Here is a 461,373-nt window from a genome sequence, read left to right as displayed (position 1 = left end):
ACGGTGAATACAAGCGATTCAGGATGGATTTCGACCCAGCGAAGGGCCCAGATATCAACGTGGAAGTCGGAAAGGGAGACTCGGCGCGCAAGTGGGCAGTGCCATGGAATGGGACAGAAGACGATTTCGCGAGAATACTTGGTGGTAATTCATGACGCTCGACGATGTATACGGAACCAGACCAGACCTCCTACCCAAATCTATGGTTCGAGTGGTTCGCGCAGATCAGCAAGGTGACCGACTGCTAACTTGGGCTGGCCAGCCGGGCGTGCAGCTACTGAACCTGGATCAGCATCTCCAGTACGAGCGCGAAAGTCTCCGTCGCTACCCGCGCAGCTCCGACGGTGCGATCACGTGGGGCGCGGTGGCTGATGATTTGGTACTCAGATCAATGGGATCGGATTCCGTCCAACTAAGCTCAGTAGTCCAACAGTTCACCCCGATGGCTGGCAGCCTAATTTTTTTCTGGGCAAACCTGTCAATTCCAAGTATAGAAATGGGTCTTGAATCTTCCATCCTCCACCTGCCGAATATTGCAGAATCCGCACCGGAATTCTGGATCTATTCGCCAGGTGACCGCATTATGGTGGAAAGTTCATTCTTTGGCGTAGTGACTGTGGCACATATTCCTGTGGCACCAGATGGCCAAAATCCTACATAACTTTGTTTGGCGGCATCGCTGACGGCAACGTCAGCAGACGGTCACGGCTGAGGGTGGTGACTCTTCGGAGTCGTCGCCCTCAGCCAGTGCGTCGCTCAGGGTGTCGATGGCCTGGCGCTGGAGTCGGAGTCGGACGTGGGCGTAGACGGTGGCGGTGACGCCGATGTGGGCGTGACCCAACAGCTCCTTGATCACGACGAGGTCGATGCCTTGTTCCAGGAGCAGGGTGGTGGTTGAGTGGCGGAGGTCGTGGAAGCGGACGCGCCGGAGTCCGGCCCGGTTGAGGAAGCTGCGGAAGCGGCGGGGGAGGCTGGCCGGGGCGAGAGGTCGTCCGATCGGCGTGGTGAGGACGCGACCCTGTCACCTTAGTCCAGTTCTGCCGCCCTCCATGCTCCACATGGGATTGGCAGCATAAGCGCACAGCTCGCACTGACGGATTCTCCATAGGGAGTTAGCAATGAACGAGTTGTTTGAGGACGGAGACTACTACACGGGCCCCCACTGAGCAACGACATGATTCTTCACGCAGAAGATTCTCTAGGACTGCGCCTCCCGGAAGGCTATGTGTCAGCTCTATCGATAAGGAATGGCGGAGTGTTGAAGCGGCGATGTTTCCCTACAGAGTTCACTACATCGTGGGCTGCCGACCATTTCGAGGTACGTGCACTTCTCGGAGTTGGAGGGACATGGGGGATTGATTCTTCTTCCGGCCTGGGGAGCGCAGACTTGATCGCTGAATGGGGCTATCCAGATGTCGGTGTAGTTATTTGCGACATGCCTTCTGGCGGACATGACGTTGTAATGCTTGACTACTCCCAGTCCGGCCCGTACGGTGAGCCATCTGTTGCATACGTCGACGAAGACCGCATCCCTCGGACAGTAGCGGGATCGTTCGAGGAGTTCTTGGCTCGACTGATTCCCTATAGCTCGCCGATTTGGGTAGCGCCTTCTTCAAGGGGGTTCGACCGCCTCTACGAAAAGATGAAGGTCCCCTTCGCGCGGCGGCGGAGGGGACCTTGTTTTCGATCGACGGGGTCACCAGTGGACGACGGCCACCAACCAGGAATCCCGAAATCAGGAGATTCGAGCACTTCGCCTTATTTCGGCATCACACGTCCATTCTCCTGTGGAGTCCGAAACCTGAACTGGTGGGACGCGGTATACTACGCCGGACCCGGCTGGACGCGGGAGCTGGGCAACCTTCGATGCAAATGGGCAGTTCCAGTACTTCGGGCGGTATCAGACATGTTGGTAATCAAACCGTGGGATGCTCGGGCCCGTAGTGGTGCTGGGCTCGTTGAACTCCGGGAGGCTGTCTCGGGCGAGGCCGTGAAAACGGTTCGCTACGTGGCGCTGCGGGGGGAGGGTTGGCCCGAAGGGCATAGGGAAGAACGCGCTCACGAAGTCGACATGGCCGTTGAACTGGGCATGGAGAGCGGGGCCGTGCTGGTTCTATGCTGGGCAATGGATGGCGTCAACGAAGGCATGGCAATTGAATTCATCAGCCCCGAGGAAGCGGGCACCGATCTGCCCGGGAATCCGATCGACGTGAGTGACCACGTCGATTGGGGGAGAATCTTGGGTGCTCCGATCGCGAGTATCGGAATCGCCTGGCATATCCCTAACGAGGGATGCCCGGAGATGCCTTGGGCCTACAACTTCGGATTCCCTGACGGGTCGAACCTAGTCGTTGCACTAGGCGAGGCCCAGGGTGCGGGATTCACGTATATGCCCGATGCCCTGCTCGTGATCTTCGATAGGAGCCTTGCGGCCTCCTACAAGATCCCGGCAAGCGCAACTTCTTCGTGCGGGTAGATCGCACCGAGAAGCACCATCTGATGCTCCCGTGTTCAAGTTTGGGCTCTTCTCGTTCCTAGGCATTGTAATTTCTGAGAAAAGAAGGCAGAGAAGGGGCCTCACCGGAGTGATCTCCGGTGAGGCCCCTTCTGCCGTTTAACGACAACGGTGAGGGCAACGTCAGCGGACGACACCGCTGGGGGCGCCGCCTCCTCAGAGCCGGCGCCCCCAGCGAGTGCGTCGCTCAGGGTGGCGACGGCCTGGTGGTGGAGGCGGGGCCGGGCATGGGCGTGGACGCCGCTGGTGACGCCGATGTGGATGTGAGAGCGGGGAATTCGCAGCGTCGGGTCGTCGGGGCATCGTCGCCCAGACTGCGGGCGACTTGGCGAACTCTTCCCGTCCCGGGCGGCGTGCTCCAGGGCCAGCGTGAGGACGGAACGGACGTAGGCCAGCGACGGTGGGGCCCACCCAGCTTGCGGCGGCACCGTCCGACGGCGTGGCGACGGGCTTCCCCACCCCCCGCCTCGGTTCCTGGCGCACCCCACCGGCATACGGTGTGGAGCTGGTTCGGCCAGGTGCGGACGTTCTGGGCGGCGAGCTTGGTGAGCTTCCTCCGGCCCAGGCCCCGGATGAGGGACGGGCTGACGCGGGCCCTGGACCGGACGTGGGTGTTCTCGTCGAGCTGGTGAACGGCGACGTTCTCCAGCCAGCACCCGGGTACGCGTACGCGGCCACGACGGGACGCGCCCGGGAGGGACGCCGCCGCCCTCGGCCTGACCTGGGCGTGTTCCGGTTTCCCCTCGCGCAACTACCTGAATTCCGTTCAAGTGCTTGTTACCCTCGCCGCATGACCCGAGACCACCAGCTGTCGGCGGCGCTCGCCGTGGCCCGGCTGCGGATCGTCGAACGGCGCACCAGGGCGGGTGGCCGCGGGTACGTCGTGTCCTGCCTGCTGATGGCGGCGGCCGTGACGGCCTTCTACACCGGTCTGAAGGTGGCCCCGACGGTCGCTCCGGGAGACCTCGTGGTGCCCGCGTCCCTGCTCGTGTTGGGACTGCTGGGCCTCGCCGTCGCCCGTCTGCGCAGCGCCGACCCGCGCGCCGTGGAACTCGAACGGCCAGCGCTGTGCGCGAGCGCCGCACTGGCCCTGGTAGCCCTGCTCATGAACCGCTTCGTCGTCCCCAGCGGCCTGACACCCTGGGCGGTGCTGTTCGGCCTGCTCCCCGCGCTCCCCTACCTGGTCCTCGCCTGGCGGGCAGCGCGCCGGTGAGCCCGCGCACCGCCGACTACCGGCGGCGCCTCGACGAGCTGATCCACACCCCGGTCCGGCTGTCGGTGATGGCGCTGCTGGCCAGGAGCGACCGGGTGACGTTCGGCTACCTGCGGGACACCGTGGACGTCAGCGACTCCCTGCTGTCCAAGCACATGGCCACCCTGGAACGCGCCGGGTACGTCACCGTGACGAAGGGACACGAGGGACGCCGACCCCGGACCTGGTACTCGCTCACCGACCGGGGACGGCGGGCCTTCCTCGGCTACCGCCAGGCGCTGCGCCATCTCCTCGACTCCGAGTGACGCCGGGCCCGGCCGCCCCGCGCTCCCCGGCCCACCCGGCACGGCCGTCCTGGCCTCCGAACACCCGACCCGGGCCGGGGCCGGTGCTCGGCGACCGACGCCGGCCGGGTGTCCCACGCGGGCCCGGGGCCGGACGAGACGTCCGACGACCCCGCCGGGCTGGGCGAACGCGGGGTCAGGACCAGCCACAGCGGACAGTCCATGCTGGTCGGCGCGCCGGCCCCTCCGGGGTGGGGACTGGCCGGCCTCGCCCTGCTGGCAGAGTGTGACGATCGACGTCACCGGCATGGCACACGCGGAAGTGTCGGACCTCCCGGCAAGATCGAAGGAGAAGGAGATCATCGATGGGACCGGGGCGCGGCACGACCGCGGCACACCCCGACAACGCCGGGAGGATGGTGCCCAGTGACCGGATACGCGGTGGTCGACCTCGAAACGACCGGACTGGCGGCCGCCTTGCACGACCGGGTGGTCGAGATCGCGATCCTGCACGTCGACCGCGACGGGACGATCACCGACGAGTGGTGCACCCTCATCAACCCGCACCGGGACCTCGGTCCGCAGCACGTGCACGGGATCTCCGCCTCCGATGTTCGGGGCGCGCCCACGTTTGACCGGGTGGCGGGTCTCGTCGCCGAGAAGCTCGCCGGCCGGGTCCTCGTGGCCCACAACCTCTCCTTCGACGCCGGCTTCCTGAGCGCCGAGTTCGCCAGGGCCGGGGTGACCGTGCCCCTGGACGCCGAGACCGGTGTGTGCACCATGCGGCTCGCCAAGAAGTACCTGCCCCGTTCCCGGCGGTCGCTGGCCGCCTGCTGCGCGGCGGTGGGCCTGCGGCAGACCGCGGCCCACGAGGCGTTGCACGACGCCAGGGCCGCCGCCGGGCTCCTCGGCTACTACCTGGGCGCCGCGGGCCGGCCCGAACCGTGGGCCGACCTGTTCGACCGCGCCGAGAACGCCCGCTGGCCGTTACTCCCGGTGTGGGACCTGCCCGAGCACACGCGTCGCCGCCGCGTCCCCCTCGGTGAACGCCCGCACTTCCTCGAACGCCTGCCCGAGGGTCACTGCGACGCGCCGGCGGAGGCGGCCAGCGCCGAGGCCTACCTCGCCCTGCTGGACACCGCGCTGCTCGACCACGTCATCTCGCAGTCCGAACAGGACGCGCTGGTCGACCTGGCCGGGCGCCTGGACCTGCGCAGGGAGACCGCCCGCGACCTGCACCGGGCGTACCTGCGGGCCTCGGTGCTCGCCCGCACCACCACCCCGTTCCCGGCCAGCGGCCGGCTGGCCGCCCCCGTCCTCGAACGGGAGACCACGAGCCTGGTGCGGCTCGCCGCGCTGCTCGGGCTGTCCGCCGGCGAGGCGGCCGAGGCGGACCGGGCCGCCCGGGACCGCTCACCGCGCCCATCGGCCCCTGGCCAGGCGGAGGCCGTCGCCAGGCCGGGCCGGTTCGCCCTGGCCCAGGGTGACCGGGTGGTGTTCACCGGGGCCACCCGCGAACCCCGGGAGGTGTGGCAGCACCGCGCGGCGGCGGCCGGGTTGGCCGTGACGCCGGAGAACGTCAGCCGGCGGACGCGGCTCGTGGTCGCCGCCGACCCGGACTCGATGTCCATGAAGGCCCGCCGGGCCCGTGCCTACCAGATCCCCATCGTCACCGAGGACGGCTTCGCCCGGCTCCTGGCGGGGATGGGAGCGTCCTGAGCGGGGCGGTGCCACGCACGGCCCGGCCCGGCGTGCCCCCGGCCGTTCACGGCGTCGTCAGGACGGCCTCCGGAGCCGGTTCGGTTCCCTGGTCGCCGAGGAAGCGCCGCAGGTGCGCCAGTTGCCGCTCGGTGTGCCCGGCCGGCGGCACGTGCCATCCGAACGGGAAGACCGCCAGCTCCTTGGGGGCGGCGATCTCGTGGTATGCGGCGTACACCGTGGACGGCGGGCAGACGGTGTCCATCAGGCCGACGCTGACCAGCGTGGGCGCGGTGATCCGCCTGGCCAACAGCGCGCAGTCCACGTAGGTCAGGGTGCGCAGCGCGGCCGGCACCAGGTCGTCGTGCCGGGACAGGAACTCGGAGATCTCCAGGTAGGGGTGCTCGGAGCCGATGGTCACGGCGCGGGCCAGGTCGCAGAGGAACGGCACGTCCGCCTGGCAGACCCGCACCAGGTCCGGGGCCAGCGCGGCCGCCGCCAGGGCCAGCCCGCCGCCCTGGCTCCCGCCGCGCACCGCGATCCGCTCCGGGTCCACCCCGGGGAGTCCGGCGGTGACCTCCACCGCCCGCACCGCGTCCGTGATGAGCCGGGTGACGTAGTAGTGCTCGGGATCGGCGATGCCCCGGGTCATCACCCCCGGGTACTCGGAACCCCCGGGGCCGGTGGGGCGGTCCCCGGTCGACCCGACCATCGACCTGCCGCCCTGGCCCCGGTTGTCCATGACGACCACCGCGTACCCGACGGCCGGGAGCAGCGCGTGTTCCCAGGGGAGCCCCCGGGCGCCGCCGTACCCGATGTAGGTGACCACGGTCGGGAGCGGCGTGGTCCCGGAGCCGGGGGGACGCAGGTACCAGCCTCGGACGCGGTCCCCGCCGGCGCCGGAGAACTCCAGGTCGTAGGCGGTCAGCGCGCCGTACTCGTCGGGGCGGTACCGGCGCAGCGCGGGGGGTGTCGCCGCGGTCCGGGCCGCGTCGAGCCGGTCGGACCACCACTGGTCGAGGCCGGGGGGTTCCTCGGCGGTGACGCGGTGGGTCTCCAACTCGGCGGGGGGCAGGTCGAACTGCGGCATCCCGGTATCAGACCTGGTCTGCCACCGGGACGGGAAGTGCTTGGCCACTTCCGGACATCCGGGGAGCGTGGTTCGGGGTGGAGTGGCCGGCCCGGTGCGCGGGCAGCGCCGGGGGAACGAACGCGAGCCCCGTACTCGCCGCCCGACTCGGTCGATCTGATCACCGGGGGCGCCCGGGGAACTACGATGGGTGTCCACGGGGCGCGCACGGGGAGGACGCATGGCGGGGTGGCGGAACGCGTTGGTCGGGGTCGGGGCGGCTCTGGTCACGAGCGCGGTGGGGGTGGCGGTGAACCTGGCCACCGACTGGCGGACGAACCTCGTCGCCTGGGGTGCGGTCGTCGGGTTGTCGGTGGTCGCCGGGCTGGTCGCGACCTGGGCGGTTCCTGCCGCGCGGTCGGCGGGCCGGGACTCGGAGTCGCACCCGGCGCCGCCGGGTCGGGCCGCTGACCCGGCGGCGGGCGATGGTGACGGCGACGTGCGGAACACCATCAGCGGCACGGTGCACGGCTCGGTGGTGCAGGCGCGCACCGTGGAGGGCGGTGTCCACCAGTACGGGCCCCCGCCGAGCCGGAACGGCCGGCGCTGAGGTCGCCGTCGACGGTGTGGCCGGGCGCGCACCCCTCGTGCCGGTCCGCGAACCGCCGGCACGAGGGGTGGCGGGTTCTCGTCCATCCCGGGGCGGGTCGTCTTCTCCGGGGGGCGGGTGCGAGTTGGTGATTCGGCCGCACCGGGCCGACCGGCCCCGGCGGGTCGGCGTCCGGAGGGGCCGCACCGCGCTGCCACCGGTCGTCGACGAGGGCGACCGGATTCGTGCCGGGGGTGGTGAGCTGGATCGTTCGGGTGGCGGCCCCGAGGTGGAGCCCCGGGGGCTGACCCCGGCCTGACCCCGGGCATCCGATCCGGTCCCGTCATCGGTCGGGAGAGGACGGGGCCGGCCCTCCGGTCCTTGGGTCTCCCCGGCGCCGGACCCCGGGCTCCCGGGAACGGGATCGACGGCACGCGCCCCGCGCGGTGCCGGGGACGACCCACGGCACCGGGCCCGCGTCGTGGTGGCCGGCCGGTTCGGGTGAGGATGGGAGCAGGCACCGTCGTCGCGCGCTCGTCCCGGGCCGCCGGCACGACGCCGGGCACCGCCCACCGAGACCGAGAACAGGACCTTCCATGCTCCCGTCCTGGCCGTCCACGCCGGACAACCCCAGCCGGGACGACCCAGGTCGCGGCGACGACAGCCCGTCCCCACCCGACCCGAGCCGGCACGGCCGGACCGCCGTTCCGCTCATTCCGCTGGTCGCGCTGGTCGCGCTGGTCGCGGTGCCGTTGGCCGTCGTGGCCACCGCCCCCGACGTCGAAGCGGTGCGGGCCTGGGTGGCGGCGACGGGACCGTTGGCCGCCCCGGCGTTCCTGGTGGCGTTCGTCCTCGGTTCGGTGATCGCCCTGCCCAAACCCGTGCTGAGCGTGGCGGCCGGTCTGCTGTTCCCGGCCGGTCCCGCCGTGGCGTTGACCGTGCTCGGGTCGACCGGTGGGGCGGTGCTGTCGTTCCTGCTCGCCCGCCGGCTGCGCCGACCGGCCCTCGGGGAGGTGGTGGACCGGCCCGGGATGCGGCGGCTGGCCGAGGTCCTCGACCGGGGCGGGCTGGTCGGCATCCTCCTCCTGCGGCTGGCCCCGGTGCTGCCCTTCGCCCTGGTCAACTACGGTGCGGGGCTGCTGGGCACCCGGTTGCCGCCCTTCGCGCTCGGCACCGCCCTCGGTGTCATCCCCGCGAGCGTGGGCTACGTCCTGGTCGGTGACCTCGCCGCCGCGTACCTCGGACCGCCCGCACTGGTGGCCGTGGCGGTGTTCGCCCTCACCGGAGGGGCGGTACACCTCGTTCGACGGCACCGTCGACACCGGCGCCCACCGCCCGGGCCCTGACGCCTCCCGACCACGCCGCGCCTCCCGGGGCCCGTCCCCGACGACCGGGCGCCGGCGCGGGCCAGCGCGTTCCGCCGATCGGATCCGTCAACGTTGTCATCACGGGCGCGCGGGAATCGCGGCCGATTCTACGAAAAGAACACGAGTCCAACAACAGCCCCATTCGGACGGTATTCCAGGAGGCCGCAAGCTGCCGGTCAGTCGCTGTCGCTCACCCGAACGGCAGGGCGCGCACCGGCAGAACGAGCAGTCCGGACGTGACTGTTGACTTCCTCAGTGGAACAACACTAAGAAAGCCCCAGAAGAAACCTCAGGGAAACAGGTGGGACATTTCGGCGCCGCCGCGGAACCGCGCGCGACGCCGCGACGGATTCGCTGACGGAAGGGTTTTCCGATGCCGGGCTCACCATCGACTGGTTCGGCGTCGACCGCGTCGAACGACGCGATTCCCCGTTCGACACGCGCGCCGCGCCGCCGCACCGTCCTGACCGCGCTGGCCGCCACCGCCGCGTTCACCGCCGCAGCCTGCTCCGGTGACGCCGCGACCGGAACGGCGACGAACTCCCTCACCATCTACGACGGCGCCACCGGCCAGTTCTCCAGCAACTTCAACCCGTTCCTGGAGACCTCCAACGGCGCGGCGCGGGGCATCATCTACGAGACGCTGCTGTTCTTCAACCGCGCCGCCGCCGACGACGTCCGGCCCGTCCTGGCCGAGGACCACTCGTGGTCCGAGGACGGCACCACCGTCACCTTCACCCTCCGTGAGGGCGTCCGCTGGTCCGACGGTGAACCGTTCACCAGCGACGACGTCGTCCACACCTTCGAGGCGATGGCCGAGCACCCCGGGCTGAACAAGGCTGCCCTGCCCATCGTGTCCGCGACCGCCCACAGCGACACCGAGGTGTCGATCACGCTCGACCGGCCCTCCTACAGCGACCTGTGGTTCATCGCCGGCCAGACCTACATCGTCCCGGAACACCTCTGGGCCGACCTCGAGGACCCGGTCACCCACCTCAACTCCGACCCCGTCGGAACCGGGGCGTTCGCCCTCGACTCGTTCTCCGCGCAGAGCATCGGTCTGGCCGCGAACACCGACTACTGGGACCCGGAGAAACCCCACCTGGACACCGCGCGGTTCGTCTCCCACAGCGGGAACCAGACCGCGCTCTCCGCGTTGCAGGCGGGTCAGGTCGACTGGTCCGGGATCTTCATTCCCGATGTGGAGAACACCTTCGTCAACCGGGCCGAGGGAAACGTCTCCCTCGCCGTCCCGCAGTTCATCACCGTGTTGATGCCCAACCTGGAGGAGGGCCCGACCCGGGACCGGGCGGTCCGCGAGGCCATCTACCACGGAATCGAACGCGAGCAGATCAATGATCTCGCTTTCGAGGGATACCACGAACTCCCCTCACCGGCGCAGATCATCCTGCCCCGCGACGAGGTGTGGCTCGCCGAGGAGTTCCGGGACGAGTTCGCCGGCCACGATCCCGACCGGGCCCGCCGGATCCTTGAGGACGCCGGCTACGAGGAGGGCGGCGACGGCGTGTTCGTCTCCCCCGACGGCGACCGCCTCAGCCTGGCCGTGAAGGTCGTCACCGGCTACACCGACCAGATCAACGCCATCCAGGTGATGACCGAGCAGCTCGCCGAGGTCGGCATCGAGCTGCGCACCCAGGAGGTCTCCCGGGCCGCCTTCGTGTCGGACCGGGACAACGGCCGGTTCGAACTCGCCATCGACAGCCTCTACGGCGGCCCCGACCCCTTCGGCCTCTACGACGACTTCCTGAACAGCGCCGCCGCCGCGCCCGTCGGCGAACCCGCCTCGAAGAACTACGCCCGGTTCCGCGACGACGAGGTCGACGAGGCCCTCACCCGCATCGCCGGCACCGACGACGGGGAGCAGCACCGCGAGGCCTACGCGACCATCCAACGCCGTGTCGCCGAGGAACTGCCCTACATCCCCGTGCTCCAGACCCACGGCGTCGCCCAGTTCGCCGGCGGCAGGGTTACCGGTTGGCCCACCGAGGACGACCCGTACGCGCTGCCCATGCCCTACAGCTATCCCGACATCGGCATCGTCACCGCCACCCTGCGTCCCGCCGGGTGACGCGGTGATCCCCACCGGCATGGCGGGCGGCGGCGCGCACCGCACCCGCCCGGCGGCTCCCGGCCCGCGCGCCCTCGTCCCCGCCCAGCCAACCGCTTCGGGCCGATCCCCGCGCGGCGGGAGGTGAGCATGCGGCATCTGCGACGCAAACTCGCCTTCTACCTGGTGGCCCTGTGGGCCGCGGTCACCGTGAACTTCCTGCTGCCCCGTCTCATGCCGGGCGATCCCGTCGACGCGTTGCTCTCCCGCATGCAGCAGACGGGGGGAGCGGTCAGCCCCGAGGCCCGCCAGGCGCTCGAGGTGATGCTCGGGTCCGGTGGGCAGGAGAACCTGGCCGCCCAGTACCTGACCTACCTGGGGAACCTCCTGCGCGGCGACTTCGGGGTCTCCGCCACCTACTTCCCGACCCCGGTGTCCACCGTCCTCACCCAGTCCCTGCCCTGGACCCTGGTGCTCGTCGGGTTGTCCACGGTCGTCTCCTTCGTCGTCGGCGTCACCCTCGGCGCGCTCGTCGGCTGGCGACGCGGCCGGTGGTCCGACGCGCTGGTGCCCGCCACCACCTTCCTCGCCGCCGTGCCCTACTTCTGGCTGGCGCTGGTCCTGGTGTTCGTGTTCGGTGGCACCCTCGGCCTGTTCCCCCTCACCGGCGGCTACGACTACGGCCTCGAGGTCGGGTTCAGCGGGCCGTTCCTCGCCTCCGCCCTGCACCACGGGCTGCTGCCGGCGATCACGATCGTCCTCAGCTCCGTGGGCACCTGGTTGCTGGGCATGCGCAACATGACGGTGTCCACGATGGCGGAGGACTACGTCCTCACCGCCCAGGCGAAGGGGCTGCGGCCCCGCCGGGTCCTCGTGACCTACGCGGCCCGCAACGCCGTCATCCCCAGCCTCGCGAGCTTCGCGATCTCGCTCGGCTTCGTCGTCAGCGGCTCCATCGTCACCGAAGCCGTGTTCTCCTACCCCGGCATCGGGTTCACCCTGCTCCAGGCGGTGCAGAACAACGACTACCCGCTCATGCAGGCCGTCTTCCTCGTCATCACCCTCGCGGTGCTCGGAGCGAACCTGCTCGTCGACCTGCTGCACGCGGTGATCGACCCCAGGACACGGCAGACAGGGGGACGTTGAGGATGACGGTGACCAGCGGGCGGCCCGGCGCCCCCACCCCACCGGCCGTCGCCGCCCCCGGCGCGCGCCGCCGGTGGATGCCCCGTGACGGCCGGGCCCGCATCGGGCTCGCCGTCATCGCCGGGTTCGTCCTCGTCGCGGTCGTCGGCCCGTTCCTGGTGACCGGGGCCAGCGGTATCGGACCCGACCCGCTCGCCCCGCCCTCGGCCCAGCACTGGCTGGGCACCACCCAGACCGGGCAGGACGTCCTGGCCCAACTCGTCGTCGCCACCCGGGGTTCCCTGCTCGTCGGTGCCCTCGCCGGTCTGCTCGCGACCGTGCTGTCGATCGTGGTCGGCGTGGTGGGCGGCTACGTCGGGGGCCGCGTCGACGAGGCGCTGTCGCTGCTCAGCAACGTCACCCTGGTCATTCCCAGCCTGCCGTTGGTCATCCTCGTCACCCACTACCTCGACGGCGGCGGGATCCTCGCGATCTCCGTCGTCATCGGCCTGACCAGCTGGGCCGCCTCCGCCCGGGTGCTGCGGGCCCAGACCCGTTCCGTCCGGGCCCGCGACCACGTCGCCGCCTCCCGGGCCCTCGGGGAACGCCCCTGGCGGATGGTCCTCGTCGAGGTCGTGCCCAACCTGCTGCCCGTGATCGCCGCCCAGTTCGTCTTCGCGGTGATCTTCGCGATCCTCACCGAGGCCGGCCTGTCCTTCCTGGGGCTGGGCGGCGTGGACCACCTCACCTGGGGGACGATGCTCTACTTCGCGCAGAACGCGCAGGCCCTCGCCATCGGCGCCTGGTGGTGGTTCATCCCTCCGGGGTTGGCCATCGCCCTCCTGGGGTGCGCGTTGTCCCTGCTCAACCTCAGCCTCGACGAGGTCATCAACCCGAGGCTGCGGGGAAGTCGCTCCCGCCGTGACCGCCGCGCGGCCCGGCGCCCCGCCCAGCCCAGGGAGGAGCGGTGATGGGAGACCACCACGACACCGGCCGACCGGTGCTCTCCGTGCGGGGGCTGCGCGTCGACTACCAGCTCGACCCGCCCGTCCACGCCGTCCGTGACCTCAGCCTCGTCCTCCGCCGGGGCGAGGTCCTCGGCGTCGCCGGTGAGAGCGGCTGCGGCAAGTCCACCCTGGCCTACGCCGTGAACCGGCTGCTGCGCCCCCCGGCCGAGGTCGTCGGCGGGTCGGTCGTCTTCCACGGACCCGACGGCCACGACACCGACGTCCTCGCCCTCACCGGTGAGGCGCTGCGCTCCTTCCGCTGGCGGCGCGTGGCCATGGTGTTCCAGAGCGCGATGAACGCCCTCAACCCGGTGCTCACCATCCACACCCAGCTCACCGACGTCCTCGCCGCCCACGAACCCGGCAGCCGGCGGCGGGACCGCGCCCGCCGCTGCGCGGAACTCCTCAGCCTCGTCGGCGTGCACCCGGACCGGGCTCGGAGCTACCCGCACGAACTGTCCGGTGGCATGCGGCAACGCGTCATGATCGCCATGGCCCTCGCGCTCAACCCGGACGTGCTGGTCATGGACGAACCCACCACCGCTCTCGACGTCGTCGTCCAACGCGACATCCTCCGGGAACTCGGCCGGCTCCGGGAACGGTTCGGTTTCGCCCTCGTCCTCATCACCCACGACCTGTCACTGCTGCTGGAGATCAGCGATCGGATCGCCGTCATGTACGCGGGGCGGGTCGTCGAGGAGGGCACCGCCACCCGGCTGCTCACCGCACCCCGCCACCCCTACACCACCGGCCTGCTCGGCTCGTTCCCCAGCCTCACCGGGCCCCGCCAGGACATGCGCGGCATCCCCGGGCAGCCCCCGGACCTCACCCAGGCCCTCGACCACTGCGCCTTCCACGACCGCTGCCCCCACCGCCGTGACGTCTGCGCCCACCAGCGGCCCCCGCTCGGCCCGGCCCCCGCCGCCGGCGAGCACCCCACCCCCGGTGGGGGCGCGCACCTGGTCGCCTGCCACGCCTGGCACCCCGACCGCTACGGGGCACCGGCCCCGACCGCGCTCCGCCACGGCACCTTCCGGCCCACCCACACCGCCGAGGTGGTCGACCCATGAGCAGACTCGCCGCCCACGGCCTCGTCCGCGAGTTCCGCCTCCCCGGCCGGAGCCGCCGACATCCCCTGCGGGCCGTCTCCGACGTCTCCCTCGAACTCGACGCCGGCGAAACCGTCGCCCTCGTCGGCGAGAGCGGCAGCGGCAAGTCCACCGTCGCCCGCATCCTCGCCCGCCTCGACACCCCCGACGCCGGGACGATCCTGCTCGACGGCCAGCCCGCCACCCCAGGACGGCGGGGCCTGCGCCACCACCACCGCCAGGTGCAGATCGTCTTCCAGGACCCCTTCGCCTCCCTCAACCCGTTCCACACCGTCGACCACCACCTCCGCCGCCCCCTGCGGCTCCACCACCCCGCCCTCGGCCGCGCCGAGGAGGACGAGCGGATCCACCACCTCCTCGACCGCGTCAACCTCGTGCCCGCCGGCCGTGTCGCCGCCGCCCACCCCCACGAACTGTCCGGCGGCCAACGGCAGCGCGTCGCGATCGCCCGCGCCCTCGCCTGCCGACCCGGTGTGCTGCTCGCCGACGAACCCGTGTCCATGCTGGACGTCTCCATCCGGTTGGAGGTCCTGCGCCTCCTCGACCGGCTGCGCGCCGAGGACGACCTCGCCGTCCTCTACATCACCCATGACCTGGCCACGGCCCGGCACTTCGCCCACCGCATCCTCGTCATGTACCGGGGGGAACTCGTGGAGAGCGGCCCCAGCGACGCCGTGATCCTCGACCCGCGCCACCCCTACACGCGGCTGCTCGCCGCCGCGGCCCCCGACCCGCGCCGCCGGGGCACCAGCGCCCTCACCGGCCCTGACCTGCCCGTGACCCGCGTCGAGGTGCCCGGCGCCACCGACGCCGGTGGCTGCCCCTTCCTCGACCGCTGCCCCCAGGCGATGCCCCGCTGCCGGCTGCGCCCCCCGCTGGTCCCCCTCGGCGGTGGTCGCACCGCCCGCTGCTGGCTGCACGCCGGCGACACCGACCCGGCCGGTTCGCCGCCCGGCCCGGCGACCACCCGGCCACCAGCGCCCCCCACCGCGCGACCCGATCCCTGACACCAGGTCACCCGGCCGCCGCCGGGCGGCCCCCACCCCCGGCACGACGAGGACGAAGGAGACGCCCATGCGGATGGAGCTGCACGACGGCTGGACGGTGCGCGCCGTCCGGGGACCAGCCCCGGACGCCCTGGCCGACCGCGAGGTACCCGCCACGGTGCCCGGCTGCGTGCACACCGACCTGCTGGCGCTCGACCTCATCCCCGACCCCTACCAGGACCGCAACGAGGCGGAACTCCACTGGATCGGCCGCACCGACTGGCGCTACCGCACCACCTTCGACTGGGAACCCGGTGACGGCACCGAACGCGTCGACCTCGCCTGCGCCGGCCTCGACACCATCGCCCGCCTCGAACTCAACGGGCATGTCATCGCCGGCACCGCCAACATGCACCGCGCCTACCGGTTCGACGTCACCGACCAGCTCCGCGCCGGACCCAACGAACTCACCGTCACCTTCACCTCCGCCCTCGACCACGCCGACCGGGTCCGCGAGCTCCTCGGGCAGCGCCCGCACACCAATCACCACCCCTACAACCAGATCCGCAAGATGGCCTGCAACTTCGGGTGGGACTGGGGGCCGGACCTGGTCACCGCCGGCATCTGGCGCCCCCTGGCCCTCGAACGGTGGCACGGCGCGCGCCTCACCTCGGTGCGCCCGCTGGCCACCGTCGACGCTGACGGCGACGGGGTCGTCCACGTCCACGTCGACGTCGACCGCGCCCCGGGCCACGACGACGAGCTGCCCGTCACCGTCCACGTCGGCGTGGTCGCCGCCGCCGGCGTCGTCCCCGCCGGCGCGACCACCACCACGATCGAGGCCCGCGTCGACCAGCCCCGGCGGTGGTGGCCCCACGGCTACGGCGACCAACACCGCTACCCGGTCGACGTCGCCCTCACCGTCGAGGACCAACCCACCCCGGACAACGGCGATCTGACCACCTGGGCCGGCGAGGTCGGGTTCCGCGGCGTCCGCCTCGACACCGAACCCGACGAACACGGCACGCCCTTCACCTTCGTCGTCAACGACGTCCCCGTCTTCGCCCGAGGCGTCAACTGGATCCCCGACGACTGCTTCCCGCACCGTGTCGACGCCGCCCGCTACCGGCAGCGGCTCGCCCAGGCCCGCGACGCCGGGGTCAACCTGGTCCGCGTGTGGGGCGGCGGGATCTACGAGTCCGACGACTTCTACGACGCCTGCGACGAACTGGGCATCCTCACCTGGCAGGACTTCCTCTTCGCCTGCGCCGCCTACCCCGAGGAGGAGCCGCTGCGGTCCGAGGTCGAGGCGGAGGCCCGCGACGCCATCACCCGCCTGGCGCCCCACCCCAGCCTCGTGCTGTGGAACGGCAACAACGAGAACATCTGGGGCCACCACGACTGGGGGTGGCGGGACCAGCTCGGCGACCGCACGTGGGGAGCCGGCTACTACCACCGGCTCCTGCCCGACCTCCTCGCCGAACTCGACCCCACCCGGCCCTACTCCGCCGGCAGCCCCTGGTCGTTCTCCCACGACATCCACCCCAACGACCCGGCCCACGGCGCCACCCACATCTGGGACGTGTGGAACCAGCGGGACTACACCGCCTACCGCGACCACGTGCCCCGCTTCGTCGCCGAGTTCGGCTTCCAGGGGCCACCCGCGTACGCGACCCTGCGGGCCAGCCTCAGCGACGACCCCCTCCGGCCGGACAGCCCGGGCATGCTCGCCCACCAGAAGGCCGAGGACGGCAACGGCAAACTCGCCAGGGGGCTCGCCGAGCACTTCCCCGAACCCCAGGACTTCGACGACTGGTTCTGGGCGACCCAGCTCAACCAGGCCAGGGCCCTGCGGTTCGGGGTCGAGCACTTCCGCTCCCACGCGCCCCGCTGCGCCGGGACCGTGTGGTGGCAGCTCAACGACTGCTGGCCCGTCACCTCCTGGTCGGTGGTCGACGGCCAGGGCCGCCGCAAACCCGCCTGGTACGCGCTGCGCGCCGCCTACCAGGACCGGCTCGTCACCGTCCGCCCCCGCCCCGGTGGGCTCGCCGCCGTGCTGTGCAACGAGACCGACGAACCCTGGACGACCCGGCTCGTCGTCGCCAGGACCGCGTTCGCCGGTGCCGTCCTCGGCGAGGTCCGCCACCAGCTGACCGTGCCCCCCAGGGCCGTGCACGAGGAACCGCTGCCCGACACGATCACCACCGCCACCGACCCGGCCGCCGAACTGCTCGTCGCCACCGCCGGTGACGTGCGCGCGACGTGGTTCCACCTGCCCGACCTGGAACTGGCCCTGCCCGTCCCCGAACTCACCACCGCCGTGGAGGCCCTGGAGGACGGCTACCGGGTCGAGGTCACCGCCGGGACCCTCGTCCGGGACCTCGCCCTGCTCGCCGACCGGGTCGCCCCGGACGCGGAGGTGGACGACATGCTCGGCACGCTCCTGCCTGGGGAGAGCACCAGCATCGTGGTGCGCACCGCCCTGCCCGTGGACCCCGAGGACCTGGTGGCGCCGCTGGTGCTGCGCTCGGCCAACCAACTGCTGCGCTGAGCGGCGGACTGGTCACCGGGGCCGTGAAGCCGGCGGGTCGAGGCCCGCCGGCCCGCTCCCCTCGGTGGGCCCGCTCCCGGGCCCCGGGAGTCGGAGAGCTCGGCCCCCTCCGGCTCCGGAGTCCTGATCTCGGGCTGCCGGGTTCCGCGGTTCGGTGTCCTCGGGGCACGGGCCGCCTGGGGAGCTCGGGGCGGGGCTGCCGGGTCCGTCGCCTCCTGCGTGCGGGACGGTCACGGCCCCTCGACGGTGCGCGTGCCGGTGCGCGGCGGCCGCCGCCACGCCGTCCACCGGCGCACTCCGCCGGCCCGGGAGCGAGGGGGTGTCCCTACGGGTTTTCGGCAAACGGCTGACACGGCGGAGGCCTGCGCGGATGCCGTCGTGGGCACCACTACCCGGCATGGCGCACAGGACTCGCGACGCCAGCTCACCGAGGAGATCGTCGCGGCGGGAGGAGGCCTCCCGTCGCCTCCACGCGGGAGAACCTGGCACCATGTCGCGGTGAGCACCGGAAACGGCAGTGCCGACCCCCAGACGACGACGGCCCGCGCGGTCGCGGCGGCCACGGAGGCCGCCCGCGAACTGGGTGTCGAGGTGACCGAACCCCGCGTGCTCTACGAGGCGTTCTCCGTGGTGGTGCACCTGGCGCCCGCACCGCTGGTCGCCCGGGTGCCGACCGTGCTGCCCGCGGTGCCGAGCTGGAACCTGGACCTGCTGACCGCCCGCCAGCGCAACGAACTGGACGTGACGGCGTGGCTGGCGGAGCAGGGCGTGCCCGTGGCGGGGCCCTCCTCTCTCGTGCCGAGGGAGCCGGTGCGCCGGGACGGGTTCTCGATCACCTACTGGCGCTACCTCACGCCCCTCCCCGACCTCGAACCGGACTACGCGCCGAAACCGGAGGCCGTCGCGGAGCTGCACGCGCACCTGCGCGGGTATCCGGGTGACCTGCCCTTCCTCACGACCTTCACCGAGTTCGTCCCCGAGGCGCTGCGGGTGCTGGAGTCCAGGCCGGACCTGCTGCGCCCCGAGGACGTCGACCGGGCTCGCCGGGAATGGGCCGTCCTGGCCCCGGTGGTGGGGTCGCGGGAGAGGTTCGAGGCGGAGTTCCCCGGGGTCGACCTCCAGCCGGTGCACGGCGACGCGCCCTCGTACAACCTGATCCGCGCGGAGGAGGGCACCGTCTACGCGGACTTCGAGCTGGTCTCGATCGGTCCCCGGGAGCGGGACATGGCCTTGACCGGTGAGGAGGCGGTGGCGGCCTACGACGTGGCCGCGGCCCGCCACGGGCTGCGCCCCCTGGACCGGCGGGTGCTGGCCGTGGTGGAGAACCTGGGCATGTTGGAGGCGGTGTCCTCGCTGGCGCTGGTGGACCAGCTGCCGTTGTTGGCCGAGGCGTTGCCGCCGATGGTGGAGCAGTGGCGGTCCTCGGAGTTCGCCGGCGGCCTCGGGCGGCACTCCGACTGATCCGACGTCTCCCCGTCCCCGTCTCCGGACGGGGACGGGCGGCTCGCCGCCTCGGCTCGGTGGCCCGGTGGGATGACCGCGCTCACCGGCCACCAGCCTCGACGCCACCAGCTCGACAGCCACCAGCCGACCGGCTCGGACGTCGGGCGAAGCGGGCGAACGCGAGACGGCCGAGCAGGGCGGCGGGCGGTCCGCCCCACACGCGGCCGGGGACCCGCGCGGCTCGGGTACGGACGCCATCGGGGGTGCGAGCGACTCGATGGGAGGTGGGCGGGGGTCGCCCCCGGAGGTGCGGTCGGGGCGGGTCCCCGGTCAAGGAGTGAGAGTTCGTGCCGACAGTCGGAGGAAGTTACTCCTCAGAGGAGTGGTTGACCCTCGTTGAGGTGGGATCATGTCGGGATCGCCGACGCACGGTCGAGAATGAATCCTTCGTGTCGCCCTCACCGGGCTCGGCATCTCCCACGTCCCCCTACCAGGAACGAGGACGTTCCCCGATGACGACACCTGGACCACTCTCCCGACTCCGGAGCGGTGCCGCCGCGCTGGCCGTGCTCGCCGCGACGGGTGTCGCCCTGACACCGGCCACCGCCGCCGCCCAGGCCCTTCCGCCCTACAGCTCGCCCGACGCCGCGCCCGTGGCCCGCGCCGCCGAACCGACCGCCTCCCCGCTGCTGGTCTGGCCGGCGCCGCTCGCGCTGGCGCTGTCGGCCGACGGCCGCGCGGAGACGGACCGGGCGGTGGGAGCCCTCCTCCCCCGCGCCGACCAGGACGCCGACCCCGCCAAGCCGGGGCTGCTGGTCGCCCTCGCGCCGGGGCTGCCCACGCTGTTCCTGACCCCCGGGTCCGACTGACCCCCGCGTCGCGCACGGGCGGCACCCAGCGAACACTCGCCGCTGCCGGTGGAGTCCCTGGTCGCGGCCTGCCACGTGAGCCCGCTCCCCGAGCGGCGTGAGCGCTTCCCCACCCGTCCGTCGCGGACCCCCGTGGTGCTCTCCGGTCCTGGCACGGGTCCAGGACGACGCGGCGCTCGGAGACCGCCGCCGGTCCGTGCCCGTTCCCACCCGTGGCGCGCGCCTGGCGGCACCGAGGCGTCGCGGCCGATGGGTCCCGCGTTACTCGCCGGGTGGGACGTGACGGGAGACCAACGCGTGCGGGACACGCCGGTGCTGGGCAGCGCGTGCGGCGAGTCCGGTCCACCACCCGCGGGGAACGTGTTCTCCGCCCGGCGGGGTGGCACGGCGTGCGCGGCCGCACGGCGGAGCGCGCCCTGGCTCGCGCCGGCACCCACCGCGTCCGCCAGCCCCTCGGCGAGCGACCTCAACACCGAACCCGGGCACCGGCGACCTCCCCGGAGCGCGGCCGGGCGTACGCCCACGTTCGCGCGCGGTCCGGTCGCTGACGGCGACGAGGTCCGGTCAGGCGGCGAGGAGCCGCTCGGCGAGCGCGGTGTGGGTGACCAGCGTGCTGATGAACCGTCCGCGCAGGGCGGCCCGCAGCGCCTCGGCCTTCTCCGCGCCGTAGGCGAGCGCGATGACCTCGGGGGTGGCGCGCAGCTGTTCGACGCTGACGCCGATCGTGCGCCGTTCCAGTCCGTCCGTGACCACCCGTCCCTCGCCGTCGAGCAGGTTGCCGCAGAGTTCGGCGCGGACGCCGAGTTCGGCGAGCCTCCGCTGTTCGTCCTCGCCGAGGACGTCGTGCACGGTGGATTCGCCGGGGCCCCAGCCGCCCACGGCGATGACGGCGGTGTCGAGCTGGTCGTAGTAGCTGAGGGCCTTGGCGACGCTGGGGTCGCCGCACAGCGCGGCCGCGGTGGCCTCGTCGGCGACCACGAGGGGCGCGTAGTAGATGACGGCGGTGCCGCCGCCGGCCTGGGCGGCGCTGCGGGTCAGTTCGAGGCTGTTGTCGGAGACGCCGGGTTGGGGGATGGCCCCGCAGAGCTGCACGACGGTGCAGTGCGGCAGTGATCGCAGTTCCCTGCTCATCCGCTGGAGGGAGCGGCCCCAGGCCACGCCGAGCACGGCGTTGTCGGCGACGAGTTCGGTGAGCACGGTGGCGGCGAGGCGGCCGACCTGGTCGCGCAGGTCGATCGGGTCCTCGTCGTGGGTGTCGGCGACGACGACGTTGCGCAGGCCGAAGTGGACGCGCAGCCGTTGGGAGAGTTCGGTGTCGATGTCGGCGGTGCGGCCGATCTCGATGCGGACGAGACCGGTGGCCCTGGCCCGGTCGAGGAGCCTGGCGACCTTGAACCTGCTGAGCCCGAACTCGGCCGCGATCTGCACCTTCGAGAGCCCGTCCAGGTAGAAGCGGCGGGCGATCGCCGCGGCCAACACCAGTTCGGCGGGGCCCCACTCGGTCGATGGCACAGCAGGTTCGGACATCCGACGAATCCTACTCACGGTCTCCGTTTCCCATCGCCGACGGCGGAACAGTTGACACCGCACCGATGCCGGTATTCACTCTACGCCACAGATGTGCACGAATGTGCTCATATGAGCATCAAAGGTGAGGTCATGCGAGCAGCGGTGATTGACGTACCCGGAACCGTCCGTGTGGGGGAGGTGCCGGATCCGACACCGACTCCCGACCAGATCGTCGTGAAGGTCGAAGCCTGCGGGATCTGCGGCACCGACCTGCACATCGCGGACGGTGAGTTCCCGCCCTCGCCCTACCCGCTGGTCCCCGGCCACGAGTTCGCCGGCGAGGTCGTCGAGGTCGGTTCCGGCGTGGCCACCGGGATCGCGGTCGGCGACCGGGTCGCCGTCGACCCGTCCCTGTTCTGCGGCTACTGCACCCCCTGCCGGGCCGGGCACGGCAACCTCTGCGCCAACTGGGGCGCCACCGGTGACACGGTCAACGGCGCCTTCGCCGAGTTCGTGGCCGTGCCGGCCGACACCGCGTACACGCTGGCCGAGACGACCAGCTACGCCGACGGCGCGCTCGTCGAACCGCTGTCCTGCGCGGTGCACGGCGTGCGCACCCTGGGCGTCGAGGTCGGGGAGCGCATCCTCGTGGTCGGCACCGGCACGATGGGCCTGCTGATCATCCAGCTGCTCACCCGCGCCGGCGCGCGGGTGTACGCGGTGGACCGCAACGCCGCCCGCCTGCCGATGGCCGAGCGGCACGGAGCCGTGGCCACGGCCACCAGCATCGAGGAGCTGGACACCGCTCCCTTCGACGCCGCCGTGGACGTGACGGGCGCGCCGCCGGCCATCGAGGGCGCCTTCGACGCGCTCCGCCGGGGCGGCCGGCTCCAGATCTTCGGCGTGGCGGCGGACACCGCCCGGATCAGCCTCTCCCCGTTCCGCATCTACAACGACGAGATCCGCATCGTCGGTTCGATGGCGGTGCTGCACAGCTTCGGCGCCGCGCTGAACCTGATCGAGTCCGGTCTGATCGACACCACCGGGCTGGTCAGCCACACCCTGCCGCTGTCGTCCTTCCCGTCGGCGCTGGAGATGGTGCGCGCCGGGACCGGCCTGAAGGTGCAGGTCTCCCCCACGCTGCTCGACCAGGACCAGACCACCGGTTCCTGACCCCGCCCCGCCCCTCGATCCGCTACCACGTCCTTCCGGGAGGACACCGATGTCCATCTCCGAACGCCGTTCGCCGGGCCGCCGAGGCCCGGCGCGCGTCGTCGCGGCCTTACTCACGGTCCCGGTGCTGCTGGGAGCCTGCGCTGGCGCCGGCGACCTCGGCAGTTCCGGCGACCGAACCCGCCTGACGGTCGCGATCGTGGCGAACCCGCAGATGGAGGACGCGATGACGTTGTCCTCCCAGTTCCGGGCCGCCAACCCTGACATCGACCCGGTGTTCGTCAGCCTGCCCGAGAACGAGGCGCGCGCCAAGATCACGGCGTCCGTCGCGACCGGCGGCAGCGAGTACGACATCGTGATGATCAGCAACTACGAGACGCAGATGTGGGCGGAGAACGGCTGGTTGGTGAACCTCCAGCCCTACATCGACGACAACCCCGAGTACGACGACGCGGACTTCATCCCCACGATCCGCGAGTCGCTGTCCTACGAGGGCGACATGTACTCGGTGCCCTTCTACGGCGAGTCGTCGTTCCTGGTGTACCGGGAGGACCTCTTCGAGGAGGCCGGGCTGGAGATGCCCGAGCAGCCGACGTGGGAGGAGATCGCCGAGTTCGCCAGCGTGCTGGACGACCCGGCCAACGGCCGGTCGGGCATCTGCCTGCGCGGGCTGGCCGGCTGGGGCGAGAACCTCGCCCCGCTCGGCACGGTCATCCACACCTTCGGCGGCCGGTGGTTCGACGAGGAGTGGAACGCGGCCCTGGACTCCCCGGAGACCGCCGCCGCCGTCCAGTTCTACGTCGACCTGGTGCGCGAGCACGGCCAGCCCGGCGCGGCCACCAGCGGCTACACCGACTGCCTGACCCGGTACAGCCAGGGCCAGACGGCCATGTGGTACGACGCGACCGCCATGGTCAGCGCCGTGGAGGACCCCTCGGAGAGCCTGGTCGCCGGGCAGAGCGGCTACGCGCCGGCCCCGGTCCAGGAGACCGACGGCGCGGGCTGGCTGTACTCCTGGTCGCTGAGCATCCCGGAGACCTCGGAGCACAAGGACGAGGCGTGGCGGTTCATCCAGTGGGTGACCGACAAGGACTACCAGCGGCTGGTCGGTGAGGAGCTGGGCTGGTCCCGGGTCCCGCCGGGCGCGCGGCTGTCCACCTACGAGATCCCCGAGTACTCGGAGGTCGCCGGCGCGTTCGCCGAACCGACCCTGGAGGCCCTGGCCAGCGGCGACGAGAGCAACCCGACGACGCTGCCCATCCCCTACGAGGGGATCCAGTTCGTCCGGATCCCGGAGTTCCAGGACCTGGGGACCCGCGTGGGTCAGCAGATCTCCGCCGCCGTCGCCGGTTCGGTGACGGTCGAGGAGGCCCTGGAGCAGTCCCAGCGGTACGCCGAGACCGTCGGCCAGACCTATCAGGGATGAGGTGTCGCTGGTGAGCACGGTGCAGACGGCGGAGAGACCAACTCCCGCCCCCGCGAGCATGACCCCGGAGATGAAGAAGGCCGTCCGGCGGACCGGGTGGGTGCGGCGCGCCCCCCTGATGCCGGCGCTGATCTTCGCGATCCTGGTGACGCAGCTCCCGTTCCTGCTGACGATCTTCTACTCGTTGCAGTCCTGGAACCTGGTGCGCCCGGGTTCCTCGGAGTTCGTCGGCCTGGCCAACTACGTCAACGTCTTCGCTGACAGCACCTTCCGGGGTGCGGCGCTGCGGACGATCCTCATCACCGGCGGCTGCGTACTGATCGCGATGCTGTTCGGTGTGCTGCTGGCGATCCTGCTCGACCGGCCCTTCCGGGGTCGGGGTGTGGTGCGGACCCTGCTGATCACCCCGTTCCTGGTGATGCCGGTCGCCGGGGCGCTGCTGTGGAAGACGACGATCTTCGACCCGCTGTTCGGGCTGCTGAACTTCGTCCTCAGCCCGTTCGGCGTGGACAGCGTGGCCTGGGTGTCGCAGTACCCGATGGCCGCGGTGATCACGGCCCTGGTGTGGCAGTGGACGCCGTTCATGATGCTGCTGGTCCTCGCCGGGCTCCAGAGCCAGGGCAAGGACGTGCTGGAGGCGTCGGCCACGGACGGTGCGAACCGCTGGCAGACCTTCCGCTGGGTGACGTTGCCGCACCTGCGGCGCTACATCGAGCTGGGTCTGCTCCTCGGTTCTATCTACGTGGTCAACACCTTCGACACCATCTACATGATGACCCAGGGCGGGCCGGGGACGTCCACGACGAACCTGCCCTTCTACCTCTACCAGCGGGCCTTCCTGGGCTTCGACGTCGGCCAGGCGGCGGCGCTGGGTGTCGTCACCGTGATCGGCACGATCATCGTCGCGACGGTGGCCATGCGGCTGATCTTCCGCAGCTTCTCCCGGGAGGACTCGTGAACGCATCGACCGAGTTGACGAGCGGACCGCGCCCGGCGGAGTCGAGGTCGGGCGCGCCGGCGGGCCGGCGCAAGCAGACCGGCTCGCAGCGGGCGGGTGGCATCGCGCTGACCACGCTCACCTGGGTGCTGGGGCTGGCGTTCTTCTTCCCGGTGCTGTGGATGGCGTTGACCGGGTTCAAGTCGGAGGCGGAGGCCTACAGCGACCCGCCGACGCTGTTCTTCGTCCCGACGTTGGAGCAGTACCGCAGCGTGTTCGACCGGGGGGTGCTGCCCTACCTGCTGAACTCGGTGTGGGCCACGCTGATCTCGGCGATCCTGGTGATCGTGCTGGCCACCCCGGCGGCGTACGCGCTGTCGATCAAGCCGGTCAAGCGCACCCAGGACGTGCTGTTCTTCTTCATCTCCACCAAGATGCTGCCGGTGGCGGCGGTCATCGTGCCGCTGTACGTCGCGGCGCAGCAGCTGTCGCTGGCGGACAACATCTGGACGCTGGTGATCCTCTACACGGCGATGAACCTGCCGATCGCGGTGTGGATGATGCGGTCCTTCTTCATGGAGGTGCCGAAGGAGATGTTGGAGGCGGCCCGGGTCGACGGGGCGACACTCCCGCAGATGTTGCGCCAGGTCCTGATGCCGGTGGTGCTGCCGGGGGTGGCCGCGACGGCACTCATCTGCCTCATCTTCTCCTGGAACGAGTTCTTCTTCGCCGTGAACCTGACGGCGGCCCGCGCCGCCACCGTGCCGGTGTTCCTGGTGGGCTTCATCACCAGTGAGGGCCTGTACTGGGCGCAGCTGTCGGCGGCGGCCACCCTGGCCTCGCTCCCGGTCATCCTCGCCGGGTGGGCCGCGCAGAAGCAGCTGGTGCGCGGTCTGTCGATGGGTGCGGTGAAGTGATCGGCCGTCACCGCGCGGTTCCCGCCGCGCGGTGACCTCGGACCCACTGAGCCCGTGCCGGCGTGCTCAGTGGTCCGACGCCCCCACCGGGATTCCCTGGTGGGTGCGGCGTCGGAGGAACGCCCCGGCGTGGCCGCCTCGCGCGGATCACGCCGGGGCGTTCGCACGTTCCGGGGTCCTGCCGAGGACGGCCCCGGGGTGGCGGTGCTCCCCCGACCACCGTCGAGGCCCGCCGGGTCACCCTTGTCCCGCCGGGATGACGGGGCGCGGTCCGCTCCTGGCCCGGGGAGGGGCGGTCCGCACCGGGACGGGCGGTGTCCGGGCTCCGGGTACGGCGCTGGCCGTCGCCAGCTCCCGGTTTCGGCGGGCGCACCCGACCACCCGGGTGGACGCGGCCGCGCCCTGGCCCGGGCGTGGCGGGCGGTGACCCTCAGCCCGCCGACGGGTCCGAGGAGGTCGTGCCGGAGGAGCGTGAACCCTCCCCGTCGGCCGGTCCCCGCCGGGACGGGGAAGCCCGTCCCGCGCCACGGCCCCGCGCGTGGGTGATCCAGCACTGGACGGCGATCACCACGCCGAGCAGGGCACCGAGCACGGCCGGCCAGTGCGTCCCGCCGCCCTCGGGGCGGTCCACGACGGCGCTCACCGCGAAGATGACCGCGCTGGCGGCGGCCGCGACGCCGGCCACGGCGAGGACGCGCTGGATCCAGGCTGGCGGGTGGGGTGCGGCCACGTGCTCACTCCAGGTGGTGTCGTCCTCGGGCCCAGGGCCTGGTGACGCCGGGCCGGCGGCCTTCGGTGCCTCGCGCGTGGACCTCGTCTCGGGAGACCGACGGGGGCGGTGATCACGATACGCCGCCGGTGGCACCGCCCGTCCCGGGCGCGTCCGGCGGCGGGCGACGGTGGCTCGGCTGGGACGGCCCTGGGGCGGCGACATCGCCGGGCGGGGAATCCTCGGGGGAATCCGGGCCGGTCCGGTGCCCGGGGCGAGCGCGGTCACCCGGCCGGCGGCCCGAGCTCCTCCGCTCCCGAACGGCGGCGTTCCACCGCACCCAGTGGGCCACCGCCGACACGGCGAAGAGCGATCCGGTGGCGACGAACCACCCGTTGATCTCGCCGTTCTCCCGGTGGTGCAGGACAACGGCGACGGTGAACAGCAGGGCGGTGACGGTGTTGAGGACGGCGTTGATGACCAGGAGCCGGGGGCTCCACGGGGTACGACGACGTGGGGGCACTCCTCACCTCCCCGCCTCGCCGGCGTTCCGCCGGATCACCTCTTCCCGGCCGCGCATCCGCTCGTCGTCGCGGCGCATCTTCCGCCAGGCTCGTGAGCGCACCCAGGTGGTGCAGCCGAACGCCGCTGCCAGGGCGATCAGCCACGGCGCCGGCAGCTCCAGCAGTTCCCGGAGCCTGCCACCGTCGTGGACGGCGACCAGGGCGCCGATCAGCGCGAAGGCCACCACCAACCCCACGCCGGCCAGGACCCCGGCGCGGCGCGAGCGGAGGCGGGGCGGTGGGACATCGGTCTCGGACATGCGACACACTCCCCTCCGTGGGTTCGGCCAGTCACGGGCCGGGCGCGGCGGTCGCCGCCGATCTCCCGGAGCGCCCGGTGCGCCCCGAGCCCGTGGTGGTGGTCTCCCGAGGGGCGCGGCGCGGCCGTCGAACCCGGCACGCGCCACACCCGGAGCGGTTCAGCGGTCGACGTCGACGATGATCCGGTTGCCGAGCACCCGGAGCTCGTACTCGTTCTCGCCGTCGGTGCCGACGACGAACTCGAAGGTGCCGTTGGGATCGGCGAACAGGGTGGCGCTGGCGACCGTGGCGAGACCGCCGGCCGGCATGTCGAAGTTGGTGGGGTTCGCGCTCTCCAGGATGAGGGGGCGGTCGGCGATGCCGATGACCCGGATGAAGTCGGTGCCGGCCGGCGGGGCGTGGAGCCGGTCGTCGTCCGCGTTGGGCGGGTTCACGTTGGACACGGCCCGCACGTTCGTCAGGGTGACGCCGCCGTGGAACTCGGCCACCACCCGGTCGAAGTCGGGGTGGGCCCCCGCGCGGAACTCCACGCTCCCGGTCTCCACCGCCGTTCCCCTGCCGTCCGAGGCGGCCGGGGCCACCCCGTGGGGACCGCTCGCCGGGACGGCGTCCACCCCGCCCGGCGCCGGGGCGCCGCCGGCCTGGTCGGGTTCCGCCGTCGCGCAGGCGGTCGTCGCCGCGGCCAGGGCGAGGCCGCTGATCAGGGCACCCAGTCGTCTTCGCACAACACACCACCGTTCGTCGTCGTTGATCTTCGTCGTGTGTTCCAGGTACCCCGGCTGGTCGCGGTGTACACCCGGCCGCCGGGGGTTCGTGGTGGGGGCGGGGGCGGGGGACGTTGCCCGGCGCCTGCCGTGCTCCCCGTGGGGGTTCCGAGGCCCCCGCTACTGGTGGCCTCAGTCCTCGGCCCGGTAGCCGAGCCCGCCGTCCGCGTCGGACAACCGGAGCTGGTCGCCGCTGGTCTCGAACTCGACCTCGCCGCCGAGGGTGCTCAGCACGCGGTCGTCCTGGCGCTGGGCGAACTCGTCGTCGCAGGTCGCCTCCTCCGGCTCCAGGTCGACCACCTCCACTCGCCAGTCCGCCTCGCGCCAGGTGCCGGTGAACGCCCGGCAGCCGGTGGAGCCGGTGAGGGTGCCGTCGGCGGCGAAGCGGAGCGTGGCCGGGTCGCTGTGGGTGGAGGAGGCCGTCTCGCCGGTGATGACGGAGCCGAGGAGCCAGTCGGTGCCCACCAGCTCGGCGTCGGGGACCTCCGGCACGACCTCGAAGCGCAGTTCGACCTGCGATCCGGTCAGCACCAACGCGTCCCCGTCGCGGTGGGCTCCGCCGACCGCGGACAGGGCGGCGAGGTAGGTCATCTCCAGGTCCATCGTCGGCCCGTCGCAGCCCCGGGCCGTCACGCCGTCGAGGTTGATCCGGACACCGTCGTCGGCCGCGTCGACGGCCCCCGTGTAGAGGTTGCAGGCGGCGGTCCCGCGCACCTCGCCGTCGACCACGGAGAGGCTGACCGGGTCGGCGTCGTCGAGGTCGAACGGTCCCTCGGCCCCGGTGCCCGCGACCAGTGCCCACTCCCCCTCGAGCGCCGAGGACGCGCCAGGTTCGTGGCCACAACCGACCGCTCCGGCCAGGACCACGGCGAGGAGGGCGGGGACAGTGCGGCGTCGAACCATGATGACCTTTCCTTCGGGCGGCTGTGCCCCGAGGACGGGGGACGCCTCGGCGTGGGTTGCACGTCGGGAACGACGGGAACGGCACACCGCCCGACCCCGGTGGTTGGTGACCGGGACACGACGGAGGTCGGGTGTGCGATTCCGGGTGGGGGTCAGGGCTTCGAACACCTCGGGTGGCGGGCCGTGCCGCCGCCAGGGTCGACGGAGCGATCACAACGCCATCCACCTCGCCCGCGCTCCCGGCGAACCGTCCCGTGCTCTGGGCCGGGGAGATCGGCCGGTCTCGCGGGTGGCGGGCGGCTCGGGGCGTCAGTGCTCGGTCCGGTAGACGAGCCCGCCGTCCGCACCGGACAGCCGGAGCCGGTCGCCGTCGATCTCGACCTCGACACCGCCGTCGAGGATGCTCCACACGCGGTCGTCCTGGCGTCGGGTGGCGTCGTGGTCGCAGCGCGGCTCCTCGGGCTCCAGCTCCGCCAGTTCCAGGTCCGCCACCTCCACTCGACCGGCCTCCTCACGCCAGGTGCCGGTGAACCACCGGCAGCCGGTGGAGCCGGTGAGGGTGCCGTCGCCGGCGAACGAGAGCGTGACCGCCGGGTCACCTCGGGTGGAGGAGGCCGACTCGCTGGCGGAGGAGCCAGTTCCGCCGGTGACGACGGTGTCCAGGACCCAGTCGGTGCCCACCAGCGGGGCGTCGGCGAGCTCCGGGACGGGCTCGAACCGCAGCTCGACGTCCGTCCCGGTCAGCACCAACGCGTCCCCGTCGTGGCGGGCCCGCCCGACCGCGGACAGGGCGGCGAGGTAGGTCTTCTCCAGGTCCATCACCGGCTGTTCGCAGCCCATCTCCGTCCACTCGGGGGAGGGGAAACTGATGCCGTCGCCCACCGCGTGGAAGGGCCCGCCGTAGAGGTTGCAGGCCGCCTTCCCCGTCGCCTCCCCGTCGGTGACGGTGAGGGTGACCGGGTAGTGGTCGAGCACGTCCACCGGCCCGTCGGCGGTGCTCCCCCCGACCAGCTGCCACTCCCCCTCCAGGGCGGCGAGCCCCGTCCTCGGGGCAGCGACGTCGATCGCTGGGGAATCCGCGCCGGTCGCGGCGGGGCCGGGGTCCTGGCCGCACCCGGCCATCGCGGACAGAACCGCGGCGAGGAGGACGGGGAACACGAAGCGTCGAGTCATCATGACCATCCCTGGAAGCGGTTGTGCTCCGAGGACGGGGCCCCGGACGGCGCGGGTTGCACGTCGGGGCAGCGGGGAGGGCACACCATCCGTGGCCGGGTGGGCGGGTGGGCGGGTGGCCGGGACATGGCGGGTGCTCGGTTCGGCCGGGGCGTGGGGCGGCCCCTCGTCAGGCGCGGGAACCGCCCCCGTGATCGCTGTCCACGAGGGACGCGCGCCTTCCCACGCGCCCTGTGGGGTGCGGTCCACGGCCGGGACTGCGGGACTTCCGACGGCGGGGCACCGGAGCGGCGGGTGGCCGCATGCCGCGTGCCTTCCGGAGTGCCGTTGGGCGGGCTCGCGAGGAGTGGGACGAGGCTGGCGGTGGGGGCGCCGGGTTCGAGCCAGGCCAGGGTGGTCACGCGGGCAGAGGCAGCCACGTCCGCCCGTCCACTCGACGGCACCTCCCTTCATGGATGCACGTTGGATACCTTCCTGTTGGTCACGTCCGTCCGCGCGGCCCGGCCGCGCCGCCTGTGAGGAGCCGCCCATGAGCCAGACCACCGCCAGCGCCCTGCGCCACCGGGTGACGCACGGTCCGCTGCTCGCGGTCCCCGGCGCGGCCAACGCGCTGGCCGCCCGCGTCATCGAGGACCGGGGGTTCGAGGCCGTCTACGTCACCGGTGCCGGGCTGGCCAACACCTACCTCGGCGTCCCGGACATCGGGCTGGTGACCCTCACCGAACTGGTCTCCCACGTGGCGGCCATCCGGGACGCGGTCTCCGTCCCGCTCGTGGTGGACGCCGACACCGGGTTCGGCAACGCGGTGAACGTGACCAGGACGGTCCGGCTGCTCGAACGCGCCGGCGCCGACGCCATCCAGCTGGAGGACCAGGCCGCGCCCAAGCGGTGCGGGCACTTCGACGGCAAGGAACTTGTCCCGGCCCAGGAGATGGTGGGGCGGGTCCGGGCGGCGGTCGACGCCCGCCGGGACGATGACCTGCTGGTGATCGCCCGCACCGACGCCAGGGCCGTCGAGGGCTGGGACGCCGCCTTGGACCGCGCCCACCGGTACGTCGAGGCCGGGGCGGACATGATCTTCGTCGAGGCGCCGAGGACGGAGGAGGAGGTGCGGGCGCTGCCCTCCGCGCTGCCCGTGCCGCAGGTGGTCAACCTGGTGGAGGGCGGCCGCACCCCGCTCCTCCCGCTGTCGGAGTTGGGTGGTTTCCGGATCGCGCTGTTCGCCAACGTCGCCCTCCAGGCGGCGGTGCGGGGGATGTCGACGGCCCTGGACCGGCTGCGGGAGACGGGCTCCCTCGCGGAGGTGGCCGACCAGCTGGCTCCGTGGAGCGAACGGCAGCGGCTGGTCGGGAAACCCGCCTACGACGAGCTGTCCGCCCGCTACGCGACCCCGGCCGATCCGGCGGGCTGAGCATCCTCGACCGGGACGTCCGCGCCTCCCCGGTCAGGGCGACGAGGTCTCCTCGGCGGCGTCGGAGTAGTGGTCCCGCACCACCTGTTCGATGGCGGCGGCCGCGTTCCCCCGCAGCGAGGACATGCTGAAGTAGATGTCCCCGCCGACCTCGGGGTGTCGCCGGTTGAGCGTCAGGTGCTCGCTCAACTCGGCGTCGTCCCAGGCCGGCGAGCTGCCCACCTTGTAGGCGGCCTGCCCGATGTGGAGGCCGACACCGGTGCCGGCGACCAGCTCGGACCACCACGGGACGAGGACGCCGTAGTCGGCGGCGGCGTGCCCGATCTCCCAGTACACCTGCGGGGCGACGTAGTCGACCCAGCCTTCCGTCACCCAGGTGCGGCTGTCGGCGTAGACGGCGTCGTAGGACTCCAGGCCGCTGGTGCGGGAGCCCCGGTCGTCGGTGGAGGCATTGCGCCAGATCCCGAAGGGGCTGACCCCGAAGTCCACCTCGGGTTTCGCCGCCCTGACCCGCTCCCCCATCTCCCGGACCAGCCGGTTGACGTTGTCCCGCCGCCAGTCGGCGACCGAGGAGAAGTCCCCACCGTGCTCGGCGAAGGTGTCCCCGTCGGGGATCTGCTGCCCCGCCACCGGGTAGGGGTAGAAGTAGTCGTCGAAGTGGGCCCCGTCGACGTCGTAGCGTTCGACGGCGTCCATCATGGCGTCCTGCACGAACTCCCGGACCGCCGGGACGCCGGGGTCGTAGTAGAGCTGCCCGCCGTAGCTGAACACCCAGTCCGGGTTCCGCCGGGCCGGGTGGTCGGGGCTGAGCCTGTTCGGATCGGCCTGGGTGCTGACCCGGTAGGGGTTGAACCAGGCGTGGAACTCCAGGCCGCGCTGGTGCGCCTGTTCCACCAGGTACTCCAGCGGGTCGTACCCCGGGTCGCCGCCCTGGGTCCCGGTGAGCCACTGCGACCACGGCTCGTACTCGGAGGGCCAGAACGCGTCGGCGGTGGGGCGGACCTGGACGAAGACCGCGTTGAGCCGGAGCTCGACGGCCCGGTCGAGCAGGGCGTCGTACTCGGCGCGTTGTGCCTCGGGGGTCAGCCCGGTCCTGCTGGGCCAGTCGATGTTGGACACGCTGGAGATCCACACGCCACGCAACTGTTCCTCCTCGTTGGCCGTGGCCGTCGGCGGCGACTCCGCCTCGGCGCTCGGCGTCGTCGGCACGACGGAGGACCAGGCCAGCAGCAGGCCGAGGACACCGGCACCGAGAACGCGCGGCCGGCGACGGGAACGTTCCTGTCGGGTGAACACCTTCACCTCGCACTGTGCGCTCGCTGGTGGGACGGAGGTCGGTGCCCGACCTCGTCGCCCTGACGACGGTTACTTTCCCCTTCTCCGTCGACAATGGCGGAGATTGACGCGCACGCACCGGCTTCCGTCGCAGCACCACCCGTTCGGCGGTCAGCGCATCCGGCGTGAACCCCACCATCGGGGCGGGTCGCGCTTGCGCGGCGCGCCCACTTCCGGCGGGCCGTGTCCTCAGGAGGAGGCGGCAGCCGCGCACCGTCGGTCGCAGCCGAGAACGTCGGCCCTGCGGTGTGCCGACCCGCGATCCGTCCCGCGAGGCCGCCACCAACCTGGTTCCAGGCCACATTCCGTGACACCATCTCGTCGGCGACATGCGAGGCGAGAACCGTGGGGAACACTCGCGAACATCTCGACCGCACGGCTCCGCGAACAGCCAGTCCTCACTCGCGAACAACCGGTGAACCGCCGGCTGGGGGTCGCCCTGATGAGAACTGCCCACAGCGCCCCGAGTAGACCCGCGAGTGGGACGAACCTAGCCCGCTGCCGGATCGGCCGCCGACTGCCAGGCGACGTTGAGCGGGCGTTTGCCGGTGTCGAGGAACTCGACCAGAGCATCGGCGACGGTCTCGACGGCGATCTCGCAGTGCGGCGGGAACTCGTCGGTCTCGTACAGGACCGGCCGTTCGGGACCATCGCCGCGACTGTAGAGATGAACGGGCTCGGAGCCGTGGCCATCGTCACCACGGTATGAGAGGGCTCCTCGGGCTCCATGGATGCCGGCGATGACCGAGTGATCCGGCATCGTGAGATAACCGCTCGGGGCGCCGTCATCGGGAATCGCCGTGTCGACACGGGGGCGCGCGGTGTGGGTCAGGATCGCATCACTCACCACTTCCTCGGCGAGTGTCGTCACGAAGGCGGTGACGTCGTCACCGGTCGCGAGTTCAACGACCTTCTCGACTGGCGCCTGGCCGGGCTCGTGGACCCAGTACTGCGCTTGGAGTGTCACGACGTGCGCTTCCCTTCGTACCGGTACGGACGCCCGGTGGGGCCGTAGACGATGAGTGTGGCATCGGGTGGCAGAAAGTATTTCAAGAACCGGTGGCAGCTGACGTTGGTCACGGGGTCGATACCGCACGGGTCCTTGCCGATCACGATCGCACGCGTCTCGCCCGCCCTCATGGACGAAGCCTCTTTGATCTCGATGTGGCGCGCGATGTCCGGCACGAAACCGCCGCGCGCGAGACCGAGGGCGCGGGCCTTCTCCACGGCTGCGGTATAGGCGGGGGGATGAGCCATGGGCGAAGATTCAGTGCAGCCTGGGACAGCAGGTCGACCAGCCCGGAAACCTGGTGTTGCGGCAGCGCCTTCAAGGACCGACCGAGGAAACCCCGGGCATCGCGGCACTGAGTTCGCCCGAGCACGGGTGGAGCGGGAGGCGCTCTGGGCGCAACTCAGTGGCCCGGAGGACAGAGTCGCTGCACTCACACATCCTTGAGGCAGATGATGCGGGACCAGAGCGACCGGCCTCGCGTACGGGTGACGTGGACTAATCCGTTCGGGTAGCACCGTCGGTGCTGGTGGATAAGGTCTTGCCTTGATCCTGTGAACAGAGCAACACTTAAAACTGTTCATTCAACTGCACTGTTCATTTCGGACGGACAAGGCCCGCTGGGAGGCCGAACCTGACTCGGGTGTTTCTGACTCGCATGGTCCGATCGCTCGCGACGTGAGAGGAGCACTGCCCATGTTCTACGACCATTGATCCCGATCGTCGGACTGGGTCCGGGGTACGCCGGACCTGGTCTGGTTCACCTGCGATGGCTGCTGTGGGGAGAGTTGATGCCGTCCCAGCCCGCGTATGATCCGTTGAATCCGACGACGTTGGAGAATCCATATCCTATTGTCGCTGGTCTGAGGGCCACCACGCCCGTGTTCTGGCACGAGGGAATGCGGTCGTGGTGTCTGACCCGGTACGCGGACTGTGTTGCGGTGTTGCGCGACCACGAACGCTTCGCCCGTGACCTTCGCCGCGCCGGGAATACTGTGGCGGAGCCGAGCCTCAGCGTCCAGTCCCTGGACCCGCCCGAGCAGGCTGGGGTGCGGAGCCTGTTCATGAACGCGCTGCGGGCACAAGACCTTGAGGGTCTGGAACGCCGGGCGCGACAGCGACTGTCGTCGGTGTTGGGCCGGTTGGCCGATCGCGCGGAGTTCGATCTGATGTCGGAAGTTTCGGCGCCGCTGGCGGTGGCGGTGGTTTCGGACCTGCTCGGCGTCGATGAGCCGGACATTGGCTCTTTCGCTGCGGTCTCGGACGCGATCACACGGAGTATGGACGCTGGCCTCGATCAGGCAATGGTCGAGCCGGGCCGGGCAGCCCGCCGCGAGCTGAGTGCGTTGGTGGAGTCCTGGTTCCGCGCCTCCGGGCGTCCCGGACTGTTGTCGCACGTCAGGCGACACGCTGGTCAGACACCCGGAACGGATGTCGACGTGTACGTCCGCAACACCGCCCGGGTCTTGTTCCAAGGCGGCTACAGCACGATGACAGCCGCTGTCGGCAACGCCGTGCATACCCTGCTGCGTCACCCCGACGCCTTGGAACAGATGCGTGATGCGAGGGTGCTGCGCACCGGTATTGACGAACTGGTGCGCTTCGACGGCCCCGTGCAGGGCACAACCCGTGTCGCGACCTCCCTCGCGACGATCGGCGGGGTCACCGTGCGGCCGGGTGAGACCGTACTGGCGTTGTTTGCCGCCGCCAATCGCGACCCGGCGCAGTTTCCTCAGCCGGACCGACTGTTGTTGGACCGCGCACCCAATCGACATCTCGGCTATGGCTGGGGTACCCACTCGTGCATAGGAACTCTTCCGGCCCAAGCCGCATTGCGGGCGCTGGTCGCCAGCCTGGCTGACCACCCAACTCCGCTACGCGCGACTGGCACTCCACGGCGCCGACGCACCGCGACCATGCGCGTGTTCGATGTCCTGCCCGTCACCTTCCGCAGGTGACCTTGCGTCTTCCTGGACCGCTAGGTGAACGCACGAGGGATTGGAAGTTCACTTGTGAGGATCCTCATTGGCAATCACATCGATCCGTCCATCCGTGACCGCGGCGACCTGCGGGCATGGACGCAGCGCGTCGTATGGTTCGCTCGGGACGGCGACATCGTCGTGTTGTCAGCGGAGCCGGACCAGCCATTCCTCACGTACGCGACCTCCTTGACCGGGGTGAACCCCGATAGTCTGCGCATTCTGGTGCCACCTACCGCGAACCACGGTGGCCGACTGCTCGCCCCAGAAGGGCTGACGAGTGCGGCGTTCCTTCGCACCGTGCGGGACGTACTCGGCGAGACTGGCCTGGACCGGGTCGAGGAAGTCTTCGCGCTCTGGCCTTCCGCGCACGTGGCCCGCTTCGCTGCCTCATTAGGCCTCGAGGACCGGTTCCTGGGAGCTAAGTTCTTCGCCCAGGGCGGCGGAGAGTTAGGAAACAACAAGGCGACGTTTCGAGCGCTGGCGGCGGGGATCGGCGTTCCGATCCCCGCGGGCGCGGTGTGCCGCAGTCGAAGCGAAGCAGCCGCCGCGACCGCGGACTTGCTGGCTCACTCGGGTGCGGTGGTCGTCAAACAGGCTCACAACGGAGCTGGTGTGGGAAACCAGCTCGTGCTGCGCGATGTCTCGCTGGCCTCGGACCATGTCGGAGCCCGCCACCTCCACTACCTCGACAGCGACGATTCAAGAGAGGTCGAGGAGTACTGGACCCAGCGCTGGGACTGGGCCTCGGCGCAGGGCCGATTCCCCGTGGTGGTCGAGGAGTTCACGCCGCACGAGGTGTCGGTGTACTCCGAACATTACGTCGCCGACGCCGGGACTCAGCCGACCGAGATGGGCACGCTGCACTACGTCGGACGGCGGCTGAGCCACCAGGTCGTCCCGCTGCGCGGGGTCGCCCACAACATCCGCGAGCAACTGTTGCACGGGGGGACGAGGCTTGCCGAGATCTACCGGGCGCTCGGTTTCCGCGGCCATCTCAGCGCGGACGCGGTGGTGACTGCCGACGGGCGAGTGGTGTTCACGGAGGTCAACGCGCAAGTGTCGGGATCGCTGCACATCTATCAGGAGATCGCCCATCACGTCGTCAGGGTCACCTCCGACCCGGACCGGTCCGTGGTGGAGTATCACGTTCCGCCCACTTGGGCGGTCGCCGACTTCGCGACCTTCCTCGCGGCCGTCGAGGAGCTCGGCTGTGCGTACAGCCCCGAGACCCGCACCGGAGTCATTGTTTCGATGCCGGCCATTCCGCTCGTGGCAGGCCTAGCCCAGTTCGTGTTCTGCATCGCCTACGGCACCGACACCGACCGCAAGATCATGTTCGACCGGCTCGACTCGCGTTTCGCGACCGTACCCGCGAACACCTACACCGCCAGCGACCACGTCGGCGTACCGCGCACGCGCATGCCCTGAGCACCAGTTCTTTAGGGATAGGAGACCCCGGCGGGCGGTGGACCAATACCGGAGACCATCCAGACCCAAGCGATCGTCGACTCCAACCGCGGCGCGAGGAAGGACCCATTCATGCGGTTGCACAGCCACGAAGACTTCACACCACTGCGCGAGATCATCGTCGGCTCTGCCGAAAACTACCTTTCCCACGACCGGGATGTCACGTTCGACCTGTTCCACCATGAAAGCCTGACCGGGTTCCGCTCAGACTGGGCCTACCCACGCCTGACCGCCGCCGACGGCACTGTCCGGAGCTGGAGCATCAATCGCCGCTATACCGAGGAACTGCACGAGGACGTGGAGGACCTGGCCACGACGCTGGTCGCCCTCGGTGTCACCGTGCATCGGCCGCGGCCACTGCCGCCGAACGCGGCGCCCATCGCCGGCCTGGGGTGGCAGGCTACGCCCACCCCCGCACTGAACATCCGCGACAACACCCTCATTCTCGGCGACGAAATCATTGAGACCCCGCCGGCCATCCGCTCCCGCTATCTGGAGACCCGCCTGCTGACTCCGATCTTCCGCCGCTACTTTGAGTCTGGGGCACGGTGGACAACCATGCCCCGCCCGCTACTGACCGACCGGTCCTTCGACGTGTCCTACGCACGCGACACCGCAACCACCCTCGGTGGCCCGACCGAGCCGATCGTCGATCCCCAACCCAGCTCGTACGACGTCGGCTTCGAGATGATGCTCGACGGCGCCCAGATCCTCCGACTTGGCCGTGACCTGGTCGTCAACATCGCCCACGACAACCACCGGATGGCCCTGGACTGGCTTCAGCGGCACCTGGAGTGCCGGTATCGCATCCACACCGTGTACCGGATGGCGGACAACCACATCGACAGCATGCTCCTGGCCCTGAAACCTGGGGTCTTCCTTGCCCGGCACCACGGCATCCGTGACATGCTGCCCGCGTCCTTTCAGTCGTGGAAGTTCATCGTGCCGCCTGAACCCGACCCCGGTGCCTTCCCCACCTACGACAACGAGGACCTGGTCCTCACCAGCCCCTACATCGACCTCAACGTCCTGTCAGTCGACCCCGAAACCGTCCTGGTGAACGAAGCCTGCACCGGCCTGCTCAAGGCACTCGACACCGAGGGCTTCACCACCATCGCAGTGCGGCATCGGCACCGCCGCCTGTTCGGCGGCGGATTCCACTGCTTCACCCTTGACACCTACCGCGACGGGACCTGTGAGGACTACCTGTCATGAGGACGAAGCGCGTGCTGCTGTTGGAGGCCGCTGGCCCCGAGTCCGGCGCCCTCGTTGAAACCACCGTCGCTCGCGGCTACGAGGTCCACGCAGTCACAGGGTCTGATCAGCTCGCTTCCTACAGCACCACGCTGCGAACCGCACTCTCCGGCTGTCTGCCAACCGATCTCTCGCGGCCGGAGCACGCGATCGAGGACATCCTCCGCTACGCCCGCCGGGTCGGTGCCGACGCAGTGCTGACCACCAACGAGTACCTCACCCCGCTCGCGGCCCAGGTCTGCGCCGCGCTGGAATTGCCTGGCAACGACCCGGCGCTGGCCAGGGCCGCTCGCAGCAAGGCCGCGATGGCCGAGCAATTCGCCCGCTGCGGTGTTACCACGCCCCACACCCGCGTCCTCAGCCACGAGCTCGAACTGTGTCGCCTGGTCGCCTCCGGTCACTTGACGTTCCCGTGCGTCCTCAAGCCCGCGGAGGGTGCGGGCTCAGTGGGCGTCAGGATTGTGACATCCGCAGAGGAAGCGGCCGCAGCATTCAGGGCCGCACAGAAAGGGCGCGGAATGTACGGGATGGTCCTCGACCCAAGGGTTGTGATCCAGGAACTCATCGAGGGCGTCGAATACAGCGTCGAATCGATCACCCAGAGCGGGAGGACCACGCATCTGTGCGTTACCCGCAAAATGGCCACTCGCGGCGCTCGCCGTGTCGAACTTGGTCACGGATTGCCGGCAGTGCTGCCGGCAGAGTTGGAGCGGGCCGTGTACAAGCAGGTTGACCTGGCGATCGCCGCAGTCGGGATCCGCAACGGGGCGTCACACACCGAGGTGATGCTGACTCCAGACACACAATGCGCTGTGATCGAGATCGGGGCCCGCATCGGAGCCGGTTACATCGGCTTCCTCATCCGGCACGCGCTCGGCATCGATCCCTGGGCGGCCTGCCTCGACACCGCACTGGGTCGCCCCGCCCATCTGTCACCAACCCGCGCTGACTACGCCACCGTGCGATTCCTGACCGCACCACACCCCGGACGGCTTGTCGCGGTCGCGGGACTGCCCGACCACGGCCCGCAAGTTCCGCTCGTTCGGTTACGCAGGGCTCTGGGCGAGACCGTGACCGGAACCGTGGACAACACCGGCCGCCTCGGGAGCTTCGTTGTCGTCGGCCCGGACCGGCAACGCGTCGACCTCGACGCAGACCACCTGCTGGCCCAAGTCCAGATCCACATCGAGCCGTTCGATCCAAGCAGCCCCGCGGTCGACCACTGCGGTTCGCCATGACCGGGCCGGTGCTGCGCCGGATCACGGCTGACTGTTTTCCGGTTCCTGCCCTGATCCAGCGCACCAACGATCCCGACTCACAGTCCAGCCGACGGCTGTTCGCCTACAAGCAGGCTGACGCCGCCCGCCGACTTCATCAAATGCTGACTGGCGATCTCCACCAAGCGCGCGGAATCGACGGACGCGTCGCCGTGTTCGCGAACGCCTTCCATGCCGCGGAGGAATGGCGCTACCGAGAAGCGGCGGGCGCCCCGCACCTCACTGGGCGCTACAGCCCCGTCCACGTCGAACGGTTCCGCACGCCTATCAGCGACGTCAACCCCAACCTGTTCCGTATCGGAGAGCCCGAGCGGTTCACCGACGGCGCGCGGTGGAACCCGATCCGGCGGACCTATACCAGCGGGGCCGAGACCCAGGCCAGCCGAACCATGCGGCGCTTCGCCACCCTTGCCTCCGCCAGGTTCGCCGACAGCCCATCGAAGTTGGACGTGGTACGTAATCGCGTCACCTTGACCGACGGTCGTGTTGTGGGTGGGACACGGTTGTTGCGCGGTGACGCCGCCCGCTGCGCCGCGACCGAAATGGTCTCCAGAATCGCGGCACGAGGTGGGGACACCTCCCGCATCAGCACCGAGGGTGACCTGATCTACATCGCGAGCGCATCCGAAGCCGACCGCATGGCGGCGTTCAACAGCGCCATGACACTGCTGGCCCAGCACCACAAGACTCCGGCCGCCGCAGTGGGCGCCTGGTCGGATGCGGCATATCTTCTCTACCAGGCACCACGCAGAAAGCGAGGCACCGACGCCACCATCCGTACATTCCTCATCGCTGCGGGCACCGCACTACTGGGCTACCCTCCCGTTCTCCTGCATGACATCGACCTGAACGCCTACACCCGACCAGCCGAACGGTTCGTATCCGAACTACGAGGCGCGCAGTAGGCCGCGAGCGCGCACCTCTCCCCCTGAGTCGTCCGGCAACGGGAGCTTGCTGCTCACGCCCGCAGCTGGCCGAGCACGTTCCTCATCTGCTCATACGTCTCCGGCACCGCGTCGGCGTTCCCCAACCGGTGCCGCTCCAAACGGATAGCGCCAATGTGCTTGGCGAGGTAGAGCAGCGACCTCCTAGCCGCAGCTGCCGTGGACGGTCGCTGCCCGTAGGTTTCCCAGAACGCGTCCCGTTCAGTGCCGGGCTTCTTCGCCGCCATGAACACCGGCCAATCGGAATCGGGATCCCCCCACGACGTCCGATCATTGTCGAAGACCCCGGTAATCGTGGGCTCCGGCGCGTCGGTTGCCATCATCACGTTGACCGTCCACAGGTCACCATGCAGCAGCCTCGGCTCGGTCACCTCGTTCAGCACCGCCTGGTACTTCTCCACTGCGGCCAACACCTCGTGCACGTCGGCCGAGTCGAGCCCGGCGTCGTCCAAGTCGGCCACGAGATCAATGAAGAACGCGGTGACAGCCTCGGCCCAGGTGCCGAACCCAGGGCCGGCCACAGGGCCGAACCGATCCCCTCGCACGGCATGGATACTTCGGGATATCTCCCCCATCTGCCGGAAGAACGTGGTCCACTCCGACTGCGGATATTGCCCGATACCTTCCGGACCGGAAACCCCATCGAGCATTGTCTGGAAAAGGTAGTCCCGGTCAATGATCTCGTGAGTGAAGTCCGCCGCGAGAGTGCGCGGAATCATCCGCGAAATCGACGCGAGGAACGGCGTACTTGCATACTCATTGCGCATCAGCTCCCGCTCGATGCGGTACTGACGTGCCGGTTCCGGAGCTACGCGCAGGATGACCCGGCGGTCGTCGCCGAGGTCGATGCGGTAGGTGTTGTTGTACATCCCATTACCGAGTTCGACGGCCGAGCATGGGATTGCGTTCGACCCGAACGCCCGTCGGCACATGGCCTCGATCGCTTCGGCGGTCACCGACTGCTGGAAGGAATTATCGGGACGCTCAATCGGACGAAATTGCACACAGTCTCCTTCACAAGTGCGCGCTGACGTGGTCAGGCGCATTCACGGGTGCCATCCTCATAGGTCGAATTCCCCAGCCTTGGCACCAGCTAAGAAAGCGGCCCACTCCTCGGAGGTATACAGGTGCACGAGCAGCTCGGGATGCTTGGAATTCCGAACAGCGACTCGCCCGTCCCCGGTCAGGCCGACCTCGACACAGTTGTCGCCACCGTTGGAGTAGGACGACTTCCGGAACAGCGTAGCGACAACAAGTTCTGGCTGCGTGGTCATGATGGCGCTTCCTGCTTGCCGGTCAGTTCAGCCGCCGCGAGCTTGAGCATTTCCATGCTCCTCTGCGGAGACAGGGACGCTCGTCGCAGCCGCTCGTAAAGGTTGACGTATCGCGTGACTTGCTTTTCCTCGGCCAGCGAAGTAAGCACCACATCGGTGGTCACCGTATCCACGGCGACCACTCGCGGATCTTGCGGATCGGGGTAGGCGTAGACCGAGAACGCTGAGCGAGGCGTGACGTAACCGTCGATCGCCGCATTTACCGGCAACACCCGCACAGTAATCTTCGGCTCGCGGGCACGCGCTACTAGATGCTGCATCTGTGACGCGACCACCTCGGCTGGGGCGGATAGCCGCCGGAGCGCGATCTCGTCCAGGACCACCTCGTATGACGGCCCATCAGGCCGGCGCAACATCCGCTGCCGGATTTGCCGGGCTTCCACCGCACGCTCCGACTGAAATGTCACCGGGCCAATGTCCGCCTCAGCCACCTGCCGTTGATGGGCGAACTCGGCAGTCTGCAACAGGCCCGGGATGAACGGCTGGAACTCCGTGATCGACGCTGCCCCTGCCTCCAGGTCAGCATACAGGGCCTGCCGGGCGCCCATCCCTGGCTCGAATGAGGCCCACCAGCCGCGTTCCGACGCATCCCTCGCGACGGCCATGATCTCAGTCCACCTGTTACCGTCCACACCCAGCTCATCGATCAGCCGCATCACAGTGGCCTGACTGTCCCGGATGGAGTGCCCATTTTCCAACCGGGTGATCTTCATTCGTGACTGGCCAATGCGCTTGGCCAGGTCGGCGTGCGTCAACCCGGCAACCTCCCGCAGCACGCGCAGCTCCACCGCCAACCGCTGTCGACGCACGTATGGACTGATCATCACACCTCCCTGCACACGGCTCACCAATGAATAGTTCGACGTAGCGTGCAGATCAGTAGCGTATCTCACAGCGCCGGACCAGCAATACCCGCGCCGAGCACACGTTCGGGCCGACACCAAGTCAGGCCCCGCTGTGAGCGTCGACGGAACTCAAGAATGCTTGGCAGTGGTCGCGGCGCAGCAGAACTGTCGGGCCGAATACGTCCCTCATACACCAGAAGGGCGGATCTCGCGACGACCGGCGAGGGCGGGCTCGTCATCCGAGTTGACGCGGGTTCCCCCCGACAGAACAAGCTTGTCGTGGTCGCCCGGCCAACAGGGCTCGCCGACCTCGGAGCTGGTCCACGGCAGGCTTCGAACACCAGACCCGCCCTCGTTCGGCAGCCCCACGCTCGCCGGCAGTCCACCCATCGTGACAGCCGAAGGCCCACCACGGGTAGGGCACGGACACCACCGGGAGGAGCAGCGGCTACCACCAGCAGCGTTCAACCCCGTCCCCGGCGATGCCACCGGAACCGCGGACACGTCCTTCCACCGCACGCCGCCACCCAAGCCCACCCACCCCCGAACGCCTGGAGCCCCCGCAGCGCGGGGGCTCCACCACATCCGAGGAACACTCAGAAGCGGTCGGACCTCACCGCCGCGATGAAGGCAGCGAAGGCGTCACGATCAACGACGAGGGTGCCCGCGTCCCGGTTCTTCGTGTCCCGGATACCCGCGATGCCTGGCGCGCCACCGATTTCGACGCAGTCGCCCTGGCTTCCGCTCGCCCGTGCCTTCCGCCACCCGGTGAGGCGGTCACGTGCCGTCATGGTGCCTGCCTTTCGTACTGGTCACGGTACGAGGCGATGACCTTGGCTGAGTCGTCCGGGGTCATCGCCACGGCGGACAGCGTAGCCAGCGCTTCCAGGTACACCGAGGTGTCGCTCCGCCTGTCGAGATACGTCCCAGTGGCCAGATGTTCGAGGTAGACAACTGGATCCGCGTCGGCGAACTCCAGGATCGTGCCCATCCCACGTCCGCCGATCATCCAACCGGGCTGTGGCCCGATCGCCTCCGGGATGACGCGCACGGTGGCGTGTGCGTGGTCGATGAGCAGGTCCAACTGATCAGCCATTACTGCCGGGCCACCCACAACCCGGCGGAACGCGACTTCGTCGAGGTAGGCCGTGTAGACGGGAGCATTCCGGGAACGCAGCAACGCCTGACGCCCCATCCGGGCGAGTACGAGGTCCGCCATCGGATATGGACCCGGGGTGGCAGCAACCATCGCTCGGGCGTAGTCCGCAGATTGGAGCAGGCCCGGCACGATGTCACTGATCTGCGTGATCCGAACTGCTTCGTTCTCGTAGCTGATGAGCGTGCCGAGTTGGCCGGGAAGCGAGGACGACGGGGTCCACGGTGACGCGGCAGGCAGATCCCGCGCCTGCTCGACCAGCGAGTCCCGCTCGTTGGGTGGCAGGCCCAACGCACCGGTGATGGTCGCGACGAGTTCGGGCGTGATGACGATTTCCGCCCGCTCGACGCGCTGCACCCACGTGTGGTGCGTACCCAACTGCCGCGCCAGCTCCCGGACTCCGACGCCGGCGTCTTCCCGTGCGTCACGAAGTGCCTGCCCCACGGCGCGGGCGCGAGGCGTCCGCAGCTTCGACATGCGTGATCGAGTCGTCGCCATGCGCAACATCGTAGCCGGATCACCTTACCCGATCAGGCGATTGTGCCGGCCCCTGGCGCACGTTTCACTTCAGTGGCACAGGGTGGCGCATGTTCCACCCGCCTGGCACGGACGGAGTGCGCCATGCAGCAGATCCTTCACTCCCAGCTACTGTCCACTGTGGTCGTAGTCGGGATCGCGGTCCTGTTCGTCACGGTCGCCGTCCTCATCGGCTGGGAAGTCGAACGCACCGAAGCCCGCCACCGACCCGACCCCACACCACCGGCCACCACCCCCAACGCCCCACGCCGATCCATCCCCGCCCGCGTCCTCCTCGCCACCCGCGCCCAGGACAGGCCCGGCACGCCGCCCGGAACCCCGAGGCGCGCCCGGCCGGGGACAGCGACCCCCGACGCTGTCCCCCTCCCACGACCGGCCCCACCCCCTCCCCCACGAGGCCGGCCCGGTACGGCGGCACACCACCCCGCCGCCGCACCACCACCGCCGTCCCCCGTCCCGCACCACCACGGAGGACGACGGCAGGGAGCGGCGTCCCCCGGCGCCGACTCCCCCCTCCCGCCAGCCCCCACCCCCGACGCGCTCCGGCGCGGGCGGCTGGCCCCGGGGGCCCCAAGGCCACACCCCCACCAGCCGCACCACCCCACACCCCTGGTCAGCCACCGTCCCCGCCGTCGACCCCACCGGAGCGCTCACCACCCTCACCCTCGTCCTCGCCCCCGACCAGGCCACCGTCGTCCTGCTCGCCAACGGCACCCACACCCCCCTGGCACCCCCCGCCGCCCGCCACCTCGCCGCCGCCCTCCGAACACAACGCCGACTGCTCCTCACCCTCCACAGCGGACCCGCCTGCCGAACCCTGGCGGTCGCCCCCACCGCGACCCGGCCCACCCCCACCTCCGGGGCCAGGCTCACCCTCCGCTCGGCCTCCCAGATCGCCGCCCACTGGCCGCTCATCCTCGGCCCCGGCCCCGCGCGATCCCTCACCCGCCTGCTCGACGAGGCCGCCCACCACTGCCGCCGGGCGGCCCCGGCCCACCGACCCTGACGGAGACGACCATGACCAACCCCCCATCGCACCTCAACCCCGCCCCGACCCGGGCCCGCCGTGTCCGCGCCTACGCCCTCCCGGTCCGCGCCCGCCGCATCCGCCCCTACCTCCCGGCCCGGCCATGACCACCCCCGGGACCGTGCTGCCCGGCACCGAGATCGGACGCATCCTGGCCTGGTGGCCCGCCGGCCACCAGACGACGACCCTGCGGGTGGAGGCCAGCCCGCTCGGTGTCGTCCTCCGCCCCGAGGACACCCCCACCGAACCGATCGGGATTCCCCCCGTCCAGGCCCGCCGCCTCGCCGGAGCACTCCTGGTGGCCCACGCCCACGCGGTGGCCACCGTCCTGACCACCGGGCCGGAACTGGTGGCCTCGCTGATGGTCACCTCCCTGCCCGGTCTCGGGGGCAAGCTGCTCACCCTGGCCTGCCCCGGGCTGGAACCACGGCGGTGGGCACTGCCCACCACCTGGCAACCCACCCGCCCCGGGGATCCCCCGCTCACCCACCCGGAGGCCGCCGGCGCGCTCCTCGGCCACGCCGCCGGCCACCCACCAACCGACCAGCACCCCTCCCCACCGCCCTGAACACACCCGAACCCGATGCCGGCCCACCGCCGACCACCACACCACCACGGTGGAGGCGGAGTTGGCACCGGCGGGCGGCCGTGCTCACCACACCCCGGCCGCTCCCCCGCGTCGGCGGACCGCGCCGCCCACGTCGACGGGTTCGCCCCGCCGGGCAGGGGCACGCCGGTGACAGCGCCAGCCGCACGGCGGTTTCCCTCGGTTCCCGCACCGACCGCGTTCCCACGTCCACCCGCTCCCGCCCCTGCGGGACGAACTCACCGGGCCGGTGCGGCGGGGCCGGCGGCCCGGTGTCTCGGCGGGCTCACGGCGAGGGCCAGACGACCGCCGCCGCGCCACCCCCCTGCCGGGTGGGCTCGGCGACGGCGACCAGCCGCCCGTCGGGCAGGAACTCGACGCCGCTGGCCATGCCGATGCCGCTGGTGGTGTCGAAGCGGTGGCCCCGGTCGAGGAGCCCGTCCACGGCGGGCAGGTCCACGAAGGTGGTCTCGGCGAGGGTGGTGGCGGTGTTCCGCTGGCTGGCGCGCGGGGCGGCGACGGCCTCCAACAGGGAGGCCTCCCGGTCAAGGCGTTGGGTGAGGATGCCCAGCACGGTGGTGATGATCGTGGTGCCGCCCGGGGAGCCGGTGGCCAGCAGGGGCTTCCCGTCGTGGAGCACGATCGTGGGGGCCATCGACGACCGGGGCCGCTTCCTCGGGCCCGGCAGGTTCGGGTCCGGCTCTCCCGGTGTCACCGGGGAGAAGGAGAAGTCGGTCAGCTCGTTGTTGAGCAGGAAACCCCGTCCCGGCACGACCATCCCGTTGCCGCCGGTCTGCTCGATGGTCAGGGTGTAGGAGACGACGTTGCCCCACCGGTCGGCGGTCGTCAGGTGCGTGGTGCTCATGCCCTCCCGGCCCGGTTCCACCTGGCCCCCGTCCGTCCCGCACGGCGTGCTGGCCCGGGGGTCGCCGGCGGGCACCGGGCTGGTCAGGGCCCGGTCAGGGGAGATCAGGCACGCCCGGTCGGCGGCGAAGGCGTCGGACAGCAGTTCCCCGGTGGGGACGTCGGTGAAATCGGGGTCGCCCACCCAGCGGTTGCGGTCGGCGAAGGCGACCCGGGAGGACTCCAGCAGCCAGTGCAGGTAGGAGGACTCGTCCATGCCGGCGAGGTCCACGGTCTCCAGGATGTTCAGCGCCTCCCCGACCGTCGTGCCGCCGGACCCGGGCGGGGCCATCCCGTACACCTCGTACCCCCGGTAGTCCAGCCTGGTCGAGGGCCGGTCGGGTGCGGTGTGGGCGGCCAGGTCGTCGGTGGTCATCCCGCCGGGTCGGACCACGCGGTCCGCCCCGGGGTCGACCTGGGGTTCGCGCACCGAGGACACGATGTCCTCGGCGATCTCGCCCTGGTAGAACGCCTCGACCCCGTGGGTCCCGAGGATCCGGTAGGTCTCGGCGAGGTCCGGGTTGCGCAGCACGGTGCCGATCTCCGGTGGCCGCCCGTCGGGCAGGAACAACTCCCGGGTGGCCGGGAACGCGGCGAACCGCTCCTGGTTGGCGGCGGTCTGGCGGTGGAAGTTCTCGTCGACGACGAACCCGCGCCGGGCCAGGATCTCGGCGGGCCTGAGCAGTTGGGCCAGGTCGCGGCTCCCCCAGCGGTCCAGGACCCGCTGCCAGGTCAGGGGGGTGCCGGGGACCCCGACGGAGAGGCCGCTGGTGACCGCCTCGTCGAAGGGGATCGGCTGCCCGTCCTCCAGGAACAGGTCCTCGCCGGCCGAGGCGGGGGCCGTTTCCCGGCCGTCGACGGTGTGCACCTCGCCGGTCGCGGCCTCGTAGTGCACGAGGAAGCCGCCGCCACCGATCCCGTTGGAGTAGGGCTCGGTGACCCCGAGGGCCGCGGCGGTGGCGACGGCGGCGTCGACGGCGTTGCCACCCCGCCGCAGGACGGCCAGCCCGATCTCGGTGGCGTACTCGTCGGCGGAGGCGACCGCCCCGCCGTGCCCGACGGCCTCCGGTCGCTTCGGCGGCGGTGCGGCGGCTCGCGCCCCGACCTCGGGTTCACCGGCCGCCGGGACCACCGCCACCGCGGCGACCGCCGCGGCGGTGGCCAGCACCGCGACCGTCCGGAAGCTCCGACGCATGCGCCCACCTCCCTGAGGTCCGACCGGCCGCGCCGATCGGGGGTGTCCGGATCGGACCACCGGCACCCGTGGACCTCTCATGGTCACAGCTCGTGTCCCAACGCGCACCCGTCAGCCAACGGATCACCTGCTTCACCCCGAGGAGTGAGACGGTGGCCGCGCACCGTCGGGCGCCGGCTCCGGGCGCACCCCACCCGTTGGCGCCGTGGCATGGCCCGCTCGCGGGGCCCCGCTCCGCCCGTCGGAGCCGGACCCGCGTCGCGGTCGCGCACGATCGGCCCCCGCCCCAGGAGCCCAGGACGCACCGGAGGGCTCCCGGCCGGCGCTCCTCCGCTGCCGGCCGCCCGCCCGTCCCCCAGCGGCGTCCTCCCGGGCACCGCGAGGACATCCGGGGCCGCCTCGGCGCTCACTCCCGCCGGGGCTCGGGCACCGACGATGCCGGGACGGCTCCCACCGCCGGGACACCGTTCTCCCGGACCTCCTCGCACCGCAGGCCCTCGACGCCCTCGACCAGGGCCGGCTCGTCCACCCGTCGAACGTCGACGTCCCGCAGCGCCACGCCGCGCACCGGGGCGTCCGAACGGCCCCGGATCTCCAGCGACCGGCCGGCCCGTTCCACGGTGAGACCGTGGATCCCCACGCCGAGCACGGCCGGTCGGGCACCCCGGGTCCAGCCGGCTCCCCCCTCGTCGGCCACGATCCGCACCACCGCGCCGTCGACGGTGTCCACGTCCACATCGCGGACGTGGACCTCGCCGACCGTCCGGCCGGCCCGGGACCCACCCCGCACCCGCAGGGCGGTATCGGTCCGGGATCCGCTCACCCGCAGCCCGGACAGGAACACCTGCTGGGCACCGGCGCCCACCACCACCGCCTCCCGGGCGCCACGCAGGGCGCAGTCCTCGACGAGGACCTCCGAACTCGGGACGTCGGGGTGCCGCCCGTCCTCGCCCTGCCCCCCGAGCACCGCCAACGCGCGCTCCGAGGCGTCGAGGTCGCAGCCGCGCACCCGGACACGCCGGCTGGACTCGACGGCGCAGCCCACCCCGTCGGGGCCGGTGGCGCGGACCGCCACGTGCTGGACGAGCACGTTCTCACAGGACACCGGGTTCACCGCGGCCATCGGCGCGTTGAGCACGGTGACGCCGTCGATGACCACGTTGCGGCACCGGTAGGGCTGGACGAACTGGGGCCGCAGCGCGTCCCGCGCACCGAAGACCCGCTCGCTGACCCGGACCCCGCGTTCGGCCAGGGAACGCAACCGTTCCCTGGCGGCGGCCTCCGAGGGGTCCCCCTGGCGCCACCCGTGCTCGGGCAGCCCCGTCCACGGCCACCAGTGCCGCTCGTCGGCGCCACCGTCGAGGACACCGCCGCCGCTGACGCCGACGTTGCGCTGCCGGTGCGCGTACACCAGCGGCGAGGGCCCCACCAGGTCGAGACCGCCCCAACGACCTCGCACCCCCGGCAGGTAGGCGGCCGGGTCCCGGCTGAACGCCACCGTCGCCTCGTCGGAGACGTACAGGTTCACGTTGCTGAGCAGGTGGACCGGGCCGGTCAGGAACCGGCCGGCCGGCACCACCACGTGCCCGCCGCCCGCCTGCGCGCACAGCCGGATCGCGGCGCGGATCGCGGCCGTGCAGTCACGTTCACCGTCCCCGACCGCGCCGAACTCGGTGACGTCGAGGAACCGGTTGGGGAACCTCGGGGGACGCACCCGGTCCCGGAGCCGGTCCGCCCTGCCCCACGGTCCGACCGGGGCGGCGACCAGCGGACGGGCGGGACCGTCCTCGCCGCACGGCGTGCCGGCGTGGGGACGACCGGCACGCCGATCCGGTTCACGTCGACTGTGGACGGAAGTCATGGGAAGCCTCCTCGGGGGCCGGCCCTCGGCCGGAGTCGGTCACCGGCGAGGGCGGGACGCCGGCGAACCGGTCAGGGGCCGCGCGGCGGTGGGAGCGGGCCGGCGGGCGCTCCGGACACCGGAGGACGACCCCGCGCCGGCGACGACCTCCCCCGCGAACGCCGAAGCCGGGGCGTCGGCCCCGTGACGTCCGGCAAGGAGAGGCGCACCGCCCGGACCGTGCCACCGGGCCACCGCCAGCCGACCCAGCAGCTAGGCGAAAACTTTCCTCGATATACCACTTGCCAATATATCCGCCACCACTTCCCGGTCAATAGGTCGAAGGATTTCCACGTTTCCGGCCATCGGTGGATTGACGGAGCCCCCAAACGCGCGGCGCGCGCCGGACCTGGTCCGACGCGCGCGGCTCGTGGAGCGGGATCGTTGGGTCAGAGGCCGATCTTGCCGACGCCGGCCCCGGCGGTCACCACACCGGGGACCCGCTCGGCGGCGATCGGCGTGTAGCCGTAGGGGATCGGCCGCACCTGCGCCCCGTTCCTGGCCTCCGGCGTGCCGGAGTTGTCCAGCCAGTTGTTCAACAACAGGGTGTTGCCGGGAGGGGAGGTGGTGCCGGAGGAGGCCAACACCGGCCGGCGCACGTTCTCGAAGTAGTTGCGCTCGACGTAGACGCCCGCCTCGATGTTCGAGGACACGCCGTAGCTGCCGACGTCGCGGAAGTAGTTGTTCAGCACGTGCACGGGGTTGCCGAACCGCACGCGCGGGTTGCGCTGGTTGGTGCCCTCGAACAGGTTGTGGTGGTAGGTGACGCGCAGCCTGCCCCGGTCCATCCCCCCGTCGTTGTCCGAGGAGCCGACCAACGAGGTCTTGTCGTGGTTGTGCAGCCGGTTCCAGGACACGGTGACGAAGTCGGAACCACGGCGGATGTCGATCAGACCGTCGTACGCGTTCGACAGGTCGTTGTGGTCGATCCAGATGTTCGTGGAGCCGTCCTGGATGTTGATCGCGTCGTCGTTGGACCCGGTGAGGACCAGGTTCCGGATGATGATGTTGCGCTGACCGTTGATCGTCAGGCCACCGCCCCGGATACCCGAGTTGGACCCGACCCCCAGGATGGACTTGTTGGAACCCACCCGCTGCATGCCGCTGACCTGGATCATCCCCTGCACCCGGATGATCAGGCGCTCCGAGGAGTTCAGGTTGCTGGCGAGCTGGGAGGCGTTGGTGACGGTGACCGTCCGACCACCGGCGCCTCCGGTGGTTCCGCCGTTCTGCGAGGCCCACCCGACGGGGGCGCTGTCCTGGGCGAGCGCCGCCGACTGGGTCACCGCCAGCGTCCCGCCCGCCGTGGCCAGGACCGCCGCGAGCGCGGTCAGCGCGCGCCGCCAGCCCCGCCGGGGCAGGGGCTGACGGCCGGGTCTCGGTCGGATCTCGTCTGTTCTCATCAGGAAACCTCTCGTCGTGGCCAGGGAACGGTCCATGACCGTGGGATGGGGAGGGAGGGCGGTGCCGGGCGGTAAAGGCCGCGTCGGAGCGCCGGAGAAGCCGACCCGGGAGCCGACGACCGCGCCCCGGGGGAACGGAACGTAGCAACGGGGTTCCGGAGGGTCAACGCGGCGGGACGGGTGGGCCAGGCGAACGGCGCCGCTTTCGATAACCCACCGTCGCCCCGGGCAGATCGAACGGGTTCGAATGGCCGGCGGCGGCCAGGAAACGCACGAGAAGGCGCCGTCGTCCCCGGACCGCCGTCCGGTCGCACGGTCCGGTTCGTGGACAGGACCTACCGCCGAACGAGGGACCGGTGCTCGACACGCCCCCACTCCGGCACCGGCTCGGCCAGACTGGGCCGAGCCGTCACCGCACCGGGTCACCCCCGGCCCGCCGTCGGACGCGTCCGCCGACCGCCCCGCTCCGGGCCCCCGGTGGCGTCTCCCCGCGACACCGTCCCGCCGTTCGGTCCACGAGATTGGGAGAGCCGCCGATGAGCTCGCTCCGCACCCCCGCCGCCCCCGGTGTCCCCGTCCTGGGCTCGCTGGTCGACCTCCGACGTGACGCGCTCCAGGCCTACCTGCGGGCCTGCCGGGACCGTGGTGACGTCGTGCGGTTCGTCGCGGGCCCACCCGGGCTGCGCGTCGCGTTCCACGCGGTCTTCTCCGCGAGCGGGGCCGCCCAGGTCCTGTCGGCCGGCGCCCCGTTCCACAAGGGAGGCCACCTGTACCGGGAGGTCAGGGCCGTCATCGGGGACGGTCTGCTCACCAGCGACGGTGGTGACCACGTCCGCCAGCGGCGCCTGGTCCAGCCGCTGTTCACCCGGCGCCGGGTCGACGGCTACGCCGAGGGCATCCGGGAGGAGACCACCCGCACCCTCGACGGGTGGCGGGGCCGGGACGGCGAGGTGGTCGACATCGCCGGGGAGATGACCGACCTGACCCTCCGGGTGGTGACCCGCCTGCTCTTTGGGGCGGACGGCAGCGCGGCGGTCCCCACCATCCAGCGCTGCTTCCCGGTGCTGAACTCCTGGACCTACCGGCGGGGGACCAGCCCCGTCCGGACGCCCCGCGAGTGGCCCACCCCCGCCAACCGGCGGGCGGCGTCGGCCCGCGCGGAGCTCTACGCGCTGTGCGACCGGATCATCGCCGACCGCGCCTCTGCTGGCGCGGACGGCGCCGACCTGCTCAGCAGGTTGATCCGCACCCGGGACGAGGACGGCGACCGCCTCTCCCCCTCCGAGGTGCGGGACCAGGTGCTGCTGTTCCTCCTCGCCGGCCACGAGACGACGGCGACGGCGTTGTCCTTCTCGCTGCACCTGCTCGCCACCCACCCGGAGGAGCAGCGGCGGACGCGGGACGAGGTGGACCGGGTGCTGGGTGGCCGGGAGCCGGTACCGGCCGATCTCCCCGACCTCGACCACACCACCCGGGTGGCCAAGGAGGCACTGCGCCTCTACCCGTCCGCCCCGGTGATCGCGCGCAGCGCGCGGGAGGACACCGAGATCGACGGCCACCGCATCCCGGCCGGCACGGAGGTGGCGCTCATGCCGTGGGTGACCCACCGGCACCCGGCCTACTGGTCAGAACCCGAGCGGTTCGACCCTGACCGCTTCCTGCCCGAGCGGGAGGCCACCCGGCCCCGCTACGCCTGGTACCCCTTCGGCGGGGGACCTCGGGCGTGCATCGGCCAGCACTTCTCCATGCTGGAGACGGTGTTGGTCCTGTCGATGCTGACGCACGCGTACCGCTTCGAAGCGGTGGACCGGACCGTCCCGGTCGGTCAGGGAGTGACCCTGACGCCCCTGGGCCCGAACAGGTGCCGCCTGGTCGCGCGCTGACCCGGCGCGGCACCGCTCCCGGCGGGAACGGCGGGGCAGCACGCGGGCGAACCCGCCGGACCGGGACCGACCGGCGGGAGCGGCCCGGTCGGTCAGTGGCCGTCGTGCGTCCAGAGCCGGGCGTCGGCGCGCGCCGGGTCGTTGGCGCAGCTGATCAGCCCGTAGCCGGCCGCCATGGCGAGGAGCACTCCCGCCGCCGCGGGCGGGTACCAGAGCAGCGCCACCGCGACGAGGAGAAGCACGCCGCCCAACGCGAACAGCGCGGCACGCCGGGTGTCGGACATGGTTGACCTCCCTGTTCGTGGTCCTGATGTCCTCGGTGTCGATGCCACCACCCCCCGCGTTACCGGTCGATCGCCGATTCACACGGCCTCGCGTCCACCGTCACCCGAACGCGGGTGCGGAGAACCCGGGTGAGGTGGTGACCGGGAAGGCCGCGGAGGTCGGGAGGGGCCCGAGTGCCGGGGGCCGGGCGGCCGAGCCCCCTCGGCCGGGGGCACCCGCGCGACGGCGGCCGTCCGCGTCATTGAGCGGGTGGGAACACCGGTCCTATGCTGAACGGGCCGCCCGGATCCGAGTGCCTTCCTCGGTCCGACAGTTCCCTGTCCGGACCACTGGTCACCCCAGAAGGCAGGTCATGAGGAACCCACTGAGAACCGCAGGAACCCTGCTCGCCTCCCTACTGCTCACCCTGTTCGTCGTCACTCCCTCGGCGCACGCCCAGGCCGGCTTCACCGTCTCCGACGGTCGGCTGTACGACGCGAACGGCAACGAGTTCATCATGCGCGGGGCCAGCCACCCCCACGCGTGGTTCACCCACGAGACCGGCGCCTTCGCCGACATCAAGGCGCTGGGCGCGAACACCGTGCGCGTGGTGCTCAGCAGCGGCCACCGCTGGGAGCGCAGCGACGTCGACGACGTCGCGAACGTGGTCTCGCTGTGCAAGGCCAACCGGCTGATCTGCGTGTTGGAGGTCCATGACACGACCGGGTACGGGGAGCAGGACGGCGCGGCCAGCCTGGACCAGGCCGTGGACTACTGGCTCGACGTCCGGGAGGCCGTGGAGGGCGAGGAGGCCTACGTCATCGTCAACATCGGCAACGAGCCGCACGGCAACACCGGGTACGAGGCGTGGACGGCGGACACCATCGGCGCGATCGAGCGGCTGCGGTCGGCCGGGTTCACCCACACGCTGCTGGTGGACGCGCCGAACTGGGGGCAGGACTGGACCTTCACCATGCGGGACAACGCCGAGGAGGTGTTCGCCAGCGACCCGGCGGGCAACACGGTGTTCTCCATCCACATGTACGGCGTGTACGACACCGCGACGAAGGTCAGCGACTACCTGGCCGCCTTCCAGGACGCGAACCTGCCGCTGGTCATCGGCGAGTTCGGGCACTACCACTCCGACGGCGACCCCGACGAGGACGCGATCATGGCGGGCGCCGAGTCCCGGGGCCTCGGGTACATCGGGTGGTCCTGGAGCGGCAACAGCACCGAGGTCGGCTACCTCGACATGGTGAACGACTTCGACGGGAACAGCCTGACGTCGTGGGGGGAGCGGATCTTCCACGGTGAGAACGGGATCGCCGACACCTCGGTGGAGGCCTCGGTGTACGGGGACGACGGCGGCGGTGGCACCGGCCCGTCGTGCTCGGTGGGCTACCGGGTCGTCAACCAGTGGCCCGGCGGCTTCCAGGGTGAACTGGTCATCGGGAACACCGGTTCCGCCGAGGTGAACGGCTGGCGGCTGGACTGGGAGCTCCGCGACGGTCAACGCGTCCAGAACCTGTGGGGCGGGGTCGTCGAGCAGCGGGACGGTGCCGTGAGCGTCACCAGCGCCCCGCACACCGCGACCATCCCCGCCGGGGGCTCGGTGACCGTCGGGTTCACCGCCACCTGGACCACCGTGAACACCGGGCCGACCGGGTTCACGCTCAACGGCTCGGCCTGCGCGCTGGCGTGAGGACCGGGCGGAGGCCCGGGCGCCACCTCGGCCCGTGAGGCGGGGCCGAGGTGGCTGGCGATCCCCCGCCCCGCCGACGCAGGGGCGAGCGGGCTCACTCGACCGATTCGGGCTCCCTGGCGGCGAGGCGCCGCAGCAGGACGAGTTCGACGAGGTCGTTGACGGTGCGCAGCGAGCCGTAGGCGATCGGGTCGTCGGCCAACGCGATTCCGTACTCGCGCTCCACGCTCCCCACGAGTTCCCGGAAACGCTCCTCGGTGAGGTCGTCGAGTCCGAGCGAGACCCGACCGGTCACGCTGTCCGGGGAATCGGAGTGCTGCTCGACACCGAGGACGGCCAGGACGAACTGGCGGATCTCGTCTCTCATGGAACCTCTCTCGTGTTTTCGGGTCGGGCCGACGTTTCGGGGTGTTGACGACATCCGGGTACGCGGAAAGAAGATCCCACCGATCGGCGGGGTGCCATCCTCCCCGGACCGACACTACAGCGCGGGCACCGTGGTGACGGCGCCCATCCGGACGCCGATCCTCCTCCACCGAGAACCAGCCGGCCCAGACAATTCGCCCATTGCCCCCAGGGCCAGGACAATCAGCCACTTCGAACGTGATTCAGTTTCGACAATGACCCGACAATAGGGCAATTTTCGAAACGGGAATCTCCATTTCTCACTCTTTGGAGTGCAGGTCCTGATCCCACCTTGCAGGAGCTCCGGAAAAGGCGATAGCCATTGAACTCGTGAACCCCGCCGCGAGGTGTCCTTCTCGGTTCCCTTCCCGCATGGTCCTCGGGAGGAGCGGACCACTCGTCAGCCCCGCGCCGGGCTGGCGGCACCTCGGCGGGGTGGGGCGGAACCGGGTGCCACGGTTGGCGGGCCCACCAGCCCCACCGGACCGGCGAACCGACCGAACACGTCCGGCGACCGCACCCGCCGGGCACGGTCCTCCGGGCCGCCCGGCCAGGGTGCGGGCGGCCTCCCGGAGGCCGCCCGCACCGACGGCGCTCCGGGCGCGAGGAAGCGGTGCTCCCCCCACGCTCCCGTCCGCCCCACGCTGAGTCCCTGGTCGTTCGCGGGGCGCGGTGCTGCCCCGCGGCCCGCGGCCCTACCGTCGTGGAAGCTGAGACACGGTCCGATGCGCATCCTCCTCACCGCACCGCCCGGCATCGGGCACGTGCTCCCCCTCGTCCCCCTCGCCTGGGCCGCCGAACTCGCCGGGCATGAGGCCCTCTTCGCCTCGACGGGTCCCGCGCTGGCGATGGCCATCCACTCGGGCCTGCGCTGCGCCGAGGTCTGCGGCACCGACATCGCCGACACCTACCGCCGCACCGCCGACCACGTCCAGTTCCCCCGCCCGCTGACCCGGAGCGAGGCGCAGCTGGTCCTGGCGGGGTGGAGCAAGTACGCCGAGCCCCGCAGGGCGCCCGTGCGCTCGGCCGCCGAACGGCTGTTGTCCGGCACGGTCGGCCTGACCGCGGCGGTGGGCGAACGGATGATCGACGGCCTGGTCGGCCTGATCCACCGCTGGTCCCCGGACGTCGTCGTGGCCACCGGGCAGATGCCGGCCGGAATCCTGGCAGCCGAGGTCACCCGCGTGCCGTTGGTCCTGCACCGCTCCGGTGTGGCCGGTCCGGTGCCGGCGGCGGCGTTGGCGTCCATGTCGGGCGCCCGAGCCCGCTACGGACTGCCTGACGGCGAGGTGATCCCGACGGCGGTGGTCGACAGCTGCCCCGACAGCCTGCGGCCGACGGGCAGCGACGCGGGGGTGCCGCTCCGGTGGACCAGTTACACCGGCGGCGGTGTCCTGCCCTCCTGGGCGCTGTCCGCGCCGGCGCGTCCCCGGGTGTGCGTGATGGCCGGATCGTCCCTGCCGGCCCGCACCGAGGACCTGCTCTTCGGCCAGCTCGTCGCGCGGCTGGGCCGGCGCGACGTCGAGGTGGTGGTGAGCACGGGCGGGGCGGACCTGTCGAGGTGGTCACCGCTGCCCTCCAACGTGCGCGTCGCGACCTGGTTCCCCCTGCCCGCCGTGCTCCCCACCTGCGTGGCCCTCATCCACCACGGGAGCACCTCCTCGACCTTCGCCGCACTGGCCAGCGGGGTCCCCCAGCTGGTCCTGCCCCGGTCGCTGGAACAGCCGATGAACGCGGCCTCGGTGGTGGAACGGGGGGTGGGCGACGCCTGCGCCCTGCTGCCCGAGACCGTCGACGAGGTCGGCTCGGCCCTCGACCGCGTCCTGGACGACGACGTGCTGCGGTCGGCGGCGCGGGAGGTGGCCGAGGAGATCGCCGCGCTGCCCGCCCCCTCGCACGTCCTGAACCGGCTCTCCGAGTTCGTCCCGTAGTCCCCCACCCCGCCGTGCCCCGAGGACCGGGGCACGAGGTCGGAGCACGAGGTCGGGGCCGAGCGCTGGACGCGCGACCGGGCAGCAGGCGGCACGGAGCCGGCGCCCGGGGAAGGTGGACGACCCCGGGTTCTCCACACCGACCCCCGAAATCCGACGTCGCCATCGCCGGACGTCCGCCTCGGCCACCGCTCGGGGAGCCAGCGAAATCCGGAGGATTTCCCGGCACGGCCACCGCAGCGCTCAGGAGTTCCACCCGTCCGGGATGACCATCCGCCCCGGCGCGGGACCGCGAATACGCACCGGCCGTGGCACCGAGCCGTCCTTCCCGGGCGGCGGACGGTTACCGGATCAGCATTGGTCCAAAAAGCCCTGGCACTCCTGATGAATGTCTTAGAATCGAGGAATCCGGCGCGCGCTTCGCCAATCCGGACCGGGTGCGTCCGGGGGAGACAGGCTCGACCTTTTGGGGGAATCCTGCGACTGGACGTGCTGGGGCCGCTGTCCCTGTTCGGTGACGACGGCCAGCAGATCGTCGTGCCGCGCGGCAGGGCGGCGACGGTCCTCGCGTTCCTGACCGCCCGCCGCGGCCAGCCGGCACGCCGGGACCTCCTGGTGGACGTGCTGTGGGGCGAACGCCCACCCCGCACCAACGCGGCCAGCGTGCACAACTACGTCTCCACCGTGCGGGCCCTGCTGAACCGGGCGACCGAGTCCGGCGCGGACCGGCTCCTGCTCACCCCCCAGGGCTACCGGCTCGTCCTCCACCCCTCGGAATGCGACCTCCTGGAGTTCGAAGGCCTCGTGTCGGCCGGACGCGACGCGGCCCGACGGGGAGAACCCGCGCGGGCGGCGCGGCAGCTCCGCCGGGCACTGGACCTGTGGCGCGGGGAACCCTTCCCGCAGCTGGCCTCCTCCCCCCGTTCCTGGTCCGAGCCGAGGCGGCTCCACGAGCTGCGGCAGTCGGTCCACGAGGACTGCCTGGAGGCCGAGCTGTCGCTGCGACGTCCCGCCGAGCTGGTACCCGAGCTGCGGCAACTCGTCGAGGACGAACCGCTCAGCGAACGCGTCCGCGCGCTGTTGATGCGCGCGCTGGTCCTCGCCGGCGAGACCGCCTCCGCGCTCGCCGTCTTCCAGGAGGCCCGGGAGACGCTGGTGAACGCGCTGGGGATCGAACCCGGCCGGGAGCTGCGCGAACTGCACGGCAGCATCCTGCGCGACGACATGCCCCGCACTCCTCCCCCGCCCGGTGGCGACGCGGAGGGGACGACGGCCGATCCGGGATCGGACGAGACCGGTCCGGACCCGTGCGAGACCGACCCGTGGACCCCGCCCAGGCAGTTGCCCCGTGACCTGCCGGACTTCGTCGGTCGGGACGAGGTGCTGGCCCAGATCCTGGCGCACGCCGCATCCACGCGCTCCGTCCCCGTCCTGGTGGTCACGGGCGGGCCGGGGACCGGCAAGACCGCGTTGGCCGTCCACGCCGCGCACCACCTCGTCCCCCGGTTCCCCGACGGCCAGCTGTACCTGAACCTCGGTGGCGGGTCCGAACACCCCGTCACCCCGGAGGACGCGTTGGCCGCGCTGTTGCGCAACCTCGGGGTGACCGACGCGTGCGTGCCCACCGGGCTCGAGCACCGGGCGGCCGCCTACCGCAGCCGGCTCGCCGGGCGTCGCGTGCTGGTCGTCCTCGACGACGCCGCCGACGTCGACCAGATCACCCCGTTGTTGCCCGGGACCGCCGGCAGCGCCGTCCTGGTCACCGGCCGACGACGGCTCCCCGCGCTGCCCAGCGACCTCTCGACCGTGCTCGAACCCTTCACCCCCGAGGAGTCACTGCGGTTCCTCGCCCGGCTGCTCGGTGCCCAGCGCGTCGAGGACGAGCCGGAGGCGGCCGCCCGCCTGGTGGAACTGTGCGGGGGCCTGCCGCTGGGCATCCGGATCATGCTGTCCCGGTTGGAGACCCGTCGTCACTGGTCGTTGGCCTCCCTCGTCGGGAGGATGCGCGACGAGAGGCGCGTGCTCGACGGTTTCGACGCCGGGCACCTCAGCGTGCGCGCCAGCTTCACGCTGTCCTACTCGGGACTGGGTGAGGCCGAACGTGCCCTGTTCCGGCGTTTCCCGCTCACCCCCGCCCGGGAGCTGGCCTGCTGGGCGCTGGCCGCGCTGGCCGGCACCAGGAACCCCGACGAGGCCATCGACCACCTGCTCCTCGCCCACCTGGTGGAGCCCGCCGACGGCCCGTACGAGCGCTACCGGGTGCACGACCTGGTCCGGTCCTTCGCGGCGGAGCGCGGCGCCGAGGCCGACGGCCTGGTCGGCGAGTCGACGAGCGAGGCGCGGGCCGCTGTCCGGCGGTTGTTCGACACGGCCCACGCCCTCATCGGCGCCGCCCACCGGCGGCTGCCGACACCGGGGGGTTGGCCGACACCGTGCGGGTCGCCTCCCGCATCGCCACCGCCCGTCCCCGTGCCGCCGGGGTTGGCGGAGGACGCCATGTCCTGGTTGACCGAGGAGGCCCCGACACTGGTCCCGACCCTCGTGCAGGGGTGTGAGCTGGGGTGGGCGGCCTCGTCGTTGGACGCGGTGGAGCGCCTCGCGCCGTTCCTGGCGTTCCGGCACCGCACCGACGAGACGCGTCGGCTGTACCGCGCCGTCGCCTCCGGACTGGCCGATGACCGCCGGCTCCTGGCCAGGGCCCACTTCGGCCTGGCCCAGTCGGAGGTGATGGCCGGGCGGCTCGACTCCGCCTCGATGCTGCTCGACGAGAGCGCCTGGCTGCTGGCGGACGCCGGTGACCACGACGCCCTCGCGCACACCCTGGTGCTCGCCAGCTTCTGCCGCACCCACCACCAGGAGTTCGACGTGGCGGAACGACTGGCGAAGCGCGCGCTGCGGGTGGCGGAGACCACGCGGGACCGGCACGCCCTGGTCCGATCCCTGCGGCAGTGGGGCAACGTCCGGTTGAAGCGGGGCGACGACCGGGCCGCCGTCCACCTCCTGGACCACGCGCTCACGCTCGTGGAGGGCCACGACGAGCCCGATCTGGAGGCGATGGTGCTGAACACGCTGGCCAACGCCCTGATCGGCCTCGGGGAGCTCGACCGCGCGGACCACCTGTGCGACCGCGCGGTGTCGCTGCTCGACGTGTTGGGCCAACCGGTCGGCCGCGCCTACGTGCGGGTGGCCCAGGTGGTGATCCGCGCCGAACGCGGCGATCACCTCGAGTCCCTGGCGATCGCCCAGGACCTGCTCACCACCTTCCGCCAGTTCGGGGACCAGCGGGGCGAGGCCTACGTGCGCCACCGGATGGCGCTGGCCGAGCTGGCGTTGGGCAGGTCGGCCAGGGCCGTTCCGCTGCTGCGGGCGGCGTCGAGCCTGTACCAGGCACTCCACATGCCGACCAAGGCCCACGAGGTGCGGTCCACCCTCGACTCCCTGATGCCGCGCTGAGGGGACCCCCGCCACCACGCGGTTTCCGCCGGGTGGCACGATCGGCCCGTCCACTCCGGACCGCCGACGGATCGACCCCGCCCGGCGCGGGTCCCCAGTCCCGTCGGGACAACCGCTCCACGCGGCCGGCCCACGGGGGTACGACCACCGGATCGGACGTGTCCCGGGAGTGGACGAATCCTGTACCGTCAGAACTCGCGCGGCAGTGGCCGGACGACCGCCCTCGCCCCCGCCTCCCACCCCGGGCCCGGTGTCCGCCGCCCTTGAGCCCGGTGTTAGGGCTTTCTTAGCGCGCCGGGCGAGACTGGGCCGCCGCCCGCGCTGGACCGGTGCCGCGGGCCTGTCCCACGGAGGCGGGATTGAGGTTCGGAATCCTGGGATCACTCGAGGTCGAGGACGACGCAAGTGACGTTCGGACACCTGGAGCGTCGAAACCGCGTGTCCTGTTGGCACACCTGTTGACGAACGCCGACCGGGTGGTGTCGGTGGAACGGCTCATCGCCCAGATGTGGCGGAGGCAGCCGCCGAGGACGGCGCGGACCGCCCTGCACGTCTACGTGTCGAAGCTGCGGCGGCTGTTGGGCGGGGAGACCACCACACCCGACCGGTCGATGCTGGTCACCCAGCCTCCCGGTTACCTGCTGCGCCTCGGCGGAGCTGGCCTGGACGCGCGGGCGTTCGACACCCTGCTGGCGACCGCCAGGACCCGCGCCAACCAGGGCCGGCTGTGCGAGGCGTCGCAGCTGATCACCGACGCCCTGGGGCTCTGGCGGGGGCCGGCGCTGGCCGACGTCCGGTCGGCCGGCGGCGACCTGGAGAACGAGGCCCGCCGGCTGGACGAGGCCCGGATCGCCGCCTACGAGCGGCGCGTCGAACTCGACCTGCGGCTCGACCGGCACGCCGACCTGGTCGGCGAGCTCTACGCGGCCACCTCGGACCATCCGATGCGGGAGAGCCTGCACGAGTACCTCATGGTGGCGCTGCACCGCTCGGGCCGGCCGGGCGAGGCGCTGGAGGTCTACCGGGCGATCCACCGCTCGCTCCAGGACACGCTGGGGCTGGAGCCGGGGCCCCGGCTCCAGCGGTTGCAGCGGACGGTGCTCACCCGCGGCGCGGAGGACCTGGAGTACCCCGGCAGGTGGGCGGGTTCGGGCCGAGGGTTGGCCGGCGGCACACGGCCTCGCCCGAAGCTGTCGGTGCGGAGCGCCTGAACCACCGGGGACACGGGTCGGGAGCCCAGTCCTGGCGGCGGGCCGGTGGGCCGGTCGTGGTCCCGCCCACCGGGTCCGGCCCCGGCGCCGAGGGGGTTCCATCGGGATGCGCGGCCGGCGGGGGTGCCGGCCGGTTTCGCCCGCCATGCAGCGAACGTGCAGGGCGGCAGGGTTCACTCGTGCGGTCCACGCACTCGACGGAGGGGGTTCGATGACGAAGGGGACGAAGGGGACCACGGGCGCGGAGGCGACGCACCACCGGTTCCTGGTGTTGGGGAACGAGACGGGGCAGTACTCGGTGCGGCCGGCGTTCGCCGAGGTGCCCAGCGGCTGGACGGTGGCGTTCGGGGCGGACACCAGGAGGAACTGCCTGGATTTCCTGGTCTCGCGGTGCCCGGTCGCCCCGGGGAGGGGCTCGTTCCGGGCAGGGTGAACCACGGGCACCGCCTCGCCAGCGGGGGACGGCGGTGCGGCGGGCGGGCCGTGGAGCGCGGCGCGGCGGGGGCTGGTCGGCGGTCCCCGAGGGTGGGCGCGGGTCCGGGCTGGACGGGAGACGTGCCGGTTGGGTTCACTGTGGCCGGGAGGATCACCCCGGGTGCCCGACCGGTGACGGTCGGCGAGTTCGCCGTTCGGGGCTCCCGCCGTTGACCGCCGTCCAGGAAGGCATGCCCACCGTGACAACCTCGACCACCGGGACCGAGTCGCCGTGGTTCCGGCGTTTCCACCGCACCGCCGTCAACCCGAGGGCCCGCCTGGTGTGCTTCCATTCCGCCGGGGGCAACGCCAACCAGTTCCGCTCCTGGCCGGGACTGCTTCCGCTGGACCTGGACGTGCTCGCCGTCCAGCCTCCGGGACGGCAGGACCGGATCGGTGAGCCGGTGGTGGACCGGATGGACGACCTGGTGTCCCTCGTCGTGGCGGAGCTCCTCCCGCTCACCGACCTACCGCTCGTCCTGTTCGGGCACAGCATGGGCGCCGCGGTCGCCCACGAGGTCGCGGCGCGGCTGGAGGACGAGCACGACGTGCGGGTTCCCCTGCTGCTGGTGTCGGGGCGGGCCGGCCCCGGCCGGACTCGACCACGGGGGCTGGCGTACGCCGACGACGAGACCCTGCTGGCGGACGTGTCCCGGCTGAGCCAGTTGGACCGCGCCCTGTTCGCCGACCCCGACCTGCGGGCGGTGGTGCTGCCGTCGATCCGGGGTGACTACCGGCTGGTGGAGACCTACCGGGCCCCGGTGGGCCGGACGGTGGAGGCGCCGATCGTGGCCTACACCGGTGCTGCCGACCCCGTCGTCCGCGTCGAGGACGTGCGGGAGTGGGCCACGGCGACCTCGTCCAGGTTCGAGATGCGGGTCTTCGACGGAGGCCACTCCTACCTGGTGCCGCAGGAGGCGGCGTTGGTGGCCGACGTGCGCTTCAGGATCGACCGGGCACTCGGCTGACTGGAGCGGCGGCCACTTCCGGTGCTGGCCCCGGGGAACGGCACCGCTCGGCGACGTCCATCCACGCCAGGAGCTGGCGGGGCACTCGGCGGCTGACCTGGTCGGGCCGTCGACGAGGTTCGGCCGGAGGACGACGGGTGAAGCGAGAACCCGGTGGGCAGCCACCGCGCACCCCCACTGGGGGCGTTCGGGAGGCGGAGCCGGGCCCCACCCCGACGCCCGACCCCACTCCGGCGGCGCCGAACACGACGCGGGCGGGGGAGGCGTGTCCCACCCCGCCCCGGAGCGTCCCCGCCAGGGGCGGTCGCCACGCCGCCTACCCCGACGATCATTGCCCCTGCGCTCGGGGGACTCGGCCCGCCTCGGCTGCCCCCTGCCCGGCACGGAGGGTGCGGCACCCGGTCGTTCCGGGGCGAGCCCGAGGGCGGCCGAGGGGAGGCCACCGGCTCCGGTGCTCGGCCGGGCACGCACCCCGACGCGGCGGTGCGCGGGCGCGAGTGCCGTCGGCGGCCGTCGCCCCCGGGGAACGGTGGACGACCGGGCGGGGCGGCCACACCGCCGTGACGGAGGTGGCGGAACGGCGCTCCGGCACCCCCCGCGGGCCCGACCGGACGAGGGTGGGCGCGCCGCGACGGCCGGGGGTCGCCGGTCACCTCGGGTCGGATCACCGACGGCGACGACATGGACCGCCCCGGTGGCGGACGTCCCCGGGGGTCCCTCAGCGGATCCAGCCGAACCCCTGGTTGTTGCCCAGGCCCAACCCCCAGGACCGGATCGCCTCGACGAAACGTGGGTCCGCGCTGAGCCGGACCCGGATGACGGCCCCGATCCTGGGCGCGCCCTGCACCAGGAACCGCCGGCGCGGACCGGAATCGACGAGGACCAGGTCCTGCGGCGCGGGCAGGCCCAGCACGTCGGCCTTGTGCCGCAGGTTGTGCGCCAGCCGGCCGAGGAACGCCGGGTGGGTGGGCTCGATGAACTGGTTGTCGTACTTCACGAGGACCGGGGTGGCCGTGGTCAGCTCCACCTCGCCCCCGGCCGTCGGTTCGGCGGTCTCCACGCGCACCTCCCGGACCCGCAGCACCGTCCTGCCCCAGCGCAGGCTGTCGTGCCGGTGGAGCGCGGCGGCCATCGGACCCGCGATCTCGGGCATGGGAGAGCCGAACCAGACCGCACCCCGGTCCGAGGTGGTGTAGACGCCACGCCGCCGAGGGGCGCCCCGGAACTGGGGGCAGGTGAGCCCGAAGGGGCGCATCGGATCGCCGCGCCACCCCTCGTCGTGCAGGCTGCGCGCGAGTTCCCCGTTCTGGCTGCGCAACAACGTGTAGGCGACAGCGCGCGCCGGGCCGAAGACGTCCGCCCAGTGCATGGTCTCCGCCTTGGTGTCGACGTCCACCCGAATCCGCATGGAATCCCCCGTGGTTGCCCCGCCAGTCCCGGAACCGGTTCGCGCGCCGGTGGCGGAATTCGGGGAACCGGGAACGGCACCCGTTCTCCCGGACGGCGAACGCGGTGAGGCGGTAGATTAGCGTCCGCGCTTCCGCCGAACGGCGGGCCCCCGCGTTCTCCCGCCGCCGATCATCGGAACACCGGTCCACTCTGGCGAGGCGCCGCAGTGTGGGCCGCTCCTTTTCCTCGTTCCCCTCGACGAATTCCGCGGGAGGACGCGGCCGAACCCCGGGAATAACCAGCGGGCCGAGATCCGAAATTTTCGTGGTGATCTTTTCGACGCGTCTCACGCCGGCGGTCGTCGTGCTCCGGCGGGCCGAGACCCGGCTCGGCCTCCGGTGCTCGTCGCCCCTCGGTTCGCGGCCACGAGGTGGTGCGCGCCGGCCGGGGCTCCGGACCGGGAGGGGGTGGCCCGGTCCGACCACCGCGCGCGGTCGAACCGGACCGTCTCACCTCCCGCAACAGGGTCTGCGCCGACCCGCGGGCCGCCCCGCCGGTCGGAGACGGGTTCCCGGGTGCGGCACCCGGTCGAGCCCGTTCGCGTGGTGGTCAGTGGTCACGCCACCGGGACGGATCACCACCAGCCCGCAACGCCTCCAGCTCCCGGTGGGCGCGCTCCAGCTCCCGCCGGTAGACCCGCTGGTCGGCGTAGGCGCGGTGCCGGGGGCTGTCGAGGTGGCGGACACCGCCGCTGAGGTTGGGCCGCAGCTGCTTGCGGACCGCGAGCAGCCGGGCGGCCGGTCCACCGACCCGGTGGGTCAGCACCGCGCTGGCCACCAGGTCCGCCTGCCGGCTCAACAACGGGAACGCGCCGGCGTCCGTCTCGAAGAGACCGAGGAAGAACAGGTCGGGGCGCCGCCGGTCCAGCACGTGGAGGTAGAGGTCGGGTGTCCCGGCCCCAGCCCCCACGAGCCCCGGCGGCAGGAACGGGAAGTCCACCCGGTAGCCGGTGGCCTGGATGACCAGGTCGGGACGCCAGGTGCTGTCGTCGGTGAAGCGGATCTCGGGCCCCTCCAGGGCGACCACGTCGGGAACCGCCGTGACGTCGCCGTGGCCGAGGTGGTGCAGGATGCGGTCGTTGAGGATGGGGTGGCTCTCGAAGATGCGGTGGTCGGGCGCGGGGAGGCCGTAGTCCTCTGGCCTGCCGGCGAGCAGCCGGAGCAGGCGCCGCATCACCGCCTGCCGCAGCCACGCCGGCAGCGGCGGGCTCTGGGCGGCGAAGACGTCGGCCGGCCGGCCCAGCACGTACTTCGGGATGACGTGGTAGCCGCGCCGCAGGCTCAACCGGGTCTCGACCGCCGCCGTCGCCGCGTCGCAGGCGATGTCCACCCCCGAGTTCCCGCCCCCGACGACCAGCACCCGACGCCCCCGCAGCCGTCCGGGCCCGTCGTAGTCCCTGGCGTGGATCAGCTCACCGTCGAAGGCACCGGGCCACTCGGGCCTCCGGGGCGTCCACTGCCGCCCGGTGGCGACCGCCAGGCCCGCGTACCGGTGGGAGCGCCCGTCGGAGAAGGTCACCGCCCAGCCGCCCGACGGCTCCGGCCGGGCGGAGGTCACCGCCCGCCCACCGGTGAAGTGCTCGTGGACGTCGTGGTGCGCCGCGAACTCCCGCAGGTAGTCCAGGATCAGGCGGTGGCCCGGGTAGTCCGGGTAGCGCGCCGGCATCGGGAATCCCGCGAAGGCGGACATCGTGCGGGAGCTGATGAAATGCGCGGAATCGTAGAGCGGCGTCCCCGGATTCTCCCGATCCCACAATCCGCCGATCGCGTGATGTCGGTCGACGAGGTCGAAGGAAATGGACCGACGCCGGAACGCGGCGGCGAGCGCCAGACCGGCGGGTCCGGCGCCGATGACGAGATACCGGTCCGATGTCGACGCGGGACCACCGGAACCCGACGGCCGTTTCCTGGTGGTCATCACCAACCCCGAGAAGAAAGCGGAACTCGAATTGAATTCGAGTTATACTCCCAAGATCAGCACGCGGTCAAGTCCCTCCCGGAGGTCCGTGCCATGCCGGTGACACCGGAGAAACCATCCCGCCACCCCCATCCGGTGCCCGCGACCACGGCGCGCCACTGGCCGCCGCGCCGGCACCCCTCCCCCGGTTTCTGGGCGGGACGCCACGCCGTGGTGACCGGGGGGTCGAGCGGGATCGGACTGGCCCTGGTGGACCGGCTCCTCCACCTCGGCGCCCGGGTCAGCGCCGTCGCCCTGGACGACGAACACCTCGACCGGCTCACCCGCCGCGCCACCACCACCCCGCGCCTGGTGACCCGCGCCCTGGACGTCACCGACCTCGGCGCCACCCGCGACACGCTCGCCGGCCTCGCCGAGCAACACGGCCCGTGCCACTCCCTGTTCACCTGCGCCGGGATCACCGAACCCGGCTACTTCCACCGCCTGTCCGACGACACGTTCCGCTCCATCATGGAGGTCAACTACTTCGGCACCCTCCACTCCGTGCGCGCCGTGGTACCCGCCATGACCGCCGCCGGGCACGGCACCCTGACCTGCGTCGTGTCCGTCGCGGGGATCCTCGGGGTGTTCGGCTACGGCGCGTACTCGCCCAGCAAGTTCGCCGTGCGGGGGCTCACCGAGGTGCTGCGCCAGGAGCTCCGCCCGGCCGGCGTCCGCGTCAGCGCCGTCTACCCACCCGACGTCGACACCCCGATGCTCGCCCAGGAAACCCCGCTCAAACCCCCCGAGCTGCGCGCCCTCTCCGGAACGATCCGCCCCCTGAGCGCGAGCCGGGTCGCCGAAGCCATCCTCGCCGGCACCCAACGAGGACATCCGGTCATCATCCCGGACTGGCGCACCAGGGGGCTGCGGTGGGTGGCCGGCGCCGCGCCGGGAGTGGCGAACGCGATCATGGACCGGATCATCACCGGGGCGAGCCGGCCAGGAGGAGGCGATCCGCGGAACCCGGGCCCGACCCCGGACCGGCAGGACGGAAAGGCGAGGGCAGCACGTGAGCACAGCGATCCCCGGCTACCGACGTCGACCAGCGCAGGCGCGCACCCAGGAACGAGCACGCCGCATCCTCGCCGCGGCGGAGGAACTGCTGGTCGGTGAGGGCTACGCGGCCGTCACCACCAGCAGGGTGGCCGCCGTCGCCGGAATACCGGTGAGCTCCCTCTACCACCTCTTCCGCGACCGGGACAGCATCGTCGACGCCCTCGTCGCGGGCTACCTCGACCGGTTCCTCGACATCACCGACGACATCTCCTCGGCCGTCGAACACCACACGGTGGGCCTCGACCAGGTGGTGTCCGAACTGGTCGACGGCTACGCCAGCCTCTACCGCACCGAACCCGGGTACCGGGTGCTCTGGCTGGGCGGCCACCTCGACGGCCGGCTCGCCGCCAAGGACCGCGACAACAGCAGCCGGGTCGCCGAACGGCTCCGGACCGTCCTGGCCGAACAACCCGAGGCCGCCCACCGACCCGAACTCGTCGCGCTCGCCTGCCGCGTCGGCGTCGAGATCGGCGACCACCTGCTGCGACTGGCCTTCCAGGAGAACCCGGACGGCGACCCCGCCATCCTGGAACAGGCCAAGATCGCCGTCACCGCCTACGTCCGCCAGGCCCTGACCCGACGCTGACGCCGGGGGCTCCGGGACCGCGACACCCGGAGCCCCCGCACCGACGGCGTGGACGTCAACCCCGCAACTCCCCCAACAGCTCCGCCACCCGCTCCCGGTAGTTGTCGGCGCCCTCCGGAAGCTCGTCCAACGCGTGGGTCAACACCACTTCGGCCTCGTCCCGCCGGTCCAGGTCGATCAACATCCGCCCCCGCAGCACGTCGGCGATCGCCGCCTCCACCCGCCCGTCCAAGGCCCGAAAACCCGCCGCGGCCGCCGACGCCCTGGGCAATCCGTCGTCCAGCCGTCCCAGGGCGGCGAGGATCCGGGCGGCGTCGTAGGACAGGCGCGCCCGCTGCCAGCCCACGGCGGGATCACCGGCGGGCAGCTCCGCGGCCAGCTCGTCCGCACCGGACAGCACCTCCCACGCCCGCTCACCCTCCCCCGCCCAGTGCCAGGACAACGCGGCCTTCCGCCGGTTCTCCAACTCCTCCACCCGCCGCTCGGCCCGCCGACAGGCCTCGGCGGCCCGCAGGTAACGCTCCGCCGCCTCGGCGTCGCGGTCCTGCTCGTCCAACACGTCGGCGACGTGGCCGTGCATCTGCGCCACCCCGGCCGGGTTCTCCTCCCGCTCGCAGTACTCCACGAGCTCGTCGAAGAGGGCGAGCGCCTGCTCGACATGCCCCAACGCCCGGTAGGACTGCGCGAGCAGGAACCGCCCCCGGTACAGCTCGTCGACGTCACCGAGCCGCTCCAGCGCCGGCAGCGCCTCCTCGGTGGCCTCCGCCGCCTCGTCGGGCAGTTCGATGCGAAGGCAGGCGTCGGCCAGGTCGAGCCGCACGTAGGCCGCCCGCTCCGCCTGCCCGTCCTCCTCCAGGTCCACGACGAGGTCGGTCAACTGCTCCTGGGCCTCCAGCGACCGGCCCAGGTTCAACGCCACCTGCGCCCTGCGGTGCAGGGCGGCGAACCGGAGCGCGGACTCGTCGGTGCGGGCCGCCTCGGCGAACAGGCCGTACGCGCCGGGCAACTCCCCCAGGTTCGCCCGCAGCGAGGCCAACCCGAACTGCACGCGGCGCAACAGCGTGGAGGGCGGGAACGCCTCCAACTCCTCCAACGCCCGTTCCCACAACGGCAGCAGCCGGGTGCGCGCGTCCAGCCCGGCCTGGCTGGCGAACCGCGCGTGCTGCGCGACCACCCCGGCCAACACCACGCGGTCACCGAACCGTTCCGCCCGCTCGACCGCCTCCGCCAACAACTCCACGGCATCGTCGGTCCGGTCGCTGAGGTGGTAGGCCGCCGCCAGCCGGCACCGGGCCCGCAGCGCCTCGCCCCGGTGGCCGTCACCGTCGAGCGCCAACAGGCCCCGGTTGATCTCGGCGAGCCCCTCCTCGGACCGCCCACCCTGGCAGAGAAGCACGCCCAACCGGGTCCGCGTCTCGTTCTCCCGCACCAGGTCCCCCACCCGCGCGAACAGGGTCATCGCCCGCCGCCAGGTCTCCTGGGCCAGTTCGACGTCACCGTCGGCGAGGCGGAACCCGTGCGCCACCAGACGCCGGGCCAGCAACGCGGGTTCCGGGTGCGGGCACAGCTCGTCGAACCGCTCCCACGCGGACGCCGCCCGCCCGTCGTTCTCGAACCACATCTCCCGCTCGGCGAGCTCGGCCAGCGCCTCCGGACGCTCCGGCAGTACCTCGGCCGTCGGCGGCTCACCCGGCGCGGTCGGCGCGGTCGCCGGCGCCTGCCCGGACCGGCCCCGCCGCACCAGACCGGACAACGGCAGGTGGTCGACCAGCGGTTCCTCGACGAGCTGGCCGCGCACGGACTCGCTCTGGTGGGAGGTGCCGTTGCGTTCGTCGAACCGCGCCGCCACCGCCAGCGCCCGATCGGCCAGCTCGTCCCGCAGCCGCGCCACCGGCACCGTCGTCGCCTCCCGCTCCCGGAAACCGGGACGACGCACGGGGTCGTCGCCGTGCCCCCGGGCCACGATCAGGTCAAGGGTGCGGGAGGCCGCGGCGGCGAACTCCATCTCGGTCATCGGGGACGGCGGCTCGTCAAGCCACCCGAGGTGCCGTTCCACGAGTTCCAGCCCGCGCACCTCGTTGCCGCTCAACGCGCAGAACCGGATGTGCTCGGCCACCAGGGCCAGTTCGCTCCTGTCGTGCTGCACGGCCCGGTAGGCGCGGCGGTGCGCGTCGGCGGCGTCGTCGAGCGCCCCCACCCGCAGGTAGGGCCGGAGCAGCGCGGTCAGGATGCCGTGCGGCTGCTCGGTGCACGCCAGCTCACCATCGAGGACCGGCGCGGCCAACGCCACCGCCTCCTCGTACCGGCCGGTGTCCTCGAGGTGGTACACCTTCTCGCTCGGTTCGCAGCCCGCGCAGTCGGACATCGCGCTCCGGGGGCTGGCGCACCACAACCGGTACTCCTCCTCGGCGGCGTCGAGGTCACCGAGGTGCCGGTGCACCCTCGCGCGGCGCTGGTGCACCGGACCCACGCCGTGACCGGCGAGCCGGTAGCGCCGCTCCATGTCGGCCAACACCGCCCTGGTCCGGTCGAGCGACACCTCGGGGAAGGAGGTCAACGCCCCGATCACGCCCTTGAAGTACCAGAACAACTGGTGGTCGAACCGCGAATCCGACTCACCCCGGTCGTAGGCGGCCAGGCACCAGGAGAACGGCACGACCATCTTCGCCGGTTCGCCGCCGTACTGGTACGCCGCCACCGCCAGGATGCGGGACGCGTACCGCAACCCCGGACGCCCCACCGCGTCCGACCGCCGGACCACCTCCTCGGCGGCGGCCACCTGGGAGGCACCGTAGGGCAGCCGCCAAGCCGCCCGCAGCATCTCCTCGACCTCCTGCTCGCTGTGGCTCACTGCTGGTCCTCCGAAGGAATGGCCCGCTCCAGCAGGCCGAGAAACGAGCGGTTCAGAAGGGCGGCGTCCGCCGGCCGGATCGGGTGGTAGCCGAGCAGGAGGGCCTGCCCGTACAGCGACTCGACGGCCAACCGCACCGCCTCGGGATCCCGCGAGGCGCAGACCCGCCGCACCAGGTCGTTGCGGTGGTTCAACACCAGGCGCGGGCGGTCCTCCCTTGGTTTCTCGAAGGCCGACAGCACCCCGGCCCACAGTTCGTCCACCTGCTGCCGGGTGGAACGCAACTCGGACTGGAAGGCCGCCGACCGGTCGACCAGGTACAGCACCGGCAGGTTGACCGGGTCGAAGGAGCGCAGCACGAGTTCACAGCCCAGCCCGTCGAGCACCCCCTGCGCGGCGGTGACGAACGGCCGCGCGGCCAGTTCCTCCGCCGGGTCGACCGGTTCGAAGCGGGTGACCAGATCCGTGGGGTCGAGCCGCACGACCACCGCGTCCCCGTCCACGACCGGGAGACGGTCGATGATCTCGGAGTCGTAGGTGTAGCCGCCGTTGACCACGGCGAGGCCCTGGGCGGCCGCGACGGCGGCCAACTGGCGGAAGTCCTCCGCCGTCGTCGTGTACCGCACCGTGCCGTGGCGCGCGCGGAAGTCGGCCAGCGTCATCCGGCCGACGTTGGTCTCCATCGGCATCCACCGCTCGACGAGGCGCAGCATCTCGTCGTCGTGCAGCGCGAGCGCCTTCACCCCCAGGTGGTGGATCTCCAGGAACCTGGCCAGCCGCGCCGGTTGGGTCCTGGCCAGCCCCGTCATCCAGCCACGCAGCCGGGCCCCCAGCGCCTCGCGGGTCGCCTCCAGCAGGCCGTCGTCGTACAGGGCCTCCCGGCTCGCGGTGGGCCGCAGGCCCTCCGCGTCGACGACGCAACGGGCGAAGAACGCCCAGTCGGGCAACAGCCCGTCGCCGCTCTCGGTGAGCAGCATCCGCTTCAGGTAGACCCGGTGCCCGGCGCGTTCGGCCGGGTTCGCGGGGAAGGGCAGCACGTAGGCGACACCGGTCAGCCCCGCCTCCGGAACCGCGAGGTCGATGACGTCGAACGGGGTGAAACCGAAGGTGTCCTGGGCGTAGCCGAGCAGGTCCGCGTCCCGTTCCCCCGGGGTCCGGTCGTCGGACCGCCACGGCGGCCCGTCCCCACTGACGGCCTCGCCGGCGACAGTGACCCGGAAGGGCAGCAGGGAACCGTAGAGCCGGCAGAGGTCCCGCACCGTCTCCGGTTCGAACCACTGCTCCGCGCCGCGTCGGGCGCGGAGGGAGACGGTGGTGCCCGGTTCGTCCCGCTCCGCCGGGCCGATGGCGTACGTCCCGTCGGACCGGCCGAGCCACTCCACCGCCGGACCACCGCTCACCGAACGGGTCACGACGCGGACCTCATCGGCCACGAGGAACGCGGAGAGCAGCCCGATGCCGAACTGGCCGAGGAACTCGTGGCGGGCGAAACCGAGTTCGTCCCGCTTGGAGCTGCGACCGATGGTGGCGAGGAGTTCGTGGACCTGCGACTCGGTCAGGCCCACCCCGGTGTCACTGATGGTGAGAGCGCGGTCGGTGAGTTCGATCCCGATGGCGGCGGGGGCGTCGGGATTTCCGACGCGGCGGGCCGTCACGGCGTCCACGGCGTTCTGCAACAGTTCCCGCAGGTAGACGCGTGGGCTGGAGTACAGGTGGTGGCTGAGCAGATCGACGACTCCGCGAAGATCCACCTGGAATTTCTGGTTCACTGTCCCAATCCCCAGTTCACCCCAACGTGTGGTCGGGACTCGAAATGATGATCTAGCTCATCCTATTCAGCACGGCCGACGGGCACGGTGGCGGCACAACCGCCCTCAGGCTGGCCGGAGCCGCCGTCCAGTGCGCACTCCGAAGGGTCCTTTTCGGACGTACGGTCCCTCGCCCTCCCCGGACGTGGGGACCGGCTGTCGCCAGACCGTCAGCGGACACGCCGCAGGCGTGGCGTGGAGCGGACGAGCCGCGAGAGAGGAGCGCGTGCCACGGACGCGGGGTGCGCGTCGACCGAAGGCGGGAGGGGATGCGCGGTAGCTGGCACGGGGGAGGTCGAAGCCGCGGATCGCCGACGGAAGCGCGGTTCCGGATGCCGTGGGGTGGCCGGTACCGTGAGGCGCCAGTGCCGTGAGGACAGCCCGAGAACGGACATTCGGGTTCGGTCGGAGGGTCATGATCCTGCTTGGGAATCGGAAGCGTCACGCGACACGCCTGACCTCTCCCAACCAATTCCCGGGCGTGTCGACTGTTTTGCCTGGTTCCTGCGCGCTTCGTGGAGCGCGTAACCTGGAAAACCGCTGCTCGCGCAGCGTTGCACCGGCCCTCCGGGGCCGGTGAGGATCGCAACGACCCGCTGGCCGGCGACCCGATCGTGCACCTGGAGTTGCACCGGCCCTCCGGGGCCGGTGAGGATCGCAACGGGTCGCGCCTCAGTCGCGGCGAAGGACTGCCGGAGTTGCACCGGCCCTCCGGGGCCGGTGAGGATCGCAACGTCCTTGGTGGTGGCATAGGTGCGCGTCGGCTGGGGTTGCACCGGCCCTCCGGGGCCGGTGAGGATCGCAACCATTCGGGGACTCCTTCTGTGATGGTCGCCCGGCGTTGCACCGGCCCTCCGGGGCCGGTGAGGATCGCAACGCGGTCCTGTGGGATCGGGAGCAGTCGGCCATCACCAGTTGCACCGGCCCTCCGGGGCCGGTGAGGATCGCAACCTGTCAGGTCGGGTCAGGTCGGGTGTCAGGTCGGGGTTGCACCGGCCCTCCGGGGCCGGTGAGGATCGCAACCACCCAGCGGCGAATGGTCCGGCTCGGGTTACTGAGGTTGCACCGGCCCTCCGGGGCCGGTGAGGATCGCAACGGCTGCGTGGGGGCCACGTGCCCTCCTCTCTGTTGCTGGTTGCACCGGCCCTCCGGGGCCGGTGAGGATCGCAACAGGAGGAGCTCAACGACGGTAAGCCGTTCCCCGCCCGGTTGCACCGGCCCTCCGGGGCCGGTGAGGATCGCAACGATGGGCCCTGGCCGCCCGCGTCGACGGCATCTGGGGCGGTTGCACCGGCCCTCCGGGGCCGGTGAGGATCGCAACCAGGTCTGGATTGCCCAAACCTTGCCGTGGTGGGCGGTTGCACCGGCCCTCCGGGGCCGGTGAGGATCGCAACGTAACCTCCGGGGCTGCATCCAAATTGGGGCTGCATGTTGCACCGGCCCACCGGGGCCGGTGAGGATCGCAACCAAATGTCGATCTCTACGGCACCGCCTGACATCGCGAGTTGCACCGGCCCTCCGGGGCCGGTGAGGATCGCAACAGGTCCATTCCGACGCTGAGTCCGGTGCTGCCGGTCGTTGCACCGGCCCTCCGGGGCCGGTGAGGATCGCAACGGTCTGACCCCGGCGGACCGACAGGCCATCAAGGGTTGCGCCAGCCCTCCGGGCCGGTGAGGATCGCAACGCCGGGCCACAGGGCTGAAGGTGATCAGCTACGCCCTGGCTGGCCAGGCCGACGCCAGTGCGCGGGTGCTGGACGAAGCGATGCGCCTGCTCGCCCAGCCCAGCCGGGACGACGAAGTCCGCTTGGGGCAGCGCAGCGTCGTCGGCGACGACCTGTACGCGGTCTACCAAACCACCTGCGACATCTACCTCGGTCTCGGTACCGACGTGATCGACGCGCTACAACCCCGGTTGGATGGACTGGCCCGCTCCTCGCCCCGCACGGCCATGATCAGCCGCGCGAAGCTGGCTCACGCGTATGCCAACGCCGGCCAACCCGCCGACGCCGTCCGACTGGCCTGGGAAACGCTGGACGCCCACGACCAGGTCGGCTCGCACTCCGCCTTGACCGAGGTCCGGCGCACATCGCGCGTGCTGCGCCAGTGGGAGGTTCGTGCGGACGTGCGCGGGGAGATAGCCGACCTCGCCCACCGGCTGTCCGGCTGACCATCGGCCAGCCGGTTATGCGCCCTTGCCCCGTTTCAGCCGGAGCGCGTCGAGCGGTTCCTCCCGCACCTCGCCGTCCGAGGACCGGGTGACACGGTAGACGCCCGCGTTCGGCCGGTCGGCGATCGCGGCCACCAACCGGTCGTGCTCGTAATGCAGTCCGGCACCGGTGTCGGTGGCGTAGCCGACCAGACCGCCCGCGGCGCCTTCGGTGGCGAGCAGGTGGTGGAAAGCCGCCCGCCGCTCGCCTTCGCCGTAGTGCACCGCGTTGGCATGAGGCAGCAAACCCAGTCCCTCGCCGCTGCCGCGAACGCCGCCGTAGGAATCGGTGACCGTCCACGTGTGCCAGCACAGCGACCCGGCCGACTCACCGGCCAGCACAACCCCCGCCTGCCAACAGTCGGCCAGGATTGCCGGCAGGTCGTGGGCGTGCCACACCGCCAGCAGGTTGACCACGCTCCCCCTGTCCACCCAGACGACGTCCTGCTCGTGCAGGTGAGCGGCTACGTCCGGCACATTGGGTTGCTCGAACAGCGCTAGGTGGGAGGTGCGCACCTCGGTGTCGGCGAACGCCGCGTAGAAGGCGTCGATGCTGGCCTGCCGATCACCCGTGCCGGTCGATACGAAGCACAACCGCGGGCGGGGCGGCCCGCCGGCCAGGTCGAAGGCGTAGGAGAACACCGGGCCGGGCCGCCACGGGTCCCGGGCACGGTTGAACCCCATCGAGGTCGCCAGGATCGTCGGTGCGTCGGCCGCCACCCGCTCAGTGTGGCACCGTGCTGGATCACACTGCGACCGTTCGGCAGCCTCGATCCGCCGTCGCACACGGTCCCGCGACACGATCGCCAGGCCCGGACGTCGATGCCAACAGGACACCGTGGACGGCGGCCGGCAGCCCCAGCGCGGCGGTGGGACGACCCGGCTTCCCTGCCTGACCCTCCATGTCCCCCATCCGTGGGGCTGGCGGCATCCGGCCGGCCTGGGTGACCGTGTCCTGCCGCGCATCCCCTCCCGTCGCCAGCAAGGCTCATCCCGAGCCGGACGGCAGGGACCCCGCGTGGCCGGCCGCACGCTTCGCACCCAGGGCGGAGCGACCAGTTCGCCCGGCCACGGGAGTCAACCCAAGCGGAAGCCTCAACCACGAGAGGGGAACAACGATGGCGATCGACGAGCCAGTCGCGGAGCTGGACCCGAGGTTCAGCGCTCCGGACGCACTGCCGACCAGCTGGTTGCGGATGGAGAAGGCGCTGCGGGGCGCGGAGACCTACTGGTTGTCCAGCGTGCGCGGCGACGGCCGTCCGCACGTGAGCACCCTGCTCGCGGTGTGGCTGGACGGCGCGGCCTACTTCTGCACCGGTGAGGACGAGCAGAAGGCCCGCAACATCCAGCGTAGCCCGCTGTGCGCGCTGACCACCGGCTCGAACCTGCTCAACGAGGGTCTCGACGTCGTCGTGGAGGGGACGGCCGAGCAGATCTCGGAGGAGTCCGTCCTCCGGGAGATCGCCGATTCCTACCTGGACAAGTACGGGGAGGCCTGGCGGTTCGAGGTCCGCGACGGCCGTTTCCACGGCACCGGTGGTGGTGGGAACGTGGCCGTGGTCTACCGGATCCGGCCGGCCAAGATCCTGGCGTTCGACAAGGGTGGTTCCAGCCAGACCCGGTGGCGGTTCTGACCGTCCGCCGAGGTGGGAGGGCCTGGGCCGCACCGGCAGGGGCGCGGCGTGTTGGCCGTCGTCAGGGTGCGGACCCAATCCTTCGCGGACGGAGTGCCCGGGTGGTGGACGCCATCGAACGGTTCTCGCGCATCCTCCGAGTCCGCCAGGGACGGGCCGGCGGCGTGTCGCCGCCGGCCCGACCCCCAGCGCCACCCAGGGTCCGCCCATCATGACCGCTCCGCGCGAGGAACGCCGGCCGGCTGCTGCCCCGACCGGGTCCGGTGATGCGGTGACCGAGCGGCGCACCGGAGGCCCGCTGTCCACGCGAACCCGGTCAGCGCACTCCTCGGACCGCCGCGGTGGTGTTGGATCCCCGTCCCCCACGGTGGTGCTCCCGGGTCCGAGTTCCGGTCCCCATCCGCTGGAGGTGACTCGGGTACTCGGGAGCCGGGCGGGGTGATGTCCCCGCCGACGCGTCTTCCGGAGGCGTCGGGGCACGCTTCCCCCTGCATCCCCGGAGCCGCACTTGTGCCAGGGCTGGGCCGGCCGTTCGAACGGGTGCTCGGCCTCCGCCGTTCTCGCTCGCTCTCCACCATCATCCGGCGAGCCCAGGTGGGCCGAGGCCCGGGGTCAGCCGGGAGGCGACGTGAAGTCGCCGATCCGCCGGGCGATGGCGACCGCCGCCGCACCCCGCGCCCACTCCTCGAACGGTGCCAGGCGGACCACGACCTCGGCGCGGCCGGCCGCGCCGTAGGAGGCCTCGTGGAGTGCGGCGCGCAGGTGGGGTTCGAGCAGGGCGAGACCCGCCTGGTGGTCGGCGGACACCACGACCACTTCGGGGCCGAGGAGGTTGACGACTCCGGCGGCGGCCCGTCCCACGGCCCTCCCCGCCTCCTCGAACACCCCTCGGACCCGGGCGTCGCCGCCCTGGGCGCGGCGGACCAGGTCGGGCAGTGCCAGATCGGGTTCTCCCAGGAGTTCGGCGGCTCGTCGCACGATCGCCGGTTCCGAGGCGACGGCCTCCAGGCAGCCGGTGGCCCCGCAGTAGCACCGGGGGCCGCGCGGGTCGACGGGGACGTGGCCGAGTTCGCCGGCGACGCCGAAGGCCCCGGTGCGGACCCGACCGTCGACGACGAGGCCGCCCGTCACGCCCGCGCCGACGGTGACCAGTAGGAACGAGTCGGCGCGGGCTCCCACGCCGAACCAGTTCTCCGCCTCGGTGAGGGCACGGACGTCGTTGTCGACGACGGTCGGGAGCCCGGTCTCGGCGCTGATCAGGTCGGCGAGACGCAGGTCCCGCCAGCCGTGGAACGGCTCGTAGCGGGCGATACCCCGGTCCCGGTCGACGGCACCGGCCACCGACACGCCCAGCGCGTGGGTGCGGACACGGAAGCGGGGTTCGAGGCGGCGCAGCTCGTCGACCAGTCCCGCCACCGACCGGACGACGTCCGCGACGTCATGGCCCGACAGGTGGTTTCGGGCGGCGTGGCGGACATGTGCCCTCAGGTCCGTGACGACGCCGATGAGTTCGTTGGCCGTCACCTTGACACCCACCACGAACTCCCGGTCCGCACGCACGTCCAGCGGGACGGAGGGCCGGCCGATCCGGACGTCGCGCCCCCCGACGCCGTTCCGGCCGTGGCCCGGGGAGACCTCGGCGAGGTAGCCCCGGTCGAGGAAGGCACGGGTGATCTTGGTGATGCTGGGTTGGGACAGGCCCGTGCGCCGGACCAGTTCTCCCCGCCGCACCGGGCCGTCGGTCAACACGAGGCGGAACACCCGCGCACTCGCACGCGTCGTGGCGATCGGTCCGCGACCCTGCGCGGGACGGGGCATCCCCGGAAAGTACCGCCGCCGCGTTCCACGGGTCAAGAATCGGGATACGCCCTCGTCAACGCCTGACCAACCAGGCGGTCTCCGCCAAGCGCACGCCTCGGAACTCCCGCTGACGCGGAGCTTTCGAAAACTACCGCCACCGACTTCCATGCACTGGGAATTGAAGTCCTCGCACGTCAACGGTTACGGTGATCGAGATCACGCGTTCGTCCCGGCTGACCTCCGCCGCGGAAGGAGCTACCGGTGCACGCCCGCTCCTGGTCCGGACCCCGGTGCCGGTCGCGAGGTGGTGCGCGTCCCCGACCCTCGGGACCGATGCCAGTCCCGTCACCGGTCCCGACGGTCCCCGCAACCAGCCGCGTCCCGAGATCGCGTGTTCACACCCGTCGACAGCGAACAAGGGAGTTTGCATGTCCCGGACACGATGGACGAGACGGCGCCCCGGCGCCGTGCTGGCCGCGGTGGTCGGCACCGTGGCACTGCTGATGACCGGTGTCCTCACCGGTACGGCGTCGGCCGAACCGGTTCGGATTCCCAACGCAACGCAGTTCACCGACACCGACGGAAACCCGCTGCACGCCCACGGTGGCGGTGTGCTCAAGGTTGACGACTACTACTACTGGTTCGGGGAGAACCGCAACCCGGACTTCACCTTCCGCCACGTCTCGGCGTACCGGTCGACCGATCTGCGGAACTGGGAGTTCCGCAACCACGTGCTGACCCAGGACAGCGACGCGGAACTCGCGGTCGCGAACATCGAGCGCCCGAAGGTGATCTACAACGAGTCCACCGGGCAGTTCGTCATGTGGATGCACAAGGAGAACGGCCGGGACTACGGGGAGGCCCGGGCCGCCGTGGCCGTGTCGGACACCGTCGACGGCGACTACGAGTGGCGAGGCAGCTTCCGGCCCTTCGACGAACACATGTCCCGGGACATCACCGCCTTCGTCGACGGGAACGGCACCGGATACATGATCTCCTCCGCCAGGGAGAACTACGACCTGCACGTGTACCGGCTGACGCCCGACTACACGCGGGTCGAGGAACTCGTCCACGTGCTGTGGCCCGGCGGCCACCGGGAGGCCCCGGCGATGTTCGAACGCGACGGCGTGTACTTCCTCGTCACCTCCGGCGCCACGGGGTGGAATCCCAACCAGCAGAAGTACGCCACCGCCGAGTGCGTGGAGTGCCCGTGGACGGAGCCGACGAACCTGGGGAACTCGACGGCTTTCGGCTCGCAGACGGCCTTCGTGCTCCCGGTGGAGGGCAGCGAGACCACCAGCTACCTCTACATGGGCGACCGGTGGGGCCCGGCGCAGGGCGGCACCCCGAACGACTCCGAGTACGTGTGGCTGCCGTTGGAGTTCCCCACCCCGACCTCCCTCGCCATGGACTGGACACCCGAGCTGGAGATCGACACGGCCACCGGGCGGATCAGTGGGCTCGACGGCGGACAGGCGCGCCCGGTGGTGGCCAGGCACAGCTCCAAGTGCCTGGACGTGGCCGACGAGTCCACCGCCGAGGGGCACCGGGTGATCCAGTGGGAGTGCACGGGAGGGAACAACCAGCGGTGGGTGTCGCGGGATGTCGGCGGCGGGCACGTGGAACTCGTCGCCTGGCACAGCGGACGGTGCCTGACGGTGGAGGGCGGCTCCACGAGCGACGGCGGAGCCGTGACGCAACGTGCCTGCACCGGTGAGCCCCACCAGCAGTGGCGTGCCGAGGACGCGGGTGCCGGCCACGTCCGCTACGTGGCACGGCACAGCGGGCTGTGCCTGGACGTGGCCGACGAGTCCACGGCGAACAACGCCACCGTCCACCAGTGGAGCTGCGGCACCGGACCCCACCAGCAGTGGTCCCGGGGCTGACCGCCCGGTGACAGCCATCCGGCACCGGTGACGACATGTCCGAACCGGATCGTGGCCAGGAGCCGGACGCGTCCGCTCGTCGCGTTCGTCCAGTCACGTGCACCCGCGGGCGCGATGGATGCGCCGACCCGGTCGTGCACCGGGCCGGCGCCCACCCGCCCGATCCACCGGGTGGGCGCCGGGCGATCGGTCAGTTCGGGGAGGTGGGGGCGGTCGGGGGGATGTTGCGGTTGTGGCGGAACAGGTTCCTCGGGTCCCACCGCGCCTTCGTGTCGGCGAGCCGGCGGTAGTTCTCCGGCGTGTAGGCGGAGCGGACGCGCTCGGTGTCCGCTCCGTCCCCGTCCAGGAAGTTCAGGTAGCTGGCGCCGGTCGACCAGGGGCGCAGTGCCGCGCGGACCTCGGCGTGCGGGGCGCGGAGCGCGGCCGCCTGCTCGGGGGTCGCGTCGGGGGGTGTGCGGCGGGTGAGGCCGAGGAGGTACTCGGCGTCCCGGTGGCTGACGCAGTTCGCCTCGGCGGGTGGGCGTCGGAGCGCTCCGCCCAGGTGGCGGATCTCCAGGACCTGGGGCGACGGCGCTCCTGGGCCGACGCGGTCCAGGACACCGCTCAGGGCCTGGTCGGGGAGACCGTCGAGGAACAGGTTGGCCGTCTGGTAGCCCATCGGCTCGGTGGGGTCCGAGCAGATGGTGGCCGAGTCGGTGTAGGGGAGTTCGCCGACCGCGTCCAGCAGCCGGGGACCCACCGCCCGCAGGGGTGCGATCACCTCGTCGCCGGTGGCCACGTCGAGGGTCGCGGCGATCCGCACGTGCAGCACGTGCCGACCCCGCAGGGGGTCCGGCACGCCGTCGACGTCGGGGAAGGGGACGAGGGCGACCGAGGTGGTGATCTCCTCGGGTGCCGTCGACGTCCAGTCCCGCCACGCCCGCAGCGCCTCGCCGACCAGCGGGGCGTCGTAGAAGAGCCCCCCGCCGTAGAGGGTGGGGACGGGGAAGAGGTCGACCTCCATCCCGGTGACCACCCCGAAGTTCCCGCCGCCCCCGCGCGACGCCCAGAACAGATCCGGGTGTGTCCGGGCGGTCACCGAGCGGGTCGTCCCGTCCGCCGTGACGAGTTCGATCTCGCGCACGTGGTCGGCGGCGTAGCCGAACCGGCGGGCGAGCAGGCCCAGGCCGCCGCCAAGGGTGTAGCCGACGGCACCGACGTGGGGGGTGCTACCGGAGAGCGGGGCGAGGCCGTGGGCGCCGGCCGCCTCGATCACGGCGGACCACGGCGCCCCCGCCTCGATCCACGCCACGCGTCGACCCGGGTCGACGCGGACCCCGGCGAGGTCCCGGATCGCCACGAGCAGCCCCCCGGTGTACCGGGGAGGAACACCGTGCCCGGAGTTCAGCACGGCGACGGGCAGGTCGTGGTCGGCGGCCACGCGGACGGCGGCGCGGACGTCGGCCGTGGTGGCGGCGAGGACGGCGACGTCGGGTCGGTGCGGCCCGTAGGTCTGGAAACCGACGGTGGCGGTGGCGAATCCCGGGTCCTCGGGGAGGAGGACCGGACCTGCCACCTCGGCGCGCAGGGTGGCGACGACAGGGGTGATCGCGGAGGTCGACGTGGTCATGCGGTCGAAGCTAGAGCGCGTTGCGGACCGGAGGTGTCCGCAAGGAGATGACATCCTGAAAGAGTGAACGCGAGCCTGCCGGCGCGGCTGTTGACCCTCCTGTCGCTGTTGCAGAGCCGCCGCGAGTGGTCGGGGGCCGAGTTGGCGCGCCGGCTGGAGGTGACCGACCGGACCGTCCGACGCGACGTCGGGCGGCTGCGTGCCCTGGGCTACCCGGTGCGGGGTACGACCGGCACCGCCGGCGGGTACCGGATGGTGGCCGGGCGGGATCTTCCTCCGCTGCTGCTGGACGACGAGGAGGCGGTGGCGGTGGCCACGGCGCTGCTCACCGCGGCCGGGGGCACGGTCACGGGGATCGAGGACACCTCGGTGCGGGCGTTGGCGAAGTTGGAGCAGGTGTTGCCGGCACGGCTGCGGCACCGGGCGGCGGCGGTGTCCCGGGCGACGGTCCCGCTCGTGCGGCCGGCACCGAACCAGGTGTGCCCGGAGGTGCTGTCGGTGCTCGCCGTCGCCTGCCGGGACCACGAGGTGGTGACGTGCTCCTACCGCGACCGGGACGGGGTGGTGACCGAACGACGGGTCGAACCCCACCACCTGGTGACCGGTCACCAGCTCTGGTACCTGATCGCCCACGACCTGCGCCGCGGCGGGTGGCGGACGTTCCGGGTGGACCGGATCTCCGAGGTGGCCCCGACCGGGCGGCGCTTCCAGCGCGGGGAGGTCCCGGGTGGGGACCCGGCCGAGTACCTGCGGGGTGTCCTGTTGTCGACCCCGTTCCCGCACCGGGCGGAACTGTGGGTGGCCGCGTCGGCGGCCCGGGTGTCACGGGTGTTGACGGACCCGCTGCCGGGCCGGGTTCGGGACATCGAGGACGGCGGGTGCGTGGTGGCGTTGGGCTCGGACACGGTGGACGGCCTGCTGCGGGAGGTCCTCGCGGTCGTGGCTCTCGGGGAACCGGTGACGATGACGGCGTCTGACCTGCTGCGGGAGCGGCTGCGCGCACTGTCCACCCGCCTCGCCGAGGTGGCCGACGGCGGGCCGGTGACCGGCGACGCGGGGTGAGGGCACGGACGAGGATCTGGTCGCCGTGGCACCGAATCCGGTGGACATCGCGCAGCGTCGCCGGGATCGTCACGACCATGCGCCAGGAGGAGATCTGGGACGCGGAGACCGCCCAACGCTATGACACGCCGGGCCGGGGCAGGTTCGCCCGTGAGGTCCTGGAACCGACCGTCGACCGCCTGGCCGCGTTGGCCGGTGACGGGGAGGCGCTGGAGTTCGCGATCGGCACCGGTCGGGTGGCCGTACCACTCGCCGAACGGGGGGTCCGCGTCACCGGGATCGACCTGTCCCGTCCCATGGTCGAGCGGCTCCGGACGAAGGTGGACGATCGGGCCGTGCCCGTGGTCATCGGGGACATGGCCACGGCCACCGCGCCGGGCGAGTACTCGCTGGTGTACCTCGTCTACAACACGATCTCGAACCTGCTCACCCAGGCCGAGCAGGTGTCCTGCTTCCGCAACGCCGCACGCCACCTGGTGCCCGGCGGGCGGTTCGTGATCGAGCTGGAGGTGCCCGAGCTGCGCCGGCTCCCACCGGGGCAGGAGGCGCTGGTCTACCACGCCGAGCCCGGGTACGTCGGCCTGGACACCTACGACACGGTGCGCCAGCACCTGGTGTCCCACCACTTCACGTTCGGCGAGGGCAGGCAGGCGCGGCTGGCGCGCAGCCCGCACCGCTACGTCTGGCCGGCCGAGCTCGACCTGATGGGGCAGCTGGCCGGGTTCGACCTGGAGAACAGGTGGGCCGACTGGTCCGGAGCCGAGTTCACCTCCGACTCCCGGTCCCACGTCTCCGTCTACCGGCTACCACCGGCCCCGTGAGCCCGCGGTGGACACGAGGCCCGGCGCGCGGCGGGACCGTGGGACGACCCGCGAGCGGCTCCTCGTCGCGGCCGGCCGCGCCGCCCCCGGTCACCGCGACGGCACGGGCCGGGTCCGCCCTCGGTCCCGGTCGGGAGCCCGGGGCTGGTGTGCGAGCGGGTGGCACCCGGGGCGGTCGTGCCGGTGCCACGGAGGGGAGCTCGGGAAATCGGGTGGATCGGTTCGCGCCGATCGGTCATCCTGCGCGAATGGTCGAACGCGAGGTGGACGAACGCGGGGTGGACGGCACGGGAGCGATCGTCCGGGAGGGGGCCCTCGACCGGGTGGGCGCGGCGTTCACGCCGGTGGTCGAGGCGACCCGGGCACGCCTCGCTGCGACCTTCGACGCCGACCGCCTGCACAGCGCCTACCTCTACGGCAGCATCCCCCGGGGCACCGCCGTCCCTGGCACGTCCGACCTGGACGTCCTGGTGGCACTGCGAGCGGAGCCATCGGACACCGACCGGGCCGAGGTCAGGACCATCCAGTCCGAGTTGGACGATGCCTTCCCGGAGATCGACGGCGCCGGCATCCTCCTGTCGAGCATGACGTCCCTCCTGAGCGACGAGGAGCGGTACGACGGCGGGTTCTTCGTCGCCTGCCTGTGCACCCCGCTGCTCGGGCAGGACCTCGCCGAGCTGCTGCCCCGTTACCGGCCGGACTCGGTGCTCGCGCGGGAGACGAACGGCGACCTCGGTTCCCTGCTTCCCCGGTGGCGGGACAGGAACGCCGCCGCCACCACGGACGCCGAGCGGCGTTCCCTCGTGCGCGGGGTCACCAGGCGGGTGGTCCGCACCGGGTTCACGCTGGTCATGCCCCGCTGGGGCGGGTGGACCAGCGACCTCACCCGGTCTGCCGACCTCTTCGCGCGGTACTACCCGGACCAGGCCGAGCGGATGCGGGCCGTCGCCGAGGCCGCGTCGGCTCCGACTGCGAACACGGACATCCTCCCGATGGTCCTCGACGACCTCGGCCCCTGGCTGGCCGAGGAGTACGCCGCCGTGCACGGGGTCCCCGGGCCGCGCTGACCACGCGACCTCCGGACGTCCCGCGCGAGGGGGTGGCCGATCACGAACGCCGTGCCACGCCCGCGCCCCGTGGCTGGCCCGCCGGAAGGGAGGCGAGGATGCCGACCACGTCCTCGACCAGCACCGCCGCCCTCGTCGCCGCGCTCCAGGAACGGACCGCGCGGGCACTGCCCGCCGAACACGTCGTCCACCTCGGAGGCTGGTGGCTGCGGCACTCCCCCGGCTGCGCGTGGTGGTCGGCGGCCGTGCTGGCGCACGAGGAGCTGGCGGCGGAACCGCTGGCGGAGCGGGTGGGACGGGCGGAACGCTTCCACGCCGGATACGGCGGGACCGCCCGCTTCCAGATCAGCCCGGCCTCACCCGACCAGTTGGACGCGCTGCTGGCCGGGCGGGGCTATCGCCGGGAGAGTCCGATGTCGTTGCGGACCGCTCCGCTGGACGGGGCACGCGTCGGGGCGGTCGGCGCCCACCTCCCGGTGTCGGTGCGAGACCACGCCGACCCGACCTGGTTCGACACCTGGTTCGCCGTGCACGGCGCGGGCCTCGACCGGGAGGCCGAACGTCGGGTGCTCGACCGGCTGGACCGCCCCTGCGGGTACGCCTCCGTGGGCCCTGGACGGGGAGGTGGTGAGCGTGGGCCGGGTGGTCCTCGACGACGGCTGGGCGGGGATCTTCGGCATGGCGACAAGGCGGCACGCCCGGGGCCGGGGCGCCGCCCGGCTGGTGTTGGGCGCGTTGGCCGGGTGGGCGGGGCGACGCGGGGCCCACCAGCTCTACCTCCAGGTGGACGAGGACAACACCGCCGCGCACGGGCTCTACACCCGCGCCGGGTTCACCGAGCTCGCCGCCTACCACTACCGCACCGCCCCCTGAGCGGTGCCGGGCGGCGTCCTCGTCCGCCACGACGGGCGGCCGGGCCGGTCGACTACCGTGGCGGAGGCTCACGGTCCGTTCCGGGGAGTCGAGGCGCGAGGAAGGAGCCGCTGGTGCGGGTCGACATCTGGTCCGATCTGGTCTGCCCCTGGTGCTACCTGGGCAAGAAGCGGTTCGAGCGGGCGCTCGACGCCGCCGGCCTCGGTGACCGCGTCGAGGTGGTGTACCGGTCCTTCCAGCTCGACCCCGGCTTCCCCCGGGGTGAGACCCGCGACCAGGCCGAGGTGCTGGCCGCGAAGTTCGGCACCTCCCGCGAGGAGGCGGCCCGGATGGGGACGGACATGGAGCGCACGGCGGCCGGGGACGGGCTGGAGTTCCGGATGGGCGGGCTGCGGTACGGCAACACCTTCGACGCCCACCGCCTGGTCCAGTGCGCCGCTGGGCTGGGGACCGGCCCGCGCATGGTCGAGCGGCTGTTCCGCGCGCACTTCTCCGAGCAGCGGTCGCTGTTCGACCGGGACTCCCTCGTGCTGCTCGCCACCGAGGCCGGGGTGGACGAGGCGACGGCCGGCCGGGTGCTCGACGACGGGGACGCGCACGCCGACGCGGTGCGCGCCGATCTCGACCTGGCTCGCCGGCTCGGGGTGAGTGGGGTGCCGTTCTTCGTGCTCGACGGCAGGTACGGGGTGTCGGGCGCGCAACCGGTCGAGGTGCTGGCACGCGCCCTGGCCACGGCCGCCGGGGTGGACGAGCGGGCCGCCGACCCGACGGGGGGCGAGGGTGGGGCGGCGTGTGCGGTCCCGGACGGCGCGGCGGGGTCCGGGTCGACCGGCTGATCCCGTCCCGGGCGTTCGGCGGGCCGTCCCACCGCCCCACCGCGCCGCCGGCTCAGAGGGTTCGGGTGGCGCCGCCGTCGATGAGCAGGTCCGCGCCCGCGACGCTGGCGGCCAGCGGTGAGGCCAGGTAGGCGACGAGGTGCGCGACCTCGAGGGGTTCGACGAGCCGACCGGTGGTCATGCCCGAGGCGTCGGGCAGGCCGGCGAGCAGGTCGTCGAGGGGGATGCCCAGCGAGCGGGCGAGGGCGGCGCCGTACCCCTCTGGGTGTTCCCACAGATCGGTGCGCACCGGTCCCGGGGAGACGGTGTTGACCCGGACGCCCCGGGGCCCGTACTCGGCGTCGAGGCCCTTGGCGAACGCGGTGAGCGCGGCCTTGGCCACCGCGTAGGGCAACGGGCCGGCGCCGGGCGTCCGCGCCGCGTTGGAGGACACGGTGACGATGCTGCCGCGCTGGTCGAGCAGGCTGGGCAGCAGGTGCCGGGTGACGCGGACCGCGCTGAACAGGTTGAGCTCGAAGGTGGCGTGCCACAGGGCGTCGGAGGTCCCCAGGAACCCGCTGGTCTGGCCGTCACCACCGTCGCCGCCTCCGACGTTGTTCACCAGGACGTCGACCGCGCCGAGTTCCGCGAGGGCCGCGCCGGCGAGGTCCCGCGCGCCCTGCTCGGTGCCGAGGTCGGCGGTGACGGCCGTCGTGCCGGGCACTGGCGGATCGGGGGCGCGGCGGGCGCCGACCACCACCCGGACTCCCTGTTCGGCGAGGACGGCCGCGATGGCGCGGCCGATGCCCCGACTTCCGCCGGTGACCACCGCTGTCTTCCCGCTCAGGCGAAGATCCACCAGAACTCCCTTCAACCACTACTGAGTTGATGCCACTAGCGATTTACTTGCTACACGAATGTAGCAACTTCGAGGGAAGGGGTGGCACGGCGGTACGCTCCCCGGTGGGGAGGGCACGGTGATGCGGGACGACACGGAACGGACCCCGGGGCCGGGACGCGCCCGACGCGCGGACGCCGAACGCACCGTGCGCGCCATCCTCGCCGCCGCCGAACGGGTGCTCAGCCAGGAGCCCGGGGCCACGATGGAACGCATCGCCGCCGAGGCGGGGGTCGCGCGGACGACGGTGCACCGGCGCTTCGCCACCAGGGAGGACCTCGTCTCCTCGCTGACGGTCCTGGCGGCCCAGCAGTTGGAGGCGGCGGTCCTGGCCGGCCGCCCCGAGAGCGCCCCACCCCTGGTCGCCCTGCACGAGGTGACGGCCAACGTGCTGCGCATCAAACGGACCTGGAGCTTCGCGATGGGCGTCCACTCCGAACACCCCGAGGTGGTGCGCGTCCACACCGACACCCGCGCCCGGTGCGTCGCCCTGTTCCGCCGGGCCCGCGACGCCGGTGCGGTGCGCTCGGACGTCGACCCCGACTGGGCCAGCCGGGTGTACTACGGGCTCATCCAGGCCGCGGCCGAGGACCTGGCCGAGGAGCCGACACCGGCCGAACTGGACGCGGCCGCCGCGCGGGTGGTCGACACGCTGTTCACGGGAGTCGGAGCCGGCGGCGGCACGCCCCACCGGTCGGGCTGAGCCCGGCCACGAACACGTGGGAGCCCGGCCGCCCCGCGCCCGCCACCCGGCGGAGGACCCGGTCCCCGGTGGGGTGGCTGGGGTGGGACCGCCACCCGTCGCGACTCCCACCCGGCCGAGCCGGGACGTGCGCGGCGGCGACGCCCGGACGGGATCGGGGAGGGGACGACCTCGGGGAGACCGGGGTCGCCGTGTCGACCCCAACCCACGAACACGCGGCCCGAGGGGCCACCCCACGACAAGGGGCCCGAACCGTCACTCCTGGGTATGACCCAGGTCGGGTTCGGGCACCAACATCAGCGTGCGCGACGTCGCGGCCTCCAACTCGAGAACGACGATCTCGTTGACCCCGGGGCGCAGCACGGGCCCGGGGACGTAGAGGGTCCGCTGCGGACCGCGCCGCCAGTACCGCCCGAGGGCGAAGCCGTTGATCCAGACCACGCCCTTGGTCCAGTCCGGCAGGGAGACGAAGGTGTCCGCCGGCTGCTCGATCCGGACGGTCCCCCGGTGCAGTCCCGGTCCGGCTGGCAGCCCGGTGGCCGGCGAGTACGGGGCGGCGGCCAGTTGCTCCGCCGACAGCGGCAGCGGGTGGCAGCTCCAGCCGGTCACCTCGGTCCCGTCGACGAACACCCCGCCGAGGACGCCCTTGCGGTCGGCCAGCCCCTCCCCGTAGTTCACCCGCCCCTGGTTCTCCACCAGCAGGTCGAGCCGGGCACCGGCCGGTGCCCGCAGCGCCAGCGCCCGCTCGCGGTGCTCCCGCTCCAGCACCCCCACCGGCGCGCCGTCCACGAAGACCTGGGCGCGGTCGTGCACGTCCTCGACGACGAGCACCCCGTCCACCGCCGCCGGCAGGGTGGTCCGGTAGAGCACGAAACCGTAGGCCTGGCCCAACTCCTCCATCGTGAGCGGCCGGTCGGCGGCGACCCCCTCGGCGAGGAGGTCCACGGCAGGGAGCAACGCCGCCGACTCGTCCAGGCTGACCGCCGTCTCCGGAAGGCGGGGCCCCCGAGCGGGCACCGGCTCGTCGGGGACGGGGGCGTACCGGGCGATGACCTCGCGGAACGCGGCGAACTTCGGGGTGGGATCACCGCTCTCCGACAGCGGGGCGTCGTAGTCGTAGGAGTTCACGGTGGGCAGGTACCGGCCGTTGTCGTTGGCGCCGTTGAGGAAGCCGAAACTGGTCCCGCCGTGGAACATGTAGAAGTTCACCGAGGCACCGGCGGCCAGCAGCTCGTCCAGGGTGGACGCCGCGTCCTCGGGCTCGCGCACGTGGTGCGGCCCACCCCACCGGTCGAACCAGCCGTGCCAGAACTCCATGCACATCAACGGCCCCGTGGGCTGCCCCTCCCGCAAGCGGGCCAGGTTCTCCGCCGCCCGCGAGCCGAAGTTGCCGGTGCGCAGCACCCCGGGCAGGCCTCCGGCGGCCAGCATCTCCTCGGAGGGCTGGTCGCTGGTGAACAACGGGACGTCCACCCCGCCGGCCCGCAGGAACTCCGCCACCCGCTCCAGGTACTCCTGGTCCCGGCCGTAGGCGCCGAACTCGTTCTCCACCTGCACGGCCAGCACCGGCCCGCCCCGGGTCACCAGGTGGGGGACCACCAACGGCAACAGCCGGGCCAGGAAGCGCTCCACCGCCGCCAGGTAGGTGGGGTCGGTGGAGCGGAGCCGCACCCCGGGTTCCGCCAGCAACCAGGCGGGCAGCCCCCCGAACTCCCACTCCGCGCAGATGTAGGGGCCGGGGCGCAGCAGCACGTGCAGCCCCTCCGCCCCGGCCAGCCGCAGGAACCGGGGGAGGTCGAGCCCGTCCTCGGCGGTGAGGTCGTCCGGCGTCGGTTGGTGCAGGTTCCACGGGACGTAGGTCTCCACGGTGTTCAGCCCCATCAGCCGGGCCTTGCGAAGCCTGTCCTCCCACTGGTCGGGGTGGACCCGGAAGTAGTGCAGGGCACCGGAGATGATGCGCGTCGGCTTCCCGTCCAACAGGAAGTCGTCGTCACCAATGGCGAATTCGGGCATGTCAGCGCTCCCGGTGGGCGGTCGTCGGAACGGGGTCGCGACGCGGCGCGGCCGACGGGCCGCCCGCGACGAGTCCTTCGAGGGCCAGTGCGGCGACGCCCAGGCTCACGGCGTGCCCCTCCACCCCGGACAGCCGCCAGTCGACGGCCGCGAGGTTGCGGGGCAGGGCGTGGGTGGCGGCGCCGTCGCGGGCGGCGGGCAGCAACCAGCGGCCCAGGCGGGTCGCCACCCAGCTGCCGAGCACCACGGTGTCGGGGTTGAGGACGTTGACCAGGTTGGCGAGGGCGACACCGAGGGTGGAGCCCACCTCGTCGAGCACGGCGAGGGCACGCGGATCGTCCCGGCCGGCGGCCGAGGCCAACGCGTCGACGGTGGCGGACTCGTCGGCGTGGAGCAGCGGGTCGCGCGGGTCGCGTTCGCGCAGCGTCGCCACGATGCCGGGAGCGCCCACATAGGCCTCGACGCAGCCGGTCCTGCCGCACCGGCAGGGACGTCCGCCGGGGACCAGCAGGGTGTGCCCCCACTCCCCCGCCGCGTCGGTGGCTCCCCGGTACAGGCGCTGGTCGACGGCGATCCCCACGCCGACCCCGGTTCCGAGGGTCACCACCGCCAGGTCGTGGGCGGCGCGTCCCCCGCCGAACCACAGCTCGGCCACCGTGCTCGCCTTCAGCGGGTTCTCCAGGAAGGGTTCGCTCCCGAAGGCGTCCGCCAGGAGCCCCCGGAACCTCCCCTCCGGGTCACCGTCCTCGTAGGCCCCGGTGACGGCGGGGAACAGGGACACCCCGCTGTCGGTGTGCCGCTGCCCCGGCAGGCTCACCCCGATCCCGAGCAGGCGGTCCCGGGTCAGCCGACCACGGTCGAAGATGCCGCGCACCAGGTCGACGACGTGCCGGGCCACCACGTCGGGCTGGTGGTCCTCCGGTCCGATCTCCCGGTGCCCCGAGTCGAGGCCGCGCAGCGCGAGGTCGAACAGGTCGGCGCGGACGTAGGTCTCGGCGACGTCCACGCCGACGAGGACGCCGTGGTCCCCGTTCACCGCGAGCCGCGCCCGGGGACGACCGCCACCGGAGTCCTCCCTGCCGACCTCGACGAGCACCCCGAGGGCGAGCAGTTCGGTGGTCAGGGTGGCGACGGTGGCGGGGGAGAGCCCCGTCTCGGCCGCCAGCCACTGGCGGGTGACCGCCCGCTCGGCCGAGTACACGCGTCGCAGCAGGTCGAAGCGGTTCTCCCTGCGGATGTCCCGCGAGGAACGAGGACGCACGACACCCTCCTCCTCCGGTGCCAGCGAGTCCACCGGCGGGCCGGGGACTTTTTCCAAGGGTCGGATTTTGACCCTAGTCCCGCTCGGGCCGCGAGGGCCAGCCGCCCGACGGCCCCGCGGCGGCCCCGGCCGGAAACGGCCGTCCCCGCTTCCCCGGATCCCGGGGACGCGGCCCAGATGGGCTGACTTCGGTCAAACCCCGCCCACGGGCGGGGACGGCCTTGTCCACCGGCCGCACCGCACGCAGGATCACCCCACGGCGAACGGCCTGGCCTCGCCGCCACGGCAGTGGGAGGGATGAGGAGCAGGGTGCGCTACGTCTTCACCGCGTTCACCAACGGCAGCGAGAGCAACATGTACGTCTACGAGTCGGCGGACGCCACCGACTTCACCCTGCTCCACGGCCCCGCCTACGAACCCCCGACCGGACTGGTGCGGGACCCCTCCGTCACCCGGCACGGCGGCCGCTGGTTCGTCGCCCACACCACGGGCTGGGAGACCGGGAACTTCGCGCTGGCCGTCAGCGACGACCTCATCCAGTGGCGGCACCACACCACGGTGGAGGTCGGCGTGGGGTGGGTGCGCAACACCTGGGCTCCGGAGTTCTTCCGCGACCCGGCCACCGGGCGGCAGCACGTCGTCGTCTCCCTCTCCACCGGCTCCTACGGCCCCTTCCGCCCGCACCTGTTCACCGCCGAGGACGACGAACTGACCCGCTGGTCGGGGCCGGTGGAGCTGGCCGGCATCGGCCCCAACCACATCGACACCTTCCTCGTGCACCACGGCGGCGAATACCACGCCTTCGCCAAGAACGAGACCGACAAGGTCGTCGAACACGCCGTGGCACCCGCGCTCACCGGGCCCTACCGCTTCGTGGACACCGGCGACTTCGCCGGGTGGGGACGGGTGGAGGGTCCCGCGCTGACCGTGCTCCCCGACGGCCGCCACCGCATCTACCTGGACGGCTACACCACCTCCCGCTACGTCTACAGCGACAGCGCGGACCTGCGGACCTGGTCACCGCCCCGGGAGCTGCCCGGCGGGCTCTCGGGCTCCGTGCGGCACGGATCGGTGTTCCGCGAGGAATGAGCGACGACCGGGGAGGGCCGAGACTCCCCGGTCGCGGAAACGGGGGTTGACCGGGACGGACAGGCTGGGGGCCACGGGAAGGGCGACGGGATGGCACACCAGGGTGACCGTGGCGGACGACGGAGGAGCCGCTGGCCGCGACGGACCCGCGCGGCGGTGCGCGCCTCGGCCACCGCCGACCGGTTCGCCCCGCTGTGGGCGGACCTCCGCGCCGCCGCCGAGGACGCGGTCCGCGACGGCCCCCCGCCGCTGCGGTTCCGGGAGTTCGCCGCCTTCCGGGAACGCGGCGACCGCCTGGGGTACGAACGGCCCTACTTCGCCCGCCGCCGCCAGCTCGCCGCGCTGGCACTGACCGTGCTCGTCGACGAACGCCCCGAGCAGGCCACCGCCCTCAACGACCTGGTGTGGGCGGTGTGCGACGAGCACACCTGGGCGCTGCCCGCCCACCTCGCCCCGGACGACGGCCCCGCCGCCCACACCCGGTGCGTCGACCTCTTCGCGGCGGAGACCGCGCACGCGCTGGCCGAGGTCACCAGGCTGCTGTCCCCCGCCCTGCACCCGGAGGTCACCGCCCGCGCCCACGCCGAGATCCGCCGCCGCGTCGTGGAACCGATGTTGGAACCCCGGTCCCAACCGTGGGAGTCCTGGCGCCACAACTGGTCGGCCGTCTGCGGGGGAGCGGTCGGCATGACCGCCCTTGCGCTCCTGGACGACGAGCGGGAACGGGCCGCCCTGCTGGCCCGAGCGACCCGCGCCCAGGAGGTGTTCCTGTCCGGCTTCGGTGCCGACGGGGCGTGCACCGAGGGGGTGGGCTACTGGTCCTACGGGTTCGGCTACTTCGTGTACTTCGCGGAGACGCTGCGGGACCACACCGGCCAGGACCTGCTCACCGGTGCCCACGGCGACCACGTCCGCCGGATCGCCGAGTTCCCGGCGGCCGCCTGGCTCGGCGGCGGGCACTTCGCCAACTTCGCCGACAGCCCGGAGGAACCGGCGCTACCGGCCGGCCTGCTCTGCCGGCTCCGCCAGCGGCGAGTGGCGCGGTCGTTACCGCCACTGACCACGCCGCCACGACTCGAGGACGACCCCTGCTACCGGTGGGCCCCCCTGACCCGAACGCTGTGCTGGGCGACCGACGAGGCCTTCGCCGGTCCGGCCGGCCACCCGGCGACCACCCGGGGAGGTGGCCCCGCCGCGGCGACCAGCGGCCCCACCACCGACGGCGCGGTGGTGCCCGACGACGCCTGCGGGGACCCGCCCGAGAGGACGACGGAGACCGGCCGGGAGGGCGGTGGGCGCGGCGACGCGGGCGAGGTACCGGGCCGGGCCACCGGGGAGACCACCGGCGCGCCGGGACCGGTCGTGACGGAGGCGGGCACCTGGTTCCTGCCGGCCGCGCAGTGGATCACCGACCGGCGCCCGGTGCTGGGCGTCCCGGTGGCCTTCGCCGCGAAGGGCGGTCACAACGACGAGCCGCACAACCACAACGACCTCGGCCACTTCCTGCTGCACGTCGGGGGCGAGTCGCTGCTGGCCGACCTCGGCTCCCCCGAGTACACGCGGGACTACTTCGGCCCCGGCCGTTACCGGGTGCTGCACGCCTCCTCCGAGGGCCACTCGGTGCCCCTCCTCGACGGCACCGGGCAGCTACCGGGAGCCGAACGACGCGCGGTGGTCCTCCACCACGAGCAACGCCGGGACGGCGTGCGCCTCACCCTCGACCTGACCAGCGCCTACGACCACCCGGCGCTGCTGGCCCTGCACCGGGACCTCGACTGGCGGCACACCGAGGACGGCGGGCGGCTGCTGCTCACCGACACCGTCGAGGTGGCCGGCGACTGCGCGGTGACGGAGACCTTCGTCAGCAGGCGCCGGGTGCGCACGGGAACGGATCCGACCGAGCCGGCCCACTGGCGAGGCCGGCACGGGCGCGTCGGGTTGCGGGTGCCCCCGGGCCGGTCGTGGACCGTCGACGACGACGAGGTGCGGACCGTCGAACACGACGGATCTCCCGGAGTGGCGCGCCGACTCCACCTGACGACGACGCTGCCCCCGGGAATCCACGACCTGCCGGTGGAATTCACCGTCGTTGTCGACCGGGCAGGAACCCCCCGGTGACGGCGGGACCGCCAGGCAGGGCCTCGGGACGACGAGAACGACGCGCGGTCGTCCCGGTTGTCGCGTGGTCAGAACGGTGAAATCGGCACCAGAAATACGTGTCCCCGCCGGCCTCATCGACACTGCGCGACACGGAACGCGCTCGTAGGCTCGATTGTGACGTCCCCCATTTCACAGCACGCGCGGGTCGACGTCACGAGCGAGGAGAACAGAACACCCGGCCCACGAGCAGGAGCACGCCGCCCGGGAAGCGGTTCACGGGGCACCGTGATCACCCGCCACGAGGCGCACGAGCAATTTCCTCGACCAGCGGCCCGAACAGCTGGCCAGCGTCCGGAGGAACCGTGCGTGGACGCGCACGGGGACGACGCGGCGGATGCCGCGGCCCCTGCCGGATGCGGCACCGCCGCCCCGAGGATCCGAGTAGTCCCGGAACTGGTCGCGCCCGAGAGGCACGGCGACGTTCCCGGCGATGGCGACCGCCGAACTGGATTCCCGCATGCGCCGCGCACCACCGCACATCACCGCCGGGCCGGGGAAACCACACGGACAAGGAGTGGCATCCCATGTTGCGCATTACCGCGGACGTCTTCTCCGGACGTCAGAACCCGGTGTGGACGGTCGGTGAGGAACGGACGGCACGGAACACGTTGCGCGCCCTCTCGGAGGGCTCCGAACTGCTCACGGAGGACGCGCCGGCCCGCGCCGGTGTCGGGTTCCGTGGCCTGCTGGTCGAGTCACTCAGCGACGAGGCCGCCCCGGACCTCCGTCTCGGCTCGACCACCTATCTCCCCGTGGGCCGGGAGGCCAAGGGCCCTCGTGCCGCCGAACTGGCCGAACGGTTGATCGGCCTGTTGGACCGGGTGGACACCAGCCTGGACACCGAGGAGGGCGTCAGCCTGCCCGAACCGCTGCGGCCGTTCCTGACCACGCAGTTGACCACGGCGACCGAGGAGGGCTCCCGCAGCGGGGCGAGCATCCAGGAGGGCGGGCAGGAGACGAGCGAATCGTTCACCGCCGCCGCCACCTGCTACTACGACGTCACCCCGTTCAACCCGGGCTTCTGGAACGACGACCAGAACACCCGCCTGCACAACAACTGCTACAACTACGCCAGCAACTGGCGCAACAACACCTTCGCGCAACCCGGACGCGGGTGCGGGAACCAGTACACGGCCCTGACCTGCGCCGAGGTCGGCCGAGGCGCGTTGTGCGACGGCATGCACCGCCGCTACGACTGCTTCCCGGACAGCGAGTGGCCGCGCCACCTGGTCGCCCTGGTGATCTGGCCCAACACCGACTTCCACTGGTACCGCCTCCAGTCGGAGGGGTACTGGGCGCACAAGCCAGGCAGCACCGCGGCCAGGAACGTGGACAACAGCAACCGGGTGATCAACAACCCCGAGACCTGCGACCGGGGCCCGTACACCCAGTTCTGCGGCTACTTCTACGGCTGCCACACCCAGCGGCAGCGCATCCGCTGACCACCGACCGCGCCTGACCGCGTCACACGGCGGGCGGGGCGGGCACTGACGCACCGTCGAGGTGGGCACCCGCCCCGCCCGTTCCGGTGTCACCGAGCGGGAGGATGACGGGCATGGACGTGGAGGTGGCCCTCTACAGCGGCCGTCCCAACCCGGTCTTCCGGTTGCGCGGCGCCGAGCGGGAGGAGGCGAGCCGGCGGCTCGGGGCCCTGGTCGCGGTTCCCGACCGGTCGGCGCCCCCCGGCGGGCTGGGCTACCAGGGGTTCCGGTTGCGCCCGGCCAGCAGCGACGGATCCTCGGACGCCGGGGCGTGGGAGGTCGGGAACGCGGGAGACGAGCCCACGGTGGCCGGGTCGTCCATCGTGGAGTACGCGGTCGGCGGGGGCCTCGTCGTCGCGCGGGGCGCCGACGGCGGGGTCCGGGTGTCACTCGATCCCGGCCGGGAACTCGAACGCTGGCTCGCCGAGCGGAGCACGCGCGCGCTGACCGAGCAGGAGATCCGACTCGTCGAAGGGAGCCTCGCCAGCGAGGAGGATCCTGGCTCCGACTTCCCGCGATGAGCGGCCCACGTCCGGCTGGGACGCGCTCGCGGTGGCGAAGTGGCTCGTGGACCGGGCAGCATGACCGGCCGCGCTCGCCGGTTCCCTTGGCCGTCCGCTCCTCGTCGCGGCCCGCGAGCGGGGCGTGCCGCGCCTACCAGTCGGACACGAACGACAACGTCACCCCGCACCCTCGCCCGCCCGCACCCGCTCGACGCCGGGGTGGCCACTCCGGTAGAGGTCGCCCACCCGCGTGGGTGGCCAGCCTACGTGGATCAGCCGCGCACGGCGTGTGACCGTGACCGGACCGAGAGGGCGGCACACTGGTCGACGACCGCGACAGGTTCGCGGCTTTCGTCACGGCTGTGAGCTCCGGCCGCCCGCGATCAGCAGCCAACGAACCCCCGGCTGCGGCGCACCTGGCCGGTGCCTCGTCCCACATCAGCTCACGCGGACCACGCGATATCGCCGACGTCGACTCCGCGCCCGTTCTCCTCGGACTCCCTTCCAAGAGTCCCCGGGATCAACTGCGCCGTACGCACGAGGCGCGCCGCCAGCTTCCCGGCGTTCTCCGTGGTCCCGCTCGCGGGGACGCCGTGCCCGTTCAGCGCCGGAACGAACTCGGCCAGCATCACCGCGTCGAATTCCGCGCTCCGCTCCCCGCGGCCTCACGGCGCGCCGGCCGCGTCGGCGCGGGGCCAGCGGCCGCCGCCAGGCCCCGCCGGTCCTCCTCGACGCCCGCCGGGGCTACCCGCACTGGGCCACCACCTCGGCGACGGGCGCCGGCGACCACCTCCACGACCTCGAACTCCCACATACCGTGACCAACGCTGGCGTCCGGCCACGGTCCGGGACGGGAAGTCATCCCGCGCGTGGAGAAGCGTCTCCGGCGCGTGGCCGCCGGGTGGGCAGGCCGTCGAGCACGAGGGGATCCACCCGCGCCGAGGCCTTTCGGCTCGACGTCGGGGTTCGTCCCGCGCGCCGCCACCGGGGCCTCCGCCCCCAGGGGCCCTCCGGTGCGCGGAGGGCCGATGCGCCCTGGCGGGTGACGCTCGCCCGGCGTCCCTGGCGATGGAGTCGCTGGCAATGGCGTCCTCGCTCCGCCGCCCCGCCCGCTGGCGCCGCTTCCCGGGCGGGGGCCACGACGGCGGTTGCGAACCGCGTCGAGGACGCCCCGCACGATGGCTACTCCTGCGCGTCGAGGAACCCGGCGATGTCCTCGGCGAGCTCGTCGGGGTGTTCACCGTTGATGGCGTGCGAGGCGTCCGGGTAGAGGCGGACGGTGCCCTCCGGCAGCGCGCGTTCGGCGACCTCGACGGCAGCGGCGGAGTCGAGCATGACCGACTCCCCGGCGATGACGGCCAGCACGGGCATGTCCAGCCCGGACAGCGCCTCCTCGCTGAGCCGGCTGGGCTGCGGGAGCCGCAGGCTGTAGTGCGCCATCCCGGCCTCGATCATCCGGGCGACCGGCACGTCCTCGACGGGCGCCCCGCCGGCCGTGTACGAGTTGAACCCGTCCCGCCAGGACTTGGGCAGCCAGGGCAGGGAGGCGGGCAGGGACCGCACGATGGTGCCCAGGGGCATGTCGTCGAAGACGAACACCGGCTCGACGAGGGTGAGGCTGGCGATCCCCTCGGGCTGGCGGGTGGCGAGGTTCGCCGCGGTCCAGCCGCCGATGGAGAGGCCGACCAGGTGGAACTCGCTCTCCGGGAGGCCGTCGAGGGTCTGGTGCAGCCAGTCAGCCTGGTCGTCGTCATCGACGATCGGGCGGTCCTGCACGCTCATGCCCGGTTCGCCGAGCAGGTCGAGGGTGTAGACGTCGCCGACCCGCAGCAGGTGGGGCAGGTTGTCCGCCCACACCGGGGACGCGGAGGCCCTCCCGGGCAGGAGCACGAGGGGCTCGGCGCGGTCGGCCTCCCCCTCGAACCGGTACGCCCGCACGATCCCGTAGTCGGTGCGGACGTCAAGGGTGGCGTCCGGGACGGGCAGGTCGGCCATCGCGGTCCGGTACGTGTCGTGGAACTCGTCCCGGCCCTCGGCGCTGGTCCAGTGCCCGACGGGGGAGGGCGTGCGGGAGACGAACCCGATGACCAGGAACAACGCCGCGATCACGCCGAGCACGATGGGCCAGCGGCGGCGCCGGGTTCGGGTGGGGGATGGGGTCGGTGTGGTGTCGTCCACAAGGCCTCCTAACCGATCGGTAGATTCTTCTACCGTACGGTAAGCTGAGGGCATGGCCAAATCACCCCGTGACCAGGACACGTCCCGACCCCGTCAGCTCACCCTCACCGAGCAGGCCCGCCGCACCCAGTTGGTCGAGGTCACCATCGGCCTGGTGGCCGAGCGGGGGTATGCCGGGACCTCGCTGTCCCGGATCGCCGAGGGCGCGGGCATCACCAAGGCCGCCGTGCTCTACCACTTCCCGTCGAAGGACGCCGTGGTGAGCGCCGCTCACGAACACGTGCTGACCGCGCTGACCGGCCACGTCGCCGAGGCCGTCGAGGCCGTTCCCCCCGAGGGCGGCCCCGCCGCCTACGTGCGGGCGATGATCGGCCACCTCCGGGAACACCCCCGGCACACCCGGATGATCGTCGAAGCGATGACCCAGGGCGGCGGGGACGGGGACTACGACCCCAGCCTCCGGTGGCGGCCGCTCGCGTCGCTGCTGGCGGCCGCGCGGCAGGCACGCGGCGTCACCTCGGAGCTGGACCTGCGCACACTGGCGATCACCATCGGGGGCGCCGTCGACGCCATCGTCGCCGAACGACTCGCCGACGACGGCTACGACACCGGAGCGGCGGCTGACCTGCTGGTCGCGATGGTGGACCGCACGCTGTTCGCGTGACAGGAAGGGGGACGCACCGGCGACGGGCTCCGCACCAGCGGACACCGCGGAGGTGCTCCGAGCCGCCCCCGCCTCCCCACCCGACCGCGCCCCAGGCGGGCCCACCGGTCCCGGTGGACGACCGAAGGGGCAGGGCGCGCGGGGATGGTCACGGCCGAGGTGGGCACGGCGGAATCGCGGGCCCAGGGACACGGCGGCGGGCCACCCACGGCCGTCGGCTCATCGAACCGGCCGCCGCGCGGAGCATGCGGCCGGCATGGTCGACCTCCTGGGGACGCCCTCGCCGGGCGGAAGGGGACGCGGCGGACTGCGCGACCCGCCGCGTGGTGCCGAGGTGGCTCCGGGTGTCGTGAGCCGGGGCGGGCGGCCCGACCGGATGACGGTCCGCTCGTCGCTCCGGACCGCCGTCGGCAGCCGGGGCGAGGCCCCTGGGGCGGCTCCCGGGCGAGGCGGCCGGGTCGACTCCCGAGACACGACTCCTGGCCGCGATCAGGCCTCGGCTCCGGCGGGAAGCGGTCGTGGCCGGGCGGATCACCGGGTCAAGCCCAGATCACCCGTCGTAGTCGATCTCCAGCTCCTCCGTCGTCGGCAGGGACTGGCAGGTGAGCACGAACCCGGCGTCCACCTCGGACGGTTCGAGGGCGAAGTTCCGGCGCATCCGCACCTCCCCGGAGACGACCCTGGCCCGGCAGGTGCCGCACACCCCTCCCCTGCAGGCGAAGGGCAGGTCCGGTCGGGCCGGCTGCGCCGCGTCGAGGACTGGCACGTCCCGGGGCACCGTGAGGCTGGTGGTCCGACCGTCGAGCAGCAGGCGGACCCGGGTGACCGGGCCCGTCGGCGCGGAGCCGTCCTGGTGGCGCCGCACCGGCGGGGCCTCGTCCTCGACGTGGAACAGCTCCCGGTGCACCCGGGCCGCCGGCACCCCGTGGTCGGCCAGCGCCGTGCGCACCACCTCGACCAGGTCCCACGGCCCGCACAGCCACCAGTGGTCCACCGTCTCCGGGGGCACCACCTCGGACAACAGCAGCTCCACCTTCGCGCCGTCGACCCGTCCCGAGGTCAGCTCCGCCTCCCGGGGTTCCCGGGAGAGCACGTGCAGCAGCTGCGTCCTGGCCGGGTACCGGTCCTTCAGGTCGGCCAGGTCCTCGGCGAACATCACCGACCCGGTGTGCCGGTTCCCGTAGACGAGGGTCACCCGGGACGTCGGGTCGCCGGAGAGGACGGTGGCCGCGATGGACAGCAGCGGGGTGATGCCGGACCCGGCGGCGACGAGCACGTGGTGGCCGGAGACGTCCTCGCCCAACGCGAACCGTCCCGTCGGCGGCAGCGCCTCCACCACGTCCCCGACGGCGACCTCCCGGTTCAGCCACCGCGAGACCAGGCCGTCTGGCACCTCGCGCACGCCGATGCGCGGCGCGCTGCCGGCCGGGCCGCACAGCGAGTAGCTGCGCCGCTCGTCGAGCTCGCCCTCCCGCCGCCGCAGGGTGAGCGCCTGGCCCGGGCGGAACCGGAACTCGGCGGCGTACTCGGGCGGCACCTCGAAACCGATCTCCACCGCGTCGGAGCACAGCCGCCGCACCGAGGCAACCCGCAGCGGGCGGAAGGTGGGTCGCGGCCGGCCGCCCCTCCCGGCGGCGCCGGCCCCGGCCCCGGCGGGGTCGCTGGTCGCGTTCGGAGCACGGGGTGTCATCGCGGTCCTCCCAGGGCGGTGCGGCGCGGTCCGGCACTCGTCGCCCTCCGCGCGGTCACAGTTCCCTCACCTGCTCGAAGGGCTCCCCGCACCCCCGGCAGCGGCGCAACGCCCGGCACGCCGTCGCTCCGAAGGCTGCCAGCTGGTCGGTGTCGGGCGAGTCGCAGCGCGGGCAGCGCGCTGCCGGCGGGGGGTCCAGGCGCAGCGGTACCGGACCCCTCCCCCGGCGGGGCGCCGGGCCCGGTGGCGCGATGCCGTGTTCGCGGAGCGCGGCCCGGCCCTCCGGCGTGATCCAGTCGCTCGACCAGGGCGGGGCGAGGGCGGTGCGGATGTCGACGTCGGGGAAACCCGCCCGGTGCAGCGCGGCCACCAGGTCGGCGCGCATCTCGACCAGCGCCGGACAGCCCGAGTAGGTGGGGGTCACCGTCACCACCACCCGGGTGGGCGGCTCGATCTCGACCGAGCGCAGTACCCCCAGGTCGACGAGGGTCAGCATGGGCAGCTCCGGGTCGACGACCGCCCCGGCGGCCGCGCGGGCCCGGTCGAGTTCCGGGCTGGGCACCGTCACCACCGCCCCTCGGGGTGCGCGCGGGCCACGCTCTGCATCTCCGCCAGCAGGTCCCGCAACGCCGCCGTGTGCCGCCCCGTCCGGCCCCGGGGGACGGCCGGGGCGTCCCTTGCCCCCCGGTCGTCCATGCCGGGCGGGTCCAGGGTCGCCTGGCGGCACACCCGGCTGAGCACGTCCGCGAACTCCGCCCGGGTGGTGGCGGGGTCGACCCCCGTCCCGTCGGCGACGGCGGTCCGCTCCGCGTCGGTGGTGGCGAACAGTTCCTCGACCAACGGCCACACCTCGGCCAGCCCCTCGGCCACCCTGCGATGGGACTCGTCGGTGCCGTCCCCGAGCCGCACGGCCCACCCCGCCGCGTGGTCCCGGTGGTAGGCGACCTCGGGTACGGCCTTGGCCGCCACCGCCGCCACGACCGGGTCGCGGGAACCGCTGAGCCGGTCCACCAGGGCCAACCGCCAGGTCGAGAAGACCAGCAGGCGGGCCACCAGGTGCCCGAAGTCCCCGTGGGGGGCCTCGACCAGGCGCACGTTGCGGTAGTCCTCGGCTGGCCGGAAGAACGCCAGGGCGTCCTCGTCCGGTACGTGGCCGGGCACTCCGGCCGGCCGCAGTCCCGGGTCGAGCTGGGCGGCCCTGGCCAGCAACGACCGGGCCTGCCCGAGCAGGTCGAGGGCGATGTTGGCCAGCGCGACCTCCTCCTCCAGTTCCGGCGCGTGGGTGCACCACTCGCTGAGCCGGTGCGCCATCACCAGGGCGTCGTCGGCGAGACCGAGGACGTGGCGGGCGGCGGCGGGCAGGTCCACACCGGCGGGAACGGTGTCGTCCACTCCGGACAGGGCGTCCTGGAAGCCGGTGCCGTGGGCCCACCGGTCCCCCAGTTCCCTGGCGTCCTCGGTGAGCGCCTGGTAGGCGTTGTCGAAGGCCATCGGGACCTCACAGGTGGGGGACGTCGTCGGGGATCGCGTAGAACGTGGGGTGCCGGTACACCTTGTCGGCGCTGGGTGCGAAGAACGGGTCCCGTTCGTCCGGGCTGGACGCGGCGATGGCGTCCGACCGGACCACCCAGATGCTCACCCCCTCGTTGCGGCGGGTGTAGAGGTCGCGGGCGTTGCGGAGGGCCATCGTGTCCTCGGCCGCGCGCAGCGACCCGACGTGGACGTGGTTCAGGCCGCGCCGACCGCGCAGGAACACCTCGTAGAGCGGCCATTCGGCGCGGGGATCCCGCGCGGCTCGTCCACTGTCGGCGCCGGCGGTGCCAACTCCCGGGGTCCGGGCGTGGTCGTCCCCGGTCGGGCTCGCCGACCGGTCCGGTCCGGTCGAGGGGCCGGACCCGGCGTCGGGTGCGCCTCCGGTGGTGGTCACCCGGCCACCCCCGCCCCGACCGCGTCCCGGGCCGCCCGCTTCGCCGCGTGCGCGGACGCCGCCCGCCGCACCCACTCGCCGTCGCGGTGGGCGGCCCGTCGCGTGGCGATCCGTTCGGCGTTGCACGGCCCGTCACCCCGGATGACGCGGGAGAGCTCGTCCCAGTCGATCGGCCCGTGGTCGTAGTGCCCGCGCTCGGCGTTCCACCGCAGGTCCGGGTCGGGGAGGCTGACACCCAGCGCCTCGGCCTGGGGCACCGTGATGTCGACGAACCGCTGCCGCAGCTCGTCGTTGGTGTGCCGCTTGATCCGCCAGGCCATCGAGCGGGCCGTGTTGGGCGACTCGGCGTCGGGCGGCCCGAACATCATCAGGCTGGGCCACCACCAGCGGTCCACGGCGTCCCGCACCTGGGCGCGTTGCTCCTCGGTACCGCCCATCATGGTCATCAGCAACTCGTAGCCCTGCCGTTGGTGGAAGGACTCCTCCTTGCAGATGCGGATCATGGCGCGGGCGTAGGGGCCGTAGGAGCTGCGGCACAACGGCACCTGGTTGCAGATCGCGGCGCCGTCGACCAGCCAGCCGATGACTCCGACGTCGGCGAAGGACAACGTCGGGTAGTTGAAGATCGACGAGTACTTCTGCCTGCCGGTCACCAGTTTCTCGGTCAGGTCGGCGCGGTCCGCGCCCAGCGTCTCGCAGGCCGAGTACAGGTACAGGCCGTGCCCGGCCTCGTCCTGGACCTTGGCCAGCAGGATGGCCTTGCGCCGGAGTGAGGGGGCGCGGGTCAGCCAGGCCCCCTCCGGTTGCATGCCGATGATCTCGGAGTGCGCGTGCTGGGCCACCTGTCTGATCAGGGTGGCGCGGTAGGCCTCGGGCATCCAGTCCCGGGGTTCGATGCGTTGGTCCTCGGCGATCAGGCGTTCGAACCGGGCCTGGGCCTCGGTCTCGTCGGCCAGGGTCGCTTCGGGTGGGCGGCGCGCCCCGTCCGGGCCGTGCCCGGTCCTCCGGTCCGTCACCGTCATCACCTCCTCGGCCGAGGGCACGGCCGTTGGTCCTCCCGGGTGGCGGTCAGCCCGCCTCGCCCGGCTTCTTCGCCACGAGGGTGAGCACGTCGTACCGGGCCACCGACTCGCCGTGCTGGTTGGTGACGTCGGCGTCCCACCGCACCTCGCCGTGGTCGGCGTCCACCCGGGGCGTGATCTGCTTCGCGGTGAGCGTCACGGTGAGGGCGTCGCCGGGGTAGGTGGGGGTGAGGAACCGCAGGCCCTCCAGGCCGTAGTTGGCCAGGACGGGCCCGGGCGCCGGGTCGACGAACAGGCCCGCCGCCAGCGACACCACCAGGTAGCCGTGCGCGACCCGCCCCTCGAAGAACGGGTTGGCGCTGGCCGCTTCCTCGTCGGTGTGGGCGTAGAACGTGTCGCCGGTGAACTCGGCGAAGTGCTCGACGTCCTCGAGGGTGACCGTGCGGGGCCCGGCGACGACGCTGTCGCCCACCCGCAGGTCCTCCAGGTGCCGGCGGAACGGGTGGACGTCGTCGACGGTGCGGGGCGCACCGGGCATCCAGCGGTTGGCCACGGCGGTGAGCACCCCCGGGCCGCCCTGCACGGCGGTGCGCTGCATGTGGTGCAGCACGCTGCGGATGCCCCCCAGTTCCTCACCGCCGCCGGCGCGGCCCGGGCCGCCGTGCACCAGGGCCGGCATCGGCGACCCGTGGCCGGTGGACTCGGTGGCGGTGTTCCCGTCGACCACCAGCAGCCGGCCGTGCCAGGGGGCCAGGCCCAGCACCACCCGGCGGGCGAAGTCGGTGTCCGCGGTGACCACGGAACCGGCCAGGCTGCCCAGGCCCCGGGCGGCGAGGTCGATGGCGTGGTCGGCGTCGCGGTACGGCAGCAGGGTGCTGACCGGACCGAAGGCCTCCACCTCGTGGACCGGGGCGGCGTCGGGGTCGTCGGCGCGCAGCAGGACCGGGGAGAGGAACGCGCCCCGCAGCGGGTCGGCGTCGAGCGGGTCCACCCGCTCGGGGTCACCGAAGACGGGGGTGGCGGTGGCCAGCAGGGCCTTGAGGGAGCGGCGGACCTCCTCCCGCTGTTCCAGGCTGGCCAGCGCGCCCATCCGGGTGTCCTGGTGGGCGGGGTTGCCGACGGTGACCTCGGCGAGCCGCGCCGCGACGGCGGCGGCCACCTGGTCCATCCGGTCGGCGGGCACCAGGGCGCGGCGGATGGCGGTGCACTTCTGGCCGGCCTTGACGGTCATCTCCGTGACCAGTTGGTCGACGAAGACAGCGAACTCGGGGGTGTCCTCGTGGGCGTCGGGTCCGAGGACCGAGCAGTTCAGCGAGTCCGCCTCCGCGCTGAACCGGACGGCGCGCCCGACCACCGCCGGGTGGGACCGCAGCCGGCGGGCGGTGGCCGCCGAGCCGGTGAAGGCCAACAGGTCCTGTTCGGTGAGGTGGTCGAGGAGGTCGCCGGCCCCGCCACACACCAGTTGGAGCGACCCTGGCGGCAGCAGACCGGAGTCCAGGACCAGTTCGACCAGGCGTTCGGTGAGGTACGCGGTCTGGCTGGCGGGTTTGACGAGGGTGGGCACGCCGGCGAGGAAGGCGGGGGCCAGTTTCTCCAGCGGCCCCCACACGGGGAAGTTGAAGGCGTTGATCTGCACGGCCACCCCGTGCAGGGGGGTGCACAGGTGTTGTCCCAGGAACCCGCCGTCCCGGCTGAGGCGTTCCGGCGGCCCGTCCACGTAGACGGTGTCGTTGGGCAGTTCCCGCCGCCCCTTGCTGCCGTAGGTGAAGAGCACGCCGATCCCGCCGTCGACGTCGAAGCGGGCGTCGAACCGGGTGGCGCCGGTGCGGGCGGACAGCGCGTGGAGCTCGGAGCGGTGTTCCCTCAGGTGCCCGGCGAGGGCCTTGAGCAGGGCGGCGCGCTGGTGGAAGGTCAGCTCCCGCAGGGCGGGACCGCCGACGCGTCGCCCGTAGGACAGGGCCGAGCCCATGTCGACACCGGCGGAGGTGATGGTCGCGATCCGCTCACCGGTGACGGCGTCGAGCAGCGGTTTTCCCTCATCCGTCGGAGTGAACCAGTCGCCGTTGACGTGGCTGCGCAGCGGACGCATCCGACACCGCCCTCCCGATTTTCACCCTTAACTTACCGACCATTCGTTTAGTACTGTATGGCAGCATGACTGACCGTGGGACGCAAGTACTCGTCCACATCAGGGAATCGGTCGCCACGATCACCCTGAACAGGCCAGAACGGGGAAACGCACTGACCACCGAGCTGAAGCGGGAGCTGGTGGCGGCGGTCAGGAGGGTGGGTTCCGACGAGGCGGTGCGTGCCGTCGTGCTCACCGGCAACGGTCCGGCGTTCTGCGTGGGGCAGGACCTCGCCGAGCACGCGGAGACCCTGCGGACGCGCCCCGACGAGGCGTTCGACACCGTCTCCGCGCACTACAACCCGATCGTCCACGGGCTCGCGACGATGCCCAAACCCGTGCTCGCCTCGATCAACGGCAGTTGCGCCGGAGCCGGCCTGGGCTTCGCCCTCGCCTGCGACCTGCGGATCGCCGTGTCCGACGCCCGCTTCCGCACCGCCTTCACCGGCATCGGGCTGACCTGTGACTCCGGGGTCAGCGCCAGCCTCGCCCGGGCCATCGGCTCGGCGAGGGCCAGCCAGCTCGTGCTGCTCGGAGAGCCGTTCACCGCCGAACAGGCCGCCGACTGGGGCATGCTCGCCCAGGTCGTGGCCCCGGAGCAGCTCGCCGAGACGACGGAGGCGCTGGCCGGACGATTAGCGCAGGGCCCGACGCGCGCCTTCGCCGAGGCGAAGCTCGCCATCGCCGCGTCCTGGGGTTCCACCCTGGACGAGACGCTGCACCGCGAGGCAGAGGCGCAGGCGCGAGCCGGCGCCACCGAGGACCACCGCCGCGCCACCGACAGCTTCACCCGCCGCCAGCCGACCACGTTCACCGGCCAGTGAGACGCGGCCGGGACCGGCCGGCACCGGTTCCGGTCAATCGAGCGACCCGAGGGCGGGGTCCCACCGCCGCCACGTGACCCGTCCCCTGCACACTCCCGGACCACCGCCCCACCCGCCGAGGGAGGACGCGGAACGCCGAACCACCGTGACTGAGGGAAATCGGGAGCCGCGGCGGTAACCTGCCCGTAACAGCGCGCATTCAGCCGTCACGCCGTCACCGAACCAGGCGAGCTCCTACCGATTCCGGATAAGGGAAATCTGACGGGTTCACGAGGTGTCGGTACGCCCGTTCGATCTAGTTTGACGCCCCGAGGCCACCGCTATCGTCGGGCGCATGAGACCCACCCTCAGGCAGCGCCGACTCGGTTCCGCACTCGCCCGGCTGCGCGACCGCGCGGGAATTGACATCGATACCGTGGCAGCCTCGATGGGTTGGACCAGATCGGACACGAGCGGCCGGGAGTCCGGCCGGACCGAGAGCTCACTCGCCGACATCGAACGGCTCAGCCGTCTCTACGACAGCACCGACGACGAGCGCGGCTGGTTGCTCGACCTCGCGGGGCGGCAGCGGGAGCGATGCTGGTGGCAGCCCTTCGGGGCCGCCGTGCCGGACACCTTCCTGGACTACCTGGAGTTGGAGGAAACCGCCACCGACCTGCACGCCTGGGAGATCGACCTCGTGCCCGGCCTGCTCCAGACACCCGACTACGCGCGGGCCGTGATCGAGTCGTGGATCCCCCGACCCGGACCCGACCTGGCCGAACAGCGGCTGCGGCTGCGGATGGCCCGGCGGGAACGGATGGGGCGGCTGAGGCTGTCGGTGGTCGTCGACGAGGGAGCCCTGCGGCGGCGGGTGGGCGGCGACCGCGTCTGGCGCGAGCAGTTGGCGAGCCTGACCCGGCTCCCGGAGACGGTGACCCTGCGGGTCCTGCCTTTCTCCGGGGGAGCCCACGCCTCGCACAGCGGGTCGTTCAGCCTGCTGACCGCCGTCGGCGCCACCGGTGTGGACCAGGCCGTCCTACTCGACAACGTCGGCGGCTCCCTCTTTCTGGAGGACGAGCCGGAAGTCCGGCGATTTCAGTCCGCATTCGAGGATCTGCGCGCGGCCGCGCTCGATCCCGAGAGCAGCCGCGACGCGATTCTGGACATTCTGCGGGCGAACGGATAGCGCACAAAGGAAGACCGTCGGGAATTCCCGCGCCGGCCGCGCGGCAGGCGTTCCCGGTCGGGTTCGGACAGGCGGACGTGACCGGGATCGGGCGGCCGTGGGCGGCCTCTCCGCGACCTCCCCGAGGCCGGGGGCGGTCCTGGCGTGGCGGAAGAGGCGGCGCCGACGGGGCCTCCACGCGCCCTCCGTGCGGGAGGCTCGGGTGGACGGGCCGGCCCGGCGGCCGCGTCCCCGCCAGAGCACCGAGGAGCGGGGGACGGCGCGACCAGGACCGACCGCGACGGAGCTCGGCGCCGAGCGGCCAACACCGGACGTCGGCGACGGGGTCCCCCTCCGACGACCCCGCCCCAGGCAGGGGGACGGCGCCCACCGACCCGCGTCCCCCGGGGCGGGGCTCATCCCGGCTCCCGTCGAGCGGATACGGGGAATAGTTGTCGAGAAATACCGACAGTTTGTTGTCTTGACACCACTGTGGCTGGTTGTTGAAATGGTCAAGTCGACTTGGCAAACGCTTACCGCTACGTGATCATCCACGCCGGCGAGGGAACGGGCGCGCGTTCCGGAGCCGGCCGGTCGAAGGCCGTCGAACGCGATCGAATACGTGTCGAACACGAGCCGAACGCCGTCGGTTCCGAAGCTTTCTCGGGGTGGTGGTTCCGCCCCGAGGCGACCCGACCGCACACCACCCGGTAAGCGCCCCGACCACCAGGAGTGAGAGATGGGCCGCAACGGCGCACCCCCCGTCCTCGGCCGACGAGCCAGCTCGGTGACCACCGCGCTCCTCGTCCTGGCCACCGCGACCGCGACGCTGGCCGCCCCGGCGTCCGCCGACACCCCCCACCCATCCCCCACCGGCACCTCAGCCGGAACGGAACTCGCCCGGCACGCGGCACCAGCCACCGAACCCGCTCCCCGGCAGGACTGCGGGGCGGGGGACACCGACGCCGCCGCCGTGCTCGACGCCGGAACGTGGCGGGCCACCAACGGCGGCCAGACCGTCTACACCGGACCGAGCATGCTGGAGGCGATGCGCGCCGCAGTCGGCAGCCTCACCCCCGGCCGGACCAGCACGGAACGGGTCGTCGTGCACGGGTCGGGCGACATGCCCGCCAACCAGTCCCTCGACCTGCCCAGCCACACGACCCTCGAGGTGTGCGGCACGGTCAACGTGACCGGCACCCCCACCGGGGACAACGCCGTCGTCCGGGGACGCGGCGTCACGAACGTGGAGATCCCCCACCTGAGCGTGACCGGGGCGCCCTGGTTCGGCCTGTTCTTCCGCAACGGCAGCGACATCCACCTCGGCCAGATCGACCTCCAGCTCTCCGGAGGGCTGGGGATCCGCATCGACAACCACGCCGACCGCGCCGTGCGCACCACCGGCGTGCGGATCGACGACGTGCGGGTGTCGGGCACCAACAACCACGGCGTGGAGACCTACGGCGTCGACGGGCTGACCGTCGGCACCGTCGTCGCCCGGGACGTCGCCTACTCGGGGCTGCTGCTCAACGACACGATCAACGCCACCGTCGGCACCGTGGACGCCGTCAACGCGGGCACCGGCACCGGGTACGCCGCGTTCCGCATGGCCAACCGCAACGGGCGGATCGGCGACGGCTACCCCACGAACATCCACGTCGGCGAGGTCATCGCCCGCGGCGGCGGACGGGGCGTGTTCTGCGTCTCCGAGAGCGGCGGAGCGGTCATCGACCGCGTCGACATCGCCGACACCGGCAACAACGCGATCCTCATCGAAAACTGCCACAACATCGACATCGCCGCCGACGGCGGCAGCGTCACCGGTGGCGGCGACATCCGCATCGCCGCCAGGACCGACTTCGCCAACACCTCCGACATCACGCTCCAGAACCTCACCGTCACCGACTCGGCCATCACCGAGAACCCGTGCGGCGAGAACATCACCATCCAGAACAACACCCTGGTCAACAGCGCGCTGAACATCTGTTGACCCTCGACCCCGCGCCCTCCCGCTGAGTTACTGGGACCGTGGTCCCCCACCGATCACCCGGTCGGGGGCCACGGTGGGAGGGCTCGGTGCCGACCCCTGATCCACTCCGAGACACCCGGCTCCCAGGCCAGGCCCCCGCCTCGCCCACACCCCCACCCCGGACGGAACCGGAGCACCGCCGGCGACGCCGAGCGGCGAGCCCCGTCCAACCACCACGTCCCGGCTGACTCCTCCCCACGGCCACCCCACCAGCGCGCGGACGAAGCCAGCTGGCGCGGGCTCCGCCCAGAGTTGGGTCATCGGTGGGTAGCACGGACCGAACCGCCAGACTGTCGCTGCCAGTGTTGGTAGTTTCACCCGAGGCGAGAACTCGTGGGTGGGAGGACTCATGCACATCGAGAGTGGCGGTGAGGGCGGACAGCCGACCTCCATGCCCGATACCGGCAAAATGATGGGCACCATCGGACACTTCCGTGCCGCAGCAGCCGCCGGCAAGGTCACCATCGATCCGGACAGCGCCGAGGCGATGGCAAGGAAGATCGACGCCATAGCCGAGAGAGCGAAGGGACGGCGGCGCCGGGTCCGACAGCTAGCTCAGCGAGTTCCCCTCGGTTCAAGCCCGGTGGCCCTGCAGATGTCTGAGCAGACCAAGCTCAGCGCGGTCGGAACGCCGCAGTCCGCTGCGGAGAATCTCGAGCTCTACATCGAGGCGCTGACGGAGTTGGCGGCAGCCATCCGAGCCAGTGCTCGAAGCACTCAGGCCGCAGACGAGCAGACCGCAGCCGAGCTCAACCGGCTGGGAGGGAACGAGGCGTGAAGCGCAGGGATGTGGGCGTGTGGGGAACAGCCCTGGGACTGGTGACACTGCTGTCTGCCTGCACCAGCACGGAACAAGGAACCGCAGTCGCCGTGGACCCGACAGTGAATTCCTCCCTTCCAGGAAGCGCCAATCCGTCGGCGACTGTGAGCCCCACCGAACAGCCAGGGGTGGATGTGGCAGCAGAGCTGTCAGGCATGCTGCCCTGCGACATCCTCAGCGACGAAGAAGTAACCTCCCTGGGCTTCGACCCGGAGACCGCCACGTTCGATGACGTCGGCCTGGCCTACGACTGCGTCTACCGTCCGCCGGGTGGAGGCAACCCGCTCATGTCAGTTCAGTTTGCCTGGAATCTTAGCGTTGATCAGCTGAATCTGACGAACTACACGGTCGAAGAAATCAACGTAGGACCGTTGCGCGCGCTCCGCATCCTTGACAAACCCGCAACGGAACATTGTCAGATTTCGATAGACTTGAGCGAGCAGGCCCACGTGTCAATCGCTGTGGATTACGCGGGAACACTCGAGCAGGCGTGCGCCATAGCGGAGGAAACCGCAGCGGCAGTGGAGCCGTCGTTGCCTCGGTCTTCGGACTGATAGGCCGACCATGGTGCCCCCGGGGTCCGGACGTTCCGAATCGGGCACGCTCACATCGCTGGCGCGCCGAGGGCACTGTCCTCGTTCCTCCCTCGGTGTGGGCTGTGGGCAATGTCATCTGCAATGCCCGTGGTGGGGTGGCGGTAGGTAGTTCGGGAAGGGATCAGCAACGTCGAGCCCGCCCCAACGCCGCCATCTCAAGGACCATCCTGCCCATGTCGAGGCGTTGACGGAGTTGGCGGCGGCCATCCGAGCCAGTGCTCGGAGCACTCAGGCTGCGGATGTGCAGACAGCAACCGGGTTCAACCGGCTGGGAAGGGATGAGGCGTGAGGCACAGGAGTGTCGGCGTGTGGGGAACAGCCCTGGGGCTGGTGGCACTGCTGTCTGCCTGCACGAGCACGGAACACGGAACCGCAGTCGCCGTGAACCCGACAGTGAATTCCTCCCTTCCAGGCAGCGCCAATCCGCCGGCGACTGCGAGCCCCGGTGAACAGCCAGGGGTGGATGTGGTGGCGGAGCTGTCGGAGATGTTGCCCTGCGAAATCCTCAGCGACGAGGAACTAACCACCCTGGGCTTCGATCCGGAGACCGCCACGTTCGATGACGTCGGCGTGTCCTACGACTGTCGCTACCGTTTCCCGGGCGGGGAGCGTCCGGTCATGACGATTCAGTTGGACTGGAATTACAGCGTCGATCAGCTAAATCTGACGAACTACACGGTTGAGGAAATCAACGTAGGGCCGTTACGCGCACTCCGCATCATTGGCAAAACCGCGTCAGAACATTGTCAGATTTCCTTGCACCTGAGCGAGCATGCCCATGTGTCAGTTTTCGTACATTACGCGGGAACCCTCGAGCAGGCGTGCGCCATAGCGGAGGGCACCGCAGAGGCGTTGGAGCCTTCATTGCCTCGGTCTTCGGACTGACCAGGCTGACGGTGGAGCTCACCGGGTCCGGCTGACACGAATCGACGCATGCCCGCATCATTGAAATGACCTTATTCCTCCCTCAGTGTGAGCAGCGGGCAACGCCATGTGCGATGCCCGTGCTGGCACGGCGGCGTGAAGTTCGCCTCCACGCTGTCACGCAATGGACTGGAAGGACCAGCATCGTTAAGCCTGGTTGGCCCTCTACCCCAAGGACGGTCCTGCCCACGTCGAGGCGTTGACAGAGTGGGCAGCAACCAGCCGGACCTGCCCGGAGCACTCGCAGCTCCGAGGATTCAGAACACAGCCGGGTGCAAGCGGCTGGGAAGGAATGAGACATGAGGCACGGGGGCGCCAGGACGTGGGGAACAGCCCTGGGACTGGTGACGCTGCTGTCTGCCTGCACCAGCACGGAACAAGGAACCGCAGTCGCCGTGAAACCGACAGTGGACTCCTCCCTTCCAGGCAGCGCCACTCCGTCGGCGCCTGGAAGCCGCGGCGAACAGCCAGGGGTGGATGTGGCAGCAGAGCTGTCAGGCATGCTGCCCTGCGAAATCCTCAGCGATGAAGACATCACCACCCTGGGCTTCGACCCAGAGAGCGCCACATTCGATGACGTCGGCCTCGCCTATGACTGCGGCTACCGCTTGCCCGGCGGAGGCAGCCCGATCATGGCAATTCAGCTGAACTGGCAGCGCAATGTTGATCAGCTGAATCTGACAAACTACACGGTCGAGGAAATCAGCGTGGGACCGTTGCGGGCGCTCCGCATCATTGTGAAACCCCCATCGGAACATTGTCAGATTTCGTTGGACTTGAGCGAGCAGGCCCACGTGTCCGTTTTTGTAACTTACGCGGAGACAACCGAGCAGGCGTGCGCCATAGCGGAGGACACCGCAGCGGCGGTGGAGCCGTCGTTGCCTCGGTCTTCGGGCTGATCAGGCCGACCATGGTGTCCCCGGGTCCCGGACGTTCCGAATCGGGCACGTCCGCATCGCTGGCGTGCCGAGGACACTGTCCTCATTCTCCCACGGTGTGGGCGGTGGGCAATGCCATCCGCAATGCCCGTGGTGGGGGTGACGGTGGGCAGTTCGCCTCCATGCCGTCACGCAATGGACTGGAAGGACCAGCAACGTTGAGCCCGTCCGACCCCGCTATCCCAAGGACCATCCTGCCCACATCGAGACGTTGACGGGGTTGGCGACGGCCAGGTCTGAGCGGGTCAGGCCCGTGCGGTCGAGCTCCGCTGCGGCTCCGCTGGTGAGGGTTCCAGCGTCAACACTGCTGAGAGCGAGAACAGGCTCGTAGCCGCCATACGGCACCGGCTGGCCGCCTACACCACTGACCGCGCCCGCTGAGTTCGCAACGTCACCGGTTCGGCCAGCACGGAGAATTCGCCCCAGGGAGCGCGGCAGCATCCACCGACACCCTTGTCAACAGTGCGCTCAACCTCTGCTGATCCTTGACACCGCGCCCTAGCGCTGCGTTACTGGGACCGAGGTTCCCCACCGACCATTCGGTCGGGTACAGGGCGGGAGGGCTCGGTGTCGAACCCGGTTCCGCGCCGAGGCACTCGGCGCCGCGACCAGGTCTTCCGCCTCGCCCACGATTCCGAGGGCACCGGGGCCGGCCCGGGACGGCGGGCGGCGGGACGCGCGCACACCGTGGCGGGTCGGCCACTTCCCGGGCGCTGGCACGAGCTTCCCAGCAGGCGGTCCCGAACGGATCCCGGCGGACCACCACCGGCCCACCACCGGCCCACCGCGGACCACCACCGGCCCACCTCTGGGGCGGAGACCGGGTTCCGCCGCGACGAATGCGAGACACCACCCCTCGCCGCCGGACCGTGCCACGCCGCCGAACCGACTGCACCGGACGAGCCACCGGGACAGGAGCGCACGCATGACCGACCAGCCCACCCACTCCGATTCGCCGTCCCGCACCGGACGCGGGGCACCGGGGGAACGTCCCCGGCTCTCCGCCGACGAACTGGCGGCGCTCCAGCTGGTCCGGCTGCGGTGGACGCTGCGGCACGCCTACGACAACGTGCCCTTCTACCGGCGCCGCTTCGACGAGGCCGGGGTGCGTCCGGAGGACTGCCGGTCGCTGTCGGATCTCGCCGGGTTCCCCCACACCACCAAGGACGACCTCCGCCGGAACCACCCGTACGGGATGCTCGCCGTCCCTCCCACCGACCTGCGCCGCATCCACGCCTCCAGCGGGACCACCGGCGTCCCCACCGTCGTCGGCTACACCCGGCGGGACCTCGACATGTGGGCCGAGGTGGTGGCGCGGTCGCTGCGCGCCGCGGGGGCACGGCCGGGGCAGCGCGCGCACATCGCCTACGGCTACGGCCTGTTCACCGGTGGCCTCGGCGCGCACCACGGCGCGGAACTCCTCGGTTGCACCGTCATCCCCGCCTCGGGTGGGATGTCGGCCCGCCAGGTGCGGCTCATCCGGGACCTGCGACCGGAGATCGTCCTGGCGACCCCGTCCTACCTGTTGACCCTGCTCGACGAGTTCGACCGGCAGGGCGTGGACCCGCGGGACGCCGGGCTCCTGACGGGCGTGCTGGGCGCCGAACCCTGGACCGAGGGGATGCGCGCGGAGATCGAGGGCAGGTCGGGGTTGACCGCCGTCGACATCTACGGGCTGTCGGAGATCATCGGTCCCGGGGTCGCCCAGGAGTTCCCGGAGGCCGTCGGCGCGTTGCACGTCTGGGAGGACCACTTCTACCCCGAGGTCCTCGACCCGGGCGGGACGCCGGTCGCCCCGGGCGAGCGAGGGGAACTGGCCATCACGACCCTGACCAGGGAGGCCATGCCCCTCATCCGCTACCGGACCGGTGACCTGTCCGCCCTGACGCCCGGCGCCGGCGTCCCGTTCCGGCGCATGGCGCGGATCACCGGTAGGACCGACGACCTCCTCATCCTGCGAGGGGTGAACCTCTACCCCACGCAGGTCGAGGAACTCGTGCTCCGAACCCGGGGGCTCTCCCCGCACTTCGTGCTGGAACTCACCCGGGAGGCCAGGTTGGACCAGCTGACGATTCGGGCCGAGGCGGTGTCCGGTCTCGCCGCGGACCGCTGGCCAGCCGTGGGCGGGGAGCTGTCCGACCTGGTTCGCGGCGAACTGGGCCTGCGGGTCGGGGTGGAGGTGGTGGCACCGGGCACGCTGGAACGGTCCTCGGGGAAGGCACGACGCGTGCTCGACAACCGTGAGACCACGGGGCCGGCCTGAGACACTGACCGCCATGACCGACGGGCCCGCCGAACGCGCCAGCCGCCGGGGACGCCCCGGCTACGACCTCGACTCGCTGCTCACCGTCGCGGTGAGGGTCTTCAACGAGCGCGGTTACGACGGCACGAGCATGGAGGACCTGGCCAGTCGGCTGGGCATCACGAAGTCGGCGATCTACCACCACGTGGCCGGGAAGGAGGAGTTGCTCCGGCTCAGCGTGGACCGGGCGCTGGACCAGCTCTTCGCCGTGGTCAACGAACCCGACGCGTGCCGGGGGCCGGCGATCGACCGGCTCGAGTACGTGGTGCGCCGCAGCATCGCCGTGCTGGTGGACGAACTCCCGTTCGTGACCCTGCTCCTGCGGGTGCGGGGCAACACGGCGGCGGAGCGGCGGGCGCTGGCCCGCCGCCGCGAGTTCGACCGGCTCGTCAGTGACCTGGTGGAGCGCGCCGAGAGCGAGGGCAGCATCCGCCGGGACGTGGACCCCGCGCTGACCAGTCGGCTGCTCTTCGGCATGCTCAACTCGATCATCGAGTGGTACCGGCCCCGGCGGGGTCTGACCGCCGTCGACCTGGCCGATGCCTTCGTGAAGATCGCCTTCGACGGCCTTCGGAGCCGCCCGGACGCGCCGCTGTCCCCGGTACCGGACCCTGGTCAGACCGGTTCGCCCGCGGGTGCGTGACGCACGGGTCCGCTCGGCTCGCCGACGGTGCCTCGGGTGAGCCATCCCGGCAGGCGGGACGGCGTCCGCTCGGGCGCCGGGTTGGGGGCGGGCGTCGCCGGCGGGACCCGGAGCCGGGGGACGAAGAAGTGCACCAGCGGCCCGATCGCCAGGGCGAAGACCACGGTGCCCACCCCGACGGTGCCGCCCAGGGACCAGCCGACGGCGAGCGCGGCGACCTCGATGAGCGTTCGGGCCCGCCGCACGGGAACGCCCCGCGCCGCCAGCCCGGTCATCAGGCCGTCCCGGGGACCCGGTCCGAGACCGGCCCCCAGGTACATCGCCGTTCCCACGGCGTTGATCACCAGCCCGGCGAGTAGGAACCCCACCCGGACCGGCAGCTGTTCGGGGGCTGGGACCCACTCGATCACGGTGGCCATGATGGGGCCGATCAGGAGCACGTTGTGCACGGTGCCGAACCCTGGACGTTGCCGCAGCGGGATCCACAACGCGAGGACGATGGTGGACACACCGATCACCACCCACGCGAGCGGGAGGCCGGTGCTGCCCGCCAGCCCCTGGTGCAGCACGTCCCACGGATTGAGGCCGAGTTCGGCCTGGAACATCAGTCCGAGTCCGCCACCGAACAACAGCAGTCCGAGGTAGAGGTTCAGCACACGACGCAGCCGCGTGCCGGTCCGCCCAGCCATTTACATCCCCCTGCATGGCATGTCAAGTCCCTGTTATCACACTGTATAGGCAGGGGAGACAGCCTCGCGACCGGGTTTGTCCACTCTCTCCCGTCCACAACTGACCCTCCGTGACGACACCCCGCCGAGGAATGGTCCTTTGTGGATTTCCGAGGCGCGAAAGGGCTGGTCCCGCCCCGGGGAGCCCGGGGCGGGCGGGGTCGGCGCACCGCCGTTCGTCACCCCATGGCGTCAGGCACGGAGAAGACGACGCGACTGCCCGGGTACTCGGTGTGGGTCCAGGCCCGCCCACTGTCGGCCTCGTAGGAGATGTCCTCCGGTCCGATCGGCAACGCGGAGGAACTGCTGGCGACCCCGACCTGACCCCGGTAGAGCAACCCACCGGTGTTCCGCCCCCGGCTCCGGACCATCAGGAAGGTGTCGTCGTGCGACACGGCACCCTGCAGGTTGGTGTGCGGCGAGCGGTAGGCCGCGTCGGCGGCGACCGTGCCGGCCGAGTCGACCGTCAACAGCCCGGTGTCGGTGTCCAGCGGCCACCGCACGAGGCGCGCACCGGGCACCCCGTCGTAGTACTCCCCCGTCAGCAGCGAGGGCGGCGAGGTCGACCGGTCCACCGCCAGGTACGAGTAGCACAGCGGCTGGTCCAACGAGTCCGGCGGCCGCACGCAACCCCCGGTCTGCGTGTACGCCCCCACCTGGGGAACGACGTACCGGTAGTCGTGGGCGTAGTACCGGCCGTCGGACCCCAGGCCGATGCGGTCCTTCGAGGCATCACCCTCGGTGCGCCAGACCGTGCGCAGGTCGAACACCCGGATTCCCCGGGAGGTGTCCACGACGTACAGGTGGTCGCCGTACCAGGCGAGGCCCCCGGCGTGGATGTTCACCGCCCGGAAGTCGTCGGTGCTCGTCGGTTCGACCAACAGGACGTGCCGGTAGCGGGGCGCGGCCGGGTCGTCGTAGTCCACGAACGACACCCGCACCCCCTTGTCGTCGGTGTTGTACCAGCTCACGAGGATGGCGCGGTGGCCGGCGTAGGACCCGTCCCCGGTGGCGTCCCAGGACGCGGTGATGCCCTGCGGGTACCACTCCGGCGTGCCGTCGTCACCGCTGTTCCAGCAGAACCCGGTGGCCCCGGTGACCCCCGTGGCGTGGCACAGGCCCCGTGCCTCCCGGTTGGCGTCGGCGAACACCTCGGCGGCGCTGGCCTGGGTCACCCGGGTCTCGAGTCCGGCGATGCGTTCGCCGTAGGTGTCGAAGGTGCCGTTGTCGGAGAGCCGGTAGGGGTCGCTGGGGATGGTCGTCAGCGTCGTCTGCGCCGGGGTGACGGCCTCGCCAGGCTCGGCGCCGGCCACGAGTGATGCTCCCGCCACGGTGGCGGCGGTGAGCAGTCCGATCAGTCTCGTCACGTCAGTCCGTCCCATCACTGGTCGGCCCGCACCCGGTCACGTCCCACGCTCCGCCACCGGTCGGTTCGGCGGCCCGTGCCTCGTCGGGCCCACCGGGGGCTGTGCCGGGAACGGGCCAGCGCACGGGTTGGTCGTCGAGGGTGGATGTGGACCTGGGATCATCCCGCCGCCGTACCACCACCACGACACCGGTGTTCCCGCTGGTCGTGGCGGTCGGACCGAGATCGGGCACGCCGGGCGGCGGGCGTTGCTCGATCTGCGCGCGCAGCCAGAGGGTAACCAGCTGGGGTCTGATCGCGGAAGTCATTCACCACAGTCCGGGGGATGACCGGGGTCGCCGCCTCCACCGTCCACCCGAGGACCCGCCCCGAACCCTCCACCGTCCGGTGTGGTGCCCCACACCGACCCGACACGTCCACACCGGCGCTCCCCGGGCCAAAAACGGGGCTGCGTCCAGCTAAAGCCCCGACAAAGATCCACTTCCCGCGCGGCGAGCCACCCGGCCGCAACGCCGCAGCACAATCGGGGTGGCCGACCACCGGCGGCGGCTGCCCGCCGGGCGCCCTACGCCGTTCGCCTCCGCCGGCGTCCGAGCGAGGGGCTGTCGGATTCGCGCCCCCTGTGATCACATGACCACTCCCTGCCAGCGGCGAGGTCTCCGCTGGTGAACCCGTCGGGAGGACGCTGATGTACAGACGTCTGGCGGCGCTCGTCGCCGCAGTGGCCATCTCCGCCGTCGGCCTGGTCATCAACCAGGGCGAGGCCCAGGCAGCACCCAACTTCCGGCTGCCCTTCGAGTGCGGTGAGACCGTCACCGCGAACACCCGCGCCAACCACAGCCCAGCACAGGCGATCGATTTCCAGCGGGGCAACATCAACGGGCTGCCCGTCGTCGCCTCGGCCGCCGGCACGGTCTCCCGGGTGGAGAACACCGGGAACACCAGCTACGGCCGGTGGATCGAGATCAACCACGGCGACGGGTGGAGGTCCCGCTACGCGCACCTGTCCTCGCAGGCGGTCTCGGTGGGACAGCGGGTGACGCAGGGCCAGCGGATCGGCAACGTGGGTTCGACCGGCGGATCGACCGGGCCGCACCTGCACTACGAGCACCTGCAGAACGGGTCCCCGGTGCGGATCAACACCATCGACGGGCAGCGGATCACCTACTACGGCAACACCACCGTCACCGCCTGCGGCGGCGGTAACCCCTACACCCCGCAGCAGGCCTGCGGCACCGGGTACGGCGTGATCAACCAGCGCGCCCTGGGCTCGGCGGCCACTGTCTACCTGCTGTACAACGCCTCGAACGCGCACAACTGCGTGGTGACGATGAAGCAGAGCTCCATCGGCACGCCCACCGCGACCTCGGCGTTCCTGGAGGTCCAGGGCAAGTCGCGCAAGACCGATTCCGGCTCGTTCTCCTACTACGCCGGGCCGGTTCGCGACGCCGCCCCCGCCACCTGCGTCAAGTGGGGCGGCTCGGCGGGCGGCCAGTCCTGGGAGAGCCCCTTCCAACACTGCGGCTGAGCCACCGCTCCACCACTGGCCGGTCCGCGTGCCCCAGGGCACCCGGGCCGGCCTCCGCGTCTCCCGGCACCGCCCCGGACCGACCGTCCCCACAGCACACCGCCGCAGCTCTCCTCCTCGACCGTGATCACTTCGCCCACCGAGCGCCACATTCGACTACTCACCGTAGTTACCTGTGGGGCAGGTGGCCGTCAGTCATTCACACCGGCGGGCCGAGGCGCTCCCCCGCTGGTCCCCACGGTCGCCACCACCGGTACCCGTCATATCGGACGGACTCCGGGGTTTCCCGGTGGGAAAATCACCCCACCGCACTTCACTCGGCTGAATCCCACAACCGGGTGCACCCCACCGCCCGATATGACTCAATGCCGTCAAATTCCCGTCACAGTCCGGCACTGATGGAGCAGTCGATTCACATCTTCGGCGTCTTGGCCGGTGCTCCCCGTCGTGGGGAAATGTCCTGGCACCGGTCACGGGAGGGACACCACAGATGGATTCACGGTACGAGGCGTACTGCTTCGCGAATCCGTTCTTCTACGACGTCCCCTCCCAGGACGGCCCGGAAGCGGCCGGTTTCCTGGCGGAACTGCCACCACCACCGGATGACTGGGACGTCACCACCCGCGACGTCTGGCAGGTCCTCCGCCCCTCGGGCACGTCGATGGCCGCGCAGGGCTGGAAGATCCACGTCTCGGCGACCCTGGACAACGCCCGGCACGTCCTCGCCGTCGTCTACCAGCACTGCCTGACCACCGGCACACCCCTGAAGTTCCTGCGCACCGAGGACATCCTCCTCACGCGGAACTCCAAGTACGCCGCCCGGGAGTCCAGCGGGAAGTTCGTCACCGTGTACCCGCCGGACGAACGGTCCCTGCGCGACACCGTCACCACGCTCAACGACCTCCTGCGCGGTCAGGCCGGCCCGTTCGTCCTCAGCGACCTCCGGTACGAGGCGGGCCCCCTCTACCTCCGCTACGGCGGATTCCTCGAACAGTGGGTCACCGGGGACGACGGGGAACCCGTGACCGCCATCGCCCGGCCCGACGGGACCCTCGTCCCCGACCTGCGGCGCCCGGTGTTCCACACCCCGGACTGGGTGGAGGTGCCCCCGTTCCTTCGGCCCCAGCTCGCCGCGCGGAAGGCCCGGGCCGGCGGCGAGCAGCCCTTCATCATCGAACGCCCCCTGCACTTCTCCAACGGCGGCGGCGTGTACCGGGCGGTCCGGGTCAGCGACGGCCGCCCCGCGATCCTCAAGGAAGCCCGCCCGCACGCCGGCCTCGACCGCGACCGCCGGGACGCCGTCGCCCGCCTCGACCAGGAACACCAGGCGCTCAGCGCCCTCGACGGAGTGACCGGCATCCCGGCCGTCCTGGGCCGCTTCCGGTACTGGGAACACGAGTTCCTCGCCCTGTCCGTCCAACCGGGGATCCCCCTCGGGCAGTGGCTGGCCCGGCACTACCCGCTCAGCCGGCCACGCTCCACCCCCGGCGAACGCGCCGACTTCACCGAACGGGCCTTCCGCATCCTCGACCAGGTGGAGGCGCTGCTCCACCGGGTCCACGACCTCGGCTACGTCTACGGGGACCTGCACGACCGCAACATCCTCGTCGACGAGAACGACCAGGTCTCCCTCGTCGACTTCGAGCTGGCCCGCCCCTCGGCCGAAGCCACCCGCTCCGCGCTGGGCGCCCCCGGCTTCGCCGCACCCCCCGACCGGGTCGGCGTCGACGCCGACCTCTACGCCGCGGCCGTCCTCCGGCTGTGGATGTTCCTGCCCATGACGGCGCTCACCGCACTGGACCCGGGCAAGGCCGAGACCTTCGTCCGCTTCGCGATCCGGGCGTTCCCCCTGTCCAGCGCCGACTTCGGCGACGCCGTCCTCGGCCAGTTGCGCCCCCGCACCCCGGCCACCACCCCCGCCGACGCGCCGCCGCCCTCGGCGGGCCTGCGGGCGCTGGCCACCGACCGCCCGGACTGGGCCTCGGTGCGCGAGTCGGTGGCCACGGCGGTCCTGCGCAGCGCCACCCCGCACCGCCGGGACCGGCTGTTCCCCGGCGACATCGAACAGTTCCGGGGCGGCGGCGCCACCCTCGCCCACGGCGCGGCCGGTGTGCTCCACGCCCTCGCCGCCACCGGCCACGGCCGGCATCCCCACCACGAGACCTGGTTGGCGGACTCGGTCCGCCGGGACCCGCCGCGCCGCCCCGGCCTCTACGACGGCGCGCACGGCATCGCCCACGTCCTGGAGGAACTGGGACGGCACGAGCTGGCCGACGAACTCCTCACCGAGTTCGACCCGCTGCTCCCCCACCTGACCCGGCACGGCCTCGGCTCGGGACTGGCCGGCATCGCCCTGAACCTCCTGCACTTTGGCGCCCGCCGAGCCGATCCTGGGCGCACCGACCAGGCGCTCGTCCTCGGCGAACGGCTCCTCGCCGCCGTTCCACCACCGGCCGCCGCCGGACCCAGGGGCAAGGGGCGCGCCGGGCTGCTGCACGGCTGGTCGGGACCCGCCCTGCTGTTCCTGCGGCTGTTCGAACTCACCGGGGAACGGCGGTGGCTGACGGCCGCCGACGACGCCCTGGCCGCCGACATCGCCGAGTGCGGGGAGACCGAGCACGGAGCGCTGCTCGTCCGCGACGGCTCCACCCGCATGCTGCCCTACCTGGAGGTGGGCAGCGCCGGGATCGTCGTCGTGCTGGAACAGCTGGCCGGACACGCCCCGGACAGCCCCACCGCCGGCCAGCTGCCCGGGCTGCGCCGCGCGTTGCTCGGCGAGTTCGCGATCCAACCGGGGCTGTTCCTGGGCCGGGCGGGTCTGATGGTGGCGCTGGCCGCCGGGGTCCGCCGCGACCAGGACCCGGAACTGGTGGCCGCGCTGCGCCGGCACCGCGCCCGCCTCGCCCTGCACGCGATCCCCCACGAAGGGGAGGTCGCGTTCCCCGGCAACCAGCTGCTGCGGCTGTCGATGGACCTGGCCACCGGCGGCGCCGGTGTCCTGCTGGCCCTCTCCGCCGTCGAGGGGGACCTCCACCTGCCGTTGCTGCACCCGGGGGCGTCCTCCAGCGGGAGCGGTGAGCCCACCGGCCGCCAGGACTCGGCGGCGGCCACCCAGAACCCCCGCCCGTGACACACGGGCGGGCAACCAGGGAATCATCCAGGAAAGGAAGTGCGCTATGGAGTCGGTTCTCGACCTTCAGGCGATGGAGGCCACCGAGGACGCCGCCGAGTTCGCCAGCCCCGGTGGCAGCCAGGCCAGCCTGCTGCTCTGCGGTGACAGCGGCCTGAGCGTCCTCACCTGCCGCTGAGCCGGCACGTGGCCTGAGGGCCACGCGACCGGGAACGATCGAGAACGGAGGATGGGAGCGGCACACTCGTCCTGTGCCGCTCCCAGTCCCATCCTCGACCATCACCCACCCGCGCGGAACCCGGTCCCACCGGCGCCGGAGGCGCGTGGGCACTGGAGTGGGCGGCCGTGCCGAACCGACCAGGTAGCCATCCGCGAACCGTGGTGAGGCGCGCCGGCACGCATGCCGTCATCGTCCTGTGCCCGGTCGGCGAGGCCGGTGATGAACCGTTGCTCGGCCTCAAGTGGATGACCGAGTACCTGCGCGAGGAGCTCGCCGAGACGCCCGTCACGGGGATACGTCGTGTAGGTGAGCGGTCAGCCCGGACGAACGAGTTCCGGCGCGCGGGAGAACGCGCGAGCCGGGACGTCGGAAGTCCTCGGGGTCCTTCAGTGGCGAGCGGGCAACGGAGACGACTGGGCAGGGCGGCTTGTCGCTCATCCATCGGGCCGAGCGGTCTTGCTGCTGCGCTGCGCAGAGTGCCTTCAGCGCAGCACGAGACCGTCAGGACTCACCCGTGAGCTAAGCGGCCCTGCTCGGCTTCGAGACGGCCGATGATGTCATCGTCCTCCCGGCAGGTGTCGACGAACCTCACGCCTCGTCGGGGCACAGGCTCGCGCCGCCTGTTGGCCGCCGATTCAGCCCCACGCCCCTCACCCTCACCGGCTGAGCGCCTGGCTGATCGCCGGGCATGAACTCCTCGGTGAAGGTGGATCACCGGCGTTGAGCTCGGGCGGTTCTGGTGGGGCTCCTCCTGGTGGGACGTGTTGCGCCATGCCGTGCGGCAGTGGGGGTGGGCGGGAGGTGCCCGCCGGCCACCCCATCGGCCGGCGGGCTGACAGGTCAGAGGCGGTCTGCCTTGACGGCGGTGATGAAGCTGTCGAAGGCCTGCCGGCTGACGACAAGAGTGCCACCGGCGCGGTTCTTCGTGTCCCGGATACCGGCGAGACCAGGTGCGCCACCGACCTCGACGCAGCTGTTCATGCCGTTGGTGCTCCGGGTGGACTTCCGCCAGTTGCTGAAAGTGGTGATAACGCTCATCTGCTGCCTCCTGAAAGGAAGGGGAAGGGTTTTGATCTGGAAAACTCGGTGTTGTCCTCGACGACTCCCGCCCGGACGAGAAGGGTATCCATCCCAGGATGCCAGCCAGCATACGACAGAGTCTCCGCTAGATTGGTTATGCCTCTCGCTGTCGTAGTGAGGTGCCCAAGGTGGCAGTATCGCGGATGCGGCCGCCTGTGAGGCATGAGGGCAACTGCCCGCCGGCCTAAACGAGGTGGCCGGCGGGCTCAGGGTCAGAAGCGGCCGGCCTTCACGGCGGTTACGAAGCTACCGAAGGCACGGCGGCTGACGACAAGAGTGCCACCCGCACGGTTCTTGGTGTCACGGATACCAACGAGACTAGGCGCGCTACCCACCTCCACGCAGTTCGCGGACCCGTTGCTACTACGGGTCGCCTTACGCCAGTTGGTCATACCAGTGAGGTATTCCATTCTCACTCCTCAAGTTCACGGATACGGCCCGCAAGGAGAGATTCAGATTCTGCGGGCGTGAGTGCTGCTGTGAAGACGCGTTCGAACGCCACAGCGAAGTACTGGGTATAGGTAGCACTGTCGTGCCACTCGCCATCCACCATCGTCTCGGTGAACGCGAACGTGGCACTGGGCTCTCCCACGTCCAGCAACGTGAAGGAAGTACCAATCGGGGTGTGTTCACCCGCGTCGAACGGGAGCACCTTCAAAGTGACATGGTCAAGCTGCGCGAAGTGCCGCAAAGTGTCGAGTTGTTGCCGAAGACCGCCCGTACCGCCTACCCGGCGGTGAAGCGCCGCTTCACCAAGCACCAGGCTTACCTGTGGCGCGTTCTCGCCCATGACATGAGCCGCCCGGGCTAGACGCTTGGCGACTGCGCTGTCGATACCCCCAGCGGCGGGGAGCACAGCCGTCGAGAGCACTGCTCGTGCGTAACGTTCAGACTGGATGAAGCCTGGTATCAGCTCCTCGTAGAAGACACGCAACCGCGTAGCCGCTGCCTCGACAGCCACGTAAGCCTGCGCCCAAACAGCCACGGGCCGCGTTTCCCGATCACGTCGCCGGGCTTCGGCGGCGAGCATGAGGACGTGGTCCCGCTCGGACGGACTCAGACTGTATAGCTCGGCCAGCCGTTCAGTTTCCGTCAGTGCGAGGACGCGGTGGCCGCCCTCGACGAACGCAACCTTGCGTGCATACCAACCCAGTTCTTTGGCGACGTCGCCCGCGTCCAACCCTGCCCGTTCGCGGTGCGCACGAAGCGCTTGCCCGAGCAGCAGCCGATAGGCGAGAGGCGGCGGTGTTCTCATGCGTTCATCTTCTCTGGTCTCTCACGCGCGGTGGTACATCGCTGAAGATGCTCCGTAGGGGCTTTTCACCCGAATTGACTACAGCCAGTGGTGGGCTGGACCTTGCACAGTCACGGCCATAAGCCGTACGGTCCTCAATGTAAGTCGTACAGTCACACTCGTACCTGTACTCCTTCCTTCGGGTATGCCAAACATCACGGAGGGGCCGGGCCAACTGTCCAGGCCGCCCGGCCCCTCCTTGAAGAGAGGAACCGACGCTATGACCGTCGATCCCATCCCGGTAGCCATGCTACTGGCCGTAGCCGTCCTGCTCGCCGAGGTGTACCGCCGGCACCGAGGGCGCCCTGACCAGCCGATCCGTGCCGTGGTCACCGTCAGCGGCGTGGTCTTCCTCAGCGGCCCACCCCCCGGCGATGGCATCCCCCGGTCCACCTCGGACACCCCGTGGTCGACCCCGTCACCCCCGAGTCCCGCTGGTTCCTGGCACACCACCCGAACCCGGTCGGGACCCGCGACCGCCCACGCCAGCACCCACCCCAGCACCGACGCCGAGGGGGGCGGCGACGAGCAGGACACAGGCCGCCATCACTGGCGTCCCACCCCCACCGCCCTCCCGCCTGCGGTCGGAGGCCCCGACCCGGGGTGGGTCACCGTCCTCACCGGGCACCTCCCCCTCCCGGCCCCATCCCGACACCCTCGGGGGCGGGTCGCGTGATCCTGTCCGCAGCCCTCGGAGCCTGGGCCGCCCTGACCCTGCTGTGGACCGTGGAATGGGCCGACCGTGTCCTGCTTCCCCCGCTCCGCGGAACCATCCGGCTGCGTCGGGTCCGGCGCACGACCCGTCAGGCGTTGATCGCCGCCGGGCATCCCTGGCCCCGCCCCCGTCGCCCCCGCCGCAGGCCACCCTCCGCGCCTCGGCCGAGACCGGTCGGTGCGGTCGTCATCCCGAAGGATGACGTCCCCACCGACTCCTGATCGCAGCCGCCCACCCCCGGTGCCTCCCCTTCGGGTCGCGTCCTCCCGCCTCCCCGTGTGTGGAATCGCGCGGCCTGTCGGGGGTGGTGGCTGCCCGGTCGCCCGGTGGGTCGAACCGGGACACCCCGGCCCCCCTGTTGTTCCCGGTTCCCACCGGGCGACCACCCCTCCGTTGCTGCCCGCTGTCGGTGCGCCACGGCCCGCGCGGTGCACCCCTGCTGACCGAAGGACCCCTCACTCGTGATCGTCCTCGTCCTCGTCCTCGTCCTCGTCGCCGTCGTCGTCTCGGTCCTCACCGGCTGCTTAGCCCTGAGCGTCGTGGTGGGCCTGGTCGCCTCGTCCCGCTCGGCCGTCGAGGACCACCCGCTGTCCCGGTCGCTGACCACCCTGCTCCCCGGACCCACCCCGTGACCCCGGCTCCCGAGGACACCGAGACGGTGTCGCCGCTGGTGGTGCGGTCGCAGCGGGTCCGCCCCTACCTGCCGAAGGACGACCATGACCGACACCGCGACCCGGACCGCGCTACAGGCGGTGCCGGAACTGGCCGGGATCTACGCGTTGACCCGCCGAGGCTGGCAGTGGACCTCGTTGACCCGGGGCACCGGGACGCTGGTCGGCTGGTTCGCCTGGTCTGGCGGGCCGTTTGTGGACTGGTGCGTGATCCGGGGCTACGGGGAGGTCGAGGCCGTCCGGGTCCGCGACGGCGACGGCCTGGTCTGGCAGCGCTGTGGATCGGTTGGCGTGGTCGCCGCTGAACTGAAGGACCTTCCCCCACCGCACGCCCCAGGTGCGCCGCGCCTGCTGACAGGACGCCGGTGGCGACCACCCGGCGCACTGCGCCTGCGGTAACCACCCTCCCCCAATTCCTTTTCCTTTTCCTTCTCCTTCTCCTTCTCCTTCTCCTTCTCCTGCGGACAGGAAGCACTCCGTGTACTATGTCATCAACCGCTGTCTGGAGCCGATCAACGCCCGCTCCTACCTCGGCCCGTTCCCCCGCTACCCCCAGGCCCTGCGGGCCTGGGCGTTCCGGGGCCAGGTCGTCCTGGCCGCCCTGGGCACCGCCGCGATGCGTTCGGAGGTCAGCACGGCCGGCCGCCTGTACTACCTGCTGCCCCGTGACCCCAGTCCTGGTCCCACCGGTGTTCCCGAGCTGGCACGGGGGCCGCTGCGGTGTCGGCACACCGCCGAGGTCCAGGCCGGTAAGGGGTTCCTCCTGGCGTCCCAGTTGCTGCCCGACCCCGTGCTGAGCGGGACGTGACCACCGTGAACCAGACACCAGAACCCACCGGTCACGCCGCTCTGTCGTTGGCGGGGGCCGCCCCACCGGCTGGGCCCTACCCGGCGCGGACACCCCTCGCTGAGGAACCGACCTCGCCCGCCGAGGCAACGACCGGGGCGGGCAGTGCCGGGGTGCGCGACGGGGACGACATCACCGGAGCCTGGCTCACCCGATGCGCGGTGCGCACCCCGGTCGTGGGCCGCCTCTACGGTCACGTCGACCTCGATACCGGCCACGGGCCTCCTGTCGGACCGGGCCTTCGTTACCTGGTGGGGACCTTCGACCACCGTCGCCTCGTGCTGTGCGGGGCGGTGGTGCGGCACTGCGCCGAGTTCGACGAGCTCACCACGGCCACGATCACGGAGATGCGGGACCTGGCCCGCCGGTGGCGGCTGGGGGAGTTCCTGCCGCCACCGACCACGATGAAACGCCGCCGCCGACGTGTCCCGGCGTGGGCGCGGGTGCGGTTCTGGTCCTGGGAGCCCGAGGTCGAGCTGGGCATCAGCTACGCGGGTCGGGTCAGTTTCAAACACGGCGACTGGGCCCGCATCGGCCCACATCCGTCCAGCGTCCTCCCCATCGCGGACAGCAGTGGGGAGGACCGCAGCTACCCGACGTGACCCCGCCGGGCACGACCTGCGGGATACCGCCGATCCTCCCGCGATCGCCACACCGGTTCCTCCTCCACGCGGGGGCCGTCGATGGGTCGTCACCGGGCGGGGCGCCGGCGGCCGCGACCGATGACGTGCGACGCCATTCCACGTGTGTTCCGAATGGCGCAGCCATTGCTACCACCGCGTTCGCAGCTGACGGATCCACCCGGCGGAATCGGCGGAGGGAAAACGGTCGACAGGTATCGAACGTACCGTCGACCGAATGTCGGACAAGGGCACCGAGGTGGTTAATCATTTGCCAACAGAGTGTTGACAGGGTGGAAACACGAGTCGTAGCCTCCATCCCACAGGGAAACGCTTTCCCCCTGGTAGAGACCTTGAGGACAACGGAGTCCAGGTCGCGCAACCCCCTAGGTCCCGAGCGGCGGACACGCCGGACGGGAAACCCAGCGGAACGGAAAGAACCGGTCCGCGCGCACCCTGCCGCGAGCCGAATTCCACCCCCTCCACCGGTCGCCGCGCCCTCACTCCGACAACGGAAGAAGAGAGAGGCTGACATGAGGAAACGACTCGTCGGACGCCGGCTCGTCGCCGCCGGCGCGCTGTCCGCGCTCGCCGTGGGCTCGGTCCTGGGCGGCTCGGTGCTGGCGGCCGCCGAACCCTCCGAGCCCTGGTCAGCGCCGTACCAGGACGACCGGCCGATCGGCTGGGCCAGCGTTGACGAGAACGGCCAGAACGGCACCACCGGCGGGGCCGGCGGCGACACGGTGACCGCCTCCAACGCCGACCAGTTCCTCGACTACATCTCGCGGGACGAACCGCTGGTCATCGAGGTCGACGGCACGATCCAGCTGTCCGGGATGGAACGGGTCAGCTCGGACAAGACGATCATCGGCGTCGGCACCAACGGCCACATCACCGGCGGCGGGCTCAAGCTGCGCTCGGTGAGCAACATCATCATCCGCAACCTGCACTTCTCCGACGCCAACGACGACTCGATCGACATGGAGGAGGGCACCCACCACGTCTGGGTCGACCACAACAGCTTCACCAACGCCAACGACGGCGCCGTCGACATCAAGCGTGAGTCCGACTTCATCACCGTCTCGTGGAACCGGGTCTACGAGCACGACAAGAGCATGATCCTGGGCCACTCCGACAACCACACCGCCGACATCGGGCACCTGCGCGTCACCTACCACCACAACTACTTCGACGGCAGCGACACCCGGCACCCGCGTGTGCGGTTCGGTGACCAGGTCCACGTGTTCAACAACTACTACCGGGCCAACAAGGAGTACGGGGTCGCCTCCACGATGAACGCGGGCGTCATCGTCGAGGGCAACTACTTCGAGGACGTCGACACCCCCACCGAGGTCGGCTACGGCAGCTCCAGCGACGGCCGCATCGTCGCCAGGAACAACGTCCTCGACAACTCGGGTGAGATCGCGACGGCGGGCAGCGTCGACGACCCGCCCTACTCCTACACCGTCGACAACCCGCAGAACATCCCGTCGCTGGTCGGCGGGGGCGCCGGATACGGCAACCTCTGATCCCGCCGCAGCGGCCCAGCGCGCCGACCCACCCCGGCGAGGTCCGCCACGCCGACCGGTGACCGCGCTCCCCGATGCCCCTGGCCGAACACCGGCCGGGGGCATCGTCGCGGCCCGAGGACGGCGACGGCTCGCACCGGCCGGGAGGCGCCCCCGCCGGCCGCCCACCGCCGTCTCCCGGCCCAGGCCGGCGGGCGGACACCACCGGTGAGGTCGCGGACACGCAACGACGCCGACCAGCCACCCCGGGTGTCCCCGCTGGACGCCGCGCCCTCCCACCCGATCCGGACGGCCTCCCCGGGCCCGGTACGCGGGTTGGCTGTTCGGGCTTCGCGCCGGCCCTCTAACCTGTCGCGGTGGAACCGACGGGGAGACTCGGGTGAGCCAGGAGCAACGGAGGGTCGCCGACCGCTACCGGCTGGATGAGCGGATCGGCAGCGGAGCCATGGGCATTGTCTGGCGAGCCCATGATGAGCGGTTGAACCGCACCGTCGCCGTCAAACAGCTGCTCCAGCAGCCCGGACTGACTCCGGAGGAGGCCGAGGAGGCCCGGCAACGCGCGCTGCGCGAGGGCCGGATCGCGGCACGGCTGCAGCACGCGAACGCCATCGGCGTGTACGACGTGACCGAGCACGAGGGCCAGCCCTGCCTGATCATGGAGTACCTGCCCTCGCGGAGCCTGGCCACCGTGCTGGCCGAGGAGGGCACGCTCACCCCCGAACGGGCGGCGGCGATCGGAGCGCAGATCGCCACGGCGCTCAGCGTCGCGCACGCGGCCGGCATCGTCCACCGCGACGTCAAACCGGCCAACGTCCTGCTCGGGGAGGACGAGGTCGTCAAGATCACCGACTTCGGGATCTCCCGGGCGACCGGCGACGTCACGGTCACCAAGACGGGCATGTTCGCCGGCACCCCCGCCTACCTCGCCCCGGAGATCGCCCGGGGCAACGACTCGGTCTCCGCCTCCGACGTGTTCTCCCTGGGTGCGACCCTCTACGCCTCCGTGGAGGGCGACCCGCCCTTCGGCACCGAGGGCAACAGCCTCGCCCTCCTCCAGACCGTCGCCAAGGGCCGCATCAACCCCCCGCAGCAGTCCGGGCCCCTCGCGCCCGTCCTGGTGCACATGCTGCGGGCCGAGCCACAGGACCGGCCGACGATGGCCGAGGTCCGGGAGGCGCTGCAGGCCGTCGCCGAGGGCTCCCCGCTCCCGCCGACCGTCCTGGCCGTCCCCGGCCTGACCCCCAGCACCCCGGCGGAGCCGACCGCGACCCGCGCCATGCCCGCGCCCCCCACCCGCGGCCTGGCCGACACCGGCCCGATGACCGGCCCCATGACGGGCCCGATGACCGGCCCGATGACCGCGGTCGGCGGCGGACCGAGCGCCGAGACGGTGCCCGCCAAGACCGTGCCGGCCGCCAAGGCACCCGGGAACCCCACCCGGGTCAACCGGCCCACGGCCGCCGCCGCCCCGGCACGTCAAGCCGAGCCCGCCCCCGCCGAGGAGGAGTGGTGGCGGCGCCCTGCGGTGCTGGCCGGCGCCGGCGCGGCCGCCGTCGTGGTGGTCATCGTCGTCATCGTCACCGCGCTGTCCCTGGGGGACGACAACGAGACCCCGTCCGTGGCCCCCGACACCGACACCACCACCACGACACCCGCCCCCACCACACCCTCCGAGATCCCGACCACCGAGGAACAGGGACCGGTCGACGAAGGGGCCGACCCCGGGTGGCAGCAACCCGCCCCACCACCCGCCAACGACTACCAGCCGGCACCCGACCAGGGCAGCGACACCATCGACCAGCCCTCGGCCCCCGAGGTGACCGACGATGACCCCGTCGACCCACCGGACGACGACGACACCGAGCCCGCCGACCCGCCCGACACCGGCAACCCGCCCGGCGGGGACGAACCACCCCCCGGCCAGGGCAACCCGGAGAACACCCACAACACGCCGTGACGGCGCGCGCTCCTCACCGGAACGCGGCGATGCCCGTCAACGCACGGCCGATGGTGAGGGTGTGCACCTCGGCCGTGCCCTCGTAGGTGAGCACCGACTCCAGGTTGTTGGCGTGCCGCAGCGGCGAGTAGTCCAGGGTCACCCCGTTCGCGCCCAGTACCGTGCGGCACTCCCGGGCGATGCCGATCGCCTCGCGCACGTTGTTGAGCTTGCCCGCGCTCACCTGCTCCGGCCGCAGCCGGTCCCGTTCCTTCAACCGTCCCAGGTGGACGGCGAGCAGCGCGCACCCGCCGAGGCTGACCGCCATGTCCGCCAACTTGGCCTGCGTCAGCTGGAAACCGGCGATCGGCCGTCCGAACTGCTCCCGCGTCGACGCGTAGTCCAGGGTCGTGCGCAGGCAGTCCCGCGCCGCGCCCACCGCCCCGAAGACGATGCCGAACCGGGCCTCGTTCAGGCAGGACAGGGGAGCGCCGAGACCCTCGGCGTGGGGGAGCCGGGCCGTGTCCGGGAGGCGGACGTCCTCCAGGACCAGTTCGGAGGTGACCGAGGCCCGCAACGACAACTTCGCGGGGACGTCCACGGCACGGAAGCCCCTGGCCGTGGTGGGCACGAGGAAGCCGCGCACCCCATCCTCGGTGCGGGCCCACACCGTGGCGACGTCGGCGATCCCGCCGTTGGTGATCCACGTCTTCGTGCCGGTGAGCACCCAGTCGGAGCCGTCACGCACCGCGCGCGTCCGCATCGCGGCCGGGTCGCTGCCCGCGTCGGGTTCGGTCAGCGCGAAACAGCCGACAGCCTCCCCCGCCGCCAGCCGGGGCAGCCACTCCCGCTTCTGCTCCTCCGACCCGTACCGCCAGATCGAGAACATCGACAGCGACCCCTGCACCGACACGAAGCTCCGCAGGCCGCTGTCCACCGACTCCAGCTCCAGGCACGCCAACCCGTAGGCGACGGGGCCGAGCCCGGCGCAGCCGTACCCCGTCAGGTGCATGCCCAGCACCCCGAACGCGCCCAGCTCCCGCGCGAGGTCGCGGTCGAACACCCCTCGCTCGAAGCGGTCGGCGACGCCGGGCCGCGCCCGCGCGTCGAGGAAGTCGGCGAGACCACGTTGGATCTCCCGTTCCTCCTCGGTCAGCAACGAGTCGATGTCCAGTAGCGCCAGCGGATCCGGCATCGGGGGACGTGCCACGGTGTCGACCTCGCCTTCGTCGGCGGTTCAGGGCCTTCCGCGGCAGAGCCTGCCACAACTCGGGGCTCCCGCGTCGGCGACGTCGGCCCTCGCCGCCGCTCGCCGGCGGCGCTCCGGGCCCACCGGGGACGCCTCCGCGTGGAGCACCCCACCGGGGTCGGGTGGCGTTCACGCCGAAGGGCGGTAGGGCGCGGCGACGGTGCCGGTTCCGGTCGGTCGGCCGGGGAGGGACGTCGACCGCGTCCTGGCCTCGGCGGCGCGTGCGCACCGCCAGCCGAGGAGCCGCGAATGAGGACGCCCGCACGTCGGAGCCGCACCGCACTGGCCGCGCTGTTCCTCATGCTCGTCGCCTCCGTGGTCGCGCCCGGCACCGCGGCGGCCGCCTCCTACGGCGGGCAGCGCGGCTCCGGGTACTCGGTGGTGAACTCCCTGGACCTCGTCGAGGCCACCGTCTTCCTCACCTACAACGCGGGCAACGGGAACAACCGCGTGGCCATCGGGAACACCCCCGGCGACCGGCTGTTGACGAACGCCTGGCTGAAGCGGTCGCCCGAGACCCCCGCCCACTGGCGGCACGACCGCGGATTCCTCACCACCTACGCGGGGCCGGTGCACCGGGCCGCCGCCGGCACCCGGGTGGACTGGGGCGGGTACCGCAACGGTTCGGAGGACACCCGGTACGGCACGAACCCCGGCTGACCCGGCATCAGCGCGGCCAGCCCGCCGCCGGGGCGCTGACGACCCCGTGCCGCCGGCTAGGAGCCGACGACGGCCAACGCGAAACCGTCGTAGCCCTTGGCGCCCACGGTCTGCACGGCGGTCGCCGACAGGCGCGGCTCGTCCGCCACGAGCTCCAGGAAGGACCGGACGCCCTCCACGGCCCCGTCACCGCTGTCCGGGTCCGCGACCCGCCCGCCCCGCACGACGTTGTCGGCGATCAGCACGGTTCCCGGGCGGGACAGGCTCAGCGAGTAGTCCAGGTAGGCCGGGTACCCCTGCTTGTCCGCGTCGAGGAAGATCAGGTCGAACGGGCCCATCCCCGCCGTGACGAGCTGCGCCATCGTCTGCTGGGCCGGGCCGATGTGGATGTCCACCTTCCCGAGCAGCCCGGCCGCCTCCAGGTTCGACCGCGCGACCTCGGCGTGCCTCGGGTCCCCCTCCAAGGTGACGAGCCGCCCGTGTTCGGGGAGGGCACGACCCAACCACACGGTGCTGTACCCGCCGAGCGTTCCCACCTCCAGGATCGTGTGGGCCCGGGTGATCACCGCGAGGAGGTGGAGCAGCTTCCCCTGGTTGGGGGCGACGTTGATCGGGGGGAGCCCGGCCGAGGCGCTGGCGGACAGGACGTGGTCGAGCACCGGGTCCTCGGGCACCAGCAGCCCGGTCAGGTAGTCGTCGACCTCGGCCCAGCGGTCCTGCGACGGCATCAGCGCCTCCTCCCGAACGGCCCGTCCGACTCTACTGCCACGGGAGGCCGACGGCGGGCCGCGCGCGATGAGGAGGTCGCACGGCACCCCCGACCGGGCGGATGGCCTCGGGCCCCCAACCCGAGGCCGGGCCCGTGCCCCGTGCGAGGCCGCAGCCAGCCACCCCCATGGCTGGCGCCGTCCACGCACGAGGCACCTTCCTCCCCCGAGGACGCGTTCCCTCCGCCCCGTTCCCCCCTCCGGTGAAACGGAACCCCCGCGATGGGACGCTGTCCGAATGGAGGCGAACCGCGCCGGTACCACCAACGTGGTCTCCTCCGTCGTGCTGTCCGCGCTTCACCTGATTCAGCCGTTCCCGTTCACGAGAACACTCGCGAACGGGATCCGGATGCTCCCCCAGCATTGCGCGGACACCCCCATGCCCGGTGACCGACGGTCGGTCAGTCACCGGCTGAATTTCTAACACGGATGACCGACGGAACCGCAATCGACTCCGGGTTCCCCAATCCCCCGAACGAGCGGGTCCCACCTCGGCCGCGCCGCGACCGCCAAGCGCGGGATGCGGCATCCACGCTGGTCACACACGCATTCTTCCCTCCACGGCGAATAGGGCCAGCCTCGGAGGGTGTCGACCGTCGACAGTGAATTTCCTTCTATCGGAGTAACGATAACCGCGATGTGGGGGATACGCTGCGGAGTCCCGCGTGCACGCAGCGCACTAACGCGCTCGCTCAAATCAAGATCATCTTCTCGCGCGCACCACGAGCGGGGCGCCACACGCCACGCAATGCGAGCGAATTGCCCTCGGAAAGACGCTCCGAGGCAATCACCGTCAACTTTCCACGACCACTCCCGACACCTCGAAACAATCAGCCGGAACCAACGGTCCGGCGGATTCCCACCGGACCGGAACACCACTCACCCCAGACCGCCCGGCTGGCTGGCGGACGGCGGACGGCGGACGGCGGACGGAACCCCCACCCCGGGAACCTCGCCGCCCAGGACCGGGACCACCCACCCGCCGACACACCACCGGAAATCCCGTTGTCGCCCCGGTACCCCCGCGCGATGCTGCTGCCCGTGACCGAACCCCCGAACACCTCCACCAGCGACACCCCACCCCCGCTCACCGGCGTGCTCGTCCTCACCGGAGTGATGGCCGCCGGCAAGACCACCGTCGCGCGGACCCTCGCCGACCGCCTCCCGCGCTCGGCCCACGTCGGCGGCGACGCCTTCCTCCGCATGGTGCGCGGCGGCCGCGAGGACATGACCCCCCACCCCACCCAGGAGGCCCGACGACAGCTGCGCCTCCGACACCGCCTGACCGCGCACACCGCCGACCTCCTCGCCGAGGAGGGCTTCACCGTCGTCGTCGAGGACATCCTGATCGGACCCGACCTGACCCGGTTCCTGGCCACGCTCCGCACCCGACCCCTGCGCCTCGTCGTCCTCGCCCCCACCCCTCGGGCCATCGCCGACCGCGAACGCGAGCGCACCAAGGACGGCTACCTGACCTGGGACGTCGCCACCCTCGACGGCCTGCTCCGCGCGGACACCCCCCGCCAGGGGCTCTGGTTGGACACCTCCGACCAGACGCCCGCCGCCACCGTCGAGGACATCCTGGCCCGCGCGGACGAGGCACTGGTGACCCCGGACCGGCGGGACGACTGACCGGCCCCGGCCCCACCTCGGGCGTCCACCTCGGACCAGCGCCCCGCACCGCCACGCCCCCACCTCGAAGGACCCGGGCCACCGCGACGGGGACCCGACCACCGGGCGCGCTCGGGTAGCCTGCCGGGATGGCCCGGTCCCTGCTCGCCACCAGCGATCTGCACGTGTCACACGAGGGCAACAGCGAGGTGGTGGAGCGGCTCCGCCCCTACACGCCCGAGGACTGGCTCATCGTCGCCGGCGACGTCGGGGACACCGTCACCGAGATCACCTGGACGCTCGACCTGCTGGCGCGGCGGTTCGCCAAGGTCATCTGGGTGCCGGGCAACCACGAACTGTGGACGACCTCGCGTGACACGGTCAAGGCCCGTGGCGAGGAGCGCTACCGCATCCTGGTCGACGTCTGCCGCGAACTCGGCGTCCTGACCCCGGAGGACCCCTTCCCAGACTGGGAGACCGAGGACGAGACCTTCACCATCGCCCCGCTGTTCACCCTCTTCGACTACAGCTTCCGCGAGCCCGGGCTCTCCTTCGAGGCCGCCATGAGGGACGCCCACGAGACCGGCGTCGTCGGCACCGACGACATGCTGCTGCACCCGGACCCGCACCCCACCCGGCAGGCGTGGTGCGCGGAACGCATCCGCTACTCCGAGAGCCGGCTCGACGCCGTGGCCCCGGACCGCCGCACCATCCTCGTGTCGCACTGGCCGCTGCACCGCGGCCCCACCACCATGCTGTGGTACCCGAGGTTCGCGATGTGGTGCGGCACCACCGCCACCGGCGACTGGCACCTGCGCTACCGGGCGGCCGTGGCGGTGTACGGGCACCTGCACATCCCGCTGACCTTCGACTTCGACGGAGTCCGGTTCGAGGAGGTCTCCCTGGGCTACCCCCGCGAGTGGCGGCGGCGCACCCCCACGCCCTACCCGATCCGCCGCATCCTGCCGGCCGACCCGAGCCGCACGACCTCGAACCACCTGCTGCCCGGTCACCGGTGAGCCGCCAGGCCGAGGACCCCGGCCCGCCCCGGCTCGCTCAGCCCATCGCCCGGTCGAGGTTGACCGCCGCGCTGATCAACGCGAGGTGGGTGAAGGCCTGCGGGAAGTTGCCGAGCTGCTCCCCGGTGAGGCCGATCTGCTCGGCGTAGAGACCGAGGTGGTTGGCGTAGGTGAACGTCTTCTCCAGGGCGACCCGCGCCTCCGACAGCCGACCCGCCCTGGTCAGCGCCTCCACATACCAGAACGAACAGATGGAGAACGTCCCCTCCGAACCCCACAGGCCGTCCGGTGCCTGTTCCGGGTCGTAGCGGAAGACGAGGCTGTCGACGACGAGGTCCTCGCGGATGGCGTCCAGGGTGGACAGGAAACGCGGGTCGGTGGGTGAGCAGAACTTGACCATCGGCATCAGCAGCAGCGACGAGTCGAGCACGTCGTCGTCGTAGTTCTGCACGAACGCCTGCCGGCGTTCGCTCCACCCCCGCTCCATGATCTGCCGGTACACCCGGTCGCGGGTCCGCATCCACGAGTCCAACGGCCCGGGGAGGCCGCGCTGCCGCGCCATCCGGATCATGCGCTCGAACGCCACCCAGGTCATCAGCCGGGAGAAGGTGTGGTCCCTCGGACCAGACCGCACCTCCCAGATGCTCTCGTCCGGCTGGTCCCAGTGCTCACCCAGCCAGTCCAGCACGCCGATGAGGTCCTGCCAGCTGTCGTAGGAGATGCCGGTCCCGTACTTGTTGTAGAGGTAGACGGAGTCGATGATCTCGCCGTAGATGTCGAGCTGGAGCTGGTCGGACGCGTCGTTGCCGATCCGCACCGGCCGGGCCCCCCGGTATCCCTCCAGGTGGTCCAGGGTGCGCTCGGGGAGCTCGGTGTCCCCGTCGATCGAGTACATCACCCGCAGCGGACCGGCCTGGCCCTCCCGGGGCCGGCGGAACCGCCGCGTCAGCCACTCCATGAAGGCGTCCGCCTCCGAGGTGAAGCCGAGCCGGAGCAGGGCGTAGAGCGAGAAGGCCGCGTCCCGCATCCACACGTACCGGTAGTCCCAGTTGCGTTCACCACCCAGGTCCTCGGGGAGGCTGGCCGTCGGCGACGCGATGACGGCGCCGCTGGGCTCGTGCGTCAGGAGCTTGAGCGTCAGGGCCGACCGGTGGACCTTCTCCCGCCAGCGGCCGCGGTAGGTGGACCTGGCCAACCAGCCCCGCCAGAAGTCGACGGTCCGCCGGAACAGCTCCTCGGCGTCCCCGGCGTGGTGGTGGTTGGCCCGCTGGCCGCTCTCCAGGGCCTCCAGCACGAAGAGCTCGGTCTCCCCCGCGCTGACCACGAACTCGCCGTGCGCGTCGCCGTTCCGGTCCACGTCGAGATCGACCGTCGCCCCGACGCCCAGCACGGTGTCGCGGCCGACGAAGCACAACCCGTCGCGGTCGCGGCGCACCTCGTGGGAGTCACGGCCGTAGTCGAGCCGGGGGGCGAGGGTGACCCGCATCCGCATGGACCCCCGGAGCCCCAGCACCCGCCGCACCAGCCGCTGGTGGTGGTCGGGGTCCCGTTCCCGCAGCACCGGCATGAAGTCGTGGACCTCGACCATGCCCTCCTCGGTGAGGAAGCGGGTGATGAGGACGTTGGTGTCCGGGAAGTAGAACTGCTGGGTGCCGGCGACCCGGCAGTCCGGGCTGATCCGCCAGTACCCGCCGCGCTCCGCGTCCAGCAGGCTCCCGAACACGCTCGGGGAGTCGAAGCGCGGGCAGCAGAACCAGGAGACGGTGCCGTCGGTGCCCACGAGGGCGGCGGTGCGCAGGTCCCCGATCAGGCCGTGGTCGGCGATGGGGGGATAACGGCTGTCGTCGGTCCGCTCGGCATCGTCGGGGCGCATCCCACATCCTTCACGCTCGTCCGCCAGGCGGCCCGACCCCGACTCGTCGGTGCCACGGCCGGACGCGCCCTTCCCTTCCTCCGATCGACCGTAACGCGACTGGCTGGTCGTCGCTGATGACGAGATCGCCGGGGGAAGGCACCAGGAGCACCAGGGAGGTGAATTTTATTCATGACTGATGGGACAGGGCGGACGAACTCCACGGGAGGCGACCTCGCGGCAGGGTGGGCCGCGGGCAGGATGGGCGCGCGCCGGCACCGGTGAGCCGACCGGCCTGGGCGGGGACGGCCGCCGCCGCTCCGGGGAGGGGAGGGGCGGATCGGGCCGGCGGGAGTGGGCGCGCGGAAGAATCCGGTGGACACGCCCCCTACCGTCGCCAGGGTGATCACTCGTCGTTCCGTCACCCTGAACGGTCGTGCCCACTCCGTCCTCGACTCCGGCGGCGACGGACCGCCGCTGCTGGCCCTGCACGGCACCTTCGGCCGGTCGGACATCTTCGCCAGGCTGGCCGCCGACCTCGCCCCCGACTGGCGCGTCATCGCCCCCGACCAGCGCGGGCACGGCCGCTCACCCCGGGGTGGGGACTTCTCCCGGCGGGCCTTCGTCGACGACGCCGCCGCCCTCGCCGCCTCGCTCGCCACCGGCCCGGTGGCCGTCCTCGGTCACTCCCTCGGGGGGCTGAACGCCTACCAGCTGGCCGCCCACCACCCCGACCTGGTGCGCGCGCTGGTCGTCGTCGACAACGGGGCCGTCACCGGCCCGCCCGAGGTGCCCACCCCGATCCTCGACGTCCGCGACTGGCCCCGGCTCGCGCCCAGCAGGCAGGCCCTCACCGACCACCTCGCCGAAGCGGGGATCCCGGTGGCCGACTACTTCCTCGCCAGCGCGGAGCCCGCCCCGGGCGGCGGCTGGCGGTACTGCTTCGACCTCGACGACATGATGGCCGTGCAACGGGCCGGGGTGGGCGACTGGTGGCGGGACTGGCTGGGATCGTCGTGCCCGGCGCTGCTGCTGCGGGGGGAGCACAGCCACCTGCTGTCAGCCGACCACGCCCGGGACATGGTGCGCAGGAGGACCGCGCCCACCTCCCTGGTGGAGTTCCCCGGCTGCGGCCACTGGCTGTACGAGGACGACCCCGTGCGCTTCGCCGACACCGTCCGGGAGTTCCTCGGCCGCTGACGCCCGCCAGTGGTGCCGCGGGCGTCAGCCCCTCCCCGGCCCCCGCCGCCAGCGGGGGCCGGGACCCGGCGACCTCACCTCGGCGGGGCCACCGGGCACCGGCTGGGTCACCTCGCGGTGGGCGCCGAGGGTTCCGCCCCCTCGACCGCCGGTTCCACGACCTCGACGCCGGTGTGCCGCCGGTGCAGACGACGGACCTCGCGCATCGCCCGCACCGCCCGGTGCCGGTCGGCGGCCTGGATCGCCATCACGGCGATGTACTCGTCGTCCGGCAGTTCGATCCGCGCCCACGGCACGCCCTCGGGGAAGGTCACGGCCCGCACCAGCGGCCACTCCACCGTCCGGCTGACGAGGATGTTCCGCACCTCGACACCCTGGGGCCCGACCCGCAACCGGGGGCGCGCCAACAGCAGGGCGGCCCCGGCGAGCAGACAGCCCAACAGCACCATCGCCACCTGGTCCGAGGTGCCGAAGAACGCCCCGGTGGGGGTCTCCTTCAGCAGCACGGCCACCACCGTGAACACCGAGACGAGGGACACTGCCGCGCCGACGGCCACCAGCCGCACCCGCCAGGGACGGACCACCAGCGTCCCGTCGCCGCCCTCCGGCCCGGTCTGGTCCTCAGTCAACACCCGCTCCTCACACTCACTCCGGCCGCTCGCCGGACCGACAGGACCGACACGCCTCAGGCGGACGGCGACCCGCCGCGCAACGCGCGCAGGGTCAACGCGGTCTCCACCGCCGCCACCGCCGCCTCGTACCCCTTGTCCTCCGACGACCCGGGCAACCCGGCCCGCGCCACAGCCTGCTCCTCGGTGTCGCAGGTGAGGACCCCGTTGCCCACCGGTGTCGCCTCGTCCAACGCGACCCGGGTGAGCCCGGCGGTGACCGCGTAGCACACGTACTCGAAGTGCGGGGTCCCGCCCCGCACGACCACCCCGAGGGCGACCACCGCGTCGTGCGTCCTGGCCAACTGCTGGCACACCACCGGCAGCTCCACCGAGCCGGCGACACGGACCACGGTGGGTTCGGGAGCACCGGACTCACCGATCGCCGCGAGCGCCCTCGACAGCATGGTGTCGGTCAGCTCGGCGTGCCACCGGGTGGCCGCGACGCCGACCCGCAGTCCGGCGGCGTCGCCCGGACGCAGGCCGGGCGATCCCTCGCCGCTCATGCCGTCACTCCCGTTCCCCCGTCGCCGGTGGCGTCCGCGTCGCCGCCGAGCCCGTCCAACTCGTGCCCCATCCGGTCCCGTTTGGTCCGCAGGTACCGCAGGTTCTCCGGGTTCGGCCGGACCGGGAGCCCGACCTTGCCGTTGATGCGCAGCCCGTAGCCCTCCAGGCCCACCCGCTTCGCCGGGTTGTTCGTCAGCAGGCGCATCGACCGGATGCCGAGGTCGCACAGGATCTGGGCGCCGGTGCCGTAGTCGCGGGCGTCGGCCGGCATCCCCAGCGCGAGGTTGGCGTCGACGGTGTCGGCACCGTCGTCCTGGAGCTGGTAGGCCTGGAGCTTGTGGATCAGGCCGATGCCCCGGCCCTCGTGGCCGCGCATGTAGAGGACCACGCCTCGGCCCTCCTCGGCCACGGTGGCCAGCGCGGCGTCGAGCTGCGGACCGCAGTCGCAGCGCAGGGACCCGAAGACGTCCCCGGTCAGGCACTCCGAGTGCACCCGCACCAGCAGGTCCTCGCCGTCCCCGATCTCGCCGTAGACCAGGGCGATGTGCTCGACACCGTCGATGACGCTGTCGTAGCCGTAGGCGCGGAAGTTGCCGTGGGCGGTGGGGATCCTGGCCTCGGCCACCCGCTCCACCTGCTTCTCGAAGCGGCGGCGGTAGGCGACGAGCTGGGCGATGGACAGCAGCACCAGGTCGTGTTCGGCCGCGAAGCGCTCCAGCTCGGGACGCCGGGCCATCTCCCCGTCGACCTCGCTGGAGACGATCTCGCACAGCACGCCGGCGGGACGGGCGCCCGCCATCCTCGCCAGGTCCACGGCCGCCTCGGTGTGGCCGGGGCGGCGGAGCACGCCCCCGTCCTTGGCGCGCAGCGGCACGACGTGACCGGGGCGGCTGAGATCCGCCGGCCCGGTGTCCGGGTCGGCCAGCAACCGGACCGTCAGCGCCCGGTCCGCGGCCGAGATCCCGGTGCCGACCCCCTCCCTGGCGTCCACCGTGACCGTGTACGCGGTGCCGCGCCGGTCCTGGTTGACGTGGTACATCGGCGGGAGGTCGAGCCGGTCGCACTCCTCGGCGGGCAGGCCGACGCACACGTAGCCCGAGGTGTGCCGGACCATGAACGCCATCAGCTCGGGCGTGGCCCGCTCGGCGGCGAAGATCAGGTCGCCCTCGTTCTCCCGGTCCTCGTCGTCGACCACCACGACGGGGCGGCCGTCGGCGATGTCGCGGAGCGCCCGCTCGACGGTCGCCTCCAGTTCCGTCCTGCTCTCCACCGTCGTCATCGGCTCACCTCGGTCGTCGTCGGAGCGGGGGTCACGCCGAGATGGCTGGCCGCCAGCTTCTCCACGTACTTGGCCAGGACGTCCACCTCCAGGTTCACCACGTCACCCGGCTGCCGTCGGCCGAGGGTCGTGAGTTCGAGGGTCGTCGGGATGAGGCTGACCGTGAAACCCCGCTCGTCGACGCCCATCACGGTGAGGGACACCCCGTCGACGGTGATCGAGCCCTTCTCCACGAGGTAGCGCCCCAGGTCCGCGTCCAGGGCGACGTGGACCACCTCCCAGTGAGCGGAACGCTCCCGGGAGGTCACCCGCCCGGTGCCGTCGACGTGGCCCTGCACGATGTGGCCGCCCATCCGGGCGCCGACGGCGACGGCGCGCTCCAGGTTCACCGGATCACCGGCGGTGACCTTCGCCAGGTTGCTCCGGCGCAGGGTCTCGGCCATCACGTCGGCGGTGAAGTGGGCACCGTCGGTCTCCACCACCGTCAGGCACACCCCGTTCACGGCGATCGAGTCACCGTGCCGCGCGTCGGAGGCCACCAGCGGGCCGTGGATCGTGAGTCGGGAGGCGTCGGGCAGCGCGTCGAACGACCGCACCTCACCCAGCTCCTCGACTATTCCGGTGAACACGATGCGTGCTGCCTCCTCACGAGCCCGACCGAGGGCTCACCCCGTCCGACACCTCTACTCTCCCACTGGACACGGCGCGCGGACAGGATCGGGTTGACCAGTTGACGGGCCTCACACACGGCACCGGCCGCTGACCAGGCGTGATCGGTGGGGGTGATCCTGGCCGGCCGACCGGTTGACCAGCGTCGACCCAGGGTTCCCGGCCGCTCAGCCCCGGTCGGGGGCCGCCGAGCGGGCCCGGTCCCGCAGCGCCTCCACCGCCGCCCCGGGGTCCTCCGCCCCGTACACGGCCGACCCCGCCACGAAGCAGTCCACCCCGGCCTCGGCCGCCGCCTCGATGGTGTCGGCGCTGATGCCGCCGTCGATCTCGACCAGCACGTTGAGGTGCCCGGTGTCCACCAGCCGGCGGACCTGGCGCACCTTGTCCAGGACCTCCGGCATGAACGCCTGCCCGCCGAAACCGGGCTCGACCGACATCACCAACAGCGTGTCGTAGTGCCGCAGCACGTCCAGGTACGGCTCCAGCGGGGTTCCCGGCTTGAGGGACAGGCCGGCGAGGGCGCCGGCGGCCCGGATGTCCCTGGCCACGCCGATCGGGTCGGTGGCCGCCTCCACGTGCACCGTGACGTTGTGGGCACCGGCCTCCGCGTAGCCGACCGCCCAGCGGTCCGGGTCGGAGATCATCAGGTGGCAGTCCAGCGGGATGTCCGTGGCCGCGCGCAGCGAGGTGACGACCGGCAGGCCGAGGGTCAGATTGGGCACGAAGTGCGCGTCCATCACGTCCACGTGCAGCCAGTCCGCGCCTCGCCGGTCGGCGCTCGGAGCCACGGCGGCGGCCTCCTCGGCGAGGCGGGCGAAGTCGGCGGAGAGGATGGAGGGCGCGATCATGAGCTCGGAGGACACGGGGGCAGTCTAGGAGCGGGCCGACCGGCGGGGCGCGCCCAGGCGCCCCGGGCAACGGTGGGAGGCCGCCGGCCACGGCGCTCCGACGACCCCGGACCGACGGGAAGGAGCCGCCGGGCACGGCGCTCCCCGGGTGGACCACGCGGCGGAACGCCTCCGACGCCCCCGGCTCAGGGCCGGTGGCCCGCCGGGCCGGCCAGTGCCGCCGCCACCTTCGCGACACCGGCCGGCCCCACCCGACAACATCCCCCGACGAGGCGGGCACCGGCCGCCACCCAGGACCGCACCTCGCCGGCGTCGAACACGGCGGGACCACGCCAGCTCGCCGACCCCGCGTCCCACTCCTCGCCGCTGTTCGGGTAGGCCACCACCGGCTTGCCGCTGGCGCTCGCGGCCAGCCGCACGACCTCGGCGAGCCCCACGGGCGAGACGCAGTTCACCCCCACCGCCAGCACCTCGGGCCGCTCCCGCACCAACGCGAAGGCCTCGTGGAGGTCCTGACCAGCCGAGGTGCGGCCGTCCCGGACGGTGTAGGAGAGCCAGGCCGGCGGTCCGCCGAGGGCGGCCAGCTCGTCGAGGAGCACCTCGGCCTCCTCGACGTCTGGCACCGTCTCGCAGGCCAGGAGGTCGGCTCCCGCCTCGGCGAGAACGGCCAGCCGGGGCCGGTGGAACTCGCGGAGCGACGCGCGGCTGACGCCGTACCGCCCCCGGTACTCGGACCCGTCGGCCAGGTAGGCCCCGTACGGGCCGACCGAGGCCGCCACCAGCAGTCCCGGGGGGACCCCCCGGCCCACCGCCCGGTCGGCCGCGTCCCTGGCTACCGCCACCCCACGCCGGAGCACCCCTTCGGCGTCGCGGCGGTCCACGCCGCAGGCGGCCAGGCCCGGGAAGCTCGCCTGGTAGGTGGCCGTCGTGGCGACCCGCGCGCCCGCCAGGTAGAAGGCGAGGTGGGCGCGGGCCACGGCGTCGGGGCGTTCGGCCAGCACCCGCGCCGACCACAGCCCACCGGACAGGTCGAGACCGGCACGTTCCAGTTCGGTGGCCAGCCCGCCGTCGAGGGGCAGCGGGGTGGTCAGGTCGGGCGCGGCGGGCGTCATCGCGCCACTGTGCCACGGCCTCGCGGCCGTCGACCCGTCCGCACCGCCCTGGACCCCCACCGTATCGAGGTGGGACCGAAGCGTCCCGGCCTGGGCTGGCCCGCCAGCGGAGCGCTCGGCCGCGCACGAGCCGCCCCACCCACCGCCGGCCCGGCGGTGTCCCCCGCCACCGGGCTCCCGCCGGACGCGCCCGCCCATGCCAGCCCGCTCCCGGGACTCCCCTGGGGAGCACGACACCACGCCGCCCGCGACGCCGGCGACGAGTGGCATGGGGCGGGACACCGTCCGCGCGGCGTGCGCTGACACCAGGCGCGCGGCGGCACCGTGTCACGGCGCGACCTCGCTCACCGCTGGTCGCCGCCCCACCGCACTCCCGAGGCGACCCGCTGAGCACGACCGGCGGGCCGCACGGCACGCACCAGCGCCATCCGCCCCGAACCCGGCCGGCGGACCGAGGGGGTCGGAGCGGCTGGCCCCGCCTCCCCCCGGACGACCGGCCGGCGGCGCGAATCGCGGAACCGCCAGCGGTGGCGGCAGCGGTGGCGCCGGTGGGGGCGGGGAGACACCCCGCATGACGGGAGGATCACGGTGGTCACGAGGCGTGGACCGCGGTCCCGCCAGCGCATAGGGTGATCTCGTCCCGCTCGCGGTGGACTGGTCACAGGGGGCCGAGATGAGCCTGCCGATGGGGTTCTCCTTGCTGCGCGTCACCGCCGTCCGGCGGATCACCCCCCGCCTGGCGCGCATCAGCTTCGGCGGGGACCTCGACGGTTTCCGCGATGTCGCTCCCGACCAGCAGGTGAAGCTCTTCTTCGCCAAGCCCGGCCAGGCCGTCCCCGCCCCGCCGCCGATGCCGGAGGACGGCGACGCCCTGCGCTGGTACCAGGCGTACCTGGCGATGCCGGACGCGGAACGACCGTGGATGCGCGCCTACACGGTCCGCCGCCACGACCCGCGTGCCGGCCGCATCGACATCGACTTCGTGCTCCACGACCACGACGGCCCGGCCGGCACCTGGGCGGCGTCCGCCCGGATCGGTGACCTGGTGGGGATGGTGGGCCCCGCGCCCAGCCACCGCCGGACGGCGGTGGAGCACGACTGGCAGCTCCTCGTGGGGGACGAGACCGCGCTGCCCGCCATCGCGGCGATCCTGGAGAGGCTGTCGCCCGGCGACCGGGCGGTCGCCTTCGTCGAGCTCGCCGACCCGGCCGAGCGCCAGGTCATCGACAGCGCCGGAGACGTCGACCTGCGCTGGATCGGCCGCCGCCCCGGGGCGCACGGCGCGGCGTTGCTCGACGCCGTGCGCGCGGCCACGTTCCCGCCCGGTCGGGTGGCTCCCTGGATCGCCGGCGAGGCGTCGACCGTCCGGGCGGTGCGCCGCCACCTGGTCGGCGAACGCGGTGTCGACCGGCGGTCCATCGCCTTCACCGGCTACTGGCGCGTCGACCGCAGCCAGGACGACCCCGCCCCCGAGGAGGACCCCACCGACGCGGAGGACCGGGTGGCGCGCGCCTGAGCACCGGCCACCGCTCCCCGCGCCCCGACGCCGGGCCACCGCTCCCGACACCACGGGTGACGCCGGTGCCTCGCTAGACTCTCGGGCCCGTCCCCGTCAGGAGGCGACCCGCGCCCGTGAGGGGAGGAGCAACCCGTGACCGCCCAGCCCCTCCGGCTCTTCGGGGACCCCGTGCTCCGCGCACCCGCCGTCGAGGTCACGGCGTTCGACGACGACCTCCGCCGACTGGTGCGCGCCCTGTGGGACACGATGGAGGCCCACCGGGGCGCCGGCCTGGCCGCACCCCAGATCGGGGTGGGCCTACGGGTGTTCACCTACCACTGCGACGGCGCCGCCGGTCACCTCGTCAACCCCACCCTGGAGGTGCTGGGCGACGAGGTCCGGGAGGCCGGGGAGGGGTGCCTGTCCATCCCCGACCTGACCACCTCCTGCCGCCGCCACCGCTCCGTCCTGGCCCGTGGCTGGAACATGCGCGGGGAGCCCGTGGAGGTGCGGGGCGGTGAACTGCTGTCCCGCTGCCTGCAACACGAGACCGACCACCTCAACGGGGTGCTCTACCTCGACCGGGTCTCCTCCGACACCCGGCAGGACGCCCTGGAGCGGATCCGGACGGCCGACTGGTTCGGTCACGGCCGCTCCACCCCCGACGACAACCCGAACCCGTCTCCCGGAAGGGGCCGCTGACTCGTGCGACTCGTCTTCGCCGGAACCCCGGAGGTCGCGCTGCCCTCGCTGCGCGCGCTGCTCGCCTCCCCACGGCACGAGGTGGCGGCGGTCGTCACCCGCCCCGACGCCCGCGCCGGCCGGGGCCGCCGCGTGCTGCGCTCCCCGGTCGCGGAACTCGCGGCCGACCACGGCGTGGAGGTCCTCTCCCCCGCCAGGGCCGGCGACCCCGAGTTCCGGGCCACCCTCACCGACCTGGCGCCGGACTGCTGCCCGGTCGTCGCCTACGGGGCGCTGCTCCCGCAGGCCACGCTCGACATCCCCCGCCACGGCTGGGTGAACCTGCACTTCTCGCTGCTGCCCGCGTACCGTGGTGCCGCCCCGGTGCCCGCCGCGGTGCGGGCCGGGGAGGACCACACCGGTGCGTCCACGTTCCGCCTGGTGCGTGAGCTCGACGCCGGCCCGGTGTACGGGGTGGTGACCGAACGGATCGACCGGCGGGACACGGCGGGGGACCTGCTGGACAGGCTCGCGGTGTCCGGGGCCGACCTGCTCCTCGCCACGCTCGACGGCATCGAGGACGGCTCGCTGCGGGCCCGGGACCAGCCGGCGGAGGGCGTCAGCTACGCCCCCAAGATCGAGGTGGCCGACGCCAGGGTCGACCTGACCAGGCCGGCCCTCGCGGTCGACCGCCTGGTGCGGGCCGTCACACCGGACCCCGGTGCCTGGGCGGAGTTCCGGGGCGAACGGTTGAAACTGGGCCCGGTGCTGCCGGTCGTGGTCGACGACCGACCGCCCCCGGGCCGGATCGTCGTGGAACGCCGGCGGGTGCTGGTGGGCACGGCGACCGACCCGGTGGTCCTCGGCGAGGTCCAGGCACCGGGGAAGAAGCGGATGGCCGCCGTCGACTGGGCGCGCGGCGCCCGAGTCGAGGCAGGAGAGGAACTGGCGTGAGCAACCCCGACCGACACGGCCGACGCAGGCCCCGACCGAACGACAGGTCCCGGCCGCCCCGGGGCAGGAAGGGACCGGCCCGACCCCCGGTGGAGGACGCCGCCAGGCAGGCCGCCCTGGACACGGTGGCGGCGGTCCGCGAACGCGACGCCTACGCCAACCTGGTGCTGCCCGGGCTGCTGCGGGAACGGCGGATCTCCGGCCGGGACGCGGCCCTGGCCACCGAACTCGCCTACGGCACCTGCCGGGCCAGGGGCCTGCTCGACGCCATCCTCGACGAGTGCAGCGACCGGCCCTTCGACAAGGTCGACGGCCCGCTCCAGGACGTCCTGCGGCTGGGCGCGTACCAGCTGTTGCGCACCCGGGTTCCCGAGCACGCCGCGGTGTCCACCACCGTGGACCTGGCCAGGGCCGCCGTCGGGTCCTTCGCAGCCGGGTTCGTCAACGCGGTGCTGCGGCGGGTGCTGGAGCACGACGAGGCGGGCTGGGTGGACCGGTTGGCTCCGGACCCCGCTCGCGACGCGGTGGGGAACCTGGCCTTCCGCCACGCCCACCCCCGGTGGATCGCGCAGGCCTTCGCCGACGCGCTCGGCGACACCGGCGAGGAACTGCGGGAGGCCCTGGCTGCCGACGACGCCCGGCCGGCCGTGCACCTGGTCGCCCGCCCCGGTGAGGTCAGCGCCGACGAACTCGCCGCGATGACCGGCGGCGACGTCGCCCCCTACTCGCCCTACGCGGTGCGGCTCGACCCCGGTGCCGGGGACCCGGCCGACCTGGAGCCGCTGCGGGAACAGCTCGCGGCGGTGCAGGACGAGGGCAGCCAGCTCGCGGCACTGGCGCTGACCAGGGCCCCGCTGACCGGGTCGGACCAGCGGTGGCTGGACCTGTGCGCCGGGCCGGGCGGCAAGGCGACCCTGTTGGGCGCGTTGGTCGGGCTGGACGGGGGCACCCTGGACGCCGTGGAACCGTCCGCGCACCGCGCCGCCCTGGTACGCGGGGTGACGGGCGACCTGCCGGTCACGGTCCACGAGGCCGACGGTCGCGCGCCGGAGCTGCCGGCCGGCTCCTACGACCGGGTCCTGGTCGACGCGCCGTGCACCGGGCTGGGAGCGCTCCGCCGCCGCCCGGAGGCCCGGTGGCGTCGCCAACCCTCGGACCTCGCGGCGTTGGCCCGGCTCCAACGGGAACTGCTGGCCTCCGCCCTGGGCCTGGTCCGACCGGGCGGGGTGGTCGCCTACGTCGTCTGCTCGCCCCACCTGCGGGAGACCGTGGAGACGGTGGACGACGTGCTGCGCGGCGGCGGGGTGGAACAGCTCGACGCCCGTCCCGCGTTCCCCGGGGTCGACCAGCTGGGCGACGGGCCGCACGTCCAGCTGTGGCCGCACCGGCACGGCACGGACGCGATGTTCTGCGCCCTCCTCCGGAAGCTCTGACCCACGAGGTCGCGCGCGGGCCGGCGCCGGACGCGGTCCGTCGGCCTCTGGTGGGGAGCCGTGGCGGGCTTGGTGGCGCTCGGATCGCCCGGGCGGTGGGTCAGTTGGCGGCTGCCGCCCCGCCGACCGGTCGGGTCGGCGGGGCGCGCGCACGCCGTCCCGCCCGCGCCTCCCGGGGTTCGCGGCCCCGACCCGGGCCGACGTCGCCCGCCGTTCGGCCGCGCCGCCCTTCAGAGCGGGTCGGGCGGATCCACCCGCACCCGGACCACCTCGGTGTCCTTCCGGGCGGACCGCACGGCCGTCGCCGCCGCCACCGCCGCCACCAGCTCCCGTCCGTGCTCGACCGGCACCCGCAGCAACACCCGCTCCCTCGGCCCGCCCGCGTCGTCGCCACCACCGGCTCCCGGCCCCGGCGCGCCCCGGGGCTCCACGGGGACCGGGCCGAGCACCTCGGCCGTCGGGGGGAGGGTGAGGGTGTCGAGCATCTCGGCGAGCGCGGCGGGACCACCGTCCAACGCGCACATCCGCACCGTCGGGGGGAAGCCGAGTTCCCGCCGCTCCGCCAGCTCCCGTGAGGCGTGCCAGGCGGGCGCCCACCGGACCAACGCCCGCACCGGGGACAACCCGGGGTCCGCGACCACCACCACCCGACCGCCCTCGCCGGCCGGTCGCACCAGGGCCGCGGCGGTGAACCAGCGGCGCAACGCCTCCTCGGCCGCCCGGAGGTTCGGCCGTCCCAGGAGCGCCCACCCGTCCAGCAGCAGCGCGGCGCCGTACCCACCGGGAACGACGGGTTCGGCGCCCGGGGTGCACACCACCAGCGCGGGCCCGGCGGGGACGTCGTGCAGCACCTCCTCCCCCCCGGAGGTGCGCACCACCGCCCCCGGGAAGGCCCGGCCGAGCTCCTCCGCCGTCCGCCGCGCGCCGACGACGGTGGCCCGCAGGCGGCGGGAGCCGCACTGGGCGCACCGGAAACCCGCCTCCGGGCTGCCGCACCACCGGCAGGCCGGGGGCAGCGGCGTGCCGTCATCCCCCGCCGGCAGCGCCAACGGCCCGGCGCACCGCCGGCACCGGGCCGGGGCCCGGCAGCTCGCGCAGGCCAACGCCGGCACGTAACCGCGCCTCGGCACCTGCACCAGGACAGGTGCTCCCGAGGACAGCGCCGCCCGCGCCGCCTCGAAGGCGATCCCCGGCAGCCGCGCCGACCTGGCAGCCGGGTCCCGGGCCAGCTGCGTCTCGTCCCCGGCCGCGTCCACCCTGGGCGCGGCCACCCGGACCTGCTCCCGGGTGGGCGCGATCTCCCGCGCCCACCCGCTCTCGACGAACAGCTGGGCCTCCACGGAGCGGGTGAAGGCACCGACGAGCAGGGACGACCCGGCGACCCGCGCCCGCGTCGTGAGGATCTCCCGCACGTGGGGGTAGGGGACCCGGGGGAAGGCGTGCTCCTCGTCCCCGTCGTCCCAGATCGCCACCAGCCCCGGATCACGCACCGGGGCGAGCGCCGCCGCCCTGGTGCCCACCACGACCCGGGCCTGACCGCGCGACACCCGGAGCCACTGCCGGTAGCGCTTGGCCGGCCCGAGGTCAGCGGACAGGGTCGCCACCACGTCCGGCCCCATCAACGAGGCGCAGGCCTGCCCCACCCGGCGCAGGTCGCGGTAGTCGGGGACCACCAGCAGGGCCCCTCGACCGGTGGACGCGGCGGCCGCGGCGAGTTCGGCGAGACGCGCGGGCCAGTCCTCCCCCGGCATGGCCTGCCAGACCGCGCGCGCCGGGCGCCCCCCGCGCACCGCCTCCAGGAACGCGCCACCCAGGGGGTAGCGGTCCCATGCCTCCCCCGGTGGCGGTGCGGGGTCGGGGGCCGGCTCCCCGACCGGTTCCCGCTCCACCCTGGCGTGACGGGGAGGCACCGCCAGCCGGAGCAGGTCGTAGTGCGATCCGGCGTAGCGGTCGGCCAACGTCCTGGTGAGCTCCGCCATCTCCCGGTCGAACACCGGTTCGGGGGACACCACCCGCTCCAGCCACACCAGCCTGGCCGGGGGGACCTCGCTGCGCTCGACCCGCTCCAGCAGGAAACCGTCGAGGTGCTGCCCGGCGAACCGCACGCGGACCCGGACGCCCGGTGCGGCGTCCTCGTCGAGGTCGGCCGGCACGAGGTAGTCGAAGGCGTGGTTCAGGTGCGGGTTGGACAGGTCGACGCAGACCCTGGCGATCGGCAGGCGTTCCGCCGGCCTCCGCTCACCCCGTCGACCCGGGTCCCTCCCTGCCATACCGCCGGGTTTACCAGACCTCACCGACCCGGGGTGCCGGTGGTGCCGCCGGGGGCCACCCGGGGGAGCGGGCCGGTCCGGCCCGGGTGGTGGTCAACCGCCGCCGGGCCGGGAGGGGACCGGCGCGGCCGACGGCGGACCGGCCCTGAGCCCCCACCCCGCCGAACGATGCCAAACCCTTATTTGTGATTCCTCCCGCGACTTCCGTCAAGTTGGTTCACCCACTCCAACAGAAAACAACTCTGACGGGCGACATTGATTTTGCCTGCCGAATACCCGCTTCTACGCTGCCCCGGAACGTGACACCTACCGCCGGACAGACAGGTGGACAACGCGCGATGACGACCTCGGCGACTCGGCCCACGCCCACGATCATTGAGGTAAGCCACCCGCCGCAGCCGAGGGGTTCGTCCTTCACCGTCTACCTGCGCACCACCGACCACAAACGGATCGGGCTGCTCTACCTGGTCACGGCGATGATGTTCTTCCTGGTGGGTGGCGTCCTGGCGCTGCTGATGCGCGCCGAACTCGCCCAGCCGGGGCTCCAGTTCCTCTCCAACGAACAGTACAACCAGCTCTTCACCATGCACGGCACGATCATGCTGCTGCTGTTCGCCACCCCCATCGCCTTCGGTTTCGCCAACTACGTCATGCCGCTCCAGATCGGCGCCCCGGACGTCGCGTTCCCCCGGTTGAACGCCTTCTCGTACTGGCTTTTCCTCTTCGGCGGCGCGATCGCGACCGCCGGGTTCCTCACCCCCGGCGGGGCCGCCGACTTCGGCTGGTTCGCCTACGCCCCGCTGCACAACGCCGAGCACTCGCCAGGGCTGGGCGGGGACCTGTGGGTGAGCGGCCTGATCGTCTCCGGCCTCGGCACCATCCTGGCCGCGATGAACGTGATCACCACGATCATCTGCCTGCGCGGCCCGGGGATGACGATGTTCCGGATGCCCATCTTCACCTGGAACATGTTGTTGACCAGCGTCCTGGTCCTGATGGCGTTCCCGATCCTGACGGCGGCGCTGTTCGGCATGATGGTCGACCGGCACCTCGGCGGAAACGTCTTCGACCCCGCCACCGGGGGCGCGATCCTCTGGCAACACCTGTTCTGGTTCTTCGGCCACCCCGAGGTCTACATCGTGGCGCTGCCGTTCTTCGGCATCGTCAGCGAGGTCATCCCGGTGTTCAGCCGAAAACCGCTCTTCGGCTACAAGGGCCTCGTCTTCGCCACCCTGGCCATCACCGGGCTCTCGGTCACCGTGTGGGCGCACCACATGTTCGCCACCGGGGCGGTGCTGCTGCCGTTCTTCGCCTTCACCTCGTTCCTCATCGCGGTGCCGACGGGGGTGAAGTTCTTCAACTGGATCGGCACGATGTGGCGGGGTCAACTGACCTTCGAGTCCCCGATGCTCTTCAGCGTGGGCTTCCTGGTGACCTTCCTGCTGGGCGGCCTGTCCGGGGTGCTGCTCGCCTCACCGCCGGTCGACTTCCACGTCTCGGACACGTACTTCGTGGTCGCCCACTTCCACTACGTGCTGTTCGGCACCATCGTGTTCGCGGTCTTCGCCGGCATCTACTTCTGGTTCCCCAAGATGACCGGCCGGATGCTGGACGAACGGCTGGCCAAGCTCCACTTCTGGACGACCTTCATCGGCTTCCACGGGACCTTCCTCGTCCAGCACTGGCTCGGGGTGGAGGGGATGCCCCGCCGCTACGCGGACTACCTGCCCAGTGACGGGTTCACCACGCTGAACACCCTGTCCACCGTGTTCTCGTTCCTGCTGGGCGCGTCGACGCTGGCGTTCCTGTGGAACGCGGTGAAGAGCTACCGCTTCGGGCAGCCGGTGACCGTGGACGACCCCTGGGGCTTCGGCAACTCGCTGGAATGGGCGACGAGCTCTCCCCCGCCCCGGCACAACTTCCTGGAACTGCCCAGGATCCGTTCGGAACGGCCGGCGTTCGAGCTGCACTACCCGCACATGATCGAGCGGATGCGGCTGGAGGCGCACACCGGCGGCGGTCACGGCCCGGCGGAGGACGCGCCGGCACCGTCCGAACGGGCCGCCCACGCCCTCCAGCCGCCGGAGGAGCGGCCCTCCGACCCCCGGGAGCACTGATCGGGGAGCTTCCGGCAGGGGCGAGCGGGCGGCGGGTGGAGACCCGCCGCCCGAGGTGCGCCACGGGGCCGGGGGCGGCCCGGTCCGGCGGCCGGTACCGGGGATGGCGACGCCCCGACGGGGGATGGGGGTGGGTGCGGGTCAGGCGCCCGCGCTGGCCCGCAGCGCGTCCACCCGGTCCGCGCGCTCCCAGGGCAGGTCGAGGTCGGCCCGCCCGAAGTGCCCGTAGGCGGCGGTCGGCGCGTAGATCGGGCGCAGCAGGTTCAGGTCCCGGATGATCGCCGCCGGTCGCAGGTCGAAGACCTCGTTGATGGCAGCCTGGATCTTCAGCGGGTCCACCGTCTCGGTGCCGAAGGTCTCCACGAACAGGCCCACCGGGGCCGCCTTGCCGATCGCGTAGGCGACCTGCACCTCGACGCGGGTCGCGAGCCCGGCGGCGACGACGTTCTTCGCCACCCACCGCATCGCGTAGGCCGCGGATCGGTCGACCTTCGACGGGTCCTTGCCGGAGAAGGCGCCACCGCCGTGCCGGGCCATCCCGCCGTAGGTGTCGACGATGATCTTGCGTCCGGTCAGCCCGGCGTCGCCCATCGGGCCGCCCAGCACGAAACGGCCGGTCGGGTTGACCAGCAGGCGGACGTCGCTGGTGTCCAGGCCGATGTCGGCGATCTCCGGGGCCATCACCTGCTCGCGGATGTCGACGGCGAGCATCCGCTCCAGGTCGATGTCCGCCGCGTGCTGCGAGGAGACCACGACGGTGTCCAACCGCACCGGCTGGTCGCCGGCGTACTCGATGGTGACCTGCGTCTTGCCGTCCGGCCGCAGGTAGGGCAGCACGCCGTCCTTGCGGACCCTGGTGAGCCGGCGCGACAGCCGGTGGGCCAGGGCGATCGGCAGCGGCATCAGCTCGGGGGTGTCGGTGCAGGCGAAGCCGAACATCAACCCCTGGTCGCCGGCGCCCTGGCGGTCGATCTCGTCCTCGGCCCCGCCGACCCGGGACTCGAACGCGGTGTCCACGCCCTGCGCGATGTCGGGGGACTGCGCTCCGATCGCGACGTTCACCCCGCAGGAGTTCCCGTCGAAGCCCTTCGCGGAGGAGTCGTACCCGATGTCGAGGATGACGTCACGGACGATGGTGGGGATGTCGGCGTAGGCCTCGGTCGTGACCTCACCGGCCACGTGGACCTGGCCGGTCGTCACCAGCGTCTCCACCGCGACCCGCGAGCGCGGGTCCTTGGAGAGCAGGGCGTCCAACACCGAGTCGCTGATCGCATCGCAGATCTTGTCCGGATGTCCCTCGGTCACCGACTCCGAGGTGAACAATCTGCGCCCTTGCTCGCTCACGTGACTCTCCATCTGTTCTCCCTGCCCGGACCGTCCGAGGCGCCGCATGCTGATCCTGTCCGTAACCGACACGGGAACGCACGTGGATTCAGGCTAGCGTTGAGCCCTCGCCTCGATCTCGTCCGGCGGTGGCACGTGCCACCGCGTCCCAGAGTGTGGACGCCAGCAGGTTCTTACTGCCCACGGGGATCCGCCGTTCGGAGCCGTCGCCGCCCAACAACCAGCCGGAGTTGACCGGGACCTCGAAGGCCAGCCCGTCCCCGACGACGTTGACGAGCAGGAAGTCGACGCCCTTCCTGGCCAGCTTCGCCCGCCCGTGGTGCAGCGGGTCACCGGTCCCGTCACCGGTCTCCGCGGCGAAGCCCACCACCAGCTGACCGGGGCGCCGCCGCTCCACCAGCTCGGTGAGGATGTCGGGGTTGCGGACGAGGCGGACCGGTTCCGGGTCGCTCCCCGTCTTCTTGATCTTGGACGGCGCGGTCGACTCGGGCCGGAAGTCGGCGACGGCGGCGGCCATCACCAGGATGTCGGCCTCCGGCGCTGCCTGGTGCATGGCCTCGCGGAGCTCCGCGGCGGTGCGCACCCGCTCGACGCGCACCCCCGAGGGCACGGGGAGGTCCGTGGTGTTCGCCGCCACCAGCGTGACGTCGGCGCCCCGCTGCGCGGCGACCCTGGCCAGGGCGTGCCCCTGCCGACCGGAGGACCGGTTGCCGAGGAACCGCACCGGGTCGAGGGGCTCGCGGGTGCCGCCGGCGGAGACCACGACCCGACGACCGACCAGGTCGCGGGGCAGCGCGTCCGCGCGGTCGAGCAGCAGCTCCGCGAGCTCGACGATCTCCTCGGGGTCGGGCAGGCGCCCCTTGCCGGTGTCGGAGCCCGTGAGCCGCCCGGAGGCGGGTTCCAGGACGACGACGCCCCTGCGGCGGAGGAGGGCCACGTTGTCCCTGGTCGCCGGGTGCTCCCACATCTCGGTGTGCATGGCGGGCGCCATCAGCACCGGGCACCGGGCCGTCAGCAGGGTGTTGGTCAACAGGTCGTCCGCGAGACCGTGCGCGGCCCTGGCCAACAGGTCAGCCGTGGCGGGGGCCACCAGCACCAGCTCAGCCTGACGGCCCAGCCGCACGTGCGGCACCTCGGGCACGTCCGCGAAGACGTCGGACCGGACGGGTTGCCCGGACAGGGCCTCGAAGGTGGCCGCTCCCACGAACCGCAGCGCCGAGGCGGTGGGCACGATCCGAACCCGGTTCCCCGCCTCGGTGAGCCGCCGGGAGACCTCGCAGGCCTTGTACGCGGCGATACCGCCGCCCACACCGAGAACGATGTCGTGGGCGGCTGCCGGGTTCGGGGTCACTCGCCTTCGGTGTGCTCGAGCAGGCCGCTGTGGATCTCGCGCAGGGCGATCGACAGGGGCTTCTCCCTGGGGCCGGGCTCCACCAGCGGACCGACGTACTCCAGCAGGCCCTCGCCGAGCTGGGCGTAGTAGTCGTTGATCTGGCGCGCGCGCTTGGCGGAGTAGATCACCAGGGCGTACTTCGAGCTGACCTGGCCGAGCAGGTCGTCGATCGGAGGGTTGGTGATGCCCTCCAGGTTGGTGCTCGACGGGGCACCGAGAGTGCCCAGTTCGGTGGGGGTGATCACGTGTGCGCTCCTGCTGTCGACGGTGTGGTCCGATTCTAGACGGCCATGCGTGCTCCGGGCCGGTGCCACGGTCGCGGGGCCGGCCGGTCGCCCGTGGCGGCCGGTGCGCGGACGTCTGTCAGGGGCCGTGGTCCGAGGCGTCCGCCGTGTTCCGGTGTCCTGCTCTCGGGTCAGGCCCGGTCAACAAGGCTAGCAACCGCTCGGCGGCGCTGTTCACGTCCTCGTTCACCACGACCACGTCGAACTCGGAACGGGCCGCGAGCTCGGCGCGGGCCGTCGCCAGCCGGCGCTCCACGACCTCCGGGCTCTCGGTGCCCCGGCCGACGAGCCGTTCCACCAGGACCTCCCAGCTGGGCGGCGCGACGAAGACCAGCAGGGCCTCGGGGAGCACCGCGCGCAGGCTCCTGGCGCCCTGGAGGTCGAGCTCCACGAGCGCCGGCCGGCCGCTGGCCACCCGGTCCTCGACCGGTTGCCTGGGGGTGCCGGAGCGGTGGGTACCGCCGTGGATCTCGGCCCACTCGAGCAGGTCGCCGTGCTCGATCATCTCGTCGAACCTGTCGGGGCCGACGAAGTGGTAGTCCCGGCCGTCCACCTCGCCCGGCCTGGGCTGGCGGGTGGTGGCCGAGACGCTGAACCACAGGTCGGGCAGCAGCTCGCGAAGCCTGCCGACCACACTGCTCTTGCCTACGCCCGAGGGGCCGGCCAGGACGACCAGCCGACCCCTCTGATCAGGACTTCTCACTCCGCGCTGAACTCGGCGAGCAGCGCCTTGCGCTGACGGTCGCCAAGTCCGCGGAGACGACGACTGGGGGCGATTTCCAAGCGTTCCATGATCTGCTGCGCCCGGACCTTGCCGACACCGGGCAGGGCTTCCAGCAGGGCGGACACCTTCATCTTGCCCAGGACCTCGTTCTCGTCCGCGGCGGTCAGCACCTCCTTCAGGTTGGTGCCACCGCGCTTGAGGCGCTCCTTGAGCTCCGCCCGGGCACGGCGGGCAGCAGCCGCTTTCTCCAACGCTGCGGCCCGCTGCTCCTCGGTCAGCTGGGGAAGGGCCACGATCTCCTCCGTGGTGTGGGTTCCTCTGAATCGGTGCCGCGACCGTACCGACCGCGCGTGACGCGGCACAACACGGGTACGGCATATCCAGGCGATTTGGCCCGGACACCGCCAACAAACTGGCGTGGCGGCACAACGTACCGCTCGCCTCCGGACGGTTGTTACCCAGGGTACGGATCTTGTCCGAAGGGGATCCCGCCGGACGGCGGCCCGGGCACCAAATGAGATGATCTTGAATCAGGGAAGGGTGCCGCACCTGCCCGGCGCGGCGGTGCGGCACGGTCCGGCGCCCACCGCCGGGCACCGGATCACCGCCATCACCGAGGAGGGGACCACCAGGTGGACGAGGCAGGAGGCCCCGACACACGCCACGGGACGTCTCGACTGGTCAGAGCGCTGTCGTGCTCCCCGCCGCCCTGATCCGGCCCCAGCCGGGCCCCCGGCGGGAAGGGGGGCGGGGCGCCCTCGACCCCGGCGGCGGCGTCCGCTGGTACACCCTCCGCGCCCGACCCGAGGAGCGGCGCGGCGGCCCACCGCCGCCCGCCGCCAACCCGGCCGGGACGCGCCCACGGCCTCACCAGCGGCGGAGCGGTGGCCGGGGGTGAACTCCCCGACCCCGAACCCGAGGAGCGGCCTGGGCACCGTTGAAAGTGGCCACGCTCACAGCCGAAAGCGGGACATGGTCCGGTTCGCCTCCCGACCACCGACCGATCCGCCGCCGACAACCGGTCCGAACCCGGCCACCTCCGGCCCACTCGCCCGCATCCCGGCGGCACCCGTCCGGCGGCGTGTCCCGCGCCACGGGGTGGTCCCGGTGCCCCGGGCGCGCGGGCTCGCCCGGGCGCTCCCACCACCGGTCGGCCCGTACCGGCCCGCTCCCGCACCCCGGGCCGGGGGGACAGCGGTCAGCCGGCCAGGTCGGCCACCGCGTCCCTGGTCCGCCGTGCGGCGTCCCGCAGGGCGGCCACGTCGGGTCCGTGCCGCAGGACGTCCCGGGACGAGGTCGGCAGCACGTGCCGGAGCACCCCGCCGAAGTTGCGCCGCAGGTCCGCCACGGTGCCGCCCTGCGCCCCGAAACCCGGTGCCAGCACCGGGCCGTTGAGCCGCGACAGGTCCAGGTCGAGCCGGGGTAGGTTCGCGCCGATCACGACGCCGACCGCGCCCGGCCCCTCCCCTTCGGGGTTGTGCCGGCCGGCGGCGTCCACGATCCCCTGGGCGACGGTCCCCGACCCGGCGTCCGCCCGCTGCACCTCGGGGCCCTCCGGGTTCGAGGTCGCGGCGAGGACGAACAGCCCCCGGCCCGTCTCCCTCGCCGCCGCCAGTGCCGGGTCGAGCGACCCGAACCCCAAGTAGGGCGAGACCGTCAGCGCGTCGGCGGCCAGCGGGGCGCCCTCCGCGAGGTACGCGGCCGCGTAGGCGGCCATCGTGGAGCCGATGTCGCCGCGTTTGGCGTCGAGCAGGACCAGCGCCCCCGCGGCGCGCACGTCGGCCAGCACCCGTTCCAGCACGGCCACGCCCCGCGCGCCGTACGCCTCGAAGAACGCCGACTGCGGTTTCACGACCGCGACCTCCGAGGCGAAGGCCTCCACGCAGCTCCGCGCGAACGTCTCCAACCCGTCGGCGGTGGCGGGCAGCCCCCAGTCCGCGAGCAGCGCCGGGTGCGGGTCGATCCCGACGCACAGCGGGCCACGCTCGGCGCGCAGCGCGGCGAGCCGACGGCCGAAGGCTTCCCGCCGGCCGGAGTCCTGATCCGTCACGCGCGTCCCTTCCGCAGCGCCGCCTGCAGGTCCTGCAACGAGCGGACCCCGATGTCGTCCCTGATGGCGGCCTCGATGCCCTGCACGGCCGCCGCGGCGCCCTGCACGGTGGTGATGCAGGGGATGTCCCTGGCGACCGCCGCCGTGCGGATCTCGTAGCCGTCCACGCGGGGGCCGTGGTTGCCGTAGGGGGTGTTGATGACCATCTGGACCTCACCGGCCCTGATCTGGTCGACGATGTTCCCGCTGCCCTCGTAGTGCTTGCGCACCACGGTGGAGGCGATGCCGTTCCGGCGCAGCACCTCGGCGGTGCCCGAGGTCGCCAGGATCTCGAAGCCCAGGTCGACCAGCCGCTTGACCGGGAAGACCAGCGAGCGCTTGTCCCGGTTGGCCACGGAGACGAAGACCCGGCCCGAGGTGGGCAGCGACCCGTAGGACGCGGCCTGCGACTTGGCGAAGGCCGGGCCGAAGGCCACGTCGATCCCCATCACCTCACCGGTGGACTTCATCTCCGGCCCCAGCAGCGAGTCCACCCCGTGCCCCTCCGGGGTGCGGAAGCGGTGGAAGGGCAGGACCGCCTCCTTGACGGCGACCGGGCTGTCGGCCGGCAGGTCGAGCCCGTCACCGGTGGCCGGGAGGAGCCCCTCCCCGCGCAGCTCGGCGATCGTCGCGCCGAGCATGATCCGGGCGGCCGCCTTGGCCAGGGGGACGCTGGTGGCCTTCGAGACGAACGGCACGGTCCGGCTGGCCCGGGGGTTGGCCTCCAGGACGTAGAGCACGTCCTCCTTCAGGGCGAACTGCACGTTGAGCAGGCCACGGACCCCGAGGCCCCTGGCGAGCCGTTCCGTGCAGCGCCGCACCTCCTCCAGGTCGGTCTGGCCGAGGGTGATCGGGGGGAGCGCGCAGGAGGAGTCGCCGGAGTGGACACCGGCCTCCTCGATGTGCTCCATCACGCCGCCCAGGAACACGTCGTCGCCGTCGCACAGGGCGTCGACGTCGATCTCGACGGCGTCGTCGAGGAACCGGTCCACCAGCACCGGGTGCTCCGGGGTGACCTCGGTGGCCCGCTCGATGTAGCTGGCCAGGGACTCCTCGCCGTAGACGATCTCCATGCCCCGACCGCCGAGCACGTAGGAGGGCCGGACGAGCACCGGGTACCCGATCTCGTCGGCGATGCGCCTGGCGCCCTCGAAGGAGGTGGCGGTGCCGTACCGGGGAGCGGTGAGCCCCGCCTCGCGGAGCACCTCCCCGAAGGCGCCCCTGTCCTCGGCCAGGTGGATCGCCTCGGGCGGCGTGCCCACGACCGGCACCCCGGCCTCCGCGAGCCGCCGGGCCAGACCGAGGGGGGTCTGACCGCCGAGCTGGACGACGACGCCCGCCACCGTCCCCGACCGCTGCTCGGAGTGGACGACCTCCAGGACGTCCTCCAGGGTCAACGGCTCGAAGTACAGCCGGTCGGAGGTGTCGTAGTCGGTGGAGACGGTCTCCGGGTTGCAGTTGACCATGACGGTCTCGAAGCCGGCCTCCCGCAGCGCCATCGCGGCGTGCACGCAGGAGTAGTCGAACTCGATGCCCTGACCGATGCGGTTCGGGCCCGAACCCAGGATGATGACCTTCGGGCGTTCCCGCTGCTCGGTGACCTCGGACTCCGCGGCGGGGTCGGCCTCGTAGGCCGAGTAGTGGTAGGGCGTGCGCGCGGCGAACTCGGCCGCGCAGGTGTCCACCGTCTTGTACACCGGGCGGACACCGAGCCGGTGGCGCAGCGCGCGCACCCCGTCCTCCCCGGCCAGTTCGGGGCGCAGGGCGGCGATCTGGCGGTCGGAGAAGCCGCACCGCTTGGCCCGCCGCAGCAGGGCCTCGTCGACCACCGGGGCCCCGATGACCGTGGCCCGCAGCTCGACGAGCGAGGCGATCTGGTCGACGAACCACGGGTCGATCCCGGAGGCCTCGGCCACCTGGTCGACGGTGGCCCCCAGCCGCAGCGCGCGCTCCACGGTGTAGAGGCGGCCGTCGTGGCCGGTGGCCAGCGCGGCGAGGGTGTCCTCCAGGCTGGTGCCCGCCGGGTCCTGCCTGGTCCAGAACCCGACCGCCTTGGTCTCCATCGAACGCAGCGCCTTGCCCAGCGCCTCCACGAAGCTGCGGCCGAGGGACATCGCCTCGCCGACGCTCTTCATGGTGGTGGTCAGGGTCGGGTCGGCGCCCGGGAACTTCTCGAAGGCGAAGCGGGGGATCTTGACCACGACGTAGTCGAGGGTCGGTTCGAAGCTCGCCGGCGTCTCGCCGGTGATGTCGTTCTGGATCTCGTCCAGGGTGTAGCCGATGGCGAGCTTCGCGGCGATCTTGGCGATCGGGAACCCGGTCGCCTTGGATGCCAGCGCGGAGGACCGCGACACCCGGGGGTTCATCTCGATCACCACGAGCCTGCCGTTCGCCGGGTTCACCGCGAACTGGATGTTGCAGCCGCCGGTGTCGACGCCGACCTCGCGGAGCACCGCGATGCCCACGTCGCGCATCCGCTGGTACTCGCGGTCGGTCAGCGTCATCGCGGGCGCCACGGTGACCGAGTCCCCGGTGTGCACGCCCATCGGGTCGACGTTCTCGATGGAGCAGACGACCACGACGTTGTCCGCGCGGTCCCGCATCAGCTCGAGCTCGTACTCCTTCCAGCCGAGCACGCTCTCCTCGATGAGCACCTCGTGCACCGGGCTCTCGGTGAGGCCGATGGTGGCGAGCCGCTCCAGCTCCTCCTCGGTGTGGGCCATGCCCGAGCCGAGACCGCCCATGGTGAAGCTGGGGCGGATCACCACCGGCAGCCCGAGTTCGGCGACGCACTCGCGGACCTCGTCCATCGAGCGGCACACCCGGCTCCCGGGGACCTCACCGCCGACGTCCCGGACGATGTCCTTGAACCGCTGCCGGTCCTCGCCCCGCTGGATCGCCTCGATGTCGGCGCCGATCAGCTCGACCCCGTACCGCTCCAGCACACCCCGCTCGGCCAGGGCGACCGCCGTGTTCAACGCGGTCTGGCCGCCCAGGGTGGCCAGGATCGCGTCCGGCCGCTCCGCGGCGATGACCTTCTCCACGAACTCGGGGGTGATCGGCTCCACGTAGGTGGCGTCCGCGAACTCGGGGTCCGTCATGATCGTCGCCGGGTTGGAGTTGACCAGGCTGACCCGCAGCCCTTCCTCCCGCAGCACCCGGCAGGCCTGGGTGCCGGAGTAGTCGAACTCACACGCCTGGCCGATCACGATCGGTCCGGAGCCGATCACCAGGACATGGGAGATGTCGTCGCGCTTGGGCATCGGGTTCGCCCCGCCCCTCTTTCGTCGTCAGCTCGCGGTCACCGGAAGCCGGCTCACCGTCGGTGTGCAGTGGTCAGGTGTGGGCGTCAGCGCCCGGAGCGGTCCATCAGCCCGGCGAAGCGGTCGAACAGCGGCGCCGCGTCGTGGGGTCCGGCGGCGGCCTCCGGGTGGTACTGCACGCTGAAGGCGGGGGCCTCCAGGCACCGCAGCCCCTCGACCGTGCCGTCGTTCGGGCAGTAGTGGCTGACCTTGGCCGGGCCGAAGTCGGTGTCGAACACCTCGCCCGGCTCGCCCTCGACGGCGAAGCCGTGGTTCTGCGCGGTGATCGCGACCTGCCCGGTCTCCACGTCGATGACCGGGATGTTGATGCCCCGGTGGCCGTACCGCATCTTGTAGGTGCCCCGCCCCAGGGCGCGGCCGAGGATCTGGTTGCCGAAGCAGATGCCGAACAGCGGCACCCGGGCGGCCAGCACGGCCCTGGCCAGGGCGACGGCGGTGTCGGCGGTGGCGGGGTCGCCGGGGCCGTTGGAGAGGAACACCCCGTCGGGCGCGGCGGCGAGCAGCTCCTCGGCCGACGTGCCCAGGGGGAGGACGTGGACCTCCATGCCCCTGGCCGCCATCATGCGCGGCGTGTTCGACTTGATGCCCAGGTCCAGGGCGGCGACGGTGTACCGGCGTTCGCCGACGGCGGGGACCACGTACGGCTCGCTCGTGGTGACGTCGCCGGCGAGGTCGGCTCCCACCATGCCCTCGGAGCCCAGGACCTGGGTGAGCAGTTCCTCGTCACCGGCCACCGCGTCGCCGGAGAAGACCCCGGCCCGCATGGCCCCCCGCTCCCGGAGGTGGCGGGTCAGCGTGCGGGTGTCGACGCCGGCGATGCCGACGACGCCCTGCTCGCGCAGCGCGTCCTCCAGCGAGCGGGTGGACCGCCAGTTGGAGGGGACCCTGGCGGGGTCGCGGACGACGTAGCCGGAGACCCAGATCCGGTGGGACTCGTCGTCCTCGTCGTTCCACCCGGTGTTGCCGATCTGCGGGGCGGTCTGCACCACGATCTGGCGGTGGTAGGAGGGGTCGGTCAGCGTCTCCTGGTAACCGGTCATCCCGGTGGAGAAGACGACCTCGCCGAGGGACTGCCCCACGGCTCCGTACGCCTCGCCCCGGAACACCCTGCCGTCCTCGAGTACCAGCGCCGCTGCGGAACGGTCGATCATCGCGCCTGGACCTCCGATGTGGTCGTGTGGGGGGCCGCCGCCGCGGCGCTGCTCGCGCGCGGCGTCACGGCGTGGTCCTGGTGGTGGTGCTCTCCTCGGCCACCGCGCGGATCCGCTCGACCCAGGTCTCGTCGTCGGCGCGGTCGTCGGCCCGGAACGCGAGGTCGAGGACGTACTCGCCGTGCCGCCATGACACCACGAGCAGGCCGTCACCCGGCATGACCTTGCCGGCGAGCTTGCTGTCCAGCCGGGCGTCGACGAGGTCGGCCGCGGCGATCCAGATCGGGCTGGCGGCGACCCGGTCGACCAGCAGCCCCGCCGGCAGCAGCCGGAGGGTGGCCACCGAGCGGTGTCCCAGGTCACCGACCACGATGCGGTCCTGCCAGTTGCCACCGCTGGTGGCGCCGACGTAGACGCCGGTCAGCTCGGGCAGCAGCGCGGGGTCGGTGAGGGCGCCGGCTGGCGGGGCGGGGAAGTCGCCGAGCAGGGCTTCCTGCCGGGTGGCCCGGCGCTGCCAGCCGCGCCACATGCCGTACACGCACAGCGCGAACACCGCGAGCACCAGCAGGGTGAGAAGCAGTCGGATCACGAGAGAACCTTCCCGTCTAGCGAGGTCAACCGGCCGCGGAGCATCGTCGCGGCCACGGTGGCCGGCAACTCCATGCCCTCGAAGGGCGTGTTGTCGGCGATGCTGGCCAGCTCACCACCCCGCACGACCCAGCGGGCCTCGGGGTCGACCAGGGTCAGGTTCGCCGGCTCGCCGACGCGGAGGGGTCGCCCCTGGTCCGCGAGCCCGGCGATCTCCGCCGGGCGCTCGCTCATCACACGGGCGACCCCGCGCCAGTCCAGCAGGCCGGTCTCCACCATCGTCAGCACCACCACGGACAACGCGGTCTGGAGCCCGAGCATCCCCGGACGTGCGCAGGCCCACTCCGTGTCCTTCTCCTGGGGGGCGTGCGGCGCGTGGTCGGTGGCCACGCAGTCCACCACCCCCTCGGCCAGGGCGGTGCGCAGCGCCTCGGTGTCGGCGGCGGTGCGCAGCGGCGGGTTGACCTTGTTCACCGGGTCGTAGGTGGCCAGCCGCTCGTCGGTGAGCAGCAGGTGGTGGGGGGTGACCTCGGCCGTGATCGTGCCCTCACCCCGGCCCCGGGCCCACCGGAGCACGTCGGCGGTGCCGGCGGTGGAGACGTGGCAGACGTGCAGCCGCCCACCCGTGTGGTGGGCCAGCAGGCAGTCCCGGGCGACGACCGACTCCTCCGCGGGGGCCGGCCAGCCCGCCAGCCCCCGCTCGGCGGCCGCCGGCCCCTCGTGCGCCTGGGCGCCACCGGTGAGCCTCGGGTCCTCGGCGTGCTGGGCGACGACCCCGCCGAGCGCCCGGGTGTACTCCAGCGCGCGACGCATCAGCAACGGGTCGGACACGCAGTGGCCGTCGTCGGAGAACAGCCGGACCCCGGCCCTGGACCGGGCCATCGCGCCGAGTTCGGCGAGCCGTTCGCCGCGCAGGCCCACACTGACGGCCCCGATCGGGTGGACGTCGACGAGGCCGACGTCCCGGCCGCGCTGCCAGACGTACTCGACGATGACGGGGTTGTCGGCGACCGGGTCGGTGTTGGCCATCGCGAACACGGCGGTGTACCCGCCCAGGGCCGCCGCCTCCGAGGCGGTCTGGACGGTCTCGGTGTCCTCCCGCCCCGGTTCCCGCAGGTGGGTGTGCAGGTCGACGAACCCGGGCAGGGCCACCAGCCCCTGGGCGTCGACCACCCGGTCGGCCCGCTGGGTGACCCGCCCGATCTCGGCGATCCGGCCGTCGGCGACGAGCACGTCGACCGGCTCCCCCTCGCCGTAGGGCAGGACGCCCCGGAACAGGGTCGTTCCCGCGTCGGTCCCGCTCATACCGCGGTCTCCTCTCCGGCCAGCAGGTGGTAGAGCACCGCCATCCGCACGTGCACGCCGTTGCGGACCTGGTCGGTGACGAGCGACCGGGGCGAGTCCGCGACGGCGTGGCTGATCTCCATGCCCCGGATCATCGGGCCCGGGTGCAGCACCGGCGCGTGCTCGGGCAGCCGCGCGAGCCGGCGCTCGTTCAGGCCGTAGGCGATGGCGTACTCGCGGGCCGACGGGAAGAAGCTGCCGTGCATCCGTTCCGCCTGCACGCGCAGCACCATCACCGCGTCGGCGCCCTCGAGGGACTCGTCGAGGTCGTGGGTCACCCGCACCGGCCAGTCCCGCACCCCGGTCGGGAGCAGGGTGGGCGGGGCCACGAGGACGACCTCGGCGCCGAGGCGGTGGAGCAGGCGCACGTTGGACCGGGCCACCCTGCTGTGCAGGACGTCGCCGACGATGACGATCCGCCGGCCGGTCAGCTCGCCGAGGCTCTCCCGCAGGGTCTGGGCGTCCAGCAGCGCCTGGGTGGGGTGCTCGTGGGTGCCGTCGCCCGCGTTGACCACGGAGGTGCCGTGGTCTGCGAGCCAGTCCGCGACCCGGCGGGCGGCGCCGGACGCCGGGTGCCGCAGGACCACGCAGTCGGCGCCGGCCGCGGCCAGGGTGAGAGCGGTGTCACGCAGCGACTCCCCCTTGCCGACGGAGGACCCGGTCGCCGAGACGTTGATGACGTCGGCGCTCATCCACTTGCCGGCGACCTCGAACGACACCCTGGTCCGGGTGGAGTTCTCGTAGAAGGCGGTGACGACGGTGCGGCCCCGCAGCGTGGGCAGCTTGCGCACCTCCCGGCCGAGCAGGGTCTGTTTGAGCTTGTCCGCGGTGTCCAGGATGGCGGCGACGTCCTCGCCCCCCAGGTCGCTGGCGGACAGCAGATGCCTCATCGGCTGGTCTCCGTTCCCCTTCTCCGCAGCAGGACGGCGTCTGTCCCGTCGGTTTCGCGCAGCTGGACGGAGACGCCCTCGTCCCGCGCGGTCGGCACGTTCTTGCCCACGTAGTCGGCGCGGATCGGCAGCTCGCGGTGGCCCCGGTCGATGAGGACGGCCAGCTGCACGGCGCGTGGTCGCCCGTGGTCGCGCAGGGCGTCCAGCGCGGCCCGCACGGTGCGACCGGAGAAGAGGACGTCGTCGACCAGGACCACCAGCGCGTCGTCGATGCCGTCAACCGGAAGGCTGGTCGATTCGAGCGCCCGGGTGGGCCGGCGGCGGAGGTCGTCCCGGTAGAGGGTCACGTCGAGGGTGCCGGTGGGAATAGTCACACCGCTGAATTCCGCGATCTTCGCGGCCAGCCTGCGGGCCAGCGGGGCACCCCGGCTGGGGATGCCCAACAGCAGCACCCGGTCGGCGTCCTCCGCGTCGGGAGTGGTGCGCTCGATGATCTGGTGCGCGATCCTGGCGATGGTGCGCGCGACGTCGGCGGCGGCGAGCAGCTGGCGCTGTTCGCCCTGGTCCGCCGCGCCCGCGCGGGTGCGTGGCGCCACGAAGTGGACCCCCTTCCCCGCCTCGCTGGACGGGTCATTAAAGGACGTCTGGTCTCCGGCTGGGCCGGACACCCCGGACAGTAGCAGGCTGCGATGTGTCAATCTTCCGGGTGGTGTCACAAACTCGCCCGGCCGTCGCAGCGTCATCAGCTTGACCTAGTGACGTTGCCGAGCGACCATTACTCTGCGTATTGATTTAGGTCTTCCCGCAGCCCTGTCTAGCGGCTGACGGGGCGAATGAAACGGAGAACCGCTACATGGGCGACTACGCCAAGGCGCTGGGCGCCAAGCTCCGCGCGATCCGCCAGCAGCAGGGCCTGTCGCTGCATGGTGTCGAGCAGAAGTCCGGCGGGCGGTGGAAGGCCGTCGTCGTCGGGTCGTACGAGCGTGGTGACCGGGCCGTCACCGTCCAGAAGCTCGCGGAGCTGGCCGACTTCTACGGCGTCCCCGTGGCGGAGCTGCTGCCTGAGGGGCGGGTTCCGTCCGGGGCGGAGCCAGCCACCAAGATTGTGATCAATCTGGAACGGCTGCAACAGCTCCCCGCGGAGAAGGTGGGTCCGTTGGCCCGCTACGCGGCCACCATCCAGAGCCAGCGTGGCGACTACAACGGCAAGGTGCTGTCCATCCGCACCGAGGACCTGCGCTCGCTGGCCATCATCTACGACATGTCGCCGGGCGAACTCACCGAGCAGCTCATCGACTGGGGTGTGCTGCCGCCGGAGGCCCGGCCCGCCAAGGAGGACTGAGCCGAACCGGGCCCGCACCCCTCGCGGGCCCGGTCACCGCTCCCGTCAGCGGGTGGCCCGCAACCGGTGGGCTATCCGCCCGATCCGGTCCAGGACTCCGTTGACGAACCTCGGCGAGTTGTCCGTCGACAGGGTCCTGGCCAGCTCGACCGCCTCGTCGATGGCGACGGCGTCGTCGACGTCGTCCGCCCAGAGCAGCTCGTAGAGGCCGAGGCGGAGCACGGCCCGGTCCACGGCCGGCATCCTGGCCAGGGTCCACCCCTCGGCGTACTGGGAGATCAGCTCGTCGATCCTGGCCCGGTTCGCCGTGATCCCCTCGACCAACGTCACGGTGTACTCCCGGACGGGGGGCAGGTCCGGGTGGCCCATCCGCTCGGTCAGCATGGTCACCGCGTCCTCGCCACGCACGTCGGCCTCGAACAGGATGTCGACCGCGCGTTTGCGGGCCTTGCTGCGGGCACCCATTACGAGTTCACGCGCCCCAGGTAACGACCGTCGCGAGTGTCGACCTTGACCTTGTCCCCGGTGTTGAGGAACAGGGGCACCTGGATCTCCGCGCCGGTCTCGAGGGTCGCCGGCTTGTTGCCCCCGGTGGAGCGGTCGCCCTGGAGCCCGGGGTCGGTGTGCTTCACGACGAGCTCGACCGAGGCCGGCAGTTCGACGTAGAGCGGCGTGCCCTCGTGCACCGCCACGATGGCGGTCTGGTTCTCCAGCATGAACTTGGCGGCGTCCCCGACGGTCTCGGCCGGCACCGGGAGCTGGTCGTAGGTCTCCGCGTCCATGAACACGAAGTCGCCGCCGTCGGGGTAGAGGTAGGTCATCTCCCGCTTGTCGACGTTGGCGGTCTCCACCTTCACGCCGGCGTTGAAGGTCTTGTCGACAACCTTGCCGGACAGCACGTTCTTCAGGGTGGTGCGGACGAACGCACCACCCTTGCCGGGCTTGACGTGCTGGAACGACACCACGGACCACAACTGTCCGTCGAGGTTGAGCACCAGTCCGTTCTTGAGGTCGTTAGTGCTGGCCACTGTGGTGGTCTCTCCTGTGATACATGGCCCCAGCATGGGCCGGTACATGGGCGTGCCGCGGCCCTGCGGTGCGCACGGCCGCGGCGATACGGGTCTTAGCCTGTCGCGTCAGACGACCACGAGATCCTTCGTGGTCAGGGTGAGGAGCTCGGGGCCGCCCTCGCGCACGACCAGCGTGTCCTCGATGCGCACACCGCCCCGGCCAGCGAGGTACACGCCGGGCTCGACGGTGACCGCCATACCTTCCTCGAGTGTACCTTTGCCCAGCTGCGAGAGCGTTGGTGCCTCGTGCACCTCCAGGCCGACGCCGTGGCCCAGACCGTGCAGGAACCGCTCCCCGTGGCCCGCATCCTCGATGACCGACCGGGAGGCCGTGTCGACGTCCCGCAGCGGGACCCCCGGCGCCAACGCCTCCCTGCCGGCGGCCTGCGAGCGGGCCACCACCTCGTAGAGCTCCCGCTGCCAGTCGGCGGGCTCCCCGAGCACGACCGTCCTGGTCATGTCGGAGTGGTAGCCGTCGACCAGTGCGCCGAAGTCCATCTTGACGAAGTCACCGGCGGCCAGGACCGTCTCGGTGGGGCGGTGGTGGGGCACGGCCGAGTTCGGCCCGGCCGCCACGATGGTGTCGAAGGACGGACCGGCGGCACCGTTGGCGACCATCCGGCGCTCCAGGTCGCGGGCCACCTCCAGCTCGGTCCGGCCCGGCCGCAGCTCGCCTTCGGCGATCAGCTCGGCCAGTGCCCGGTCGGCGGCCGCGCACGCCATGCGCAGCGCCTCGACCTCGCCCTCGTCCTTGATCGCGCGCAGTCGCTCGACCAACTGGGGTGCCCGGACCAGTTCGACGGCCCCCGCCGCCTCGGCCAGGGCGTCCAACCCGTCGACGGTCACGTGCTGCGACTCGAACCCGGCCCGGCTGACGCCCGACCCGCCCCGCGATGCCCGCTCCGCCAGGGCCGCCCCGCTGCGGCGCTCGATGATCCGTTCGAGGTCGGGGACCTCGACGCCGGCCTGGGTCAGGTACCGGCCGTCGGTGCAGAAGATGGTGCGGGACTCGTCCCCGGCCGAGTCCCCGGCGTGGACGAGCAGGGCGGCGTTGGACCCGGTGAAACCGCTGAGGTACCGCACGTTGAGCAGGTCGGTGACGAGCAGGGCGTCGATCTCCCGCTCCCGCAGCAGCTCGCGCAGCGCCCCACGGCGGCGAAGGTGTGTTTCTGGCATGTCGGGCAGCCTAGTTAACCCTGGGCCCACCGCCGACCCCGTTCCTCCTCGGGGCGGGGTCCGCGCCGTCCGCCGGCCGCCGCTCGGTCGCCTTCGTGTGGTCCGCACCCGGTCCGGCGAGCGGTCCAACCCGGATGGCACCGACCGGGCACATCTCCTCGGCCATCCGGACCGCCGCCCCCTCGCCGGCCGGCGGAGCGGGGTCGAGGAGGACCACGACCCCGTCGGACTCCCCCTGGTCGAAGACCGCCGGGGCGAGCTGGGCGCACTGGCCGGAGGCGACGCAGCGCTCGACGGCCACCGCGACCCGGAGCGGGCCCTCCGCCGCGGCGCCGCCGGCCGTTCCGCCGCGTCCCGGGTGTCCGGCGCTCACCACGTCACCGGCAGGGCGCGGATGCCGTAGACGAAGCCGTCGTCCTTGAAGTCGAGCTCGCCGACCTCGGTGGCCAGCCGGAGCGCGGGCAGCCGACGCGCCACCGCACCGACCACCTCCTGGAGCTCGACCCTGGCGAGGGCGTGGCCGAGGCACTGGTGCACCCCGTGACCGAAGGCGAGGTGGCGGCGGGAGTTCCTGGTCAGGTCCAGGGTGTCGGGATCGGGGAACACGTCCTCGTCCCGGTTGGCCGGCCCGAGCAGCACGAGGACCCCCTCCCCCGCCCGGATCCGCACGCCGCCGACCTCGACGTCCGCCACGGCCACCCGGCGGGGGAAGAACTGGGCGGCCGTGGTGTACCGGAGGAGTTCCTCGACGGCGACCGCCACCCTGGCCTCACTGGGATCCTCGGCGAGCCAGGCCAGCTGGTCCGGGTGGCGGAGCAGCGCGAGCAGGCTCAGCGCCACCGTGTTGGAGGTCGTCTCGTGCCCCGCCAGCAGGACCATCGTGGCCAGCGCGACCACCTCGTCCCGGCTCAGCCGGTCCGCACCCCAGTGCTCGACGGCGAGCCGGCTGATCACGTCGTCCGCCGGCTGCTCGCGGCGGTCGCACACGAGCGCCGTCATCGCCATCCGCAACTCGCCGAGCACCCCGGCCAGCAACGCCGGGTCCGGTTCGGTCGCCTGGATGAGAGCGGAGTGCCGCTCGAAGAAGAGGCGGACGCCGCTGGGGAGCCCCAGCACGCGGGAGATGGTCAGGGCCGGCAGGGGGACGGCCAGCCCGGCCACCAGGTCCGAGGGACGACCGTCCCCGCACACCCGGTCGAGGAGCCGCCCCACGTCGGCGCGCACCGCGGGTCGCTGTGCCTCCATCGCCCGGGGGAGGAACCCGCGGCTCAGCGTCAGCCGGTAGTGCCGGTGCTCAGGCGGATCGAGGTTCACCAGGCTCAGCCCCCTGGCGACCGGAACGGCAGGAGCCACCTCGGGGAAACCGGGGCGGGTCGGATCCGCGCTGAACCGCTCGTCCCGCAGGACCGACCTCACCTCCTCGTACCGGGAAACGACCCACGCCCGCGCCCCATTCCAGAGCGTGACCCGCGAAACGGGTCCACGACGCCGCTGATTCGAATAGCACGGGGGCGGGTGGAGCGGGCATCCACGGGGGACCGGAAAACGGGGTTCCTCGGGCAGGACGGTTGTCATCGACTGTTCGCAATCGGACGGTGGGACGGAGGAATCGGCCGCCGGAACGGAGAACACCGGGCCGGGCACGTGCCGGAGCGCCCCGCCAGCGATGACGTGGTCCGCCCAGCGTCGTCGAGGTTGTCCCCCAGGTCGCGTCGACGCGGTACCGCCGCCGCGCCGGTCCGCCGGGTAGTGGTCGACTCCCCGCTCGGCACCTGGCGACGGGGACAGCTTAGGGCCCGACCACCGCGAAAACCAATTCGACCACTACCACCTATCGGGTTAAATTCCCGCCCGGTCCCCCGACCGGGAGACGCGCTCTCGGGAACGAAAACCGCGAATCGAAAAAACACTCGGAATTGTTGTCTGAGTGAGCAAACAGTTCGACGATTGCCGGTGCCGTTTTCCGCGTCAGGACGGTACCGAATGGGCCGCCGGCGCGCGGGGAGGACGCGGAGCACCGGAGGGGAACGCCCGAGGAGGAGCGGCGCGGTCGGCCCCCGCCACGCGGGGGCCGACCGGGAGGGTTCACGCCCAGCCGGGCATCGGGTAGCCGGACAGCAGTTCGGAGATCTCGGCGGACACGGTGGGCAGCACCTCGCCCTGCTCGCCCTTGGCGGTCGCCGTCACCACGGTGTCGATCCACTCCGCGACCCGGGGCATCTGCTCGGGCCGCAGGCCCCTCGTGGTGATCGCGGCGGTCCCGAGCCGGACCCCGGACGGGTCGAAGGGCTTGCGGGGGTCGAAGGGCACGGTGTTGTAGTTGAGCTCGATCCCCGCCTCGTCGAGCGCCTTGGCGGTGGGCTTGCCCGCCACGCCCTTGCTGGTGAGGTCCACCAGGATCAGGTGGTTGTCCGTGCCGCCGGACACCAGGTCGAAGCCGCGCTCGACGAGCGCCTCCGCCAGCGCCCTGGCGTTGGCGACCACCGTGTGGGCGTACTCACCGAAGGCGGGCGCCGAGGCCTCCCGCAACGCCACGGCGATCGCCGCGGTGGTGTGGTTGTGCGGCCCGCCCTGGAGACCGGGGAACACCGCCTTGTCGAGTGCCTTGGCGTGCTCCGCCGTCGACATCAGCATCGCGCCACGCGGACCCCGCAGCGTCTTGTGCGTCGTCGTGGAGATCACGTCGGCGTGCCCCACCGGGGACGGGTGCGCCCCACCGGCGATCAGGCCGGCGATGTGCGCGATGTCGGCGACCAGCACCGCGCCGACCTCCCTGGCGATCTCGGCGAACGCCGGGTAGTCGATGGTGCGGGGGATGGCGGTGCCGCCGCAGAAGATCAGCTTGGGGCGGTGTTCCCTGGCGAGGTCGCGCACCTCGTCCATGTCGACCCGGCCGGTGTCGGCACGGACCCCGTAGCGCACGCTGCTGAACCACTTGCCGGTGGCCGACACGCTCCACCCGTGGGTCAGGTGACCCCCGAAGGGCAGCCCCATGCCCATCACCGTGTCGCCGGGCTTGGCGAAGGCGAGGTACACGGCCAGGTTGGCCGGCGAACCCGAGTAGGGCTGGACGTTGGCGTGCTCGACGCCGAACAGCTCCTTCGCCCGGTCGACGGCGAGCGTCTCGACGGGGTCGATGAACTGCTGGCCCTCGTAGTAGCGGCGACCGACGTAGCCCTCGGAGTACTTGTTGGTCAGCACGGTGCTGGAGGCCTCCAGCACCGCCTGGGAGACGTAGTTCTCGGAGGCGATCAGGCGGAGCTTGTCGAACTGGCGCTGGGCCTCCCCCTCCACGAGGTGGGCGATCTCCGGATCGGTGGCGGCCAGGCTGGGCAGTGGCGGCTGGTGCATCAGGGCTCCTGGGGGGTTCGTTCGTACCTGGCCCCGGCACCCAGGCGCGCGGCGCCGGGATCTTCGCTCCACGGTGGTCGTTTCCACCTCGTACACGCCAGTCGCGACGGCGCGAGGATAACGCACCGCGCGGTGGCCGCCGGCGGTCAGTCCAGCCCGTTCCCGCTGGCCGGGAAGCATGCCGCGAGCCGAGGCCCGTGCTCCTCACCGGCCCGCGCGCGGACCCGACCGGCCGAGGGCGGGAAACCAGGGACACCCTCGGGGCGGCGGGACGGCGGCAGGACCCGGCGAGGCACCCGGCCGCGCGAGGAGCCCCGACCGGGATCCCGGCCGGGGCGGCCGCTCGACCGGGAGGGGTCGACGGCGGCGGAACCCGCCGCCTCAGCGGCTACCGGCGTGCAACACCGCTCCCAGCTCGTGCCGTTCCCAACGCTCGACGGAGGTGTCGACGATGGTGGAGTCGTTCAGCTCCGCCACCTCCGGATCGACCACCGGCCACAGCCGGTCGTCCTCGAGCAGCAGGGCCAGCGGGCGGTCGGGCGCGTTGACCACCGTCGCACCGGGGTTCACCCGCGCGATCACGGGGAGCCCTTCCAGCGCCGGCACCCGCTCGTCCAGCACCCGCACCGCCAGCCGCTCGGCCACCGACCGGCGTTCGACCCGGACGAGCGCCCCGTCGACCACCAGGTCGACGGTCCGTTCGGGGGAGGGCACGGCGAACCCGTCGAGGACGGCGGCGGCGCGGTCCTGATCGCGACACCCGTCGATGCCGTGGATGTCGAGGCCGAAGTGGGCGATGCCGGTGGGCGCGGTCTCCTCCGTCGTCGCCCGGAGCAGGTCGATCGGAACCCGACCGCAGGGATCGGTGACGCTGGTGGGAGCGTGGCCGAGCGGGTCGCGCACCAGGCCCGGTCCCTCCCGCCAGGGCCCCTCGACGAGGATGCGTTGGTAGGGGTGGTACCGGAACTCCCGGTCCCAGAAGGTGATCGAGGTGCCGGTCTCGGTCTGGTGGGCGATGGCGAAGGCATCCAACGCCTCCACCCACATCCAGTCGGCGCTGAAGGCGTCCACCACGGAGAAGGTGCGGGGCTCGGCGGCGGAGGCGACCGGGCGGAAACCGTCCTCGGTCAGGGCCTGGAGATCGGTGCGGAACTCGGGGTCGCGCGCCCGGAGGACGAACTGGCCGGCCCCGTTCCAGCCGGCGGCGGCGGCCGTGGTGTCGGTGAACATCACGTGGAACCAGCCGTCGAGGTGGAGGACGGCGGGCTGGCCCGCGCCGTAGGCGTTGTCCCGGATCTCGTCCTCGGCCGCGGTCACCACCGGCTGCCCCTCGGCGAGCCGCGTCCAGCTCAGACCGTCGTGGCTGCTGGCCACCCCGATCGCGTTGCCGTCGGCGTGGTCACCCGGCGCGCCCGTGTAGTAGAGGTAGTAGACGCCGTCGACCTTGATGACGGACGGATCGCAGGTGTGCATCCCGTCGAAACCGCCGGGGTTGCCCGAGAAGACGGCGACCGCCGGGCTCCCGTCGGCGGCGCGGTACTGACCGCCCGGTTCGGTGGCCTCCGCGTGGAGGATGTCGTCCCCCGGCGGCGGGGAGTACGGCACCTGGCTGCACCACCAGGCCCGGTACCGCCCGCCGTCGCGCAACACGGTGGGGCCGTAGTTGTAGGGGGCGCTGGCCCCTCCCGAGGCGACGACGCCGGGGCTCGACCGGTGGGCGTCGGTGGCCAGCGGCACCGGTTCGGCCGGCGGCTCGTCCCCCTCGGCGGGCACCACGAGGGGTTCGACGGCGTCGACGTGGACCGATGGGGAGCCCTCGGCACCGGTGCACCCGACGAGCAGCGTGACGGCGGCGAACCCGGCGCACAGCCGGCCCAGGTGGACGGCCCCCGTCCGGCGTCCCACCGACGGCCCGCGCTTCTCGGTCAACCAACCGGGCAACGCCAAACCCCTTCGCGCTCGCCGCGACCCGGAGGAACCAGACCGGGCCCCCGGAACGGACGACCCGGGCAGCGTCAGTCTAGAGAGGGCCCGAGGCGCGCCGGGACACCTTCACCGACTTGTGGGCGAGTCCGATGCGTTCGACCTGACCAGGCCCGGTTCGCGGGCAGCCGGCACGGCCCAGGGCGACCGGCCGTGGCTCACTCTGCGCAGGGACCGGCGGGGTCGACCTCGGCCAGCACCGCCTCGGGCACCACGAGGGGGAACTCCAGCACGTTCATGCCGAGCGCGGGCGCGCTGGCGAGGACCTCCACCCCTCCCCCCTCCGAGGGCGGGCAGCCCGTCAGCGGCAGTGCGACGCGCGCGGCTCCCCCGGCGGCGATCACCCCGACCTCGGATGGGGGTTCCTCGGCCCTCGGTTCCGCCCCCGCCCACGTCACCCGGCGTACGACGGTCTCCAACGGTCCCTCGTTGGCGACCTCGAGTTCGAGGGCTGGGGCGTCCGTGCCGCTGACTCCCACCACCTCCACCGACAGGTGGGGCCAGAACACGCCGGCCCACCAGAACAGCACGCCCACGGCCCCGGTTCCCAGCACCGCGCCCAGCGCGCCGAGCACCCTGCGCCGCGCGCCCCAGTTCGTCTCCACCTCGGAGCTCCTCACCGTCCACCGTCTAGGTGAGCTAATGTATCAACTCGGTGATACACCGAGGGAGGAACGCCGTGCCCGACGCCAACTCGATCGCGCTCCTGCTGGGCCTCACCCTGCTGGTGCCGCTGTGGACCTTCGTCGCCGCCACCCAGCCCATCGCCCGCCGCTCCCTGCGCACGTTCGCCGCGTGGCACAACCTGCCCGCGACGGCGGCGGAGGCCCCCGCGCTGGTCAGCGCCCTCGGTCGGAGCCGTAGGTACGCACTGGTCGGCGGTGGCCTGGGCTGGCTGACCGCTCCCCTGACCCAGGCGCCGGGCACCCGGGCCGTCCTGTTGGGGCTGGCGGGCTCCCTCGGCGGGATCGTGCTGGCCAGCGCGCTGCGGCAGCGGCGCCTCGCCCGACGCCCACCCGGCGACCAGCCCCGGGCCGCCCTGCTGGCCCCCCGCCTGGCGGAGCACTACGTCAGCTCGTGGGTTCGGGCCGTGCCCGTGATCGCCCTGAGCTGCACGGCGGTGTTCCTCGTCCTCGCCGTGGCGCTGCCGACGCCCGAGGGGTACTCACCCTGGGCCTCGTTCGCGATCGCCTGCCTCATCATGACCGTGGGCCTGGCCAGCCTGCTCGCCCGGCGCCGGCTCCTGGAGAGCCCCGCTCTCGACGGCGCGGACGAGGACCGCGCCGTGGGGGAGTCGATCCGGTCCCACGACGCGCAGCGTCTCACCGCCACGGCCGGAGCCCTGCTGTGCCTGCTGGCGTGCGCGGCGATGCCGCCGGCGGCGGCGCTCCCACCCTGGGCCGGGTGGACGCTGCTCGCGAGCGGCATCGCGCTGGCCGGGCTCGCGCTGGCCTGCTGGCTACACGGCCGCGAGGCACCGCCGGTGCGGGGCAGGACGGCGGCGTGATCCTCGAGATCGACCCGAAGGCGCCGGTTCCCCCGTACGAACAGGTCAGGGCACAGCTCGCCACGGTGATCGACACCGGCGCGCTGCCCGCCGGTTCGCGTCTGCCGAGCATCCGGCAACTGGCCCAGGACCTGGGGATCGCGACCGGGACCGTGGCGCGCGCCTACCGCGAACTGGAGGGGGCGGGCTACCTGTCCAGCCGGGTCGGGAGGGGCACCGTCGTCCTCGACCGCCCCCAGCTCGGTGAGGAGGAACGCGAGGAGCTGGTGCGGGCGGCGGCGCGGGACCTGGTCGCCGGCGCCCGGCGGTGGGGCGTTCCCCCCGACCGGGTGCGCGCCGTGCTCGACGAGGAACTGGACCGGCGCTGAGAACGCCGGGCGGCGGGTGCCCGAGCCCCGGGCACCCGCCCTCGGTCGAGGGCCGTGGCCGGCTACGCGCCGGCGGTGAGCTCCTCGGCCAACCAGTCCAGGGCGAGCAGGTACCCGCGCACGCCGAGGCCGGCGATCACCCCGGTGGCGACCGCCGAGAGGTAGCTGTGGTGCCGGAACGACTCCCTGCGGTGCGTGTTGGAGATGTGGAGCTCGATCAGGGGGGCAGTGAGCTGGGCGCAGGCGTCCCGGACGGCGACGGAGGTGTGCGTCCACGCCCCCGCGTTGAGCACCACCGGCGTCCCCGCGTCGGCGGCCTCGTGCAGCCAACCGAGGAGTTCGCCCTCGTGGTCGGTCTGCCGGACCTCCACCTCCAGCCCGCGCTCGGCGCCACGGCCGCGACACCGCTCGACCAGCTCGGCATGGGTGGTGCTGCCGTACACGGAGGGTTCGCGGCGTCCCAGCCTGCCGAGGTTGGGGCCGTTGAGCACGAGGACCCTCACAGCAGGATCCCCCCGCTCTTCTTCCTGCCGCCACCGCTGATCTCGGCGTAGGCGGCGGCCAGCAACGTCGGGTCCGGCCCCTCGAGCCGACCGGGACGGGCCAGGCCGTCGAGCACCACGAAGCGCAGCACCCGCGACCGGGCCTTCTTGTCGCCCCGCATCGACTCCAGCAGCTGGGGGAAGGCGTCCGGGTCGTAGGAGATGGGCAGGCCCAGCGCGGTGAGCACCGACCGGTGCCGCTCCACGGTCTCGTCGTCCAGCCGGCCGGCGAGCCTGGCCAGTTCGGCGGCGAAGACCAGGCCGACACTGACGGCGGCGCCGTGCCGCCAGCGGTAGCGCTCACGGCGCTCGACGGCGTGGCCGAGGGTGTGCCCGTAGTTCAGGACCTCCCGGTGGTGGGACTCCCGGAGGTCGGCGGCGACCACGTCGGCCTTCACCTGGACCGACCGGCGCACCAGCTCACCGAGCACGTCCCCCTGGGGGTCGGTGGCGGCGGCCGGGTCCGCCTCGATGAGGCGCAGGATCTCGGGATCGGCGATGAAGCCGGCCTTGACCACCTCGGCCATGCCCGCCAACAGCTCGTTCCTCGGCAGGCTGTCCAGCGTGGTCAGGTCGACCAGCACCTCACCGGGTTCGTGGATCGCGCCCACCAGGTTCTTGCCCGCGTCGGTGTTGATGCCCGTCTTGCCGCCGACGGCGGCGTCCACCATGCCGAGCAGCGTGGTCGGCACGTGCACGACACGAACGCCCCGCATCCAGGTGGCGGCGACGAACCCGGCGAGGTCGGTCGCCGCGCCGCCACCCAGGCTCACGACCACGCCGTCCCGGGGCAGGCCGATCCTGCCGAGCACGTCCCAGCAGAACCCCGCCACCGCGAGGCTCTTGCCGTCCTCGGCGTCGGGGGTCTCCACCCGGTGCGCGTCGACGCCAGCGGCGACGAGGTCCTCCCGAACGGCCTCGGCGGTCGCGGCCAGGCTCGGCTGGTGCACGATCGCCGCGACGGGCGCGTCGCGCACGGCCTCGACCAGCTCACCCAACAGTCCACGACCGATCACCACGTCGTAGGGGGCGGCCGTGGCCACCCGCACCCGTACCGGTTCCGTCATCACGCTCCCTCGTGGTCCGGGGCGCGGCCGGGCCCCCGTGCGCGCCACCCGTCTCTCCCGAACCAGCATTTCACCCGGTGCGGGGCGCCCGCCGGCCGGCCCCGCGCCGCCCGGGCCCCTGCCGGCACCCGCACGGCGGACCAGACTCGGTCTCCCGACCGGGCGGATACCGCCCATCGGGGGACAACAATTCGCGCGTTCATCGCAACCCGTACGTCATTTTCGGACAGCCGCTGCACAGAGTCAGAGGAAAGGGGAGGAAATTGACCTGAAAGGGAGAGGACACCGTGATCGATTTTTGGCAGACTGACAACGGCAACCATCCGCAGCCGGTCAACCGGGAACGTCGACACCGACAACCAACCGGACGGGGGAGGGCGTCGCCGCCGTTCCCGCATTTCCTCACGGGTCCCACCAATCAGGGCGATCGGGCGCGCCAGCGCTGCCTCAGGGCCACGACGTGCCACGTCCGTCCAGCCCCCGTCCCCGACTCGAGGTGATCCGATGGCGTACGCGACCTGGCTGGCCGACGCCCTGCGCGCCCAGGGACTGCGGGTGCACGAGGAGGGCGGCTGGACCAGCCGAGGACACGGGCAGCTCAGCGCGATCAGAGGCGTCATGCTGCACCACACCGCCGGCGCCGCGACCGGCAACTTCCCCTCGCTCGGGGTGGTGCGCGACGGCACCGGCTCCCTGGCCGGTCCGCTGGCCAACCTGGGCCTCGCCCGCGACGGCACCTGGTTCGTCATCGCCGCCGGACTCGCCTACCACGCGGGCGCGGGTGGTCCCTGGCGCGATGTCGCCGCCAACGCGGGCAACCAGCACCTGTTGGGGATCGAGGCGGAGAGCGTGGGCACCAGGAACGACTGGACCGAGGCCCAGCTGGACTCCTACCCCCGCGGGGTGGCCGCGCTGCTGGCGCACCTGCGAATGGGCGCCGACCGGGTCGTCGCCCACAAGGAATGGGCGCCGACGCGGAAGATCGACCCCGCGCACTGGCCAGGGGACATTCCCGGTTTCCGGGACTCGGTAGCCCGCATTCTCGAAGGAGACACCGTGAACTGGTCGCAGACCTGGACCAATCCCGTCACCGGAACCACCGAACCGGCGTCGGTGACCCTCCGGTACATGGAGGACCGCATCGTCAAAAGGCTGAGCGGCGCGATCGCCAACGCCGGTCTCGACTCGACGGTGAGCAACCCCGTGGTGAACACCACCGAGAAGGCGCGGACCGCCATCGGTTACGCGGAACAGCGCATCATCAACGGCGTGGTGCGGTCGGTGGCCAGCCTGTTGGACGGCCAGCAGACCGAGCCGGCCACCCCGGAGGCCATCGCGAACGCCCTCGCACCGCTGATCACCTCGGCCGTCACCGACGCGCTCGGCCAGGACAACGAGGAACAGGCCAACGCGATCGTCGAAGCGCTCGCCAGGAGACTGGCCGAGTAACCGGAGTGGACCGGCTCCTCAGCCGGTGCCCGTCAGCTCCGCCACGACGAGGTCGACGACCCGCGTCGGCTCGATCCCGTCCGTGCTGATCTCGATGGTGGCGACCTCCCGGTACAGCGGCAGCCGCGCTTCCAGCAGCGCGCGGAAGGTGGCCCGGGGGTTCAGACCGGCCAGCAGCGGGCGGGCGGTGGACAGCCCGGTGCGCCGGGCTCCCTCGGCGAGGCCGACGTTGAGGAACACGACGCGGTGGTCGGCGAGCAGCGCCCTCGTGCCGGGAGCGAGCACCGCACCGCCGCCGAGCGCCAGCACCCCGTCGTGCTCGACGAGGGCCCGGCGGACGGCCTCCTCCTCCAACTTCCGGAAGGCGGGTTCGCCGTCCTCGGTGAAGATGTCGCCGATGGCCTTGCCGGTGGCCGCGACGATGTCCTCGTCGACATCACGGAAGGGCACCCCCAGCCGCTCGGCGGCGAGTCGACCGACGGTGGTCTTCCCCGCGCCGGGAGGGCCGACGACCACCAGGACGGGTTGGACGCCGGTCATCTCAGCCACGCTCCAGTTCGGCGAGGTAGGCGCGCGCGTTGCGGGTCGTCTCGGCCAGCGAGTCGCCGCCGAACTTCTCGAGCGCCGCGTCGGCCAACACCAGCGCCACCATCGACTCGGCGACGACACCCGCCCTCGGCACCGCGCAGATGTCCGACCGTTGGTGGATCGCCTGCGCCGGCTCGCCCGTGGTCACGTCCAGGGTGGCCAGGGGCCGGGGGACCGAGGAGATGGGTTTCATCGCCACCCTCGCCCGCAGCGGTTCCCCGTTGCTGATGCCCCCCTCGACGCCGCCGGCCCGGTTGCTGCGGCGACGCACGCCGGTCCCGGTGGGCACCGGGTCGATCTCGTCGTGGGCCTGGCTGCCCCGGCGGCGGGCCGTGGCGAAGCCGTCACCGATCTCCACGCCCTTCATCGCCTGGATCCCCATCAACGCGCCGGCGAGCCTGGCGTCGAGCCGCCGGTCGGCGTGCACATGGGACCCGAGACCGGCCGGCAGGCCGTAGGCGATGACCTCGATGACGCCACCGAGGGTGTCCCCGTCCTTCTTCGCGGCCTCCACCTCGGCCATCATCGCCTCGGTCGCGTCGGCGTCGAAGCAACGCACCGGGTTCTCGTCGATGGCGGCGAGGTCCTCCGGGCCGGGCAGCAGATCGCTGGTGGACTCGGCGGGGCCGATGGACAGCACGTGGCTGACGATCTCGACGCCCAGCGCCTGGCGGAGGAACTGCCGGCACACCGTGCCGAGCACGGTCCTGGCGGCGGTCTCCCGTGCGCTCGCCCGTTCCAGGACGGGACGGGCCTCGTCGAAGCCGTACTTCTGCATCCCGGCCAGGTCGGCGTGACCGGGGCGGGGCCGGGTCAGCGGCTTGTTGCGGGCGAGCCCGGCCAACACGTCCTCGTCGACCGGGTCGGGGGACATCACCTGTTCCCACTTCGGCCACTCGGTGTTGCCGATGCGCACCGCGACCGGGCCGCCCTGGGTCAGACCGTGCCGCACCCCGCCGATGATCTCGATGTCGTCGGCCTCGAAGGACATCCTCGGACTGCGGCCGAAGCCGAGCCGACGTCGGGCGAGCTGCTCGTTGAGGTCGGTGGTGGTGACGCCCACCCCCGCCACCATGCCCTCGAGCACCCCGACCAGGGCGGGACCATGCGACTCACCAGCGGTCATCCAGCGCAACACGCGCCGATCCTGCCATGTCCGGCCTCGCTCACCCCCTCCGGGCGGCGGGTGGGCGGTACGGGCTCAACCGAACACCGGCCAGGCCGTCACCAGCCACGCGCACCCGAGCATCGGCAGCCCGTGCGGCAGGGTGGCTCGCGGGCCGCACCCGACGAGCAGGGCCAGCACCCCCGCCAGGCCGGTCACCAGCACCGCGCCGAGCGCCCCGAGCAGCAACGCCGGCCAGGACACCGCAGCCAGCACGGTGCCGGTGCTGGCGGCGAGCTTGACGTCGCCAAGGCCCAGGGCCTCCGGCGCCCACCGGTGCGCCACCAGGTAGAGACCGGTGAGCAGGATTCCCCCCAGCGCCGCGCGGGCGAGCATGTCGGGATCCGGGGCGAGGGCACCGGCGAACCAGACGACGACCAGGGCGGCGGGCACCGCGGGCAGGGTCAGCGCGTCGGGCAGCCGCCGGTCGGTGAGGTCGGTGGCGGCGAGGAGCACGGCGAGCCAGCCGAGGGCGAGTGGGACGGGCAACCACCACCAGGGCAGGTCGCCAGTGGCCGACCGGAGCAGGGCCGCCGCCCACAACGCGGCGAGCGCGAGCTCGCACCACGGCGCTGGCACCCGGATCCCCCGGGGTGGCCGGCGGAGGAGCCGCCGGCCGAGGGTGGCGGCTCCCCCGCCCAGGGCCGCCCCCAGCGCGAGGTGGACGGCGAGGAGCACCGGCGCAGCCTCGCCGGTCCCGGCGTCCCGGGGCTATCCCACGGAGGGGTGATTCCTCAGCGATTCCAGGTGAACAGGGCCGCACCGCTCTCGACGGTGCGGGGCACGACGAGGTCGGACAGGTCCTCCGCCGTCGCGTCCAACGCGATCACCGGGCAGGTCGAGGAGTAACCGGCCTCCCGGACCGCGTCCGGTTCCCACTCGACGATCGGCTGACCGGCTCGCACCTTCTCCCCCTTGACGACGCGCAGGGTGAAGCCCTCACCTCGGAGTTTCACCGTGTCGATCCCGAGGTGCACCAACACGCCCAGGCCGTCGTCACCGGCGATGACGAAGGCGTGGGGGTGCAGGGTGGCGACGGTGCCGCCGATCGGGGCGCGCACCTCGGTGGACTCGGGGTGGGGCTCGATGGCCACCCCCGGGCCCACCATCGCTCCGGCGAAGACCGGGTCCGGGACGGCGGAGAGCGGCACGACCTCCCCGGCGAGGGGGGCGGCCACCTGGAGGGTCACAGCAGGTCCTCGATGTCGCTGGCGATGGTGTCGGCATCCGGGCCGACGACGATCTGCACCGCGCCACCAGCGCGGAGCACGCCGTGCACGCCGAGCGCGCGCAACGCGGGCTCGTCGATCAGGGCCGCGTCCCGCACCTCGCACCGCAACCGGGTGATGCAGGGTTCGATCTCCACCACGTTGTCCGCGCCGCCGATCGCCGTGAGGATCGCGCTCGCCTTGTCCTGGGACACCTGTTGCCTCCTCGTGCCAGTGCCTGCCGTCAGGAGATCACGCGTGCCGCGTGAACGCCATGACGACCCGTAACGGACCGATCACTTTGATGGTTGACACCCGATCACGGTGAGAGGATTCTCACTCCACCGAGTGGTCTGGACCAGACGGTAGCAAGCTGGCGCGGGCGGACAACCCTCACTCACACGGGTGAGCCGGTGGCCGGGTGCCCCGCGAGGGTCAAGGCTCGGCGCAAGGTCAGTGACGACCGTGTGGAAGGTAGGGACCGTGGGAGGTAGGGGATGAGCACCACGTCCGACACCAGGACCGCTGACTTCCGAACGAAGGCGTTCGGGGTCGCCCAGCGGCTGGGGCGCAGCCTGATGCTGCCGATCGCGGTGCTGCCGGCGGCGGCACTGCTGGCGCGGCTGGGTTACCAGGACGGCTCGGGGCAGGGCCAGGGTGAACTGGTCGCCGCGATACCCGGGGAGTTCTTCGACCGGGTGGCGGCTGTCATGGGGGCGGCCGGGAACTCGCTGTTCGACTACCTGCCCCTGCTGTTCGCGCTGGGGGTGGCCATCGGCTTCGCGAAGAAGTCGGACGGCTCCACCGCGCTCTCGGCCGTCGTGGGCTACCTGGTCCTGCACAACGTGCTCTGGGCCCTGCTGGACCCCGAGCTCACCGACGGCAAGAGTTTCAACAACGGGCCGTACGGCGTGCTCGGCGGCATCGTCTCCGGGCTGATCGCGGCCGGGCTCTGGCAACGCTTCCACCGCATCAAGCTGCCGACCTACCTGGCCTTCTTCGGCGGCCGCCGGTTCGTACCCATCATCACGGCCTTCACCATGGTGCTGGTCGGCGTGCTGATGGCGCTGATCTTCACCGGGTTCAACGCGGGTCTGACCTGGGTGGGCGAGGCGGTCGCCGGGTCCACGGTGGTGGGTGCGGGCGCCTACGGTGTGCTGAACCGGTTCCTGCTCCCGTTCGGCCTGCACCACATCGGCAACTCCTTCGTGTGGTTCATCTTCGGGGACCACGAGGGCACCTCCGGCGACCTGAACAGGTTCTTCGCCGGCGACCCGACCGCCGGGACGTTCATGTCCGGCTTCTTCCCGATCTTCATGTTCGCCCTGCCGGCGGCGGCGCTGGCGATCTACCACACCGCGCGGGCCTCCCAGCGCAAGCTGGTGGGCGGTCTGATGCTCTCGGCCGCGCTCGCCTCCTTCCTCACCGGCGTCACCGAGCCACTGGAGTACGCCTTCGTCTTCGTCGCCTGGCCGCTGCTGGTGGTGCACGCCCTCCTCACCGGGCTGTCGATGGCCGTCACCAACGCGCTCGGTGTGCACCACGGCTTCGGGTTCTCCGCCGGTGCGATCGACTACGTGCTGAACTGGGGCATCGCCACCAGGCCCTGGCTGATCATCCCGATCGGGCTGGCGTTCGCCGTCGTGTACTACCTGGTCTTCCGCTGGGTCATCACACGGTGGAACCTCGCGACGCCAGGACGGGAGCGGGACGAGGAACCGGAGGGCGCGGCGGCGTCCCCGCCCGACGAGGGCGAGCGGCCCACGCCACTCGCCGAGGGGGTGGCCGGCGGCGACGGGGCGAGCGCGCCGTCCACCACGACGCCCGCGAAGGGCGAGACCGGCCGCTCCCCCGCCACGGACTGACCCGTACACCGCGCCAACGGGTCACGCGGAACGGCCCGCCGACCGTCGAGGTCGGCGGGCCGCCCGCATCCACCGCACCGCGTGTCCCACCACCGCGCCGCGGGCCCACGCCGGCGCCCGAGCGGCACCGGCCGACCGGTCAGGCCGGCCGACCGCCCGCACCGCGCAGGGACGCTCGCAACACGTCCTGGTTGAACTGGGCGATGTCGGCCAGGGGGATCCCCTTGGGGCAGACCGCGGTGCACTCGCCGGTGTTGGTGCAGCCGCCGAAACCCGCCTCGTCGTGCGCGGCGAGCATGTCCAGCGCGCGGGTGTCCCGCTCCGGCGCTCCCTGTGGCAGCCGGCCGAGGTGGGTGACCTTGGCGGCGGTGAACAGCATCGCCGACCCGTTGGGGCAGGCCGCCACGCAGGCACCGCAGCCGATGCAGGCGGCCGACTCGAAGGCCTTGTCCGCGTCGGCCCGCGCGACGGGCGTCGCGTGCGCCTCCGGCGCGCTGCCGGTGGACACGCTCACGTACCCGCCGGCCCGGACCACCTCGTCGAGCGCGCCCCGGTCGACCACCAGGTCCCGCACCACGGGGAACGGCGCGGCCCGCCACGGTTCCACCACGATGGTGTCGCCGTCGGTGAACTCCCTCATGTGCAGCTGGCAGGTGGTCGTGGCCCGCCGAGGGCCGTGCGCCACCCCGTTGATGGTCAGCCCGCACATGCCGCAGATGCCCTCACGGCAGTCGTGGTCGAAGGCCACCGGTTCCTCGCCCCGCAGCGTCAACCGCTCGTTGAGCACGTCGAGCATCTCCAGGAACGACATGTCGGGGCTGACGTCGTCGACGTCGTACTCCACCAGCCGGCCGGCGTCCTCCGACCCGGTCTGGCGCCACACACGCACGGTGAATCTCACTGGTAACTCCGCTGGGTCGGTTCGACGTGCTCGAAGGTCAGGGACTCCCGGCGCAGGAGCGGGGGCGTGCCGGTTCCCGTGTACTCCCAGGCCGCGACGTAGGCGAACTCGTCGTCGCGGCGCAGGGCCTCACCGTCGGGGGTCTGGCTCTCGGCCCGGAAGTGGCCGCCGCAGGACTCGGTGCGGTGCAGGGCGTCCAGGCACAGGAGCTCGGCGAGCTCCAGGAAGTCGGCGACGCGGCCGGCCCGCTCCAACGACTGGTTCAGGCCCTCCCCCGACCCTGGTACCCGCACCCGGCGCCAGAACTCGGCGCGGAGCTCGGGGATCCGCTCCAGGGCGTGCCGCAGCCCCTCCTCGGTGCGTTCCATCCCGCAGTGGTCCCAGAGCAGGCTCCCCAGCTCGCGGTGGAAGGAGTCGACGGTGCGGTCACCCTCGACCGACAACAGCCGCCGCACCCGTTCCTCCACGTCGGAGCGCGCGGCCACGAGGTCGGGGTGCGCGTCGGTGACCTCGGGGAACGGTCCGTCGGCGAGGTAGCCAGCGATGGTGTTGGGCAGTACGAAGTACCCGTCGGCCAGCCCCTGCATCAGCGCGCTCGCACCGAGCCGGTTCGCCCCGTGGTCAGAGAAGTTCGCCTCACCGATGACGAAGAGGCCGGGGATGGTCGACTGGAGGTCGTAGTCCACCCAGAGGCCGCCCATCGTGTAGTGCACGGCCGGGTAGATGCGCATCGGGACCTGGTAGGGGTCCTCGCCGGTGATGCGCTGGTACATCTCGAACAGGTTGCCGTAGCGGGTCTCCACGGCCTCCCGGCCGAGCCGGTCGATCGCGTCGGCGAAGTCGAGGTAGACCCCGAGGCCGCCCGGTCCGACGCCGCGTCCGTCGTCGCACACCTTCTTCGCCGCCCGGGAGGCGATGTCCCGGGGCACGAGGTTGCCGAAGCTGGGGTAGGTCCGCTCCAGGTAGTAGTCGCGGTCCTCGGCGGGGATGTCACCGGGAGCCCGTCGTTCGTCGGGGTCCACCGGCACCCACACCCGGCCGTCGTTGCGCAGTGACTCGCTCATCAGGGTCAGCTTGGACTGGTGGTCGCCGCTGACGGGGATGCACGTCGGGTGGATCTGGGTGTAGCAGGGGTTGGCGAACAGTGCCCCCCGCCGGTGCGCCCGCCAGATCGCGGTGGCGTTGCACCCCTTCGCGTTGGTCGACAGGTGGAACACGTTGCCGTACCCGCCGGTGGCCAGCACGACGGCGTCGGCGGTGTGCGTGCTCACCTCCCCGGTCACCAGGTCGCGGATGACGACTCCCCTGGCCCGGCCGTCCACCACGACGAGGTCGAGCATCTCGGTGCGCGGGTGCATGGTGACGGTGCCGGCCGCGATCTGGCGGGACAGCGCCTGGTAGGCGCCCAGCAGCAGCTGCTGCCCGGTCTGCCCCCGCGCGTAGAAGGTGCGGGAGACCTGCGCCCCGCCGAAGGACCGCGTGTCCAGCAGCCCCCCGTACTCGCGGGCGAAGGGCACCCCCTGGGCGACGCACTGGTCGATGATGGCGGTGCTGATCTCGGCGAGCCGGTACACGTTGGACTCCCTGGCCCGGAAGTCCCCGCCCTTGACGGTGTCGTAGAACAGCCGGTACACGCTGTCCCCGTCGTTGCGGTAGTTCTTGGCCGCGTTGATCCCGCCCTGGGCGGCGATGCTGTGCGCGCGCCGGGGGCTGTCCTGGTAGCAGAAGGACGACACCCGGTAGCCGAGCTCGCCCAGGGTGGCGGCGGCCGAGGCCCCCGCCAGCCCGGTGCCGACCACGATGACCCGCAGCCGCCTGCGGTTGGCCGGGTTCACCAGTCGGGTGCCGAAGCGGGCCCGTTCCCACCGGGTCTCGAGGGGGCCGTCCGGCGCCGCGCGGTCCACCAGCGGTTCGCCTTCGTCGTATCGCACGGGAAACCTCACTCCACCAGGCCGAACAGGACGGCGTACGGGACGGACAGGTAGCCGGCGGTCAACGCGACGGCCACCACCAGGGCGACGGTCCTGGCGAGCGGGCCGTGGCTGGCCCGCACCGTGCCCAGGCTCTGCAACGCGCTCCAGACGCCGTGCCGGACGTGGAGTCCGAGGGCCAGGATCGCGACCGTGTAGATGAGTACGACCCACCACTGCTGGAAACCCGAGGTGACGTTGAGGAACGGTTCCTCCGGCACGCCGTGCGGGTTGAGCCAGCCGACGGTGAGGTCGAGGACGTGGTAGATGACGAAGAGGGCGATGATGACCCCGCCCCACCGCATGGTGCGCGCGGCGTAGCCGCCCTGGACCGGGGGGCGGTGGCGGTAGCCGGACGGTCTGGCCGCCCGCGCCCTCCTCGCGAGCTGGATGGCCGCCGTCATGTGCAGGAGCACGCTGACCAGCAGGACGATCCGGATGGTCCACAGCACTCCGCTCTCGCCGAGGACGGCCGACCCCATCGCGCGCAGCCAGCGGGCGTAGGAGTCGAAGGCCGTCTCCCCGAAGAAGATCTTCAGGTTGCCGACCATGTGCGCCACGACGTAGAAGAAGAGGATGAAGCCGGTGACGGCCATCACCGCCTTCTTGCCCACGCTGGAGGCCCAGAGCCGGCGGAGCGGACCGGATCGGCGCGGGCTCCGGGCGGCGCGGCCAGGCGTCGCTGCCTTACCACTGGTGAGGGTCACGGAGCGACGGTAGGACCAGACACCACGAGTCGTCCAATATATGGAGATTCTGCTGTTAGTAGCCATACGCTATACATCGTGACCCTCCAGCAGCTCGTCTACTTCCTCGCGGTCGCCGAGACCCGCCATTTCACCCGGGCGGCGGACCAGTGCCACGTCGCGCAGCCCTCGTTGAGCAAGCAGATCCGCGCGCTGGAGGGCGAGTTGGGCGCGGCCCTGTTCCGCCGGTCGCGGGGGAACATCACCCTCACCCCGGCCGGGGAGGCGCTGCTCCCGCTCGCCACCCGCATCACCGCCGACGTGGACACGGCCCGCCGGGAGGTGGGCGAACTGGTGGGACTGCGCCGGGGGCGGGTCCAGATCGGCGCGACCCCGAGCCTGTGCCTCACCGTGCTGGCCCCGGTGCTGCGGCGCTTCCACCAGAGCTTCCCCGGGATCAGGCTGGTGGTGGAGGAGGGCGGCTCGCAGGACCTGATCCGGGAGCTGACCCAGGGCCGGCTCGACCTGGCCCTCATCATCACTCCCCCCGGCGGTACCGACCCCGCCCTGTCCACCACGGAGCTGCTGCGGGAGGAGCTGGTGGTCGCCTCGTCGGAGGCCAACCCGCTGCCGAGGCACCCGCTGGACGTCCGGGCGTTGGCCGACCACCCCATGATCATGTTCCGGCCCGGCTACGACCTGCGCACCGTCACGCTCGCCGCGTTCCGCGCGGCCGGCCTCGAACCGCGCATGGTGGTCGAGGGCGGCGAGCTGGACGCGGTCCTCCGCTTCGTCCAGGTCGGGCTCGGCGTCGCGATCGTGCCGAGCATGGTGCTGGCCGACCGCCCCGGGCTGCGCAGGACGCCGCTGGCCGCCCCCGGGCTGTCACGGACGGTGGCGCTGGCGCACCGGGGTGACACGGCGCCGACGCACGCCGCCCGCGCCCTGCGGGACACCCTGTTGGCGGTGCTCGCCGACACCGCCGCCGACGGGCTGCTCGGGCCGGGGGTTCGGGTTCTCGACGGCGCGGTCGACTGACATCCCGGGCCGCGTCGGTGCCGGCCTGGGTCTCAGACGTCCCCGGGGGCCAGCGGGAGCGGCAGGGTGTTCCCGGTGGCGGCCCGCAGGGCGTCCCGCATCGCCTCCCTCGGCGCCACCCGGCCGGTGAACTGCTCGAACTGCCCGAAGGCCTGGTGCAGCAGCATGTCCAGTCCGGTGACCAGCCGCCCACCCGCGCCGGCGACGGCCGTGCCCACGGGGGTGGGCCACGGGGCGTAGACGACGTCGAACAGCCACCGCGCCACGGCGAGGTCCTCGGCGTGGCGGTCGGCGGCCCCGGCCGGCACCGTCGAGACCACCAGGTCCGCCTCGGCGGCCAGCGCGCGCAGGGACACGCGGTCGAAGGTGACGACCTCCACGTCGACCCCGACCCGGCCCGCGCAGGCCACCGTCTCCTCGGCGCGCGCGGCGTCCCGCACCACCAGCGTCACCCCGGACAGCCCGAACTCCGCCATCGCCGCCACCACCGCGTTCGCGGTACCACCCGCGCCGAGGACGAGCCCCGGGCCACCGGCTGGCCGGTATCCGACGGCCCGCAGCGCCCCGGTCACCCCGGCGACGTCGGTGCAGTCCGCCCGCCACCGGCGAGGACCGTCGCCGCCCGGGGTGAGCGGGACGAGGGTGTTGGCGGCCCCGACGGCCCGGGCGGTGTCGGTGACCTCGTCGGCGAACCGGACGGCGGCCTTCTTGCCGGGCATGGTCACCGACAGGCCCGCCCACTCCGGCCCGAGCCCCCGCACCAGGTCCGGCAACCGGGTCTCGTCGCACTCGATCCGCCGGTAGCTCCACCCGTCCAGGCCGAGGGCCGCGTAGCCGGCCTCGTGCAGCACCGGGGACAGCGAGTGCTCGACCGGGGAGCCCAGCACCGCAGTGTGACGCCCGGTCACCACACCCCCGCGTCCTGCGCCCGCCGGACGTCCTCCCGGTGCTCGTCGTAGGTGAGGTTGAAGCACGTCGTCCCGTCGGTCTCGCACTTCACGAAGTACATCCAGTCGCCCTCCTCCGGCTGGGCTGCGGCCTGGAGGGCCTCCACGCTGGGCGCGGAGACGGGGGTGGGCGGCAGGCCCAGGTGCTCGTAGGTGTTGTACGGGTTGGCGGCGTCGGCGCGTTCCTCCGGCAGCGTCCTGATGGCGGACTTGTTGTTCCAGTAGTTGACCGTCGAGTCGTACTCCAGCCGCTGCCTGTCGGCCTGGAGCCGGTTGTAGGTGACGCGGGCGACCTTCGCGAAGTCCTTCTCGATGGCTTCCTTCTCGTTCAGGGAGCCGATGATGAGCACCTCGTAGGGGGTGAAACCGGTCTCGTTGGTCAGCCCGGGCATGCCGATCGCCTGCATGGACTGGGCGGAGCTGCTGATGACGTGGGTCAGGATCTCCTGGGCGTCCCAGCCCGGCCGCACGGTGTACATGCCGCGCAGGATCAGGCCCTCCAGCCGCCGTTCCGGGGCCGGTGCGGCGGACGCCGGGCCGACCGCCCACTCCGGCGCGCCCAGCTCGCCGAGATCGGCGTTGGTGGCCACGTCCCACAGCTCCTCGGTGGAGACGCAGGACTCCGCCCCGTCGGCCTCGTGGCAGCTCGCCTGGGCGAGCAACGAGATGATGCCGGGGTCGACGTCGCCGTTGGGCAGATCCGTGTCGTGCAGCAGCTTGCCGCCACGGATCTCGACCTGGCCGAGGGAGCCGCCGTCGAGCAGCATCGACACGGCCGCCTCGCCCGACATCTCCGAGCGCAGTTCGTAGAAGCCCGGCTGGACGCCCCGGGCCCTGGGGTCCTCCTCGGCGGCGACCGTGAAGGCGCGGACGCTGGCGACCACGCCCTCGTCGAGCATCGCCTGACCGATCTGGCTCAGGTTCGCGCCCTCCGGCACCTCGACGATGACGCTGCCGCTGCCCTCGCCCTCGAAGTCCTCGTAACCGCCGATGCCGGAGAGCTCCCGGACCCCGTAGTAGGCGCCGACGCCGACCACGCCGAGCAGCAGGACCGCCACCGTGAGGGTGACCACGGATTTCTTGTTCCGCCGCTTGCCCGACCCGCCACGGCGGGTGTCCCTCGCGCGGTCCTCCTCGGCATCGTCCTCGAACAAGCCCAGGTCATCGCTCACGAGTTCTCCTCACAGGTATCCGGTTGGGGCCGGAGTGCCGCCGCACGCGCGTCCAGCCAGCCCTGCAGAATCTCCGTGGCAGCGGCCTGGTCGATGACCCGCCGCTGACGCCGCCCTCGGACCCCTAGATCGGACAACATGCGGGTCGCGCTGACGGTGGTGAGCCGCTCATCGGCCAGTTTCACCGGAATCGGTGTCACTCGCTCGGCGATCTTCGCGGCGTAGCGTCGGGCGTAGTCGGCGGAGGCGCCGTCGTCACCGGCCAGGGTCCTGGGCAGTCCGACGACCACCTCGACCACCTCGTGTTCCGCGACGAGCGCCCCCAGCTGGTCGATGTCCCCGTCCGCCGCCTCGTCGCGGGCGAGCGTGCCGAGCGGGGTGGCCAGCACCGGCCCGGGGTCGCTGAGCGCGAGCCCGACCCGGACGGAACCGACGTCGACCCCGAGGCGGCGCCCCGGCCCCGCGTCGGCGTGCCCCGGGCGGTCGGGGTCACCCGGCCGCCACCGCTTCCCCCGCTCCCGGCGACTCACCGATCGGCCACCGCACCGGCGAGACCGGCGCGCAGGGCGACGATCGCGTCCGGGATACCGGCGGGTCGTGCGCCGCCGCCCTGGGCCATGTCCGGCTTGCCGCCGCCACGGCCGCCGATGCGCTCGGCGAAGGACGGGACCAGCTTGCCGGCGGCCACCCCGAGCTCACGGGCACCGCTGGTGGTCGCCACGACGAAGTTGGCCTTGCCGGCGGCGTGGTCCCCGGAGAAGAGGGCGACCACGCCCGGCCCCGCACCCAGGCGGTTCCGCACCTCGGTGGCCAGGTTGCGCAGGTCGCCGCCGGAGGCGCCGCTGACCTCCCTGGCGACCAGGCGGACGCCGTGCACGTCCTCGGCGGCGGCCGCCCACTCCCCGGCCGAGGAGAGCAGGGCGGCCGCGCGCAGCTTCTCCAGCTCCTTCTCGGCGGTCCGCAGCCGCTCGACCAGGTTCTCGACCCTGGCGGGCACGTCCTTGCTCGGGATCCTCAGCATCCCGGCCACGTTCTGGACGAGGGCGCGTTCCCTGGCCATGAAGCGGAAGGCCTCGATCCCGACGTAGGCCTCGATCCGCCGGGTGCCCGAGCCGACGGAGGACTCGCCGAGCAGGGCGACCGGTCCGATCTGGGCGGAGCGCTCCACGTGGGTGCCACCGCACAGCTCGCGGGACCACTCACCGCCGATCTCGATGACGCGCACGGTCTCGTCGTAGGTCTCCCCGAACAGCGCCAGCGCGCCGAGCCGCTGCGCCTCCGGCATCGACGTGTACAGCACGTGCACCGGGAAGTCGCTGCGGACCGCCAGGTTCGAGACCTCCTCGATCTCGCTGCGGGTCTCCGGGGAGAGGCCCCCGGGCCAGGCGAAGTCGAGCCGCAGGTACCCCGGCTTGTTGTAGGAGCCGCTCTGCAAGGCGGACGGGCCGAGCACCTCGCGCAGCGCGGCGTGCACCACGTGCGTGCCGGAGTGGCCCTGCCGCGCCCCGACCCGCCACTCCGGGTCGACCTTGGCCAGCACCTGCTGGCCCTCCACCAGTTCGCCGCGTCGGACGCGGACCTGGTGCACCCACAGCTTGCGCGCGACCTTCTGGACGTCCACGACCTCCAGCTCGAGGCCGTCGGCCACGACCGTCCCGGCGTCGCTCTCCTGCCCCCCGGACTCGGCGTAGAGCGGGGTGCGGTCCAGGACCAGCTCGACGATGTCGCCCTCGACGGCGCGGCCGGTGCGGACGCCCTCGCTGAGCACGCCCAGGACGGTGGCCTCGCTCTCCAGCTCCTCGTACCCGGTGAACTCGGTCGCACCCCGGTCCAGCAGCTCCCGGTACACCGAGCGGTCGCCGTGACCGGTCTTGCGGGCGGCGGCGTCCGCCTTGGCGCGGGCGCGCTGCTCGGCCATCAGCTTGCGGAAGCCGTCCTCGTCGACGGTGAGCCCGGCCTCCGCCGCCATCTCCATCGTGAGGTCGATGGGGAAACCGTAGGTGTCGTGCAGCTGGAAGGCCTTGTCACCGGCGAAGGTCGTGCCACCGGCTGCCCTGGTCTCCCCGGCCGCGATGTCGAAGATCCTCGACCCGCTGGCCAGCGTGGTGAGGAAGGTGTTCTCCTCGGCGCGCATGATCGACTCGATGCGGGCGTAGTCGGTGGTCAGTTCGGGGTAGGCCGGGGACATGGCGTCCCGGACGACGGCGCTGAAGTCGCCGAGCACCGGGTCGGTCACGCCGAGCAGGCGGGCGGAGCGCACGATGCGGCGGAGCAGGCGCCGCAGCACGTACCCCCGGGCCTCGTTGCCGGGGGTGACGCCGTCGGCGATCAGCATGACGCCGGAACGGGCGTGGTCGGCGATCACCCGGAACCGGACGTCGTCGACCGGGTTGGCCCCGTAGCGGCGCCCGGTCAGCGCCTCGGCCCGCTCGATCACCGGGCGGACCAGGTCGGTCTCGTAGACGTTGTCCACGCCCTGGAGCAGCGCGGCCAGCCGCTCGACACCGAGTCCGGTGTCGATGTTCTTGGCGGGCAGGGTGCCCAGGATCGGGTAGCCCTCCTTGCCCGGCCCCTCGCCTCGGATGTCCTGCATGAACACCAGGTTCCAGATCTCGACGAACCGGTCCTCGTCGACCACCGGGCCGCCGTCGGGGCCGTGGGCGGGGCCCCGGTCGTAGTAGATCTCGGAGCTGGGGCCGCAGGGTCCCGGCACGCCCATCGACCAGAAGTTGTCCTGCATCCCCCGCCGCTGGACGCGCTCCTCCGGCAACCCGGCGATCCGCTTCCACAGGCCGGCGGCCTCGTCGTCGTCGTGGTAGACGGTCACCCAGATGCGGTTCGGGTCCAGGCCGTAGCCACCGTCGGCCTCGGAACCCGTGACCAGGTTCCAGGCGTGCTCGATGGCCCCCTCCTTGAAGTAGTCGCCGAAGGAGAAGTTGCCGGCCATCTGGAAGAAGGTGTTGTGCCGGCTGGTCTTGCCGACCTCGTCGATGTCCCCGGTGCGCACGCACTTCTGGATGCTGGTCGCCCTCGGGTAGGGGGCGGTGGCCTCACCGAGGAAGTAGGGCTTGAACGGCACCATGCCGGCGTTGACGAACAGCAGGGTCGGGTCGTCGAGGATCAGCGAGGCGCTGGGGACGACGGTGTGGCCGGCGCGCTCGAAGTGGTCCAGGAAACGCTTGCGGATCTCGTGGGTCTGCACGATCGGGTTCCTCGCGTGGTGCGGCGCCGCGGGCGCCGGTGGTCGGGACGGTCGGGGGCGGCGGAGGAGGACGGGCGGCGGTGGCCGCCCGGTCTCAGCTCTCCGCCCGACGCGCTCGTCCGCGCCCCGACCGGTCCACGGACCGGGCACGGACCGGCCTGGCCGCGTCCGCCGGAGCGAGTTCGCCGGCGACCGGGCGGAACCGCTCGGTGCGCGCCGAGTACTCGAAGTCGACCCGGCGGGCGGTGGGGAGCCCGGTGCGCCGCTCGACGACGTCGGCCAGCTCACGCTCCCGCTCGTTCATGCCGGCGCGGACCTCCGCGCCGAAGGCACCGACCGCGCTCGCCAGCTCGCTGATCGCCTCGCCGAGGTTGGCGGCCACCCCGGCCGGGGTGGCCTGCCGCGCGGCGGCGGTCGCCCGCCTGCTCAGCGCCACGCCGGCGGCGATTCCGACACCGAACCAGAACATCCTGCTCATCGACGCCCTCCCCGGCGGCCGGACCGACGGGACGGGCGGTCCTCCCCGGCCTTCTTCTTCCCGCGCCGACGAACCGCCTTGCTCACGCCGTAGGACAGAGCCGCCACCTTGACCAGCGGCCCACCGAGGGTCGCGGTGAACAGGGAACTCAGCGCGGAGACGTTGCCCGACACGGTACGCGCGTTCGAGGTGATGCCGTCCACTCGCTCCAACTGGGTGTTGACGTGGGTCAACGTGGTGTTGGCCTCGGTGAACAGGGGTTCGGACTGTTCGTGCGCCTTGCGGATGGCGATGGTCGCCTCGTCCAGCGTCCGCCCCAGCTTGACCAGCGGGATGGCCAGCAGCAACACCAGCAGCACGAACGCGCCGGCAGCCACGAGAGCGGCGATCTGGCCTGCCGACACACATGCCTCCTGGGAAATACGAGAAATGTTCGACAACGGGCGCCGAACGCCCGTCGGGTGAGAAGGCGCCACACTCCACCGCGCTCGTCCACGGGGACGGACGGCGAATCTCACGGGATCAGCGGTCAGGGTACCCCGTCCCGCCTCGGCGGCGGCCAGGAGTCCCCCGCCCGACCAAGATCAGCACGAGCGCTGGCTGAACGTGAGCCGCGACTCAGTTCTTGACAATGTTGATGTTGTGGTTAGCCTAACCTAACAACACGTACGGTGGCCGTTCGGTTACCTGAACGCCCTGATCACCCGCCGGAGGTTCCGTGCCCCAGGTCGCCAGAGCGTCCCTGCTGACCGTCCCGGCCCCACCACCGAGCCCGGAACCCTGGACGCGGTCCGATCCCGTGGCGGAGCTCCTCACCCACCTCACCGCCGTCCGCGAGGACGCCATCCCACCCGGCCGACCGCTGCCGGCCGGTGATCCGGCCGAAGTGCTCGACACCGTCGACCGGCTGCTCGGTCCGCCCCAGCTGCCCGGACGCGGCATCGGCGAGGCCGCCGCCCTGCGCCGGCTCGCGATCGCGCTGTCCGGGTTCGGGGTGGACCTCCGCCACCCCAGGACCGCCGCCCATCTCCAGGCACCGAGCCTGCCGATCGCGGCCGCCGCCGACGCCCTGGTGTCCCTGGCCAACCCCTCCGTCGACACCTACGACTCCGGCCCGTCCGGGGTGGCCGTGGAGCGCTGGGTGGTGCGCACCCTCGCCGGGCTCGCCGGCCTCGGCCCCGCCTCCGACGGGGTGCTCACCCCGGGCGGATCCCTGTCCAACCTGCTCGGCCTCCTGCTCGCCAGGGACACCGCCGCGGCCCGTCTGGGGATCAACACCCGGCAGGACGGGCTCGCGGCCCTCCCCGGCCCGGTCGTGTTCTGCTCCGAGCTCGCCCACTTCTCCCTGCACCGCGCCTGCGCGGCACTCGGCCTCGGTGAGGCCGCGGTGCACCCGGTCCCGGTCGACCGCCACCGGCGGATGCGACCCGAGGCGCTCGTGCGCGAACTCCGCGACCTCCCCGGCCGGCGGACCCCGGTCGCCGTCGTCGCCACCGCCGGCACCACGGACTTCGGGAGCGTGGACCCGCTGCCCGAACTCGCCGAGATCGCCGCCGACCACGACCTCTGGCTGCACGTCGACGCCGCCCACGGCTTCGGCACCCTCTTCTCCGAACGGCTCTCCCCCCTGCTGGCGGGCATCACCGGCGCCGACTCCATCACCGGCGACCTGCACAAGCTGGGCTGGCAGCCCGCCCCGGCCAGCGTCCTGCTCGTCGCCGACGGCGCCTCCTTCGCGCCGCTGTCCCGGGAGGTCGCCTACCTCAACCCCTCCGACGACGCCGCCGAGGGGTTCGGCGGCCTGCTGGGCCACACCCTCCAGACCACCCGGCGACCCGACGCGGTGAAGATCGCCACCTCCCTGCTCGCCTACGGCCGGGCCCGACTCGGCGCGATGGTCGACCACTGCCACGACCTCGCCAACCACGCCCGGGGCCTGGTGGTCGCCGAACCCCGTCTCGAACTGCTGGCCGAGCCGACGATCAGCACCCTCCTCTTCCGCTACCTGCCCACTCCCGGCGTCGACGCCGACGCCGTCAACGCCGCGCTGCGCCGCGACCTGCTGCGGGACGCGCGGGCACTGGTCGGGCGGAGCGCCGTCACGCTGCACGGGGCCGTGACCGCACCGCTCACCAGCCTCAAACTCACCCTGATCAACCCGGCCGCCGCCACCGAGGACCTCGACGCGATCCTCGCCGCCGTGCTCGACGCCGGAGAACGGGCCGAGGCCGCCTGGAAGGAGCGCTACGCATGACCGAACAGCCCGCCGGCACGGCCGTCGCCGACGATCACGCCCCCCGGCCATCGGAACCTCCCGGCCCCGACCCGCTGTGCGACCCGGACCCGGGCGTCGCGGCCGCGCACGCCCACCTGGAGGCCCTGCTGCGCTGCTGGGTGCGGGAGAAGGCGATCGCCGTACCGGCCACCGGGGAGTTGACCGTGCCGCTCCGGCGCGGCGGCCTCGTGCTGCGCGCCCCGGTGCTGCGCCGCTCACCCACCGAATGGCACCGCTTCGGGCCGGTCCGCCTCACCGGGACCTCAGGGGAGGACGCCGGCGAGGCCGACCCGGTCGTCGTCGCGGCCCTGCTCGCCGACGAGGCCGCCCGGGGGGAGGCCGGCCGGGACCCGGCCAGGGGCGGCGTCGACCCCGGCGAGGTGGCCGACCTCGTGGCGCGGACGGCCGACTCGGTCATCCGCGTCCGGGGGTTCATCCGCCACCACCGGGAGCGCCCGACCGACGAGCGGGACGGCTTCCTGGCGGCCGAGCAGTCCCTGGTGCTGGGGCACCTGCACCACCCGGCGGCCAAGAGCAGGGACGGACTGGCCGAGGAGGAGGCGGCGCGGTACTCGCCGGAACTGCGGGGCTCGTTCCAGCTCCACTGGTTCGCCGTCGACGCCGACCTCGTCTCCCAGGACGCGGTCACCGGCTCGCCCGCGCTCGGCGGCCGCGACACCGCCGCGCTGCTCGCCGAGATCTCCGGCCTGGACACGCCCCCCGGCCGGGTGCTCGTCCCCGCCCACCCGTGGCAGGCCGCCGTCGCGGTGCGCCGGCCACGGCTGGAGGCGATGGTGCGCTCGGGCCGCCTCGTGCCGCTCGGCGCCGCCGGCCGGCCGTGGTGGCCCACGTCGAGCGTGCGGACCCTCTACCAGCCCGGCTCCCCCGTCATGCTGAAACTCTCGCTCGGGCTGCGGCTGACCAACTCACGACGCGAGTCGACCCGCACGGAACTCCGGCGGGGACTGGAGGTCCACCGACTGCTCGACGCCGGCCACGGCGAGGCCACCGAGCGAGCCCACCCGCGCTTCCGGATCATCCGGGACCCGGGCTGGCTGGCCATCGACGACCCAGGCCGACCGGGAGGCCCGGAGGTCACCGGCCTCGACGTCGCCGTGCGCGAGTCCCCGGAGGACATCGCCGAACACCGCTGCCTGGCCGGTCTGGTGGCTCCCCGACCGGGTTGCGGGCCCAGCCTGCTCGGCGGGCTGCTCGCCGGCCGCGGCCCGGCCGCGGCCCGGCGCTGGGTGGTCGACTACACCGACCGGGTGCTCGTGCCCATGCTGCACCTCTACGCCGCGACCGGTATCGGGTTGGAGGCGCACCAGCAGAACACCCTCGTCCGCCTCGACGGCGCCGGGGACGTCGTGGGCGGGGCCTTCCGCGACAACCAGGGTTACTACCTGGCGGCGTCCCGGCTGCCCTCGGTGCTGGCCCGCACCGGGAGCGAGGAGTCCACCCTCGCCGTCGTCGACGACCGCCTCGTCGACGACCGCCTGTCCTACTACCTGCTCCGCAACCAGGCGCTGGCCGTCGTCGGCTGCCTCGGGGAGGAAGGGCTGCTCCCCGAGGAGACGGGCCTGGTCCTGCTCGCCGACCGGCTGCGCGCCGCGCTGCCCGACCTGGCCGCCGCCGGGCCGGACGGCGACCGGCTGGCCCGGCGCTGGCTGGACACCGTCACCCTCCCCTGCAAGGCCAACCTGCTGACCCGGCTCCACGGCATCGACGAGGTCCTCGCCCCACTGGACGCCCAGTCGGTGTACCTGCCGGCCCCCAACCCGCTGACAGGAGCCGCCCCGTGAGCAGTCCTCCCACCAGCCCGGCCCCCTCCGACACCTCCGTCCCGGACCGCACCGAGGTGCCGGCTCCCCCGGTCCCGGAGCTCGCCGGGCGCTGGCGACTGCGGGCGATGGCGTCCCCCGGCTCCGGTGCCCGCGCCGCCGAGGACCTCGACCTCGTCTACCAGTGGATGCGCACGCCGCACGTCGCCGCGTTCTGGGCGCAGGCCTGGACCCGTCACCGCTGGGAACAGGAGATCGACGACCAACTCGCCGGTGCCCACTCGCGGCCGGTCCTGGCCCTCCGGGACGGCGTCCCCCTGGGGTACCTGGAGATCTACCGGGTGTGCCGCAACCGCCTGGCCGCCCATTACCCGTTCCTTCCCCATGACGTCGGGGTCCACCTGGCGATCGGGGACCGCGCCCAGCTCGGCCAGGGCCTCGGCCGCGAGCTGCTCGTCGCGCTCGCCACCGCGGTGCTGGCGGAGGAACCGGCCTGCCGCCGGGTGGTGGCCGAACCGGCCGTCGCGAACGTCGGATCGGTCCGGTGCTTCCTGGCCGCCGGGTTCCGCCACCTCGGTGAGATCACGCTGCCCGACAAACTCGCCGCCCTCATGGTGCGTCCCCGTTCCGAAGGAGACCTCCCCACGTGAGCACGTCCCCACCCCGGTCCACCGCTCCGCTGCCGGCCAGCACCGACCTGCTGGCGGTGGGGTGTGGTCCGTTCAACCTCGGACTCGCCGCCCTCGCGTCCACGGTGCACGACCTCGACCTGGTCGTCTGCGAGGAGCACGACGAACTCAGCTGGCACCCGGGGCTGATGTTCGACGACGCGCTGCTCCAGGTCAGCTTCCTCGCGGACCTGGTGACCCTCGTCGACCCCGGGCACCCGTTGTCCTTCCTCCACTACCTCCGGGACCGGGGCCGGCTGTACCGCTTCTACGTGCGGGAACGCTTCCACCCGACCAGGCTGGAGTACCAGGACTACCTCCGCTGGGCCGCGGACCGGTTACCTGCCGTCCGGTTCGGGCACCGGGTGGAGACCGTGACCTGGGACGTCCGTTCCGGCCGCTTCGCCGTCGACGTCCGGGACACCTCGGGAACCACCACCACGGTGCTGGCCCGGGACCTGGTCCTCGGGATCGGCACCGAACCCTCGATCCCCCCGGCACTCGCCGGACTCCCCGCCGAACGCCTGGTGCACAGCGGGGACTACCTGCGCCGCGCCACCGCCGTCGACCAGGCGGGCAGGGTCACCGTGGTGGGCTCCGGGCAGTCCGGAGCGGAGGTCACGCTCGACCTGCTGCGCAGGGCAACCGAGGCCCCGGCGGTGAGCTGGCTGACCAGGACACCCGTGTTCGCCCCGCTCGACTACAGCAAGCTCGTGCTCGAGATGACCACACCCGACTACGTCCGCTACTTCCACGGCCTGGACGGCGCGGTGCGGGACACCCTCGTCGCCGAGCAGTGGCGGCACTACAAGGGCATCTCGGAATCCACCCTGGAGGAGCTGCACGACGCGCTCTACCGGCGGCAGCTGCGCCCGGGATCCGCCGACGTGGAACTCCGTGCCGGCGTCGCCGTGCTCGGAGCCGAGGAGGACCCGTCCGGGGGTGTCGTCCTGACCTGCCACCACGCCGACACCGGCCGGGAGTTCCGGCACCGGACGGACCTGGTCGTCGCGGCGACGGGCTACCGGCACCGCCCCCCGAGCCTCCTCGACCCGCTGACGCCGGCGATCCGCACCGACCACGCGGACCGGCCGGTGGTGCGGCTCGACCACTCCGTCGAGCTCGCCCCCCACGTCACCGGGCGGGTGTTCGTCTCCAACGCCGACCTGCACAGCCACGGGGTGGCCGCGCCCGACCTGGGCATCGGTGCGGTGCGCAACGCGACCATCCTCAACGCCGTCACCGGCCGGGAGTGCTACCCCCCGCCCCGCGACACCGCGTTCACCCGTTTCGCCCCACCGACGCTCGACGGAGGTGCCTGAGGTGGCACGACGCACGACGGAGGGGACCACCGCCGGCTCGGCCCGGCCCGCCCCGGCCGCCGACCCGGCCGAACCCGGTTCGGGTTCCGCCGGGCGCTCCACCCCGGGCGTCCGGGGAACGCGGACACCGGACCGCGACGCGCCGTCGCCCCCCGGGGGCGCCGAGGGCACGTCGAGCGCCGCCCCGGAGGACGCCACACGGAGGGACGGCCCTCCCGTGCCCCGGGACGACCGGCACCCGTCCCCACCGACCCGCACCGCCCTCCGCGCGGCGGCCTGGTCCAGGGCTTCCCGGGCCCTGCTGGCCAAGCTCATCGGGGAACTGTCCTTCGAGGACCTCCTCCGCCCCGCCCGCCAGGAGGACGGCGACCACCTCCTGGAGCTGCCCACCGCCACCTACCTCTTCTCCGCCGACCGCACCGACTTCGGCGGGTGGTCGGTCTGCCCCGGGAGCATCCGCCGCCGGGCCACCGGCCTGCTCGGTGACCGGCTCACCCAACCGGCCGAGGACGTCCAGCAGTTCCTGCTCGACGTGGCCCCCGTGATCGGGATGCCGCCGGCCACCCTGGCGAACTACCTGTCGGAGCTGACCGCGACGCTCACCGCCGACGTGGAGCTGGCGACGACGGCGCTGCCCGCGAGGACACTCGCCACCCTCGGCCACGCCGAAGTGGAGGGCCACCTCACCGGTCACCCCTGGCTGGTGGCGAACAAGGGCCGGGTCGGATTCGCGGCCTCGGACCTGGCCGCCTACGCACCGGAGGCCAGGACCCCGCTGCGGCTGCCGTGGCTGGCCGTCCAGCGGGGGCTCGCCGAGTTCCGCGGCACCCCCGACCTCTCCGAGGACGGCGTGGTGGCCAGCGAACTCGACCAGGACACCCGCGAACGGTTCGCCTCCGTACTCCGCGACGCCGGCCTCGTCCCCGGCACCCACGTGTGGTTCCCGGTCCACCCCTGGCAGCTCGACCACGTGGTGCGCACCCTGTGGGCTCCGGAGCTGGCCACCGGGCGGATCGTCGAACTGGGCACGGCCCCCGACCGGTACCTGCCCACCCAGTCGATCCGGACCATGTCCAACGTGGACAGGCCGGACCGGCTCCAGGTGAAGCTGCCGCTGCGCATCCTGAACACCGCCGTCTGGCGGGGCATCCCGCCGCACTGCACCGTCGCCGCGCCCGCGGTGACGCGGTGGCTGCGGGGCCTCTGGGCCGCCGACGAGCGGTTCGCCGGCTGGGGGGCCACCCTCCTGGGCGAGGTGGCGTCGGTGACGGTGCGGCACCCACGGCTGAGCGCGGCCGGCGAGGTCCCCTACACCTGGTTGGAGACGCTGGGCTGCGTGTGGCGGGAACCCGTGGACCCGCTGCTCGGCCCCGACCAGGGCTGCTGGCCCCTCGCCGCCGTCCTGCACGTCGACCCGCACGGCGGCGACCTGGTGGGTGCCTACCTGGAGGCCGGTGACCACGACGTGGACGCCTGGGTGGCCGCGTTGCTGCGCGTGCTGCTGCGCCCGCTGCTCCACCTGCTCTACCGCTACGGGATCACCGTGAACCCCCACGGGGAGAACGTGCTGATCACCACCGACGCGCGGGGGCTCCCGACCGGGGCGGTGCTCAAGGACCTCATCGACGACGTGAACGTGTCCCTCGACGCGGTCCCCGAGCGCGGCCCCGAACCCGATTCCCACGACAGGGTGCTCCCCAGGAAGCCGTGGCCCGTGCTGCGCCAGTACCTGGTGGACGCGCTGCTGGTCGGCGTCCTCCGCCCCCTGGCGGTCCTGTTGGAGGAGCGGCACGGCCTGGCGCGCCCCCGGCTGTGGGGGCGGGTGCGCGGCGAGATCGACGCCTACCGGCGGCGGTTCCCGGAACTCGCCGACCGGATCGAGGCCGGGTCCCTGACGGTGCCGGAGTTCCCCCGGTACCCGCTCAACGGCGACCGCCTCGTCCAGACCGGGTACGCCGAACTCCCCTACCGGCACGCCATCCGCCCGAGGGGGGCCGTTCCCAGTCCGCTGCGCGACGTGCCGCCGCTCCCACCCCCCGACGGCTGGTGACTCGTGGGGGCGCGCCCGGGCCGGCCGGTGGGGCCGCTGGGCCCAGCGCTCCCCCGGGCACGCCGACGCCCACCGGGCGGCGACTGTCGACCCGGTGGGCGTCCTCGCGGCGCTCAGGCCGAGGTGGTCACCCGCCGCCTGGCGCGCCAGGCGGCGAAGCCGGCCCGCTCGGCGTCGTCGGCCGACCGGAACCAGATGTCCGCCTTGGTGCGGCGGTAGTAGGGCGAGTCCTCGGTGTGGTAGGTCATGGACCGCTTCTTGGCCTTCACCGGGTAGCCCTCCGGGTGGCCGGTGGCATCGGCCTCCGCGAGCACCGAGTTCGGGTACGGGCCCGTCGAGGGCGTGTCCTCGCGTTCCGGGGTCGCCAGTTCGGTGCCGGCCGGGCCGTCCTCCTCCACGGGCGCGTGCGCCCGGCTCCCGTTGGTCGCGGCCCGGCCGTTCAGGTCGGGGTCGGTCCGGGCGCTGGGCACCGACGTCGCGCCGCTGGCGGCCTCCGGTGCGCCGGCTCCGTCGCCCGCACCGGCCACGGCGACGGCTCCGGCCCGCCGGTCGGATGTGCCCGGGGCACCGTTCGCGGACCCCACGGGCTCCTCCTCGGCCCGGTCGGCCGACGTCTCCTCCTGGTCGGCGACGACGATCACGGAGACGGGTACGTCCCGCAGCGCCTCCGCGTCCCGCTTCTCCCGCTCCGACACGTCCTCCGACCCGTCCTCCGGCTCCTCCAGCCCGTCGGCGGCCGGCCGGTCGGAGCCCGCCACGGGGGCGGCGTCCCGCTCGCCCTCGGAGAGCAGGTGGTCGAGAGGCGCCTGGTCCGTCGCCGAGGTGTTCTCGGCGTCGCCGGCCGCCGCCGCCCCGCTCGCCCGCCTCCGCATCGGGCGGAGCACGAGCAGCGTGACCGCGACCACCCCGAGCGCGAAAGAAACCAGGCACCACAGGAATATCTGGCTGAACAGCCAGCCCATACGCGTTTCCCTCCCTTGAGCACGATCACACCCGATCACCGGAAAGGTCCGCGCGATTCCCGACCGTGCCGATTCCCGGCCGGACCACCGCGGGCTTCTCGGCTGTGGCGTGTCCTCTGGTTTCCACTGGTGGCCACGAACCACCGTTGGCGGCTGTCGTGCGCCGGGCCACCGTCAGCCCGCCCGGTCCGGTGGTCACCGTGTCGCCGCTGACCACCGCGACCTCGGGTTGTCCCGTCCGCTCGGGGACTACCCGCACTGGTCGGGCCGACGCACGGCTTGATCGCCAGCAGGTACTTCATACTTGACTGGCAGCGCCCATGCCAGCGCCAAGACCACAAGGTGTGAGTCCTCCGCCGAATTTCACCAATTCGAGCAAGGAGTTCCGCACTCCCGGTCAGAATTCTCCCCGCCGCATCCCGTACTTCTCACGAACAAGCGACAAGTCCGGTGGCAGCACTCGACATTCTCCGGATCGTGTCACACGCGGTGATCAACAACGGACACGCCCGGGTCGCCGGCCATGCGGACCAGCGACGGCCCGCGACACACCGCGCGGCCGGCCGCACTCGCCGGCCACCTCCGGAGCCCCGCACCCCCGGGGCCGCGCCCGCGACGACACGCACCGGTTCACTGACCGTCCCGGCCGGCTCCGTCCCCGCTCGACTCGTCGCCGCGCACCACCCGTCGCAGCCGGGGGACCCGGTCGGCGAGGGCCCGTTCCGCTCCCCGGGCCGCCGGCTGGTAGTAGTCGCGGCCGACGAGCTGGTCGGGCGGGTACTGCTGGGTCAGCACGCCCTCGGGCACGTCGTGGGGGTACCGGTACCGCTCGGCGTGCCCGAGCCGAGCGGCGCCCGCGTAGTGCCCGTCGCGCAGGTGCGGCGGCACGGCGCCCACCGCCCCCCGGTTCACGTCGGCCACCGCCGCGTCGATCGCCGTGATCACCGCGTTCGACTTCGGGGCGGTCGCCAGGTGGATCGTCGCCTGGGCCAGCGCGAGCCGTGCCTCGGGCATCCCGATGAGCTGCACGGCCTGGGCGGCGGACACGGCGGCGGTGAGGGCCGTCGGATCGGCGAGGCCGATGTCCTCACTGGCGTGCACGACCAGCCGGCGCGCGATGAAGCGCGGGTCCTCCCCTGCGGCGACCATCCTGGCCAGGTAGTGCAGCGCGGCGTCGACGTCCGACCCCCGGATGGACTTGATGAAGGCGCTGGTCACGTCGTAGTGCTGGTCGCCCTGCCGGTCGTAGCGCACGGCGGCCCGGTTCACCGTGTCCTCCACGGTGTCGAGGGTGATCGTGGCCTCCCCGACGGAGTCACTGGCCTCGGCGGCCGCCTCCAGGGCGGTGAGCGCCCTCCTGGCGTCGCCGCCGGCGAGGCGGACCAGGTGGTCCTCGGCGTCGGTGGCGAGCTCCAGCCGTCCCCCCAAGCCCCGTTCCTCGGCCAACGCCCGCCGGACGAGTTCGCGGACCGCCTCGTCCTCGAGCGGCCGCAGCTGGAGGACCAGCGACCGGGAGAGCAGCGGGGCGACCACGGAGAAGAACGGGTTCTCGGTGGTCGCGGCCACGAGCAGGATGATCCGGTCCTCCACCGCACCCAACAGGGCGTCCTGCTGGGTGCGGGAGAAGCGGTGGACCTCGTCGATGAACAGCACCGTCCGCTCGGACCGCCGGCCGAGGCGACGCCGCGCCTCCTCGATGACCGCGCGCACCTCCTTCACCCCGGCGGAGAGCGCGGAGAGCGCGACGAACCGGCGACCGGTGGCGAGCGACACCAGGGAGGCGAGGGTGGTCTTGCCAGTGCCGGGCGGCCCGTACAGCATCACCGAGGCGGGAGCCCCGCCCTCGACCAACCGCCGCAGCGGCGCCCCCGGGTGCAGGAGGTGGTCCTGGCCCACCACCTCGTCCAGCGTGCGGGGTCGCATCCGCACCGGGAGGGGCGCGTTCGCCGCGACCGCCTCGTTGGCGTCCTGCTGGACCTGCGCCTCGAACAGGCCCTCGTCGAAGAGTCCGTCTGCCACGGCGACGACGCTACCCGGCGACCCGGTCGGGTCGGTCCGGCGACCGCCGGGGGGACGCCGTGGTCAGCGGAAGGCCGGGTAGGTGGGCAACTGCTGGGTCTTGAGGCCGAAGTGCGCCCGGATGCCCTCCGCGACCTGCTCGGCGTGCTCCCGCATGGTGGGGCTGAGCCGCTCGTCCCCGGCGAGGCGCTCCCACTGCGTGAGCAGGGTGAGGTACCGCAGGATCGGGTCGCCGTGGTCGTTGGCGGCGGGGACGTCGGCGCTCCGCTCGTTGGCGATGCCCAACAGCTTCCAGGTGGTCAGCCAGGCCCACAGCAGCTGCGCCCTGAGCAGCCACGGCATCAGCACGGCGTCGTCGTCGAGCTCGGGCCACACGGCGCTGACCTCGGACCGCCACGCCGCGAGCATCGCCTGGGACATGCGAGCGGGTATCGCCGAGCCGCACCAGCAGGAGGCGAAGGGCACGCTGAGGTTGACCGCGTCCAGCGCGATGTCGCGCATGCAGCCGCCCTCGAAGTCGAGGAAGCGGACCCCGGAGCTGGTGACGACGCTGTTGTCCGGGCAGATCTCCGAAGGGCTGAACGCGCGGTAGCGGCCGCGCGCGAAGAGGCGGACCTCCTCACCCAACTCCGCCAGCACCGCGTCCGGGGTGTCGACGCCGACCGTCTCGGCCAGCAGGGTCGGCAGCTCGGCCAGCATCCGTTCGGAGTCCTCGACGGCGGCCGGCCGCGCCGGTTCGAGCCCGCCGAGCCGGCGGACCAGGGTGTCGAAGTCCGCTTCCCGCCCGGCCGTGCTGGCGTGGAGGCGACCGAGCCCCCTCGCCCAGGCGAGCAGGGCCGTCTCGGCGGCCCGGGTGTCCGAGCCCTCCAGCCGGTCGGTCAGGGTCGGGGCGCGGCCGAGGTCCTCCAGGATGACCAGCCGCTCGCTGGCGTCCTGACCGACGAGTTCCGGACCCACCCAGGTCTCGGAGGGCAGGGCGGTGAGCAACTGGCAGCTGGCCGCCTCGTGGGCGAAGGGGTCGGCGGCCGCCTCGGGCGCGGGGCCCTGGTAGTGCTTGATCACCAGCGATCGGGGCAGCGAGAACGGGTTCTCGACCACCCTGACCCTGATCACCACAGCGCGGCCGCTGCCGCCCAGGTCCTCCGGGTCGCCCAGCCGCACCGGGGCTCCGAAGCGACGGGACAGCGCGGACTCAGCGGCGGCAACCGTTGGAGTCATCCCAGTGGTTTCTTCGGTTGTGCCGTCGACCGCCGTTGGCCGACCGACCGCAATCTCCAGACTCATCTCTTCCGACCCTACCGCTGTTCGGGTCCTCATTTGGCCACTCTGCGTAGTACATCAAGGTGAATTCGGGGTGTCCGGGCGTGTCGCACCCGGACACCCCGCGTTCCTCATGCCTCCGCGGTCTTCCTGACCGGCTTCGCGTCAACACCGGCCTCCCGGCGCTGCTGGAGGGTGATGGGCGCCGGAGCCTGCGTCAACGGGTCGAAACCGCCTCCCGACTTCGGGAACGCGATGACGTCGCGCAGCGAGTCCGCGCCAGCCAGCAGCATGACGATGCGGTCCCACCCGAAGGCGATGCCGCCGTGCGGCGGGGGGCCGAACTTGAAGGCGTCCAGCAGGAACCCGAACTTCTCCCGCGCGTCCTCGGAACCGATCCCCATGACCTCGAAGACGCGCTCCTGCACGTCGCGCTGGTGGATCCGGATCGAGCCACCGCCGATCTCGTTGCCGTTGCAGACGAGGTCGTAGGCGTAGGCGAGGGCGTGCTCCGGGTCCTGGTCGAACCGGTCGATCCACTCGGGGGTCGGCGAGGTGAAGGCGTGGTGCACCGCCGTCCACCGGCCGGAGCCGACGGCGACGTCGTCGGTCTCGTCGACGGACTCGAACATGGGCGCGTCGGTGACCCAGACGAAGGACCACGCGTCCTCGTCGACCATTCCCGTGCGGCGCGCGATCTCCAGCCTGGCCGCCCCCAGCAGCGCCCGGGCGTCGGAGGGCCGGCCGGCCGCGAAGAAGACGCAGTCGCCGGGAGCGGCGCCGACCGCCTTGGCCAGTCCCTCCCGCTCCCCGTCGGAGAGGTTCTTGGCGACCGGGCCACCCAGGGTGCCGTCCTCGGCGACGAGCACGTAGGCCAGTCCCTTGGCGCCGCGCTGCCTCGCCCAGTCCTGCCAGGCGTCGAGCTGGCGGCGCGGTTGGTCCGCGCCACCCGGCATGACCACGGCGCCCACGTAGGGCGCCTGGAAGACCCGGAAGGTCGTCTCCGAGAAGTACTCGGTCATCTCGGTCAGTTCGAGACCGAACCGCAGGTCCGGCTTGTCCGTCCCGTACCGCGACATGGCCTCGTGGTAGGTGATCCTCGGGATGGGCGTGGTGATCTCGTGGTCCGCCAGCTCGGCCCACAGCGCGGAGACGATGCGCTCGCCGAGCTCGATCACGTCCTCCTGCTCGACGAAGCTCATCTCGATGTCGAGCTGGGTGAACTCCGGCTGCCGGTCGGCCCGGAAGTCCTCGTCCCGGTAGCAGCGCGCGATCTGGTAGTAGCGCTCCACCCCGCCCACCATGAGCAGCTGCTTGAACAGCTGCGGGGACTGCGGCAACGCGTACCAGGAGCCGGGTTGGAGGCGGGCCGGGACGAGGAAGTCCCTGGCGCCCTCGGGAGTGGACCGGGTGAGGGTCGGGGTCTCGACCTCGACGAACCGCCGCTCGTCGAGCACGGAGCGGGCGACGCGGTTGGCCTCGCTGCGCAGCCGCAGCGCGCGGGCGGGACCGGAACGCCGCAGGTCCAGGTACCGGTACCGCAGCCGGACCTCCTCCCCCGCCTCCACGTGCTCGTCGAGCGGGAAGGGCAGCGCGGCCGACTCGGACAACACGTCCAGCTCGGTGACCGTGACCTCGATCTCGCCGGTGGGGATCTCGGGGTTCTCGTTGCCCTCCGGGCGGACGACGACCTCGCCGGTGACCCGCAGGCAGAACTCGGAGCGCAGGCGGTGGGCCCGCTCGGCCATCTCGCCCTCGCGGAAGACCACCTGGGCGACGCCGGAGGCGTCGCGAAGGTCGATGAAGATCACTCCCCCGTGATCGCGACGGCGCGCCACCCACCCGGTGAGGGTGATGGTCTGGCCTACATGCTCGGCGCGCAGGGCGCCGGCCTCATGCGTGCGCAACACGAGTTCGGGTCTCCTTGTCCTGAGATGTGCGTAGGCTGGGTCGCCAGCCAGGTACGCCAGGGTGACCTCAAGAGGCTAGCCAATCCCCGACCACCGCCGTCGAGCAGGTTTCCCGGCCCACGGCCCGGCGACCGCGAATCGCCCGGCCCCCGCGCCGGCGACGGACCGCGGACCCCCGGCCCCGCCTGATCCGGCCGAAGCGTTCCGCCCCCCGAGTGAGGGGCCGATCGCCCGATCGCGCCGCGGCGGCGTCGTCCGTTACGACTAGTTGCAACACCGTCACAGCTTGCTCCGATGAACAGGCGTTACCGACCCCTTGGAGGAGTCCGACGTGACCGATGACAACAGGTCGAAGATCTGGATCCGCAGACACGGCTGGTGGCAACCGCCGCAGCCCTTCACCGAGGACAGCGGCTGGCACCTGTGGCCGGCGGGGCAGGTGCTGAGCCGGTCGCCGCTGTCGGTGATGACCCCCGGCTTCGAGTACTACGTGTGCGACGGCGGCCCCTCCCGGCGCCGGGCCTTACGCCGGCTGGTCCGGGTCGGCAGCGTCTCCCCGCGTTTCGTCGTCACCTCGCTCGACGACGGGTTCGACCAGTTGGGCGCCTTCTTCCGCGACCAGGACCGCACTCTCAGCGTCGACGGCTGGTACAAGGACCAGTACACGCGGGACAAGTTCCGCTCACCGAGGAACTTCCACCTGTTGGCCTGGACCTTCGAGGTGGCCGAGACCGTCGCCGTTCCGCTCCCCTCGACGCTGCGGTTCGCCCCGAGCGGGTGGCTGAACCTGGAGCGCGACGCGCTGTCGCCCGCCGAGGTGGGGTGACCGGGAGGGGCGAGCGCCCGGGACGCGAGCACGGTTCCCGGCCGGCTTCTGGGTCGTGCGGGCGTCCTCCTGGCACGATCTCGCACCCATGCGCCAGGCGACGGCGGCACGCGGTCCCGGGCGGGAGGGGTTCACCCAGATCCGGCGCGCACCAGGTGGGTCATCACCGGCGCGTGCTCGCCCGGCAGGTCGAGGGTGGCGCTGACCTCACCCGCCGCCGCGTCGATCACGGAGATGCTGCTCTCCCGCGCGTTGAGCGCGAAGACCCGTCGCCCGTCCCCCGAGACGGCCAACGCGGTGGGTCCCGCTCCGACCGGGACGGCGGAGGCCGCGCCGGTCTCCCGGTCGATGGCGGAGACGGCGTCCTCGTCGACGCGCACCGCGTAGACCGGGTCGTCGGGTCCCGCCGAGACCGCGGCGTCGCCGTGCGCGACCTCGGTCCGCGCCTCCCAGAGCACCTCGAAGGTGCCCGCGTCGAGGTCGCGGAGGAGCCGCTGGTCACCCTGGTCGACGAGGAGGAGCCGCCCACCGGTCGGGCGGAGCAGCGCCGCCGGCGAGGGCAGCCGGGCGGTGCCCACCGACAGCTCCGCCGCGTCGACGACCAGGACCTCGGGCGCGGCGGCGGCGGGCAACAGGGTCCGCCCGTCGTCCGTGCTGACCGGCCGCAGGGTGCGGACGCCGAGGTCGACCGTGCCGTGGAGCTCGCCCGTCGCCGCGTCGAGCACGGTCAGGGTGTCCCCGGCGACGGCCTTGACGACCAGCATTGACCCGTCGGAGGTGACGTCGAGGTAGAAGGCATCGCGGTCGCGGGCGGGGAAGGTGGCCACCACCCCACCGTCGGCGGTGTCGATCACGGTCACGACGGCCTGGGCGCCGGCGCGCGTCAGGGCGTAGACCCGGCCACCGTCCGGCGAGGCCGCCAGGTCGCTGGGCGGGGCGTCGACCGGGACCGTGCGCACGACGTCCCCGGCGGCCGGGTCGACCACCAGCACGGCGTCGGGGTTCGCCGAGCCCACGTAGAGGCGGTCGCCCCCGTTCCGCTGCTCGGGAAGGGCTGTGCCGTTCGTCCCGGCGGGAGTGGCGGCGGCCGGACGCCCGCCGGGGGCCGTCGGCGCGGCGAGCGCGAGGAGCAGCGCGAGCGCGCCGACCGCGACCCGCCGCGCGGTGCGGAGGGGCCGCCTTCCCGGTGCGGGCGCGCCGCGACGGGTACGGGGCCGGGCGGTGTCGGCAACGGGGCTGGAGTCCGGGCGCGGGCGACGACTCGGAGCGGCGGAGCTGCGCATGGGGGTGTCCCTCCGGCTGGGTCACGGACGCGCGGGAAGTGAAGCAAGTTCGGACCGGTTCCGGCGAGCCGCCGCTCCGGTGGGATGCCGAACCTGTCCGGGGAACACTCCGGGCGGGTGACGGGCGAACGGACACGCCCGCGCCCGAGCCGGCGCTCCCGCCGGCGGAGCCCGGAGCTGGGTCGGCCGCCGCCTCCTCGTCCCCGTCGGCGGCCGGCACGGCGCCCGGGTCCGGGCGCCCCGGAACGCGGTGGGTCAGAGGAGCGTGAGCTGGGTGGCGTGCTCCCGGCTCGGACGGCTGGGCGGGGCCGCCGACGACGTCGCTCCCGAGCCCCGGTGCTCCCCGGGCCGTTCGCGGAGCAGGCCGTGGGCACGGGCGGCCAGCCGGACCCGTTCGGCGACGACGCGCTGGTAGGCCTTCGGCGCGTACGCCCCGTCCCGGTACAGCCGTTCGTACCGCTCGACCAGTCCAGGGTGCTCCCGGGCCAGCCACGCCAGGTACCACTCCCGCGCCCCGGGGCGGAGGTGGAGCACCACCGGCGTCACGCTCGTCGCGCCAGCGGCGGCGATCGCGGCCACGGCGCTGTCGATCCGCTCCGCCGAATCCCCCAGGCCGGGGAGGATCGGGGCCATCAGCACACCGCACCCCACCCCGGCGTCGGTCAGCCGCCGCACGGCGTCCAGCCGCGCTCGGGGGGAGGGGGTGCCCGGCTCCACCGAACGCCACAGCCGCTCGTCGAGGTGACCCACCGACATCGACACCGAGACGGAGGTGCGGCGGGCGGCGCGCTCGAGGAGGTCCAGGTCCCGCAGGAGCAGCGTGCCCTTGGTGAGGACGGAGAAGGGGTTGGCCGCGTCGGCCAAGGCTCCCAGGATGTCGCGCATCAACCGGTAGCGGCCCTCCGCCCGCTGGTAGGGGTCCGTGTTGGTGCCCATCGCCACGTGCTCCCCCGTCCAGCCCGGTCTGGCCAGTTCCCTGCGGAGCACCTCGCCGGCGTTGACCTTGACGATGACCCGGGTGTCGAAGTCGTGGCCGGCGTCCAGGTCGAGGTAGGTGTGGGTCCGCCGGGCGAAGCAGTAGACGCAGGCGTGGGTGCACCCCCGGTAGGGGTTGACCGTCCAGCCGAAGGGCATCGACCCGCCCGGTACCCGGTTGAGGACGCTCCTGGCCATCACCTCGTAGAAGGTGATGCCGGCGAACTCCGGCGTCGTGGTCTCGCGGAGGAACCCGTGGAGCCGTAGCGGCTGTTCCATGCCGGGGAGCACCGCCTCGCTCCGGGCCGCTCCGTCCGCCCGCTGTCCGTCCCATCGCACGGCGAGCATTCGAACACACATTCGAGCGACGGACAACGAGCACCCGGTTGCGACGCATGTAAGATCTCACTTACAGGTGACACTCCACCAGTTCACCAGTCAGTCAAGCGAGGGCACCGGACCCGGGCGGTCGCGCACCGCCGGCCGAGGGGACTCGTCCTCCTCGTGCGCCCCTCACCGACCACCGGGAGCACCGACATGACCGATTCGCGTCTCCACTCGCCGGGAACGCTGAAGGACCACCGTGCCCGCCCGGCCGTCGGCGGGACGACACCCGACCCGGCCGAACCACCGCCGTTACCCGAGGACCGGGGCCGCACCGCCGGGCGACGGCGGGAACCGCCGATGAGCGCTCCGACACGGGCACGTCCCCGGCCCCACCTGCCCATCCGGGACGTCAGGGCGGACGCGGGAGCCACCGCCCCGGGAGCCGCGCCACCCGCCGCGGGCATCACCGCCCTCCGACCATCGACGGCCAGGCCGGGCCGGGACCGCCTGGTGGACCTGGTGCGCGCCTGGGGAACGATCTGCGTGATCGTGATGCACTGGGTCATCCCGGAGGTGGCCTGGAACGGGCATCAGCTGGAGATCGGCAACGCCCTCGTCCACGGGTGGGGCTGGCTGGCCACCTGGGCGTTCCAGGTCATCCCGCTGATGTTCTTCGCCTCCGGCTGCGCCACCCACCTCCAGCTCAGCCGCCGCCCGCGCCCGACCCTGTCCTTCGTCCGGGCTCGGATCCGACGTCTGCTCCCGCCCGTCGCGGTGTTCGCCGCGTTCTGGATCGCCGCCGCCGTCGTGTTGCCCCTCATCGGGGTCCCGACGTCGGCCGCGCACTCGGCGGCGACGCTCGCACCGCAGCTCCTGTGGTACCTGGGCGTCTACCTGATCCTGCTGCTGCTGTCGCCGCTGCTGTTCCGCGCCTTCGCGCGGTTCGGCCACCGGCTGACCCTCGCGGTGGCCGCCGGCGCGGCGCTGGTCGACCTCGCGCGCTTCACCCTGGACCTGCCGGTGCTCGGCCTGACCAACATCGTGTTGGTCTGGGCGGTCCCGTACCTGCTCGGCTACGCCTACGCGGCCGGTCTGCTGACCACGATCCCCCGCGGCACGCTCCTGGTCGGCGCCCTCGGGAGCCTGGCCCTGCTCGCGCTGCTGGTGGCGGTTGGGCCCTACCCGGCCAGCATGGTCGGTATGCCGGGCGCCCCGCTGTCGAACATGAACCCGCCGACGGTCTGCCTGCTCGCCCTGACCGGGCTGCACCTGTCGCTCGCGCTGCTGTGGCGGCGACGCCTGGAACGGCTGGCCGCCCGCCCCACGGTGGCCGCCCTGGTCGGCTGGATCGGGCGGCACAGCATGACGCTGTACCTGTGGCACCTCACCGCGATGTTCTTCGTCATCGGCGCTGCGCTGTTCGCGCTGGACCTGCACCTGCCCGACAGCTGGAGCACCCAGTGGTGGCTGACCCGTGCGCTCTGGTTCGGCGCGGCCGGCCTGGTCCTCGCCGTGCTGGTGCTGGCCTTTCGGCGCGCTGAGCTGCGCCGGCCCCCTCGGCCGGGGACCCGCCCCTCCCCCGTTCCCCTCTCCCCTGTTCTCCCCGCCCCGGTGGACCTCATCGGCCCCGAGCTGCCGTCGGCGGGAGGCGGCGCCGGGCTGCGAGCCCGGACCAACGCCGCACCCGCCGTCCAGCCGGTCCACAGCGCCCGCTGGGACCAGCGCCGGTGACGGCGGGCACGCTGCCCGGTCCGGACCTAGGATGAGCCGGCGGCGCTGATCGGTCCCGCGTCGCGGCCGACGCACCCCGGCGGTCCTCGGACCGCCCACGCGTGCCCAGGGGACGCGCCGCCACCGGCCCGACCAGCACGGAGGGGAGGACCCGGCGCTCCCGCCGCGCGAAGCGGCGGCCGTCGGCGAGTCTGGATGAACGGCAACGGCGACCAGGACTGGTTCCGCTCGGCGGGAACCCCCGCCCCCGGCCGGGAGCACCCCCCGGAGAGCGCCACCGAACGCACCGACGAGCTACCACCTGTCGCCGGTGCCCCCCACCGGGACGGCCGGCCCAGGAGCAGTCGTCGACCAGCGGGTGCGGGCCAAGGGCGAGGCGACCTCCCCGGCACGTCGGTGCCCGGCGAGACCGGTGAGACCGGGGGGCCGCCGTCCGCCCCACCGCCCGACCCGAGGCCGGGGTCCCGGTCCTCCACCGGCGCGAGGCGTGCCGAGGCGCCGACCTCAGCGCCGGGCGGCACCCGACGGGCCCGGCCCCGGCCGGACGACGGCTCCGAACCGGGTACGGCGCCACGACGTGAGCGGCGGGGCGCCGGGGTCGAGCGGGACCGCGCCGGCCGAGCCCGCCCAGGAGGACGGCCGGCGACCCCCGGCGGAGGGGCTGGCCGCGTCCGAGGGAGGCGGCCGGCGGAGGGGAACCCGGCCCCCGGTGGCGGCGGGGGCGGATCCGGCCCACCGCCGCAGGGCCCGCCCCCAGCCGGGCACGGGCACGGACACGGGCACGGGCACGGGCCGAGCACCCCTGCCTCGCGCCGGGTCCGGCTGCTGCTGGCCTGGCTCCTCACCCCGTGCCTGCTGGCCGCCCTGGGCGGCATGGTGTGGCTCTACCCCTCCGGGTACGAGTCGCCCAACCCCTCCGAACTGGGCTTCGGCGCCGAACCGGTGAACGGCGACATCACCGCCACGGCGGCGTCCTCGTGCCAGACGAGCCTGGCCGAACCCGGCGCGAACCCCCCACCTCCCGCGCCGCCGCCAGGAGGTGGCGACCAGGACTGCGTGCGGCTGGACGTGACCCTCACCAGCGGTGAGGGAGCGGGGCGGGTCATCACGCAGGTCCTGCCCGTCGAACCCGGCACCCCGCGCTTCGCGGTCGGGGACCAGGTGGTGCTCTCCTACGCGGGCAGCGAGCCGGACAACCCGATGTCCTACCAGGTCGTGGACTACCAGCGCGGGCCGGCGTTGGCCTGGCTCGCGGCGCTGTTCGCGCTGTCCGTCGTGCTGCTCGCCAGGTGGAAGGGACTGACCTCCCTCCTCGGACTGGCGCTCAGCTTCCTCGTGCTCGTCTTCTTCGTGCTCCCCGCGATCCTCGCCGGGCAGGACGCCGTCCTGGTCGGTGTCGTCGGCTCCGGCGTGATCATGTTCATCGTCCTGTACCTCGCGCACGGCTTCTCCGCCCGGACCTCGACGGCGGTGCTGGGCACGTTGCTCAGCCTCGGCCTGATCGCCCTGCTCGGGGTGTTCTTCGCCTCGACGACCCGGCTCACCGGTCTGGACGACGAGACCACCAACCTCATCACCATCGTCGGCGGCAGCATCGACCCGCGCGGTCTCCTCCTCGCCGGTGCCCTCATCGGCGCGCTCGGCGTGCTCGACGACGTCACCGTCACCCAGACCAGCGCGGTCTGGGAGCTCCGCGCCGCGAACCCCGCCCTGGGGTGGCGGCAGCTGTACGCGGCCGGGCTGCGCATCGGTCGGGACCACATCTCGGCGGCGGTGAACACGCTCGCCCTGGCCTACGCGGGTGCCGCGCTGCCGATGCTCCTCGCCTACTCGCTCTCCGGGATCGACTTCGGCACGCTCGTCGGCGCCCAGGTGGTGGCGCAGGAGATCGTCCGAACCCTCGTGGGCAGCATCGGCCTGGTCGCCGCGGTCCCGATCACCACGGCGATCGCGGCCGTCGTCGCCTCCCGGGAGGACCCGCCGAACCCCGGCGACCGCACCCCCCGGTCCGACCCCGGCCCCGAGGACGGCGGCGGCACCGAGCAGGAGGACCGGAACGGGGACGGTCCCGCCGGCGGCACGTCGGACAGCCGGGAGCGGACGGGGGAACGGGCGCCTTCCGAGGCCGGCGGTCGGCGCCGGCGCGCGGAACCGGACCACCGCCCCCCGTCCTCCTTCCCGGCGGAGCGACCGCCGCGGCGGGACCGCCGGGATCAGTCCAGGGCGGCGACGAAGCGGGCGACCGCGTCGGAGCCGATCCGCCGGGGCACCCGACCAGCCGGCACCAACGACGCCAGCTGGTAGAGGGGCCGGTCGGCGGCGGCCTCCCCACGCGCGTCGGCCCGGAGCTGGGCGATCAACAGCTGGGACAGGACCAGCGCCCGGGTGTCCCCCGTGGCCGCGAGGGCGTCCGCGAGACGCCGCAGCTCGTACACGCCCAGTTCCCGGCCGCCGGAACCCGCGTAGAGGGCCACGGCCACGTTGACCAGCCGCCGCCGTGGTCCGCCCTGGACCAGGACGCCGATGGTCCGCACACCCCGCTGGTCGGCGACCAGCACCGTGATGTCGGTCAGCTCGGCCAGGTCGACGGTCCGCGTGCCCAGGGCGCGCACGGAAAGCTCCGAGCCCGAGAGCCAACACCGGCGGCGCGACTCCGCCCAGGCGAGGAGCAACAGCGGCACGGCGACGACCGCCGCCGCCACCAGACCGGCGGTGCGCCCCCCGACCAGGCCGAACAGGCCGCCCAGGGCGGCCCCGACGAGCACAGCGCCGATCCCGACCGACTTCGCCCGTTTGCGGAGGAACTCCGGCGGGAGCAGGTCGAGCGGGATGCGGTCGGTCTCGGCTGCCCGCTCACTCACCCGGCCAACGCCTCCTTCACGGTGGTGAGCAGCTCGGCACGCCCGACGGCGCGCTGGGACCCGTCCCGGAGGTCCTTGAGCTGCACCTCGTCCTGCTCCAGGTCCCGGTCCCCCGCGACGACGGCCAACCGGGCCCCCGAACGCCCGGCGGCCTTCATGGCCCCCTTGAGCCCCTTGCCCCCGTAGGCGAGGTCGACCCGGACCCCGGCGCCGCGCAGCGCCGCCGCGATCCGCACCAGCTGCCGCTTCGCCGCCTGCCCCAGGGGGACGCAGTAGACCTCGCAGCGGGCCTCGTCCCCAACGGCCAGCCCCTCGGCGCGCGCCGCGAGCAGGGTCCGGTCGACCCCCAACCCGAAACCGATGCCGGACAGCTCCTGACCACCCAACTGGGCCATCAGGCCGTCGTAGCGGCCACCGCCGCCGATACCGGACTGCGCGCCCAGTCCGTCGTGGACGAACTCGAAGGCGGTCTTGGTGTAGTAGTCGAGGCCCCGGACCAGGCGCGGGTTCTCGGTGAACTTCACCCCCAGCCCGGTCAGGTGTTCCTTGACCTCCTCGTAGTGCTCACGGCACTCCGGCGAGAGGTGGTCCACCATCAGGGGGGCGTCGGCCAGCAGCTCCCGCACCTCCGGTCGCTTGTCGTCGAGCACCCGCAGGGGGTTGATCTCGGCGCGCCGGCGGGTCTCCTCGTCCAACGGAAGGGCCCGCAGGAACTCCTGGAGCCGCTCCCGGTACTCGGGGCGGCAGGTCGAGTCACCCAGGCTGGTCAGTTCCAGCCGGTACCCCGTCAGGCCGAGCGCCCGGTAGCCCGCGTCGGCGACCGCGATGACCTCCGCGTCCAGCGCGGGGTCGTCCACGCCGATCGCCTCGACGCCGACCTGGAGCAGCTGCCGGTACCGGCCGGCCTGCGGGCGCTCGTAACGGAAGAACTGCCCCGTGTAGTACAGCTTCACGGGCAGCTGTCCCCGGTCCAGGCCGTGCTCGATGACGGCGCGCATCACCCCGGCCGTGCCCTCGGGGCGCAGGGTCACCGACCGGCCGCCCCGGTCGGTGAAGGTGTACATCTCCTTGCTGACCACGTCGGTCGACTCGCCGACGCCCCGCGCGAAGAGGGCGGTGTCCTCGAAGACGGGCAGCTCGACGTAGCCGTAGCCGGCGCGTCGCGCGGCTTCGGCGAGGGTGTCGCGGACGGTCAGCAGCGCGGCGGACTCCGGCGGCAGGTAGTCCGGGATGCCTCGGGGTGCGGTGAAGGCGGTCATGGTGTGCGGATCACAGTCCTCTGCGCAGGAAGGGGTTGACGGCACGCTCGCGGCCGATGGTCGTGGTCGGTCCGTGGCCGGGCAGCACGGTCGTCTCGTCTGGCAGCGTCAACACCCTGGTCCGCAGGGTCGTCAGCATCCGCTCGTGGTCGCCGCCGGGGAGGTCCGTCCGCCCGATCGAACCGGCGAAGAGGGTGTCCCCCGACAACATCAGACGGTCCGGACCGTCGCCTCCCGGCGGGCCGGTGTGGAAGCACACCGACCCGCCGGTATGGCCTGGCGTGTGGTCCACCCCGATCGACAGGCCACCGAACTCGAGGGTGGCGCCGTCCGCGAGGTCCCGGACCTCCGCCGGCTCGCTCATCTCCAGTCGCCCACCCAGCAGCGCGGCGACGTCCGGTCCGAGTCCCCGCAGCGGGTCGGCCAGCATCGGCCGGTCGTCGGGGTGGACCCACACCGGAACCCCGTACTCCTCGCAGATCGAGGCGGCGGAGTAGGAGTGGTCGAAGTGCCCGTGGGTGAGCAGCACCGCCAGCGGGGTCAGCCGGTGGGTGCGGAGCCGTTCGGCCAGCGGCTCCCCGACCTCCTGGCCGGGGTCGACGATGACGCAGCCCTCGCCCTCCGCCGGTGCCAGCAGGTAGCAGTTGGCCTGGAGCGGACCGGCCGGGAAGCCGACGACGAGCACGCGAGAACCTCCAGCGGGGTGGTGTCCGTGGTCGCGTCGCGTAACGGTCCGGCACACCGTGTGAGCGCCGGGCAGCGCGGAGCGACCCGCCACAGCCTAGCCAACCGGTGTGGCCACCTCGGTTGGCATCTCGTCCCGGCTCCCGCTCCGGCCTCGACCCGACGACCCGGGTGGGTGCCGACGCGCCGGGGACGCGCGTGCGGTGTCACCGGCGGAGGCGTGCGGTGTCACCGGCGGAGGCACGGCACGAACCCGGTCCGGGTGGTGGCCCGCCACGACGTCGAGGAGGGGGCATGGCGGCGGCCCACCGGAGCCGGGCGCCACGGTCGCGACCGGCTCGGGGCCATCGGCGGTCGGCGCAACGGTGCGGTCCCTCCCGGCCCGTCCCCCGACCTCCCGCCCCCGCCGGCCGGAGGTCGTCCGCCCCCGGCCCGGCGCGCTCCCCACCGCCCTGCCCGCGCCGCCACGGGTCGGAGTCGACTGCCCCGTCCGCACCAGGCACGAACCTCTCACTACGCTCGTACGGCTTCTCGACATAGACTCACCGGCTGCCACCGCCGTGTCGATCCCTGGGAGGGAGCGAGGTGCCGAGCAACGAGCAACGCCGCCAGGCAGCCAAACGCAAGCTGGAGCGCCAGCTGGAACGCCGGGCACAACGGGCCAAGCGCCGCCGCACGATCGGCGTCAGCGCCACCGTGCTGGGGACCGTGCTGGTCGTCGGTCTGGTCTACTTCCTGGCCACGATGGGCGGCGGTGACGACGAGCAGACCGCCTCGGACGCCACCGACCCCGCCACCAGCGGCGAACCCGAGATGCCCGAGGCGGTGACCACGGAGGGCCCCTGCGCCTACATCGAGGCCGAGCAGCCGCCCGTCGACGGCCTGCCCGAGGTCGGGATGCCGGAGGACCCGGACCCGACGCCCTCGGAGGGCACGGTCTCGGTGACCCTCGGCACGAACGAGGGCGAGATCCCGCTGACCCTCGACCGTGAGCAGGCGCCGTGCACGGTGCAGAGCTTCCTGCACCTCGCGGAGAGCGGCTACTTCGACGCCTCCCCCTGCCACCGGCTGGTGGACAGCACCGACGCCCTCGAGGTCCTCCAGTGCGGCGACCCGAGCGGCACCGGCATGGGCGGCCCCGGGTACAACGTCCCGGACGAGATCGACCCGGAGCAGACCTACCCGCGCGGCACGCTGGCGATGGCCAACTCCGGCGCCCCGAACAGCGGCGGCAGCCAGTTCTTCATGGTCTACGGCGACTCCAACGCCCTGGGCCCGCAGTACACGGTGTTCGGCTCCATCGACGAGGGCGGGCTCGAGGTCGTCGACGAGATCGCGGCCGCCGGTCACGACGGCTCCATGGAGGCGCAGGCGGGCGGTGGCGCACCCAACACCGAGGTGACCATCGAGACCGTCACCATCGCGAGCTGAGCCACCCGGACGAACCGACGTCCCCCGAGGCCCGGCCGCCGCACGGCGGCCGGGCCTCGTCGTGCCCGGGGGTCGCTCGCGCGGTGGTGCCGGCCGACGCGCCGGACGAGCCCGCCCTACCCACCAGACGGGGGACGGAGCGACAGCCCGCCGGTCGTACCGGAAGGGGAGGGCCACCACCAGCGCCCCGCCTCCAGCGCGGGTCACGGCCGGGGCCGGGCGACAGGCCCGCCGGCATCCGCCGCGCGAGCCGGGCCGCGTTGGGGTGCCGCGCTCCACCGGCGGCGGGGTGCCCAGCACCGGGGAAGCGCGCGGGGCTCCCGCTCAGCCCACCGAGGTCACCCGGTAGACGTCGTAGACACCCTCGATGTTGCGCACCGCCTTGAGCACGTGACCGAGGTGCTTCGGGTCGCCCATCTCGAAGGAGAAGCGGCTGACCGCCACCCGGTCGCGGGAGGTGGTGACGGACGCGGAGAGGATGTTCACCCGCTCGTCGGCCAGGATCTTGGTGACGTCGGAGAGCAGCCGGTGCCGGTCCAGGGCCTCCACCTGGATGGCGACGAGGAAGACCGAGGACGCCGAGGGCGCCCACTCCACGTCGACGAGCCGTTCGGGGGCCGCGCGCAGGTCGTCGGCGTTGGTGCAGTCGGTGCGGTGCACGCTGACCCCGCCGCCCCTGGTGACGAACCCGAGGATCTCGTCGCCCGGGACAGGGGTGCAGCACCGGGCCAGCTTCACCCAGATGTCGCGCATCCCCTTGACCGTCACGCCGGCGTCCCCGGTGACCCGCCGCCGGTGCGGCACGGTGGAGGGCGTGGACCGCTCGGCCAGCTCCTCCTCGGCGTGCTCCTCGCCGCCCACCAGGGCCATCAACCGTTGCACGACGTGCTTGGCGGAGGACTGGTTCTCCCCGACGGCCGCGTACAGCGTGCTGATGTCGGTGTAGTGCAGCTCCCGCGCGACGCCGCCGATCGTGTCGGCCGAGACCAGCCGTTGGAGCGGCAGGCCCACCCGGCGGAGTTCCTTGGCGATCGCCTCCTTGCCGGTCTCGATCGCCTCCTCCCGGCGTTCCTTGGCGAACCACTGCTTGATCTTCGCCTTGGCCCGGGGCGAGGAGACGAACGACAACCAGTCGCGGCTGGGTCCCGCGCCTTCCGCCTTCGAGGTGAAGATCTCGACGACCTCACCGTTCTCCAGGGTCCGCTCGAGCGCGACCAGCCGCCCGTTCACCCGGGCACCGATGCAGCGGTGCCCCACCTCGGTGTGCACGGCGTAGGCGAAGTCGACCGGGGTCGAGCCGGTCGGCAGGGTGACGACGTCCCCCTTGGGGGTGAAGACGAAGATCTCGCGGGCCGCCAGGTCGTACCGCAGGGACTCCAGGAAGTCGCCGGGGTCGGCCGCCTCCCGCTGCCAGTCCAGGAGCTGCCGCATCCAGGCCATCTCGTCGACCTCGACGGCCTTGCCCCGATGGGTGCCCTTGGTCTCCTTGTACCGCCAGTGCGCGGCGATGCCGTACTCGGCCGTCCGGTGCATCTCGTGGGTCCGGATCTGCACCTCCAGCGGTTTCCCGTCCGGACCGATGACCGTGGTGTGCAGCGACTGGTAGACGCCGAAGCGCGGTTGGGCGACGTAGTCCTTGAAGCGCCCGGGCATCGGCTGCCACAGCGCGTGCACCACGCCCATCGCCGCGTAGCAGTCGCGGACCTCGTCGACCAGGATGCGCACCCCGACCAGGTCGTGGATGTCGTCGAAGTCCCGTCCCCGGACGATCATCTTCTGGTTGATCGAGTAGTAGTGCTTGGGGCGGCCCTCGACCTTGGCGCCGATGCGGGCCAGGTCGAGGTTGGCCGACACCTGCTGGATGACCTCCCGCAGGTAGGTGTCCCGGGACGGGGCGCGGTTGGCGACCAGGCGGACGATCTCGTCGTACTTCTTGGGCTGGAGGATCGCGAAGGCGAGGTCCTCCAGCTCCCACTTCACGGTCGCCATGCCGAGCCGGTGGGCCAGCGGGGCCAGGACCTCCAGGGTCTCCTTGGCCTTCCTGGCCTGCTTCTCCGGCGGCAGGAAGCGCATCGTCCGCATGTTGTGCAACCGGTCGGCCAGCTTGATGACCAGCACCCTCGGGTCGCGGGCCATCGCGATGACCATCTTGCGGATCGTCTCGGCCTCGGCGGCCGCTCCCAGCTTGACCTTGTCGAGCTTGGTCACGCCGTCGACGAGGTGCGCCACCTCGTCACCGAAGTCCGCGCTCAACCGCTCCAGGGAGTAGTCGGTGTCCTCCACCGTGTCGTGCAGGAGCGCGGCGACCAGCGTCGTGGTGTCCATCCCCAGCTCGGCCAGGATCGTGGACACGGCCAGCGGGTGGGTGATGTAGGGGTCGCCGGACTTGCGGCGCTGGGAGCGGTGCTTCTCCTCGGCGACGTCGTAGGCGCGCTGCAACAGCGCCAGGTCGGCCTTGGGGTGCAGCTCGCGGTGGACGGTGGCCAGCGGTTCCAGCACCTGCTTGACGGAGGAGGACCGTTGCGCGGTGATCCTCCTGGCCAGCCGAGCCCGGACACGTCGGGTCGCCGACGGCTGCCGGTTTCCCGTCGCGGGGACGGCCGCCGTGGTCGCACGCTCGACGTCCTGACTCAACGGCACGCTCCAGGCTCTTCTCGACGTTCTGCTCGGCCCGCCTGCCGGCGGTCCGCCCGCTTGTGCCCCGAAGCACCTCCGGACACTGAGAATAACGCCGGGGCTGGCCGAGGTCTTCCGCCAGGTCGGACTCGCCGACGAACGGTCCTCACCAGGCGGCGGGACGCCCGGGCGTCACCCTCGTGCCACGACCCGACGAACGCCTGTCGGCCTCCCACCGTCGGTGGAAGGCCAACCACGGGCGTCTCCTGGAGAACCCGGGCCCGACGAGCCCGGGCAACCGGGTCAGTCGTCCTTCTTGCCGTCCTTGGCGCCGACGGAGGTCGTGGCCTTCTCGGCGTCCGAACCGTCCTTGTCGTCGGCCAGCTCGCTGGCCAGGCCGTTGGTCTCGGGCAGCCCGACGGTCTCGTCGGTGGACTCGCTGGTGGCCTCCGAGGCCTCGGCCGGCGGCTGCACGCGCTCACGGACGGCCGCGCGCACCCAGGTGGTCACCACGCCGGGGGCCACCTCCAGGCCGATCGTCTCGTCATCGCTGGTGTCCGCGACGGTGGCGTAGAGCCCCGAGGTGGTCATGACCTTGTCGCCGACCTCCAGCGAGCCCTGGAGCTGCTGCATCTCCTGCATGGCCTTCTTCTGCTTCCGGCTCGCCAGGAACAGCGGCAGCACGATGAGCAGCAGGAAAAGCGGAAGGATGAAGGATTCCATCATTCTCCGTTCGGGGACGCCCACGCGGGTTGACACGTCCGATTGTTCGGGTTTGCGATTCCCAGTGTGCCAGTCCCCGAGAGGTCCTCCGCGTTCCGCCCCTTACCGGGAGCACACACTCCGTTCGTGCGCGTGCACCGAATCGCCGTGCGTCACCACTCTAACCCTCGCCGCCAGGGGCGGTCCGCCCCGCGGTCTGCGCGGCCGCCGCGTCCTCCGGCGGGAGCAGGCCCAGGTGTTCCCAGGCCGCGGCCGTGGCGACCCGGCCGCGGGGGGTCCTGGCGAGCATTCCCGCCCGCACCAGGTACGGCTCGCAGACCTCCTCGACCGTCCCCGGCTCCTCTCCGACGGCGACGGCGAGCGTCGAGACCCCGACCGGGCCTCCCCCGAAGGACCGCACCAGGGCGGTGAGCACGGCCCGGTCCAGCCGGTCCAGTCCCAGTTCGTCGACGTCGTACACCAGCAGGGCGGCCCGCGCGGTCTCCACGGTGACGGCGCCGTCCGAACGGACCTCCGCGTAGTCGCGGACCCGGCGGAGCAGCCGGTTGGCGATCCGGGGCGTGCCCCGTGAGCGCCCGGCGATCTCCCGGGCGCCGTCGGGTCGGAGGTCGACCCCGAGGATGCTGGCGGAACGGGTGATGATCCGCTCCAGCTCCGCCGGGGAGTAGAACTCCATGTGGGCGGTGAACCCGAAGCGGTCCCGCAGGGGACCGGTGAGCGCCCCCGACCTGGTGGTGGCGCCGACCAGGGTGAACGGCGCGATCTCCAGCGGGATGCTGGTGGCGCCCGGCCCCTTGCCGACGACCACGTCAACCCGGAAGTCCTCCATCGCCAGGTACAGCATCTCCTCCGCCGGCCGGGCCACCCGGTGGATCTCGTCGATGAAGAGCACGTCGCCCTCGGCCAGGTTGGAGAGCATGGCGGCGAGATCCCCGGCCCGCTCCAGGGCGGGCCCCGAGGTCATCCGCACCGAGGCGCCCAGCTCCGCCCCGATGATCATCGCCATGCTGGTCTTGCCGAGTCCGGGCGGCCCGGAGAGCAACACGTGGTCGGGAGGGGCACCCCGGTTCCTGGCCCCGGTCAGGACGAGTTCGAGCTGCTCGCGCACCCGGGGCTGCCCGACGAACTCCGGCAGCGACCGGGGCCGCAGTGTGGCCTCGACATCCCGGTCCCCGGGTTCCGCGCTGGTCGACAGCGCGTCCTCGCCGCCCCGCTGACCGGCCCCCGTTCCGCCGGAGCCGACGTCGAGGTCCGCCCAGTCATTCGCCCAGTCGTCCGTCACGTCACCGCCCCGTCGTCCTCACGTCGTCCCACCTGGCCACGCCTCACCGCTTGCGCCCCAGCAGCGCGAGGGACTTCCGCAGGATCCCGGAGGTGTCCCCGCCACCGTCGGTGGCCAGCACCTTCTCCACCGCCTGCTCCGCCTGCTTCGCCGTGAACCCGAGACCGACCAGGGCCTCGACCACGTGGGTGCGCCGCTGGCCGGCGTCCGGCGCCGCCGCCCCGTCCCCACCGCCGGCGGGAGCCACCGGGCCGAGCTTGTCCCGCAGCTCCACGACGAGGCGCTCCGCCCCCTTGCGGCCGATGCCGGGCACCTGGGTGAGGGTGGTCAGGTTGCCCTCGGACACCGCCGTGCGCAGCTGGTCCGGTTCCAGCACCGCCAGCATGGCCAGCGCGAGCCGGGGACCGACGCCGGAGACGGTCTGGAGCAGTTCGAAGAGCTCCTTGACCTCGTCGGTGGGGAACCCGTACAGCGTCCAGGAGTCCTCCCGGATGACGAGGCTGGTCACGAGCTCGACCTGTTCGCCACGTCGCAGCCCGGCCAGCGTGGTCGGGGTGGTGCGCACGGCGAGCCCGATCCCGGAGACCTCGACGACGGCGTGGTCGAGACCGACGGAGCGCACCGTTCCGCGTACCGAGGAGATCACCGGCTCATTCCTTCCTCCTGGCCGCCGCCAGCCTGGCCCGGTGGGCCTTGGCGAGCTGGGCCGCCTGGGCCTGGGCCTGGGCCAGCCGCGCGGACACCGGGCCCCGCCACAGGTGGCAGATCGCCAGTGCCAGGGCGTCGGCGGCGTCGGCCGGCCTGGGCACCTCGGTGAGCCGCAGGATGCGGGTGACCATGGCCCCGACCTGCTTCTTGTCCGCCCGACCGGAGCCGGTCACGGCGGCCTTGACCTCGCTGGGGGTGTGGAACACGACCGGGAGGGAACGGCGGGCCGCGGCGAGGGCGACGACGCCGCTGGCCTGCGCGGTGCCCATCACCGTGCGCACGTTGTGCTGGCTGAACACCCGCTCGACGGCGACGGTGTCGGGTCGGTGCGCGTCCAGCCACCGTTCGACGGCGTCGGACACGGCCAGCAGCCGCTCCGGGAGTTCCGCGTCGGCGGGCGTGCGCACCACGTCGACGGCCACGAAGCGCACGGCCCGGCCGTGGCCACCGTCGACGACACCGATCCCGCACCGGGTCAGGCCGGGATCGACGCCGAGCACCCGCACGCCTCGCCTCCCGCCGGTCGGCCCGCCCTCCGGTGCCGGTGGCCACCCGGCCACCGCCCGGCCTGGGGCGGACGAACATCAGTTCGAGCGATCAGGCTACCGGTTCGAGTGGATCACGCCGCGAGCGGCGCGCCCGCCCGCCTCCCACCGGCGGTCCGATCCGCCGCCGCCGTGCGAGGGGCTCGGAGGCCGGTTCCCCGGCGCCCGGAGCGGGCGCGGCTCACCCCGGTGGTTGGCAGCGGGGGCACCACAGGCTGGATCGTCCGGCGGTGCGGCTGTGCTCGAGGGTGGTGCCGCAGACCGGGCAGCTGGCGTCCGGTTGGTCCCGCAGCCCGGTCAACCAGCCCTTCTTGTCGGGAACCCGGCCGGCCTTGACCGCCTGCGGGAGCAGCCGCCGCAGCTGGCGGTGCAGCGTCCGCCGCTGGGAGGGGGTCAGGCGGGCCAGGCTGCGGTCCGGGTGGATGCCCGCGCGCCACAACATCTCGTCGGCGAGCAGGTTGCCGATACCGGCCAGGACGCCCTGGTCGATCAGGGCGGCCTTGACGGCACGTCGGGACGGGGGCAGGCGGGCGTCGAAGTCGCGGAAGTCGAGGGTGGCGGCGTCCGGCCCCTGGCCGGCGAGCAGCTCGTCGACGCCGCGCTCGTCCTCGGCCAGCCAGATGCCCTGGAGCTTGCGCTGGTCGCGGAAGCGCAGCTCACCCTCGTCGAGGACGATCCGCACCCGGTCGTGGCGGTGACCGCGTCGGCGGTCGGGAGGCGCCTGCCAGCGCAGCGACCCCGTCATCCCGAAGTGCAGCGCGAGGACGGGGCCGCCAGGCACCCGTCCGGCCCCTGCCACGCCGTCCCCGTCGGCGGGGGCGGGGGCGGGAACGGCCGGGTTCCCGTCGGCGGGCGCGGCGGGCCGGTCCTCGCCGGTCGGCGCGGCGTGGTCCTCGAAGCGCAGCAGCAGCCACTTGCCGTGCCGATCCGCCCGGGCGAACCGACGCCCGCGCAGGGCGGCGGCGAGCTCCTGGGGAGAGGCACCGTGCAGGATCGCGGCGTCGAACACGACGACATCCCGGACGGGCCGGCCCAGGGCGTGTTCCACGACGACGCGACGGAATCCCTCGACATCGGGCAGCTCAGGCATCGCAAGAAGGCTGCCACGTGCCGTGCCGGGTGTCGACACCGGCCGACCGGCACCGCCGGTGGCCGCCCGGGCAGGTGGCGCGCGTGCGCGGAGGTGAGGGGGCGGCGTTCCCGCGGGCGCACCCGGAGGGCACGGCCGGCCCGGGGGTGCCCGGAGCCGTCCGGGGTGCGGCGGGGCCCGTCAGGGACCGGTCTCCCCCGGCACCCAGCTCTCGGGGCGGCCGCTGTCGGTGAGCACCGGCTGGTACTGGGCGAACCCACCCGGCGCGTCCGGTTGCCACGGCCAGGACCCGTCCGGCGCGGCGACGATCATCTGGAGGGCGGGGAAGGTGCCCTTGCGGTTGAGCAGGAAGGCGTGCCCGAAGTACTCGGCGTAGAAGCCCCGGTGCACCCGTTCGAAGGTGACGGGCAGGTCCTTGAGGAACCGTTCGTAGCACCGGCCCGGGACGAAGTCCTCCCCCGCGCGGGCCCGCTCCGAGTACGTGCTGAGCACCGCGTGGGCGACCTTGGGCGGCAGGCCGATCACCACGACCTCCGGCATGCCGCAACTGCGGTAGACGCCGACGGTCTGGGCGAAGGGCGGCGCGTTCCGCTCCTCGGCGACGTGCACGATCGCGACGCCGTCCTCCTCGGCGGCGGTCCGCAGCCTCCGTCGGAGCTCCTGGTCATCGGCCACGAAACGCACCTCCGGGCGGGACGTCGCGCTACTTCTCCCGTCAGCGCGACCCTACGGGACGCCCCACCGGGGCTGGGAGGAAGCCCTCCGCGTCGCGGGGAGCCGTCACGACCTCCGGAGCGGGCCCGGTCCCGGACACCCGGGACCGGCCCGCCCTGGCCCGGTCGTCAGCCGACCTCGGCCATCACCTCGTCGGAGACGTCGAAGTTCGCGAAGACGTTCTGCACGTCGTCGCAGTCCTCCAGCGCGTCGATGAGGCGGAACACCTTGCGGGCGCCCTCGGCGTCCAGCGGCACCGTGGTGGAGGGCAGGAAGCTGGCGTCAGCCGAGTCGTAGTCGATCTCGGCCTTCTGCAGGGCGGTCCGGACCGCCACGAGGTCGCCGGCCTCGGCGACGATCTCGAAGCTCTCCCCCAGGTCGTTGACCTCCTCCGCGCCCGCGTCCAACACGGCGAGGAGGATGTCGTCCTCGGAGAGACCGTTCTTGGGCGCGATCACCACACCCTTGCGGTTGAACAGGTAGGAGACCGAACCCGGGTCAGCCATCGAACCGTTGTTCCTGGTCATCGCCGTCCGCACCTCACCAGCGGCGCGGTTGCGGTTGTCGGTGAGGCATTCGACGAGCACGGCGACACCGTTGGGGCCGTAGCCCTCGTACATGATGGTCTGCCAGTCGGCCCCACCAGCTTCCTCGCCCGCGCCCCGCTTGCGCGCCCGCTCGATGTTGTCGAGGGGGACGGAGTTCTTCCGCGCCTTCTGGATGGCGTCGTACAGGGTGGGGTTGCCGTCCGGGTCCCCTCCCCCGCTGCGGGCCGCGACCTCGATGTTCTTGATCAGCTTGGCGAACAGCTTGCCACGCTTGGCGTCGAGGGCGGCCTTCTTGTGTTTGGTCGTGGCCCACTTGGAGTGGCCGCTCATCTCTCCTCCGTCTTCGTCGCGATGCGTCTTCCTGCGCTCCGGGCGCTGCGTGGAGCCGTGACGATCCTACTGGTCGCCGGGACGAGGCGAGTCGCCTCCGGTCGGGCGCGGCCGGGGGTCAGGCCTCGCGCACGGTGCGGACGAACAGCTCGTGCACCCGGCCGTCCCGGCCGTCGGCCGCGAGCAGTTCGGGGTGGAAGGCGGTGGCCAACGCGTTGCCCTGGCGCACCGCGACCACCCGCCCGGCGGCGGGGCCGGCGGCCGGGATCTCGGGGACCCTGGCCAGCACCTCGACCCGGTCACCCACCGACTCCACCCAGGGGGCCCGGATGAAGACGGCGCGCAGCGGTGCCGGTTCCGCGTCCCCGCCCGACCCGAGACCGGCGAAGTCGAGGTCGGCCTCGAAGGAGTCGACCTGGCGACCGAAGGCGTTGCGCCGGACCACCATGTCGATGGCACCGAGGGTGTGCTGTCCCTCCCGCCCGTCGAGGACCTCCTGGGCCAGCAGGATCATGCCGGCGCAGGACCCGTAGACCGGCAGCCCCGCCGCGACCCGGTCGCGGAGCGGTTCCAGCAGTTCGAAGGTCTCCAGCAGACGGCTCATCGTGGTGGACTCCCCGCCGGGGAGCACGAGGCCGTGCACCTCCGCGAGTTCCTCGGCGCGGCGCACCGGGCGCGCCACGACGTCCTGCTCGGCCAGCGCGAGCAGGTGCTCCCGCACGTCGCCCTGGAGTGCGAGCACCCCGACGACCGGCTGCGCAATCGACACGGAGAAGACCTCCAAGCTGGGAAAACACTCGACGTCACATCTTAGGTACTCACCCGGTCGGCGGAAGGCGCGGGTGAGCTCGGTACGGGCGGGACGGGGGCCAGCCGGTTCAGGGCAGTCCGAGCAGCCGGAGGCCCGCCGCCGTCCCGGCCGCCGCCAGCACGACCACGACGAAGGGGGCTCGGCGCCAGGCGAGGAGTCCGCCGACCGCGACGCCGATCGGCCGGGCCCAGCCGGCGAATCCCGGCCCCTCGGTGAGCGCGGCGGTGGCCATCAGGGCGGTCAGCAGTGTCGTCGCCGCCACGGCCAGTCCCCGCCGCGCGGCCTCCGACAGCCGTACCCGGTCGCGCAGGAGCGGGCCGGCCACGCGGAAGGCGTAGGTGCCGACCGCGAGCAGCACGATCGTCGTGACGGTCATGGGGACTCCCTCCTCGCCCAGCGGGGCAACGGCAGCAGCAGGGCGACACCGCACAGGGCCAGCAGGACCGGAACGCCGGCGGGGAGCAGCGGAGTGGTGAGCACGGCGACCGCCCCGCCGACGAGGGCCGCCCGGCGGGTGGCGGCGTCCCGCAGGGAGGGCAACAGCAACGCCAGCAGCGCCGCGGGGAAGGCGGCGTCCACGCCGAAGACGGCGGGGTCACCGACGGCGCCGCCGATCAGGCCGCCGAGCACCACGGCCGGCTGCCAGACGACGAAGAGCGTGATCCCGGAGATCCAGAAGACCCGGCGCGCCCGGTCCGGATCCCGCTGGGCCATCGCGAAGGCCACCGACTCGTCGATGATCAGGTGGCTGCCGACCAGCTTCGCGGCGAGTCCGCGCCCGAGGAGGTGGCCGATGGCCAGGCCGAAGGGCAGGTGGCGGGCGTTGAGGATGAGCCCGGCGGCGAGCGCGGCCAGCGGAGCGCCCCCCGCGGCCACGACGCCGACGGCCATGAACTGCGAGCCGCCGGCGAACACGAGCAGGGACATCAGGACCGCGAGCCAGATCGACAGACCGCTGGCCACCGCGATCGCGCCGAAGGACAGGCCAACGACGCCGACGGCCACCGCCATCGCGGCGATGTCCCGACGTGCCTCCGGCTCCAGGACCGGGCCGCGTCGACGGGTCCACGGGCTCACCACGGGGTCCGCCTCACTAACCTGAACAGGAGGAGATCGTTCGTCACAACGAACAATCGTACAAAGGAGCGAACGAATGGCCGAGGCCCTCCGAGGAACGGGCGACGCCCCACCCCTCGCGACCATCGCCAGGGCGCTGCGCAGGGAACGACAACGCGCGGGGATGTCCCTCTCCGAGCTGGCCCGCCGGGCCGGCGTCGCCAAGTCCACCCTGTCCCAGCTCGAAGGCGGCGGCGGGAACCCCAGCGTCGAGACCCTGTGGGCGCTGGGAGTGGCCCTGGGGGTGCCCTTCAGCCGGCTCGTCGAGCCCGCGGCCCCCAGGGTCCGCGTCGTCCGGGCCGGTGAGGGCCCGGTGGTGCGGTCGGAGACGGCTCCCTACCAGGCGGTCCTGCTGGCCTCCTGCCCACCGGCGGCCCGGCGCGACGTCTACACCATCACCCTGGAACCCGGGAACTCCCGCGAGGCCGACCCCCACATCCCGGGCACCGTCGAACACCTGGTGGTGAGCAACGGCCGCCTGCGCTGCGGCCCCCACGACGACGTCATCGACCTGGGCCCCGGCGACTACGCGAGCTTCCCCGGCGACGTGCCGCACCACTACCAGGCGTTGGAACCCGGGACCAGCGCGGTGCTGATCATGGAACACGTCTGAGGGACCGGGAACCGGTCCACCCCCTCCGACCGCGAGCCGTCGACGCGCGACCTGGACCCACCACCGGCGGATCAGGTCGCGCCGACGACGTCACCAGCCGCGGCTGGCGTACCGCCGCTCCTCGGGCAGCTCGCTGAGGTTGATGCCGACGATCGCCTCGCCCAGGCCACGCGAGACCTTGGCGACGACGTCCGCGTCGTCATGGAAGGTGGTGGCCTTCACGATGGCCTCCGCGCGCCTGGCCGGGTCGCCGGACTTGAAGATCCCGGACCCCACGAACACGCCCTCGGCGCCGAGCTGCATCATCATCGCGGCGTCGGCCGGGGTGGCGATGCCCCCGGCGGTGAACAGCACGACCGGCAGCTTGCCCAGCGACGCCACCTCACGCACCAGCTCGACCGGCGCCCGCAGCTCCTTGGCCGCCGCGTACAGCTCCTCCTCGTCCAGCACCGTCAGGCGGCGCAGGTCGGCACGGATCTGCCGCATGTGCCTCGTCGCCTCGACGACGTTGCCCGTCCCGGCCTCCCCCTTCGACCGGATCATCGCCGCGCCCTCGGCGATCCGCCGCAGCGCCTCGCCCAGGTTGGTGGCACCGCAGACGAACGGGACCGTGTAGGCCCACTTGTCGATGTGGTGCGCCTCGTCGGCCGGCGTGAGGACCTCGGACTCGTCCACGTAGTCCACACCGAGGGACTGGAGGACCTGCGCCTCGGCGAAGTGACCGATGCGGGCCTTGGCCATCACCGGGATGGACACCGCGTCGATGATGCCGTCGATCATGTCCGGATCCGACATCCTCGCCACGCCACCCTGCGCGCGGATGTCGGCGGGCACCCGCTCCAACGCCATCACCGCGACCGCGCCGGCGTCCTCCGCGATCTTCGCCTGCTCCGGGGTGACCACGTCCATGATCACACCGCCCTTGAGCATCTCGGCCATGCCCCGCTTGACGCGGGCTGTCCCGGTCACCGGCGCCGCCTGCTCGTTCGTGGGGTCCGTCGTCGTGCTGTCAACCGAGCTCACTGCCTCGCGCCTTTCGCGTCACCCGGCACCGGGGGCCAGGCCACCGGCACCGCGTCTTACCTGGTCGGCGTCATCGTACGTCCGACGTGGCCTACCAAGGTGGCCAGTTCGACCGCGTTTCGGCAGACCACTCGGGGGTGCCGGCCCGCCCCGGGCAGCAGCGCCAGCCCCGGCACGGGACGCCGGTCGACGGCGCGCATTCGTACCGGCCCGGCGGGTAACCGACCGGGAGGGACAGCCGGCGGGGCGCGCCCGCCCAACGGGTCGGAGGTGCGGACGATGGCACACAGGCGATCGGGAGAGGGCCGGCGGCCCGCCACCCCGCCGGTGGACACCACACGGATCCGCGACGTCGTCCTCGTCGGCCCGTCGGGCGGCGGGAAGACCACTCTCGTCGAGGCCCTGCTCGCGGCCACCGGCACCATCCCCAGGGCGGGTTCGGTGGACGAGGGCACCACCGTCACCGACCAGGACGCGGCGGCCCGCCAGCAGGGGCGGTCCGTCGGCCTCGCGGTCGCGCCGCTCCGCCACGGCGACCACCACGTCAACCTCGTGGACACCCCGGGCTACCCGGACTACCTCGGCCAGGTCCGGGCCGGGCTCCGCGCCGCCGACGCCGCCCTGTTCGTCCTCGGCGCCAACGGCGGTGTGGACGAGGCGACCACGCGGTTGTGGCGGGAGTGCGCCCAGGCCGGAACACCGCGAGCGGTGGTCATCACCCAGCTCGACCACCGGAGGGCTGACCCGGAGCGGGTGCTGGCGGAGTGCGCCCGGGCCTTCGGTCCCGGCGTCCTCCCCCTGTACCTGCCGGTCACCACCCCCAGTGGGGAACCGGCCGCTCCGCACCCGGTCCTCGCCCGGGCCGACACCCGGGGTGGCGGCCGGATCGGCCTCCGGGATCCCGCCGCGGCCCACCGCGAACTCATCGAGGCCATCATCGCCGAGAGCGAGGACGAGGCGCTGATGGAGACCTACCTCCTCGGCGAATCCCCCACCCAGGACCAGCTGTTCGACGACCTGGCGCGGGCGGTGCTCACCGGGGACCTCCACCCGGTCATCCCGGTCTCCGCCACCCGGGGGGTCGGCCTGACCGAGTTGTTGGACGTCGTGGCACGCGTCCTCCCCTCCCCGGCCGACCGGGAGTGCCCCGAGGTCACGGGGGCGGACGGCGCACCGGAGACGGTCCCGTGCGGCGACCCGGACGGCCCGCTGCTGGCCGAGGCGGTGGGCTCCTTCGCGAACACCTACCTCGGACCGGTGACGCTGCTCCGCGTCTTCTCGGGCACGCTCCATCCCGACGACCGGGTGCGCGTCGCCGGTCACGGCCTGGACGGGGCGGGCCGCCCCGAGCACGCGACCATCGAACGGGTCGGCCGGATCCACTCGCCGCTGGGCACCGAGCTCCGGGAGACCGGCCACTGCGCGGCCGGCGACATCTGCGCCGTGACCAGACTGGCGAACGCGGAGACCGGCGACACGGTCTCCGCCTCGGAACGCCCCCTCACCATCCGCCCCTGGGCCCTGCCGGAGCCGCTGCTACCGATCGCCGTCGCGGTGGCCGACCCGGCCACCGAGGACCTGCTCGGCAGGAACCTGTCCCGGGTGGCGGCGGCCGATCCCGGGCTACGGATCGAACAACACGAGGACACCCACCAGCTCGTGCTCTGGTGCACCGGCGAAGGGCACGCCGACCTGGTCCTGGCCCGTCTCGGGGTGGGGGACGTGGACCTGCGCGTCGAACCGGTGCGGGTCGCGCTCCACCAGACCTTCGCCGGCCCCGCGCGCGGGCACGGCCGGCACGTCAAGCAGACCGGAGGCCACGGCCAGTACGCCGTCTGCGACATCGAGGTGGAACCGATGCCCCGGGGCGCGGGCTTCGACTTCGAGGACCGCACCGTGGGCGGGTCGGTTCCGCGCCAGTTCGTCCCCAGCGTGGAGCGGGGCGTCCGCGCGTTGATGGCTCGTGGCCTGACCGAAGGCGTGCCCCTGGTGGACGTGCGGGTCACCCTGCTGGACGGACGGGCGCACAGCGTCGACTCCTCGGACGCGGCGTTCCAGGCCGCGGGCGCGCTCGCGCTCCGCGACGCGGCGAACAAGGTCGCCCTCCCCCTCCTGGAACCGGTCGACGAAGTGGCCATCCACACCCCCGACGACTGCCTCGGCTCGGTGCTCGGGGACCTCGCCGCACGCCGGGCCCAGGTGCTCGGGACCGATCCCGCGCCGGAGGCGGGCTGGACCGTCGTCCGGGCCGAGGTCCCGGCGGCCGAGCTGAGCAGGTACCTGGTGGAACTGAACCAGCTGACCTCGGGACGGGCCGACTTCAGCCGCGCGTTCTGGGGCTACGAGGCGCGGGGCGCCTGAGCCGGGCTGGACCGCGACGGCCACCCCCGCCCGCCGAACGCCGGGAGATCCGGCCGAGGAGGGCACCGGTGGAGACCGACGACGCCGCTCCGGGTGTCGACAGCGGCGAGGAGGACTCGTCCGCGCGACCGCTCGGTTGCGCGAGGAAACACCGGCCGAACGTCCCCGGAGCGGGTCACACCAGCGCCGTCCCGACCGTCGACCACCACCCCCGGCCGCGCCGGTGTCGACCACCCGCGTGACACGATCGGAACCATCGAGCCGCTCCCCCCGTCCGATCGGGCACCTACCATCACATCGGGCGCCCCACGGTCGAGTGGGCGGTGCGCCGTCGGGGGAAGACCATGACTCAGACCTGGGGCATCAGCGGGCCGGCGTTCCTGGCCCTGTACGCGGTCCTCCTCCTGTTCGGGCTGCTGCTGGGCCTGGCGATCCCCCGCTGGAGCCGGAGGACGGCGGCGGTGGGGCCGCCGCCCGAGGTGGACGCGCACCGCCTCGCCTACCTGGCCGGCGGCGCGAGGCGCCTCACCGACACGGTCACCGCCGGACTCATCGCCGACGGCGTGTGGCGCGTGTCCCGGGGCGGGCGGCTGCACGCCACCGGCGCGACACCCACCCACCGGCTGCACCTCGCCGCCGTCGAGGTGTCGACGGGCTCGGGCCGCGAACGGCGGCGGCTCAGCCCGGTGGCCCTGATGGGCACCGTCGCCGCACGGGAACTGCTCACCGACCTCAGGGACCGGGGGTTGGTGGTGCCCTCCGGGCGGCACGCCCTGCGCCTGCTGGCGATGGTCCCGCTGGACCTGGCCCTGGTCCTCGGCGTCCTCCGCCTCGTGACCGGCGTCAACGCGGGCCGCCCCGTCGGCTTCCTCATCGGGCTGGTCGTCGTGAACCTGGCGCTGGTCGCGCTCGTGCTCCTCCGAGCACTCCGGGCGCCGGACCGCACCCCGTTGGGGGAGGCCGTCGTCGCCGAAGCACGTGGCCGGTTCCCGGGCGGCACGCCGACGACCTCCGCCCGGAGCCGTAGCGGGTCGGCCGCCGGGCCGGCCGCCCTGACCTCGGTGGCGCTGCTCGGCTTCGCCGGCCACCCGGATCCGGAGGTGCGCGACGCGTTGCACACCGCGAGTACCTCCTCCGGTGGCGGCGGAGGGAGCTCGCACTCCTGCGGCGGCGGCGGTGACAGTGGCGGCGGCGGTGGTGGTGGCTGCGGCGGGTGAGCGCCATCGCGGCCCTGGGCAGAAGACCCGGTGACCTGCCCGGAGGCGGTGGGAGATCACCCTGGAGGAGGACACGTGAGGACGTCACCCAACACGCCGGAGGAGCCGGCCCCCCGGATCGGCATCGGATGGCGCCCGGAGATCGACCTGACCGTCGAACGACTCCCGGGCGTGGACTTCGTCGAGGTCGTCGCCGAGAACCTCAGCCCCACCGAACTCCCGGAGTCCATCGAGGTCCTGCGCCGCCGGGGCACCCCGGTCATCCCGCACGCGGTCACGCTGTCACTCGCCGGGGCCGAACCCGTCGATCCGCGGCGGGTCCGGCACCTCGCCGAGCTGGGCGAGGCGCTGGACGCCCCCGTGGTCAGCGACCACATCGCCTTCGTCAGGGCCGGCGGCCTCGACGTCGGCCACCTGCTCCCGCCGCCCAGGACGAGGGACGCGCTGGACGTCCTGGTCAGCAACGTCAACGCGGTCCAACGCGACCTCCCCCGACCGCTGGCCCTCGAGAACATCGCCGCCCTCCTCGACTGGCCAGAACGGGAACTCAGCGAGGAGCACTTCCTGACCGAACTCGTCGAACGCACCGACTGCCTGCTGCTGGTCGACCTGGCCAACCTCCACGCCAACGCGCACAACATCGGAACGACCCCCTCGACGTTCCTGGACACCCTGCCCTGGGAACGCCTCGCCTACGCGCACGTCGCCGGCGGGGTGTGGCGGGACGGCCTGTACCACGACACCCACGCCCACCCGGTGCCCCGCGAGGTGCTCACCCTGGTCCGGGAGCTGGCCGCACGCGCACCCGCGCCACCCTGGGTGATGGTGGAACGCGACGACGCCTACCCCACCGACGCGGAGTTGGCCGACGAACTCGCCGGGATCCGGGCCGCCGCCCTCGCCGGCACCGCCACCCGGTCCCCCGCACGACGGGCCGACGATGACCGCTGACCCCGGGCAGCGGCGCGGAGCCGGGCGGGCGCTCCCCTCCGACCCGCCCTCCCCGGAGGAACCGCTGACGGCACGGCGCGCCGAGCTCGCCGCCCGGCAACGGGCGCTGGTGGCGGCGCTGCTCGGCACCGGTCCCGTGCCACCGGGGTTCCCGCCGGACCGGATCGCGGCGCAGGCGAGGGCGCTGGTCGCCAAACGCACGCGGGTCGCGGGCCGTCTCCGCCCCGACCTGGTCGCGGCCCTGGGGGATGCCTTCGCCGACCTGTTCGCCCGTTACGCCGAGGACCACCCCCGCGAGGTGGGGGTCGGCGCCCGCGAGGACACCCGGAGGTTCCACCGGTGGCTCGTCCGCGAGGGCGCCGTGCCCAGGAGGTGGACGCTCTCCCGGCTCCTCCGCCGACATCGCTGACCCGCCGCCAGGCGTGACCGAGCAGCGGACGAGGGGCCCGGGCCTCCCACCTCACCGGCGCCGTCGGCGGAGTCCGCACGACCGGGCCGCCGCGACCCCCGTCGGCGACACGCCGGTCGCCCGCGACAGCGGCCCCCGAACCGGTGCGCCAGCACGGCCGCCAGGGCACGCCGGGACGCCGACGCCGCGGGTGTCAGTGGACGGTCCGGGTCCGGCCGTCCCACTCCCCGGCGAGCACCTCCGGCAACATCTCGGCGAGCCGCACCGGGTAGACCGTCACGTCGGAGGCGGCCAGCTCGTCCAGGTCCCACCACCGGTGCCGCAGGACCGTCCGCCGTTCCAGGTCCGAGAACCCGGAGGTGTCCGGGGCGAGCTGGTCGGCGATCCGCAGGAGGAAGTACCACTCCTCGGTCTCCGTCTCCTGCTCGTCGAAGCTGTAGACGGCGTACCGCCGCCACACCGGTCCGACCAGCGCCGCCGGGGCGACGGCGAGCCCGGTCTCCTCGGTCAGTTCCCGCGCGGCGGCCGTCCGGGGGTTCTCACCGTCCTCCACGCCGCCACCGACGGTGTACCAGAACGGCGCGGTCGGCCGGACCGGGTCGATCCCCTCGAAGAGCAGCAGCCGGTCGTCGGGGTCCACGAGCAGCACGCGGGCGGCCGGGCGCAACCGCAGGCTCGCCGTGCCGGCGGCGTCCATCCCGCCCTCGGGCTCGGCGATCTCGAAGTAGGTCGGCGGTGGGGCGCCACCCGCCAACCGCAACCACCGCACGGCCCGGTGCCGGCGCAACGCCAGCGTGTCGCGCACCGCGTCGTTGTGCACCCGCCTGGCCAGGATCACCCGCAGCTCGGCCTCCTCGAGCTCGGCGCGCAGCCCCGGGGACAGCGCGACCCGGTCCCACTCGGCCAGCAACCGCCCGACCGCGTTCTCCTCGTCCTCCCGCCGGTCGCGGTCGGCCGTCTCCGCCCGGTCGGCCGCGGTGCGCAGCCGGGTCGCCAACGCCTGGTCCGGGCACACCTCCGCCACGGCCCTGGCCACCACGGACCGGCGCGCCAGGGCCGAGTCCACTGCGGCCCACGCCGCGTCGGTGCGGACGTGCAGCCGGTTCAGCCGGTTCGCGACCAGCACCGACCACCCACCGAGCACCACCAACGACACCAGCAGCACCAGCGCCAGGGTGAGCAGCGTGGTCACCGTCATCCGGCCCGCTCCCCGTCCGCCTCGGCGACGCGCCGGGGGTCCGCGGCCATCGCGGTCTCGTAGACCCGCATCACCTGCCTGGCGACGACCGGCCAGTCGAAGGTCTCCACCTGCCGTCGCCCCTGGGCTGCGATCCCCGCCCGGTGGTCGTCGTCGTCGAGCAACCCGGCCAGCTCCCCGGCCAACGCGCCGGCGTCACCCACCGCGTGCAGCACCCCCGCACCGCCACCCGCGAGGACCCGGCGGAACGCGTCCAGGTCACTGGCGAGCACCGCCGCGCCGGCGGCCATCGCCTCGGTCAGGATGATGCCGAAGCTCTCCCCCCCGGTGTTGGGCGCGCAGTAGACGTCGACGCTGCGCAGAGCCCGGGCCTTGGTCTCGTCGTCGACCTGGCCGAGCAGGTCGATCCGGGAGGCGAGCACCGGCCCGGCCGCCCGGAGCAGTTCCTCGCCGTCCCCCCGGCCCACGACCAGCAGCCGCAGGTCCGGCCGGTCGGGTGCGATGCGGCGCAACGCGTCGAGCAGGATCGGCATCCCCTTGCGGGGCTCGTCGAAGCGCCCCACGAAACCGACCGTCCCCCCGGCTCGTGGATAGCCGGCCAACGGGGCCGCCTCGGAGAAGAACCCGACGTCCACCCCGTTCGGGATGAGCACCGCGTCCCCACCGAGGTGCTGGACCTGCACCCGCCGCGCCAGGTCGGACACGGCGATGCGGGCGGTGATCTTCTCCAGGAACGGCCGCAGCACACCCTGGAACGCCGTGAGCGCCCGCGACCGGGGCGTGGAGGTGTGGAAGGTCGCGACGATGGGCCCGTCGGCCACCATCAGCGCCAGCAGCGCGAGGCTCGGCGCCACCGGCTCGTGCAGGTGCAGCACGTCGAACTCGTGTTCCCGCACCCAGCGCCGCACCCGGGCGAAGGACCTCGGCCCGAACGACAGCCTGGCCACCGAACCGTTGTAGGGGATGGCCAGCGACCGACCGGCGGAGGTGACGAACTCGGGGAGTTCGGCGTCCTCGGCCGCCGGGGCCAGCACGTCGACCTCGTGCCCCAGGCCGCGCAGCGTCGCGGCGAGGTCCGCGACGTGGGCCTGCACCCCGCCGGGCACCTCCAGCGAGTACGGGCAGACGAGTCCCACCCTCACGGTCGCGGCTCCTTCACGGTCTCCCGACCGGTGCGCGGCGCCACCCGCGCGTCCCCCGGCTCCGCCCGCCGGCCGCGTGCCCGCAGGTCGGACAGCCACAGGGGCTGGAGCATGTGCCAGTCCTCGGGATGGCGGCCGATCTCCTCGGCGAACGCGTCCGCCACCGCTTGGGTCGCCCCGGCCACCCCGGCCGCGCCGCCCGCCGCCGCCACCGGCCGCGCGAACCGCAACCCCCAACCAGACGGGGTGAACCAGGTGGTCGCGGGCAGGAGGGTGGCCCCGGTGCGGGCCGCGAGCCAGGCCGGCCCGGCCGGCATCCTGGTCCGCTCCCCGAAGAAGTCGACCGGCACGCCCCCACTGCTGAGGTCCCGGTCGGCCACCAGGCACACGAGCCCGCCCGCACGGAGCCGCTCCAGCATGGTCATCATCGTGCGACGCCCACCATCGGCCGGCAGGATCTCGAACCCGAGCGACTCCCGGTAGGCGACGAACCGCTCGTACACGGATTCGGGGCGCAGCCGCTCGACGACCGTGGTCAGGCCCCCGTAGCGGTGGGCGGCCCACAGGCCAGCCATGTCCCAGTTCCCGCTGTGGGGCAGCGCGACGACCACCCCGCGCCCGGCGGACATCGCCTCGTCGAGGGCCGAGGGGTTCTCGATACCCCGGTCGAAGGTCCGGCGGACGGCGGCGTGGTCCACGGCCGGCAACTGGAACGCCTCCCGCCAGTACCGCGCGTAGGAACGCATCGCCGTCCTCACCAGCCGCGCGAGCTCCGCCGGTCCCGCGTCGGGCACCACCCGGCGCAGGTTGCGGGCCAGCTGCCGGACCCCCCGGCCCCGCCGTTCGAAGGCCAGGTCGGCACCGAGGGTGAACAGCCGGTCGGCGAGAGGTGGCGGCACCGTCCGGACGAGCGCCCAGCCGGCCCCGTAGCCCCTGTCGGCCAGGGCGGCCCGCCAGTCGGCCCCCCGCGCGACCGTGTCACTCACGCTGCGTTCTCCTTCGCGGATCGGTACACGGCGACCAGCCGCTGCACCACCGTAATCACCGAGAGCACCGCGAGGAGCCACAATGACGCGGGCAGCACGTAGGGAACGCCAAGACCGTGCAGTCCGACACCGACGAGTCCGAAGGTCAACCGTTCGGCGCGCTCCACCAACCCCCCGTCGGCGTTCAGCCCGGACGCCTCGGCCCGCGCCTTGACGTAGGAGATGACCTGCCCGCTGACCAGGGACACCAGGGCCAGCGCCGCGAGCGTCGTGTCCTTGGCGAGGACGAAGCAGTACCAGGTGATCGCGGCGAACAGCGCGCCGTCGGCGATCCGGTCGCAACAGGAGTCCAGCACCGCGCCGAACCTCGTGCCACCACCGTTGGCCCTGGCCATCGCCCCGTCGAGCAGGTCGAAGAGCACGAACAGCGTCACGACGAAGGCGCCGAGGAAGAGGTGACCGGTCGGGATCAGCCAGAGCGCGCCGACGACGGTGCCGACCGTGCCGAAGACCGTGACCGCGTTGGGTGACAGGCCCCGCCGCACCAACCACGCGCCGACCGGGTCCGTCAGCCGCGACACCGGTGCGCGGGCGAAGATGTTGAGCATCGCAGGAGGTAGTCCAGACCTGTTAGCAGGGAAGACCGTCGCTCCAGCCTAACGAGCCGGCCTCGGCGAGCGATCGGCAGCAGACCTCTCCCTATATAGCAGCACCGGCGCGGGGACGACCACCCATCGAACAGGACGGCCCCGAGGACGAGCGGCACCGGCGCCTCCCACTCCGGTCGAGCCCGGGCCAGGACGCATGCGTTCCGTGACGGCGGGCACCCCACGAGGAGGACACGCGCACACGACGGCCCGCCCACCCGTCCCGCCGACCGTCGCGCGGCCACCTGCCCCGCGACGGTCGGTCAGCCAGCGGGACACCAGCGGGTCGTCACCGAGGGACCGGGAGGTCAAGGTGAAGGCACTGGTGTACGAGGGACCCCGGCAGGTGAAGGTCGCCGACGTCCCCGACGCGCGGGTGGAACGGCCCACCGACGTGCTGGTGCGCATCACCAGCACCAACATCTGCGGCTCCGACCTGCACATGTACGAGGGCCGCACCGACCTGGAGACCGGCCGGGTGCTCGGGCACGAGAACCTCGGTGAGGTGGTGGAGGTCGGAGCCGGTGTGGACCGGGTCCAGGTCGGCGACCGCGTCTGCCTGCCGTTCAACATCGGCTGCGGCTTCTGCGCCAACTGCGAGCACGGCCGGACCGCGTACTGCCTGACGGTCAACCCCGGTGCCGCGGGCGGCGTCTACGGCTACGCCGGGATGGGGCCCTACCAGGGCGGCCAGGCCGAGTACCTGCGGGTCCCCTTCGGCGACTTCAACTGCCTGGTGCTCCCCCCGGACGCGGAGGAGAAGGAAGCCGACTACGCCATGCTCTCCGACATCTTCCCCACCGGCTACCACGCCACCGAGCTGGCGGACGTCTCCGTCGGCGAGTCGGTGGTGGTGTTCGGGGCGGGCCCGGTCGGCCTGATGGCCGCCTACTCCGCGCTGCTGCGGGGCGCGTCGAAGGTCATGGTCGTGGACCGCCACCCGGACCGCCTCCAGCTCGCCGCCGACATCGGCGCCATCCCGGTGGACGACTCCCGAGGTCCCGCCGTGGAGCAGGTCCTCGACCTGACCGGCGGCACCGGAGCGGACAAGGGGTGCGAGTGCGTCGGGTACCAGGCCCACGACCCCGACGGCCGGGAGGAACCCGCCTCCACCCTGAACGACCTCGTCGGATCCGTCCGCGCCACCGGGGCGATCGGCGTGGTCGGGCTGTTCCTCCCCCAGGACCCGGGTGGACCCGACCAGCTGAGCAGGGAGGGCAAGGCCGTCTTCGACCTCGGCGAGTTCTGGTTCAAGGGACAGCGGATCGGCACCGGGCAGGCCAACGTGAAGGCCTACAACCGCCGGCTGCGCGCCCTGATCCACGAGGGCCGGGCGAAGCCGTCGTTCCTGGTGTCCCACGAACTACCGCTCCAGCGCGGCCCGGAGGCCTACGAGCACTTCGACCGGCGCGACGAAGGGTGGACGAAGGTCATCCTCCGCCCCTGAGGACGCTGCCCCGGGGTCAGGCCGTGCGCCGCCAGGCCTCCGCCAACAGCGACCGGGTCTCACCGAGCAGTTGGGGGAGCACCTTGGTGTGCCCCACCACCGGCATGAAGTTGGCGTCCCCTCCCCACCGGGGAACGACGTGCTGGTGCAGGTGGGCCGCGATGCCGGCACCGGCGACCGCCCCCTGGTTCATGCCCAGGTTGAACCCGTGGGGCGCCGAGGCCGCCCGCACCACCCGCATCGCCCGCTGGGTGAACTCCGCGAACTCGACCGTCTCCGCCGGGTCCAGGTCCGTGTAGTCCGGGATGTGCCGGTAGGGCAACACCATCAGGTGCCCGGGGTTGTACGGGTACAGGTTGAGCACGGCGAACACGGTGCGCCCCCGCGCGATGACCAGGCCGTCCTCGTCGGCCAGGCCGAGCACCCGGCAGAAGGGGCACCCGGCCTCGTCATCACCACCGGGTTTGTCCGCGCCCCGGATGTAGCTCATCCGGTGCGGCGTCCACAGCCGCTGGAGCGGGTCGGGGACCCCGACGCCCCGCTGCTCCTCGAACTCGGTCATCCAGCCGCCCCCGCCGGCTCGAAGGTCTCGGCCGTCGGGGAGCTGTTCTCCCGGCGCCCGATCCAGTCGGCGATGGCGGCGACGGCGGTCGCCACCGGCACCCCGTTGAGCTGGCCACCGTCGCGGAACCGGAAGGACACCGCGCCGTTCTCGACGTCGTTCGCTCCCGCCAGCACCATGAACGGCACCTTCTGGGTGGTGTGGTTGCGGATCTTCTTCTGCATCCGGTCGTCGGAGGTGTCCACCTCGACCCGCACGCCCCGGCTCCGCAGCTCCTTGGCCACCCCGAGCAGGTGCTCGACGTGGTCGGAGGCGATCGGGATCCCCACCACCTGCACGGGGGCGAGCCATGCGGGGAAGGCGCCCCCGTAGTGCTCGGTGAGCACCCCGAAGAACCGCTCGATCGACCCGAACAGCGCGCGGTGCACCATCACCGGGCGCTGCCGGGACCCGTCCGGCGCCGTGTACTCCAGGTCGAAGCGGTCGGGCAGCTGCATGTCCACCTGGATCGTCGACATCTGCCAGGTGCGACCCAGGGCGTCGCGGGCCTGCACGGAGATCTTCGGCGCGTAGAACGCCGCGCCGCCCGGGTCGAGGACCAGTTCCAGACCGGAGGCCTCGGCCGCCGCCCGCAAGGCGTCGGTCGCCCGCTCCCAGTCCTCGTCCGAACCGACGTACTTCTCCTCGTTCCTGGTCGACAGCTCGAGGTAGAAGTCGTCCAGCCCGTAGTCGCGCAGCAGGTCGAGCACGAAGGTCAACAACGACCGGATCTCGTCCTGCAGCTGGTCGGGGGTGCAGTAGATGTGCGCGTCGTCCTGCGTCATCCCGCGCACCCGGGTCAGCCCGTGCACCACACCGGACTTCTCGTAGCGGTAGACGGAGCCGAACTCGAAGAGCCGCAGCGGCAGCTCCCGGTAGGAACGCCCGCGCGAGCGGTAGATCAGGTTGTGGAACGGGCAGTTCATCGGCTTGAGGTAGTAGTCCTGCCCCTGCCGGCGCACGACACCGTTCTCGTCCCGCTCCTCGTCGAGGTGCATGGCCGGGAACATGCCGTCCCGGTACCAGCCCAGGTGACCGGAGGTCTCGAACAGCGCGCCCTTGGTGATGTGCGGCGAGTAGACGAACTCGTAGCCGCCCTCCTCGTGCCGCCGGCGCGAGTAGTCCTCCAGTTCCCGGCGCACCAGCCCCCCCTTGGGGTGGAACACCGGCAGACCGGAGCCGACCTCGTCCGGGAAGCTGAACAGGTCCAGCTCGGCACCCAGCCGGCGGTGGTCCCGCCGCTCCGCCTCCGCGAGCAGTTCCAGGTGCCGGTCCAGGGCCTCGGTCGACTCCCACGCGGTCCCGTAGATGCGCTGGAGCTGGGGGTTGCGCTCGTTGCCCCGCCAGTAGGCGGCGGCGACCCTGGTGAGGGTGAACGCGGGGATGTGCCTGGTGGTGGGCACGTGCGGCCCCCGGCACAGGTCCCCCCACACCCGGTCGCCGGTCCGGGGGTCGAGGTTGTCGTAGACGGTGAGCTCGCCGCCGCCGACCTCCATGACCTCGGAGGTGTCGACCTCGCTCTTGAGGTCGACCAGTTCGAGCTTGTAGGGCTCCGAGGCGAGTTCCTCGCGGGCCGCCTCCACCGAGTCCACCACGCGCCGGGAGAACCGCTGGGAGCCCTTGATGATCTGCTTCATGCGCTTCTCCAGCGCGCGCAGGTCCTCGGGGGTGAAGGGCCGCTCCACGTCGAAGTCGTAGTAGAAGCCGTCCTTCACGGGGGGCCCGATCCCGAGCTTGGCCTCCGGGAAGAGTTGCTGCACGGCCTGGGCGAGCACGTGCGCCGCCGAGTGGCGGATGACGGACCTGCCGTCCTCGGTGTCGGCCGCGACCGGCTCCACCTCGGTGTCCTCGGCGGGAGCCCAGGACAGGTCACGCAGCCGACCCTCCGCGTCGCGGACGACCACGACGGCGTCGGGACCCTTGCCGGGGAGACCGGCTTCCCGCACCGCGCTGCCCGCGGTGGTCCCGGCGGCCACCACGACCAGCGGGGTGGGCTCGGGAACGGGGGCCTGCGGTCGGGACACGGTGACTCCTCCATCGCTGCTGCCGGCGGTCGACGACCCCGGCGGACCGGTTGACGCGGCCTGCCGGCCGCCCGGTGCATGCTATCCGCACCGGCGCGAGCGGTGACCTGTCGGTTTGACCATCGCCGGTGCGGGGGCCGGTCCCGGGGGTGAGCGCCCCGGCCCCGCACTGCGCACGGTCACCCGCGCCAGTCGACCGGATGAAACCCGCCGCTCCGCCGGGTGTGTCCAGGCGCGGCTACCCGGCGGCTGTCGGTTCGGCGCGGACGATGAGCCGTATGCGGGATACCCTGAACAGCATGACTCCCGGGTTGGAGGCGGCCCTCGCACGGGCTGGGCTGCGGGTGAACGCGAGCGAGTTCCTCGCCTACGTCGAGGACGCCGCGCGCCGCTTGACGCCCCCGCACCCCGACCCGGGGGCGTTCCTGTCCCCCGACCAGCAGCGGGTGCTCACCGAGGTGGGGCTGGACCTGAGTCCGCAGGACCCGGGGGAACCGGACTACCGAGCGGGCACGGTGGCCGCCGAAGCGGTGCTGCTGGACTCCGCGTTGACCCTGACCGAGGCGGCCGACCGGCTGCGCGTCGGGATCGCCGACGTGGAGGCCAGGATCGCGGCCGGCCGGGTCGCCGGGTGGCGCGGGCGCGGGGGGTGGCGGCTGCCCGCCTGGCAGTTCACCGAGATCGGCGTCCTGCCAGGGCTCGCGGAGGTGTTGGACGCGGTGCCCGATGACCAGCCCGACCTGGTGGTGGCCGGGTTCATGATGACCGCGCAGGCCACGCTGCTGGTGGACGGCCACCCGGTCACCCCACGACGATGGCTGCTCACCGGCGGTGCCCCCGAGGCCGTGGCGGAGCTGGCCGCTCTGCTGGGCCGTCCCGTGTGACCGCGGTCGAGCTGGAATCGGCGCCAGGATGTCCCGGCTTCCCCAGCCGCCAGAACCAGCGACCCTGCGCGCGCTGCTGCGCAGGTCGGAGGACATCGTCGCGGTGCACCACGCCACCCGGCTGGTGCGCGTCTACACCTCGTCCGGGCGACACCCGCAGACCTGGAACGGCTTCCGGACCACCGGGCCGCTCCCGCACGCCCGGTTCGACTCCCACCCGCTCAGCCCGAGCGGTCGTCCCACCGACCACTCGGGTCACGGTGTCCTCTACTTCGCGCTGTCGATCCGGACGTGCGTGGCCGAGGTGTTCCAGTCGTCCTCGGTCGTGGACCGGCGGACGCGCTCCCCTCGGCTCGTCGTGCTGCGGCCGAGCCGAACGCTGAAGTTGCTGGACGTGGCCGGGTTGTGGCCGACCAGGGCGGGCGCGTCCCAGGCCATCAGCAGCGGCCCGAAGGAGGCGACCCAGGCGTGGGCCCGAGCGATCCGGGAGGCCTACGACGACCTGGACGGCCTCTGGTACCGCTCCTCGATGGACGCTGGTAATCCGGCGGTCTGCCTCTGGGACCCGCCGTCGGGCAGCGCCATCCCGGAACACCCCGACCTGCTCATCCCGCTGGACCACCCCGGCCTGGACCTGCCACTGGGCCGGATCTGCCACCAGCTGGACTACACGCTCTCGCACTGAGCCTGCTCCGCGCGGCCCCACCTGGTCGCCCTCCCCGGCGTGCGCGCACCGCGCCCAGGTCGGGAGGACGGGCCCCGCCGGTGCCGGCGGGGCCGGGCTCGGGTCGGGACGTCGGGTCAGCCGGCGGCCGGCAGGGGGTGGTGCCGGTCCCCCAGCCAGGTCAGGCGGGTGGCGCGCCCGTACCGGATCTCGGTGACGGGGCGGCCACCGATCGCCGCCTCGATCTCCGCGCCCTCCGGCCGCCAACCGTGTCGTTCGGAGAAACGCGCGCCCTCCTCGTTGCCGGCGAGGACCCACGACACGACGTGCTCGAAGCCCCGCGCGTGCAGGTAGTTCACGGCGGCCTCGTGGACGGCGTGCCCGGCGCCGGTACCCGCCACCTCGGGGTCGGCGTACATCGCGACCAGTTCCGCGGTCAGCAGGCCGGGCCGGGCGTCGCGTTCGCACCGGACCGGGGCGACCCCGCAGTAGGCGCCGACCCGGCCCTGCCGATCCACCGCGACGAACACCCTGCCCGGCTCGGGGACGGCGAGCCAACGTTCCCAGCCCGGGACCCTGGTGTCCTGGGACATGGCGTCCAGGAAGTCGTCGGGCAGCAGGCCCCGGTAGGACCGCCGCCACGCCGAGACGTTGATTCTGGCCAGGTCGGACGCGTCGTCGGGAGTGGCTCGGCGAACGGTCCAACGCACTGCGCGCTCAGTCATGGATTCAGCATCACCCACCGCGCGGTGGAGCGGCGAAGGGTTTTCAGCCCGTCCCACCAGGGGTCACCGGCAGCCAGCGGCCCCACCAGTCGAGGACGGCCTCGAACCGCTGGACGCGATGCCTGGGCCGGCCGGACCTGCTCAGTTCGTGCCCCTCCCCGGGGAAGAGCAGGAACTCCGTCTCGGTGCCCTGGGCCAGCAGGGTCACGAACATGCGCTGCGCCTGTTCGAGCGGGCACCGCCAGTCCTGCTCGGAGTGCACGACCGCGAAGGGCATCGTGATCCGGTCCGCGTGGTGGAGCGGGCTCTTCTCCCGCCAGACCACCGGGTCGGTACCGATGTAGCCGTGGGTGAACATCCAGCCGATGTCCGAGGAGCCGTGGAAGGAGTCCCAGGCGTTCACGGCCCGCTCGCTCCAGGCCGCGGTGAAACGCTCACCGTGGTGGGCGGCCAGCCAGCCCGTCATGAAGCCGCCGTAGGAACCGCCCATCACCCCCACCCGCCGCTCGTCGAGCTCGGGGCGCGCCAGGGCCAGGTCGAGCAGGCCGAGCAGGTCGACGGCGTCAACCGTGCCCATCGCGCCGACCACCGCCCGTCCGTGGCTCTCGCCGTACCCGGCCGAGCCCCGGGGGTTGGGGAGCACCACGGCGTAGCCGGCGGAGGCGTACACCTGCGCCTCGTCGAAGAAGCCCCAGGTGTAGTGCTGGAAGGGACCGCCGTGGATGACGAGCAGCACGGGGTGGGGGCCGGGGCCCTCCGGCAGGACGAGCCACCCGTGCAGCGGGTAGCCGTCCTCGCCCGTGCCCCGCAGTTCCTCCACCGCGGCCAGGCCGCTCTCCCCGATCCCGGCGCCGAGGTCGGTGAGCACCCGCTGGGGTTCGGGGGCGTCCTCGGTCAGCCGCAGGACCGCGACCTCCCCTGGTCGCTCCGTGGTGGACACCACGGCGGCGACCAGCCCGGACGCGGGGCAGTGGTCGAAGTCGGTGACCACCTGCTCGGCGTCGCCGACCAGCCGCAGACCCTCCAGGGGGGTGGGGGCGGGGTCCGGGGGCACGAGGCGCAGCTGGACGGAGCCCTGGACGCGCACCGCGACCAGCAGGCCCTCCGAGGTCGGCACGGCGGGACGGAGGCCCTGCACGTCGACGGTCTCGCGGTCGGTGAGCCGGGTGGGGGCGCTGACCTCGCCGGCGGCCGGGAGTTCGGCGTGCCAGAGGCCCGTGTTCCTGGCGACCGAGTCGAAACCCTGGAACTCGGTGCCGTAGTAGTGGACGCCACCGTCCTCGCCGACCACGGGCAGGTGGACGTTGCCCTTGCTCCGAACGGCGAGCTGAGGTTCGCCGCCCTCGGCCGGGACGAGGTAGAGGTCGTGGTGCAGGGTGTCGCGCGCGTTCAGGTCGCGCTGCGCGGCGAAGACCAGCCGCCGACCGTCCGGCGTCCACGCCGGGTCCCGCACGTCGAAGGAGTCGCCACCGGCGACCTCCCGCGCCTCGGCGGCGCGGTCCTCGACGTCGACGGTGAAGAGGCGGTGCCGCCGGTCCAGCACGAACCCGACGTTGTCGAGGCGGTACTGGAAGGTCGTGATCCGGCGGGGCGCCTCCTCGTCGGGCGCGACGTCCTCGTCGGTGCCGTACCGGCCGGGTTCGGGGACGCGGGCGGTGAAGGCGAGCCGGGTCGAGTCGGGGCTCCAGACCGGTGCTCCGGCGCCGAGGGGGGCCTGGGTGAGCCGTCGGGGCTCACCACCCCCGACGGGCATCACGTACAGCTGCGGCGCCTTCTCCCAGCCGCGCGTCGAGGGGTCTCCTGACCGCAGGAAGGCGATCCACCGCCCGTCCGGCGAGATGCTCGCGGCCTGGTCGCGTTCCGACTCGGTCCACGGGGTGAGCGGCCCGCCGTCGAGGGGGAGCCGGTGCAGGCCGCCGAGGTAGGAGTTCTCCTCCCGGTCGGGGCGCACGGTGGCGACGATCAGCAGGTCCTCGCGCAGGGTCACCCCGCGCGCGGAGCGCAGTCGGTAGAGGTCGTCTGGACGCACATGCGGCAACCTACCGGATGCTTAGCAAGACTTACTAAGGGTTCCGGGCACTTGCGGCGGGGACGCGATCAGCGGTCAGCGCCGATCGCCGCCCCCCTCCTCCGAACGACCGGGGCGGCCGGCGCCGCTCGCGCCGCCGTCCTCGACGTCCTCGGTCGGGGTAGCGGCGGGCGCGGAGCCCTCGCCGTCCGCCTCCGGAGCGGACGGCGGCTTCTCCACGTGCTTGATGGCGCTCGGGTCGCGACGCACCTTGATCAGGCTCGCCACCGTGGTGACGACCAGGACGATGCCGATGACCGTGAGCGAGACCCCGATGCCCACCTCGGGGACCGGGACGCCCTCACCGCCGTTGATGAAGGGCAGGTTGTTCTCGTGCAGGGCGTGCAGCACCAGCTTCACGCCGATGAAGCCCAGGATGACCGAGAGACCGATCGAGAGGTAGACGAGGCGGTTCAGCAGGCCACCGATGAGGAAGTAGAGCTGCCGCAACCCCATCAGGGCGAAGGCGTTGGCGGTGAAGACGAGGTAGGGCTCCTGGGTCAGCCCGAAGATCGCGGGGATCGAGTCCAGCGCGAAGAGCAGGTCGGCGCTGCCGATGGCGATCATCACGACGAACATCGGCGTGACCCACCGCTTGCCGTCGATCCGCACGAAGCTCTTCGACCCGTGGTACTTCTCGGTGACCGGCAGGAACCTCCGCACCGCCCGCAGGGCCGCGTTGTCACCGCTGAAGCTGTCGTCGTCGCCGGACTTGACCAGCTTCCACGCGGTGTAGATGAGGAAGATGCCGAAGAGGTAGAAGACCGCGGCGAAGCGGTCGATCACGACGGCACCGGCCGCGATGAAACCGCCGCGCATGATCAACGCCATCACGATGCCGATCAGCAGCACCCGGTGCTGGTGGATGGCGGGCACCGCGAAGCTGGACATGATGATGACGAACACGAACAGGTTGTCGACGCTGAGCGCCTTCTCGGTCACGTACCCCGCGAAGAACTCCCCGGCGAAGGTGCTGCCCGAGAAGTACCAGATGCCGGCACCGAACACGATCGCCGCGACCACGTAGACGGCCGACCAGATCGCGGCCTCCTTGATGGAGACCTCATGGGGCTTGCGGTCGACGATGAGGAGGTCGAGGAGCACGACCAGCACGAGGGCCGCGATGGTGACGAACCACAGCCAGTTGGGGATGTCCATGAACTTCTTTCCTCCGGTGCGCAGGCACAGCTGACCACCGGAGGTCTCTTCCACCGACCGTGGGCCGGTCGACGGCACCGGGCGTCGAGCGCCGTGATGACGATGCCGCCGCGAAGGAATACTCCCCTCCACGTACGAGCGCCATTGTTCACCATGTGCGGCCCCCACCAACAGTCAGGGGGCCGGGAGATCATGGTCACACCGCCCCCGACCCCCCGCCAGCCGGGAACCGGTGACCTCGGCGAGGGCGCCGGTGGTGGCGGTGGAGCGGCTCCGGCACGGGGTCGAGGGGACCACTCCCGCCCCGGCGACCGCGCCGCGCTCCCGTTCCGGGGTGCGACGACCGGGTAACCGGGGCCGACGCGCCTCGTCGCCGGGACGGTTGCCCCACCGCCCTCGACGCCGGACGGTGGGGCCGGACCGTCAGCGGTACCCGGTGGTGTCGGCGGGCTTCCCGGCGTCCTGGACCTCGACGACGTACCGCCACGCATCGGGGCGCGAACCGTCCAGGTCGGTGAATCCGTACTCCTGGGCGAGACCCCCGCTGGACAGCGACCGGCCGTTCCACCGGGCGAGGTCGGGGTCCGCCGCGAGAGCCGCCACGGCACGTCCCACGAACCGAGGGGTCTCGGAGATCGCGAAGTGCGGTTCCCGGGGGAGCGCGTCGCGCCAGTTCTCCTCCCGCACCCCGTAGTGGTCGAGCATCATCTCCGACCTCATCCAGCCCGGTGTCAGGGACACCGCCGTCGCCTCGTGCTTGACCAGGTCCCGCGCGTGCGCCCACGCCATGCGGTTCACCGCGACCTTCGCGAGGTCGTAGAAGGGCGAGACGCGGTAGTTCCGCTCGTTGTACTCGACGGTCCCGTCCGTGACCTCGACGAGCAGACCGCCCGGCCGTTCGATCAGCAGGGGGAGGGCGTGGTGCGCGGTGATGAGGTGGGTGTCGACCGCCAGCCGGAGCAGCCGCAGCCCGTTGTCGAGATCGTGCTCCCACACCGGCGTGTCCCACCCGAAGAGGAGCTCGCCACCCCAGATGTCGTTGACGAGGACGTCGAGGCGCCCCTGTTCCTCGCGGATGCGGTCCACCAGCGCCCGCACCTCCTCAGGCACGAGGTGGTCGACGGCGACCGGAACACCGACCCCGCCCGCGCGCTCGACCAGCTCGGCGGTCTCCTCGATCGTCTCGGGCCGCCCGTACTCGGAGGCACGATCCCTGGTGGTGCGGCCGGTGACGTACACCGTGGCTCCCGCCGCCCCGAGCTCGACGGCGATGCCCCGCCCCGCGCCCCGCGTCGCTCCCGCGACCAACGCGACCCTTCCTCGCAGGCTCATGCCCAACCTCCCCAGTCATACATAACCGATCGATCGTTTATATTCATAGCATGGCACGCACCAAGACCCGGACCGACGAGGAGGTCCTGGACACCGCCCTCTCCCTGATCGGGGACATCGGAGTCGGGAACCTGACCTTCGCCGCGCTCGCCACCCGGTCCGGTCTCTCCTCGGCGACGCTGGTCCAGCGCTTCACGAACAAGGCCACGCTGATCCAGCGCGCCCTCCTCCAGGGCTGGGACAAGCTCGACGCCACCACGCGGTCCCTCGCGGCGAGCACCCCCCTGACCCCCCGGGGAGCGGTCGAACTGCTGGTGGGCCTGTCAGGGCAGTACGCCGACGCCGAGGCTTACGCGAACGGGCTGCTGATCCTGCGCGAGGACCTCCGCGACCCCCTCCTGCGCCGCCGAGGGACCGCGTGGGAGGCCGAACTGACCGCCGCGCTCGACGCGCGGCTCTCGACGGCCCCCGGAACCCCGACCGGAGCCGGTCACGCACTCGCCACCTACTGGCAGGGCTCACTGACCTGGTGGGCCTTCCAGGCGGACACCCCGCTCGAGGAGTACCTGACCGACCGGCTCAGCCAGTTCCTCGCCCTGGTCAACCGTCCCTAGACCGGCACCTCGCCCCGGGGTCCACGCCCACCGTCCCCGGGACGACACGCACGCGCGGTCACGCCCACCGTCCCCGGTGGACGCCCGATCCTCGGCCGCACCGGACCCGCGACGTGATCCACACCTCCTCGGCCGGGAGTCGGGCGGCTCCTCGAGCCCACCACCGCCCACCACGCGACGCACCACGCCACATGCCCCACCACCAGGCACGACGGCCGTCCACGCTGGATTCCGCACCTGACGAGCACTGTCCGGAATGTCCCCGAAAGTGTGACCCCTGACATGGCCGGTCCCGCGACTTCGCATACTGTCGACTGGTGTCGTTCCTCGCGCGGAATCGTTGGTGGCTGATCGCCCTCGGAGCGGTCGTGCTCCTCGTGGCTGGCGCGATCGCCTGGCCCTCCGATGACGAGGACACCTCCGACATCCCGTCGCGGGAGTTCCGGCTGGAGGTGCCCGAGGAGCCCGGCTCCGACAGCCTCATCAGCCTCGACGCCACCGTCTACCTCCCCGAGACCACACCCGCCCCGGCGGTGCTGCTCGCGCACGGCTTCGGCGGCAGCAAGCTCGAGGTCTCCGGCGACGCCCGGGAACTGGCCGACCGCGGCTTCGTGGTCCTGACCTACTCCGCGCGCGGCTTCGGCGAGAGCGAGGGGCTGATCGGGCTGAACTCGCCGGACCACGAGGTCCGGGACGCCTCCGCCCTCATCGACTGGCTGGCCGAGCAACCCGAGGTGCTCACCGAGGACGGGGACCCGGTGGTGGGCGTCACCGGCGGCTCCTACGGCGGCGCGTTGTCGCTCATGGTGGCCGGCACGGACGACCGGGTGGACGCGATCGCCCCGGTCATCACCTACAACGACCTGGTCAAGGCCCTCATCCCGAACTCGGGCACCGAGGACGCCACCCCGATCACCTCGGCCGGTACCCCGGCCGCCAGCCCGTTCCCCGACCCCGGGGTCTTCAAGCGGTTCTGGGCGGGTCTGCTGTTCACCGCCGGCAGCCCCTCCGTGGAGGCACCGCCGGTCGCCTCGCCGGAACTCGGCACCGACGACGAGGACGGCGAGGGCGACGAGGGCGCACGCCCCACTCCCGAGGAGGGCGGGACCGGCGGCGCCGACGGGGGCACGGGGCCGACCCCGCCCGGCTGCGGACGCTTCAGCCCCGAGCTCTGCGCCGCCTACGTCGAACTCGCCACCACCGGGGAACCCAGCCAGGAGACCGTGGACCTGCTCGCGGACCTCTCCCCCGCGCGGTTCACCGAGAACATCACCGTGCCCAGCCTGGTCGTGCAGGGCAGCCAGGACACCCTGTTCGGCCTGGACCAGGCCGACGCCAACGCCCGGGAGATCGCCGAGGCGGGCGGCCGGGTCAAGGTGGTGTGGTTCGCCGGCGGCCACGACGGCAGCGGGACACCCGGCGAGGTCCGGGACCAGATCGGCGCGTGGTTCGACTTCCACCTCGCCGGCCGAGGACCCGACCCGGGAACCACCTTCGAGTACGGCATCCCGCGCAGCGTCGCCGGCGGTGGCGGTACCCGGGTTCGCACCCTGACCGCTCCCGAGTACCCCGGCCTCGTCGACACCGCGGCCACCGAGTTCCAACGACACCGGATCACCGGAGACCCGACGCCGGTCCTCACCCCGGCCGGGGGCCAGCCCGCCGCCATCACCGGCCTGCCCGGGCTGTCCGGCGTGCTCGGCGGCTCGCCCGACGTCGCCGGCCGACTCCACCGGGACGTCCCCGGCCAGGTGGCCCGCTTCACCTCCGAGCCCCTGGCCGAGGCCGTCACGATCACCGGAACCCCCCGGGTCCGCGTCCAGGTCAGCCAGGCGCCGGGCGCCGCCACCTCCGGCACCGCCGTGCTCTTCGCCAAGCTCTACGAGGTCAGCCCCAACGGCACCCGCACCCTGCCGGGACAGGGCGTCTCCCCGGTCCGCGTCACCGGCCTACCAGCCGACGGCACCCCGATGGAGGTGGACATCGCGCTGCCCGGCATCGCCTACACGGTCGACAGCGGCCAGCGGCTTGAGGTCGCGATCTCCACGACCGACCAGGCCTACGCCAGCGTCACCGAGCCGGTCACCCACGTGGTCGGCATCGCGGAGAACACCGACCTGGCACTCCCGACGACCCAGGGCGAGCACGCCACCTCCCCGGTGCCGTGGGGGGCGCTCGCCGGCGCTGGTGGCGTCGTCGCCCTCGGCGTGGTCCTCGCGCTGGTCTCGGCGTGGCGCCGGCGGCACTCGACGGACCTCGTCCCCGACCTGGAGGACGTGCCGATCGTCATCTCGGGCCTCAGCAAGCGCTACGCCAGCGGGTTCACCGCGGTGGACGGCATCTCCCTGCGGGTCGAACGGGGACAGGTCCTCGGGCTGCTCGGCCCGAACGGCGCGGGCAAGACCACGACGCTGCGGATGCTGATGGGGCTGATCCGTCCCACCGCCGGCCAGGTGCGGGTGTTCGGACACCTGGTGCGCCCCGGCGCGCCGGTGCTGTCCCGGATCGGCGCCTTCGTGGAGGGTTCCGGGTTCCTCCCCCACCTCTCGGGCATGGAGAACCTGCGCCTGTACTGGGCGGCCACCGGTCGGGGTCGGGAGAGCGCCCACTTCGAGGAAGCCCTGGAGATCGCCGGCCTCGGCGCGGCGGTGCACCGGAAGGTGTCCACCTACAGCCAGGGGATGCGGCAGCGGTTGGCCATCGCGCAGGCGATGCTCGGGCTCCCCGACCTGCTCGTCCTCGACGAACCAGCCAACGGCCTCGACCCGCCCCAGATCCACCAGATGCGGGAGGTGCTGCGCCGCTACGCCTCGGGGGGACGGACCGTCGTCGTCTCCAGCCACCTGCTGGCCGAGGTGGAGCAGACCTGCACCCACCTGGTCGTGATGCACCGGGGCCGGGTCATGGCCACCGGCGAGGTCCGGGACATCGTCGCGGGCGGGCACGGGTACACCTTCCACGTCGACCAGCCCGAGCGGGCGGCCGAGGTGCTCGCCGCGATGGACGGCGTGTCGGAGGTCGAGGCCCACGACAGCAGCGTGCAGGCCCTCCTCGGGCCGGTGCGCCCGGGAGCGGCGGTCACCGAGCTGGTGCGGGCCGGGATCGCGGTCGAACAGGCCGGGCCCACCGGCCGGTTGGAGGACGCGTTCCTCCAGATGGTCGGAGAGGAGTCGGCGCCGTGACCGAGCCACATCGGAACACGTCATCCGGGGAGGCGGCACGCGGGAGCGTTCCGTCCGCCGAGGCGGCCGCCGTGTTGGAGGAGCGCAGCCGGCACGCCGATCCGGCCGGCCGGGTGGCCCACGACGGGTCGATCGCCGGGTACCGCGCGAACCACACCCTGCCGATCAGGGTCGAGCTGCGGCGCCAGCTGCTGCGGCGCCGCACCCAACTCACCCTCGGCCTGCTGGTCGCCCTGCCCGTGGTCCTGCTGCTGGCGTTCCGGATCGGTCAGGACGACGTCAGCGGCGGCGGCCTGGTGGAACTCGCCACCCGCAGCGGGGTCAACTTCGCGCTGTTCTCCATCTTCGTGTCGGTGAGCTTCCTCTTCGTCGTCGTCGTCGCCCTGTTCTTCGGCGACACGGTGGCCAGCGAGGCGTCGTGGTCGAGCCTGAAGTACCTGCTGGCCGCGCCCATCCCCCGGCACCGACTGCTCCGGCAGAAGGCCATCGTGTCGGCCCTGCTCACCGTGTTCGCTCTCCTGCTGCTCCCGGCGGTGTCCCTGCTCGTCGGGGTCCTCGCCTACGGCAACGGGCCCCTGATCAGCCCCACCGGCGAATCGGTGTCGATGGGCCGGGGCGTCGTCGTGCTGCTGATGATCATCGCCTACCTGGTGCTCTTCTACACCTGGGTGGCCGGCCTCGCCCTGCTGCTCACCGTCGCCACGAACACCCCGCTGGGCGCGGTGGGCGGAGCGTTGATGGCCAGCATCCTGTCCCAGATCCTCAACCAGATCACCGCCCTGGGTGACCTGCGCCAGTTCCTCCCCACCTACTACAGCTACGACTGGTTCGACCTGCTGAGCACCGACATCAGCTGGGACGAGATGGCCAGGGGCGTCCTGACCTCGTTCGTCTACGGCACCGTGTTCGTCCTGCTGGCCATCCAGGTGTTCGACCGCAAGGACATCACCAGCTGAGGCCGCCCGCCCGCGCCGCGGAGGGCGGGCGGGCCGCACCCACCCCGGTCCCCGCCACGGCTGGCATCCTGATCACGACTGGTTCCGGTCGAGGACGGGAGCGCGTGTGCGGCGGGAGATCACCACGACCTCGGGGCGGGTCCGGGGCCGTCAGGCCGCACCCGGCGTGCGGGCCCACCTCGGCATCCCCTACGCGGATCCGCCGTTCGGACCGCTCCGGTTCCGCCCACCCCGGCCCCGACGGCCCTGGGCGGGCGTCCGGGACTGCGTCACCTTCGGCCCGGTCGCACCCCAGTCCGCGCGACTGGCCGGGCTGCCGGTCTGGGCGGCGGACGAGGAGGACATCCTCACCCTGAACGTGTGGGCACCCGCCGGATCGGGAGGTCCCTGGCCGGTGCTCACCTGGTTCCACGGCGGGGCCTACACCTTCGGTTCCAGCGCCCAGCCGGACTTCGACGGCGCACGGCTCGCCGCCACCGGCATGGTCGTGGTCACCGTCAACTACCGGCTGGGTTTCGAGGGGTTCGGTCACCTGCCCGGGACGCCGGACAACCGGGGCCTGCTGGACCAGCTCGCCGCGTTGGACTGGGTGGCCGCCAACATCGCCGAGTTCGGTGGTGACCCGGACAGGGTGACCGCAGCCGGGCAGTCGGCGGGCGCCGGTTCGGTCCTGGCGCTGGCCGCCTCGGACCGGGCCACACCGTTCCACCGCGCCATCCTGCACAGCCCGCCACAGGGCTTCCGCTCCCCCTCCGAGGCCGCCACCGTCGCCGACCGCATCGCCACGGCGGCGGGGGTGCGACCGGCGGACCTCGGCTCGGCGCCACCCGAGGCACTGGTCAGGGCCGCCGACCTCGTCGCAGGTGACCACTCGGCGGGCCGCTGGCCGGGGCGGTGGCGGCACGACCCGGTGCTGTACGGGCCGGTGGTCGACGGCGAACTCCTCCGGGCCGACCCGGCGCCGTCACTGGCCCAGGGGGCGGCCGCCGGGACACCCCTGCTGGTCACCCACACCACGGAGGAGTACTGGCTGTTCCACGCGGTGGGCGGGTTGAACCCGGTGCGCACCGAAGGCGAACTCGCGCGGTTCGCCGACGATCTGGGACTGCCGGCGGCCCTGCCCGCCGGCTACCGGCGACTGCTGCCCGACGCGACCGTCGAGGAACTCTGGTTGACGATCTTCGGGGACCTCCGGTACGGCGAGTACGCGGCGCGGCTGGTGGAGAACCAGGTGGCGGCCGGGGGTGCCGCCTGGCTGGCCCTGTTCGACCGCCGACGGGACGCCAGCGGGCAACGGGTCCGGGCCTGGCACCACGCCGACGTGCCCTTCGTCTTCGGCACCCTGGACGCCCCCGGCGCGGACTTCCTGATCGGCGCGGTGGGCACCGACGAGCACCGGTTGGCGCGGCACGTCGGCGCCGCGGTCCTCCGCTTCGCCGCGCACGGGGACCCGGGCTGGACCCCGTTCCACGGCGGCACGGGCCCGGTGGAGGTCTGGGGTGGCGAGCCACGGTCCGTCCCGGCCACGGATCCGGCCCGCCGCGCACTGTGGGAGGACGTCCCGCTGGGGCCGGCCCCGGCCTGACCGGCCCACCCGCTCCCCCGGGTCGCACGGCGCGGTCAGTTCACTGGAGACCGGCCGCGTCCATGCCCCGGAGCTCCTTCTTCAGGTCGGAGATCTCGTCCCGCAGCCGGGCCGCCACCTCGAACTGGAGGTCCCGCGCGGCCCGCATCATCTGGTCGGTGAGCTGGGCGACGAGGTCGGCGAGCTCCGCCCTCGGCATCGACCGCACATCGCGGTCCTCCAGCACACCGGCGCTGGAGGACCCGGGGCCGCCACCCCCGGGCTTCTTGCCCCGGGACGCGTTCCGACCCGAGCCACCGACCGGGACGACCTCCTCGGAGTCCTCCGCCTCCGAGTGGACGCGGTCGAGGATGTCGGCGATCTTCTTGCGCAACGGCTGCGGGTCGATGCCGTGCTCCTCGTTGTAGGCGACCTGCTTCGCCCGACGCCGGTTCGTCTCGTCGATGGCCCGCCGCATCGAGTCGGTGACCGTGTCGGCGTACATGTGCACCTGTCCGGAGACGTTCCGGGCGGCCCGGCCGATCGTCTGGATCAGGCTGGTGCCCGAGCGCAGGAAGCCCTCCTTGTCCGCGTCCAGGATGGCCACCAGCGACACCTCGGGCAGGTCGAGGCCCTCCCGGAGCAGGTTGATGCCGACCAGCACGTCGAACTCACCGATCCGGAGCTGTCGCAGCAGCTCGACCCGGCGGAGCGTGTCCACCTCCGAGTGGAGGTACCGGACCCTGATCCCCAGCTCCAACAGGTAGTCGGTGAGGTCCTCCGCCATCTTCTTCGTCAGCGTCGTCACCAGCACCCGCTCGTCGGCCTCGGTGCGCAACCGGATCTCGTGCACCAGGTCGTCGATCTGGCCCTCGGTGGGCTTGACGTGCACCTCCGGATCGACCAGCCCCGTCGGGCGGATGACCTGTTCGACGAACTCGCCGCCGGTCTGCCCCATCTCGAACGGCCCCGGAGTCGCCGAGAGGTAGACGGTCTGCCCGATCCGGTCGGCGAACTCCTCCCAGTTCAACGGCCGGTTGTCCAGGGCGCTGGGCAGCCGGAACCCGTGCTCGACCAGGGTGCGTTTCCGGGAGGCGTCCCCCTCGAACATCCCCCCGATCTGGGGGACGGTGACGTGCGACTCGTCGATGATGAGCAGGAAGTCGTCCGGGAAGTAGTCGATCAGGGTGGCCGGGGCGGAGCCGGCAGGCCTGTCGTCGATGAACCGCGAGTAGTTCTCGATGCCGGAGCAGAACCCGACCTGCCGCATCATCTCGATGTCGTAGGAGGTCCGCATCCGCAGCCGCTGGGCCTCCAGCAGCTTCCCGCGCCGCTCCATCGACTCCAGCTGGGTGGCCAGCTCGGCCTCGATCTCACCGATCGCCCGTTCCATGCGGTCCGGCCCGGCCACGTAGTGGGTCGCGGGGAAGATGCGGAGTTCGTCGACCTCGCGGACCACCTCTCCGGTGAGCGGGTGCAGGTAGTGGAGCCGGTCGATCTCGTCGCCGAAGAACTCGATGCGGATGGCGAGCTCCTCGTAGGCGGGGATCACCTCCACGGTGTCCCCGCGCACCCGGAAGGTGCCCCGGTTGAAGGCCAGGTCGTTGCGGGTGTACTGCACGTCGACCAACGCCCGCAGCAGCACGTCCCGGTCGACCTCCTCGTTGAGCCGCAACGGGATCGACCTGTCGAGGTACGACTGCGGGGTCCCGAGGCCGTAGATGCACGACACCGAGGCCACCACGAGGACATCCCGCCGGGTGAGCAGGCTCATCGTCGCCGAGTGGCGGAGCCGTTCGACGTCGTCGTTGATCGACGAGTCCTTCTCGATGTAGGTGTCGGTCTGCGGGACGTAGGCCTCGGGCTGGTAGTAGTCGTAGTAGCTGACGAAGTACTCGACGGCGTTCTCCGGGAAGAACCCGCGCAGCTCGTTCGCCAGCTGAGCCGCCAGGGTCTTGTTGGGCGCGAGCAGCAGCGTCGGGCGCTGGACCTTCTCGATCAGCCACGCCGCCGTGGCGGACTTGCCGGTTCCCGTGGCCCCCAGCAGGACCACGTCCTTCTCGCCCGCCCGGATGCGCCGTTCCAACTCGGCGATGGCCTGCGGCTGGTCACCCGCGGGCTCGTAGTCGCTCACGACGCGGAAGCGCCCGTCCGCGCGAGGGATGTCGCTGACCGGACGGAACGCGGAGGAGGCGGTAATCGGTGCGTGTCCCACGTCCACGAGGGTAGGCCGGAACACCGACGGGGGTGGCCCGCCGGGGGCTGGGCCGGGCGCGGCCTCCGCCACCAGGTGGGCCAACTCACCCCGTCGGCGGGTCCGGACGCGGTGGCCGCCGCCACGAGGAGGGTGGGTCTCCCCACCCCGGCCTCAGTCGGAGCAGCAGGAGCAGCTCCCGCAGCAGGAGCAGCCGTTGCCGCAGCAGGAGCAGGCCTCGCAGCAGGGACCGCAGCTCTCGCACAGACCGGTCCGGGGCTGGCCGCTCCACGGGCCCGGGAACGAGTCACGGCAGCAGACCTGGCAGGTGCAGGTCATCCACAGCGCCAACCCGCATCCGGCGAGCACACCCCGGGGCACGGGAGGATTCCGCACCGGGGGGCAGCCGCACCGGCTCCCACCCCCACCACCCGACCGCTCCCCCGGCCCGCCGGGGCCACCGGTGTCGGGCGGATCGGTGGGCCCCGGTCCCTGCCCCGGGTACTCCTGGTACGGCCGGTCATGACCGTGGTCGGGAGGAAGGTGCCGGAGCCCCGGCAGGGTGGTGCGTCCCTGGTGGCCGTGGCCCTGCCCCTCGCGTCCCGCCGGGGGCCCGTCGACGTGCCCCCGGAAGGCGTGGCGCACCGAGCGGGGCAGCTGGTGGGCGAGCAGTGCGTGCGCGAGGCGGGAGTCGGTGAGGGTCACCCGGCGCAGCGCGGCGAGCAGGTCGTCGAGCGCCTCCGCGCAGAGCTCACGGGCCCGGTCCAGGCTCGTCGCGGTGGCGGTCAGCGGGTTCCACGCCCCGCTGGCGGTGTCCGACGGCAGGTCCTGGACCGCGTCCAGGAGGTGCCCCAGCCGGCCGAACATCCGGCCCGCCTCGCGCAGCGGGTCGGCGTTCCCCGGCATCCCGGCCAGCACCGCGGTGTGGGCGAAGGCCTGGGCGGTCGCCGACTCGGTCGGTGCCGTCACCACGCGGACGTCGGAGCCCGGTCGAGCGTCCCGTTCCACCTCGTCCTGGTGCGCGACGACCGCCAGCAGGGAGTCGGTGTCCAGCCGCAGGCCCCGGCCGGCGGCGGAGACCTGACGTGCCCAGCGGTCGGCCACCCGACCGGCGACCGAGCGCACCGGCCGGCGCGCGTAGTGGCCGTCGCCGTCGAGCACGTGGTCCCGGATTCGGGCGGAGGCCAGCGCGAGGGACACCGTGGCCGCCAGTCTGGCCCCCGCGCCCACCGCCACCGAGGCACCCCGGAAGCCGCGCAACGCGCAGGGCCCGGCGGCCCGTTGGGCCGCGCGCGTCCCCTCCGGTGGCAGCTGGGCGGTGAACAGGACCGACAGCAGCAGCCCGTCGTAGCTCGTCGCGACCCTCGCCAGGTGCCCGTGCGCGTCACGGAGCGCGAGGCACAGACCGCACAGGTGCCCCATCCAGGCGGTGCGCAGCGCCGGGGGCAGGGTGTGCTGGCAGGGCCGAAGAATCCCGAACACGTGTCCCTCCACGACCGTCGCGGGTCCCTCCCGCGCCGGGGAGCACAGTCCAGCGCATTTTCACCCATGCGGGGGACGCTGTAATCAAAAAGCCGCCTACCCCAGCACCCCGGGGACGCCCTGTTCGCACTGACGGAGGAGGAAGGGGCCCCCACGGCCCGGGCAGGCCGGCCGGCCAGTTCATCCTGGGTGAGCACCCGACCACGCGGACGGCGAGGGCGCCTCCGCCCCCTTCCCCGGATGTGCACTATTGGTGCATGAGCGTCGAGACCACCGCCGCCGCCCCGCACATCCACGCGCCCAAGATCGAGCTCTTCGACACCAGAACCATGACCAACACCGATCCGAAGGGATTCCGCCGCACCGTCGACGAGTACCGGCGCGAGGAGTTCGGTCTGTACCTCGCCAGGGAGGTGGTGGACCACCACCGCTTCCGCTACCTGGAATCGTGGCTGTTGCCGGAACACCGCATTCGGTTGAGTCGGTGGACGTGGTGGCCCGGCGAGGAGGCCGACTACGACTTCTACCTCGACGTCGCCGAGATCACCCGTTCCCCGGAGGACCCCGCGCGGTGGCGGACCCGCGACTGCTACCTCGACATCCTCGTCCGCACCGGACGCGGCGTGGAGGTGGTGGACTCCGACGAGCTCATCGCGGCCGTCCGGGCCGACCTGCTCTCCGCTGACAGCGCGGAACGCGCCATGACCGCGGCGCACCACGCCGTCGGCGGCATCGCGGCGCACGGCTACGACGTCACCGCCTGGCTCGCGTCCACCGGCGTCACGATCACCTGGCGAGAGCCAACCGACTCCGCCGACAGCTGACGAGGAATTCGTCAACCGCTGTCCGGGTCGTTCTTCCCCGCGATTCGGGAACGGAACGGAGTCACTGATCGACAATGCCGGATTCGTAACAGAAAGACGATGTTCCCCTCATCACAAAGTGGGGCGAAATGGCTACCCTCTGAGCTTGTGGGCGCCGTTGTCACACCGCAGTTGATCGATGTGGTCGACACGATCACCTCGGTCCGGAACTACCCGTCCGGAACACGTCACCATCTCACCACCTGTCGGGTCGAGCACTGGGGCTTACGCACCGAGAGCGCGACACCCGACGATCCGTTCACCAGCTCCGAGGTCAGCTGGGTCCTGCCCGCCCAGGGCATCAGGATCCAGCGCCGCCGACCCCGGTCGCGGCACGCCAGAAGCGGACCGACCCTGCTGACGGCCATCAGGGTCACCCACGACCACCGCTCCTGGCGGACCACCGACCTCCTCCTGGGGCTCGCCCTCCAGGGTCGGCGGACTCCCCGCATCGTGAACTCGGCCGAGTTCGCGGCGGCGGTGACCGGCCGCGTCCTCCGCGCGGCCGACGCCGAACTGGCGCTGCGGACCGTGCACCGCACGCTGGAGGAGATCAGCGAGTACCACCACGACCTGGGCAGCTGGCTGTTGGGACTCGGCATCACCCGGTCCCTGCCCGGGGGCTGAGCGCGTCGGGGTCGGCGGTGGGTGCGCCGTTACCGACCCCGACGACCAGCCCGGCCCGCCGGGACCAGCCGGTCCCGGGGGTCGCGCACGCCCCGGTTCGAGCAACCCGCCCCCGTCTGGTCCCCCGACTAGGTCCGGCCGGTCTCGTCCCCGGCCCGCCACCCCACCCGCGCGGCCCACCGGTCGGCCGCTGGCAACCGTTCCGTGAACCAGGGCTCCTTGCCGGCCGTGTACGCCGCCGCGTCGCGGTCGCGGCCGAACCTCTCGGCCGTCGCGCGCTTGAGGCTGGCGTAGTCCGCCCGCGCCGCCTCATCCGCCCGCAACCATGCCGGGAACAGCAGCGCGTACCGCCACCCCTCGGTCCCGACGACCCGCACGTGCAGGTTCACCGCGCGTCCCGGGTCCGCCGAGGTGTGCACGCGCTTGCGCCACTGGTCCGGGTCCGGGTCCCACGGCTGCGGGGCGTCGGAGTCGATGCCCTCGAAACGCGGGAACCCGGCAGCGGCGAGCGGGGCGGCGAGGGCGTCCGCCGTCGCGAGGTCCGCCACCGTCAGCTGGAGGTCGAGGACGTCCTTCGCCGGCAGGTGGGGAACGGAGGTGGAACCGACGTGGTCGACGCGCAGCGCGTCGGGCCCGGCCACGCGGCGCACCCGCTCGACGATCCGCGCGGCCTGCGCCGCCCAGTCCGGGTCGTGGTCGACCAGCACCGGGGCGGTGGCGTCCCGACCCGAGCGGACCAGTCGCACGTTGCGCTCGAAGGGGACCAGGCGGTCACGCCACAGGGCGTCCACCTCGGCCAGCAACACCCGCCGGGACGCCGTGTTGTCCAGCAGGACGTCCGCCGCCGCCCGACGGTCCTCGTCCGTCGCCTGGCTGCCGATGCGACCCCGGGCCTCGGACTCGGTCATCCCCCGGGTCCGACGCAACCGATCCACCCGGACCCGCTCGGGGGCCATCACCACCACCGCCAGGTGGTACTGGGAACTCATCCCCTTCTCGACCAGGAGCGGGATGTCGTGGACGACGACCGCGTCCGGGGGAGCGGCCTCGAACGCCGCGGCGGCCAACTCCGCCACCCGGGGGTGCAGGATCGAGTTCAAGCGGGCCCGCTCCGCCTCGTCCGAGAAGACACGCCGCGCCACCTCCGGGCGGTCCAGGGCCCCCTCCGGGGTCAGCACCCCGACGCCGAACGCGGCGACGACCTCCCGCAGCCCCTCGCTACCGGGCGCCACCACCCTCCTGGCCAGTTCGTCCGCGTCGACCACGACGGCCCCGTGCTCGGCCAGCCGCCGCGCGACGGTGGACTTCCCCGCACCGATGCCCCCGGTCAGTCCGATACGCAGCACAGCGACCCCTCCCGAAACGCGTCAGAGCCCGCACCTCGGGAGGTGCGGGCTCTGACGACCGTACTGGCTCACTCAGCGCGGATCAAAGATCCGGGCTGATCGCGCTCACGCGCCGCCGGACAGCTTCTCCCGCAGGGCGGCGAGCTGCTCGTCGCTGGCGAGCGAACCGCTGGAGTCGGCACGCGGAGTGTCGGACGAGTAGCTCTGGTCGCCGACCGGCTCCACGTCCACGCCCTCCTCGGCAGCCTTGGTGACCTGCTTCTTGTGCTGCTCGTAGCGGCGCTGGGCCTCGGCGTACTGGCCCTCCCACTCCTCGCGCTGCGAGTCGTAGCCCTCCATCCACTCCTGGGTCTCCGGGTCGAAGCCCTCGGGGTAGATGTAGTTGCCCTCGTTGTCGTACTCGGCGGCCATGCCGTACTGGGTCGGGTCGAACTCCATCTCGGGAGTGAAGCCCTCGTTGGCCTGCTTCAGCGACAGCGAGATGCGGCGACGCTCGAGGTCGATGTCGATGACCTTGACCATGACCTCGTTGCCGACCTGCACGACCTGCTCCGGCACCTCGACGTGGCGCTCGGCCAGCTCCGAGATGTGGACCAGACCCTCGATGCCCTCGTCCACCCGGACGAACGCGCCGAAGGGGACCAGCTTGGTGACCTTGCCGGGCACGATCTGGCCGATGGCGTGCGTCCTGGCGAACTGGCGCCACGGGTCTTCCTGGGTGGCCTTGAGCGACAGCGACACGCGCTCGCGCTCCATGTCCACGTCGAGCACCTCGACGGTGACCTCCTGGCCCACCTCGACGACCTCGCTCGGGTGGTCGATGTGCTTCCAGGAGAGCTCGGAGACGTGCACCAGACCGTCCACCCCGCCGAGGTCGACGAAGGCACCGAAGTTGACGATCGAGGAGACGACGCCCTTGCGGACCTGCCCCTTCTGGAGCTGGTTGAGGAACTCGCTCCGCACCTCGGACTGGGTCTGCTCCAGCCAGGCGCGCCGGGACAGGACCACGTTGTTGCGGTTCTTGTCCAGCTCGATGATCTTCGCCTCGAGCTCGCGGCTGACGTAGGGCTGGAGGTCCCGGACGCGGCGCATCTCGACGAGGGAGGCGGGGAGGAAGCCCCGGAGGCCGATGTCGAGGATCAGGCCGCCCTTGACGACCTCGATGACGGTGCCCTTGACCGGCTCGTCCTTCTCCTTGAGCGCCTCGATGGTGCCCCAGGCGCGCTCGTACTGGGCGCGCTTCTTGGACAGGATCAGCCGACCTTCTTTGTCCTCCTTCTGGAGGACAAGGGCCTCGACGTGGTCACCGACGGTGACCACCTCGGCCGGATCGACGTCGTGCTTGATCGACAGCTCGCGCGAAGGAATGACGCCTTCGGTCTTGTAGCCGATGTCGAGCAGCACCTCGTCACGATCGACCTTGACGATGGTGCCTTCAACGATGTCGCCATCGTTGAAGTACTTGATGGTTTCGTCGATGGCCGCGAGGAAGTCCTCCTCCGTCCCGATATCGTTGACGGCAACCTGCTGCTTCGACGAGTTGGCAGCCGGGACAGTGGTGGTGTCGGTGGACATTAGGTAGGTGGCTCCGGTATGGATTCGAGGTAGCGGGCGACTTGCTTCACTTGTCTGCTCTGGACGCCATCGTAGGCCTCCGCGCGACGGGCCGGTAGCTCGCCACCGATCGGTGGCACGACCCCCGCGGGCCCGGATCCACTCCGGCGTCCACGCGACTCGCGGCCCTGACGGGTGCGGAACAGTCTGACAACGCAGAGGTATCGTACGCGCCCAGGTGATCCCTGGGCAAACCCGGATGCGATCCGAAGAAGTTGATCAACGCAGGTAGACGGGTCGGTGGACGAGTGACGAACAGTCCCCAGCCGGGTGCGGGGTCGCCAGCACCCGGGACGACCGGCGACCCGAGGTTCCGGCACGCGGAGGGCACCCTCGGCACCAGCGGGGTGTCCCGCACCACACCCGGGCCGGCCGCCGCCCGCGCCGCCAGCCGCGCGTGGTGGGACGCCGACGCCGACGACTACCAGCGCGAACACGGAGACTTCCTCGGGCTGACCGAGTTCCGGTGGGCCCCGGAGGGCGTCACCGAAGGCGACCTCGGGCTCCTCGGCGAGGTGCGAGGAGCCAGCGTCCTGGAGGTCGGCTGCGGGTCCGCGAGCTGCTCCCGCTGGCTTCGGACGCGGGGCGCCCACCCGGTCGCCATGGACCTTTCCGCCGGCATGTTGCGCCACGCCGCGCTGGGCGCCGCCGAGTCCGGCGTCGACGTCCCCCTGGTGCTGGCGAGCGCGGACGCGCTCCCGTTCGCCTCGGAGAGCTTCGACCTCGCGTGCTCGGCGTTCGGCGCGGTCCCGTTCGTCTCCGACCTCGACCGGTTGACCTCCGAGGTCGCCCGGGTCCTCCGGCCCGGCGGACGGTGGGTCTTCGCCGTGACTCACCCGATGCGGTGGATCTTCCCGGACGATCCCGGCCCCGCGGGCCTGACGGTCCGCCAGTCGTACTTCGACCGGACGCCCTACGTCGAGGTCGACGAGGACGGGGTGCCGACCTACGTGGAGTACCACCGGACGATCGGCGACCACGTCCGCGCCCTGGTCGGTGCGGGGCTTCGGCTCGTCGACCTGGTGGAGCCGGAGTGGCCGGCGGGGCACGACCGGGTGTGGGGGCAGTGGAGCCCGCTGCGCGGTCGGCTGTTCCCGGGCACCGCCATCTTCCGCGCGGAGAAGGCGGACGGCTGACGGTCGGCGCCGTCGGGACGGGCTGCCACGCTGGGCCGGTGCCACCCCCGAGCCGCGACAGGAACGAGCGATGACCACCACCCGCAACCTCCTCGCCGAGCAGTCGGCGCGCTTCGCCCGACTGGACCCCGTGATCCCGGCCCAGCGGGTCGCGCCCGTGGGAGAACCGGTGGTCGCCGCCCTGCCCGACGGCAGGGTGGTCGGGGGCGTGGTCGCCTTCCACCACCACCCTCCCGGCACCGTGTCCAGCCTGTGGTCGGCCCGGTACTGCCGCGAGCTGACGCCCCTGCTCGGCTCGGTGGGGGCGGAGGGACTGGCCGAACTCCTCGCCGCGGCCCGCCCGGTACTGGTGGACGGGCTGGCGGCCGAACCGGACTCGGCGGTCGAGGTGATCTGGCCCAGCCGGGACGCCGAGGCGACGCGGGTGCTGCTCGACCACGGCTTCGTGCCGCTGAGCGTGCTCGCGATCAGGACCACCGCCGCCCCGTCCCGGCCGGCACCGGTCGACGACCGGGTCCGGGTGCGCCGGGGCGGGCCCTCGGACCTGACGGAGGTCCTGGACCTGGCGATGGCGGAGTTGGAGTACTCCGCGCTGGTCGGCGGGACCGTCCTGCGCCCGGACGCCCGTGACCTGAAGGCGGAGACCCTGCGGACGAGGCTGGCGGGGGACCACCCCGTCTGGCTGGCGGAGGTGGACGGACTGGTGATCGGCCTCGCCGAGGGCGCGTGGAGCCCGGTGGCGGAGGGCAGCCCGGGGTCGACCCGCCTCCCCACCGGCCTCCTCGGGTACGTCAACTGCGTGTCGGTGGCCTCCGGAGCCCGAGGGCTGGGCGTGGGTCAGCTGTTGATGGCCCGGGCGCACGAGGAGTTCGACACGGCGGGGGCGCGGGCCACCTACCTGTACTACAACCCGCCCAACCCGCTCAGCTCGGTGTTCTGGCCACGACAGGGCTACCGGCCGCTCTGGACCATCTGGGAATCCCGTCCCGCCACCGGACTGCGTCACGGCCCGTGATGACACAGCGTCACTCCGAAATCGGACAATAATAGTTACCACATGGTTATCTCACGAGAGTGACGTTTCCCCCCGGATCGAGTTGACCAGCGGTGGAGACCACGGAACAGCGGCCCCCCAGTCGTCCACCCCGCCAGCCCGCGCATCCCGTGCCCGGCACGACCCCCGACGGCGCACACCCAGCGTGACCTGCGACGCGACGCCCCACCTCGCGTCCACTGGCGCCCACCGCCACCGCCGGCGGAACCGCCGAGGCGGCTGGCCGAGGGCGCGGCGCGACCGGGCCGGGGGCCGTCACCCGGGGCCGCTCCCCGCCCCTGACCCGGCCAGCCCAGTCACCGTTGCGTCGTCGGTCGCATTCCCGGTGTGACATTCGGCCGCCGAACACCCCGCCGATCGGGGTAGCCAGCCATTGACTGCTCACTTCGCGCCCCTGTTCACTCCACAGTTGATTGCGCAAGCAACCTGCGGGGGCGAACCTCCCCCCGCGGGTCGGGTGGTGGTACCTCGGTCGAGGAGGAGACGAGATGGTGGACAGACGTTCGATGCTCAAGCTCGTGGCGGCGGGCGGAGTGGCCGGCGGCCTGGGGCTGGCCGGCGCGGGGAGCGCGCTCGCCGGGGGCCACCGCCCCCGACCGGGCAGTGGACGCACCGGCGACATCCTCGCCCTGGTCGAGAAGGGCAGCCACCAGCTGAGCTTCTTCGACACCGCGAGCGGCGAGCGCCAGACGACGATCGGGCTTCCCGACTACCCGCACGAGATGGTCTCCGACCGGCGCAAGCGTTACGCCTTCATCGGCCACTACGGGGTGCGGATGTCCGGCGACGAGGGCCAGGGCGGGAACTCCGTCCTCGTCGTCGACCTCCAACGGCGCCGCCTCGTGCGCACCATCAGCACGGGATCCCACAACCGCATCCACGGACTGGCCGTCGACCGCCAGGACCGGCTCTTCGTGTTGAGCGAGGGCACGAACACCCTGCTGGTCTTCGACGACCCGCTCACCGACACCCGCCCGGCCGCCGTCCTGCCGACCGGGGGCCGCAAGACCCACATGGTCGCGGTGACCCGCGACGGCGAGCGCGCCTTCGCCACCGGCCTGGAATCGAACTCGGTCTCCGTGGTCCGCCCGTGGGTCGCCTCCGTCGGGCCCCGGGTGGTGGGTGCCGGGGCGCTGCCGGAGGGCTGCTCGCTCAGCGAGGACGAGCGCACCCTCTACGTGGGTGCCCGGCAGACCCCGGCGGTGCTGGAGTTCGACACGGCCTCGATGCGGCTGCGCCGGTCCTTCCCCATCAACGGGGACCCGCTGCGGGTGTACGCGATCAGGAAGAACCGGCTGCTGATCACGGACATCCAGAACAACCAGGTCCACCTGTACACCCGGGACTACCGGCACATCGCGTCGATCACGATGCGGGGCATCCCCGCGTCGGCGATCCTCCACCCCGACGAGGACATCGCCCTGATCCCGCAGTTCGAGACGAGCACGGTGAGCACCATCGACCTGACCACGAACACCGTGATCGGCGAGTTCGACTGCGGCACGGAGCCGGACGGCTCCGTCCTGCTCGTCGGCGGAAGCCGCCGCTGAGAGAGCCGCCCAGGGGCTCGGCCCAACCCGCCGGGCCGGTCGTCACGGGCCGGCCCGGTCCGCCGCCCGCGCCGAAGGGAGTCGGCCACCGACGGCCATCGACGGCCGCCGGCACCGACCACCCGGCGACGGGCGCGTGGCGGTCCTCCCGCCGTCCGGCGCGGTTCGGGCGCGCGGGCGCGTGCCAGGCCAGCCGCGAGCGCCCCGGAGCCGGGTCCGGCGACCGGGACGGCGCGTGGCGGGGACGCCCGACCCCGCCACCGCGGTGAACCCGGGGTGGGAACACCGGACCGACGACACCCCCGGTCGCTCCACGCCGGTGGCTGGGGGCGGGTCAGCGCCCGGGCACCCGGCCCCGACCCGGTCACTGGGGTGGCTCGTCCCGCCGGCACGGCGGATCCTCGTCCGGCCCGGCTCCCCCGCCACCGGCCTCCACGGAGGGCCGGTACGGCGGAGGCGTTGGCGAACCACGTCCCACCGGCGGAGCCACGCCCCGCTCGAGGACAGCGGCGGCACCGCCGTCGCGCCCGGGTGAGGGGGCCACGCCTGCGCGAACGCCCCCGGCCACGCCGCCCAGGGACGCCCCAGGGGGCGGTCGACGCCACCGACCGGGCCGGCGGTAGGGCCTGGCCCGTCGGGCACGGGGCGTCGCCCCCGGCGGCAGCGCACGGGAGCGCCCGAGGGTGGTCGGGGCACCTCCGTGATGGCGCCAGCCCACGGCCATCGCGGGGTCCCGACGCCGGACGCGCGCGCCAGCCCGGCCCCGTCCCCCGCGACCGGGCGGTTCCCGCCACCCGCTCGCTCCTCCGGCACCGCCTCGCGCCGCACCGGGTGGGGATCGACCGCACCCGGCCGGTCCCCACCCCGGCTCAGAGCTCCTCGTACCTCGCGACCTCGACGAGGTTGCCGTCCGGATCGCGGAAGTACAGCGAGATCATCGGGCCGAGCGCGCCCTGCCGCGAGACCGGTCCCTCCTCGATCCGCACGTCACAGGCCCACAGGTGGTCCTTCACCTCGGCGATGGGGGTGGTGGTGATGAGGCAGAGGTCCACCGAACCGGGCAACGGGTAGGTCGCGGACGGCCCGATCTCCTGCGAGGCGGGGTGCAGGTTGATCCGCTGCACCCCGAACGCCAGGCCCTGGCGCCCCTCCGCGTAGGTGACCGGTTGCATGCCGAGCACGTCGCGGTAGAACGCGACCGTCCGGTCCATGTCGTTGACGGTCATCACTATGTGATCGAACCGCTCCACCTTGAACAACGTGACCTCCCGGTCAGTGTGCCGCGGCGTCCCAGGAGGCGCCCACGCCGACCGAGACCTCCAGCGGCACGTCCAGTTGGTACGCACTGCCCATCTCGGCCCGGACCAGTTCCTCCACCGCTTCCCGCTCGCCCTCGGCGATCTCGAGCACGAGTTCGTCGTGCACCTGTAGCAGCATCCTCGACCGGAGTCCGGCGGCGACGAGCGCGCGGTGGACGCCGAGCATCGCGACCTTGATGATGTCGGCCGCGCTGCCCTGGATGGGAGCGTTGAGCGCCATCCGCTCCGCCATCTCCCGGCGCTGGCGGTTGTCGCTCGTCAGATCCGGCAGGTAGCGGCGGCGACCCAGCACGGTCTCGGTGTAGCCGTCCTTCCTCGCCCGCTCGACGACGGCCTGGAGGTAGTCCCTGACCGCGCCGAACCGCGCGAAGTACGCCTCCATCTGAGCCTTGGCCTCGTCGGCCGAGATGCGCAGTTGCTGAGCCAGACCGTACACCGAGAGCCCGTAGGCGAGTCCGTAGGACATCGCCTTGACCCGCCGGCGCAACTCGGCGCTCACCTCGGTCGGAGCGACGTCGAAGGCTCGGGAGGCGACGTAGGTGTGCAGGTCCTCACCCTCGCGGAACGCCGTGAGGAGACCCTCGTCACCGGAGAGGTGCGCCATGATGCGCATCTCGATCTGGCTGTAGTCGGCGGTCATCAACTCCTGGAAGCCGGAGCCGACGACGAACGCCTCCCGGATGCGCCGCCCCTCCTCGCTGCGGATGGGGATGTTCTGGAGGTTGGGCTCGGTGGACGAGAGGCGGCCGGTCGCGGCGATCGTCTGGTTGAAGGTGGTGTGGATCCGCCCGTCGTCCGCGATCGCCTTGATCAGGCCCTCGACCGTGGTGCGCAGACGGGTGGCGTCGCGGTGGGCCAGCAGGTGCGCCAGGAACGGGTGGCCGGTGGTGGCGTGCAGGTTCTGGAGCGCCTCGGCGTCGGTCGTGTAGCCCGTCTTCGTGCGCTTGGTCTTGGGCATCCCCAGTTCGTCGAACAGGACGACCTGGAGCTGCTTGGGCGAGCCGAGGTTGATCTCCTTGCCGATCTCGCCGTAGGCGTCCCGCGCCGCCTGCCGCACCTTCGCGGCGAAGTCGGCCTCCAGGCCGGCGAGCCGGTCGGCGTCGACGGCGATGCCGGCGGACTCCAGCTCGGCGAGCACCGCGAGCAGCGGGAGTTCGAGCTCACCGAGCAGGGACACCCCGTCCCGGACGGGACCTCCCCCGGTCGGACCCGTCCCCTCCGCGGCTGATCCCCACCGCAGCACCGCGTCAAGGGCGTCGGCGAGCTCACCGGTGGCCCTGGCGATGACGATGGTGTCCCGAGCCACGGCTCCCTCCTCCTCGTCCGGGTCGCCGAGGAGGGAGAGCTGGGCTCCCGTCTCGGGTTCCTCCCTGCGGAGTTCGCGGCCGAGGTGCCGGAGGACGAGATCGCTGAGCTCGAAGGACCGTTGCCCGGGGCGGACCAGGTAGGCGGCGAGGGCCGTGTCGCTGGTCAGGCCGTCGAGGCTCCAGCCACGTCCCCGGAGGCCGTGCAGCGCTCCCTTGGCGTCGTGCATCGCCTTGGGGCGCGACGCGTCCGCGAGCCAGTCCGCGAGCGCCCGTTCGTCGTCCTCGGTGAGGTCCTCGGTGACCAGGTAGGCGCCCTCGCCGGTGCCGGTGGCCACGGCGAGGCCCTCCACGTCTCCGGCGCCCCTCGCCCAGGAGCCGCGTACGGCGAGGCCCACCCGGTCCCCAGGGGAGGTGTGCTCCGCGAGCCAGTCGCGGACCGCTCCCGGCTGGAGCCGGCCGCCCCGGACCTCGAACCCCTCGTCGGCCTCTGGCTCGGCGCTGGACAGGGTGTTGAACAGGCGGTCGCGGAGGACGCGGAACTCGAGGTCGTCGAAGAGGCGGTGCACGGCGTCCCTGTCCCAGGGGCGCATCGCGAGGTCGTCAGGTTCGACACCGAGGTCGACGTCCCTGGCGAGCTCGGTGAGCTGCCGGTTGAGCAGCACGGTGGCCACCCGCTCCCGCAGGTTGTCGCCAGCCTTGCCCTTCACCTCGTCGACCCGGTCGACGAGGGCGGCGAGGGAGCCGAACTCCCTGATCCACTTCGTCGCCGTCTTCTCCCCCACCCCGGGGATGCCGGGGAGGTTGTCGGAGGGATCGCCCCGGAGAGCCGCGAAGTCCGGGTACTGGGCGGGCCGCAGGCCGTACTTCTCCTCCACCGCCTCGGGGGTGAAGCGGGTCAGTTCCGACACCCCGCGCTTGGGGTAGAGCACCGTGACCTCGTCGTTGACCAGTTGCAGGGCGTCCCGGTCGCCGGTGCAGATCAGCACCCGGACCCCTTCGGCCGTCGCCTGGGTGGTCAGGGTGGCGATGATGTCGTCCGCCTCGTACCCCTCGACGGCGAGGGTGACGATGCCCAGGGCCTCGAGCACCTGCTTGATCAGGTCGACCTGGCCCTTGAAGTCGTCGGGCGTCGCGGACCGGTTCGCCTTGTACTCGGGGAAGCTCTCGGTTCGGAAGGTCTTCCTGGAGACGTCGAAGGCCACCGCGAGGTGGGTCGGCTGCTCGTCCCGCAGCAGGTTGATCAACATCGACGTGAAGCCGTAGACCGCGTTGGTGGTCTGCCCGGCACCCGTCCGGAAGTTCTCCGCGGGCAGGGCGTAGAACGCGCGGTAGGCCAGGGAGTGGCCGTCGAGCAGGAGCAGTTGGTTCGGGTGCTGGCTGGCACCGTCAGTCACAGGCACGGCCGCCGAGTCTAGGGTGCCAAGACGACACCTTTGTGCGACGTCTCGCCCAGGAGGCCCCGGTGGAGCGCAGTACGCAGTCCCGTCCGCACCAGGAAAGCTCGTCGTTAGCGCGGGACGGAGCCGCCGCGGGCCTGCCTCCGCTGGCGTTCCCCGACGAGCAGCTGATCGACCGAATGGGGATCCACATCACCCGGTGGGAGGAGGAGTCGGTGGAGGCCACCATGCCGGTGGCCGGCAACCGGCAGCCGTTCGGCCTGCTGCACGGCGGGGCCAACGCGGTGCTCGCGGAGACCCTCGGCTCCGTCGCGGCGTCCCTGTACGCCGGTCCGACCCGGCTCGCCGTGGGCCTGGAGCTCTCCTGCACCCACCACCGCGCGGTGACCGAGGGAACGGTCACCGGGGTGGCGACCCCGGTGCACCGGGGCCGGACGACCGCCACCTACGAGATCATCGTCCGGGACGAGGCCGGCCGGCGCAGCTGCACCGCCCGGCTGACCTGCGTGCTCCGGGACCGGCCGGCCTGACCGGCCCGGCTGGGGCGTCCCGGCCCGCACCGACGAGCACCCGCGAACGACCAGACCGACAGGGGAGGACCTGTGGCGGAACAACGGATCTCGCTGACCAGGACGATCTCGGCGAAGCCGGAACGGATCTTCAACCTGCTCGCCGACCCCGGGCGGCACGCCCTGGTCGACGGCTCGGGCACCGTGCTCTCGGCCCGCTCCGGCGGGCCGGAGCGGCTCTCCCTGGGCAGCACCTTCGGGATGTCCATGCGCCTGGGGCTCTCGTACCGCATCACCAACACGGTGGTGGAGTTCCGGGAGAACGAACTGATCGCCTGGCGGCACGCCGGGGGCCACCGGTGGCGTTGGGAGCTACGGGACAACGGTGACGGCACGACGGACGTGACCGAGACGTTCGACTGGTCCACGTCCCGCGCCCCGAAGGCGTTGGAGTTCGCCCGCATCCCCCAGCGGAACCTGCGGGCGATCAAGGCGAGCCTGCGTCGACTGGAGGCCGTGATGACCGCCTGACGAGGTCGCCGTCCCAGCGCGGTGCCGGTGGACGCGCCGGTCAGGCGCCCGCCGGCACCGTGCACAGCAGCCGCAGGCGGTGCTCGCGCAGCACCTGCTCACCGCCGAGCCCGTCGAGACCCACGATCACGCCCATGCCCGCGACCGTCCCGCCCGCCTCGGTGACGAGCCGGGCCGCCGCGGCGAGGGTGCCCCCGGTGGCGAGGACATCGTCGACGACCAGTACGCGGTGCCCACCGACGACGGCGTCCCGCTGGATCTCCAGCACGTTCTCGCCGTACTCGAGCGAGTACCCGGCGCGGTGGACGTCGCCGGGCAACCTGCCGGGCTTGCGGGCCAGCACCAGGGGTATGCCCAAGCTGTTGGCCAGCGCCGCTCCGAGGACGAAGCCCCGTGCCTCCAGCCCGAGGACGAGGTCGACGTCCCCGCCGAAGGTCGTCCCGAACTCGTCGACGACGTCCCGGAAGAGGCCCGGGTCCGCGTAGAGCCCCCCGAGGTCCCGGAACAGGACGCCGGGCTGGGGGAAGTCGGGGTACTCGCGCAGGCTCCGCTCGACGCGGGCCGCGAGGTCGGACCCGGTCGGCGGCGGAGTGGGTTCGGCGGGCAGCATGGACACAGCGCGAAGGTACCCGACGGGTCACCCGGCCGGCGCACGAGCTGATCCGCCCGGCGCACGGGTGGGACCGCCCGGCGCGGAAAACGGGTGAGCGAGCCACCTCGCATTGTGACCCGGACAACCGAATTGTCACGCTGCGCGCCGGAACCAATACCCCGGGTGTGGAATTTCGCGTGATTCGGGCCGCAGCCGGGAACAGTGGGTGGGCGGATCTGGTTGTGCGGTCTCGTACGCGCCGAGGATTCGCCCAGCGGATAACGCTTTGCGGATAGGGGCATAACGAAGCGGTAATGCCGTGGGTGTTTTTCCGGCTACCACGCGTAGATAGCATTCGGATCACTTCACGACGATGTGACCTCGTGCGGCACTCGACGACTGCACTATGTTGTTTCTCCGCGTGTTCGGGAAGGCCCTGGACACTGAGCAGCCAACCATTGGGAGGCGCCCACTCGTGGCCACCTCAGCAGATTCGCCACCAACGGACCAGAAGATCGAGCCCGGCGGGAAGACAGGCAAGGGGCACATCGCCCCGCGCGTCTTCTACCCCGCTGCCGCCATCATCCTGGCCTTCGTGGCCCTGACGATGATCTTCCCGTCCCAGGCGGAGGAGATCATCGGCACGGTCCAGGGCAGCATCGTGGACGGCTTCGGCTGGTACTACGTCGCGCTCGTCTCCGGCTTCGTGGTCTTCTCCCTCTGGGTCGGTATCGGCCACTTCGGGGACATCAAGCTGGGCAAGGACGACGAGGAGCCCGAGTTCAGCCTCGCCTCCTGGCTCGCGATGCTCTTCGCGGCCGGCATGGGCATCGGGCTGGTGTTCTGGGGCGTCGCCGAACCGCTGAACCACTTCGCGTCGCCCAAACCAGGCGTCGAGGGCACGCCCGAGCAGGTCGGCCAGCAGTCGCTGGTGCAGACGTTCCTGCACTGGGGTCTGCACCCCTGGGCGATCTACGTCGTGGTGGGTCTGGCCATCGCCTACGCGGTGCACCGCAAGGGCCGCCCGGTGTCGATCCGCTGGGCGCTGGAGCCGCTGCTTGGCGACAGGGTCAAGGGCCGCTGGGGCGACGTGATCGACACGATCGCCGTGGTCGGCACCCTGTTCGGCGTCGCGACCTCGCTGGGTTTCGGTGTGCTCCAGATCGCCGCCGGACTGGACTTCGTCGGCATCGACGGTGCGTCTGACAGCACTCCGATCATGATCCTGCTGGTCGGCGGCATCACCGCACTCGCGACCTTCTCGGTGGTCAGCGGCGTCAAGAAGGGCGTCAAGTGGCTGTCGAACATCAACATGAGCATGGCGGCCATCCTCATGCTGTTCGTGTTGATCACCGGCCCGACGCTGTTCCTGCTGCGGGAGTTCGTCCAGTCCATCGGCCTGTACCTGCAGAACCTGTTGCAGCTCAGCTTCGACGTCAGCGCCATGCAGGGTGAGGAGGGCGCCGCCTGGCAGGCGGCCTGGGCCACCTTCTACTGGGGCTGGTGGATCTCCTGGGCCCCCTTCGTCGGCATCTTCATCGCCCGCATCTCCCGGGGCCGCACGGTTCGCGAGTTCGTCGCCGGCGTGCTGCTGGTGCCCACAGTGATCACCTTCCTGTGGTTCACAGTCTTCGGTGGCACCGGTCTCTACCGCGAGCTGTTCGGTGAGGGCGGGTTGGTCGTCGACGGGGCGGTCGACACCGAGGGCGCGCTGTTCGGCCTGCTGAGCGGGTTGCCCGGCGGGGTGATCGTCTCGGTCTTCGCCATCGTGTTGATCACGCTCTTCTTCGTGACCTCCTCCGACTCCGGCTCCCTCGTGGTCGACATGTTGGCTTCGGGCGGCAACCCCGAGCCGCCGACCTGGAGCCGTGTCTTCTGGACCGTCGTGGAAGGCCTGGTCGCCATCGCGCTGCTGGTGGCGGGTGGCGACAGCGGGCTCGCCGCGTTGCAGACCACGGCGATCGTCATCGCGTTCCCCTTCAGCCTCATCATGATCGGGATGTGCGTGGCGACCTGGCGGCAGTTCCACGAGGAACGCGAGTCCTGGCTGCGGGCCCGGCGCAAGCGGCAGCGCGAGGAACTCACCGAGCACATCTCGCAGACGCTGATCGAGGACGGCTACATCGAGGAGCCGGACCGCTCCGACGAGGACGCCTCCGCCTCCTCGACCGAGCCCAAGCCGGCCAGCGGCAAGGCGTAGTCCCACCGCTCCGGTCGACGAACGGGTCGGTCCCCACCCGGGGGCCGGCCCGTTCCGGGGTTGAGGTAGGCCCGTACCCGGGTGGAGCCCGGCTGGTGGGCCGGGGAGGAACGGGATCCGCCGTCTCCACGACGATTCCGGGCCCCTTCCCCATCACTTCCGGTCGAAGTTCCCGCCACGGGCCAGGAATTGCCGGCGCCGCGGAATCCTTCGTGGACCGCGGACTGGCACCGGAGGACCAGGAGTCGGCACCGCCTCGCATTCCGGCTGATCGTCGACCGCCGAACCGGCGACGATTCCGGAAGGGCGTGCTCCCGACGGGTACCAGCGCTCGGCGGGCCCACCCGTGGTTCCCCACGGGTGACGACAACCAACGACCACCGCGAGATCAGTCGCCGCCTCGCTCCCCTGGATGGGTCATCTCCCCTCGGTTGTGGGAACCGATCAGCGCGTTCCCGACTCTCAGTAGCATGTTCCCGCGTCGTCCGGCGATTCCCCGGGACGCGGTTCGATCCACTCACGAGACGACGTCGTTCGGTGCCCTCCCCGGTGCGCGGACGGCCGGAGGTAGTCGGTGACCCACCAGGAGGACGCGGTCCGGAACCGGATCGTGGCGGGCCGGTACCAGCTGCTGGACGAACTGGGCCGAGGCGGGATGGGGATCGTCTGGCGCGCCGAGGACCGGGTGATCGGCCGCCAGGTGGCGATCAAGGAACTGCGGCTTCCCGAGGGCATCCCCCCGGAGGAGCGCGGGGTGTTCGAGGAGCGGGTGCTGCGGGAGGCCCGCACCGCTGGCCGGTTGAACGACCCGGCCGTGGTGACCGTCTACGACGTGGTCTCCGACGAGGGCATGACGATGATCGTCATGGAGCTGATCGCGGCCCCGACGCTGTCCCAGGTGGTGCAGGGGCAGGGGCCGCTCCCGCCCCACCAGGTCGTCTCGATGGGCAGGCAACTGCTCGCCGCGCTGAACACGGCCCACCAGGCCGGGGTCGTGCACCGCGACGTCAAACCCAGCAACATCATGCTGTTGCCGGACGGTCGGGTGAAGCTGACGGACTTCGGCATCGCCCAGGCGGCCGAGGACCCGAGGCTGACGACGAGCGGCACCCTGATCGGTTCGATGGCGTACATGGCGCCCGAGCGCATCCGGGACAGCGCCGCCACCCCTGGGTCCGACCTGTGGGCACTGGGCGCCACGCTCTTCTTCGCCGTCGAGGGACGTGCGCCCTTCGAACGCCCCACGACGGCGTCCACCCTGCACGCGATCATGACGGAGGTCCCCTTCCTCACCCGGTGCCAGGGCCCACTGGCCTCGGCGATCTCCGGGCTGCTCGTGGGGAACCCGGAGGGACGGCTGGGACCCCGGCAGGTGGGTGGGCTGCTCGACACGGCCGCCGGCGGGACCGGGCCGCAGGGCGGCCCCGGGCCGACACCGCACCTCCCGGCAGGACAGCCGGGGCCCTCCACCCATCCGTTCGGCCAGCACTCCGGCCCGCTGGCCCCGGCACGCCCGGGCTGGTCCTGGAAGCGGACCGGCATCTCGCTGCTGGCCGCCGGGATGGTGTTCGCCGCTGGCCTGTTCACCGACCGCTGGTTGCTGACCGAGCGGGAACCAACCCCACCGCACCCGGCGATGGACGCCCCGATGAGTTACGGCCGCGACGGCGAGATCCCGGTCTTCGACCTGACCGCGGACGAGGGGTCGTCCTGTTCGACGGGAGAACTGCGGGCCGGCCAGCAGTACGGTGAGGCCGTGGAGTGCGACACCCCGCACGATGTCGAGGTCTTCACCAGCTGGAACCTCTTCTCCTCCTACGAACGGGAGCCGGCGTTCCCCGCCTACCCTGGCGAGGACACCCTGGTCCGCATGGCCGTCGGGGCCTGCGGGCTGTACTTCGACTCCGAGCTGGTGGACCTCGGGGAGCGGCAGGACATCCGGTTCCGAGCGCTCGTTCCCACCCGGGAGTCCTGGGAGGAGAAAGTGCGGTCGGTCGCCAACGAGGACCTCACCCCCGCCGGGACCTCCCGGGTGTACTGCGTCCTCTACTCCGAGTCCGGAGAACGGCTCACCGAGCCGGCGCGGGTCCGGGAGGACTGACCCAGCACCGCGCGCGGACTCCCCCAGCCGTCCCGGTCGCACCGGGTCCCGGTGTCCGACCCAGTGCCCGCCGCCGCACACCTCCTCCCGGACGCGGGCCGGTCGCGGGCTCGGCTGTCCCTGATCATCCCCCTCCGTGCTCGGCGACCGGCGTAGGCGGTTCGTCCGGAAGGCGGCCCCGGCTCGGCCCGGATCCATCGCCCACAGGTGTGGTTCCGGCGGGAGTGGGTAACCGGCGGGAGTGAGCAACCCGGTTCGTTGAGGAGTGATGTGCCATGACGTCCTTCACCGAGACGGTCGACGTCGAGGTTCCGGTGCAGGCCGCGTACAACCAGTGGACCCAGTTCGAGAGCTTCCCGCAGTTCATGGAGGGTGTCGATCGGGTCGTCCAGGTGAACGACACCCTGACGCACTGGGAGACGTCCATCGCCGGCGCCCACCGCGAGTTCGACGCCGAGATCACCGAGCAGCACCCCGACGAGAGGGTGGCCTGGCGGGCGACCGACGGGCCGGACCAGTCCGGCGTGGTCACGTTCCACCGGATCGACGACCAGACCACGCGCGTCACCCTCCAGATGGACTACCGGCCCTCGGGGCTGGCGGAGAAGGCCGGCTCGGCGCTCGGGATGGTCGGTTCCCGGGTTCGGGGTGACCTGAACCGTTTCAAGGACTTCATCGAGCAGCGCGGCTCGGAGACCGGGGGTTGGCGTGGTGACGTGCCACGGGGGCCGCAGCGTGGTGAGGGCGGGGGTCTCGGGTGACACCCGTGGCCCACGGTGACACGATGATCAGCGGGTCCGCCGGCAGGACGGACGGCGGTCGGGCGTGCGCCCGCGGCGGGACGCCCCACCGGTCACAACCCGAACGCGACGATGAGGTAGGTACGTGAGCGCTCAGTCGCCAACACAACAGAACGGAAACGCGGCCCTCGCCCCCCACTCGGTGGAGGTGCGGGTGGCCGCGCTGCCGCACCAGCTACCGGTGCTGCGCGGCATCGCGGGAGACATCGCGATGCGGGAGGACTTCGACCTCGACTCGATCGAGGACCTGCGGTTGGCGGTGGACGAGGTGTGCTCGACGCTGATCCGCCTCGCCGTGCCGGACGCCACTCTGGTGTGCCGGTACGACGTGGCGGAATCCGCGCTGCGGGTCGTCGCCTCGGTGGTGTCGGCCAGCTCGACGGGACCGCGTACCGACACCTTCGGGTGGCGGGTGCTGACGACGCTGACCAGTTCGATCGACAGCACCGTCGAGACGCGCGACGACGGGCTCAGTGTGGTACAGGTTGAGCTGGTGAAACAGCGAGGAACGGCGGTAGCCGAGTGACCGAGGCCCCCAACCAGCACCCGGGCTCCGACGGCAACGGCGAGCGTTACGAGCACCTGACCCCGCTGTTCCACGAGCTGGCCGCGCTCAGCCCGGACGACCCGGAGCACGCGAAACTGCGCGAGACGCTGGTGACCAGGCACCTCCCGGTGGCGAAGCACATCGCCAGGAGGTTCGGCAACCGAGGGGAGTCCCAGGAGGACCTCACCCAGGTGGCGACCCTGGGCCTGATCAAGGCCGTGGACCGGTTCGACCCCACCCACGGCGCGGACTTCCTGTCCTTCGCGGTCCCGACCATCATGGGCGAGGTCCGCCGCCACTTCCGCGACACCGGGTGGGCGGTGCGGGTGCCCCGCCGGCTCCAGGAGATGCACCTGGCGATCAGTTCGGCGACCAGCGAGCTCTCGCAGAGCCTCGGCCGGGCCCCCACCCCCCGGGAGCTCGCCGAACGGCTCGAGGTCCCGTTGGAGCAGGTCTTCGAGGGCCTGGCAGCGAGCAACGCCTACCGGAGCGCGTCGCTGGACGAGATGTTGCTCGACGACGAGACGGTCTCGCTCGGCGACTCCATCGGGCGGGAGGAACCCGAGCTGGAGATCGTGGAGTACCGCGAGACCCTGCAGCCGTTGCTCGCCCAGCTCCCGGAGCGGGACCGCCAGATCCTGCTGCTGAGGTTCTTCGGGAACCTGACGCAGACCCAGATCGCCAAGCGCATCGGTGTCTCGCAGATGCACGTCTCGCGGCTGCTCAGCCGCACCCTCGCCCGTCTGCGCGAGGCCGCGGAGTAGGTGGACGATCCCCGGGCGCGTGCCGCGCACCCGGGGTTCGCGGGTCGTCACCGCCTGGCCTGGTGGACGGGCGGGACGGGACCGGGGTGGTCAGAGCCGGTCGAGCAGCTCGGCCTTCTTCTGGCTGAACTCCTCGTCGGTCAGCAGCCCGGCCTCGTGGAGGCCGCCGAGCTTCCTGATGGCCTCCACCACGTCGTCCGCGCGGTCCGCGATCGTGGCCGTCTCCGAGACGGGGACCGCCGGCTCCGCCGGCAGGAGCTCCGCCCGTTGCCGGGCCGCGACGATCCGGGTGTGCAGCTCGGCGGCGAACAGGAGGTCCGCCACGCTGCCGTCACCGAGTCCGTAGGCGAGGGCGTAGGGGTCCTTGTCCGGCATGCCCCGCATGGCCGGGTTGTCCGGCTTGCGCGCCGAGAGCCCGGTTCCGTCGCTCAACGTGATCCGGAAGAAACCTCCCAGGGCGGTCGGTGGGGACCACTCGACCACGCTGATGTTCTCCAGCGGGACGCGCTGCGGGCCGAGCTGCTCCTTCACCGTCTCCGCCATCCAACCCCAGGTGAAGGTCAGCGTCTCACCGTCGAAGGCCACCTCCCCGTCCAAGCCCTTGATGGACCGGGGAGCGGGTGGCAGCACCACCAGGAAACCGTCGGTGGGTTCGAGGGCGCGGGGGTTGAGCGAGATGCGGTCGCGCAGCTGCGTCGCGTGGTACTGCGCCAGGTCGGGTTGCTTGCCGGGGAGGGAGAGCCGGTAGGGGTCCGCCGCCTCGGGCAACCGGCCGGCGAGGACGGGACCGAACGCGTCAGCTCCGGGGCGCAGCCGCAGCACGAGGTCGGTGCGCCGCTTGCCCGGCTCGACGATCACACCCGACAGCGCCTCGTTCGGGACGACCAGCTCCCCCAGCGCCCTGTGCAGCGGATTGGCCCGCCGGCCACCGACGAACCGGATGCGGATGCCCTCCGCCTCGAAGACCCAGGTCGCGTTCGTTCCCGCTAACTCCAGTTCGTAGGACACCCCAACAACCCTATCCAACCGGGATGGGCCGCCGGTGGGGAACCGCCAGAGCCGGCGGGCGGAGGCACCGGTCCCGGTTCCCCCGGTGCCTCCGGCGGCCTCAGGACGCGGTCTCGGAGCGGTCGCCCGACCACAGGGTGTGGAAGTAGCCGTCGCGATCGACCCGCTGGTAGGTGTGCGCTCCGAAGTAGTCCCGCAGGCCCTGGACCAGGGCCGCCGGCAGCCGGCTGGCCCGCAGCGTGTCGTAGTAGGCCAGTCCTGAGGACAGCCCGGGAGCGGGGACACCGGCGGCGGCGGCCGTCCCCACGACCCGTCGCCACGCCTGCTGGGAACGGCTGACCTGCTCGGCGAAGTAGTCGTCCGCGAGCAGGTTCAGCAGCTCGGGCCGCGTCCGGTACGCCTCGGCGATCCTGTCGAGGAAACGGGCCCGGATGATGCAGCCGCCCCGCCAGATGCGCGCGGTGCCGGCGAGGTCGACGTTCCACCCGTACTGCTCGCTCGCCGCGGAGATCATGCTGAAGCCCTGGGCGTACGCGGCGAGCTTGGCCCCGTAGAGCGCCTCCCGCAGGTCGTCGACGAACCCCGACCCGACCTCACCCGGCGGCTCGGTGGGCCCGGGGAGGGACGCGCACACCTCGCGCTGGCGCACCGCGCCGGACAGCGCACGGGCGAAGACGGCCTCGGCGATACCGGGAACCGGGTCTCCGAGTTCGAGGGCCTCCCGCACCGTCCACCGGCCGGTGCCCTTCTGCTCGGCCCGGTCGGCGACCACGTCGACGAAGGGCGCGCCGGTCTCCGGGTCGGTGTGCCCGAGCACCTCGGCGGTGATCTCGATCAGGTAGGACTCCAGGTCGCCCTGGTTCCAGGTCCGGAACACCTCGGCGATCTCGGCCGGAGCGAGCCCCGCGACGGCGCGGAGCAGGTCGTAGGACTCGGCGATCAGCTGCATGTCGGCGTACTCGATGCCGTTGTGCACCATCTTGACGAAGTGCCCGGCGCCGTCCGGCCCCACGTGCACGCAGCAGGGGGCACCGTCGACCTCGGCCGCGATGTTCTCCAGGACCGGCCCGACCTGCCGGTAGGCCTCGACGGAGCCGCCGGGCATGATGCTGGGGCCGAGCAGGGCGCCCTCCTCCCCGCCGGAGATGCCCGTGCCGACGAAGTGGAGGCCCCGTTCCCGCAGGGCCGCCTCCCGGCGCCGGGTGTCCGCGAAGTGCGCGTTCCCCCCGTCGAGGATGATGTCACCGGGTTCGAGGAGCCCGGCGAGTTCGTCGATCACCGCGTCGGTGGCGCCTCCCGCCTTCACCATGATGATCACCTGGCGCGGTCGCTGGAGGCTGTCCACCAGTTCCGCCAGGGTGCCGGCGGGCACGAACACCCCCTCGTCGCCGTGTTCGGAGACCAGCGCCTCCGTCCGGGCCGAGGTCCGGTTGTGCACGGCGACCGGGTACCCGTTGCGCGCCAGGTTGCGCGCGAGGTTGCCGCCCATCGTCGCCAGCCCGGTCACTCCGATGGCCGCGGTCCCGCGAGTGTCGTCTGCCATGCCCACCAGCCTGCACCCTCGTCCGCCCGCACGCAGCCGTGCGACCACGCCAACGGCACGTTGCGGCCGTCCCGCCCGCTGGGAGCGCGCGGGTGGGCGAAGCTCACACCCCCGAACGCACCACACCGCCAGCGGGGAAGGTTAGCCTCACCTCATGACGGAACAGACCTCGGACCACGGCGGGCGCGAGTCGCGGGCGTTCGTGCCCACCCACCGCGCCGCCCGGTACGCCAAACAACTCACCAACCACTTCGGCCACCGGGTCGACGCGGAGTGGAACGAACCGGTGGGGACGGTGCGTTTCGGCGAGGGCGGCGTCGCGGTCCTCACCGCGGAGGAGGGTGGGCTGCGCATGGTGGCCACCGCCCCCGGCGCCGACGGGCTCGCGACCGTCGAACGCGTCGTCGGCGATCATCTCGTCCGGTTCGCCACCCAGGACGAACTGCGGGTGGAGTGGGTGCGCACACCCTGACACCCGGGCCCACCCCACGACCAGGACGCCCACGACCGCGCGGGGTGACCCCGTCGAGAACACGCGGAGCGCAGGGCCCGAGCCCAGGCCCGGCGGGGTCCGTTGCGGCCCGCCGCGTGCGGCGCTCCGGGAACGCGTTGGCGCGGACGGGCAGCTCCACTCGATGACTGCGACGGTGAGGGGGCCGGGCACGGTCAGGGCCTCGGCGGGGACGGTGATGGTGGTGGTGCGCCCGTCGGCAGCGCCGGGCCGACCACGTGGGGACGCCGTGGTCGGCCGCTGGCATCGGCATCGCCCAGGTGACCGTGCTGGTGTGCTGTGGTGGTGCCCCACCACGAGGAGACCTCGACGCCTGATGCTCCGACGCTGAGGACGGCCGTGGACTGGTCCAGGACGGCTTCGTAGGACCGCGTGGAGGCGGGCGGGCAGTGGGGCACGGTGGAGGGCTCGGGGGAGGAGGCCATTCGATGGGCGGATCGGCCCGGCCGCCGAGAGCGACCGGCCCCTGGTCAGAGGGTGGCGAGCGCGGTGCCGGTGACGATGAGGGCCAGCTGCACGGCGACGGCGACCGTCGCCGCGCGGAGCAGGCGGTACCTGGCGACGCCGATGCGGGCGCGGACGGCGGCCTTCTCGGCGATATGCCGCACCGGATCGCTCACCGTGGCCTGCCAGCGAGCGATCGTCTCCTCCGGCGTCTCCCGCACCAGCCGTAACCAACCAACGGGCGCGGTGGTGCGCAGGCGGGGCGCGGTGATCCACAGGAGCCCCGCGTAGACGAGGACGCCGACGGCGGACGCGGCGACGAGGGTGAGGGTGGCGAGCGGCGCGGTGGGCGCGTGGTCGAGGGACAGCCAGGATGCGCCGGCGGCCGCGGCGGACAGGGCGAGGTGGGTCCTCCGCAGCTTCGCGGCACGGGTGGCGGCGTCGTACGGCGCCCGGTTGGCGTCGGCGAGTTCTTCGCGGGCCAGCCTCATCACAGCGTCGTCGGGCGTGGTGGTCATTGGGTCTCCAGTCGGGTGAGGTGGTTGATCGCCCCGGTGGGCTCGCGTCGTCAGCGGGCCCCCGTCACGTCACGAATCCGGTGATCCGAGAGCTGCCGTGGATGGCGCGGGCGTGGTGCTCGTGTCGCACGTGGAGCGGACGAGCCTGTCGGGGTCGGGCTTCGACGTCGCTCGGGAGCTCGGGGCACGCCTCGGCGTAACGGGATCCACGGCCAGGCGGACGGAGGTGCGTGGCCCGACCCAGGGCGTCGCGGCGTGGGGTCGCTCGGTGCGGACGGCGGCGACGAGCGTCCCGCGCCAGAGGACGACCCTCCGGGACCACTCCAGCACCTGACCCCGCATCGCCGTCCCGCTGCCCCCGAGGGTCCGGGACACCAGCGACGACGATCACCCGGGTCAGGCGGGCGTCGGGTCCGGGGGCGGGTCGGATGGGGGGTGGTCGCTCCGACCCGCATGGCGGCGGAGCGACGGTCGACCGGCGGGCCACTGGACCACCTCCGGGGTCGGGGCGAGCGGTCCGACCCGGCCGCCGGCGCGTTACCGGACCGACTCCACCCGACCCTTCGCGTGATCCGCCGTGTCACATCACGTCGAGGGGCCTCGACGAGGTGTTCGGGGTGGGCGCCGCGGCGCGCCATCGTCACGCGCGCCACCGGAGGGGGCGCTATCTGATCCGCGTGGCGATCGGTGGGGAGCTGACCGAGCACGCCCACGTCGACACCAGGTGGGCCGAGCCGATCGCCGCCGCGGAGTCGGAGTCGGAGTCGGGGGCGGAGGCGGCGCCGACCTGACGGACCGCCGTGGCCAGGGTCAGCGGATGCGGATGGTGTCGTCGGTGACCCGGTTCATCACCACGGTCTCGGCGTCCTCGGGGTTCCCGCCGTCGGGGCCGCCGTCGGGCGTCGAGCCCTCCCGCTCCCGACGCTTCTTCGTGAAGTGCCGGTCGACCAGGATCAGCGCGACGACCATCCCGGCACCGAGGAGGGTGACCGGTACCACCCCCAACCAGTCGGCGTCGGGTGCCAGCATGGCGCGGTCCTCGTCCTGCCACGGCCACAGCGCCCGCAGCGCCCCGATCATGATGCCCGTCATCACGGCGAGGGTGGCCTGGTGGCGGTGCTTCAACAGGTACTGGAGCGTCTTCACGAAGACCCCGAGGCCCAGGATCGCGCCCAGCATGAAGGTCCCGACGTAGGGCAGGTCCCGGGCGTTCAACGCCTCGAGCGTGGGCTCGTAGAGCCCGAAGATCATCAGCAGGAAGGCACCGGAGAGGCCGGGCATCACCAGGCCGCAGATCGCGATCGCCGCGGCCAGTCCGACCAGCCACAGCGGGGGGGACGTCTGGGTGCCGGCGGGCAGCCCCGTGACGATCCACCCGACGGCGATCCCCAGCGGCAGCAACGCCCAGTCCAGCGGGCGGCGGATACCGCCCATCGCGAGGATCGGGATCGCCACCGAGGCCCCGACCATCCCGATGAACAGCGCCCTGGCCCCCACCGGGTAGTCCTCGATCAGCCCGGGCACGACCCGAGCCGCGGTGAGCAGCGCGAGGACCATGCCGGCGAGGATGCCGACGACCAGCGGCACGTCGATGCGCGCCGCCTCCTCCTTGGCCCGTTGCCCGCCCCGCCCCCGGGGAAGATCGCTGGCCGCGAGCTTGACCGCGCTCATGAGGTGGCCGGCGGCGTCGATGAGGCGTTCGTAGACACCGACGACCAGCGCCACCGTCCCGCCGCTGACCCCTGGGACCACCTCCACCGTTCCGATGGCGGCACCGCGGGCGAGGTTGAGCGGGGTCTGCTTCCAGCTGTGTGCGGACACATCTGAAACGGTAACGGTTCCCTGGACACTCCAGACACCCGGTAGGACGATCATCGCGACGTCGAGCCGGTGCGGAACACCCCGAACCGGCTCGTTCGCGGGACTTTCGTCACTCCGCGTGCCGGATCACCGCGCGGAACCCGCCCACCTCCACGTCCGAGTTACTCGGCGACCCGCAGCAGCCCCTCCTGCACGACCGTGCACACGAGGTTGCCCGACCGGTCGAAGAACCGCCCGGTGGCCAGGCCCCGAGCGCCGGAGGCGCTCGGGGAGGCGCAGTCGTACAGCAGCCAGTCGTCCGCCCGGAAGGGGCGGTGGAACCACATGGCGTGGTCCAGGCTGGCCCCCGCGACCTCGTCCAGGCTCCAGTACACGCCGTGGCGGGCCAGTACCGAGTCCAACAGGGTGAGGTCGGACACGTAGGCCAGCAGGCAGACGTGCAGCACCTGGTCGTCGGGCAGCTGACCGTGCGCCCGCATCCACACCCGGTTGTCGGCGGTGCGCGGTCCGGTCTCCCGCGACACCCAGGGCGGGTCGGTGACGTAGCGGATGTCGAAGGGCCGGGGAGCCTGGCCGTGGATGCCGATGCGGCCCCGGTAGGGCGCCACCCGCTCGGCGAGGGTCGGCAGCGACTCCGGCTCCGGGACGCCAGCCGGCATCTCGTCGGCGTGCTCGATCCCGTCCTCCCGGACCTGGAAGGAGGCCGACAGCGAGAAGATCGCCTTGCCGTGCTGGATGGCGACCACCCGGCGGGTGGTGAACGAGCGGCCGTCCCGGATGCGGTCCACCTCGTAGACGATCGGAACGCGGGGATCGCCGCCCCGGATGAAGTAGGCGTGCAGCGAGTGCACCCCGCGATCGGCGGGCACGGTCCTGCTGGCCGCGACGAGGGCCTGCCCGGCGACCTGGCCCCCGAAGACCCGGACGGGTGACTCGGCCGGGCTCACGCCCCGGAACAGGTTCTCCTCGATGCGCTCCAGGTCCAGCAACGCCACCACCCGGTCGAGGACGGGCTGCCCGTAGGGCACCCCGTCCGGATCGAGGGGCACCGCCCCCGCGGTGGTACCGGCGGGGTCCTCCGCCGCTGCGCGCGCCATCTCGGTCATCCACCAACCCTACGATGACGCGGGCAGCGACAAGGATTCTGAGCACACTCAGCTACCAGTGAGCCTACTCACGCATGGTCTTCCTCGCCCAGTCGGTGGACTCGAATCAGGTTCGTCGAACCGACCGTGCCGGGAGGGGAGCCGGCGACGATCACGACCAGGTCGCCCCGCTGATACCGACCGAGCGACAGCATCGCCTGGTCGACCTGCTTCACCATCCGGTCGGTCGAGTCCACCTTCGGCACCAGGAAGGTCTCGGTGCCCCAGGTCATGCTCAGCTGCCGACGCACGGCCTCCTCCGGGGTGAAGGCGAGCAGCGGGAGGTGGGTGTGCAACCGGGCCAGCCGGCGCACCGTGTCACCGGACTGGGTGAAGGCGACAAGCGCCTTGGCGTTGAGCCGCTCACCGATGTCCCGAGCCGCGTAGGAGATGACGCCCCGCTTGGTCCTGGGCACGTGCGACAGCGGCGGCACGGCGGTCGACTCGTGTTCCACCGCGCGGACGATCCTGGCCATCGTCTCGACCGTCTGGACCGGGTAGCGCCCCACGCTGGTCTCGCCCGAGAGCATCACCGCATCGGTGCCGTCGAGCACGGCGTTGGCGACGTCCGAGGTCTCCGCCCGGGTGGGCCGGGAGTTGCTGATCATCGAGTCCAGCATCTGGGTCGCCACGATGACCGGCTTGGCGTTCTCCCTGGCGATCTGGATGGCCCGCTTCTGCACGAGGGGGACCTGCTCCAACGGCAGTTCGACGCCGAGGTCCCCCCGGGCGACCATCACGCCGTCGAAGGCGAGGACGATCGCCTCCAGGTTGTCGACCGCCTCCGGCTTCTCCAGCTTGGCCACCACCGGCAGCCGGCCGGAACCGACCCGGTCCATGACCTGGTGCGCCTGGTCGATGTCGGCGGGAGACCGGACGAAGGACATCGCGATGAAGTCCACACCGAGGCTGAGGGCGAACTCCAGGTCGCGGATGTCCTTCTCGGACAGGGCCGGGACGCTCACGTTCATCCCCGGCAGCGACAGCCCCTTGTTGTCACTGACCGGGCCGCCCTCGGTGACCTCGCACACCACGTCCGAGCCCTCGATGGCCGTGACCACCAGGCCGACCTTGCCGTCGTCGACGAGGACGCGGTCACCGACCTTGGCGTCCTCGGCCAGCCCCCGGTAGGTGGTCGAGACCCGGTCGTGGGTGCCGGGCACGTCCTCGACGGTCACCCGGACCGTCTCCCCGGTGTCCCACTGCACCGGGCCGCTGGCGAACCGCCCCAGCCTGATCTTGGGTCCCTGGAGGTCGGCGAGGATGCCGACCGCGCGACCGCTCGCCTCCGCCTCCTGGCGGACCAGCTCGTAGATGCGCTTGTGGTCGGCGTGGTCGCCGTGGCTGAAGTTCATCCGCGCCACGTCCATGCCGGCGCCCACCAGCTGCCTGATCCTGTCGGGACTCGCCGTCGCCGGTCCCATCGTGCATACGATCTTCGCTCGTCTGCTCACGTCTGCGCAGCCTATCCCGCTGGTGGGCACGATTCCGCACGGCGGAAGCAGATTTGCGGGGCGTGTCGCTCGATCGGGGCGATTCGCCCGGTTGTCGCGCCGCTGTGCCTACTCCCCGCTAGGTGGATTTCCGGTGGAGCCGGGATCACCCCCCGTCCGGGGACTACGCGAGGTGTGCTGCGAACAGCGGGTCGAGGCCCCTCGGAGACCGCACCCCGGCGACCGCCGGTCGTGGCACGGGCCCGTGCCACCGACGCTGTCCGGTTCCGGCCGTCGGCGGTGGGGATGGCCGGCACGGGACGATGGACGTTCGTCCCACCCCCTTCCGGAGGTTCCACGCCGTGCGCCCGTCCGCGATCCCCTTCCCGCTGGCCGTCCTGGTCAGCCTCGTGGTGTTCCTCACGCCGGCCTCCGGCGTCCCCTCAGCGCCCCCGGGAACCGACAAGGTGGTCCACGTGGGGGTGTTCGTGCTGCTCACCGTCACGGGGCTCCTGATGGTGGCCGGGGCGCGGAGTCCTCGGCCCGAGCCGGACCGGCGGGACGCGTCCCCCACCCACCGGGGGCGCGGCCCGCGCCGCCTGCTCCTGCTCGGTCTCCTCTGCTACGCCTTCGTCGCGGAGGTCCTCCAGGGGCTGTTGCCCCTGGGGCGGAGCGCGGACTGGGCGGACGCGCTGGCCAACCTCGCCGGTATCGCGCTCGGGGCGGGGGTGTTCCTCCTGTTCGGCCCGAGGAGGCCGGCGGGTGGGGACCTGGCGGCCGCGCACCCGGCGGAGGACGGTGCCGGCGCCGACCGCGCCTGACCGACACGGATCCCGGGCGGCCCCCTCCTCGGGGGCCGCCCGGGTCGGTGTGTCAGCGCCGGTAGCGGGCCACCTCGTAGGTGGCGGCGCCGACCAGCTCCAGGGACACCCGCAACCGCTCCAGCGAGATGTTGCGGTCGATGGTGTCCTCGGGCGTGTGGTAGATGGGCTCCAGCAGCGCCGGCCCCGCCTCGCCTCGCCAGCTGAAGTTCGCCGCCGCGATGCCCCGCTCGTGGAACGGCACGTGGTCGCTCGATCCGCGCGCGGTGGGCCCGGACACGTGGGGGACGTAGCCGAGGCGGGCGGCCGCCTCGGCGACCCCCTGGGTCGTCAGGTTGTCCTCACCGTCGACTGACAGCAACCAGTAGCGGTTGGCCGGGTCGTGGCTGGTGGCCACCATGTCGTTCTGGAAGCACCCGCTGATCCTGGCCGCCTCGGCGTCGCTGAGCTGGTTGACGTAGTAGCGGGAACCGATGAGCCCCTGCTCCTCGGAGCCCCAGAGCGCGAACCGGACGGTGTGCTGGGTGGGCAGGCTGCGGAAGACCCTGGCGAGTTCCAGGCAGAGCGCGGTACCGCTGCCGTCGTCGTTGGCGCCCGGCGATCCGGGCACGCTGTCGTAGTGGGCGGTGACCATCACCACCGGCGCGGTGGCGGGAGAACCGATCGTCGCCGGCCGCTCGGCGAGGACGTTGTACGAGGTGAGGTCGGAGTGCCGGGTCAACACCGCGCGCAGCCGCACCGGGCCCGCCGCCAGCCGCTGCCGCAACCACTCGCCGTGGGCCTGGGCGAGTCCCAGCACCGGGATGGGCACCTGGTTGGCGAGGCTGGGCACGAAGCAGCCGGCCTTGCGGTCGGGCGTGGCCGAGGCCGCCACCAGCAGCACACCGGTCGCGCCCCGCTCCACGGCGGTCCTGACCTGGGCCTCCCGGTTGGCCGTGGTGTGGTCCACGAGGACCAGGCCGCCGGTGAACCCGGCGGGGTAGTCGGCCTCGGTGCCCGCACCGACGTCGACGACGCCCCCCTCGACCTCGACGTCCAGCGGTCCCTGCGCCGAGGCGCTGGTCTGCCAGCGCTCCCCGTCGGGCAGGACCACGTCGGCCAGGTACTTGTCCGCCACCGCGAAGGGCTGTTGGGTGACCTGGTAGCCGAGGTCCTCGAACACCCGCGCGGCGTAGTTCGCGGCCCTGTGCTCGGACTCGGTGCCGCCGATCCTGGGACCGATGTCCTCGCTGAGGTGGCGGATGTGCTCGAGCGCGCGTCGGGCGTCCACCCGCGCGGCGATGGCCTTGTCCCCCGGGGTCAGGTTGGGCGCGCCCGGGGCGCCGGTCCGGTGCCGGTTGGTGGCGGCCATCGCCTGCGATGACAGCCCGACCGAGGCGAAGGCGGCGAGCGCGAGGGCTCCACCCAACAGATCACGGCGCTTGAACGCGGACATCCAGCCACTCCTTTGTCCAGGGCAGCAACGGAACACGGCGATTTCGTTCCGTAACTGATTCACCACAACGTGTGAAGCGCGCTTCGCTGATTCCGGAGATTACGTGTGGTTTCTGTGATGAACAAGTGGCAGAGATCTCGAAATGATTCCCGATCGGTGTCCTTCGCGTCCCCTGTCGGGTGATCCAGTTTGGCAACGATCCACCTACGGGGTCCCACGGTGAACCCAGCCGGAAGACACGGCCGGAGGGCGGCCGCTTCCACCGAGGACGGGGGCGGGAACCGGATGCGCGGTCGACCACCCCGCCGCGTTCGCCCCCCGAGCCGCCGCCCGACATCGGATGACGGTTCCCGCCGGTCAGGAAGCCGGACAGGGCCAGGGACCGGGACGAAAGGCGGAACGGGGAACCCGGGCGCCGGCTCCCCCGGGCACGGTGGCCCGTCCCGGGCGCGCGGCCACCCGGACCGCACCGGCAACCCCGACCCGGCCGACCTCGGGCACGGCTCGCCTCATCCGCCCCTCCGCACGAGCCGGCACCCCAGGTGTGGCGGGAGCCGTCGGCGCGGGAACTCGCGTCGCGACCGGGTGCGCTGGCCGGAAGAGGCCGCTCGCCCCGTCCGATGCGAACGGCCGACCGCCACCCGTCCTCGGGTCACGGGGGACCTCGAACCAGTCTTGGTCACCGCGAGCGGTGCTCCCTGGTACCTCGGCGCGTCAGGGAGCCGCCGGTCGGCGTTCGGGACCGGGTGCACCCGGAGTTCGGGCCCACCAGTCCGGGAACGACGCGTTCCGGCGCCGAAGGACCAGCACCGTCGGCACCGTTCAGCCGGACCGTCCCCGCCGTGAGCCTCCCCGCACCCGCTGCCCCGCGACCGACCCGGACCGATCCGGTTCCGTGTTCCGCCCGGCAGGTGCCGGGGACCGCCGACCAGCGAGCGGCAAGCGCCCCCGGGTCGTCGGCCCCCACGGCGTTCGGCCGCCCACCTCGGCGGTATCTGCCCGACGGCGGCGGACCGCGACCTCGATGTCAGGAACGGGGCAACGGACCGGGACAAGTAAGGGGGACGGCTCCCGTGGGAGCCGTCCCCCTGTCGCCCCGGCCGGCGGCACGCCGTTGTGCCCCGGCCAGAAGTCGAGTGGTCCGGCGACGGACCACCGCGCCCGGTGCGGGCCGGTCAGACCACCGCGAGCGGCAGGGCCGTCGGGTGGACCGGGGCGGGCAGCTGCGAGCCGCCCGTGAGGTGGGCGTCGACGGCAGCGGCCACCGAGCGCCCCTCCGCGATCGCCCACACCACCAGCGAGGCACCCCGGTGGGCGTCACCGCAGACGAACACGCCCGGCTGGCTGGTCTGCCAGTCCGCACCACAGCCGATGCTCCCGCGCGGGGACAGCGTCAGGCCGAGACCGTCGAGCAGGGGCATCCGCTCGACCCCCTCGAAACCGATGGCGAACAGCGCGAGGTCGCAGGGGAACTCCTCGACCTCGTCACCGAGCGGGACCACCTGGCGCCGGCCGTCCGCGTCGCGTCCGACCTGGACCCGGCGCAGGCGGACCGCCCGCACGTGCCCGTCCTCGTCCCCGACGAACTCCTCGACCGCGACCTCGTAACGGCGCTCGCCGCCCTCGTCGTGTGCCGGGTAGGTGCGCAGGATCAACGGCCAGGTCGGCCAGGGAGACCTGGCCTCGTCCCGCTCGCCCGGCGGCTCCGGGTACTGGTCGAGCTGGAGGACGCTCGCGGCGCCCTGCCGGTGCGCGGTCCCGAGGCAGTCGGCACCGGTGTCGCCGCCGCCGATGATGACCACGTGTTTCCCGGCGGCGGTGATCGCGGCCGGCCCGTCGCCCTCGCACTCGCGGTTGGCCTGCACCAGGTGCTCCATCGCCAGGTGCACCCCGGTCAGCTCCCGCCCGGGGACCTCGGCGTCACGGCCGCGCAGGGCGCCGACCGCCAACACCACCGCGTCGTGCCGGGACCGCAGCTCATCGACGGTGAGGTCCACGCCGACCTCGCAGCCGGTCACGAACCGGGTCCCCTCGGCACGCATCTGCACGAGCCGCCGGTCGAGGACCTTCTTCTCCATCTTGAACTCGGGGATCCCGTACCGGAGCAGGCCGCCGAGCCGGTCGTCCCGTTCGTAGACGGTGACCTCGTGCCCCGCCCGGGTGAGCTGTTGGGCCGCCGCGAGCCCCGCCGGACCCGACCCGACCACGGCCACCGAGCGACCGGTGGGGGCGGTGGCCGTCACCGGCACCACGCTGCCCCGTTCCCAGCCGATGTCGGCGATGGTCTGCTCCACCCGCTTGATCGCGACGGCGCCACCCGCCCTCGGGGAGAGCGCGACGACGCAACCGGCCTCGCACGGGGCCGGGCAGAGCCGGCCGGTGAACTCCGGGAAGTTGTTCGTGGCGTGCAGGCGTTCACCCGCCTCGTCCCAGCGCCCCCGCCGCACGAGGTCGTTCCACTCCGGGATCAGGTTGCCCAGCGGGCAGCCCGCGCTGCTGGAGTGGCAGAAGGGCACACCGCAGTCCATGCAGCGCGCCGCCTGCGTCCGCACCTGCTGCTCGCGTTCCCCGCCGTCGAGCGCCGCGTAGACCTCGTCCCAGTCGCCGAGGCGCTCGTCCACCGGTCGCTTCGCCGGCTCCTGCCTGGCGTGCTTGAGGAAACCATGCGGGTCAGCCACGAGATGCCTCCATGATCGCCTCGTCCTCGTCACGGCCCTCCGACCGCGCTATCCGCACCGCCTCCATCACCCGCTGGTAGTCGGCTGGCATCACCTTGGTGAACCCGGTGGAGCGCCGTGGCCAGTCGCCCAGCAGCGAGGAGGCCAGGCGGGACCCGGTCAGCTCGTGGTGTCGTTCCACGGTGCGGCGCAACCACCGCAGGTCCTCGGCGTCCGGGCGTTGGAGCCGCACCATGTCCTGGTTGACCCGCACCGGGTCGAGGTCGAGGACGTAGGCGATGCCCCCGGACATGCCGGCGGCCAGGTTCCGCCCGGTCGGGCCGAGCACGACGGCGCGGCCCCCGGTCATGTACTCGAAGGCGTGGTCGCCCACCCCCTCGGCCACCGCGACCGCACCGGAGTTGCGGACGCAGAACCGCTCACCGACCTGGCCGCGCAGGAAGATCTCGCCGCCGGTGGCGCCGTAGCCGATCACGTTCCCGGCGATCACCTGGTCCTCGGCGACGAACGGCGCGTCGGGGTGCGGCCGGACGACGATCCGCCCGCCCGAGAGCCCCTTGCCCACGTAGTCGTTGGCGTCGCCGACCATCTCCAGCGCGACCCCGCGCGGGAGGAACGCGCCAAGCGACTGCCCGGCGGACCCGGTGAGGGTCACCGAGATCGTGCCGTCCGGCAGCCCGTCGCTGCCGTAGCGGCGGGTCACCTCCGAGCCCAGCAGCGTGCCCACCGTCCGGTTGACGTTGCGCACCGGCAGTTCGAGGCGCACCGCGTGGGCGTCCTCCAGCGCCGCCTCGGCGAGCTGGATGAGGGTGCGGTCCAGCGCGTGCTCCAGCCCGTGGTCCTGCGCGCGGACCCGGCGGCGCACGACGCCGTAGGGGGCCGTGCCGTCCCGCACCCCGGCGGGCACGGTGAGCACCGGCGAGAGGTCCAGGCCCCGGCTCTTCCAGTGCTCGACGGCCTCGTCGGTGTCGAGCACCTCCGCGTGGCCGATCGCCTCGTCGAGGGTCCGGAAGCCGAGGGCGGCCAGGTGCTCACGCACCTCCTCGGCGACGAAGTGGAAGAAGTTCTCCACGAACTCGGGCTTGCCGGTGTACCTGCGGCGCAGCTCCGGGTTCTGGGTCGCGATGCCGACCGGGCAGGTGTCGAGGTGGCACACCCGCATCATGACGCAGCCGGCGACCACCAGCGGAGCGGTGGCGAACCCGTACTCCTCGGCCCCCAGCAACGCGGCGACGACCACGTCACGTCCGGTCTTCATCGCGCCGTCGACCTGCACGGTGATCCGGTCGCGCAGCCCGTTGAGCAGCAGCGTCTGCTGCGCCTCCGCCAGGCCGATCTCCCAGGGCGTGCCCGCGTGCTTGAGGGAGGTCAGGGCGGCGGCGCCCGTTCCCCCGTCGTGGCCGGAGATCAGCACCACGTCGGCGTGGGCCTTGGCGACCCCGGCGGCGACGGTACCCACGCCGACCTCGCTGACGAGCTTGACGTGGATCCTGGCCCGTTCGTTGGCGTTCTTCAGGTCGTGGATCAGCTGGGCGAGATCCTCGATCGAGTAGATGTCGTGGTGCGGCGGTGGGGAGATCAGGCCGACCCCCGGCGTGGAGTGCCGGGTGCGGGCGATCCACGGGTACACCTTGTACCCGGGGAGCTGCCCACCCTCCCCCGGCTTCGCGCCCTGCGCCATCTTGATCTGGATGTCGCTGGCGTTGACCAGGTACTCGCTCGTGACGCCGAACCGGCCCGAGGCGACCTGCTTGATCGCCGACCGGCGCTCCGGGTCGTACAACCGCTCGGGGTCCTCCCCGCCCTCGCCGCTGTTGGACCGGCCACCCAGGCGGTTCATCGCGATCGCGAGGGTCTCGTGGGACTCCTTGGAGATGGAGCCGTAGGACATCGCGCCGGTGTTGAACCGCTTCACGATCTCCGAGGCGGGCTCGACCTCGTCGAGCGGCACCGGCGGGCGCTCCTCGGAGCGGAACCGGAACAGGCCGCGCAGCGTGCCGCCGGCCCGGCTGAGCCGGTCCACCTCCTCGGTGTACCTGCGGTACACCTCGGCCTGCCGGGTGCGGGTGGCGTGTTGGAGCAGGAACACCGTCTCCGGGGAGAACAGGTGCAGTTCGCCCTCCCGCCGGTACGCGTACTCGCCGCCCACCTCGAGCCGCCGGTGGGCCCGGTCGGTCGGGTTGTCCGGGTAGGCACGGCGGTGGCGGACGGCGACCTCCTCGGCCAGCACGTCCAGGTCGACCCCGCCGAGCCGGGACTCGGTGCCGCTGAAGTACTCCGAGACGACCTCCCGGTCCAGGCCGACCGCCTCGAAGACCTGCGCCGCCGTGTAAGCGCCGACGGTGGAGATGCCCATCTTCGACATCACCTTCAGCACGCCCTTGACCAGCGCCCTGACGTAGTTGGTGACCGCCCGGTGCGCCTCGATGCCGGTGATCTCCCCGGTGCCCACCATGTCCTCGATCGTCTCGAAGGCCAGGTAGGGGTTCACCGCGGCGGCACCGAAGCCGAGCAGCAGGGCGATGTGGTGGACCTCGCGGGCGTCGCCGGTCTCCACGACCAGGGCGACCTTGAGCCGCTCCTTGGTCCGCACCAGGTGGTGGTGGACGGCGGAGACGAGCAGCAGCGCGGGGATCGGCGCGTGGTCGTGGTCGGAGTCCCGGTCGGAGAGGACCAGGACGCGGGCCCCGGCGGCGATCGCCTCGGACGCCTCCTTCCGCACCCGCTCGACGGCGGCGGCGAGGGCCTGCCCGCCGCCGGTGACCTCGTACAGCCCGGAGAGGACGGTGCAGGAGAAGCCGGGCAGGTCGCCGTCGTCGTTGATGTGGATGAGCTTGGCGAGCTCGTCGTTGTCGATGACCGGGTGCGGCAGCACCACGTGGCGGCAGGAGGCCGGCGAGGGGTCGAGCAGGTTGTGCTCGGGTCCCATCACCCGGGCGACGGAGGTGACGACCTCCTCGCGGATGGCGTCCAACGGCGGGTTGGTCACCTGCGCGAAGTGCTGCACGAAGTAGTCGTAGAGCATCCGGGAGCGCTGCGAGAGGCCGGCGACGGGCGTGTCGGACCCCATCGAGCCGAGGGGCTCCGCGCCGGACACCGCCATCGGGGTCAGCAGCACCCGCAGCTCCTCCTCCGTGTAGCCGAAGGTGAGCTGCCGGCGGACCACCGAGTCGTGGCTCTGCACGACGTGGTCGCGGTCGGGCAGGTCGGCCAACGCCAACAACCCGGCGTGCAGCCACTCGTCGTAGGGCCGTTCCGCGGCCAGTTGGTCCTTGATCTCCCCGTCGTCGACGATCCGCCCCTCGGCGGTGTCGACGAGGAACATCCGGCCTGGCCGCAGCCTGCCCTTGGCGACCACCTGGTCGGGCGGCACGTCGAGGACACCGGTCTCGCTGGCGAGCACGACGCGGTTGTCGGTGGTGCGCCACCAGCGGGCGGGCCGGAGCCCGTTGCGGTCGAGGACCGCGCCGACGAGCGTGCCGTCGGTGAAGGTGACGCAGGCCGGCCCGTCCCACGGCTCCATCAGGCTGGCGTGGAACTGGTAGAAGGCCCGGCGCCGGGGGTCCATGGTGGCGTGGTTCTCCCACGCCTCGGGCACCATCATCATCACCGCGTGCGGCAGGCTGCGGCCGCCCAGGTGCAGCAGTTCGAGCACCTCGTCGAAGGAGGCGGAGTCGGAACCGTCCTCGGTGCAGATCGGGTAGAGACGTTCGAAGTCGCCCTCGATGATCTCCGAGGCCAGCAGGGCCTCCCGCGCGCGCATGCGGTTGCGGTTGCCGCGGATGGTGTTGATCTCGCCGTTGTGGGCGACGTAGCGGAAGGGGTGGGCCAGCGGCCAGGACGGGAAGGTGTTGGTCGAGAAGCGGCTGTGCACCAGGGCGATGGCGCTGGTCAGCCGGGCGTCCCTGAGGTCGGGGAAGAAGGCCGGCAGCTGTTCGGTGGTCAGCATTCCCTTGTAGACCAGGGTGCGCGCGGACAGGGAGGGGAAGTAGACCCCGTGCCCCTCGTCGCGGCTGATCCGCTCCACGCGTCGCCGCAGGCAGAAGGTCCGCCGGTCCAGTTCGATCCCGGCCGGGGGGTGCGCCACCTCCGTTCCCGCGACCAGCAGCATCGCGAAGTGCGGCATGCAGGAACGGGCGCTCGGTCCGACGTCGGCGCCGTCCGGGTCGACGGGGACGTCCCGCCAGCCCAGCACGCGCAGCCGTTCCTCGTCGGCGATCCGCTCCACCAGGCTGACGGCGCGTTCCCGCTCCTCCTCGTCGCTGGGGAGGAAGGCGACGCCGGCGGCGTAGGTGTGCCGGCCCCGCTCGTCGGGTGCCGGCAGTTCGAGACCGGTCACCGCGCGCAGGAACGCGTCGGGGAGCTGCACCAGGATCCCGGCGCCGTCGCCGCTGGAGGGTTCGGCGCCGGCCGCGCCCCGGTGCTCCAGGTTGGCCAGGGCGGTGAGCGCGTCGGCGACGATGCCGTGCGACGACCGTCCCTCCACGTCGGCGACCATCGCGACACCGCAGCTGTCGCGTTCGTCCTCCGGACGATAGAGCCCCGTAGCGCCGGGGGTGGTGGAGAAGATCACGGGCAGACCTCCCTCATCGTCCTACGAACTTGAATCCTCAAGTTTCAGGGGTTGGGTTCGACGGGACGACGATGGCCCGCTCCGTACACCCGGAAGATGACACGGGCGTTTCATTCATGTGGCCCTAACAGTAACCTCATCATCCCTACCGACCGCAAGAGTGAAGTTCGCCGTGTCGGGTAACGATTTCACCGGCAACAGCGATAGACGAGGTTGATACCCGCAGCGGCGCGGAGGGCTCTCGCACCCGAGAATACCTGGCCAGCCGGCTCATGCGGCGATCCCGACAACGACTCCCGCGATCCGGGCACCACCCCCGGAGCCGAGGTGAACGGATTCACCCTGCGTTCACCACCGGCCACCCACCGGTGGTAGGCGCTCTGCTCCGTTCGGCCGCCGCCGATTCACCGGATCCGTTCGAATGGTTCTGATACGGTGCCGCTGCCGGCCGACCAGGGGCCGGCGGCGTGTGTGGCAGCGAAGTCCGGTGGGAGTCCGGCGCTGTGCCGCAACTGTCATGGCCCACCAGGTCGAGCCAGGCCGCCTGCCACTCCACGCGACGTCACCACTCCCGGCACAGGGGTGGAGTGTCGTCCGCACCTCCCGGTCCGGCGGGTCGGCCGCCTCCCCGCGTGTCGGCCGAACCCAAGGATCAGGTGTGAACCTCCGATCTCGTCTGGCGGCGCTGCCCGCACTGTCCCTGATCGGCGTCGCCGCCCTCGCCGGTTGCGCCAACCGGGAGGAGGCCGCCGACCCGTCGGCCGCCACCGCCACCCAGCAGCCCCCCTCCGCCCAGGACACCACCGAGGCGGGATTCCCGGTGGAGGTGACCCTGGGAGGCACCGAGCCGGTCACCATCGACGCACGTCCGAGCAGCATCGTGTCGCTGACCCCCACCGCCACCGAGATGCTGTTCGCGATCGGCGCCGGGGACTCGGTCGTCGCCGCCGACACCTACTCCGACTACCCCCCGGAGGCCCCGACCACCGACCTCGACGGGATCAGCCCCAACATCGAGGCCGTCACCGAGTACCAGCCCGACCTCGTCATCTCCTCCGGTGACTCCCAGGAACTGCTGGACGCCATGTCCGCCATCGACGTCCCGGTCCTCGTCGTGGGGACCGCCGGTGACCTGGAGGACAGCTACCAGCAGCTCGTCGCCCTCGGCGAGGCCACCGGGAACCAGGAGGCCGCCGAGGTGCTCGTGGAGGACATGCGCACCGAGATCGATCGGATCGTCGCCTCGACCGAGATGCCCGAGGAACCGCTGACCTACTACCACGAGCTCGACCAGACCTTCTTCTCCATCACCTCCGGCACCTTCGCCGGCCAGGTCTACGACCTGTTCGGTCTGGAGAACATCGCCGACGCCGCGGACGGAGGCGACTACCCGCAGCTCAGCCCCGAGTTCATCCTGGAGGCCGACCCCGACCTCATCTTCCTCGCCGACACCGTGTGCTGCGGCCAGAGCGCGCAGACCGTCGCCGAGCGGCCGGGCTGGGACACCCTCTCCTCGGTGCGGGAGGACCGGATCATCGAGCTCGACGACGACCTCGCCTCCCGCTGGGGCCCCAGGGTCGTCGACTTCGCGGAGGCCGTGGGCGCTGCCGTCAGCGACGTCAGCTCGCGGACGAACTGACCGGGCGCCCCGTGCCCCTCACCGTGCGGTCCGGCCGGGACTCCCCGGCCGGACCCGCCCCCGCCGGTGCTCCCCGAGCGACCCGGCTCCGGGTTCGTCACCTCGCCCTCGCCCTCGCGCTGCTGCTCGCCGTGACGCTGCTCTCCGTCCTCCTCGGCGCCGCCGACCTCGGATGGCAGCGGGTCGTGGGGGAACTGGTGGCCCAGGTGACCGGGGGGACCTCGCCGCTCTCGGAACGGGAGGCGGCCATCCTCTGGCAGCTGCGTGTCCCCCGGGTGGTGCTCGCCTGCCTGGTGGGAGCCGCCCTCGCGGTCTCCGGCGCCGCCTTCCAGGGCGTGTTCCGCAACCCGCTGGCCGACCCGTACCTGCTGGGAGCCGCCGCCGGCGCCGGCCTGGCCGCGACCATCGTCGTCGCGGCCGCCCCGGGCACCCTGGACTGGGTGATCGGCCCGCTCCAGCTCGCGGCCTTCTGCGGTGCCCTGTCCGGGGTCGTCCTGAGCTGGGTGCTCGGACGCACCGCCGGTCACGGCACCGGCACCCTCATCCTCGCCGGCGTGGCCGTCTCGGCCTTCCTCACCGCCGGCCAGACCTTCGTGCAGCAGCTGAACACGGACTCGCTGCGGCAGATCTACTCGTGGGTGCTCGGCGGGCTGACGACCACCGGCTGGCGCGAGGTGCTGCTGGTCCTGCCCTACGTGGTGGCCGCCTCCTCGGTGCTGTGCCTGTGCGCCCGGCTCCTCGACGTCCTCGGGGTGGGCGACGAGGAGGCGACAGCCCTCGGAGTGCGCCCCGGCCGGGTGCGCCTGGCCGTGCTCCTCGCCGCGTCGCTGGCCACCGCCGCCGCCGTCTCCGCGGCCGGGCTGATCGGCTTCGTCGGCATCGTCGTCCCCCACCTCGTACGGCTCCTCGTCGCCGGCAGCTACCGGGTGGTGGTACCGCTCTCCCTGGTCGGAGGCGCGATCTTCCTCGCCGCCGCCGACATGATCGCCCGCACGGTGATGTCCCCGGCCCAGCTCCCGATCGGCGTCGTCACCGCCTTCGCCGGTGCCCCCTTCTTCGTCCTCGTCCTCCGCACCAGGGGGCGGGCGTGAGCGGGCTGCGGGCCGTCGACATCAGCGCCGGCTACCGGGGGCGCCCCGTGCTGCGGGCCGTCGACGCCGAGGTGCCCGCCGGCGGATGGCTCGGGGTCATCGGCCCCAACGGAGCGGGCAAGTCCACCCTGCTCAAGACCCTGGCCGGGCTGCTGCCCCACGAGGGCACGGTCACCGTGGACGGCACGTCCATCGACGGACTGCGCCCCCGGCAGCGGGCCCGCGTCCTGGGGTACGCGCCGCAGACACCCGAACCCCCGACCGGTCTCACCGTCACCGACTACGTGCTCCTGGGCCGGTCGCCGTACCTGCCGCCCCTGGGCCGAGAGGGACGCTCCGACCTCCGCGTCGTCGCCGAGGTCCTGGCCAGGCTCGACCTCGCCGGGATGGCGACCCGGCCGCTGGCCACCCTCTCCGGCGGGGAGCGACAACGCGCCGTGCTGGCGAGGGTCCTCGCCCAACAGCCCCGGGTGCTGCTCCTCGACGAACCCACCACCGGGTTGGACGTCGGCCACGCGCAGGCACTGCTGGAACTGGTGGACCGGCTCCGCCGGGAGGACGGGGTCACGGTGGTGACCACGCTGCACGACCTGACCCTGGCCGCGCAGTACGCCGACCGGCTGGTCTTCCTCGTCGAGGGCGCCGTCACCGCGTCCGGCCCACCCGGCGAGGTGCTCACCCGGGCGCGGGTGGCCGAGCACTACCAGGCCTCGGTCGCCGTGCTCACCTCGGACGGCAGCCGGATCGTGGCACCGGTCCGCCATGCCGGTCGGCGCCCCGCCCCCGGCTGACCGGCGCCGGGGACCGCGCACCCGATCGCGAGCCCACCCGCGCCGCCACCACCGACGTCGTCGCGCGGGGTGGGGCGCGCCAGCCCCTGCGACCACCACACCACCCCGCACGGGCCAGGCGACCGGTGGACGAGGTGTGTGGCCGGCCACCTCCTGGGTACGTCTCCCTACATGGCACACGGCGCGAAGAACGGCGGCTCCCGCCCGAGGATCGTGATCGTCGGCGGCGGTTACGTCGGCCTGAACACCGCCCTCCGGCTGGAGTCGCGGCTGCGGCACTCCGAGGCGTCGGTGGTCGTGATCGACCAACAGCCCCACATGACCTACCAACCCTTCCTCCCCGAGGTCGCCGCGGCCTCAGTCGAACCGAGGCACGTCATCGCCCCCCTGCGTTCGATGCTGCGGCGCTGCGAGGTGATCACCGGCCGGGTCGGCGGCATCGACCACCACCGCCGCACGGTGACCGTCACCGACGGCGACGGGGCCACCGAGGAGGTCGACTACGACATCCTGGCCGTGGCGCCGGGCTCCATCAGCCGCATCCTGCCCATCCCCGGCCTCGCCGAACAGGGCATCGGCTTCAAGACCGTCAGCGAGGCCATCTACCTGCGCAACCACGTGCTGTCCCGGCTCGACGCCGCCGCGAGCGCCACCGACACCGCCCGCCGCCGGCGGCTCCTCACCTTCCTCACCGTGGGAGGCGGGTACGCGGGGATCGAGGCCCTCGCCGAGATGGAGGACATGTCCCGGCTCGCCACCCGCGACTACCCGGCGATCGACCCCGCCGAGCTGCGGTGGGTCCTCGTCGAGGCGACCGACCGCATCATGCCGGAGGTCAGCCGGCCGATGGGCGAGTACACCGTCGACCTGCTGCGGGAACGCGGCATCGAGGTGCACCTGGAGACCACCGTCAGCAGCATGGAGGACGGCCACGTCGTGTTGGGCGACGGGACCGAGTTCGACACCGACACCGTCATCTGGACCGCCGGCGTCCGCCCCGACCCGATGCTGGGGGACACCACCCTGCCGCTCGACCAGCGGGGACGCGTCCGGTGCACGGCGACCCTCCAGGTCGCGGGCGTGCCCGGCGTCTTCGCCGCCGGGGACTGCGCGGCCGTGCCCGACCTCACCAGGATCGACGAGGACCCCGACGCCACCTGTGGTCCCTCCGCCCAGCACGCCGCCCGGCAGGCCCACCGGCTGGGGGACAACATCGTCGCCACCATCCGGGGGCACCGGCCGGCCGAGTACCGGCACGCCTACATCGGTTCCGTCGCGGGGCTGGGTCTCTACCAGGGCGTCGCCGAGATCTACGGGGTGCGGCTGAAGGGCCTGCCCGCCTGGTTGGTGCACCGCGCCTACCACCTGGCCAAGATGCCCAGCGTCAACCGGAAGGTGCGCATCGCCTTCGACTGGCTGCTGGCCGCCCTGTTCCGGCGCGAGGCGGTGGCCATCGGCAGCCTGCAGGACCCCCACTCGGAGTTCCGGCGGGCGGCGGACGCCGCCGGCCGCTGGCAGCGGTCCCACGTCTGAGCGACCGCGAGCTCCGGCGCCTGGACGGGGCGGGGTGGACGGGTTCCGGCCGCCGGGCACCCTGCCGCCGTCGGCGGCTCCCACCCAGCCGCGACGCGCGCCGGCCGAGGAGCCCGACACAGCGGCTCCTCCCGGTGGCCCGCACCGGATCCCCCGGCGACGCCCTCGGTTCCGCCGGCCCGCACCTGCCGCGCACGGTGAGCGGAGCGACAAGCCCCGACGGCCTCCAGGTCAGGCGGCCGCCGGGACCGGCGCGCTCAGAGTTCCACGGCCTTGTACAGCTCCCCGACCTCCCGGCGGGACACCCGACGGAGGGTGCCGGGCCGCTGGTCACCGAGGCGGAGTTCCCCGATCGCCGTGCGCACCAGGCGGCGCACCGGGTGGCCCACCTCCGCGAGCAGCCGGCGCACGATGTGCTTGCGGCCCTCGTGGAGCACGACCTCCACCATCACCCGGTCCGCGTAGGCGTCGACGACCCGGAAGGAGTCCGCCTTCGCCAGGCCGTCCTCCAGTTCCACCCCGGCGCGGAGTCGGCGCCCGACGTCCCGCGCCACCGGCCCCCGCACCTCCGCCCGGTAGGTCTTGAGGACCTCGAAGGACGGGTGCATCAGGCGGTGCGCCAGTTCCCCGTCGTTGGTCAGCAGCAGCAGGCCCTCCGTGTCGGCGTCGAGGCGACCGACGTGGAACAGCCGCTCCGGCCGGTCGACCACCAGGTCACCCACGCACGACCGGCCCCGGTCATCGGACATCGTGGAATGCATGCCACGGGGCTTGTTCAGCGCGAGGTGCACGAGGTCGTCCCGGACGATGACCCGCATGCCATCGACGTGGATCGACACCGTGTCGGGGTCCACCCGCCGCCCCATCTCGGTGACGACCGCCCCGTCGACGGTCACCCTGCCCTGGGCGATCAGGTCCTCGGCCGCGCGCCGGGAGGCGATACCGGCCTTGGACAGCACCTTCTGGAGCCGGATGCCCTCGGGCAGGCCGGTGGGGTCCGGTTCCCCCCGGCCGACGCGTCGGCCTCGGTCGTCCCCGACCGCGTCGGAACGGCGTGGTGCCTGGTCAGAGCTCATCGATGGAGTCCACCTCGGGTAGCAACGGAGCGATCGGCGGGAGCTGGGACAACGAGGACAGCCCGAGACGCTCCAGGAACAGCTCGGTGGTCCGGTAGAGCAGACCGCCGGTCTCCGGGTCCGTCCCGGTCTCCTCGACCAACCCCCGAGCCAACAGGGTACGGATGACGCCATCCACGTTCACCCCGCGTACCGCGGCCACCCGCGACCTGGTCACCGGCTGCCGGTAGGCGATCACGGCCAGCGTCTCCAGGGCGGCCCGGGTCAACCGGGACCGCTGCCCGTCCAGCAGGTAGCGCTCCACGTAGGGGGCGAAGACGTCCCGCGTGTAGAAGCGCCACCCCTCCCCCACCCTGCGCAGGTCGATACCGCTGCCCTGTTCGCGGTACCGCTTGGCCAACCGGTACAGGGCGGCCCGCACCCGACCGATGGGCTGGTCGAGCGTGCTGGCGAGCAGCTGTTCACCGGCCGGGACGTCCACGACCAGCAGGAGTGCCTCCAGGGCCGCCTCCAGGTCCGCCTCCCGCCCCAGGTCGGGCCGGTCCTCGGGGTCCTCCGCCGGCCCGCCGCCCCCCGGCGGCACGTCGACCACCGCGGCGGGGGCGCCGGCCGGCCGTGCCTCGCCGGAACCCGACCCGGCCGTCTCCTCCGATGGCATCACCCGTACTCCTCCTCCTCGCGGTTGGCCCGGTCGGCCTCGGCGGCCGCCCGCGCGTCGTCGACGTCGCCGCCGTCCCACCGCACCACCAGCTCCCCCAACGGCTCCGGCTGCTCGAAGAGGACGACGGCCTCCCGGAACAACTCCAGCAACGCCAGGAAACGCGCCACCACCTCGATCGTCGCCTCGCAGTCCTCGACCAGCTCGGAGAAGCTGGCACTGCCCCGTTCGGCGAGTCGCAGCCGCAGCAGCGCGGCGTGCTCGCGCACCGAGACCTTCGCGACGTGCAGGTGGTCCAGTGACACCGTCGGTGGCGGCTTGGGCCGGAACACGGCGGCCGCCAGCTCGGCGAACCGGTTCGCGTCCACCCCGAGCATCACCTCCGGCAGCAGCGCGGCGAACCGGTCCTCCAAGGCCACCGACCGCGGGTACCGGCGCAGGGCCCCCGCCTCCAGCTCGGCGAACAGCGCCGCCACCTGCTTGTACGCCCGGTACTGGAGCAGGCGGGCGAAGAGCAGGTCACGGGCCTCCAGCAGGGCGAGGTCGTCCTCGTCCTCGACCTCGGCCGACGGCAGCAGACGTGCCGCCTTGAGGTCCAACAACGTGGCGGCGATGACCAGGAACTCGGTGGTCTCGTCGAGGTCCCACCCGTCACCGAGGGCGCGGATGTGCGCGATGAACTCGTCGGTCACCTCGTGCAACGCCACCTCGGTGACGTCCATCCTGTGCTGCGAGATCAACTGCAACAACAGGTCGAACGGTCCCTCGAAGTTGGTCAGCCGGACCGTGAACCGGTGCGCGGGCCTGGGGTCGCCGTCGCCGACGGCACCGGTTCCGCTCACCACCGCCACCGGCACCGCCTCGTCCCCGGCCGCGTCGCCGCCCGGCGGCGTCTCCTCCCGAACCCCCGTCGAAACCGCACCGGGAGACGGCGCCACGGCTCCGGGGTCCCCAGTCACCGGGCACCCTCCCCGCTCGGCTTGGCCGGGCCCAGGACCGCCGAGGCGACCCCCCGCGCCGGGCCGTCCCGTCGCCTCCCGGTTCGGCCGCCCCCGCCGAACGGCGGCTCCCGCCAAGCACCCACGCTGTCACCCCTCGCGGCCGACCCCGACTTCGCCCCAGTCTCCCAGCAGTACCGATGCGGACCGTGAGCCGGCCGGCCCGGTCACCGACCGGCGGGGCCGTGCGGTGGGGAGGGACGCCGGGGTCAGCGGGCGATCACCTCGCGGGCCAACGCCCGGTACGCCTTGGCGCCCGCCGAACGGGGTGCCCAGCGGGTGATCGGCTCACCGGCCACCGTCGTCTCCGGGAACCGCACGGTGCGGTTGATGACCGTGTCGAAGACGATGTCCCCGAAGGCCTCCACCACCCGGGCCATCACCTCACGGGAGTGCAGCGTCCTCGGGTCGAACATGGTGGCGAGGATCCCGGTGATCTCCAACTTCGGGTTGAGCCGTTCCCGGACCTTCTCGATGGTGTCGATGAGCAGCGCGACGCCCCGCAGGCTGAAGAACTCGCACTCGAGGGGGATCAACACCCCGTCGGCCGCCGCGAGCGCGTTCACGGTGAGCAGCCCCAACGAGGGCTGGCAGTCGACGAGGATGTAGTCGTACTCGGAGAGCACCGGCCGCAGCACCCGCGCCAGGGTCTGTTCCCGACCGACCTCGGCCACCAACTGCACCTCGGCCGCGGACAGGTCGATGTTGCTCGGCAACAGGTGCATCCCCTCGGCGGGGGTCTTCATGACCACGTCGCGAACACCGACCGCGCGCTCCATGATCACGTTGTAGATCGTCGTGTCCAGCTGGTGGGGCTGCACGCCGAGCCCCACCGACAACGCACCCTGCGGGTCGAAGTCCACGAGCAGCACCCGGCGGCCGCACTCGGCGAGCGCGGCGCCGAGGTTGATCGTCGACGTCGTCTTGCCCACCCCGCCCTTCTGGTTGCAGATCGCCAGGACGGTGGCGGGCCCGTGGCTGTCGACCAGGGGCGGTTCCGGGACGTGCCGGCGGGGACGACCGGTCGGGCCGATCTCACCCTCCAGGGTCTCCGCGGCCTCGTCCTCACCGGGGTCGACCGTGCCGGGCGCCATGCTCAGGTCGACCCTGCCGCCCCGTGGCCGTCCCACCGGCGAAGGCGACGGTGTCGACATCGTGACCTAGCTCCTCGTGTCCACGGTCGTGACCAGGCGCAGCCTATGGGCAGCCCGAAGCAGCGGCAACGCGCCTCGCCGTACCACCGGTCCTGGCCGGACCGGACGCCCCAGGCCGAGTCGGGCACCGACATCAACATACTCGGGTGGCGACAACGACAGACAGTAGCCAGACCGGGTGGAAAACGCGGTACCGATCACACCTGGCGATCACTCGGCTGGTCCCGGACACGACCGCCCGTGCCTCGCCGTCCCCGGTCAGCGGGACCGCCGGGGCCAGGCGCGCGGGGCGGGCCACCCGGACCGCCGAACCGCTCAGCCCAACGCCCGGGGGTGGGCCAGCGCGTACACCTCGCGCAGCGAGTTCACGGTGACCCGCGTGTAGATCTGCGTCGTGGTCACCGAGGCGTGCCCCAACAGCTCCTGCACCACCCGCACGTCGGCCCCGGCCAGCATGAGGTGGGTGGCGAAGGAATGCCGCAGCGTGTGCGGCGACAGGTCCGCACCGACGCCGGCGCGGTCCGCCGTGTCCCGCAGCACCTGCCACCCGCTCTGCCGGGACAACCGACCGCCCCGCGCGTTGAGGAACACGGCCGGCCCTCCCCCGCCTCGGGAGGCCAGGTCAGGGCGGCCCCGCACCCGGTAGGCCTCCACCGCGGCCAGGGCGGGACGGCCCACCGGCACGACACGCTCCCGCCCCCCCTTGCCCCGCAGCACGACGACCCGCTCCGCCACGTCCACGTCGTCGAGGTCGAGTCCCACCGCCTCCGAGATCCGCGCGCCCGTCGAGTACAGCAGCTCCACCAGCGCCCGGTCCCGCAGGCCGCGCGGGCTGTGCTCGTCACCCGCCGCCGCCACCAGGCTCAGCACGGTGTCCACCGGAAGCGCCTTCGGCAACCGCCGGGGCGTGTTCGGCGGGGACACCCCACGGGCGGGATCGAGCGGGGCGAGGCCCTCCTCGTGGCAGAAGCGGTGGAACCCGCGCACCGCCACCAGCGTCCTCGCGGCCGAGGTCACCGCGAGCCCGGGCTCGCCGCCGCTGGGCTCACGCAGCTCGGCGAGGAAACCGCTGACCTCCCCCTCCCCGACCTCGTCGAGGACCCGCACCCCCGCCGAGGCGAGCCACGAGAGGTAGCGACGCAGGTCCCGCCGGTAGGAGACGATCGTGTTCTCGGCGAAGCCGCGCTCGACCACCAGGTGGTCGAGGTAGGTGCGCGCCGCCGCCAGGAGGACATCGGCGACCTCGGGCGCCTCCTCCGCCGTCCGCGAGGGCCACCCCCGCCCCTGGCTCGGCGCCGCCGCGTCCTCGTCGGATCCGGTCACCCCGCCGCCCGGGGGCAGGGTGGTCCCGCCTCCCGACCCGCCCGTCCGTTCGGGGCTCATCCCAGCACCTCCTCGCCGGAACCGTGCGGGATCCCGTGGGCCCGCCCGACCTCCGGGCGCAGCAGCGTCCCCGCCAGCACCTGCAGACCCGCCGCCAGGGCGGGGGTCGAACGCGCCGCCTCCGCCGCGCCCCGGTCGGCCAGGGCCGCCACGTACGGCAGGGTCGCGTTCGTCAACGCCCAGGTCGAGGTGTGCGGCACCGCGCTGGGGATGTTGGGGACGCAGTAGAAGACCGAGTCCGCTGCGCGGAAGGTCGGCTGGGCGTGCGTGGTGGGACGGGACTGCTCGAAGCAGCCGCCCTGGTCGATCGAGACGTCGACGAGCACCGACCCCGGTCGCATCCGCTCCACGAGGTCCGCGCCCACCAGTCGCGGGGTGGGCGCGCCGGGGACCAACGCGGAACCGATGACGAGGTCCGCCCACAGGCAGGCCCGTTCCACCTCGTAGGCGTTGCTGGCGACGGTCCGCAACCGCCCACGGTGCACCAGGTCGAGGTAGCGCAACCGGGCCGGGTCGGAGTCCAGCACCATCACCTCCGCCTGGAGGCCGAGCGCGATGAGCGCGGCGTTCGTGCCCACCACCCCGCCACCCAGGATCGCGACCTTCCCGGCCGGGACGCCGCGGACCCCGCCCAGCAGGACCCCCCGACCGCCCTGCGCCCGTTCCAGGCAGTGGGCGCCGACCTGCGCGGCCATCCGACCGGCGACCTCGCTCATCGGTGAGAGCAGCGGCAGGGAACCATCCGCCGCCCGCACGGTCTCGTAGCCGACGGCGGTCGTACCGGCCTCCACGAGGGCGGAGGTCAGGTCGGGCTCGGCGGCCAGGTGGAGGAACGCGAACAGCGTCTGCCCCCGGCGCAGCCACGGGTACTCCGCCGGTCCGGGCGCCTTCACCTTCAACACGAGGTCCGCGCGCTCCCACACCTCCTCGGCCCCGGCGAGGACCTGGGCGCCGGCGGCGAGGTAGTCGGTGTCGGGGAATGCCGACCCCGCACCCGCGCCGGACTCGACCAGGACCTGGTGGCCCCGCCGGGTCAACTCGACGACCCCGGACGGCGCCAGCGCCACCCGGTGTTCCCCCTCCCGCAGTTCGCGAGGCACCCCGACCCGCACGCGACACCTCCCCACGTCCCGGCCGGACCCACGGGTGGTGACGGGGCCCGGCGCGACGAGGATATCGGCGGGGCGTCGATGACGGTCGGGAGACAAGCGGTCACCCCGTGCCCCACCAGCACGCCAGACGGGGGATTATGAGGTGGTGGCGACCAAGAAACCAGACAGCCTGCGTATCGGCACCCTGGAGCGTGAGGCCGCGGTGGCCGCGCTGGGCGATCACCTCGGCGCCGGTCGACTCGACCTGGAGGAGTACGAGGAGCGGATGCGTTCGGCATCCGCCGCGAAGACCCGGGGCGAACTGATCAGGCTCTTCGAGGACCTGCCCGGCCCCCTGCCGGAACCGCTGCGCGACGCGCCGCCTCCCCCGCCACCTCCGCCCCCGACCCCGGTCGTCCTCAACCCGGCACCGCCGCCCGCCAGGTTCGAGGAGGAGTTCTCCCCGAAGTCGAAGGTCGTCGCGGGGGTGCTCCAGATCGTCCCGGGGTTCGGCATCGGCCGTATCTACACCGGTCGGGTCGCGCTGGGACTCGCCCAGCTCGTGACCGTGCCGCTGTTCGGCCTGGGTGTGCTGTGGTGCTGGATCGACGGCATCATCCTGCTCGCCTACGGGGGCAGGGACCGGGAGGGCAGGCGACTGCGGGAGTGACACCGGGACGGCCGCGGGCGGGAACGGCCGGGCCAACGGCGGAACGGCCGGGCCGTCCCGTCAGCCCCGGTCCGCGACCCGCGCGGCCCACCGGGTGGGTCGGTCGCGCCACGGCGCTCCGACCGGGCGGGCAGCGGCCGCCCCGGTGCGCGCCACGTGCGCGGCCAGCACTCCCGCCACCGCCGCCGCGTTCACGACCTCCCCGGTGAACACCCGTTCGACGGCCTCGGCCAGCGGGACCCGGTGCGGGACGAGGTCAGCTTCCTCGTCCCCCGTCCCGCTCAGCCGCTCCACCTCGGACAGGCCCGTCGCGAGGTACACCCGCACCACCTCGTCGGTGAACCCGGGCGAGGCCGCGACGTCGACCAGCACCGACCACTCGCTCGCGGCCAGCCCGACCTCCTCCGCGAGTTCCCGGGCGGCGGTCAGGGCGGGCTCCTCACCGGAGACGTCGAGCAGACCGGCCGGCAGCTCCCACAGCCGCCGGCCGATCGGGTGCCGGTACTGGTGGATCATGACCACCCGGTCGTCCTCGTCGAGGGCGACGACCGCCACCGCACCCGGGTGTTCCAGGACCTCACGGCGGGCGGTGCCACCGCCGGGCATCACCACGTCGTCACGTCGCAGCGCGAGCACCGCCCCCTCGTAGAGGTCGACGCTGTCCCGCGTCTCGAACTCGTGCGTGCCGTGGGTCCTGGTCACCTGGTCATCCGCCACGATCACACCGTAGCGGTGGTCGCCTCGTCCGAGAACTCGACCGGCAGGCGCTCGGCGGCACGGTAGTCCAACGCCGCCTTCACGAACGCCGCGAAGAGCGGGTGGGGCCGCGTCGGCCGGCTCTTCAGCTCCGGATGGGCCTGCGTGCCGACGTAGAAGGGGTGCTTCTTGGCGGCCAGCTCGATGAACTCCACCAACCTGCCGTCCGGGGACGTGCCGGAGAAGACGAGACCGGCCTTGGCCAGCTTGTCCCGGTAGGCGTTGTTCACCTCGTAGCGGTGCCGGTGCCGCTCGGACGCCTCCGTCGACCCGTAGGCGGCGGCCACCAGGGACCCCTCGGTCAACGCGGCCGGGTAGGCGCCCAAGCGCATCGTCCCGCCCATGTCCCGCTCACCGGCCACCACCGCGGTCTGGTCGGCCATCGTGGAGATCACCGGGTGGGTACCGGACTCGTCGAACTCCGCGGAGTTCGCGCCGGGCAGGCCGGCGAGGTTCCTCGCCACGTCGATGACCATGCACTGGAGGCCGAGGCACAGCCCGAGCACGGGGATGCCGTGCGTCCGGGCGTGGGCGATCGCCCCCACCTTGCCCTCGATCCCCCGCACGCCGAACCCGCCGGGCACCAGCACGGCGTCCACCCCGGCCAACGCCGTCGCCGAGGCCTGCTCGTCCTGGCACTCGTCGGAGGGAACCCAGCGGATCTCGACCTTCGCGCGGTGCGCGAACCCCCCGGCCCGCAGCGCCTCGGTCACCGAGAGGTAGGCGTCCGGCAGGTCGACGTACTTGCCGACGAGGGCGACCCGCACCGTGTCCACGGGGTTGTGGACCCGGTCGAGGAGGTCACCCCACACCCGCCAGTCCACGTCCCGGAACGGCAGGCCCAACCGGCGCACCACGTAGGCGTCCAGCCCCTCGGAATGCAGCACCTTCGGGATGTCGTAGATCGACGGCGCGTCGGGCGTGGCGATGACACCGTCGGTGTCGACGTCGCACATCAGCGCGATCTTGCGCTTGAGGGACTCGGGCACCTCCCGGTCGGCCCGGCACACCAGCGCGTCCGGCTGGATGCCGATGTTGCGCAGGGCGGCCACCGAGTGCTGGGTGGGCTTGGTCTTCAGCTCACCCGACGGCGCGAGGTAGGGGATCAGCGAGACGTGCAGGAAGAAGCAGTTGTCCCGACCGACGTCGTGCCTGACCTGCCGGCAGGCCTCCAGGAACGGCTGCGACTCGATGTCCCCGACCGTGCCACCGACCTCCGTGATCACCACGTCCGGCGTCACACCGTGCTCGTCCGGCTCGGCCATGGCGGTGATCCTGGCCTTGATCTCGTCCGTGATGTGGGGGATGACCTGGACGGTGTCCCCCAGGTACTCGCCACGCCGTTCCTTGGCGATGACCCTCGAGTACACCTGACCGGTCGTGACGTTGGCGCGGCCGCTGAGGTCCCGGTCGAGGAACCGCTCGTAGTGGCCGATGTCGAGGTCGGTCTCCGCCCCGTCCTCGGTGACGAACACCTCACCGTGTTGGAACGGGTTCATCGTTCCGGGATCGACGTTGAGGTAGGGGTCCAGCTTCTGCATCGTCACCCGCAACCCGCGCGACGTGAGCAGCTGTCCAAGGCTGGAGGCGGTCAGTCCCTTCCCCAGGGAGGATGCCACGCCTCCCGTGACGAACACGTGTTTGATCGTGCGTGCTTGCAGCACCAAGGAGGCTCCCGTGATTCCCGTGCGTCTGGCCTCAGCGGCCGGATTGTCCTGACTGATGGGGGACGAACCACCGTCGACCCACGGGACCTCACCGTAACACCTCACGGAACGGGTCCTCGACACGCACGTCCGCGTTCCCCACCCGCCCCCACGCCTGGTGACGGCTCAGGTACCCGGCGCCAGCGGGGAACGACGGCCGGCGTTCCCCGCTCCCCCGAAGTGGCCCACCTCGCCCTCCCACGCGGCCCGCAGCGCCAGCACGGCCACCGCCGAGCCCTCGCCACCTCCGAGGGTGTCGACGGTGCTCACCCGGGTCCTGGTGCCCGCGTCCGTCCGCACGACCCCCACCAACCCGTCGGCGTCCGCGGAGGCGGGCGGCCCCGCCACGACCACTCCCCGCCCGACGCGGGCCAGCTCGGAGACCACCGCCCTCAGCAGTTGGGAACGCTCCCGGACCGTGCCTCCCGTCACGTCCCCGGCCGCCGTGCCCACCCCGGCTCCGGTGAGGACCAACACCAGCTCAGCGGGAGGCACCGGCTCCGACGCCCGCAGGAAGCCCGCCTCCGCGAGCGCGGTCAGCGCGACCTCCCGTTCCACCTCCTCCGAGCGGGGTTCGCCGGTCACCGGGTCGACCACCAGCAGGGAAGCCAGCAGCGCCCCGGCGAGGGAACCCGGGTCACCCCCGGCCGGCAGGCTGGCGCCGGCGGGGAGCAGCCGCCGGGCCAGCTCACGCAGCTGGTCGGCCCGCCGCCCGTCCACGAGGTCCTCGGTCATCCCGACCCCGCCGGCGACGCGACCGCCAGCCGCCTCCACGAGCGCCGCGACGGACGAGGCCTCGGCGTCCTCGACGTCCCCGGTGGTCACCAGGAGCACCGAGCGCCCGGCCAGCACGTCCCGGACCACCAGCGGCCCCACCGAGGCGCCGAACTCCTCGGCACCCCCCAACCGCTCCCGGAGCTCGGCCCGCTCCGCCTCCAACTCCGCCACGCGCTCGGCGAACTCGGCACCCGACGACGGCGCGCCGGACGCCCTCATCCCCGAGGCACCGGCTCCCACCACGACGCCAGCGGCGAGGGCGAGCAGGACCGAGGTGGCCGTCAGCATCCGGTACCGGGACGGGCTCACGCGACGACGCCTCCCAACCACGAGAGGACCTCCCCTCCGACGGCACCGAGCTCGGCGAGGTACACCCCGGCGACCCCGCTGAGCAGCAGAGCCGCGAGCAGCACCACCACCGCCACCCCCAGCAGCGCCACCAGGGCCCAGGCGGGAACGCCCCGCCGGTGCACCGCCGCCACCGTGCGGGCGTCCACGTACTTCGCGCCCAGTTTGAGCCGGGTGACCACCATGGACGGCCGTGACTCCGTCCGCCCCCGGTCGAGGAACTCCTCCAGGCTGCCGCCGAACCCGACGGTGGTCACCACCGCGGCGCCCTGGTGGTCCACCAGCAGCAGGGCCAGGTCCTCCGGGTTGGCTCCCGAGGCGACGCCGCTGGCCTCGACCCCGAGGTCGTGGAGGCGGTCCAACGCCGGCGCGTACCCGTCGTGGTGGGCGGGGACCACCACCGGAGCGCCGCACCGCAGCGTGTCCTGGCTGATCGTGGCGGGATCACCGACGATGAGGTCGGGCGGGTACCCGGCCCGGGCGAGGAGGTCCGCCCCGCCCTCCACCCCGACCAGGCGAGGCCGGTGCTCGCGCAGGTAACCCCGCAGCGACCGCAGGTGCCCGTCCGCGTCCCCGTTCGCGGCGACCACCAGCACGTGCGCGCCGTGGAGGTCCAGGTCGAGTTCGGGGAAACCCACCCCCTCCAGGAACAGGGCACGTTCCTGGCGGAGGAACTCGACGACGTCGGCGGAGAACGCCTCCAGCTGGGCGACCATCCCGGTCCTGGCCTCCACCAGCTGGTCAGCCACCGTGTCGGCCGTCTGGCACGTCCCTCGGGCGAGTTCCCTCTCACCCTCGTAGACCGCCCCCTCGTGGACCCGGACGCGCGCACCGTCGCGGACCGCGCGCAGGACCTCGGGGCCGGCGCCGTCGACCAGGACCACCCCCGCCCGCAGCAGCCGCTCCGGTCCCAGCACCGGGAAACGACCCGAGATGGAGGGGGCCGCGTTGACCACGGCGGCCGCGTCCGCCGCCACGATGCGGTCCACCGTCCGGCGGTCGAGGTCGACGTGGTCGAGAACCACCACGTCCCCAGGGCTCAGCCGACGCAGGAGTTCCGGCTCGGGCCCGCCAACCCGCGCCGTTCCGATCACTCCCGGCAGCTCCTGTTTCCGCCGTTTCAGCAGGCCAGTGATTCTCATGGACAGATCGTGACAAAACGATCACCGTCCGACGTGAAGCCACGCCGCGTGCCCCTCGGGTGGTTGGCCAGCCTCACCCCGTGGTGTGGGCCAACCGGAACGTCTCCCGATCCCGCTCCGCGACCTCCAACAACTCCTCGGCGTGCGCGCGCCCCGTCTCGGTCGACTCCATGCCCGCCAGCATCCTGGCCAGCTCGACGACGCGTTCCCCCGGTTCCAGCCGCCTGATGCTGCTGTGCGTGATGCCGGAGCCGCTGCCCTTGTCCACGACCACGTGGCGGTCCGCGTAGGCCGCCACCTGGGCGAGGTGCGTCACCACCACCACCTGGTGGGTGACCGCGAGCCGCGCGAGCCGACGACCGATCTCCACCGCGGCCCGCCCACCGACCCCGGCGTCGACCTCGTCGAAGACGAGCGTGGGCACCGGATCCGCGTGGGCGAGCACGACCTCCAACGCCAGCATGACCCGGGAGAGCTCGCCGCCCGACGCTCCCTTGTGGACGGGGAGTTCCGGTGCGCCGTCATGGGCCACCAACCGCAACTCCACGTCGTCCGTCCCGTCCGGCCCGGCGTGCCTCCACCGACCGTCCACGTTCAGCGCGGCCGGGTCCTCCTCGTCGCACTCCCGAGCCGCCACCGACACCACCAGCCGGGCGTGGGGCATGGCCAGCCCTCCCAGCTCGGCGGTCACGGATTCCGCCAACCGACCGGCGGCCTCGGCCCTCGCCGCGCTGAGCTCACCGGCGTGACCGGCGAGCAGCGCGGCCAGTTCCTCCCGCCTGGCCCGCAGCGCGGCCACCGCGTCGTCGGAGGTGTCGACCTCCGCCAGCCGGCGCTCCGCCTCCTCGGCCCAGTCCAGCACGCCATCCACATCGGCCGCGTACTTGCGGGTGAGCGCCTTCAACTCCGCCTGGCGAGCCAACACCGACTGGAGCCGGTCCGGGTCCGCCTCCAGGTCCTCGAGGTAGCCACCGAGCTCGGCTCCCACGTCGACCAGCAACGCGAGGGCCTCCGAGACCCTCGGCTCGAAGTCCCGCAGCCGGGGGTCGTCAACGCCTCCCAGCCGCCGCCGAGCCTCACCGAGCAGCCCCAACGCGCCCGGTTGGTCCGGGTCGCCGTCCGGGGCCCCGGACACCGCCGCCTGCGCGGCGGCCGCCGCCTCGCGGAGCTGGTCGACGTCGGCGAGGCGCTTGGCCTCCTGCTGGAGCTCCACGTCCTCGGCACGCCGGGGAGCGACCGCGTTGATCTCGGTCAGGCCGTGCCGCAGCAGTTCGGCCTCCCTGGCCAACTCCCGTGCCCGTTCCCGCCGCTCGGTCAGCTCCTCGATGACGCCCAGCCACTGGGAACGCACCTCCCGGTACCGGTCCCGGAGTTCGGTGATCCCCTCCCCGCCGAACCGGTCGAGCACGGCCCGCTGCTCGGTCGGGCGCAACAGCCGCAGCTGGTCGTTCTGCCCGTGCACCGCGAGCGTCTGCTCGGCGAGCTGCGCCAACACCCCGACCGGGACCGACCGGCCCCCCAGGTGCGCCCGCGAACGGCCGTCGGCCCCGACGGTGCGCAGCGCGATCAGGCCACCGTCCTCGTCCGGCTCGGCGCCCGCGTTCGAGGCCACGGCGGCGGCCCCGGTCCCCGCCGGCGCCAGGAACCTGCCCTCCAGCACCGCCCGGTCGGCGCCGACCCGCACCCGCGAGGCCTCCGCCCGCCCACCGCTGAGCAGGTGCAGCCCCGTCACCACCATCGTCTTCCCGGCTCCTGTCTCTCCGGTGACGACGGTCAGGCCGGGGTGCAGCTCCAGCGTGGCATCGTCGATGACCCCGAGTTTCTGGATACGCATCTCAGCCAGCACACACCGCACCCTAGCGCCGTCGGGTGATGATTGGCGTTCGTCCCGGGCCCCGCACGCCCCGCCGGCGGACGCGTCCTCCGACTTCCCGTGCCCGGCGGAACCGTTCCCAGCCCGGTGACCGGAACTCCCCGGAACGGCCAGGCCCGCCGCGTCGGGCGTGGCCGGCCCTGGCCCTGGCGGGCCGGTGGTCTCCTCCGCGTCGGCATCGCCGCGGTCGGAACGTCCCTCAGCCGCCCCTGCCCGCCGACCTCGCCCCCCGGCCAGGTCGGTCCCGGCCTCGACGGGTGGCTCAGGCTGCGGGGGGACGGGCCTGCTCGCCCGTCCGGACAGCCCCAACAGCGCCGTCCTGCCCAGGAAGACGCCAGGAGACGTGCTGCCACCGGCGGGACGGGGGTCCCCGGTCATGCCGGGGGCGGCCCGCGCCAGCCCTGCACGGGCAGGTCGAACTTGCGGATCAGCCGTTCGGAGAACCTGCCCGGTCGGAGCCGGACGAGGCCGATGGGGCACTCGCCCTCGACGACCTCCACCCGCGACCCCGGAGGCAGCTCGACGGTGCGACGACCATCACAGCACAGCACGGCGGGATGGCTGTCCGGGGTGACCTCCACCGCCACCACCGAATCCCTCGCGACGACCATCGTCTTCGCGAACAGGGCGTGCGCGTTGCTCGGCACGACCAGCATCGCCGGAACCTGGGGCCAGACCACCGGTCCACCGGCGGAGAACGCGTAGGCGGTGGAACCGGTCGGAGTCGCGCACAGCACCCCGTCACACCCGAACGCCAGCACCGGCCGCCCGTCGACCTCGATCACGGCGTCGATCACCCGCTCCGGGCTGTTCTTCTCCACGCTGGCCTCGTTGAGCGCCCACGTCTCGGTCAGGACGGCGCCGTTCCACGTCGCCCTGACGTCGATCGTCATCCGCTCCTCGACCTGGTAGTCACCGTCGATCACCGCCTGGACGGCCTCCGCGAGGTGCTCGGAGTCCGCCTCGGCGAGGAAACCCACCCGACCGAAGTTGACGCCGAGGACCGGAACCCTCGCCGGGCGGGCCAGCTCGGCCGCCCGCAACAGCGTCCCGTCCCCGCCCAGCACGAAGACGAGTTCCGTCCCCACCGCCGCGTAGGGCCCCGCCTCCACCGTGTTCGGGTACCAGGCGTGGTCGAGGTCAGGGGCCTCCTCTGCCAGCACCCGCAACCTGAAGCCCGCCTCGGTGAACCTCCTGGCCACCTCGAAGGCGGTGCGCTGGTTGTCCTCACGGCCGGTGTGCACCACCAGCAGGACCTCACGCGCGCTCACGCGGGCCCCGACCTGACCGCGTCCCAGACGAGCTCCCGCACGCGGTCCGCCTCCTCCCGGTCGTCCCGAACACCGGCCCGCCCCGCACCGCCCCCGGACTCCGGCACGTCACCGCCCGGCGACGCCGCCCCCTCCCCGGTCGGGGACGCGGTGAACCACACGAAGTACTCGACGTTGCCGGAGGGACCCGGCAACGGGCTGGCGGTCACCGCCCGCGCCCGCAGGCCGAGCGGCCGGGCCGCGTCGATCACCGATCGGACCGCCTCGGCCCGCAACTCCGGGTCGCGGACGACACCACCGCTCCCCAACCGTTCGCGACCCACCTCGAACTGCGGTTTGACCATCGGCACCAGGTCGGCGCCCGGCGCGGCGCACGCCGCCAGGGCGGGCAGCACGAGCCGCAGCGAGATGAAGGACAGGTCCGCGACGACGAGACCGACGGGACCACCGATGGTCTCCGCGTCGATCCCGCGCACGTTCGTCCGGTCCAGCACGGTCACCCGTTCGTCGGTCCGCAGCCGCCACGCGAGCTGGCCGTAGCCGACGTCCACCGCGACCACCTCCCCGGCCCCCGCGCGGAGGAGGACGTCGGTGAACCCGCCCGTGGAGGCACCGGCGTCCAGGCACCGGCGGCCCGCGACCGCCAGCCCGCCGCCCTCGAATGCCTCGAGCGCGCCGAGCAACTTGTGGGCCCCCCGGGATGCCCACCCCGGGTCATCCGCCGCCTCGGACACCACCAGCGGCGCGTCAGCCGTCACCGCGGTCGCCGGTTTGGTCGCCACCGCGCCGCGCACCGTCACCCGGCCGGCGGCGACCAGCTCGGAGGCGTGGTCACGTGACCGGGCGAGACCCCGGCGGACCAGCTCGGCGTCCAACCTCGCACGTCGTGGCACTGGTTCACCTCAGAGTCGGTCGACGTCCGCGAGCGCGGCGGCCAGCGCCGCGTGCACCGCGTCGAAACGGGCGACGTGCTCCTCCGGGGGCAGCGCGTCGAGGTCGGCGAGCCCCGCCATCGCCTCATCGATCCCGCCGACGACATCGGCGGGGCGAGCGACGGCGAACAGCATCGGGCTGGGCGTGCTGTCAGAGTTCATCCCCAGCGCACTCCTGCTCCACTCTGGTGCGGACCGTTCCACCGCACCGGCGGCGGCCCCGACAACGCTACCGAATCTCCTCCGACGCGGAGGAACCGCTGGTTCCCGGCGCACACCCGTCCGCCCGGTCCAGCGGCGAACCAGCTCGGGCCGGCTCAGTCCCCGACCACGGGGACGCGGAGCGCCCGCAGCGCGGCCGCCGAGGAGTCGTCGACGGCCACCACCGCGCCCGGGTCCCCCCCGACTGGCCACCAGGCCGCGCACAGCGCCAGCAACAACCCGAGCGACGACGGCGCGTGGGCCCCGCCGGCGTGCCGGACGACCAACCGGCCTTCCGCACCCGGCTCCGCGGACCTCTCCACCACCCAGGCCCCGGCCGGGCCGTCCGCGTCGACCGGGCTCTCCCCACGCGGCAGGGCCCCGTGGGCGTGCGGCGCGTGCAGGGCCGCGAGGTCCCAGGCGACGTGGTCCGGTCGTTCCTCCTCCACGCAGGCGAGCAGATCCCGGCCGGTGCAGACCCCGCTGAGCACCAGCAGGGAGGCCAGCCCGGCGTTGCGAGCACCGGCGATGTCGGTGTCCAGGCGGTCGCCGACCACGAGGGGACGCCGGAAGCCCGCGCCGCGAACGGCCTGGTCGAACAGCGGCCGCCTCGGTTTGCCGGCCACGAGCGGCTCCGCACCGGTGGCCGTGCGCAACGCGGCGACCATCGAACCGTTCCCGGGCAGCTGACCGACGTCGGTGGGAACCGTCGGATCCAGGTTGCACGCCACCCACAGGCCGCCGCCCCGGATGACCCGGCAGGCGGCGGCGAGGTCCCGCCACCCCGTCTCCGGGGAGTGCCCCTGCACGACGGCCACGGCCGAGCCCGGATCGTCGAGCTCACCGGCGCGCACCGGCCGGAGCCCGACGGCGGACACCTCGGCGCGCAACGCCTCGGTACCCACCACCGCCACCGTGCTGCCGGGAGCGAGTCGCTCGGCGAGCACCGAGGCACCCGCCTGGGCACTGGTGCTCACCTCAGCGGGGGCCGCCGCGAAGCCCAGCTCCACGAGGTGCTCGGCCACCGCCTCCGGCGGGCGTGCCGCGTTGTTGGTGACGTACCGGAAGCGGGTGCCCCGGGCCGAGGCGGCGCGCAGCGCGTCGACCGCGCCCGGCACCGCCTCCCTGCCCTGGTAGACGGTGCCGTCCAGGTCGAGCAACAACGCGTCGTACCGGTCGAGGTAGTCGGGACCGGGGTCGCCCGCTTCCGTCATCAGTCCTCCTGGTTCGGCCGGTGCTCGGTCTCAGCCTCTCCCGCGTGGTCCCGTCCGTCCAGGTTCCCCTCGGAGGGGACCTCCGGCGACGGGGAGGCGGACTCGCCGGGAGGAACACCGCCGTCGGCTCCCGTTCCGGTGGCCTCCTCGCGGCCGGTGTCGGCGGCGCCGGCGTCCTCGGCACTCGGCGTGCCCGGCTCGTCCGCCGCCGTCCCCGCCGCACGGTCTCCGGAGGGAGAACCGCTCGCGGGGCCGGACCGCTCGGGTGCCCGGGCGGTGGTCCCTCCGGCCGGGCGCTCGGCGCGGGAGGTGGACTTCGGCAGGGGAGTCCCCTCGATCGTCCGGCCGAGTTCGGAGGCCAGTTCCACCGCACGGTCGTCGGCGTCGGTCTCGTCCTCGGAGTCGGCCTGGGCGGCGTTGATGAACCACCGCAGCGCCTCCTCCCCTCGGTCGGCCGCCAGCAGGTTGTCCGCGTAGGCGTAGAAGAGCCGAGCGCTCCACGGCTGGGGCCGCGCCGGGTCGAGGTCCGCACCCTGCAACTCCACGACCGCCGCGTCGAGCTGGCCCATGTCACGGCGGGCACCGGCCACGACGATCCGGAGTTCCACCGCCTGGTCCGCCGGCAGCTGCCGGGCCTCCGGGGTCCGCGCCAGGTCCAGGGCCCGTTCCGGCCTTCCCAGGGCGCGTTCGCAGTCGGCCATCACGGCGACGTGCCCGGGACCTCCGGCCAGCCGGCGGGCCGCGCGCAACTCCACCAACGCCTCGTTCCACTCCCCGGCGTGGTAGGCGGCCAGCCCGGCCGCCTCGCGCACCACACCCACCCGGGCCGCCTTCCGGCGGGCGAACCTGGCGTGCAGCAGTGCCCGCTCCGGATCGGAGTCGAGCAGCGCGCCGGTGGCGACGAGGTGCCTGGCGACGAGATCCGCCATCACCTTGGGCATCCCCAACAGCGAGCGCCGCACCTCGGTGTCCAGGTCACCGGCCTCCACCTCGTCCGGCAGTTCCGGCATCGGGTCCTGGGTCACCACGTCCTCGGCGGTCTCCGCCCCGTCCTCGGCACGGGGACGTCGCGGGGCGTCCCGCCGGTCGTCCCGCCCGCGATGGGGGCGGTCACCGCCCGGTCGCCCGCTCCTGCCGTCCCTCCCCTCGGCCCGGTACCCGGACTGGCGGTCGGAGGACGAGCGCTCGCCCGGGCCACGCCGGTCGTCCCGACGGGGACGCTCGTCCCGGCCCCGATCGCCGCGCGGGGCGCCCGATCCGGAACCCCGGTAGTCGTCCCGACCCCTGCGGTCGTCGTCCCGGTGACGCTCGCGGTCGCGGTAGCGCGATTCCGACGGGCGGGCCGAGGCGGCGCCACCGCGGTCCCAGCGTTCGCCTCCGCTCTGGCGTTCCCGCCTTGGCGCACCGCCCCGGTCATCCCGACGGTCACGGAAGTCCCGGCCGCCACGGCCGCCACGGTCGTCGCGGCGGTCGCGGAAGTCCCGACCGCCACGGTCATCCCGACGGTCACGGAAGTCCCGGCCGCCCTGGCGGTCACGATCGTCGCGGCGGTCACCTCGGTCGAAGGTCCGTTGCGGACGCGCGGAGCTCCGGCCGTCCCGATCCCTGGGGCGGTCATCCCGCCGGAAGTCCCGCCGGTCGCCCCGGTCCGAACCCCCCCGCTCACGGGTGCCCTCGCCGCGCGGCCCAGCCCGGAAACCCCGGTTGTCGTCGCGCCGCCACTCCCGCCGGTCATCGCCCCGCCCACCAGGCGGGCCCTGCCGCCGGGGACGGTCGTCCGACGAACGCGCGTCCCGGTCGCGGTCCCTGAAACCACCGCGACGGTCCGCGCCGCCCCGGAACCCGCCGTCGCGGTCATCACGGCGGTTCCCACCCGGCCTGTCGCCGAAGGACCGACGCGGCCGATCGCCGCCGTACCCGCCGGAGGGCCGGCGGTCGTCCCTGGAGTCGTCACGGCGGAAACCGCCGCCCTGGTTCCGGTCACCCGACCTGGGCCCACCACGCGGTCGGTCGCGGGACTCCCCGCGCTCCCAGCCACGCGATCCCCGGTCGTCGCCGCGGTCCTGTCGCCGGTCGCCACCGCCGCCGGCGAAGCGACGGTCACCGCGAGGAGGCCCGTCGTTCCGGAAGGGCCGCCCATCCGGGCCGCCCCGGCGCGGCCGGTCACCCTCGCCGGCGGGACGTCGGTCGAACCGCCCGCGACCCTCGTCCCGAGGCCGCTGGCCGCCGGAACCTCCCTGCTCCCCGGGCCGACGACGGTCACCGCGCGGGGGCTGCCCCCGGTCGCCACGACGTTCGCCGTCCCGGGAGCTCCGCTCGTTCCAGTCGCGTGAACGATCAGCGGCCCCGCCGTTCCCACCGGAACGCCGGTCGCGGGAGCGGTCCGCGCGGAACCCCCGGTCGCCTCCCTCGCCACGCTCACGGCGTGGCCGGCCCTGGCCGCCACCCCCGTTGCCGTGGCGGGGACCGGACGAACGATCGCGGTCGACGGGGCCTTCCCCTGACGTGGACACCTGTCCTCCTAGACGAACACCGATGGCTTGGTCCACCGTAACTACCCGCGCCGGGCGACCCCACCCACCTCAGCGCGCACAAAAAAAGTGGGTGGAGGAGAACCGGGAGCACCCACCAGGTGCTCAACCACATTCCCCTCCACCCACCGGTGAAAGAAAGTTCGGCGGCGTCCTACTCTCCCACACCCCCACAGGTGCAGTACCATCGGCGCTGAAAGGCTTAGCTTCCGGGTTCGGAATGGGACCGGGCGTTTCCCTCTCGCTATCACCACCGAAACACTCTAACCAACACCCCACCCCAACCAACCCCAGGGCAGGGAGCCAGTTGCACTCCCAGAATCACACAGTGGATGCGTAACACCTTCGTAGACAAGCCCTCGGCCTATTAGTACCGGTCAACTCCACACGTTACCGTGCTTCCATCTCCAGCCTATCAACCCAGTCGTCTACTGGGGGCCTTACCCCAACAAAGTGGGTGGGAGACCTCATCTTGGAACAGGCTTCCCGCTTAGATGCTTTCAGCGGTTATCCCTTCCGAACGTAGCCAACCAGCCATGCACCTGGCGGTACAACTGGCACACCAGAGGTTCGTCCGTCCCGGTCCTCTCGTACTAGGGACAGCCTTCCACAAGTCTCCAACGCGCGCGGCGGATAGGGACCGAACTGTCTCACGACGTTCTAAACCCAGCTCGCGTGCCGCTTTAATGGGCGAACAGCCCAACCCTTGGGACCTACTCCAGCCCCAGGATGCGACGAGCCGACATCGAGGTGCCAAACCATGCCGTCGATATGGACTCTTGGGCAAGATCAGCCTGTTATCCCCGGGGTACCTTTTATCCGTTGAGCGACACCGCTTCCACCAGCCAGTGCCGGATCACTAGTCCCGACTTTCGTCCCTGCTCGACCCGTCAGTCTCACAGTCAAGCTCCCTTGTGCACTTACACTCAACACCTGATTGCCAACCAGGCTGAGGGAACCTTTGGGCGCCTCCGTTACCCTTTGGGAGGCAACCGCCCCAGTTAAACTACCCACCAGGCACTGTCCCTGAACCAGATCATGGTCCGAGGTTAGACACCCAGTACGACCAGAGTGGTATTTCAAGATTGACTCCACGACCACTAGCGTGACCGCTTCCCAGTCTCCCACCTATCCTACACAAGCCGAACCGAGCACCAATACCAAGCTATAGTAAAGGTCCCGGGGTCTTTCCGTCCTGCCGCGCGTAACGAGCATCTTTACTCGTAGTGCAATTTCGCCGGGCCTGTGGTTGAGACAGCGGAGAAGTCGTTACGCCATTCGTGCAGGTCGGAACTTACCCGACAAGGAATTTCGCTACCTTAGGATGGTTATAGTTACCACCGCCGTTTACTGGCGCTTAAGTTCTCAGCTTCGCCCCGAAGGACTAACCGGTCCCCTTAACGTTCCAGCACCGGGCAGGCGTCAGTCCGTATACATCGTCTTACGACTTCGCACGGACCTGTGTTTTTAATAAACAGTCGCTTCTCCCTGGTCTCTGCGGCCACACAACGCTAGCCCGCGAAGGGCTTCACGCCACACGGCCCCCCTTCTCCCGAAGTTACGGGGGCATTTTGCCGAGTTCCTTAACCACAGTTCACCCGATCGCCTTGGTATTCTCTACCTGACCACCTGTGTCGGTTTGGGGTACGGGCCGCGTAGACACTCGCTAGAGGCTTTTCTCGGCAGCATGGGATCACCCTACTTCGCCTCATTCGGCTATGCATCACGTCTCACCATTAACAGAGAAGCGGATTTGCCTACCTCTCCTGGCTACACGCTTACACCAGTACTACCACTCACTGGCGGGGCTACCCTCCTGCGTCACCCCATCACTTGGCTACTACCAGCTCAGATCCCGCGCATGGCCACCACCCCACCCGAAAGCAGGACAGCACCACGGGCGGTTAGTATCACCAGCCTCGCCAGGGACGCATCCACACGGGTACGGGAATATCAACCCGTTGTCCATCGACTACGCCTGTCGGCCTCGCCTTAGGTCCCGACTTACCCTGGGCGGAATAACCTGGCCCAGGAACCCTTGGTCATCCGGCGGCAGAGTTTCTCACTCTGCTTTCGCTACTCATGCCTGCATTCTCACTCCCACACCGTCCACACCCGCTCACGCGACTGCTTCACCCAGTGCAGGACGCTCCCCTACCCATCCACACACCTACACCCACCCCCCAAAAGGGACAGATGGAGCTCTACATGTGAATGACACGGCTTCGGCGGTGCGCTTAAGCCCCGCTACATTATCGGCGCAGGACCACTTGACCAGTGAGCTATTACGCACTCTTTCAAGGATGGCTGCTTCTAAGCCAACCTCCTGGTTGTCTGGGCGACCCCACATCCTTTTCCACTTAGCGCACACTTAGGGGCCTTAGCCGGCGTTCTGGGCTGTTTCCCTCTCGACTACGAAGCTTATCCCCCGCAGTCTCACTGCCGCGCTCTCACACACCCGCATTCGGAGTTTGGCTGACGTCAGTAACCTTGTCGGGCCCATCGGCCATCCAGTGCTCTACCTCGGATGAGAAACACACGACGCTGCACCTAAATGCATTTCGGGGAGAACCAGCTATCACGGAGTTTGATTGGCCTTTCACCCCTACCCACAGCTCATCCCCCAGGTTTTCAACCCTGGTGGGTTCGGGCCTCCACGCGGTCTTACCCGCGCTTCACCCTGGCCATGGGTAGATCACTCCGCTTCGGGTCTAGGACACGCGACTCTGACGCCCTGTTCAGACTCGCTTTCGCTACGGCTACCCCACCCGGGTTAACCTCGCCACGTATCACTAACTCGCAGGCTCATTCTTCAAAAGGCACGCCATCACCCCACAACGGAGGCTCTGACGGATTGTAGGCACATGGTTTCAGGTACTATTTCACTCCCCTCCCGGGGTACTTTTCACCTTTCCCTCACGGTACTAGTCCGCTATCGGTCATCAGGGAGTATTTAGGCTTAGCGGGTGGTCCCGCCAGATTCACAGCAAATTCCACGAGCTCGCTGCTACTTGGGATCCCCTCCAGGAGACACAGTGCTTTCACGTACGGGAGTATCACCCTCTACGCTGACGCTTTCCAGACGTCTTCCGCTAACACCATGTTTTCTGACTCCTCGCCGAGATGGCAGCCTCGACCGGTGGGTCCCACAACCCCGCATACGCAACCCCTGCCAGGTATCACACGTACACGGTTTAGCCTCATCCGCTTTCGCTCGCCACTACTCACGGAATCACGGTTGTTTTCTCTTCCTACGGGTACTGAGATGTTTCACTTCCCCGCGTTCCCTCCACACACCCTATATATTCAGGTGTGGGTGACCAGACATGACTCTGGCCGGGTTTCCCCATTCGGAAATCCTCGGATCACAGCTTGGTTGACAGCTCCCCGAGGCCTATCGCGGCCTCCCACGTCCTTCATCGGCTCCTGATGCCCAGGCATCCACCATGTGCCCTTACTTACTTGACCACAAAGATGCTCGCATCCACTGTGTAATTCTCAAAGAACAACCGGCCACCACCCCCACACTGAGTACCACCAACCCCGCACACCCACCAGGGGCACGCCAGACGGTATGGCACTCGGGGACAGCACCACCAGAAGACCCACGCACCACGCGTGTTCCCTCAGGACCCAACAGTGCACCGACCACACCACCACCCCACCACACAGCAGCTTTCCCCACCCCCACCCGAAAGCAGGAGCCGTACTCACCACCACACAGCAGAACAGCCATGCGGGTAACCAGCAGTCCACAATTCCACTGAGCAGTCACCCCCAGAACACACGCCTGAGACAGTGACCACCCCACCACCGAAGCAGTGGGATACATGCTCCTTAGAAAGGAGGTGATCCAGCCGCACCTTCCGGTACGGCTACCTTGTTACGACTTCGTCCCAATCGCCAGTCCCACCTTCGACCGCTCCCCCCACAAGGGTTGGGCCACGGGCTTCGGGTGTTACCGACTTTCATGACGTGACGGGCGGTGTGTACAAGGCCCGGGAACGTATTCACCGCAGCGTTGCTGATCTGCGATTACTAGCGACTCCGACTTCACGGGGTCGAGTTGCAGACCCCGATCCGAACTGAGACCGGCTTTAAGAGATTCGCTCCACCTTGCGATTTCGCAGCCCTCTGTACCGGCCATTGTAGCATGTGTGAAGCCCTGGACATAAGGGGCATGATGACTTGACCTCATCCCCACCTTCCTCCGAGTTGACCCCGGCAGTCTCCCATGAGTCCCCACCATTACGTGCTGGCAACATGGAACAAGGGTTGCGCTCGTTGCGGGACTTAACCCAACATCTCACGACACGAGCTGACGACAGCCATGCACCACCTGCACACTGACCTTACGGAAACCCCATCTCTGAGGCGATCCAGTGCATGTCAAACCCAGGTAAGGTTCTTCGCGTTGCATCGAATTAATCCACATGCTCCGCCGCTTGTGCGGGCCCCCGTCAATTCCTTTGAGTTTTAGCCTTGCGGCCGTACTCCCCAGGCGGGGCGCTTAATGCGTTAGCTACGGCACGGAGGACGTGGAAATCCCCCACACCTAGCGCCCACCGTTTACGGCGTGGACTACCAGGGTATCTAATCCTGTTCGCTCCCCACGCTTTCGCTCCTCAGCGTCAGTATCGGCCCAGAGACCCGCCTTCGCCACCGGTGTTCCTCCTGATATCTGCGCATTCCACCGCTACACCAGGAATTCCAGTCTCCCCTACCGAACTCAAGTCTGCCCGTATCGACTGCACGCCCACAGTTAAGCTGTAGGTTTTCACAGTCGACGCGACAAACCGCCTACGAGCTCTTTACGCCCAATAATTCCGGACAACGCTCGCACCCTACGTATTACCGCGGCTGCTGGCACGTAGTTAGCCGGTGCTTCTTCTGCGCCTACCGTCACTTTCGCTTCTTCGGCGCTGAAAGAGGTTTACAACCCGAAGGCCGTCATCCCTCACGCGGCGTCGCTGCGTCAGGCTTTCGCCCATTGCGCAATATTCCCCACTGCTGCCTCCCGTAGGAGTCTGGGCCGTATCTCAGTCCCAGTGTGGCCGGTCGCCCTCTCAGGCCGGCTACCCGTCGTCGCCTTGGTAGGCCATTACCCCACCAACAAGCTGATAGGCCGCGGGCCCATCCTGCACCGCCGGAACTTTCCACCCACCCCCATGCGGGGGAAGGTCGTATCCGGTATTAGCCCCGGTTTCCCGAGGTTATCCCAGAGTGCAGGGCAGGTTGCCCACGTGTTACTCACCCGTTCGCCGCTCGTGTACCCCGAAGGGCCTTACCGCTCGACTTGCATGTGTTAAGCACGCCGCCAGCGTTCGTCCTGAGCCAGGATCAAACTCTCCATAAAGGTTTGATTCTGTTACATTCGACGCATGACACTCACACCCACCCCGGAGGGCAGGGAATGCCACCGTCACTCAAAGGAACTCCTCTAACGAGGGTTCATATTTAGCTCTACTGGCTATTATATCGGTACACTGTTGAGTTCTCAAAGAACACACGCCACACCAGAACCCCACACCCACATCGTGGGCCCGTCGTCCTGGGACGCACTCTTCTCGTATCTGAAGCTTGTGTCCGGCAACCCCCACCACCACGTTCCCGTGGTGTCCCATCCGGTGTTTCAGAGGGTTTCCGTTTTTCGCTGGAACCAGCCTAGCATTTCCGTTTCCACCGGGTCAAATCCGGGGTTTCCGTGGAAACCGCCGTTTTCTCAGCGGAACCGGAATCACCGTTGACCACCCTTCCAGGAAGGCCGTCGCTGTTTCCGTCGTGTTGTGTTGTCAACGCTACCAGACCGTGTTTCCGGTGTTTCCCGGGGGGTGTCGGTGTCACCGTGGTGAACCGTGCACCGTTTCCGGTGGACCGGTGTTTCTTTCCGGTCTGGCCGTTCCACCGTATCGGTCGGTGTTTCCTGGTGTCAAATCCGGTGTTCACCGGGTTTGGCCTGGTCACGACCGTTTCCGAATATCGTGGAACTGTGTTGTCAATGTGTGGTTCCGGGCAGCACCGTGTGTGCGGTGTTTTCCGGTTCCGGGTCAACGTAACCGATCTTCGTTCGTTCCGTCAACTCGGCGCTTTCGACCGGTTGGCGGTGAACTCCTGGCTTTGTTGTTGTCAATGTGGAGCCTAGTGGAGCGTACTGGGCTGCTTTTCCCTGTCGCGTTCGGGGGCCGCGTCTTGGCCTCGCCAGATCCGTGTCAGGTCCGAGCTGCTCAGTGGTGTCGCTGTTTTGCGCCTCGGAACAGTAACACCACCACGAATCAGCCTCCGCGAGGGGGCGTCACGTGGTCCTGTCTGCTGTTCGTCGGAAGTTGCCCACTCTACCACCCGAGGTGGGAGCCTGGTTCACAACTCCTACGCTCCGTCCCCCGTGGCCGCCGCTCAGCGTCCGCCACCGGAGTCCGTTCCGCGCTGACATCACTAACGTACGCCTGCCCGGCCGGGCAAGTCAAATTGCCCCACCAGCGCCAACCGACCCGGCGAATCCGCTGGTCAACGGTTCGCCGGGGACCTGGCTCCAGGTTAGATGAGCACTTCCGCTCCCGCAGTGTGACGCTTGCCACGTCGGAGTACCAGCCAGCGCCCGTGCAACAGGTCGTCCTGGGTGGGCACCCACTCCGGGTCGGTGATCTTGGTGTTGTTCACGTAGGCCCCGCCCTCGGCGACGGCGCGCCGGGCCGCCCCCTTGCTCGGGGTGAGCTCGGCCCCGACGAGGAGGTCGACGATGCTGGGCTGGTCGGCCAGCCGGACCGATGCCGTCGGCACCTCGGCCAGGACCGAGCGCAGCGTGCTCGCCGACAGCTCGCGGAACTCACCCCGGCCGAACAGGGCCTGACTGGCCGCCACCACCTGCTCGGTGTGCTCCGCTCCGTGCACGAGAGTGGTCAGCTCCTGGGCCAACCGCCGCTGGGCGGCGCGCAGCTGGGGCTTGTCCTCGGTGAGCTGTTCGAGCTCCTCGATCTCCTCCCGACCCAGTTCGGTGAACAACCGCAGGTACCGGCCCACGTCGGCGTCCCCGGTGTTCACGAAGTACTGGTACCAGGCGTAGGGACTGGTGAGCTCGGCATCGAGCCACACGCTCCCGCCGCCGGTGGACTTGCCGAACTTCCGCCCCTCCGAGTCGGTGATGAGCGGGACCGTCAGGGCGTGGGTCGAGGCGCCCTCGACCCGGCGGATCAGGTCGACGCCGCCCACGATGTTGCCCCACTGGTCGGAGCCGCCGATCTGCAGCCGGCACCCGTGGCGCCGGTGCAGGTGGAGGTAGTCGTTCGCCTGGAGCAGCAGGTAGCTGAACTCCGTGTACGACATCCCCTCGCCGGCCAGCCGACGCTTCACCGTCTCCCTCGCCAACATCCCGTTGACCGGGAAGTGCTTGCCCAGGTCACGGAGGAACTCCAGGACGGTGAGGTCACGCGTCCACGTCAGGTTGTTCTCCACGACCGCTCCGGTGGCGCCGTCGTCGAACTCGACGAAGCGCTCCAGCTGCCCTCGGATCCGGTTCGCCCACTCGGCGACGGTGTCCTCGGCGTGCAGGGACCGTTCCCCGGCGTCCCTGGGATCGCCGATCATCCCCGTCGCGCCCCCCGCCAGCACGATCGGCCGGTGCCCGGCCCGTTGGAAGCGGCGGAGCGTCAGCAGTGGGATCAGGTGACCCGCGTGCAGGCTCGGCGCGGTGGGGTCGAAGCCGGCATAGAGGGTGAGCGGGCCCTGGGAGAGGTCCTCGCGCATGCTCGCGAGGTCGGTGGACTGCGCGATCAGGCCGCGCCAGGTCAGCTCGTCAAGGATGTGCTCGCTCACCGGACCATTGTCCCCCATCCGCCGGGCCACCCGTCCCTGGTGTTCCCGTGTCCGGGGCACACCCCGCGCGGGACGCACCCGTCGTCCGGGGCGGCGCCGCTCCCCGGAGCGCGTGACCGGCGCCGCGGCTCCGGGACCGGGCGGAACGCGCCGCGGGGGGTGACCGGTCAGTCGCGCGTCGGCGGCGGCGCGGCGATCACCCGCCGCCGCCCACCCCGGCGGTAGGGGCTGACGGCCGGGGAGCCGGCCTCCCAGAACCGCCAGGGCACCTCCATCGCGGTGGCGACGCCAACCCGGGGCCCTCGGCGCACCTGGTCCGGGGCGACGGTGTCCCCCCGCAGCAGCCGCACCGGGCTGCCCGGATCGGTCAGGTCGGTGCCGTCGTGCGACGCGGTCAGCCCCAGCGCGGTCGTCAGCCTGGCCGGCCCGCTGGCCAGGTCGGTGTCCCGACGCGACGCCGGACGTCGTGACCTGGCCAGCTCGACGCCCTCGACGACCTCGCCGCCCCGCACCAGCAGTGCGCCGGGGACCCCGTCGGTCAGGCACACGATGTTCGCGCAGAAGTGCATGCCGTACACGAAGTAGACGTACAGGTGGCCCGCGGGACCGAACATCACCTGGTTCCGACGGGTCCGGCCCCGGTAGCAGTGCGACGCCGGGTCGTCGGCCCCCCGGTAGGCCTCGACCTCCACGACGCGGACCGACACCGGCCCCTGCGGGGTCTCCGAGCGCAGCACCGAACCGAGCACCAGGGGGACCGCGTCGACCGGGTCGACGGCGAGTTCCTCCCGGGTGAACTGTTCGGGCCGTGGCCGGGCGGGGGGCGGTGTCACGAAGTCCGCACCGGTTCCGAGGACCACACGCGCTGGGTCTCCACCAGCGACGCCAGGCGGTGGCGCTGCTCACCGACCCGCGCCGGAGCGGTCCCTCCGTAGGCGTCCCGGGAGGCGATGGAGCCGGCGACGGTGAGGACCTCGCGGACCGAGGGCGTCAGTTCGGGCAGCACGGCGGCGAGTTCGGCGTCGGTGAGCTGGTCAAGACCGGCGCCCCGGGCCTCGGCCAGTCGAACGCACTCCCCGGCGGCCTCGTGCGCGACGCGGAACGGGACGCCCTGCCGGACGAGCCACTCGGCGATGTCGGTGGCGAGGGTGAACCCCGCCGGGGCCCACGCCGCCATCCGCTCGGTGTCGAAACGCATGGTGCCCAGCATCCCGGCGAGTGCCGGCAGCAGCAGGTCCAACTGCCGCACGGAGTCGAACAGGGGCTCCTTGTCCTCCTGGAGGTCCCGGTTGTAGGCCAGCGGCTGCGCCTTGAGGGTGGCGAGCAGGCCGGTCAGGTTGCCGATGAGCCGGCCGGACTTGCCCCTGGTGAGTTCGGCGACGTCCGGGTTCTTCTTCTGCGGCATGATCGAGCTGCCGGTGGCCCAGGCGTCGTCGAGCACGGCGTACCCGAACTCGGCGGTCGTCCAGACGATGACCTCCTCGGCGACGCGGGACAGGTTCACCCCGAGCATCGCCAGGACGAAGGCGGCCTCCGCCGCGAAGTCACGGGAGGCCGTGCCGTCGATCGAGTTCTCGACCGGCCCGTCGAAACCGAGTTCCAGCGCGACGGCCTCCGGGTCGAGGCCGAGCGAGGAGCCGGCGAGCGCCCCGGAGCCGTACGGGGAGAAGGCGGTCCTGGCGTCCCAGTCCCGCAGGCGGTCGACGTCGCGGACGAGGGCCTGGGCGTGGGCGAGCAGGTGGTGGGCGAGGAGCACCGGCTGGGCGTGCTGGAGGTGGGTCCGTCCCGGCAACACCGCCTCCGGGTGCGTGGCGGCCTGCGCCAGCAGGGCGTCGACGACGTCGAGGACGCCGGTGGCGATCCGTCGGGCGGCGTCCCGCAGCCACATCCGGAAGAGGGTCGCCACCTGGTCGTTGCGGGAACGCCCGGCTCGCAGCTTGCCGCCCAGCTCACGGCCCAGCCTGTCGAGCAGGCCGCGTTCGAGGGCGGTGTGGACGTCCTCGTCGTCCCTGGTGGGGGTGAACTCGCCCGAGGCGACGTCAGCGGCCAGCGTGTCCAGCCCCCGGAGCATCCGCTCCAGCTCCTCCTCGGTGAGCAGCCCGGCGCGGTGCAGCACCCTGGCGTGGGCACGGGAACCCGCGATGTCGTAGGGCGCGAGCGCCCAGTCGAAGTGGGTGGAGTCGCTCAGCGCCGCCATCGCCTCGGCTGGTCCCGAGCTGAACCGTCCACCCCACAGGCGGGCGGGCGCTGCCTTGTCGTTCGTCACCGTCGTTCTCTCACCTTGGTCGGAGGTCTGGTGGCGGGGCCGCCGCCACGTCGACGGCCCGCCCGGGAGGGGTGGACCGCCCGCTGGTCAGCAGTCTGGCAGGTCCGGTGGTGCCAGGGCGCCGCGCGGGTGCCCGGTTCGGACCAGGGACGACGACGGGCGACGCCGGCTCCTCCCGTGGGGCCGGCGTCGCCCGCGTGTTCGCGTCAGTCCCGGCTCTGGGGCGGGGTGTCGCCCTGGAGGTCGCGCTTGGCCGCGATCTTGCTGGGCAGGCCCCACAGCTGGACGAAGCCCTTGGCCAGCGACTGGTCGAAGGCGTCGCCCTCGTCGTAGGTGGCCAGGTTGAAGTCGTACAGCGACTGCGAGCTGCGGCGACCGGTGACGGTGGCCCGGCCACCGTGCAACACCATCCGGACGTCGCCGGTGACGTGCTCCTGCGAGCTGAGCACGAAGCTGTCGAGGGCGTTCTTCAGCGGGGAGAACCAGAGGCCGTCGTAGACGAGTTCGCTCCACCGCTGGGCCACCTGGCGCTTGAAGCGGGCGAGGTCCCGTTCGAGGGTGACGTTCTCCAACTCCTCGTGGGCGGTCATCAACGCGATGGCGCCCGGCGCCTCGTAGATCTCCCGGCTCTTGATGCCCACCAGCCGGTCCTCGACCATGTCCAGCCGGCCGACGCCCTGGGCGCCGGCGCGCTGGTTCATCTCCTGGATGGCCTGGAGCATGGTGACCTTGGTGCCGTCGATGGCGATCGGGACGCCCCGCTCGAAGGTGATGACGACCTCGTCGGCCTCACGCGGCTGGGCGGGGTCGGCGGTGTACTCGTAGACGTCCTCGATGGGCGCGTTCCAGATGTCCTCGAGGAACCCGGTCTCGACGGCGCGGCCCCAGACGTTCTGGTCGATCGAGTAGGGGGACCGCTTGTTGACGTCGATGGGGAGGTCGCGCTCCTCCGCCCAGGCGATGGCCTTCTCCCGGGTCCAGGCGTAGTCCCGGACCGGGGCGATGACCTGGAGGTCGGGGGCGAGCGCGCCGATGCCGACCTCGAAGCGGACCTGGTCGTTGCCCTTGCCCGTGCAGCCGTGGGCGACCGTGGTCGCCCCGTGGTACTTGGCGGCCTCGGCGAGGTGCCGGACGATCAGTGGGCGGGACAGGGCCGACACCAGGGGGTAGCGGTCCATGTAGAGCGCGCCGGCCTGGAGGGCGGGCAGGCAGTACTCGTCCGCGTACTCGTCCCGGGCGTCCGCGACGACGGCCTCGACCGCGCCGCAGGCCAGCGCCCGCTTGCGGATGCTCTCCAGGTCCTCGCCGCCCTGGCCGACGTCCACGGCCACCGCCACGACCTCCGCGCCGGTCTCCTCGGCGATCCAGCCGATGGCGACGGAGGTGTCCAGCCCACCGGAGTAGGCCAGCACAACCCGCTCAGTCATTGTTGCTCTCCAGTCACTACTGCGATCGAGGTGATCAAGTCTTGTCAGTGTCGGTTGCGCCCTGGTCGGGGCTTGAGGTCCCGATGGGGTTCGAAGCGGGTGCGGTGCCGCCTCCGCCGCGCTGGCCGCCGGCTCCCACCGCCAGCGCGTTCACCCGCCTCGCGAGGTCCGCCCCGGTGAGGGGTTCCCTGGCGACGAGAAGCACGGTGTCGTCGCCGGCGATGGTGCCGACGATGTCGTGCAGTGCGGCCCGGTCGAGCGCGCTGGCCAGGAAGTGAGCCGCCCCGGGTGGGGTGCGGATCACGGCCAGGTTGCCCGAGGAGTCCACCGAGACCAGTAGCTCACCCAGCAGGCGGGCGAGCCTGGTCGTCCCGCCCTCCACACCCCGGACCGGGCTGCCGTCCTCCGGGATGACGTACACGGCGGCCCCGCCGTCGGCGCCGCGCAGTTTCACGGCGCCGAGCTCGTCGAGATCCCGGGACAGGGTGGCCTGGGTGGTCTCGATTCCCTCGGCGGCGAGCAGCGCGGCCAGTTCGGTCTGGCTGCGCACCGCCCGTTGGGCCACCAGTTGGGCGATCCTGGCCTGCCTGGCGACCCGGGTGGCCGCGGTGGAGGAGCGGGTCATCGTGAGGTCCCCTCGGACCCACCGTCGACGGCGACGTCGCCGTCCGCCAGCAACCACCAGAGTAGTGCCTTCTGGGCGTGCAGCCTGTTCTCCGCCTCGTCCCAGACCAGGCTGTGCGGCCCGTCGAGCACCTCGTCGGTGATCTCCCAGCCCCGGTGGGCGGGCAGGCAGTGCAGGACGGCGACCCGCTCGGCCGCGCCGGCCAGCAGCGAGCCGTTGATCTGGAAGGGTCGGAAGGGGCCGACGCGGTCCTTGCCGTCGTTCTCCTGGCCCATCGACGTCCAGGTGTCGGTCACCACGACGTCGGCTCCCTCGACCGCCCGCGCCGGGTCGTGGTCCAGGCGCACCGAGCCCCCGGTGTCGGCCGCCCGCCGGTTGGCCGCCTCCAGCACCGAGGCGAGCGGGCGGAAGCCCTCGGGAGCGCCGACCCGGACGTGCATGCCGGCCGTCACGCCCGCGAGCATGAGCGAGTGCGCCATGTTGTTGGCGCCGTCCCCGAGGAAGGTGAGGGTCAGGCCGGCCAGCCGCCCGTGGTGCTCGCGGATGGTCTGGAGGTCGGCCAGGGCCTGGCAGGGGTGGAACTCGTCGGTGAGCGCGTTGACCACCGGCACGGCGCAGACCGAGGCCATCGCGTCCATCCTCGCCTGGGCGAAGGTCCGCCACACCACGGCGTCGACGTACCGGGACAGCACCCGTGAGGTGTCCTCGATCGTCTCCTCGCGGCCGAGCTGCATGGTCCGGCTGTCGACGGTGATCGGGTGGCCGCCGAGCTGCGCGATGCCGACCTCGAACGACAGCCTGGTCCTGGTGGAGTTCTTCTCGAAGATCACCGCCACCGACCGGGGGCCGGCCAGCGGCCGCGAGCCGAGGGGGTCGGCCTTGAGCCGGTCGGCGAGGTCGAGCACGGCGGTCTGCTCGTCCGGGGTCAGGTCGTCGTCGCGCAGGAAGTGCCGCGGCATCAGGGGGTCCTCTTCGCAGTGGTGTGGTCGGGGTCGGTGGGGATCCGGTGCGCGACCGCGTCCAACACGCCGGGCAGCGCGTCGAGGAAGCGGTGGGCGTCCTCGTGCGTGAGCACCAGCGGTGGGGCGAGGCGCACGCAGTCCGGTTGGACCGGGTTGACCAGGTAGCCGGCCTCGGCCGCCTGGTCGGCGACCTCGGGGGCCACCGGGCGGGTGAGCCGCAACCCGAGCAGCAGGCCCACTCCCCTGGCGCCGGCGACCAGCGGGTGGTGGAGACCGTCGATCCGGCGCGCGATGTCCTTGCCGAGTTCGGCCACGTGGTCGAGCAGGCCCTCGTCGGCGATGGTGCGCAGGACCGCCAGGCCAGCGGCGCAGCACACGGGGTTGCCTCCGAAGGTGGTGCCGTGCTGGCCGGGTTCGAGCAGGTGGGCCGCCTCCCCGCTGGCGACGCAGGCGCCGAGGGGGAGACCGCCGCCGAGGCCCTTCGCGAGGGTGACGACGTCGGGGACGACGTTCTCGGCCTGGAAGGCGAACCAGCGGCCGGTGCGGCCGACCCCGGTCTGGACCTCGTCGACGACGAGCAGCGCTCCGACGGAGCGGGTGATCTCCCGGGCCGCGGTGAGGTATCCCTCCGGGGGGACCACCACGCCGCCCTCGCCCTGCACGGGTTCGAGGACGACGGCAGCGGTCCGCTCGGTGACGGCGGCGCGCAGCGCGGCCACGTCGCCGTAGGGGACGTGCCGGACCCCCGGCGGCATCGGTTCGAAGGGAGCCCGCTTGGCGGGTTGCCCGGTGAGGGCGAGCGCGCCCATCGTGCGGCCGTGGAACCCGCCCTCGGTGGCGATGATCTCGGGCCGGCCGGTGCGCCTGGCGATCTTGAACGCGGTCTCGTTGGCCTCCGCGCCCGAGTTGGTGAACAGCACCCGTCCCTCGGAGCCGAAGCCGGTGTGGTGGAGGAGGAGTTCGGCGAGGTCCAGCGCTGGTTCGGTGGCGAAGAAGTTCGAGACGTGGCCCAGGCGGGCGACCTGCTCGCTGACGGCACCGACCACGGCCGGGTGGGCGTGGCCCAGCGCGTTGACGGCGATCCCCGAGTAGAGGTCCAGGTAGCGGCGGCCCTCGGCGTCGGTGACGTGCGCGCCCCGCCCGCTGACCAGCGTGCGGCCGGGAGTGCCGTAGTTGTTCATCAGCGCGGCCCGCCACCGCTGCCGCCCCTCGCTGTTCGAGCCGTTCATGCCTGGTCTTCCTCGTCCTGTCCTCCCGAGGCACCCTCGGGTTCACCGGGCAACACCATCGTGCCGACCCCCTGCTGGGTGAAGACTTCCAGCAGCACGGAGTGGGCCAACCGGCCGTCGATCACGTGCGCGGCGGGGACGCCGCCGCGCACGGCGCGCAGGCAGGCCTCCATCTTGGGGACCATCCCGCTGGCCAGCCCCGGCAGCAGCCGCTCCAGCTCGGGCGCTGTCACCCTCGTCCGCAGCGAGGAGCGGTCGGGCCAGTCGGCGTACAGCCCCTCCACGTCGGTGAGCACGACGAGCTTGGCCGCGCGCAACGCCACGGCCAGCGCCGCCGCCGCCGTGTCGGCGTTGACGTTGTGGACGACGCCGTCGGCGTCGGGGGCGATGGTGGACACGACCGGGATGCGTCCGGCGTGCATGATGTCGAGGACGGCCTCGGGGTTGACCTCGACGACGTCGCCGACCAGGCCGATGTCCACCGGTGCCCCGTCGACCACCGCGGGGCGGCGGGCGGCGGTGAAGAGGCCGGCGTCCTCGCCGGAGATGCCGACCGCGTAGGGCCCGTGGGCGTTGACCAGTCCGACGAGTTCGCGGCCGACCTGGCCGAAGAGCACCATCCGCACCACGTCCATGGTTTCCGGCGTGGTGACGCGGAGCCCGCCCCGGAACTCCCCCGGGATGCCGAGTCGACCGAGCATCGCGCTGATCTGGGGTCCGCCGCCGTGCACGACGACCGGCCGCAGGCCCGCCAGGCGGAGGAACACCATGTCCTGGGCGAAGGCCCGTTTGAGCTCCTCGTCGACCATGGCGTTCCCGCCGTACTTCACCACGACGGTGGCGCCGTGGAACCGTTCGAGCCAGGGCAGGGCCTCGACGAGCACCGCGGCCTTGGCGGCGGCCTCCCCGAGGCGGTCACTGTCGTTCCCCGGCGTCGCGTCGGCCGGGTGCCCGGTGGCCGGTGTTCCCCCGGGGTCGGTGACGTGGCCGCTCATGAGGAGTACGCGCTGTTCTCTTCGACGTACCCGTGGGAGAGGTCGGTGGCGAGGACGAAGGTGGCGTCGTCCCCGACGTGCAGGTCGACCTCGACCAGGATTTCCGGGCCGCTCAGGTCCGCCTCGTGGCGTTCGGCGGCCTTGACCCCGCCGGCGCAGAGCAGGACACCGTTGAGCCGGATGTCCAGGCGGTTGGGGTCGACCTCGGCGTCCGCGCGACCGACCGCCATCGCGATGCGGCCCCAGTTCGGGTCGGACCCGAACAGGGCCGTTCCGACGAGGTGGTCCTCGGCGATGGTGCGGGCCACGCGGACCGCGTCGCCCTCGGTGGCGGCGCCGACGACCTCGATGCGCACCCGTTTGGTCATCCCCTCGGCGTCCGCCTGCAGCTGTGCCACCAGGTCGGCGCAGACCTCGGTGAGCGCTCCCGTGAAGGCCCCGGCGTCCGGGCTGACCCGCGAGGCCCCGGAGGCGAGCACCAGCACGGTGTCGTTGGTGGAGGTGGAGCCGTCGACGTCGAGCCGGTGGAAGGTCCGGGCGACGGCCGCCCGGAGCGCGAAGTCGAGCAGTGAGGAGTCGACCACGGCGTCGGTGGTGATCACCGAGAGCATCGTGGCCATGTTGGGCGCGCACATGCCGGCGCCCTTGGCCAGGCCGCCGACCGACCAGCCGGCCGGGTGGGTGGTCGAGACCTGCTTGGGCCGGGAGTCGGTGGTCATCACGGCGGTCGCGGTGTCCAGGGCCGCCTGGTCGGAGGTGGCCAGCGCGTCGGCGGCGGCCTCCACCCCGGGGAGCACCCGGTCCATCGGCAGGCGTTCCCCGATGAGCCCGGTGGAGCAGACCGCGACCTCGCCCGCGCCGACACCCAGCGCCTCGGCGACCCGCTCGGCGGTGGCGTGGGTGTCCTGGAAGCCCTCCGGGCCGGTGCAGGCGTTGGCGCAGCCCGAGTTGAGGACGACGGCCCGGACGCGGCGTTCCTGGAGGACCTGCTGGGACCAGAGGACGGGGGCGGCCTTGACCTGGTTGGTGGTGAACACGGCGGCGGCCACGTCGGCCGGTCCGTCGTTGACCACGAGCGCCAGGTCCCGGTCGCCCGACTCCTTGATGCCGGCGGCGATCCCGGCGGCGCGGAACCCGGCGGCGGTGGTGACGCCACGCGAACGGTCCAGGGTGAGTCCGCCCGGGTTCGTTGGGGGTGGTGTGCTCATGGTGCGACTCCCACGGTCGACAGTCCGGTCGTCTCGGGAAGCCCGAGCGCGAGGTTCATGCTCTGCACGGCGCCACCGGCCGTGCCCTTGGTGAGGTTGTCGACGGCGGCGACGACGACGAGGCGGCCGGCGTCGGGGTCCACGGCGACCTGGAGCTGGACGTTGTTCGCCCCCAGGGTCCCGGCGGTGGTGGGCCAGGTGCCCTCGGGGAGCAGTTGGACGAAGGGCTCGTCCCGGTAGGCGTCCTCGAAGACCTCCCGGACGCGTCGCGGCCCCGAGGGCGCCGCCGTCAGCGGCGCGCTGCAGGTGGCGAGGATCCCCCGGGGCATCGGCGCGAGCACCGGCGTGAAGGACACCCGGACGTCGCCGTCGACGAGGCCGGTGAGGTTCTGCGCGATCTCCGGGGTGTGCCGGTGGGCCCCGCCGACGCCGTACGCGCTGGCGGACCCCATGACCTCGGCCGACAGGAGGTGGGGTTTGAGCGCGCGGCCCGCCCCCGAGGTACCGGTGACGGCGACCACGACCACGTCGGGTTCGACGAGCCCGGCGCGCAGGGCTGGGGCCAGCGCGAGGGAGACCGCGGTCGGGAAGCAGCCGGGGACGGCGACTCGTCGGGCACCTCGGAGCCGATCGCGGGCGCCGGGCAACTCGGGCAGTCCGTAGGGCCAGCTGCCCGCGTGGTCACCCCCGTACCACCGCCGCCAGGCGTCGGCGTCGGTGAGCCGGAAGTCGGCGCCGCAGTCCACGACGAGCGTCCCCTCGCCGAGCCGATCGGCGATCGCGGCCGAGTGGCCGTGGGGCAGGGCGAGGAACACCACGTCGTGATCGGCGAGCCGCTCCGGGGAGGTCTCCGCCAGGACGCGGTCCGCCAACGGCGCGAGCTGCGGGTGGTGCTCCCCCAGCCGCGATCCCGCCGAGCTGGCCGCCGTCAGCGCGCCGATCTCCACTTCGGGGTGCGCGAGCAGCAGCCGAAGCAGCTCACCACCCGCGTACCCGCTGGCTCCGGTCACGGCCACCCGAAACGTCATGTGGATGATTATGCACATTCATGCAATATCAATCAACGTCGTGGTGACCCAGCCAACTCCCCGACCCGGGACGGCCGGGGGCGGAACGCGCTCGCCGCACCACCACGACCCGGGTCCGTCCCGACGTTCCCGCCGGCCACCACGGCGGCAGGCGAACGCCACCCATGATGCCCGCCATCCGGGGGCCGCCGCTGGCCGCCGACCGGGTGGTCGTCGCCACCAACCCGCTCCGCCGCGCCGCACCCCCGGCGGCCGCACGTCGCCGCGCGCAGCCCGCCCGCCCGGTCAGCCGGCCGCGCCGGACGGCCCGCGCTCGCCCCACACCCCTCCCGACCACAGCCGAACTCGGGACGTGGCCGCCCACGAAGCGCGGACGACACGTCAGGGGCCCCCGCCGACCAGGACGACACCGGGTACGCCCCCCTTGTCGGCCGCACCCGCCTCTCGCACCAACCGCTGAGGGCGTCCCGGCCGGACAACCACCCTGGCGACGCCCCGGCGGCGGCAGGACCGCGCCCACCGTCGCGCCGCGACCAGGCGCGGCGCGCACCTCCCGAGCGCCCCCTGCCACTCGACTCCCAGCTGGGATCCGCGCCCGGGCGCACGACACCGGTCCGGTGCGGGTGACCCGTCGCCTCCCGAAGGGCGGGCCAGCGAACCGGCGGCCAGAGACGCGGCGGCTGGTGCCGCGGCGGGGCACGGCCAGCGCCCGGCAGGACCTGGTGCTCGTCGATCAGCCGCCAGCGGGAGTGATCCGCACCCCCACGGTTCCGGTACGCCCTCGCCGCAGGGTGCTCAGGGTGACGACGAGCCACCCCAGCGGACCGTAGCGACGCGAGACCAGGCGACGGGCGCGGTCGCTGTCCTCGGGGCCGAGGACGACCGCCCGTCCGCCGGTTTCCGGGCCGGTCACGCGACCCCGCACGTCGCACGGGGCGAGGCGCACCGTGGGCGTGTGCCGGATGCGCTTCACCTTCCCGGAGTCGGCGACCGTCCACACGACGAGCGCGTCCCCGTCCCTGGCGAGCCACACCGGCGTGACCACCGGTTGACCGGACCGCCGGAAGGTGGTGACCGCCAGGTACCTCGCCGCGCCCAACCGGTCGAGCGCCGGGTTCCCTGGCCCGGTGCCAGCCTGACGCGGCTCCTCCACCCCACCACCGGGGTCGGGCCGGGCGCCGTCGGGGTGGTGCGACCGGCCGCTCCTCGGCACCGGGGGCCGCCCGCGACCCGTCGGCCCACCCTCCGCTCCGGTTCCACTCACCAGCCCCATCCCTTCGGTCGTCGCTCACCCGTCACCGTGGACGCGGGCCCTCGCCTCGGTCGTCGGCGGCCGGCCCCGGCTCCCGGCGCGGCTCGTCACGGAGCACCCGCCACGCCACCCGCTCGCCGCGCTCGACGGCGGCGACCTGCTCGGGGGCCAGCACCCGGTCGAGTTCCGCTCGTGCCGCCCTGACGAGCACGATGAGCTTCTTCGCCACACCTCGCACCTGGCTGCCGCGTGGAGCGGGATCGACGAACACCGGGCGCGCGTCGGCGATCAGGCGCCGGTACCGGTCGTTCAGGGTGGCGTGCCGGTCCAACAGCTCCATCGCCGTCTCCAGCGGGGAGAGGTCCGGCGTCTCCTCGGTGCGCACCGCCCCAGCCTAGGCGCCCGGCACCGGGGGCGGCGTTCCCGACTCCACGGCGCGGTGGACGGGCCCACCGCGTCCGGTCCACACCGGACGCCGCCCCTCGGCCAGCCGGTGGCGGCGGAGCGGACCCGGCACGGGGCGATCGCCGCCCGGGGACGCCCGGCGGGACCGGGGCCACGGGAGGACGTCGAACGGACCACCGCCCGGAGGGCGGCCGGCCTGAACGGAGGTACCCGCGGCGCGCTCGCCGGGGAGCCCGTTCCCCCAACAGGAGGACCGGTCGCCGGCCGGAGACGCGCGGGTCCGGCACGGCGTGTCGGACGCCGCCGGCGTGTTTGATCACAACGCGGACACAGGCTGGCTCCCGGCATGTCAGCGGCTCTAGAGTCCCCCGGTGCGCTTGTTCAGCAGACGGAGAAGGCAAGCCGGTCCCGAGGAGATGGTCCTCGGCCATCCGTACGACGACACGGTCCTGGACGCCGCCGTCGAGACCGGTTCCCTGGTCGCGGCGCGCACCGTTCTCGAGGAGTGCAGGGACGACCACGAGACCCGCGCCCTGCGCACCGACGTGCTCGGCCGGGCGTTCATCGGCCGGGCGGACGAGATCGCCGAGGCCGCCTCGGCGACCGGTGATCCGGAGCTCTGGTTACTCGCCGGCAGCGTCTACCGGCACGAGGCCTGGACCGTGCGCGGCGACGGCGTCGCCGAGGACGTGGGGCACGACAGGTACCAGATCTTCTTCGCCACCCTCCGCAAGGCCGTGGCCCCGCTGCACGAGGCCGCCGCGCAGCTCCCCGAGGACCCCTGCCCCTGGATGGTGCTGGTGTGCGTGGGCCAGGGCCTCCAGGTCGACCGCGAGCAGCAGGACGAGGTGTGGTCGGAGACGGTGCTCCGCTCGCCCACCCTCTACCCCGCGCACTGGTACCGGGTGCAGGCGCTCGCCGCGAAGTGGGGCGGCTCCCACGAGGCGAGCCTGCGCTTCGCCCGGGAGACCGTCGCCCGCGCTCCCGCCGGGCACCCCCTCACCGCCGTGCTGCCGCTCGCCCACTTCGAGGTGTACCTGCACAACCTCGAGGAGACGTTCCGCGCCAGGAGGCGCGTGGAGTACTTCCGGATCCACACCCGGTACTTCGAGGACAACGCCGGCGAACTCGTCGACGCGTCCGACAAGTGGTCCAGGGACCCGGTGCCGCACCCGCGCGCGAGGGAGGCCCACAACCTGTTCGCGGCAGCGCTCTCCCAGGCCGGGGACCTGCCCAGGACCCGCCGCCACCTGCTCGGGATGGAGGACCGGCTGCACCCCGTCCCGTGGGCCTACCTGGGCGACCCCGAGCAGGAGTACCGGCGCACCGCCTCCCGCTACCTGCTCACCTGAACACCCGCCCACCGGTCCGCTCCTGGCCGTCGGATGGCGGGCCCGCCCGACGAGTTCCCGTGGTCGGTGCGCGGTCGCGCCGTCTCGGGTCCTCCGCCGTCAGGGCTCACCCGCACCAGGTGCCCGCGCACTCGGCCGCCGGTGGAACGCCGAACCCGGGTGAGAGGTGGCGGCGCGGGTTCCGCTGACGCCACCCCGGGGCCCGGTACTCGCCGCCGCCACCACGGGCCACGCCGGGCCGGTATCCGGCGAGCGGACCACCCGTCCCGCCCTGGTGCGCCGTCGCTCGTCAACCGCCCACCGCGCCCGGTACGGCGCGGGGCCGCTCCCGAGCACCGCCACACCACACCACCGGCCGGTGACCCTCGCGCCGCGTCCGCGACCCGGTCTCCGCACCTCGACGACCGGCCCCCACTCCGGCTGAACCGGGAAGCACACTCCCCTCCGCCAGGGCCCGGGTTCCGCCGGGCTCCGTTCCGGTCCGTTGCCGACACCGGTCGTCGCGCCGGGGCGGCACCGGGACCCGGCGCCGCTCAGGTGTCGGCCGCTACGCCGGTGTCCGACAGCGGCTGCCCCGGCCCCGCACCGTCCCCGGAAGTCCCGATGCCCGGAGCGGGTGGCGGAGCCGTGTCCGAGGCGGGAGGGCCGTCCACGGCCGGCTCACCGGAGCCGCCCGTGGCCGCGACGGCTCGCGACGGAGCGGGGGACGCCGCCTCTGCCGGCGAGGCCGGTTGATCGGTCTCGACCCCCAGCGCCGCCGCGAGTTCGGCCAGGGCGGCGACCCACCGGCCGGGGAGGTCACCATCCACGTCGGCCGCGCTGGTGTCGACCACGGTGAGGGTCCCGACGCCGCCGGTGCTGGCGAACGCGACTGAGAGGCCCAGCGCCCGGTAGGTCATCGGCAGGAGGGCGACCCGCCGGACCCCGCTCGCCCCGACACGCAGCGGTTCGACCGGGCCCCGAAGGTTCGTCACCACGCAGTGGAACGTTCGCGACCGGCAGTAGAGGTGGTGCGGGAGGCCCAGGACGAGGTTCGGCAGGAAGTCGGTGAGGCGGAGCAGGGCGGCGACGTGCCAGGCCCGGCGGGTGCTCTTGATGCGGGCGGTCAGGGCGTGGACCGTGGTGAGCAGCCGGGCCGGATCGGCCGCGTCCGCGCCACCGTCGCCCAACGGGATCCGCACCCGCACGGGCGCGAGGTGGTTGCCGAGCGGAGGGCGGTCGCCGTCGCCGGTGTCCACCGGCATCAGCAGGCTCAGTTCCGCCGGCGGACGTTCCCCCCGGGCCAGCAGGTGCCGGGTCACCGCGATCGCCCAGGCGGTGAGGAACACGTCGTTCACGGTGACCCCGGCGGCCCGGGCGAGGTCGGTCACCCACGACAGCGGGACATCCGCGAAACGCCACCGCCGGGGCGCACCGGCAGGTTCCAGCGGGGGCGCGGGATCGGTGGGGCTGAGCAGGTCCCGGCAGACGATCCCCATCCCTCGCCACGGGTTGCCGGCCCGCCTCGGGGCGGCGCGACCCGCGCTCGGGGGCGACGCCTCCTCACCGAACACGTCCCGCAGCAGCCGGACGACGTTCATACCGTCGTGGGTGGCGTGCCGAACCCGCACGACGACGGCGAACTCGTCGTCGGCGTACCCGGTGACGAGGGAGATCCGCCACGGGTCCCGCTCGGGGACGGGCTGGGGCAGCAGATCCGCGAGCACCTCCCGGAGGCCGTCCTCTCCGGAGCCGTCCGACGGGACGAGGTGCTCGACGAGGCGTTCCACGTCAGGCGTCCGCTGCGGACGCCAGCGCGGATGCCGCACCAGACCCGACCGGCCGAGCCCCCACCGCAGGCCTGGCGTCGCACCCACCCGACCGGCGATCTCGGCGCGCAACTCGGCGACGCTCGGCGGGGTGCCCCGCACTTCCAGCACCGCGCCGACGTCGGCGTGCGCCCCGCTCCGCGGCCGGGCGTAGGCGAGGAAGGAACCGTCGAGGCCGGTGAGGCGCCCAGTCCTCGGACCGCCCAGCACCGGCGGCACGCGGTCGGTTCCTCTCGAGGGCGCCACGTCGGTTGGGTCGGGCACGGGCCACTCCACGGTCGTCGGGGCCGGAACGGGCGGACGGCGGACCGGCGACCCCGGGTGGGGTGACCGGCGCCGCCACGAGCCCCGAAATCCTACCGTGCGTGATCAACGGAGGACTATCGGGCACTCACCGTGAACACCTCGCCTGCGGCGTGAGCCCGCCGGCGAGCGCGGCACCGCGCCTCTCGCACGGGCCGACACCGCCGCGAGTGCCCTCCCCCGGACCTGAGGGGAGCCGGTGTCGGGCCCCGGGGCCGTCGCCCGGATCCGACCGGAGTCCCGCCCCGAGGCCCACACCTCCGTCGACCCGCGGGAGCGGGGCCGGACACCGCAGTCGGACGGCCGACCCCACCTCGGACGTCCTCAGCCCCGGAGGGTCGCGCCGAACCGGTCGGCGGCGGCGGCCACCGCGGCGTCCCGGGCCTCGGTGGCCTCCTCGACCGTCAGCGTGCGGTCGGACGCCCGCAGCCTCAACGCGAAGGCCAGGGATCGCTTGCCCGCGCCGAGCTGCTCGCCCTCGTAGACGTCGAACAGCCGGGCCTCCTCCAACAACGGCCCCGCGCCGGCGCGCACCGCCTCGGTGACCTCGGCCGCCGGGACCGAGGCGTCCACGACCAGCGCCAGGTCGAGCAGGACCGGCGGGTAGGCCGACACCCGGGGCGCCGGCCGGCGTTCGACGAGGGGAAGCGCGTCCAGGTTCAGCTCCATCGCGCAGGTCCTCGCCGGAAGGCCCAGCGCCGACACCACCTTCGGGTGCAACTCGCCCGCATGACCGACGACCTCGTCGCCCACCAACAGCTCGGCGCACCGACCCGGGTGCCACGGCGCGTACTCGGCCGACCGCACCCGCAGGGGGACCTCGGCGTGCCGTGCCACCAACCGGGCGGCCTCGACAGCGTCAGCCCACCCGGCGGCACGCCCCGAGCCCCACCACCCCGGGAGTTCCCGCTGCCCGGCGAGGACGACGGCGACGTGCACCGGCTGCTCGGGCAGCGCCGCGTGCAGCGCCCCGATCTCCTCGTCCGACGGCCGCCCGGTCGCCGCCACGGGGGGCACCGGGGGCTGCTCGTCCTTCGCGCGGAAGACCTGACCGACGTGGAACAGCGCCAGGTCCCGGCGGCCACGGGACACGTTGCGCGTGACCGCGTCCAGCAGGCCCGGCAGTACCGTCGTCGTCAGCTCGGCGCGGTCCGCCTCCAACGGGTTGAGCAGCGACATCGTCCGACGCCGCTGGTCGTCCTCGTCGAGGCCGAAGTCGTCCCACACCGAGGAGGACACGAACGGGAACGGCAGGGTCTCCACGTAGCCCGCGTGCGCGAGCGCCTTCGACACGGCGCGCTGACGCCGCTGCCCCGGTGTGAGGCCCCGACCGGCCGGCGCCGTCGGCAGCACGGAGGGAATGGTGTCGTAGCCCTCCAGCCGCAGGACCTCCTCGACCAGGTCCGCGGGTTGGACGAGGTCCGGCCGCCAGGTCGGCGGCAGCGCCGTGACCACCGCGGCGCCCTCGACGGTGCTGACCTCGATGTGGCAGCCGATCTGGCTCAGGCGCCGGGCGGTGACACCCCGTTCGTAGCGGACACCGGCGACCCGGTCCGGCAGGTCCAGGGCCATCGTGACCGCCGCCGGCCGGCGGATGGCGCCGAGATCGGTCCGCCCCCGGTGCACCGTGGCCTCCCCGTAGCGGACCAGCAGCGTCATGGCGCGCTCGAGGGCCTTGGCCGGCAGGGCGGGGTCCACGCTGCGCTCGAAACGCTTCGCGGCCTCGCTCGGCAGCTTGTGCCGCCGCACCGTCCTGGCGATGCTCGCCGGCTCCCAGCTCGCGGCCTCCAACAGCACGTCCGTGGTGTTCGGACCGATCTCCGTCGTCTCACCGCCCATGACGCCGGCCAACGAGATCGGCCCCGAGTCGTCGCAGATCACCGTGTCGTCGGGATCCAGATCCCTGGTCGTCCCGTCCAGGGTGCGCAGCTTCTCGCCCGGCTCCGCGCGCCGGACGACCAGGTCACCGCGCAGGGCGGTGGTGTCGAAGGCGTGCAGCGGCTGCCCGAGTTCGAGCATGACGTAGTTGGTGACGTCCACGGCCAGGGAGATCGACCGGATACCGGCCAACATCAGGCGCCGCCGCATCCACCACGGGGTGGGCGCGGTGGGGTCGAGACTGGTCAACCGGGTCAGCACGAAGCGCGGGGCGCGGTCCTCGTCCCGGATCGAGGTCGGCCAGGCCTCCCCGGCGGCCTCCCGGACGTCGACCTTGGCCGGATCGGCGAAGGGGGTGTCGAAGGCGCAGGACAGTTCCCTGGCCAGTCCGCGCACCGAGAAGCAGTAACCCCGGTCCGGGGTGATCGCGAGTTCGATCACCGTGTCGTCGAGGCCCAGCAGCCCGGCGGCGGGGGTACCCGGTTCGGCGGTCCCCGAGGGGAGCACGAGGATGCCGGTGTGGTCGTCGCCGAGGCCCAGCTCCTTGGCGGAGCAGATCATGCCGTCGCTGGTCCGACCGTAGGTGCGGCGCGCGGAGATCTCGAAGCCGCCGGGCAGCGCGGTGCCGGGCAGCGCGACGACGACGAGGTCGCCCTCCCGGAAGTTGGTGGCGCCGCAGACGATCTCCCGCAGGTCTGGCCGCCCGACGGCGTCCTCGCCCGAGTTCCCGTCCGGCTCGTCGGCCTCCTGGCCCTGGTCGGGGGACGCCGGCACGGTTCCGACCTCGACCCGGCAGTGCCGGATCGGCTTCTTGAACCCGGTCAGCTCCTCGATCTCGGCGACCCGTCCGATCACGAGGGGACCGGTGACCGGCTCCAGGGACGTGACGTCCTCCACTTCGAGGCCGACCCGGACGAAGGCGTCGGCCAGCTGCTCCGGAGTGGTGTCCTCCGGCAACTCCAGGTGCTGGGCAAGCCAGGAAACCGGGATACGCACGCGCTAGTGCCTTTCTGCGAAGAGGCGGTTGGTGACTCGCGGCCGAGCGCTCAGCCCTGGACGCCGAAGGGGAGGGTGAACCGGACGTCACCCTCGACCATGTCCCGCATGTCGGGCAGGCCGTTCCGGAACTGGAGGGTGCGCTCCAGGCCCATGCCGAACGCGAAACCGGAGTAGACGTCCGGGTCGACACCGCAGGCACGCAGCACGTTCGGGTTCACCATGCCGCAGCCGCCCCACTCGACCCAGCCGGCCCCGCCCTTCTTCTCCGGGAACCACACGTCGACCTCGGCGGAGGGCTCGGTGAAGGGGAAGAACGACGGTCGCAGCCGCGTCCGGGAGTCGGGACCGAACACGCCGCGCGCGAAGGCGTCCAGCGTCCCCTTGAGGTGGGCCATCGTGATGCCCCTGTCGACGGCCAGGCCCTCGACCTGGTGGAAGACCGGGGTGTGCGTGGCGTCCAGCTCGTCGGTCCGGTAGGTCCGGCCGGGGCAGACGACGTAGACGGGAAGCTCGCGGTCCAGCAGCGAGCGCACCTGCACCGGTGAGGTGTGCGTGCGCAGCACGAGGTCGGAGCCTTCCGGGGCGACGTGGAAGGTGTCCTGCATGGTGCGGGCCGGGTGGTCCTTGCCGAAGTTCAACGCGTCGAAGTTGAACCACTCGGTCTCCAGCTCGGGCCCCTCGGCGACCTCGTAGCCCATGCCGACGAAGACGTCGGCGACCGTCTCGGACAGGGCCGTGATCGGGTGCCGCGCTCCCGGGGCCACCTGGTCCCAGGGCAGCGAGACGTCGACGGTCTCCTCCCGCAGGACGCGCTCGTCCCGCTCGGCCTCCACGACGGTCAGCCGCTCCTGGAACAGCGCCTCGATCCTCGTCCGCGCCTCGTTGACCCGCTTGCCCGCCTCCGACCGGGCGGCGGGGGGCAGGGCGCCGATCTCCCGACGCGCCGTCAGCAGCGGGGAGCGATCACCCAGGTGCGCCGGCTTGATCGCCCGGAGTTCGTCGAGGTCACCGGCAGCAGCGAACTCGGACGCCGCGTCCTCCACCGCGCGTGCCAGGGTCTCCGGCGCGAGTGCGGCGACCTCCTTGGGGTCGTAGCTGTCGTTGGCTCCGGACATGGCCGCGGTTGACTCCCGGGTCGCAGGGGTGCTGAACAGTCCGATCCTAAGCCGTCGGTTCACCCCCTCGTCGACCGCATTACGGACCGCGCTCACCGGTGCCCGAACCCGCACCCCGAGTGACATCTGGTTCCGGGAGCCGCGATCAGGAGCGCGGACGCGCGTGCACCCCTGATGTCCGCCGGGCATCCCAGGCCGACACGCGACCACGGTCGGCGGTCAGCGTTGAGCCACGAGTCGGCGGGCAGGCCGTCTCCGAATTCTCGCCCAGCCACGCGACGGGGAGCGACCGCGTTTTTCGCGAAAGGACTACCCGGAAGGGGGATAGCGGGGAGTAACGAGCTGAACCATCATTCCTGGGATATTTCCCCGCGAATCCCCCAGGTGTTGAGATGACCGATTCGCTCCAGACACGACCGACGGCGACCACCTTCGACCTGGAGAAACTCCTGGGCGAAGCCTGGGCGGGCCGCCTGCGGATACCGCACTTCCAGCGGGAGTTCCGCTGGGACCGGCAGGACGTCATCCGCCTCTTCGACAGCATCGTTCGCGGGTACCCGGTGGGCAGCCTGCTCCTGTGGTCCCGGCCCGCGGCTTCGCAGCTGCTCAAACTCGGCCAACTGGAGATCGAAGCACCGGCCACCAACGAGGCCCTGTGGGTCGTCGACGGCCAACAACGCCTGACAAGCCTGGCCAACGTGCTGCATCCGGACGGTGCCAACGACCCACGATTCCGAATCGCCTACGACCTCCGGGCCAGAGAATTCTCGCTGCGCCCTCACAGCCAGGACCCCTGGGTCGTCCCGCTTCCGGTCATCTTCGACCTCCAGAGACTCCTCCGCTGGTTCGCGGAGCATCCGGAACTCACCGAGCACCTCGACGAGGCCACCTCCCTCGCCAGGAAAATCCGGCAATTCAGCGTGCCGGCCTACCTGGTGAAACACGACGAGGTAGCCGTCCTCCAGGACATCTTCGATCGGATGAACAACTACGGGAAGCGACTGCGACGAGCCGAGGTGTTCTCCGCGCTGTACGCGGGCGACGAGAACTCCCACGAAAGCAACCTGACCATCGATGGAATCGCCAACGCCATCAGTGGAGGGCTCGGTTTCGGGCTCCTGGACAGCAACACGGTCCTGCAGGGAGTACTCGCCAGAAGAGGCCCTGATGTCGCACGTGATCTCCGGGTCGAGTTCAGCAACCACGAGCGCCGGGGCGTGTTCGACTTCCGGGGAGAGGATCGCGACACCGCCTTCGCCGCCGGGGCCCGGGCGCTGGAGCGAGCCGTCGTCTTCCTCCGGGAGGAGGTCGGGGTCCCGCACGTGAGCCTGCTCGCCTACCGCTACCTCCTCGTAGTCATGACCCGTTTCTTCGCGCACCATCCGGAACCATCACGACGGTCGCGCGTCCTGCTGGCCCGGTGGTATTGGCGGGAGGCCGTTCGTGGTCCGCTCACTGGGCGGGGGAGCGTGATGAGCACGGTCCGCGCGTTGTGCGCGAAGGTCCGGTCCGACGACGAGGCCGCGTCGGTGTCGGCGCTGGTCGACGCCGCGGATACTCCCCCCGGCGGCTTGCGGGCGCCGACGCTGACCAGGTTCAGGACGAACTCGGCGGAGACGAAGATCCTGCTGAGCGCTTGGTGGTCTATCGGACCCCGTTCTCCGATCACCGGCCAACGGTATGGGCACTCCCAGCTGTCCTCGTTCCTCGGGGACAGCCCCACCGCGGCGTCGGCCTCACCCCAAGTGGTCCCGCGGCGGAGCCTGAAAGAGGAGCACCAGGACTGGGCCGCCAACAGGGTTCTCCTGCCGGACGAGGCGGTACCCGTCAACGAACTCGACAGTTGCCTGGCCGTGCGGCCAGGGGAGGTCACGCCGGACACCTGGCGCCTCGTCCTCAGGTCCCACGGCCTGACGAACGAGACCGAACGACTTCTCCTCGAGGAGAGGTGGGACGACTTCATCGAGTCCCGGACCGAGGTGCTCCAGGACGATGCCGCGAGGTTCGTGGCCGAGAGGTGCGCGTGGGACTCGGAGGCGCCCGAGGACTGACGCCCGGCGACGTCAGGACGGATCGACGACTTGGCCGGCCCGGAGGAGGGCGACGGCCCGGGTACCGACGCGGAGCGACCCGGCGGGGCGCGGACCGGCCAGCGGGACCTTCCGACCTCGGGTGGCCACGACGAGCACCGTCTCCGCCGGGACAACCGAGGCGACCGCGCCCAGCATGCCCGCCGTGCCACCCGAGGCGCCCGGGCCGAGCCAGTCGGTGCGCTCCCCGTAGGGGACGTCGGTGACCACGATGTCGGGCGGACCATCCCGGAAGCGGTCGGCCACGGCGGGCGCCGGATCGAAGGCATCAGCCGCCAGGACCGTCACCGGTACGTCCCCGCCCCTGGCGAGACGGGCCCGCAGCCGCAGCGCGGTGTCGGCCGTCTCCCGGTAACCGGGTTTGCCGTGCCGCTCGGCGAGGGCCCGCAGCTCGGCCGCGCGGGCGGTCAGGCCCCGGTCGCTCAGCAGGGCGAGGTTCGCCCGGGCCAGGGACAGCGCGCGCTCGTCCAGGTCGGAGGCCACCACGGCGGAGAGGGCAGCTCGGTGCAGGAGGCCGAGCACGGTCAACAGGTAACCACTGCCGCAGCACGGGTCCCACACCGTGACCGGCCCGGAACGGCCCCGCAGGGCCACCGCCCGTTGGAACACCTCGGAGGCGAGGCGCACCGGGAACGCCGTAGCCCCGGTGCCGAGCGGAGCACGGCCCCGCTGGCGAGGTCCTGGTAGTTCTCGCGGGTCACCGCGTGCTGGTAGCCCACGGCCGGTCTCCCTCCACCTCGGGGGTCGGCGTGCGGTAGTCCTGGCGAGAGCGGCCGCCTCGGAACGCGGGGGGCGGCACGCCCCGGCCGCCCGAGGCGCGGGCCTGGGCGGGCACCGCCCAGCTCCCGCCGCCGGTCCGGCCGGCCGACGCCCCCGGGGCGTCCGAGGGCCGGGGTGGGCGTCCGAGGCCCCTCACCGTGCTCACCGTGCGCGCGGTGCCCGTGCCCGCTGCCGCGCGGCCTCGTAGAGCGCGACGCTGCCCGCGTTGGCGGCGTTCAACGAGCTGGCCGCACCGGTGATCGGGATGCGGACCAGCACGTCGCAGGCCTCCCGCCACGCCGCGCTGAGGCCGGTGGTCTCGTTGCCCACGAGCAGCAACGTCGGACCGGTGAGGTCGTACTCGTCGATGTCCACCGTGCCGTGCTCGTCGGTGCCGACGACGGCGAGCGGCAGCCCGGTGTCCCGCGACGATCCGACCCACCTGGCTACCTCGCGGTGGCTGGGCGATCGGACGACGGGCAGGGAGAACAGCGATCCGGTGCTGCCGCGCACCGACCGGGGGTCGTAGGCGTCGGCGGAGTGCCCGGTGGTGATGAGACCGGACGCGCCGAAGGCATCGGCCGACCGCACCAGGGCACCGATGTTGCCCGGGGTGGAGGGGCGGTCGAAGACCACGCCGAGGAAGTCCGGCCCGGTGACCAGGCGGTCGAGGTCGTCGGGGCGCTGTTCGACGACCGCCACCAGCTCGGGGGTCTCCTCGGCTTTCTCACCGAGTTCGCGGAGCAGGTCCGGGGCCATCGCGACACGCTCCGCGTCGACGCTCCCCAGCAGCTCGCTGGCCCAGCGGGAGAGCCGTCGCTCGTGGTCGAACAGCAGGCTGCGCACCCGCCAGCCGTGCTCGACCGCGAGGGAGATCGGGCGAACGCCCTGCACGACGAACTCGCCGGCCCGTTGCCGCTTGGTGCGGTTGGTGAGCAGGGCCTGCCACTGCTGGAAGCGTGCGTTGCGGGTGGTGATCCGCAGCGGTTTCGCCATCTCGCCTCTCCGTGCGACGCCCCCTGCCGGGGCGGAAGGGATGTCGGTGGCCCCAGGGGGCTGGTGCTCCGGGGGCCGGGCGGCCGGGACGACGGGTCAGGGACGCGGCGCCCGTTGCTCCCTGGCCGTGGCGTAGAGGCAGACCGCGGCGGCCGTGCCCAGGTTCAGGCTCTCCGCCGCCCCGTACAGGGGGACGCGGACGGTGGTGTCCACCGAGGCGAGGACCTCGGCTGGCACCCCGTGGGCCTCGCTGCCGAAGACCCACGCCGTCGGTCGCCGGAGGGTGGTGGCGACCTCCTCGTCGTGGAGGTCGGCGTCGCCCTTCCCGTCGGCGGCGACCAGTCGCAGGCCCGCCGCCCGGCAGGCGCTCGTCACGGCGTCGAGATCGCGGGACCGAGCGACCGGCAGGTGGAACAGGCTTCCGGTGGACGCCCGGACGCACTTGCCGTTGTGCGGGTCGACGGTGTCGCCCGCGAAGACGACCGCGTCGGCACCGGCGGCGTCGGCCACCCGGAGGACCGTGCCGGCGTTGCCCGGGTCCGCGATACCGGCGAGCACGGCGACCAGCCTCGGCTGACCGTTCAGCGCGGCCCGGAGCGGAACCTCCACCAGGTCGCAGACCGCCACGATCCCCTGGGGGGTGACCGTCTCGGACAGACCGTCGGCCGCGCGCTCGGTCAGCGGGCTCACCGGGACCCCGGCGACGTGGGCCGAGGCCACCAGCTCGGGATTGCGCCCCGAGGCCGGGTCGGTGACGAAGAGCTCGTGCACCCGGCCCCCGCCGTCGGCGGCCCACCGGAGCGCCTCGCGGACCGCCTGCGCGCCCTCGGCCAGGAAACGGCCGGCCCGCTCCCGGCCGGTCCTCCTGGTCAGCCGCCTCGCGGCGACGACCCGGGGCGTTCGTTCCGTGTACCGGATCGAAGCGTCCCCGGGTCGTGGTCCGATGTCACCCGTCTGGCGGGCGCCGGTGTCCCTGCCGGTCAGGCGGCTTCCTCGGCTGCCGGGGTGGCGGGCAGGTTGGCCTTGGCGACCTCGACCAGCGCGGTGAAGGCGGCCGGGTCGCTCACGGCGAGCTCGGCCAGGATCTTCCGGTCCACCTGGACATCGGCGAGCTTCAGGCCCTGGATCAGCCGGTTGTAGGTCAGGCCGTTCTGACGAGCGGCCGCGTTGATCCGGGTGATCCACAGCTTGCGGAAGTCGCCCTTGCGCGCCCGCCGGTCCCGGTAGGCGTAGTTGAGCGAGTGGAGCACCTGCTCCTTGGCCTTGCGGTACAGCCGGGACCGCTGGCCGCGGTAACCGCTGGCCAGTTCGAGAGTCGTGCGGCGCTTCTTTTGGGCGTTGACCGCCCGCTTGACGCGTGCCACGGTTCCGTCCTGTCGATCTCTCGGAGCGGCATGACGCCACTCCTGGGGGTCTGGGTCAGTGCTGGTTGCGGTGCCGCGCCGTCCCGTCCGCCGCCCGAGGCGGGGTCAGGTGGCGCGGAGCACGCCGGTCCGTCTCAGAGACCGAGGAGCTTCTTCACCTTGGGCACGTCGTTCTTGGCGACGACGGCGGTGCCCTCCAACCGGCGGGTGAGCCGGGTCTCCTTGCGCTCCAGGAGGTGGCGGCGGCCAGCGCGCTCGCGGCGCAGCTTGCCGGTACCGGTCACCCGGAAACGCTTCGATGCACCGCTGTGCGTCTTCTGCTTCGGCATGTCCGTCCTCAATCGTTCGTCCCACCCGGGTGACCGAGCGGGTCAGCGGCGATCCGGCAGCCCGGGGGCTGCCGGACCACGCTGGGCGTGCCGGCGCGCTCGGTTACTCCGAGTCGCCCTTCGCACGCGTCGGCTTGGCGTTCTTGTGCGGGGCCAGCACCATGATCATGTTGCGGCCGTCCTGCTTCGGAGTCGCCTCCACGAAGCCCAGCTCGGCCACGTCGTCCGCCAACCTCTGCAACAGTCGGAAACCCAACTCGGGCCGGGACTGCTCACGACCGCGGAACATGATGGTCACCTTGACCTTGTTCCCCTGTCCGAGGAACCGGGCCACGTGACCCTTCTTGGTCGCGTAGTCGTGCGGGTCGATCTTCGGCCGGAGCTTCTGCTCCTTGATCACGGTGAGCTGCTGGTTGCGACGCGACTCGCGTGCCTTCTGCGCGCTCTCGTACTTGAACTTGCCGTAGTCCATGAGCTTGCAGACCGGCGGGCGTGCCTGCGGTGCGACCTCGACGAGGTCGAGATCCGACTCACCAGCCAGGCGGAGGGCGTCCTCGATGCGGACGATCCCGACCTGCTCGCCGTTGGGTCCGACCAACCGGACCTCCGGCACGCGGATGCGGTCGTTGATGCGCGGGTCGGCGCTGATGGGGCCTCCTCGGTTCGTGCTCTTCGTACGTCTGCGGCCGGGGCCGATGGCCGCACCGTGAACGCCAGAAAGCCCCGGTGCTCACACACTCGGGGCCCGCGTTCCGACCGGTCCGCGCACGCACGGCGCACGCTCCCGCGTCCGACGCGGGAAGCCGGATCCCGTGCGGACGTGACGTCCGACGGCGATCCGGGGACCGGACCCGTCCACCTCGCGGCGATCCGGGTGGGAGCGGTGCTCCACTTGCCGCCCCCGCTGACGCGGAGGCTGGTCGCACGTGTCAGGGTACCAGCCGTGAACGAGCACCAGCCAGCAGACTCGGACGCCGAGCAGGACGTCCGCGAACTCTCCACGATCCCCAGCGTCGAGGTCATCAGCCGCGCCGCCGTCATGCTGATGTCCGCCGCCGCCGAACGGCTCGGGCTGGCCGACGAGGACCCGGAGCGGAGCGAGCTGCGGGACCTCGACGAGGCCCGCCGCCTCATCACCGCGCTGGCCGGGCTCGTCACCTCCTCGGTCGAGTACCTGGGCCCGCACGCCGCGTCCATGCGCGACGGGCTCCAGGCCCTGCAGAAGGCGTTCCGCGAGACGTCCCCCCACCCGGACGCGCCCGGAGCGGGCCCCGGGGAGAAGTACACCGGGCCGGTGCGCTGACCGGCTCCTCGTCGAGGGGGCGCTCGGCGCGCCCCCGCCTCGGGTGCCGCGTCACCCGGGTGGCGAGACGACGGGGGGTCGGAGTGGCCGGCCGCCACCACGGCCGGCCACCCGCGCCTCAGACGCCGGCCGGTTCGCGGACGTCGAGGACCTGCCGCAGGAACGTCGCCGTGTGGCTGTCGGGGTTCACGGCCACCTCCTCCGGGGTGCCCTGCGCCACCACCGTGCCACCACCGGAACCCCCTTCGGGCCCCATGTCGACGATCCAGTCCGAGGTCTTGATGACGTCGAGGTTGTGCTCGATGACGATCACCGTGTTCCCCTTGTCGACCAGTCCGTTGACCACCCCGAGGAGCTTGCGGATGTCCTCGAAGTGCAGACCGGTCGTCGGTTCGTCGAGCACGTAGACGGTTCGCCCGGTCGACCGCTTCTGGAGCTCGCTCGCCAGCTTGACGCGCTGCGCCTCGCCGCCGGAGAGGGTGGGGGCCGGCTGGCCCAGCCGCACGTAGCCGAGCCCCACGTCGACAAGGGTGCTCAGGTGCCGGTGGATCGCCTTGATGGGTTCGAAGAAGTCGGCGGCCTCCTCGATGGGCATGTCGAGGACCTCGGCGATGGTCCTGCCCTTGTAGTGCACCTCCAGCGTCTCCCGGTTGTACCGGGCGCCCCGGCAGACCTCGCAGGGCACGTAGACGTCGGGCAGGAAGTTCATCTCGATCTTGATCGTGCCGTCACCGGCGCACGCCTCGCAGCGGCCGCCCTTCACGTTGAACGAGAAGCGGCCCGGCTGGTAGCCCCGGACCTTCGCCTCGGTGGTGGCGGCGAACAGCTTCCGGATGTGGTCGAAGACGCCGGTGTAGGTGGCCGGGTTGGACCTCGGCGTCCGCCCGATCGGGGACTGGTCGACCTGGACCAGCTTGTCGACCTGGTCGAGCCCGTTGACGCGGGTGTGCCGCCCCGGAACCATCCGGGCGCCGTTGAGGCGGTTGGCCAGCACCCTCGCGAGGATGTCGTTCACCAGGGTGGACTTGCCCGATCCGGACACCCCGGTGACCGACACCAGCGCCCCGAGGGGGAACGAGACGTCGATCCCCCGCAGGTTGTGCTCCCTGGCGCCGACCACGGTCAACTTCCGCCGCCGGTCGATCCGGCGCCGCTCGGTCGGCACCGCGATGGTGTGCCGACCGGCCAGGTAGTCACCCGTGAGGGAGGCGGTGTTCTCCAGCAGCTCCTCGTACCTGCCGGAGTGCACCACCCGGCCGCCGCGCTCCCCGGCCCCGGGCCCGACGTCCACGACCCAGTCGGCGTTGCGGATGGTGTCCTCGTCGTGCTCCACCACGATCAGCGTGTTGCCGAGGTCCCGCAGCCGGGTCAGCGTGTCGATCAGGCGGTGGTTGTCCCGCTGGTGCAGGCCGATGGAGGGCTCGTCCAGGACGTAGAGCACCCCGACCAACCCCGAACCGATCTGGGTGGCCAGCCGGATGCGCTGCGCCTCCCCGCCGGAGAGGGTGCCGGCGGCCCGGTCGAGTGAGAGGTAGTCCAAGCCGACGTCGAGCAGGAAGCCGAGGCGGGCCGCGATCTCCTTGAGCACCCGACCCGCGATCATCTCCTCCCGGGGCCCGAGGGTGAGCCCGGCGAGGAAACGGGTGGACTCGGCCACGCTCAGGGCGCACACCTCGGCGATCGACTTCTCGCCGAACTCCGCGTTGTCGAGGGTCACGGCGAGGATCTCGGGCTTGAGCCTCGACCCCTTGCACGCGGGGCAGGGCACCTCCCGCATGTAGCCCTCGTACTTCTCCCTGGCCGCGTCCGACTCGGTCTGCTCCAGTCGACGCTCCAGGAACGGGATCACGCCCTCGAAGGCCGCGTAGTAGGACCGTTGCCTGCCGTACCGGTTGCGGTAGCGCACGTGGACCTGCTCGTCCACGCCGTGCAACACCGCCTTCTGGACCTTGGCCGGCAACCGCCGCCACGGGACGTCCATCCGGAAGCCGACGGTCTCCGAGAGCGACTCGAGCAGGCGGGTGAAGTACTCGGCGCTCTGCCCGGTGGACCAGGGGGCGATCGCGCCGTCGACCAGCGACCGCTCCTCGTCGGGGACCACCAGTTCCGGGTCGACCTCCTTGCGGACGCCGATGCCGGTGCACGTCGGGCAGGCCCCGTAGGGCGCGTTGAAGGAGAAGGAACGGGGTTCGAGGTCATCCACGGCAAGGGCGTGCCCGTTGGGGCAGGCCATCCGCTCCGAGAACCGGCGCTCCCGGTCCGGGTCGTGCGCCGGGCGGTCGACGAAGTCCAGCACCACGAGCCCGTCGGCCAGGCGCAGGGCGGTCTCCACCGAGTCGGTGAGCCGCTGCTTCGCGGTGGGCTTCACCGACAGCCGGTCGATGACGACCTCGATGTCGTGCTTCTCCTGCTTCTTCAACGTCGGTGGGTCGGTCAGCGAGTGCACGACCCCGTCGACGCGGACCCGGGAGTAACCCTGGGTGGGCAGCTCCGCGAACAGGTCGACGTACTCGCCCTTGCGGCCCCGGACGACGGGCGCGAGCACCTGGAACCGGGTGCCCTCCTCCAGGTCGAGCACCTGGTCCACGATCTGCTGCGGCGTCTGCCGGCTGATCGTCGCACCGCAGGTCGGGCAGTGCGGCTTGCCGGCGCGCGCGTAGAGCAGCCGGAGGTAGTCGTAGACCTCGGTGATGGTGCCGACCGTGGAACGGGGGTTCCGGCTCGTGGACTTCTGGTCGATGGACACCGCGGGGGAGAGGCCCTCGATGAAGTCCACGTCCGGCTTGTCCATCTGCCCCAGGAACTGGCGGGCGTAGGCGGACAGTGACTCCACGTAGCGCCGCTGGCCCTCGGCGAAGATCGTGTCGAAGGCCAGGCTGGACTTGCCCGAGCCGGACAACCCGGTGAACACGATGAGGCTGTCCCTCGGCAGGTCGAGGTCGACGCCCTTCAGATTGTGCTCGCGAGCGCCGCGGACGACGAGGCGATCGGCCACGCTGTGGTCCCTTCACCTGATGATGGATGTGAGAACCGCCGGCCGTCCTCGAGAACGGGTACGGCGATGTCCTGAGTTCGTGTCGTCTGCCCGTGTCCCTCGGCATCGTCGAGCACGATCGGCCCGGCGGCCCCGACCGCGTCGCTGGGCGACCGGTCCGGCCTGGCTGGACCCAGGCAGGGGGCAGACCCACCCATGCTAGGCGCGGCCACCGACAGAACCCGCCGGAGCGAGCCCGACCCCCGCGGCCCACCTCGGGAAGCGGTGACACATGGTGATCACGTCGGACCCCAACGAGGCGTCGCCCGCCGGCGTCGACCCCGGCCAGCCGGGCCCCCTCGTCGGACGATACTCCTGCTGGCGTCCACCACGCCGCGAGACGACGGTCACGGTCCGTCACCCAATTGGGCGATCTACCCCCTGTTCGTGTGAGGCCACGCCCCCCGCAGCGGGTCTAGGCTGGTCCCCACAAGCGGGCACCAACCCCGGTAGGGGGCGAGATGAACGCATCCTCCTCGGCTCCGGCCGCCGGCTACTGGACGGTGACGGCGGCGCAGACGGGCGACGACCAGGCCAGCGCCGCCCGCCGCGCGGCGGCGGGTCGGGCGTTGTTGGCCGAAGCGGACCGCGCCCTGCTGCGCACCGTCATGGACCTCGACGACGCGGCGGTGGCCGGTCCCAGTCGGGTTCCGGGGTGGACGAGGGCACACGTGCTCACGCACCTGTCCCGGCAGGCGGACGCCGCCTCCAACCTCCTGCTCTGGGCCAGGACCGGCGTCGAGCACACCCCCTACCCGAGCCTGGACGACCGCGACGCCGACATCGTCGAGGGGGCCGACCGCTCCTGGCGGCTCCTGGTCGAGGATGTCCTGGCCTCCAGCCAGCGGTTCGCCCACGCGGTGGCGAACCTGCCCCCGGAGGCGTGGGCGGTGCGGCTCACCGATGACGACGACCAGCCGCTCCCCGCCGAGGAGGTGCCCTGGCTGCGGTTGTGCGAGGTGTGGATCCACCTCGTCGACCTCGACTCGGGCCTGGACTTCCCGGACGTCCCCGAGGCGACGTCGGTCGCGCTGGTGGAACACGTGATGCGCCGCCTCACCCACCACCGGGACACGGAACCGCTGGTCGTCGTGGCCGGGCTGCCGGACGGCTCCCGGCACCGCTGGCACGTCCCGGGCCGGGAGGACCTGCCCGCGCAGGAGGTCTGGGGGCCCCTGCCCGAGATGCTCGCCTGGCTGGCGGGCCGGTCGGAGGGCCGAGGCCTCACCGGGCGGCTGCCGGCGCTGCCCTCCTGGTTCTGAGCGCTCACGCCCACCTGCCCGGCCCCCGCTCGCGCTGGCACGAGGAGCGGTGGTCCGCGCTGCGCGGCCATCGGCGACGTCGCGCCCTCGTCCCGGTGCGCTCCCCCCCTCGGAACCCCGACGCTCGGGACCCGCTCCGCCTGGCGCCCTGCCCGAGAACGATCACGGCGGGTCAGGGCCGGCGGGCACCCGCGGTGCGTCGGGGAGGCCCGTGCGGCCGAGGGATCACACCGGGTCCAGGCGGGCCCTGAGCAGGCAGAACTCGTTGCCCTCCGGATCGGCCAGGACATGCCACGGCTCCTCGCCGGTCTGGCCGACATCAGCCGGACGGGCACCGAGCCCCAGCAGCCGTTCGAGCTCGGCGTCCTGGTCGCGGTCGGTGGCGTTGACGTCGATGTGCAGCCGGGCCTTCCCCGGCTCCGGCTCGTCCCGGCGGCTGAGGATGATCGTCGGCTGCGGACCGCCGAAACCCTCGCGCGGCCCGATCTCCACCATGTCGCCGTCCTCGCGGTCGAGCACGACGAAGTCCAGGACCTCGCACCAGAACCGCGCCAGCAGCTCGGGATCGCGGCAACCGAGGACGATCTCGCTGATACGACACGCCATGGCGGGACCTGCTCTCGAGACGGGGGGCGGAGGGGCCGCGTTGGGTGCGTGGCTCCCCGAGGCGGGATGATCTCGCGCCGACCGTAACAACTCGACCCGGCGCCGGCGAGAGGATTTCGAGCCCCTTCCCGGTCACAGCGCCGGCCCGGGCCGCGACGTCCCAGGGCACGACCCGAGCCGGCCTGGCCGGTGTGAGCCGTCCTCGACCACGCCCGGGCCCTGGTCGACGCGGCACTCCTCGCGGCCGCGGTCGGCGGGTCGGCCGGGATCAGCCCCGGTCCGACCCCGGGCCAGCCGGTCGCTGCCCCACCGACTCCGCCCGCCCCGCGCCCTCGTCGGCCCGTCGCGACCCAGCTCCGTCCCGCTGGGTGACGGCGGATTCCACCAGGTCGTCAACCGACCGGGTGGGCTCACCCCGCCCCGGTCGCTCGTGCTCGCCACCGAGCCCGTTGCCCGGGTGGTCCGTTCGGGAGCCCTCGGCCTCGGCGCGCCCGCCGGACGCGGGGGCCTCCGCCGCCGGCACCGGGGCGGGACCGGAGGAACCCCGCCAGGAGCGCAGCAGTTCGGGCAACCGGCGGGTCAGCCAGCGGTGCGCGGGACGTTCCACGAGCTTGGTCAGGAGCCAACCCAGCAGGATGGCCTGGGCCACCACCGCGGCCAGCCGCACCCAGGAGCTGGTGACACCGCTGGTCAGCAGCACGCTGGACAGCAGGTAGCCGACCTCCTGGTTGAGCAGGTAGACGCCGAAGGAGATGCCGCCGATCCAGCGGATGGGCCTGGCGAAGGTCATCAGGACGGGGTTGTCCCAGTCCGGGCCGCCGGCCGCCAGGGAGATCAACACCAGCAGCACACCGAAGGCGACGGTGGACGCCAGGTCCGCCGAGTGCGCCTCGTGGGCGACCAACAGCACGCCCAGCAGCGCCGTCAGGTGCCAGCCACCCAACCGGCGACGGCTCCAGAACCAGATCGCGGCGCCAGCCGCGAACAGGTGCGCCCGGTGGAGGCCGAGACCGTCGAAGAGCAACCGGAACCACTGCGGGCTGTCCGGCGTGTAGAGGAGGCGCAACCCGAGGGGGACGAGCACGACGGCCCAGATGAGGGCCGGCGCGTGCCAGGTGTTCCACCGCCCCCGGGGCCAGAGGAGCGCCGCGGCGGTGAAGGCCATCAGCTGCACGGGCAGCGTCCAGTAGGCGCCGTCGACGTAGTGCACCGACGGCAGCCACGACTGGAGGAGCAGCAGGTTGCCGGCCACGTCCCACGGCGTGGGGACGTACCAGTCGGCCGGCGCGAGCGCGGCGAAGGCCGCCCAGGTGAACAGCACCGCGACCACGTAGGCCGGCAACAGCCGGGCGACCCGGTTCCACCACCACCGCGGGGTGTTGCCCCTGCGCACCGTCTCGCAGACGAAGAACGCCGAGATCGTCAGCAGCGTGGCCGCGCCGATCTGCAACGAGAACCGGAAGGGCGGGTCGCCCAACTCCGGGTGGTTGATGGTGACCTGGTGGGTCGCGTGTTGGAACACCACCGCGAGCACGGCGATGACCCGCAGCACATCCCAACTGATGCGGCGCGGCGACCTGGTCGTCTTCACTCCGGTGTACTGCACGGGCCCCCTGGGGTCGGGGCGGCCGACGGGCACGGGTGGCGCCCCGGCTGCCGTGGAACGGAACGGATGCGGCGACGGGCTGTGACGGTCACCGCTCACACCGAGTTAACGGTACGGACCGAGGATGATCCTTTCCAGGAAGACAGCCGGGCATGTGCGGCGTCTCTCGGTGCGCCGGCCACGCGCTGTGACCGATCCCGCGACGTGGCCGCGCCGCCAGCCGGGAATACGCCGGTGGTTAGGCTTGGCTTCGTGGAGCGCTCAGAGGACTACACGGGTCACGTCGAACCGGGGGGCGCCGAGTCCGTGCGCACCCTCGCCGCCCTGGTCATCACCAAGGTGTCGGTGGGCCCGATGGACAACAACGCCTACCTGCTCCGGTGCCGGGAGAGCGGTGACGCCGTCCTGATCGACGCGGCCGACGACCCGGAGCGGCTCTCCGACCTCATCGGCCACGACGACGACCGGGCACGGCTGCGCACCATCGTCACCACCCACCGGCACCGCGACCACTGGCGGGCGCTGGGAGCGGTGGCCGGGGCCTACGGCGTCGACACCGCCGTGCACCCGGAGGACGCCGCTGACCTGCCGGTGCCGCCCGACGTCCTGTTGGAGCACGGGGACACCCTGCCCGTCGGCCGGTGTGAGCTGGAGGTCATCCACCTCCGCGGCCACACGCCGGGGTCGATCGCCCTGCTCTACCGCGACCCCGAGGGGCACCCGCACCTGTTCACCGGCGACTCCCTCTTCCCGGGCGGGGTCGGCAAGACGCAGTCGCCCGCCGACTTCCGGTCCCTGATCACCGACGTCGAACAGCGGATCTTCGACGTACTGCCGGACGACACCTGGGTGTACCCGGGGCACGGGGACGACACCACCCTCGGCGCGGAACGCCCCAAACTCGGGGAGTGGAGGGAACGGGGCTGGTGAGTCCGGCCCGCCTCCTGCCAGCCCGGTAGCGGGCCGCGTGGCCCGCGACCGAATTCGGGACGTGCGAACCGGATCACGAGGTGCGTCGTCGGGGTCACCGGCCGACCGAGCTCCACGAGCGCGGTCCTCGGCGCGGTTCCGCCGCTGCGCGCGCGACGGGGATGACGGCCGCGAGACCGGGTACTCCCTGGCCATGACGTCTGATGCGCCGAGGAGGCCACGACCCGCCGCGACGGTGACGCCGTGCGTGGACGGGCCGTTGCTGCTCAGGGGTGACTACGAGTTGCTCACCCCCGAGGGGGAACGGATCGAACCCGGCAGGCGGACGGTGGCGTTGTGCCGGTGTGGGCGGTCGGCGATCAAGCCGTTCTGCGACGGCACCCACGACTCGACCCGGTTCCGCGCCTCGGGGGACCGCGAACGGCCGCCGGGTCGGTGACCGGCGGCCGAGCCCGCCGCGTGCTCGACCCCAACTCCCCCTGACGGGCCAGCGGCCCGCCGTCTGACGGGTTCGTGCCCCGGGGCGGGCGCGGCGCGCTGGTCACGGTTCTGGCCACCGGCTGGGTGGGGCCGCGAACGGCGCGGCCGGGAGCCTGGCGCGCTCCACGGGCCGGGCGCCTCGTGCGCCCCGTCAGCCGGGAAGGGGCGCGTCCCGGCCGTGGCCTCCCGGTCCGCCGCTGGGCGAGCGGCTCACGACGGGATCTGCTGGTCAGCCAGCGGTCGCTCCGCCGGGCGCCCCGGTGCGGGCCCGGGGTCAGGGGTGGACGGCGACCGGTGCGGACGGACCCACACCCGAGGCCGAGCGCAGCGTCGAGACGCCCTGCCGCCACCGGCTGAGGGCGAACTCGCCGAACTCCGCCTCCAGCCGCAGGTAGCAGGCGGCGCCGAAGAGGATGTCCCCAGCGGCGTCCGGCCGGGCGAGGGCGTGGCTCCCGCACAGGTCGTTCGCCGCGACCTGCTCGTGCACGGCGTCCGCCTCCACGTGCTCGTCGAAGTACTCGACCGCCTCCGGCGAGCCGCCCAGCCTGCGCAGGCCGCCCCCGATCCGGCGGTTCGGCAGGGTCGAGGTCATCTCGAACGCGGCGAGGTGGCCGAGGGTGGCGCCGAGCCAGCGCCGGTGGAGGCCGAACAGGTGCATCAGGTTGCTCGCCGCGAGCATCACGGCGGGCGCCTCGTCGACGTAGGCGTCGGACAGGCCCAGTTCACGCATCGTGACCCTGAACAGCTCGGCGTGGATCCGCTCGGGGTGCCCCCCGCCGTACTCGTCCGCCTGGATCTCCACCAGGGCGCCCTTGGTGCGGCCGTCCAGCCGTGGCAGTGCCCAGCTGTGCGGGTCCGCCTCCTTGAGGTGGTAGGCGGAGCGGTGGATGAGGAACTCGCGGAACTGCTCGAGGGTGGCCTCCCGCTGGAGGAAGCTGGCCAGCGGGGGGCCGTCGGAGTCGGCGATCAGCTGGCGGAGGGCGGCGGGGACGTCCCTGGGGGCGGGGGGCTCCGAGAAGGGGGCGAAGGGGAGCAGGGCGGTTTCCCAGTCCCGTTCGACTCCCGCGCGCCACCCCAGCAGTGCGGGGTTCCACTCCCATCCGTCGTCCACGTCCTCGAAGCCCCGGTAGTGGAGCTCGTAGCAGACCCACAACGCGAGCTGGAGGTCGTCGTCGTGCCACGGTTCGTCGGTGGCGGCGCCCCGTGGGGGGAGGGAGACCCGCTCGGCGGGGGGCTGGCGCAGAACCTCGATGACCGCGGCGCTCAGTGGTCCCCTGGCTGGGGGAAGGCGCATGTCTCCTCCTGGCGTTCCCGGGCGTCCGTTCCCCTCGCTCGCTCCCACGCGCGGCGGGAACGGGGAGGGGCGCGTCGTCGTCGAACGGGCCCTTCCGCCGCTCGGGGTACCCGGGCGGCGGCGCCCCAACCCGACCCGGGACGGGATGACCCGGGCTGGTGCGGGTCTGCCCTTCCTGTCTGGCGCGGTTGAGGCGGGAGGGCTCGGGTATCCCACACCCGGCCAGCAGCGCAAGGGCGGTCGAGCGGCGTGGTCGCCCCCGAGGAGGTCGTCGCGATGAGAGCGGTTCAGTACACGGAGATCGGTGCTCCCCCGGTGGTGGTCGACGTCCCGACGCCCGAGCCCGGGCCCGGGGAGGTGCTGCTGCGGGTCACCGCCGCCGGCGTGTGCCATTCGGACATCACCGTCATGGACTGGTCGGCCAGCGAGTACCCCTACCCGCTCCCGTTGACCCTGGGCCATGAGGGCGCCGGGGTGGTGGCGGCGGTCGGACCGGGCGTGGAGTGGGTGACCGAAGGCGAGTCCTGCGTGGTGTACGGCCCGTGGGGGTGCGGCACCTGCCGGAAGTGCACGGTCGGGAAGGAGAACTACTGCCTGCGCGCGGACCGGTTGGGCATCCGACCTCCTGGTCTCGGCGCGCCCGGCGCGCTGGCCGAGTACCTGTTGGTGGACGATCCCCGGCACCTGGTCCCGATCGGGGACCTCGATCCGGTGCGCGCGGTGCCGCTGACCGATGCCGGCCTCACCCCGTACCACGCCATCGCGCGGTCGGCGTCGAAGCTGGTGCCCGGGAGCACGGCGGTGGTGATCGGGGCCGGTGGTCTGGGGCACCTGGGCATCCAGATCCTGCGCGCCACGACGTCCGCGCGGGTGGTGGCGCTCGACGTCAGTGAGGAGAAGATGGCACTCGCCCGCGAGGTGGGGGCGCACGTGGTCTTCCCTTCCGACCAGCGGGCGCCGGAGGCGGTGCGCGAACTGACCGGGGGCGGCGCCGACGTGGTGCTCGACTTCGTCGGTCTGCCCGCGACCGCCGCGATCGCCGCCGCCTGCGCCGGCGTGGAGAGCGACGTGGTGCTCGTCGGTGTGGAGGGCGGGTCCGTGGAGGTGGGGTTCGGGACCCTGCCGTTCGAGACGACGGTCACCGCGCCGTACTGGGGCAGTCGGGGGGAGCTGCTGGAGGTGCTGGACCTCGCGCGGTCGGGTCAGGTTGAGGCCGAGGTCGAACGGTACGGGTTGGAGGAGGCGCCGGCCGTGTACGAGCGGCTGCGGGCTCGGCGCATCCGGGGTCGAGGGGTGATCGTGCCGGGTGGGTGACGTGGCCGGGCCGGCGTCGGGGTCCGTTGGTGGGTTACCGCTGGTCGAGTGCGTGGTGCACCCAGACGTTCGGCTCGACGTAAACGGCGTGGTCGGCGTCGACGTCGACCACGACCGGGACCAGCGCTCCGGGCACCTCCACGGGGCCGCTGCTGGTCAGGGGGAGGTCCGTCCACTCACGCCACTGCTCGAGGCTGCCGGCGATGGTCATGGAGGCGGGGCAGGGGCGGAGCAGACGACCCCCGGCCCTGGCGTGCACCCGCAGCCACGGGTCGGCGGGCAGGCCGTCGTCCCGGGTTTCCCGTGCGTACTCGCCCATCGGCTGCCGGGGCCGCTGGTGCTTGTGGGTGGGCCGGACGGGCGCGACTAGGTCGCCGAACCGCAGCCGCCGGCAGTTGTCGGCGAGCAGCGCCAGGACGCGCGCGGCGAGGCCCCTGCCCTGGAGGTCGATCCGCACGGAGATCTCCAGGGCGCTGACCGCGTTCGGGGTGATCCCCTCGCGGTCCTGGAGGAACGCCGTGGTGAGCACCCAGTCCCAGCCGCCGGGGCCGAGTTCGTCCGGGTCGCGGTCCGACCAGTGGAACGGCACGCTGTGGACCTTGGCCACCACCTCGTCACCGTCGAGCACGACGAGCTGGAACTCCGGGAACCGGTCCACGGCCAGGTCGAGCAGCGCGGTGACGGGGTCGTGGTCGATGAAGGCGGGCCAGCCACTGTCGAGTTCCCACAACTCGTTCTCGAGGTCGGGGCGCTCCACCATGGTCACCGTGCGCAGGTCCATCCCGCGAGGATGCGGAGCCGGGCACCCTCCTGTCCAGCGAATTGTCGGCCGCGGTGCCGCGCGGTCGCCTTCCGGTGGGGATGACCGCCGGGACGATCGCGCGGACACGGCCGTTTCGTTCCGCCGGTCGTCGTGGTCGCCCGTGGGTCGGCTGGGCCGTGCCCCCACCGGTCGGCCTCAGGTGGTTCCCGGTCGCGGGTCCGTCCGCCACGCCTCGGGGTGGCCGCCGGTCGGGGACGCGCGGTGGCGGCGCTGCCGGAGTTCGGTCACCGCGAGGACCAGTGCGGCCAGGACGAAGGCGACCGCGCACAGCATCGCCACGGACAGCGCGACCGGCCATCCGCCCCGCGCCGTGCCCACGGCGCCGTGCAGGGCGGCCGAGAGCACCGCCGTCCCGATGGCGGTGCCGATGCGCTGCCCGGTCTGGAGCACTCCCCCGGCAACCCCGGCGAGGGTGCCGGGGACGCATTCGAGGGTGAGCGTGGTGTTGGGTGAGATCACCGCACCTCCCCCGATGCCGGCCACCAGCAGGGGACCCGCCATCGCCAGGGCCAGGTGGTCGGTGGGGGCGAGCGGGGCGATCAGGGCGACGGCGCCGAGGCCGAGCGCGACCAGGACCAGGCCCGTCACGGTGAGGCGGCGCCCCCAGGTGGGCACGAGTCGGCCCGCCACCACGGCGGTCACGGCCGAGCCGAGGGCGAAGGGGGTGACGACGAGCCCCGACTCCAGCGCCGAGTAGCCGAGGCCGGTCTGGAAGAAGACCGCCAGCACCAGCCAGATGCCGCTGAAGCCGCAGAAGTACACGGTGGCCAGGGCGACGCCGGTGGCGTAGCCGGGGGTTCCGGTGAACAGCCGGAGGTCCAGCAGCGGGAGCCGGCCGGCGGCGGCGACCCGCCGCTCCCACCGGAGGAAGAGCAGGAGGGCGAGAGCCGAGACGGCGAAGAGCCACCAGAGGCGGGCCAGGCCGCCGTCCTCGGCCTGGACCAGCGGCAGGAGGAACGTGAACACCGCGACGCCGAGCAGCGCGGCGCCGACGAGGTCGAGCCGCCGTCCCACCGCGCCGCGGCCGGTGTGCCTCGGCAGCAGGCGCAGCGCGGCCACCAGCGTGAGCAGGGCGATGGGCACGTTGACGTAGAACACCCAGCGCCATCCGGTGTCGGCGCCGAAGAGACCGATGATGACCCCGCCGAGGACAGGTCCCACCGCGGTGGAGATCCCCACGGTCGCCCCGAACATCCCGAAGGCCCGACCGCGTTCCGGTCCCCGGAAGAGGTCCTGGATGAGGCCCGTGTTCTGCGGGGTCAGCAGTCCGGCGGCGGCTCCCTGGAGGAGTCGGGCCGCGACGAGCACGGCGATGTGGTGCGCCGCGCCCGCGAGGGCGCTCGTGACCGCGAAGGCGCTGATGGCGATGAGGAACATCCGCCGGCGTCCGACGGCGTCGCCGAGCCGGCCGCCCGCGACGAGGGTGAGGCCGAAGGTGAGGGCGTACCCGGAGACGACCCACTGGACGTCGGCCGGGGAGGCCGCCAACCCCCGTTGGATGGAGGGCAGGGCGACGTTGACGATGCTGACGTCGAGCAGCCCCATGAAGCCCGCGCCGAGGGTGATGCCCAGTGCTCGCCAGCGTCGGGGGTCGGGCTCGTCGGTGCCGCCGGTGCGGCTCGGCTCTGGTCGCACCCTTCGGAACTACCCCGGCCGGGGGCGCGCCTACCCCGGGGCCGGTCGGCCCCGCCCTGCCGTGGTGCGCTCCGATCCCGGAGCAGCGGGCGCGGGGAGGCCGGTGGCCGGTGGGCGGGGCGAGACGGGGCGCCGTCCGGCCCCGGCCCCGCCGTGCGGCTCGGTCGGCCCCGCCGGCCCCCCGGTCGCACCGCGGGCGGGCGTCCACTGGACCGTTCGGACGATCGGGTGAGCAGAACGCACGACGGCGGACGGCCCAGCGCCGAGCGGTGTCGTCGACGACCGACGAACCCGAGATCTTGTAGGTTTCTCACAAACATGCTGACATCGCCAGTCGAGCATTGATCGCCCCAGAAGGCCGGGGTACGCTTTCGTTGCTTCCGGGAGCATTTCGAGGAATAACGGCGGAAAAGAACACGGAATAGTGCGCGAACGCCGTTCCACACGTCAGTCACATTACTCGCAACCCAGATCCAAGTTGTTTCACTGGGGAGGATCAGTGGTGTCCGAGAATACGACGAACCGTCGAAGATTCCTGGGGGCGGCCGGTCTCGCGGCCGTCGCCACGGCCGGACTGGCGCTCGTCCCCGCCACCGCGATCGCCGTGGACCGGGGTGCCGCCGCCACGGCGGACCCGTCCACCGGCGAACCCCTCGACGCCGGGGTCGACTGCGACAGGGAGTACCAGCCGTGACGACTTTCGTGAGCCGCTCGGGCTGGGGTGCCCGGGCCTGGACGAACAGATCCACCAACATCACCCCGCAGAACGGCGGCGTGGCCGTGCACTACGTCGGTGCCGGCTCGGTGGCCAGGCAGGACCACGCCGACTGCGCCGCCCAGGTGCGCGGTATCCAGAACCAGCACATGGACGGGAACGGGTGGGCCGACATCGCCTACACGTACCTGGTGTGCGTGCACGACCACGTTTTCACGGGTCGGGGGACGAACACCCGCACCGCCGCCAACGGATCGAATTCGGGAAACCAGGACTGGTACGCGGTCTGCGCGTTGATCGGTTCCTCGGACTCGGTTCCCACGGCACTCGTGAATGGGATCAGGTCGGCGATCGAGACGCTGCGGGCGACCGGGAACGCGGCGAACGGCATCACCGGCCACCGGGACCACGTCGCGACGTCGTGCCCGGGCGAGATCCTCTACGGAATGGTCGGCGACGGTTCGCTCGACCCGGGCGGAGGCGGCGGTGGGCCGGGCAACCCGCCGGGCTGGCCCGGGGTGTACTTCAGGTATCCGCCGATCACCCGACACGCCAGCGTGTCCACCTGGCAGGGGCGGATGAGCGAACGCGGGTGGTCGATCACGGTGGACGGGGCCTACGGCCAGGCGTCCAAGGACGTCTGCCTCGCCTTCCAGCGGGAGAAGGGGTTGACCGCCGACGGCGTCGTCGGTCCCGCGACCTGGAACGCGGCGTGGACCGCGCCGCTCTGATCGCCAGCGGCCCCCCGAGGGGGTGAGCCGACGGTCCCGGCCCGGGCACCACCAGCCACTCAGCCTTTCGGGTGACATCAGCCGGTCGCTCTCGCCGGGCACGGGCGGAACGGGGTATCGATCACGTGGCGCGTCCCGCGCGGGGCGCGTCACGACCACGTTCCGTCAACAGGGACTCCCCGCCGTCGCCACGCGGGAGCACCGGAAGGGCGTTCGATGCCGAAACCGCCACTGCCCCAGCACCTCGTCGACTTCCTCGAGAAACCGCAACCGGCCGTGATGGCCACCGTGCGCCCGGAGGGTGGCCCCGTCTCGGTGGCCACCTGGTACCTGTGGGAGAAGGGCCGGGTGTTGCTCAACATGGACGCCGGCCGCAGTAGGCTGCGCCACCTCCGCGCCGATCCGGCGGTCTCGCTCACCGTGCTCGACAGCGAGAGCTGGTACCGGCACGTCAGCCTGCGTGGCCGCGTCGTCGAGCTGGTGGACGACCCGACCCTGGCCGACATCGACCGGCTCTCCCGGCACTACGGCGGGGACGCCTATCCGGTTCGGGACCGGGCGCGGGTCAGCGCGTGGATGGAGATCGACCACTGGCACGCGTGGAACGTCGAGTGAGGGACGATGTCCCGGGCCTCCTCCCTCTGTCACACGCCGTGAACGAACTCGGCAGGTAATCCCCGGTCGGGTGTTCGCGATCGGGGGATCTCACCGATAGGTTCCCTGAGGTGACTTCCGACAACGGCGCATGGCAGTTACCGGGGCACCTCGCCACGGGAGTGGAGGCGCCGACCCCGGCGGCCCCGGTCGACATGGACGAGGCGGAGGAGTTCCTGCGCCTCTTCCACGGGGAGAACCCCGACGCCGGTCCCGTCGAACCCCGGATCCGGTGGGTGCGGACGGAGATCGAACTCACCGGCTCCTACCACCACACCTCGGCGGAACTGGCGTTCGGCGCCCGCGTCGCCTGGCGCAACAGCGCCCGCTGCATCGGGCGGCTGTACTGGCGCAGCCTCCGCGTTCGGGACATGCGTTCGGTCCACCGGGCGGCGGACATCGCCGAGCAGTGCGTACGCCACCTCCACACCGCCTACAACGGCGGGCGGCTCCGGCCCGTCATGACGGTCTTCGCGCCCGACCGCCCGGACTCGCCCGCGCCGCTCATCTGGAACGAGCAGCTCGTGCGGTACGCGGGGTACCGGCTCTCCGACGGCTCCGTGCTGGGAGATCCCCGGTACGTGGACTTCACCACCTCGTTGATCGAACGCGGGTGGCGCCCACCGGAGCCGAAGGGCCCGTTCGACGTGCTCCCACTGCTGGTGGAGACCCCCGGGGAGGGACCGGTGCTCGCGCCCGTCCCCCGGGACGCGGTGGCGGAGGTACCGCTGAGCCACCCCGAGCTGCCCTGGTTCGCCGAACTCGGACTGCGGTGGCACGCCGTCCCCGCGATCAGCAACATGCGGATGTCGATCGGAGGCGTCTCCTACCCCACCGCACCGTTCAACGGCTGGTACATGGGCACCGAGATCGGGGCCCGCAACCTCGCCGACCACGACCGCTACGACGTGCTCCCCGAGGTGGCCGAGCGGTTGGGCCTGGACACCGGCGGTGAGCGGACGCTGTGGCGCGACCGCGCGCTGGTCGAGGTCAACCGGGCCGTCCTCCACTCGTTCGAGCGGCACGGCGTCACGATCACCGACCACCACACCGAGTCCCGCCGCTTCCTCAAGCACGTGGAGAAGGAGGAGAAGGCGGGACGCCGATGCCCCGCCGACTGGAGCTGGATCGTGCCCCCCATGTCGGGCGCGCTCACCCCGGTCTTCCACCGCTACTACGACACCGACCACCTGCGACCGGAGTTCGTGGTCGACGACGCGGCCTCGGAGCGTGGGCTGCGGGGCACCGGACCCGGGTGCCCGGTGACCGGCCAGCGGTCCGCCGAGGACGGGGTGGCCCCGCCCCTGCTGTGGCAGTACCTGGGCTCCCGCCCACCCAGCGTGGCCGAGGCGCCCTGAGCAGCCCTGAGCCGCCCCGGCGGGGCGGTCGGACGGCGTTCCGGCCGGCCGCCCTCGTTCCGCTGTCAGGCACGTCCGACGAGCAGGTCCCGCACGATCTCCCGCACCGTCGCCGGCGGTCGCGGCAGCAGGCCAGCGAGGTGCGGGGAGACGACGCCGAGCGCCTGGGAGGGCAGCAGGGCCAGCAGCCGCGCCAGCGCCTGCGCCGGGCCCGGCGGCAGCTCCTCCTCGGCCAGCAGCGCGAGGACGTCCGCCACCTCGCCGTGGCGGTGCGCCACGTTCCGCCCGGCGACGGCACCGATCTCGGTGGCGACGTCGTCCATGGTGAACGCGGACGCGCCGGTGAGTTCCCCGACGACCCGGTGCTCCGGGCACTGGGCGGCCACCACGACGGCCGCCTCCGCGTAGTCCCGGCGGCTTCCTGCCGCCAGTCGCCCGGCCGCCGCCGGCGTGACCAGTTCGCCCGTCACCGAGGCCCGCCGGATGAGCGGTGCCAGCACGTCGGCCGCGATCCCGAGCCGAAGGACCGTGTGGGCCAGTGGGCTGGCGTCGAGGCGTTCCTCCACGGCCGCGTGGAAACGCAGCGGCGACAGCGGCGCACCGGCCACGCTCAGGTAGACCACGTGGCGGACCCCGGCCGCGAGGGCCGCGTCCACCACGGCCGTCAGGACGCCGGCGCCGCCGTCGTCGTCCGACGTCTCCCCGGCCGGGGGCACCAGGAGCACGGTGTCGGCTCCCTCCAGCTCCCGGGCGGAAGCCCGTTCCGGGGCCAGCGCGGCGGAGGCCGCGTCGTACCGGTCGCGGTCGAGAGCCAGGTCCACGGCGGTGGCGAGCCGCCCTGGCGCGGCGACGAGTTGGATCACGGGTCCTCCCCAGGGGTTCGCCGGTGCCCCGGCGCGGGTGCCGTCCTGGCGTCCGGGCGAGGTCGCGGGCGGGCGAGCCGGCCCGCCGGCGGGCTCGGTGTCAGCCGGTGGGTCCCTCGCCGTCGGCGGTGCCCTCGCGCCCGCCACCGCGCCGCCCGAGCCAGCGTTCGAGCAGGGTCATCAGCAGCGGCAGAGCGCTGAGCACCACCATCAGCCGGACCAGGTGCATGCCGGCGACCACCGAACTGTCGCCGCCGAGGCTGGTCACCGTGGCCACCAGCTCGCCGACGCCGCCCGGCACCATACCGAACATCGAGACGAGGATGTCCACCCCGAACACCACGTTGAGCAGCAGACCGAGCCCGACCCCGACCCCGATGATGACCAGGACGGCAACGAGACCGGGCACGAGGACGGTGCGGAACACCGAGAACACGTCCTTGCCCAGCTGTGAACCGACCGTGGTACCGATGACGACCTGGGCGGCGATCTCGATGCCCCGGGGGATCTGCGCGGGTTCCCCGGTGAGGGTGTGGAAGGCCGCCGCTCCGATGATGGCGCCGATGAGCGGCCACAGCGGGATGCGCAGCAGCTTGGCCAGGCCGGCGCCGGCCGCGCCGCAGACCACGAGCGCGAGCACGGTCATGAGGGCACTCCCAGGACGAGGATGAGCAGCGGCAGCACGCCGAGCACGACGATCAACACCCGGACGAGGTGGATGGCGACGACGACCCCCACCTTCGCCCCGACCTCCTGCGCGGCGGCCACCATCTCGCCGAACCCGCCGGGGGCGCAGGCGAACAGGGCTGTCCGGACGTCGAGGCCGAAGCCCCGCGACAGCAGCAGGGCGAGCCCGACGTCCACGAGGAGGAGGACGAGGACCCCGATGGCCGCCGGTAGCAGGACACCCAGCAGCGCGCTCAGGCTCTCCGCGTCGACCCGCGCGCCGACCACGCAGCCGAGCAGCACCAGCCCGAGCACCCGGACCGACCGCGTGACCTGCCTGCCCGGCCATCGCGCGTTCACCATGGCGCTGCCGAGCACCGCGCCGAACAGCGCGCCCGCCGGGACGTTCAACAACACGAGCAGGGCCGCGCCGGCGGCTCCGCCCACCAGGAACCGCGCGGACTCCGCGAGCCTGCGTGCCCTTCCCCGACCGCCGGTGCCGTCGGCACCCGTGTCCTCGTCCGCCCCGGCCACCCCGGCACCACCCCTTCGAGTTGGAGGCCGGCCCCAGCGCCGACCGATGGTTAGTCAGCCGAAAGAGTGTCACGGCAATCACCTGGCATCCGGGGTGAGGGCGGTGAGATGGCACACCCCGAAACGCAGGGTCACCGGTCGCGCGCCCACCGCTGACCAGCGCATCCGGAGTGTCCGAATTGCTACCCTCGAGGAGGCGGTCGCTCGGGCGGGCCGCCGTGCGGCGACAGCCATGAAGGAGTTCACGTGACCGACCCGGATCTGGCATCCGTGGCCAGCGCGGTGGCTCACCGGGCCACGGGTGGGCTGACGGACGGCGGCCAGAGTGCCGTGACCGCCCTGGCCCGGCTGGTCAGGGCTCGCTTCGGCGACGACGACCGGGCGACCGGGTCGTTGGACGCGGCGGCCGCCGATCCCGAGGACGAGGGGCGGATCGCGGACCTCGCTTCCGCGCTCGCCAGGACGGTCGCCGCCGATCCCGGGTTCGACGCGATGCTGCGGGAACTGTGGTCCCAGGCCCAGGAGGAAGGAACCGCCTCGCCCGGCGGCGGGGCCGCCAGGCCGCCCACCGGCTGAGGAGCCCGGAGGGCCGGCGCGCGGCGCGGGGGCCAGTGGCCCGGCGGACGGACACCGAGCGTGCTCGTCCCCGGGCTGGCGGTGAGCGGGCCGGCGCTCGAGCGTAGGCTGCTGCCCTCTCGGGGCGATCGGCGGACCGCCCGGCAGCCGTCGCGCGACCGACCGCCCGTTCGGGGGATGCTCGGATACCGGGTCCTTCCCCCACAGGCGGGAATGTCGGTGACGAGCTGGTATCGAGTCGGCGACGCGCGGGGTGGAGCCGCTACGGTTCGTCCTGATCACATCCGCGTCCGCCGCCCGCCGGGAGCGTGCCCGAGCACCGGGCGCGGTGCTCGACGGGAGCGTGGCCGGCGCCGTCCACGACATCCCAGTGGGACGACCCCGTGGTGGGGTCGTGGAGGAAGTCGGAGGAGGACAGCATGGTCACCGCGCGTTGGGATCTCACCGACGGTGATCCACCAGAGGTGTGGATCTGGGTCGAGGACGAACACGGCGTGCCCGACGAGGCGCCCAGCAGGGTGCAGTGGATCACGCAGTCGGCGCAGTGGGGCTCCCAGGAGGGCTCCACACGCTGAACGCGGGCCGCGGGGGAGGCGAACGCGGGAGGCCGCCGGGATTCACGCCTCCCGGCGACAGGGCTCGTCTCGGGCGAGTCCCACCACCGCACCGCGAGGGGCGGTGGCAGCCGGTTCCGGCACCCCGCCCGGTCAGCTCGCGGAGATGACGACGTCGGGTGCCTCGCCGCGCTGGATCTCGGAGGTGACGTCGGCCAACTGGGCGGGGCCGATCTCCGCACCGGCGACACGGCGCCACACCTCCCGGACCGCCTGCTCGACCTCCAGGGCGTCCCGTCCCCGGTACCTGGCCGAGAGCCCGGCCAACTCGGTGCGCAACCGGAGGCGCACCACCAGAGCGCTGTCGGTGGCGACCCTCGGCGCGGCGTGTGGATCCAGCGTGACTCTCATCTGAACCTCACACCCCTTGTCTCATGGGCACATCTGGTGTCGAACAAACAGTACATCACTACATCTAGTGCACGACGGTCTGGTTCGCCAGCCGTGCGCCGCTCCGACCACCCGATGGGCGGACCGCCTCGCACGGTGGCCACCGCGCCGCCCACCGTGGAACTCCTCCCATCATGGCCCGACCCCTGGGCGCGCACCAGCACGCGAACATGACCAACAGGTGACACCTCGGGTACCGCACGTGACGAGGCGGGTCACCGATCCGCCTGACGAGAACCCCCACCGGCACCGTGCCGCCCGCACCGCCCGGCCCAGTGCGCGCTCAACCGGACGAGCGAATTAAGGTAGCCTCACCTAAGACCGACGCTCCGCGTCACAGCGTGAGGACGATCATGCCGACCGACCTGGCTGGACCCGTGCGAGGGCTGCTCGACGCCTGCGCACCGCTCACCTTCGCCCCGCTGCCCGCGTTCGGGAGCGCGCCGACTCCCGGCCCGGACGATGCCCCGGAGCCCGCGCGCCGCTGGTTCAGCGCGGAGGAGTTCGCGGCGGGCGAGGTCCGCGCGGTCTTCGACGCGCTGCGCGCGGACGGGAACCTCCCCCCGCAGGTGCAGCCGGCGGCGATGCGGTACATGCGGTCCCTGTTCCGCGAACTCGTGTTCGTGGTCTCGGCGGGGGTGTACCTGACCGGGCGGGCCGTCGAACTCCGGCCGGACGGGGTGTGGTTCCCGGTCCTCGCCGACGGGGCGACGGGGACCCCCCTGGTGGCCGCGCCACGGGTGGCGGTGCTGCCCGGCGGTGCGCCGGCCGGCCACCCGGACGTCGCGGCCGTCGTGCCCGACGAGGACGCGCTCGACCGGTTCGCCGCCGCCGGGCTCGTCGCCACCTGCGGCCCGGTGATCGAGGACCTGGCCAGGCACACCCGGGTCGGCGTCCGCACCCTGTGGGGTTACGTGATCGACTGCCTGCACTTCTACATGCTCAACCCGGCCCGCCGGCTGGGCAGGGACATGACGGGGGCGTGGGCACGGGCCAGCCGGCTCGCCGCCGCCGTGATCGAGGCGGGAGCGCCCCGCCGCGCCATGCCCAGGATGATCGACTTCCCCCCGACCGTGTGCGAGGGGCTCTGGGCGGTCCGTGGCACCTGCTGCTTCGACTACAAGGCCGACGCCGACCACGGCTACTGCGTGACCTGCCCCCTCGAACGTGACGAGCTCCGCCGACCGAGGCTGGCCGTCGCCTTCGGCTCCTGATCGGGCGAATCGCCGGCAGGGGCTCCCGCGCCCGTGCGCCGTCACGACATCCCACCGCGCTTCCCGCTCCACCTCAGCCCCTCGGCCCGTCCGCACCCGCCGACGGCGCGGGGCCGTTCACCACACCGACCACCGGAGGTCCTCCCGTGCCCACGACACGCACCGCTCCCCCGTTCGCGCCCCACCGGATCCGGCCGAGAACGGCGTGGGGGCAGCTGTCCCGCCGGAGCTTCCTCGGCGGTGTCGGGGCCGCCGGCCTGGTGTGGGGGGTGAGCGCCTGCGGGGCCTCCTCGTCCCCGGCCGAGGGCGACGACGGCGCCGGGGGCACCCGTCGGGTCGACCACCCGCTCGGGAGCACCGACATACCGCTCTCGCCCCAACGGGTGATCACCCTGGACACGGTGACGGCCCTGCAGGTCGCGCTCGAGCACGAAGCGCCCCTCGTGGCCTCCGCCACCCTCGACGGGGACGTCGCCGTCCCCGAGTACCTGCCCGGCGACCGGGACTTCGAGCACCTGGGCTTCAACCAGGTGAACCTGGAGGTCATCTCCCAGCTCCGACCCGACCTCGTGATCGGCAACATCGCGTCCCTTGAGGAGCACTACGCGACCCTCTCCGAGCTGACGGCCGTCGTCGCCTACGAGAACTCGCGGGACGGCGTGGAGTGGCGGCGGAGCTGCCGCGCGGTCGCGGACCTGCTCGGGCACGCCGAGGCCCAGGAGGAGAGGGTGCGCGAGTACGAGGACCGCGCCGCCCAGGTCGCCCTCGACCACGCCGACGTGCTCGGGACGACGAGGATCGCGCTGCTGCGCTTCACCACGGACGAACTGCGCATCGTCACCGACTCGGTGATCTTCTCGTCCCAGGTGTTGACCGACTGCGGCGTCCGCAGGACCGAGTCGAGCACCGGGGCGGAGGGGGAGACCTACACGTCGGTCTCCCTGGAACAGGTCTCCCGGCTGGACGACGCGGACGCCATCATCTACTTCGGTGGCGGCGGGGCGTTCGAGGGCGGCCAGGTCAGCACGACCTTCACCACCTACACGGAGAGCACCCTGTGGGAACGGCTGCCGGCGGTGCGCGCCGGCAACGTCTTCGAGGTGCCGCGGACGACCTGGTGGGACGGCGCCAGCACCTCGGCCGCCCACCGGGTCGTCGACGACCTGGTGGACGTGCTCGAGCGCCTCGCCTGAGTCGCGGCCGGTGCCCCGGCCGGCCGAGCTGGACCAGCTCGCCGCCGGGTGGGGCGGCCCGGTCAGCGCCGGCCGCCCCGCCGCCCCTCCCGCCGCCACCGCCAGGCCAGCAGCCAGGTCAGGTAGACGCCGCCGAGCGCGCCGGTCGCCAGTCCGACCGGGAGTTCGACGGGCGCGAAGACCCAGCGGACCGCCAGGTCGCCGCCCGTCAGCAGCAACGCCCCGACCAGCCCCGCCGTCAGCACCGAGGGCCCGGAGGACCGCGTGACCAGCCGGGCCAGGTGCGGAGCGGCGAGCGCGACGAAGGCCACCGGCCCGGCGACCGCCACGGCGGTCGCGGCGAGCACCACGGCCACCGCCAACAGCGCGCGCCGGGTCGCCTCCACCGGGACCCCCAGCCCCTTGCTCGTGTCGTCGCCCATCTCGACCAGGCTCATCCGCCGCGACAGCGCGGCCGCCACCGGGACGAGCAGCACGGCCGCGACCGCGACGATGGCCACCTGGTCCCAGGTGCGGCCGTTGAGGCTCCCGGTGAGCCACACGGCGGCGCGGTGGGCGTCGTCGAGCTCGGCCCGGATGAGCAGGTAGGAGTTGACGGAGGCCAGGATCGCGGCCACCCCGATGCCCACGAGGACGATCCGGGCGCCGCTCGCCCCACCCCGGTGGGCGAGCAGGTACACCGTGAGGGCCGTCGTCACGCCACCGAGCACCGCGCCACCGGCGACGGCGAGCGCGGTGCCGCCGACGAGCGTGATGTGCAGGATCCCCCCGGTCGCCGCTCCCGTGGTGAAGCCCAGCACGTCCGGGCTGCCCAGCGGGTTGCGGGTGAGGGACTGCACCACGGCCCCGCTGACCCCGAGCGCGAGGCCCACCAGCACGGCCGCCAGCACCCGGGGCAGCCGCAAGGTCAGGATGACGAACTCCGCGCCCGCCGGTCCCGGCGCGCCTCCCAGCACACGCACCACCTCGGCCAGGCCGTAGCCGGCCTCGCCGTAGCCGAGCGAGGCGAGCGCCGCGAGGACCACCGCACCGGCCAGCACGGCACCGACCAGCACGTTCCGTGCGACCACCCGCACGGCGAACCGCCCGCTCGGACTGGCCAGCACCGTTCCGGTCAGGTCGGGTCGGTCGGCACGGCGGGAGGCCGAGGCGGCCGGGGTCCTGGTGCTCACAGGCGGGGCATCCTCCGGTGTCGGACCAGCGCGATGAAGAAGGGCGCGCCCACGACGGTCACCACGAGGCCGACCTGGAGCTCGCCGTGCGGCAGCACCACCCGTCCCAGCACGTCGGCGACGAGCACCAGGGCGGCGCCCAGCAGGCCGGCTCCCGGCAGTGACCACCGGTGGTCACTGCCGAGGAGCGATCGGGCGATGTGCGGCACGACCAACCCCACGAAGGCGATCGGTCCGGCGGCGGCCGTCGCGGCCCCGCCGAGCAGCAGCACGGCCAGGGCGACGACGGCCCGGGTGGCCCCCGCCCTGGAGCCGAGTGCCCGGCTGACGTCGTCGCCGAGGACCAGGGTGTTGAGCGACGACGCCACCGCGAGCGCGAGGACGAGCCCCACGAGCAGGAACGGGATCATCGTGCGGACGACCGCCGGGTCCCGGCCGGCGAGGTCACCGACCGCCCAGAACCGGAACTCGTCGAAGGCGTCGGGCCGCAGCAGGACCAGGGACTGGGTGGCGGCGGTGAGGGCGGCGCCGATCGCGGTGCCCGCCAGCGCGAGCCGGACCGGACTGGCTCCGGCGGTGCCGATGGCGTAGACGAGGACGGCGGTCACCCCCGCCCCCAGGAAGGCGAACCACACGTAGGAGGAGTAGTCGCGCAGCCCGAGCAGCACGACGGCGCCGGCGACCCCCGCGGCCGCGCCAGCGTTGACGCCGAGGATGCCGGGATCGGCCAGCGGGTTGCGGGTGAGCGACTGCATCAACGCGCCCGCGATCCCCAGGGCGGCGCCGACCGACGCGGCGAGCAGGGTCCGGGGAACGCGGAGTTCGTGGACGATCACCCCGGCCCGCCCGCCGTCGTCGACGAACAACGCCAGGAACACCTCGCGGGCGGCGAGCGCCTCCGACCCGACGGCGAGGCTGGCCAACACGGCGAGGAGCACCACGGCGGTCGGGATCACGACCGCTCGCGACCACGAGCGGCGGGCACGGCTCCGGGGCGTCGCCGGGTTCCTCGACACCGTCACCGCCGTCCCGGCCCTGTCCGCCGGTGTTCCGCGCCGCGCACCCGATCCTCCCGTCCGCCCCGGGGGCTCGCGAGAACATCCACCGGGAACGCTGAGGGAAGGCTAACCTCACTACGCAGGGTGGTCGGCGGCCGCCCGGGCTCGACTCGGCGACCCCCTGCCCCGCCACCGACGGTATGAGCGCACCGGCACCGGGTAGCCCCCTGGTGCCACGTGTTCGTCAGGGCCACCGGCCCTCGGGAGGGGACCATGACCGAGCGGAGCGATCAGCCGGCACCGCCAAACCAGCGGTCCAGGCTGCTGGCCATCTACCTGAACGACCACCTCGCCGGGGCGACCGCCGCCGTGGAGCTGGCCCGGCGGCTGGCGAAGGCCGAGGTGTCCTCCCCCGACGGACCGGAACTGGACCGGCTGGCCGACGAGATGGCGGAGGACCGCGCTCGGTTGGCGGACGCCATGCGACTGCTGGGCGCGGAGGTCGCGCACTACAAGACCTGGGCGCTGTGGGCCGCCGAGAAGGCGGGCCGGTTGAAGCTCAACGGGCAGCTGCGCGGGCGCTCGCCGTTGAGCACGGTGGTGGAACTGGAAGGTCTGCTGCTGGTGGTGACGTCCCTGGCGAGCGCGTGGCGGACGTTGCGCGCGGTGGCCGAGGACGCGGGTCCGGCCGGGGCGGGGCCCGGGACGGAGCGACTCGACGCGCTGCTGCGGCGGTCGCTCGACCAGGCGGCGCGGCTGGAGCGGCTGCGCGAGGCCGCGGTCACCCGGGTGTTCGGCACGGCCACGGCCCAGGAACGGCGGCGGTAGGCGCGGCCGGCACCGTTCCCGCCCCCCGGGACGGGCACGGGAATGCGGCGGGCTCCCCGGGGCGTTGTCCCGGGGCACCGCCCGACGGGTCCGTGAGTGGCCCGGGCGTCCCGCCCGCCTCCGGGTGACGCGGCGACGTCCCGCGATCACGGCGGGTGGCGCCGCCGGGAGGCGTCGCTCACAGCCGCCACCCACCCCCCCGCCCCGTCTGCTGTGGTGGACCCGAACTCGGGTGCCCCGCAGGTCGGGGACGCCCGTCGTTCCGCCTGGAAGGAGCCGCATGACCGACCGCGCCGACACGGCCTCCGAACACCCGCGACGCACCGGCCCGACCACGGACCCCACCGAGGTGGAACGCCTGCTCCGGCAGGGCCCGTTCCACGAGTGGCTGGGGCTCCGGGTGCTGTCGGTGGGCGAGGACCGGATCGAGTTGGCCTTCGCCTGGCGGCCCGAGTGGGTCGCCGACCCGGACGCCGGCTACACGCACGGCGGCATCCTGGCCACCATCGTCGACCTCACGGCCGACTGGGCGCTGGTGTCCCGCCTCGGGCGGGGCGTCCCGACCGTGGACATGCGGGTGGACTACCACCGGGCGGCGTCGCGGGGCGAGGACCTCACCGCCGTCGGCGAGGTGATCCGCTTCGGCAGGACCTTGGCCGTGGCGGAGGCCCGCGTGCACGACGGCCAAGGGCGGCTTGTCGCCAGTGGACGCGGCCTCTACCACACCGCGAGCGCCAGCTCCTGACGAGCGGGACCGACGCCGCTCGAGGGGACGGCCGAAGGCGGCCGGCACCCGTGAGCGGCGTCATAGAAAGTTGTTGGATCAAGCATCTCGTGGCTAGTGTCGTTGGTGGTCACGAGTGCCAGCGCCAAGCCCCGGCTCGCTGGCCGGCAACCCTCCGCCGCGGTGGGGTGCCCCGGGTGAGCGACCAGGTCACCCGAGCAGTCGTGGCAAGTGCGGACCAGGGCGGAAGCGCCCGGCCAGTGGAGGAACGGATGAAGCACTCGGACCCGCGGGCGATCGCCGCCGCGACGGTCGGGGACCTCCTCTACGGCCGCATCTACGTGGACTTCGGTCTCGTCTGCAGCTCCCTGAGGTAGAGCCGCCACCGACGGACCCCGTCGGTGGCGTCTCCCGGGCCGTCACAGCGCCGGGAGGCGATGGTGCACCCAGCTGACCCCGACGGCCGCCCTGGAGCCCCACCATGTCCGGTGACAACGCCACCCCGTTCGCTCTTCGACTGCCCTCCCCGCTGCCCGGGCCCGTGGTGCTCGACCACCTCGTGCTCGCGGTCGCCGACCTGCCCTCGGCCACCGAGTACCTCCGGTCGCTGGGCTTCGACGCCCGGCCCGGCGGCCGGCACCCGGGGCACGGCACCGAGAACGCCCTGGTCGTGCTCGACGGGCAGTACCTGGAGCTGATCTCCGTCACCGACCCGGAGGAGGCCTCCGCGAGCGAGCTGGGCCGGAGCACGGTCCGCGCGTTGTCCCGCGACGGCGGCGGCTGGGTCGGGTACGCGCTGCGGCTGCCCCCCAACACCCCCGTGGACGGTGGGTCGCTGGCCGCCCCGGAGCGCGCGGAGCCGCACCGGCTGTCGATGAGCCGCACCACCCCGGGCGGTGAGCGGGTGTCCTGGGAGCTGTTCTTCCCCGAGCGTGTCGGGATGGACGGCCCCTACCCGTTCCTCATCCGGTGGGACGGAGCCTCACCCACCAGCGGCGAACCACCCGAGCACCCCAACGCGGTGCACGGCGTCGGCGAGCTGACCATCGGCATGCCGGGACCGGGCTCGGCCCCGGCCCGCTGGTACGCCGACTCGCTGCCCCGGTTGACGGGGGCACCGGCCCACACCGTCGAGGACGCCTCGGCGCACCGGAGCGTTGGACTCGCCTCGGTCGAGCTGACCAGCACCGACCTCGGCAGGACTCGGCGGGCGCTGGCCTCGGCCGGTGCGGCGTGGCGGGCCGTCGAAGCCGACCCGGCCTCCCCCGCCGTCCTGCTCACCCTCCCACCGGCCCTCTTCGGCGAGCACACCCGGTTGACGATCCGCCAGCCGGCGCCGTCCCGGGACCGCTGACCCCGGCCCGGGCACCCGACCACCCACCACGCCCCTCCGGCGTGACGCCCTTCGAGAGGTTCCAGATGACGATGCGACCACAGCGCCACCCCCGTTCGGGCCGTGCCCGGCTGGGTATCGCCGGCGTTCTCGCGACGGCCCTGCTCGCGGCGGCCTGCGGCGGCGGGGACACGGCCGGGGACGGCGACGGCCCGACCTCCCTGTCGGTGGCCACCATCCCCACCCCGGACGCCGCCTCCATCTACCTCGCCGAGGAACAGGGCTTCTTCGAGGAGGAGGACCTGGACGTCGACATCACGTTGGCGGACAGCGGCGGGGCGATCATCCCCGGCGTCGTCCGAGGCGACTACCAGTTCGGGCACTCCAACACCGTGTCGCTGGCCGTCGCCGCCGGCGAGGGGCTGCCGCTCCAGGCCGTCACCAACACCACCGGGACGGGGAGCGACCCGGACCAGGACATCTCCCGGATCCTGGTGGCCGGTGACAGCCCCATCCAGGACGCGGCGGACCTGGCGGGCACGACGATCGCGGTCAACGGGCTGAACAACATCGGCGAGGTGACGATCAAGGCCGCGTTGGAGAACAGGGGTGTGGACGTCTCCGGCCTCGACTTCGTCGAGATGCCCTACCCGGACATGAACGCGGCCCTGTTCGCCGGCGAGGTCGACGCCATCTGGCAGCTGGAACCGCACCTGAGCCTGGCAGAGGAGGACGGCGCCCGCCCGGTGCTGTCCAACTTCGTGGAGGCCACGCCCGACGCCCAACTGGGCTACCTGGTGACGAACCGGCAGTACGCCGCCGAGAACACCGAGGTCATCGAGAGGTTCTCCCGGGCGATGGACCGGGCCAAGGAGTTCGCCACCGACAACCCGGACGAGACGAGGCGGGTCCTGACCGAAAGCCTCGGCATCCCGGCCGAACAGGCCCAGGACATGCTGCTCCCGGTGTTCCAGCCGGGCATGGACGTGGACTCGCTGCGCACCTACCTGGAGCTGACCGAGCGGTACGGGCTGATCAGTGAGCAGCCCAACGCCGACGACCTGGTGGCCCCGGGCGCCAACACCTCGGAAACGGGCCGATGACACCACCCACGACCACCACCCGCCCCGAGCACGCGGGCCCCGGCACCCGCGACGGGCGGTCGGGACGACCCCGGCTGCCCGGCGCGGCGCTGCCCGCGGTGACGGTGCTCGGCGTGCTCCTGCTCGCCGAGCTGGTCTCGCGGCTCGGAGTGCTGCCCACGCGCTACTTCCCACCGGCCAGCGAGATGTTCGTCGCCCTCGCCGGGCAGGTCGTCGACCCCTCGTTCTGGGTGTCGGTCGGCCAGACGCTCCAGGGCTGGGGCGCCGGGCTGGGCATCGCCGTGTTGTTGGCGGTGCCGGTGGGGCTGGCGCTGGGGACGGTTCCCCTGCTGTACACGGCGGTCCGGCCGATCGTGGAGTTCCTCCGGCCGATCCCGTCGGTGGCCCTGATCCCGCTCGTCGTGCTCGCGATCGGCACGGGCGCGGCCAGCAAGGTGTTCCTCGCGGCCTTCGCGGCCTTCTGGCAGCTGCTGATCCCGGTGATCTACGGCGTCCGCGACACCGACCCGGTGGCCCGGGACACCGGGCGGGCGTTCCGGCTGGGCCGGTTCGGCGTGCTGCGGTGGATCGTGCTGCCGGCGGCGGTGCCCTACCTGGCCACGGGCCTGCGGATCGCGTCGGCGACGGCGTTGATCCTGGCGGTCACGGCGGAACTCGTCATCGGCGTCCCCGGGCTGGGCGGCGCGATCAACCTCGCTCGCTCCGCGGGCGCCCCCGACCGCATGTACGCGCTCATCATCGCCACCGGCCTGCTCGGCTGGGGCCTGAACGCGGCGTTCCGCGCCGTGGAGCGCCGGGTGCTGCACTGGCATCCCTCCCACCGGGAGGCCGTCGCGTGACCGGCCGGTGGGTGCGGGTGCTACTGCCCGTGGTGACGACGGCGGCGGTGCTGGCCGCGTGGTGGTTCGGCTCGCTGGGCACCGAGTCCTACTACTTCCCGTCGCTGCGGGACATCATGGACCGCTTCGTCGAGGTGTGGCTGTTCGACCGGTTCGTCACCGACGCCGTGCCCAGCCTGTGGCGGCTGGGCGCCGGTTTCGGCATCGCGGTCGTCGCCGGGGTGGGGCTGGGCCTGCTGCTGGGGCTGTCCGCGTCGTGGCGGCGCGCCACGGAGCCGATCGTGGAGTTCCTGCGCGCGATCCCGGCGACCGCCCTGTTGCCGTTCGCGCTGCTGGTCTTCGGCATCGGCGACCTGATGAAGGTCGCGATCATCGCGTTGGTGTGCCTGTGGCCGGTGTTGCTCAACACCATCGACGGGGTGCGCGGCCTGGACCACACGTTGGCGGACACCGCCCGGATGTACCAGGTCAGCGGGGCCAGGAGGCTGCTGTCGGTGGTCCTGCCCTCGGCGGCCCCGCAGATCATGGCCGGTGCCAGGACCAGCCTGTCGCTGGCCCTGATCCTGATGGTCACCAGCGAGATGGTGGCGAGCACCAGCGGCATCGGCTTCTTCGTGCTCGACGCCCAGCGCGGCTTCCGCATCCTCGACATGTGGACGGGCATCATCCTGCTCGGCGTGCTGGGCTACCTGGTCAACCTGGTGTTCACCCTGGTCGAGCGGCGGCTGCTGCGGTGGCACGCCGGCGCCCGTGCCGACACCGCCTCGGCCCGCTGAGGCCACGGCGGAGGAAGGGAGTTTCTCGTGCTCGAACTGCGTTCGGTGAGCAAGACCTACGGCTCGGGTGCCGGGGCGACACCGGCCATCGGCGAGGTCAGCCTCACCGTCCGACCCGGTGAGTTCCTGACCGTGGTGGGCCCCTCCGGCTGCGGGAAGACCACGCTGCTGAAGTGCATGACGGGACTGCTGCGCCCCACCTCGGGCGAGGTCCTGTTGGACGGCCGGCCGGTGACGGGACCACCGGCGGACATGGCCCTCGTGTTCCAGGAGTACGGCCGGTCCCTGATGCCGTGGTCGACCGTCCGGAAGAACATCATGCTGCCGCTGCGGGCCCGGCGGGTCCCCAGGGCCGAGCGCGAGCGTCGCGCCGACGAGGCCCTGGCCGAGGTGGGGTTGGCCGGCTTCGGCGACCACTACCCCTGGCAGCTGTCCGGCGGCATGCAGCAGCGGGTGGCGATCGCCCGGGCGCTGGCCTACCGGCCGAAGATCCTGGTGATGGACGAGCCGTTCGCCTCGGTCGACGCCCAGACCAGGGCCGACCTGGAGGACCTCGTCCTCCGGATCCGGGAGGCGCACGACATCACCATCGTGTTCGTCACCCACGACATCGACGAGTCGGTGTACCTGAGCGACCGGATCGCGGTGCTGGGCCCCTCCCCCACCTCGGTGCGGGAGCTGGTCGAGGTCGACCTGCCCTCGCCACGCGACCAGGTCGCCACCAAGCGGCTCGCCGAGTTCGGGGAGCTGCGGACGCACGTGTACCGGCGCATCCGCCGGGACGAGGCGGGTAGCCCCCCGGGAGTGGCGTCGACAGCGGCGCCCGCGGCGGGATCCGCCGGGGAGGACGCGGAGCGGGTCGGCTCCGCCTCCTGAGATGAGGGGCGGGCCCGCCGCGTGGCGGACCCGCACCAGACCTGTTGAATATCGCACGACGAGGAACGGAGAACGTCGGATGAAGGCGGCTTTGATCGTGGACCGGGGTGGCCCGGAGTGCCGGGTCGTGCGGGAGCACCCGGCCCCGGAGCCCGGCCCGGGTGAGGCGCTGATCCGCGTCCGCGCCTGCGGCCTGAACCACCTGGACGTCTTCGTCCGCAACGGCACGGCGGGCGGGCAGCTGCCGTTGCCGCACATCTCGGGTGGGGACATCGCCGGCGAGGTCGCCGGTTACGGCCCGGACACCACCGGTCCGGCCGAGGGCACCCGCGTGCTGGTCGACCCGCTGGTGCACGGCAAGGCGTTGGGCGAGGACCTGCCCGGCGGCCTCGCCGAGTACGCGGTGGTCCCGGCGGCGAACCTGCTCCCGCTGCCCGACGGGGTGAGCTTCGAGCAGGCCGCGGCGCTGCCGATCGCCTACGGCACCGCCCAGCGGATGATCGTGACCAGGGCGAAGCTCCAGCCGGGGGAGACGGTCGCCGTGCTGGGCGCCGCCGGTGGCGTTGGCACCGGCGTGGTGCTGATCGCCAAGGCGATCGGCGCTCGGGTGATCGCCTGCGCCAGTTCGCGGGAGAAGCTGGACCGGCTCGCCGAGCTGGGGGCGGACGTGCTGATCAACTCCCGCGAGGAGGACTTCAGCGCCCGCATCTGGCGGGAGACCGGCAAGCGCGGGGTCGACGTGATGGTCGACTACACGGGGGCGGACACCTGGGCCGGTTCGATCCGCGCCACCCGTCCCGGTGGTCGCGTGGTGACCTGCGGCGCGACCAGCGGGTACGAGGTCAGCCAGTTCCAGCCCTACGTGTGGGTCCGCGAACTGGACATCCTGGGCAGCAACGCGTGGAGCAGGGCCGACCTCCAGGGCCTGCTGGACTCCGTGGCCGCCGGGACCCTGGACCCCGTCATCGACTCGGTCCTGCCGTTGGACCGGGTGTCCGAGGCGGAGCGGCTGCTGGAGGAACGGCTCGTCTTCGGCAAGGTCATCGTCACGCCGTGACCCACGGGCGGACAGGTCCTGGTTCACCGGTCCCGGCCACTCGGTCGGTCACCACTCCTGGGGAGGGAGGTGCGGCGCCCCGCCCGGCGGCGGGCGCGCCGACCACGCGATGAAGGGCACACGGGACACCGGTGACCCCCGGGCCGCGCTGAGCGGGCGGCCGGCCGCCGTCGAGCACAACCTCGGTTGGCGCCTGATGTCGGACGCCGTGCTGTCGACGCCGGACGCGGTGGCCGTCGAGCAGGGCGAGACGAGTCTCACCTACCGCGAGTTCGACCGGCGGGTACGGCGAACGCAGGACCTGCTCGCCCGGCTCGGCGTCGTCCGGGCGAGCCGGGTCGCGCTGTTGTTCCACAACGACCACCGCTACCTGGAGACCTTGTTCGCCGCGATCCGGCTCGGCGCGGTGGCGGTGCCGCTGAACACGCGGGCCGGTGCGCCCGCGCTGGCGCACGTCATCGCCGACTCGGAACCGCTGGTGGTCGTGGCCCAGGACACGCTGGTGGACCGGGCCACGGAGCTCGTGGCGGAGAGCGGCGCCGGCGCCACCACCGGCCGGCCCCTGCTCGTCGGGTCGCACGGCACCGACGGCTGGTCGGTCCGGGAGCTGGCCGATCCGCCGGCGCCCGCCGACCTCGGGTTGGGCGTCGGGGACGGCGACGGCCTGGTCGCCGCCGGCTACCTCGGCGCGGACGAGACGGTGACGACCCTGACGATGGCCGAGTTGGACGACGGGGTGAACCCCGTCGCGGTGGGGCCGGACGAGGTGTGCATGCAGCCCTACACCTCGGGGTCGACGGGTCGCCCGAAGGGGTGCCTGCTGACCCACGGCGGGCAGCTGTGGAACGCCAGGGCGAACCGGGACTTCTGGCGGTTGGGCCCCGACCAGAAGGGGCTGATCACCGCCCCCCTGTACCACAAGAACGCGATGATCTGCGTGGTCAAGCCGGCGCTGCTGTCGGGCGCGACGATGGTGGTCAACACCGACCCCGACCCCCGCAGCATCCCCGCCGAGGTGGAACGGCACCGCTGCACCTACACCACCGGTGTTCCCGCCACCTACGAGATGCTGCTGGCCAGCGGCTCCCACCTCGGCCGGGACCTGAGCTCACTCCGGTTCGTGGTCTGCGGGTCGGCACCGTTGAGCGAGGAGTTCAGCCGCCGGATCACCGCGGGGCTCGGGGTGCCCGTCGTCGAGGCCTACGGTCTGACCGAGGGCGGCCCGCAGGTGCTGGCGACGCCGAGGGACGCGATCCGCACCGGCAGCGCGGGGATTCCCGTGCCGGGAGCCGAGGTGCGGTTGGTGGGGGTGCCGGGCAGGGATGGGGCCGGCACCGACGCCGGCACGGACTTCATGGTGCGCACGGGTGAGGTCGGGGAGATCTGGGTCCGCAGCCCGGGCGTGGCCCTCGGTTACCACCGGCTGCCGGAGGTGACCGCCAGCCGCATCACCCCGGACGGGTGGTTGCGGACCGGTGACCTCGCCTGGCGGGACGTGGACGGCTACCACTACGTGGTGGGGCGCCGGGACGAGATGATGCAGGTGGGGGGCGAGAACGTGTACCCCACCGAGGTGGAGCGGCTGGTGCTCGCGCTGCCCGAGGTCACCCAGGTCGCGGTGGTGCCCGTCCCGCATCCGGTGAAGGGCCAGGTCCCGGTGGCGTTCGTGCGCGCGGAGGGCATCACGGAGGAGGAGATCCGCCGGCACACCCTGGAACGCGGCGCGCCCTACGCCCATCCCCGCCGGGTCTGGTTCCTGGACGCGCTGCCGCTGGGGGCCACCGGCAAGGTGGACCGGGCGGCGCTGGTGCGGATGGCCGAGGAACGGTACGCGCCACCCACCGCGTGACCGGCCGACAGCCCCGGGGACGGGGCCGGGGATGTCACCCCGGGTCGCGGGAGTGCCGGTCGCCGGGCGGGGTACCCGGGTGGCTGGACCGAGCACGCGTGCCGGGAGGGCAGTCGCCATGACCTTCGTGACCGTCGCCGAGGAGAACAGCACCACCGTCGACCTCTACTACGAGGACCACGGTCCGGAGGACGGGAAGCCGGTGGTGCTCATCCACGGGTACCCGTTGGACAGCCAGTCCTGGGAGAAACAGGTCCCTCCGCTGCTGGCTGCCGGGCACCGGGTCATCGCCTACGACCGGCGGGGCTTCGGCAGGTCGAGCAAGCCGACCTCGGGGTGCGACTACGACACCTTCGCGGCCGACCTGAACGGCTTGCTGCACGTCCTCGGCCTCCGCGAGGTGACCCTGGTGGGCTTCTCGATGGGCAGCGGTGAGGTGGCCAGGTACCTGGGCAGCTACGGGTCCGAGCGCGTGGCCCGCGCCGCGTTCCTCTCGGGGCTGCCGCCGTTCCTGCTCAGGACGCCGGAGAACCCGGACGGGGTGGACCAGTCCGTCTTCGACGGCATCCGGGAGGGCGCCGTCCGGGACCGCTACGCGCACTTCGCCGAGTTCTACCAGAACTTCTACAACGTCGACGAGAACCGGGGTCATCGGGTCAGCGACGAGGTGTTGCGGGCCAACTGGGTCACGGCGACCCAGGCTTCGCCCTACTCCTCGGTCGAGGCCATCGACACCTGGGTGACGGACTTCCGCTCGGACATCCCCAGCGTCGACGTGCCGGCGCTGATCGTGCACGGGACGGCGGACCGGGTGCTGCCCATCGACGCCACCGCGCGCCCCTTCCACTCGCTGCTGCCCCGGGCGCGCTACGTCGAGGTGGAGGGCGCCCCGCACGGCCTGCTGTGGACGCACGCGGCCGAGGTGAACGCCGCGTTGCTCGACTTCCTGCGGGCGTGACGGCCGCCGCCGGACGTGGGGCATCCGGCCTGCGGGGCGGGCGGGGGGCGGGGTCGCGGCCGGCGGGACCGTTCCCCCGCGCCGGCGGGGACCGCCGCCTCCGAGCGCCGACCGGAATGGGAGGGAACACCCGCCCGACCGCCGGTCCGCCTCCCGCACCGGGGGCACCGCGCGGGCGGTCGTCGGCACGGCCCCCGGAGCACCCCGGGGGCCGGCCGCGGTGCGCGTCTGTCAGAGCCTCCCGGACTTCATCGCGCCCACCAGAGCGGCGAAGCTGTCGCGGTCCACGACGAGAACGCCGCCCGAACGGTTCTTGGTGTCCCGGATACCGACGACCCCGGGGCCGTTGGCGACTTCGACGCAGTCGGACTGCCCGCCGCTCCGCCGGGACTTGCGCCAGTCACTCCAGGCCGGCGCCAGCGGGGTCCGGGGTGGCACGGTGTGGTGCATGCTCCATCCTTTCGATCAGTTCGCCGATCAGTATTCGCGAATCCGAGGGACTGACCGCCGACTGCTGGAGACTAGCGGCCCAGGAGCGGAACTCGTCCACTTCGGCTTGGTCGTCCTGACCGTCGAGAAACACTCCGGAGTTCCCGTGTTCGAGGTGCACGACGGGAGCCGCTTTGGGAAATTCGAGCACCACGAAAGATCCTTCGAGCAGTGCGGTGTATCCAGCGCCCACGGGAACCACCTGAACGGTGATGTTGGGAAACTCGGACATCCGAACGAGATGGCGGAGTTGACCCGCCAGCACTTCGGTTCCCCCTACTGGCCGGTGAAGGATGGCCTCGTCGATGAGGGCGGTGAACTGGAGAGAACCGTCGGTGAGAACGCGCTGCCGGCTGAGCCTGAGATGGACGCGGAACTCCCTTTCACTCGGTGGATGACCGTAGGCGGCCATGATCGAGCGAATGTAGTCCTCTGTTTGGAGTAACCCTGGCATCAGAAGGGCGGAGACCGAGGTGGCCGACACCGCGGTGCGCTCGAATTCGATCATCGCCGTCACCTGAGCCGGAAGTCCGGGAACGCCGACCGCGAGCCATCGGGGTTGTTGGGCGTCGCGGGCCATCTGAATCAGCCGATCGCGATTCGACCCCGTCACCCCGAGCACGGTCAGGATGGAGGCGACCTCTTCCGGAGAGGCCAGCCTCTTGCCCGTTTCCGTCTGGCTGATGGTGGGCTGCGACAAGCCGACGGCCTCGCCCACCGCCTTCGCGGTCAACCGTGCCGCGGCACGGAGCTGGCGCAGTTCGGCGCCCAGCGCCCGCGCCTGTGCTCGATAGGGGGTGCTTGCCATGTCGATCACCCTAAAGAGGGGCGCCACCGGCACCAATACGCCCGTTCAGGGAGTTGCTCGTATTGTCAATACGCGAAAGTATTGGCAATACGCTCGTCTCTCGACCTTCGGAGGGGACCGCGGTCGGCCCGTGTCCCGGGCGCGCGGGCAGGGAGCCGACTCCGCGTCCGCCCATGGTGCGTCGAGCCCTGACCGCCCGGGGCCCCGGGGTCGGAGGGACGGGCGACGGGCACGAGCACCGGGGCTCCGGGCGCGTCCCGCGAAGCCGAGACCTCCCAGTGGACGGAGCAGCCAGGAATGACGACCCTCGACCTCTCGCCCGCCCCCGCCCACATCAGGCACCAGTGGTACCACCGCGTCCTCGGCTGGGACCTGGACCGGCAACAGTGCTCGACCGCCCAGGTGGAGCTGGACGAGTACCGGACGGTGGTGATCGTCCGCCTCGCCTCCACCACCCTGGGCACCATCGGCGTCTCCCGCGACACCGCGCGGGCGATCGCGGCGGCGATCAGGTCCCGGGACACCGAGCACTTCGCGGTCCTCCGCCAGCACGGGGACTCGTGCCTGCTCGCGCTCTCCCCAGCCCGGCATGACGACGGGGTGATCGTGCACCTGGTCGGGCAGCGGGCTCCCGACTGGCGGATCGGTTTCGACTCGGCCGCCGCGTCATCCCTCGCCGAACTGCTGACGGCGGGGGCGGAGATCATCCGGGAACGCCTGCCCTGAGGTCACCGGGGCGGATGACGCGGCCCCGCGTCAGTCCGCGCCAGCGGGCACGGCCCGCGCTCGACGCGGCCCGGGTCGGCGGAGGCCGACCGGGCCCACGCACCGGCGGGTGCCGCCGGGGAGAACCGGGCGGCACCACCCGTTCCCGCCGTGCCCCTGACCCGCGTGCTCGCGTTCGGGGTGGCCTCCCACGCCCCCCGCATCGCCGGGGCCGGAACGGAGGCGCTCCCCCGGACCGTCCCTCGCCCCAGGGGCGCGCCGACGAACCCACTCCGGAGGACGTGCTCACGGGCGGGGGCGACGCGGTAGCCCCGTCAGTCGGTGGCGGTCGCGCGTTCCCCCGCCGGGTCGCCGACGGCCGCCCGCCCCTCGACGCCGATCGCCGGACCCAGGTAGCGGACCAACATCGCCTTGATCTCGGTGAGGAGTTCCCGGCGCCTCGCCTCGTCCGCGCCGAGGAGCATCGGCATCATGGTGCGCACCGTGCCCACCGTCATCGTCGCCAGCAGCTCGCGCCGCTCCCTGGTGAGCTCGGGGCACCGGTCGCCGAAGAAGCCCGCGATCCGCTCCACCGTGCCCTGCTGGAGCCCCGCGGCGACGGCGGCGAGCTGGTCGGGGAGCGCGGAACCGTAGAACAGGGGCCAGAAGGCGGGCTGGGAGACCTTGAAGGCGAGGACCGCGTCGAGCAGGCCGTCCACCAGTTCGGGCAGCGGACGCCCGGCCGACTCCGGCGTCGTCCTGGCGGCCCAGAACTCCCGGAGGCGTTCGCCGTAGCGCACGGCCAGCTCCTCGACCACCTGGTCCTTGTTCCGGAAGAACTGGTACAGGGTGCCGGGTGAGACGCCGGCCCTGGCGGCGATCGCGTTGGTCGTCGCCTCCGCGTAGCCGACCTCGGAGATGACCTCCTCGGCCGCGTCGAGGATGGCGGCCATCCGCGCCAGCCCCCTGGCCTGCCGGCGCACCCCGCCGGCCTCGGCCCGGCCCGCCGTCCCGGCGCCGCGCTCGGCCCCCGCGTCACCGGCCGGCCGGGCGGCTCGATCCCGTGGCATGTCCCTCCTCGCGCACGACGACTTGCAAACACGAGTGATCGCTTGTAATTTGCGTCCACCCCCACAAATACGAGTCTTGATTCGCATTCGTGGTCTGCTTCCAGCCTAACCGGAGGACCGAAGCCCGTGCCCCACCACGACGGCGGCGGCCGTTCAGCCGAGCCCGCCACCCCACTCCGCACCGAGGCGGCTCCCGACGCGCACCGAGGACCACGCCCGTCCTCCACCACCGGGTTCCAGCGGGGAGGTCGCCGGTGAGCACCGCGCTCGACACCCCCGCTCCCCGCCGTCACCCGACGAATCCCGCACCTGGCCCGCTCCACCGGTTGGGACGGTGGCTCGCCCACCACCGGCACCGGGTGCTGTGGGCGAGCCTCGCGTTGACCGTGCTCAGCGGCGTGCTCGGCGCCACCGCCGTCGGGTCCTTCGCCCTGTCGAGGTTCGAGGCCCCCGGCTCGGAGTCCGACCAGGCCGGCCGGGTGCTGGCCGAGCGCTTCGACACCGGCAGCCCCGACCTCATCCTGTTGGTCACCCCCGAGTCCGGGGACGTCTCCACCGCCGAGATGCGGGAGTACGGCCTGGACCTGACCGGCGAACTCGCCGACCACGACGGCGTCGCCGAGGCCTACTCCTACTGGACCCGAGGCGGGGCGAACACCCTGGCCAGCCGCGACGGGCGGCACGCGCTCGTGGTCGCCCGGATCCCCGGGGACGCCGACCACGTGCGTTCCACCGTGCTCCCCGGGCTCACCGAACGCTTCGACCGTGACGACGACCTGGCCTCCGTCCGCATCGGCGGCGGGGAACAGGTGTTCCGCGACGCGGGCGCCGAGGCCAGGTCGGACTTCGTCCGCGCCGAACTCATCATCTTCCCGCTCGTCTTCGTGCTGCTCGTACTGGTGCTGCGCAGCGCGCTGGTGGCGCTGCTGCCCCTGGCCGTCGGGGTGCTGGCCATGCTGGTGGCCCTGTCGCTCCTACGGATTCCGCTGCTGTTCAGCGAGGTCTCCACCTTCGCCCTGAACCTGACCCTCGCGATGGGGCTCGGCCTGGGCGTCGACTACGGGCTGATCGTGATCCACCGCTTCCGCGAGGAGCTGAGCGCCGGGGCCTCCGTCTCCGAGGCGACGGCGCGGACGCTGGACACGGCGGGCCGGACGGTCGTGTTCAGCGGGGTGACCGTCGCGGCCTCGCTGGTGGTCCTGCTGGTCCTGCCCTTCGACTTCCTCCGGTCCTTCGCCTACGCGGGCGTCGCGATCGTCGCCGGCGGGCTGGTCGGCGCCCTCGTCGTGCTGCCGGCGGTGCTCGCCTCCCTCGGGCACCGGGTCGCCGGACGGGCGAGGACGGCACCGGCCCCGGTCGGCCCCGAGGCCGCCCTGCCCGGAACCGCCGGCCGCTGGTACCGGGCGGCGACCGCGGTCATGCGGCGACCGGTGCTCTTCGGCGGCGTGGCCGTCGTCGCGCTCCTCGCCCTGGGCGCCCCCGCGCTCGGCCTCCGGTTCGGCCTCCCCGACGATCGGATCCTGCCCCCGGAGACCGGGAGCCGGCAGGTCCAGGAGGTGGTGCGCTCGGAGTTCGCCGCCGAGGAGGTCGACGCGCTCCAGGTCGTGCTGCCCGACGCCGGCCCGCTGGCCGCCGGGGGACCGGAACTCGCCGACTACGCGGCGCGCCTGTCCGAGGTGCCCGGGGTGGCCAGGGTCGATTCCCTCGCCGGCTCCCACGAGGACGGCCAGTTGGTGGCCACCGACCAGGCCGAGCCGGAACGCTTCGCCGGCGAGGACGCCACCTGGCTGTCGGCGGTACCCGACCTGGAGGGGCTGGAGGAGGACGCGACCGGGCTGGTCGAGCGGGTTCGCGACGTGCCCGCCCCCTCGGAGGTGCTGGTCGGCGGCTACCCGGCCGAACTCGCCGACTACCGGTCCACCGTGGTCGAGCGGCTTCCGCTCGTGCTCGCGCTGATCCTGCTGGTCACCTTCGCGATCCTGTTCCTGATGACCGGCAGCCTGCTGCTCCCGGTGAAGGCGACGGTGCTGAACCTGCTGAGCCTGTCGGTGATGTTCGGTGCCCTGGTGTGGGTGTTCCAGGAGGGCAACCTGGCCGGGGCGCTCGGGTTCACCGCCACCGGTTCGCTGGAACCGAGCATCCCGATCCTGATGTTCTGCGTGGCCTACGGGCTGTCGATGGACTACGAGGTGTTCATGCTGTCCCGGATCAAGGAGGAGTACGACCGCACCGGGGACAACGACGCGGCCGTCGCGGTGGGCATGCAGCGCAGCGCCCCGCTGATCACCGCCGCCGGGTTGATCCTCGCCGCGTCCTTCGCCGCCTACGCCTCGGCCGGCGTGATGTACATCCAGATGCTGGGGGTGGGGGTCGCCGTCGCGATCCTGGTGGACACCACCCTGATCCGGGCGGTGCTGGTCCCGGCGTTCATGCGACTGGCGGGCCGGGCCAACTGGTGGGCGCCCGCGCCGCTGCGGCGGCTGCACGACCGGATCGGGCTGCGCGAGTCGGTCTGACCCGGCAGCAGGTGCCGGGGGTCGGTCGTCACGGCCGACCGGCCCCCGAGCCGCTCAGCTGGCTTCCGCGCCCGCCTCCGGGCTCACCAACGATCGCCGCAGCCGACCGCTGGCCGAGTCCATGTGCGCCCGCATCGCCGCTCCGGCCGCCTCCGGGTCGCGGGACCGGATGGCCTCGAAGACGGCGGTGTGCTCGGCGAGGGTGGTGGCGGTGGTGCCGTCGGCCCGCACCGCGCGGGCCACCCACACCTGGAGCAGGGACCGCACGCTGTGCAGGATGTCGCTGAGGACGGAGTTCCTGGCGATCTCGGCGGTCTCGAGGTGGAAGGCCACGTCGGCCTCGACGAAGGTGGGCACGTCGTCGACGGCCTCCTCCATCCGCCGCAGGTGCTTCTCCAGGCGGTCGATGTCCTCGTCCAACGCCCTGGTGGCGGCCAGCTGGGCGGTGATGACCTCCAGGAACTGGCGCACCTCCACCAGGTCGTGGGTCCGGGGCTGACCGAGCATCAACCCCCAGTTGATGGTCTGGGGCAACAGGTCGGAGGTCGTCTGCCGCACGTAGGAACCGGACCCCGGCTTGATCTCGATGATCCCGAGGATGTCCAGCGCGGAGAGGGCACCGCGCACGGTGGACCGCCCGACGTCGAGGGCCTCGGCCAACACCCGCTCGGAGGGCAACCGGGTTCCGGGCGCGAGGCGGCCTTCGGCGAGCTGGTCCAGCAGCCGCTTCGCGACCTCGCTGACGGTGGACTCGCGGGCCACCGGCCGCAGCAGCTCCTCGAACCGTGGCTGCGTCGTCTCGGGCGTCATGGCCGGCCCCGTCCTGACCGGGCGGGTCGGCGGGGGAGCAGCGTGGTGGTGACGGCGTCGATCACACCACTCACGTCCTTCCTGAATCGGTCGCGGAGCGGATCGCTCCGAGGTCGGTGGCGAGTGCCTTCTGGTAGATCCACAGGTCACCGCCGTAGGCGAGCAGCCGGAAACCGCGCTCGACGAGGTCGGTGGCCTGGGGAACGCTGGTGGGCATGAAACCGGCGAGCTTGCCGTGGTCGGCGGCGGCCGAGGCGACCCGGTCGAGGGCCGCCAGGTAGTCGGGGTGGTCGAACCGCCCGGGGATCCCCATCGAGTTCGTCAGGTCGAAGTGACCCACCCACAGCACGTCCAGGCCGTCGACGGCGGCGATCCGCTCGACCTCCTCCAACCCGGCCACGGTCTCGATCTGCGCGATCACGACGGTGTCGTCGTTCGCCCTGGCGATCGTGTCGAGGAAGTCGCCGGCGACGTAGTCGTCGTGCGCGATGCCGAAGGCCGCGCCCCGCACACCGCGCGGCGGGTAGGCCGACCAGGCCACCAGGCGGCGCGCCGCCTCCTCGGACTCCACCATCGGCGCCATCACCCCCCGCGCGCCGAGGTCGAGCGCGCGGCTCACCGCGCTGCGGTCCTCGGCGGAGGGCACCCGGACCCAGGCGGGGATCCCGGCCGGGCGGGTCGTGGCCAGCAGGCGGCCGATGGTCTCCCAGCCCCAGCCGGTGTGCTCGGCGTCGAAGACGACGAACTCCGCGCCCGCGCCAGCGGCGAGGCGACCGATGCCGTTGGAGTCGAACTCGAAGACGAAGGTGCCCAGGGCCACCTGCCCGGCCCGCGCCCTGTCGATCACGTCGAGGGTCATGAGCGGGCCACCTTAGCTCCGTCGTTGGGCTGGTCAGCGGGTCGTGCCGTGCGGCGCGGCCCAGCAAACCACCGCTCGCCCGGAAGGGCAACCAACCAGTTGACCGGTCGCCGCCGGGAGCCGGCGAAAGTGACGTGACTCACCGTCACGGCCTACTAAACCGATCCGGTGAAAATTCAAGGTGGTCAACCGGTGACCAATTTCCGAAGAAGGGCTAACGTGTGCTCAGCCGTTCCGCGCTGCTGCGTCTAGCCCGGATGGGGGATCAGCAGCGGGCAGAGTTCACCGCCGAACGTGGGAGTTCGGTGAATCCGAGGAGTCAGCGTGGACACCGCCTCAACCGCGTCCGTCGAGCGCTCGGCGATCCGCAAGGTCGCCGTCCGACTCGTGCCGTTCGTCGCCCTGATGTTCTTCATCAACTACCTGGACCGGACGGCGATCTCCTTCGCCGGGCCCAACGGGATGAACGACGACCTGGCCCTGACAGCGGCCCAGTTCGGCTTCGCCTCCGGCGTCTTCTTCATCGGCTACATCGTGTTGGAGGTCCCGAGCAACATCGCCCTGCACAAGGTGGGCGCGCGGCGCTGGCTCGCCCGCATCATGGTCAGCTGGGGCGTCGTCGCGCTGCTGTTCACCTGGGTGCAGAACGCCGAGCAGCTGTACGTGCTGCGGTTCCTGCTCGGTGTCGCCGAGGCGGGCTTCTTCCCCGGCGCGATCCTCTTCCTGAGCCTCTGGGTGCCGACCAAGCACCGCGGCAAGATCCTCGCCCTGTTCTACCTGGCCCAGCCGCTGACCACGGTCATCGGCGCGCCGCTGGCCGGAGCGCTCATCGAGCAGCACGGCGTGTTCTTCGGCCTGGAGGGCTGGCGCTTCATGTTCCTCTGCGTCGCGCTGCCCGCCGTCATCGTCGGCGTGATCACCTGGTTCTACCTGCCCGACCGGCCGGCCGACGCGAAGTGGCTGACCAAGGAGGAGCAGACGTGGCTGACCACCGCCCTCGACAAGGAAGCGAAGGCCAAGTCCGCCGGTGGTGACGGCCAGGGCCACAGCATGAAGGCGGCGTTCACCAACGGCCGGGTGTGGGTGCTGGCCGTCATCTACTTCGGCTTCATCTACGGCCTCTACGCCCTGGCGTTCTTCCTGCCCACCATCATCAGCGGGTTCGAGGAGCAGTTCGGCACGACCTTCGACGTCTTCCAGCGGGGCCTGATCACCGCGATCCCCTACCTGCCGGCGGCCGTCGTCCTCTACCTGTGGTCGCGGGACGCCACCAGGAGGGGCGTCCAGACCTGGCACATCGCGGTCCCCGCCGTCGTCGGTGGTCTGAGCATCCCGCTGGCGTTGTTCATGAACTCCCCGGCCGCCACCGTCGCGGTGATCACCGTCACCGCCTGCGCGATCTTCGCGGCGCTGCCGAACTTCTGGACCGTGCCCTCCCGGTTCCTCACCGGGGCGGCCGCGGCCGCCGGCATCGCGCTGATCAACACCCTGGGCAACATCGCGGGCTTCGCCGCCAGCTACGTGACCGGTTTCCTCAACGACCTCACCGGCTCGTACGTCGTCCCCATGTTCGTGGTCGGCGGGCTGATGGTGCTCTCCGGCGTGCTGATGGTGGCCCTGAGCAGGCGGGGCGCCGTGGACCCCGTGGTCGACGGAACCGTGGACGACGACGCCCCCACCTCGACCCGCGCCGGCGGGCACTGACCGACCCGAGCCGGGCGGGGCCGGCCACCGCCCGCCCGCCTCTCGTTCCCCGCGGTCCGGAGGCCGCCAGCAGATGACTCGACTGTTCAACGACCCGTCCGACTTCGCCGAGGAGTCCCTGGAGGGCTTCGTGGCCGCCCACCGCCGTTGGGTGCGCCGCGTCCCCGGCGGCGTCATCCGCGCCACCCCCCGGGTCCCGGGGAACGTGGCCGTCGTCGTCGGTGGCGGCTCCGGCCACTACCCGGCCTTCGCCGGGCTGGTGGGACAGGGCATGGCGCACGGCGCCGCCGTGGGCAACGTCTTCGCCTCCCCGTCCGCCCAGCAGGTGCACGCCGTGGCCAGGGCCGCCGACAGCGGCGGCGGGGTGCTGCTGTCCTTCGGCAACTACGCCGGGGACGTCCTGCACTTCGGCCAGGCCAGGCAGCGGCTGCTCGACGAGGGCATTCCCTGCGAGGCGGTACCGGTCACCGATGACGTCTCCAGCGCCCCGGCACGGGACCGGGACCGCCGACGTGGCGTCGCCGGCGACCTCGCCGTGTTCAAGGTCGCCTCGGCCGCGGCCGACGCCGGCCTCCCCCTCGCGGAGGTGGCCCGGCTGGCGCGGCTGGCCAACGACCGCACGCGGTCCTTCGGGGTGGCCTTCGACGGCTGCACCCTGCCCGGCTCCACCGAACCGCTGTTCACGGTTCCCGCCGGCCGGATGGCCGTCGGACTGGGCATCCACGGGGAACCAGGTATCGGCGAGCAGCCGATGCCGACCGCCGACGAACTCGCCGAACTGTTCGTCTCCACCCTGCTCGCCGAACTCCCCCCAGGCGTCGACACCCCCAGGGGACAGCGCGTCGGCGTCATCCTCTCCGGCCTGGGTTCGGTGAAGTACGAGGAGCTGTTCGTCGTCTACCGGCGGGTCGCCCAGCTGCTCGACCGGGCCGGCCTGGAGGTCGTCGACCCGGAGGTCGGCGAACTCGTCACCAGCTTCGACATGGCCGGAGCCTCCCTCACCCTGTTCTGGTTGACCGACGAGCTGGAACCGCTGTGGACGGCCCCGGCCGACAGCCCCGCCCACCGCAAGGGCTCGGTGCCCAGGGTCGAGGGCGCGGACGACGACGAGATCCCCGACCTGGCCCAGGACGTCGTCCCGCCCGCCAGCGAGGAGTCCCGGGCCTCGGCCCGCACCGCGCTGGCCGCCCTGGCCGCCGTGCGGGACACCGTCGAGGAACACGCCGAGGAGTTGGGGCGCATCGACGCGGTGGCCGGTGACGGGGACCACGGCATCGGGATGCGCCGGGGAGCGGCCGGTGGCCTGCGGGCGGCGGAGGAGGCCGCCGCGAGGGACGCGGGGGCCGGGACGCTGCTGGCCAGGGCGGCCGACGCCTGGGCCGACGAGGCCGGCGGCACCTCCGGCGCATTGTGGGGCGTGGCCCTGCGGTCGCTGGCCGCCGTGGTCGGCGACGAGCAGCGGCCCTCCGCGCAGGCGGTCGCCGCCGGGGTCCGCGCCGCGTCGGAGGACGTCATGCGCCTGGGCGGGGCGGTCGTCGGTGACAAGACGATGGTTGACGTCCTGGTGCCCTTCGCCGAGGCCCTGTCCAGCCGGGTCGAGGCCGGGGACGCCCTCGGTGCCGCGTGGGAGGCCGCCGCCGAGGCGGCCGGACGGGCGGCCGAGGGCACGGCCGACCTGGTCCCCCGGATGGGCCGGGCCCGGCCGCTGGCCGAACGCAGCGTGGGCACGCCCGACGCGGGCGCGGTGTCACTGGCCCTGATCGTGCGGGCCGTCCGCGACGTGCTCCCCGACTAGAGCCACCAGACGAGCCCGAGGAGCAGGAAGGAGACGCTGATGAGCGACAGGCTGCGGATCGTCGTCGGTTCCGACGACGCCGGCTACGAGTACAAGGAAGCGCTGCGGAAGGACCTGGAGGCCAACGACCTCGTCGCCTCCGTGCGGGACGTCGGCGTGGACGCCGACAGCCACACCCCCTACCCGAGCGTGGCGATCGCCGCCGCCGAACTGGTGGCCGCCGGGGAGGCCGACCGGGCCCTGCTGGTCTGCGGCACCGGGCTGGGCGTCGCGATCGCCGCGAACAAGGTGAAGGGCGTGCGGGCAGTGACCGCGCACGACAGCTTCTCCGTGGAACGGTCCGTGCTCAGCAACGACGCGCAGATCCTCACCTTCGGCCAACGGGTCGTCGGCCTGGAACTGGCGCGGCGACTGGCCAGGGAGTGGCTGACCTACCGCTTCGACCAGTCGTCCGCCTCGGCGGCGAAGGTCGCGGTGATCGGCGACTACGAGAACACCGGGACGGCCTGAGTGGACGCCAGCGCGGTCACGGTCGGGGTGAGCCTGAAGATGTACTTCGGGCAGGCCAGGACCCTGGACTGGAGCCGTCGGGTCGCCGACCTCGCCCGCACCCACCAGGCCGTGACCAGCGGTCTCGTCGAGATGTTCGCGCTGCCCGCCACCCCGCTGATCCCGCCCGTGCTGGCGGCCTTCGCCGGCACCGGGGTCGGCGTGGGCGCGCAGGACCTGTCCTGGGCCGACTCCGGCGCCTACACCGGCGAGACCAGCGGGACCTTGTTGCGGGAACTGGGCTGCCGCTACGCCGAGGTCGGACACGCCGAACGGCGGCGCCTGTTCGGCGAGGACGACCAGGTCGTCGCCGCCAAGACCGCCGCCGCCCTGCGCAACGGCCTGACCCCCGTGCTGTGCGTCGGGGAACCCGACAGGGTCTCCCCCGCCGAGGCCGCCCGCCGCTGCGTCACCGAACTGGGCGGGCTGCTCGCCGCCGCCGACCAGGACGGCGCACCGGGCCGGGTGGTGGTGGCCTACGAACCGCACTGGGCGATCGGAGCCCCCGAACCCGCCTCCACCGACCACATCGCGACGGTGTGCGCCGCCCTGCGCGAACGGCTCGCCGAGGACGCCTGCCGGGCCGGCAGCCGGGTGATCTACGGCGGCAGCGCCGGCCCCGGTCTGCTCACCGACCTCGGCACCGAGGTCGGCGGGCTGTTCCTCGGTCGCTTCGCCCACGACCCCGACGCCGTCGCCGCGATCCTCGACGAGGCCCTGGCCCTGCACGGCGCGGGGGCACGGGCCCGATGAGCACCAGCACGGCCCCGCCCGTGGAAAGGAGCACGCGATGGCGGTGGGACTGAGCACCTACGCCTACTTCTGGCGGCTGTCCGAGGCCGCGCCCACGCCGGTCACCCTCGCCGAGGCGGTGGCGGAGACCAGGGAACTGGGCGGCGACGTCTTCCAGATCTGCGACCACCCCCCGGTCGAGGGGCTGTCCCCCGGGCAGCTCACCGAGCTCCGCCGGGTCGCCGACGACCTCGGCGTCCGACTCGAACTGGGCACCCGGGGAGTCCGGCCGGAACACCTGCTGCGGTACCTGGACATCGCCGAGGCCCTCGGAGCGACCTTCGTGCGGTCCATGCTGAACACCGCCGACCACCGGCCGACCGTCGAGGAGGCGGTGGCCGCGCTGGGCTCGGCGCTCCCGGCCTTCGAGGAACGCGGCGTCACCCTCGGCCTGGAGACCTACGAACAGGTCTCGACGACCGACCTGCTGCGGGTGGTGGACGCGGTGGACAACCCCCGGCTGGGGGTGTGCCTGGACCCGGCCAACAGCGTCGCCCGCCTCGAACAGCCCACCGACGTCGTCGACCGCACCGCCGACCGGGTGGTGAACATCCACGTCAAGGACTTCACCTTCACCCGGTCACCGGGCTGGGTCGGTTTCTCCCTCACCGGCTGCCCGCTCGGCACCGGTCTCCTCGACTACCACCACATGATCGGCCGGGTCCGACCCGCCGAGAAGAACATCAACCAGATCGTCGAGCACTGGCTGCCGTGGCAGGGCACCTTCGAGGAGACGGCCCGGCTGGAGGACCAGTGGACGCGGCACAACATCGAATTCCTGAGGAGCGAGTGATGGCTACCGAGCAGCTGACCGTCGCGGTCATCGGCGCCGCCGGCAAGATGGGCCTGCGGGTCTCGGCGAACCTGGAGCGGAGCGACTTCCGCGTCCTCTACAGCGAGAACTCCCCGGCCGGGCGGGAACTGCTGGCCGGCAAGGGCCGCGAGGTCATCGACGGCGTCGACGCCGCGAAGGAGAGCGACGTCGTCATCCTGGCCGTGCCCGACATCGTCCTGGGCACGGTGTCCGAAGCGCTGGTGCCGGTGATGCGCCCCGGCGCGATCCTGCTGACCCTCGACCCGGCCGCCGCCTACGCCAAACTGCTGGCCCAGCGGGACGACCTGCACTACGCCGTGGCCCACCCCTGCCACCCCTCGGTGTTCCTGGAGCGCACCACCAAGGAGGAGTGGGCGGACACCTTCGGCGGCATCGCCGCCCCGCAGGAGGTCGTCGCGGCCATCGAGTCCGACGACACCGAACGTCGGGACGTCGCCGAGACGGTCATCCGCACCATGTACGCCCCGGTCGTGGACGTGCACTGGGTGACGGTGAAGCAGCTGGCCGTCCTCGAACCCACCCTGGTCGAGACCATCGCCTGCATGATCGGCTCCCTGCTCAAGGAGGCGTTGGAGGAGACGGTCACCACCGTCGGCGTCCCGGAGCCCGCCGCCAAGGCGATGCTCTACGGCCACACCCAGGTGGCGTTGGCGAACACCCTCAAGGGATCGAACCCGTTCTCCGAGGCCTGCCTGATCGCGATGGACTACGGCCGGGAGACCATCATCAAGGACGACTGGAAGAAGGTCTTCCAGGACGACGAGCTGGACAAGGTCATCGCCAGGATGCTGCGGATCAAGCAGATCAACCGCTGAGCCCGGCCCCCGCGCTCACCACGGGTCGACCGCTGCCCCCGGGTAGTCGATCGACGCGGCCAGCCGCCGTCCTCGTGGAGCCCCCGCGTCACCGCGGGGGCTCCACCGCGTCGTCAGGTCACCCGTTGTCCGGCAGGAGCACCGGCTGGTCCACCACCCACAGCCACGTCCCGTCCTCCTGGCGACGCGCGACCTCCACCGCCATCTCACCGGTGGTCAGCGTCGAGACCGTGAGCGCCAGATCCCCGCTCACCAGCGCGGGGTGTTGCCGGCCCGGCTCGAGCTCCGGGGCGGCCGCGACGAACCGCTCGTACACCTCGCGGATCTCCGCGTGCCCCTTCGAGACGTTGCCCGGCGGGAACGCCAGCACGGCATCCGGCTCGTACAACGCCACCAACCCGTCGACGTCCCCCACGTTGCCGCGCTCGATGAAGTACCTGCCCAGGTCGTTCGGTTCGGTGGCCACTGCCCTGCTTGTCATGGGAACAGCCTCGCAGCGAAACACGACACCTCCTGTCGTGCTTTCCAGTAGGTTTCCCGGGTGCGCGCCGACCGGTTGGTATCGCTGGTGCTGTTGCTGCGGCAACACGGCCGGCTGTCCGCGTCCGCGCTGGCCCGGGAACTCGAGGTGTCCACCCGCACCGTGCTGCGCGACGTCGAGGCGCTGTCCACCGCCGGGGTCCCGATCTACGCCGAACGCGGCCGGCACGGCGGTTTCGCCCTGCTGCCCGGTTTCCGGACCGAACTCACCGGGCTGAACCACGACGAGGCGCTCGCCCTGCTGGTCGTCGGATCGCGGCGCGGCGCGCAGGCCTTCGGCCTCGGGCCGGCGCTCGCCTCGGCGATGCGCAAGGTGGTCGACGCGCTCCCCGAGGGTTCCCGGGCCAGCGCGGCCGGAGCGGTCCAACGGCTGCTCGTCGACCCGGAGACCGATCTCCTCGAACGCCGGCTCGCCGCCGAGGAGGTGGTGCCCACCCCGGTGGTGGCCGAGGTCCGGCGGGCGGTGTTCGCCGGGAGCAGGCTGCGCATCCACTACGCGGCGGCGGAGCAGCCCCCGGCGTGGCGCACGGTGGACCCGATCGGCCTGGTCACCGCCCGGGACCAGGTGTACCTGCTGGCCACCAGGTCCGGCGCGGACCGCACCTACCGGCTGTCCCGGGTCCTGGCCGCCGAGGCGCTCCCCGAACCGGCGCGGCGACCGGACCGGGTCGACCTGGCCGGGGTCTGGCGGGAACGCGGCAGGCGGTTCCGCGCCGGCGGGCAGCAGATCACCGTGCTGGTACGGGTGGACCCGGCGCGGCGCGCCGAGTTGGTGGGCACCGCGGTGGCCGTCCACTCCGAGGACACCGGCCCGGACGGCTGGTCTCGACTGGAGGTGTCCTTCCAGGACGCCAGGCACGCCGAGTGGGCGTTGTGGCGGCTCGCCGCCGACGCGGAAGCCCTGGAGCCCCAGTGGTTGCGGACCTCCCTGCGCGACCGGGCCGCCACCCTCGCCGCCCGCTACGCCACGCCGTCCTGAGCCCCGCCGGCCGTGTCACCCGGACGTGGCCAACCCCCGCCGGTCAGCTCGAACGCCCCCACGACACCCGCCGACCACGACCCGGCGCCAGCGCATGGCGGAGCACGGCCCTTCCATCGGGCGACGCCGGCCCACCCGCCCTACCGTGGGCTCGGCGGCGCACAGCGGCGGAGGTGGGGTGGCGGATGGAAGCCGAGATCAGGCTGCGAGTCGACGGCACCACGCACACGCTGCGGGTGGACACCCGCACGTCCCTGCTGGACGCGCTCCGCGACCGGCTCGGGAACACCTCCCCCAAGAAGGGCTGCGACCACGGGCAGTGCGGTTCGTGCACCGTCCTGCTGGACGGCCGGCGGATCACCAGCTGTCTCGCCCTGGCGGTCTCGCACGACGGCGCCGAGGTCACCACCGCCGACGGCCTCGCCCCCGGCGACACGCTCCACCCCGTGCAGCGGGCCTTCCTCGACCAGGATGCCTTCCAGTGCGGCTACTGCACCCCCGGCCAGGTCTGCTCCGTCGTCGGCATGCTCGCCGAGGCCACGGACGGCCGTCCCAGCCACGTCACCGGCGAACTCACCGGCCCCGTCCAACTGACCGACGAGGAGATCCGGGAACGGCTCAGCGGGAACCTCTGCCGCTGCGGCGCCTACGTCAACATCGTCGCCGCCGTGCGCCAGACCCTGGCGGAGGAGGCTCCGTGATCCCCTTCGACTACCACCGGGCCACCGACGTCGAGGACGCCGTGCGCACCGCCACGTCCCGACCGGACGCCACCTACCTGGCCGGCGGCACCAACCTCGTCGACCACCTCCGGCTGGGCATCACCTCCCCCAGCCTGCTCGTCGACGTGTCCCGGCTCCCGTTCGACGACATCGACCCGCTGCCCGACGGCGGCGTCCGGGTGGGAGCCGGGGTCCGCAACAGCGACCTCGCCGCGCACCCCACCATCCGCCGCGACTACCCGATGCTGGCCGCCGCCCTCCTCGCCGGCGCGTCCTGGCAGCTGCGCAACCTCGCCACCACCGGAGGCAACCTGCTCCAGCGCACCCGCTGCGCCTACTTCCAGAACCCGGCGACCCCGTGCAACAAACGGGAACCGGGCTCCGGCTGTTCGGCGCTGGCCGGCTGGCAACGCCACCACGCCATCCTCGGCGCCTCCGAACACTGCGTCGCCGTCCACCCCTCGGACATGGCGGTGCCACTGGCCGCGCTGGACGCCACCGTCCGGCTCACCGGTGCCCACGGGGATCGGGGAGTCCCCCTCACCGCCTTCCACCGGCTCCCCGGCGACGAACCGCGGCGGGACACCGTCCTCGAACACGGCGAACTCATCACCGCCGTCGACCTGCCCCGGTTGCCGCCCACCACCCGGTCGGCCTACCGCAAGGTCCGCGACCGGGCCTCCTACGCGTTCGCGCTGGTCTCCGTCGCCGCCGCGCTGACGGTCACCGACGGCGTCGTCCGGGACGTGCGCATCGCCCTCGGCGGCGTGGCCCACAAACCGTGGCGGGCCACCCGCGCCGAGGAAACCCTCCGGGGCGCCGACGCACGGCCGGCGTCGTTCCGGGCCGCCGCCGAGGCCGAACTCGCCGAGGCCGAACCACTCCCGGGATCCGCGTTCAAGACGACGATGGCCCGCGAGGCGCTGGTCTCCGTGCTGACCGGCCTCGCCGAGGAGGGAGCGCGATGACCGGCACGCCCCCGCCGGCCCCCGCCGAGTCGGGGCGCCCCCGGGAACGGCTCGACGGCGCGGCGAAGGTGGCCGGCCGGGCCCCCTACGCCTACGAACAGCCTGTCGAGGACCCGCTGTTCCTGTTCCCGGTGCGGTCGACGATCGCCCGGGGCCGGGTGCGGTGGGTCGACACCGAGGAGGCGGAGGCCGTGCCCGGGGTGGTGGCGGTCCTCACCCACCTCAACGCGCCCCGGTTGGCTTCCCGGGACGACCTGGAACTGTGGGTGTTGCAGGACGACGAGGTGCGCCACCACGGCCAGTTCGTCGGGGCCGTCATCGCCGGGACACCCGAGGTGGCCAGGCACGCGGCAAGCCTCGTGAAGGTCGAGTACCAGCGGGAATGGCACGACGTGGTGCTCCGCGCCGACCACCCGGAACGCTACCGACCCGACCACGTCAACCCGAGCTTCGACACCGACACCTCGCACGGCGACGTCGACGGGGCGCTCGCCGACGCGGCCGCCACCGTCGACCAGACCTACCGGACACCCGTCCAGCACCACGTGCCGATGGAGCCGCACACCACCGTCGTCCGCTGGCCCGGCGCCGCCGACCTCGGCGCGGTCGCCATGTACGACTCCAACCAGGGGGTGTCCCCCATCCGGAAGGTCCTCGCCCCACTGCTCGACCTGGACCCCGAGCAGTTGTGGATCCACTCGCCGCACGTGGGTGGCGCGTTCGGCTCCAAGGCCTCCCCGAAGGCCCACCACGTGCTCACCGCGCTCGCCGCCCGCCTCGTCCCCGGACGCCCGGTGAAGTGCGCGCTCACCCGGCAGCAGATGTTCGGCAACGCCGGGCACCGCACCCCCACCATCCAACGGGTGCGGTTGGGCGCCGACCGGCGGGGACGGCTGACGGCCATCGCCCACGACGTCGTCGAACACACCGCGCGGTTCAAGGAGTTCGCGGAGCAGACCGCCGTCGCCACCCGCACCATGTACGCCGCCGAGCACCGCCGGACCACCCACCGCCTCGTCCCGCTCGACGTCCCGGCACCGGTGATCATGCGCGCACCCGGGGAGGCGCCGGGCATGTTCGCCCTGGAGTCCGCGATGGACGAACTGGCCGTCGCGTTGGGCATGGACCCCGTGGAACTGCGGATTCGCAACGAACCCGACGCCGACCCGGAGAGCGGACTGCCCTTCTCCACCCGCCACCTGGCGCGGTGCCTGCGGGAGGGCGCCACCCGGTTCGGCTGGGCCGACCGCCCGCCCGCCGGGCAGGGCCGCCGGGACGGCGACTGGCTGGTGGGTGTCGGGATGGCCGCCTCGACCTACCCGCTGTTCCCCCAGCAGGGGTCCAGTGCACGGATCCGCGCCCTGCCCGACGGCCGCCGGCAGGTGGAGATCGCCGCCTCCGACCTGGGCACCGGAACCTGGACCGCGTTGACCCAGATCGCGGCCGACGCGCTCGCGGTGCCGGCGGAGGCCGTCGACCTGGTCATCGGGGACAGCGCGCTGCCCGCGACCGTCGGCGCCGGCGGTTCCTCGGGGTTGAGCATCTGGGGCACCACCGTCGTCGCCGCCGCGCGGGCCTTCCGGGACCGGCACGGCGACGACCCGCCCGCCGGGGCGGAGGTGGTGGGGGAACTGCCGGAGAACACCGCCGTCGGCCGGTACGCGTTGCACGCCTTCGGCGCCCAGTTCGCGGAGGTGCGGGTCGACGCGGTCACCGGCGAGATCAGGGTTCCCCGGATGGTGGGGGTCTTCGACGTCGGACGGGTCATCAACCCGCGCACCGCCCGCTCCCAACTCATGGGCGGCATGACCATGGGGCTGTCCATGGCCCTGCACGAGGAGAGCGTGGTGGACCCCCGGTTCGGGCACGTGGTGAACGGCGACTACGCCGGCTACCACATCCCCACCAACGCCGACGTCGGCGACATCGACGTCAGCTGGCTGGACGAGCCCGACCCCCTGTACAACCCGATGGGCAGCAAGGGGATCGGCGAGATCGGCATCGTCGGCACCGCCGCCGCCGTCGCCAACGCCGTGTGGCACGCGACCGGGGTGCGGGTCCGGGACGTGCCCATCACCCCAGACCGCCTGCTCGGCCGCCACCGGTAGCCGCGCCGGGACCGAGCGCCCGCCCCCTGAGCGGGACCCGGTGGTCGCGCGACCACCGGCCTACCCGTCGGACCGCCCCACGCCACGCGGACGGATCGAGGACCTCATCCGGTCCCCTGGATCCCCGGCCGGACCACGCCAGGGCGCAGCCGCCGCCCACCAACGGCACCCCAGCTCGCCGGTGGACGACGTCCTCGACACGTCCGGGCGACGCTGATCAGCGCCTCCCCGGAACCGCTCAGAGCACCCGGGCCAGGGACGCCAACGACACGAACGGGTCGCTGCCCACCGGGATGAGCACCGTGCTCGTCACCCCCGCCTCGTGCAGCACGTCCACCCGCCGCCTCGCCTGGTCGGGGGTTCCCACCACGGCCAGCTGCCGCACCCACTCCGCCGGCAGGCGCCGGGCGAACTCGGCGCCGTCCGCGCACCCGTCGCGCAGGGCGACCACCTCGTCGGCGAAGGGCAGCGGCGCCAGGTGGGGCCGCCAGTCGGGTTCGCCGAGGGGCGCCAGCGCGGGGCGGACCGCCGCCACCGCCGCACCCCCGTCGTCGTGGACCACGGCCAGGTTGTAGCCCACCAGCCGGTGGGGGCCGTGCGAGGCGATGCTGCCGAGCGCCGTGCGCGCGTACTCGGGGGACACCGGTTCGGCCAGGACAGTCCCCTCGGCGACCCTCCCGGCCACCGCGAGCGAACGCGGCCCTCGGACCCCGGCGAGCACCGGCGGCGGAACGGCGGGAGGCGTCTCCAACCGGACGCCGTCCAGCCGCACGTGCCGACCAGCCACGTCGACCCGTTCCCCGCGCAGCAGGGCCCGCAGGGCGACCGTGTACTCCTCCAACAGGGTGAGCGGGCTCGCCGGCCACGCCCCGACCTGCCGCATCCAGTCCGGCATGCCGTGACCGACGCCGATGTCGACCCGCCCCGGGAACAACTCCGCCAGCGTCGCCGCCTCCATCGCCGCGAACGCGACGCCGCGGGCACCGACCGGCAGGACCCCGATCCCCACCCGGATGCGGTCGGTCGCGGCGAGCACCGCCCCGGCCTGGGCGAAGCCACCCCGGAAACCGAGGTCCTCGACCACCCACAGCTCGCCGAAGCCGAACCGCTCGGCCTCCCTCGCGAAGTCGAGGACCCGGCCGGCTGGCAGGTCACGGGGCAGCAACACCCCGGTGGCACGGTCGTCCACGATCATCACCACTCCTCGATCGCGCCGGGCACCCCGCCCGACATGCTGGTCACCCGGTCCGCGTTCCGGCCGAGGCGTGCCCGACACCGTCATCGTCCTCCGCTGGCGGCCGGGTGGCGCCCGCGGCGAACAGGGCGCAGACCACCAGGACCAGCACGACGATCATCGCGTCCCGCAGGCCGACGTGGTCACCGAGGAAACCCAGCAGCGGCGGGCCGACGAGGAAGGCGACGTACCCGGCGGTGGCCACGGCGCTGACCCGGGCGGTGGCGTCTCCCCCGCCGTCGCCCGCCGCCGAGATCGCCAGCGGGAACCCGAGCGACACCCCCAGGCCCCACACGACCACCGCGCAGGCGGCCACCACCGGGTTGTCGACGAACACCACCGTGGCCAGCCCCACCGCACCGAGGCTGGCGCTGGCCCGCACCACCGCCACCCGGCCGAAGCGCCGAACGACCACCGAACCGCAGAACCTGCCGACGGTCATCGCCGCGACGAACCCCGTGTAGACCAGAGACCCGGACGTCGGGTCGAAGCCGTGCCCGTCAACCATCAGCAGCGGCAACCAGTCGTTCGCGGCGCCCTCCGCGAGGGCGATCGCCAGGGCGACGACGCCGATCAGCAGGATGCGGGAGTCCCGCCACACCTCCCACTGGCGGCGCGACGCGGCCCGCAGGCCCCGGGTGGCCGCCGGTGGACGCTGGCCGAAGCCGGCGGGCACCGCGCGCACGGCCAGGACGGCGGCGGTGGCGCAGAGCCCGGCCACCCCCGCCAGGTGCACGGCGACGGGGAAGTCGACCGCCGTGCACCAGATCCCGAGGAGCGCGCCGGCGACCGTGCCGAGGCTGAAGGTGCCGTGCAGGGTGGGCAGCAGCGGCCTGCCCTGGAGGCGTTCGACCTCGGCGCCGTCGATGTTCACCGCGATCTCGCCGGCACCCATCCCGAGGCCGAACAGCAGCAGCCCGAGGAAGGCCACCACGGCGGAGGCGAGGAACGCGGCCAGCCCGATGACCGCCAGGCCGGCGATCATGAGCATCATGCTCACCGCCGCGACTCGGCGGGTGCCGTACCGGCGGACGAAGGTGGCGGCCGAGATCACCCCGGTCATCGAGCCGATGGAGAGACCGAACAGCACGAGGCCCATCTGCCCGGTGGTGGCGTCCAGCTGGTCGCGGATAGCGGGCGTCCGGGTCACCCAGGAGGCGAGGGAGATCCCGGGTATCGCGAACAGCACCAGCAACGCGAACCGCCGCCGGGCCGTCTCCCGGTGCTCGGGGGGCACGACGGTCCCCTGCTCGTCAGCAGCCATGACAGCGAGTGCACCTCTCGGTTCCACGGGGCGGGTTCCGGCGGGCGGAGTTCCCAGGACGACACGGGAGTGTACGGTCGTACACACACGCGGTGTACGAGTGTACGCACGAAGCCGTGGACGTGGAGCGGACCTCGGTGACCACAAGCGGTCAGCCCGTGACCCACCGTCCCCGGACAGTGCGATAGGGGCACACCCCGCCGGACCAGCGCGTCGACCGGACGCCGCCGGCCAGACGCGGGCACCAGCGCGGGGACCGCCCCCTCAGCGGACCCGCCGTCCCGCCCCTCCTGCTCCGTGCGGGCTCACCTGGTCCACCGAACGCCCGGACCTCCTGGTTCACTGCGGTCGCGCACCGGCTCCGCCCCTCGCCCGGGTCCGCGGGCCCAGACCTGGATGGCCGGCCCCGCACGGGCTCGCCGAGGGCGCGCGGCCACGTCCGGGAAGAGGGCGCGGCCACGTCCGGGAAAATGCTGCGCCAGGACCGAGGACACCTCGACCGGCGGGAATGGCCCAGGCGGCCGCCGCCAGGGGAGACCACAGGACGATCGGGCCCGCACACCGGGCCGGGGACGGGTGGAGCCATGACGACCAGACGTGTGGACCCCGAACGCCGCGACCGCATCATCACCGCTGCCCTGGACCTCATCGCCGAGGAAGGCGTCGCGGGGACCTCCCACCGCAAGGTCGCCCGGGCGGCGGACGTGCCCCTCGGCTCCATGACCTACCACTTCACCGGCATGGACGAACTGCTCCGCGAGGCCTTCAGCAGGTTCGCGGGCGCCGTCAGCGCGCGGATGGACCACCGGCTGGGCCGGGCCCGCGACCGCGAGGAGGCCAAGGCAGCCATCGCCGACATCATCCACCACCACATCTTCGACACCGCCCGGAACCTCGTCCTGACCCACGAGCTGTACACCCTCGCGGCCAGGAAACCCGCCTTCCGCTCGATCACCCACGACTGGATGCGGCGCACCCGCCACGCCCTCGAACGGCACTTCGACCCCGACACCGCCCGCCAGCTCGACAGCCTCATCGAGGGACTGACCATCCAACACGCCCTGGGCACCGAACCCCTGGAACGAGCGTTCACCGTCGACGCCATCGAACGCATCAGCGGAGGGTCCACTCCCAGCCCCCCTGGTTCCTGAGCGCCCCACCGACACCGCCCTGGTCACGCCACCGCCCTGGTCCGCCACGCGACAGCGCCCTCGTCGCGCCACGCGACAGCGTCCTGGTCGTCAACCGGGGCGAGATCGCGCTCCGCGTCATCCGCAGCTGCCGGGAACTGGGCATCCGCACCGTCGTGGCCCACTCGACGGCGGACGACGACCCGCCCGCCACGCGGGCCGCCGACGCGTGTGGGTGCGGAACGGACCAGGTCCCGCCCCGCCTCAACCCGGGCCGCGCCACCGACCGTCGCACCACCAACCCGCTGGCGCCCAGCACCACCCCGCTCGACCCGGTCGCCAGCACCCTGAGGCCACGCCGGCCGACCGCCGCCGCGCCTGCCCCCTGCGCGCTCGCCCCCACGTCGCCCGGCCCCCGCGTGGACCTCGCGGTCGCCAACTCCCCCGCTCGGTCCGCAGGACCTCGCCCCCGCAGGCCCTCCCCGCCACGTCGCCGAGCTCCCGCATCGCCCGCGCCCGGCGTGCCCCTTCGCGCGGCCGCCGGAAGCCACCGCGTGGCCGGCTCTGCCCCTCCCCCCACCTCCGGCAATCGAAGACAGTGGGCGGAGCGGCACGGTGGGCGAAGCGACGCCGGTCCGAAACCGCCAGTGACCTGGGCGGCGCACACGACCCCGCGACCGCCCCCGGCTCGACTAGGCTCCCGTCGATGAGACGGAAGGCCAGGTCACCGCTGCCGCAGCGCAACGGGTTGGACGCGGCGCGGCTGCGGCTGCCAGCGGACGGCCCGTGGGCGACCCTGCGCGATCACCTCGTCGACCGCCTGCCCCGAGTCGCCCCCGAACGCATCGACGCCCTCTTCCGGGAGGGAGGCTTCGTCGACCACTCCGGGCCGCTCGCCCCGGACAGCCCCTTCGTCCCCCACGCGGTGTTGTGGTTCCACCGCGACCTGCCGGAGGAGGTGCCCGTCCCCTTCGAGATCGGGATCGTGCACCAGGACGAGGACCTGCTGGTGGTCGACAAGCCGCACTTCCTGGCCTCCATCCCCCGGGGCAGGCACATCCTGCAGACCGCGCTCGTGCGCCTCCGCGACGAACTCGACCTGCCCGACCTGGTGCCCGCGCACCGCCTGGACCGGGTGACCGCCGGCCTGCTCATGTTCGTCGTCCGCCCCGAACTCCGGGGGGCGTACCAGACCCTCTTCCGCGACCGCGTGGTGCACAAGGAATACCAGGCCGTCGCGCCGCACGACCCGGCCGTGGAACTGCCCAGGACCGTGCGCTCGCGGATCGTGAAGGAACGCGGCGTCATCACCGCTCAGGAAGTGCCGGGCGCCCCGAACAGCGAGACCCGGATCGAACTCGTCGAGCACCGCGACGGCCTGGGCCGGTACCGGCTGCTCCCGAGCACCGGCCGCACCCACCAACTACGCCTCCACCTCGCCGGGCTTGGCCTGCCCATCCTCGGTGACGACTTCTACCCGATGCTCACCGAGAAACCACTGGACGACTTCACCCGACCACTCCAACTGCTGGCCAAGGCGTTGTCCTTCACCGATCCCGTGACAGGTCGACCACGCCGTTTCGAAAGCCGCCTCACGCTCGGAGCCTGGGACGACTACGAAACCTGGTCCGGGGGCCGACACGACCCGCGCCCCACCCCGTCGGCGAGCCACCCATGAAAGCGGTCTGGATGCTGACCTTCGGCGCCTCCGCCTACCACTCGCACTCTCCGCGATACCGTGTCTCCGCACCGTGCGCACCGCCTCAGCTCCACCGCCCGGCGGGTCTTCCTCCGCGTGCGAGTCAGCTTCGAGAAGGCCTCGTACGACAGCGAGAAAAGACAGCGGACGACCGCTGGGATGCTCCGCCCCACGGGCGAGGAGCAGCCGCAGGTCCGCGTACCATTTTCAGCGAACCCCCCGGGTCTGATGTCAAACCTCGGGTTCGCTGCAAAACAGCCACGAAAAACGCCTCGCGGACAGCCTCCACCTGCGCCTTTACTCTCGGGTCCTCATCGCCCCTAAGAGGGGTCACAACCCGCGCGAAAGCGCCCGCACGGCGAGCCAAACGAGGTCCTCATCGCCCCTAAGAGGGGTCACAACACGGGCCGACCACCGACGGGTCCAACGTGGTCCCGTGTCCTCATCGCCCCTAAGAGGGGTCACAACGCGAGACTAGCGATCGGACCACTGGGTCCTGGTCGTCCTCATCGCCCCTAAGAGGGGTCACAACCCGACGGTACAAGCACGCGCGCAGGGATGTCCGCTGTCCTCATCGCCCCTAAGAGGGGTCACAACCCGAGGTGTGGCCGCAAGCCGCGTACGAGGCGCTGGTCCTCATCGCCCCTAAGAGGGGTCACAACCGCTTCGCCCGGCGCTCCCGGTCCCGGCGTTCCCGGTCCTCATCGCCCCTAAGAGGGGTCACGACGTGCCTCGGCGTGGAGGCGTCACCACGGGGTACCGCCCAGGCTCGCTGGCCCGCTGTCGACGACGATCAGCTTGTCACCCAGGAAGCCGTCCACGTCTGGGCCCAGCCACGACTCGCCTGGTCGAGCACGGTGGAACCTGAAGGTTCCGTTCGTGCTGTTCGCTCCCACGATGCAGCGCACCGCGACGGGCTCGGGCAGCGCACGGACAAGCCGCACGACCTCCAGGGCGAAGCCCAACCCGTGCCGCGACATCCGCACCTGGTCCGCCTCGCTGATCACCGGCTCGCCGTCCTCCAGGCATCCGACATCGACGGGAACCACGTCATCCAGGTGGATCTCGTTCGTCGCGCACTCCCATGCGGTCAGATCCTCGGTAGCGGCGTGGGGTGTGTGAGCACGGGTCGCGCGTCGGGCGAAGACCAGGGCCGGGCCGGCCCGCACGATGCCCTCGTCCAGCACCTCGCGCAGCTCGGGAGCCAACTCCGCCACTGGGGTCGCGCCCGCCAGGCCTCCCGGCTCCAGGGCGCGGACCGCCACCTCGTTCATCCGGATGTTGAGCACGGAGCAGAGCCTGCCAGGGACACGCCGAAGGACGCACGCGAAGACCGGCCTGCTGCTGACCGGCACCGGATGCGCGCGATGACCTTCCCCCTCCCCGTGGGCCACGCCTGGGTCGCCTACGCGCCAGGACGTCGAAGCCGGAAGGGGACGGCCTCCTTCGAGGGAGCCATCCGCTGTCGCGCCAGGCCTGGTCCCGCTCGTTCCAGCCAGGTCCCGAACGCCGTCTTCGATCATCCTTCGACGATGGCGAGCGGGCACCGGACCGGTGACCGGGTGCGGTCGATGACGATGGTGACGTCCGTGTCGCAGCTTCGCGTGTGCCGACGGCGGTGTTCGTCGACCCCTGAGAACGGCCACCCCGTCGCGGCGAGCCGAGGCCTCGATCAGGATTAGCCTGCCCTCCTGCGGTGGCATGGTGTCGGCGGCGGTGTGCCAGAACCCCCAACTCCCGGCGACGCGGTCAGGGGCGGGTGCTGACGGGCGACCCGGACCAGTGCCCAGGCCAGGCCTCCGGGGAGCGCGCTTCGCCCACTGGGACCGGCGGACCGTGGTCACGGGTGGTGGGGCGCCACCCGAAGGACGGGTGCGCGTGCCGCGTGTGACGGTGTCTCGCGGGGCACCGAAGGGCCGCATCACCGCCACCTGGCGAACGTCGACGTTCATCCCGACCTCGATGCCGCGTGCGACGGTCCTACCGAGCGATGTTCGGCAGCGGGGGCGTCAGGTGAGCAGGCGACGGCGGTAGCCCTCGGCGACCGCCGAGGCGCGATCACGAACGCCGAGTTTGTCGTAGATGTGTTGCAGGTGGGTCTTGATGCTCGCTTCGCCGATGAACAGGGCCGTGGCGGCCTCCCGATTCGAACTGCCGTTCGCGACCAACTGGAGTACCTCCCTCTCCCGGTCGGTCAGGGTGCCCCGGCCGGGCCTCCGAACCTGACCCATGAGGTGGTGGGTCACCGACGGCGCGAGCACCGGCTCGCCGCGCGCTGCCGCACGGACGGCGCGCGTCAGTTCGTCGGGCAACGCGTCCTTCAGGAGGTATCCGGTGGCGCCCGCCTCGATCGCCGGCAGCACGTCGCTCTCGCTGTCGAAGGTGGTCAGGATCAGCACGCGGGTGTTCGGGGACCGCTCCCGCAGGGCGGCGGTCGCGGCGACGCCGTCCATGCCCGGCATTCGGAGGTCCATGAGCACCACGTCCGCTGCCAGCCGCTCCGCACGTTCGATGCCCTCGGCGCCGTCCCCGGCCTCACCGACCACGAGGATGTCCTCGGCGTCCGCGAAGGTGTCGCGAAGACCGCCCCTCACGATCGGGTGGTCGTCGACGACTACCAGACGAATCATCCGTCGGTCTCCCCCTTCGCTCCCGTGCCGCCGGGGGCGATCGCCGGCACGCGCGCACTGACGGATGTCCCTTCACCCGGTGCGCTCTGCACCTCCACGTGACCGCCGACCCCTCTGATGCGCTGGCGCATGCTCGTCAGTCCGAAGCCGGTGCCGACCCCGTTCGTGAAGCCTCGTCCATCATCCCGGACGTCCAGCAGCACCTCGGTGCCCGTGTACGACAGGGTGACACCGACACGCGAGGCCTCCGCGTGCTTGGCCACGTTGGTCAGTGACTCCTGCGCGACCCGGAAGAGCGACACCTCGATCGCCGGGCTCAGTGGCTCTCGGGTGCCGGTGACCTCCACCTGTGTCCTGATCCCCTGGTCCTCCGACCATCGCTCGGTCAGGGTGCGGAGCGCGTCGGGGAGGTGCGCTCGCCCGAGTTCCTGGGGGGCGAGTGCCCGCACGGACCGTCTGGCCTCGGTCAGGCTGTCGCGCGCGAGCCGCAGTGCGCGCGCGACGTGCTCCTCCGCCTCGCCCGGCGCACGCGCGGAACGCTCCGCCGCCTGGAGCTGCGTGATGATGCCGGCGAGCCCCTGGGCCAGCGTGTCGTGGATCTCGCCGGCCAGTCGCTGCCGCTCGTCCTGCGCCCCGGATTCACGTGCCTGGGCGACGAGTTGCGCGTGGAGCCCGGCGTTCTCGTGCAGTGCCGCTTCGAGGCGCTCGACGAGTTCCTCCCGCCTGCGTTCCTCGGGTTCGGTGTGCGCTGTCAGCAGGATGCCCACCCCGATCGCCGCCGTCTGCACGGCGACGATCAGGATGAACTCCGCGAGCACGTCGGGGGCCGGGTGAGCCCATACGCGCATGACCGAGCCGTTGAGGGCAACGGAGGTGGCCAGGACTCCGAGCACCCCCAACGGCCACGGCCTGAGCAGGTAGGCGTGGAAGAAGCCCGCGATGGTGAAGACGAGGAAGATGTCGGAGTACGTCATGAGGGTGACGCACGACGCCAGCAGCCCGACGAGGTAGATGCCCGCCGACGTGGGCCGCAGCGTCCTCCTCCTGATGGGCAGGGTGTGACCGAACAGCACCCACAGCACCGAGATCGCGACCAGCCCGAGGACGGCCGGACCGTCGGGCCAGAAGGGTTCACCGGAGGTGGGGAGCACCCACGAGAAGTGGATCGCGGTCGAGATCGCCAGCAGCAGCCACGGGCTGACCAACTGCAGGAGGTCCCAGACCCGGAGCTGCTCCGCTTTCCAGGCCAACCGGGAGCGGTTCGCGATCGCCGCCTCTTGGCTGATGGCGGACTCGTGCGCCGCGAAGTTCAGCCGCTCACCCGTGCCGGCGTCCCTCGTCATCGACATCTACTCCCAGCGGAAGAGCTTGGCGGCGACCGCGCTCGCGGTCACCGCGATACCCGCCATCACGGCGATCTGCGGCCAGAAGGGCTGCCCACCAGCTGTGGCGGTGATCTGGCCCGCTTCGGCGGACCACGCCGCGGTGAGGGCCTGCAGCCCCGGCGGTATGAACTCTCCGACCTCGCGCAGCACGTCGGGCATGACGACACGGGGCAGGAAGGCTCCCCCGAAGAACATCAGCGCGACGAACAGGAGGGTACCGAGCTGGTTCGCGGCACTGCTCGTTCGGACCACCGCGGCGGACACCATGCCGAGCCCGAGCAGCGCCGCGTAGCCGACGACGAAGGCGACGACGAACTCCAGGGGTCGTTCGGGCGGTGCGATGTCCAGTACCGCCCACGCGAGGAAGGTCATGAGCGCCGCGGAGACGACCACGGAGGCGAGCGCGACGATCATCTGCGCGAGCAGGACTCCCCTCGGATGCGCGGGAGTGGTCGACAGCCTGCGGAGGATGCCGCGCTCCCGGTACGTCGCTATCACCGCTGGGACGTGCTGCACGGCGATCATCACCATCCCGAACACCAGTGCGGTCGGCGCCCAGATGTCGATGTCCCGGAGCCCGCCGGTTTCCGGCGACGGCTCCCTGAGCGCCGGGATGGCACCCAGGCCGAGCAGCAGTCCCGTCGGGAACAGCACACCGAAGATGACGGTGGCGGAGTCTCGGAGGAAGAGCTTCCCCTCGACCTTGACCATCTTCAGGAGGGCACGCATCAGCCGACCCTCCTCGTGGAGTTCCCCGGGGACTCGGGAGCGCGTCCGGTGAAGGCCACGAACGCGTCGTCGAGGTTGCGCTGGTCGACGCGGAGATCCTCGGCCACGACCCGCGCCCTGGCGAGGGCCCCGGCGACGCTGCTCAGGAGCTGCCCCCTGCCGGTGACCAGCCAGCGGCCCTCGGTGATCTCGACATCGGTCACGTCGGGAAGATCGGTCAGAACACTCCTGTCCAGCGGTTGGGACACGCGGAACCGGACCTGCCGCGCCCCGCTCGACCGCGCGATCAGCCCAGCCGGTGTGTCCACCGCGGCGACCCGGCCACCGTTGATGACGGCGATCCGGTCGCTGAGGCGTTCCGCCTCATCCATGAAGTGCGTGACGAGGAGGATCGTGACGCCCGTGTCGCGAACCCGCTCGATGAGGCTCCAGGTGTCGCGTCTCGCCTGCGGGTCCAGTCCCGTCGTGAGCTCGTCCAGAATCGCGACTTCCGGGTTGCCGACCAGGGCGAGCGCGATCGAAAGCCGCTGCTTCTGCCCGCCGGAGAGGGCTTTGTACTGGGTGTCGCGCTTCTCGGTGAGCCCGAGGAGCTCCATGAGCTCGCGCCAGTCGGCGGGGTTCCGGTAGAAGGAGCTGTGGAGCTCGAGGGCTTCGGCGACCTTGATCGCGTCCGGGAAGCTGCTCTCCTGGAGTTGCACGCCGAGTCGCTCACGCACCTCCGCCCGGTCCTTGGTCGGATCGAGCCCCAGCACGGAGAGCGAGCCGGAGTCGGGCGTTCGCAGGCCGGCGATGCTCTCGACGGTCGTCGTCTTGCCGGCGCCGTTGGGCCCGATGATGCCGAAGATCTCCCCCTTCTCGACAGTGAAGGAGACGTCGTCGACGGCGACGTGCTGCCCGTAGCGCTTGTGCAGGTTCCGTACTTCCAGTGCGGTCACACCGCGAAGTCTCGGGCGCGCCTCGCCTCGCCACATCGACCGTGGCGTCCGCGCTCGGGTTGATTCGTGCCTCCACCGTTCGGTGGAGGCACGGCGACCCGCGGAGGGCCCGAAGCCCTGGTGGTCGTCGCGTGACCTGGCACCGCGACCCGCTGCCGGCCTGGAGAACGGAGGTGGAACCGAATGGTCGACCTCCTACGCCGGACTCACTTCTCCGATGAACTCAACGTCGGTCGCGGCGTGGGCAAGGCGCCGTCGGGCTCCATCAGTTGACGGTGCACGTCAACCGCCGCCCTCTGGACCGAGGTCGGGCGCATGGAGGCGGTCAGGTCGGGCGGGAGAAGGCAGTCACGCCACAAGGTGATCGAGGGGAACGGAACAGTGCTCGGGCCGGCGGCGGAAGGGGTGTGGTGCGGCCAGGTACGGCGGACAGCCGCGTGGCTGGGCCCACCGATCGCACGCGCGAGTGACGAGGGTCATGATCGACGACATCTTGGCCAGGCTCAGCCGGCGGTGGGAGATCACCCAGTAGAGCTCAGTTCCGGTAGTGCTCAGAACCGATCCTCCCAAAATCCTCCCACGACGCAGAAAACCCCGCCGACGAAGATCGTCGACGGGGCTTCTGACCACCATGTATAACTGGTGGGCGATACTGGGATTGAACCAGTGACCTCTACCGTGTCAAGGTAACAGGTTTCGTCCGCTGACCTGCGGGAACAGAGAATCCGTAAGTCAGCGGGTACCGTTCGATGCGGTTGGCCGCCGTTGGATGCAACGGTGAGCGCACCTTGGCTCCCAATCCGCTCCCAGACGGCTGCTCCCACGAACCAGTTTCAGCGGGACTAGGATCGACTCGATCTCGACGGCTAATCCACCCGAGCCGCCAGCACGGGCCGGCAAAGCTCGCAAACACCGCATTCCTGACCTGAACTGGGGCCCACCACTTGAGCTTTGAGGGGCAGATCAGCATGAAAGTGAACGAGATCGTGTCCCGCCGCCTGTAACATCGCAGGTCAGGAAGGGTCGTCCCCGCGCACGCGGGGCTGTTCCGAGCTCCGACTAACGCGGCGACGGTCGTTTCCGGTCGTCCCCGCGCACGCGGGGCTGTTCCGGTCGAGGCCCATCCCACGAGGGTCCGGATCTGGTCGTCCCCGCGCACGCGGGGCTGTTCCCCGGTTACAGCTGAGCGGAGGAACCCTTCGTTGATATAGATGGTCGCTCGGCAGATCCCGCGACGAGCGGGATCCGGCCGCCACTGTACGTCGGTGAAGCACTTCTGGGTGCGCGAGAAGGGCTGGCGCGTGGTGTGGACGGTGCAGAACCTTCTGCCAATCGATCGGGACGTGCCCAGCGAGGTCGATCACCGGGTGGTCGAGGGGGTAATCGCTCAGGCTGGCGCAGTGGCATGCCCGCGCTGGCTTCGGACACCTTGCCCCTGCGGCTGACCGACAACTGCTCCGCGCCGGAACGCGCGAGTGGAGCTGCTTTGAGCACGGCGCGCGGGTCCGAGCGGCAGCGAAGATCGTGGAAAGATACGAGGCAGTCAATCGACTCAATTCACGCAGGCTTCCATCCCTCACGGAGGTGGGTGTGGGGCTCGCCGGCGTCGAGGGTGGCTGAGGCTTGCTGTACGAGCGCAGTGGTTGAACGGTGGCCAACCAACTGGCCCGTTACTGGCTCAGGCAAGCAGGACCTTGCGATTGATCCATGCAAGTTGCAACGCCGCCGCCGCGCCGGGAGAAAGGCGCTTGGATTCGCGGAGCCACGTCAGGGTGTTTTCCTCGAACGGAAAGGCTCGCGCGGGCATGGAGCCCTCCGAGTTGGTGTCAACGGCGTTGGCGAACAGCGCGTCGTAGGTGTCGGCGTCGATGACCGCGACGGTGAGAATGTCGCCGGCGAGCGTAAGCGCGTCGAGTGTGACGCCGAGGCAGAACACGCGGATGTGTCCGTCGCGCAGCGCTTCGTCGATCGTGGTGAACGGTTCCAGCTTGTCGTATCGGATCGGCTTACCGGAGCCGTCGTACTCCTCATGGCCCAGCATCTCCTCGGCGTACTCGCGCTGAATGTTCCGCCAGATCGAAAAGTCGGATGCGATGGCGGCTGGGATGACGGAGGAAGGCTGGAAGATGCCCGCGGGCAGGAGGTGCGCCATACCGCCGCCGCCGGCGACGCTGGCGGAGTCGCGTTGGTGAAGGACGACGCTGGGGCTGTCGCCGCCCCTGACGGTCAGGGTCCCGATCGCTCCCATGAGAGGTCGGCGGCCAAGGTCGAACGGGTCGGCAATCAGCTTGCGGAAGGTCAACCGTCGCATGGAGGCGCGCGGCACGGCGATCTCACGGTCGCTGTCGACGGCGAGGTGGTGGGCGGCGAATTCGTGGGCGAGGGCCTCGTTGGTGTCGATCGCGTCGAAGAAGCCCATCTGCCCGAAGCGCATGCCCGGCTGCCTCCAGTCGTCGAGTCCGAGCAGGCGGAAGCACAGCCGGTTCTCGAACAGGCGTGGCGCGGCAAGGTCGCGGATGGCGTCGTGGTAGCGGCGGTACCGGCTGTCGGTGGTGGCCAGTGGGCGAACTGGGGCGCTTTCGGGTTCGTCTCCGGTAATCGTGGGTTCGGCGACCACTGAGTCCAGCGTCAGCGTGATTTTGTCCAGTGGGACGGGCTCGGCAGGAATCCAGTTGGGCGCGCTGATGACGCCTGTGTTCTTCAGCCCTGGCACCCGGTAATCGCAGTACAGCGACTCGGCGAGCACCGCGAGATCGCGACGATGCCTGCTCAGGGTCGAGCGGAGGTGACGCCACTCATCCTGGTCGCGCTCGACATAGGGATCGGTGGTTGCGGACATGGTGACGAACGTGAGGGGTGCGGGAAGGCGCTCGCTCTGGTCCTGCTCGGGTCGGACAGAACGCGGCCTGCGGAAACCAAGTTCGTCGCCCGCGCAACCGAAGAACTCGGCCAGCAGCCGGCGATAGAAGGGCTGGGGCCACACGACTTCACCGCGCTCCCATCGACCGATGGTCTTGCGCGTGATTTGCGGGTGCTTGCCGTACCGGGTAGCGAGGTTCGTCAGCTCGTCGGCCAAGTCCTGCTGGGACAGCCCGCCCCGCTCGCGCAGGGCGATCAGCACGGTGTTCGGTACGCGGTGCTCATCGGGTGACACAGGATCAACGGTAGGGCGTGCTACACCCGCAGATCAGGGATGTCCTTCCAATGTCCCCGATCTGGCCCAACTGTGGGCACTCGCTGTGGTCGTGTTCGTCCCTGCTGCGTGGTGAACTCGTAGTCGTCGTTACATCAAGTCAGATGGAGGCGACTATCAGTGAGTGATCGTATTGGTGCCGCGCGGCGACTGACGAACGCACCTCTGGCAGGGGGGACACCGGGATTCGCTTGGGCTGAGATGCCTCGATCGCCCTCGGCGCAAGCGCGCACACCCACTTCGGCCGAAGGGGAGATGCCGATCATGGCTGACAGCGGTGAACAGGTCTCACGGCACGTGACCCGCGTGCGGGAGCTCTTACCGCGATCTGCCTCGATCATCGAGGCGTTCCGTGAAGCCACCAGGAGTGATCACCCGGGCCAGCTCGTCCTCAGCACGGCGACCGAGTTGGCGGCCCAACATGGCCAGCAGTGGCAGGCCGAGGATGTCAGCCGCGCTTGCGGTGTGTCCGCCGAGGCCATCGCCGAGAGCAAGCGGTTCATCGACGACCTTAATGCCAGACGTGTCGCCCTGGTGGAGCGGATCGACGAGTGGGTATCGGCCCAGCTCCGCAGCCGTGCGGATGCGCCCCTGCACACCGAAACCCTTGGCTCGGTCGTCGACCGTCTGGCGATCGCGTGGGTCCGCCTGAACAGCCTGATCAACACCAATAACGCCCGCGATGCCGCCCGCTTGGCTCTGCGACAGCTCGCCGAGCTGGCCGACGCCTATGACGACCTGATCCGCGATGTCGCCACCGGCCAGCGACGGCTCCCGGCATGGCGGCCCCTGAAGACCTACCGGAGCGCATCGTGATCGCAGACGCACACCAGTACCTGTCGGTGTCGCTCAACGGCGTCGACAATGTCGGGAAGACCACGCAACTCGCCTGGCTCCGCCGTGGGATGCCCGACGCCCACCTCGTAGGCACTGTGGATGCCTGGGATTCCCGATGGCGTGAGGTATCTGCGGGTGACTTCGCTCACTGGTGGTTCGTCGACTCCACCACGGCTGAGCACGTCGGCCTGATGCTGGCCAGCCACGTCGCCCGCCGCGCCGCGAGCGGACCCCTGGCTCTGGAAGACCGCGGCTTACCGATGCTCCGGGCGACCTGTGCCGCCACCGCAGCGCTCAAGGATGGACTGTCTCCGACAAAGGCGCTCCGGCTGGTGGATCGTCTCGCGGCCGATCTCCCGGCCGCCGCACCTCGACGCGAAGTCCACGTGCTGATGCGCCGGTCTGGTGACCCCGCGCGGGAAGCGGCCAAGGCGCTGCGGCGTGAGCCGGAAGCGGACGACGAACGATATGCCGCCTATCAGCGCACGCTCGCGGATGTCTTGTCCGTCCAGGTAGAACGCGGGGACTACCAGGCCGTGCTCGACCTCGGCGATGCGGCGATCGTGGATATTCAGCGAAGGCTCCGGAGCCGCTTGGCCGACGCGGGTGTCCACGTGGATCCGCTGCCGAAGGGCGAGCTGGAACGGCTGTGGGTGCTGGGCGGCATGTCCGAGAGCGGCAAGAGCACGGTTGGCGAACTGTTTCGCGACGAGCACGGTGTGACCAGGTTGAAGATTGGCTACCTGTTGGAAGTCGCAGCCATGCGGACCGGAGTCGCGGACCCGTACAAGCGCTGGTCGGAGCGGGAGCAGGCGGAACGGCTGACCGAAGAGATCCTGCGGTTCTCCGAGACGACCAAGGCGCGCACGATCAGTCTGGAAAGTGCGCACCGCTTCGAGGCGACCGCGCACCTGAGACGGGTCTGGGGTGACCGCTGCCAGGTCGTGTACGTCGACGCGGACCAGAGCGTCCGGGCGAGTCGCGCAGCGGAGAGCGAGTCGCGGTTCCTTGGCCGCGATGTGACCAAACGCGAACGCGGAGCGGATCGGATCGCTGAGATCGCCGATCACCTCATCGACAACTCCAGGTCGTTGGGCGCGCTCAAGCTCGCCGTCAGCCGCATCGTCTCGACCGTCGACCTGCCTAGGGCGTCGCTCCACGCGAGTGGTCCGGTGCGCCAGCGCGGATGGTTAGGGCAGGCCACAGATCACGTGTGCGACGAGCAGGTCGCGCTCGTGCTCGCAACCGGCAGCACGGGGACCACGAGTTGGCGGGACGGATGGAGCGATCTTGACCTGCTCGTGGTTCGGGACACCGCGCCCGCCGCATGGCTGCGGGACGTTGCGGGCACCCTTCCGGGGCCCGAGGGCATCAAGGTTGGCCTCAGCGTCTTCACCACCGCCGACATCGACGCGCTGCGGGTTCCACCACGCGTCGTCCAGTCACTGCGCCGCGCCGCCCAAGGGAACGGCGTGCTCTACCGGCGAACGGACTATCTGCTGCCGGTGCCGGCCGCCGCACACGGCGATCGCGCCAGCAGGGGCGGATTGGGACTCGTACTGATGACCACTCGCCGCCTCCTCGCCTCCGAACAGCCGGACGTGCGCGCGGTGCACAAGCACCTGGTGCTGCTTGCCAAGATCCTGCTGCGCGCCGACGGACACGACCTCCACGACGCCGACGAAGTGCTCGCCGCGCTTCGTGAGCTGCACCCTCGTGCCGAATGCGTGCCGCCTGAGCTGTCCGATCTCATCCGTCGCCCGAGCGATCCAGTCCTGCGCGGACGACTCGTCGAGGCGACGGACCAACTGTTGTCTTACCTCGACCGACTCGACCACACCGTAAGGACCAGCACATGACCACCGAAGACCTGCTTGCAGGGTCGAGCATGAGCACCGTCCCCGCCAAGCTTGCCTATCAGGCCCACCGCATCCGCCGCCTCGGCGTGCCCCCTGAGACTCGGGATGTCCGGATCGTCCACGAGTTGGACGGCATCCTCGACCAGGTACACCCCGCGACATTCCTGCGGGCTGGGAGCGTCCTGTGGGAGTCGTGGTCGCACCACCCGGGATTCACGGCCCCGGAGGTATTGCTCGGATTGGACGCGGGCGGCATCCTGCCCACCATCAGCGTCGCACTGGCGAGCGACCTGCCGTACCGCCTAGCCTGGAAGCTCGACCTCGACCTGCCGGACAAGCAGCGCTTCACCGAACCCCATGCCCGGCGCACCGAGGTCTTCACCTACGGCGCCCTCGCGGGCACCCGTGTGCTCATCGTCGATGACGAGGTCACCACCGGGAACACCCTGGCCAACCTGATCACGGTGCTTCGGGACTCTGCCGTCGAGGTGATCGGTGTCGCGTGCCTGGTCGAGGACATCACCGGCAACGCCCGGCCGCTACTGGAATCACTGGGAGTACCGCTGTGCACCCTCACGCGGCTGTGAGCCCGTGGGCGATCAAGCCGGTGACGCTGCAACGCGGTGGACCGGTCATCGTTCCCCGTCAGTACGCGCCCCTGGCCCGCGCGCTGCCCTTCCTGCGCGCGGGCGGGCAACTCCCGTCCTACAGCAGCGCCGCAGGCGTAATCGGCCGGCATGGCTGGTCTGTGGTCCTCGGTGATCGCGGCTTCGGTGATGTCCTGCTCGCGCTCGGACTCGTTCAGGCTCTCGCTGACGGGACCGGTCGTGACGCCGAACTTCATTACCAGGGGCCTCGTCCACGCCTGTTGCAACGCTGCCGACTGGCCTTGAGCACGAGCCACACCGAAGGCCCACATATCGTTCAGACCAGTCACGGCAAGAGATTCACGTTCCACGCGATCCCCGAACGGCCTCAGGCGTGGCTGGACGTTCTGAACGACGAATTCGTCGAGGTCCACGCCGCTCTGCCGATGCGGTACTACCTCGCCGCAGAGCACGCCCTCGGTGTCCGGCTCCCCGCCGACCGCGCGCCGCTTCCGACCTTCACATCGACCGAGCAGGCACGACCGTTCCACGTCGTGTTCGTTTCGACGACCAGTTGGCCAAGCCGAAAGGACTACGGTGCGAGCGGCTTCGCCCGGGTTTCGGCTGTCCTCGCCCAGCGTTTCCCAGCGCCGTGGTCGTTCAGTTTGATCACCAGTAGCGATGCCGAGCCGACGGTGTCCGACGGAATCGAGGTTCTGGACAGGCTGGATGCGGTGGACTGCCTGGACGTGTTCGCGTCAGCCGAGGTCGTGATCGGCAACGACACGGGCCTGACCCATCTGGCCGCGCTCACCGAACGCCCCGACGGAACCGGTCCGCACGTCATCGGGCTCTACGGTCGCCACGCCCACACCAAATGGACTACCGGGACCGCGCGTCACCACGCCATCGCGACCACCTTCTCCCAGATGCTGGCCCTCTCCGACCGTTGCCCAGTGCGCGACCACCTGGACGACGCGCTGTGGTTGCAATCAGCGGGCCTTGCCGATCTCCCAGCGGAGATCATCGCTGAGTTCGCCAGCGACATCGTCGGTTGGTGAGGACTGCTCATGCTGAGGATCACCCACCACCGACGCTTCACGGCGAACCACACCTGGCACGTTGACTGGGCCGGATACCCGCTGTTCGTCAAGGCCAACCCGAACCACGACGAAGCCCGCGTCGAATGCGCTGGACACGCTCGGCTCCGCGAGTTCTACCCAGTGCCAGGGCTGCATAGCGCGCGACGGGTCGCCCGCTGGACAGTGCTCGTCTACGACCGGTGGCCGCACCTCGGGCACGATCACGGCCTGCTACTCGACGAGATCACCCACGCCGACCTCACGGGCGACATGGTGCGGCTCGACACATGCCTGACCCCCGTGTTCCGCCACTACCAGCGCGTCATCGGCAGCACCCTGCGCCTCACGACCAACAGGGAGACGATCAGCAAGCTCTACGGCGACCGCGCCGCTCCCGGTGGCCGCCTCGACCAGTACTACCGACCCAACGCATCGTGGCCGATCACCAATGGAACCCAGAGGGTCCGCCCCGAGGATCTTGCAGACCTGCGACTGGTCGTCAACGGCCGCGAGCACGCCGTTCACTTCGGCGAACTGACGACCAGACTGCGGGACCACTTCGCTCGCCACAACCCGGTCTGGGCCGCCATTACCCAGGGCGACCCCACCGACATCAACATCGGGTGGTCGCCCGCAGGCGGACCGGTGTGGTTCGACTACGACACCGGAGGACTCAACGCGCTGCCCGGCGAGTTCGCATGTTTCCTGCTCTACCAACGTCTCCACGGCGCATGGCTCACCCCGCATTACAACAGGGCGGCATTCGACGATCACCCCTCAGCGCTCACCCCGTCGAGCCTCGCCGAGCCCGTCGTCCAGGTCGAACACAACCGCTCATCGCTGATGATCACCTATCGACACGCGCCCAGCCGAGCCCGCCGACATGTCCTGCGCCGCTACCTCGACGAGATCATCTGGCCCATCGCTCGGCATCTCGGCATCGACGACCTGATGACGTGGATGCGGCCGTACCTGGTGATGCGGCTGCTCGGTGTCTACCACCTCGCCGACCTCGAATCCAGCGACACCGCGCTGTCGCTGGCCCTACTCGCCCAAGCACTGGACCCCGAGACCGCGCTGCCCAGCTTCCTCGCCCTCACACCATCAGATGCGGAGGTCAACTGATCGTGGCCCGTCCCGTCGCCATCGTCACTGGAGCCGGTTCCGGCATCGGCGCGGCCGTCGCCGGGCGCCTCGCCGACCGCTACGACCTCATCCTCACCCACCTCCACGACGACCCGGATCTGCACAACGTGCTCGCCACCGTTGAACAACGCGGCGCTGCCACAGTGGCGGTCACGGGCGATCTCACCGACCGGATGACGATCGACACGCTTGCACACGAAGTCGAGCAAGCCGCCGACCAGCTGGAAGTCCTCGTGTCCAACGCCGGCGCCTATCCACGCATCCCCTGGGCCAGCCTTGATCTGCACACCTTCGGCAAGCAGATCGAGGTCAATCTGGTCACTCACGCGTCGTGTGCTCAGCTCGTCACCCCGTCCCTCACAACCCGTGGCCAGGGCCGCATCATCACCGTGTCCTCGGTGCTCACTCAGCTCGGCAGAGTCGACCTCGCCGCCTACATCGCGGCCAAGAGCGGACTGGAAGGACTCGTGCGCGCCCTGGCCCGAGAACTCGGACCGCACGGCACCACGGTCAACTGCGTTCGCGCGGGCTCCATCGAAGTACCCGCCGAACACGCCGTAGTCCCCGACCATGCCGCGATGATCAGCCGGCAGCTCGACCGCCAGTGTGTCAAGCGCCGTGGTCACCCTGACGACATCGCCGCCGCCGTCGACTTCCTCGCCTCGCGCGACGCGGGATTCATCACCGGCCAATGCCTCACCATCGACGGGGGCTGGTGCATGACATGACCCCCGCCACGCTCTGGATGCGCCACGGCACTTGCGACGACGGGCTTCGCCGCCCCGGCGCCCACGCCCGTCCCGGCAGCCCACTGACCATCGCGGGCACCGTCGAAGCCGAACTGGCCGTGCGCGATCTGCACATACATCACTGGCAACCGGCACTCATCGCGTCCAGCCCGCTGCTCCGCGCTCGCCAGACCGCCAGCATCGTCGCCCGTGCGTGGGACACCCGACTTGCCGGACCGATCAGCGTGTTCACCGAATGGCGAGCCCCACACTGCGTGCTGGGCCTCGCCCCCACCCAGTACCCGACCGAATACATCACCTGGCGGCGACAGCGCACCAACAACCCGGTCAGTGCCCTGCCCGGAGGCGAAAGCCTCCAAGCCTTCGCCGAACGTGCACTCGAAGCCGCAGCCCTCGCCGGTGACCTCGCCACCGAACACAGCCGAGTACTGATCGTATCCCATCGGCTGCTCATCGGCGCCCTCGCCGCTCTGTACCGCGGGTACCGCCACCCCGCCGACATCTTTGGCTACGCCAGCGACTTCCACCTTGCCCCCGCCCAGCTGTGGGAGCCACCGAGGGAGACCCCGTGATCCTTGATGGGCCGACGACCGACCGAATCTTGCCACACGAGTCTGACGACGAGCGAGCCGTCCGCCACCGCCTTGCCGTCCTCCTAACCTGACCGACATCGATACGACGAGTCCCAGCGCCGTCGCACCCGGTTCGCGCTCACCGACGGCCACCACGCCATCTGCGCGACGTGCTCGGCGCGCATGAGCAAGGCGAACACCTCGGGCATATCCAGAGCAGTCTGATGGTCCAGAGCGACGTGTGCGGAACCCTCCCGCACTACCCGAACGGTAACCCGCAGACCGTCATCGCGTTTGCCTACTTCGCCGAGGAATGTCCGCGGCTCAGTCGGCCACGCCCACCTCGACCAGCAGGGCCTCCCGGTTGGCTAGGATGAACTCCTTCAACGCGGTCGGCTTCAAGTCGATCGACACGAGATCGGCTCCCCGAAGATCGACCCGGTCGAGGTCATATGCGCCGCGCGACGGGTCGCTGAACTCCGGGCCACTTCGGGCCGACTCATCCAGGCCGGCCAGCCGAGCCACAAAGAAATGTTGCACAGCTACCCCATCGGCCGATGGAGTGCTGACGAGGAACACCTGCGAGGCATCCGTAGCCTTAGCGCCCAGTTCCTCCTCCAGCTCCCGGTACAGAGCCGCCTCGACTGATGCGTCGATGCCCTCGACACCGCCGCCGGGCACGGTCCAGTACGGCGCCTGTCCCGGCTTCGTTCGCTTGATCAATATCAGCCATCCGAGGTCGTCGATCAAGATCGCCCGGGCCGCACGCCGTCCCACCGCCACCGTCGTCTTGGATTGTTCTGTCACGCTGATGAGCCTACGGCTGACCGCGCAGCCCGATTACTCAGGGCCACGCTATTGTCACTGCGCCACAGCAGGCTCTCACCAGCAGGGCTGGGTCGGTCCGAGGCGCGGTGCTGGCCTTGCGATGAGTCCGTTTGCTCGGGCCGCCCACCGAAGGAACATGGGTGTCAAGACCGCCGCAACCACGTCGCGCGCCTCAGCAGAGAGCTGGGGTCTCGCTTCGCAGCGGGTACGACATCGCAGTGCTGCACAACCGAAATCGGCTAACGCCGGCGATGGCGGCGCGCGTTCAGCGGAAGTTCGCCGGCCTGCTGAACGGCATCACCAGTCACTTCGCCGAGTTGGCCGCGATCAGCCAGCTCCTCCACGGCCACACCTACGGCAACAACGTTGACCTGGCCGAAGCCCTTCGGGCTCGCGCAACGCCTGTGCTCGGCAGGCTGATCTCAAATGGTTAGCGAGATGCGATCTCCGAGAAGTTGACCGTACCGTTCTCCTGACCACCAGCCGTGACCCGTCGCACTGGACCAGTGGCCGGACAGTGATGCGGTGCGTCGTCCCCCAAGAAACGCGGCCGCGGGGAACCCGACTCCGACGTGGTCTGCGTAGCGCCTGCGACGCAGACCCTCGCGGCGCGTCCTGATGAGGTGTTGCTGCTTGCCATTACTCGGGCTAAGCGGGAGGCGGAAGCTTGCCGCAGTCGCAGCGACCTCAGCCAGACCGTAGACGTGGGCGGAGGCACGACGACGAGGAGACGTGGGGGTGCGGCAGGACAACTCGCTGGTCTCCGGAGTCCTCGCAGCACCAACGCCACACGATCGCCACCCGACCGCTCTGGCGATTCAGGCGGATAACGCTGTTGGGTGGGCTGGGCCCGCATTGTCCGCGCTGACCGGATACCACCCGGCCCGCCGGTCGAGTTCCAGTGGCCGAACGAGAGTGACAACAACACGGGAGACGGGCATGGCAGGTAGTGGGAAGTGGTGGGCCGGGGGCGCCGTGGTGCTGGTCGCCGGGGTGGTGGTGGCCTACCTGGCGGTGGCGCTGCCCTCCGGTGAGGCCGGGCAGGCGCATCCCGGTGGCGCGGGTGCGGGCGCGCCCTCGGAGTCGAAGCAGCCGCCGGTCGACCCCCGGTACCCGCCGGTGGAGAACCCGATCGACATGCGGGCGCTCGAGCCCTGCGACCTGCTCCCGCCGGACGCCGCCGAGGAACTCGGGCTGGCCCCGGAGGGGGAGCTGGAACGGCCGACCGGGCCGTTCGAACCGTGCCTGTGGCGCAACCGGGTCACCGCCACCGACGCGGCGGTGTACCGGGACATCGGGCGCACCGGGTTGGGCGAGGTGTACGACCGGCGCGACGCCTACGCCGTGTTCACCCCGATCACGATCGAGGGTTACCCGGCCGTCGCCGCGCAGCACGTCGAGCAGATGGGCAACTGCCAGGTTTTCGTGGGGACCGCCCACGACCAGCAGTTCGTCGTGCAGTCCGACAACGCGCTCTACCTGGAGGACGGCGTGACCGAGGCTGAGGAGTCGGACCCGTGCGCCCGGGCCGCCGACGTCGCCCGCGCCGTCCTCGTGCGGCTGCCCACCGGGGAGTGAGCTGCAGCTACCCGGCCAGTCTCCTGGCTAGGGCCTCGACGATCGCGTCGGTCTGGGCATCGTTGTCCTGGCCAAGCGCCTCGGTGACGGCGGCGGTGATCAGCGGAGCGAGCGCCTTGGCGATCGCCTCCGGGCTGGCCGGTTCGGTCTGCTGGCCGTCCAGCAGGCTGGCCACCGACCGCACCACGCCGTTGATGATGCGCTGTTCCGCGTAACCGATGGCGGTCCGCGCCTTCTCGGTGGTGTTCACCACGGGGTTGCGCACCGTCGAGTCGAGCCCGGCTCGATCGTTCCCCGCAGGGCCCCGGTGTCGTCGACAGCAACGCCGAAGCGGGCCGCGAGTTCGCCGTGGATTGGGCTTCCGGTCTCGTAAATGGGGGTGGTTCCGGTCGGTGCGGCGCACGGGCGACTGCCCGGCGGAGTTGAAGACACCGCCGGAACTCCAAGCCGCAGGGGCTGTCCAGCGATGTGGTTCAAGGTCCGGCGGCTTCCACAGCTATAAAGGTCAGGTGACATCCTCATTTGGCGCTGACGAGCCGGGTCTTGGCGTGGGCAACGCTGACGATGCCGGTGAGGAGTATGCGCATTGGGAGTTCGCTGCGGTGCTCCAGTCGACGGTCGACGAGGTGGATGCGATCGCCAGTCGTGGGGGTTCCGGCTACCACATCCCCACGGGGTTTCACGCTCTCGATGACCTGACGGGGGGCTTGCGCCGTGGGTCGTTGACCGTTGTTGGCGCTCATCCAGGGGTCGGCTCCAGCACTCTGGCCTCGGATTTTATCCGTGGCGCTGCTGTGCGCCACGGTGTCGCCTCGGCGTATCTGACGCTGGATGACACGGCCGAGGCGGTGACCCAGCGGCTGCTGTGCGCCGTGAACAAGATTCGACTGGCGGACATGCGGACCGGGCGTATGACGGACAAGGGTTGGACTCGTTTGGCCAAGGGCGTGTCCGCGATCCACGAGAAGCTCGTCGTGATCACTCGACTTGGCGACCCGGACATCGCCGCCGTTGAAGACGCCGTGGCGTCCCTGACCGCGGCGCAGGACACGCAGCTCGTGATCGTCGACTCGCTCCACATGGTCACCGCTCGACGGGACGTGCTCTACGAGAACCGCGAACGCGAGGTCGCGGAGGTCACGCGACGCTTGAAGCGGCTCGCCCTGGACCACAACATCGCGGTCGTGGCGACGGTCCAGCTTTCGTGCAACTCAGGTCCTCGGCAGCCCGTCATGCCAGCGCCGAGCCTGGCCGATCTGCGAGACTCCGGGACCATCGCTCACGTCGCTGACAACGTGCTGTTGATCCACCGTCCCGACGCATGGGACCGGGACGATCCTCGGGCAGGTGAGGCCGACCTCATCCTCGCCAAGCACCGGCACGGTCCGACCGCTACTTTCCTGCTCGTCCAGCAATTCCTGTACGGCCGATTCATCACCTTGGCCATCTGACGACGTCCGGGACGCTATGAGGGCGCGCGGTCCCGGGGTTGTCTCCGTGCTGGCGCACTACGCTCTGGGCATACCGCTGTTCTCAGACACTGAAGGTCCGGCCCCGGAGTGGGCTGCGGAAGCGACGGTCGGTCAGGTGCTGGGCGAGTTGATCGCGCAGGCGAAGGCCGGCCATGTGGTGTACCTGACCGGCCCGGAGGACGACGCCGTAGCCGTCGCCCCGATCGAGGTTGTTCGTGCCGGGCTCGCCGCGCTGGGCCGCGGTGAGCGAGCGCCGGAGTAGCTAGATCAAGCGGCTGGTGAAGCCCGCGTCGACGAGCCGCTGGTAGGCGGCGTCCACCTGCTCGGGCACGTCCTGCTCGATGGCGAAGCCGAGGCGGGCGTACTCGGTGATGCGCTGGGTGTCGCCGACGAGCATGTTAATGACCCTGTCGACGTCGCCGATGGAGGCGATGTACTCGTCGAGTGGCAGTGGCCGGGACGAGCAGAGGACCTCGACCTCGGGCCACACCTTGCGGCAGGTCGCGTAGGCGCGTCGCTGCTGGTAGGGCCGGGAGATCAGCATGACCGAGGACGGGTGGACACCCGCGTCGGCGAGGACCTGGCGGGTGTTGGTGAGGTTCTGGCTGGTGTTGGTCGCCTCGGTCTCGATGAGGATCGCGTCGGCGGGGACACCGAGTTCGATGGCGTGTTCGCGGTAGTGGACGGCCTCCCCGCGGGGGAAGCGTTCGATGGTGGTGGGGGCGTTGGCGCCGGTGAACACGATCCGCTCGAACAGGCCCTGCTGGTAGAGCTGGGCGGTGTGGATGGCGACGCCGAGGTCGTGGGACCCGAGGCCGATGCCGACATCGCAGCGGCGGGGCTGGTGGCCCATGTGGTGGTAGGCCCACAGGGTTTCGACGTCGGCACGCAGGTTCGCAGCCAGTTCGGTGGTCGCCATAACCGGCAAGGTTACGGGCGGCGCGGGTCGGTGCCGCGCACGCCCATCCGGTGCGCCAGCTCGATGGCCCGGTCTGCGGGCCGGGGGTGGCGGATCATCTCGCGGACCAGCAGCCGGGACAGCCGGTGGTAGCGGACCTGCTCGGGGGCGTAGGTCTTCGCTTCGAGCAGCAGCGCGAGGGCGTCGTCGGCGCGGTTCCAGCGCACGAACGCCCGCGCGGTCTCGATGGCGTGCCGGACGCGCCGCTCGACCGGGAGTGCGCGGGTGTCGACGCGGGGGCCGAGGTCGACGGCGACCTGGACGTCGCCGAGTTCCATCGCGACGGTGACGCGGTGGATGCGGACGCCGCCGTGCTGGTCGGGTTCCGCGACGCCGAGCAGATCACCACCACGCTCACCAGCCTGGACGACCCGCTCCACCCGGACGAGGTCGCCGAGATCACCGCACTGCTCCACCCCGACGCAACCGACGAGAGGACACCCGCCCGTGCAGTACATCGAGGTTGAGAAGAAGTTCGCCCTGCCCGACCCGGCCGCGCTCAAGGCCAAGCTCGAAGCCCTGGGCGCCAAGCCCTCCGAACCGACCCGCCAGGTCGACGCCTACTTCAACGCCCCGCACCGCGACTTCACCGCCCGCGAGGCCATTTCCGAGTGGCTGCGGGTGCGCACCGAGGCACGCGGCTCGTCGGTCAACTTCAAGCGCTGGCACCCGATCGACGAACTGATCAAGACCCACGCCGACGAGTACGAGACCAAGGTCGACGACGTCGAAGCCATCCGCCGCCTGCTCGAAGCCCTCGACTTCACCCCGCTGGTCACCGTCGACAAAACCCGCGAGGAGTGGAAGCTGCCCGACGTCGAGGTCGTGTTCGACCACGTCGTCGACGCCGGCGACTTCGTCGAGTTCGAGTACAAGGCCGACGCCGCCAACGTCGAGGACGCCACCGAGCAGCTGGAGCAGTTCATCGCCTCCCTCGGCGTTCAGCTCGGCGAGCCGATCAACCGCGGCTACCCACACATCCTCCTCGGGCGGGAGCACTGACACAGCCACACCGGCGCACGCCACAGACGCGGGGACCACTCGAACGAGTGGTCCCCGCGTGTTGTCCGAGCTGATCCGGGACTGCCCAACAGGCCAGGCGCGACGATGACCGGCGTGGGTAAGGAAAAACGAGCCAAAGCCAATCGGCAGGCCCGGACGAACGACCACCAGCCCCGCAAGGGCCTTGCGCGCCATGCCGACCTGGAAGACTTTTGGCGGCACGGTGGTCCATCGGAAGATCTTGAGTGGCGAGCCAATCCTCCGAAGTAGGCGTGTCGGACCTCCTGGGAATCAGAGGTGATACAGCTTGTTGAAATCTTCCAGTCTTGGTGGAATCGGTCATATTGCAGCGCTAACAGGATGTGGGTAAGCGACTGCGACCTGGCGGCCGTCGAGCATCCGGCGCCCGCTGCCCTTGTCGTCCCCGCGCACGCGGGGCTGTTCCGATCCTGCGGAGCTCACTCGGCTACTCGACCTGCCGTCCCCGGGTGTGGGGGCTGCTCCGCCAAGGCTTCGCGAGGTTCCAAGCATTCCATCCGTCGCCCGCGAACGGGCGTCTACCGCAGCGCCGGAAATGGCGGTGTCGAGAACGGTACGCCCTAGGCGAACGGTTCGAGGGCAGAAAGGAGGCTGCGGTGCGCCTCCTCGAGTTGGGGGCTGAGCGCGTCAGGTCGATCAGCCGTGCGGACATGTTCAGAGTGGTGATCAGCCCCGAAAAGCGGTATGCAGGGCTGGCGCAGCGGGCTGCAGGTAGTCGCCGATGGCGCAGGCCATCACAGCACCGAGTCCGGCCGAGGTACTGGTGAGCTTGGGGACCACTCCCGCTGGTCGCCGAAGCCGGCGCCTCACCAACGCCACACGATCGCCACCCGACCGCTCTGGCGATTCAGGCGGGTAACGCTGTTGGCTGGGCTCGGGCCCGCGGTCTCCACCCTGACTCGATGCTGCTGGCCCGGACCCGTCCTGTACGGGGCCATGGAGGAGGCGAATACCGCCCGTTCAGCCGGTCGAGTTCCAGTGGCCGAACGGGCGGGTCGACTACGCGGGAGACGGGCATGGCAGGTAGTGGGAAGTGGTGGGCCGGCGGTGCCGTGGTGCTGGTCGCCGGGGTGGTGGTGGCCTACCTGGCGGTGGCGCTGCCCTCCGGTGAGGCCGGACAAGCGCATCCCGGCGGCGCGGGTACGGGCGCGCCCTCGGAGTCGAAGCAGCCGCCGGCCGACCCCCGGTACCCGCCGGTGGAGAACCCGATCGACATGCGGGCGCTCGAGCCCTGCGACCTGCTCCCGCCGGACGCCGCCGAGGAACTCGGGCTGGCCCCGGAGGGCGAACTGGAACGGCCGACCGGGCCGTTCGAACCGTGCCTGTGGCGCAACCGGGTCACCGCCACCGACGCGGCGGTGTACCGGGACATCGGGCGCACCGGGCTGGGCGAGGTGTACGACCGGAAGGACGCCTACGCCGTGTTCACCCCGATCACGATCGAGGGCTACCCGGCCGTCGCCGCGCAGCACGTCGAGCAGACGAGGAACTGCCAGGTCTTCGTGGGGACCGCCCACGACCAGCAGTTCGTCGTGCAGTCCGACAACGCGCGCTACGCGGAGGACGGCGTGACCGAGATCGAAAGGAGGGACCCGTGCGGACGGGCCGCCGACGTCGCCCGCGCCGTCCTGATGCGGCTGCCCACCGGGGACTGATGCCGGTGAAGAAGTGCAGGATGACCAAGCGGCAAGAACGGAACGGCAGATCGATCGAGACGAGGGGGATTTTGAGTACCCGGTAATCCTCGTAGCGCTATCCGTGACGAGGATTCGATGACAGTCGAGGTGTTGTGGGTGGCGGCAGCATTCGCGACCATTCCCCACGGGCCACACAATACGCCTTGACATTTGCGGGCAACGAAGCGTCCATGGATGTGTGCCATTTGGCACCGAATGAACCGACACCGAAGGGACGACGAAACCATGCCTGCCCGCGCTACGCAGCCATCGCCATCCGAACCACCCCCTGACGCTGCCGTCGACGCACCCGCCGACCACGCCGACACCACAATCCGCACCATTCAGGACGATGAGAAAACGGACCCGGTGACGTGGGAGGCGCTTCCCCCAGAAGCCGTCATTCTCACACCGGCAACCGGAACAACGCCTATGCGACAGCCCGAGGACACATGGGCGTTGCTGGTGGTGGCCGTGGACCTCTATGAGGACACCGACGGTGACGTGGCGCTGTTCGCGGGCAGTTGGCTGCCCGAACAGCCGCAGGCGGCATCCGAGGGGGATCTCGTTATCGTGCTCAGCGCTCCAGACGGCGCGTCCCAGCCGGAGGACCAGGTCACGGTGACGATGCTGCTGGCCCACCACAATCGATGGCGGCGGGTTGGCCAGTGGGAGAAGCTGTCCCCGCGCTGGCCTCAGACGGTGGCGGTCACCGCGTCCGCGATCATGAAGCTCCACACCGAGTCGCGTGACGAGGCAGCTGCGCCCCGCTTCGAATAGGAGATCGTCCTTCGTAGGGCTAGGGTGTCAACGGCTGGCACCCTAGCCCTTTTCGCACGCCGCGCGGACTTCAACCTCGTTCGCCTCGTTGCTGCCTGATTGTGACGGTCGTTGCCGGGCAAGCGAATTCGTGGGTGCATACCCGCGCGTTCGCGTGGGGACGGACCACGAGGGAATGGGGTCGAGGGTCGTCGAGATTCAGTGGTCAGGTCACCGGGGCCGCAGCGGGCTGGGTGGTCGCCACCGCCGCCCCGTCAGCAGACGCGGAGCCCCCGGGGCCTGGGGTGGGGGAAGGTCCCGCAGCTCAGCGGCGACCACACCCACCGACCCGCAGCATTGCCAGACCAGCCCGTCGCCGTCACGGACCCGGGTGGCCTCGACCTCCCCGTAGCCCCGGATCACGCACCAGTCCACGAACGGCCCGTCAGGCCAGGCGAACCAGCCGATGAGGGTCCCGGTGTCCCGGGTCAGGCTGGTCCACTGCCATCCCCGGCGGGTCAACGCGTAGATCCCGGCCAGTTCCGGCACCGCCCGCAACGCTTCCCGGGTCGCCGCATCCGTCATATCCGTCCTCCGGCAGGTAGTGGCGGACCGCACCCGCAGGACCGGCTCCCGGCGACACCCTGTCAGTGTCGCCGGAAGTTGGGGTCACGGAGCGAGTCCGTAGAGCAGGGTGGTCAGCGACCGGGCCAGCGTGGAGACCACCGTGTCGGCCGCCGCGTGCCAGGACTGCGGGTGGCCACCGAACACCGCGAAGTACAGCGCGATCAGGCCCACCACCACGATCAGGGCTAAACAGGCGATGAGGACCGAAACGACAGCGTGGATGAGGATGTGCACGATCACGAGAAACGGGTCCTTCGAGAAGCAGGGATGCACCGCCGCGGAGCTGGCGCACAACGGACAACAGGAAGCGATGGAGAGAGGGGGGTCGCCCGGTGGGAACCCGGAGCGAGGGCCGGGGCGAGCGGGTTCGGCCACCGGGCGACCCAGCAGCCACCACCCCCAGCAAGGCCGCGTTCCACACAGGGGAGGCGGGGTAACGCGGTGGGACACCGGGAAGCGGCGACTGCCGTCAGGTATCGGTGAGGACATCGTTGTCGACGCCCCGACCGACGAGATCAGGGCAGGATGGCGGTAGGCCACCCGTAGCCGGGGGCGCCCAGCGGGGGAAGCGCCGGACGCCTCGACGTCATGCCGTCAGGCCCACCGAGGACGGCGGGGAGGCCAGCCCAGCAGCGCAGCTCGACACGACCGTCACCTCGACCGGTAACGCCCGCAGCGCCGCCTGCACCGGAAACAGCCGGTCGCGCGGCACGAACACGAACGCCGCACCACCACCGACCGCACCTCCTGCTGCCTTACCCCCATAGGCACCGTGGTCGACCGCCGTGGCCAGGGCCGCGTCGAGCAACACCGTCGACGCCCGCGCCCGCGTGCTCAGAAGCTGGTGCGCCGCCGTGCACAGGATCCCGAGCTCCGGCCAGGACACCGGCTCCTGCCGCAGCGCAGCCGTCATCTCATCCACCAGGCGGGCGGTGGCATCGGCGTAGCGCACCACATCCCGGTCCCGGGCCACCCACCGCGAGACCAGGACCCGTTCGGCGTGCGGGCACCTGCCTCGCCCGGTGTCGATCAGCAGCAGTGCCACCTCGGCATCGTCGAGAGCGGGCAGGACCGCCACCCGGGGCACCCCGGGCTCGGCGGTGGCCTCGACGCGAACCAGGCCGCCGGCGGCGACGGCCAGGACATCGGTGGACACCCCGGCTGCCGATGTCCTGCGTTCGGCTTCCCCCGCCATCCGCAGGACGAGGTCCCGATCCACCCCGGTTGGGGAACCAGCTCGGGCCCCGAGGACGGCGGCGGCGACCGCGACGGCGACCGCGGCGCTGGACGCCAGGCCCACACCGACCGGGACCTCACCGCGGGTCAGCACGACCCCACCGGCCGGGCCCGCCCCAGCCTGGTACACCGACAGGCAGGCGGTGGTGAGGACCAGGTCGAGGTCATCACCGGTCGGGGCGTAGTCCCGCACCCGGACGGTGCGTTGTTGGTGCAACGGCCGATAGGCGATGGCCGAAAGGTGTTCGGTGGCCGAGGTGAGCAGGGCGGTGGCCGTGGTCCGCAGCCCCACGGCAGCCGACACGCGGGGACCCCCGCACATCCAGTCCAGGTGATCACCAGCGAGGAGCACACGGCCGGGCACGGTGGCCACGACGGGATCGACCATCACCTCTCCTGACCCTCCACCGCGGCGGTGCGTGCGGTGCGCCGGCCTCCCGGTCGCAACCGCACCCCGGCTTCCCGGAGCAGGCGGCGGGTCATGTCGTAGGAGCGGCCGATGGAGGTGGCCAGTTCCTGTATCGAGTGCCCCTGGTGGTAACGGGCGGCGAGCTTCGCCGCGAGGATCGCCCGTTGCAGGTCTCTGGTCGTGGAACCCGTCCGCCGTGCGGGTCGTTCGGGTGTGCGACCGGCCGCGTCGGGGTGTTGCTGCTCCGTCGCGGGCGTGGGCGTCCGGGCTGGGAAATCGCGTGCGGGCTGGTGCTCCAGCTTCGGTGGTGGTGCTCCCGCCCGCTGCCCGAGGGCATCCTCGGCCTGGGCCCGCAAGACACGGGCGGCGTCCCGGACGTGCCCGCCGCCGCCCACCCCCGCGGCGATGTCCTGGGCCAGCACGCACTCGGCGATGGCGCAGGAGTGGTCCTGCGCGGCGAGGTGGGCCTCGGCCAGGCGCAGGTGCAGCGTGGCCAACAGCAGCGGGTCGATCGGTGGACGCGCCGCCAACGCCAGGTGGTGGGTCACCCCGAGGTCGTCGAGGTACCCGCCGCGCAACAGGGGGATCCCGAGGGATTCGGCGAAGCTCACGGTGAGCTCGTCCCAGCCGTGCAGGCTGGCCAGCGACTGCGCGGCCAGCACGTTCGTCCGTTCCGCGGCCAGCCACAGCAGTGCCCGGTCCGGGCTCCACCCCGTGCGTCGGTTGGCCCGGTCGTAGACCGGGCTGCTCCGGATCCCGTACGGGTCGAGGGCACGGTCGACCTCGGCGGTGCGCCGGAGGTACCAGTCGAGCATGTCCAGCAGCCACGCCCACCCCAGGGGCGCGGTGTGGTTCGCGCCGTCGCGGCGGAACCGGGTGGGTCCCGAGGCGTGGGGCAGTGGCGTGAGCAGGCCCTCGGCGGCCATGAGCTCGAGTTCGTGGTCGATCGCGGTGGTGGGCTTCTCGAGGGGGGCGGCGAGGGGGCCGGCGGTGACTTCGTCGCCGGGGTGGAGGCGGATCAGGTGGTGGAGCGCGGGCCGGAGCCCGAGTGCACCGGATGCGGTGGTCATGTCTGGAACTTCCGTGGGTGGGACGGGGTGACGGAACAGGCGGTGCGGGTTGACCCGGCTGCTGTGGAGCACCAGCGGCGGACGCCGCTCGTCAGCGCGGAGTGTGAGGGTTCGAGAAGTGGGCAGGGTGACCCGTGGTGGTGGGGGCAGGGCCCTGGTCACCATCCGGGCTGCCACGGGAGGGGAGCCCGGCGAGGTACGGGCGGATCCGGCTCGCCAGCCGCGGCAGGGCGTAACGGCGGACACGCCGGGAGCGGGTGGCCGGGACACGAGGGATCAGTGTCGTGACCATCTCGGTCACCTCGACCGGTGTCGTCCCCGTCATCGCGCTGGCCGGCTCGCGCGGCGGATGGCACCGACGACCGCCTCCCAGCGAGGCAGGCCCTTCCCGGTGTGAGGGCGCTGAATCCAGCGGGGGTCCTCGGCGCGGGACATTGCCGGGGGCAGCAGGATCGTGCTGCCCACGTCGTACCAGCAGGCTCCAGCGGTGAGGAGCTCGGTCACCGTGGAGGAACGCAGCGGAGTGCGCTGCTGGGTGAGGTAGATCCAGCTGGGGGACGAACGGGCCAGGACTTCGATGATGGGTCCGCGTTGCAGGGCCTGGACGAGGTGGTGGTTGACCTGGTGGCCCAGCTCGGCACTCATGCGCAGGGCGTCGACGCTGCCGCCGAGGGACAGCCGCACCTGCCCGGTGTCGGGGTCGGTGAAGGTGGGCCAGCGCGCCGTCTCGGTGGTGTAGCGGGTGGGCGCCTGCGCGGCCGAGATCACACATCTCTCGGTGGGGTTCGCGGTGGCTGTGGTCACGAATCCTCCGTGCGGGGGATGGGGGTGGGGCGGCGGAACCGAGGCGCCTCAAGCGGGAGAACCTCGGCCCCGCCGAGTTCAGGGGCACCACGCCGGCGGGCCAGCGGCGCGGAAGGCGACGGACGGCACTCCGGGGCGGGAGGGGGTCGCGGCGGAACCAGGGTTCGGGGGTCGTGGTTCCGCCGCGACCGGGCGGTGAGGCAGGAGGGGCCACGACGTGAGGGGGGCCGCCGATGTCCGGCCTCACCGTGCTCGTCGGGCTCCTGAGGAGCCGGTGCCACCCGCGCCGGGTGCGGAAGCCGTGGAGGTGGCCTTCGCGATCACGGTGAGGAGACGTGCGGCCTCGGTGGCGTCGAAGGCGGCAGCCTCCCCCGGAGGCGCCACGACCACGACCTCCGAGCCACGCACGACCACCCGGAACTCACGAGCCCGACCGGAGGCGTCCCGGCACGTCACAGCCCACGGTCCACGGCGTTTCATCGTGCGTCACCGCGGAACGCGGTGCTCCAGACCCGGACGCACACCCGGATCCCGAGGAGACCAGCTCCGGCGAGCGTGGTCGGAACGATTCGCGGCGGTGCCACTGTCGCGAAACGAAGGTTCTTTCTCATGCGGCGCTCCTGGTTCCGAGTGAGGACAACGACGCCGCTGACTCCACCTGGACCCGCTGGTAGCGGGCCCGGCCATCATCGGATCGGTTGTTGACGAGGTGCGGCTCGTTCCCGATGTTGTCCGTTGATCGGTGACGAGCACAGCTAAGCGTCCAGCTCAATGGGGGTCCAGAGCGCGGGCACTGCGGAGGTGTGGCGTCGGTGGGGACACCCCCCGCATGGCCTGCAGGAACATCGGAGGTTGCGGGCAACTCCCGAACGGTGGAAGGCGCAGCAATGGCAGGCCGCCGCGCAGGGACAGACCGGAGTGAGACGACAAGGTCCACCGGAAGCAGATGACCGACGCATGTTCGTGGGCGAACCTGCGAGCAACGCGTCGTGAAAGTTTCAGGTTCGCCCGGAGGCGGGCCGCCTGAGAAGCTGTTACCTATGCAACTGAACGGTGTTCCTCCGAGCTTGGACCAGATCAAGGCTCTGGCGCTGACCAACTATGGTCACTTCACGTCGATGTTGGCGGAGGGCGGTCGTGTGCGCGGCTTGTCTCTCCACATGCAGCGGCTGGCGCACGACTGCCGCCTCCTCTTCGACGTCGCCTTGGACGTTGACCGTGTGCGGGACTACCTCCGACGTGCCCTGTCAGACGCCGCGCCGTGCGCCGTCGCGCGAGTTACGGTCTACGATCCAGGGCTTGACCTGGGCACCATCGGCTCTGACGCCGTTCCTCACGTACTGGTGACAACGCGACCCGCAACATCATCCCCAGCCAGCCCACTGCGCCTGCAAACGTCCTCGTACCGGCGAGAACTCCCTGCGGTCAAGCACATTGGCCTCTTCGGAGCGTTGCGGTGCCGCCGCACCGCCCAACGCGAAGGCTACGACGACGTTCTCTTCCTGAACCCGGATGGGACAATCTCCGAACTCGCCACATCAAACATTGGGTTTGTCCGAGGTGGCCAAATTATTTGGCCACACTCAGAATGGCTTCCCGGGGTTACAATGAAGTTACTGAATCAGGTGCTGAAAAAGCCAGCACGCACCGAGCGAATCACCATTTCCGACTTGTCGAACATGGAATTCGCGTTCGCGACTAACGCGGCAACGGGAGTTCGCCCCGTGCTCTCGATAGGAGGCCACACATGGCCTACCCATAGCCCCCTTGCGGACCAATTGAAATCCTTGTACTTGAAAACCCCCAAAGAAGGAATTTGACAGTGCTTCAACAATCATTCAGTGCTCGAGTGTTTCAGCGGTGACTGCGCATCGAAAACCGGTGTCGTCGTCGCACATGCTCAAAGCGGCATCGTTAGACAACGACGGAGTCGCCCGTAGGAGCGGACTCGTCCAAGCGCCGCCCTTCAATTCGTAACGGCCGGGCTTGGTCTCAGTGGAGCACCACTCCCAGGTGTTGCCACACATGTCGAGGACGCCGTAAGGGCTTGCACCACTCTGGTAGCAATCTACTGGAGTGGTGCTTCCCACACCGTTCTCCCGAACGTTGCACTTGGCTGGGGTGGGCTGGTCTCCCCATGGGTAGACGATGCCTCGAGTACCCCGTGCGGCCTTCTCCCACTGCTGACCGCTCGGCAGGCACTTCCCGGCCCAGCTGGCGTAAGCGGCCGCGTCGGTCCAGGTGACGAAGACGACCGGGTGGTCAAGGTGCGCCGGCGGCTGCCCTGCTGGCCAGTGTTGGGGCGGGGCGTGACCAGTTGCGGCCAGAAACCGCCCGTACTCGACATTGGTCACCGGGTAGACATCAATGTAAAAGGTTGGCAGCCAAACAGGTTCGTTTGCCGGCCCGGCCTGGAAGACACTTCCGTCGACCTTAGCCATCAGTCGGCCGTCCACTGGATGTCGAACGTGACTCACGCCGATAGGTTCTCGCGTACTGGGGGACGGCAGGTCACCCTGGTCAAGAAGCTCAGCAAGATGCTCCCGAGAAATCCCTAGAACCTTAGCAAGCCTTGGCCACAGGTAGGGCTGAGGAGTATGTTCACCTGACTCCCAGTGAAATACTGTCGAACGGTCGACCTGCATAGAATTCGCAAGCTGATCCTGAGTAAAACCCGCAGTTTTACGGGCATATTTGAGCCCAGTTCGCTTTCGGTGTACACCACTGGACCGAGTCCGCTCTCGCACGAGAACAGGCCCTTGATGGCCTTCGGGTGAATCGCTCGCCGCTCGATCCATGCCGACCTGAGCAACAGCCTCTGCCGGCGGCGCTAGTAGCGCCTCGATACCCACGCCGAAGATCCGTTCGAGCAACCGAGCAGTGGCTGGCCGGACAGGACCGAGGGGCTCGTCACCCTCCTTCCGGCCGGCAGCCAGCCGCTGAAGGTGCCGCACGCTGATGGTTCCTCGCTCGCCATGCCGTCGAGCGAAGACCTCCACGAACTCAGCGAACTCCTCAAACGTTTGGCGGCGCTCCTTGACCTTCTGCTCCAGCAGTGTCCGCGGCGCTTGCCATGGCCTACCTTTGCCTATGACCTCGCTGGTCTGACGCATGTTCACTCCCTCGGCAGTTCAGTTCCGGATGGACACCCTGGCGCTAGCACCTACATGAAGTGGCTCAGTCACGAGCGATCAGCAAGGAGAGCCAGGACAACCTAGTGCTTCTTACGACACGAGTTGGCATAGTACAGCATTCCCACAGGTCAGACGGCATCGATCATCGGATAGCATGAACTGCCTCTCCCGCGCTGATGCGGTTGTCCGCGACCGTGTTCTGCTGTGTCCCCGGGACGCCAGCGACATCGGAGCCGCAGCCAAGTCTTGGGAGTTGGTGTGTGACGATCGCCTACTCTCCAGCGCTGAGCTGATTTAGTTTTACGCGTTGAGCATGCCAGCTGCTCGGTCATCGGTAGCCGGACCTAAGCAACATCGGTCGGGTAGACATCGTTCAAGGCATACACGCACGTGGAACAGGACACCCAAAGTCGATCCTTTATCTCGCAGGGTCGAGCACTGTTACCATCGCAAGAATCGCTCGACAGTTAGGGCGGAAACTTGGCGAAGCGATTAGGAATCGGGCGTTTGTCGGCGCACTCAGGCGCCAAGAGCTTTCCTTCCTCTCATCCTGAAGAACGTTGAACGGGCCAGTAACTTTCATACCCGTCGATCTGGTGGCCTGTGGCAGTGTCGCGGCGAACTGACGCTGGGTTCGCCTGGGCAAGGCAGCAGGGGACCGCGCGGTGGCGCTGCTGCAGGAAGCGAGGCGCACTCGATCCGAGACCGTGATCGCGACCACCGTGTATGCCCTCCAGGTCGTCGACGAGGACCTTCCCGAGTCGGACCACGACTTCAGCGTGGACCTGATCGTCACCCCCGAGCACGTGATCGAATGCAGCCCGAGGCGACGCCCGGTGGGCCTGATGTGGGAGCGGCTTTCCGCCGAAAAGATCGCCGCGGGTGACGGACACCGACCGCCGGCGAGTTCCGCGAGGTGCCCGGCCGGGACCGGGTTGATGCCGGTGAACGGCGTTCTGGTCTGACGCAGCGCGTGGGGCATCTCGGGAGTGAGCAGCTTTGCCGCGCCCCAGACCGGGTCCACCGGGGCGCCGATGAGCTGCCGTACCAGGCTGGTGTGGCTGGCGGCCACGGTCGTGTCGTGCACGCGGGCGGTGTACACGCGGCGGAACCCTGCGGCATCGGCGAAGGCCCGGGTGCGGCCATCGCTACCGCTGAGGAGCAGATGCGCTCCTGCGGACCCCGCCGCCGGTTCGGCGTCTGGCCCCGCGGCCGCAGCGAGCTGCCCGGTGGTGGGCAGGACCTCGCCGACCGCCGCCAGCCGCACCCGGCCCTGGTCGAGCACCCGAGTGCGGGTGCTCGGATGCGTGATGACCCGCAGGCGCTCGGAGCGATGACGTGCGGCCACTACCCCGACCCGGTCGAGAACCGCGGCCGCGGTGCCGCTGGTGTCGACTAGCGCGCACCACCAAAACGCCGCACCACGCCCGCGAACCAGAGGCATGAACCTCCTTCCTGGTCAGGCGCCGGATCCGTGGCAGTGCCCGCCGGCGTCAGAGTCGTCGGAGATCGTGCGGGAGTATTGGCCCCGCGTGATCTTTCCGAATGAACCGACCTCAGTGATCCGGGGCGCCTCGTAGGGCTCCGCAGCGGTGCTGGGCTCGGGCTGATCGTCGTGCATCACGTTCTCCCTCCGTGGGTTCCTTCTTCCTGTGCCCGGCGGTGCGGCCGGGACTCAGTGCTGGCGAGTAGAAGCGACGATCTGGTCGATGCGCTGCTGGCGGATGTGCTGATCACGCGCTTCGTGCAGCCAGTGCAGCAGGTGCGCGAGGTGACTGACACTGATCCGATCGGTGCTGATCGACGCAGCGGCCAGCGCCTGCACCAGGTCCGGGGGCACCACCGGCGGGCGCAGGCCGTGGCGCAGCTCCAGCTGCCCGCGCCACTCCGTGCCCGCCGCGGGCGCGGCGCCGACGCCGTCGAGCGGTTCGAGCACGGTGTGCTCGTCGAAGGTGTGCACGCGCACCGCTTGCGGGCGGCGGTCGGTGTCGAGGGTCAACCAGCTCCGCAGGAACGTGTCAACGCCGAGCACGCGCTGGTCGCACACCAGCAGCAGATGCCCGTCCGGCCACCGGGCCGTGCCGCTGAGCAGAATCGGATCCGGGGAGTTCATGCGCGGAAGGCTCCTTTCGGCGCCAGCCCCAGGCCGGGCCGGTCAGGGACGAGGACGTGACCCGCGGCGACCGGGAACTCCTCGGCCAGCACGGCCATCCGGCGGGGCCACCAATGGTGCTGGTACTCCATGCCGGCGATCAGCCACGGGATGGCGGCGGCCAAGTGCAGCGCCGGTGCGAACGCGCGGCCGTGCAGCCACACCGGAACTTCGGCGGATGCAAGGGCCAGCAGCGCGCGGCGGGCGGCGCTGAGCCCGCCGAGCCAGAGCACATCCGGGGTCAGCACGGCCGGCCGGTGCCGCTGGGCGAGGTCGAGCAGGTCCTCGGTGGTAGTGCAATGTTCCCCGAGGGCAACCGGCAGCCCGGCGGGAAGCGGTTCGTGCCCGGAAGGAAACGGGTCTTCCAGCCACACCACGCCGGCGGGCGGGGCCGCGAGCACCGCGTCCAACACGGCCGAGGTCCAGGTGCCGACCGCGTCGATGGCCACTGGAGCGCCGGCGGCGCGGGTGACTGCGGCGATGTGATCGGCCATCTCGCCGACACCACAGCCCGCTCCCACGCGAGCGGACCACTTGGTGTGGGTCCAGGGCTGCCCGGCCAGGCGCGTGACCTGGTCACGGCCGCGCTCGGTGGTGACATCCAGGCTCAGCCAGGAGGCGTAGGCCGGCACGCGCGCTGCGGGCTCGGCGGCGATCAGCCGGGCCACCGGAACTCCGGCGGCGCGACCGAGCGCGTCCCAGGCCGCGCAGTCGACCGCGCCGAGGGCAGCCCGAACTCCACGGCCAGTACCGGTGGGCGCCACGTCCGCCAGCAGAGCCGGGAGCCGGTCGACGGTCAGGGGCTGCCCGCGCAGCCCAGCTGCCAGCCGGGCCGCGAACACGGCCAGGCGTTCCGGCAGCGGCCCGTACCAGCCGGTCAGGCCGCCGGCACAGCGCAGACCCAGAAAGTAGTGGTCGTCGCCGGGATCCAGGGCGTGGCCGCCGGCGTCGAACAGCATCACGTCGTCGATCAGCACATCGCCTCCCGCACTGTGTCCATCAACTCGACGACACTGGCCCTCAGCGAGTCGAGGTCGAGCCCGGCCGTGCGCAACAATCCCTGCGTGTCCAGGGGCGCGGCCGGTTCCCGCCACCCGCGTACGACCAGCGGGCGGTGGCCGCGGGGGCCGAGCAGCGGCCATAAGGCAGCCGGCTGGCCGGTGGTGGCCACCAGCATCGGCACACCGGGAGGAAACACCTGCCTCCAGCGCACCGGCGTGATCGCCTGCGGCCAGTCGGCCGGATCGCCGAGCACCGCGGGCTCGTGCACATGAACGTGCCGAGCGGGCAGGCCCAGCTCCTCGCGCACACGGTGGAGCTGGTGCGCGGCGAGGTCGCCGACGCTGATCAGCACCACCGGCGGCGGGTACGGCGGCTCATGCCAGATCGCCCACCCCTGGGCGATCTCCTGCTCGATCGTCTCGGCCGGACCGCAGGCGGGCAGGTGCTTGTCGACGACGAGCACGTTGATCGCGCCGGTGCTGGCGAGCATCCCGTCGAGCTGCACCGCGGCCCGGCGGAAATCAGCGGGCGTGTAGATCCGCACCGCAGGATCGGCCAGCCCGAGCAGGGTGGTGACCAGACTGGGGTCGCCGTGGGTGTAGCAGTTGTGCCACCCGAGGCTGGTGACCAGCACGTTGACCGACGGACGCCGGTCGCGATCGGTGAGCAGCCGCAGCGTCTTGGCGTGCTGCGACAGAGAGCCCGCGATCAGTGGGGCGAACGCTTCGTAGGTCGCCAGCACGCCGGGCCTCCCGGCGGCGGTGTGGCCGTGCAGCCACGCGGAGCACACCGGCTCGTTGAGTACTTCGCTGGTCCAGGGCTCGTCGGCGAGCGCGGCGAGCCGGTTGGACGCGAGCTCGTCGGGGCAGAACACCCGGAGTCCTCGCGGTGCGTGCGCGCGCAGCACGATCTCGGCCGCCAACGACCATCCCGCAGACGGTGTCGGCACCGATTGCCGGGGGGACGTGGGAATCGGGCGAGGTGGGGGCGCGGGCGGCCACGTCGGTAGCGTCCTCAGGTCGATGGCGGGGGCGCCGCCACCGGTGAACAGCTCGCGGGGCCGGTAGGAGGACATCCATTTTGCGAGCTCGGCGCGCTGGCGTGGATCACCGGCCGGATCCGGCAGCGGGGTCTTGTGGCACGCCGGTGTTGCGGCGGCCGGGCCGGAGAGTCCCTTGGGCATGTCCAGCACCAGCACGAGGCGGTCGCCGTCGCGGACGGAATTCAGGGCTTGCCGCAGCAGATGCGTGAACTGGTCGGCTTCGCCAGGGCTGGCGCTGCTCACGTGCGCCCACCGGGTCCGCCAGCCCGTTCCCCGGAGGTAGGCGTCGACTTCCCGCGCCGGGCGGGATCCCAGCAGGGAGGTCGACCCCATGCGCAGACCGTTGAGGTTGAGGATCGGCAGTAGCGGTGCGTGCGCGGGGTCGGGGCGGATGACGGGGTCGGCCAGCCAGGCTGCCGCGGTTTCTCCGGTCTCGGCTTCGCCGTCGCCGATGATCGGCACGACCACCGATTCACCATCGCCTGCGGCCGCAGCGGCTTGAGCGAACGCGAGCGCGGGCCCGAGTTGCCCGCCGACGTAGCCGCCGGCGGGCAACTCAGGGTGGACTTCGGCGCCGAGCCCGTCGCAGGCCGGGAAGTCGGCGCACAACGCGGCCAGCCCGGCCCGGTTGCGGTCGTACTGCGGCCGGAGCTGGTGCAGATCACCGGTCAGCCAGGCGTAGCTGCGCTGGACGATGCCCGCGTGCCCGGCTCCGATGACCGGCCGGACGGGCGTGGCCTGGGTCGCCAGCCCCGCCAGTGCCCAGGCCACCGAGGGCACGGTGCCCCAGTGCCCCACCGGCCGGGATTTGACGTCCTCGCCGCGCAGTGGCCGCGCGGCGAGGACGTTGTCGCGCAGGTACAGCTGGGCCACCGACAGGTAGGTCAGCGCCCGCCACACCTGATGGGCGCGAATAGGTGAGTCCACGTCTGTGCTCCGCGCTCGCTCAGCTTCGGGTGGGGCGGCGCAGGCAGAACGCCCACGTGGTGAACCCGAACGGGTTCAGCTGCCGGTCGTACTCCTTGTAGTCCATGACCTTCTCGGCCAGGGCGATGTACTCGAAGTCGCGGAAGAGCTGCCGCAGCTCGTCCTCGCCGAAATAGTGGTGGATCACTCCGGCGTCGCTGCCGACGTCCTTGATCCGGGTGCCCGGTTCGATCTCACGGCCGCGATCGGCGGAGAACGCCTTGTCCGACTTGATCGTGCCGATGAACAGCCCACCCGGCACCAGGTGCTCGTAGACGTTGGCGACTGCGGTGCGGATGTTGGCCACCGTGTTGTGGTGGATCGAATCCCAGCTGATCACCGCGTGGAACGATCGTTCGGGCCAGGGCATCTCGGTCATGTCGGCCACCGCCAGGTGCGCGTCCAGCTCCCAGCGGTCCAGCCACGCACGGGCCTCGGTGATGCCGGTCTCGGAGATGTCGGAGGCATGGACGTCCCACCCGCGTCGGGCCATTGCGACTGTGTGCCGACCGGCGCCGCAGCACAGATCCCAGGCGCGGATCGGCCGCTCGGGATGTAGGGACTCCACAGTGGAGGTCCACTTGTAGAACGCGCCCTCGGGTGCGCGTTTGATGTGGGCTTCATCGGTGAAGAGCGTGTTCCAGTCAGCCATTGCCAGTTCCTCACACGGTCGGGCCGGTCAGCGGATGACCGGCGAATTCGTAGTGCCACAGCGGCCGGTAGCAGTGCCATCGCACCGGCGTGAGCCCGGTGGACGACAGCACAGGCTCCAGCCGGGTGCGGGCGTACAGGTAGAACTCCAGCTCATTGGCGCCGGTTGCACGCAGGCTGGACATCAGCGGGGTGTGCGCCTGGTAGACCTGCAAGTTCGGGAAGTCGCTGAGATGCGATGCCAGGCGCCGTACCCCGTCGATGAGCTGGTCGAGCGGGTCGAGGCCGACGACGAGGTTGAACGAGGCGTCCAGCCCGGCAGACCGCGTTCGTGCCAGCAGGTCGGGCATCTGCTGCGGAGTGAGATCGGCCTTGGTGTCCTTGAGCAGCAGGTCGCGACGGGTGAAGCACTCGATCGTCAACCACAGCGTGAACGGGGCGACCTGCTCGGCCAGTGTGCGGAACGCGTCGTCGGACCGCACCACGCTGGTCAAAAACCCGATGTGCGGCCCCAAGCCCATTGCGGTCAGCACGCGGCGCAAGTCAAGCAAGTGCTTCACGGCGGCTTCTTCAAGCTGGTAGCAGCCGGTGGACTCCGTGACGACCTCGACCGTGTCGAGGGAGCCCGTCGGGGAGGTCAGCGCCAGCGATTCCAGCAGCGCGGTCAGCTTGGTTTCCTCGGTCAACCGCGGATCAGCGGCGGCCTCCAGGGTGTTGGGGCAAAACGCGCATCCGGTGCACCGCGAGCGGGCGTTGGGGTTCAGCGTCACCGCCCGACCACCGGCCCGGAAGTAGCCGCCCACCGCGTCGTCGCCCTCGATCCGCGTTACGTGCGCGATCAACACAGATCCCAGCTTCAGCTCCTGGCCGATCAACCGGAACGGCGAGTTCATGCTGTTCAGCGGCACGATCACCATCCACGGCGTGTTCGGCTCGCGCACCAAACGCAACGACAGCCGCGCCCGGTTGCGGGGCCGATCGCCCCGCACCCCATGCAGGTTCACGGCCATCAGCAGCACGTCTTCCAGCGGAATCCCGTGGTGTAGGGCCAACTGCTCGTAGGAACGCAGCACCGCGTCGGCGCCGTCATCAGCAACTTCGGCTGGTGGACTCATCATCCTCCTTCTGTTCCCCCGGCCTGCGTGGCCGGGCGGATCGGGTGGCCAAAACACCCCGGCCGGAACATTCCTGGTGTACGGGTGTACGGGTGTACGGGCCAGGGCTGGGGGTTCGCTAGATGGCTTCGTCGGGGTCGGATGACCTGCGTGGTTTCGGGATCGAGGTCGGCCTCCCGCGTCTTGTGTACGCGGAGCTGCGCGACGGATTCGGCGACCGTCGGGGCCCGTGGCTGCTGATGAGGAGTGAATCCAGTCCAGCGCGACGGCGTTGGTCACGCCCTGATTCCCGACCAGCAATGCCACGATCCCGGGTTCCTGCTCGGCGGCCGCCGCGTCGAGTTCGTCGCGCACCCGGAGATCGAGTTCCAATACAGCCACCGGCGGGGTGGGCAGCTGACGCGGTACCGGGAGTGCGAACGATGACGTGTGCCGGGGATCGTGGATCCCATCTTCCACCCGCCCGTTCTGAAGGTGCGCGCCGCCGAGCTGGAACTCGGCTTTTTCGCTGGTGGGCAGCGCTTCGCGCTGCGCGCGGGCCTGCCAGTGTGGCGGGATCGTGCGGCTGTTGCGTTCCCACTCCCCGAGGACGACGACCAGCTCGTCCCACAGGTTGCGGGTGCCGATCTCGGCGATGCAGGGCCGGGCCCGGCCCTGGCGGCGATCCCAGGTGATGATGATCCGCACCGCCGAGCCTGTCTCCGCGTCCACCAGCGAGTGCTCGTCCTGTTCGTCGGGCCACGACTGCCGGGAGTGCTGCACGCCCGGCATGGCAGCGGCCAGCACCGCGGGAAAGGCGGAATTGTTCCAGGCCGGGCAGCGTCACAGCGTTCTTCAGCGGCTTGGCCTGAAGCGCGGCGGAGTCCAGGAGCGGGGGCATCACGCACCACCTCGCATGGGTGCTTGGGTGCCCTGCCACATCCCGGCCAGCTGGTTGAGCCAGTCCAGCCACGGGAAGCCGCTCTCCTTGACGGTGTGCTGGCCGTTGTCGCGGTGGAACAGCACGGCGAACTCGTGGGTGAGGCGGTCCCGGAAGACGTGCACGACCGCACCGCGGCCACCGTGGGGCTGGCTGGCGTGCTCGAGCTCGGGGTGGGCTTCCTGGACCAGCAGCAGGAAGCTGTGCTCGTGGACGGGCGGCAGGTGCGCCGGCCGTTCCGGGCGGTCGCTGTAGGTCAGCGCCAGCAGCAGCGGTATGTCCACTTCAGACAGTCTCGCTGTCATGACATCACTTCCTCGGATTGGATTGGTCGTGGTGGTTCCTCTCCGAAGTCAGCTGCATCTGGCTCGGAGAGCGGACAGCACGTCACGCCCCTTCTGCGCGCCGGGAATGCGCTTGTCCAGGTCGTGTTCCGCGCTGTCGCTCATGGCGTTCACAGCTCCTCCGCACGTGGGTCACGGCGGGCTGGTCGGCAGGACGCACGGAGATCGGCAGGCCGCCTTCGAGCGGCGACGGGAGGTCCATCACCGCAGCGGTGACCTCGAGGGCGGTGCCGGTGGCCCGCCAACGCACGATCACGTCACTGAGGTCTTCGGGACGCCGCGGATCCAGGTTGCTGGCGCGGTAGGCCGAGGCTTGGTCCTCACCGAGCACGGTGACGACGTCCAGCACCCCCGCCGACCACCAACGCATATAGACCAGGGTGACAGGAGCGAGCCCGTCTTCGTCCGGGATCGGCGCTCCGGTGAAGCCGCTGCGCCCGAGGCGCTGAAGTTCGGCGGTCGATTCGTCCATCTCCGACTCCCCGTTGCCGGTTGGTTGGGGAGCGGCGGGCCCGGCGTTGTCGGGGGTCACGCCGGGCCCGCCGCCCGTCTGGGCAACCGGGGGAGCGCTCAACGGAGCGCTGGTGGTGATCGCTGACACCGGAGCGCTCCACCCGGTCTGGTCTACTGTAGGCTTAGAGCTGTA

Annotated in this window: 399 protein-coding genes, 3 rRNA genes, 2 pseudogenes, 2 CRISPR repeat arrays and 2 riboswitches; of the genes and pseudogenes, 182 read left to right on the top strand and 222 right to left on the bottom strand. The window is 72.1% G+C overall.

Annotated elements, in window-relative coordinates:
* Window positions 1–151: 151 nt before the first annotated feature.
* Window positions 152–661, top strand: a complete 510-nt coding sequence (locus ACOJVX_RS08765; RefSeq protein ID WP_422647401.1) for a hypothetical protein — start codon at window positions 152–154, stop codon at window positions 659–661.
* Between the two features lie 30 nt (window positions 662–691).
* On the opposite strand, the gene ACOJVX_RS08760 is transcribed toward ACOJVX_RS08765, so the two are convergent.
* Window positions 692–997, bottom strand: coding sequence for a tyrosine-type recombinase/integrase (locus ACOJVX_RS08760; RefSeq protein ID WP_418155945.1), 306 nt, complete (start codon window positions 995–997; stop codon window positions 692–694).
* Between the two features lie 165 nt (window positions 998–1,162).
* Between ACOJVX_RS08760 and ACOJVX_RS08755 the strand changes: the two are divergent.
* The 5 genes and pseudogenes from ACOJVX_RS08755 to ACOJVX_RS08735 form a co-directional block, all read left to right on the top strand.
* A pseudogene (locus ACOJVX_RS08755) lies at window positions 1,163–1,561 on the top strand (SMI1/KNR4 family protein); the annotation flags it as partial.
* Between the two features lie 510 nt (window positions 1,562–2,071).
* Window positions 2,072–2,476, top strand: a complete 405-nt coding sequence (locus ACOJVX_RS08750) for a hypothetical protein (protein WP_030105076.1) — start codon at window positions 2,072–2,074, stop codon at window positions 2,474–2,476.
* 829 nt (window positions 2,477–3,305) lie between these two features.
* The gene (locus ACOJVX_RS08745) at window positions 3,306–3,728 is read left to right on the top strand and encodes a hypothetical protein (RefSeq protein ID WP_026420772.1); all 423 of its coding nucleotides are present in this window, start codon (window positions 3,306–3,308) and stop codon (window positions 3,726–3,728) included.
* Window positions 3,725–4,033 carry a winged helix-turn-helix domain-containing protein gene (locus ACOJVX_RS08740; protein ID WP_026420771.1) on the top strand — a complete coding sequence of 103 codons (309 nt, stop codon included), beginning with the start codon at window positions 3,725–3,727 and terminating at the stop codon, window positions 4,031–4,033. The genes ACOJVX_RS08745 and ACOJVX_RS08740 overlap by 4 nt, the downstream gene beginning before the upstream one ends.
* Window positions 4,034–4,438: 405 nt before the next feature.
* Window positions 4,439–5,731, top strand: coding sequence for an exonuclease domain-containing protein (locus ACOJVX_RS08735; protein ID WP_418155981.1), 1,293 nt, complete (start codon window positions 4,439–4,441; stop codon window positions 5,729–5,731).
* Between the two features lie 46 nt (window positions 5,732–5,777).
* On the opposite strand, the gene ACOJVX_RS08730 is transcribed toward ACOJVX_RS08735, so the two are convergent.
* Window positions 5,778–6,848 (bottom strand): acetylxylan esterase, encoded by a 1,071-nt coding sequence (locus ACOJVX_RS08730; RefSeq protein ID WP_422647400.1) that lies wholly within the window; start codon window positions 6,846–6,848, stop codon window positions 5,778–5,780.
* 172 nt (window positions 6,849–7,020) lie between these two features.
* On the opposite strand from ACOJVX_RS08730, the gene ACOJVX_RS08725 reads away from it, so the two are divergent.
* The 10 genes from ACOJVX_RS08725 to ACOJVX_RS08680 all read left to right on the top strand — a co-directional run bounded on the left by ACOJVX_RS08725 (window position 7,021) and on the right by ACOJVX_RS08680 (window position 19,893).
* Entirely contained in the window at window positions 7,021–7,389 is a 369-nt protein-coding gene (locus ACOJVX_RS08725; protein WP_026420769.1) for a hypothetical protein, read from the top strand.
* A 575-nt stretch (window positions 7,390–7,964) separates the two neighbouring features.
* Complete coding sequence (locus tag ACOJVX_RS08720) at window positions 7,965–8,714, top strand: TVP38/TMEM64 family protein (protein ID WP_422647399.1); 750 nt, start codon at window positions 7,965–7,967, stop codon at window positions 8,712–8,714.
* 394 nt (window positions 8,715–9,108) lie between these two features.
* Entirely contained in the window at window positions 9,109–10,824 is a 1,716-nt protein-coding gene (locus ACOJVX_RS08715) for an ABC transporter substrate-binding protein (RefSeq protein ID WP_418155979.1), read from the top strand.
* A gap of 129 nt (window positions 10,825–10,953) precedes the next feature.
* A complete protein-coding gene (locus ACOJVX_RS08710) occupies window positions 10,954–11,949 on the top strand; it encodes an ABC transporter permease (protein ID WP_418155978.1) in 996 nt (331 codons plus the stop codon).
* Window positions 11,950–11,951: 2 nt separating this feature from the next.
* Window positions 11,952–12,899, top strand: a complete 948-nt coding sequence (locus ACOJVX_RS08705; protein ID WP_422647398.1) for an ABC transporter permease — start codon at window positions 11,952–11,954, stop codon at window positions 12,897–12,899.
* A complete protein-coding gene (locus ACOJVX_RS08700) occupies window positions 12,899–14,005 on the top strand; it encodes an ABC transporter ATP-binding protein (RefSeq protein ID WP_422647397.1) in 1,107 nt (368 codons plus the stop codon). Before ACOJVX_RS08705 ends, ACOJVX_RS08700 begins: the two co-directional genes overlap by 1 nt.
* Complete coding sequence (locus tag ACOJVX_RS08695; protein WP_418156107.1) at window positions 14,002–15,051, top strand: ABC transporter ATP-binding protein; 1,050 nt, start codon at window positions 14,002–14,004, stop codon at window positions 15,049–15,051. The genes ACOJVX_RS08700 and ACOJVX_RS08695 overlap by 4 nt, the downstream gene beginning before the upstream one ends.
* A gap of 67 nt (window positions 15,052–15,118) precedes the next feature.
* Window positions 15,119–17,581, top strand: coding sequence for a glycoside hydrolase family 2 protein (locus ACOJVX_RS08690; RefSeq protein ID WP_422647396.1), 2,463 nt, complete (start codon window positions 15,119–15,121; stop codon window positions 17,579–17,581).
* 498 nt (window positions 17,582–18,079) lie between these two features.
* A complete protein-coding gene (locus tag ACOJVX_RS08685) occupies window positions 18,080–19,042 on the top strand; it encodes an aminoglycoside phosphotransferase family protein (RefSeq protein ID WP_422647395.1) in 963 nt (320 codons plus the stop codon).
* Window positions 19,043–19,536: 494 nt separating this feature from the next.
* Window positions 19,537–19,893 (top strand): hypothetical protein, encoded by a 357-nt coding sequence (locus ACOJVX_RS08680; protein WP_418156030.1) that lies wholly within the window; start codon window positions 19,537–19,539, stop codon window positions 19,891–19,893.
* 564 nt (window positions 19,894–20,457) lie between these two features.
* Here the strand turns inward: ACOJVX_RS08680 and ACOJVX_RS08675 are convergent.
* Complete coding sequence (locus ACOJVX_RS08675) at window positions 20,458–21,420, bottom strand: sugar-binding transcriptional regulator (protein WP_026420760.1); 963 nt, start codon at window positions 21,418–21,420, stop codon at window positions 20,458–20,460.
* 132 nt (window positions 21,421–21,552) lie between these two features.
* Between ACOJVX_RS08675 and ACOJVX_RS08670 the strand changes: the two genes are divergently transcribed.
* The 4 genes from ACOJVX_RS08670 (at window position 21,553) to ACOJVX_RS08655 (ending at window position 25,855) form a co-directional block, all read left to right on the top strand.
* Window positions 21,553–22,575, top strand: coding sequence for a zinc-dependent alcohol dehydrogenase family protein (locus tag ACOJVX_RS08670; RefSeq protein WP_418156031.1), 1,023 nt, complete (start codon window positions 21,553–21,555; stop codon window positions 22,573–22,575).
* Between the two features lie 49 nt (window positions 22,576–22,624).
* Window positions 22,625–24,001 carry an ABC transporter substrate-binding protein gene (locus ACOJVX_RS08665; RefSeq protein ID WP_026420758.1) on the top strand — a complete coding sequence of 459 codons (1,377 nt, stop codon included), beginning with the start codon at window positions 22,625–22,627 and terminating at the stop codon, window positions 23,999–24,001.
* Between the two features lie 58 nt (window positions 24,002–24,059).
* The gene (locus ACOJVX_RS08660; RefSeq protein ID WP_051314449.1) at window positions 24,060–24,959 is read left to right on the top strand and encodes a carbohydrate ABC transporter permease; all 900 of its coding nucleotides are present in this window, start codon (window positions 24,060–24,062) and stop codon (window positions 24,957–24,959) included.
* A 101-nt stretch (window positions 24,960–25,060) separates the two neighbouring features.
* Window positions 25,061–25,855 (top strand): carbohydrate ABC transporter permease, encoded by a 795-nt coding sequence (locus tag ACOJVX_RS08655; protein ID WP_103056942.1) that lies wholly within the window; start codon window positions 25,061–25,063, stop codon window positions 25,853–25,855.
* Window positions 25,856–26,285: 430 nt separating this feature from the next.
* Here ACOJVX_RS08655 and ACOJVX_RS08650 read toward each other — a convergent pair whose 3' ends face one another.
* The 6 genes from ACOJVX_RS08650 to ACOJVX_RS08625 form a co-directional block, all read right to left on the bottom strand.
* A complete protein-coding gene (locus ACOJVX_RS08650; protein ID WP_026420755.1) occupies window positions 26,286–26,585 on the bottom strand; it encodes a hypothetical protein in 300 nt (99 codons plus the stop codon).
* A gap of 112 nt (window positions 26,586–26,697) precedes the next feature.
* On the bottom strand, window positions 26,698–27,087 hold the full coding sequence (locus ACOJVX_RS08645; RefSeq protein ID WP_418152721.1) for a hypothetical protein: 390 nt from the start codon (window positions 27,085–27,087) through the stop codon (window positions 26,698–26,700).
* Between the two features lie 3 nt (window positions 27,088–27,090).
* A complete protein-coding gene (locus tag ACOJVX_RS08640; protein WP_418152720.1) occupies window positions 27,091–27,387 on the bottom strand; it encodes a hypothetical protein in 297 nt (98 codons plus the stop codon).
* A gap of 159 nt (window positions 27,388–27,546) precedes the next feature.
* The gene (locus ACOJVX_RS08635) at window positions 27,547–28,113 is read right to left on the bottom strand and encodes an AMIN-like domain-containing (lipo)protein (protein WP_026420752.1); all 567 of its coding nucleotides are present in this window, start codon (window positions 28,111–28,113) and stop codon (window positions 27,547–27,549) included.
* Window positions 28,114–28,284: 171 nt separating this feature from the next.
* The gene (locus ACOJVX_RS08630; RefSeq protein ID WP_418152719.1) at window positions 28,285–29,055 is read right to left on the bottom strand and encodes an META domain-containing protein; all 771 of its coding nucleotides are present in this window, start codon (window positions 29,053–29,055) and stop codon (window positions 28,285–28,287) included.
* 309 nt (window positions 29,056–29,364) lie between these two features.
* Complete coding sequence (locus ACOJVX_RS08625) at window positions 29,365–30,228, bottom strand: META domain-containing protein (protein ID WP_418152718.1); 864 nt, start codon at window positions 30,226–30,228, stop codon at window positions 29,365–29,367.
* 529 nt (window positions 30,229–30,757) lie between these two features.
* Between ACOJVX_RS08625 and ACOJVX_RS08620 the strand changes: the two genes are divergently transcribed.
* Complete coding sequence (locus ACOJVX_RS08620) at window positions 30,758–31,639, top strand: isocitrate lyase/PEP mutase family protein (RefSeq protein ID WP_030228602.1); 882 nt, start codon at window positions 30,758–30,760, stop codon at window positions 31,637–31,639.
* A 33-nt stretch (window positions 31,640–31,672) separates the two neighbouring features.
* On the opposite strand, the gene ACOJVX_RS08615 is transcribed toward ACOJVX_RS08620, so the two are convergent.
* From ACOJVX_RS08615 to ACOJVX_RS08605, 3 genes are all read right to left on the bottom strand, one after another.
* Window positions 31,673–32,935: a glycoside hydrolase family 10 protein gene (locus ACOJVX_RS08615; protein WP_418152715.1), complete on the bottom strand. Its 1,263-nt coding sequence runs from the start codon at window positions 32,933–32,935 to the stop codon at window positions 31,673–31,675.
* 529 nt (window positions 32,936–33,464) lie between these two features.
* Complete coding sequence (locus ACOJVX_RS08610) at window positions 33,465–33,941, bottom strand: Imm1 family immunity protein (protein ID WP_016698851.1); 477 nt, start codon at window positions 33,939–33,941, stop codon at window positions 33,465–33,467.
* Entirely contained in the window at window positions 33,938–34,201 is a 264-nt protein-coding gene (locus ACOJVX_RS08605; RefSeq protein ID WP_016698852.1) for a DddA-like double-stranded DNA deaminase toxin, read from the bottom strand. Before ACOJVX_RS08605 ends, ACOJVX_RS08610 begins: the two co-directional genes overlap by 4 nt.
* 723 nt (window positions 34,202–34,924) lie before the next feature.
* On the opposite strand from ACOJVX_RS08605, the gene ACOJVX_RS08600 reads away from it, so the two are divergent.
* The 5 genes from ACOJVX_RS08600 (at window position 34,925) to ACOJVX_RS08580 (ending at window position 40,868) form a co-directional block, all read left to right on the top strand.
* Window positions 34,925–35,941, top strand: coding sequence for a cytochrome P450 (locus ACOJVX_RS08600; RefSeq protein WP_418152713.1), 1,017 nt, complete (start codon window positions 34,925–34,927; stop codon window positions 35,939–35,941).
* Window positions 35,942–35,995: 54 nt separating this feature from the next.
* A complete protein-coding gene (locus tag ACOJVX_RS08595) occupies window positions 35,996–37,393 on the top strand; it encodes a hypothetical protein (protein ID WP_418152711.1) in 1,398 nt (465 codons plus the stop codon).
* A 111-nt stretch (window positions 37,394–37,504) separates the two neighbouring features.
* Complete coding sequence (locus tag ACOJVX_RS08590) at window positions 37,505–38,647, top strand: glycine amidinotransferase (RefSeq protein WP_418152709.1); 1,143 nt, start codon at window positions 37,505–37,507, stop codon at window positions 38,645–38,647.
* Window positions 38,648–38,658: 11 nt separating this feature from the next.
* Window positions 38,659–39,924 carry an ATP-grasp domain-containing protein gene (locus ACOJVX_RS08585; protein ID WP_418152707.1) on the top strand — a complete coding sequence of 422 codons (1,266 nt, stop codon included), beginning with the start codon at window positions 38,659–38,661 and terminating at the stop codon, window positions 39,922–39,924.
* Window positions 39,921–40,868 carry a hypothetical protein gene (locus ACOJVX_RS08580; protein ID WP_418152706.1) on the top strand — a complete coding sequence of 316 codons (948 nt, stop codon included), beginning with the start codon at window positions 39,921–39,923 and terminating at the stop codon, window positions 40,866–40,868. Before ACOJVX_RS08585 ends, ACOJVX_RS08580 begins: the two co-directional genes overlap by 4 nt.
* A gap of 53 nt (window positions 40,869–40,921) precedes the next feature.
* Here ACOJVX_RS08580 and ACOJVX_RS08575 read toward each other — a convergent pair whose 3' ends face one another.
* The 5 genes from ACOJVX_RS08575 to ACOJVX_RS08555 form a co-directional block, all read right to left on the bottom strand.
* A complete protein-coding gene (locus ACOJVX_RS08575) occupies window positions 40,922–41,911 on the bottom strand; it encodes a phosphotransferase family protein (RefSeq protein WP_418152705.1) in 990 nt (329 codons plus the stop codon).
* Between the two features lie 57 nt (window positions 41,912–41,968).
* On the bottom strand, window positions 41,969–42,181 hold the full coding sequence (locus ACOJVX_RS08570) for a DUF397 domain-containing protein (RefSeq protein WP_418152704.1): 213 nt from the start codon (window positions 42,179–42,181) through the stop codon (window positions 41,969–41,971).
* On the bottom strand, window positions 42,178–43,065 hold the full coding sequence (locus tag ACOJVX_RS08565) for a helix-turn-helix domain-containing protein (RefSeq protein ID WP_418152702.1): 888 nt from the start codon (window positions 43,063–43,065) through the stop codon (window positions 42,178–42,180). Before ACOJVX_RS08565 ends, ACOJVX_RS08570 begins: the two co-directional genes overlap by 4 nt.
* A 617-nt stretch (window positions 43,066–43,682) precedes the next feature.
* Window positions 43,683–43,877 carry a DUF397 domain-containing protein gene (locus ACOJVX_RS08560; RefSeq protein WP_418152701.1) on the bottom strand — a complete coding sequence of 65 codons (195 nt, stop codon included), beginning with the start codon at window positions 43,875–43,877 and terminating at the stop codon, window positions 43,683–43,685.
* Window positions 43,874–44,740, bottom strand: coding sequence for a helix-turn-helix domain-containing protein (locus tag ACOJVX_RS08555; protein ID WP_162147346.1), 867 nt, complete (start codon window positions 44,738–44,740; stop codon window positions 43,874–43,876). Before ACOJVX_RS08555 ends, ACOJVX_RS08560 begins: the two co-directional genes overlap by 4 nt.
* Window positions 44,741–45,909: 1,169 nt before the next feature.
* Here ACOJVX_RS08555 and ACOJVX_RS08550 point away from each other — a divergent pair.
* Complete coding sequence (locus ACOJVX_RS08550) at window positions 45,910–46,374, top strand: hypothetical protein (RefSeq protein ID WP_418152698.1); 465 nt, start codon at window positions 45,910–45,912, stop codon at window positions 46,372–46,374.
* A 304-nt stretch (window positions 46,375–46,678) separates the two neighbouring features.
* On the opposite strand, the gene ggt is transcribed toward ACOJVX_RS08550, so the two are convergent.
* The 3 genes from ggt to ACOJVX_RS08535 form a co-directional block, all read right to left on the bottom strand.
* On the bottom strand, window positions 46,679–48,490 hold the full coding sequence (gene ggt / locus ACOJVX_RS08545) for a gamma-glutamyltransferase (RefSeq protein WP_026420742.1): 1,812 nt from the start codon (window positions 48,488–48,490) through the stop codon (window positions 46,679–46,681).
* A gap of 406 nt (window positions 48,491–48,896) precedes the next feature.
* A complete protein-coding gene (locus ACOJVX_RS08540; RefSeq protein ID WP_418152696.1) occupies window positions 48,897–50,351 on the bottom strand; it encodes a glycoside hydrolase family 28 protein in 1,455 nt (484 codons plus the stop codon).
* Between the two features lie 428 nt (window positions 50,352–50,779).
* Window positions 50,780–51,793, bottom strand: a complete 1,014-nt coding sequence (locus ACOJVX_RS08535; RefSeq protein ID WP_081715762.1) for a pectate lyase family protein — start codon at window positions 51,791–51,793, stop codon at window positions 50,780–50,782.
* Between the two features lie 536 nt (window positions 51,794–52,329).
* Here ACOJVX_RS08535 and ACOJVX_RS08530 point away from each other — a divergent pair.
* On the top strand, window positions 52,330–53,676 hold the full coding sequence (locus ACOJVX_RS08530; protein ID WP_422647394.1) for a cytochrome P450: 1,347 nt from the start codon (window positions 52,330–52,332) through the stop codon (window positions 53,674–53,676).
* A gap of 92 nt (window positions 53,677–53,768) precedes the next feature.
* On the opposite strand, the gene ACOJVX_RS08525 is transcribed toward ACOJVX_RS08530, so the two are convergent.
* Window positions 53,769–53,960, bottom strand: a complete 192-nt coding sequence (locus tag ACOJVX_RS08525; RefSeq protein ID WP_026420738.1) for a hypothetical protein — start codon at window positions 53,958–53,960, stop codon at window positions 53,769–53,771.
* 353 nt (window positions 53,961–54,313) lie between these two features.
* On the opposite strand from ACOJVX_RS08525, the gene ACOJVX_RS08520 reads away from it, so the two are divergent.
* A complete protein-coding gene (locus ACOJVX_RS08520; protein ID WP_418152692.1) occupies window positions 54,314–55,642 on the top strand; it encodes a cellulase family glycosylhydrolase in 1,329 nt (442 codons plus the stop codon).
* Window positions 55,643–55,736: 94 nt separating this feature from the next.
* On the opposite strand, the gene ACOJVX_RS08515 is transcribed toward ACOJVX_RS08520, so the two are convergent.
* Window positions 55,737–56,009, bottom strand: a complete 273-nt coding sequence (locus tag ACOJVX_RS08515) for a hypothetical protein (RefSeq protein ID WP_030106981.1) — start codon at window positions 56,007–56,009, stop codon at window positions 55,737–55,739.
* A 763-nt stretch (window positions 56,010–56,772) separates the two neighbouring features.
* On the opposite strand from ACOJVX_RS08515, the gene ACOJVX_RS08510 reads away from it, so the two are divergent.
* The 5 genes from ACOJVX_RS08510 (at window position 56,773) to ACOJVX_RS08490 (ending at window position 64,084) form a co-directional block, all read left to right on the top strand.
* Window positions 56,773–57,978, top strand: a complete 1,206-nt coding sequence (locus ACOJVX_RS08510) for a nucleotide disphospho-sugar-binding domain-containing protein (protein ID WP_422647393.1) — start codon at window positions 56,773–56,775, stop codon at window positions 57,976–57,978.
* 489 nt (window positions 57,979–58,467) lie between these two features.
* Window positions 58,468–61,431: an AfsR/SARP family transcriptional regulator gene (locus tag ACOJVX_RS08505; protein ID WP_422647392.1), complete on the top strand. Its 2,964-nt coding sequence runs from the start codon at window positions 58,468–58,470 to the stop codon at window positions 61,429–61,431.
* 329 nt (window positions 61,432–61,760) lie between these two features.
* On the top strand, window positions 61,761–62,642 hold the full coding sequence (locus tag ACOJVX_RS08500; RefSeq protein WP_422647391.1) for an AfsR/SARP family transcriptional regulator: 882 nt from the start codon (window positions 61,761–61,763) through the stop codon (window positions 62,640–62,642).
* Between the two features lie 211 nt (window positions 62,643–62,853).
* Window positions 62,854–63,075 carry an MbtH family protein gene (locus tag ACOJVX_RS08495; protein ID WP_051713501.1) on the top strand — a complete coding sequence of 74 codons (222 nt, stop codon included), beginning with the start codon at window positions 62,854–62,856 and terminating at the stop codon, window positions 63,073–63,075.
* Between the two features lie 232 nt (window positions 63,076–63,307).
* Window positions 63,308–64,084 carry a thioesterase II family protein gene (locus ACOJVX_RS08490; protein WP_418152685.1) on the top strand — a complete coding sequence of 259 codons (777 nt, stop codon included), beginning with the start codon at window positions 63,308–63,310 and terminating at the stop codon, window positions 64,082–64,084.
* 718 nt (window positions 64,085–64,802) lie between these two features.
* On the opposite strand, the gene cas6 is transcribed toward ACOJVX_RS08490, so the two are convergent.
* Window positions 64,803–65,492: a CRISPR-associated endoribonuclease Cas6 gene (gene cas6, locus ACOJVX_RS08485; RefSeq protein WP_026420733.1), complete on the bottom strand. Its 690-nt coding sequence runs from the start codon at window positions 65,490–65,492 to the stop codon at window positions 64,803–64,805.
* 590 nt (window positions 65,493–66,082) lie between these two features.
* Entirely contained in the window at window positions 66,083–67,450 is a 1,368-nt protein-coding gene (locus ACOJVX_RS08480; protein WP_422647390.1) for a flavin-containing monooxygenase, read from the bottom strand.
* 135 nt (window positions 67,451–67,585) lie between these two features.
* Between ACOJVX_RS08480 and ACOJVX_RS08475 the strand changes: the two genes are divergently transcribed.
* Window positions 67,586–68,605, top strand: a complete 1,020-nt coding sequence (locus ACOJVX_RS08475) for an SDR family oxidoreductase (protein ID WP_418152682.1) — start codon at window positions 67,586–67,588, stop codon at window positions 68,603–68,605.
* A complete protein-coding gene (locus tag ACOJVX_RS08470) occupies window positions 68,502–69,134 on the top strand; it encodes a TetR/AcrR family transcriptional regulator (protein WP_051713498.1) in 633 nt (210 codons plus the stop codon). Before ACOJVX_RS08475 ends, ACOJVX_RS08470 begins: the two co-directional genes overlap by 104 nt.
* A 55-nt stretch (window positions 69,135–69,189) precedes the next feature.
* Here ACOJVX_RS08470 and ACOJVX_RS08465 read toward each other — a convergent pair whose 3' ends face one another.
* Both ACOJVX_RS08465 and ACOJVX_RS08460 read right to left on the bottom strand, forming a co-directional pair.
* Entirely contained in the window at window positions 69,190–71,985 is a 2,796-nt protein-coding gene (locus ACOJVX_RS08465) for a hypothetical protein (RefSeq protein WP_418152678.1), read from the bottom strand.
* Window positions 71,982–73,754: an HSP90 family protein gene (locus ACOJVX_RS08460; RefSeq protein ID WP_422647389.1), complete on the bottom strand. Its 1,773-nt coding sequence runs from the start codon at window positions 73,752–73,754 to the stop codon at window positions 71,982–71,984. Before ACOJVX_RS08460 ends, ACOJVX_RS08465 begins: the two co-directional genes overlap by 4 nt.
* Before the next feature lie 592 nt (window positions 73,755–74,346).
* Window positions 74,347–75,407: direct repeats of the CRISPR family, unit length 37 nt; unit sequence GTTGCACCGGCCCTCCGGGGCCGGTGAGGATCGCAAC.
* A 90-nt stretch (window positions 75,408–75,497) separates the two neighbouring features.
* On the opposite strand from ACOJVX_RS08460, the gene ACOJVX_RS08455 reads away from it, so the two are divergent.
* The gene (locus ACOJVX_RS08455) at window positions 75,498–75,962 is read left to right on the top strand and encodes a hypothetical protein (protein ID WP_418152675.1); all 465 of its coding nucleotides are present in this window, start codon (window positions 75,498–75,500) and stop codon (window positions 75,960–75,962) included.
* Window positions 75,963–75,977: 15 nt separating this feature from the next.
* On the opposite strand, the gene ACOJVX_RS08450 is transcribed toward ACOJVX_RS08455, so the two are convergent.
* Window positions 75,978–76,721, bottom strand: a complete 744-nt coding sequence (locus ACOJVX_RS08450) for a peptidase E (RefSeq protein WP_026420729.1) — start codon at window positions 76,719–76,721, stop codon at window positions 75,978–75,980.
* A gap of 398 nt (window positions 76,722–77,119) precedes the next feature.
* Here ACOJVX_RS08450 and ACOJVX_RS08445 point away from each other — a divergent pair, with 398 nt between their 5' ends.
* On the top strand, window positions 77,120–77,635 hold the full coding sequence (locus tag ACOJVX_RS08445) for a pyridoxamine 5'-phosphate oxidase family protein (RefSeq protein WP_026420728.1): 516 nt from the start codon (window positions 77,120–77,122) through the stop codon (window positions 77,633–77,635).
* Between the two features lie 612 nt (window positions 77,636–78,247).
* Here ACOJVX_RS08445 and ACOJVX_RS08440 read toward each other — a convergent pair.
* A complete protein-coding gene (locus tag ACOJVX_RS08440) occupies window positions 78,248–79,453 on the bottom strand; it encodes an ROK family transcriptional regulator (protein ID WP_162147345.1) in 1,206 nt (401 codons plus the stop codon).
* 410 nt (window positions 79,454–79,863) lie between these two features.
* Here ACOJVX_RS08440 and ACOJVX_RS08435 point away from each other — a divergent pair, with 410 nt between their 5' ends.
* Window positions 79,864–81,321: an RICIN domain-containing protein gene (locus ACOJVX_RS08435; protein WP_418152670.1), complete on the top strand. Its 1,458-nt coding sequence runs from the start codon at window positions 79,864–79,866 to the stop codon at window positions 81,319–81,321.
* Between the two features lie 190 nt (window positions 81,322–81,511).
* Here ACOJVX_RS08435 and ACOJVX_RS08430 read toward each other — a convergent pair whose 3' ends face one another.
* Window positions 81,512–82,930, bottom strand: a complete 1,419-nt coding sequence (locus tag ACOJVX_RS08430) for an FAD-binding oxidoreductase (protein ID WP_418152669.1) — start codon at window positions 82,928–82,930, stop codon at window positions 81,512–81,514.
* A 63-nt stretch (window positions 82,931–82,993) separates the two neighbouring features.
* Between ACOJVX_RS08430 and ACOJVX_RS08425 the strand changes: the two genes are divergently transcribed.
* From ACOJVX_RS08425 to ACOJVX_RS08405, 5 genes are all read left to right on the top strand, one after another.
* Window positions 82,994–83,992: a helix-turn-helix transcriptional regulator gene (locus ACOJVX_RS08425; protein WP_418152668.1), complete on the top strand. Its 999-nt coding sequence runs from the start codon at window positions 82,994–82,996 to the stop codon at window positions 83,990–83,992.
* A 77-nt stretch (window positions 83,993–84,069) separates the two neighbouring features.
* Complete coding sequence (locus ACOJVX_RS08420) at window positions 84,070–84,813, top strand: class I SAM-dependent DNA methyltransferase (protein ID WP_026420722.1); 744 nt, start codon at window positions 84,070–84,072, stop codon at window positions 84,811–84,813.
* A 248-nt stretch (window positions 84,814–85,061) separates the two neighbouring features.
* On the top strand, window positions 85,062–85,880 hold the full coding sequence (locus ACOJVX_RS08415; RefSeq protein ID WP_418152666.1) for a nucleotidyltransferase domain-containing protein: 819 nt from the start codon (window positions 85,062–85,064) through the stop codon (window positions 85,878–85,880).
* A 633-nt stretch (window positions 85,881–86,513) separates the two neighbouring features.
* Entirely contained in the window at window positions 86,514–86,753 is a 240-nt protein-coding gene (locus tag ACOJVX_RS08410) for a GNAT family N-acetyltransferase (protein WP_422647388.1), read from the top strand.
* Window positions 86,754–86,866: 113 nt separating this feature from the next.
* Window positions 86,867–87,589 carry a DsbA family oxidoreductase gene (locus ACOJVX_RS08405; protein WP_422647387.1) on the top strand — a complete coding sequence of 241 codons (723 nt, stop codon included), beginning with the start codon at window positions 86,867–86,869 and terminating at the stop codon, window positions 87,587–87,589.
* Window positions 87,590–87,641: 52 nt separating this feature from the next.
* Here the strand turns inward: ACOJVX_RS08405 and ACOJVX_RS08400 are convergent, their stop codons facing one another.
* Window positions 87,642–88,427, bottom strand: coding sequence for an SDR family oxidoreductase (locus ACOJVX_RS08400; RefSeq protein ID WP_026420718.1), 786 nt, complete (start codon window positions 88,425–88,427; stop codon window positions 87,642–87,644).
* Between the two features lie 121 nt (window positions 88,428–88,548).
* On the opposite strand from ACOJVX_RS08400, the gene ACOJVX_RS08395 reads away from it, so the two are divergent.
* Window positions 88,549–89,169: a TetR/AcrR family transcriptional regulator gene (locus ACOJVX_RS08395; protein WP_422647386.1), complete on the top strand. Its 621-nt coding sequence runs from the start codon at window positions 88,549–88,551 to the stop codon at window positions 89,167–89,169.
* A gap of 255 nt (window positions 89,170–89,424) precedes the next feature.
* Here ACOJVX_RS08395 and ACOJVX_RS08390 read toward each other — a convergent pair whose 3' ends face one another.
* Together ACOJVX_RS08390 and ACOJVX_RS08385 are read right to left on the bottom strand one after the other, a co-directional pair.
* Complete coding sequence (locus tag ACOJVX_RS08390) at window positions 89,425–91,182, bottom strand: glycoside hydrolase family 35 protein (protein ID WP_418152656.1); 1,758 nt, start codon at window positions 91,180–91,182, stop codon at window positions 89,425–89,427.
* 1 nt (window position 91,183) lies between these two features.
* A complete protein-coding gene (locus ACOJVX_RS08385; protein WP_422647385.1) occupies window positions 91,184–92,443 on the bottom strand; it encodes an ROK family protein in 1,260 nt (419 codons plus the stop codon).
* A gap of 297 nt (window positions 92,444–92,740) precedes the next feature.
* Here ACOJVX_RS08385 and ACOJVX_RS08380 point away from each other — a divergent pair, with 297 nt between their 5' ends.
* The 4 genes from ACOJVX_RS08380 (at window position 92,741) to ACOJVX_RS08365 (ending at window position 97,694) form a co-directional block, all read left to right on the top strand.
* The gene (locus ACOJVX_RS08380; RefSeq protein ID WP_081715757.1) at window positions 92,741–93,532 is read left to right on the top strand and encodes a family 43 glycosylhydrolase; all 792 of its coding nucleotides are present in this window, start codon (window positions 92,741–92,743) and stop codon (window positions 93,530–93,532) included.
* A 156-nt stretch (window positions 93,533–93,688) separates the two neighbouring features.
* A complete protein-coding gene (locus ACOJVX_RS08375) occupies window positions 93,689–95,650 on the top strand; it encodes a heparinase II/III domain-containing protein (RefSeq protein WP_422647384.1) in 1,962 nt (653 codons plus the stop codon).
* Window positions 95,651–96,216: 566 nt separating this feature from the next.
* Window positions 96,217–97,134 carry a hypothetical protein gene (locus ACOJVX_RS08370; protein WP_418152650.1) on the top strand — a complete coding sequence of 306 codons (918 nt, stop codon included), beginning with the start codon at window positions 96,217–96,219 and terminating at the stop codon, window positions 97,132–97,134.
* A gap of 113 nt (window positions 97,135–97,247) precedes the next feature.
* Window positions 97,248–97,694, top strand: a complete 447-nt coding sequence (locus tag ACOJVX_RS08365; RefSeq protein ID WP_030107012.1) for a hypothetical protein — start codon at window positions 97,248–97,250, stop codon at window positions 97,692–97,694.
* Between the two features lie 1,164 nt (window positions 97,695–98,858).
* Here the strand turns inward: ACOJVX_RS08365 and ACOJVX_RS08360 are convergent.
* Window positions 98,859–99,854, bottom strand: coding sequence for an alpha/beta fold hydrolase (locus tag ACOJVX_RS08360; RefSeq protein ID WP_030107014.1), 996 nt, complete (start codon window positions 99,852–99,854; stop codon window positions 98,859–98,861).
* Window positions 99,855–99,906: 52 nt separating this feature from the next.
* Between ACOJVX_RS08360 and ACOJVX_RS08355 the strand changes: the two genes are divergently transcribed.
* Window positions 99,907–100,518 (top strand): TetR/AcrR family transcriptional regulator, encoded by a 612-nt coding sequence (locus tag ACOJVX_RS08355; RefSeq protein WP_026420711.1) that lies wholly within the window; start codon window positions 99,907–99,909, stop codon window positions 100,516–100,518.
* Between the two features lie 550 nt (window positions 100,519–101,068).
* Here ACOJVX_RS08355 and paaE read toward each other — a convergent pair.
* The 6 genes and pseudogenes from paaE to paaZ all read right to left on the bottom strand — a co-directional run bounded on the left by paaE (window position 101,069) and on the right by paaZ (window position 107,246).
* Window positions 101,069–102,208: a 1,2-phenylacetyl-CoA epoxidase subunit PaaE gene (paaE, locus tag ACOJVX_RS08350; RefSeq protein WP_026420710.1), complete on the bottom strand. Its 1,140-nt coding sequence runs from the start codon at window positions 102,206–102,208 to the stop codon at window positions 101,069–101,071.
* Window positions 102,209–102,263: 55 nt separating this feature from the next.
* Complete coding sequence (paaD, locus tag ACOJVX_RS08345) at window positions 102,264–102,779, bottom strand: 1,2-phenylacetyl-CoA epoxidase subunit PaaD (protein ID WP_026420709.1); 516 nt, start codon at window positions 102,777–102,779, stop codon at window positions 102,264–102,266.
* Window positions 102,773–103,699 (bottom strand): 1,2-phenylacetyl-CoA epoxidase subunit PaaC, encoded by a 927-nt coding sequence (paaC, locus tag ACOJVX_RS08340; RefSeq protein ID WP_422647383.1) that lies wholly within the window; start codon window positions 103,697–103,699, stop codon window positions 102,773–102,775. The genes paaD and paaC overlap by 7 nt, the downstream gene beginning before the upstream one ends.
* A gap of 7 nt (window positions 103,700–103,706) precedes the next feature.
* Window positions 103,707–103,988, bottom strand: a pseudogene (gene paaB, locus ACOJVX_RS08335) (1,2-phenylacetyl-CoA epoxidase subunit PaaB); the annotation flags it as partial.
* A 143-nt stretch (window positions 103,989–104,131) separates the two neighbouring features.
* On the bottom strand, window positions 104,132–105,178 hold the full coding sequence (paaA, locus tag ACOJVX_RS08330) for a 1,2-phenylacetyl-CoA epoxidase subunit PaaA (protein WP_245588989.1): 1,047 nt from the start codon (window positions 105,176–105,178) through the stop codon (window positions 104,132–104,134).
* Between the two features lie 25 nt (window positions 105,179–105,203).
* Window positions 105,204–107,246, bottom strand: a complete 2,043-nt coding sequence (gene paaZ / locus ACOJVX_RS08325; RefSeq protein WP_422647382.1) for a phenylacetic acid degradation bifunctional protein PaaZ — start codon at window positions 107,244–107,246, stop codon at window positions 105,204–105,206.
* A gap of 65 nt (window positions 107,247–107,311) precedes the next feature.
* Between paaZ and ACOJVX_RS08320 the strand changes: the two genes are divergently transcribed.
* The 9 genes from ACOJVX_RS08320 (at window position 107,312) to ACOJVX_RS08280 (ending at window position 117,508) form a co-directional block, all read left to right on the top strand.
* Entirely contained in the window at window positions 107,312–108,109 is a 798-nt protein-coding gene (locus ACOJVX_RS08320; RefSeq protein ID WP_016701606.1) for an enoyl-CoA hydratase/isomerase family protein, read from the top strand.
* A gap of 334 nt (window positions 108,110–108,443) precedes the next feature.
* The gene (locus ACOJVX_RS08315) at window positions 108,444–109,277 is read left to right on the top strand and encodes a helix-turn-helix domain-containing protein (protein WP_030228442.1); all 834 of its coding nucleotides are present in this window, start codon (window positions 108,444–108,446) and stop codon (window positions 109,275–109,277) included.
* 718 nt (window positions 109,278–109,995) lie between these two features.
* Complete coding sequence (locus ACOJVX_RS08310; protein WP_418152637.1) at window positions 109,996–111,246, top strand: right-handed parallel beta-helix repeat-containing protein; 1,251 nt, start codon at window positions 109,996–109,998, stop codon at window positions 111,244–111,246.
* Window positions 111,247–111,634: 388 nt separating this feature from the next.
* On the top strand, window positions 111,635–112,063 hold the full coding sequence (locus ACOJVX_RS08305; RefSeq protein WP_030228439.1) for a hypothetical protein: 429 nt from the start codon (window positions 111,635–111,637) through the stop codon (window positions 112,061–112,063).
* On the top strand, window positions 112,060–112,659 hold the full coding sequence (locus ACOJVX_RS08300) for a DUF3558 domain-containing protein (RefSeq protein ID WP_418152635.1): 600 nt from the start codon (window positions 112,060–112,062) through the stop codon (window positions 112,657–112,659). Before ACOJVX_RS08305 ends, ACOJVX_RS08300 begins: the two co-directional genes overlap by 4 nt.
* A gap of 348 nt (window positions 112,660–113,007) precedes the next feature.
* Window positions 113,008–113,586 carry a DUF3558 domain-containing protein gene (locus ACOJVX_RS08295; protein ID WP_418152633.1) on the top strand — a complete coding sequence of 193 codons (579 nt, stop codon included), beginning with the start codon at window positions 113,008–113,010 and terminating at the stop codon, window positions 113,584–113,586.
* A 338-nt stretch (window positions 113,587–113,924) separates the two neighbouring features.
* Window positions 113,925–114,524 carry a DUF3558 domain-containing protein gene (locus ACOJVX_RS08290; RefSeq protein ID WP_418152632.1) on the top strand — a complete coding sequence of 200 codons (600 nt, stop codon included), beginning with the start codon at window positions 113,925–113,927 and terminating at the stop codon, window positions 114,522–114,524.
* A 964-nt stretch (window positions 114,525–115,488) separates the two neighbouring features.
* The gene (locus ACOJVX_RS08285) at window positions 115,489–116,826 is read left to right on the top strand and encodes a phenylacetate--CoA ligase family protein (RefSeq protein ID WP_418152630.1); all 1,338 of its coding nucleotides are present in this window, start codon (window positions 115,489–115,491) and stop codon (window positions 116,824–116,826) included.
* A 13-nt stretch (window positions 116,827–116,839) separates the two neighbouring features.
* Window positions 116,840–117,508 (top strand): TetR/AcrR family transcriptional regulator, encoded by a 669-nt coding sequence (locus tag ACOJVX_RS08280; RefSeq protein ID WP_418152629.1) that lies wholly within the window; start codon window positions 116,840–116,842, stop codon window positions 117,506–117,508.
* Here the strand turns inward: ACOJVX_RS08280 and ACOJVX_RS08275 are convergent.
* From ACOJVX_RS08275 to ACOJVX_RS08265, 3 genes are all read right to left on the bottom strand, one after another.
* A complete protein-coding gene (locus ACOJVX_RS08275) occupies window positions 117,481–118,197 on the bottom strand; it encodes a YczE/YyaS/YitT family protein (protein ID WP_030228817.1) in 717 nt (238 codons plus the stop codon). The two genes, ACOJVX_RS08280 and ACOJVX_RS08275, sit on opposite strands and share 28 nt — an antisense overlap.
* Window positions 118,198–118,415: 218 nt before the next feature.
* The gene (locus tag ACOJVX_RS08270; protein WP_051713543.1) at window positions 118,416–119,603 is read right to left on the bottom strand and encodes a hypothetical protein; all 1,188 of its coding nucleotides are present in this window, start codon (window positions 119,601–119,603) and stop codon (window positions 118,416–118,418) included.
* A 1-nt stretch (window position 119,604) separates the two neighbouring features.
* Window positions 119,605–119,910 carry a hypothetical protein gene (locus ACOJVX_RS08265; RefSeq protein WP_016697700.1) on the bottom strand — a complete coding sequence of 102 codons (306 nt, stop codon included), beginning with the start codon at window positions 119,908–119,910 and terminating at the stop codon, window positions 119,605–119,607.
* Window positions 119,911–120,290: 380 nt separating this feature from the next.
* On the opposite strand from ACOJVX_RS08265, the gene ACOJVX_RS08260 reads away from it, so the two are divergent.
* From ACOJVX_RS08260 to ACOJVX_RS08250, 3 genes are all read left to right on the top strand, one after another.
* On the top strand, window positions 120,291–121,130 hold the full coding sequence (locus ACOJVX_RS08260; protein ID WP_016697701.1) for a M23 family metallopeptidase: 840 nt from the start codon (window positions 120,291–120,293) through the stop codon (window positions 121,128–121,130).
* Window positions 121,131–121,620: 490 nt separating this feature from the next.
* Entirely contained in the window at window positions 121,621–124,260 is a 2,640-nt protein-coding gene (gene lanKC / locus ACOJVX_RS08255; protein WP_418152624.1) for a class III lanthionine synthetase LanKC, read from the top strand.
* Between the two features lie 46 nt (window positions 124,261–124,306).
* A complete protein-coding gene (locus ACOJVX_RS08250) occupies window positions 124,307–124,438 on the top strand; it encodes a SapB/AmfS family lanthipeptide (RefSeq protein WP_026418839.1) in 132 nt (43 codons plus the stop codon).
* A gap of 882 nt (window positions 124,439–125,320) precedes the next feature.
* Here ACOJVX_RS08250 and ACOJVX_RS08245 read toward each other — a convergent pair.
* The 3 genes from ACOJVX_RS08245 to ACOJVX_RS08235 form a co-directional block, all read right to left on the bottom strand.
* Window positions 125,321–125,518 (bottom strand): DUF397 domain-containing protein, encoded by a 198-nt coding sequence (locus ACOJVX_RS08245; RefSeq protein WP_418152623.1) that lies wholly within the window; start codon window positions 125,516–125,518, stop codon window positions 125,321–125,323.
* A 254-nt stretch (window positions 125,519–125,772) separates the two neighbouring features.
* On the bottom strand, window positions 125,773–125,952 hold the full coding sequence (locus ACOJVX_RS08240; RefSeq protein ID WP_103056950.1) for a DUF397 domain-containing protein: 180 nt from the start codon (window positions 125,950–125,952) through the stop codon (window positions 125,773–125,775).
* Between the two features lie 20 nt (window positions 125,953–125,972).
* Entirely contained in the window at window positions 125,973–126,815 is an 843-nt protein-coding gene (locus ACOJVX_RS08235; RefSeq protein WP_103055513.1) for a helix-turn-helix domain-containing protein, read from the bottom strand.
* Between the two features lie 259 nt (window positions 126,816–127,074).
* Between ACOJVX_RS08235 and ACOJVX_RS08230 the strand changes: the two genes are divergently transcribed.
* The 8 genes from ACOJVX_RS08230 (at window position 127,075) to ACOJVX_RS08195 (ending at window position 133,193) form a co-directional block, all read left to right on the top strand.
* Window positions 127,075–127,530 carry a hypothetical protein gene (locus ACOJVX_RS08230; protein WP_418152621.1) on the top strand — a complete coding sequence of 152 codons (456 nt, stop codon included), beginning with the start codon at window positions 127,075–127,077 and terminating at the stop codon, window positions 127,528–127,530.
* Window positions 127,527–127,790 (top strand): hypothetical protein, encoded by a 264-nt coding sequence (locus ACOJVX_RS08225; RefSeq protein WP_418152619.1) that lies wholly within the window; start codon window positions 127,527–127,529, stop codon window positions 127,788–127,790. The genes ACOJVX_RS08230 and ACOJVX_RS08225 overlap by 4 nt, the downstream gene beginning before the upstream one ends.
* A 240-nt stretch (window positions 127,791–128,030) precedes the next feature.
* Window positions 128,031–128,201 (top strand): hypothetical protein, encoded by a 171-nt coding sequence (locus tag ACOJVX_RS08220; RefSeq protein WP_418152617.1) that lies wholly within the window; start codon window positions 128,031–128,033, stop codon window positions 128,199–128,201.
* A gap of 84 nt (window positions 128,202–128,285) precedes the next feature.
* On the top strand, window positions 128,286–128,639 hold the full coding sequence (locus ACOJVX_RS08215) for a hypothetical protein (RefSeq protein WP_418152615.1): 354 nt from the start codon (window positions 128,286–128,288) through the stop codon (window positions 128,637–128,639).
* A 79-nt stretch (window positions 128,640–128,718) separates the two neighbouring features.
* Window positions 128,719–129,048 (top strand): hypothetical protein, encoded by a 330-nt coding sequence (locus ACOJVX_RS08210; protein ID WP_418152613.1) that lies wholly within the window; start codon window positions 128,719–128,721, stop codon window positions 129,046–129,048.
* 5 nt (window positions 129,049–129,053) lie between these two features.
* A complete protein-coding gene (locus ACOJVX_RS08205; RefSeq protein ID WP_248783725.1) occupies window positions 129,054–129,689 on the top strand; it encodes a hypothetical protein in 636 nt (211 codons plus the stop codon).
* 551 nt (window positions 129,690–130,240) lie between these two features.
* On the top strand, window positions 130,241–131,236 hold the full coding sequence (locus ACOJVX_RS08200; RefSeq protein ID WP_026418846.1) for a pectate lyase family protein: 996 nt from the start codon (window positions 130,241–130,243) through the stop codon (window positions 131,234–131,236).
* A gap of 379 nt (window positions 131,237–131,615) precedes the next feature.
* Window positions 131,616–133,193, top strand: a complete 1,578-nt coding sequence (locus ACOJVX_RS08195; RefSeq protein WP_051313959.1) for a serine/threonine-protein kinase — start codon at window positions 131,616–131,618, stop codon at window positions 133,191–133,193.
* A 13-nt stretch (window positions 133,194–133,206) separates the two neighbouring features.
* On the opposite strand, the gene ACOJVX_RS08190 is transcribed toward ACOJVX_RS08195, so the two are convergent.
* On the bottom strand, window positions 133,207–134,367 hold the full coding sequence (locus ACOJVX_RS08190) for an acyl-CoA dehydrogenase family protein (RefSeq protein WP_026418847.1): 1,161 nt from the start codon (window positions 134,365–134,367) through the stop codon (window positions 133,207–133,209).
* A gap of 303 nt (window positions 134,368–134,670) precedes the next feature.
* Between ACOJVX_RS08190 and ACOJVX_RS08185 the strand changes: the two genes are divergently transcribed.
* On the top strand, window positions 134,671–135,081 hold the full coding sequence (locus ACOJVX_RS08185; RefSeq protein ID WP_418152607.1) for a spore-associated protein A: 411 nt from the start codon (window positions 134,671–134,673) through the stop codon (window positions 135,079–135,081).
* A 56-nt stretch (window positions 135,082–135,137) separates the two neighbouring features.
* Here the strand turns inward: ACOJVX_RS08185 and ACOJVX_RS08180 are convergent, their stop codons facing one another.
* Entirely contained in the window at window positions 135,138–135,809 is a 672-nt protein-coding gene (locus tag ACOJVX_RS08180) for an O-methyltransferase (protein ID WP_422647381.1), read from the bottom strand.
* A gap of 1,068 nt (window positions 135,810–136,877) precedes the next feature.
* Between ACOJVX_RS08180 and ACOJVX_RS08175 the strand changes: the two genes are divergently transcribed.
* A complete protein-coding gene (locus ACOJVX_RS08175; RefSeq protein WP_016701586.1) occupies window positions 136,878–137,480 on the top strand; it encodes an AAA family ATPase in 603 nt (200 codons plus the stop codon).
* Window positions 137,481–137,608: 128 nt separating this feature from the next.
* On the top strand, window positions 137,609–138,478 hold the full coding sequence (locus tag ACOJVX_RS08170) for a metallophosphoesterase family protein (RefSeq protein WP_016701587.1): 870 nt from the start codon (window positions 137,609–137,611) through the stop codon (window positions 138,476–138,478).
* Between the two features lie 37 nt (window positions 138,479–138,515).
* On the opposite strand, the gene ACOJVX_RS08165 is transcribed toward ACOJVX_RS08170, so the two are convergent.
* A complete protein-coding gene (locus ACOJVX_RS08165) occupies window positions 138,516–140,351 on the bottom strand; it encodes a glycoside hydrolase family 15 protein (RefSeq protein WP_030106676.1) in 1,836 nt (611 codons plus the stop codon).
* 381 nt (window positions 140,352–140,732) lie between these two features.
* Here ACOJVX_RS08165 and ACOJVX_RS08160 point away from each other — a divergent pair, with 381 nt between their 5' ends.
* Window positions 140,733–141,530: an alpha/beta fold hydrolase gene (locus tag ACOJVX_RS08160; RefSeq protein ID WP_030106677.1), complete on the top strand. Its 798-nt coding sequence runs from the start codon at window positions 140,733–140,735 to the stop codon at window positions 141,528–141,530.
* Between the two features lie 107 nt (window positions 141,531–141,637).
* Here ACOJVX_RS08160 and ACOJVX_RS08155 read toward each other — a convergent pair whose 3' ends face one another.
* The 6 genes from ACOJVX_RS08155 to mmuM all read right to left on the bottom strand — a co-directional run bounded on the left by ACOJVX_RS08155 (window position 141,638) and on the right by mmuM (window position 146,613).
* A complete protein-coding gene (locus ACOJVX_RS08155; protein WP_211237529.1) occupies window positions 141,638–142,159 on the bottom strand; it encodes a PH domain-containing protein in 522 nt (173 codons plus the stop codon).
* A 56-nt stretch (window positions 142,160–142,215) separates the two neighbouring features.
* Complete coding sequence (ribH, locus tag ACOJVX_RS08150; RefSeq protein WP_418152598.1) at window positions 142,216–142,704, bottom strand: 6,7-dimethyl-8-ribityllumazine synthase; 489 nt, start codon at window positions 142,702–142,704, stop codon at window positions 142,216–142,218.
* Window positions 142,701–143,984: a bifunctional 3,4-dihydroxy-2-butanone-4-phosphate synthase/GTP cyclohydrolase II gene (locus ACOJVX_RS08145; protein WP_026418853.1), complete on the bottom strand. Its 1,284-nt coding sequence runs from the start codon at window positions 143,982–143,984 to the stop codon at window positions 142,701–142,703. The genes ribH and ACOJVX_RS08145 overlap by 4 nt, the downstream gene beginning before the upstream one ends.
* Window positions 143,981–144,613, bottom strand: a complete 633-nt coding sequence (locus ACOJVX_RS08140) for a riboflavin synthase (protein ID WP_026418854.1) — start codon at window positions 144,611–144,613, stop codon at window positions 143,981–143,983. Before ACOJVX_RS08140 ends, ACOJVX_RS08145 begins: the two co-directional genes overlap by 4 nt.
* A gap of 207 nt (window positions 144,614–144,820) precedes the next feature.
* Window positions 144,821–145,501 (bottom strand): ribulose-phosphate 3-epimerase, encoded by a 681-nt coding sequence (gene rpe, locus ACOJVX_RS08135; protein WP_081715453.1) that lies wholly within the window; start codon window positions 145,499–145,501, stop codon window positions 144,821–144,823.
* Between the two features lie 185 nt (window positions 145,502–145,686).
* On the bottom strand, window positions 145,687–146,613 hold the full coding sequence (gene mmuM, locus ACOJVX_RS08130) for a homocysteine S-methyltransferase (protein WP_418152594.1): 927 nt from the start codon (window positions 146,611–146,613) through the stop codon (window positions 145,687–145,689).
* A gap of 673 nt (window positions 146,614–147,286) precedes the next feature.
* Here mmuM and ACOJVX_RS08125 point away from each other — a divergent pair.
* From ACOJVX_RS08125 to ACOJVX_RS08110, 4 genes are all read left to right on the top strand, one after another.
* On the top strand, window positions 147,287–148,129 hold the full coding sequence (locus ACOJVX_RS08125) for a siderophore-interacting protein (RefSeq protein WP_026418856.1): 843 nt from the start codon (window positions 147,287–147,289) through the stop codon (window positions 148,127–148,129).
* A gap of 135 nt (window positions 148,130–148,264) precedes the next feature.
* A complete protein-coding gene (def, locus tag ACOJVX_RS08120) occupies window positions 148,265–148,813 on the top strand; it encodes a peptide deformylase (protein ID WP_103055521.1) in 549 nt (182 codons plus the stop codon).
* 3 nt (window positions 148,814–148,816) lie between these two features.
* Window positions 148,817–149,746 carry a methionyl-tRNA formyltransferase gene (gene fmt, locus ACOJVX_RS08115; RefSeq protein WP_026418858.1) on the top strand — a complete coding sequence of 310 codons (930 nt, stop codon included), beginning with the start codon at window positions 148,817–148,819 and terminating at the stop codon, window positions 149,744–149,746.
* Entirely contained in the window at window positions 149,743–151,179 is a 1,437-nt protein-coding gene (locus tag ACOJVX_RS08110; protein WP_026418859.1) for an RsmB/NOP family class I SAM-dependent RNA methyltransferase, read from the top strand. The genes fmt and ACOJVX_RS08110 overlap by 4 nt, the downstream gene beginning before the upstream one ends.
* Window positions 151,180–151,409: 230 nt before the next feature.
* Here the strand turns inward: ACOJVX_RS08110 and ACOJVX_RS08105 are convergent, their stop codons facing one another.
* Window positions 151,410–153,449 carry a primosomal protein N' gene (locus ACOJVX_RS08105; protein WP_030227718.1) on the bottom strand — a complete coding sequence of 680 codons (2,040 nt, stop codon included), beginning with the start codon at window positions 153,447–153,449 and terminating at the stop codon, window positions 151,410–151,412.
* 338 nt (window positions 153,450–153,787) lie between these two features.
* On the opposite strand from ACOJVX_RS08105, the gene ctaD reads away from it, so the two are divergent.
* Window positions 153,788–155,566 carry a cytochrome c oxidase subunit I gene (gene ctaD / locus ACOJVX_RS08100; RefSeq protein WP_081715433.1) on the top strand — a complete coding sequence of 593 codons (1,779 nt, stop codon included), beginning with the start codon at window positions 153,788–153,790 and terminating at the stop codon, window positions 155,564–155,566.
* A gap of 141 nt (window positions 155,567–155,707) precedes the next feature.
* Here the strand turns inward: ctaD and metK are convergent, their stop codons facing one another.
* From metK to pyrR, 12 genes are all read right to left on the bottom strand, one after another.
* Complete coding sequence (gene metK, locus ACOJVX_RS08095; protein ID WP_030106301.1) at window positions 155,708–156,922, bottom strand: methionine adenosyltransferase; 1,215 nt, start codon at window positions 156,920–156,922, stop codon at window positions 155,708–155,710.
* Between the two features lie 76 nt (window positions 156,923–156,998).
* Window positions 156,999–158,261: a bifunctional phosphopantothenoylcysteine decarboxylase/phosphopantothenate--cysteine ligase CoaBC gene (coaBC, locus tag ACOJVX_RS08090; protein WP_422647380.1), complete on the bottom strand. Its 1,263-nt coding sequence runs from the start codon at window positions 158,259–158,261 to the stop codon at window positions 156,999–157,001.
* Window positions 158,258–158,548, bottom strand: a complete 291-nt coding sequence (gene rpoZ, locus ACOJVX_RS08085) for a DNA-directed RNA polymerase subunit omega (RefSeq protein WP_051313960.1) — start codon at window positions 158,546–158,548, stop codon at window positions 158,258–158,260. Before rpoZ ends, coaBC begins: the two co-directional genes overlap by 4 nt.
* A 118-nt stretch (window positions 158,549–158,666) precedes the next feature.
* Window positions 158,667–159,290, bottom strand: a complete 624-nt coding sequence (gmk, locus tag ACOJVX_RS08080) for a guanylate kinase (protein ID WP_081715434.1) — start codon at window positions 159,288–159,290, stop codon at window positions 158,667–158,669.
* Complete coding sequence (mihF, locus tag ACOJVX_RS08075; RefSeq protein WP_026418865.1) at window positions 159,287–159,604, bottom strand: integration host factor, actinobacterial type; 318 nt, start codon at window positions 159,602–159,604, stop codon at window positions 159,287–159,289. The genes gmk and mihF overlap by 4 nt, the downstream gene beginning before the upstream one ends.
* Before the next feature lie 905 nt (window positions 159,605–160,509).
* On the bottom strand, window positions 160,510–161,361 hold the full coding sequence (gene pyrF, locus ACOJVX_RS08070) for an orotidine-5'-phosphate decarboxylase (RefSeq protein ID WP_418155445.1): 852 nt from the start codon (window positions 161,359–161,361) through the stop codon (window positions 160,510–160,512).
* Complete coding sequence (carB, locus tag ACOJVX_RS08065) at window positions 161,358–164,663, bottom strand: carbamoyl-phosphate synthase large subunit (protein WP_026418867.1); 3,306 nt, start codon at window positions 164,661–164,663, stop codon at window positions 161,358–161,360. The genes pyrF and carB overlap by 4 nt, the downstream gene beginning before the upstream one ends.
* Window positions 164,664–164,749: 86 nt before the next feature.
* Window positions 164,750–165,874, bottom strand: coding sequence for a glutamine-hydrolyzing carbamoyl-phosphate synthase small subunit (carA, locus tag ACOJVX_RS08060; RefSeq protein WP_418155447.1), 1,125 nt, complete (start codon window positions 165,872–165,874; stop codon window positions 164,750–164,752).
* Window positions 165,875–165,938: 64 nt separating this feature from the next.
* Window positions 165,939–166,463 (bottom strand): hypothetical protein, encoded by a 525-nt coding sequence (locus ACOJVX_RS08055; protein ID WP_030106306.1) that lies wholly within the window; start codon window positions 166,461–166,463, stop codon window positions 165,939–165,941.
* Complete coding sequence (locus ACOJVX_RS08050; RefSeq protein ID WP_026418870.1) at window positions 166,460–167,767, bottom strand: dihydroorotase; 1,308 nt, start codon at window positions 167,765–167,767, stop codon at window positions 166,460–166,462. The genes ACOJVX_RS08055 and ACOJVX_RS08050 overlap by 4 nt, the downstream gene beginning before the upstream one ends.
* Window positions 167,764–168,696, bottom strand: coding sequence for an aspartate carbamoyltransferase catalytic subunit (locus tag ACOJVX_RS08045; protein ID WP_026418871.1), 933 nt, complete (start codon window positions 168,694–168,696; stop codon window positions 167,764–167,766). Before ACOJVX_RS08045 ends, ACOJVX_RS08050 begins: the two co-directional genes overlap by 4 nt.
* Window positions 168,693–169,292: a bifunctional pyr operon transcriptional regulator/uracil phosphoribosyltransferase PyrR gene (pyrR, locus tag ACOJVX_RS08040; RefSeq protein ID WP_026418872.1), complete on the bottom strand. Its 600-nt coding sequence runs from the start codon at window positions 169,290–169,292 to the stop codon at window positions 168,693–168,695. Before pyrR ends, ACOJVX_RS08045 begins: the two co-directional genes overlap by 4 nt.
* 257 nt (window positions 169,293–169,549) lie before the next feature.
* Here pyrR and ACOJVX_RS08035 point away from each other — a divergent pair, with 257 nt between their 5' ends.
* Window positions 169,550–170,038: a transcriptional regulator BldD gene (locus ACOJVX_RS08035; RefSeq protein ID WP_016698573.1), complete on the top strand. Its 489-nt coding sequence runs from the start codon at window positions 169,550–169,552 to the stop codon at window positions 170,036–170,038.
* Window positions 170,039–170,083: 45 nt separating this feature from the next.
* Here ACOJVX_RS08035 and nusB read toward each other — a convergent pair whose 3' ends face one another.
* The 8 genes from nusB to ACOJVX_RS07995 all read right to left on the bottom strand — a co-directional run bounded on the left by nusB (window position 170,084) and on the right by ACOJVX_RS07995 (window position 178,223).
* Window positions 170,084–170,503 carry a transcription antitermination factor NusB gene (gene nusB / locus ACOJVX_RS08030; RefSeq protein WP_026418873.1) on the bottom strand — a complete coding sequence of 140 codons (420 nt, stop codon included), beginning with the start codon at window positions 170,501–170,503 and terminating at the stop codon, window positions 170,084–170,086.
* A complete protein-coding gene (efp, locus tag ACOJVX_RS08025; RefSeq protein ID WP_026418874.1) occupies window positions 170,503–171,066 on the bottom strand; it encodes an elongation factor P in 564 nt (187 codons plus the stop codon). Before efp ends, nusB begins: the two co-directional genes overlap by 1 nt.
* A 108-nt stretch (window positions 171,067–171,174) precedes the next feature.
* A complete protein-coding gene (locus ACOJVX_RS08020) occupies window positions 171,175–172,284 on the bottom strand; it encodes a M24 family metallopeptidase (RefSeq protein WP_103055526.1) in 1,110 nt (369 codons plus the stop codon).
* Between the two features lie 10 nt (window positions 172,285–172,294).
* Window positions 172,295–172,657 carry a ferredoxin gene (locus ACOJVX_RS08015; protein ID WP_081715435.1) on the bottom strand — a complete coding sequence of 121 codons (363 nt, stop codon included), beginning with the start codon at window positions 172,655–172,657 and terminating at the stop codon, window positions 172,295–172,297.
* Complete coding sequence (locus ACOJVX_RS08010) at window positions 172,654–173,700, bottom strand: cytochrome P450 (RefSeq protein WP_418155451.1); 1,047 nt, start codon at window positions 173,698–173,700, stop codon at window positions 172,654–172,656. Before ACOJVX_RS08010 ends, ACOJVX_RS08015 begins: the two co-directional genes overlap by 4 nt.
* A gap of 669 nt (window positions 173,701–174,369) precedes the next feature.
* Complete coding sequence (gene glyA / locus ACOJVX_RS08005) at window positions 174,370–175,638, bottom strand: serine hydroxymethyltransferase (RefSeq protein WP_211237534.1); 1,269 nt, start codon at window positions 175,636–175,638, stop codon at window positions 174,370–174,372.
* A gap of 28 nt (window positions 175,639–175,666) precedes the next feature.
* A riboswitch (ZMP/ZTP riboswitch) is annotated at window positions 175,667–175,750 on the bottom strand.
* A gap of 266 nt (window positions 175,751–176,016) precedes the next feature.
* Complete coding sequence (locus ACOJVX_RS08000; protein ID WP_245588802.1) at window positions 176,017–177,576, bottom strand: beta-xylosidase; 1,560 nt, start codon at window positions 177,574–177,576, stop codon at window positions 176,017–176,019.
* Window positions 177,577–177,776: 200 nt separating this feature from the next.
* The gene (locus ACOJVX_RS07995; protein ID WP_103055528.1) at window positions 177,777–178,223 is read right to left on the bottom strand and encodes a hypothetical protein; all 447 of its coding nucleotides are present in this window, start codon (window positions 178,221–178,223) and stop codon (window positions 177,777–177,779) included.
* 74 nt (window positions 178,224–178,297) lie between these two features.
* Between ACOJVX_RS07995 and ACOJVX_RS07990 the strand changes: the two genes are divergently transcribed.
* A complete protein-coding gene (locus ACOJVX_RS07990) occupies window positions 178,298–179,125 on the top strand; it encodes a hypothetical protein (RefSeq protein ID WP_418155452.1) in 828 nt (275 codons plus the stop codon).
* The gene (locus ACOJVX_RS07985; RefSeq protein ID WP_418155453.1) at window positions 179,122–179,493 is read left to right on the top strand and encodes a GntR family transcriptional regulator; all 372 of its coding nucleotides are present in this window, start codon (window positions 179,122–179,124) and stop codon (window positions 179,491–179,493) included. Before ACOJVX_RS07990 ends, ACOJVX_RS07985 begins: the two co-directional genes overlap by 4 nt.
* Before the next feature lie 62 nt (window positions 179,494–179,555).
* On the opposite strand, the gene aroQ is transcribed toward ACOJVX_RS07985, so the two are convergent.
* Window positions 179,556–179,996 (bottom strand): type II 3-dehydroquinate dehydratase, encoded by a 441-nt coding sequence (gene aroQ, locus ACOJVX_RS07980; RefSeq protein ID WP_418155454.1) that lies wholly within the window; start codon window positions 179,994–179,996, stop codon window positions 179,556–179,558.
* Complete coding sequence (gene aroB, locus ACOJVX_RS07975; RefSeq protein WP_422647379.1) at window positions 179,993–181,102, bottom strand: 3-dehydroquinate synthase; 1,110 nt, start codon at window positions 181,100–181,102, stop codon at window positions 179,993–179,995. Before aroB ends, aroQ begins: the two co-directional genes overlap by 4 nt.
* A gap of 504 nt (window positions 181,103–181,606) precedes the next feature.
* Between aroB and ACOJVX_RS07970 the strand changes: the two genes are divergently transcribed.
* Window positions 181,607–182,551 (top strand): N-acetylmuramoyl-L-alanine amidase, encoded by a 945-nt coding sequence (locus ACOJVX_RS07970; protein ID WP_051313962.1) that lies wholly within the window; start codon window positions 181,607–181,609, stop codon window positions 182,549–182,551.
* 18 nt (window positions 182,552–182,569) lie between these two features.
* Here ACOJVX_RS07970 and ACOJVX_RS07965 read toward each other — a convergent pair whose 3' ends face one another.
* The 5 genes from ACOJVX_RS07965 to ACOJVX_RS07945 all read right to left on the bottom strand — a co-directional run bounded on the left by ACOJVX_RS07965 (window position 182,570) and on the right by ACOJVX_RS07945 (window position 185,727).
* Entirely contained in the window at window positions 182,570–183,091 is a 522-nt protein-coding gene (locus ACOJVX_RS07965) for a shikimate kinase (protein ID WP_030106317.1), read from the bottom strand.
* Window position 183,092: 1 nt separating this feature from the next.
* Window positions 183,093–184,277, bottom strand: a complete 1,185-nt coding sequence (gene aroC, locus ACOJVX_RS07960) for a chorismate synthase (protein ID WP_030106318.1) — start codon at window positions 184,275–184,277, stop codon at window positions 183,093–183,095.
* Window positions 184,278–184,340: 63 nt separating this feature from the next.
* Window positions 184,341–184,982 (bottom strand): prepilin peptidase, encoded by a 642-nt coding sequence (locus tag ACOJVX_RS07955; RefSeq protein WP_422647378.1) that lies wholly within the window; start codon window positions 184,980–184,982, stop codon window positions 184,341–184,343.
* Window positions 184,983–185,038: 56 nt separating this feature from the next.
* Window positions 185,039–185,494, bottom strand: a complete 456-nt coding sequence (locus ACOJVX_RS07950; RefSeq protein ID WP_026418887.1) for a PTS sugar transporter subunit IIA — start codon at window positions 185,492–185,494, stop codon at window positions 185,039–185,041.
* Window positions 185,491–185,727, bottom strand: coding sequence for a glucose PTS transporter subunit EIIB (locus tag ACOJVX_RS07945; RefSeq protein ID WP_026418888.1), 237 nt, complete (start codon window positions 185,725–185,727; stop codon window positions 185,491–185,493). Before ACOJVX_RS07945 ends, ACOJVX_RS07950 begins: the two co-directional genes overlap by 4 nt.
* 282 nt (window positions 185,728–186,009) lie before the next feature.
* On the opposite strand from ACOJVX_RS07945, the gene ACOJVX_RS07940 reads away from it, so the two are divergent.
* Complete coding sequence (locus ACOJVX_RS07940) at window positions 186,010–187,377, top strand: PTS transporter subunit EIIC (protein WP_081715438.1); 1,368 nt, start codon at window positions 186,010–186,012, stop codon at window positions 187,375–187,377.
* Between the two features lie 139 nt (window positions 187,378–187,516).
* Here ACOJVX_RS07940 and ACOJVX_RS07935 read toward each other — a convergent pair whose 3' ends face one another.
* The 3 genes from ACOJVX_RS07935 to ACOJVX_RS07925 are packed head-to-tail and all read right to left on the bottom strand — an operon-like array spanning window position 187,517 to window position 190,955.
* Window positions 187,517–188,278 (bottom strand): succinate dehydrogenase/fumarate reductase iron-sulfur subunit, encoded by a 762-nt coding sequence (locus ACOJVX_RS07935; protein ID WP_026418889.1) that lies wholly within the window; start codon window positions 188,276–188,278, stop codon window positions 187,517–187,519.
* A complete protein-coding gene (locus ACOJVX_RS07930) occupies window positions 188,275–190,209 on the bottom strand; it encodes a fumarate reductase/succinate dehydrogenase flavoprotein subunit (RefSeq protein WP_026418890.1) in 1,935 nt (644 codons plus the stop codon). Before ACOJVX_RS07930 ends, ACOJVX_RS07935 begins: the two co-directional genes overlap by 4 nt.
* 8 nt (window positions 190,210–190,217) lie before the next feature.
* Window positions 190,218–190,955: a succinate dehydrogenase cytochrome b subunit gene (locus ACOJVX_RS07925; RefSeq protein ID WP_422647377.1), complete on the bottom strand. Its 738-nt coding sequence runs from the start codon at window positions 190,953–190,955 to the stop codon at window positions 190,218–190,220.
* Window positions 190,956–191,033: 78 nt separating this feature from the next.
* On the opposite strand from ACOJVX_RS07925, the gene ACOJVX_RS07920 reads away from it, so the two are divergent.
* Window positions 191,034–191,972 (top strand): LysR family transcriptional regulator, encoded by a 939-nt coding sequence (locus ACOJVX_RS07920; protein ID WP_026418892.1) that lies wholly within the window; start codon window positions 191,034–191,036, stop codon window positions 191,970–191,972.
* A 32-nt stretch (window positions 191,973–192,004) separates the two neighbouring features.
* On the opposite strand, the gene ACOJVX_RS07915 is transcribed toward ACOJVX_RS07920, so the two are convergent.
* The 6 genes from ACOJVX_RS07915 to ACOJVX_RS07890 all read right to left on the bottom strand — a co-directional run bounded on the left by ACOJVX_RS07915 (window position 192,005) and on the right by ACOJVX_RS07890 (window position 198,175).
* The gene (locus ACOJVX_RS07915; RefSeq protein WP_418155622.1) at window positions 192,005–192,880 is read right to left on the bottom strand and encodes a shikimate dehydrogenase; all 876 of its coding nucleotides are present in this window, start codon (window positions 192,878–192,880) and stop codon (window positions 192,005–192,007) included.
* The gene (locus ACOJVX_RS07910) at window positions 192,877–194,091 is read right to left on the bottom strand and encodes an endolytic transglycosylase MltG (protein ID WP_422647376.1); all 1,215 of its coding nucleotides are present in this window, start codon (window positions 194,089–194,091) and stop codon (window positions 192,877–192,879) included. Before ACOJVX_RS07910 ends, ACOJVX_RS07915 begins: the two co-directional genes overlap by 4 nt.
* Window positions 194,088–194,621 carry a Holliday junction resolvase RuvX gene (gene ruvX / locus ACOJVX_RS07905; protein WP_422647375.1) on the bottom strand — a complete coding sequence of 178 codons (534 nt, stop codon included), beginning with the start codon at window positions 194,619–194,621 and terminating at the stop codon, window positions 194,088–194,090. The genes ACOJVX_RS07910 and ruvX overlap by 4 nt, the downstream gene beginning before the upstream one ends.
* Complete coding sequence (alaS, locus tag ACOJVX_RS07900; RefSeq protein WP_422647374.1) at window positions 194,618–197,293, bottom strand: alanine--tRNA ligase; 2,676 nt, start codon at window positions 197,291–197,293, stop codon at window positions 194,618–194,620. Before alaS ends, ruvX begins: the two co-directional genes overlap by 4 nt.
* 94 nt (window positions 197,294–197,387) lie before the next feature.
* The gene (locus tag ACOJVX_RS07895; RefSeq protein ID WP_081715440.1) at window positions 197,388–197,771 is read right to left on the bottom strand and encodes a hypothetical protein; all 384 of its coding nucleotides are present in this window, start codon (window positions 197,769–197,771) and stop codon (window positions 197,388–197,390) included.
* Window positions 197,768–198,175: a DUF948 domain-containing protein gene (locus ACOJVX_RS07890; RefSeq protein ID WP_016696743.1), complete on the bottom strand. Its 408-nt coding sequence runs from the start codon at window positions 198,173–198,175 to the stop codon at window positions 197,768–197,770. The genes ACOJVX_RS07895 and ACOJVX_RS07890 overlap by 4 nt, the downstream gene beginning before the upstream one ends.
* A 314-nt stretch (window positions 198,176–198,489) precedes the next feature.
* Between ACOJVX_RS07890 and ACOJVX_RS07885 the strand changes: the two genes are divergently transcribed.
* From ACOJVX_RS07885 to ACOJVX_RS07865, 5 genes are read left to right on the top strand one after another with little or no spacing between them, the layout of a single operon-like run.
* Window positions 198,490–200,025 (top strand): pyridoxal phosphate-dependent decarboxylase family protein, encoded by a 1,536-nt coding sequence (locus ACOJVX_RS07885; protein WP_422647373.1) that lies wholly within the window; start codon window positions 198,490–198,492, stop codon window positions 200,023–200,025.
* The gene (locus tag ACOJVX_RS07880; RefSeq protein WP_422647372.1) at window positions 200,022–201,848 is read left to right on the top strand and encodes an IucA/IucC family protein; all 1,827 of its coding nucleotides are present in this window, start codon (window positions 200,022–200,024) and stop codon (window positions 201,846–201,848) included. Before ACOJVX_RS07885 ends, ACOJVX_RS07880 begins: the two co-directional genes overlap by 4 nt.
* Entirely contained in the window at window positions 201,845–202,477 is a 633-nt protein-coding gene (locus ACOJVX_RS07875; RefSeq protein ID WP_245588803.1) for a GNAT family N-acetyltransferase, read from the top strand. Before ACOJVX_RS07880 ends, ACOJVX_RS07875 begins: the two co-directional genes overlap by 4 nt.
* A complete protein-coding gene (locus ACOJVX_RS07870) occupies window positions 202,474–203,817 on the top strand; it encodes a lysine N(6)-hydroxylase/L-ornithine N(5)-oxygenase family protein (protein WP_035292122.1) in 1,344 nt (447 codons plus the stop codon). The genes ACOJVX_RS07875 and ACOJVX_RS07870 overlap by 4 nt, the downstream gene beginning before the upstream one ends.
* Window position 203,818: 1 nt before the next feature.
* Complete coding sequence (locus tag ACOJVX_RS07865; protein WP_422647371.1) at window positions 203,819–205,867, top strand: IucA/IucC family protein; 2,049 nt, start codon at window positions 203,819–203,821, stop codon at window positions 205,865–205,867.
* A gap of 113 nt (window positions 205,868–205,980) precedes the next feature.
* Here the strand turns inward: ACOJVX_RS07865 and ACOJVX_RS07860 are convergent, their stop codons facing one another.
* The 4 genes from ACOJVX_RS07860 to aspS form a co-directional block, all read right to left on the bottom strand.
* Window positions 205,981–206,829, bottom strand: coding sequence for a hypothetical protein (locus ACOJVX_RS07860; RefSeq protein WP_422647370.1), 849 nt, complete (start codon window positions 206,827–206,829; stop codon window positions 205,981–205,983).
* Window positions 206,830–207,459: 630 nt separating this feature from the next.
* Entirely contained in the window at window positions 207,460–208,848 is a 1,389-nt protein-coding gene (locus ACOJVX_RS07855; protein WP_103055538.1) for a replication-associated recombination protein A, read from the bottom strand.
* A gap of 63 nt (window positions 208,849–208,911) precedes the next feature.
* Window positions 208,912–210,066, bottom strand: a complete 1,155-nt coding sequence (locus ACOJVX_RS07850; protein ID WP_051313963.1) for a hypothetical protein — start codon at window positions 210,064–210,066, stop codon at window positions 208,912–208,914.
* Between the two features lie 173 nt (window positions 210,067–210,239).
* Complete coding sequence (gene aspS, locus ACOJVX_RS07845; protein WP_026418903.1) at window positions 210,240–212,018, bottom strand: aspartate--tRNA ligase; 1,779 nt, start codon at window positions 212,016–212,018, stop codon at window positions 210,240–210,242.
* Window positions 212,019–212,349: 331 nt separating this feature from the next.
* Here aspS and ACOJVX_RS07840 point away from each other — a divergent pair, with 331 nt between their 5' ends.
* Window positions 212,350–212,844 (top strand): hypothetical protein, encoded by a 495-nt coding sequence (locus tag ACOJVX_RS07840; protein WP_418155612.1) that lies wholly within the window; start codon window positions 212,350–212,352, stop codon window positions 212,842–212,844.
* Between the two features lie 131 nt (window positions 212,845–212,975).
* Here the strand turns inward: ACOJVX_RS07840 and ACOJVX_RS07835 are convergent, their stop codons facing one another.
* Window positions 212,976–214,127, bottom strand: coding sequence for a YncE family protein (locus tag ACOJVX_RS07835; protein WP_422647369.1), 1,152 nt, complete (start codon window positions 214,125–214,127; stop codon window positions 212,976–212,978).
* A 255-nt stretch (window positions 214,128–214,382) separates the two neighbouring features.
* Window positions 214,383–215,450 (bottom strand): Rv2578c family radical SAM protein, encoded by a 1,068-nt coding sequence (locus tag ACOJVX_RS07830; protein ID WP_030227766.1) that lies wholly within the window; start codon window positions 215,448–215,450, stop codon window positions 214,383–214,385.
* A gap of 189 nt (window positions 215,451–215,639) precedes the next feature.
* Between ACOJVX_RS07830 and ACOJVX_RS07825 the strand changes: the two genes are divergently transcribed.
* Both ACOJVX_RS07825 and ACOJVX_RS07820 read left to right on the top strand, forming a co-directional pair.
* On the top strand, window positions 215,640–217,160 hold the full coding sequence (locus tag ACOJVX_RS07825; RefSeq protein WP_418156073.1) for an acyltransferase family protein: 1,521 nt from the start codon (window positions 215,640–215,642) through the stop codon (window positions 217,158–217,160).
* A gap of 195 nt (window positions 217,161–217,355) precedes the next feature.
* A complete protein-coding gene (locus tag ACOJVX_RS07820; protein WP_422647368.1) occupies window positions 217,356–219,464 on the top strand; it encodes a YibE/F family protein in 2,109 nt (702 codons plus the stop codon).
* Here the strand turns inward: ACOJVX_RS07820 and ACOJVX_RS07815 are convergent.
* Genes ACOJVX_RS07815 through ACOJVX_RS07805 form a run of 3 tightly spaced genes read right to left on the bottom strand, consistent with a single transcriptional unit; the run spans window position 219,374 to window position 221,965 of the window.
* Window positions 219,374–220,021, bottom strand: coding sequence for a hypothetical protein (locus ACOJVX_RS07815; RefSeq protein WP_026418907.1), 648 nt, complete (start codon window positions 220,019–220,021; stop codon window positions 219,374–219,376). The genes ACOJVX_RS07820 and ACOJVX_RS07815 overlap by 91 nt on opposite strands.
* Entirely contained in the window at window positions 220,018–221,280 is a 1,263-nt protein-coding gene (gene hisS, locus ACOJVX_RS07810; protein WP_026418908.1) for a histidine--tRNA ligase, read from the bottom strand. Before hisS ends, ACOJVX_RS07815 begins: the two co-directional genes overlap by 4 nt.
* 10 nt (window positions 221,281–221,290) lie before the next feature.
* Complete coding sequence (locus tag ACOJVX_RS07805) at window positions 221,291–221,965, bottom strand: MBL fold metallo-hydrolase (RefSeq protein ID WP_026418909.1); 675 nt, start codon at window positions 221,963–221,965, stop codon at window positions 221,291–221,293.
* Between the two features lie 584 nt (window positions 221,966–222,549).
* Between ACOJVX_RS07805 and ACOJVX_RS07800 the strand changes: the two genes are divergently transcribed.
* Window positions 222,550–223,395, top strand: a complete 846-nt coding sequence (locus ACOJVX_RS07800) for a peptidylprolyl isomerase (RefSeq protein ID WP_026418910.1) — start codon at window positions 222,550–222,552, stop codon at window positions 223,393–223,395.
* Window positions 223,396–223,719: 324 nt separating this feature from the next.
* Here ACOJVX_RS07800 and ACOJVX_RS07795 read toward each other — a convergent pair whose 3' ends face one another.
* The 11 genes from ACOJVX_RS07795 to ACOJVX_RS07745 form a co-directional block, all read right to left on the bottom strand.
* Window positions 223,720–226,029 (bottom strand): RelA/SpoT family protein, encoded by a 2,310-nt coding sequence (locus ACOJVX_RS07795; RefSeq protein ID WP_422647367.1) that lies wholly within the window; start codon window positions 226,027–226,029, stop codon window positions 223,720–223,722.
* A gap of 285 nt (window positions 226,030–226,314) precedes the next feature.
* A complete protein-coding gene (yajC, locus tag ACOJVX_RS07790) occupies window positions 226,315–226,734 on the bottom strand; it encodes a preprotein translocase subunit YajC (protein ID WP_026418912.1) in 420 nt (139 codons plus the stop codon).
* 160 nt (window positions 226,735–226,894) lie between these two features.
* Entirely contained in the window at window positions 226,895–227,929 is a 1,035-nt protein-coding gene (gene ruvB / locus ACOJVX_RS07785) for a Holliday junction branch migration DNA helicase RuvB (RefSeq protein ID WP_035274754.1), read from the bottom strand.
* A gap of 130 nt (window positions 227,930–228,059) precedes the next feature.
* Window positions 228,060–228,662 carry a Holliday junction branch migration protein RuvA gene (gene ruvA / locus ACOJVX_RS07780; protein ID WP_026418914.1) on the bottom strand — a complete coding sequence of 201 codons (603 nt, stop codon included), beginning with the start codon at window positions 228,660–228,662 and terminating at the stop codon, window positions 228,060–228,062.
* A 4-nt stretch (window positions 228,663–228,666) separates the two neighbouring features.
* Complete coding sequence (gene ruvC, locus ACOJVX_RS07775; protein ID WP_026418915.1) at window positions 228,667–229,230, bottom strand: crossover junction endodeoxyribonuclease RuvC; 564 nt, start codon at window positions 229,228–229,230, stop codon at window positions 228,667–228,669.
* 220 nt (window positions 229,231–229,450) lie between these two features.
* Window positions 229,451–230,359: an Fpg/Nei family DNA glycosylase gene (locus tag ACOJVX_RS07770; RefSeq protein WP_103055544.1), complete on the bottom strand. Its 909-nt coding sequence runs from the start codon at window positions 230,357–230,359 to the stop codon at window positions 229,451–229,453.
* A 180-nt stretch (window positions 230,360–230,539) separates the two neighbouring features.
* On the bottom strand, window positions 230,540–231,034 hold the full coding sequence (locus ACOJVX_RS07765) for a DUF4262 domain-containing protein (RefSeq protein WP_026418917.1): 495 nt from the start codon (window positions 231,032–231,034) through the stop codon (window positions 230,540–230,542).
* A 167-nt stretch (window positions 231,035–231,201) separates the two neighbouring features.
* Window positions 231,202–231,951 (bottom strand): YebC/PmpR family DNA-binding transcriptional regulator, encoded by a 750-nt coding sequence (locus ACOJVX_RS07760; protein WP_026418918.1) that lies wholly within the window; start codon window positions 231,949–231,951, stop codon window positions 231,202–231,204.
* A gap of 118 nt (window positions 231,952–232,069) precedes the next feature.
* Entirely contained in the window at window positions 232,070–232,714 is a 645-nt protein-coding gene (gene pdxT / locus ACOJVX_RS07755; RefSeq protein WP_026418919.1) for a pyridoxal 5'-phosphate synthase glutaminase subunit PdxT, read from the bottom strand.
* Window positions 232,715–232,829: 115 nt separating this feature from the next.
* Window positions 232,830–233,138, bottom strand: a complete 309-nt coding sequence (locus ACOJVX_RS07750) for an AzlD domain-containing protein (protein WP_026418920.1) — start codon at window positions 233,136–233,138, stop codon at window positions 232,830–232,832.
* Entirely contained in the window at window positions 233,135–233,842 is a 708-nt protein-coding gene (locus ACOJVX_RS07745) for an AzlC family ABC transporter permease (protein WP_417853732.1), read from the bottom strand. Before ACOJVX_RS07745 ends, ACOJVX_RS07750 begins: the two co-directional genes overlap by 4 nt.
* A gap of 73 nt (window positions 233,843–233,915) precedes the next feature.
* Between ACOJVX_RS07745 and ACOJVX_RS07740 the strand changes: the two genes are divergently transcribed.
* Complete coding sequence (locus tag ACOJVX_RS07740; RefSeq protein WP_026418922.1) at window positions 233,916–234,491, top strand: helix-turn-helix domain-containing protein; 576 nt, start codon at window positions 233,916–233,918, stop codon at window positions 234,489–234,491.
* A 90-nt stretch (window positions 234,492–234,581) separates the two neighbouring features.
* Here the strand turns inward: ACOJVX_RS07740 and pdxS are convergent, their stop codons facing one another.
* On the bottom strand, window positions 234,582–235,514 hold the full coding sequence (gene pdxS / locus ACOJVX_RS07735) for a pyridoxal 5'-phosphate synthase lyase subunit PdxS (RefSeq protein WP_103055545.1): 933 nt from the start codon (window positions 235,512–235,514) through the stop codon (window positions 234,582–234,584).
* 279 nt (window positions 235,515–235,793) lie between these two features.
* Here pdxS and ACOJVX_RS07730 point away from each other — a divergent pair, with 279 nt between their 5' ends.
* From ACOJVX_RS07730 to ACOJVX_RS07715, 4 genes are all read left to right on the top strand, one after another.
* Window positions 235,794–237,875, top strand: coding sequence for an elongation factor G-like protein EF-G2 (locus ACOJVX_RS07730; RefSeq protein ID WP_418154164.1), 2,082 nt, complete (start codon window positions 235,794–235,796; stop codon window positions 237,873–237,875).
* 344 nt (window positions 237,876–238,219) lie between these two features.
* Entirely contained in the window at window positions 238,220–239,092 is an 873-nt protein-coding gene (locus tag ACOJVX_RS07725) for a TIGR04222 domain-containing membrane protein (RefSeq protein WP_026418924.1), read from the top strand.
* Window positions 239,093–239,167: 75 nt separating this feature from the next.
* Window positions 239,168–240,043: a DUF692 domain-containing protein gene (locus ACOJVX_RS07720; protein ID WP_245588805.1), complete on the top strand. Its 876-nt coding sequence runs from the start codon at window positions 239,168–239,170 to the stop codon at window positions 240,041–240,043.
* Window positions 240,033–240,452 (top strand): hypothetical protein, encoded by a 420-nt coding sequence (locus tag ACOJVX_RS07715; protein WP_418154165.1) that lies wholly within the window; start codon window positions 240,033–240,035, stop codon window positions 240,450–240,452. Before ACOJVX_RS07720 ends, ACOJVX_RS07715 begins: the two co-directional genes overlap by 11 nt.
* 193 nt (window positions 240,453–240,645) lie before the next feature.
* On the opposite strand, the gene ACOJVX_RS07710 is transcribed toward ACOJVX_RS07715, so the two are convergent.
* The 4 genes from ACOJVX_RS07710 to pgsA are packed head-to-tail and all read right to left on the bottom strand — an operon-like array spanning window position 240,646 to window position 244,386.
* Window positions 240,646–241,650, bottom strand: coding sequence for an NUDIX hydrolase (locus ACOJVX_RS07710; RefSeq protein WP_026418926.1), 1,005 nt, complete (start codon window positions 241,648–241,650; stop codon window positions 240,646–240,648).
* Window positions 241,647–242,792 carry a glycosyltransferase family 4 protein gene (locus ACOJVX_RS07705; RefSeq protein WP_026418927.1) on the bottom strand — a complete coding sequence of 382 codons (1,146 nt, stop codon included), beginning with the start codon at window positions 242,790–242,792 and terminating at the stop codon, window positions 241,647–241,649. The genes ACOJVX_RS07710 and ACOJVX_RS07705 overlap by 4 nt, the downstream gene beginning before the upstream one ends.
* A complete protein-coding gene (locus ACOJVX_RS07700; protein ID WP_245588806.1) occupies window positions 242,789–243,778 on the bottom strand; it encodes a phosphatidylinositol mannoside acyltransferase in 990 nt (329 codons plus the stop codon). The genes ACOJVX_RS07705 and ACOJVX_RS07700 overlap by 4 nt, the downstream gene beginning before the upstream one ends.
* A complete protein-coding gene (pgsA, locus tag ACOJVX_RS07695) occupies window positions 243,775–244,386 on the bottom strand; it encodes a phosphatidylinositol phosphate synthase (RefSeq protein WP_418154168.1) in 612 nt (203 codons plus the stop codon). Before pgsA ends, ACOJVX_RS07700 begins: the two co-directional genes overlap by 4 nt.
* Window positions 244,387–244,738: 352 nt before the next feature.
* On the opposite strand from pgsA, the gene ACOJVX_RS07690 reads away from it, so the two are divergent.
* The gene (locus tag ACOJVX_RS07690; RefSeq protein WP_026418929.1) at window positions 244,739–245,872 is read left to right on the top strand and encodes a glutathione-independent formaldehyde dehydrogenase; all 1,134 of its coding nucleotides are present in this window, start codon (window positions 244,739–244,741) and stop codon (window positions 245,870–245,872) included.
* Window positions 245,873–245,888: 16 nt separating this feature from the next.
* On the opposite strand, the gene ACOJVX_RS07685 is transcribed toward ACOJVX_RS07690, so the two are convergent.
* Both ACOJVX_RS07685 and thrS read right to left on the bottom strand, forming a co-directional pair.
* Entirely contained in the window at window positions 245,889–246,434 is a 546-nt protein-coding gene (locus ACOJVX_RS07685) for an HIT family protein (RefSeq protein ID WP_030105776.1), read from the bottom strand.
* Window positions 246,431–248,497, bottom strand: coding sequence for a threonine--tRNA ligase (gene thrS, locus ACOJVX_RS07680; RefSeq protein WP_026418931.1), 2,067 nt, complete (start codon window positions 248,495–248,497; stop codon window positions 246,431–246,433). The genes ACOJVX_RS07685 and thrS overlap by 4 nt, the downstream gene beginning before the upstream one ends.
* A gap of 299 nt (window positions 248,498–248,796) precedes the next feature.
* Here thrS and ACOJVX_RS07675 point away from each other — a divergent pair, with 299 nt between their 5' ends.
* Together ACOJVX_RS07675 and ACOJVX_RS07670 are read left to right on the top strand one after the other, a co-directional pair.
* Window positions 248,797–249,381, top strand: coding sequence for a hypothetical protein (locus tag ACOJVX_RS07675; protein ID WP_026418932.1), 585 nt, complete (start codon window positions 248,797–248,799; stop codon window positions 249,379–249,381).
* 28 nt (window positions 249,382–249,409) lie between these two features.
* A complete protein-coding gene (locus tag ACOJVX_RS07670; protein WP_422647366.1) occupies window positions 249,410–250,066 on the top strand; it encodes an RES family NAD+ phosphorylase in 657 nt (218 codons plus the stop codon).
* A gap of 116 nt (window positions 250,067–250,182) precedes the next feature.
* Here the strand turns inward: ACOJVX_RS07670 and ACOJVX_RS07665 are convergent, their stop codons facing one another.
* From ACOJVX_RS07665 to ACOJVX_RS07650, 4 genes are all read right to left on the bottom strand, one after another.
* Window positions 250,183–250,770 carry a GNAT family N-acetyltransferase gene (locus ACOJVX_RS07665; RefSeq protein WP_245588807.1) on the bottom strand — a complete coding sequence of 196 codons (588 nt, stop codon included), beginning with the start codon at window positions 250,768–250,770 and terminating at the stop codon, window positions 250,183–250,185.
* Window positions 250,771–250,813: 43 nt separating this feature from the next.
* On the bottom strand, window positions 250,814–252,799 hold the full coding sequence (locus tag ACOJVX_RS07660) for a S9 family peptidase (RefSeq protein ID WP_026418934.1): 1,986 nt from the start codon (window positions 252,797–252,799) through the stop codon (window positions 250,814–250,816).
* 75 nt (window positions 252,800–252,874) lie between these two features.
* Complete coding sequence (locus ACOJVX_RS07655) at window positions 252,875–253,996, bottom strand: TerC family protein (RefSeq protein WP_418154195.1); 1,122 nt, start codon at window positions 253,994–253,996, stop codon at window positions 252,875–252,877.
* A gap of 423 nt (window positions 253,997–254,419) precedes the next feature.
* Window positions 254,420–255,328, bottom strand: a complete 909-nt coding sequence (locus tag ACOJVX_RS07650) for an SDR family oxidoreductase (protein WP_026418936.1) — start codon at window positions 255,326–255,328, stop codon at window positions 254,420–254,422.
* Window positions 255,329–255,378: 50 nt separating this feature from the next.
* Here ACOJVX_RS07650 and ACOJVX_RS07645 point away from each other — a divergent pair, with 50 nt between their 5' ends.
* The 4 genes from ACOJVX_RS07645 (at window position 255,379) to ACOJVX_RS07630 (ending at window position 261,665) form a co-directional block, all read left to right on the top strand.
* Window positions 255,379–255,942 (top strand): TetR family transcriptional regulator, encoded by a 564-nt coding sequence (locus tag ACOJVX_RS07645; protein WP_418154174.1) that lies wholly within the window; start codon window positions 255,379–255,381, stop codon window positions 255,940–255,942.
* Between the two features lie 317 nt (window positions 255,943–256,259).
* The gene (locus ACOJVX_RS07640; protein WP_418154175.1) at window positions 256,260–259,124 is read left to right on the top strand and encodes an alpha/beta fold hydrolase; all 2,865 of its coding nucleotides are present in this window, start codon (window positions 256,260–256,262) and stop codon (window positions 259,122–259,124) included.
* Complete coding sequence (locus ACOJVX_RS07635; RefSeq protein ID WP_418154176.1) at window positions 259,121–260,080, top strand: ABC transporter permease subunit; 960 nt, start codon at window positions 259,121–259,123, stop codon at window positions 260,078–260,080. The genes ACOJVX_RS07640 and ACOJVX_RS07635 overlap by 4 nt, the downstream gene beginning before the upstream one ends.
* A 106-nt stretch (window positions 260,081–260,186) precedes the next feature.
* Window positions 260,187–261,665 (top strand): carboxylesterase/lipase family protein, encoded by a 1,479-nt coding sequence (locus ACOJVX_RS07630; RefSeq protein WP_422647365.1) that lies wholly within the window; start codon window positions 260,187–260,189, stop codon window positions 261,663–261,665.
* A gap of 40 nt (window positions 261,666–261,705) precedes the next feature.
* Here ACOJVX_RS07630 and uvrB read toward each other — a convergent pair whose 3' ends face one another.
* A complete protein-coding gene (uvrB, locus tag ACOJVX_RS07625; protein ID WP_418154178.1) occupies window positions 261,706–263,859 on the bottom strand; it encodes an excinuclease ABC subunit UvrB in 2,154 nt (717 codons plus the stop codon).
* A gap of 153 nt (window positions 263,860–264,012) precedes the next feature.
* Window positions 264,013–265,320 (bottom strand): DUF5685 family protein, encoded by a 1,308-nt coding sequence (locus tag ACOJVX_RS07620; RefSeq protein ID WP_026418941.1) that lies wholly within the window; start codon window positions 265,318–265,320, stop codon window positions 264,013–264,015.
* 257 nt (window positions 265,321–265,577) lie between these two features.
* Here ACOJVX_RS07620 and ACOJVX_RS07615 point away from each other — a divergent pair, with 257 nt between their 5' ends.
* Both ACOJVX_RS07615 and ACOJVX_RS07610 read left to right on the top strand, forming a co-directional pair.
* On the top strand, window positions 265,578–266,144 hold the full coding sequence (locus ACOJVX_RS07615) for a DUF402 domain-containing protein (RefSeq protein ID WP_418154180.1): 567 nt from the start codon (window positions 265,578–265,580) through the stop codon (window positions 266,142–266,144).
* A gap of 147 nt (window positions 266,145–266,291) precedes the next feature.
* Complete coding sequence (locus ACOJVX_RS07610; RefSeq protein ID WP_026418943.1) at window positions 266,292–266,810, top strand: hypothetical protein; 519 nt, start codon at window positions 266,292–266,294, stop codon at window positions 266,808–266,810.
* Window positions 266,811–266,938: 128 nt separating this feature from the next.
* On the opposite strand, the gene coaE is transcribed toward ACOJVX_RS07610, so the two are convergent.
* Both coaE and rpsA read right to left on the bottom strand, forming a co-directional pair.
* Window positions 266,939–268,156: a dephospho-CoA kinase gene (coaE, locus tag ACOJVX_RS07605; RefSeq protein WP_026418944.1), complete on the bottom strand. Its 1,218-nt coding sequence runs from the start codon at window positions 268,154–268,156 to the stop codon at window positions 266,939–266,941.
* 105 nt (window positions 268,157–268,261) lie between these two features.
* A complete protein-coding gene (gene rpsA / locus ACOJVX_RS07600) occupies window positions 268,262–269,731 on the bottom strand; it encodes a 30S ribosomal protein S1 (RefSeq protein WP_422647364.1) in 1,470 nt (489 codons plus the stop codon).
* A 287-nt stretch (window positions 269,732–270,018) separates the two neighbouring features.
* On the opposite strand from rpsA, the gene ACOJVX_RS07595 reads away from it, so the two are divergent.
* The 3 genes from ACOJVX_RS07595 (at window position 270,019) to ACOJVX_RS07585 (ending at window position 273,510) form a co-directional block, all read left to right on the top strand.
* Window positions 270,019–270,906, top strand: coding sequence for a class I SAM-dependent methyltransferase (locus ACOJVX_RS07595; RefSeq protein WP_418154182.1), 888 nt, complete (start codon window positions 270,019–270,021; stop codon window positions 270,904–270,906).
* Between the two features lie 70 nt (window positions 270,907–270,976).
* Window positions 270,977–271,921 (top strand): GNAT family N-acetyltransferase, encoded by a 945-nt coding sequence (locus tag ACOJVX_RS07590; protein ID WP_026418947.1) that lies wholly within the window; start codon window positions 270,977–270,979, stop codon window positions 271,919–271,921.
* Between the two features lie 527 nt (window positions 271,922–272,448).
* On the top strand, window positions 272,449–273,510 hold the full coding sequence (locus tag ACOJVX_RS07585) for a YncE family protein (protein ID WP_030105786.1): 1,062 nt from the start codon (window positions 272,449–272,451) through the stop codon (window positions 273,508–273,510).
* A gap of 869 nt (window positions 273,511–274,379) precedes the next feature.
* Here ACOJVX_RS07585 and ACOJVX_RS07580 read toward each other — a convergent pair.
* Both ACOJVX_RS07580 and polA read right to left on the bottom strand, forming a co-directional pair.
* Window positions 274,380–274,760, bottom strand: a complete 381-nt coding sequence (locus tag ACOJVX_RS07580; protein ID WP_308208845.1) for a VOC family protein — start codon at window positions 274,758–274,760, stop codon at window positions 274,380–274,382.
* Window positions 274,761–274,782: 22 nt separating this feature from the next.
* Entirely contained in the window at window positions 274,783–277,536 is a 2,754-nt protein-coding gene (polA, locus tag ACOJVX_RS07575; RefSeq protein ID WP_418154184.1) for a DNA polymerase I, read from the bottom strand.
* Between the two features lie 62 nt (window positions 277,537–277,598).
* Between polA and ACOJVX_RS07570 the strand changes: the two genes are divergently transcribed.
* Together ACOJVX_RS07570 and ACOJVX_RS07565 are read left to right on the top strand one after the other, a co-directional pair.
* Window positions 277,599–278,063, top strand: a complete 465-nt coding sequence (locus ACOJVX_RS07570; RefSeq protein WP_026418952.1) for a hotdog fold thioesterase — start codon at window positions 277,599–277,601, stop codon at window positions 278,061–278,063.
* Between the two features lie 72 nt (window positions 278,064–278,135).
* Window positions 278,136–278,573 carry an SRPBCC family protein gene (locus tag ACOJVX_RS07565; protein ID WP_026418953.1) on the top strand — a complete coding sequence of 146 codons (438 nt, stop codon included), beginning with the start codon at window positions 278,136–278,138 and terminating at the stop codon, window positions 278,571–278,573.
* Between the two features lie 40 nt (window positions 278,574–278,613).
* On the opposite strand, the gene ACOJVX_RS07560 is transcribed toward ACOJVX_RS07565, so the two are convergent.
* On the bottom strand, window positions 278,614–279,183 hold the full coding sequence (locus tag ACOJVX_RS07560; protein ID WP_030105792.1) for an adenine phosphoribosyltransferase: 570 nt from the start codon (window positions 279,181–279,183) through the stop codon (window positions 278,614–278,616).
* A gap of 457 nt (window positions 279,184–279,640) precedes the next feature.
* Between ACOJVX_RS07560 and ACOJVX_RS07555 the strand changes: the two genes are divergently transcribed.
* The 5 genes from ACOJVX_RS07555 to ACOJVX_RS07535 all read left to right on the top strand — a co-directional run bounded on the left by ACOJVX_RS07555 (window position 279,641) and on the right by ACOJVX_RS07535 (window position 285,577).
* Window positions 279,641–281,365 (top strand): BCCT family transporter, encoded by a 1,725-nt coding sequence (locus ACOJVX_RS07555; RefSeq protein WP_422647363.1) that lies wholly within the window; start codon window positions 279,641–279,643, stop codon window positions 281,363–281,365.
* 574 nt (window positions 281,366–281,939) lie between these two features.
* Complete coding sequence (locus tag ACOJVX_RS07550; RefSeq protein WP_418154186.1) at window positions 281,940–283,466, top strand: serine/threonine-protein kinase; 1,527 nt, start codon at window positions 281,940–281,942, stop codon at window positions 283,464–283,466.
* Window positions 283,467–283,741: 275 nt separating this feature from the next.
* On the top strand, window positions 283,742–284,227 hold the full coding sequence (locus ACOJVX_RS07545; protein ID WP_418154187.1) for an SRPBCC family protein: 486 nt from the start codon (window positions 283,742–283,744) through the stop codon (window positions 284,225–284,227).
* A 124-nt stretch (window positions 284,228–284,351) separates the two neighbouring features.
* The gene (locus ACOJVX_RS07540) at window positions 284,352–284,792 is read left to right on the top strand and encodes an anti-sigma factor (RefSeq protein ID WP_418154188.1); all 441 of its coding nucleotides are present in this window, start codon (window positions 284,352–284,354) and stop codon (window positions 284,790–284,792) included.
* A complete protein-coding gene (locus tag ACOJVX_RS07535; protein WP_026418958.1) occupies window positions 284,789–285,577 on the top strand; it encodes an RNA polymerase sigma factor SigF in 789 nt (262 codons plus the stop codon). Before ACOJVX_RS07540 ends, ACOJVX_RS07535 begins: the two co-directional genes overlap by 4 nt.
* Before the next feature lie 90 nt (window positions 285,578–285,667).
* Here ACOJVX_RS07535 and ACOJVX_RS07530 read toward each other — a convergent pair whose 3' ends face one another.
* Both ACOJVX_RS07530 and gndA read right to left on the bottom strand, forming a co-directional pair.
* Entirely contained in the window at window positions 285,668–286,585 is a 918-nt protein-coding gene (locus ACOJVX_RS07530; protein WP_337662126.1) for a DUF4429 domain-containing protein, read from the bottom strand.
* A 100-nt stretch (window positions 286,586–286,685) separates the two neighbouring features.
* Complete coding sequence (gene gndA / locus ACOJVX_RS07525; RefSeq protein ID WP_418154189.1) at window positions 286,686–288,128, bottom strand: NADP-dependent phosphogluconate dehydrogenase; 1,443 nt, start codon at window positions 288,126–288,128, stop codon at window positions 286,686–286,688.
* A 154-nt stretch (window positions 288,129–288,282) separates the two neighbouring features.
* On the opposite strand from gndA, the gene ACOJVX_RS07520 reads away from it, so the two are divergent.
* Window positions 288,283–288,600 carry a DUF2218 domain-containing protein gene (locus tag ACOJVX_RS07520; protein WP_030105798.1) on the top strand — a complete coding sequence of 106 codons (318 nt, stop codon included), beginning with the start codon at window positions 288,283–288,285 and terminating at the stop codon, window positions 288,598–288,600.
* 509 nt (window positions 288,601–289,109) lie between these two features.
* Here ACOJVX_RS07520 and ACOJVX_RS07515 read toward each other — a convergent pair.
* The 4 genes from ACOJVX_RS07515 to pyk all read right to left on the bottom strand — a co-directional run bounded on the left by ACOJVX_RS07515 (window position 289,110) and on the right by pyk (window position 294,021).
* Window positions 289,110–289,601 carry a hypothetical protein gene (locus ACOJVX_RS07515; protein ID WP_026418962.1) on the bottom strand — a complete coding sequence of 164 codons (492 nt, stop codon included), beginning with the start codon at window positions 289,599–289,601 and terminating at the stop codon, window positions 289,110–289,112.
* Between the two features lie 810 nt (window positions 289,602–290,411).
* Window positions 290,412–291,422, bottom strand: a complete 1,011-nt coding sequence (locus ACOJVX_RS07510) for a DUF368 domain-containing protein (protein ID WP_422647362.1) — start codon at window positions 291,420–291,422, stop codon at window positions 290,412–290,414.
* Window positions 291,423–291,583: 161 nt separating this feature from the next.
* Window positions 291,584–292,528 (bottom strand): acyl-CoA thioesterase II, encoded by a 945-nt coding sequence (gene tesB, locus ACOJVX_RS07505; RefSeq protein WP_016700748.1) that lies wholly within the window; start codon window positions 292,526–292,528, stop codon window positions 291,584–291,586.
* Between the two features lie 68 nt (window positions 292,529–292,596).
* A complete protein-coding gene (gene pyk, locus ACOJVX_RS07500) occupies window positions 292,597–294,021 on the bottom strand; it encodes a pyruvate kinase (RefSeq protein ID WP_026418965.1) in 1,425 nt (474 codons plus the stop codon).
* Window positions 294,022–294,362: 341 nt separating this feature from the next.
* On the opposite strand from pyk, the gene ACOJVX_RS07495 reads away from it, so the two are divergent.
* Entirely contained in the window at window positions 294,363–294,821 is a 459-nt protein-coding gene (locus tag ACOJVX_RS07495; RefSeq protein ID WP_418154193.1) for a VanZ family protein, read from the top strand.
* Between the two features lie 52 nt (window positions 294,822–294,873).
* Here the strand turns inward: ACOJVX_RS07495 and ACOJVX_RS07490 are convergent, their stop codons facing one another.
* The 3 genes from ACOJVX_RS07490 to gltB form a co-directional block, all read right to left on the bottom strand.
* Window positions 294,874–296,256: a M28 family metallopeptidase gene (locus ACOJVX_RS07490; RefSeq protein ID WP_026418966.1), complete on the bottom strand. Its 1,383-nt coding sequence runs from the start codon at window positions 296,254–296,256 to the stop codon at window positions 294,874–294,876.
* Between the two features lie 1,175 nt (window positions 296,257–297,431).
* Window positions 297,432–298,934: a glutamate synthase subunit beta gene (locus ACOJVX_RS07485; protein WP_030105803.1), complete on the bottom strand. Its 1,503-nt coding sequence runs from the start codon at window positions 298,932–298,934 to the stop codon at window positions 297,432–297,434.
* The gene (gltB, locus tag ACOJVX_RS07480) at window positions 298,927–303,507 is read right to left on the bottom strand and encodes a glutamate synthase large subunit (RefSeq protein WP_026418968.1); all 4,581 of its coding nucleotides are present in this window, start codon (window positions 303,505–303,507) and stop codon (window positions 298,927–298,929) included. The genes ACOJVX_RS07485 and gltB overlap by 8 nt, the downstream gene beginning before the upstream one ends.
* A gap of 658 nt (window positions 303,508–304,165) precedes the next feature.
* On the opposite strand from gltB, the gene ACOJVX_RS07475 reads away from it, so the two are divergent.
* The 4 genes from ACOJVX_RS07475 (at window position 304,166) to ACOJVX_RS07460 (ending at window position 308,561) form a co-directional block, all read left to right on the top strand.
* Window positions 304,166–305,146 carry an ABC transporter substrate-binding protein gene (locus ACOJVX_RS07475; protein WP_422647361.1) on the top strand — a complete coding sequence of 327 codons (981 nt, stop codon included), beginning with the start codon at window positions 304,166–304,168 and terminating at the stop codon, window positions 305,144–305,146.
* Window positions 305,147–305,169: 23 nt separating this feature from the next.
* Complete coding sequence (locus ACOJVX_RS07470; protein ID WP_103056960.1) at window positions 305,170–306,237, top strand: FecCD family ABC transporter permease; 1,068 nt, start codon at window positions 305,170–305,172, stop codon at window positions 306,235–306,237.
* Entirely contained in the window at window positions 306,234–307,028 is a 795-nt protein-coding gene (locus ACOJVX_RS07465) for an ABC transporter ATP-binding protein (protein ID WP_418153763.1), read from the top strand. The genes ACOJVX_RS07470 and ACOJVX_RS07465 overlap by 4 nt, the downstream gene beginning before the upstream one ends.
* A gap of 171 nt (window positions 307,029–307,199) precedes the next feature.
* Window positions 307,200–308,561 (top strand): NAD(P)/FAD-dependent oxidoreductase, encoded by a 1,362-nt coding sequence (locus ACOJVX_RS07460; protein ID WP_422647360.1) that lies wholly within the window; start codon window positions 307,200–307,202, stop codon window positions 308,559–308,561.
* Window positions 308,562–308,818: 257 nt separating this feature from the next.
* Here the strand turns inward: ACOJVX_RS07460 and ACOJVX_RS07455 are convergent, their stop codons facing one another.
* From ACOJVX_RS07455 to ald, 6 genes are all read right to left on the bottom strand, one after another.
* Window positions 308,819–309,637 (bottom strand): pseudouridine synthase, encoded by an 819-nt coding sequence (locus tag ACOJVX_RS07455; RefSeq protein ID WP_245588808.1) that lies wholly within the window; start codon window positions 309,635–309,637, stop codon window positions 308,819–308,821.
* Window positions 309,627–310,295 (bottom strand): SMC-Scp complex subunit ScpB, encoded by a 669-nt coding sequence (gene scpB, locus ACOJVX_RS07450; protein ID WP_272500023.1) that lies wholly within the window; start codon window positions 310,293–310,295, stop codon window positions 309,627–309,629. The genes ACOJVX_RS07455 and scpB overlap by 11 nt, the downstream gene beginning before the upstream one ends.
* A complete protein-coding gene (locus ACOJVX_RS07445; protein ID WP_418153766.1) occupies window positions 310,295–311,137 on the bottom strand; it encodes a segregation and condensation protein A in 843 nt (280 codons plus the stop codon). The genes scpB and ACOJVX_RS07445 overlap by 1 nt, the downstream gene beginning before the upstream one ends.
* Before the next feature lie 365 nt (window positions 311,138–311,502).
* Entirely contained in the window at window positions 311,503–312,387 is an 885-nt protein-coding gene (locus ACOJVX_RS07440; protein ID WP_245588818.1) for a ParA family protein, read from the bottom strand.
* Window positions 312,388–312,762: 375 nt separating this feature from the next.
* A complete protein-coding gene (locus tag ACOJVX_RS07435; protein ID WP_081715450.1) occupies window positions 312,763–313,830 on the bottom strand; it encodes a site-specific tyrosine recombinase XerD in 1,068 nt (355 codons plus the stop codon).
* Window positions 313,827–314,942, bottom strand: coding sequence for an alanine dehydrogenase (gene ald / locus ACOJVX_RS07430; protein WP_026418978.1), 1,116 nt, complete (start codon window positions 314,940–314,942; stop codon window positions 313,827–313,829). The genes ACOJVX_RS07435 and ald overlap by 4 nt, the downstream gene beginning before the upstream one ends.
* Window positions 314,943–315,087: 145 nt before the next feature.
* Here ald and ACOJVX_RS07425 point away from each other — a divergent pair, with 145 nt between their 5' ends.
* Window positions 315,088–315,591, top strand: coding sequence for a DUF1707 domain-containing protein (locus ACOJVX_RS07425; RefSeq protein ID WP_030105813.1), 504 nt, complete (start codon window positions 315,088–315,090; stop codon window positions 315,589–315,591).
* A 60-nt stretch (window positions 315,592–315,651) separates the two neighbouring features.
* On the opposite strand, the gene ACOJVX_RS07420 is transcribed toward ACOJVX_RS07425, so the two are convergent.
* The 25 genes from ACOJVX_RS07420 to ACOJVX_RS07300 form a co-directional block, all read right to left on the bottom strand.
* Window positions 315,652–316,308 carry an NUDIX domain-containing protein gene (locus ACOJVX_RS07420; RefSeq protein WP_418155790.1) on the bottom strand — a complete coding sequence of 219 codons (657 nt, stop codon included), beginning with the start codon at window positions 316,306–316,308 and terminating at the stop codon, window positions 315,652–315,654.
* Between the two features lie 2 nt (window positions 316,309–316,310).
* Window positions 316,311–318,014 (bottom strand): CTP synthase, encoded by a 1,704-nt coding sequence (locus ACOJVX_RS07415; protein WP_026418981.1) that lies wholly within the window; start codon window positions 318,012–318,014, stop codon window positions 316,311–316,313.
* A 165-nt stretch (window positions 318,015–318,179) separates the two neighbouring features.
* Entirely contained in the window at window positions 318,180–319,139 is a 960-nt protein-coding gene (locus tag ACOJVX_RS07410) for a copper transporter (protein ID WP_418155787.1), read from the bottom strand.
* Entirely contained in the window at window positions 319,136–320,320 is a 1,185-nt protein-coding gene (gene steA, locus ACOJVX_RS07405) for a putative cytokinetic ring protein SteA (protein WP_026418983.1), read from the bottom strand. The genes ACOJVX_RS07410 and steA overlap by 4 nt, the downstream gene beginning before the upstream one ends.
* 73 nt (window positions 320,321–320,393) lie before the next feature.
* Entirely contained in the window at window positions 320,394–322,154 is a 1,761-nt protein-coding gene (recN, locus tag ACOJVX_RS07400) for a DNA repair protein RecN (RefSeq protein WP_030105818.1), read from the bottom strand.
* A 413-nt stretch (window positions 322,155–322,567) separates the two neighbouring features.
* Window positions 322,568–323,464, bottom strand: coding sequence for an NAD kinase (locus ACOJVX_RS07395; protein WP_026418985.1), 897 nt, complete (start codon window positions 323,462–323,464; stop codon window positions 322,568–322,570).
* Window positions 323,461–324,357 (bottom strand): TlyA family RNA methyltransferase, encoded by an 897-nt coding sequence (locus tag ACOJVX_RS07390; RefSeq protein ID WP_026418986.1) that lies wholly within the window; start codon window positions 324,355–324,357, stop codon window positions 323,461–323,463. Before ACOJVX_RS07390 ends, ACOJVX_RS07395 begins: the two co-directional genes overlap by 4 nt.
* 9 nt (window positions 324,358–324,366) lie before the next feature.
* The gene (locus tag ACOJVX_RS07385; protein WP_035274753.1) at window positions 324,367–324,558 is read right to left on the bottom strand and encodes a hypothetical protein; all 192 of its coding nucleotides are present in this window, start codon (window positions 324,556–324,558) and stop codon (window positions 324,367–324,369) included.
* A gap of 155 nt (window positions 324,559–324,713) precedes the next feature.
* Window positions 324,714–325,811, bottom strand: a complete 1,098-nt coding sequence (locus ACOJVX_RS07380) for an HAD-IIA family hydrolase (protein WP_026418987.1) — start codon at window positions 325,809–325,811, stop codon at window positions 324,714–324,716.
* Entirely contained in the window at window positions 325,811–326,836 is a 1,026-nt protein-coding gene (locus ACOJVX_RS07375; protein WP_418155784.1) for a hypothetical protein, read from the bottom strand. Before ACOJVX_RS07375 ends, ACOJVX_RS07380 begins: the two co-directional genes overlap by 1 nt.
* A 1,647-nt stretch (window positions 326,837–328,483) precedes the next feature.
* Window positions 328,484–328,600 (bottom strand): 5S ribosomal RNA (gene rrf / locus ACOJVX_RS07370).
* An 89-nt stretch (window positions 328,601–328,689) separates the two neighbouring features.
* Window positions 328,690–331,810 (bottom strand): 23S ribosomal RNA (locus ACOJVX_RS07365).
* Between the two features lie 373 nt (window positions 331,811–332,183).
* A 16S ribosomal RNA gene (locus ACOJVX_RS07360) occupies window positions 332,184–333,698 on the bottom strand.
* Together the 16S, 23S and 5S rRNA genes form the textbook arrangement of a ribosomal RNA operon.
* A 1,178-nt stretch (window positions 333,699–334,876) precedes the next feature.
* Complete coding sequence (tyrS, locus tag ACOJVX_RS07355) at window positions 334,877–336,151, bottom strand: tyrosine--tRNA ligase (RefSeq protein ID WP_422647359.1); 1,275 nt, start codon at window positions 336,149–336,151, stop codon at window positions 334,877–334,879.
* A 167-nt stretch (window positions 336,152–336,318) separates the two neighbouring features.
* Entirely contained in the window at window positions 336,319–336,984 is a 666-nt protein-coding gene (locus ACOJVX_RS07350) for a DNA-3-methyladenine glycosylase (protein WP_103056964.1), read from the bottom strand.
* Window positions 336,981–338,417 (bottom strand): argininosuccinate lyase, encoded by a 1,437-nt coding sequence (argH, locus tag ACOJVX_RS07345; RefSeq protein ID WP_026418456.1) that lies wholly within the window; start codon window positions 338,415–338,417, stop codon window positions 336,981–336,983. The genes ACOJVX_RS07350 and argH overlap by 4 nt, the downstream gene beginning before the upstream one ends.
* Before the next feature lie 206 nt (window positions 338,418–338,623).
* Entirely contained in the window at window positions 338,624–339,844 is a 1,221-nt protein-coding gene (locus ACOJVX_RS07340) for an argininosuccinate synthase (RefSeq protein WP_035275508.1), read from the bottom strand.
* Window positions 339,845–339,878: 34 nt separating this feature from the next.
* Window positions 339,879–340,469 (bottom strand): arginine repressor, encoded by a 591-nt coding sequence (locus ACOJVX_RS07335; RefSeq protein WP_035275506.1) that lies wholly within the window; start codon window positions 340,467–340,469, stop codon window positions 339,879–339,881.
* On the bottom strand, window positions 340,466–341,428 hold the full coding sequence (argF, locus tag ACOJVX_RS07330) for an ornithine carbamoyltransferase (protein WP_422647358.1): 963 nt from the start codon (window positions 341,426–341,428) through the stop codon (window positions 340,466–340,468). The genes ACOJVX_RS07335 and argF overlap by 4 nt, the downstream gene beginning before the upstream one ends.
* Window positions 341,428–342,660 (bottom strand): acetylornithine transaminase, encoded by a 1,233-nt coding sequence (locus ACOJVX_RS07325; RefSeq protein ID WP_030225763.1) that lies wholly within the window; start codon window positions 342,658–342,660, stop codon window positions 341,428–341,430. Before ACOJVX_RS07325 ends, argF begins: the two co-directional genes overlap by 1 nt.
* Window positions 342,657–343,655 (bottom strand): acetylglutamate kinase, encoded by a 999-nt coding sequence (argB, locus tag ACOJVX_RS07320; protein WP_026418454.1) that lies wholly within the window; start codon window positions 343,653–343,655, stop codon window positions 342,657–342,659. The genes ACOJVX_RS07325 and argB overlap by 4 nt, the downstream gene beginning before the upstream one ends.
* Window positions 343,652–344,863, bottom strand: coding sequence for a bifunctional glutamate N-acetyltransferase/amino-acid acetyltransferase ArgJ (gene argJ / locus ACOJVX_RS07315; RefSeq protein ID WP_051313829.1), 1,212 nt, complete (start codon window positions 344,861–344,863; stop codon window positions 343,652–343,654). The genes argB and argJ overlap by 4 nt, the downstream gene beginning before the upstream one ends.
* The gene (gene argC, locus ACOJVX_RS07310; protein ID WP_030106539.1) at window positions 344,860–345,891 is read right to left on the bottom strand and encodes an N-acetyl-gamma-glutamyl-phosphate reductase; all 1,032 of its coding nucleotides are present in this window, start codon (window positions 345,889–345,891) and stop codon (window positions 344,860–344,862) included. Before argC ends, argJ begins: the two co-directional genes overlap by 4 nt.
* 733 nt (window positions 345,892–346,624) lie before the next feature.
* Window positions 346,625–347,155 (bottom strand): PPOX class F420-dependent oxidoreductase, encoded by a 531-nt coding sequence (locus ACOJVX_RS07305; RefSeq protein WP_245588754.1) that lies wholly within the window; start codon window positions 347,153–347,155, stop codon window positions 346,625–346,627.
* A 31-nt stretch (window positions 347,156–347,186) separates the two neighbouring features.
* A complete protein-coding gene (locus ACOJVX_RS07300) occupies window positions 347,187–347,528 on the bottom strand; it encodes a hypothetical protein (RefSeq protein ID WP_051313828.1) in 342 nt (113 codons plus the stop codon).
* Between the two features lie 391 nt (window positions 347,529–347,919).
* On the opposite strand from ACOJVX_RS07300, the gene ACOJVX_RS07295 reads away from it, so the two are divergent.
* Window positions 347,920–348,900: a hypothetical protein gene (locus ACOJVX_RS07295; RefSeq protein WP_245588753.1), complete on the top strand. Its 981-nt coding sequence runs from the start codon at window positions 347,920–347,922 to the stop codon at window positions 348,898–348,900.
* A gap of 533 nt (window positions 348,901–349,433) precedes the next feature.
* Here the strand turns inward: ACOJVX_RS07295 and ACOJVX_RS07290 are convergent.
* The 3 genes from ACOJVX_RS07290 to pheS all read right to left on the bottom strand — a co-directional run bounded on the left by ACOJVX_RS07290 (window position 349,434) and on the right by pheS (window position 355,003).
* Complete coding sequence (locus ACOJVX_RS07290; RefSeq protein WP_422647357.1) at window positions 349,434–350,927, bottom strand: wax ester/triacylglycerol synthase domain-containing protein; 1,494 nt, start codon at window positions 350,925–350,927, stop codon at window positions 349,434–349,436.
* A gap of 408 nt (window positions 350,928–351,335) precedes the next feature.
* Window positions 351,336–353,885, bottom strand: coding sequence for a phenylalanine--tRNA ligase subunit beta (gene pheT, locus ACOJVX_RS07285; RefSeq protein WP_422647356.1), 2,550 nt, complete (start codon window positions 353,883–353,885; stop codon window positions 351,336–351,338).
* Window positions 353,886–353,935: 50 nt separating this feature from the next.
* Complete coding sequence (gene pheS / locus ACOJVX_RS07280) at window positions 353,936–355,003, bottom strand: phenylalanine--tRNA ligase subunit alpha (RefSeq protein ID WP_026418447.1); 1,068 nt, start codon at window positions 355,001–355,003, stop codon at window positions 353,936–353,938.
* A gap of 392 nt (window positions 355,004–355,395) precedes the next feature.
* Between pheS and ACOJVX_RS07275 the strand changes: the two genes are divergently transcribed.
* Window positions 355,396–357,054: a DUF262 domain-containing protein gene (locus ACOJVX_RS07275; protein ID WP_051313827.1), complete on the top strand. Its 1,659-nt coding sequence runs from the start codon at window positions 355,396–355,398 to the stop codon at window positions 357,052–357,054.
* A gap of 12 nt (window positions 357,055–357,066) precedes the next feature.
* Here ACOJVX_RS07275 and ACOJVX_RS07270 read toward each other — a convergent pair whose 3' ends face one another.
* From ACOJVX_RS07270 to infC, 6 genes are all read right to left on the bottom strand, one after another.
* Window positions 357,067–357,720: an rRNA methyltransferase gene (locus tag ACOJVX_RS07270; RefSeq protein ID WP_418155576.1), complete on the bottom strand. Its 654-nt coding sequence runs from the start codon at window positions 357,718–357,720 to the stop codon at window positions 357,067–357,069.
* Window positions 357,721–358,014: 294 nt separating this feature from the next.
* Window positions 358,015–358,848 (bottom strand): TrmH family RNA methyltransferase, encoded by an 834-nt coding sequence (locus ACOJVX_RS07265; protein ID WP_026418445.1) that lies wholly within the window; start codon window positions 358,846–358,848, stop codon window positions 358,015–358,017.
* A 96-nt stretch (window positions 358,849–358,944) separates the two neighbouring features.
* Entirely contained in the window at window positions 358,945–359,766 is an 822-nt protein-coding gene (locus tag ACOJVX_RS07260) for a TrmH family RNA methyltransferase (RefSeq protein WP_081715370.1), read from the bottom strand.
* Between the two features lie 62 nt (window positions 359,767–359,828).
* Window positions 359,829–360,212 carry a 50S ribosomal protein L20 gene (rplT, locus tag ACOJVX_RS07255; RefSeq protein WP_016700250.1) on the bottom strand — a complete coding sequence of 128 codons (384 nt, stop codon included), beginning with the start codon at window positions 360,210–360,212 and terminating at the stop codon, window positions 359,829–359,831.
* Between the two features lie 134 nt (window positions 360,213–360,346).
* Window positions 360,347–360,541: a 50S ribosomal protein L35 gene (gene rpmI / locus ACOJVX_RS07250; protein WP_026418443.1), complete on the bottom strand. Its 195-nt coding sequence runs from the start codon at window positions 360,539–360,541 to the stop codon at window positions 360,347–360,349.
* 103 nt (window positions 360,542–360,644) lie between these two features.
* Window positions 360,645–361,238 (bottom strand): translation initiation factor IF-3, encoded by a 594-nt coding sequence (gene infC, locus ACOJVX_RS07245; RefSeq protein ID WP_081715358.1) that lies wholly within the window; start codon window positions 361,236–361,238, stop codon window positions 360,645–360,647.
* A gap of 246 nt (window positions 361,239–361,484) precedes the next feature.
* Between infC and ACOJVX_RS07240 the strand changes: the two genes are divergently transcribed.
* Window positions 361,485–361,844, top strand: coding sequence for a DUF1844 domain-containing protein (locus ACOJVX_RS07240; protein WP_051313845.1), 360 nt, complete (start codon window positions 361,485–361,487; stop codon window positions 361,842–361,844).
* Between the two features lie 118 nt (window positions 361,845–361,962).
* Here the strand turns inward: ACOJVX_RS07240 and uvrA are convergent, their stop codons facing one another.
* Window positions 361,963–364,839 carry an excinuclease ABC subunit UvrA gene (gene uvrA / locus ACOJVX_RS07235; RefSeq protein WP_026418441.1) on the bottom strand — a complete coding sequence of 959 codons (2,877 nt, stop codon included), beginning with the start codon at window positions 364,837–364,839 and terminating at the stop codon, window positions 361,963–361,965.
* Window positions 364,840–365,339: 500 nt separating this feature from the next.
* On the opposite strand from uvrA, the gene ACOJVX_RS07230 reads away from it, so the two are divergent.
* Window positions 365,340–366,140 carry a maleylpyruvate isomerase family mycothiol-dependent enzyme gene (locus tag ACOJVX_RS07230; protein ID WP_051712811.1) on the top strand — a complete coding sequence of 267 codons (801 nt, stop codon included), beginning with the start codon at window positions 365,340–365,342 and terminating at the stop codon, window positions 366,138–366,140.
* Between the two features lie 225 nt (window positions 366,141–366,365).
* Here the strand turns inward: ACOJVX_RS07230 and ACOJVX_RS07225 are convergent, their stop codons facing one another.
* A complete protein-coding gene (locus tag ACOJVX_RS07225; protein ID WP_026418440.1) occupies window positions 366,366–366,746 on the bottom strand; it encodes a VOC family protein in 381 nt (126 codons plus the stop codon).
* Between the two features lie 268 nt (window positions 366,747–367,014).
* Entirely contained in the window at window positions 367,015–368,337 is a 1,323-nt protein-coding gene (locus tag ACOJVX_RS07220) for an acyltransferase family protein (RefSeq protein WP_245588752.1), read from the bottom strand.
* A gap of 267 nt (window positions 368,338–368,604) precedes the next feature.
* Here ACOJVX_RS07220 and ACOJVX_RS07215 point away from each other — a divergent pair, with 267 nt between their 5' ends.
* The gene (locus ACOJVX_RS07215) at window positions 368,605–369,282 is read left to right on the top strand and encodes an MBL fold metallo-hydrolase (RefSeq protein ID WP_026418439.1); all 678 of its coding nucleotides are present in this window, start codon (window positions 368,605–368,607) and stop codon (window positions 369,280–369,282) included.
* Between the two features lie 193 nt (window positions 369,283–369,475).
* A complete protein-coding gene (locus ACOJVX_RS07210; protein ID WP_030106531.1) occupies window positions 369,476–369,721 on the top strand; it encodes a CDGSH iron-sulfur domain-containing protein in 246 nt (81 codons plus the stop codon).
* A gap of 315 nt (window positions 369,722–370,036) precedes the next feature.
* Here ACOJVX_RS07210 and ACOJVX_RS07205 read toward each other — a convergent pair whose 3' ends face one another.
* Complete coding sequence (locus tag ACOJVX_RS07205) at window positions 370,037–371,056, bottom strand: iron-containing redox enzyme family protein (RefSeq protein ID WP_422647355.1); 1,020 nt, start codon at window positions 371,054–371,056, stop codon at window positions 370,037–370,039.
* Window positions 371,057–371,332: 276 nt separating this feature from the next.
* Between ACOJVX_RS07205 and ACOJVX_RS07200 the strand changes: the two genes are divergently transcribed.
* Window positions 371,333–372,370 (top strand): NAD(P)-dependent alcohol dehydrogenase, encoded by a 1,038-nt coding sequence (locus ACOJVX_RS07200; RefSeq protein ID WP_026418436.1) that lies wholly within the window; start codon window positions 371,333–371,335, stop codon window positions 372,368–372,370.
* 34 nt (window positions 372,371–372,404) lie between these two features.
* Here ACOJVX_RS07200 and ACOJVX_RS07195 read toward each other — a convergent pair whose 3' ends face one another.
* Together ACOJVX_RS07195 and ACOJVX_RS07190 are read right to left on the bottom strand one after the other, a co-directional pair.
* Window positions 372,405–373,151 (bottom strand): hypothetical protein, encoded by a 747-nt coding sequence (locus ACOJVX_RS07195; protein ID WP_026418435.1) that lies wholly within the window; start codon window positions 373,149–373,151, stop codon window positions 372,405–372,407.
* Between the two features lie 177 nt (window positions 373,152–373,328).
* Window positions 373,329–374,828, bottom strand: a complete 1,500-nt coding sequence (locus tag ACOJVX_RS07190; RefSeq protein ID WP_418155569.1) for an MFS transporter — start codon at window positions 374,826–374,828, stop codon at window positions 373,329–373,331.
* A 502-nt stretch (window positions 374,829–375,330) separates the two neighbouring features.
* On the opposite strand from ACOJVX_RS07190, the gene ACOJVX_RS07185 reads away from it, so the two are divergent.
* The 4 genes from ACOJVX_RS07185 to ACOJVX_RS07170 all read left to right on the top strand — a co-directional run bounded on the left by ACOJVX_RS07185 (window position 375,331) and on the right by ACOJVX_RS07170 (window position 378,286).
* Window positions 375,331–375,522, top strand: a complete 192-nt coding sequence (locus ACOJVX_RS07185) for a twin-arginine translocation signal domain-containing protein (RefSeq protein WP_155886091.1) — start codon at window positions 375,331–375,333, stop codon at window positions 375,520–375,522.
* A complete protein-coding gene (locus ACOJVX_RS07180) occupies window positions 375,519–376,274 on the top strand; it encodes a peptidoglycan recognition protein family protein (protein ID WP_026418433.1) in 756 nt (251 codons plus the stop codon). The genes ACOJVX_RS07185 and ACOJVX_RS07180 overlap by 4 nt, the downstream gene beginning before the upstream one ends.
* A gap of 216 nt (window positions 376,275–376,490) precedes the next feature.
* Complete coding sequence (locus ACOJVX_RS07175) at window positions 376,491–376,889, top strand: PPOX class F420-dependent oxidoreductase (RefSeq protein WP_026418432.1); 399 nt, start codon at window positions 376,491–376,493, stop codon at window positions 376,887–376,889.
* Between the two features lie 194 nt (window positions 376,890–377,083).
* Window positions 377,084–378,286, top strand: coding sequence for a nitric oxide synthase oxygenase (locus ACOJVX_RS07170; protein ID WP_081715356.1), 1,203 nt, complete (start codon window positions 377,084–377,086; stop codon window positions 378,284–378,286).
* 65 nt (window positions 378,287–378,351) lie between these two features.
* Here the strand turns inward: ACOJVX_RS07170 and ACOJVX_RS07165 are convergent, their stop codons facing one another.
* The 3 genes from ACOJVX_RS07165 to ACOJVX_RS07155 form a co-directional block, all read right to left on the bottom strand.
* Window positions 378,352–379,149: a hypothetical protein gene (locus ACOJVX_RS07165; RefSeq protein WP_418153992.1), complete on the bottom strand. Its 798-nt coding sequence runs from the start codon at window positions 379,147–379,149 to the stop codon at window positions 378,352–378,354.
* A gap of 100 nt (window positions 379,150–379,249) precedes the next feature.
* The gene (locus tag ACOJVX_RS07160) at window positions 379,250–379,795 is read right to left on the bottom strand and encodes an AbrB family transcriptional regulator (protein WP_337662134.1); all 546 of its coding nucleotides are present in this window, start codon (window positions 379,793–379,795) and stop codon (window positions 379,250–379,252) included.
* A complete protein-coding gene (locus ACOJVX_RS07155) occupies window positions 379,792–380,349 on the bottom strand; it encodes an AbrB family transcriptional regulator (RefSeq protein ID WP_418153991.1) in 558 nt (185 codons plus the stop codon). Before ACOJVX_RS07155 ends, ACOJVX_RS07160 begins: the two co-directional genes overlap by 4 nt.
* Window positions 380,350–380,595: 246 nt before the next feature.
* On the opposite strand from ACOJVX_RS07155, the gene ACOJVX_RS07150 reads away from it, so the two are divergent.
* Window positions 380,596–380,925 carry a hypothetical protein gene (locus ACOJVX_RS07150; RefSeq protein ID WP_051313822.1) on the top strand — a complete coding sequence of 110 codons (330 nt, stop codon included), beginning with the start codon at window positions 380,596–380,598 and terminating at the stop codon, window positions 380,923–380,925.
* Between the two features lie 419 nt (window positions 380,926–381,344).
* The gene (locus ACOJVX_RS07145) at window positions 381,345–381,500 is read left to right on the top strand and encodes a hypothetical protein (protein WP_155886090.1); all 156 of its coding nucleotides are present in this window, start codon (window positions 381,345–381,347) and stop codon (window positions 381,498–381,500) included.
* 132 nt (window positions 381,501–381,632) lie between these two features.
* Here the strand turns inward: ACOJVX_RS07145 and ACOJVX_RS07140 are convergent, their stop codons facing one another.
* On the bottom strand, window positions 381,633–381,890 hold the full coding sequence (locus tag ACOJVX_RS07140) for a hypothetical protein (protein ID WP_026418431.1): 258 nt from the start codon (window positions 381,888–381,890) through the stop codon (window positions 381,633–381,635).
* Between the two features lie 392 nt (window positions 381,891–382,282).
* On the opposite strand from ACOJVX_RS07140, the gene ACOJVX_RS07135 reads away from it, so the two are divergent.
* Together ACOJVX_RS07135 and ACOJVX_RS07130 are read left to right on the top strand one after the other, a co-directional pair.
* Entirely contained in the window at window positions 382,283–383,143 is an 861-nt protein-coding gene (locus ACOJVX_RS07135) for a (2Fe-2S)-binding protein (RefSeq protein WP_026418430.1), read from the top strand.
* 146 nt (window positions 383,144–383,289) lie between these two features.
* Complete coding sequence (locus tag ACOJVX_RS07130; protein WP_418153990.1) at window positions 383,290–384,336, top strand: ABC transporter substrate-binding protein; 1,047 nt, start codon at window positions 383,290–383,292, stop codon at window positions 384,334–384,336.
* Between the two features lie 62 nt (window positions 384,337–384,398).
* Here ACOJVX_RS07130 and ACOJVX_RS07125 read toward each other — a convergent pair whose 3' ends face one another.
* Window positions 384,399–385,508 carry a FecCD family ABC transporter permease gene (locus ACOJVX_RS07125; protein WP_422647354.1) on the bottom strand — a complete coding sequence of 370 codons (1,110 nt, stop codon included), beginning with the start codon at window positions 385,506–385,508 and terminating at the stop codon, window positions 384,399–384,401.
* Complete coding sequence (locus tag ACOJVX_RS07120; RefSeq protein ID WP_418153988.1) at window positions 385,505–386,464, bottom strand: FecCD family ABC transporter permease; 960 nt, start codon at window positions 386,462–386,464, stop codon at window positions 385,505–385,507. Before ACOJVX_RS07120 ends, ACOJVX_RS07125 begins: the two co-directional genes overlap by 4 nt.
* A gap of 315 nt (window positions 386,465–386,779) precedes the next feature.
* Here ACOJVX_RS07120 and ACOJVX_RS07115 point away from each other — a divergent pair, with 315 nt between their 5' ends.
* The 10 genes from ACOJVX_RS07115 (at window position 386,780) to ACOJVX_RS07070 (ending at window position 396,849) form a co-directional block, all read left to right on the top strand.
* Window positions 386,780–387,334, top strand: a complete 555-nt coding sequence (locus tag ACOJVX_RS07115) for a hypothetical protein (RefSeq protein WP_418153987.1) — start codon at window positions 386,780–386,782, stop codon at window positions 387,332–387,334.
* Window positions 387,335–387,614: 280 nt separating this feature from the next.
* The gene (locus ACOJVX_RS07110; RefSeq protein WP_418153986.1) at window positions 387,615–388,079 is read left to right on the top strand and encodes a PaaI family thioesterase; all 465 of its coding nucleotides are present in this window, start codon (window positions 387,615–387,617) and stop codon (window positions 388,077–388,079) included.
* 107 nt (window positions 388,080–388,186) lie between these two features.
* A riboswitch (SAM riboswitch) is annotated at window positions 388,187–388,298 on the top strand.
* A 241-nt stretch (window positions 388,299–388,539) separates the two neighbouring features.
* The gene (locus tag ACOJVX_RS07105) at window positions 388,540–389,412 is read left to right on the top strand and encodes a VOC family protein (protein WP_422647353.1); all 873 of its coding nucleotides are present in this window, start codon (window positions 388,540–388,542) and stop codon (window positions 389,410–389,412) included.
* Between the two features lie 65 nt (window positions 389,413–389,477).
* On the top strand, window positions 389,478–390,494 hold the full coding sequence (locus ACOJVX_RS07100) for an ABC transporter substrate-binding protein (protein WP_051313820.1): 1,017 nt from the start codon (window positions 389,478–389,480) through the stop codon (window positions 390,492–390,494).
* Window positions 390,491–391,333 (top strand): ABC transporter permease, encoded by an 843-nt coding sequence (locus ACOJVX_RS07095; RefSeq protein WP_026418424.1) that lies wholly within the window; start codon window positions 390,491–390,493, stop codon window positions 391,331–391,333. Before ACOJVX_RS07100 ends, ACOJVX_RS07095 begins: the two co-directional genes overlap by 4 nt.
* On the top strand, window positions 391,330–392,109 hold the full coding sequence (locus ACOJVX_RS07090) for an ABC transporter permease (protein ID WP_026418423.1): 780 nt from the start codon (window positions 391,330–391,332) through the stop codon (window positions 392,107–392,109). Before ACOJVX_RS07095 ends, ACOJVX_RS07090 begins: the two co-directional genes overlap by 4 nt.
* 27 nt (window positions 392,110–392,136) lie before the next feature.
* Complete coding sequence (locus ACOJVX_RS07085) at window positions 392,137–392,985, top strand: ABC transporter ATP-binding protein (RefSeq protein ID WP_422647352.1); 849 nt, start codon at window positions 392,137–392,139, stop codon at window positions 392,983–392,985.
* Window positions 392,986–393,064: 79 nt separating this feature from the next.
* The gene (locus tag ACOJVX_RS07080; protein ID WP_026418421.1) at window positions 393,065–394,042 is read left to right on the top strand and encodes a zinc-binding dehydrogenase; all 978 of its coding nucleotides are present in this window, start codon (window positions 393,065–393,067) and stop codon (window positions 394,040–394,042) included.
* Window positions 394,043–394,151: 109 nt separating this feature from the next.
* Window positions 394,152–395,891: a class I adenylate-forming enzyme family protein gene (locus ACOJVX_RS07075; RefSeq protein WP_026418420.1), complete on the top strand. Its 1,740-nt coding sequence runs from the start codon at window positions 394,152–394,154 to the stop codon at window positions 395,889–395,891.
* Window positions 395,892–396,009: 118 nt separating this feature from the next.
* The gene (locus tag ACOJVX_RS07070) at window positions 396,010–396,849 is read left to right on the top strand and encodes an alpha/beta fold hydrolase (protein WP_026418419.1); all 840 of its coding nucleotides are present in this window, start codon (window positions 396,010–396,012) and stop codon (window positions 396,847–396,849) included.
* 231 nt (window positions 396,850–397,080) lie between these two features.
* Here the strand turns inward: ACOJVX_RS07070 and ACOJVX_RS07065 are convergent, their stop codons facing one another.
* Both ACOJVX_RS07065 and ACOJVX_RS07060 read right to left on the bottom strand, forming a co-directional pair.
* Complete coding sequence (locus ACOJVX_RS07065) at window positions 397,081–397,299, bottom strand: DUF397 domain-containing protein (protein ID WP_418153978.1); 219 nt, start codon at window positions 397,297–397,299, stop codon at window positions 397,081–397,083.
* On the bottom strand, window positions 397,250–398,146 hold the full coding sequence (locus ACOJVX_RS07060; RefSeq protein WP_155886089.1) for a helix-turn-helix domain-containing protein: 897 nt from the start codon (window positions 398,144–398,146) through the stop codon (window positions 397,250–397,252). Before ACOJVX_RS07060 ends, ACOJVX_RS07065 begins: the two co-directional genes overlap by 50 nt.
* A gap of 297 nt (window positions 398,147–398,443) precedes the next feature.
* Between ACOJVX_RS07060 and ACOJVX_RS07055 the strand changes: the two genes are divergently transcribed.
* The gene (locus ACOJVX_RS07055; RefSeq protein ID WP_016699722.1) at window positions 398,444–398,872 is read left to right on the top strand and encodes a hypothetical protein; all 429 of its coding nucleotides are present in this window, start codon (window positions 398,444–398,446) and stop codon (window positions 398,870–398,872) included.
* A gap of 314 nt (window positions 398,873–399,186) precedes the next feature.
* Here ACOJVX_RS07055 and ACOJVX_RS07050 read toward each other — a convergent pair whose 3' ends face one another.
* Complete coding sequence (locus tag ACOJVX_RS07050) at window positions 399,187–399,921, bottom strand: TetR/AcrR family transcriptional regulator (protein ID WP_016699721.1); 735 nt, start codon at window positions 399,919–399,921, stop codon at window positions 399,187–399,189.
* A gap of 254 nt (window positions 399,922–400,175) precedes the next feature.
* Between ACOJVX_RS07050 and ACOJVX_RS07045 the strand changes: the two genes are divergently transcribed.
* On the top strand, window positions 400,176–402,437 hold the full coding sequence (locus tag ACOJVX_RS07045; RefSeq protein WP_418153977.1) for an MMPL family transporter: 2,262 nt from the start codon (window positions 400,176–400,178) through the stop codon (window positions 402,435–402,437).
* A gap of 54 nt (window positions 402,438–402,491) precedes the next feature.
* Here the strand turns inward: ACOJVX_RS07045 and ACOJVX_RS07040 are convergent, their stop codons facing one another.
* Complete coding sequence (locus ACOJVX_RS07040) at window positions 402,492–403,247, bottom strand: FadR/GntR family transcriptional regulator (protein WP_016699719.1); 756 nt, start codon at window positions 403,245–403,247, stop codon at window positions 402,492–402,494.
* A gap of 70 nt (window positions 403,248–403,317) precedes the next feature.
* Entirely contained in the window at window positions 403,318–404,106 is a 789-nt protein-coding gene (locus tag ACOJVX_RS07035) for an HpcH/HpaI aldolase family protein (RefSeq protein WP_016699718.1), read from the bottom strand.
* A gap of 324 nt (window positions 404,107–404,430) precedes the next feature.
* Between ACOJVX_RS07035 and ACOJVX_RS07030 the strand changes: the two genes are divergently transcribed.
* The 6 genes from ACOJVX_RS07030 (at window position 404,431) to ACOJVX_RS07005 (ending at window position 410,596) form a co-directional block, all read left to right on the top strand.
* Window positions 404,431–405,810 (top strand): MFS transporter, encoded by a 1,380-nt coding sequence (locus ACOJVX_RS07030; RefSeq protein ID WP_035275495.1) that lies wholly within the window; start codon window positions 404,431–404,433, stop codon window positions 405,808–405,810.
* Between the two features lie 73 nt (window positions 405,811–405,883).
* On the top strand, window positions 405,884–407,605 hold the full coding sequence (locus ACOJVX_RS07025) for a dihydroxyacetone kinase family protein (RefSeq protein ID WP_103055579.1): 1,722 nt from the start codon (window positions 405,884–405,886) through the stop codon (window positions 407,603–407,605).
* 39 nt (window positions 407,606–407,644) lie between these two features.
* A complete protein-coding gene (locus ACOJVX_RS07020; RefSeq protein ID WP_026418416.1) occupies window positions 407,645–408,115 on the top strand; it encodes a ribose-5-phosphate isomerase in 471 nt (156 codons plus the stop codon).
* Window positions 408,116–408,907 (top strand): triose-phosphate isomerase family protein, encoded by a 792-nt coding sequence (locus tag ACOJVX_RS07015; protein WP_026418415.1) that lies wholly within the window; start codon window positions 408,116–408,118, stop codon window positions 408,905–408,907.
* A gap of 37 nt (window positions 408,908–408,944) precedes the next feature.
* Entirely contained in the window at window positions 408,945–409,739 is a 795-nt protein-coding gene (locus ACOJVX_RS07010; protein ID WP_422647351.1) for a sugar phosphate isomerase/epimerase family protein, read from the top strand.
* The gene (locus ACOJVX_RS07005; RefSeq protein ID WP_026418413.1) at window positions 409,739–410,596 is read left to right on the top strand and encodes a phosphogluconate dehydrogenase C-terminal domain-containing protein; all 858 of its coding nucleotides are present in this window, start codon (window positions 409,739–409,741) and stop codon (window positions 410,594–410,596) included. Before ACOJVX_RS07010 ends, ACOJVX_RS07005 begins: the two co-directional genes overlap by 1 nt.
* 118 nt (window positions 410,597–410,714) lie before the next feature.
* Here ACOJVX_RS07005 and ACOJVX_RS07000 read toward each other — a convergent pair whose 3' ends face one another.
* A complete protein-coding gene (locus ACOJVX_RS07000) occupies window positions 410,715–411,062 on the bottom strand; it encodes a YybH family protein (RefSeq protein WP_103055582.1) in 348 nt (115 codons plus the stop codon).
* Window positions 411,063–411,137: 75 nt separating this feature from the next.
* Here ACOJVX_RS07000 and ACOJVX_RS06995 point away from each other — a divergent pair, with 75 nt between their 5' ends.
* The 4 genes from ACOJVX_RS06995 (at window position 411,138) to ACOJVX_RS06980 (ending at window position 415,913) form a co-directional block, all read left to right on the top strand.
* Window positions 411,138–412,115 carry a helix-turn-helix transcriptional regulator gene (locus tag ACOJVX_RS06995; protein WP_418153972.1) on the top strand — a complete coding sequence of 326 codons (978 nt, stop codon included), beginning with the start codon at window positions 411,138–411,140 and terminating at the stop codon, window positions 412,113–412,115.
* 185 nt (window positions 412,116–412,300) lie between these two features.
* The gene (locus ACOJVX_RS06990) at window positions 412,301–412,816 is read left to right on the top strand and encodes a 2Fe-2S iron-sulfur cluster-binding protein (protein ID WP_026418410.1); all 516 of its coding nucleotides are present in this window, start codon (window positions 412,301–412,303) and stop codon (window positions 412,814–412,816) included.
* Window positions 412,813–413,805, top strand: a complete 993-nt coding sequence (locus ACOJVX_RS06985; protein WP_026418409.1) for an FAD binding domain-containing protein — start codon at window positions 412,813–412,815, stop codon at window positions 413,803–413,805. Before ACOJVX_RS06990 ends, ACOJVX_RS06985 begins: the two co-directional genes overlap by 4 nt.
* Window positions 413,802–415,913, top strand: coding sequence for a xanthine dehydrogenase family protein molybdopterin-binding subunit (locus ACOJVX_RS06980; protein WP_422647350.1), 2,112 nt, complete (start codon window positions 413,802–413,804; stop codon window positions 415,911–415,913). Before ACOJVX_RS06985 ends, ACOJVX_RS06980 begins: the two co-directional genes overlap by 4 nt.
* 238 nt (window positions 415,914–416,151) lie before the next feature.
* Here the strand turns inward: ACOJVX_RS06980 and ACOJVX_RS06975 are convergent, their stop codons facing one another.
* Window positions 416,152–417,108, bottom strand: coding sequence for an LLM class flavin-dependent oxidoreductase (locus tag ACOJVX_RS06975; protein WP_030225725.1), 957 nt, complete (start codon window positions 417,106–417,108; stop codon window positions 416,152–416,154).
* 43 nt (window positions 417,109–417,151) lie between these two features.
* Entirely contained in the window at window positions 417,152–418,411 is a 1,260-nt protein-coding gene (locus ACOJVX_RS06970; protein WP_418153968.1) for an MFS transporter, read from the bottom strand.
* Window positions 418,412–418,995: 584 nt separating this feature from the next.
* On the opposite strand from ACOJVX_RS06970, the gene ACOJVX_RS06965 reads away from it, so the two are divergent.
* The 3 genes from ACOJVX_RS06965 to ACOJVX_RS06955 are packed head-to-tail and all read left to right on the top strand — an operon-like array spanning window position 418,996 to window position 421,219.
* On the top strand, window positions 418,996–419,562 hold the full coding sequence (locus tag ACOJVX_RS06965) for a TetR/AcrR family transcriptional regulator (RefSeq protein WP_026418406.1): 567 nt from the start codon (window positions 418,996–418,998) through the stop codon (window positions 419,560–419,562).
* Window positions 419,559–420,251, top strand: coding sequence for a biotin carboxylase N-terminal domain-containing protein (locus ACOJVX_RS06960; protein ID WP_418153998.1), 693 nt, complete (start codon window positions 419,559–419,561; stop codon window positions 420,249–420,251). Before ACOJVX_RS06965 ends, ACOJVX_RS06960 begins: the two co-directional genes overlap by 4 nt.
* Window positions 420,248–421,219 carry an RluA family pseudouridine synthase gene (locus ACOJVX_RS06955; protein WP_418153967.1) on the top strand — a complete coding sequence of 324 codons (972 nt, stop codon included), beginning with the start codon at window positions 420,248–420,250 and terminating at the stop codon, window positions 421,217–421,219. Before ACOJVX_RS06960 ends, ACOJVX_RS06955 begins: the two co-directional genes overlap by 4 nt.
* Before the next feature lie 328 nt (window positions 421,220–421,547).
* Window positions 421,548–421,967: direct repeats of the CRISPR family, unit length 30 nt; unit sequence GTCCTCATCGCCCCTAAGAGGGGTCACAAC.
* A gap of 19 nt (window positions 421,968–421,986) precedes the next feature.
* On the opposite strand, the gene ACOJVX_RS06950 is transcribed toward ACOJVX_RS06955, so the two are convergent.
* From ACOJVX_RS06950 to ACOJVX_RS06925, 6 genes are all read right to left on the bottom strand, one after another.
* The gene (locus tag ACOJVX_RS06950; RefSeq protein ID WP_418153966.1) at window positions 421,987–422,529 is read right to left on the bottom strand and encodes a hypothetical protein; all 543 of its coding nucleotides are present in this window, start codon (window positions 422,527–422,529) and stop codon (window positions 421,987–421,989) included.
* A gap of 720 nt (window positions 422,530–423,249) precedes the next feature.
* Entirely contained in the window at window positions 423,250–423,870 is a 621-nt protein-coding gene (locus ACOJVX_RS06945) for a response regulator (protein ID WP_026418394.1), read from the bottom strand.
* Window positions 423,867–425,213: a sensor histidine kinase gene (locus ACOJVX_RS06940; protein ID WP_081715368.1), complete on the bottom strand. Its 1,347-nt coding sequence runs from the start codon at window positions 425,211–425,213 to the stop codon at window positions 423,867–423,869. The genes ACOJVX_RS06945 and ACOJVX_RS06940 overlap by 4 nt, the downstream gene beginning before the upstream one ends.
* Window positions 425,214–425,219: 6 nt before the next feature.
* On the bottom strand, window positions 425,220–425,984 hold the full coding sequence (locus tag ACOJVX_RS06935; RefSeq protein WP_418153964.1) for an ABC transporter permease: 765 nt from the start codon (window positions 425,982–425,984) through the stop codon (window positions 425,220–425,222).
* Window positions 425,984–426,919: an ABC transporter ATP-binding protein gene (locus tag ACOJVX_RS06930; RefSeq protein ID WP_035275487.1), complete on the bottom strand. Its 936-nt coding sequence runs from the start codon at window positions 426,917–426,919 to the stop codon at window positions 425,984–425,986. The genes ACOJVX_RS06935 and ACOJVX_RS06930 overlap by 1 nt, the downstream gene beginning before the upstream one ends.
* A gap of 1,678 nt (window positions 426,920–428,597) precedes the next feature.
* Window positions 428,598–430,073 carry a helix-turn-helix transcriptional regulator gene (locus ACOJVX_RS06925; protein WP_422647349.1) on the bottom strand — a complete coding sequence of 492 codons (1,476 nt, stop codon included), beginning with the start codon at window positions 430,071–430,073 and terminating at the stop codon, window positions 428,598–428,600.
* 303 nt (window positions 430,074–430,376) lie between these two features.
* On the opposite strand from ACOJVX_RS06925, the gene ACOJVX_RS06920 reads away from it, so the two are divergent.
* Genes ACOJVX_RS06920 through ACOJVX_RS06890 form a run of 7 tightly spaced genes read left to right on the top strand, consistent with a single transcriptional unit; the run spans window position 430,377 to window position 436,944 of the window.
* Window positions 430,377–430,928 carry a DUF4254 domain-containing protein gene (locus tag ACOJVX_RS06920; protein ID WP_418153961.1) on the top strand — a complete coding sequence of 184 codons (552 nt, stop codon included), beginning with the start codon at window positions 430,377–430,379 and terminating at the stop codon, window positions 430,926–430,928.
* Complete coding sequence (locus tag ACOJVX_RS06915; protein WP_418153959.1) at window positions 430,925–432,808, top strand: hypothetical protein; 1,884 nt, start codon at window positions 430,925–430,927, stop codon at window positions 432,806–432,808. Before ACOJVX_RS06920 ends, ACOJVX_RS06915 begins: the two co-directional genes overlap by 4 nt.
* Complete coding sequence (locus ACOJVX_RS06910) at window positions 432,805–433,395, top strand: phosphoribosyltransferase (protein ID WP_418153958.1); 591 nt, start codon at window positions 432,805–432,807, stop codon at window positions 433,393–433,395. Before ACOJVX_RS06915 ends, ACOJVX_RS06910 begins: the two co-directional genes overlap by 4 nt.
* A complete protein-coding gene (locus tag ACOJVX_RS06905) occupies window positions 433,392–434,456 on the top strand; it encodes a glycosyltransferase family 9 protein (protein WP_422647348.1) in 1,065 nt (354 codons plus the stop codon). The genes ACOJVX_RS06910 and ACOJVX_RS06905 overlap by 4 nt, the downstream gene beginning before the upstream one ends.
* A gap of 9 nt (window positions 434,457–434,465) precedes the next feature.
* A complete protein-coding gene (locus ACOJVX_RS06900; RefSeq protein ID WP_418153956.1) occupies window positions 434,466–435,602 on the top strand; it encodes a hypothetical protein in 1,137 nt (378 codons plus the stop codon).
* Between the two features lie 2 nt (window positions 435,603–435,604).
* The gene (locus ACOJVX_RS06895) at window positions 435,605–436,351 is read left to right on the top strand and encodes an SDR family NAD(P)-dependent oxidoreductase (protein ID WP_418153955.1); all 747 of its coding nucleotides are present in this window, start codon (window positions 435,605–435,607) and stop codon (window positions 436,349–436,351) included.
* The gene (locus ACOJVX_RS06890) at window positions 436,348–436,944 is read left to right on the top strand and encodes a phosphoglycerate mutase family protein (protein ID WP_418153954.1); all 597 of its coding nucleotides are present in this window, start codon (window positions 436,348–436,350) and stop codon (window positions 436,942–436,944) included. Before ACOJVX_RS06895 ends, ACOJVX_RS06890 begins: the two co-directional genes overlap by 4 nt.
* A gap of 324 nt (window positions 436,945–437,268) precedes the next feature.
* Here ACOJVX_RS06890 and ACOJVX_RS06885 read toward each other — a convergent pair whose 3' ends face one another.
* A complete protein-coding gene (locus ACOJVX_RS06885; protein ID WP_418153953.1) occupies window positions 437,269–437,751 on the bottom strand; it encodes an NUDIX domain-containing protein in 483 nt (160 codons plus the stop codon).
* A gap of 239 nt (window positions 437,752–437,990) precedes the next feature.
* Between ACOJVX_RS06885 and ACOJVX_RS06880 the strand changes: the two genes are divergently transcribed.
* On the top strand, window positions 437,991–438,206 hold the full coding sequence (locus ACOJVX_RS06880; protein ID WP_418153952.1) for a hypothetical protein: 216 nt from the start codon (window positions 437,991–437,993) through the stop codon (window positions 438,204–438,206).
* A 505-nt stretch (window positions 438,207–438,711) separates the two neighbouring features.
* Window positions 438,712–439,350 carry a DUF3558 domain-containing protein gene (locus ACOJVX_RS06875; protein ID WP_418153951.1) on the top strand — a complete coding sequence of 213 codons (639 nt, stop codon included), beginning with the start codon at window positions 438,712–438,714 and terminating at the stop codon, window positions 439,348–439,350.
* A 7-nt stretch (window positions 439,351–439,357) separates the two neighbouring features.
* Here ACOJVX_RS06875 and ACOJVX_RS06870 read toward each other — a convergent pair whose 3' ends face one another.
* Window positions 439,358–439,603: a hypothetical protein gene (locus ACOJVX_RS06870; protein ID WP_422647347.1), complete on the bottom strand. Its 246-nt coding sequence runs from the start codon at window positions 439,601–439,603 to the stop codon at window positions 439,358–439,360.
* Between the two features lie 295 nt (window positions 439,604–439,898).
* On the opposite strand from ACOJVX_RS06870, the gene ACOJVX_RS06865 reads away from it, so the two are divergent.
* Complete coding sequence (locus tag ACOJVX_RS06865; protein ID WP_418153949.1) at window positions 439,899–440,801, top strand: DnaB-like helicase C-terminal domain-containing protein; 903 nt, start codon at window positions 439,899–439,901, stop codon at window positions 440,799–440,801.
* Window positions 440,802–440,847: 46 nt separating this feature from the next.
* Window positions 440,848–441,084, top strand: a complete 237-nt coding sequence (locus ACOJVX_RS06860; protein ID WP_422647346.1) for a hypothetical protein — start codon at window positions 440,848–440,850, stop codon at window positions 441,082–441,084.
* Here ACOJVX_RS06860 and ACOJVX_RS06855 read toward each other — a convergent pair whose 3' ends face one another.
* A complete protein-coding gene (locus ACOJVX_RS06855; RefSeq protein ID WP_418153948.1) occupies window positions 441,085–441,741 on the bottom strand; it encodes a YdcF family protein in 657 nt (218 codons plus the stop codon).
* An 11-nt stretch (window positions 441,742–441,752) separates the two neighbouring features.
* A complete protein-coding gene (locus tag ACOJVX_RS06850; RefSeq protein WP_418153947.1) occupies window positions 441,753–442,238 on the bottom strand; it encodes a hypothetical protein in 486 nt (161 codons plus the stop codon).
* On the opposite strand from ACOJVX_RS06850, the gene cyaB reads away from it, so the two are divergent.
* The 3 genes from cyaB (at window position 442,228) to ACOJVX_RS06835 (ending at window position 445,277) form a co-directional block, all read left to right on the top strand.
* Window positions 442,228–442,782, top strand: a complete 555-nt coding sequence (gene cyaB / locus ACOJVX_RS06845) for a class IV adenylate cyclase (protein ID WP_418153946.1) — start codon at window positions 442,228–442,230, stop codon at window positions 442,780–442,782. The two genes, ACOJVX_RS06850 and cyaB, sit on opposite strands and share 11 nt — an antisense overlap.
* A gap of 1,055 nt (window positions 442,783–443,837) precedes the next feature.
* On the top strand, window positions 443,838–444,476 hold the full coding sequence (locus ACOJVX_RS06840) for a DUF3558 domain-containing protein (RefSeq protein ID WP_418153944.1): 639 nt from the start codon (window positions 443,838–443,840) through the stop codon (window positions 444,474–444,476).
* A 453-nt stretch (window positions 444,477–444,929) separates the two neighbouring features.
* Window positions 444,930–445,277, top strand: a complete 348-nt coding sequence (locus ACOJVX_RS06835) for a hypothetical protein (protein WP_422647345.1) — start codon at window positions 444,930–444,932, stop codon at window positions 445,275–445,277.
* Between the two features lie 210 nt (window positions 445,278–445,487).
* Here the strand turns inward: ACOJVX_RS06835 and ACOJVX_RS06830 are convergent, their stop codons facing one another.
* From ACOJVX_RS06830 to ACOJVX_RS06810, 5 genes are all read right to left on the bottom strand, one after another.
* Window positions 445,488–445,841: a hypothetical protein gene (locus ACOJVX_RS06830; protein WP_422647344.1), complete on the bottom strand. Its 354-nt coding sequence runs from the start codon at window positions 445,839–445,841 to the stop codon at window positions 445,488–445,490.
* Between the two features lie 84 nt (window positions 445,842–445,925).
* A complete protein-coding gene (locus ACOJVX_RS06825) occupies window positions 445,926–446,123 on the bottom strand; it encodes a hypothetical protein (protein WP_418153941.1) in 198 nt (65 codons plus the stop codon).
* A 346-nt stretch (window positions 446,124–446,469) separates the two neighbouring features.
* Window positions 446,470–447,507, bottom strand: coding sequence for a hypothetical protein (locus tag ACOJVX_RS06820; RefSeq protein WP_422646762.1), 1,038 nt, complete (start codon window positions 447,505–447,507; stop codon window positions 446,470–446,472).
* Window positions 447,507–448,598 (bottom strand): helix-turn-helix domain-containing protein, encoded by a 1,092-nt coding sequence (locus tag ACOJVX_RS06815; protein ID WP_422647343.1) that lies wholly within the window; start codon window positions 448,596–448,598, stop codon window positions 447,507–447,509. The genes ACOJVX_RS06820 and ACOJVX_RS06815 overlap by 1 nt, the downstream gene beginning before the upstream one ends.
* Window positions 448,599–448,919: 321 nt before the next feature.
* On the bottom strand, window positions 448,920–449,402 hold the full coding sequence (locus tag ACOJVX_RS06810) for a hypothetical protein (RefSeq protein WP_422647342.1): 483 nt from the start codon (window positions 449,400–449,402) through the stop codon (window positions 448,920–448,922).
* Window positions 449,403–450,442: 1,040 nt separating this feature from the next.
* On the opposite strand from ACOJVX_RS06810, the gene ACOJVX_RS06805 reads away from it, so the two are divergent.
* Complete coding sequence (locus ACOJVX_RS06805; protein ID WP_422647341.1) at window positions 450,443–451,222, top strand: aminotransferase class IV family protein; 780 nt, start codon at window positions 450,443–450,445, stop codon at window positions 451,220–451,222.
* Window positions 451,223–451,240: 18 nt separating this feature from the next.
* Here ACOJVX_RS06805 and ACOJVX_RS06800 read toward each other — a convergent pair whose 3' ends face one another.
* A complete protein-coding gene (locus ACOJVX_RS06800; protein ID WP_418153433.1) occupies window positions 451,241–452,200 on the bottom strand; it encodes an SUMF1/EgtB/PvdO family nonheme iron enzyme in 960 nt (319 codons plus the stop codon).
* A gap of 1,001 nt (window positions 452,201–453,201) precedes the next feature.
* Between ACOJVX_RS06800 and ACOJVX_RS06795 the strand changes: the two genes are divergently transcribed.
* Window positions 453,202–453,501 carry a hypothetical protein gene (locus ACOJVX_RS06795; RefSeq protein ID WP_418153428.1) on the top strand — a complete coding sequence of 100 codons (300 nt, stop codon included), beginning with the start codon at window positions 453,202–453,204 and terminating at the stop codon, window positions 453,499–453,501.
* 200 nt (window positions 453,502–453,701) lie between these two features.
* Window positions 453,702–453,935: a hypothetical protein gene (locus ACOJVX_RS06790; protein ID WP_418153427.1), complete on the top strand. Its 234-nt coding sequence runs from the start codon at window positions 453,702–453,704 to the stop codon at window positions 453,933–453,935.
* A 60-nt stretch (window positions 453,936–453,995) separates the two neighbouring features.
* Here ACOJVX_RS06790 and ACOJVX_RS06785 read toward each other — a convergent pair whose 3' ends face one another.
* The 8 genes from ACOJVX_RS06785 to ACOJVX_RS06750 form a co-directional block, all read right to left on the bottom strand.
* The gene (locus ACOJVX_RS06785; RefSeq protein WP_418153426.1) at window positions 453,996–454,157 is read right to left on the bottom strand and encodes a lasso RiPP family leader peptide-containing protein; all 162 of its coding nucleotides are present in this window, start codon (window positions 454,155–454,157) and stop codon (window positions 453,996–453,998) included.
* Window positions 454,158–454,211: 54 nt separating this feature from the next.
* Window positions 454,212–454,649 carry a hypothetical protein gene (locus ACOJVX_RS06780; protein WP_418153425.1) on the bottom strand — a complete coding sequence of 146 codons (438 nt, stop codon included), beginning with the start codon at window positions 454,647–454,649 and terminating at the stop codon, window positions 454,212–454,214.
* Complete coding sequence (locus tag ACOJVX_RS06775; RefSeq protein WP_418153424.1) at window positions 454,646–455,665, bottom strand: enolase C-terminal domain-like protein; 1,020 nt, start codon at window positions 455,663–455,665, stop codon at window positions 454,646–454,648. Before ACOJVX_RS06775 ends, ACOJVX_RS06780 begins: the two co-directional genes overlap by 4 nt.
* Window positions 455,659–457,659, bottom strand: coding sequence for a hypothetical protein (locus tag ACOJVX_RS06770; protein ID WP_422647340.1), 2,001 nt, complete (start codon window positions 457,657–457,659; stop codon window positions 455,659–455,661). The genes ACOJVX_RS06775 and ACOJVX_RS06770 overlap by 7 nt, the downstream gene beginning before the upstream one ends.
* A 19-nt stretch (window positions 457,660–457,678) precedes the next feature.
* A complete protein-coding gene (locus ACOJVX_RS06765; protein ID WP_422647339.1) occupies window positions 457,679–458,350 on the bottom strand; it encodes a class I SAM-dependent methyltransferase in 672 nt (223 codons plus the stop codon).
* Window positions 458,351–458,360: 10 nt separating this feature from the next.
* Window positions 458,361–460,250, bottom strand: a complete 1,890-nt coding sequence (locus tag ACOJVX_RS06760) for a hypothetical protein (RefSeq protein WP_418153421.1) — start codon at window positions 460,248–460,250, stop codon at window positions 458,361–458,363.
* Between the two features lie 93 nt (window positions 460,251–460,343).
* Window positions 460,344–460,688, bottom strand: coding sequence for a hypothetical protein (locus ACOJVX_RS06755; protein ID WP_418153420.1), 345 nt, complete (start codon window positions 460,686–460,688; stop codon window positions 460,344–460,346).
* Between the two features lie 82 nt (window positions 460,689–460,770).
* A complete protein-coding gene (locus ACOJVX_RS06750; protein ID WP_418153419.1) occupies window positions 460,771–461,199 on the bottom strand; it encodes a hypothetical protein in 429 nt (142 codons plus the stop codon).
* Window positions 461,200–461,373: the final 174 nt, after the last annotated feature.

The organism is Actinoalloteichus caeruleus, assembly GCF_049311605.1.
Taxonomy (GTDB): Bacteria; Actinomycetota; Actinomycetes; order Mycobacteriales; family Pseudonocardiaceae; genus Actinoalloteichus_B; species Actinoalloteichus_B caeruleus.
The sequence above is the reverse complement of the archived record's forward strand: the minus strand, read 5'-3'. Positions and strand labels throughout refer to the sequence as shown.

Excerpts from the sequence above, each read along its gene's own strand:
- ACOJVX_RS08750 (WP_030105076.1), top strand. The coding sequence starts at position 2,072 with ATGGCCGTTGAACTGGGCATGGAGAGCGGGGCCGTGCTGGTTCTATGC.
- ACOJVX_RS08765 (WP_422647401.1), top strand. The coding sequence starts at position 152 with ATGACGCTCGACGATGTATACGGAACCAGACCAGACCTCCTACCCAAA.
- ACOJVX_RS08105 (WP_030227718.1), bottom strand. The coding sequence starts at position 153,449 with ATGGCAGGGAGGGACCCGGGTCGACGGGGTGAGCGGAGGCCGGCGGAA.
- ACOJVX_RS06980 (WP_422647350.1), top strand. The coding sequence starts at position 413,802 with ATGACCGGCACGCCCCCGCCGGCCCCCGCCGAGTCGGGGCGCCCCCGG.
- ACOJVX_RS07065 (WP_418153978.1), bottom strand. The coding sequence starts at position 397,299 with ATGCACCACACCGTGCCACCCCGGACCCCGCTGGCGCCGGCCTGGAGT.
- lanKC (WP_418152624.1), top strand. The coding sequence starts at position 121,621 with ATGGATTCACGGTACGAGGCGTACTGCTTCGCGAATCCGTTCTTCTAC.
- ACOJVX_RS08180 (WP_422647381.1), bottom strand. The coding sequence starts at position 135,809 with ATGCCGTCGCAGGACCGCTGGGCCGAGGTCGACGACTACCTGACCGGG.
- ACOJVX_RS07095 (WP_026418424.1), top strand. The coding sequence starts at position 390,491 with ATGACACCACCCACGACCACCACCCGCCCCGAGCACGCGGGCCCCGGC.
- ACOJVX_RS08495 (WP_051713501.1), top strand. The coding sequence starts at position 62,854 with ATGACGAAGGGGACGAAGGGGACCACGGGCGCGGAGGCGACGCACCAC.
- ACOJVX_RS07585 (WP_030105786.1), top strand. The coding sequence starts at position 272,449 with ATGGTGGACAGACGTTCGATGCTCAAGCTCGTGGCGGCGGGCGGAGTG.
- ACOJVX_RS07140 (WP_026418431.1), bottom strand. The coding sequence starts at position 381,890 with ATGAGAGTCACGCTGGATCCACACGCCGCGCCGAGGGTCGCCACCGAC.
- recN (WP_030105818.1), bottom strand. The coding sequence starts at position 322,154 with ATGCGTATCCAGAAACTCGGGGTCATCGACGATGCCACGCTGGAGCTG.
- carB (WP_026418867.1), bottom strand. The coding sequence starts at position 164,663 with ATGCCCAAGCGCGACGACATCTCCCATGTCCTGGTGATCGGCTCCGGA.
- ACOJVX_RS08520 (WP_418152692.1), top strand. The coding sequence starts at position 54,314 with ATGAGGAACCCACTGAGAACCGCAGGAACCCTGCTCGCCTCCCTACTG.
- ACOJVX_RS08240 (WP_103056950.1), bottom strand. The coding sequence starts at position 125,952 with ATGACCAACTGGCGTAAGGCGACCCGTAGTAGCAACGGGTCCGCGAAC.
- ACOJVX_RS06840 (WP_418153944.1), top strand. The coding sequence starts at position 443,838 with ATGGCAGGTAGTGGGAAGTGGTGGGCCGGCGGTGCCGTGGTGCTGGTC.
- aroB (WP_422647379.1), bottom strand. The coding sequence starts at position 181,102 with ATGACGGAACCGGTACGGGTGCGGGTGGCCACGGCCGCCCCCTACGAC.
- ACOJVX_RS08215 (WP_418152615.1), top strand. The coding sequence starts at position 128,286 with ATGACCGACACCGCGACCCGGACCGCGCTACAGGCGGTGCCGGAACTG.
- ACOJVX_RS07145 (WP_155886090.1), top strand. The coding sequence starts at position 381,345 with ATGGTCACCGCGCGTTGGGATCTCACCGACGGTGATCCACCAGAGGTG.
- ACOJVX_RS08580 (WP_418152706.1), top strand. The coding sequence starts at position 39,921 with ATGACCGGGCCGGTGCTGCGCCGGATCACGGCTGACTGTTTTCCGGTT.
- ACOJVX_RS07860 (WP_422647370.1), bottom strand. The coding sequence starts at position 206,829 with ATGGGCTGGCTGTTCAGCCAGATATTCCTGTGGTGCCTGGTTTCTTTC.
- ACOJVX_RS08510 (WP_422647393.1), top strand. The coding sequence starts at position 56,773 with ATGCGCATCCTCCTCACCGCACCGCCCGGCATCGGGCACGTGCTCCCC.
- ACOJVX_RS07325 (WP_030225763.1), bottom strand. The coding sequence starts at position 342,660 with ATGAACGGCTCGAACAGCGAGGGGCGGCAGCGGTGGCGGGCCGCGCTG.
- tesB (WP_016700748.1), bottom strand. The coding sequence starts at position 292,528 with ATGACCGAGATGGCGCGCGCAGCGGCGGAGGACCCCGCCGGTACCACC.
- ACOJVX_RS07825 (WP_418156073.1), top strand. The coding sequence starts at position 215,640 with ATGACCGATTCGCGTCTCCACTCGCCGGGAACGCTGAAGGACCACCGT.
- ACOJVX_RS07670 (WP_422647366.1), top strand. The coding sequence starts at position 249,410 with ATGTCCCGGCTTCCCCAGCCGCCAGAACCAGCGACCCTGCGCGCGCTG.
- ACOJVX_RS08370 (WP_418152650.1), top strand. The coding sequence starts at position 96,217 with ATGTTGCGCATTACCGCGGACGTCTTCTCCGGACGTCAGAACCCGGTG.
- ACOJVX_RS06785 (WP_418153426.1), bottom strand. The coding sequence starts at position 454,157 with ATGCACGACGATCAGCCCGAGCCCAGCACCGCTGCGGAGCCCTACGAG.
- ACOJVX_RS07710 (WP_026418926.1), bottom strand. The coding sequence starts at position 241,650 with ATGACGGTGACCACGCTGCTCACCCTGGCGCTGGTGCTGCTGGTGTCG.
- ACOJVX_RS07730 (WP_418154164.1), top strand. The coding sequence starts at position 235,794 with ATGGCACACAGGCGATCGGGAGAGGGCCGGCGGCCCGCCACCCCGCCG.
- ACOJVX_RS06970 (WP_418153968.1), bottom strand. The coding sequence starts at position 418,411 with ATGGCTGCTGACGAGCAGGGGACCGTCGTGCCCCCCGAGCACCGGGAG.
- ACOJVX_RS08540 (WP_418152696.1), bottom strand. The coding sequence starts at position 50,351 with ATGACTTCCGTCCACAGTCGACGTGAACCGGATCGGCGTGCCGGTCGT.
- ACOJVX_RS08275 (WP_030228817.1), bottom strand. The coding sequence starts at position 118,197 with ATGGCTGGGCGGACCGGCACGCGGCTGCGTCGTGTGCTGAACCTCTAC.
- ACOJVX_RS08445 (WP_026420728.1), top strand. The coding sequence starts at position 77,120 with ATGGCGATCGACGAGCCAGTCGCGGAGCTGGACCCGAGGTTCAGCGCT.
- ACOJVX_RS08570 (WP_418152704.1), bottom strand. The coding sequence starts at position 42,181 with ATGACCACGCAGCCAGAACTTGTTGTCGCTACGCTGTTCCGGAAGTCG.
- ACOJVX_RS08660 (WP_051314449.1), top strand. The coding sequence starts at position 24,060 with ATGACCCCGGAGATGAAGAAGGCCGTCCGGCGGACCGGGTGGGTGCGG.
- ACOJVX_RS08700 (WP_422647397.1), top strand. The coding sequence starts at position 12,899 with ATGGGAGACCACCACGACACCGGCCGACCGGTGCTCTCCGTGCGGGGG.
- ACOJVX_RS08550 (WP_418152698.1), top strand. The coding sequence starts at position 45,910 with ATGACCACCCCCGGGACCGTGCTGCCCGGCACCGAGATCGGACGCATC.
- ACOJVX_RS07385 (WP_035274753.1), bottom strand. The coding sequence starts at position 324,558 with ATGAACTCTGACAGCACGCCCAGCCCGATGCTGTTCGCCGTCGCTCGC.
- ACOJVX_RS07880 (WP_422647372.1), top strand. The coding sequence starts at position 200,022 with ATGACCGAACAGCCCGCCGGCACGGCCGTCGCCGACGATCACGCCCCC.
- ACOJVX_RS08530 (WP_422647394.1), top strand. The coding sequence starts at position 52,330 with ATGAGCTCGCTCCGCACCCCCGCCGCCCCCGGTGTCCCCGTCCTGGGC.
- ACOJVX_RS07655 (WP_418154195.1), bottom strand. The coding sequence starts at position 253,996 with ATGGACATCCCCAACTGGCTGTGGTTCGTCACCATCGCGGCCCTCGTG.
- ACOJVX_RS07105 (WP_422647353.1), top strand. The coding sequence starts at position 388,540 with ATGTCCGGTGACAACGCCACCCCGTTCGCTCTTCGACTGCCCTCCCCG.
- ACOJVX_RS07110 (WP_418153986.1), top strand. The coding sequence starts at position 387,615 with ATGACCGACCGCGCCGACACGGCCTCCGAACACCCGCGACGCACCGGC.
- ACOJVX_RS08435 (WP_418152670.1), top strand. The coding sequence starts at position 79,864 with ATGTCCCGGACACGATGGACGAGACGGCGCCCCGGCGCCGTGCTGGCC.
- ACOJVX_RS08515 (WP_030106981.1), bottom strand. The coding sequence starts at position 56,009 with ATGAGAGACGAGATCCGCCAGTTCGTCCTGGCCGTCCTCGGTGTCGAG.
- scpB (WP_272500023.1), bottom strand. The coding sequence starts at position 310,295 with ATGCCATCGGAGGAGACGGCCGGGTCGGGTTCCGGCGAGGCACGGCCG.
- ACOJVX_RS07760 (WP_026418918.1), bottom strand. The coding sequence starts at position 231,951 with ATGAGCGGCCACTCCAAGTGGGCCACGACCAAACACAAGAAGGCCGCC.
- ACOJVX_RS08560 (WP_418152701.1), bottom strand. The coding sequence starts at position 43,877 with ATGACGGCACGTGACCGCCTCACCGGGTGGCGGAAGGCACGGGCGAGC.
- ACOJVX_RS06750 (WP_418153419.1), bottom strand. The coding sequence starts at position 461,199 with ATGGACGAATCGACCGCCGAACTTCAGCGCCTCGGGCGCAGCGGCTTC.
- ACOJVX_RS07455 (WP_245588808.1), bottom strand. The coding sequence starts at position 309,637 with ATGAGCTCTGACCAGGCACCACGCCGTTCCGACGCGGTCGGGGACGAC.
- rpe (WP_081715453.1), bottom strand. The coding sequence starts at position 145,501 with ATGATCGCGCCCTCCATCCTCTCCGCCGACTTCGCCCGCCTCGCCGAG.
- ACOJVX_RS08620 (WP_030228602.1), top strand. The coding sequence starts at position 30,758 with ATGAGCCAGACCACCGCCAGCGCCCTGCGCCACCGGGTGACGCACGGT.
- argC (WP_030106539.1), bottom strand. The coding sequence starts at position 345,891 with ATGACGTTTCGGGTGGCCGTGACCGGAGCCAGCGGGTACGCGGGTGGT.
- ACOJVX_RS07380 (WP_026418987.1), bottom strand. The coding sequence starts at position 325,811 with ATGACGGAAGCGGGCGACCCCGGTCCCGACTACCTCGACCGGTACGAC.
- gndA (WP_418154189.1), bottom strand. The coding sequence starts at position 288,128 with ATGGCAGACGACACTCGCGGGACCGCGGCCATCGGAGTGACCGGGCTG.
- ACOJVX_RS08715 (WP_418155979.1), top strand. The coding sequence starts at position 9,109 with ATGCCGGGCTCACCATCGACTGGTTCGGCGTCGACCGCGTCGAACGAC.
- ACOJVX_RS06830 (WP_422647344.1), bottom strand. The coding sequence starts at position 445,841 with ATGACGGATGCGGCGACCCGGGAAGCGTTGCGGGCGGTGCCGGAACTG.
- ACOJVX_RS06965 (WP_026418406.1), top strand. The coding sequence starts at position 418,996 with ATGACGACCAGACGTGTGGACCCCGAACGCCGCGACCGCATCATCACC.
- ACOJVX_RS07590 (WP_026418947.1), top strand. The coding sequence starts at position 270,977 with ATGACCACCACCCGCAACCTCCTCGCCGAGCAGTCGGCGCGCTTCGCC.
- ACOJVX_RS07225 (WP_026418440.1), bottom strand. The coding sequence starts at position 366,746 with ATGGCGTGTCGTATCAGCGAGATCGTCCTCGGTTGCCGCGATCCCGAG.
- ACOJVX_RS06975 (WP_030225725.1), bottom strand. The coding sequence starts at position 417,108 with ATGATCGTGGACGACCGTGCCACCGGGGTGTTGCTGCCCCGTGACCTG.
- ACOJVX_RS08355 (WP_026420711.1), top strand. The coding sequence starts at position 99,907 with ATGGCCAAATCACCCCGTGACCAGGACACGTCCCGACCCCGTCAGCTC.
- ACOJVX_RS08145 (WP_026418853.1), bottom strand. The coding sequence starts at position 143,984 with ATGACGACGGTGGAGAGCAGGACGGAACTGGAGGCGACCGTCGAGCGG.
- ACOJVX_RS07335 (WP_035275506.1), bottom strand. The coding sequence starts at position 340,469 with ATGACCCGCTCCTCCACCGCGGCCACCCGGGTCGCCAGGCAGGCCAGG.
- paaE (WP_026420710.1), bottom strand. The coding sequence starts at position 102,208 with ATGACACCCCGTGCTCCGAACGCGACCAGCGACCCCGCCGGGGCCGGG.
- ACOJVX_RS08245 (WP_418152623.1), bottom strand. The coding sequence starts at position 125,518 with ATGAGCGTTATCACCACTTTCAGCAACTGGCGGAAGTCCACCCGGAGC.
- ACOJVX_RS07100 (WP_051313820.1), top strand. The coding sequence starts at position 389,478 with ATGACGATGCGACCACAGCGCCACCCCCGTTCGGGCCGTGCCCGGCTG.
- ACOJVX_RS07665 (WP_245588807.1), bottom strand. The coding sequence starts at position 250,770 with ATGACTGAGCGCGCAGTGCGTTGGACCGTTCGCCGAGCCACTCCCGAC.
- ACOJVX_RS07005 (WP_026418413.1), top strand. The coding sequence starts at position 409,739 with ATGGCTACCGAGCAGCTGACCGTCGCGGTCATCGGCGCCGCCGGCAAG.
- ACOJVX_RS08365 (WP_030107012.1), top strand. The coding sequence starts at position 97,248 with ATGGACGTGGAGGTGGCCCTCTACAGCGGCCGTCCCAACCCGGTCTTC.
- ACOJVX_RS08305 (WP_030228439.1), top strand. The coding sequence starts at position 111,635 with ATGCACATCGAGAGTGGCGGTGAGGGCGGACAGCCGACCTCCATGCCC.
- paaZ (WP_422647382.1), bottom strand. The coding sequence starts at position 107,246 with ATGCGTCCGCTGCGCAGCCACGTCAACGGCGACTGGTTCACTCCGACG.
- ACOJVX_RS07440 (WP_245588818.1), bottom strand. The coding sequence starts at position 312,387 with ATGGCGCCCGGCACGGTCGACCCCGGTGAGGACGAGGCCGCGGAGACC.
- ACOJVX_RS08705 (WP_422647398.1), top strand. The coding sequence starts at position 11,952 with ATGACGGTGACCAGCGGGCGGCCCGGCGCCCCCACCCCACCGGCCGTC.
- ACOJVX_RS07515 (WP_026418962.1), bottom strand. The coding sequence starts at position 289,601 with ATGACCACCACGCCCGACGACGCTGTGATGAGGCTGGCCCGCGAAGAA.
- ACOJVX_RS07970 (WP_051313962.1), top strand. The coding sequence starts at position 181,607 with ATGGCGTACGCGACCTGGCTGGCCGACGCCCTGCGCGCCCAGGGACTG.
- ACOJVX_RS08415 (WP_418152666.1), top strand. The coding sequence starts at position 85,062 with ATGGTCGAACGCGAGGTGGACGAACGCGGGGTGGACGGCACGGGAGCG.
- pgsA (WP_418154168.1), bottom strand. The coding sequence starts at position 244,386 with ATGCTCAACATCTTCGCCCGCGCACCGGTGTCGCGGCTGACGGACCCG.
- ACOJVX_RS07675 (WP_026418932.1), top strand. The coding sequence starts at position 248,797 with ATGACTCCCGGGTTGGAGGCGGCCCTCGCACGGGCTGGGCTGCGGGTG.
- ACOJVX_RS08045 (WP_026418871.1), bottom strand. The coding sequence starts at position 168,696 with ATGAGGCATCTGCTGTCCGCCAGCGACCTGGGGGGCGAGGACGTCGCC.
- ACOJVX_RS07895 (WP_081715440.1), bottom strand. The coding sequence starts at position 197,771 with ATGAGCAGGATGTTCTGGTTCGGTGTCGGAATCGCCGCCGGCGTGGCG.
- argF (WP_422647358.1), bottom strand. The coding sequence starts at position 341,428 with ATGCCGCGGCACTTCCTGCGCGACGACGACCTGACCCCGGACGAGCAG.
- ACOJVX_RS07070 (WP_026418419.1), top strand. The coding sequence starts at position 396,010 with ATGACCTTCGTGACCGTCGCCGAGGAGAACAGCACCACCGTCGACCTC.
- yajC (WP_026418912.1), bottom strand. The coding sequence starts at position 226,734 with ATGGAATCCTTCATCCTTCCGCTTTTCCTGCTGCTCATCGTGCTGCCG.
- ACOJVX_RS06875 (WP_418153951.1), top strand. The coding sequence starts at position 438,712 with ATGGCAGGTAGTGGGAAGTGGTGGGCCGGGGGCGCCGTGGTGCTGGTC.
- ACOJVX_RS08690 (WP_422647396.1), top strand. The coding sequence starts at position 15,119 with ATGCGGATGGAGCTGCACGACGGCTGGACGGTGCGCGCCGTCCGGGGA.
- ACOJVX_RS08555 (WP_162147346.1), bottom strand. The coding sequence starts at position 44,740 with ATGGCGACGACTCGATCACGCATGTCGAAGCTGCGGACGCCTCGCGCC.
- steA (WP_026418983.1), bottom strand. The coding sequence starts at position 320,320 with ATGAGAATCACTGGCCTGCTGAAACGGCGGAAACAGGAGCTGCCGGGA.
- ACOJVX_RS07715 (WP_418154165.1), top strand. The coding sequence starts at position 240,033 with ATGACCGCTGACCCCGGGCAGCGGCGCGGAGCCGGGCGGGCGCTCCCC.
- ACOJVX_RS07820 (WP_422647368.1), top strand. The coding sequence starts at position 217,356 with ATGAACGGCAACGGCGACCAGGACTGGTTCCGCTCGGCGGGAACCCCC.
- ACOJVX_RS08420 (WP_026420722.1), top strand. The coding sequence starts at position 84,070 with ATGCGCCAGGAGGAGATCTGGGACGCGGAGACCGCCCAACGCTATGAC.
- ACOJVX_RS06790 (WP_418153427.1), top strand. The coding sequence starts at position 453,702 with ATGCGCTCCTGCGGACCCCGCCGCCGGTTCGGCGTCTGGCCCCGCGGC.
- ACOJVX_RS08170 (WP_016701587.1), top strand. The coding sequence starts at position 137,609 with ATGGCCCGGTCCCTGCTCGCCACCAGCGATCTGCACGTGTCACACGAG.
- ACOJVX_RS08590 (WP_418152709.1), top strand. The coding sequence starts at position 37,505 with ATGCGGTTGCACAGCCACGAAGACTTCACACCACTGCGCGAGATCATC.
- ACOJVX_RS07265 (WP_026418445.1), bottom strand. The coding sequence starts at position 358,848 with ATGGCGAAACCGCTGCGGATCACCACCCGCAACGCACGCTTCCAGCAG.
- ACOJVX_RS08380 (WP_081715757.1), top strand. The coding sequence starts at position 92,741 with ATGAGGAGCAGGGTGCGCTACGTCTTCACCGCGTTCACCAACGGCAGC.
- ACOJVX_RS07025 (WP_103055579.1), top strand. The coding sequence starts at position 405,884 with ATGACTCGACTGTTCAACGACCCGTCCGACTTCGCCGAGGAGTCCCTG.
- ACOJVX_RS06935 (WP_418153964.1), bottom strand. The coding sequence starts at position 425,984 with ATGCGTGCCCTCCTGAAGATGGTCAAGGTCGAGGGGAAGCTCTTCCTC.
- ACOJVX_RS07965 (WP_030106317.1), bottom strand. The coding sequence starts at position 183,091 with ATGACCGGCGTCCAACCCGTCCTGGTGGTCGTCGGCCCTCCCGGCGCG.
- ACOJVX_RS07195 (WP_026418435.1), bottom strand. The coding sequence starts at position 373,151 with ATGGACCTGCGCACGGTGACCATGGTGGAGCGCCCCGACCTCGAGAAC.
- ACOJVX_RS07040 (WP_016699719.1), bottom strand. The coding sequence starts at position 403,247 with ATGACGCCCGAGACGACGCAGCCACGGTTCGAGGAGCTGCTGCGGCCG.
- ACOJVX_RS07170 (WP_081715356.1), top strand. The coding sequence starts at position 377,084 with ATGGACGAGGCGGAGGAGTTCCTGCGCCTCTTCCACGGGGAGAACCCC.
- ACOJVX_RS06990 (WP_026418410.1), top strand. The coding sequence starts at position 412,301 with ATGGAAGCCGAGATCAGGCTGCGAGTCGACGGCACCACGCACACGCTG.
- ACOJVX_RS08250 (WP_026418839.1), top strand. The coding sequence starts at position 124,307 with ATGGAGTCGGTTCTCGACCTTCAGGCGATGGAGGCCACCGAGGACGCC.
- cas6 (WP_026420733.1), bottom strand. The coding sequence starts at position 65,492 with ATGCGGATTCGGGTGGACGTCGACACCAAGGCGGAGACCATGCACTGG.
- ACOJVX_RS08390 (WP_418152656.1), bottom strand. The coding sequence starts at position 91,182 with ATGCCCGAATTCGCCATTGGTGACGACGACTTCCTGTTGGACGGGAAG.
- hisS (WP_026418908.1), bottom strand. The coding sequence starts at position 221,280 with ATGACCGCCTTCACCGCACCCCGAGGCATCCCGGACTACCTGCCGCCG.
- ACOJVX_RS08260 (WP_016697701.1), top strand. The coding sequence starts at position 120,291 with ATGTACAGACGTCTGGCGGCGCTCGTCGCCGCAGTGGCCATCTCCGCC.
- ACOJVX_RS06900 (WP_418153956.1), top strand. The coding sequence starts at position 434,466 with ATGCTGAGGATCACCCACCACCGACGCTTCACGGCGAACCACACCTGG.
- ACOJVX_RS06890 (WP_418153954.1), top strand. The coding sequence starts at position 436,348 with ATGACCCCCGCCACGCTCTGGATGCGCCACGGCACTTGCGACGACGGG.
- rpsA (WP_422647364.1), bottom strand. The coding sequence starts at position 269,731 with ATGTCCACCGACACCACCACTGTCCCGGCTGCCAACTCGTCGAAGCAG.
- ACOJVX_RS08280 (WP_418152629.1), top strand. The coding sequence starts at position 116,840 with ATGACCGACGGGCCCGCCGAACGCGCCAGCCGCCGGGGACGCCCCGGC.
- ACOJVX_RS07560 (WP_030105792.1), bottom strand. The coding sequence starts at position 279,183 with ATGCTGCCCGCCGAACCCACTCCGCCGCCGACCGGGTCCGACCTCGCG.
- ACOJVX_RS08125 (WP_026418856.1), top strand. The coding sequence starts at position 147,287 with ATGAGCCTGCCGATGGGGTTCTCCTTGCTGCGCGTCACCGCCGTCCGG.
- ACOJVX_RS08020 (WP_103055526.1), bottom strand. The coding sequence starts at position 172,284 with ATGCCAGAAACACACCTTCGCCGCCGTGGGGCGCTGCGCGAGCTGCTG.
- ACOJVX_RS07050 (WP_016699721.1), bottom strand. The coding sequence starts at position 399,921 with ATGCCACGGGATCGAGCCGCCCGGCCGGCCGGTGACGCGGGGGCCGAG.
- ACOJVX_RS06755 (WP_418153420.1), bottom strand. The coding sequence starts at position 460,688 with ATGACAGCGAGACTGTCTGAAGTGGACATACCGCTGCTGCTGGCGCTG.
- ACOJVX_RS08235 (WP_103055513.1), bottom strand. The coding sequence starts at position 126,815 with ATGAGAACACCGCCGCCTCTCGCCTATCGGCTGCTGCTCGGGCAAGCG.
- ACOJVX_RS08745 (WP_026420772.1), top strand. The coding sequence starts at position 3,306 with ATGACCCGAGACCACCAGCTGTCGGCGGCGCTCGCCGTGGCCCGGCTG.
- ACOJVX_RS07770 (WP_103055544.1), bottom strand. The coding sequence starts at position 230,359 with ATGCCTGAGCTGCCCGATGTCGAGGGATTCCGTCGCGTCGTCGTGGAA.
- ACOJVX_RS07650 (WP_026418936.1), bottom strand. The coding sequence starts at position 255,328 with ATGAGCCTGCGAGGAAGGGTCGCGTTGGTCGCGGGAGCGACGCGGGGC.
- ACOJVX_RS08290 (WP_418152632.1), top strand. The coding sequence starts at position 113,925 with ATGAGGCACGGGGGCGCCAGGACGTGGGGAACAGCCCTGGGACTGGTG.
- ACOJVX_RS06805 (WP_422647341.1), top strand. The coding sequence starts at position 450,443 with ATGCAACTGAACGGTGTTCCTCCGAGCTTGGACCAGATCAAGGCTCTG.
- ACOJVX_RS08165 (WP_030106676.1), bottom strand. The coding sequence starts at position 140,351 with ATGCGCCCCGACGATGCCGAGCGGACCGACGACAGCCGTTATCCCCCC.
- ACOJVX_RS08640 (WP_418152720.1), bottom strand. The coding sequence starts at position 27,387 with ATGTCCGAGACCGATGTCCCACCGCCCCGCCTCCGCTCGCGCCGCGCC.
- ACOJVX_RS07435 (WP_081715450.1), bottom strand. The coding sequence starts at position 313,830 with ATGAGCCCCGAACGGACGGGCGGGTCGGGAGGCGGGACCACCCTGCCC.
- ACOJVX_RS08310 (WP_418152637.1), top strand. The coding sequence starts at position 109,996 with ATGGGCCGCAACGGCGCACCCCCCGTCCTCGGCCGACGAGCCAGCTCG.
- ribH (WP_418152598.1), bottom strand. The coding sequence starts at position 142,704 with ATGAGCGGCGAGGGATCGCCCGGCCTGCGTCCGGGCGACGCCGCCGGA.
- ACOJVX_RS07750 (WP_026418920.1), bottom strand. The coding sequence starts at position 233,138 with ATGACCGTCACGACGATCGTGCTGCTCGCGGTCGGCACCTACGCCTTC.
- pheS (WP_026418447.1), bottom strand. The coding sequence starts at position 355,003 with ATGTCCGGAGCCAACGACAGCTACGACCCCAAGGAGGTCGCCGCACTC.
- ACOJVX_RS08175 (WP_016701586.1), top strand. The coding sequence starts at position 136,878 with ATGCTGCTGCCCGTGACCGAACCCCCGAACACCTCCACCAGCGACACC.
- ACOJVX_RS06850 (WP_418153947.1), bottom strand. The coding sequence starts at position 442,238 with ATGTACTGCACGGGCGGGTGTCCTCTCGTCGGTTGCGTCGGGGTGGAG.
- ACOJVX_RS06910 (WP_418153958.1), top strand. The coding sequence starts at position 432,805 with ATGACCACCGAAGACCTGCTTGCAGGGTCGAGCATGAGCACCGTCCCC.
- ACOJVX_RS06815 (WP_422647343.1), bottom strand. The coding sequence starts at position 448,598 with ATGACCACCGCATCCGGTGCACTCGGGCTCCGGCCCGCGCTCCACCAC.
- ACOJVX_RS08285 (WP_418152630.1), top strand. The coding sequence starts at position 115,489 with ATGACCGACCAGCCCACCCACTCCGATTCGCCGTCCCGCACCGGACGC.
- ACOJVX_RS07010 (WP_422647351.1), top strand. The coding sequence starts at position 408,945 with ATGGCGGTGGGACTGAGCACCTACGCCTACTTCTGGCGGCTGTCCGAG.
- ACOJVX_RS07725 (WP_026418924.1), top strand. The coding sequence starts at position 238,220 with ATGACTCAGACCTGGGGCATCAGCGGGCCGGCGTTCCTGGCCCTGTAC.
- ACOJVX_RS07835 (WP_422647369.1), bottom strand. The coding sequence starts at position 214,127 with ATGCGCAGCTCCGCCGCTCCGAGTCGTCGCCCGCGCCCGGACTCCAGC.
- ACOJVX_RS06765 (WP_422647339.1), bottom strand. The coding sequence starts at position 458,350 with ATGGCTGACTGGAACACGCTCTTCACCGATGAAGCCCACATCAAACGC.
- ACOJVX_RS07685 (WP_030105776.1), bottom strand. The coding sequence starts at position 246,434 with ATGACCGAGTTCGAGGAGCAGCGGGGCGTCGGGGTCCCCGACCCGCTC.
- ACOJVX_RS06855 (WP_418153948.1), bottom strand. The coding sequence starts at position 441,741 with ATGGCGACCACCGAACTGGCTGCGAACCTGCGTGCCGACGTCGAAACC.
- ctaD (WP_081715433.1), top strand. The coding sequence starts at position 153,788 with ATGACGACCTCGGCGACTCGGCCCACGCCCACGATCATTGAGGTAAGC.
- ACOJVX_RS08625 (WP_418152718.1), bottom strand. The coding sequence starts at position 30,228 with ATGACTCGACGCTTCGTGTTCCCCGTCCTCCTCGCCGCGGTTCTGTCC.
- ACOJVX_RS06945 (WP_026418394.1), bottom strand. The coding sequence starts at position 423,870 with ATGATTCGTCTGGTAGTCGTCGACGACCACCCGATCGTGAGGGGCGGT.
- ACOJVX_RS08695 (WP_418156107.1), top strand. The coding sequence starts at position 14,002 with ATGAGCAGACTCGCCGCCCACGGCCTCGTCCGCGAGTTCCGCCTCCCC.
- ACOJVX_RS07080 (WP_026418421.1), top strand. The coding sequence starts at position 393,065 with ATGAAGGCGGCTTTGATCGTGGACCGGGGTGGCCCGGAGTGCCGGGTC.
- ACOJVX_RS07020 (WP_026418416.1), top strand. The coding sequence starts at position 407,645 with ATGAGCGACAGGCTGCGGATCGTCGTCGGTTCCGACGACGCCGGCTAC.
- rpmI (WP_026418443.1), bottom strand. The coding sequence starts at position 360,541 with ATGCCGAAGCAGAAGACGCACAGCGGTGCATCGAAGCGTTTCCGGGTG.
- ACOJVX_RS07615 (WP_418154180.1), top strand. The coding sequence starts at position 265,578 with ATGAGCGTCGAGACCACCGCCGCCGCCCCGCACATCCACGCGCCCAAG.
- ACOJVX_RS07135 (WP_026418430.1), top strand. The coding sequence starts at position 382,283 with ATGCCGACCGACCTGGCTGGACCCGTGCGAGGGCTGCTCGACGCCTGC.
- ACOJVX_RS06835 (WP_422647345.1), top strand. The coding sequence starts at position 444,930 with ATGCGACAGCCCGAGGACACATGGGCGTTGCTGGTGGTGGCCGTGGAC.
- ACOJVX_RS07275 (WP_051313827.1), top strand. The coding sequence starts at position 355,396 with ATGACCGATTCGCTCCAGACACGACCGACGGCGACCACCTTCGACCTG.
- ACOJVX_RS08190 (WP_026418847.1), bottom strand. The coding sequence starts at position 134,367 with ATGCCGGATCCGCTGGCGCTACTGGACATCGACTCGTTGCTGACCGAG.
- ACOJVX_RS07740 (WP_026418922.1), top strand. The coding sequence starts at position 233,916 with ATGGCCGAGGCCCTCCGAGGAACGGGCGACGCCCCACCCCTCGCGACC.
- argB (WP_026418454.1), bottom strand. The coding sequence starts at position 343,655 with ATGAGCGGCCACGTCACCGACCCCGGGGGAACACCGGCCACCGGGCAC.
- ACOJVX_RS08320 (WP_016701606.1), top strand. The coding sequence starts at position 107,312 with ATGACTGACCGTGGGACGCAAGTACTCGTCCACATCAGGGAATCGGTC.
- ACOJVX_RS07160 (WP_337662134.1), bottom strand. The coding sequence starts at position 379,795 with ATGACCGTGCTCGCGCTCGTGGTCTGCGGCGCGGCCGGCGCCGGCCTG.
- ACOJVX_RS08430 (WP_418152669.1), bottom strand. The coding sequence starts at position 82,930 with ATGACCACGTCGACCTCCGCGATCACCCCTGTCGTCGCCACCCTGCGC.
- ACOJVX_RS08630 (WP_418152719.1), bottom strand. The coding sequence starts at position 29,055 with ATGGTTCGACGCCGCACTGTCCCCGCCCTCCTCGCCGTGGTCCTGGCC.
- ACOJVX_RS08710 (WP_418155978.1), top strand. The coding sequence starts at position 10,954 with ATGCGGCATCTGCGACGCAAACTCGCCTTCTACCTGGTGGCCCTGTGG.
- ACOJVX_RS08480 (WP_422647390.1), bottom strand. The coding sequence starts at position 67,450 with ATGACCACCAGGAAACGGCCGTCGGGTTCCGGTGGTCCCGCGTCGACA.
- metK (WP_030106301.1), bottom strand. The coding sequence starts at position 156,922 with ATGGAGAGTCACGTGAGCGAGCAAGGGCGCAGATTGTTCACCTCGGAG.
- ACOJVX_RS08565 (WP_418152702.1), bottom strand. The coding sequence starts at position 43,065 with ATGATCAGTCCATACGTGCGTCGACAGCGGTTGGCGGTGGAGCTGCGC.
- ACOJVX_RS07520 (WP_030105798.1), top strand. The coding sequence starts at position 288,283 with ATGACGGAACAGACCTCGGACCACGGCGGGCGCGAGTCGCGGGCGTTC.
- ACOJVX_RS06920 (WP_418153961.1), top strand. The coding sequence starts at position 430,377 with ATGGCTGACAGCGGTGAACAGGTCTCACGGCACGTGACCCGCGTGCGG.
- ACOJVX_RS08035 (WP_016698573.1), top strand. The coding sequence starts at position 169,550 with ATGGGCGACTACGCCAAGGCGCTGGGCGCCAAGCTCCGCGCGATCCGC.
- ACOJVX_RS07035 (WP_016699718.1), bottom strand. The coding sequence starts at position 404,106 with ATGACCCTCGACGTGATCGACAGGGCGCGGGCCGGGCAGGTGGCCCTG.
- ACOJVX_RS06940 (WP_081715368.1), bottom strand. The coding sequence starts at position 425,213 with ATGACGAGGGACGCCGGCACGGGTGAGCGGCTGAACTTCGCGGCGCAC.
- ACOJVX_RS07490 (WP_026418966.1), bottom strand. The coding sequence starts at position 296,256 with ATGTCCGCGTTCAAGCGCCGTGATCTGTTGGGTGGAGCCCTCGCGCTC.
- ACOJVX_RS08395 (WP_422647386.1), top strand. The coding sequence starts at position 88,549 with ATGCGGGACGACACGGAACGGACCCCGGGGCCGGGACGCGCCCGACGC.
- ACOJVX_RS07200 (WP_026418436.1), top strand. The coding sequence starts at position 371,333 with ATGAGAGCGGTTCAGTACACGGAGATCGGTGCTCCCCCGGTGGTGGTC.
- ACOJVX_RS07115 (WP_418153987.1), top strand. The coding sequence starts at position 386,780 with ATGACCGAGCGGAGCGATCAGCCGGCACCGCCAAACCAGCGGTCCAGG.
- ACOJVX_RS06800 (WP_418153433.1), bottom strand. The coding sequence starts at position 452,200 with ATGGATCGAGCGGCGAGCGATTCACCCGAAGGCCATCAAGGGCCTGTT.
- ACOJVX_RS08720 (WP_422647399.1), top strand. The coding sequence starts at position 7,965 with ATGCTCCCGTCCTGGCCGTCCACGCCGGACAACCCCAGCCGGGACGAC.
- ACOJVX_RS07545 (WP_418154187.1), top strand. The coding sequence starts at position 283,742 with ATGACGTCCTTCACCGAGACGGTCGACGTCGAGGTTCCGGTGCAGGCC.
- ACOJVX_RS08200 (WP_026418846.1), top strand. The coding sequence starts at position 130,241 with ATGAGGAAACGACTCGTCGGACGCCGGCTCGTCGCCGCCGGCGCGCTG.
- ACOJVX_RS07940 (WP_081715438.1), top strand. The coding sequence starts at position 186,010 with ATGAGCACCACGTCCGACACCAGGACCGCTGACTTCCGAACGAAGGCG.
- ggt (WP_026420742.1), bottom strand. The coding sequence starts at position 48,490 with ATGCGTCGGAGCTTCCGGACGGTCGCGGTGCTGGCCACCGCCGCGGCG.
- ACOJVX_RS07460 (WP_422647360.1), top strand. The coding sequence starts at position 307,200 with ATGGCACACGGCGCGAAGAACGGCGGCTCCCGCCCGAGGATCGTGATC.
- ACOJVX_RS07175 (WP_026418432.1), top strand. The coding sequence starts at position 376,491 with ATGCCGAAACCGCCACTGCCCCAGCACCTCGTCGACTTCCTCGAGAAA.
- ACOJVX_RS08680 (WP_418156030.1), top strand. The coding sequence starts at position 19,537 with ATGACGACACCTGGACCACTCTCCCGACTCCGGAGCGGTGCCGCCGCG.
- mmuM (WP_418152594.1), bottom strand. The coding sequence starts at position 146,613 with ATGACGCCCGCCGCGCCCGACCTGACCACCCCGCTGCCCCTCGACGGC.
- ACOJVX_RS08230 (WP_418152621.1), top strand. The coding sequence starts at position 127,075 with ATGACCGTCGATCCCATCCCGGTAGCCATGCTACTGGCCGTAGCCGTC.
- ACOJVX_RS08525 (WP_026420738.1), bottom strand. The coding sequence starts at position 53,960 with ATGTCCGACACCCGGCGTGCCGCGCTGTTCGCGTTGGGCGGCGTGCTT.
- ACOJVX_RS08665 (WP_026420758.1), top strand. The coding sequence starts at position 22,625 with ATGTCCATCTCCGAACGCCGTTCGCCGGGCCGCCGAGGCCCGGCGCGC.
- ACOJVX_RS07210 (WP_030106531.1), top strand. The coding sequence starts at position 369,476 with ATGACGTCTGATGCGCCGAGGAGGCCACGACCCGCCGCGACGGTGACG.
- ACOJVX_RS08725 (WP_026420769.1), top strand. The coding sequence starts at position 7,021 with ATGGCGGGGTGGCGGAACGCGTTGGTCGGGGTCGGGGCGGCTCTGGTC.
- ACOJVX_RS07055 (WP_016699722.1), top strand. The coding sequence starts at position 398,444 with ATGACGACCCTCGACCTCTCGCCCGCCCCCGCCCACATCAGGCACCAG.
- nusB (WP_026418873.1), bottom strand. The coding sequence starts at position 170,503 with ATGGGTGCCCGCAGCAAGGCCCGCAAACGCGCGGTCGACATCCTGTTC.
- ACOJVX_RS08440 (WP_162147345.1), bottom strand. The coding sequence starts at position 79,453 with ATGCCCCGTCCCGCGCAGGGTCGCGGACCGATCGCCACGACGCGTGCG.
- ACOJVX_RS07060 (WP_155886089.1), bottom strand. The coding sequence starts at position 398,146 with ATGGCAAGCACCCCCTATCGAGCACAGGCGCGGGCGCTGGGCGCCGAA.
- ACOJVX_RS08185 (WP_418152607.1), top strand. The coding sequence starts at position 134,671 with ATGAGGACGCCCGCACGTCGGAGCCGCACCGCACTGGCCGCGCTGTTC.
- paaC (WP_422647383.1), bottom strand. The coding sequence starts at position 103,699 with ATGGCCTTCGACAACGCCTACCAGGCGCTCACCGAGGACGCCAGGGAA.
- ACOJVX_RS06955 (WP_418153967.1), top strand. The coding sequence starts at position 420,248 with ATGAGACGGAAGGCCAGGTCACCGCTGCCGCAGCGCAACGGGTTGGAC.
- ACOJVX_RS07205 (WP_422647355.1), bottom strand. The coding sequence starts at position 371,056 with ATGCGCCTTCCCCCAGCCAGGGGACCACTGAGCGCCGCGGTCATCGAG.
- ACOJVX_RS06820 (WP_422646762.1), bottom strand. The coding sequence starts at position 447,507 with ATGGTCGATCCCGTCGTGGCCACCGTGCCCGGCCGTGTGCTCCTCGCT.
- ACOJVX_RS08670 (WP_418156031.1), top strand. The coding sequence starts at position 21,553 with ATGCGAGCAGCGGTGATTGACGTACCCGGAACCGTCCGTGTGGGGGAG.
- ACOJVX_RS07075 (WP_026418420.1), top strand. The coding sequence starts at position 394,152 with ATGAAGGGCACACGGGACACCGGTGACCCCCGGGCCGCGCTGAGCGGG.
- ACOJVX_RS07340 (WP_035275508.1), bottom strand. The coding sequence starts at position 339,844 with ATGACTGAGCGGGTTGTGCTGGCCTACTCCGGTGGGCTGGACACCTCC.
- ACOJVX_RS06780 (WP_418153425.1), bottom strand. The coding sequence starts at position 454,649 with ATGAACTCCCCGGATCCGATTCTGCTCAGCGGCACGGCCCGGTGGCCG.
- ACOJVX_RS08050 (WP_026418870.1), bottom strand. The coding sequence starts at position 167,767 with ATGAGCGGGACCGACGCGGGAACGACCCTGTTCCGGGGCGTCCTGCCC.
- ACOJVX_RS07645 (WP_418154174.1), top strand. The coding sequence starts at position 255,379 with ATGGCACGCACCAAGACCCGGACCGACGAGGAGGTCCTGGACACCGCC.
- ACOJVX_RS08490 (WP_418152685.1), top strand. The coding sequence starts at position 63,308 with ATGCCCACCGTGACAACCTCGACCACCGGGACCGAGTCGCCGTGGTTC.
- ACOJVX_RS08675 (WP_026420760.1), bottom strand. The coding sequence starts at position 21,420 with ATGTCCGAACCTGCTGTGCCATCGACCGAGTGGGGCCCCGCCGAACTG.
- ACOJVX_RS07850 (WP_051313963.1), bottom strand. The coding sequence starts at position 210,066 with ATGACTCCAACGGTTGCCGCCGCTGAGTCCGCGCTGTCCCGTCGCTTC.
- ACOJVX_RS08315 (WP_030228442.1), top strand. The coding sequence starts at position 108,444 with ATGAGACCCACCCTCAGGCAGCGCCGACTCGGTTCCGCACTCGCCCGG.
- ACOJVX_RS07230 (WP_051712811.1), top strand. The coding sequence starts at position 365,340 with ATGAACGCATCCTCCTCGGCTCCGGCCGCCGGCTACTGGACGGTGACG.
- ACOJVX_RS08265 (WP_016697700.1), bottom strand. The coding sequence starts at position 119,910 with ATGACTTCCGCGATCAGACCCCAGCTGGTTACCCTCTGGCTGCGCGCG.
- ACOJVX_RS07830 (WP_030227766.1), bottom strand. The coding sequence starts at position 215,450 with ATGCTCGCCGTGCGATGGGACGGACAGCGGGCGGACGGAGCGGCCCGG.
- argJ (WP_051313829.1), bottom strand. The coding sequence starts at position 344,863 with ATGAGCACACCACCCCCAACGAACCCGGGCGGACTCACCCTGGACCGT.
- carA (WP_418155447.1), bottom strand. The coding sequence starts at position 165,874 with ATGATCGACCGTTCCGCAGCGGCGCTGGTACTCGAGGACGGCAGGGTG.
- ACOJVX_RS08535 (WP_081715762.1), bottom strand. The coding sequence starts at position 51,793 with ATGAGAACAGACGAGATCCGACCGAGACCCGGCCGTCAGCCCCTGCCC.